This is a genomic window from Pectobacterium brasiliense, assembly GCF_016950255.1.
Taxonomy (GTDB): domain Bacteria; phylum Pseudomonadota; class Gammaproteobacteria; order Enterobacterales; family Enterobacteriaceae; genus Pectobacterium; species Pectobacterium brasiliense.
The window spans coordinates 2,071,326-2,532,698 of record NZ_JACGFN010000001.1; the positions used below are offsets into that span (position 1 = coordinate 2,071,326).

Annotated in this window: 382 protein-coding genes, 8 tRNA genes, 1 other RNA gene, 6 pseudogenes and 1 riboswitch (2 of these 398 running past the window's edge); of the genes and pseudogenes, 186 read left to right on the forward strand and 211 right to left on the reverse strand. The window is 52.3% G+C overall.

The window, feature by feature from the left end:
* The 6 genes and pseudogenes from H4F65_RS09240 to H4F65_RS09265 all read left to right on the forward strand — a co-directional run.
* On the forward strand, positions 1 to 79 hold the 3' end of the coding sequence (locus H4F65_RS09240; protein ID WP_039313952.1) for a helix-turn-helix domain-containing protein. The gene continues 176 nt to the left of window position 1, outside the view; the window shows 79 of its 255 coding nt (coding positions 177-255); the start codon falls outside the window, past its left edge; its stop codon occupies positions 77 to 79.
* An 85-nt stretch (positions 80 to 164) separates the two neighbouring features.
* Positions 165 to 413 carry a helix-turn-helix domain-containing protein gene (locus H4F65_RS09245; protein WP_010282805.1) on the forward strand — a complete coding sequence of 83 codons (249 nt, stop codon included), beginning with the start codon at positions 165 to 167 and terminating at the stop codon, positions 411 to 413.
* 14 nt (positions 414 to 427) lie between these two features.
* On the forward strand, positions 428 to 655 hold the full coding sequence (ccdA, locus tag H4F65_RS09250; protein WP_010282803.1) for a type II toxin-antitoxin system antitoxin CcdA: 228 nt from the start codon (positions 428 to 430) through the stop codon (positions 653 to 655).
* Between the two features lie 31 nt (positions 656 to 686).
* Positions 687 to 914: pseudogene (locus tag H4F65_RS09255) on the forward strand (CcdB family protein).
* Positions 915 to 1,200: 286 nt separating this feature from the next.
* Positions 1,201 to 1,992 carry a response regulator gene (locus H4F65_RS09260; RefSeq protein ID WP_010282800.1) on the forward strand — a complete coding sequence of 264 codons (792 nt, stop codon included), beginning with the start codon at positions 1,201 to 1,203 and terminating at the stop codon, positions 1,990 to 1,992.
* Between the two features lie 18 nt (positions 1,993 to 2,010).
* Positions 2,011 to 2,748, forward strand: a complete 738-nt coding sequence (locus H4F65_RS09265) for a sensor histidine kinase (protein ID WP_010282798.1) — start codon at positions 2,011 to 2,013, stop codon at positions 2,746 to 2,748.
* Between the two features lie 207 nt (positions 2,749 to 2,955).
* On the opposite strand, the gene H4F65_RS09270 is transcribed toward H4F65_RS09265, so the two are convergent.
* Positions 2,956 to 3,912 (reverse strand): AraC family transcriptional regulator, encoded by a 957-nt coding sequence (locus H4F65_RS09270; protein ID WP_010282794.1) that lies wholly within the window; start codon positions 3,910 to 3,912, stop codon positions 2,956 to 2,958.
* Between the two features lie 115 nt (positions 3,913 to 4,027).
* Here H4F65_RS09270 and H4F65_RS09275 point away from each other — a divergent pair, with 115 nt between their 5' ends.
* Positions 4,028 to 5,215, forward strand: a complete 1,188-nt coding sequence (locus tag H4F65_RS09275) for an MFS transporter (protein ID WP_010282792.1) — start codon at positions 4,028 to 4,030, stop codon at positions 5,213 to 5,215.
* Positions 5,216 to 5,996: 781 nt separating this feature from the next.
* Here the strand turns inward: H4F65_RS09275 and H4F65_RS09280 are convergent.
* Together H4F65_RS09280 and H4F65_RS09285 are read right to left on the reverse strand one after the other, a co-directional pair.
* Entirely contained in the window at positions 5,997 to 7,106 is a 1,110-nt protein-coding gene (locus H4F65_RS09280; protein ID WP_010282789.1) for a methyltransferase, read from the reverse strand.
* A 131-nt stretch (positions 7,107 to 7,237) separates the two neighbouring features.
* Positions 7,238 to 7,825, reverse strand: coding sequence for an NAD(P)H-dependent oxidoreductase (locus H4F65_RS09285; RefSeq protein ID WP_010282787.1), 588 nt, complete (start codon positions 7,823 to 7,825; stop codon positions 7,238 to 7,240).
* Positions 7,826 to 7,942: 117 nt separating this feature from the next.
* On the opposite strand from H4F65_RS09285, the gene H4F65_RS09290 reads away from it, so the two are divergent.
* The 4 genes from H4F65_RS09290 (at position 7,943) to cueP (ending at position 10,620) form a co-directional block, all read left to right on the forward strand.
* Entirely contained in the window at positions 7,943 to 8,560 is a 618-nt protein-coding gene (locus H4F65_RS09290) for a TetR/AcrR family transcriptional regulator (protein WP_010282784.1), read from the forward strand.
* A gap of 240 nt (positions 8,561 to 8,800) precedes the next feature.
* Positions 8,801 to 9,367 carry a TetR/AcrR family transcriptional regulator gene (locus tag H4F65_RS09295; protein ID WP_080727608.1) on the forward strand — a complete coding sequence of 189 codons (567 nt, stop codon included), beginning with the start codon at positions 8,801 to 8,803 and terminating at the stop codon, positions 9,365 to 9,367.
* A gap of 85 nt (positions 9,368 to 9,452) precedes the next feature.
* Positions 9,453 to 9,854, forward strand: a complete 402-nt coding sequence (locus H4F65_RS09300; RefSeq protein WP_010282780.1) for a VOC family protein — start codon at positions 9,453 to 9,455, stop codon at positions 9,852 to 9,854.
* 214 nt (positions 9,855 to 10,068) lie between these two features.
* Complete coding sequence (cueP, locus tag H4F65_RS09305) at positions 10,069 to 10,620, forward strand: copper-binding periplasmic metallochaperone CueP (protein ID WP_172645000.1); 552 nt, start codon at positions 10,069 to 10,071, stop codon at positions 10,618 to 10,620.
* 105 nt (positions 10,621 to 10,725) lie between these two features.
* Here the strand turns inward: cueP and H4F65_RS09310 are convergent, their stop codons facing one another.
* On the reverse strand, positions 10,726 to 11,619 hold the full coding sequence (locus tag H4F65_RS09310) for an ABC transporter six-transmembrane domain-containing protein (RefSeq protein ID WP_010282775.1): 894 nt from the start codon (positions 11,617 to 11,619) through the stop codon (positions 10,726 to 10,728).
* 93 nt (positions 11,620 to 11,712) lie between these two features.
* On the opposite strand from H4F65_RS09310, the gene H4F65_RS09315 reads away from it, so the two are divergent.
* Positions 11,713 to 12,285, forward strand: a complete 573-nt coding sequence (locus H4F65_RS09315; RefSeq protein WP_010282772.1) for a TetR/AcrR family transcriptional regulator — start codon at positions 11,713 to 11,715, stop codon at positions 12,283 to 12,285.
* A 76-nt stretch (positions 12,286 to 12,361) separates the two neighbouring features.
* Here H4F65_RS09315 and H4F65_RS09320 read toward each other — a convergent pair whose 3' ends face one another.
* Together H4F65_RS09320 and H4F65_RS09325 are read right to left on the reverse strand one after the other, a co-directional pair.
* Complete coding sequence (locus H4F65_RS09320) at positions 12,362 to 12,832, reverse strand: hypothetical protein (RefSeq protein WP_010282771.1); 471 nt, start codon at positions 12,830 to 12,832, stop codon at positions 12,362 to 12,364.
* Complete coding sequence (locus H4F65_RS09325; RefSeq protein WP_010282768.1) at positions 12,819 to 13,604, reverse strand: winged helix-turn-helix domain-containing protein; 786 nt, start codon at positions 13,602 to 13,604, stop codon at positions 12,819 to 12,821. The genes H4F65_RS09320 and H4F65_RS09325 overlap by 14 nt, the downstream gene beginning before the upstream one ends.
* Before the next feature lie 692 nt (positions 13,605 to 14,296).
* On the opposite strand from H4F65_RS09325, the gene H4F65_RS09330 reads away from it, so the two are divergent.
* From H4F65_RS09330 to H4F65_RS09350, 5 genes are all read left to right on the forward strand, one after another.
* Positions 14,297 to 14,845, forward strand: coding sequence for a fimbrial protein (locus tag H4F65_RS09330; RefSeq protein ID WP_010282767.1), 549 nt, complete (start codon positions 14,297 to 14,299; stop codon positions 14,843 to 14,845).
* Between the two features lie 224 nt (positions 14,846 to 15,069).
* A complete protein-coding gene (locus H4F65_RS09335) occupies positions 15,070 to 17,493 on the forward strand; it encodes a fimbria/pilus outer membrane usher protein (RefSeq protein ID WP_240350777.1) in 2,424 nt (807 codons plus the stop codon).
* Between the two features lie 37 nt (positions 17,494 to 17,530).
* Complete coding sequence (locus tag H4F65_RS09340; protein ID WP_010282763.1) at positions 17,531 to 18,280, forward strand: fimbrial biogenesis chaperone; 750 nt, start codon at positions 17,531 to 17,533, stop codon at positions 18,278 to 18,280.
* 16 nt (positions 18,281 to 18,296) lie between these two features.
* A complete protein-coding gene (locus H4F65_RS09345) occupies positions 18,297 to 19,331 on the forward strand; it encodes a hypothetical protein (protein WP_010282761.1) in 1,035 nt (344 codons plus the stop codon).
* A 51-nt stretch (positions 19,332 to 19,382) separates the two neighbouring features.
* Complete coding sequence (locus tag H4F65_RS09350; RefSeq protein ID WP_236146237.1) at positions 19,383 to 19,928, forward strand: fimbrial protein; 546 nt, start codon at positions 19,383 to 19,385, stop codon at positions 19,926 to 19,928.
* Positions 19,929 to 20,033: 105 nt separating this feature from the next.
* On the opposite strand, the gene H4F65_RS09355 is transcribed toward H4F65_RS09350, so the two are convergent.
* A complete protein-coding gene (locus H4F65_RS09355) occupies positions 20,034 to 20,525 on the reverse strand; it encodes a DUF2569 domain-containing protein (protein ID WP_010282752.1) in 492 nt (163 codons plus the stop codon).
* A 96-nt stretch (positions 20,526 to 20,621) separates the two neighbouring features.
* Positions 20,622 to 21,371, reverse strand: coding sequence for an AAA family ATPase (locus H4F65_RS09360; protein ID WP_010282749.1), 750 nt, complete (start codon positions 21,369 to 21,371; stop codon positions 20,622 to 20,624).
* A 281-nt stretch (positions 21,372 to 21,652) separates the two neighbouring features.
* Between H4F65_RS09360 and H4F65_RS09365 the strand changes: the two genes are divergently transcribed.
* Both H4F65_RS09365 and H4F65_RS09370 read left to right on the forward strand, forming a co-directional pair.
* Positions 21,653 to 22,999 (forward strand): MFS transporter, encoded by a 1,347-nt coding sequence (locus H4F65_RS09365; protein WP_010282746.1) that lies wholly within the window; start codon positions 21,653 to 21,655, stop codon positions 22,997 to 22,999.
* On the forward strand, positions 22,992 to 24,341 hold the full coding sequence (locus tag H4F65_RS09370; RefSeq protein WP_010282743.1) for an enolase C-terminal domain-like protein: 1,350 nt from the start codon (positions 22,992 to 22,994) through the stop codon (positions 24,339 to 24,341). Before H4F65_RS09365 ends, H4F65_RS09370 begins: the two co-directional genes overlap by 8 nt.
* 87 nt (positions 24,342 to 24,428) lie before the next feature.
* Here H4F65_RS09370 and fhuE read toward each other — a convergent pair whose 3' ends face one another.
* From fhuE to H4F65_RS09385, 3 genes are all read right to left on the reverse strand, one after another.
* Positions 24,429 to 26,693, reverse strand: a complete 2,265-nt coding sequence (fhuE, locus tag H4F65_RS09375; RefSeq protein ID WP_010282741.1) for a ferric-rhodotorulic acid/ferric-coprogen receptor FhuE — start codon at positions 26,691 to 26,693, stop codon at positions 24,429 to 24,431.
* A gap of 208 nt (positions 26,694 to 26,901) precedes the next feature.
* Positions 26,902 to 27,828, reverse strand: a complete 927-nt coding sequence (locus tag H4F65_RS09380) for an AEC family transporter (protein ID WP_010282739.1) — start codon at positions 27,826 to 27,828, stop codon at positions 26,902 to 26,904.
* A gap of 146 nt (positions 27,829 to 27,974) precedes the next feature.
* On the reverse strand, positions 27,975 to 28,868 hold the full coding sequence (locus H4F65_RS09385) for a LysR family transcriptional regulator (RefSeq protein ID WP_010282737.1): 894 nt from the start codon (positions 28,866 to 28,868) through the stop codon (positions 27,975 to 27,977).
* A gap of 630 nt (positions 28,869 to 29,498) precedes the next feature.
* Between H4F65_RS09385 and H4F65_RS09390 the strand changes: the two genes are divergently transcribed.
* The 3 genes from H4F65_RS09390 to H4F65_RS09400 all read left to right on the forward strand — a co-directional run bounded on the left by H4F65_RS09390 (position 29,499) and on the right by H4F65_RS09400 (position 33,569).
* Entirely contained in the window at positions 29,499 to 30,188 is a 690-nt protein-coding gene (locus H4F65_RS09390; protein WP_010282735.1) for a helix-turn-helix transcriptional regulator, read from the forward strand.
* Between the two features lie 14 nt (positions 30,189 to 30,202).
* A complete protein-coding gene (locus H4F65_RS09395; protein ID WP_010282732.1) occupies positions 30,203 to 31,519 on the forward strand; it encodes a purine-cytosine permease family protein in 1,317 nt (438 codons plus the stop codon).
* A gap of 184 nt (positions 31,520 to 31,703) precedes the next feature.
* Positions 31,704 to 33,569, forward strand: coding sequence for an Svx/AvrXca family virulence/avirulence protein (locus H4F65_RS09400; RefSeq protein WP_039319384.1), 1,866 nt, complete (start codon positions 31,704 to 31,706; stop codon positions 33,567 to 33,569).
* Positions 33,570 to 33,692: 123 nt separating this feature from the next.
* Here the strand turns inward: H4F65_RS09400 and azuC are convergent, their stop codons facing one another.
* Positions 33,693 to 33,779, reverse strand: coding sequence for a stress response protein AzuC (azuC, locus tag H4F65_RS22145; RefSeq protein ID WP_085996941.1), 87 nt, complete (start codon positions 33,777 to 33,779; stop codon positions 33,693 to 33,695).
* 392 nt (positions 33,780 to 34,171) lie between these two features.
* Between azuC and H4F65_RS09410 the strand changes: the two genes are divergently transcribed.
* The 7 genes from H4F65_RS09410 to H4F65_RS09440 all read left to right on the forward strand — a co-directional run bounded on the left by H4F65_RS09410 (position 34,172) and on the right by H4F65_RS09440 (position 42,629).
* Positions 34,172 to 35,365, forward strand: coding sequence for a multidrug efflux MFS transporter (locus tag H4F65_RS09410; protein ID WP_010282723.1), 1,194 nt, complete (start codon positions 34,172 to 34,174; stop codon positions 35,363 to 35,365).
* 289 nt (positions 35,366 to 35,654) lie between these two features.
* Complete coding sequence (locus tag H4F65_RS09415; RefSeq protein ID WP_010282721.1) at positions 35,655 to 36,059, forward strand: ExbD/TolR family protein; 405 nt, start codon at positions 35,655 to 35,657, stop codon at positions 36,057 to 36,059.
* A 1-nt stretch (position 36,060) separates the two neighbouring features.
* Entirely contained in the window at positions 36,061 to 36,801 is a 741-nt protein-coding gene (locus H4F65_RS09420) for an energy transducer TonB family protein (RefSeq protein WP_010282718.1), read from the forward strand.
* Between the two features lie 90 nt (positions 36,802 to 36,891).
* On the forward strand, positions 36,892 to 39,132 hold the full coding sequence (locus H4F65_RS09425; RefSeq protein ID WP_010282716.1) for a TonB-dependent receptor family protein: 2,241 nt from the start codon (positions 36,892 to 36,894) through the stop codon (positions 39,130 to 39,132).
* Positions 39,133 to 39,217: 85 nt separating this feature from the next.
* Entirely contained in the window at positions 39,218 to 39,901 is a 684-nt protein-coding gene (locus tag H4F65_RS09430; RefSeq protein WP_010282714.1) for a MotA/TolQ/ExbB proton channel family protein, read from the forward strand.
* Positions 39,894 to 41,234: a phospholipase D-like domain-containing protein gene (locus tag H4F65_RS09435; RefSeq protein WP_010282711.1), complete on the forward strand. Its 1,341-nt coding sequence runs from the start codon at positions 39,894 to 39,896 to the stop codon at positions 41,232 to 41,234. The genes H4F65_RS09430 and H4F65_RS09435 overlap by 8 nt, the downstream gene beginning before the upstream one ends.
* A gap of 33 nt (positions 41,235 to 41,267) precedes the next feature.
* On the forward strand, positions 41,268 to 42,629 hold the full coding sequence (locus tag H4F65_RS09440) for an esterase-like activity of phytase family protein (RefSeq protein WP_010282706.1): 1,362 nt from the start codon (positions 41,268 to 41,270) through the stop codon (positions 42,627 to 42,629).
* 66 nt (positions 42,630 to 42,695) lie between these two features.
* Here H4F65_RS09440 and H4F65_RS09445 read toward each other — a convergent pair whose 3' ends face one another.
* From H4F65_RS09445 to H4F65_RS09490, 10 genes are all read right to left on the reverse strand, one after another.
* Entirely contained in the window at positions 42,696 to 43,382 is a 687-nt protein-coding gene (locus H4F65_RS09445; protein WP_010282703.1) for a GntR family transcriptional regulator, read from the reverse strand.
* Between the two features lie 286 nt (positions 43,383 to 43,668).
* Positions 43,669 to 44,952, reverse strand: coding sequence for a TRAP transporter large permease (locus H4F65_RS09450; protein WP_010282701.1), 1,284 nt, complete (start codon positions 44,950 to 44,952; stop codon positions 43,669 to 43,671).
* On the reverse strand, positions 44,949 to 45,428 hold the full coding sequence (locus H4F65_RS09455; protein WP_010282699.1) for a TRAP transporter small permease: 480 nt from the start codon (positions 45,426 to 45,428) through the stop codon (positions 44,949 to 44,951). The genes H4F65_RS09450 and H4F65_RS09455 overlap by 4 nt, the downstream gene beginning before the upstream one ends.
* Positions 45,429 to 45,492: 64 nt before the next feature.
* Positions 45,493 to 46,521, reverse strand: coding sequence for a C4-dicarboxylate TRAP transporter substrate-binding protein (locus H4F65_RS09460; RefSeq protein ID WP_010282696.1), 1,029 nt, complete (start codon positions 46,519 to 46,521; stop codon positions 45,493 to 45,495).
* Between the two features lie 234 nt (positions 46,522 to 46,755).
* On the reverse strand, positions 46,756 to 47,769 hold the full coding sequence (yiaK, locus tag H4F65_RS09465) for a 3-dehydro-L-gulonate 2-dehydrogenase (protein ID WP_039312569.1): 1,014 nt from the start codon (positions 47,767 to 47,769) through the stop codon (positions 46,756 to 46,758).
* Between the two features lie 462 nt (positions 47,770 to 48,231).
* Complete coding sequence (locus tag H4F65_RS09470; protein WP_010282691.1) at positions 48,232 to 49,698, reverse strand: mannitol dehydrogenase family protein; 1,467 nt, start codon at positions 49,696 to 49,698, stop codon at positions 48,232 to 48,234.
* A gap of 103 nt (positions 49,699 to 49,801) precedes the next feature.
* Entirely contained in the window at positions 49,802 to 51,172 is a 1,371-nt protein-coding gene (locus tag H4F65_RS09475; RefSeq protein WP_039312573.1) for an MFS transporter, read from the reverse strand.
* A gap of 199 nt (positions 51,173 to 51,371) precedes the next feature.
* Positions 51,372 to 52,394, reverse strand: coding sequence for a Zn-dependent oxidoreductase (locus tag H4F65_RS09480; protein WP_010285940.1), 1,023 nt, complete (start codon positions 52,392 to 52,394; stop codon positions 51,372 to 51,374).
* 29 nt (positions 52,395 to 52,423) lie between these two features.
* Complete coding sequence (manD, locus tag H4F65_RS09485; RefSeq protein ID WP_010285939.1) at positions 52,424 to 53,638, reverse strand: D-mannonate dehydratase ManD; 1,215 nt, start codon at positions 53,636 to 53,638, stop codon at positions 52,424 to 52,426.
* 291 nt (positions 53,639 to 53,929) lie between these two features.
* Positions 53,930 to 54,832 carry a LysR family transcriptional regulator gene (locus H4F65_RS09490; RefSeq protein WP_010285936.1) on the reverse strand — a complete coding sequence of 301 codons (903 nt, stop codon included), beginning with the start codon at positions 54,830 to 54,832 and terminating at the stop codon, positions 53,930 to 53,932.
* Positions 54,833 to 55,295: 463 nt separating this feature from the next.
* Here H4F65_RS09490 and H4F65_RS09495 point away from each other — a divergent pair.
* The 7 genes and pseudogenes from H4F65_RS09495 to H4F65_RS09520 form a co-directional block, all read left to right on the forward strand.
* Positions 55,296 to 55,888 (forward strand): annotated as a pseudogene (locus tag H4F65_RS09495) (alpha/beta hydrolase fold domain-containing protein); the annotation flags it as partial.
* Positions 55,886 to 56,074 (forward strand): alpha/beta hydrolase family protein, encoded by a 189-nt coding sequence (locus H4F65_RS22220; protein WP_476739461.1) that lies wholly within the window; start codon positions 55,886 to 55,888, stop codon positions 56,072 to 56,074. The pseudogene H4F65_RS09495 and the gene H4F65_RS22220, both read left to right, overlap by 3 nt.
* 496 nt (positions 56,075 to 56,570) lie before the next feature.
* Positions 56,571 to 57,269 (forward strand): 4Fe-4S dicluster domain-containing protein, encoded by a 699-nt coding sequence (locus H4F65_RS09500; protein ID WP_010285933.1) that lies wholly within the window; start codon positions 56,571 to 56,573, stop codon positions 57,267 to 57,269.
* Positions 57,262 to 58,224 carry a cytochrome c nitrite reductase subunit NrfD gene (gene nrfD, locus H4F65_RS09505; RefSeq protein WP_010285931.1) on the forward strand — a complete coding sequence of 321 codons (963 nt, stop codon included), beginning with the start codon at positions 57,262 to 57,264 and terminating at the stop codon, positions 58,222 to 58,224. The genes H4F65_RS09500 and nrfD overlap by 8 nt, the downstream gene beginning before the upstream one ends.
* Positions 58,225 to 59,601 (forward strand): MFS transporter, encoded by a 1,377-nt coding sequence (locus H4F65_RS09510; RefSeq protein ID WP_010285929.1) that lies wholly within the window; start codon positions 58,225 to 58,227, stop codon positions 59,599 to 59,601. It begins immediately after the preceding gene.
* A 65-nt stretch (positions 59,602 to 59,666) separates the two neighbouring features.
* Positions 59,667 to 60,014 (forward strand): FMN-binding protein, encoded by a 348-nt coding sequence (locus tag H4F65_RS09515; RefSeq protein WP_010285927.1) that lies wholly within the window; start codon positions 59,667 to 59,669, stop codon positions 60,012 to 60,014.
* A 67-nt stretch (positions 60,015 to 60,081) separates the two neighbouring features.
* Complete coding sequence (locus H4F65_RS09520) at positions 60,082 to 61,611, forward strand: FAD-dependent oxidoreductase (protein WP_010285925.1); 1,530 nt, start codon at positions 60,082 to 60,084, stop codon at positions 61,609 to 61,611.
* Positions 61,612 to 61,694: 83 nt separating this feature from the next.
* On the opposite strand, the gene alkB is transcribed toward H4F65_RS09520, so the two are convergent.
* Both alkB and ada read right to left on the reverse strand, forming a co-directional pair.
* Complete coding sequence (gene alkB, locus H4F65_RS09525) at positions 61,695 to 62,351, reverse strand: DNA oxidative demethylase AlkB (protein ID WP_010285923.1); 657 nt, start codon at positions 62,349 to 62,351, stop codon at positions 61,695 to 61,697.
* On the reverse strand, positions 62,348 to 63,463 hold the full coding sequence (ada, locus tag H4F65_RS09530) for a bifunctional DNA-binding transcriptional regulator/O6-methylguanine-DNA methyltransferase Ada (RefSeq protein ID WP_010285922.1): 1,116 nt from the start codon (positions 63,461 to 63,463) through the stop codon (positions 62,348 to 62,350). The genes alkB and ada overlap by 4 nt, the downstream gene beginning before the upstream one ends.
* Positions 63,464 to 63,704: 241 nt before the next feature.
* Here ada and H4F65_RS09535 point away from each other — a divergent pair, with 241 nt between their 5' ends.
* Together H4F65_RS09535 and H4F65_RS09540 are read left to right on the forward strand one after the other, a co-directional pair.
* Positions 63,705 to 64,484, forward strand: a complete 780-nt coding sequence (locus H4F65_RS09535) for an L-threonylcarbamoyladenylate synthase (protein ID WP_010285921.1) — start codon at positions 63,705 to 63,707, stop codon at positions 64,482 to 64,484.
* Positions 64,485 to 64,664: 180 nt separating this feature from the next.
* On the forward strand, positions 64,665 to 65,327 hold the full coding sequence (locus tag H4F65_RS09540; protein WP_010285919.1) for a DNA-3-methyladenine glycosylase family protein: 663 nt from the start codon (positions 64,665 to 64,667) through the stop codon (positions 65,325 to 65,327).
* A 9-nt stretch (positions 65,328 to 65,336) separates the two neighbouring features.
* Here the strand turns inward: H4F65_RS09540 and H4F65_RS09545 are convergent, their stop codons facing one another.
* Positions 65,337 to 65,807 (reverse strand): multidrug/biocide efflux PACE transporter, encoded by a 471-nt coding sequence (locus tag H4F65_RS09545; protein ID WP_039313974.1) that lies wholly within the window; start codon positions 65,805 to 65,807, stop codon positions 65,337 to 65,339.
* A gap of 140 nt (positions 65,808 to 65,947) precedes the next feature.
* Here H4F65_RS09545 and H4F65_RS09550 point away from each other — a divergent pair, with 140 nt between their 5' ends.
* Both H4F65_RS09550 and fumA read left to right on the forward strand, forming a co-directional pair.
* Entirely contained in the window at positions 65,948 to 66,826 is an 879-nt protein-coding gene (locus tag H4F65_RS09550; protein ID WP_010285904.1) for a LysR family transcriptional regulator, read from the forward strand.
* 490 nt (positions 66,827 to 67,316) lie between these two features.
* Complete coding sequence (fumA, locus tag H4F65_RS09555; protein WP_010285901.1) at positions 67,317 to 68,960, forward strand: class I fumarate hydratase FumA; 1,644 nt, start codon at positions 67,317 to 67,319, stop codon at positions 68,958 to 68,960.
* A 67-nt stretch (positions 68,961 to 69,027) separates the two neighbouring features.
* On the opposite strand, the gene norR is transcribed toward fumA, so the two are convergent.
* Entirely contained in the window at positions 69,028 to 70,566 is a 1,539-nt protein-coding gene (norR, locus tag H4F65_RS09560) for a nitric oxide reductase transcriptional regulator NorR (protein WP_010285900.1), read from the reverse strand.
* Between the two features lie 164 nt (positions 70,567 to 70,730).
* On the opposite strand from norR, the gene norV reads away from it, so the two are divergent.
* The 3 genes from norV (at position 70,731) to tehB (ending at position 74,374) form a co-directional block, all read left to right on the forward strand.
* Positions 70,731 to 72,248 (forward strand): anaerobic nitric oxide reductase flavorubredoxin, encoded by a 1,518-nt coding sequence (gene norV, locus H4F65_RS09565; protein WP_010285899.1) that lies wholly within the window; start codon positions 70,731 to 70,733, stop codon positions 72,246 to 72,248.
* Between the two features lie 7 nt (positions 72,249 to 72,255).
* On the forward strand, positions 72,256 to 73,395 hold the full coding sequence (gene norW, locus H4F65_RS09570) for an NADH:flavorubredoxin reductase NorW (protein WP_039319399.1): 1,140 nt from the start codon (positions 72,256 to 72,258) through the stop codon (positions 73,393 to 73,395).
* A gap of 118 nt (positions 73,396 to 73,513) precedes the next feature.
* Positions 73,514 to 74,374 (forward strand): SAM-dependent methyltransferase TehB, encoded by an 861-nt coding sequence (tehB, locus tag H4F65_RS09575; protein ID WP_010284395.1) that lies wholly within the window; start codon positions 73,514 to 73,516, stop codon positions 74,372 to 74,374.
* 89 nt (positions 74,375 to 74,463) lie between these two features.
* Here the strand turns inward: tehB and ribB are convergent, their stop codons facing one another.
* The gene (gene ribB / locus H4F65_RS09580) at positions 74,464 to 75,117 is read right to left on the reverse strand and encodes a 3,4-dihydroxy-2-butanone-4-phosphate synthase (RefSeq protein ID WP_010284392.1); all 654 of its coding nucleotides are present in this window, start codon (positions 75,115 to 75,117) and stop codon (positions 74,464 to 74,466) included.
* Positions 75,118 to 75,244: 127 nt separating this feature from the next.
* Positions 75,245 to 75,421: riboswitch (FMN riboswitch) on the reverse strand.
* Positions 75,422 to 75,622: 201 nt separating this feature from the next.
* Here ribB and ubiK point away from each other — a divergent pair.
* Positions 75,623 to 75,904, forward strand: a complete 282-nt coding sequence (gene ubiK / locus H4F65_RS09585) for a ubiquinone biosynthesis accessory factor UbiK (RefSeq protein WP_010284391.1) — start codon at positions 75,623 to 75,625, stop codon at positions 75,902 to 75,904.
* A gap of 106 nt (positions 75,905 to 76,010) precedes the next feature.
* On the opposite strand, the pseudogene yjeH reads toward ubiK, so the two are convergent.
* Positions 76,011 to 77,266 (reverse strand): annotated as a pseudogene (yjeH, locus tag H4F65_RS09590) (L-methionine/branched-chain amino acid transporter).
* Positions 77,267 to 77,395: 129 nt separating this feature from the next.
* On the reverse strand, positions 77,396 to 78,454 hold the full coding sequence (gene zipA / locus H4F65_RS09595; protein WP_172644996.1) for a cell division protein ZipA: 1,059 nt from the start codon (positions 78,452 to 78,454) through the stop codon (positions 77,396 to 77,398).
* Positions 78,455 to 78,657: 203 nt separating this feature from the next.
* Here zipA and cysZ point away from each other — a divergent pair, with 203 nt between their 5' ends.
* The 5 genes from cysZ (at position 78,658) to crr (ending at position 83,741) form a co-directional block, all read left to right on the forward strand.
* The gene (cysZ, locus tag H4F65_RS09600; protein WP_010284384.1) at positions 78,658 to 79,488 is read left to right on the forward strand and encodes a sulfate transporter CysZ; all 831 of its coding nucleotides are present in this window, start codon (positions 78,658 to 78,660) and stop codon (positions 79,486 to 79,488) included.
* Positions 79,489 to 79,650: 162 nt separating this feature from the next.
* Positions 79,651 to 80,619 (forward strand): cysteine synthase A, encoded by a 969-nt coding sequence (cysK, locus tag H4F65_RS09605; protein ID WP_010284383.1) that lies wholly within the window; start codon positions 79,651 to 79,653, stop codon positions 80,617 to 80,619.
* A 433-nt stretch (positions 80,620 to 81,052) separates the two neighbouring features.
* Positions 81,053 to 81,310 (forward strand): phosphocarrier protein Hpr, encoded by a 258-nt coding sequence (gene ptsH, locus H4F65_RS09610; protein WP_005971891.1) that lies wholly within the window; start codon positions 81,053 to 81,055, stop codon positions 81,308 to 81,310.
* A 45-nt stretch (positions 81,311 to 81,355) separates the two neighbouring features.
* Positions 81,356 to 83,083: a phosphoenolpyruvate-protein phosphotransferase PtsI gene (ptsI, locus tag H4F65_RS09615; RefSeq protein WP_010284369.1), complete on the forward strand. Its 1,728-nt coding sequence runs from the start codon at positions 81,356 to 81,358 to the stop codon at positions 83,081 to 83,083.
* Positions 83,084 to 83,231: 148 nt separating this feature from the next.
* On the forward strand, positions 83,232 to 83,741 hold the full coding sequence (gene crr, locus H4F65_RS09620; RefSeq protein WP_010284368.1) for a PTS glucose transporter subunit IIA: 510 nt from the start codon (positions 83,232 to 83,234) through the stop codon (positions 83,739 to 83,741).
* Positions 83,742 to 83,806: 65 nt separating this feature from the next.
* On the opposite strand, the gene H4F65_RS09625 is transcribed toward crr, so the two are convergent.
* Together H4F65_RS09625 and H4F65_RS09630 are read right to left on the reverse strand one after the other, a co-directional pair.
* Positions 83,807 to 85,174: an ATP-binding protein gene (locus tag H4F65_RS09625; protein ID WP_010284366.1), complete on the reverse strand. Its 1,368-nt coding sequence runs from the start codon at positions 85,172 to 85,174 to the stop codon at positions 83,807 to 83,809.
* Positions 85,174 to 85,854 (reverse strand): response regulator transcription factor, encoded by a 681-nt coding sequence (locus H4F65_RS09630; RefSeq protein ID WP_010284362.1) that lies wholly within the window; start codon positions 85,852 to 85,854, stop codon positions 85,174 to 85,176. Before H4F65_RS09630 ends, H4F65_RS09625 begins: the two co-directional genes overlap by 1 nt.
* A gap of 250 nt (positions 85,855 to 86,104) precedes the next feature.
* Here H4F65_RS09630 and H4F65_RS09635 point away from each other — a divergent pair, with 250 nt between their 5' ends.
* The gene (locus H4F65_RS09635) at positions 86,105 to 87,304 is read left to right on the forward strand and encodes an efflux RND transporter periplasmic adaptor subunit (protein ID WP_010284359.1); all 1,200 of its coding nucleotides are present in this window, start codon (positions 86,105 to 86,107) and stop codon (positions 87,302 to 87,304) included.
* A gap of 3 nt (positions 87,305 to 87,307) precedes the next feature.
* Positions 87,308 to 89,260, forward strand: coding sequence for a MacB family efflux pump subunit (locus H4F65_RS09640; RefSeq protein WP_010284358.1), 1,953 nt, complete (start codon positions 87,308 to 87,310; stop codon positions 89,258 to 89,260).
* 3 nt (positions 89,261 to 89,263) lie between these two features.
* Here the strand turns inward: H4F65_RS09640 and cysM are convergent, their stop codons facing one another.
* The 11 genes from cysM to H4F65_RS09695 all read right to left on the reverse strand — a co-directional run bounded on the left by cysM (position 89,264) and on the right by H4F65_RS09695 (position 104,063).
* Positions 89,264 to 90,145 (reverse strand): cysteine synthase CysM, encoded by an 882-nt coding sequence (gene cysM, locus H4F65_RS09645; RefSeq protein WP_010284356.1) that lies wholly within the window; start codon positions 90,143 to 90,145, stop codon positions 89,264 to 89,266.
* Positions 90,146 to 90,201: 56 nt separating this feature from the next.
* Complete coding sequence (cysW, locus tag H4F65_RS09650) at positions 90,202 to 91,068, reverse strand: sulfate/thiosulfate ABC transporter permease CysW (RefSeq protein WP_010284353.1); 867 nt, start codon at positions 91,066 to 91,068, stop codon at positions 90,202 to 90,204.
* Positions 91,068 to 91,922 (reverse strand): sulfate/thiosulfate ABC transporter permease CysT, encoded by an 855-nt coding sequence (gene cysT / locus H4F65_RS09655; RefSeq protein WP_010284350.1) that lies wholly within the window; start codon positions 91,920 to 91,922, stop codon positions 91,068 to 91,070. The genes cysW and cysT overlap by 1 nt, the downstream gene beginning before the upstream one ends.
* Positions 91,922 to 92,950 carry a sulfate ABC transporter substrate-binding protein gene (locus H4F65_RS09660; RefSeq protein ID WP_010284348.1) on the reverse strand — a complete coding sequence of 343 codons (1,029 nt, stop codon included), beginning with the start codon at positions 92,948 to 92,950 and terminating at the stop codon, positions 91,922 to 91,924. The genes cysT and H4F65_RS09660 overlap by 1 nt, the downstream gene beginning before the upstream one ends.
* Positions 92,951 to 93,260: 310 nt before the next feature.
* Positions 93,261 to 94,160 (reverse strand): Dyp-type peroxidase, encoded by a 900-nt coding sequence (locus H4F65_RS09665; RefSeq protein ID WP_010284346.1) that lies wholly within the window; start codon positions 94,158 to 94,160, stop codon positions 93,261 to 93,263.
* 171 nt (positions 94,161 to 94,331) lie between these two features.
* Entirely contained in the window at positions 94,332 to 94,931 is a 600-nt protein-coding gene (locus H4F65_RS09670; RefSeq protein WP_010284344.1) for an RpoE-regulated lipoprotein, read from the reverse strand.
* A gap of 187 nt (positions 94,932 to 95,118) precedes the next feature.
* Positions 95,119 to 96,792: an ABC transporter ATP-binding protein/permease gene (locus tag H4F65_RS09675; protein ID WP_010284328.1), complete on the reverse strand. Its 1,674-nt coding sequence runs from the start codon at positions 96,790 to 96,792 to the stop codon at positions 95,119 to 95,121.
* Positions 96,789 to 99,563, reverse strand: coding sequence for a M16 family metallopeptidase (locus tag H4F65_RS09680; protein WP_010284326.1), 2,775 nt, complete (start codon positions 99,561 to 99,563; stop codon positions 96,789 to 96,791). The genes H4F65_RS09675 and H4F65_RS09680 overlap by 4 nt, the downstream gene beginning before the upstream one ends.
* A gap of 105 nt (positions 99,564 to 99,668) precedes the next feature.
* Positions 99,669 to 102,272: a TonB-dependent receptor plug domain-containing protein gene (locus H4F65_RS09685; protein ID WP_010284322.1), complete on the reverse strand. Its 2,604-nt coding sequence runs from the start codon at positions 102,270 to 102,272 to the stop codon at positions 99,669 to 99,671.
* Positions 102,273 to 102,349: 77 nt separating this feature from the next.
* Complete coding sequence (locus H4F65_RS09690) at positions 102,350 to 103,300, reverse strand: TonB family protein (RefSeq protein WP_010284321.1); 951 nt, start codon at positions 103,298 to 103,300, stop codon at positions 102,350 to 102,352.
* Between the two features lie 337 nt (positions 103,301 to 103,637).
* Positions 103,638 to 104,063 carry a GNAT family acetyltransferase gene (locus tag H4F65_RS09695; protein WP_010284320.1) on the reverse strand — a complete coding sequence of 142 codons (426 nt, stop codon included), beginning with the start codon at positions 104,061 to 104,063 and terminating at the stop codon, positions 103,638 to 103,640.
* 181 nt (positions 104,064 to 104,244) lie between these two features.
* Here H4F65_RS09695 and hemF point away from each other — a divergent pair, with 181 nt between their 5' ends.
* Together hemF and H4F65_RS09705 are read left to right on the forward strand one after the other, a co-directional pair.
* Positions 104,245 to 105,177 (forward strand): oxygen-dependent coproporphyrinogen oxidase, encoded by a 933-nt coding sequence (gene hemF, locus H4F65_RS09700; protein WP_010284318.1) that lies wholly within the window; start codon positions 104,245 to 104,247, stop codon positions 105,175 to 105,177.
* 3 nt (positions 105,178 to 105,180) lie between these two features.
* A complete protein-coding gene (locus tag H4F65_RS09705; protein WP_010284315.1) occupies positions 105,181 to 105,633 on the forward strand; it encodes a YaiI/YqxD family protein in 453 nt (150 codons plus the stop codon).
* Positions 105,634 to 105,700: 67 nt separating this feature from the next.
* Here the strand turns inward: H4F65_RS09705 and mtr are convergent, their stop codons facing one another.
* The 8 genes from mtr to H4F65_RS09745 form a co-directional block, all read right to left on the reverse strand.
* Entirely contained in the window at positions 105,701 to 106,975 is a 1,275-nt protein-coding gene (gene mtr, locus H4F65_RS09710) for a tryptophan permease (RefSeq protein ID WP_010284313.1), read from the reverse strand.
* A gap of 189 nt (positions 106,976 to 107,164) precedes the next feature.
* Positions 107,165 to 109,444 (reverse strand): NADP-dependent oxaloacetate-decarboxylating malate dehydrogenase, encoded by a 2,280-nt coding sequence (gene maeB / locus H4F65_RS09715; RefSeq protein WP_010284311.1) that lies wholly within the window; start codon positions 109,442 to 109,444, stop codon positions 107,165 to 107,167.
* Between the two features lie 259 nt (positions 109,445 to 109,703).
* Positions 109,704 to 110,666 (reverse strand): sugar-binding transcriptional regulator, encoded by a 963-nt coding sequence (locus H4F65_RS09720; RefSeq protein WP_010284307.1) that lies wholly within the window; start codon positions 110,664 to 110,666, stop codon positions 109,704 to 109,706.
* Between the two features lie 199 nt (positions 110,667 to 110,865).
* Positions 110,866 to 111,723: a phosphogluconate dehydrogenase C-terminal domain-containing protein gene (locus tag H4F65_RS09725; RefSeq protein ID WP_010284305.1), complete on the reverse strand. Its 858-nt coding sequence runs from the start codon at positions 111,721 to 111,723 to the stop codon at positions 110,866 to 110,868.
* Between the two features lie 27 nt (positions 111,724 to 111,750).
* Positions 111,751 to 112,578, reverse strand: coding sequence for a sugar phosphate isomerase/epimerase family protein (locus tag H4F65_RS09730; RefSeq protein ID WP_010284303.1), 828 nt, complete (start codon positions 112,576 to 112,578; stop codon positions 111,751 to 111,753).
* A 16-nt stretch (positions 112,579 to 112,594) separates the two neighbouring features.
* Positions 112,595 to 113,374: an L-erythrulose-1-phosphate isomerase gene (lerI, locus tag H4F65_RS09735; protein ID WP_010284301.1), complete on the reverse strand. Its 780-nt coding sequence runs from the start codon at positions 113,372 to 113,374 to the stop codon at positions 112,595 to 112,597.
* Positions 113,371 to 115,143 (reverse strand): L-erythrulose kinase, encoded by a 1,773-nt coding sequence (gene lerK, locus H4F65_RS09740; protein WP_010284298.1) that lies wholly within the window; start codon positions 115,141 to 115,143, stop codon positions 113,371 to 113,373. The genes lerI and lerK overlap by 4 nt, the downstream gene beginning before the upstream one ends.
* Before the next feature lies 1 nt (position 115,144).
* Positions 115,145 to 116,527: an MFS transporter gene (locus tag H4F65_RS09745; protein WP_010284295.1), complete on the reverse strand. Its 1,383-nt coding sequence runs from the start codon at positions 116,525 to 116,527 to the stop codon at positions 115,145 to 115,147.
* Positions 116,528 to 117,071: 544 nt separating this feature from the next.
* On the opposite strand from H4F65_RS09745, the gene rpiB reads away from it, so the two are divergent.
* The 7 genes from rpiB to H4F65_RS09780 all read left to right on the forward strand — a co-directional run bounded on the left by rpiB (position 117,072) and on the right by H4F65_RS09780 (position 126,696).
* Entirely contained in the window at positions 117,072 to 117,530 is a 459-nt protein-coding gene (gene rpiB / locus H4F65_RS09750; protein WP_014914261.1) for a ribose 5-phosphate isomerase B, read from the forward strand.
* Between the two features lie 212 nt (positions 117,531 to 117,742).
* Positions 117,743 to 118,693, forward strand: a complete 951-nt coding sequence (tal, locus tag H4F65_RS09755) for a transaldolase (RefSeq protein ID WP_010287804.1) — start codon at positions 117,743 to 117,745, stop codon at positions 118,691 to 118,693.
* A 15-nt stretch (positions 118,694 to 118,708) separates the two neighbouring features.
* Complete coding sequence (gene tkt / locus H4F65_RS09760) at positions 118,709 to 120,703, forward strand: transketolase (RefSeq protein WP_159398222.1); 1,995 nt, start codon at positions 118,709 to 118,711, stop codon at positions 120,701 to 120,703.
* 314 nt (positions 120,704 to 121,017) lie between these two features.
* Entirely contained in the window at positions 121,018 to 122,922 is a 1,905-nt protein-coding gene (locus tag H4F65_RS09765; protein ID WP_039319099.1) for a beta-glucoside-specific PTS transporter subunit IIABC, read from the forward strand.
* 65 nt (positions 122,923 to 122,987) lie between these two features.
* Positions 122,988 to 124,415, forward strand: a complete 1,428-nt coding sequence (locus H4F65_RS09770; RefSeq protein ID WP_010282489.1) for a glycoside hydrolase family 1 protein — start codon at positions 122,988 to 122,990, stop codon at positions 124,413 to 124,415.
* A gap of 147 nt (positions 124,416 to 124,562) precedes the next feature.
* On the forward strand, positions 124,563 to 125,432 hold the full coding sequence (gene licT, locus H4F65_RS09775; RefSeq protein WP_010282486.1) for a BglG family transcription antiterminator LicT: 870 nt from the start codon (positions 124,563 to 124,565) through the stop codon (positions 125,430 to 125,432).
* A 226-nt stretch (positions 125,433 to 125,658) separates the two neighbouring features.
* Complete coding sequence (locus H4F65_RS09780) at positions 125,659 to 126,696, forward strand: LacI family DNA-binding transcriptional regulator (RefSeq protein WP_010282484.1); 1,038 nt, start codon at positions 125,659 to 125,661, stop codon at positions 126,694 to 126,696.
* A gap of 195 nt (positions 126,697 to 126,891) precedes the next feature.
* On the opposite strand, the gene H4F65_RS09785 is transcribed toward H4F65_RS09780, so the two are convergent.
* The 6 genes from H4F65_RS09785 to nudK form a co-directional block, all read right to left on the reverse strand.
* Positions 126,892 to 128,415: a glycosyl hydrolase 53 family protein gene (locus H4F65_RS09785; protein ID WP_010282481.1), complete on the reverse strand. Its 1,524-nt coding sequence runs from the start codon at positions 128,413 to 128,415 to the stop codon at positions 126,892 to 126,894.
* Positions 128,416 to 128,626: 211 nt separating this feature from the next.
* Positions 128,627 to 129,712, reverse strand: coding sequence for an ABC transporter ATP-binding protein (locus tag H4F65_RS09790; RefSeq protein ID WP_010282474.1), 1,086 nt, complete (start codon positions 129,710 to 129,712; stop codon positions 128,627 to 128,629).
* 36 nt (positions 129,713 to 129,748) lie between these two features.
* Complete coding sequence (locus H4F65_RS09795; protein WP_010282473.1) at positions 129,749 to 130,561, reverse strand: carbohydrate ABC transporter permease; 813 nt, start codon at positions 130,559 to 130,561, stop codon at positions 129,749 to 129,751.
* A 1-nt stretch (position 130,562) separates the two neighbouring features.
* Positions 130,563 to 131,444, reverse strand: coding sequence for a carbohydrate ABC transporter permease (locus H4F65_RS09800; protein ID WP_039312682.1), 882 nt, complete (start codon positions 131,442 to 131,444; stop codon positions 130,563 to 130,565).
* A gap of 63 nt (positions 131,445 to 131,507) precedes the next feature.
* A complete protein-coding gene (locus H4F65_RS09805; RefSeq protein WP_010282469.1) occupies positions 131,508 to 132,773 on the reverse strand; it encodes an ABC transporter substrate-binding protein in 1,266 nt (421 codons plus the stop codon).
* A gap of 381 nt (positions 132,774 to 133,154) precedes the next feature.
* The gene (gene nudK, locus H4F65_RS09810; protein WP_010282468.1) at positions 133,155 to 133,736 is read right to left on the reverse strand and encodes a GDP-mannose pyrophosphatase NudK; all 582 of its coding nucleotides are present in this window, start codon (positions 133,734 to 133,736) and stop codon (positions 133,155 to 133,157) included.
* Between the two features lie 401 nt (positions 133,737 to 134,137).
* On the opposite strand from nudK, the gene H4F65_RS09815 reads away from it, so the two are divergent.
* The 3 genes from H4F65_RS09815 (at position 134,138) to H4F65_RS09825 (ending at position 136,818) form a co-directional block, all read left to right on the forward strand.
* Positions 134,138 to 135,235 carry a glycerol dehydrogenase gene (locus H4F65_RS09815; RefSeq protein WP_010282466.1) on the forward strand — a complete coding sequence of 366 codons (1,098 nt, stop codon included), beginning with the start codon at positions 134,138 to 134,140 and terminating at the stop codon, positions 135,233 to 135,235.
* 199 nt (positions 135,236 to 135,434) lie between these two features.
* On the forward strand, positions 135,435 to 136,601 hold the full coding sequence (locus H4F65_RS09820) for an MFS transporter (protein ID WP_010282464.1): 1,167 nt from the start codon (positions 135,435 to 135,437) through the stop codon (positions 136,599 to 136,601).
* A gap of 13 nt (positions 136,602 to 136,614) precedes the next feature.
* The gene (locus H4F65_RS09825; protein ID WP_010282462.1) at positions 136,615 to 136,818 is read left to right on the forward strand and encodes a 2-hydroxymuconate tautomerase family protein; all 204 of its coding nucleotides are present in this window, start codon (positions 136,615 to 136,617) and stop codon (positions 136,816 to 136,818) included.
* A 66-nt stretch (positions 136,819 to 136,884) separates the two neighbouring features.
* Here the strand turns inward: H4F65_RS09825 and H4F65_RS09830 are convergent, their stop codons facing one another.
* Positions 136,885 to 138,123, reverse strand: coding sequence for an Nramp family divalent metal transporter (locus tag H4F65_RS09830; RefSeq protein ID WP_039281961.1), 1,239 nt, complete (start codon positions 138,121 to 138,123; stop codon positions 136,885 to 136,887).
* Positions 138,124 to 138,381: 258 nt separating this feature from the next.
* Positions 138,382 to 138,969 carry a nucleotide exchange factor GrpE gene (gene grpE, locus H4F65_RS09835; RefSeq protein WP_010282447.1) on the reverse strand — a complete coding sequence of 196 codons (588 nt, stop codon included), beginning with the start codon at positions 138,967 to 138,969 and terminating at the stop codon, positions 138,382 to 138,384.
* Between the two features lie 149 nt (positions 138,970 to 139,118).
* Between grpE and nadK the strand changes: the two genes are divergently transcribed.
* The 3 genes from nadK to bamE all read left to right on the forward strand — a co-directional run bounded on the left by nadK (position 139,119) and on the right by bamE (position 142,229).
* The gene (gene nadK / locus H4F65_RS09840; protein ID WP_010282445.1) at positions 139,119 to 139,997 is read left to right on the forward strand and encodes an NAD(+) kinase; all 879 of its coding nucleotides are present in this window, start codon (positions 139,119 to 139,121) and stop codon (positions 139,995 to 139,997) included.
* A gap of 81 nt (positions 139,998 to 140,078) precedes the next feature.
* A complete protein-coding gene (recN, locus tag H4F65_RS09845) occupies positions 140,079 to 141,740 on the forward strand; it encodes a DNA repair protein RecN (RefSeq protein WP_010282441.1) in 1,662 nt (553 codons plus the stop codon).
* 153 nt (positions 141,741 to 141,893) lie between these two features.
* Positions 141,894 to 142,229, forward strand: a complete 336-nt coding sequence (gene bamE, locus H4F65_RS09850; RefSeq protein ID WP_010282437.1) for an outer membrane protein assembly factor BamE — start codon at positions 141,894 to 141,896, stop codon at positions 142,227 to 142,229.
* A 238-nt stretch (positions 142,230 to 142,467) separates the two neighbouring features.
* On the opposite strand, the gene H4F65_RS09855 is transcribed toward bamE, so the two are convergent.
* Both H4F65_RS09855 and H4F65_RS09860 read right to left on the reverse strand, forming a co-directional pair.
* Complete coding sequence (locus tag H4F65_RS09855; RefSeq protein WP_010282431.1) at positions 142,468 to 142,749, reverse strand: RnfH family protein; 282 nt, start codon at positions 142,747 to 142,749, stop codon at positions 142,468 to 142,470.
* Positions 142,739 to 143,185, reverse strand: coding sequence for a type II toxin-antitoxin system RatA family toxin (locus H4F65_RS09860; protein ID WP_010282427.1), 447 nt, complete (start codon positions 143,183 to 143,185; stop codon positions 142,739 to 142,741). The genes H4F65_RS09855 and H4F65_RS09860 overlap by 11 nt, the downstream gene beginning before the upstream one ends.
* Before the next feature lie 155 nt (positions 143,186 to 143,340).
* On the opposite strand from H4F65_RS09860, the gene smpB reads away from it, so the two are divergent.
* The 3 genes from smpB to H4F65_RS09875 all read left to right on the forward strand — a co-directional run bounded on the left by smpB (position 143,341) and on the right by H4F65_RS09875 (position 145,631).
* Positions 143,341 to 143,823 (forward strand): SsrA-binding protein SmpB, encoded by a 483-nt coding sequence (smpB, locus tag H4F65_RS09865; RefSeq protein WP_010282425.1) that lies wholly within the window; start codon positions 143,341 to 143,343, stop codon positions 143,821 to 143,823.
* A gap of 50 nt (positions 143,824 to 143,873) precedes the next feature.
* Positions 143,874 to 144,236: a transfer-messenger RNA gene (ssrA, locus tag H4F65_RS09870) on the forward strand.
* Between the two features lie 198 nt (positions 144,237 to 144,434).
* Positions 144,435 to 145,631, forward strand: coding sequence for an integrase domain-containing protein (locus H4F65_RS09875; protein WP_010282422.1), 1,197 nt, complete (start codon positions 144,435 to 144,437; stop codon positions 145,629 to 145,631).
* On the opposite strand, the gene H4F65_RS09880 is transcribed toward H4F65_RS09875, so the two are convergent.
* The 3 genes from H4F65_RS09880 to H4F65_RS09890 all read right to left on the reverse strand — a co-directional run bounded on the left by H4F65_RS09880 (position 145,628) and on the right by H4F65_RS09890 (position 148,681).
* Positions 145,628 to 147,331 (reverse strand): hypothetical protein, encoded by a 1,704-nt coding sequence (locus H4F65_RS09880; protein WP_010282411.1) that lies wholly within the window; start codon positions 147,329 to 147,331, stop codon positions 145,628 to 145,630. The genes H4F65_RS09875 and H4F65_RS09880 overlap by 4 nt on opposite strands.
* Positions 147,332 to 147,704: 373 nt before the next feature.
* Complete coding sequence (locus H4F65_RS09885; protein ID WP_010282394.1) at positions 147,705 to 147,953, reverse strand: ogr/Delta-like zinc finger family protein; 249 nt, start codon at positions 147,951 to 147,953, stop codon at positions 147,705 to 147,707.
* Positions 147,950 to 148,681, reverse strand: coding sequence for a hypothetical protein (locus tag H4F65_RS09890; RefSeq protein WP_010282391.1), 732 nt, complete (start codon positions 148,679 to 148,681; stop codon positions 147,950 to 147,952). Before H4F65_RS09890 ends, H4F65_RS09885 begins: the two co-directional genes overlap by 4 nt.
* 545 nt (positions 148,682 to 149,226) lie before the next feature.
* Between H4F65_RS09890 and H4F65_RS09895 the strand changes: the two genes are divergently transcribed.
* The 13 genes and pseudogenes from H4F65_RS09895 to H4F65_RS09955 all read left to right on the forward strand — a co-directional run bounded on the left by H4F65_RS09895 (position 149,227) and on the right by H4F65_RS09955 (position 156,451).
* Positions 149,227 to 149,487 (forward strand): helix-turn-helix transcriptional regulator, encoded by a 261-nt coding sequence (locus tag H4F65_RS09895; protein WP_039318878.1) that lies wholly within the window; start codon positions 149,227 to 149,229, stop codon positions 149,485 to 149,487.
* Positions 149,484 to 149,708: a hypothetical protein gene (locus H4F65_RS09900; protein WP_010282387.1), complete on the forward strand. Its 225-nt coding sequence runs from the start codon at positions 149,484 to 149,486 to the stop codon at positions 149,706 to 149,708. Before H4F65_RS09895 ends, H4F65_RS09900 begins: the two co-directional genes overlap by 4 nt.
* Positions 149,709 to 149,716: 8 nt before the next feature.
* A pseudogene (locus tag H4F65_RS22150) lies at positions 149,717 to 150,022 on the forward strand (ash family protein); the annotation flags it as partial.
* 41 nt (positions 150,023 to 150,063) lie between these two features.
* Positions 150,064 to 150,261, forward strand: coding sequence for a host cell division inhibitor Icd-like protein (locus H4F65_RS22155; protein ID WP_010282386.1), 198 nt, complete (start codon positions 150,064 to 150,066; stop codon positions 150,259 to 150,261).
* Complete coding sequence (locus H4F65_RS09915) at positions 150,254 to 150,466, forward strand: hypothetical protein (RefSeq protein ID WP_010282385.1); 213 nt, start codon at positions 150,254 to 150,256, stop codon at positions 150,464 to 150,466. Before H4F65_RS22155 ends, H4F65_RS09915 begins: the two co-directional genes overlap by 8 nt.
* 10 nt (positions 150,467 to 150,476) lie before the next feature.
* Entirely contained in the window at positions 150,477 to 152,804 is a 2,328-nt protein-coding gene (locus H4F65_RS09920) for a phage/plasmid primase, P4 family (protein WP_010282384.1), read from the forward strand.
* A gap of 110 nt (positions 152,805 to 152,914) precedes the next feature.
* Positions 152,915 to 153,490 (forward strand): hypothetical protein, encoded by a 576-nt coding sequence (locus H4F65_RS09925; protein WP_010282383.1) that lies wholly within the window; start codon positions 152,915 to 152,917, stop codon positions 153,488 to 153,490.
* Positions 153,491 to 153,614: 124 nt separating this feature from the next.
* Positions 153,615 to 153,866 carry a type II toxin-antitoxin system Phd/YefM family antitoxin gene (locus H4F65_RS09930; protein WP_010282381.1) on the forward strand — a complete coding sequence of 84 codons (252 nt, stop codon included), beginning with the start codon at positions 153,615 to 153,617 and terminating at the stop codon, positions 153,864 to 153,866.
* Positions 153,867 to 153,906: 40 nt separating this feature from the next.
* Positions 153,907 to 154,137: a type II toxin-antitoxin system RelE family toxin gene (locus H4F65_RS09935; RefSeq protein WP_276529573.1), complete on the forward strand. Its 231-nt coding sequence runs from the start codon at positions 153,907 to 153,909 to the stop codon at positions 154,135 to 154,137.
* A gap of 279 nt (positions 154,138 to 154,416) precedes the next feature.
* Complete coding sequence (locus tag H4F65_RS09940) at positions 154,417 to 154,683, forward strand: type II toxin-antitoxin system TacA family antitoxin (protein WP_010282378.1); 267 nt, start codon at positions 154,417 to 154,419, stop codon at positions 154,681 to 154,683.
* Between the two features lies 1 nt (position 154,684).
* Positions 154,685 to 155,200, forward strand: coding sequence for a GNAT family N-acetyltransferase (locus H4F65_RS09945; RefSeq protein ID WP_010282375.1), 516 nt, complete (start codon positions 154,685 to 154,687; stop codon positions 155,198 to 155,200).
* Positions 155,201 to 155,925: 725 nt separating this feature from the next.
* Complete coding sequence (locus tag H4F65_RS09950; RefSeq protein ID WP_005973616.1) at positions 155,926 to 156,177, forward strand: type II toxin-antitoxin system Phd/YefM family antitoxin; 252 nt, start codon at positions 155,926 to 155,928, stop codon at positions 156,175 to 156,177.
* Positions 156,167 to 156,451, forward strand: a complete 285-nt coding sequence (locus tag H4F65_RS09955; protein WP_010282373.1) for a type II toxin-antitoxin system RelE family toxin — start codon at positions 156,167 to 156,169, stop codon at positions 156,449 to 156,451. Before H4F65_RS09950 ends, H4F65_RS09955 begins: the two co-directional genes overlap by 11 nt.
* A 175-nt stretch (positions 156,452 to 156,626) precedes the next feature.
* On the opposite strand, the gene H4F65_RS09960 is transcribed toward H4F65_RS09955, so the two are convergent.
* Positions 156,627 to 157,211 (reverse strand): putative adenosine monophosphate-protein transferase Fic, encoded by a 585-nt coding sequence (locus tag H4F65_RS09960; protein WP_010282372.1) that lies wholly within the window; start codon positions 157,209 to 157,211, stop codon positions 156,627 to 156,629.
* The gene (locus tag H4F65_RS09965; RefSeq protein ID WP_010282369.1) at positions 157,201 to 157,695 is read right to left on the reverse strand and encodes a YhfG family protein; all 495 of its coding nucleotides are present in this window, start codon (positions 157,693 to 157,695) and stop codon (positions 157,201 to 157,203) included. Before H4F65_RS09965 ends, H4F65_RS09960 begins: the two co-directional genes overlap by 11 nt.
* Positions 157,696 to 158,255: 560 nt before the next feature.
* Between H4F65_RS09965 and H4F65_RS09970 the strand changes: the two genes are divergently transcribed.
* From H4F65_RS09970 to H4F65_RS09980, 3 genes are all read left to right on the forward strand, one after another.
* Complete coding sequence (locus H4F65_RS09970; protein ID WP_010282353.1) at positions 158,256 to 158,834, forward strand: hypothetical protein; 579 nt, start codon at positions 158,256 to 158,258, stop codon at positions 158,832 to 158,834.
* 366 nt (positions 158,835 to 159,200) lie between these two features.
* The gene (locus tag H4F65_RS09975; RefSeq protein ID WP_010282351.1) at positions 159,201 to 159,983 is read left to right on the forward strand and encodes a transporter substrate-binding domain-containing protein; all 783 of its coding nucleotides are present in this window, start codon (positions 159,201 to 159,203) and stop codon (positions 159,981 to 159,983) included.
* Positions 159,984 to 160,250: 267 nt separating this feature from the next.
* Complete coding sequence (locus tag H4F65_RS09980; RefSeq protein WP_010282349.1) at positions 160,251 to 160,877, forward strand: LysE family translocator; 627 nt, start codon at positions 160,251 to 160,253, stop codon at positions 160,875 to 160,877.
* A gap of 45 nt (positions 160,878 to 160,922) precedes the next feature.
* On the opposite strand, the gene H4F65_RS09985 is transcribed toward H4F65_RS09980, so the two are convergent.
* Entirely contained in the window at positions 160,923 to 161,405 is a 483-nt protein-coding gene (locus tag H4F65_RS09985; RefSeq protein ID WP_039274311.1) for a GNAT family N-acetyltransferase, read from the reverse strand.
* A gap of 122 nt (positions 161,406 to 161,527) precedes the next feature.
* Between H4F65_RS09985 and H4F65_RS09990 the strand changes: the two genes are divergently transcribed.
* Positions 161,528 to 162,463 carry a LysR substrate-binding domain-containing protein gene (locus H4F65_RS09990; protein ID WP_039318882.1) on the forward strand — a complete coding sequence of 312 codons (936 nt, stop codon included), beginning with the start codon at positions 161,528 to 161,530 and terminating at the stop codon, positions 162,461 to 162,463.
* A gap of 84 nt (positions 162,464 to 162,547) precedes the next feature.
* On the opposite strand, the gene H4F65_RS09995 is transcribed toward H4F65_RS09990, so the two are convergent.
* Positions 162,548 to 162,973 carry a hypothetical protein gene (locus H4F65_RS09995; RefSeq protein WP_010282345.1) on the reverse strand — a complete coding sequence of 142 codons (426 nt, stop codon included), beginning with the start codon at positions 162,971 to 162,973 and terminating at the stop codon, positions 162,548 to 162,550.
* A gap of 388 nt (positions 162,974 to 163,361) precedes the next feature.
* Between H4F65_RS09995 and nifJ the strand changes: the two genes are divergently transcribed.
* The 4 genes from nifJ (at position 163,362) to H4F65_RS10015 (ending at position 169,829) form a co-directional block, all read left to right on the forward strand.
* The gene (gene nifJ, locus H4F65_RS10000; RefSeq protein WP_010282344.1) at positions 163,362 to 166,895 is read left to right on the forward strand and encodes a pyruvate:ferredoxin (flavodoxin) oxidoreductase; all 3,534 of its coding nucleotides are present in this window, start codon (positions 163,362 to 163,364) and stop codon (positions 166,893 to 166,895) included.
* Positions 166,896 to 167,214: 319 nt separating this feature from the next.
* A complete protein-coding gene (gene cybB, locus H4F65_RS10005) occupies positions 167,215 to 167,751 on the forward strand; it encodes a cytochrome b561 (RefSeq protein ID WP_010282343.1) in 537 nt (178 codons plus the stop codon).
* Between the two features lie 21 nt (positions 167,752 to 167,772).
* Positions 167,773 to 168,570, forward strand: coding sequence for a deaminated glutathione amidase (locus tag H4F65_RS10010; protein ID WP_010282340.1), 798 nt, complete (start codon positions 167,773 to 167,775; stop codon positions 168,568 to 168,570).
* 185 nt (positions 168,571 to 168,755) lie between these two features.
* A complete protein-coding gene (locus H4F65_RS10015) occupies positions 168,756 to 169,829 on the forward strand; it encodes a L,D-transpeptidase family protein (protein WP_010282336.1) in 1,074 nt (357 codons plus the stop codon).
* 62 nt (positions 169,830 to 169,891) lie between these two features.
* Here H4F65_RS10015 and H4F65_RS10020 read toward each other — a convergent pair whose 3' ends face one another.
* Complete coding sequence (locus H4F65_RS10020; protein WP_010282330.1) at positions 169,892 to 171,172, reverse strand: O-acetylhomoserine aminocarboxypropyltransferase/cysteine synthase family protein; 1,281 nt, start codon at positions 171,170 to 171,172, stop codon at positions 169,892 to 169,894.
* Positions 171,173 to 171,492: 320 nt separating this feature from the next.
* On the opposite strand from H4F65_RS10020, the gene H4F65_RS10025 reads away from it, so the two are divergent.
* Positions 171,493 to 172,980 (forward strand): mannitol dehydrogenase family protein, encoded by a 1,488-nt coding sequence (locus tag H4F65_RS10025; RefSeq protein WP_010282328.1) that lies wholly within the window; start codon positions 171,493 to 171,495, stop codon positions 172,978 to 172,980.
* Here the strand turns inward: H4F65_RS10025 and H4F65_RS10030 are convergent.
* Positions 172,973 to 173,347: a hypothetical protein gene (locus tag H4F65_RS10030; protein WP_010282326.1), complete on the reverse strand. Its 375-nt coding sequence runs from the start codon at positions 173,345 to 173,347 to the stop codon at positions 172,973 to 172,975. The genes H4F65_RS10025 and H4F65_RS10030 overlap by 8 nt on opposite strands.
* Positions 173,348 to 173,730: 383 nt before the next feature.
* On the opposite strand from H4F65_RS10030, the gene H4F65_RS10035 reads away from it, so the two are divergent.
* Positions 173,731 to 175,257: an MFS transporter gene (locus H4F65_RS10035; protein WP_010282324.1), complete on the forward strand. Its 1,527-nt coding sequence runs from the start codon at positions 173,731 to 173,733 to the stop codon at positions 175,255 to 175,257.
* Between the two features lie 122 nt (positions 175,258 to 175,379).
* On the opposite strand, the gene H4F65_RS10040 is transcribed toward H4F65_RS10035, so the two are convergent.
* The 5 genes from H4F65_RS10040 to H4F65_RS10060 all read right to left on the reverse strand — a co-directional run bounded on the left by H4F65_RS10040 (position 175,380) and on the right by H4F65_RS10060 (position 181,686).
* Positions 175,380 to 176,390, reverse strand: a complete 1,011-nt coding sequence (locus tag H4F65_RS10040) for an AI-2E family transporter (protein ID WP_010282321.1) — start codon at positions 176,388 to 176,390, stop codon at positions 175,380 to 175,382.
* A 170-nt stretch (positions 176,391 to 176,560) separates the two neighbouring features.
* The gene (locus tag H4F65_RS10045) at positions 176,561 to 177,508 is read right to left on the reverse strand and encodes a FecR domain-containing protein (protein ID WP_010282319.1); all 948 of its coding nucleotides are present in this window, start codon (positions 177,506 to 177,508) and stop codon (positions 176,561 to 176,563) included.
* Positions 177,505 to 178,029, reverse strand: a complete 525-nt coding sequence (locus tag H4F65_RS10050) for a sigma-70 family RNA polymerase sigma factor (RefSeq protein ID WP_010282318.1) — start codon at positions 178,027 to 178,029, stop codon at positions 177,505 to 177,507. The genes H4F65_RS10045 and H4F65_RS10050 overlap by 4 nt, the downstream gene beginning before the upstream one ends.
* Before the next feature lie 172 nt (positions 178,030 to 178,201).
* On the reverse strand, positions 178,202 to 180,571 hold the full coding sequence (locus H4F65_RS10055; RefSeq protein ID WP_010282316.1) for a TonB-dependent siderophore receptor: 2,370 nt from the start codon (positions 180,569 to 180,571) through the stop codon (positions 178,202 to 178,204).
* A gap of 722 nt (positions 180,572 to 181,293) precedes the next feature.
* Positions 181,294 to 181,686, reverse strand: a complete 393-nt coding sequence (locus H4F65_RS10060) for a hypothetical protein (protein WP_010282300.1) — start codon at positions 181,684 to 181,686, stop codon at positions 181,294 to 181,296.
* A 902-nt stretch (positions 181,687 to 182,588) separates the two neighbouring features.
* Between H4F65_RS10060 and acs the strand changes: the two genes are divergently transcribed.
* From acs to H4F65_RS10080, 4 genes are all read left to right on the forward strand, one after another.
* Positions 182,589 to 184,550, forward strand: coding sequence for an acetate--CoA ligase (gene acs / locus H4F65_RS10065; RefSeq protein WP_010282287.1), 1,962 nt, complete (start codon positions 182,589 to 182,591; stop codon positions 184,548 to 184,550).
* A 125-nt stretch (positions 184,551 to 184,675) separates the two neighbouring features.
* Positions 184,676 to 184,987, forward strand: a complete 312-nt coding sequence (locus tag H4F65_RS10070) for a DUF485 domain-containing protein (RefSeq protein ID WP_010282284.1) — start codon at positions 184,676 to 184,678, stop codon at positions 184,985 to 184,987.
* Positions 184,984 to 186,642 carry a cation/acetate symporter ActP gene (actP, locus tag H4F65_RS10075; RefSeq protein ID WP_010282283.1) on the forward strand — a complete coding sequence of 553 codons (1,659 nt, stop codon included), beginning with the start codon at positions 184,984 to 184,986 and terminating at the stop codon, positions 186,640 to 186,642. Before H4F65_RS10070 ends, actP begins: the two co-directional genes overlap by 4 nt.
* 178 nt (positions 186,643 to 186,820) lie before the next feature.
* A complete protein-coding gene (locus H4F65_RS10080) occupies positions 186,821 to 187,729 on the forward strand; it encodes an Rpn family recombination-promoting nuclease/putative transposase (protein WP_010282281.1) in 909 nt (302 codons plus the stop codon).
* 141 nt (positions 187,730 to 187,870) lie between these two features.
* Here H4F65_RS10080 and H4F65_RS10085 read toward each other — a convergent pair whose 3' ends face one another.
* The 23 genes and pseudogenes from H4F65_RS10085 to H4F65_RS10195 all read right to left on the reverse strand — a co-directional run bounded on the left by H4F65_RS10085 (position 187,871) and on the right by H4F65_RS10195 (position 224,393).
* Positions 187,871 to 189,601, reverse strand: coding sequence for a polysaccharide lyase family protein (locus H4F65_RS10085; protein WP_039318889.1), 1,731 nt, complete (start codon positions 189,599 to 189,601; stop codon positions 187,871 to 187,873).
* Between the two features lie 324 nt (positions 189,602 to 189,925).
* Positions 189,926 to 192,055 carry an HlyD family efflux transporter periplasmic adaptor subunit gene (locus tag H4F65_RS10090; RefSeq protein ID WP_010282276.1) on the reverse strand — a complete coding sequence of 710 codons (2,130 nt, stop codon included), beginning with the start codon at positions 192,053 to 192,055 and terminating at the stop codon, positions 189,926 to 189,928.
* A gap of 2 nt (positions 192,056 to 192,057) precedes the next feature.
* Positions 192,058 to 193,413 (reverse strand): efflux RND transporter periplasmic adaptor subunit, encoded by a 1,356-nt coding sequence (locus H4F65_RS10095; protein WP_010282274.1) that lies wholly within the window; start codon positions 193,411 to 193,413, stop codon positions 192,058 to 192,060.
* Complete coding sequence (locus H4F65_RS10100) at positions 193,410 to 194,165, reverse strand: efflux RND transporter periplasmic adaptor subunit (RefSeq protein ID WP_010282272.1); 756 nt, start codon at positions 194,163 to 194,165, stop codon at positions 193,410 to 193,412. The genes H4F65_RS10095 and H4F65_RS10100 overlap by 4 nt, the downstream gene beginning before the upstream one ends.
* Positions 194,165 to 195,957, reverse strand: a pseudogene (locus H4F65_RS10105) (TolC family protein). The gene H4F65_RS10100 and the pseudogene H4F65_RS10105 overlap by 1 nt, the downstream one beginning before the upstream one ends.
* A 145-nt stretch (positions 195,958 to 196,102) precedes the next feature.
* A complete protein-coding gene (locus H4F65_RS10110; RefSeq protein ID WP_010285266.1) occupies positions 196,103 to 205,654 on the reverse strand; it encodes a beta-propeller fold lactonase family protein in 9,552 nt (3,183 codons plus the stop codon).
* Positions 205,655 to 205,711: 57 nt separating this feature from the next.
* Positions 205,712 to 207,331: a pilus assembly protein TadG-related protein gene (locus H4F65_RS10115; protein WP_010285265.1), complete on the reverse strand. Its 1,620-nt coding sequence runs from the start codon at positions 207,329 to 207,331 to the stop codon at positions 205,712 to 205,714.
* Between the two features lie 195 nt (positions 207,332 to 207,526).
* Positions 207,527 to 208,141, reverse strand: a complete 615-nt coding sequence (locus H4F65_RS10120) for a TadE/TadG family type IV pilus assembly protein (protein ID WP_010285264.1) — start codon at positions 208,139 to 208,141, stop codon at positions 207,527 to 207,529.
* Positions 208,134 to 208,682 carry a hypothetical protein gene (locus H4F65_RS10125; RefSeq protein ID WP_010285263.1) on the reverse strand — a complete coding sequence of 183 codons (549 nt, stop codon included), beginning with the start codon at positions 208,680 to 208,682 and terminating at the stop codon, positions 208,134 to 208,136. The genes H4F65_RS10120 and H4F65_RS10125 overlap by 8 nt, the downstream gene beginning before the upstream one ends.
* Positions 208,682 to 209,533: a tetratricopeptide repeat protein gene (locus H4F65_RS10130; protein WP_010285262.1), complete on the reverse strand. Its 852-nt coding sequence runs from the start codon at positions 209,531 to 209,533 to the stop codon at positions 208,682 to 208,684. Before H4F65_RS10130 ends, H4F65_RS10125 begins: the two co-directional genes overlap by 1 nt.
* A gap of 90 nt (positions 209,534 to 209,623) precedes the next feature.
* Positions 209,624 to 210,583: a type II secretion system F family protein gene (locus H4F65_RS10135; protein ID WP_010285260.1), complete on the reverse strand. Its 960-nt coding sequence runs from the start codon at positions 210,581 to 210,583 to the stop codon at positions 209,624 to 209,626.
* A 14-nt stretch (positions 210,584 to 210,597) separates the two neighbouring features.
* Positions 210,598 to 211,578, reverse strand: a complete 981-nt coding sequence (locus H4F65_RS10140; protein WP_010285259.1) for a type II secretion system F family protein — start codon at positions 211,576 to 211,578, stop codon at positions 210,598 to 210,600.
* An 18-nt stretch (positions 211,579 to 211,596) separates the two neighbouring features.
* Positions 211,597 to 213,000 (reverse strand): TadA family conjugal transfer-associated ATPase, encoded by a 1,404-nt coding sequence (locus H4F65_RS10145; protein WP_010285258.1) that lies wholly within the window; start codon positions 212,998 to 213,000, stop codon positions 211,597 to 211,599.
* 39 nt (positions 213,001 to 213,039) lie between these two features.
* Positions 213,040 to 214,239, reverse strand: coding sequence for a CpaE/TadZ family protein (locus H4F65_RS10150; protein WP_010285257.1), 1,200 nt, complete (start codon positions 214,237 to 214,239; stop codon positions 213,040 to 213,042).
* A gap of 14 nt (positions 214,240 to 214,253) precedes the next feature.
* Positions 214,254 to 214,940 carry a CpaD family pilus assembly protein gene (locus H4F65_RS10155; RefSeq protein WP_010285256.1) on the reverse strand — a complete coding sequence of 229 codons (687 nt, stop codon included), beginning with the start codon at positions 214,938 to 214,940 and terminating at the stop codon, positions 214,254 to 214,256.
* 21 nt (positions 214,941 to 214,961) lie between these two features.
* Positions 214,962 to 216,401, reverse strand: a complete 1,440-nt coding sequence (locus H4F65_RS10160; RefSeq protein ID WP_010285255.1) for a type II and III secretion system protein family protein — start codon at positions 216,399 to 216,401, stop codon at positions 214,962 to 214,964.
* Between the two features lie 80 nt (positions 216,402 to 216,481).
* Positions 216,482 to 217,426 carry a Flp pilus assembly protein CpaB gene (cpaB, locus tag H4F65_RS10165; protein WP_010285254.1) on the reverse strand — a complete coding sequence of 315 codons (945 nt, stop codon included), beginning with the start codon at positions 217,424 to 217,426 and terminating at the stop codon, positions 216,482 to 216,484.
* Positions 217,427 to 217,472: 46 nt separating this feature from the next.
* Entirely contained in the window at positions 217,473 to 218,024 is a 552-nt protein-coding gene (locus tag H4F65_RS10170; RefSeq protein WP_010285253.1) for an A24 family peptidase, read from the reverse strand.
* A gap of 6 nt (positions 218,025 to 218,030) precedes the next feature.
* A complete protein-coding gene (locus tag H4F65_RS10175) occupies positions 218,031 to 218,252 on the reverse strand; it encodes a Flp family type IVb pilin (RefSeq protein ID WP_010285252.1) in 222 nt (73 codons plus the stop codon).
* 312 nt (positions 218,253 to 218,564) lie between these two features.
* Positions 218,565 to 220,064 carry a sensor histidine kinase gene (locus H4F65_RS10180; protein ID WP_010285250.1) on the reverse strand — a complete coding sequence of 500 codons (1,500 nt, stop codon included), beginning with the start codon at positions 220,062 to 220,064 and terminating at the stop codon, positions 218,565 to 218,567.
* The gene (locus H4F65_RS10185; protein ID WP_010285248.1) at positions 220,042 to 220,752 is read right to left on the reverse strand and encodes a response regulator transcription factor; all 711 of its coding nucleotides are present in this window, start codon (positions 220,750 to 220,752) and stop codon (positions 220,042 to 220,044) included. The genes H4F65_RS10180 and H4F65_RS10185 overlap by 23 nt, the downstream gene beginning before the upstream one ends.
* Positions 220,753 to 221,110: 358 nt before the next feature.
* Complete coding sequence (locus tag H4F65_RS10190; protein WP_010285247.1) at positions 221,111 to 222,757, reverse strand: Na+/H+ antiporter; 1,647 nt, start codon at positions 222,755 to 222,757, stop codon at positions 221,111 to 221,113.
* Positions 222,758 to 223,037: 280 nt separating this feature from the next.
* Positions 223,038 to 224,393, reverse strand: a complete 1,356-nt coding sequence (locus tag H4F65_RS10195) for an NCS2 family permease (RefSeq protein ID WP_010285246.1) — start codon at positions 224,391 to 224,393, stop codon at positions 223,038 to 223,040.
* Between the two features lie 214 nt (positions 224,394 to 224,607).
* Here H4F65_RS10195 and H4F65_RS10200 point away from each other — a divergent pair, with 214 nt between their 5' ends.
* Complete coding sequence (locus H4F65_RS10200; RefSeq protein ID WP_010285244.1) at positions 224,608 to 225,024, forward strand: hypothetical protein; 417 nt, start codon at positions 224,608 to 224,610, stop codon at positions 225,022 to 225,024.
* Between the two features lie 191 nt (positions 225,025 to 225,215).
* Here the strand turns inward: H4F65_RS10200 and puuE are convergent, their stop codons facing one another.
* From puuE to H4F65_RS10215, 3 genes are read right to left on the reverse strand one after another with little or no spacing between them, the layout of a single operon-like run.
* Positions 225,216 to 226,175 carry an allantoinase PuuE gene (gene puuE / locus H4F65_RS10205; RefSeq protein ID WP_010285242.1) on the reverse strand — a complete coding sequence of 320 codons (960 nt, stop codon included), beginning with the start codon at positions 226,173 to 226,175 and terminating at the stop codon, positions 225,216 to 225,218.
* A gap of 14 nt (positions 226,176 to 226,189) precedes the next feature.
* Entirely contained in the window at positions 226,190 to 226,927 is a 738-nt protein-coding gene (gene hpxA / locus H4F65_RS10210) for an allantoin racemase (RefSeq protein WP_010285240.1), read from the reverse strand.
* A complete protein-coding gene (locus tag H4F65_RS10215; protein ID WP_010285239.1) occupies positions 226,924 to 227,646 on the reverse strand; it encodes a GntR family transcriptional regulator in 723 nt (240 codons plus the stop codon). The genes hpxA and H4F65_RS10215 overlap by 4 nt, the downstream gene beginning before the upstream one ends.
* Before the next feature lie 151 nt (positions 227,647 to 227,797).
* Here H4F65_RS10215 and H4F65_RS10220 point away from each other — a divergent pair, with 151 nt between their 5' ends.
* Positions 227,798 to 229,282 carry an NCS1 family nucleobase:cation symporter-1 gene (locus H4F65_RS10220; RefSeq protein ID WP_014914192.1) on the forward strand — a complete coding sequence of 495 codons (1,485 nt, stop codon included), beginning with the start codon at positions 227,798 to 227,800 and terminating at the stop codon, positions 229,280 to 229,282.
* Between the two features lie 66 nt (positions 229,283 to 229,348).
* Here H4F65_RS10220 and lpxP read toward each other — a convergent pair whose 3' ends face one another.
* On the reverse strand, positions 229,349 to 230,272 hold the full coding sequence (gene lpxP / locus H4F65_RS10225) for a kdo(2)-lipid IV(A) palmitoleoyltransferase (protein WP_010279892.1): 924 nt from the start codon (positions 230,270 to 230,272) through the stop codon (positions 229,349 to 229,351).
* Between the two features lie 376 nt (positions 230,273 to 230,648).
* On the opposite strand from lpxP, the gene H4F65_RS10230 reads away from it, so the two are divergent.
* Positions 230,649 to 231,719 carry a DUF1176 domain-containing protein gene (locus H4F65_RS10230; protein ID WP_039318902.1) on the forward strand — a complete coding sequence of 357 codons (1,071 nt, stop codon included), beginning with the start codon at positions 230,649 to 230,651 and terminating at the stop codon, positions 231,717 to 231,719.
* A gap of 93 nt (positions 231,720 to 231,812) precedes the next feature.
* Here H4F65_RS10230 and H4F65_RS10235 read toward each other — a convergent pair whose 3' ends face one another.
* The 9 genes from H4F65_RS10235 to xerD all read right to left on the reverse strand — a co-directional run bounded on the left by H4F65_RS10235 (position 231,813) and on the right by xerD (position 240,675).
* Positions 231,813 to 232,205, reverse strand: a complete 393-nt coding sequence (locus tag H4F65_RS10235; RefSeq protein WP_039318905.1) for a YybH family protein — start codon at positions 232,203 to 232,205, stop codon at positions 231,813 to 231,815.
* A 269-nt stretch (positions 232,206 to 232,474) separates the two neighbouring features.
* Positions 232,475 to 232,548, reverse strand: a tRNA-Gly gene (locus H4F65_RS10240).
* An 81-nt stretch (positions 232,549 to 232,629) separates the two neighbouring features.
* Complete coding sequence (locus H4F65_RS10245; RefSeq protein WP_010279883.1) at positions 232,630 to 233,313, reverse strand: LysE family translocator; 684 nt, start codon at positions 233,311 to 233,313, stop codon at positions 232,630 to 232,632.
* A gap of 62 nt (positions 233,314 to 233,375) precedes the next feature.
* Positions 233,376 to 234,131 (reverse strand): helix-turn-helix transcriptional regulator, encoded by a 756-nt coding sequence (locus H4F65_RS10250; RefSeq protein WP_010279880.1) that lies wholly within the window; start codon positions 234,129 to 234,131, stop codon positions 233,376 to 233,378.
* A 284-nt stretch (positions 234,132 to 234,415) separates the two neighbouring features.
* Positions 234,416 to 235,933, reverse strand: a complete 1,518-nt coding sequence (gene lysS / locus H4F65_RS10255; RefSeq protein WP_010279877.1) for a lysine--tRNA ligase — start codon at positions 235,931 to 235,933, stop codon at positions 234,416 to 234,418.
* A gap of 8 nt (positions 235,934 to 235,941) precedes the next feature.
* Positions 235,942 to 237,040, reverse strand: a protein-coding gene (gene prfB, locus H4F65_RS10260; protein ID WP_100068784.1) for a peptide chain release factor 2 whose coding sequence is annotated in 2 segments (ribosomal slippage) — positions 235,942 to 236,964 and positions 236,966 to 237,040 — 1,098 coding nt in all. Because the reading frame shifts where the segments join, the coding sequence is not laid out codon by codon here.
* 114 nt (positions 237,041 to 237,154) lie between these two features.
* Entirely contained in the window at positions 237,155 to 238,915 is a 1,761-nt protein-coding gene (gene recJ / locus H4F65_RS10265; protein WP_172644989.1) for a single-stranded-DNA-specific exonuclease RecJ, read from the reverse strand.
* A gap of 6 nt (positions 238,916 to 238,921) precedes the next feature.
* Positions 238,922 to 239,638: a bifunctional protein-disulfide isomerase/oxidoreductase DsbC gene (gene dsbC / locus H4F65_RS10270; RefSeq protein ID WP_010279866.1), complete on the reverse strand. Its 717-nt coding sequence runs from the start codon at positions 239,636 to 239,638 to the stop codon at positions 238,922 to 238,924.
* 137 nt (positions 239,639 to 239,775) lie between these two features.
* The gene (gene xerD, locus H4F65_RS10275; protein WP_010279863.1) at positions 239,776 to 240,675 is read right to left on the reverse strand and encodes a site-specific tyrosine recombinase XerD; all 900 of its coding nucleotides are present in this window, start codon (positions 240,673 to 240,675) and stop codon (positions 239,776 to 239,778) included.
* A gap of 311 nt (positions 240,676 to 240,986) precedes the next feature.
* Here xerD and H4F65_RS10280 point away from each other — a divergent pair, with 311 nt between their 5' ends.
* From H4F65_RS10280 to H4F65_RS10295, 4 genes are all read left to right on the forward strand, one after another.
* Positions 240,987 to 242,315, forward strand: coding sequence for an MFS transporter (locus H4F65_RS10280; RefSeq protein WP_010279860.1), 1,329 nt, complete (start codon positions 240,987 to 240,989; stop codon positions 242,313 to 242,315).
* 204 nt (positions 242,316 to 242,519) lie between these two features.
* Entirely contained in the window at positions 242,520 to 242,906 is a 387-nt protein-coding gene (locus H4F65_RS10285) for an acyl-CoA thioesterase (protein WP_010279856.1), read from the forward strand.
* Between the two features lie 342 nt (positions 242,907 to 243,248).
* Positions 243,249 to 243,767 carry a flavodoxin FldB gene (gene fldB / locus H4F65_RS10290; RefSeq protein WP_010279852.1) on the forward strand — a complete coding sequence of 173 codons (519 nt, stop codon included), beginning with the start codon at positions 243,249 to 243,251 and terminating at the stop codon, positions 243,765 to 243,767.
* Positions 243,768 to 243,795: 28 nt separating this feature from the next.
* A complete protein-coding gene (locus tag H4F65_RS10295) occupies positions 243,796 to 244,119 on the forward strand; it encodes a hypothetical protein (protein WP_010279849.1) in 324 nt (107 codons plus the stop codon).
* A gap of 65 nt (positions 244,120 to 244,184) precedes the next feature.
* Here H4F65_RS10295 and rlmF read toward each other — a convergent pair whose 3' ends face one another.
* From rlmF to sdhE, 3 genes are all read right to left on the reverse strand, one after another.
* Positions 244,185 to 245,120 carry a 23S rRNA (adenine(1618)-N(6))-methyltransferase RlmF gene (rlmF, locus tag H4F65_RS10300; protein WP_010279846.1) on the reverse strand — a complete coding sequence of 312 codons (936 nt, stop codon included), beginning with the start codon at positions 245,118 to 245,120 and terminating at the stop codon, positions 244,185 to 244,187.
* Positions 245,121 to 245,188: 68 nt separating this feature from the next.
* Complete coding sequence (locus tag H4F65_RS10305) at positions 245,189 to 245,563, reverse strand: protein YgfX (protein ID WP_010279842.1); 375 nt, start codon at positions 245,561 to 245,563, stop codon at positions 245,189 to 245,191.
* Between the two features lie 19 nt (positions 245,564 to 245,582).
* A complete protein-coding gene (gene sdhE, locus H4F65_RS10310; protein ID WP_010279839.1) occupies positions 245,583 to 245,849 on the reverse strand; it encodes an FAD assembly factor SdhE in 267 nt (88 codons plus the stop codon).
* Between the two features lie 235 nt (positions 245,850 to 246,084).
* Here sdhE and ygfZ point away from each other — a divergent pair, with 235 nt between their 5' ends.
* Complete coding sequence (gene ygfZ, locus H4F65_RS10315; protein WP_010279836.1) at positions 246,085 to 247,086, forward strand: tRNA-modifying protein YgfZ; 1,002 nt, start codon at positions 246,085 to 246,087, stop codon at positions 247,084 to 247,086.
* A 54-nt stretch (positions 247,087 to 247,140) separates the two neighbouring features.
* Here ygfZ and trhA read toward each other — a convergent pair whose 3' ends face one another.
* A complete protein-coding gene (gene trhA / locus H4F65_RS10320; RefSeq protein WP_010279833.1) occupies positions 247,141 to 247,788 on the reverse strand; it encodes a PAQR family membrane homeostasis protein TrhA in 648 nt (215 codons plus the stop codon).
* A 423-nt stretch (positions 247,789 to 248,211) separates the two neighbouring features.
* On the opposite strand from trhA, the gene H4F65_RS10325 reads away from it, so the two are divergent.
* The 4 genes from H4F65_RS10325 (at position 248,212) to H4F65_RS10340 (ending at position 253,588) form a co-directional block, all read left to right on the forward strand.
* Complete coding sequence (locus tag H4F65_RS10325) at positions 248,212 to 248,820, forward strand: HD domain-containing protein (RefSeq protein ID WP_010279828.1); 609 nt, start codon at positions 248,212 to 248,214, stop codon at positions 248,818 to 248,820.
* Between the two features lie 54 nt (positions 248,821 to 248,874).
* On the forward strand, positions 248,875 to 249,879 hold the full coding sequence (locus tag H4F65_RS10330) for a LacI family DNA-binding transcriptional regulator (RefSeq protein ID WP_010279825.1): 1,005 nt from the start codon (positions 248,875 to 248,877) through the stop codon (positions 249,877 to 249,879).
* Positions 249,880 to 250,088: 209 nt separating this feature from the next.
* Positions 250,089 to 252,233 carry an alpha-galactosidase gene (locus H4F65_RS10335; protein WP_010279820.1) on the forward strand — a complete coding sequence of 715 codons (2,145 nt, stop codon included), beginning with the start codon at positions 250,089 to 250,091 and terminating at the stop codon, positions 252,231 to 252,233.
* A gap of 92 nt (positions 252,234 to 252,325) precedes the next feature.
* Positions 252,326 to 253,588, forward strand: coding sequence for an MFS transporter (locus H4F65_RS10340; RefSeq protein ID WP_010279815.1), 1,263 nt, complete (start codon positions 252,326 to 252,328; stop codon positions 253,586 to 253,588).
* A 44-nt stretch (positions 253,589 to 253,632) separates the two neighbouring features.
* Here H4F65_RS10340 and H4F65_RS10345 read toward each other — a convergent pair whose 3' ends face one another.
* The 9 genes from H4F65_RS10345 to gcvT all read right to left on the reverse strand — a co-directional run bounded on the left by H4F65_RS10345 (position 253,633) and on the right by gcvT (position 264,000).
* Entirely contained in the window at positions 253,633 to 254,940 is a 1,308-nt protein-coding gene (locus H4F65_RS10345; RefSeq protein ID WP_010279811.1) for an ABC transporter substrate-binding protein, read from the reverse strand.
* Entirely contained in the window at positions 254,933 to 256,021 is a 1,089-nt protein-coding gene (locus H4F65_RS10350; protein WP_010279808.1) for an ABC transporter ATP-binding protein, read from the reverse strand. The genes H4F65_RS10345 and H4F65_RS10350 overlap by 8 nt, the downstream gene beginning before the upstream one ends.
* Positions 256,021 to 256,845 carry a phosphodiesterase gene (locus H4F65_RS10355; RefSeq protein ID WP_010279805.1) on the reverse strand — a complete coding sequence of 275 codons (825 nt, stop codon included), beginning with the start codon at positions 256,843 to 256,845 and terminating at the stop codon, positions 256,021 to 256,023. Before H4F65_RS10355 ends, H4F65_RS10350 begins: the two co-directional genes overlap by 1 nt.
* Before the next feature lie 35 nt (positions 256,846 to 256,880).
* Complete coding sequence (locus tag H4F65_RS10360) at positions 256,881 to 257,786, reverse strand: carbohydrate ABC transporter permease (RefSeq protein WP_010279803.1); 906 nt, start codon at positions 257,784 to 257,786, stop codon at positions 256,881 to 256,883.
* Complete coding sequence (locus H4F65_RS10365) at positions 257,776 to 258,648, reverse strand: carbohydrate ABC transporter permease (RefSeq protein ID WP_010279800.1); 873 nt, start codon at positions 258,646 to 258,648, stop codon at positions 257,776 to 257,778. The genes H4F65_RS10360 and H4F65_RS10365 overlap by 11 nt, the downstream gene beginning before the upstream one ends.
* A gap of 178 nt (positions 258,649 to 258,826) precedes the next feature.
* Positions 258,827 to 259,297 (reverse strand): GNAT family N-acetyltransferase, encoded by a 471-nt coding sequence (locus tag H4F65_RS10370; RefSeq protein WP_010279796.1) that lies wholly within the window; start codon positions 259,295 to 259,297, stop codon positions 258,827 to 258,829.
* 143 nt (positions 259,298 to 259,440) lie between these two features.
* Complete coding sequence (gene gcvP / locus H4F65_RS10375; RefSeq protein ID WP_010279790.1) at positions 259,441 to 262,314, reverse strand: aminomethyl-transferring glycine dehydrogenase; 2,874 nt, start codon at positions 262,312 to 262,314, stop codon at positions 259,441 to 259,443.
* Between the two features lie 118 nt (positions 262,315 to 262,432).
* Entirely contained in the window at positions 262,433 to 262,825 is a 393-nt protein-coding gene (gcvH, locus tag H4F65_RS10380) for a glycine cleavage system protein GcvH (protein ID WP_010279785.1), read from the reverse strand.
* 59 nt (positions 262,826 to 262,884) lie between these two features.
* Entirely contained in the window at positions 262,885 to 264,000 is a 1,116-nt protein-coding gene (gene gcvT / locus H4F65_RS10385) for a glycine cleavage system aminomethyltransferase GcvT (RefSeq protein ID WP_010279783.1), read from the reverse strand.
* Positions 264,001 to 264,562: 562 nt separating this feature from the next.
* On the opposite strand from gcvT, the gene fucO reads away from it, so the two are divergent.
* Positions 264,563 to 265,714 carry a lactaldehyde reductase gene (gene fucO / locus H4F65_RS10390; protein WP_010279780.1) on the forward strand — a complete coding sequence of 384 codons (1,152 nt, stop codon included), beginning with the start codon at positions 264,563 to 264,565 and terminating at the stop codon, positions 265,712 to 265,714.
* A gap of 43 nt (positions 265,715 to 265,757) precedes the next feature.
* Here the strand turns inward: fucO and H4F65_RS10395 are convergent, their stop codons facing one another.
* The 3 genes from H4F65_RS10395 to budA all read right to left on the reverse strand — a co-directional run bounded on the left by H4F65_RS10395 (position 265,758) and on the right by budA (position 269,839).
* Complete coding sequence (locus tag H4F65_RS10395; protein ID WP_010279777.1) at positions 265,758 to 267,221, reverse strand: alpha/beta hydrolase; 1,464 nt, start codon at positions 267,219 to 267,221, stop codon at positions 265,758 to 265,760.
* A gap of 134 nt (positions 267,222 to 267,355) precedes the next feature.
* Positions 267,356 to 269,035: an acetolactate synthase AlsS gene (alsS, locus tag H4F65_RS10400; protein ID WP_010279774.1), complete on the reverse strand. Its 1,680-nt coding sequence runs from the start codon at positions 269,033 to 269,035 to the stop codon at positions 267,356 to 267,358.
* Between the two features lie 21 nt (positions 269,036 to 269,056).
* Positions 269,057 to 269,839, reverse strand: a complete 783-nt coding sequence (gene budA, locus H4F65_RS10405) for an acetolactate decarboxylase (protein WP_010279772.1) — start codon at positions 269,837 to 269,839, stop codon at positions 269,057 to 269,059.
* 129 nt (positions 269,840 to 269,968) lie between these two features.
* Between budA and H4F65_RS10410 the strand changes: the two genes are divergently transcribed.
* Positions 269,969 to 270,871 carry a LysR family transcriptional regulator gene (locus H4F65_RS10410; RefSeq protein WP_010279770.1) on the forward strand — a complete coding sequence of 301 codons (903 nt, stop codon included), beginning with the start codon at positions 269,969 to 269,971 and terminating at the stop codon, positions 270,869 to 270,871.
* Positions 270,872 to 270,977: 106 nt separating this feature from the next.
* Positions 270,978 to 271,268, forward strand: coding sequence for a DUF1435 domain-containing protein (locus H4F65_RS10415; protein WP_029369019.1), 291 nt, complete (start codon positions 270,978 to 270,980; stop codon positions 271,266 to 271,268).
* 135 nt (positions 271,269 to 271,403) lie between these two features.
* On the opposite strand, the gene H4F65_RS10420 is transcribed toward H4F65_RS10415, so the two are convergent.
* The 4 genes from H4F65_RS10420 to H4F65_RS10435 form a co-directional block, all read right to left on the reverse strand.
* Positions 271,404 to 271,490, reverse strand: a tRNA-Leu gene (locus H4F65_RS10420).
* A gap of 62 nt (positions 271,491 to 271,552) precedes the next feature.
* A tRNA-Leu gene (locus H4F65_RS10425) sits at positions 271,553 to 271,639 on the reverse strand.
* A gap of 74 nt (positions 271,640 to 271,713) precedes the next feature.
* Positions 271,714 to 271,800, reverse strand: a tRNA-Leu gene (locus H4F65_RS10430).
* Between the two features lie 103 nt (positions 271,801 to 271,903).
* Positions 271,904 to 272,809 carry a LysR family transcriptional regulator gene (locus H4F65_RS10435; RefSeq protein WP_039318916.1) on the reverse strand — a complete coding sequence of 302 codons (906 nt, stop codon included), beginning with the start codon at positions 272,807 to 272,809 and terminating at the stop codon, positions 271,904 to 271,906.
* Positions 272,810 to 272,922: 113 nt separating this feature from the next.
* On the opposite strand from H4F65_RS10435, the gene H4F65_RS10440 reads away from it, so the two are divergent.
* Positions 272,923 to 273,915 carry an aldo/keto reductase gene (locus H4F65_RS10440; RefSeq protein ID WP_010279765.1) on the forward strand — a complete coding sequence of 331 codons (993 nt, stop codon included), beginning with the start codon at positions 272,923 to 272,925 and terminating at the stop codon, positions 273,913 to 273,915.
* A 2-nt stretch (positions 273,916 to 273,917) separates the two neighbouring features.
* Here the strand turns inward: H4F65_RS10440 and rsmC are convergent.
* Positions 273,918 to 274,969, reverse strand: a pseudogene (rsmC, locus tag H4F65_RS10445) (16S rRNA (guanine(1207)-N(2))-methyltransferase RsmC).
* A 159-nt stretch (positions 274,970 to 275,128) separates the two neighbouring features.
* Between rsmC and H4F65_RS10450 the strand changes: the two are divergent.
* From H4F65_RS10450 to H4F65_RS10480, 7 genes are all read left to right on the forward strand, one after another.
* Positions 275,129 to 275,542 carry a DNA polymerase III subunit psi gene (locus tag H4F65_RS10450; RefSeq protein WP_010279762.1) on the forward strand — a complete coding sequence of 138 codons (414 nt, stop codon included), beginning with the start codon at positions 275,129 to 275,131 and terminating at the stop codon, positions 275,540 to 275,542.
* Positions 275,511 to 275,954, forward strand: a complete 444-nt coding sequence (gene rimI / locus H4F65_RS10455) for a ribosomal protein S18-alanine N-acetyltransferase (RefSeq protein ID WP_010279761.1) — start codon at positions 275,511 to 275,513, stop codon at positions 275,952 to 275,954. Before H4F65_RS10450 ends, rimI begins: the two co-directional genes overlap by 32 nt.
* 205 nt (positions 275,955 to 276,159) lie before the next feature.
* Entirely contained in the window at positions 276,160 to 276,639 is a 480-nt protein-coding gene (locus H4F65_RS10460) for a discoidin domain-containing protein (protein ID WP_010279759.1), read from the forward strand.
* 260 nt (positions 276,640 to 276,899) lie between these two features.
* Positions 276,900 to 277,442 (forward strand): sigma-70 family RNA polymerase sigma factor, encoded by a 543-nt coding sequence (locus H4F65_RS10465; RefSeq protein ID WP_010279756.1) that lies wholly within the window; start codon positions 276,900 to 276,902, stop codon positions 277,440 to 277,442.
* Positions 277,439 to 278,401, forward strand: coding sequence for a FecR domain-containing protein (locus H4F65_RS10470; protein ID WP_010279752.1), 963 nt, complete (start codon positions 277,439 to 277,441; stop codon positions 278,399 to 278,401). Before H4F65_RS10465 ends, H4F65_RS10470 begins: the two co-directional genes overlap by 4 nt.
* 151 nt (positions 278,402 to 278,552) lie before the next feature.
* On the forward strand, positions 278,553 to 281,048 hold the full coding sequence (locus H4F65_RS10475) for a TonB-dependent siderophore receptor (protein ID WP_010279748.1): 2,496 nt from the start codon (positions 278,553 to 278,555) through the stop codon (positions 281,046 to 281,048).
* A gap of 48 nt (positions 281,049 to 281,096) precedes the next feature.
* The gene (locus H4F65_RS10480) at positions 281,097 to 282,845 is read left to right on the forward strand and encodes an ABC transporter ATP-binding protein/permease (protein WP_010279743.1); all 1,749 of its coding nucleotides are present in this window, start codon (positions 281,097 to 281,099) and stop codon (positions 282,843 to 282,845) included.
* Positions 282,846 to 282,897: 52 nt separating this feature from the next.
* Here H4F65_RS10480 and deoD read toward each other — a convergent pair whose 3' ends face one another.
* The 5 genes from deoD to H4F65_RS10505 all read right to left on the reverse strand — a co-directional run bounded on the left by deoD (position 282,898) and on the right by H4F65_RS10505 (position 289,316).
* The gene (deoD, locus tag H4F65_RS10485; RefSeq protein ID WP_010279739.1) at positions 282,898 to 283,617 is read right to left on the reverse strand and encodes a purine-nucleoside phosphorylase; all 720 of its coding nucleotides are present in this window, start codon (positions 283,615 to 283,617) and stop codon (positions 282,898 to 282,900) included.
* A gap of 47 nt (positions 283,618 to 283,664) precedes the next feature.
* On the reverse strand, positions 283,665 to 284,888 hold the full coding sequence (gene deoB / locus H4F65_RS10490; protein WP_010279736.1) for a phosphopentomutase: 1,224 nt from the start codon (positions 284,886 to 284,888) through the stop codon (positions 283,665 to 283,667).
* An 89-nt stretch (positions 284,889 to 284,977) separates the two neighbouring features.
* Complete coding sequence (gene deoA, locus H4F65_RS10495; protein WP_010279734.1) at positions 284,978 to 286,306, reverse strand: thymidine phosphorylase; 1,329 nt, start codon at positions 286,304 to 286,306, stop codon at positions 284,978 to 284,980.
* Positions 286,307 to 286,496: 190 nt separating this feature from the next.
* Positions 286,497 to 287,276 (reverse strand): deoxyribose-phosphate aldolase, encoded by a 780-nt coding sequence (deoC, locus tag H4F65_RS10500; RefSeq protein WP_010279729.1) that lies wholly within the window; start codon positions 287,274 to 287,276, stop codon positions 286,497 to 286,499.
* A gap of 561 nt (positions 287,277 to 287,837) precedes the next feature.
* Positions 287,838 to 289,316 (reverse strand): amidohydrolase, encoded by a 1,479-nt coding sequence (locus H4F65_RS10505; protein WP_010279726.1) that lies wholly within the window; start codon positions 289,314 to 289,316, stop codon positions 287,838 to 287,840.
* A 186-nt stretch (positions 289,317 to 289,502) separates the two neighbouring features.
* Between H4F65_RS10505 and H4F65_RS10510 the strand changes: the two genes are divergently transcribed.
* Positions 289,503 to 289,802 (forward strand): GIY-YIG nuclease family protein, encoded by a 300-nt coding sequence (locus tag H4F65_RS10510; RefSeq protein WP_010279722.1) that lies wholly within the window; start codon positions 289,503 to 289,505, stop codon positions 289,800 to 289,802.
* Between the two features lie 24 nt (positions 289,803 to 289,826).
* Here the strand turns inward: H4F65_RS10510 and H4F65_RS10515 are convergent, their stop codons facing one another.
* Both H4F65_RS10515 and ubiT read right to left on the reverse strand, forming a co-directional pair.
* Positions 289,827 to 290,369: a GNAT family N-acetyltransferase gene (locus H4F65_RS10515; protein ID WP_010279720.1), complete on the reverse strand. Its 543-nt coding sequence runs from the start codon at positions 290,367 to 290,369 to the stop codon at positions 289,827 to 289,829.
* Complete coding sequence (gene ubiT / locus H4F65_RS10520) at positions 290,363 to 290,887, reverse strand: ubiquinone anaerobic biosynthesis accessory factor UbiT (protein ID WP_010279716.1); 525 nt, start codon at positions 290,885 to 290,887, stop codon at positions 290,363 to 290,365. Before ubiT ends, H4F65_RS10515 begins: the two co-directional genes overlap by 7 nt.
* 356 nt (positions 290,888 to 291,243) lie before the next feature.
* On the opposite strand from ubiT, the gene ubiU reads away from it, so the two are divergent.
* From ubiU to H4F65_RS10535, 3 genes are all read left to right on the forward strand, one after another.
* Positions 291,244 to 292,239: a ubiquinone anaerobic biosynthesis protein UbiU gene (gene ubiU / locus H4F65_RS10525; protein ID WP_010279712.1), complete on the forward strand. Its 996-nt coding sequence runs from the start codon at positions 291,244 to 291,246 to the stop codon at positions 292,237 to 292,239.
* An 11-nt stretch (positions 292,240 to 292,250) separates the two neighbouring features.
* Positions 292,251 to 293,129, forward strand: a complete 879-nt coding sequence (locus H4F65_RS10530) for a U32 family peptidase (protein WP_010279707.1) — start codon at positions 292,251 to 292,253, stop codon at positions 293,127 to 293,129.
* A 166-nt stretch (positions 293,130 to 293,295) separates the two neighbouring features.
* Positions 293,296 to 294,303 carry a luciferase-like monooxygenase gene (locus H4F65_RS10535; protein WP_039318923.1) on the forward strand — a complete coding sequence of 336 codons (1,008 nt, stop codon included), beginning with the start codon at positions 293,296 to 293,298 and terminating at the stop codon, positions 294,301 to 294,303.
* An 87-nt stretch (positions 294,304 to 294,390) separates the two neighbouring features.
* Here the strand turns inward: H4F65_RS10535 and H4F65_RS10540 are convergent, their stop codons facing one another.
* The 12 genes from H4F65_RS10540 to H4F65_RS10595 form a co-directional block, all read right to left on the reverse strand.
* Complete coding sequence (locus H4F65_RS10540) at positions 294,391 to 296,274, reverse strand: DEAD/DEAH family ATP-dependent RNA helicase (protein ID WP_010279703.1); 1,884 nt, start codon at positions 296,272 to 296,274, stop codon at positions 294,391 to 294,393.
* On the reverse strand, positions 296,267 to 296,344 hold the full coding sequence (gene yrbN / locus H4F65_RS22160; protein ID WP_099606227.1) for a protein YrbN: 78 nt from the start codon (positions 296,342 to 296,344) through the stop codon (positions 296,267 to 296,269). Before yrbN ends, H4F65_RS10540 begins: the two co-directional genes overlap by 8 nt.
* 104 nt (positions 296,345 to 296,448) lie before the next feature.
* Positions 296,449 to 297,333, reverse strand: a complete 885-nt coding sequence (nlpI, locus tag H4F65_RS10550) for a lipoprotein NlpI (protein ID WP_010279700.1) — start codon at positions 297,331 to 297,333, stop codon at positions 296,449 to 296,451.
* Positions 297,334 to 297,473: 140 nt separating this feature from the next.
* On the reverse strand, positions 297,474 to 299,594 hold the full coding sequence (gene pnp / locus H4F65_RS10555; RefSeq protein WP_010279699.1) for a polyribonucleotide nucleotidyltransferase: 2,121 nt from the start codon (positions 299,592 to 299,594) through the stop codon (positions 297,474 to 297,476).
* Positions 299,595 to 299,843: 249 nt separating this feature from the next.
* Positions 299,844 to 300,113, reverse strand: a complete 270-nt coding sequence (gene rpsO / locus H4F65_RS10560; protein ID WP_010279698.1) for a 30S ribosomal protein S15 — start codon at positions 300,111 to 300,113, stop codon at positions 299,844 to 299,846.
* Positions 300,114 to 300,235: 122 nt separating this feature from the next.
* Positions 300,236 to 301,180 (reverse strand): tRNA pseudouridine(55) synthase TruB, encoded by a 945-nt coding sequence (gene truB / locus H4F65_RS10565; RefSeq protein ID WP_010279695.1) that lies wholly within the window; start codon positions 301,178 to 301,180, stop codon positions 300,236 to 300,238.
* A complete protein-coding gene (rbfA, locus tag H4F65_RS10570) occupies positions 301,180 to 301,578 on the reverse strand; it encodes a 30S ribosome-binding factor RbfA (RefSeq protein WP_010279693.1) in 399 nt (132 codons plus the stop codon). Before rbfA ends, truB begins: the two co-directional genes overlap by 1 nt.
* A 74-nt stretch (positions 301,579 to 301,652) precedes the next feature.
* The gene (infB, locus tag H4F65_RS10575) at positions 301,653 to 304,352 is read right to left on the reverse strand and encodes a translation initiation factor IF-2 (protein WP_010279690.1); all 2,700 of its coding nucleotides are present in this window, start codon (positions 304,350 to 304,352) and stop codon (positions 301,653 to 301,655) included.
* A gap of 25 nt (positions 304,353 to 304,377) precedes the next feature.
* Entirely contained in the window at positions 304,378 to 305,907 is a 1,530-nt protein-coding gene (gene nusA, locus H4F65_RS10580; RefSeq protein WP_010279687.1) for a transcription termination factor NusA, read from the reverse strand.
* A gap of 21 nt (positions 305,908 to 305,928) precedes the next feature.
* Positions 305,929 to 306,381 (reverse strand): ribosome maturation factor RimP, encoded by a 453-nt coding sequence (gene rimP / locus H4F65_RS10585; protein ID WP_010279686.1) that lies wholly within the window; start codon positions 306,379 to 306,381, stop codon positions 305,929 to 305,931.
* 218 nt (positions 306,382 to 306,599) lie between these two features.
* A tRNA-Met gene (locus H4F65_RS10590) sits at positions 306,600 to 306,676 on the reverse strand.
* Between the two features lie 310 nt (positions 306,677 to 306,986).
* On the reverse strand, positions 306,987 to 307,601 hold the full coding sequence (locus H4F65_RS10595; RefSeq protein WP_010279684.1) for a response regulator transcription factor: 615 nt from the start codon (positions 307,599 to 307,601) through the stop codon (positions 306,987 to 306,989).
* 430 nt (positions 307,602 to 308,031) lie between these two features.
* On the opposite strand from H4F65_RS10595, the gene H4F65_RS10600 reads away from it, so the two are divergent.
* From H4F65_RS10600 to H4F65_RS10610, 3 genes are read left to right on the forward strand one after another with little or no spacing between them, the layout of a single operon-like run.
* Positions 308,032 to 308,631, forward strand: coding sequence for a DUF2589 domain-containing protein (locus tag H4F65_RS10600; protein ID WP_010279683.1), 600 nt, complete (start codon positions 308,032 to 308,034; stop codon positions 308,629 to 308,631).
* Positions 308,624 to 309,085: a lysozyme gene (locus H4F65_RS10605; RefSeq protein WP_010279682.1), complete on the forward strand. Its 462-nt coding sequence runs from the start codon at positions 308,624 to 308,626 to the stop codon at positions 309,083 to 309,085. Before H4F65_RS10600 ends, H4F65_RS10605 begins: the two co-directional genes overlap by 8 nt.
* Before the next feature lie 56 nt (positions 309,086 to 309,141).
* A complete protein-coding gene (locus H4F65_RS10610) occupies positions 309,142 to 309,573 on the forward strand; it encodes a hypothetical protein (protein WP_010279681.1) in 432 nt (143 codons plus the stop codon).
* A gap of 247 nt (positions 309,574 to 309,820) precedes the next feature.
* Here the strand turns inward: H4F65_RS10610 and H4F65_RS10615 are convergent, their stop codons facing one another.
* Positions 309,821 to 312,919 carry a non-ribosomal peptide synthetase gene (locus H4F65_RS10615; protein ID WP_100068783.1) on the reverse strand — a complete coding sequence of 1,033 codons (3,099 nt, stop codon included), beginning with the start codon at positions 312,917 to 312,919 and terminating at the stop codon, positions 309,821 to 309,823.
* Between the two features lie 324 nt (positions 312,920 to 313,243).
* On the opposite strand from H4F65_RS10615, the gene H4F65_RS10620 reads away from it, so the two are divergent.
* The 8 genes from H4F65_RS10620 (at position 313,244) to H4F65_RS10655 (ending at position 327,725) form a co-directional block, all read left to right on the forward strand.
* Entirely contained in the window at positions 313,244 to 313,873 is a 630-nt protein-coding gene (locus tag H4F65_RS10620; protein WP_010279679.1) for a DUF2589 domain-containing protein, read from the forward strand.
* Between the two features lie 131 nt (positions 313,874 to 314,004).
* The gene (locus H4F65_RS10625) at positions 314,005 to 315,516 is read left to right on the forward strand and encodes an amino acid adenylation domain-containing protein (protein ID WP_010279678.1); all 1,512 of its coding nucleotides are present in this window, start codon (positions 314,005 to 314,007) and stop codon (positions 315,514 to 315,516) included.
* A 10-nt stretch (positions 315,517 to 315,526) separates the two neighbouring features.
* Positions 315,527 to 315,799 carry a phosphopantetheine-binding protein gene (locus H4F65_RS10630; protein WP_010279676.1) on the forward strand — a complete coding sequence of 91 codons (273 nt, stop codon included), beginning with the start codon at positions 315,527 to 315,529 and terminating at the stop codon, positions 315,797 to 315,799.
* A 99-nt stretch (positions 315,800 to 315,898) separates the two neighbouring features.
* On the forward strand, positions 315,899 to 316,171 hold the full coding sequence (locus H4F65_RS10635) for a hypothetical protein (RefSeq protein ID WP_010279674.1): 273 nt from the start codon (positions 315,899 to 315,901) through the stop codon (positions 316,169 to 316,171).
* Between the two features lie 141 nt (positions 316,172 to 316,312).
* Positions 316,313 to 321,814: a type I polyketide synthase gene (locus tag H4F65_RS10640; RefSeq protein WP_010279672.1), complete on the forward strand. Its 5,502-nt coding sequence runs from the start codon at positions 316,313 to 316,315 to the stop codon at positions 321,812 to 321,814.
* A gap of 77 nt (positions 321,815 to 321,891) precedes the next feature.
* Positions 321,892 to 325,965: a non-ribosomal peptide synthetase gene (locus H4F65_RS10645; RefSeq protein WP_010279671.1), complete on the forward strand. Its 4,074-nt coding sequence runs from the start codon at positions 321,892 to 321,894 to the stop codon at positions 325,963 to 325,965.
* A 64-nt stretch (positions 325,966 to 326,029) separates the two neighbouring features.
* Positions 326,030 to 326,656 (forward strand): hypothetical protein, encoded by a 627-nt coding sequence (locus H4F65_RS10650; protein ID WP_010279670.1) that lies wholly within the window; start codon positions 326,030 to 326,032, stop codon positions 326,654 to 326,656.
* A 52-nt stretch (positions 326,657 to 326,708) separates the two neighbouring features.
* Positions 326,709 to 327,725, forward strand: a complete 1,017-nt coding sequence (locus tag H4F65_RS10655) for an NADP-dependent oxidoreductase (protein ID WP_010279669.1) — start codon at positions 326,709 to 326,711, stop codon at positions 327,723 to 327,725.
* Positions 327,726 to 327,787: 62 nt separating this feature from the next.
* Here the strand turns inward: H4F65_RS10655 and H4F65_RS10660 are convergent.
* The 6 genes from H4F65_RS10660 to rlmE all read right to left on the reverse strand — a co-directional run bounded on the left by H4F65_RS10660 (position 327,788) and on the right by rlmE (position 333,404).
* Positions 327,788 to 327,874: transfer RNA gene (locus tag H4F65_RS10660), tRNA-Leu, on the reverse strand.
* A 24-nt stretch (positions 327,875 to 327,898) separates the two neighbouring features.
* A complete protein-coding gene (secG, locus tag H4F65_RS10665; RefSeq protein ID WP_010279668.1) occupies positions 327,899 to 328,231 on the reverse strand; it encodes a preprotein translocase subunit SecG in 333 nt (110 codons plus the stop codon).
* Positions 328,232 to 328,480: 249 nt separating this feature from the next.
* On the reverse strand, positions 328,481 to 329,818 hold the full coding sequence (gene glmM / locus H4F65_RS10670; RefSeq protein WP_010302570.1) for a phosphoglucosamine mutase: 1,338 nt from the start codon (positions 329,816 to 329,818) through the stop codon (positions 328,481 to 328,483).
* Between the two features lie 8 nt (positions 329,819 to 329,826).
* Positions 329,827 to 330,660: a dihydropteroate synthase gene (gene folP / locus H4F65_RS10675; RefSeq protein ID WP_010283046.1), complete on the reverse strand. Its 834-nt coding sequence runs from the start codon at positions 330,658 to 330,660 to the stop codon at positions 329,827 to 329,829.
* Positions 330,661 to 330,777: 117 nt separating this feature from the next.
* Complete coding sequence (ftsH, locus tag H4F65_RS10680) at positions 330,778 to 332,718, reverse strand: ATP-dependent zinc metalloprotease FtsH (protein WP_010283045.1); 1,941 nt, start codon at positions 332,716 to 332,718, stop codon at positions 330,778 to 330,780.
* Positions 332,719 to 332,774: 56 nt separating this feature from the next.
* Positions 332,775 to 333,404 carry a 23S rRNA (uridine(2552)-2'-O)-methyltransferase RlmE gene (gene rlmE / locus H4F65_RS10685; RefSeq protein ID WP_005971510.1) on the reverse strand — a complete coding sequence of 210 codons (630 nt, stop codon included), beginning with the start codon at positions 333,402 to 333,404 and terminating at the stop codon, positions 332,775 to 332,777.
* A 143-nt stretch (positions 333,405 to 333,547) separates the two neighbouring features.
* Here rlmE and yhbY point away from each other — a divergent pair, with 143 nt between their 5' ends.
* Positions 333,548 to 333,841 (forward strand): ribosome assembly RNA-binding protein YhbY, encoded by a 294-nt coding sequence (gene yhbY, locus H4F65_RS10690; protein ID WP_010283039.1) that lies wholly within the window; start codon positions 333,548 to 333,550, stop codon positions 333,839 to 333,841.
* A gap of 128 nt (positions 333,842 to 333,969) precedes the next feature.
* Here yhbY and greA read toward each other — a convergent pair whose 3' ends face one another.
* Positions 333,970 to 334,446: a transcription elongation factor GreA gene (gene greA / locus H4F65_RS10695; protein WP_010283037.1), complete on the reverse strand. Its 477-nt coding sequence runs from the start codon at positions 334,444 to 334,446 to the stop codon at positions 333,970 to 333,972.
* 268 nt (positions 334,447 to 334,714) lie between these two features.
* Here greA and dacB point away from each other — a divergent pair, with 268 nt between their 5' ends.
* The gene (dacB, locus tag H4F65_RS10700; RefSeq protein WP_010283036.1) at positions 334,715 to 336,148 is read left to right on the forward strand and encodes a serine-type D-Ala-D-Ala carboxypeptidase; all 1,434 of its coding nucleotides are present in this window, start codon (positions 334,715 to 334,717) and stop codon (positions 336,146 to 336,148) included.
* Positions 336,149 to 336,217: 69 nt separating this feature from the next.
* Here the strand turns inward: dacB and cgtA are convergent, their stop codons facing one another.
* From cgtA to rplU, 4 genes are all read right to left on the reverse strand, one after another.
* Positions 336,218 to 337,390 carry an Obg family GTPase CgtA gene (gene cgtA, locus H4F65_RS10705; RefSeq protein ID WP_010283033.1) on the reverse strand — a complete coding sequence of 391 codons (1,173 nt, stop codon included), beginning with the start codon at positions 337,388 to 337,390 and terminating at the stop codon, positions 336,218 to 336,220.
* 259 nt (positions 337,391 to 337,649) lie between these two features.
* On the reverse strand, positions 337,650 to 338,612 hold the full coding sequence (locus H4F65_RS10710; RefSeq protein WP_010283031.1) for a DMT family transporter: 963 nt from the start codon (positions 338,610 to 338,612) through the stop codon (positions 337,650 to 337,652).
* A gap of 89 nt (positions 338,613 to 338,701) precedes the next feature.
* Positions 338,702 to 338,959, reverse strand: coding sequence for a 50S ribosomal protein L27 (gene rpmA / locus H4F65_RS10715; RefSeq protein WP_005971498.1), 258 nt, complete (start codon positions 338,957 to 338,959; stop codon positions 338,702 to 338,704).
* A 19-nt stretch (positions 338,960 to 338,978) separates the two neighbouring features.
* Positions 338,979 to 339,290, reverse strand: a complete 312-nt coding sequence (rplU, locus tag H4F65_RS10720; RefSeq protein ID WP_010283026.1) for a 50S ribosomal protein L21 — start codon at positions 339,288 to 339,290, stop codon at positions 338,979 to 338,981.
* A 256-nt stretch (positions 339,291 to 339,546) separates the two neighbouring features.
* Here rplU and ispB point away from each other — a divergent pair, with 256 nt between their 5' ends.
* A complete protein-coding gene (gene ispB, locus H4F65_RS10725) occupies positions 339,547 to 340,518 on the forward strand; it encodes an octaprenyl diphosphate synthase (protein WP_010283025.1) in 972 nt (323 codons plus the stop codon).
* Positions 340,519 to 340,596: 78 nt separating this feature from the next.
* On the opposite strand, the gene H4F65_RS10730 is transcribed toward ispB, so the two are convergent.
* Both H4F65_RS10730 and H4F65_RS10735 read right to left on the reverse strand, forming a co-directional pair.
* Positions 340,597 to 340,971 (reverse strand): DNA-binding protein, encoded by a 375-nt coding sequence (locus tag H4F65_RS10730; RefSeq protein ID WP_010283015.1) that lies wholly within the window; start codon positions 340,969 to 340,971, stop codon positions 340,597 to 340,599.
* Positions 340,972 to 341,219: 248 nt separating this feature from the next.
* Positions 341,220 to 341,606 (reverse strand): DNA-binding protein, encoded by a 387-nt coding sequence (locus H4F65_RS10735; RefSeq protein WP_010283013.1) that lies wholly within the window; start codon positions 341,604 to 341,606, stop codon positions 341,220 to 341,222.
* A 187-nt stretch (positions 341,607 to 341,793) separates the two neighbouring features.
* Between H4F65_RS10735 and H4F65_RS10740 the strand changes: the two genes are divergently transcribed.
* Positions 341,794 to 342,057, forward strand: a complete 264-nt coding sequence (locus H4F65_RS10740; RefSeq protein ID WP_010283012.1) for a helix-turn-helix domain-containing protein — start codon at positions 341,794 to 341,796, stop codon at positions 342,055 to 342,057.
* A gap of 69 nt (positions 342,058 to 342,126) precedes the next feature.
* Here H4F65_RS10740 and mdh read toward each other — a convergent pair whose 3' ends face one another.
* Positions 342,127 to 343,065, reverse strand: a complete 939-nt coding sequence (gene mdh, locus H4F65_RS10745; RefSeq protein WP_010283011.1) for a malate dehydrogenase — start codon at positions 343,063 to 343,065, stop codon at positions 342,127 to 342,129.
* A 470-nt stretch (positions 343,066 to 343,535) separates the two neighbouring features.
* Here mdh and argR point away from each other — a divergent pair, with 470 nt between their 5' ends.
* On the forward strand, positions 343,536 to 344,006 hold the full coding sequence (gene argR / locus H4F65_RS10750) for a transcriptional regulator ArgR (RefSeq protein ID WP_010283010.1): 471 nt from the start codon (positions 343,536 to 343,538) through the stop codon (positions 344,004 to 344,006).
* Between the two features lie 110 nt (positions 344,007 to 344,116).
* On the opposite strand, the gene tsaD is transcribed toward argR, so the two are convergent.
* Positions 344,117 to 345,130: a tRNA (adenosine(37)-N6)-threonylcarbamoyltransferase complex transferase subunit TsaD gene (tsaD, locus tag H4F65_RS10755; protein ID WP_010283009.1), complete on the reverse strand. Its 1,014-nt coding sequence runs from the start codon at positions 345,128 to 345,130 to the stop codon at positions 344,117 to 344,119.
* A 227-nt stretch (positions 345,131 to 345,357) separates the two neighbouring features.
* Here tsaD and rpsU point away from each other — a divergent pair, with 227 nt between their 5' ends.
* From rpsU to rpoD, 3 genes are all read left to right on the forward strand, one after another.
* Positions 345,358 to 345,573: a 30S ribosomal protein S21 gene (gene rpsU / locus H4F65_RS10760; protein WP_001144069.1), complete on the forward strand. Its 216-nt coding sequence runs from the start codon at positions 345,358 to 345,360 to the stop codon at positions 345,571 to 345,573.
* Between the two features lie 154 nt (positions 345,574 to 345,727).
* Positions 345,728 to 347,482, forward strand: coding sequence for a DNA primase (gene dnaG, locus H4F65_RS10765; protein ID WP_010283008.1), 1,755 nt, complete (start codon positions 345,728 to 345,730; stop codon positions 347,480 to 347,482).
* A gap of 154 nt (positions 347,483 to 347,636) precedes the next feature.
* Positions 347,637 to 349,472, forward strand: a complete 1,836-nt coding sequence (rpoD, locus tag H4F65_RS10770; RefSeq protein WP_010283007.1) for an RNA polymerase sigma factor RpoD — start codon at positions 347,637 to 347,639, stop codon at positions 349,470 to 349,472.
* A 97-nt stretch (positions 349,473 to 349,569) separates the two neighbouring features.
* Here rpoD and mug read toward each other — a convergent pair whose 3' ends face one another.
* On the reverse strand, positions 349,570 to 350,073 hold the full coding sequence (gene mug, locus H4F65_RS10775; protein WP_010283006.1) for a G/U mismatch-specific DNA glycosylase: 504 nt from the start codon (positions 350,071 to 350,073) through the stop codon (positions 349,570 to 349,572).
* Positions 350,074 to 350,213: 140 nt separating this feature from the next.
* Between mug and H4F65_RS10780 the strand changes: the two genes are divergently transcribed.
* A tRNA-Ile gene (locus H4F65_RS10780) sits at positions 350,214 to 350,289 on the forward strand.
* A gap of 75 nt (positions 350,290 to 350,364) precedes the next feature.
* Positions 350,365 to 350,736 carry a YebF family protein gene (locus H4F65_RS10785; RefSeq protein WP_010283004.1) on the forward strand — a complete coding sequence of 124 codons (372 nt, stop codon included), beginning with the start codon at positions 350,365 to 350,367 and terminating at the stop codon, positions 350,734 to 350,736.
* Positions 350,737 to 350,744: 8 nt separating this feature from the next.
* On the opposite strand, the gene H4F65_RS10790 is transcribed toward H4F65_RS10785, so the two are convergent.
* A complete protein-coding gene (locus H4F65_RS10790) occupies positions 350,745 to 351,647 on the reverse strand; it encodes a LysR family transcriptional regulator (protein WP_010283002.1) in 903 nt (300 codons plus the stop codon).
* Positions 351,648 to 351,826: 179 nt separating this feature from the next.
* On the opposite strand from H4F65_RS10790, the gene H4F65_RS10795 reads away from it, so the two are divergent.
* Both H4F65_RS10795 and H4F65_RS10800 read left to right on the forward strand, forming a co-directional pair.
* Positions 351,827 to 352,591 carry a type 1 glutamine amidotransferase domain-containing protein gene (locus H4F65_RS10795; protein ID WP_010283001.1) on the forward strand — a complete coding sequence of 255 codons (765 nt, stop codon included), beginning with the start codon at positions 351,827 to 351,829 and terminating at the stop codon, positions 352,589 to 352,591.
* A 295-nt stretch (positions 352,592 to 352,886) separates the two neighbouring features.
* Positions 352,887 to 354,275: a glycoside hydrolase family 1 protein gene (locus tag H4F65_RS10800; protein ID WP_010282995.1), complete on the forward strand. Its 1,389-nt coding sequence runs from the start codon at positions 352,887 to 352,889 to the stop codon at positions 354,273 to 354,275.
* A 74-nt stretch (positions 354,276 to 354,349) separates the two neighbouring features.
* On the opposite strand, the gene H4F65_RS10805 is transcribed toward H4F65_RS10800, so the two are convergent.
* From H4F65_RS10805 to H4F65_RS10845, 9 genes are all read right to left on the reverse strand, one after another.
* Entirely contained in the window at positions 354,350 to 356,044 is a 1,695-nt protein-coding gene (locus H4F65_RS10805; RefSeq protein WP_010282994.1) for a sulfatase family protein, read from the reverse strand.
* Positions 356,045 to 356,100: 56 nt separating this feature from the next.
* On the reverse strand, positions 356,101 to 357,324 hold the full coding sequence (locus H4F65_RS10810; protein WP_010282991.1) for an anaerobic sulfatase maturase: 1,224 nt from the start codon (positions 357,322 to 357,324) through the stop codon (positions 356,101 to 356,103).
* 106 nt (positions 357,325 to 357,430) lie between these two features.
* Positions 357,431 to 358,897 carry a sulfatase-like hydrolase/transferase gene (locus tag H4F65_RS10815; RefSeq protein WP_080727606.1) on the reverse strand — a complete coding sequence of 489 codons (1,467 nt, stop codon included), beginning with the start codon at positions 358,895 to 358,897 and terminating at the stop codon, positions 357,431 to 357,433.
* Positions 358,898 to 359,115: 218 nt separating this feature from the next.
* Positions 359,116 to 360,846: a sulfatase family protein gene (locus tag H4F65_RS10820; protein WP_010282982.1), complete on the reverse strand. Its 1,731-nt coding sequence runs from the start codon at positions 360,844 to 360,846 to the stop codon at positions 359,116 to 359,118.
* Between the two features lie 66 nt (positions 360,847 to 360,912).
* On the reverse strand, positions 360,913 to 362,835 hold the full coding sequence (locus tag H4F65_RS10825; protein WP_010282980.1) for a beta-glucoside-specific PTS transporter subunit IIABC: 1,923 nt from the start codon (positions 362,833 to 362,835) through the stop codon (positions 360,913 to 360,915).
* A 316-nt stretch (positions 362,836 to 363,151) separates the two neighbouring features.
* On the reverse strand, positions 363,152 to 363,514 hold the full coding sequence (gene copM / locus H4F65_RS10830) for a CopM family metallochaperone (protein WP_010282978.1): 363 nt from the start codon (positions 363,512 to 363,514) through the stop codon (positions 363,152 to 363,154).
* A 70-nt stretch (positions 363,515 to 363,584) separates the two neighbouring features.
* Positions 363,585 to 365,054: a GGDEF domain-containing protein gene (locus tag H4F65_RS10835; protein WP_010282976.1), complete on the reverse strand. Its 1,470-nt coding sequence runs from the start codon at positions 365,052 to 365,054 to the stop codon at positions 363,585 to 363,587.
* 193 nt (positions 365,055 to 365,247) lie between these two features.
* Positions 365,248 to 365,736 (reverse strand): ATP-independent periplasmic protein-refolding chaperone Spy, encoded by a 489-nt coding sequence (gene spy, locus H4F65_RS10840; protein WP_010282974.1) that lies wholly within the window; start codon positions 365,734 to 365,736, stop codon positions 365,248 to 365,250.
* A 194-nt stretch (positions 365,737 to 365,930) separates the two neighbouring features.
* Positions 365,931 to 366,227, reverse strand: a complete 297-nt coding sequence (locus tag H4F65_RS10845; protein ID WP_010282972.1) for a hypothetical protein — start codon at positions 366,225 to 366,227, stop codon at positions 365,931 to 365,933.
* Between the two features lie 214 nt (positions 366,228 to 366,441).
* On the opposite strand from H4F65_RS10845, the gene H4F65_RS10850 reads away from it, so the two are divergent.
* Entirely contained in the window at positions 366,442 to 368,517 is a 2,076-nt protein-coding gene (locus H4F65_RS10850; protein WP_010282971.1) for an NADPH-dependent 2,4-dienoyl-CoA reductase, read from the forward strand.
* A gap of 94 nt (positions 368,518 to 368,611) precedes the next feature.
* Here the strand turns inward: H4F65_RS10850 and rlmG are convergent, their stop codons facing one another.
* Positions 368,612 to 369,751 (reverse strand): 23S rRNA (guanine(1835)-N(2))-methyltransferase RlmG, encoded by a 1,140-nt coding sequence (gene rlmG, locus H4F65_RS10855; protein WP_010282970.1) that lies wholly within the window; start codon positions 369,749 to 369,751, stop codon positions 368,612 to 368,614.
* A gap of 161 nt (positions 369,752 to 369,912) precedes the next feature.
* Here rlmG and H4F65_RS10860 point away from each other — a divergent pair, with 161 nt between their 5' ends.
* From H4F65_RS10860 to sstT, 3 genes are all read left to right on the forward strand, one after another.
* On the forward strand, positions 369,913 to 370,911 hold the full coding sequence (locus tag H4F65_RS10860; RefSeq protein ID WP_010282969.1) for a Gfo/Idh/MocA family protein: 999 nt from the start codon (positions 369,913 to 369,915) through the stop codon (positions 370,909 to 370,911).
* 253 nt (positions 370,912 to 371,164) lie between these two features.
* Positions 371,165 to 372,118: a TerC family protein gene (locus H4F65_RS10865; RefSeq protein WP_010282967.1), complete on the forward strand. Its 954-nt coding sequence runs from the start codon at positions 371,165 to 371,167 to the stop codon at positions 372,116 to 372,118.
* A 428-nt stretch (positions 372,119 to 372,546) separates the two neighbouring features.
* A complete protein-coding gene (sstT, locus tag H4F65_RS10870) occupies positions 372,547 to 373,794 on the forward strand; it encodes a serine/threonine transporter SstT (protein ID WP_039318935.1) in 1,248 nt (415 codons plus the stop codon).
* An 82-nt stretch (positions 373,795 to 373,876) separates the two neighbouring features.
* Here sstT and H4F65_RS10875 read toward each other — a convergent pair whose 3' ends face one another.
* The 4 genes from H4F65_RS10875 to uxaC all read right to left on the reverse strand — a co-directional run bounded on the left by H4F65_RS10875 (position 373,877) and on the right by uxaC (position 379,085).
* On the reverse strand, positions 373,877 to 374,407 hold the full coding sequence (locus H4F65_RS10875; RefSeq protein ID WP_010282963.1) for a YgjV family protein: 531 nt from the start codon (positions 374,405 to 374,407) through the stop codon (positions 373,877 to 373,879).
* Positions 374,408 to 374,496: 89 nt separating this feature from the next.
* Positions 374,497 to 375,987, reverse strand: a complete 1,491-nt coding sequence (locus H4F65_RS10880) for a UxaA family hydrolase (protein ID WP_010282961.1) — start codon at positions 375,985 to 375,987, stop codon at positions 374,497 to 374,499.
* A 19-nt stretch (positions 375,988 to 376,006) separates the two neighbouring features.
* Complete coding sequence (locus H4F65_RS10885) at positions 376,007 to 377,473, reverse strand: tagaturonate reductase (protein WP_010282959.1); 1,467 nt, start codon at positions 377,471 to 377,473, stop codon at positions 376,007 to 376,009.
* Between the two features lie 202 nt (positions 377,474 to 377,675).
* Entirely contained in the window at positions 377,676 to 379,085 is a 1,410-nt protein-coding gene (gene uxaC / locus H4F65_RS10890; RefSeq protein ID WP_010282956.1) for a glucuronate isomerase, read from the reverse strand.
* Positions 379,086 to 379,499: 414 nt separating this feature from the next.
* Here uxaC and H4F65_RS10895 point away from each other — a divergent pair, with 414 nt between their 5' ends.
* The 10 genes from H4F65_RS10895 to H4F65_RS10940 all read left to right on the forward strand — a co-directional run bounded on the left by H4F65_RS10895 (position 379,500) and on the right by H4F65_RS10940 (position 386,716).
* A complete protein-coding gene (locus H4F65_RS10895; RefSeq protein WP_010282954.1) occupies positions 379,500 to 380,801 on the forward strand; it encodes an MFS transporter in 1,302 nt (433 codons plus the stop codon).
* Positions 380,802 to 381,010: 209 nt separating this feature from the next.
* Positions 381,011 to 381,787 carry a transcriptional regulator ExuR gene (gene exuR, locus H4F65_RS10900; protein ID WP_010282953.1) on the forward strand — a complete coding sequence of 259 codons (777 nt, stop codon included), beginning with the start codon at positions 381,011 to 381,013 and terminating at the stop codon, positions 381,785 to 381,787.
* Positions 381,788 to 382,288: 501 nt separating this feature from the next.
* Positions 382,289 to 382,972 (forward strand): DedA family protein, encoded by a 684-nt coding sequence (locus H4F65_RS10905; protein ID WP_010282951.1) that lies wholly within the window; start codon positions 382,289 to 382,291, stop codon positions 382,970 to 382,972.
* A gap of 2 nt (positions 382,973 to 382,974) precedes the next feature.
* Positions 382,975 to 383,370, forward strand: coding sequence for an EnvZ/OmpR regulon moderator MzrA (gene mzrA / locus H4F65_RS10910; RefSeq protein ID WP_039313059.1), 396 nt, complete (start codon positions 382,975 to 382,977; stop codon positions 383,368 to 383,370).
* 5 nt (positions 383,371 to 383,375) lie between these two features.
* On the forward strand, positions 383,376 to 383,765 hold the full coding sequence (locus H4F65_RS10915; RefSeq protein ID WP_010282938.1) for a DUF1090 domain-containing protein: 390 nt from the start codon (positions 383,376 to 383,378) through the stop codon (positions 383,763 to 383,765).
* A 176-nt stretch (positions 383,766 to 383,941) separates the two neighbouring features.
* Positions 383,942 to 384,247 carry an ElaB/YgaM/YqjD family protein gene (locus H4F65_RS10920; protein WP_005971326.1) on the forward strand — a complete coding sequence of 102 codons (306 nt, stop codon included), beginning with the start codon at positions 383,942 to 383,944 and terminating at the stop codon, positions 384,245 to 384,247.
* A 13-nt stretch (positions 384,248 to 384,260) separates the two neighbouring features.
* Positions 384,261 to 384,656: a phage holin family protein gene (locus H4F65_RS10925; RefSeq protein ID WP_010282930.1), complete on the forward strand. Its 396-nt coding sequence runs from the start codon at positions 384,261 to 384,263 to the stop codon at positions 384,654 to 384,656.
* Entirely contained in the window at positions 384,653 to 384,943 is a 291-nt protein-coding gene (locus H4F65_RS10930) for a YqjK-like family protein (protein WP_010282929.1), read from the forward strand. The genes H4F65_RS10925 and H4F65_RS10930 overlap by 4 nt, the downstream gene beginning before the upstream one ends.
* 273 nt (positions 384,944 to 385,216) lie before the next feature.
* Positions 385,217 to 385,612 (forward strand): DoxX family protein, encoded by a 396-nt coding sequence (locus H4F65_RS10935; protein WP_010282928.1) that lies wholly within the window; start codon positions 385,217 to 385,219, stop codon positions 385,610 to 385,612.
* Between the two features lie 108 nt (positions 385,613 to 385,720).
* Positions 385,721 to 386,716, forward strand: coding sequence for a glutathione S-transferase family protein (locus H4F65_RS10940; RefSeq protein WP_010282927.1), 996 nt, complete (start codon positions 385,721 to 385,723; stop codon positions 386,714 to 386,716).
* An 82-nt stretch (positions 386,717 to 386,798) separates the two neighbouring features.
* On the opposite strand, the gene H4F65_RS10945 is transcribed toward H4F65_RS10940, so the two are convergent.
* Complete coding sequence (locus H4F65_RS10945; RefSeq protein WP_010282925.1) at positions 386,799 to 387,695, reverse strand: LysR family transcriptional regulator; 897 nt, start codon at positions 387,693 to 387,695, stop codon at positions 386,799 to 386,801.
* A 112-nt stretch (positions 387,696 to 387,807) separates the two neighbouring features.
* On the opposite strand from H4F65_RS10945, the gene H4F65_RS10950 reads away from it, so the two are divergent.
* The gene (locus H4F65_RS10950; protein WP_010282918.1) at positions 387,808 to 388,506 is read left to right on the forward strand and encodes a pirin family protein; all 699 of its coding nucleotides are present in this window, start codon (positions 387,808 to 387,810) and stop codon (positions 388,504 to 388,506) included.
* 144 nt (positions 388,507 to 388,650) lie between these two features.
* On the forward strand, positions 388,651 to 389,160 hold the full coding sequence (gene zur, locus H4F65_RS10955; protein ID WP_010282915.1) for a zinc uptake transcriptional repressor Zur: 510 nt from the start codon (positions 388,651 to 388,653) through the stop codon (positions 389,158 to 389,160).
* A 55-nt stretch (positions 389,161 to 389,215) separates the two neighbouring features.
* Here zur and H4F65_RS10960 read toward each other — a convergent pair whose 3' ends face one another.
* The 3 genes from H4F65_RS10960 to H4F65_RS10970 form a co-directional block, all read right to left on the reverse strand.
* A complete protein-coding gene (locus H4F65_RS10960) occupies positions 389,216 to 389,425 on the reverse strand; it encodes a CsbD family protein (RefSeq protein ID WP_010282913.1) in 210 nt (69 codons plus the stop codon).
* A 448-nt stretch (positions 389,426 to 389,873) separates the two neighbouring features.
* On the reverse strand, positions 389,874 to 390,482 hold the full coding sequence (lexA, locus tag H4F65_RS10965; protein WP_010282910.1) for a transcriptional repressor LexA: 609 nt from the start codon (positions 390,480 to 390,482) through the stop codon (positions 389,874 to 389,876).
* 110 nt (positions 390,483 to 390,592) lie between these two features.
* Complete coding sequence (locus H4F65_RS10970) at positions 390,593 to 390,958, reverse strand: diacylglycerol kinase (protein ID WP_010282908.1); 366 nt, start codon at positions 390,956 to 390,958, stop codon at positions 390,593 to 390,595.
* Positions 390,959 to 391,085: 127 nt separating this feature from the next.
* On the opposite strand from H4F65_RS10970, the gene plsB reads away from it, so the two are divergent.
* Positions 391,086 to 393,563 carry a glycerol-3-phosphate 1-O-acyltransferase PlsB gene (gene plsB, locus H4F65_RS10975; protein WP_010282906.1) on the forward strand — a complete coding sequence of 826 codons (2,478 nt, stop codon included), beginning with the start codon at positions 391,086 to 391,088 and terminating at the stop codon, positions 393,561 to 393,563.
* Positions 393,564 to 393,702: 139 nt separating this feature from the next.
* On the opposite strand, the gene ubiA is transcribed toward plsB, so the two are convergent.
* From ubiA to H4F65_RS11000, 5 genes are all read right to left on the reverse strand, one after another.
* Positions 393,703 to 394,566, reverse strand: coding sequence for a 4-hydroxybenzoate octaprenyltransferase (gene ubiA, locus H4F65_RS10980; protein ID WP_010282904.1), 864 nt, complete (start codon positions 394,564 to 394,566; stop codon positions 393,703 to 393,705).
* Positions 394,567 to 394,600: 34 nt separating this feature from the next.
* Complete coding sequence (gene ubiC, locus H4F65_RS10985) at positions 394,601 to 395,110, reverse strand: chorismate lyase (protein ID WP_039319108.1); 510 nt, start codon at positions 395,108 to 395,110, stop codon at positions 394,601 to 394,603.
* Between the two features lie 263 nt (positions 395,111 to 395,373).
* Complete coding sequence (gene groL, locus H4F65_RS10990; protein WP_010282899.1) at positions 395,374 to 397,020, reverse strand: chaperonin GroEL; 1,647 nt, start codon at positions 397,018 to 397,020, stop codon at positions 395,374 to 395,376.
* A 45-nt stretch (positions 397,021 to 397,065) separates the two neighbouring features.
* Positions 397,066 to 397,359, reverse strand: a complete 294-nt coding sequence (locus H4F65_RS10995; protein ID WP_005971295.1) for a co-chaperone GroES — start codon at positions 397,357 to 397,359, stop codon at positions 397,066 to 397,068.
* Between the two features lie 253 nt (positions 397,360 to 397,612).
* Entirely contained in the window at positions 397,613 to 398,095 is a 483-nt protein-coding gene (locus H4F65_RS11000; protein WP_010282891.1) for an FxsA family protein, read from the reverse strand.
* Between the two features lie 513 nt (positions 398,096 to 398,608).
* Between H4F65_RS11000 and aspA the strand changes: the two genes are divergently transcribed.
* From aspA to H4F65_RS11030, 6 genes are all read left to right on the forward strand, one after another.
* Entirely contained in the window at positions 398,609 to 400,048 is a 1,440-nt protein-coding gene (gene aspA / locus H4F65_RS11005) for an aspartate ammonia-lyase (protein ID WP_039318940.1), read from the forward strand.
* Positions 400,049 to 400,169: 121 nt separating this feature from the next.
* Positions 400,170 to 401,471 carry an anaerobic C4-dicarboxylate transporter gene (locus H4F65_RS11010; RefSeq protein ID WP_010286407.1) on the forward strand — a complete coding sequence of 434 codons (1,302 nt, stop codon included), beginning with the start codon at positions 400,170 to 400,172 and terminating at the stop codon, positions 401,469 to 401,471.
* Positions 401,472 to 401,602: 131 nt separating this feature from the next.
* Entirely contained in the window at positions 401,603 to 401,935 is a 333-nt protein-coding gene (gene cutA / locus H4F65_RS11015; RefSeq protein ID WP_010286405.1) for a divalent cation tolerance protein CutA, read from the forward strand.
* The gene (locus H4F65_RS11020) at positions 401,911 to 403,641 is read left to right on the forward strand and encodes a protein-disulfide reductase DsbD (protein WP_010286404.1); all 1,731 of its coding nucleotides are present in this window, start codon (positions 401,911 to 401,913) and stop codon (positions 403,639 to 403,641) included. Before cutA ends, H4F65_RS11020 begins: the two co-directional genes overlap by 25 nt.
* A 34-nt stretch (positions 403,642 to 403,675) precedes the next feature.
* Complete coding sequence (locus tag H4F65_RS11025; RefSeq protein ID WP_010286402.1) at positions 403,676 to 404,251, forward strand: transcriptional regulator; 576 nt, start codon at positions 403,676 to 403,678, stop codon at positions 404,249 to 404,251.
* A 126-nt stretch (positions 404,252 to 404,377) separates the two neighbouring features.
* A tRNA-Phe gene (locus H4F65_RS11030) sits at positions 404,378 to 404,453 on the forward strand.
* 87 nt (positions 404,454 to 404,540) lie between these two features.
* Here the strand turns inward: H4F65_RS11030 and H4F65_RS11035 are convergent.
* Complete coding sequence (locus H4F65_RS11035; RefSeq protein ID WP_010286399.1) at positions 404,541 to 404,780, reverse strand: helix-turn-helix domain-containing protein; 240 nt, start codon at positions 404,778 to 404,780, stop codon at positions 404,541 to 404,543.
* Positions 404,781 to 404,900: 120 nt separating this feature from the next.
* Here H4F65_RS11035 and H4F65_RS11040 point away from each other — a divergent pair, with 120 nt between their 5' ends.
* The 3 genes from H4F65_RS11040 (at position 404,901) to H4F65_RS11050 (ending at position 406,180) form a co-directional block, all read left to right on the forward strand.
* A complete protein-coding gene (locus H4F65_RS11040; protein WP_010286398.1) occupies positions 404,901 to 405,161 on the forward strand; it encodes a helix-turn-helix domain-containing protein in 261 nt (86 codons plus the stop codon).
* A 103-nt stretch (positions 405,162 to 405,264) separates the two neighbouring features.
* Positions 405,265 to 405,531: a helix-turn-helix domain-containing protein gene (locus H4F65_RS11045; protein ID WP_010286396.1), complete on the forward strand. Its 267-nt coding sequence runs from the start codon at positions 405,265 to 405,267 to the stop codon at positions 405,529 to 405,531.
* Between the two features lies 1 nt (position 405,532).
* Entirely contained in the window at positions 405,533 to 406,180 is a 648-nt protein-coding gene (locus H4F65_RS11050; protein WP_010286393.1) for a hypothetical protein, read from the forward strand.
* Positions 406,181 to 406,305: 125 nt separating this feature from the next.
* Here the strand turns inward: H4F65_RS11050 and H4F65_RS11055 are convergent, their stop codons facing one another.
* The 3 genes from H4F65_RS11055 to H4F65_RS11065 form a co-directional block, all read right to left on the reverse strand.
* The gene (locus H4F65_RS11055) at positions 406,306 to 408,090 is read right to left on the reverse strand and encodes an ATP-binding protein (RefSeq protein ID WP_010286391.1); all 1,785 of its coding nucleotides are present in this window, start codon (positions 408,088 to 408,090) and stop codon (positions 406,306 to 406,308) included.
* A gap of 11 nt (positions 408,091 to 408,101) precedes the next feature.
* Positions 408,102 to 409,142, reverse strand: a complete 1,041-nt coding sequence (locus tag H4F65_RS11060; RefSeq protein WP_010286389.1) for an SIR2 family protein — start codon at positions 409,140 to 409,142, stop codon at positions 408,102 to 408,104.
* Positions 409,143 to 410,026: 884 nt separating this feature from the next.
* Positions 410,027 to 410,929: a LysR family transcriptional regulator gene (locus H4F65_RS11065; RefSeq protein WP_010286387.1), complete on the reverse strand. Its 903-nt coding sequence runs from the start codon at positions 410,927 to 410,929 to the stop codon at positions 410,027 to 410,029.
* A 128-nt stretch (positions 410,930 to 411,057) separates the two neighbouring features.
* Between H4F65_RS11065 and H4F65_RS11070 the strand changes: the two genes are divergently transcribed.
* From H4F65_RS11070 to H4F65_RS11105, 8 genes are all read left to right on the forward strand, one after another.
* Positions 411,058 to 411,321, forward strand: coding sequence for a DUF2798 domain-containing protein (locus H4F65_RS11070; RefSeq protein WP_010286385.1), 264 nt, complete (start codon positions 411,058 to 411,060; stop codon positions 411,319 to 411,321).
* Between the two features lie 265 nt (positions 411,322 to 411,586).
* Positions 411,587 to 411,784, forward strand: coding sequence for a hypothetical protein (locus tag H4F65_RS11075; RefSeq protein ID WP_010286378.1), 198 nt, complete (start codon positions 411,587 to 411,589; stop codon positions 411,782 to 411,784).
* 292 nt (positions 411,785 to 412,076) lie between these two features.
* Positions 412,077 to 412,880, forward strand: coding sequence for an efflux RND transporter periplasmic adaptor subunit (locus H4F65_RS11080; protein ID WP_010286376.1), 804 nt, complete (start codon positions 412,077 to 412,079; stop codon positions 412,878 to 412,880).
* Positions 412,877 to 414,205, forward strand: coding sequence for an HlyD family efflux transporter periplasmic adaptor subunit (locus tag H4F65_RS11085; protein WP_010286375.1), 1,329 nt, complete (start codon positions 412,877 to 412,879; stop codon positions 414,203 to 414,205). Before H4F65_RS11080 ends, H4F65_RS11085 begins: the two co-directional genes overlap by 4 nt.
* Positions 414,202 to 416,307: a site-2 protease family protein gene (locus tag H4F65_RS11090; protein WP_039318949.1), complete on the forward strand. Its 2,106-nt coding sequence runs from the start codon at positions 414,202 to 414,204 to the stop codon at positions 416,305 to 416,307. Before H4F65_RS11085 ends, H4F65_RS11090 begins: the two co-directional genes overlap by 4 nt.
* Before the next feature lie 276 nt (positions 416,308 to 416,583).
* Positions 416,584 to 417,393: a phage tail protein gene (locus H4F65_RS11095; RefSeq protein ID WP_010286879.1), complete on the forward strand. Its 810-nt coding sequence runs from the start codon at positions 416,584 to 416,586 to the stop codon at positions 417,391 to 417,393.
* Positions 417,394 to 417,749: 356 nt separating this feature from the next.
* Complete coding sequence (locus H4F65_RS11100; protein WP_159398223.1) at positions 417,750 to 426,806, forward strand: putative Ig domain-containing protein; 9,057 nt, start codon at positions 417,750 to 417,752, stop codon at positions 426,804 to 426,806.
* Positions 426,807 to 426,914: 108 nt separating this feature from the next.
* Positions 426,915 to 428,423 (forward strand): TolC family protein, encoded by a 1,509-nt coding sequence (locus H4F65_RS11105; RefSeq protein ID WP_010284730.1) that lies wholly within the window; start codon positions 426,915 to 426,917, stop codon positions 428,421 to 428,423.
* Between the two features lie 80 nt (positions 428,424 to 428,503).
* Here the strand turns inward: H4F65_RS11105 and H4F65_RS11110 are convergent, their stop codons facing one another.
* From H4F65_RS11110 to H4F65_RS11140, 7 genes are read right to left on the reverse strand one after another with little or no spacing between them, the layout of a single operon-like run.
* Positions 428,504 to 430,606, reverse strand: a complete 2,103-nt coding sequence (locus H4F65_RS11110) for an amino acid adenylation domain-containing protein (protein ID WP_010284729.1) — start codon at positions 430,604 to 430,606, stop codon at positions 428,504 to 428,506.
* On the reverse strand, positions 430,603 to 436,956 hold the full coding sequence (locus tag H4F65_RS11115; protein ID WP_010284728.1) for a non-ribosomal peptide synthetase: 6,354 nt from the start codon (positions 436,954 to 436,956) through the stop codon (positions 430,603 to 430,605). Before H4F65_RS11115 ends, H4F65_RS11110 begins: the two co-directional genes overlap by 4 nt.
* 22 nt (positions 436,957 to 436,978) lie before the next feature.
* Positions 436,979 to 437,749 carry a 2,3-dihydro-2,3-dihydroxybenzoate dehydrogenase gene (gene dhbA, locus H4F65_RS11120; RefSeq protein WP_010284727.1) on the reverse strand — a complete coding sequence of 257 codons (771 nt, stop codon included), beginning with the start codon at positions 437,747 to 437,749 and terminating at the stop codon, positions 436,979 to 436,981.
* 5 nt (positions 437,750 to 437,754) lie between these two features.
* On the reverse strand, positions 437,755 to 440,898 hold the full coding sequence (locus tag H4F65_RS11125) for a non-ribosomal peptide synthetase (RefSeq protein ID WP_010284725.1): 3,144 nt from the start codon (positions 440,896 to 440,898) through the stop codon (positions 437,755 to 437,757).
* Positions 440,895 to 441,770, reverse strand: coding sequence for an isochorismatase (locus tag H4F65_RS11130; RefSeq protein ID WP_010284723.1), 876 nt, complete (start codon positions 441,768 to 441,770; stop codon positions 440,895 to 440,897). Before H4F65_RS11130 ends, H4F65_RS11125 begins: the two co-directional genes overlap by 4 nt.
* A gap of 10 nt (positions 441,771 to 441,780) precedes the next feature.
* Positions 441,781 to 443,406 (reverse strand): (2,3-dihydroxybenzoyl)adenylate synthase, encoded by a 1,626-nt coding sequence (locus tag H4F65_RS11135; protein WP_010284722.1) that lies wholly within the window; start codon positions 443,404 to 443,406, stop codon positions 441,781 to 441,783.
* Complete coding sequence (locus tag H4F65_RS11140; RefSeq protein ID WP_010284721.1) at positions 443,403 to 444,599, reverse strand: isochorismate synthase; 1,197 nt, start codon at positions 444,597 to 444,599, stop codon at positions 443,403 to 443,405. The genes H4F65_RS11135 and H4F65_RS11140 overlap by 4 nt, the downstream gene beginning before the upstream one ends.
* A 343-nt stretch (positions 444,600 to 444,942) precedes the next feature.
* On the opposite strand from H4F65_RS11140, the gene H4F65_RS11145 reads away from it, so the two are divergent.
* Both H4F65_RS11145 and H4F65_RS11150 read left to right on the forward strand, forming a co-directional pair.
* The gene (locus H4F65_RS11145) at positions 444,943 to 446,193 is read left to right on the forward strand and encodes an MFS transporter (RefSeq protein WP_010284719.1); all 1,251 of its coding nucleotides are present in this window, start codon (positions 444,943 to 444,945) and stop codon (positions 446,191 to 446,193) included.
* A 95-nt stretch (positions 446,194 to 446,288) separates the two neighbouring features.
* A complete protein-coding gene (locus tag H4F65_RS11150) occupies positions 446,289 to 448,262 on the forward strand; it encodes a TonB-dependent receptor domain-containing protein (protein WP_010284718.1) in 1,974 nt (657 codons plus the stop codon).
* A gap of 48 nt (positions 448,263 to 448,310) precedes the next feature.
* On the opposite strand, the gene H4F65_RS11155 is transcribed toward H4F65_RS11150, so the two are convergent.
* The 7 genes from H4F65_RS11155 to prfC all read right to left on the reverse strand — a co-directional run bounded on the left by H4F65_RS11155 (position 448,311) and on the right by prfC (position 455,026).
* Positions 448,311 to 449,027, reverse strand: coding sequence for a 4'-phosphopantetheinyl transferase family protein (locus H4F65_RS11155; protein ID WP_010284716.1), 717 nt, complete (start codon positions 449,025 to 449,027; stop codon positions 448,311 to 448,313).
* Positions 449,028 to 449,176: 149 nt separating this feature from the next.
* Positions 449,177 to 450,454 (reverse strand): NupC/NupG family nucleoside CNT transporter, encoded by a 1,278-nt coding sequence (locus H4F65_RS11160; RefSeq protein ID WP_010284715.1) that lies wholly within the window; start codon positions 450,452 to 450,454, stop codon positions 449,177 to 449,179.
* A gap of 302 nt (positions 450,455 to 450,756) precedes the next feature.
* Positions 450,757 to 451,554 carry a metal-dependent hydrolase gene (locus tag H4F65_RS11165; protein WP_010284714.1) on the reverse strand — a complete coding sequence of 266 codons (798 nt, stop codon included), beginning with the start codon at positions 451,552 to 451,554 and terminating at the stop codon, positions 450,757 to 450,759.
* A gap of 114 nt (positions 451,555 to 451,668) precedes the next feature.
* Positions 451,669 to 451,857, reverse strand: a complete 189-nt coding sequence (locus H4F65_RS11170) for a CsbD family protein (protein ID WP_010284712.1) — start codon at positions 451,855 to 451,857, stop codon at positions 451,669 to 451,671.
* Between the two features lie 154 nt (positions 451,858 to 452,011).
* Positions 452,012 to 452,173 carry a DUF1328 domain-containing protein gene (locus H4F65_RS11175; protein ID WP_003019081.1) on the reverse strand — a complete coding sequence of 54 codons (162 nt, stop codon included), beginning with the start codon at positions 452,171 to 452,173 and terminating at the stop codon, positions 452,012 to 452,014.
* 150 nt (positions 452,174 to 452,323) lie between these two features.
* Complete coding sequence (gene osmY, locus H4F65_RS11180; RefSeq protein WP_010284697.1) at positions 452,324 to 452,932, reverse strand: molecular chaperone OsmY; 609 nt, start codon at positions 452,930 to 452,932, stop codon at positions 452,324 to 452,326.
* A 504-nt stretch (positions 452,933 to 453,436) separates the two neighbouring features.
* Entirely contained in the window at positions 453,437 to 455,026 is a 1,590-nt protein-coding gene (gene prfC, locus H4F65_RS11185; RefSeq protein WP_010284696.1) for a peptide chain release factor 3, read from the reverse strand.
* A gap of 291 nt (positions 455,027 to 455,317) precedes the next feature.
* Between prfC and H4F65_RS11190 the strand changes: the two genes are divergently transcribed.
* Positions 455,318 to 456,253 (forward strand): hypothetical protein, encoded by a 936-nt coding sequence (locus tag H4F65_RS11190; RefSeq protein WP_010284695.1) that lies wholly within the window; start codon positions 455,318 to 455,320, stop codon positions 456,251 to 456,253.
* 53 nt (positions 456,254 to 456,306) lie between these two features.
* Here H4F65_RS11190 and H4F65_RS11195 read toward each other — a convergent pair whose 3' ends face one another.
* Positions 456,307 to 457,002 carry a YtjB family periplasmic protein gene (locus H4F65_RS11195; RefSeq protein WP_010284685.1) on the reverse strand — a complete coding sequence of 232 codons (696 nt, stop codon included), beginning with the start codon at positions 457,000 to 457,002 and terminating at the stop codon, positions 456,307 to 456,309.
* Between the two features lie 156 nt (positions 457,003 to 457,158).
* Between H4F65_RS11195 and serB the strand changes: the two genes are divergently transcribed.
* The 3 genes from serB to nadR all read left to right on the forward strand — a co-directional run bounded on the left by serB (position 457,159) and on the right by nadR (position 460,906).
* Positions 457,159 to 458,136, forward strand: a complete 978-nt coding sequence (gene serB, locus H4F65_RS11200; protein WP_010284684.1) for a phosphoserine phosphatase — start codon at positions 457,159 to 457,161, stop codon at positions 458,134 to 458,136.
* Between the two features lie 16 nt (positions 458,137 to 458,152).
* Entirely contained in the window at positions 458,153 to 459,535 is a 1,383-nt protein-coding gene (gene radA / locus H4F65_RS11205; RefSeq protein ID WP_010284683.1) for a DNA repair protein RadA, read from the forward strand.
* Positions 459,536 to 459,652: 117 nt separating this feature from the next.
* Positions 459,653 to 460,906, forward strand: a complete 1,254-nt coding sequence (nadR, locus tag H4F65_RS11210) for a multifunctional transcriptional regulator/nicotinamide-nucleotide adenylyltransferase/ribosylnicotinamide kinase NadR (protein ID WP_010284682.1) — start codon at positions 459,653 to 459,655, stop codon at positions 460,904 to 460,906.
* Here the strand turns inward: nadR and H4F65_RS11215 are convergent.
* Positions 460,903 to 461,373, reverse strand: partial view of a 5-formyltetrahydrofolate cyclo-ligase gene (locus H4F65_RS11215; RefSeq protein WP_010284681.1) — the 3' portion only. The gene runs 177 nt beyond the window's last position; only the last 471 of its 648 coding nucleotides appear in the window; its start codon lies beyond the right edge, outside the window — the gene reads right to left on this strand; its stop codon occupies positions 460,903 to 460,905. The two genes, nadR and H4F65_RS11215, sit on opposite strands and share 4 nt — an antisense overlap.

Sequence of the window (461,373 nt, forward strand, 5' to 3'; positions counted from 1 at the left end):
CGCTCACCTGCTATCTGTAGACGCTTCCACTGTTTTAGAAAAAATAGCGCATAAAATACAGAAAGATAGCATTAAGTAATCAATACAAAAAAATCACTTATCCCGTTTTGGGATAAAGCAGTGAGCGACTGATATTTGATCCCAAATTTTATGGGGTTGAATCGATGGCTTCTGTTTACTCTGATGAATATCAAATCGTTATCAAGGCATTACGTGAAGCACGCATTGCCAAAGGGATCACACAGGTAAACCTGGCTCTAGCGCTGGATCGTCCTCAATCGTTTATCGCTAAGGTTGAGAACGGGGAAAGAAGGTTAGATATCGTAGAATTTATCCATATCGCCCGTTTACTTTCTCTAGACCCTGCCAGCATTATTGCTAAGATCCCTGCAAAACATAAAGCGCTTGGTTAAAGAGGAACACGGCCATGAAACGCCGGATTAGCATTGCCGTGGACAAAGATGGCTATCAGATTCTGAGTGCTGCCGGAGTTAATATTTCCGAGCTGGTGAATGACGCCCTTGGCAAAGAAGCCCTCCGCATAAAGACTGAAGCGTGGAAGAAGGAAAACCGTGAAGGGATGGAAAACGCCGCCCGATTTATCGCAAAGAATGGTTCTTTTGCGGATGAAAACAGGAACCTGGTGATCGTGTAAACGCTCCAGTCATTACAAAACGTTTGTCGATATGTAAAGCGATATTGTCGAGACACCAAAGCGGCGCATGGTCATCCCACTTATTGGATCGCATTACCTGTCTGAGAAAATGAATAAGATGTGGTTCCCTCTGATCCGCATTGACAACGACCATTATCGGCTGATGACGACTGAGGTGATTGGTGAGGCTATTGCGGATCTTGGCGAGTATGCGAATGAGATCAAGGATGCTATTAATCTTATGTTTTGGGGGATTTGAGAGGTGTTCTTGAGCCTTACGCATAGTGAGGGACATAATCAGTACTAAAAATGAATAGTTCGATTCGCTATGATGCTTACATAATGTTTAATTGTATTGAATGCCACGAAAATCATTGCTATCGTAATTGTATCAATTACGCATTTCCTTGGGGAAGGTCAAAATCTACATCTCACCTAGCGAAACATTAACTGTTAGCTTGTAGAGTAGGTGCATATTCATTTCACTGATAGAGCAGCAAAAAGATACTCAACGCTTACCATATACAACAAAAAGAGATATAAAAATGTGGAACAAAATAAAAATATATTACTACATAATCATGTCATCTTTGCGGGCTAAGACAATATATCCTGATGATATCGATATTGATATGAAAAATTTTTTTGACAAACCAAGTAAATTAAAGATCGCGATAATTGATGATAATGATTTTCCTTGGGTCCAAACTTTAGAGAGCAAGGGTCACACAGTTAAAATATTTAAAGACTATCATAAAACAAACACAAAAATTTCACAAAAGAAATTGATAGCATACCAATTTAAAACTTTCGATTTAATATTTTGCGATATCGAAGGTGTTGGAACTTTGGCATATCCAGGTTTGGACGGGATCGGTGTAATACAAGACCTACGCGAATTAAATCCCTTACATGTGGTAGTGGCCTTCACAGGAAGCCCCGCTAGACTTTTAGATCCTAAGACAGGGAAACATTTTACTTCTCTAGATGCAGTTTTTCAGCGAGATTGGGGCGTTGATGATTTTTTGCTTAACTTCAGTAATTTGACTAAAATATTTATAGCACCAAAACAAAGGTGGAAATTTATTAGAAGTCGTTTAGTTCATTTAGATCTAAGCGAATCAAAAATCACAAAAGTACAAAAAGCATTTACACAAAATGTATTATTATTGAAATATTTAGGAGAAAGCACAGATATTTCAAAAAATGAGATACAAGAAATAATTTTAAAGTCTGAAAAGAATGTAGACATTAAGGGTGTTATTGAAGTTGCAGCTATTTCCACTAAAGCAATAAATATAGCAAGTTCATTGTTTATTTTTAATTCATTCAAATAACCTAACGAAGGTATGCATATGTCTAATTCAGTTGAATGGGCACAGATATTCGAAAGATATAGACATCTCTCAAGAGATTTTCAACAAAAATTCCAATCTATCCAAGGGAGATTGTCTATTGAAAAATATGAAAACAGTGACTCTGTAATAAAAAAAGTAAGAACGGAACTTGAAGAACTTGACGAGGTTTTTCAAGATTTCAACTCATGGCTTTATATCAGCTTACTTGAAAATCTAGAAGAAGCAAAAAACAATAATGCCGTCGGACTTTTAGAAATACCATCAAAAATACAAAGAATAAAAATAAAAATGAAGAATAAACTTCAGGACAAAAGAATAAAAATAGAGACTGACTTTGATGAAAAAATAGCCATATCCACTTATATTACATTCTTTGAGCAATTAATAAACCTTATTTTCCAAAATGCTTTTAAATACTCCCCAAGTGGCTCATCAATAAATATTTCAACAACTAACAAAAGTGACTATATTTTACTAGAAATTTCTTCACCTGGCCCTGTAGTTGAAAACTCTGAAATTCATAGCCTCACAACAAAGGGATTCAGAGCTAATGCAGCCATTAATTCGGATATTCCAGGAGAGGGATATGGATTATATAACTGCAAACGCATATCGGACCTTCTAAATATAAATATAGATTTTAAATCCCAATCAACAAAAAGGTATACTTTTAATGAAATTGGATATTGTAACTTTACAGTTACTCTAAAAATCCCCTATGAAATAAATCCATAAAAATCTATTTAAAATACATTCATCTATGCAATATTTTACACCAAAGGCAGACCGATGGGTTTGCCTCAAATAATCAACTTAGCGGCTGATTTTTGCTTTTGGCCACCCCTGAAAAACTAATCCAGACGCTTTTGATACCACCGACAGCAACCACGATCGCTACGATGGCACGTTCGCTTCCAATACGATCCCTAACTCTGTTCCCCATTAAACCTCCTCAGAAACCTGACTGATTTCTCGCAGCGTTCCCGGTGCATGGCCTACGATGCGTTTAAATGCGCGACTGAACGCCGCCAGCGATCCGTAACCCAGACGTAGCGCCACCGTTTCAATCGGCTGATGTTCATGACGGATGTACTGGACAGCTAAGCGCATGCGCAGTTCGCTGAGATATTTTACGGGCGTAGTTCCGGTTGCGAAGAGAAACCGCTCGGCAAAGACGGAACGGGAGGTGCCCGCCTCTTTTGCCAGTTCCGCGACGCTCCAGTTGACGCCCGGATTCTGATGCATCGCGTAAATCGCCCGGCTCAGCCTCGGGTCACGCAATACCTGCACCCAGCCCGTTGCTTTACCGCAGCCAGCTTCAACCCATCCGCGCACGATGAGCGCCGCGACCACATCAGCCAGTCGCGCCAGAATGCCGGCGAAGCCCACCTGACGCGTCATCGACTCACGTTCCATGGCCGCAAGAATCGGATGGATTTCCGGCCAGGTCGACATCAGGCGGCTCACCATCATGACTTCCGGCATCGCTTTGATCAGCGGCTGCATTCCACCCAGCTCAAAATCCATGCATCCACTGAAGATCACCGTGTTTTCGGTGTCTGGGCAGGGTTCGCAGTCAATCGCACACACCGAATTGCAAATCGGTTCGCTGGGAAATGCCGACACCGGTGTGACGTCAGCCTTTTCATCAGAGAGCAACGCATGCGAATTCCCGTTGGGGATAAACAGCGCGTCCCCACTTTTTAGCACAAACGTCGCGCCACTCTCCATGCGCAGCAGCGCTGTACCCTGGCTGACAAAATGAAACTGCGCCTTGCCAGGCACGTAGTGGAACGCCACACCAAAGGGAGCGTGGGTTTCAATTCGACGATATGTCACCCCGGAAAGACGCATCCCACGCAGAAGCTCGCTGATCAAATCGGGTGACTGAACGGTCATGACGACAACCCCGGACGAATAATCAATAAGTGAAGAGTATATGTCATAGATCGTCCATGTGGAACGCTCTATGCTTCGTGACGGTTGTCACATTTTTCTAACGAGAGAGCAACAGATGAATTCATGTATAGCGGCAAGTGAGGCCATCGCGCCCACCAAACCCGCCTGGCGAGCCGTTTATTCACTGGGACTGGGGGTATTTGGCCTGATTACGGCTGAGTTTCTACCAGCCAGTTTATTAACGCCGATGGCAGCAAGTCTAGGCGTCACGGAGGGAATGGCAGGCCAGGCGGTGACTGCGACGGCGATAGTCGCGCTGGTGACCGGCTTGCTCATCACGCCGGCGACCAAAAGTATCGACCGCCGCTGGGTGTTAATGTTTTTCTCGGTGCTGCAAATCATCTCCAGCCTGTTGGTGGCGTTTGCTCCCAATCTGCATGTGCTGCTATTCGGGCGCTTACTGCTGGGAATTGCCATTGGCGGGTTCTGGGCTATGTCCACCGCTACGGCGATGCGTCTTGTGCCTAAGGATAAAGTGCCAAAAGCACTCGCGGTGATCTTCTCCAGCGTCTCGATTGCCACCGTTGTTGCCGCGCCACTTGGTAGCTATCTGGGGAGTTTGATTGGCTGGCGAAACGTCTTTATTCTCTGCATTCTGCCAAGCGTTGTGGCGCTGTTTTGGCAGCTGTGGGTGTTGCCATCGATGAAGCCGGAAAGCAGCGGCAGCCTCGGAACACTGTTTCGCGTGCTGCGCCGTCCGGGCATGATCGGTGGGCTGCTGGCAACCGTGCTGATCTTCAGCGGACATTTCGCGTTCTTTACCTACCTGCGCCCGTTCCTGGAAACCGTCGGGCAGGCAAGCGTCGAAAATATTTCCCTGATTTTACTCGGCTTTGGCCTCGCCAATTTTGTCGGTACTTCGATTGCCGGTTATCTGTTGGCGCGAAACTTACGCCTGACGCTGGCACTCGTGCCCTTTGTGATGGGCGTTCTGGCACTGACCATGGCGGCCTTTGGACATCTGGCGATACTGGATGGTCTGCTGGTGGCAATGTGGGGATTTGCGTTTGGTCTGGTTCCTGTGGGCTGGTCAACCTGGCTTGCGACAACCGTACCAGACGAAGCCGAAAGCGCGGGCGGTTTACTGGTGGCATCGATCCAATTTGCGATCGGGGCTGGCGCAGCGGGTGGCGGGGTGATATTTGACCTCAACGGAGCCAGCGGTGTGTTTGCTGGCAGCGGATTATTGCTGGTATCAGCAATGGTGATTGTTTTTGCGGGCGTGCGAGTTCGCGCACAATAACACGCTATGCCACCCCCAGCGCGCTGGAGCAGGCAGGCGCGGAGTTGCAAAAACACCTGAAATAACAGCTTGATGTAGCAACGGTCCCAAATGATAAAAGCCCTGACTGTATTAGCCAGGGCTTTTAAGGTACTACAGATTTAAGATTTAACATTCATTGACTTAATAACATTTACTACTATTGGTAGTGCTTCAAATGTACACGTTTATAACAGATAATATTGGGTACTAAAATGAGCTAAACCTCCCTATATTTACTGATTTAAACAGTCTGCCAACCTTATCACCATTCAAAGATATGGCAGGTTAACAAGTACATCCCCCATCGCGATATAGACTCTTTGATGCGTGGCCTTACTCCCGTTGCGATATCCTTCACATCACTAAATCAATACTTCATCGCAACCAATAAAAACAAAATCATGGCCTTACATCATCGCGCTTTCACCCCATTTTTGCGATTGTCGGTACTGACTACGTGGCCTTAAAGCATCATCGAGTGAGAACATGAACTTTTCTCAACATCGATTCCCCATACAAAAATACTTCGTGACCTGTATCGCAAAATACGTGTTAAAGAACATATTCGATGTCTTTAACATCACAGCAGACTGAAACTTTACTGCTGTTAGTAACCAATCTACGGATTTTAAAAACGGTGTCAATACTGTTTTTAATAACATGATTTTAATAACAGTAGTCATTAGAAAAGCATAAGGAGAACACAGAAGAATAGAGCACCTTCAATATTCACCTCTGCGGCACCGCGTTTAATTTAATCTCAACGACCGTATGGCCAGTGGTTAATTTCTTTGTACCAACGATGATTAATCCACTTAACGTCCAGAATATCCTCCATATCTTTCAACGTTCTGTATCGCGTGCCATCCTGGCAGATGACGGATTGAAAAAGCGCATTCATCAATAACCTTGGTGAGGTTTCCTCATGCTCTAGCAAAGGTTCGATAATTAATAACGTTGAATGCCCAATTGATTGCGCGATGGCTTTTAATATTTTCAGGCAGAATTCGTCGTTCCAGTTATGCAATATGTTTTTAAGCAGATAGATATTATAACCAGATGGAATAGCATCAAAGAAACTGCCGGGAGTGAAAACCATTCTTTCTTTCAATTCAGGATAGTGCTGTGCGACACGCTTTTCGCTTCTGGTACAGACACCGGTCATGTCGAAAAGACAGCCTGTTAAATGATGATACTGCTTTATAAGCTCAGTCAGAATAACGCCACTACCGCCGCCAATATCAACAACGCTGCCAGCCGCTGTAAAAAGAGACTCATATTCTTTAGCCAGCACATATCCCACCGGGCGAGATAAATCCCGCATGGCAAGATCGTAAATGTCTGCTCGTGATGCGGAGTGCGCCAGATGCTCATATAGTGTCAACCCAAAGACCTGCTTAAATCCCGATTCCCCTGTTCGGCTCGTATGCAATAGTCCATCAAACCCCTGATAGTATTCATTGCCGAACAGCATACAGAAATGTTTCATTGAGCTGATGTTATCCGACATCAGCAGCGTAGAACGTGCATTATTCTTAATAATACTTTCATCTTTCACTTCAAAAAAGCCAAAGACCTCAAGCACCTTGATGATATCAAAAATGTTCTTTTCACTCGCCTGACATTCCCTTGCCAATTCAGCGATGGTTATCCCCTGCTCTCCTATTTTATCGGCTATCCCTATTTCCGCTGCAACGCATAATGCTTTTGCGGCCAAAGGCATCATCATAATTTCTAAAATATTTCTAATATACTCAGCGGAATTCATATATTTCCCTTTATTCTCTGATTTCATAGCGAGGATGAGTTTACGATCTAGCTCATCATTGATGACGATACGCAAAGTATGCGGAAATGAGGCTAAAAACATATCATCCGTTTGGCCGAACGGTAATCAGCCATCTACCATCCGGCCAGAAGAAATAAGAGATTAAAGCGGCATGCTTAAAAGATATTATTACTTTAAAAATAGGATTGGTTATCTATGGCTTAAAATAACGATCACTGGAAAATGCGGCCACCAATATGGCGTGCGGCATCGATACACGCCTCTGGCGTTCCCAACTCCGGCATCAGTAGCATTTCAGACGTCAATACTGAAGCACCGCAGTAGTCAAAAATCCCGTGATCGATCTGTGCATGAAAGGCGTCCGCGTAACCACGCTTTTCAAATGTTCTCTGGTTAGCTGCGCCCAGCGCCACAAGATGCACCGGTAAATGTCCCAGTTTCTTTATCACATTCCCATCGGCGGTTTCTTCATAGGCCCAGCCGTTTGAAAACACGCGGTCGATCCACCCTTTCAACAGCCCCGGCATGGACCACCAGTAAATCGGGAACACCAGCACCAGTGCATCTGCGTTATCAATACGCGATTGCTCAGCAATGACGTCAGGCGGTGTTGCACCTGTACACTGAAAAGCCGCCATATCTGACTCAGAAAACACCGGGTTAAAGCCTTCCTGTGTAAGATCCGCGATTTCAAACGTATTTTCTGGGTTTGCCCCAGCGATCCCTTGCGCAATCGCGGTAGCGACACTGTGCGTTAGTGAAGTATGAACAGGATGAGAAACGACAAGTAATGCATGCATTCCGAGTACTCCCTATTGCTATAGAACGATGTCAGCGATAATCTAATATACTAACAGTAACCTACTATTGGTAAGTTACTTTTGGTACATAAAAATGTCAACAGGATAATATCGCCAATGTCTAAACCACAGGCACGACAGCGTTTATCAAGAGAAGAGCGCCATATACAGCTGATCAAAACCGCCTGGCAGATTATTCGAGAGGAAGGCACTGAAGCGCTGACGCTTGGACACCTGGCGGAACAGGCAGGTGTAACAAAACCGGTGGTTTACGATCACTTTACTAACCGTTCGGGGCTGTTAGCTGCACTTTATAAGGAATATGATGCTCGCCAGACGGCAATTATGGATGACATGATCCGTAAGACTGAGCCTGTGCTCGATAAGCTGGCTGCGGTGATTGCCACCTCGTACATTGATTGCGTACTGCTTCAGGGCCGTGAAATGCCTAATGTCATGGCGGCACTTACCGGAACTCCCGAGCTTGAACAAATCAGGCAGGAGTACGATGCCAGCTTCACGGAAAAATGCCGCGATCTCTTTGCCCCATTCTGCGCAGGTAAACCTCTTCATGATGCCGCGCTGCGGGCCATGCTCGGTTCCGCCGAAGGACTATCTTATGCCGCCGTTAAAGGAATTATTACGGAACAGCAAGCTAAGGATGAACTGTTCCACGTGATTGTCGCGATGGTGCAAAGGTGTAGCGCGAGCGAGCTTCATGCTATTTCCATATAAAACGGCCCCATGCAAAGCGGCTCCATGAAAAACAGCTCCATACAAAATAGCTGAAGCCTCCTCATACCGGTGAGTTAGCCACTACATCAAAACGCTGACTCATCCCTGAGTCAGACCACCTCCTCTGAGTCTCTTCATAGCCCATCCCCCGATAAAAAATGATGTTATGAAATTGCTGTGCTAGATTATGTGTACAGATCTGTACACATAAAAACACTCCATCATTGATGAAGAAAAACGATGAAAGAGATAATGGGCAAGAGAGAGCACATTTTAGATATCGCGGAAGCGCTGTTTAATGAATTTGGCTATACCGCCGTTGGCGTTGATTTAATTAGAGATAAGGCGGGAGTCTCTAAAACATCCATGTATCGCCATTTCGGCTCAAAGAATAAGTTGATTGAAGCCGTGCTGGCTCGCCGACATACGCGCTTTGAGGAAGGGTTAGCTAGCGTGATAGCTGGCGCTAACGATGCGGAAAGTCGTCTGGATGCCGTGATGGACTGGCATTTTTCCTGGTTCCGAACCGTTAACTTTAAAGGGTGTATGTTCATGCATGCGCTGGCTGAGTTTAAAGAGCAAGATGAAGCCATTACAGCTCTGGCCCTGCGCCATAAAACCTGGATCAAGTCATTCTTGCTATCGATATTCACTGCCGAAGAACCAGAAAAAGAAGACAAAATCGAAGCTATCATGACGTTTATCGAAGGGATGATCGTGAGAGCGGAATTTATTGGCCTAACCCGCGGCGAGGATGTTTATCGCCGGCACGTGAGACAGTTAGCCTTCCCTCATCCTTCTCAGTAATCACTCGGTGCCTATCACACATCGGTAAAGCAAGCCGACGAAAAAGCAGCCACTATTAACTTTATCTCTCATTGAGGAAGTAACCATGAACTCACCACTCACCCAAGGCGTTCACCATATTGGTTTGACGGTATCAGCATTGGAAGAAAGCGCGCACTTTTTTACCACGCTTCTGGGATGGAAAGAGGTAAAACGAAAAGAGGATTATCCCGCCATTTTTGTCAGCGATGGCACGATAATGCTCACACTTTGGCAGGCACAAACCAGCGAGCCGGTTCAGTTTGATCGAAAAAATCATATCGGCTTGCATCATCTTGCCATTAAGGTTGATAGCAAAGCGATGCTGTTTGAGATCGCTGAGAAATTATCAGCGCATAACATCAACATTGAATTCGCGCCCGCTCTGGCTAGTGGTGGCCCAGCCATGCATATGATGTGCTATGAGCCAAGCGGGATCCGCATCGAGTTTTACTGGTCAGGTCAATAAGTGAGACCTAAGAACACCTGACTCATGCGCCACATCAATAATAGCGCTGATATCTCCGCCGCCAACCCTGATTTAAAATTGACCAAAATCAATAAAAAATCAGTAAATACCTTAATTTACCTTTCTATACTCCCCGTCTTTTGACCTTCCCGTAGGGGGAAGGTGTAACGTCATAGCCTGTGATTCCAGATGATGACTCTATTGAGGGGAAATGATGATGAAGCTAAAGATGATAGCGGCGCTACTCGGTCTGACATTAAGCGGTTCAGGTTTTGCAGCAACAGCTGACGCTAACGCGTTTCTGGCTAAACAAGGGCTGGCGGGGAAAACGGTCGAGCAGATCGTCGATGCTATCGATCAATCGCCGCAGGCAAGACCGCTACCCTACAGCGCGTCGATTACCAGCAAAGCACTGAAATTATCCGATGGGCAGCAGCAGTATAGCTATCCGCTGGGAAATAAATTCTATCTTTCATTCGCCCCCTATATTCAGCAAACCCACCCTTGCTTTAACCACAGTTTATCCGGCTGTCAGGGGGAGCTTGCTAATACCGCATTTGACGTAAAAATCACGGATAAAGCGGGCAATGTTATCGTGCAGAAAACCCTAAACAGTCACCAGAACGGCTTTGTCGGCGTATGGTTACCGCGCAATATTGAAGGAACGATTAATGTTACCTATCAGGGACGCGTGGCAAGTTCACCGTTTGCAACCTATGACGACAGTCAGACCTGCATGACGACACTGCCATTGAAAGAGGCGTAGCAGAACGCCGTCGCGAACACGGATTCAGCAACCCAGCGACATCGCTGGGTTGCTGATTCAACGGGAAACTGACGTATTACTGACTTCATCGCCCCCGCGATTCACTTACACCACGCCGGTATCCACGCGCTTACCGATATCTTTTAGCTGCGAGTATTTTTCTAACAGGCTGGGTGCGTCGTCCAGACTCATGGCAAACATCCACATGTAGGTCATCACCGAATAGATATGCCCCGCATTGGTTCCGCCGTTAAGCGTCATATACACAATCGTCAGTGAAAACAGGACCGCAGCGGCGGCACCGATAGCCAGATAGCCCAGCGCCTCACGATCCGACAGGCGAATGCGCAGCCCGGCCAGCACATGGTAATGCTTGGTCAATGAAGCCGCCGTCGCGCTGTTGACAAAGCCAACCTCTTTTTCCAGACGGTTATTTAATTTGCCAAACAAGGCTTCATTCTTTCGCGTGTAACTTGGCAGGAACAGGGAAAAAAACAGCAGAATCACGATGCAGGCAGCGCCCGCCCAGAACTCAATCACCAGCAGCATCACCGCCGCACCGGTGATCGACGCCAGCGACGTGATCAACACCGGGAGGTGAATTTCAAAAAAATCCACGAACTCGCGTGAGAGCGCTACGCGCGCCGCGATAGTTGAATGATTATGGTTTTCCTTTCTCTGCGCCAGAATCACCGGTACGGCCAGTGCCGCATAAATACGGGCAAACGTGCGGGTATCCACGCTGCGCCGTGCAGCGCCAATCGCCCACATAATGAAAACCATCAGCGCATACAGCACTGCATGCCAAGGCTGAGCGTTCAGAATCGCGTTAATGGCGAAGCCTGCCATCAAGGGGTAAAGCAGATAAGTCACATTCTCTGCCACCACTAGCAGCAGGGTGAGAATCAGTTTTTTGCCATGCAGCTTGCCAAGTTTTTTAAGGGTGACAGCAGCACTATGCGAAACCTTGACCGGTTCGCTGATATTATGGGTTTGCATGAGAATCGTATTTAACAGAGTTATACTTGAGCGGTTGCTCAAGAAGCAAAAAGTGTATTTGAGCACTTGCTCAAAGTCAACGCGGGGACAGTAATGAAAGAGACGACGAAAGCGCTAAAAGACAAAATCCTTGATGGCGCAATCGAGCTGTTTATTGAGAAAGGCATAGAGAAAGTGACGACGCGCGAACTGGCGGAACACGTTGGTATTTCGCGCAGCCATATTTATCACTACTTTCCTGACTGGCAAACGCTGTCGATTGAGGCGCTAACGGCATTCATGCTGGCGGATTTGGAAGAGGTCGCGGCAGAAATCGCCACATTGCCGCCGAAAGAGAAACTGCATGAGCTAGTGAAAAATTACCTGCCGGATACCACGGACGTCATCTGGAATCTGTATGGATCGCTATGGCAGTTGGCCGTTCACAATACCGCTTACGCTGAACTCGCCCATGTCATGACAGGAAAATGGTCTGCCTTACTGGAAGAGATTATTGCATCAGGCGTCGCGTCCGGTACCTTTAAAAATACCGATATCCAGCGCGTTTCTCGCCAATTGGACGCGCTGTTAAACGGCTACTCTGATCACCTGATTATTAATCCATCCCCTGCCGATTTTCAGCAGGCAATTGAAGATATTGATGATTTCATACAACGCGTGTTGTGAATCACATGAACAGTACGTCCAGAATGGCATGACATCTAAAATAGCGATTAATGTGTACATACTGCGTCAATACACATTAGTCCCGGATGTTACATGCCATTTTTGATTGGACGGTGCTAATCAAGTAGGAATGCTTCGTCAACATTTCGAACTGGATGACATCATTTTCAGCCAGAATAGGGATTGCCTCATCGGGAGCGTTATCATTACCGTTTTTATTCATCGCGATATTGTTCACCACCAGACGATTCCCTTCCCAAACAGAATCAAAGCTGAACGTACGCCGAATCGTCAGCGGCACACCATCCTCGCCGATGTAAAAACCGTTGACTAAAACCAGCGCTCTATTTTGTTTATTTAAATAAAAATAGACGTCATATTCCTTTCTGATGTTCTGATCTTCTGCGTAGAGTTTTACTTCACCCTGACATATCAGAGGGTTTCGGTATAAATTGCTTTTTAAATAAAAAAGGGTTCCCAGAGAAAATGAAATAAAAAGCACCAATGTGGTGCAAAAAAATTTCTTTCTGACTTTAATTATTAACATAAGTTATACATCCACTCCCGTCTTTCTTGCAGGAAATAACGATTTCACTTTTCTTATCCAGCATTCCAGAGATGACAATTTTTTTCGACAGGAAGAACAATGTGTTCTCTGAACATAGGTTTTCATAGTCGGTAGGTAGTGGATAACCCACGCTGTCATATAAATAGAAAAGATCGCATTTCCCGCTCATCTTCACGTCAACAAGGTGCCGATACGGGAAACGGTTTGCGTTACCTAACGCGAACAGAATAACCCCCACTATCATTATCCAGATGAGAAGAAACCGGGTGTATTGTTGTGTTTTTACGGGCTCAGATATGGCGTGGTGTTTTATGGAGAACGGTTTTTTTTCTTTATAAACATCATCTTCCACTTTCTCTTCTACGTTCCCTTCTACCGCCTGATGTGATGTTTCTTTCTCACCTCCTCCCCTATCCGCCTCCAGATAGGAAACAATGCTTTCCACGTTAAAAACAATACCTAGCTTAGGAATAGTCACAATCGAATCCGCCAGGTCAAATTCGCGTAATACCTTCCTTAACAGAGATAAATAGTTGTTTAGATTATTAAGAGAAGGGCAAAGCGCGTGCTTTTCTAGTGCCTCCTTTAACAAAAAATCTCGGCTTAGCGTTACCCCCTGATTCTCAATGAGCAAACAGAGCAATCGAGAAATAGGAAAGCTCAGAGAGATTGCTTCATTTTCACGTTCTATCCATGCAAGCGTTCCTTCTCCTTCATTAAAAATGATTTGATCATTAATCAAATAAACCATACATGCTTTTCCATCGAGATTAAGAAGCGCTATTCGTTTGTTATAATCAGCCTGATAGATACATTATTTATGATGATAAAACCTATGGAATAGTCTTAAAATCACCATACCACAACAAAAAAAATACGTTATCTATAAAATCAAAAACAATTATATATCTCTATTCACAGGCTCTATCTCAGGCAAGGATAAAAACTTACCTATTTATTGTCAAAGATTATTTACTCTTCATTTAAGAACTATGTAAATAAAAAGACATTTCATTATTTTTACAAACCAATAGATATTCCGTACTAACACATACTAAAGACGAAGAATAACAAATAACACATTGAATTAAATGAACTATCTTGATAATTATATTTATAGCTTATAATTTCCCCCTGGAACATGAAAACAAAAAAACAGAATAAAAAACTAAATAAACGTAAATTTAAAACATTTGATCTAAATAAAAGTAATTAATTCAATATATTTGACCACAAAATCATTCAACACTACGATACATCCAGTTTCAGCGTCGCTGGTTAGGCAAGCGGAAATATATTCTCCGCATGAAACACGAAAAGCCACCAATCAGTCAGAAAAGACATTACAAAAGAGAAGGCATTACTCGTTATACATGAATGTGTGAACATTCAGGCGAGTCATGCTCATTTTTTAAATAAAGTAACCAACCGAGAGAGCATAATATGAAATTATCAAAGATCACCCTGGCATCCCTCATCTCCGTGATATTTTCTGTCGGCGCACATGCCGCAGATTCACATAATGGATCGGTGACGTTTAAAGGAAAAATTATTGATACTCCCTGCTCAGTATCTCAGGATGATTTGCACCAAACGATCGAGTTTGGCGAAATCAGCAAAACGGTGTTGGAAAACGGCGGCACGTCAGAAATCAAACCGTTTGATATCACATTAAAAGATTGCAGTCTGGATACCGCCACCAGCGCCAAAATTGTTTTCTCCGGCGGCGTAGCATCTGGAACCAATAATGAACTGCTGGCATTAAACGGCAGTGCAACCGGTGCGGGTATTGCCGTAGAACGCGTCGGCGAAAAAATTAAATTCGACGGAACCACACCAGCCGTTCCTGCTACGCCGCTGGCAAATGGAGATAATATTTTCTCCTTCACGTCTTATGTCGCAAAACTGCCAACACCACAGGAAGGGGAATCGCCAGTCATCACAACAGGTTCCTTCGCCAGCACGGCTAATTTTGTTGTGTCCTATCAATAAAATCCCATTGCGCTAACAATCTATTGCGCTAACAACAGGGTATCGATAATCAAATGGGGAGGACACCTCCCCTATACCCATATTATTCCTCATATCGATTGATATGAATGGATAACCACAACGCGACATGTTTTCAAGCACCTATTCCTATGGCAATGAAAAATATTACGTTCAAAGAAAAAATAAAACCCGCGTTATTTCGTTACGGTTTTTTTATTTTTTCTTTGAATACAACATCGCTCAGTGCAACGGAATTTAACGTTAACGTACTGGATGTCGACGATCGTAATGACATTGATCTTAGCCATTTTTCCGATCCCGAATATGTCACACCCGGTACCTATCTTTTATCAATAAAAGTCAACGCGCGTGAAATACAACAGCAAATGGTTAGCTACCTGCCAGAAGGCAATCATCGCGCTCAGCCAACCGCCTGCCTTTCACCCGAACTCGTCGATAAACTGGCGCTGAAAAAAGAGGCGCGTGACAAAGCCGAATTATGGAATAACGGCGCATGTGTCGATCTGACGCCTATTGCTGGCGTCACCGTCTCTAACCAGATAGGCATGGGAACGCTAAATATTACGATCCCGCAGGCCTGGCTAGCGTACAGCGATCGCAACTGGATTCCCCCCGAGCAATGGGACCACGGCATCGGCGGTGCGCTGCTGGACTACAACCTCGTCGGAAACGTGCGCCGTGATACCAACGGCAAAGGCACATCACACTATCTCAGCAGCTACGGCACCACTGGATTTAATCAGGGAGCCTGGCGTTACCGTGCCGATTACCGCTATTTTCTGCAAAAATCGCGCAACGCGAATCGCGATAGCTTCTCGTGGGATCAGTTTTATGCCTATCGTCCGCTGCCAACGCTTTCAGCCGATCTCAAGCTGGGGGAAATGTATTTCAGCAGCAATCTGTTCGATAGCTATCGCTTTACCGGCGTGTCATTAGCCAATAACGAGAACATGCTTCCCCCTTCGCTGCGCGGCTACGCGCCCGAAATTCGCGGTGTCGCTAAATCAAACGCAACGGTGACCGTCACACAAAATGGCAGGCTGATCTATGAAACCACCGTGCCTGCTGGCCCCTTTGCCATTCAGGATATGAAAAACGGTGTCAGCGGGACGCTGGATGTCCGCGTGACGGAAGAAGATGGCACGGTGACGACATTCCAGACCGAATCGGCCAACCTGCCTTACCTGACGCGACCGGGACACGTGCAGTACAAACTCGCCGCGGGTAAACCTTCGAATACCAACCACCGTCTGCAAGGCCCAGCCTTTTCTGCCGCCGAAGCCTCGTGGGGATTATCCAACGCGTGGTCGGTGTACGGCGGCGGTATATTGTCCGATGGCTATCAGTCCTGGTCGGCGGGCATAGGGAAAAACCTTTACCTGCTGGGCGCGCTGTCGGCAGATATCACACAGTCACGCGCGACGCTTCCGGCAACGTCCGCATCGCAGATGGGGCATGCCTTCTCACTTAACTGGTCTAAATACTTCAACTCGATCGATAGCCAGATCAGTTTCGCGGGCTACCGTTTTTCAGAGAAGACCTACATGAGCATGGCGCAGTATCTCTATGCGCTGAATCTCGATAGCCGCTATCGCAATGAAAAAGAGCGCTACACCATCACGCTCTCCAAAAACTTCGCGACGCGGGAATCATCCTCCGTGCTGAGCGGGCTATCGACCTACATTACCTATACGCGCCAAACCTACTGGAATGAAGCCGAGCAGGATCGCTACGGGGTTTCACTGAACAAGTACTTCGATATCGGCGCAGTTAAAGGCATTGCCGCGAATCTCTCGGTCTATCGCACCGAATTCAACCGCCGTACCGATGACAGCCTGTATCTGAGCTTTTCTATCCCGCTCGGAGAGAAAGATCGCCTGAGCTACAGCATGGGGCGCTATAACGACGGCAGCAATCAGGCGCTGACCTATTCCAATAACGCCGATCCGCGCCGCACCTGGAACCTGAGCACCCGGCATGACAGCAAAGAGAATACCTATCTGAGCGGCAACTATACCCATCTGGCACCGATGACGGACGCCACCGTGGGCGTCGCCTGGCAGCAGGATCGCTATACCTACCTGAACGGTTCACTGCGCGGCGGGATTACCGCCACCCGCCACGGCGTCGCAGCACACCCGAAAGGCAATCAGGGCGGCACCCGCATCATGGTCGATGCGGGTCAAGCGGGCGTGCCGTTCACCGGTAGTCAGGTCGAGACTAACCGCTATGGCCTGGCCGTGATTGCTGGCACCAGCAGCTACTACGACGTATCGACCCGCATTGATGTACAGAAATTACCGCAACACATTGAAGCGGTGACGACGGTGATTCAGGGCACGCTGACCGAAGGCGCCATCGGCTACCGCAAATTCGACGTAGTGAGCGGGGCAAAAATTATGGCGCACGTCGCGCTGGCCGATGGCAAAAATCCCCCGTTCGCCGCCCAGATCAAAAACAAGAAAGGCCGCGATATCGCCATGATCACCAACGGCGGGCAGGCCTACATCACGGGCGTGTCGCCTGACGAAACGTTGTCCGTCATCTGGGAGGGCAGAACACAGTGCGCCATCACCCTACCCGCCACCTTAAATCACCTTGATGCCCTGCTGCTTCCCTGTAAATAAGCGGCGCGAAGAAAGAGAAAAATCTGGAGAGTACGTTATGAAACACACATTTTATCAGCGAGCAGCAGGATTCCTCATCGGCTGCCTGTTTTTGATGCCCGCAGCCTATAGCGCCCTGAGCCTCGATCGCACCCGCGTTATTTTTAACGATGAGGAGCAATCAGCGACGGTCATGTTGATGAACCAAAACGCGGAGAACCCGTTTCTGGCGCAGTCCTGGCTGACAGACGATCGGCACAATAAAGTGACGACGCCGCTGATGGTGCTGCCGCCGCTACAGCGCATCGAAGCAAAAGGATATAGCCTGATCCGTCTGGTCAAAACAGAACAAATCAGCCAATTGCCAACCGACCGCGAATCGCTGTTTTACCTTAACGTCCGGGAAATTCCGCCCAAGACGGACAAGCCCAACGTATTACAGATAGCCATTCAGTCTGAAATTAAGGTGTTCTTCCGCCCCCGTGGCGTAAAGCCAGCCAAAGACGAAATATGGCAGGAAAAACTGATCGTCCGCAAAACGGGAAACACCTTTCAGGTAGAAAACCCCACGCCGTACTACATCACGGTCAGCGGCATCCTGAAACAGCCCAAAGCGACGCGTGCCAACCCCACCAGCCTGCTGAAGGGAAACGCCTTTATGGTCGCGCCACGCTCAACGCTGTCGGTTGAGGTGAATGACGGTGCAGTCAATCGCTTCTATCTGTACTACGTCAATGACTACGGCGGCCATCTGGAGTTGCCTTTTACCTGCGTACAAAACCAGTGCCAGCCCGTCATTCGTAAATAAGCCACAGGGAACCACTATGTCTTGGTTAGCTGCTCGTCAACATCGCCATGTCGCCCTCTGCGCGTCGCTTTTTTTCGGCTTAACGACGTTTAACGCCAGCGCGCTGGAATGCCGGCTGGGCACCGTGACCGGCCCAGTAAACGATTATGAGGATATTGGTACGCTAAAAATCCCTGCGACCTTGCCGATTGGCAGCCGTCTGTGGACATCAAAACCCTATACCCGCAGCCTGGCCTGCTGGGCATATAAATCCGTGCGCCCGCAGGGCGAGATGTCCTACTTCTATCCCAACCCTGAAGGCAAGGTCATCAGCCAAGGCGTTGGAATTGGCATCATCTATAACGGTCAGGATCTCGGCGTGATTACCAACGGCGGCACCACCGCCTCTCGCGTGTCCACAGGGCAGTGGATCTCGCCGGGTCCCAGCGGCTCAAGGCCGCCCACCAATCCCACCATGCTAAATGTCACGGTGCAGCTCTACCTCGAAAAAACGGGAAATATCACCGATACCACGGCGGGAGTCGATTCGCTGCGCGTCTTCCAGATCGACGGTGAACTGGGCATAAACAACAAACCCGACAGCAACTATGGCCTAAGCCTGTCTGGACTACACGGCATCGACATTATGCAGTGCGCGGCAAATATCAACGTATCGCCCGATAGCTATGTCGACTTTGGTACGGTGAGAGCGTGGTCAGGTACGGAAGCGAATGCGCTGGCGCAAACGGAATTCCACATCAACGTATCGACCGACGGTGGAGAAGACTGCGGAAAGGGTTTCGATCTGGACATCAACTTTGATGCCTCGTCGCGGGGAAATTCACTCGTCGGAATAGACGGCATGAATATGGGGAATGGTGCCACATTAAAAATCGAAGATATGCGCAGCGGTAATAACGTGACGTTTAACCAGTTCATCGGTCTGGTTGATGGCTTAACGGCATCAAGCGGCATGATTGAACGGCGTTATACAGCCAAGCTCTATGCCTCCGGCCCCGCCGTGGTAGGCGATACCGAGAAAAATATTATTCTGCGGTTTAATTATCATTAATCTGTCTTCCTACGCGAGATCGCAACGATGATAAAAAATGACAACACGGTAATGAAAGCCAGGCCACGCGGTGCATTACTCGCTTTCACACTCGCCATCTTGGCTCTGCCGTCGGGAACGTCCATCGCACAACAGATGTCATCATTGGACGACCATGAAGTGACGTTTCACGTTTTAGTCGTCAATGCCGCCTGCAATGTGAGTACGGAGAGCAAGGCGATTGTGGTAGACATGAGTGAAGTCTCTGAGCGCACTTTAAAAGCCAATCGCTACGGCGACTGGCATGACTTCACGATTAACCTCACGGACTGCAATCTGGATACCTACCAAAACGTCACTATCCGTTTTTCAGGCAAAGAAGAACCACAATTACCCAAGCGGCTGGCGCTGGATACGCCTTCCGGTGCCAAAGGCATCGCGGTTGGCATTTATCATGCGAACAAACTGGTCGGCATCAACAGCAGCACGGACAACATTGTTCTGCAAAGCGGAGACAACGCTATTCCCTTTTCAGCCCGCATCGAAAAGATACGCGACGATCTGATTCAGTCCGGCGATTTTATGGCAACGGCGAATTTTACCTTGAGCTATTTATAGCGGGTTGAGGGAAAAGTCGAGGCCGCCTCTGTTTTTACCAAACACCGGCGGCACACGCATTATTCACTCACGGCTAAAGTTATTTGTTAGCCGCTCCCCTATTCGCTAGCGGCTAAAAACCAGCGGAACTCTTTTTGAGAACAGAAAGTAGGGAATCCAGACGGCAATACCAAAGAACGAAGAGGCTATTGCGCGAATATCGCCAGTATCGAGCTGGACATTAAACAAGTAAGCCGGTAGCAATGTCATATACCCCACCAGCAGCGCACTAATGAAGTAGTAGGCCACCATGACATTCCGCGTTTGTTTTTTACGTCGGAAGAAGGTCATTGCGGTGAAAATTTCCAGCACAAACATGGCAAACAGGAAAAACACCAAGGCCAACGCGTAATAGCCGAGAAATCCAGTGTTCTTAAAGTGAATAATCATCGAATTGATAATATCGTACAGCGAGAACGGCGTAGTAATGACTGAGAGAATAATCCCCAACGCCGGGAGATAGAGAATACCGTTAATCTTCTGTTGTTCTTTTTCTTCACACGCTGAACACAGGCCGGACTCTTTACGCGCATCGTTATCGCAATTTAGGCACTTCATTTCTTAAATCCCTGTAAGTCGGTTCCAAAAGAAAAGACGGTTTCCCGTCTTGATATCACACTTAATTGTCGCTTATCCCCGAAGTGATGTTAACCCCTATTCCGCCATCAGCTCACGCAGCATGCGCTCAGGGTTATTCAGGAAAGCACGCGTGATCTGGTAGTGCTCCGTATCCTCATACGCGACTTGCTGTATTCCGTCCTCACCGAACTGAAAGATAGTGGCATCGGGATACGCCATCAGAATCGGAGAGTGGGTCGCGATAACAAACTGCGATCCTTCACGGATGAGATCGTGCATGCGGGCGATCGCACTTAATTGCCTGCTGGGCGACAGCGCCGCTTCCGGTTCGTCGAGCAGATAAATCCCCTCTTTACCAAAACGATTGAGCAGCAGCGCCATAAAGGATTCGCCGTGGGATTGCTCATGTAGCGAATGACCACCATAGGAGTCAATCACCGGCGGATCAAAACCAGGTTCGCTATCCAGCCGTTCAATCTCCGTCGCGACATTGAAGAAACTCTCCGCGCGTAAAAAGAAACCGTTCTTAGGCTTCTTGATGCCTTTCGCCACCCGCAGGAAATTCGACAGTCTGGAGTGCGAGGTACGGGTGCCGAAGTTGAAATTGCGGGTGCCGCCTTCCGGGTTGAATCCCATCGAAACCGCAATGGCTTCCAACAGCGTGGATTTTCCCGCACCATTTTCGCCGATAAAAAAAGTGACTTTCGGGTGCAGTTCCAGTTTATCCAGCGAGCGAATCGACGGAATAGAAAACGGATAGACCTCGAATGAATCCACCTTTTCGTGAACCAGTGCGACTCTGCTGATGTATTGCGTTGAGATCATTCTCAGTCTTCCTGACGGGTAATGATGGTGAGTGAATAGCGTGTTTTTTCCATTACCTTAGCAAACGAATAAAAAGCGTCAATGCCTGATACGCTTCCCCCGTCAGGCTGTGACCGCCGTCGCAGACGTGATATTTCCTCACTTTTTCCTAATCGCGCTGGCCGCCTTCATTTTCGCCGCCACTGTGGAGTAGCCCAACACATGCTGGGCATCTGCACATGGTTATTCCTTTCACTCATTTTCTATAACACTTTCGTAACCTACCTACGCGAGGTGTAAAAATGACAACGACAACAACCGAATCATCTAACCGCACCAGAGAGGCGCATCTCGCCTCAGCCATTGCCAAATTCTTCAAGCGTATTATCCCGATGCTGGCCATTATGTTGATTATTAATCAGATAGATAGGTCAAACATCGGATTTATAAAAGCAGAACTCCAGACCGATGCTGGCATCAGCGCGGCAGCATTTGGCCTTGGCGCAGGGCTTTTCTTTATCGGCTATGCGCTGTTTGAAGTCCCCAGTAACCTGATGATGAAGAAATTCGGGGCGCGAGTGTGGCTGACACGCATCATGATCACCTGGGGCGCGGTCGTGGTCGTGACGGGTTTCGTCACCACCCCACTCCAGTTTTATGTCCTGCGATTTTTACTCGGCGTGGCCGAAGCAGGTTTCTTCCCCGGCGTACTGTATTACTTTCGGCTTTGGGTACCTAACGCCTGGCGCGGCCGCGCAACAGCGCTGATCCTCAGTGCCAGCGCGGGGGCGTTTCTCTTTTCCGGCCCGATAACGGGAGGCATCCTGATGATGCATGATTTTCTCGGCATCGCAGGCTGGAAATGGGTGATGTTTTTAGAAGGCGGAGGCTCGATTCTGGTCGGGATCCTTGCGGCTTTTGTGCTGGTATCCAGCCCGGATAAAGCCAGTTGGCTCAGTGCAGAAGAGAAGCAGGCGCTCGGGCAACAGCTACAGCAGGAAGAAATAGAACGCGATGCACAGCAGGAAAATACCGGAAAACTGCGCTTACTGACGGACCGCAGAACGCTGTTCTACTGTGCCATCTTCTTTACCATGACGATGACGGGTTACACGCTGGTGTTCTGGCTCCCACAGATTATCCAACGCATTCAGGGATTCAGCAGTTTCGGTATCGGGCTGCTTACCGCCATCCCCTGGCTGTGCGCCATTATCGCCATCAACCTGGTTGGTAAATTCAGCGATAAACATCGCCAGCACTTACCTAAAGCGCTGGGCGTCGCCATGCTGATTGCCGCCTGCGGCACGTTTATGGCGACGATCGGATCGCCGTGGTTCGGCTTCTTCGCCATGATCGTTGCCTGCATTGGATCAAAGGTCAGCGCCACCTTCTTCTGGCCTATGCCGCAGGGCAACCTGCCTGCCTCCATCGTCGCACCGGGGATCGCCCTGATCAACTCCATCGGCAACCTCGGGGGCTTCGTCGCGCCTACCGTCTTTGGCTATCTGGAATTAAAAACCGGCAGCACAACGGGCGGGCTCTATTCCCTGACTGCGGTTTCCGTCGTGACCGGTCTGTTCTTATTGCTGCGTAACACACATACCACGCCGCCTAGTTCATTCAAACCTATGGAGCATCGAAATGTCTGACAGCCCTATCATTAAAAAAATGGAGGTCATTCCGGTCGCCGGATATGACAGCATGCTTTTGAATATTGGCGGTGCGCACAACTGCTACTTCACCCGAATTCTGGTGACGCTGACAGACAGCGCGGGCAATACCGGCGTAGGAGAATGCCCCTGCCATTCCAGCACGATCGCGGTGCTCAACGATTTTATTCCGCAGGTGGAGGGAACCTCATTACTCAAGCTGAACACGACGTTGAGCACGCTGTTTAAAAGCGATAAGCGCAACCTGAGTAGCGGGCAGAGCGATAACACCGCAATTCACATTCCACAGATGAACCCGGAGAAATTTTATAACGCGGTAGCCGCGACGGAAGCCGCTCTACTGGATCTGACCGGGCAATTCTTAAACCTTCAGGTCGCAGAACTACTGGCCAGCGGTAAGCAGCGCGAGTCGATTCCGATTCTCGGATACCTCTTTTACATCGCCGACCGCACGAAAACCGACATGAATTACCTACCCGGCGAAACCGGAAAACATGACTGGTTTTATCTGCGCCATCAGGCAGCCATGGACAGCGACGGCGTGATCCGTCTGGCGGAAGCCGCCAGCGATCTCTACGGCTTTAACGATTTCAAACTCAAGGGCGGCGTGCATCAGGGCGAAAAAGAGGTTGAGACGGTAAAAGCGCTGCTGCGTCACTTCCCCGGCTCGCGGGTTACCGTGGATCCCAACGCCAGCTGGTCTCTGGATGAATCGATACGCTTGGGGCGGGAGCTACAGGGGCAAATACCGTATCTGGAAGACCCGTGCGGCGCAGAGAACGGCTATTCTGGCCGGGAAACCCTCGCCGAATTCCGACGCGCCACCAACATTCCCGTGGCAACCAATATGATCGCTAACGACTGGCGTCAGCTTAACCACGCGCTCCAGTTGAACGCTATCGATATTCCGCTGGCCGACCCGCATTTCTGGACCATGCGCCATGCCAATACCGTGGCGCAGCTGTGTCAAGAATGGGGGTTGATTACGGGCTGCCATTCCAACAACCATTTCGATATCTCGCTCGCCATGGTCGCGCATCTGGGTGCAGCCGCACCGGGCGAACGCATCACGCCGTTTGATACCCACTGGATATGGCAGGATGGACAACAGCTCACGCATGAAGCCCCACGAATTGAAAAAGGCCATTTGCACTTGCCGGAAGGGCCGGGATTAGGGATTACGCTGAACAGGCAACGGGTGGAGAAGGCGCACCGGCTTTATCAGTCACTACCGGATAAAAACCGTAACGACGCGCTCGGTATGCAGTTTTTAATCCCCAACTGGTCGTTTAACGCCAAACGGCCATCGCTGGTTCGTTGAAAAAATCCCCCGCCGATGCTGTCGGTGGGGGATGCTCTTTTACTTAAGATTTAGACAGCATTATCGATCATCAGAAAGCGCCGATCGTCAAAAAGCATAGTTAACGGTCATTGAGACGCTGCGCGGCGTGCCATACACGGCATAAGGTGCAAGGTAGTCGCTATACTCTTTATCAAACAGGTTGTTGACATTCGCCTGTACCGCCAGCTGTTTGGTCACCTGATAGCGGCCAAACAGATTAACCAGCGCGTAACTGCCCTGCTCGGCGCGCAGGGTGGTGTTTTGCGGGCCAGAGCCTTCCTGCCAGATGCCATTTTGCCAGTTCACTCCGCCACCAACGGTTAACGCCGGCAGCGTTGGCAACTGGTAGCGGGTAAACAGTTTGAACGACGTGCGTGGCTGTTCTGGGTTAACCGACTGACCATCTTGATCGTCAACGACATAGCGCGAACCGCCAAACGTCATTTGCAGGTTATCCGTCACTGCGCCGTTCACTTCAAACTCGATCCCTTTGCTAACGACACCATCAACTGAACGATAGGCAAATTCTCCACCACCGCCAGGAATCGCGATCCCCGTTGATTGCCCCACGTTGTCCTGCTCAATGCGGAAAACGGATACCGATGCCGTCAGGCGGCTGTTATACCAGTCCCCTTTAACACCCGTTTCGTAGTTTTTACCCGTCGTCGGAGACAGATATTTTTTATTAATATCTTTCTGCGTTTGCGGCTGGAAGATATCGGTATAGCTGGCATACGCCGACCAGGTGTCGTCGATGTCATACACCAGACCCACATAAGGCGTGACGCGATTATTGCTGGTATTTCCTGTCGTTCCAACGATGCTCCAGTCGGTATAACGTGCGCCAGCAATCAGGTGCAATGGATCCGCTAACGAGAATCGTGCTGAGGTATAGAGGGATTTTTGTCGTGTGATTGAGTGCTCATAATCATTATTCCAGAGCCCCGGCACAAAAGTGCTACCCACCCAAGACCCCCATGTAGGATTGGCAATATTGCCATTCCAGTTGTAGAAATTACCCATATCCGCAGGGCTTATCGTCGATTGGGCATTAGAGAATTGATTACGCTGCCGAGTATAGCTACCGCCGACCACCAGCTCATGCTGACGCCCTAACAGCTCGAACGGACCAGAGGCGTAAGTGTCAATCGCATCGACTTTACGGGTGCCTTTATTCCAGCCACCGTAAGCACCAACGGCGGGTGCAATGCTAGTCGTTGGATTATAAGGATCGACAAGTATTCCGGTATCTTTATCTGGGAAACCATTGGCATACATCAGCTTGGAATCGAAGTTGGTTTCACCATGCGTCCCGTTCATACGTACCTGCCAGCCGTTATCAAAACGTTGGGTCAAATCGGCAAAGACTTTTCTCGAGGTTTTATCGGAGTAGCTCCAGTTCGGTGCGGAGTTAAAGCTACGACTGAAATGTGTACGACTGCCATCAGTGAACCACGTCGGCAACCCGCCCCACGTTGGTCTATCGGTATTGGCTTCCTGATAATCATAACCAAGCGACAACGTGGTGGAATCTGTGACATCAGCATCGATCACGCCGTAGAGGAATTTTTTGCGGTTGTGGTAACGATCGAGCCAGGTGTCGTTATCCTGATAGCCCGCAATGACGCGTCCACGCACATTACCGGATTCCGTCAGCGGCGCAGACAGATCGGCCACCATCCGTTGTTTATCCCACGAGCCGTAGCTGCCGGATACCGAGCCTTTGAACTCGCGGCTGTCCGCATGTTTGCGCACCATGTTCACGGCGGCAGAAGGGTTGCCCGTTCCGGTCATTAGCCCCGTCGCCCCGCGTACCACTTCGATACGATCGTAGATCGCCGTGTCTGAGCCTGAATCACCAAAATCCCAGATTTCGTTAACGACCGTCGGAATACCGTCGAACAGGTAGTTAGTGATACGAAAACCACGAGCGAAATACGTCGCACGTTCGGAGTCAATAATTTTAGAGGACACACCGGTCGTGTTCGCCATGACCTCGCCAATCGTTTGCAAGCCCTGATCTTCAATACGCTGCTGGCTGATAACGCTCACAGACTGCGGGATATCACGCGGCGTCAGCGTCATCTTCGTTCCGGCGTTAGTGACTTTCACACTGTAATCCTGCGGGTCGCTAGCCTCGGCGTTAGCATTGGCGTTCGCGCTGACAACGAGCGTATCGCCTGAAGCAGGATTTTCTTCGGCAGCGGCCTGAGCAGGCAGGAAAGAGGCTGAAATCAACAGGGCAAGAAGAGAGACTCCGAATGGTTTTACTCCGGCCAGCGAAGAATCACAAACGCGCGTTTTTCCGGCGCGAGTAACTCTAAAAGACATGGTATATCCTCGGTTAACTGATGGTGATTTTGGCGAGATGCTGAGGCGTTTCTTGTCAACATTTGCACAGAAAGGTAAATGATAACTATACGCATTATTATTGTCATTTCAACGAAATGATTAATTTACTTAAAATACAAATAGATAGAAAAGAATAAATCACCATACCGTTAACACGGCATTGTTACAAAAAGAACATACGAGGAATTTATAACAGTCCGCTCAACCCAAGGACGGCCAGCGGCAGCGCGACGCCTGCTACCAGTGTTTGAACCGCAATGATGCCCGCCATCAACGGTGCATCACCACCCAACTGACGAGCCATGATGTAAGACGACGATGCCGTCGGCAGCGCCTGAAACAGCAGTGCGGCAATCGCGGCAGAGCCAGACAGACCAAAGAGGTGGCAGGCAGCAATCGTCACCAGCGGCATCGCAACAAATTTCGCGCATGATGCCATCGCGACAGGCCGCAGCCAGCTACGCGCGGCAGAGAAATCCAGCGCAGCGCCCACGCACAGCAGCCCCAGCGGCAGCGACGCCTGTCCCAATGATTTCATTACCGGCTCAATCCCCGGCGGCAAACCTAATCCGGTCATCTGCAAAGTAATGCCAATAGCGCAGGCCACCACCAACGGATTCAGCGCCAGCAGTCGCACGATATTCTTGAATGACGGCGTCCCGGCATTGCCGTAGCGGGCAAAGACCAAGACACAGAGAATATTGACCGTCGGCACAATCGCCGCGTTCGCGACGGCCGCGAGCGCGACGCCGTGTGCGCCAAACAGCCCAGCGGCGGCAGACACGCCAACGTAGTTATTAAAACGGACGCCGCCCTGAAATACCGAGGTGAATGCCGCATCATCAACGGGCAATAAGCGACGAACTGCGATCACCCCGACAGAGACAGCCAGCGTTGAGAACACCAGCGTCAGGATCATTGCCGCAACCGGCACACCATCCAGACGCGCTGTCGCCAACCCATGCAGAAATAGTGCGGGAAGTAGAATGTAATAACCTAGCCTTTCAGCCTGTGGCCAAAATGCCGCAGCCAGAAAAGATCGCTGGCGTAGCCACGATCCCAGCACGATCAGTAGCGCGATAGGTAACAGCGCCAGAAGGAGTGAGATGATCATAAGCTGACACGCCACGGCGCAGAAGGTGAAAGCGGGAAGGATTGCGGGTTGGACGCCATGACTCAATACCTGAATTGAAGAAACAGGCACTACCATAGCGAGACTTCTGATGAGAAAAAAACGAGATTAACTCGACGTTAGCTCAATTATTTCTCATGGATGGCATCGTCACCAGACTGTGTTCGGATCGCTTCCGCCAGCGCCGCAGCGAGGCGCGCTGCCGGACGGTCTTCGCGCTCCAGCAGCACAACGCGCCGCTGCTGCTGAGGTTCGCCAAAGGGGATGCACACCAGATTATCCAAACGACTCATCTCCCGTTCGGACAGCGGAATCACCGCCACGCCAAGCCCGCTGGTGACCATCTGCATAATCGCGTCCTGACTGTCCAGTTCCATATCAGTTTGTACCCGCAGCCGCTGGCGACGTAGCTCGCGATCGATGGTTCGCCCAGCCCAGGCACGACGATCGAAACGGATGAAAGGATGATCTTGCAGAAGCTGTCTGGCATCCAGAGACGCCAGCGTCGGTGGCGCAATAATCCAAAATCCTTCCTGATATAGCGGCGTACTCACCAAACCGGTTGGGTACGGTTTTACCGGCTCGGTAGTCACGGCGGCATCCAGTTCACCAGCATCAATGCGAATTGCCAGCTCTGCCGACATCCCCGAATTCACCAGAACACGCAGGCGTGGATGAGCACGACGCAATGCGGCCAGCGCGGCGGGCAAAACGCCAGCCAGCGCAGTCTGGATCGCGCCAATTCGCAGGCGTCCGGCCAACTCCCCACCCTCGCCTAACTCGGCAGCAATAGCGTCATACTGCGCAAGAATGTCCCGCGCCTGCTCCACCGCACGATGTCCGGCTTCCGTGAGTACCGGAATGCGGCGTGAGCGATCGAAAAGCGACACCTTGAAGTCTTCTTCCAGACTGCGGACATGCAGGCTGACGGCAGATTGCGTCAGACACACGGCTTCAGCCGCGCGGGCAAACGATCCATACTGAGCAATTGCGACTAACGTGCGTAAGGCTTTTAACGACATGCAACCCGCTCCCCGGCCTCTATATGTGAATAGAAAACGTGAATAGAAAAATATGAATGGCAACATGGCGCGCTATCGAGCAGTCCGTCAGAGCAACGTCATGAGAGACTGGAGCCATGCCATGATAGGCCGTAACAATGTCGCCTTTTTGCATAGGTTGCAACATACGTAGGCAAAGGGGATGAACGGGAGAAGGATGCCAGCGAAAGCGTAATGCATTTCGCTGGCATAAACCGGGCGAGATTCTGCACCTTGATGTGGAGACAGAGGAATTAACGATATAAAAATGCTTAAGAGTCAGTGAGTAACGTGTAAATAATGTATTTTTTATTTTTTGATGTAAGACCAAATACCATCCTTTACAGGATTCGGTATTATTTCCCTGGTGCGGCGAATATTTGCTTAATTTTGTGACGCTATCGACATATAATTAGCGTAAAACGTCGTGGCGTAAAATTATAGCACAAGAATAGAAAACCATAAAAGGCAAAAAACACCCTTGCCTGACAAAAACAATCATGATAGGCAATCGATCGAAATTTAATAAATTAGCAAGATAATAATGATCAAGACACTATTAACCAAAGACAAATATTAATATTTATTTAATACATCCTCAAGGAGGGTGGAATGTCACCATCAGCGGAACACATGACTGACTACATTCATAATTTGATTACAATGATCGAGTCCTTAAGCGAGCCATGGGGTATTAAGGATTTATCATCACGGCATATTTACATGAACAAGGCAGCCTATTTTTATACAAGCACACCGGAAAAATTTGATATCGAGGGGCGCTTTGATGATGAATTCCCTGCCAGCTGGGCAGAACTCTCCGATGATTTAAAAGAACACGACAGGCTGACAGAAAATAGTGAGAAACGGGTGACGGTGATCGAAACACATTACTGGTATGGCAAAAAAACACTCACACCTTGTGTTAGCGAAAAGATTCCTATTTTTGATAGAAACAAGGTCTGTATTGGAACCATGTGGAGTGCCAGACAGTTAGATTCGCGTTCTCCCTTGGTCTATATCAATCAGCAAAAACCCACCGTATTACAAACGGAAATCGCTACCGATGTTTTTACACAGGCAGAACTCGACATTATATTTCTGCTATTGCAGCGTTTTTCAAATAAGGAAATTGCCCGAAAAATGAATGTCTCGCCGAAAACAATAGAAAACAGAGTCTATAACATGTACCAAAAAACCGACACGCACTCTCTACCTCAGTTTGAAGCATTTTGTCGAAACCTTGGTGTAGACGGTTATATTCCCCGTTCACTCATCACGAAAGGCATTCAGTTTATATAAGCACATATATCCCTATGAAAAAAATAGATGACTACCCGGTCAGTCGCGTTCCGCTGAGTGTCCGGCTGCCTTTTTTCAATGTGGCATTAGTGCACATCGGCATGCTAACCGCGCTAGACCAATTTATGTTAGGCGCGGTACTCGGCCATTCCATGACGATAGGCCAGGCGTTTCTCGCCATCTTTATTGGCAGTGCCATTTTTGGCGTAGTGACCGTGGGGCTGGGCTATGCGGGAATGAAAGAAGGGATGTCGGGCAGCCTGCTCGCACGCTGGTGCGGCTTTGGCCGTATTGGCTCCGTCCTGATTGGGCTGGTGATCGCCATCAGCCTCATCGGCTGGTTTGGCGTCCAGAATGCCGTATTCGCCAAAGCGCTTAACTTTGCGATGGCGGATAAGCTCGGCTTTGGCTGGTCTGCTGCGCTGTCCGGCATGGCGCTAACGCTGCTGGTTGCCTTCGGTTTCAGAGCATTACGCTTCACCGCCAAAATTGCCGTACCGATGTTTGTTATCGTCGTCGGCTATATTTCCATCATGACGCTCTCCGGCCACAATATTGCTGAACTGATCGCTTCTGCACCTAATGGTGAAGCCATTTCTATTAGCGCTGGCGCAACAATGGTTGTGGGCGGCTGTATCGTCGCCAGCTTAATTACTCCCGATATGACGCGCTATTCCCAAAAAGGGAAACACGTTTTCTGGATGACGATGCTGTCGATTATCGTCGGGGAGTTTATCGTAAACGGCCTCGCCATCATTATTGCCCGCGCGCTCAATACCGCAGACGTTGTGACGATTATGTCTCAGGCAGTTGGCGGCATCGGGCTGATTGCCGTGATATTTTCGACACTGCGTGTGAACGATATCAACCTTTATTCCTCCTCTTTGGGAATTGCCAATGCGATAGAGGGCGTCACGGGGAAGAAACTACGCTATGTCTCGATCACGCTGGTAATTGGACTCATCGGCACACTGCTTTCCGTTGCCGGTATTCTGGATCGCTTTATCGATTTCCTGACGCTATTAGGCGTACTGTTCCCACCGGTTATCGGGGTAATGCTGGTTGATTATTATATTTTGCGCACCCACAAAGTATTGCTCGAAACCAGTCGTGCCGAAGGCCTATTACCCGACAGTGCGCAAACGCCGCTGATTGGCTGGCCCGCTATTATTTCCAGCATTGCCGGTGCTATCGTCGGATTAGCCTTTGAGTGGGGCGTGCCAGCATTTAATTCGCTATTGGCCGCCAGCCTGCTTTATTGGTTAATAAAGTATTACACCAATAAACATGTTTATTTTAGGAAACTCGAGCATAACCAAAACTTAAAATGAAATAGGTAACAAGATAAAATTAATCTATAATCCAGTCGGCCTCTTCTTACAGAGGCCGATATGTTTTTTACTTAAGCAAAATAGGCCATGATGGCCTTGGGATGGGGTCTTATATATCAACGAGGAATTCTCTCTCGTGAAATAATAAGGCTGATTAGCAACAGTCATGCTAGGAAAAGGATTTATGCCAAAAATAAAAACACTTCTCACGCCGCTAAACTGTCTACTCGTTTTAAGTGGCGCATTGATGGTCAATACGGCAAACGCCGCTGAGGCTTGTGTCGCGGGCAACTGGCAGGTGGATAATTCCATCACCGATATGCCTTCCGTGAAATACCAGACTGAGCACTTTGCCTTCCGCTGGAATAATAACGACGTTAACCGTAATGATGCGGTTGCCGCTGGGCAAAAGCTGGAACAAATTTGGGATAAGTTTATTAAACAAATTGAGTTCCCCGAGCCTTATTGCAAACAGAGCGTGAAATATAAAGCCAATATTCACATCGACCCGACCTTTGGGCTTAGCGGAGGTATTGCGGGCGGTGGCAGCATGGGGATGTGGATCGGTCCAGCGTCACTCAAGGATAACTGGGGGCTGGCGCACGAATTTACCCATGCGCTGCAAGGGCAAACCGGCGGCTTCCAGAGTTCAGGCGATAACTACGTTGGCTGGATTTGGGAATCCCACGCGAACTGGATGACCCACCAGATGGATGAATTCCGCGGTACGTCGGCACACTGTTCGGAAATGCAGGTCAACTATTCGCATATTTATCTGGGTTCAACGCGTAACCGTTACTGCAACTGGCAGTTCATGGAATACCTGAAGAATCGCTTTGGCTATGGTGCCATCAACGATATGTGGGCAAAAGCGCCGAAATGGGGCGAAAGTGGCCAGTCTACTGCCGATCCGCTGTCCATTCTGCGCACCAACATGGGCTGGAGCCAGTCTGAATTCAACGACGTCTTCGGCGACTGGGCAATGCACAACGTCAACTGGGATTACGTCGATCCAGACGGTTTCGATCGTGGTCGTTTCTATCGTTCAACCTACGGCGGCTATGGTGCGGTGCAACCCAACCAGAATAACGCCGACCGTCTGCTGAGAACCACGGCGCTTGAGCCAGTTGTTGGCGCCAGCGCCAGCCTCCGTCGCTTCTCCGTACCGTTCGATCAGGCACCGCAGCAGTTAGGCTACAACATCGTCCGGCTGATCCCGGAAAGTGGCGCGACGAAAATCACCGTCAAATTCCGTGGCATGGTGCAGAGTAAATCAGCCATTACCCGCTTCCCTGGGCTGAAAAACGATCCGGCAACCATGCCGCAGCCTAATTCCGACTGGCGTTGGGGGATTGTCGCTGTCGGTTCGGACGGCGTTTCTCGCTACAGTGAATTGCAGCGCGGCGCGTCTGCCACGGTGAAAAACTTCACGATCCGCCAGGACGATCGCGGCATTTACATGGTGGTCATGGGCACACCGTCGCAAATGCAGAAGATCAAGTGGGATCAGGCTTATTATTCCCTGTACCGCTATCCGTGGATGGCTGATTTCACCGGCGTCTGGCCGGAAGGCAGCCAGCCTGGTGCACCGAACCCAACCGCTAACGGTTCTCGTCACGCCAACGGCGGCGGCTGGGTATCCAACGCAGCCAATGTTGCCCCTACCGCGTACGTCGGGCCTTATGCTCGCGTCATCGGCGGGACAGTGAGGGATAACGCCAGAATTGAAGATCGTGCAACGATTCTGAGCGGAACGGTGGAAGGACGCGCCGTTGTCGGCGGCCTGACGGTGCTACAGGGCAATACCGTGGTACGCGATAACGCGCGGCTGCATACGGTCTTCATGGGGCCGGGTGCGTTTGAGCGTGGCATTGTGCTGTCAGGCAATGCGCAGATGCGTGGAGATGCGGAAATTCGCGGTGCTTCCGCGTCGCAGGGCGTGTTCTATGGCTTTATTGATGAAAATGAAGTCAGAAGCAGCGCTGCGGGTGCTTACCTGACCGAAGCCGTGCCAGAAGTGACGGCCGTTCCGGTCTACAGCACGAAGTAATATCACCACAGAAAAGGGACCGGCTCAGAACCACGTTACGTTGATTCTCAAAATAAGTCGGCCCCATAAAAAAACAGGCCGCCATATTGGCGGCCTGTTTCATGCGATGCATAGCACAGATTCTTAGAACAGTGCGCCTGGCGGCACGTCTTTATAGGTATTCAGGTAAGCCGCCAGCATTTTTTTAAAGAAATTACGCACTTTTTTCACCTTGGTTTGACTTAATTCGTTATTTTAATGACGCGATGGAATGACTTTTTAGCGATGACTTGTCTTAATGGCAGTGCCCCGCTTTATGGTGATGAATTGTACACCCTTGTTGAGCAAAAGCACATTTTTTGTGACGTAAGTCACACAAAAAATTCACCTGCCCCCCTCCCCCAATCCACCCGATACCCACGCTGATTTTCTTTTGTTGCGAATCATTACCATCAGTGACCAATACGCCGCTGGCTATGCTATGCTCATGATGAAAGACGAAATTTTAGTCACTGTCCGTTATCAATTGAGCGCCATTCACTGTCGGTTAGCACACTTTTTCGCGCACAGTCACCACGGTTTCGCCATTGGTTATTCGCTGATGAAGGCCCGTTCCGACCCCCATGGAAACCTGGAAACTTAACCTCTTCTCTGCCTGGCTGGGATGTTTTTTCACCGGGCTGGCCATGAGCCAGATATTACCCTTCTTGCCGCTGTACATTGAGCAGCTTGGCGTTCACTCGCACGAGTCGCTAAGCCTGTGGTCCGGTTTGATCTTCAGTTCGTCTTTCCTCGTCTCAGCCGCCGTTGCGCCACTGTGGGGAAGCCTCGCCGACCGTAAAGGGCGAAAGCTCATGCTGCTGCGCGCCGCACTCGGCATGGCGATCGTGATGTCGTTGCAAGGGTTGGCAACCAACGTATGGCACCTGTTCATCCTGCGCACGCTCATGGGGCTAACCTCTGGGTACATTCCCAATGCGATGGCGCTGATTGCCTCACAGGTTCCGCGTGAAAAAAGCGGCTGGGCGCTGGGCATGCTATCGACCGGACAGATCGCAGGCGTCATTCTCGGCCCCTTATTCGGCGGCTTTATGGCCGACTATATCGGACTACGCATCGTCTTTTTCATCACCGGTGGCATGCTGTTTACCAGCTTCCTGATTACGCTTTTTGCGATTAAAGAGAGCGTGGTTAAGGTCACCAAAGAGAATCGGCTCAGCGGAAAAGCCGTCTTCGCGTCGCTGCCGTATCCGGCGCTCATCATCTGCCTGTTCATTACGACAATGATGATCCAGATGGCGAACGGCTCCATCAGCCCTATCCTGACCCTGTTCATCCGCGATCTGGCTCCCGGCACCGATAATATTGCCTTTATCAGCGGCGTGATTGCCGTGATTCCCGGCGTGTCCGCCCTGCTATCCGCCCCGCGACTTGGCCGTTTAGGCGACCGGATCGGCGCACATCGCGTCCTGGTAGCCGCACTGGCGATCAGCGTACTGCTATTCCTGGTCATGGCGATGGTACAAAGCCCTACACAGCTCGGCATCCTGCGCTTTCTGCTGGGCTTTGCCGACGGCGCACTAATGCCAACCGTGCAGGCGCTGTTGGTCAAATACAGCAGCCAGCAGGTGACAGGCCGCATCTTCGGCTATAACCAGTCATTCATGTATTTAGGCAACGTACTGGGGCCGCTGGTGGGTTCCGGTGTGTCCGCCCTGATGGGCTTCCGCTGGGTTTTCGTCATCACCGCCGTTCTGGTGCTGTGCAATACGCTACAACTCTTTTTCGCTTTCAGGAAACCGCGCGGAAAGAGATAACGATCCGGCCAGCGACTGTGCTGGCCATTCATTTCTCTCGCTTAGCCCCTGCCCTATGTACCTCTCCCTTTCCCAGGGAATTCCTCCCTTGTTATAAATGATGTAAAAACATCAAAAAAACTTATTTTTTGACAAAGAATTACCACTTAAACGTATCCACATGAAAAATTAATCACATAAATGTAAAAAAAATTAAACAAACCCTACCTATATTGGCTGCTTTGTTTCGGCGCCACGCGAATTGCCCTGTTCAGACATTCAGACATTCGCGCCTGTAGGGAAGTGAGTAATGAGAAACTGGAACGAACCCAAGAAGCAAAAAGCCCACATCGATTTGGTTCCCATGATCGATGTGATGATGTTCCTGCTGGTCTTTTTTGTGCTGATCAGCATGAACGTTATTCCTGCGCTAGGCCTGAAAACGCAGCTCCCCGCCGCAGGCAGCGCACAGCAACTTAAGCCGCAGAAAAAAGCGATCATCACGCTTGGCGCACAGGATCATCTTGAGCTGGACGGACAGCCGATGGCCCTGAACGATCTCGTTACGACGCTGCAACAGCAGCAGCAAGATCAGCAAACCACCATCATTATCAACAGCGATAAAAGCGTCGAGGTTGAGCGTCTGGTCGCCGTGATGGATACCCTGCGTCAGGGTGGGTTCTTGTCCATTTCTATCGCTACCCGGAAATTGTGACATGTATCAGCTCTATCGCTCACGCCACGCCATCAGTTGGTTGCCGCTGCCGGTCTTTGCCACCTGCCTGTTCTTCGCCAGCCAACAGCCACCGCTGAAAGTTCAGCAGCATTACGACGAAACGGCCATGGCGCTCACGCTGGCTGAACCGGAACCGATTCCCCAGCCAGAACCGATCCCTGAGCCAGAACCGGTGCCACAACCTGAACCCGAGCCTGAGCCGACGCCGGTTAATGACCCCGATCCGATCATAGAAGCCCCGCCGGTTACGCCTCCGAAACCGGAAGTGAAGCCGAAGCCTAAACCAGAGGTTAAACCCAAGGCGGAAACTAAACCTAAGCCAACACCCACGCCAGCCAAGCCGACGACACCACGCCCGGAAGCTCCGGCCAAGCGCCCGGCACCGGCTGCCCCTTCCGCGCCGTCGGTAAATGTCGCCGCGCTGGAAAATAGCTATGCGCAGGCGCTGCGTGCGCAGCTTGAACAAACCAAGCGCTATCCAACCGGACGTCAGGCGTCACTCGAACGTCCCGAAGGTCGCGTTGAAGTCTGGCTGGAGGTCGATCGCACAGGACGCGTCATCGATTCCGGCATCAGCAGCAAAGCACGCAGCATGCTGCTGAATCGGGCGGCACAAGCCAGCCTACAGAGCATCAAACAGGTTCGAGCCTTTCCCGCCGACGCCTTTGCAGGACAAAACACAAAACGCTTTTTAGCCACGTTCGATTATCAGGCGCAGTAGTGTTCCGCACCTGAGCAAGAGAGTGAATCATCAAAAATAACGTCAACAACATGTTGATTAATAAACCACTGATAATAATGGAATTGTGAAATGAAACCGTTCAAACTTTCTGGGGTATGTTTGTCCGTCGTCGGCGTATTACTGGCAGGATCCTCGCTGGCGGAAGAAGCAACAAATGTCGGCACGATCAACGTACAGGGACAACCGCTCGGCGCAGGCTTAATGGTTCAAGAAGACAGCGCTAAATCGCGCTCGACCGTGACAAAAGACGCGCTGGATAAGATGCCCGCAGCAGGCAACGCCATTGATAAACTGAAATACACCGCAGGCCTGAACGTCAGCAGCAACGACGCCAGCGGCTTAAGTGGCGTCAGCTATACCATGCGCGGCATGAGTGCGGATCAGGTCGGCCTGTCATCCGACGGCATTCCCGTCAATGACTCCGGCGACTACGCCGTGTACCCGAACGGCATGGGCGATCCGGAAAACCTGGAACAGATCTTCGTTACCCAAGGTTCATCAGAAATGGATGGCCCGCACATCGGTGCTAGCGGCGGCAATATCGGGCTGGTTTCCCACCGTCCGGCGAAAGAATTTGGCGGCTTCGTTAAGCAAACGTTCGGCAGCAACAACCTCAGCAAGACCTTCGCACGTCTGGAAACCGGTCAACACAACGGCTTCAGCAGTTGGCTCTCCTACTCGTATACCGACTCCGACAAATGGCGCGGAGCAGGCTATTCCCGTGCCGATAAAGTCGAATGGAACGGCCTGTATGAACATGAAAATGGCCACAGCAGCAGCCTGATTGTGAAATACAATCAGCAAGATACCATCAACTACTCAACGTTGAGCAAACGGCAGTTCGAGCAAAACGGGCGTAAGATGGATTACGCCACGACGCCGGTTTACAACAGCCGTGGACAGATTTCCCAATACTACAAACTCAACCGCAATAACTTTGAAACGCTGAATGTCACGTTCACGCAGAAATTGCAGCTGCGCGATAATCTGGCGCTGACGTTACAGCCCTACTATTTCTCGACGAACGGCGGCAGCTTCGGCAGCGGAAATGCCAGCGTGTTATCTGCGACGTCAGACCGCGCGGGTAACTACGATCTCAGCAATCTGACCTCCAACACCTACTACCGTCCGTCATGGACGGAAACCTGGCGACCGGGTATCACCACCAAGCTGAAATGGGATCTTAGCGACGAGCATAGCCTGGATATCGGCTATTGGTTCGAGCGTGCCCGCCAGCGTCAAACGCAGCCGTTTATTCCGATTAAGAGCGACGGCACGCCGGCTAACATCTCCGGCAAACCCGGCGACGCGGATCAGATCACCGACGCGAACGGGAAAGTGGTTCAAGGCCGTAACCAGTTTACCGTCACACCTGCCCACAAAATCTGGGTTCAGGACACCTGGTTCTTCTCTCCGGAATGGACATTCACCGGCGGTCTGGCCTATCAGCACGTAGAGCGTGACGGGACTAACCTCGGCAGCTTGTATAACGTCGCAGAGAAAAAGAACAAAAAGTACCACGAATTCCTGCCCAGCTTTAATGCAGCCTACCGCATCAATACCGAAAATCAGGTGTTCTATAACATCACGCGCAATATGCGTACCCCGCCCAACTACGTCTTGTACAACGTTGGCGATTCCATCAATACCAAACCTGAGCTGAGCTGGAATCAGGAACTCGGCTGGCGCTTCCAGAATGAGGACATGCTGCTGAGCGCCTCGCTGTTCTTTATCCGCTTTACCGATCGTCAAATCTCCAGCCGTAACGCCGATGGCGACTACGAAATGATCAACGCCGGGAAAGTAGAAAACAAAGGTCTGGAGTTGGAATGGAGCGGCAAACTGCCTCATAACTTCAACTACTTTGCGGCTTACACCTATACAGACACCGAGCAGAAAAACAATCTCGCCACCAGCGGTAGCCAGCTTCCCACCACGGGCAAGCAGGTCGCCAACGCGCCGAAAAACATGCTCAACCTCGGACTGGGCTATGACGATGGCCTCTACTATGCCGGTGTAAATAGCCGCTATGTCGGATCGTTCTACGGCGACATGACCAATGACGAGAAGATCGGTGGACGTACCGTTTTCGATCTCAGCGCCGGTGTCTATCTGCCAGTGGATAAGAAGATCGTGAAAAGCGCCACCTTACGCTTTTGCGTCAACAACCTGTTCGACAAAGAGTATCTCGACTCTGCACGTTCAGTGAGCTTCAACTCAAGATCGTATAACGGCGTATCGGCAGGCACACCGTTTTACAACGTCGGGGAAGAACGCACCTTCAGCGCCTCACTGGAAGCCACGTTCTAATCCAATAACGTCATACGCCAGCGCAGTTTCCGGCGCTGGCGCTCATCACAAACAACGCCCAACAAGGCAATAGAAGGATCAGGTCATGAACGCCGATATGCTGCACGAGATTATTTTCTACGTCATGTACGCCTCACTGGTGATCGCCCTGATGATCATCATCGAACGCAGTCTCTACTTTTCCTATACGCGTCGGCAGGCCAAACGGCTGGAACGCGCCCTGACAGCGGATATTCGCCACGTTCACGATCTGCCGGGCGCGCTGACCCAGCGCCCTAGTCTGCCCATCGCCGTCGTCACGCCCGTGCTGGCGCAGTCACATCAGGCAGAAAACCGCGATGCGCTTAACGACCTGATCGACGCACAATATCTGCAAAGTAAGCCGCAGCTGTCGCGTGGACTATGGATTCTGGAAACGGTCGTCACCGCAGCACCGTTACTGGGGCTGCTGGGTACCATCATGGGGATTATCGAAACCTTCAAAGCGCTGTCTGCCGCTGGCATCTCCGACCCAAGCCAGGTTTCTGCCGGAATGGGAACCGCGTTGTACGCGACCGGACTGGGGATCGCCATCGCGCTGGTTTGCCTGCTGGGCAATAATTTCCTACAAAGCCGAATGGAACACATCAATGAAATGCTGAAAGTCCTGCTGATTCGCGCCGGAATGCCGCATACTCGCCAGCAGAAAGCGGGCCCAGCTGTAGCGCACAATTCCATGACAGACAGTGCCGTGACAGACAAAGCAATGGCGGAGAAGCGCTATGCTTAATCGTGGTGGCTTCACGAGTTCGGGGCGACGCTGGAAGCATTACATCAACACACTGCTGACAGGAGGCGTATTGTTTATTGTGAGTACGTCAGCCTATGCGGACGCCAGCGCGAGCGGCTATCGCATTCCCGGCTATGAATTAGTGTACGACGCCCCGGTGGAAACCACGCTGACCGTCCCCGATCTACGCCCCAGCGATGCGGTGTGGATATCGCTGTTTGATCATGCCCAACACACCATTGAGTTGGGTCAATTCTATGTCGCGAATCAGGCGGGAACGCGCTTTGATAACGTCTTACAGCATCTGCGTGCCGCCGGAGAACGCGGCGTACGAATCCGCCTGCTGCTTGAAGAAAAAGGGCTAAAAATTTCCACGCAGGACACGCTGGAGCAGCTCAAAACGATTCCGAATCTGGAACTGCGCGTGATTCCTTTTGAACGCCTGAGCGGCGGTATTGTGCATGCCAAATACCTGCTGGTTGATGGCAAACAGGCTTACATGGGTAGCCAGAATCTTGACTGGCGAGCGCTGGAGCACATTCACGAAACGGGATTATTGATCGACGATCCCCGTGTGGTGACTCAGATTAGCGCTATTTTTGAACAAGACTGGCAGGCACAGGCGCGACTGACCCAAGGCGAAACCGTTGCGCCGCTGCCCGCCACAACGCAACCCGCTGACCGCTCCGGCAACTATCTGGTTGCCAGCCCCAAAGCGTTTAATCCCGCTGGCGTGATAGATTCCGAAGAAGAACTTCCCCGCCTGTTGGCCGAAGCCCAGCAGTTGGTTCGCATTCAGGTGATGGATTACGTCCCGCTCTCCTACGGCCCGGATAAAACGCGCCCGTACTACGCGGTGATCGATAACGCGATTCGCACCGCCGCCGCACGCGGCGTCCAGATCGAGCTGATGGTGTCCGAATGGAGCACCAAAATGCCGAATATCGCCTATCTGAAAAGCCTGGCATTGCTACCCAACATCCAGATAAAAACGGTGTCTATACCGCAAGCCAGCGGCGGCTTCATTCCTTTTGCTCGCGTGATTCACAGTAAGATCATGACCATCGACGGCAAGAAAGCCTGGATCGGCACCAGCAACTGGAGCGGCGGCTATCTGGATAACTCGCGCAATCTGGAGATGGTGATTCAGAACCCAGCGATGGCACAGCGGGTAGACATGCTTTATACACAACTGTGGAACAGCGAGTACGCGCATCCTCTGCGCATTGATTATGATTACCCGCGGCCCGATCCGGGTGGCATGAAAGAGAAAGAGAAAGAGAAGGAAAACAGCCCTTCGTCCACGATAGTCGGTACGGTCAACGCACCGTAGCCACCACCAGAATGACATTTGATGGGGAATAGCATGAAACATACGTTGTTAGCACTGCTGGTTGCCGGATTTTTGCCGTTCAGCGTTCAGGCCGCAGGAGAAAAAGTGACGCGCTATGTCGTCACCTTCCCAGCCAGCGAACGCGTTGCGTATCAGGGCAAATTCGCCCAGAACTTCCCCAACGGCCTGCCTGTCGGTATTGGTTCCGGTCTCTATTTCACCGGCAAACAGGGCGACGATCTGATGTTCACCACCGTCACCGATCGCGGCCCAAATGCCGATGCGCCGCTGGTCGGCGAGAAAGAAGCCAAGATCTTCGCCAGTCCTGACTACGCACCGCTGATGATGGATATTCGGGTCAGCGCGAAAGCCGCCGAGGCGATCAACGCCCGTCCACTGCACGATGCCGAGGGCAATATCACCGGCCTGCCACTGCCCGCGGACATTATCGGCACCACCAACGAAGTGGCGCTGAACGATGCACTGCAACCGCTCAGCACCAGCCAGCGCGGTCTGGACACCGAAGGGATTACGCCGGACGGCAAAGGCGGCTTCTGGCTGTGTGACGAATACGGTCCGTTCCTGATTCACGTTGATGCCAGCGGGAAAATCCTGCAAAAATTCGGGCCAACGCCTGCGGGCAGCGAGCATTCGGTCGCCAGCGGTTTACCGAATATCATCAAGTGGCGTCAGCCGAATCGGGGTTTTGAAGGGCTGACCCGCCTGCCGGACGGCACGATCGTCATGGCCGTGCAAAGCACGCTGGATATCGACGGCAAAAGCAAAAACAAAGCGCAGTTTACACGTCTGGTGATGTTTAACCCGGAAACCAAAACCAGCCGCATGGTGGGCTACCCCATCAACATCGACAGCTATAAGAAAGCGAAGGATGCCAAGATCGGCGATATCGTCGCGCTGGATAATCAGCGTATTTTACTGGTCGAGCAAGGCGCGGATAAAGACAAGCAAATGCAGAACCGCATCTATCTGGTCGATCTCAGCAAGGCAAGTGACCTGACGCCGTTCGATGCCGATGGCAAATCGCCGGAGTTTGACGATCTCGCCCAGTTGGAAAAACGCGGCATTACGCTGGCGAGTAAGCAGGAGCTGGTGGATCTACGTAAGCTCGGCTGGCAGCAGGAGAAAGTGGAAGGTCTGGCGCTGGTCGATAAGCAAACGCTGGCTGTCATTAACGACAACGATTTTGGCCTGCAATCCGTGCTGCAATCCCCGGTGAAAGCGAAAGATAAGGCGGACGACTATCAGGTTACTGCCGATGGTAAACTGACGCGAGATGGCAAAGCGGTCGAGACGACGTTAGCCATCAAACCGTTAGAGAAGCCAGAAGCCGATAACGAACTGTGGGTGATTACTCTGCCGCAGCCGCTCAGGTAGTCTTCTGTGAAATGGCTTCCACCGGAGACGGGGAAGCCACTATTCAACACACTCAAATCAACGCGTTCAGGCGTGCTCGAACCAGTCGCTATTCTGTTGCGCAATCGGCGTGATCGAATAGATCATTTCCTGCAAATGCTCACGAATCGCTTTTTCGGCAGCATCAGGATCGCGCGCTTTCAGGGCGCTAAAAATCAGGTAGTGCTGTTGGATCAGGCTGGGCGGTGGTGAAACCTGGCTCAGGCTGAGAAAACGTACGCGATCCATCGTCGCTTTAATCGACTCGATGGTTTCCCACGCCAGCGGACAGTTGGCAATCTGCGTCAGCAACTGATGGAAGCTGTCATCAAGGCTGAGAAACTCGCGTACCTGATCATTCTGCGCAGCCAGTTCCTGACGGCGTAAGTTGTGCTCCAGCGTCAGCAACTGTTCTTCTGTCACCATTTCTGCCGCCCGGCGCGCAATCGCACACTCCAGAGCCTGGCGGATAAAGCGGGCATCTGCCACGCGCTGCTCGGAGATCTTCATCACAAACGTGCCGCGCTGCGGCAGGATCTGCACCAGTCCGGCCTCTGCCAGCTTGATAAAAGCCTCTCTGACCGGCTGGCGGGAAACGTCAAAACGCACAGAAATTTCTTTTTCAGACAGCAGCTTACCCGGCGGAATATTGCATTCCACAATGTCTTTGCGCAGTACGCGATAAATTTGCTGGTTGACTGGTTCGTTGTTGTTGATCTGAAAAGAGGTGTCCATGCCGTTGTGCTTACCCGAGAAATTTACCGTTTATGATACATGTTAATTAGGGACTATACCCGCCATACTTGTCTGTCATACCTCAAACTGCACGTTTGTTCGCTTACCTTACGCCCCAGCCACTCACATGAGTCAGTGGCTGGGGATAATGAGGAACAGAATATCTTTCACAGGAGACCCGCAGCCGGACGTTTCCAAAGAGCATATCGTTCAGTTGCCGACTGTATTCGACTGGTTTAGATGCCTATCCTCTATTTCAAAAATACATAATTAAACGACTATCACACTACGGCATGAGTAAATTAGGCAAGAACATTACCGTTTGCGGAAATAAAAAGAGAACCGCGACGAAAATGAGGAATGCCAATAAATACGGCACTGAAGTTTTCATAAAATGTACGGTGTCACATTTTAAAATACCACAGACCGTATACATACAAATACCAACCGGCGGTGTATTCGCTCCCAACAACGTTAAGGTAATAAACATAATGCCGAAATGAATAGGGTCATAGCCTATTTCTGTCACGATGGGCAGTAATATTGGCGTCAACAGCAATACCAGAGGACTCGCATCCAAAACCATCCCAATAATGAGTACCAAGGCAAAAATCAGTAGCATGATACCAGTAGGGCTTTCTGTAAAATCGGTAATGATTTCAGTCATTGCCTGAGGCAATTGATCCAATACGCTGATATGTCCCAGAATAAAGGCAGCCATAACCAAAAGCATGACAATACCCAGATCGCTTAGCGTTTCAGTCAATGTCTCAAGCATTCCTTGCCACGTGAGTTCCTTATAAACCAGACCACCAATAATAATGGCGTAGAGAACGATAAATGCCCCCGCTTCTGAAGTAGTAAACAACCCTAAACGAATCACTACGATGAGAATGACTGGGAACATCAACGCCCAAAAGCCGCGACGAAAACTAACCACAACCTCTTTGAACGTCGGCTTTGACAACGTTTCTGGTGGGATTTTCATACGACGAGCCATGATGTAATTCGTTATCATCAGGGTTATCGTCAGTAAAAAACCGGGAATAATGCCAGCGAGGAATAATTTACCGATAGAGACATTGCCCACAAATCCAAACAAAATTAACAAGATGCTTGGAGGTAATGTAGCCGTGATCAATGATGCAAAAGCGATAACGACAGCCGTGTAAGCCCGTGGGTAGCCCCTCTCAATCATAGAGAAACCGAGCATACGTGACTGCATTGACGCATCAGCGACTGCTGAACCCGCAACGCCCCCCATAAGCATCGCGAGTAATACGTTAATTTGCGCTAACCCTCCGATCATCCAGCCAGTCAGTAAACGCGCAAAATCCAATAAACGCTCTGTAATGCCTGTTCGCGTCAGTAAATTTCCAACCAAGATAAACAAAGGGACAGCAATCATCGGAAATGACTGTGTCGGCGCGGCAAACTTTTGAAAAGCGATACCAAGAGGGAGAAAATCAGACGTGAAGAAATAGGCCAGGCTTGATATGGCAATGACAAATCCTACCGGCATGCCCATCAGCATGAAAACGACGAATAATACACCGGTCAACCATATCATGGTAAATCCCCTCTAATAGATAATGCTCGACGGGTATTAACTTTATCAATCAGTTGCTCAACACAGGTCAATATCATTAGCAAACACCCTGTCGGAACTGCCGCGCTTAAAAAAACATGATTTAATTCTGAAATGGGTAATACATGTGCTCGTGTATCCCAGGTAAAAAGATATCCAGAGTAAGTTCCAAAACCAAGAAATAAGATAATCAAAATTCTATTAATATAATCTATCCCAGTTTGGATTGTCTCAGGTAACCGCTTAGATAAAAAATCAATTCCCATATTACGTTGATTGGCTTGAGCATAATGGATAGAGAACATACTTACCCAAGCGAATAAAACCATTGATATCTCTATAGACCATATCAGTGGATACCCCACTGCTCGTCCAATAGCCGCGACCAGAATAAGTATCACCATGATGATAAACATAATCTTTGCAATGGCTATTTCTATTTTAATCAGTGTTTTCATCTGAAATATCTCACACAACGTCCCGCCGAAAAGGCGGGATCGGCACAGAGGTAATCAAGCTAATTTATTTGGTGTCCAACGCTGTTTTCAGGCTGTCGCGAGCGGATTCCAAGCCAAGTTTATCAGGTACATTTGCACAGGCAGTTATAAAGGGAGTGAGATCGATTTCTTCCACTTTTACGCCACTTTTGGACATTTTTTCTAAAACGGCAGCACTTTGCTCTATAATTTTTTGGGATGCGAATGCACCAGCATTATAAGATTCTTCATGAAGAATCTTCTGATATTCGGCAGGAAGTTGGTCAAACCATTTACTCCCAACAATAATCGACGTCATTAAGTGGTAGTGGTTGGTTTTAGTAATATATTTAGCTACCTCATTAAGCTTGGAACCGTATAACGCCGTTGGGTGCGCCTCGGCAGCATCCACTACGCCCGTCTGAATGGCGGAATACACTTCGGACCAAGCCATTGGCGTTGGTGATGCCCCCATGCAGTTGATTGTTTCAATAACGATAGGCGCATCAGGTACCCTTACTCTGACACCTTTTAAATCAGCTGGCTGGGTGAAAGGTTTTTTCGTAATCATCATACGAGAACCTTGATACCAGTTGAACGAGAGGCTGACCAAGCCCGATTTTCCCTGTAACTGAGATTCCCATTCTTTAAATATGGGGGTTGTGACAAATTTCGAAGCTTGCTCATAATTTGACAATAAGAAGGGGGCATTCAGTATTGCCAACTCTGGCACAAATTGCGCCAGTCTACCGCCGTCAGTGAGAACGCCAACATTACTTCCAACTTGAGCCTGCTGAATTAATTCCCCATCGGCTCCCAACTGACCGCTAGGAAATAATCTCACACGTACTTTTTTATCAGTGCGTTTTTCAACGTTTTTCTTAAATTCCTTAAATCCAGCATAAACAGGATCATCCGGAGCTAACGCAGTGCTCAGGTTGAAATCATATGTTTTGGCGGCAACGGAAGATAAGGTAACCAGGGAAAGCAGTGAACCCAGTATTATTTTTTTACATAACCCCGGTGTTAGAGCATAAAAATACTTCCTTTCGAAAGTTAAGGTATATTTTGACATATCTTTCTATTCTCCAAAGGAAAAATCATGAATGTAAAAATACTAGATGCGCTAATTCAATATATCGAAAATTAAATCCCCCACTTCTCAGTTATCAGAAAAATAAACCATTTACATCATTACTAACGGTTTATTTACCTTACCCATTAGTCAAACATTATTTAATCATTGTCTCAGATCATTCAGCGCCGCTTCTATCGCATTGCAGAATATTACCAATGATCATCTTTTCACTTATTGTGCCAGTTCCACGACTTCAGCCCATACGCCATCATCAACAGGGATGCCTTTGACAAGATTCTCTTGCCGATTTTTAGCTGAGTGTTCTCCGGGATAATAAACCTCTGTTTGGCCTTCTGCCTGCGTGGATGTCTTGACATAATCCGCCACGCTGTCAGCCATACGCTCGCTAAATTCACTGCCGCCAAGCTGGGCTGGATCGAAAACAATAAAAATCTGGCTGGCTCCAGTGCAACTGCCTTTACCAATTTTATCAATCTCATTTGTCGGATGGCCTGCGGACAGTAACGCTGCCATCGCATCTAACAAAACGGCCAGCCCCGATCCTTTCCAGTATCCGGTTGGAAGGATGCGCATAGATTGTTCAATTGGCCCCGGCTCATCGGTTAAATTTCCCTGCTGATCAAAACCGCCAGGAAAAGGCAGACGTTCGTTTTTAAGCCGCGTAACCTGTAATTTGCCGTATGAGTACTGCGACATCGCCATATCTAATACGATCGGCCCTTTTTCTCTCGGCACAGCCATCACAAAAGGGTTGTTACCTAATCGGGTATTTTTAGCCCCCCACGCAGGCATACACGATTCCGTATTCGTCCAACACATTGCGGCAAGACCTTGTTCCGCGGCTTTCCAGCCGTACGCGCCTCCACGCATCCAGTGGGTGGTATTGCGTAAAGCAACAATCCCTATGCCATTTTCACGCGCTATCTCCGCTGCTTTTTCAACCGCAAACAAGGCGTTGGTGACACCAATCCCCTGATTACCGTCATAGATCTGAATCACACCTAATGATTTGACCTGAGTGGGCTCAGCCTGAATATCGATCCAACCTTTTTTGACATAGTCAATAAACCGGGATACGCGGTTTAAGCCGTGCGAATAAACTCCATCACAACTGGATTCTGTGTGAATCTGTGCGCAAACCTCCGCTTTTTTCTCGCTTAATCCCGCGTTCAAAAATGCCTTCTTTACAGTCTCTTTCATGACATCAAAACTAATTCTTTGCATATTTTTCATCTCATTTCTAAGACCAACATTCCACGATGGACATCATCATGACTGAATATCTACCAGCACTTCGCAGCAACTGTTTGGCACCTGTTCAACTTAGCTCATCTATCCGCTCATTACCTACTACCATACAAGTACACCAATAGTGATAACTTGAATCACCTCACATTTATTAACATTTGCAACATTTATCGAAAAACCATAAATAGCAGAAGGAGGAACAGGGATGCATCAAGAGGGAAAAGAGGATGTGGCAGACGAACCATATGAACATTAACGCTGTGCTTCAGAGCGCTAATGGTGAAAGTCATTTTTAGTTGATCTTCAACGTAATATGGCAGGTGTCATGGTTACCGCAATCCTGTCGCGGTAAGATAGAGATATTGTAGGACAAGGGGTCATCCGTGTTTCCCTTGCCCTGTATGGTCACAAAAATAGCCAACGCGATCGGTTTTGAAATTACCAGTCCGTTACCTGCAACGTCCCTTTCACGCCTTTTTCTAGCAACGTCAGATAATGCTGCGTCACCGCATCAACAAAGACAGGATTCTTCGGTAAGTCCTCACCAAAGATCGCCGTCAGCGTCAGCAGCGCAGTAACTCGGCTTTCACCTTCCGGGCTGCGTTGCACCGTTTCAGCGATTAGATCTTTCAGCGGATCGCTAATTTCAATCGGTTTTCCTTGCTCATCCACGCCGCCCACATAGCGCATCCATCCCGCCACACCGAGCGCCAGCGCATCAAAACGGCTGCCGCGTGCCAGATGCCAGCGGATCGAGTCCAGCATCCGCTGTGGCAGTTTTTGCGAGCCGTCCATCGCAATCTGCCAGGTACGGTGTTTTAGCGCACGGTTGCGATAGCGATCCAGCAGCGCATCCGCATAGGCAGCAAGATCGACACCCTGTGTACGCAGCGTCGGAGCCTGTTCACGCAGCATCAGATGATGTGCCGCCGCGACCAGTTCACTGTCCTGCATGCACTCGCTGATATGCTGATAGCCAGCAAGGTAGCCCAGATACGCCAGAAACGAGTGGCTGCCGTTCAGCATACGCAGCTTCATTTCCTCAAACGGCAGAACATCCTGTACCAGCTCCGCACCGGCTTTTTCCCACGCGGGACGGCCGTTGACGAAGTTATCTTCAACCACCCACTGGAAGAACGGTTCACAGGCGATCCCCGCGGGATCGACTACGCCCAGTTGTCCCTGAATTGTCTCCAACGTTTCTTCGGTAATAGCCGGAACAATCCTGTCTACCATCGTGGACGGAAAGGTGACGTGCTGTTCAATCCAGCGCGCCAGTTCGATATCCTGCAACTCAGCCAGTTGCACGATCACGTTGCGCGTGACGTGCCCGTTTTCCGGCATATTGTCGCAGGACATCACGCTGAATGCCGGTAGCTGGCGTTCCCGTCTGCGTTTGATCGCAGCCAGAATCACACCGGGCAGGGAGCGTGGTTCTGCGGGTAACCCCAGATCGTGGCAAATCAGCGGATGTTCACTATTTAACTGCCCCGTCGCCGGATGGTGGCAATAGCCTTTCTCCGTGACGGTAATCGACACAATGGCGATATCCGGCGCGCTCAGCGCTTCCAGCACCGCCTCGATGCCTTCGACTTCCGCGTGCAGCGCGCTAGTCGCTACGCCGATGACCCGGCTATTCCAGCCGCTGTCCGCCATTTCGGAAACCGACCACAGCAAATCCTGCTGGCGAATGGCTTCAATCTGCTGCTCGCCGCCAATCAGGTTAATTTCGCAATAGCCCCAGTCGCTACCGTGCTCCGCCGCCAGCTTATCGGCACAGACCGCCTGATGCGCCCGGTGGAATGCGCCAAAGCCAATATGCGCAATACGTGTTTTTAGCTGGCTACGGTTGTAACGCGGCACCACAACCTGCGGTTTAAGCGTAGAAAATTCACTGATACTCATCGTTATCCCTGATAGGTGATTCAAAAAATACGTCTGTGTCCTAAATAATTCGAGTTGCAGACAGGTCAACTCATCTGCAACTCGCACAATGACAATCTGAACGTTACGCCGCGTCGTCTAATGCATCCAAGTCACGGTCTTTCACTTCCGGCATACAGATAGCCGCGAATAAACCAATCACTGAGTAGGCAATCATCATCACGACAATCGGCCACCAGGAACCGGTCATGTTGCAGAAAATACCCGCTAACACCGGACCAAAACCAACGGCAACCAGACCACCCGTTTCTTTGGCAATCGCCATTTGCGTAAAGCGGCTACGTCCACCGAATATTTCCGCCATCGTGATGTTTTCCAGCGCAAATAATCCCAGTACCGCGAAGTTATGAATAATGATAATGCTGACGACAATTACGTTAACGCTATTCTCTTTATCAACGATAAGAGAGAGCATCGGGTAGGCTAACAATATCGCCGAGATATTCAGAATAATATACGGTACGCGGCGACCAATTTTATCCGACAGCCATCCTAATAATGGAATGGTGATAAAACCAATAATGGAGCTGATCATCAATGCATCGGTCGGAATAGATTTATTGAACAACAGCGTTTGGACTAAATATCCCGCGAGGAAAGTCTGAATTAATCCTGAATTTCCCGCCTGTCCGAAACGTAATCCTGTTGCCAGCCAAAACGCCTTGCTTTTGAACATGGACAGTACTGATTTTTGCTCGCTTTGCTCAACCACCAGAGCAGGTGACGGCTCTTCAGCATCAGAGACATCATTACTCACTTTTTCAAAAACCGGGCTTTCTTTCAGGTTCATACGCAGCCAGATCGCGAAAATCATCACAACTACGCTGGCCAGGAACGGTACACGCCAGCCCCATGCCAGTAACTCTTCTCTCGAGAGGGCAAAAAACATGACGGCCCAGATAGCCGTGGCGCTGAGCGTGCCACAGTTGGTACCCATTGCAACCAGTGAGGAAATAATCCCGCGCTTTCCTTTCGGTGCGTATTCAGCCAGCATGGTACCGGCACCGGAAATCTCGGCCCCCGCCCCTAACCCCTGCACGATACGCAAGGTCACCAGCAAGATGGGCGCGAAAATACCAATCTGTGCGTAGGTTGGTAGCACGCCAATTAACGTGGTACAGATCCCCATCATGGTAATGGTGATAAAGAGCACTTTCTTTCTACCGATGGAGTCCCCCATCCGGCCGAAAATAAAGGCACCGACGATACGTGCGACATAACCTGCGCCGTAGGTTCCCATTGCCAGAATCAGCGCCATTGCCGCTGATTGTTCAGGGAAGAATATTTCATGGAAGACCAGTGCAGCCCCGAGCGAATACAGTTGGAAATCCATGAATTCTAATGCAGTGCCCAGCCAGCCGGACACCGCCGCCTTGACTAAATCCGAGGTACTTCTTACAGGCTTATCTTGTCCAGATGCTATTTGCGTATTCATATATACTCTCGACGATTTGTAATTATGGTAGAGCACAGTAAGTAAAATTACCGTTCATCATGGTGTCGCAATCCACTCCAGCCCGTTATTAATGGTCTGGAGTGATTAAGAGAGAAATAATTACTTAAAAGGAATCATTATATTATTCTGTAGTCGATATAGTTTTTCCTTTTATATATCCCCTGTTGCCAATAACGTGTCATGCATCATTAAATGTCAGCAGGACTTTGCAGCAGCGTTTTTGATCTTTTTCAAAAACTTCAATTGCCTGTACAACCTCCTGATAATCAAACCGGTGGGTAATCAGTTTTGCGGGATCGATACGTTTCGCTTTCAGCCACTCAATCACGATTGGGAATTTATTGGCATTCAAGCGCGATGAGAAAATGGAAATCTCTTTGCTGGTTATTCCCTGCTGGCTGATCTGACAAGGCTCGCTGGAAAAGCCCATGATGGCGATACGCGCAGCAGGAGAAGCAATCGTAATCGCTTCCTGCAAAATAGATGGATGGCAGGCAGCGTCAACAATCAGCGTAGGCTTGATATTCAGCGTTTCCAGCTCGTCTTTTAATGACAGCGATGCGTTATTAATGACCCTGTCCGCGCCGCTGCGTAATGCCATATCCAGACGTTCAGAAATGCGATCGACGACGATGACTTCCTTCACGTTGAACACGCCTTTCAGTACCTGAACCGAGGTCAAGCCCATCGGTCCCGCACCATAAATCAGGGCGACATCCTGCTCCGTCGGTTTCACCTGTGCGGTCACGTTGGCGGAAATCGTGAAGGGCTCGACCATCACGGCGAACTCATCAGGGATCTCATCCGGGATGATGTGCGCGTTCTTCGCCGGTACGGCAGCGTACTCGCTGAACCCGCCATCGCGATGCACGCCCAACACCACCAGCGAAGTACAGACGTTCGGCTTGCCGATTGAGCAAGGGTAGCAGTGGCCGCAGCTCACTACCGGGTCGACCGAGACGCGCTCGCCCAGACGGGATGCCTCCACGCCCTCGCCCACCGCCTCAATCACGCCGAAGAATTCATGCCCAATCACGCGTGGGTATTTGGCAAAAGGGTTATGCCCTCGGTAGATGTGGCTGTCCGAGCCACAAATACCGGCCAGCTTTACCTTCACCCGAACTTCACCTGCCGCTGGCTGTGGAATAGGACGCTCTTCAATCACCAGCGTATTCGGCTGCTGTATTACAATGCTTTTCATATTTTGGCCTCTGATTACCTATTCCACTCTTACCAGTTCCACAACGTGCCGTCTTCCAGACGGGCAACCGGCAGATAAGCGGGGTCATAGGGGTATTTGGCCGCCAGCTTTTCATCAAACTCAATGCCTAACCCCGGTTTTTCGCCTGGGTGCATGTAGCCGTTATCGAATGTCCAGCTATGCGGGAACACTTCCAGCATTTGCTCCGAATAACCCATGTATTCCTGTACGCCGAAGTTTGGCACCCAGAGGTCAAAATGCAGCGCCGCCGCCATGCAGATAGGCGACAGATCCGACGGCCCGTGTGAACCGGTACGCACCTGATAGAGCGAGGCAAAGTCGGCGATGCGACGCATACCGGTAATCCCGCCCGCGTGGGTAATCGTGGTGCGGATGTAGTCGATCAGCTGTTCTTCGATCAGCTGTTTGCAATCCCAGATGCTGTTAAAGACTTCACCCACCGCAATCGGCGTAACCGTGTGCTGACGGATTAAACGGAAGCACTCCTGATTTTCCGCAGGCGTTGGGTCTTCCATCCAGAACAGACGATAGTCTTCAATGCTTTTACCAAAGCGCGCCGCTTCAATCGGCGTCAGGCGGTGGTGCATGTCGTGCAGCATGTGCTCGTTGAAGCCAAACTTATCACGCACCGCTTCAAACAGCTTCGGCGTGAAATCGAGGTATTTTTCCGTCGACCACAGTTGCTCTTCCGGCAAATTGCCTTTCGTCGCGGGTTCATACGCCAGCCCTTTGCCTTTCGCCATGCCGTAGGTGGTTTTCATACCCGGAACGCCGCACTGTACGCGGATCGCCTTGAAGCCCTCATCGCGATGTTTGGCGTAATCGTCCAGCACTTCATCAATCGAGTGACCTGTGGTGTGGCAATACACCATGACGCCCGTGCGCGATGCACCGCCCAGCAGTTGGTAGAGCGGCATGTTGGCGGCTTTGGCCTTGATGTCCCACAGCGCGGTGTCGACGGCGGAAATGGCAGACATCGTCACCGGGCCACGACGCCAGTACGCGCCTTTGTAGAAATACTGCCAAATATCTTCGATCTGGTGCGCATCGCGGCCAATCAGCTGTGGACACACATGATCTTTGAGGTAAGAGGCGACCGGCAGCTCACGCCCGTTGAGCGTCGCATCGCCGAGGCCGGTTAATCCGCTATCTGTCGTAATTTTCAGGGTGACAAAGTTCCGTCCCGGACAGGTGACAAACACTTCAGCGCTGACAATCTTCACGTTACTTATCCTTCTGTGCATGTAGCCATTCGTTTATGCTGACTACCATACAAGTATATTAATCGAGATAATTTGAATCACCTCACATTTATTCACATTTGCAACATTTACCTAAAACCCATGAAGGTCGGGAAGAGAAACCGAGGTGCACCGAGGGGATAAAACGTAAGGAGATAAAAGGTAGGCGGCGGTTCAGGCGGTCAATGCATCAGGGATTGGACGCACGCGGAGTACGTTCTCCGTTGCGGTACACGCGCTGGACATCCGCGCCTTTTGAACAAGGAAAATACCCTACCGAACGGACTCGCTGTTGTAGTCTTGCAGGAAATCCAGAAACAGACGCACCATGGGAATGTTCGTGCTGCGCTTTAGATAGCTAATGGCGAAAGTCCTTTTCAGCTGCTCTTCCAGCGGAATAACCGCGACGTCGTAAGCGGTCAGGCTTTTCGCGACAGACGAACAGAGGAAGACCACGCCGGACAGGTTAATCACCAGATCCATAATGATGTCCATGTTGCTGCATTCGCGAAAGTAGCTGGGGTTGATGCCCTGTTGAGTGAAAGATTTGGAAACGGCAGCATGCTCTCCCGTCCCTTTCTGCGGCACGATCAGCTTTTCTTTTACCATCTGCGGCAAGCTGAGCGTCTTACTGTCGGCAAGCGGGTGCGACCTTGCCATCACCGCAACAATGTCATCGATCTGACAAATAGTGTGATGAAACAACGGATCGTTCAGGTACTCATCAAAAGGCGTCGAGAAAGACAGGTGGATCTCACCATTGCGCACCCTTTCCAGTAAATCGGTGCTAACGCCGTCAATGAAAGAGATATCGATATTGGGATAGGCTTTCTGAAACAGGTTAAACATATTGTAGTGATCCAGACGGTTAAAAATCGGAATCACGCCAACCAGCAGCGCACCATCCGTGCTTTCCTCATAGCTGCTGACGAACTGTTCTAGCTCATAATGTTCCTTAATCATCCCCTGAATTTTGTCAGCAAAGATCTTCCCGAATGGCGTCAGAGAAAACTGCCGGGTGGTTCGGTTAATCAGTTTTCTTTCCGTTTCAAGTTCCAGCCGCGCAATCTCCTGCGACAAGAACGCCTGAGAGATATTCAGCGCCTTCGCCGCTTTAGTGAAACTCCCGACCCGGATGAGTTCCTGATAATAAATCACACGCTTTATACTGAACATTGTTTTATATTACGCATCAACTGTCTCGTTTATAACCACCCATAATGACAATTATAGGGATTTGTAAATAATCAAATGTGATTAGATGCACATTTAATTCATGAGAAATAGCGTTAATAGCAGATATAGTCAACTTATTATCAAGGAGAAAATAATTAATCCCAGAAAGAATACTCAAATCATTTTAATAAAGATTCTTTAATATTATTTTTACAAACAAGACATCGTTCATTACAAGACAAATAATTTACATCTCTCTAACAAAAGGACTTAAGATATGGATTATTCGAAAACAGCAAAAATAGGATTAGCAACCTTGGTAATGATGAGTACTACCGCAATCAATGCGGCACAGAATCAACATGAAATCACCGTAAAGCAGGAAACCACCTCGGTGAAGTTAATCTCTGACGTCGTTTATTCTCAGGTATCGATGCGTGGCTACCCTAACGTCGCATTAAAAATGGATATCCTTCAGCCTGAAGCGAAAACCGCGCTTCCGGTTGTATTATTCATTACTGGCGGCGGCTTCATTAACGCCAATAAAGATAATTATCTGCAACAGCGCCTTAGCATTGCCGAAGCGGGCTATGTGGTTGCCAGTATGGAATACCGTGTCGCCCCTACCGTCCTTTTCCCCGCGCCGCTGGAAGATGTAAAATCTGCTATTCGCTATCTGCGCGCCAATGCGAAAAATTTGGTATCGACGGCCAGCATGCTGCGGTTTTCGGTGCATCAGCAGGAGGCTATCTGGCGGCGTTTTCAGGGGTAACAAATGGCTCAAAAGCCTACGATAAAGGTGATCACCTCGACCAAAGCAGCGATGTCCAGGCCGTCATTGATTTCTATGGCTTATCCGACCTGACGCTTGTCGGTGAAGGCTTCCCTGACGATGTCGTTCAGAAACACGCATCACCTTCCGCGACAGAAGCTATCTGGGTCAACGGCACCGCAGTATTTAATGAAGGGGGCGCGATTACCCGCTATCCCGATAAAGCAGCAGCGGCTAACCCGATTAACTTTATCAGCGGCACCACACCGCCGTTCCTGATTATGCATGGCACAAACGATACCTCGGTCTCTCCACGCCAGACCGAAAGACTGCACCAGGCTCTGACGGCGAAAAATATCGAATCCACCTACTACAGCGTTAAAGGTGCCGAGCACGGCGGGCCGCATTGGCTACAGCCTGAAATCATGAAAATTACCGTGGGCTTTCTTGATAAACACCTAAAACCTTAATACCCGTTTACGGTTTTTAGTATATCCCTCTATTATTTTGTTAAACAAACGTTAGTGCTAAATACGCACTAACGTTTTTTATTTGTTACGAGAAAAGTCATTATCCATTTTACCCCCATTTATTACTCACATAAAAAATCGATAATCTGACACACATCAATTATTCGTTTTCATCACAAAAAAAAACAGCAGTTTGCATCCATATAATAGAAACACAATTTCTTAAGCGAGCGAGAAAAATAACAATGCATTTATAACAAATCGACATTTGTTATATACGGACCTACAAAAAAATAAACGTGACCAACCGCACAATTAATCGTTAATGCCCATGCTCCAATAAAACCACAATAACAACGTGGCCTACTGATTATTTTCATCGTAATAACGGAACACTATTCCCTATTAGCGCCACACTGCGAAATATTAACGCTATTGCTGGATTAATCCTATCTGGCGTTCGCGCGGCTATCACCCCAATGTGAAGATTTATAATATGGAAGAATTATCTCGCCGTCGTTTTATTGCTTATATGGGGGGAACGATTGCCATTAGTGGGCATATCGGTCTCGCACAAGCGCAAAATGAACCTGAAAAAACGCAGGGTAAATTAGCGGTTAAATATGGTTTATTGCATAACGAAATGCGCTGCATCGGCTGCAAAGCCTGTATCAAGGCCTGTAAAGAGACCAATAACGTGCCCGATGGCGTAACTCGGCTGGATATACTGCAAACCGTGGATATTCCTGCCGTCGAGAAAACGCGCGCCATTAAGCAATTTTTCCGTAAATCCTGTCAGCATTGTGAGAACCCGCCCTGCGTTGCGGTCTGCCCAACGGGAGCCTCCTTCAAAGACGCGCTCACCGGTATTGTCGACGTCAACGATAAACGCTGCGTGGGCTGCCGCTACTGCATTGCCGCGTGTCCTTACCATGTGCGTTTCATCAACCCGGTCACGAAGACGGCAGACAAATGTAACTTTTGTCGGGAAACCAATCTGGCCGCCGGGAAGCAGCCCGCCTGCGTCGAAATCTGCCCCACCAAAGCCCTGGTATTTGGCGATCTCAACGATCCTGAAAGCAACATTGCCAAGATGATCGCGAGCAACGCGACCTACCGCTCCAAGGTCTATTTGGGCACAGAACCCCAGCTCTACCGTATGCCGGGGAAACGAGGAGCAATCGACAATGCATAATGCCTTCACGTTCGACACGCTGGTATGGGATTGGCCCATCGCCGTTTATCTTCTTCTGGTCGGCATTTCAGCGGGAATGGTGTCGCTCTCAATGCTCCTCAGGCACTACGTTCCCAGCGAATATCGCGGCAGCAATCGCGTCATCAAAGCCACGGCCATCGTGGCACCGCTCGCCGTGATCCTCGGGCTGGTGATTCTGATTTTTCACCTGACTCGCCCACTGACCTTTTGGTATTTGATGGTCTTTTACAACCCGACCTCCATCATGTCGCTGGGTGTGATGCTGTTTCAGGTGTATTTCGTCGTGATGCTGTTATGGATCATCACGCTTTATCATGATGGATGGCTGACGCAGCTTGAGACCGTCTGGCACCGGCCCGCTCTGGCTGCGCGAGCGCGTAAGTTAACGACGACGATCGTCAAAAGGGCTGCGGTGATTGAAAACCTGCTGCTGGTACTGGCGATCCTGCTCGGCTGCTATACCGGCTTTCTGCTGTCCGCGCTGAAATCGTTCCCGCTCTTGAATAATCCCGTTCTGCCCGTCCTGTTTCTGGTATCTGGCACCACCTCCGGCATTGCTGTCATGCTGCTGGCCAGTGCATGGGGTCGCAATACGTCGGGGCATTCACGCTCCCTGCATTTCATCCACCGCGTAGAAACACCTGTGGTGTATGCCGAACTGTTCCTGCTGTTCGCGTTCTTTATCGGGCTGCTGCTTGGTGGCGGGCAAAAGGTTGTCGCCGCGCAGACCGCGCTCTCGGGTTTCTGGGGCGGTGTATTCTGGATTGGCATTATCGGCATCGGCATTGTGATCCCATTCATTGCCAATCAGGTGCGCAAGCCTTCCGCCCATTCCGGCAAAGGCCAGCTGATTACGTTAGCCGCCATGAGCCTGTTCGGCGTGTTCCTGCTACGACTGTTCGTGCTTTATGCCGGACAAATGACGGTGGCCTGAATGAATACGTCATGGGTCTTATTCTGGATTGCCTCGGCCACCTTTTTCATGCAATCCCTGGATACCACCATGGTGTATGTCGCCATCCCCGCCATTGCCCAGTCGTTACACCAGCCGGTATTGCATATGGAAACGATCGTGATCTCCTACATTGTCACGGTCGTCGCGTTTACGCCGGCCAATAGCTGGCTGGCGGAACGGCTAGGGGAACGGAAAACCTACCAGATCGCGATTGCCATTTTCACGCTCGGTTCCCTGCTGTGCATGACGGCAACCACACTCGGCAGCTTAAGCGTTTTCCGCTTTATTCAGGGCATCGGCGGTGCGCTCATGCTGCCCATCATCAGAACCGTGATATTGCGCACCACGCCGCAGAAGCTGAAATTACGCTTCCTGAATCGGGTGACCTTATTGGGATTACTCGGCACCCTGATCGGCCCCGTTTTCGGCAATATGCTGGTTAGTTTTCTCTCGTGGCAGGCTATATTTCTCGTTAATATCCCGCTGGCTTTACTCTGCTTTTTCCTGGCAACCCGATATATTCCTGTTGGTGCCATAAAAGAGACAACCCGCACGGGTGCCTATGAAGTCGCCTTTCCCATTTTGATGTTATTTCTCGTGGCCTTCATGTTAACCACCGCCACGAAAAATATATTGCCAACGTTCGTCATGCTATTCCTGTCTTGCAGCACGCTGGGCTTGGTATTTATTTACTATCGGCAGCACCTCATTGCAGAGACGGCATTATTCCCTCGCGCCCTGTTTGGCATCAGAACCTTTTCTGTCGGCGTTATTGGCGGCATCGTGACGCGTACATTACTGGCATCAATTCCTGTCGTATTGTCGCTAATGCTGCAAACGACGCTGGCCTGTAAACCCGTGGAGACCAGCCTGATTCTGCTGCTCTTTTCCAGCGGTGCACTGTTGTCAAAACTGCTGTTCGAACCGCTGGTAAAGCGTATTGGCTACCGTCGACTGTTGATGCTGACAACCAGCGTAACCTCGCTGTGTATCCTCGCGCTGAGCGTTGCCGTGCAAGAGAAATCGATGCTGCTTATCGGCATCATCGCCATGCTGTTAGGCGTGCTGATCTCGACCTTATATTCAGCAGAAAGCACGCTGGCCTTTAGCAACCTGAATAACAGTACGTATCACAGCGGTAATAATCTGCTGACCATTAGCCAATTACTTTCCGTCATGCTCAGTATGACGCTGACGTTTCCGGTATTACGTTTTCTTTCTCAGTTTGAAATCCTCTTCAACCTTAATCACTTCAGCCTGTTGTTTTTATTACTCGGCATTGGCTTACCCATTTGCTGCCTGATATTCAAGCCCCTCAATAACGACGACGGCCATCACTTTATTCATGGGAGATAGCGTTATTTATGGGAGATAAATTGGTTACTCACCGTATTCATTCAAAAACTACTGGAACTATTGATATGAAAATCTGCTCAGGAGTCCTTCCACTCTGCCTGTTATTCACAATCGGAACCGCAGTTGCGCAAGAAGGGAATTTTAAAGCTGGCACCTATTCCGCCGCAAGACAGGGGATCGGCGGGGACGTCACCGTTACGCTCGATATTGATGCGCAGGGGAAAGTCCTCAAATCGACGATTGATGCCCCGGAAGAAACGCCGGAAGTCGGCGGGGAAGCCGCCATCGAACTCGCCAAAACCATGACCGAAAAGCAGAGCATTCAGGTTGATGGCGTGTCCGGCGCCACGATGACCAGCGGTGCAGTGAAAGAAGCGGCGGAAGACGCGTACTCACAGGCTAAAGCAAATTAATCCCGTTGGTTCTCCACACGCAGCACGACTGCATTGTAAGAATACGAATGACATTAAGGAAAACATCATGACACGCTTCAGAAAAAGTGTACTCGCGACGCTCTGTCTCTCGATGATGGGCTGGTCTACCGCGCAGGCGGCAGACGCGGCAAAGCCGGAAATCCCAAAAAGCGCGGATATCGTTATTATCGGCGCGGGTGCGGCGGGCACGTCGGCAACGATGGCCGCCGCAGAGAAAGGGGCGAAAATTGTCTTACTGGAAAAACAACCCATCGTTGGCGGCACGGGTAACTTTGCCGAAGGTATCTTCGCCGCCAACAGCAGCCTGCAGAAACGTCAGGGGATTGTGGTCACGCCCGATATGGCCTTTAAGACCATCATGGATTACAGCCACTGGATGGCTAACCCCTTCGTGGTGCGCGCTTTCGTCAACCGCTCGGCGGACACGATTGAATGGGTGAAATCGAAAGGCATCAAGTTTGAATACATCGGCCCCGGCGGCCCTGGCGGCATGTTGACCTGGCATGTGATCGACGGCCCCGGCCACGGTCGCCACCTGATCAAGACATTCCACGAGCAGTTTAAAAGCATGGATGTCACCACGCTGGTGAAAACGGCGGGCAAAGATCTGGTCGTGAAAGACGGTAAAGTCACGGGCGTTATCGCACAGGATAGCGACGGCAACACCGTTCAGATAGACGCCAAGGCCGTCATCATCGCGACCGGCGGCTATGCCAACAATAAAGAGATGCTGCAAAAATACGCCGCCTTCCCTGACACCATCATGGTCGGTAACGTCGGTAAAGACGGCGACGGAATTAATATGGCCTGGAAAGCGGGTGCCAAACCGGACGGTCTGGGCCTGCTGCAAGCCTATCGCCCCGGCCTGCCAGACTACGCCCCGAACTCTCACCTGCTGGCCGCCGCGCGTCAGCCCTATCTGTGGGTTGACCAACACGGCCGCCGCTTTACCGATGAATCCAACGTCATCATCTGGCCGCACTCCGGCAACGCGCTGTCAAAAGCGGGCGGCATTATGTACTCCATTTTCGATGAAACCTCCCGTAAGCATTACGTCGAAGACGGCATTGACGTGCCGATTGGCGAATGGGTGATCGCCAATACCAAGCTGACGAAATTTGATAGCGAATTTACGAAGGAAAGTCAGAAAAATCGCGGCTTCGTCTTCAAATCCGCCACCATCGACGGGCTGGCGAAAGAGATGGGCGTTGATGCGAGCGTGCTGAAGCATACGCTGGAAGAAAACAACAAGTTTGCGACGCAAAAGCGGGACGACGTGTTTAACAAAAACATGGATTACCTGCGTCCAGTCAAAACCGGCCCATTCTATGCGGTGAGAATGCAGCCTGCCGCGCTGGGCACACTCGGCGGCGTGAAGATTGACGAAAAAATGCAGGCAATCGATAAATCCGGTGAGGTTATTCCGGGCCTGTACGTCACGGGTAATGATGCTGCCGGCATGTATGGTGACACCTATGACCTGCTGTTAGGCGGCGGCACGTTTGGCTTTGCGCTCAACTCCGGTCGTATCGCGGCAGAAAGCGCCCTAGATTATATGAAGTTCAGCAAGAAATAAGCGCCAGCGCTTAAGCCTGATGCCGATCGTTTGAGCATTGAGAGATACGGGGCGACCACCGGAGAAGCATCCCTGTGGTTCCCCTATCCAGCTTTACGAAACGTCAGGTTAAAACGGCATTCATCAGGTATCCCTTCCGGCATTATGCCGCTTTTCAACGGCAGAATGCCGTGAAAATAGAGCCGCGATTCTCCGCCCCAGACCACCACATCGCCATGCGTCAGCGCAACACGCTGCGCTTTATCACTGCGCGCCATGCCGCCAAACAGGAATGTCGCGCTGAGCCCCAGCGAGACGGACACGATTGGCTGATGAAAATCCCGTTCGTTTTTATCCTGATGCAGAGACATGCGCGTGCCGACATCATAGCGGTTGATGAGGCAGGCATCCGGTTCAAAATCAGCAAAACCCGCTTCGCTCGCCGCCTGCTGTGCCAGCCGGGAAAAAACCTCTGGCATAGAGGGCCACGCCTCTCTGCTCAGCGGATCCTGTGCGGTATAACGATAGCCGTGTTCATCCGTCACCCAGCCAAGTGGCCCACAGTTGCTCATCGCCACCGACATCACAAAGCCGCCCGGCGTCACCATATTCCGCAGCGGCGCTCGCGCGGTGACGGCCTTCAGCGCCGTAAGCAACGCCGGAGCATCGTCATAGGCGCGACCACGCAGGACGAGCGCGCCTGGAGCCAGCGTTTCCGTCCAGCGACGCGGCGCTTCATCGGCAAATAAATCAAAATTCACGATGACGATTCCCCTTGTGGATCCGTAGCCAAGTCTTTCTCCACTAATTCTTTCTCCAACAGGGCGCGTTTACGCACGACGCCCCAACGATAGCCAGATAGCGCGCCGTCATGCCGCACCACGCGATGACAGGGAATCGCCACCGCCAGCCGATTCGCGGCACAAGCCCCCGCGACAGCACGCACGGCGGCCGGCGATCCAATGCGCTCAGCGACGTCACGGTAGCTCAGCGTTTCTCCAGCCGGAATCGTCCGTAGCGCCTGCCAGACTCGTTGCTGGAATACCGTGCCGCGAATATCCAGCGGCAGCGTCAGCCCAATTGCAGGATCGTCAACAAACCCGACAACCTGCGCCATGCGTTGTTCAAATGCCGCATCGCCGCCGATCAGCTGTGCGTTAGCAAACATCTCCTGAAGCGAGTTGAGCAAAGAGTCAGGATCGTCTCCCAGCAGGATCGCGCAGATCCCTTTCTCGCTTTCCGCCACCAGCACCTCGCCGAGTGAACAGCGGCCAACGGCAAAGCGGATCGCCATCCCTTTTCCCCGATTCTGAAACGCCGTCGGCGTCATCCCTAAATGTGCGCCCGCTTCGGCATAAAAGCGCCCGCTGGCATCATAGCCCGCTGCGGCAATCGCAGCGGTCACCGTGCCGCTATCAGCCAACTGTTCACGCAGCTGCCAATGACGATGGGCGCTGGCATACTGTTTGGGCGTCAGACCGGTTATGGCTTTGAACACGCGATGAAAATGGAATGCGCTTATCCCCACGGCCTGAGCCAGCACCGCCAGCGTCGGCTGATGCTCCGACTGCTCAATCATCCGGCACGCGTGGGCAATCTGCTGTGCCTGCTGTTCCTGCCGCGAGAGCGTTCCCTGACGACAGCGTTTACACGGACGGAAACCCGCCGCCTGCGCCTCGTCGGCCGTCGCGAAGAACACCACATTTTCACGCCGGGGCTGACGTGATGCACAGGAGGGCGCACAGTAAATCCCCGTGGTTTTCACCGCATAGATAAAGCAACCGTCAGCCGCTTGATTGCGCGTCACTACCGCCTGCCAGCGCGAGTCAACATCCTGAAACGGCGTATCACTCAGCATCGTATCGTTACGCATTTGTACACCTCACTCCAATCTCGGCATTACTGCCAACCTTACTATTACTGAAAGTCATACGATGCGCTAACGCTAAACCGAAGCGACCTTACGCACACGTCCTACTCTTGCTTTTTCATTCGGCGCGCCCCGATGTTGCTATTTCCATCGACATTACCGGTTACTTTTTGAACAAACCTGTGATGCGAATACATGGTACACGGTGAGGCTCAGGTTTTTTTCTCTGCAATCAGGGGGCAATATGAGCGACAGTAAAGTTCACTGGAATGGCGGTTTGCATGACGATGCAGTGCAGATTATGTCACACGATGGAGGAATCATCGTTTCGCCCACCAAGGTGGGTTACATCATCATGGCTTCAGATAAGGCCGGGCTGGAACGAAAATTTGATGCCAAACAGCGCAGCCGAAGCAAGCCGGGTGTCGTGCTGTGTGGATCTATCGCGCAGTTAAAAGCGCTGGCGCAGCTAAACCCAGAAATCGAGCAGTTATATCAGCGCCATTGGGATGCCGACGTACTGCTGGGCTGCATCCTTCCCTGGCACGACAGCGCATTAGTGCGTATCCCCAAAGACGGCTCGAAAGCGCTGATGATGGACGATCGCAAAACCAGCTGTTTCGTGATTAAGTTCGGTACACCGAGCGAAATCCTCACGCAGGAGCTGTGGGAAAAGTACGGCAAATTAACCTTTGCCAGTTCAGCTAATCCGTCAGGCAAAGGAAACCGGGGCGAGGTAGAAGGTATCGGTGAACGGATCAGTGCCTTTGCCGATCTGATTATCGAAGCCGATGATTACGTGAAATCTATCCAGCCGAATAAGTCCCATGACACACGCTATGAGCAAGGCGTGATGGTGTCGATGGTGGATACAGACGGTCAGCTGATACCGGAACAGAAAGGGAGACGGAGCGTATATCCGTGCCCGGCGCTGATACGCAAAGGGCTGGATGTGGACAAGGTGATGTCGCTACTGTCTGATACCTTCACCACCTGGGACTATCGCCACGGCGAGTATTATTAACGCGTAACAGCGGCATAACCTGCCGCTGAAATATCCGTTCTAGCCGTTCCCACGACAGCGTGTATCCCCCCTCGCCACGTCTTGCTTTTTCATCCGAATAGCCCTTTCCACATGGCGCGCCATGCAGCAATCTCCTATGCTCGTTTTCTGCCCTTTGCATTCTCATCACGGAAGCCGTTTATGCCATCCCATCCGCCGTTGGATTTCACGCAGCAGGCCAAAACCCATCTCAGCGCCATCAATGCGCGCTGGGCCAGCCTGATCGAACAGATTGGCGACTGTCGCCATCAGACCGCGCCACATCGAGAACCCTATGAGGCGCTGATGCGTGCCGTTGCCTATCAGCAGCTAACGACGCGTGCCGGAGATGCGATGGTCGCGAAACTCCTGCGGGTACATGGCGATGTCTTTCCCACCCCGGAACAGATACTGGCCTGCTCCACCGACACGCTACGGCAGTGCGGTTTTTCCGCCCGCAAAGCGGATACGCTGCACGGCATCGCACAGGGTGCGCTGAGCGGCCTCGTGCCCAGCCTCGAACAGGCCGCAGAGAGGGATGACGACACGCTTATTCAGCAGTTGACGTCGCTCAAGGGGATCGGACGCTGGACGGTCGAAATGTTTTTGATTTATTCACTGGAACGCACCGATATCATGCCGCTCGACGATCTCGGTATTCGGCAAGGGTTACGCTATGTTTATGATTTGCAGGATATGCCGAAACCGCGCGAGTTACAGGCACTGAGCCTGCACTGTCAGCCTTATCGCACGGTGGCATCCTGGTATTTATGGCGAGCGCTTGAGCTACCGGCGTATCAGAGCTTTAAGCTGACACACCGGTAACACGCAGCATTACCGCAGACGAGAACTGGTCGATACCTGCTGAACATGACGACGGCGATTCATAATGCGCTCCCGCAGCGTATCGTAGGCCCAGTTATACACCACGGTGTACGGCAGGAAGAACAGGAAGAAGCCGATCTCCACCATCAGCGCCTGCCACAGCGTGACGTTCAGCATCCATGCCGCCAGCGGCAAACCAATCAGGATAAAGCCGCCTTCAAACCCCAGCGCGTGAGCGATACGAATCGGCAGCCGACGTTTAACGCGATCCGCAGGCCACAGGCGATCGAATATCGAGTTGTAGATCATATTCCAGATCATCGCGACGCTGGACAGCATGATGGCCAGTGCCCCCATATCGAAGAGCGGCTTATTCAGCAGCCAGGCGCCCGCTGGCGCACAGATCGTCAACGCGATCAGTTCAAAGCCCACCGCATGGTATACACGTTCACGTAAGGTTTTGCTGGTTTTGTTCTGCATAACACATTCACTTTTATTTATTGCACGTTGCTGGTCAATTTTCGCCATGACCATGGATGGCATCGTATTACGGCCTTATTTTCATCGTATAAGGTGGTAGAGTACAGTTAGATTCCATCGATAAAAACGATAGAGGCACAATGCGATATTCACCGGAATCCCTGCTGGCTTTTGTGACCACCGTTGATGCGGGCTCGTTTTCCGCCGCCGCACGGCGCTTGCATAAAAGCCAGTCCACCATCAGCGCAGCCATCGCCAATCTGGAAGCCGATCTGGGGCTGACGTTATTTGATCGATCCGGTCACCAGCCGGTGCTCACGCTGGCGGGCAGAAAAGTACTTTCCCACGTACAGGCGATCTTATCCGCCAGCGAAGAGCTGGATGGGCTGGCGATCCGTCTGGCCGACCATATCGAACCCCGTCTGACGTTTGTATTGTCCGATATCTGGCAAGCCCCCCACTACGAACCCGTGCTTCAGCGTTTCGCCCAGCATTTTCCTGATATTGAATTTGAATGCCTGATTGCGGAAGGTGATGACGTGATCGATCTGCTGCAAATGAAGCGTGCGCATGTCGGGCTAGTGCGCGCTCAGACGGATTACCCACCCGATATTGCCGCCGCACGTTTGCAGATTAAAACCGACATGGCCATCTTCGTGTCGGCAGCGCATCCGCTGACAACGGAAAAAACCGTGACGCGCGGCCAGTTGGCGACCGTCCGCCAGCTCTATCTCAATACCTATAAACGCAGCGATCGGCTGCAACCGGAAGGGATCGTCTGGTCTGCGCCGTCCTACCTGATGCTGCTGGAAATGGCACAGCAGGGGCACGGCTGGAGCATTCTGCCACGCTGGCTGGTGGCGCAATACGACCAGCAGAAACTGGTGGAACTGCCTGTTCCGGGCTGGCCGCAGTGGATTGACGTGGACGTTGTCTGGTCCAAGCCCCATCCCCCCGGTCCGGCAGGGCTTTGGATGATCGACAATCTCCTTGCCCAACAAGAGAGTGCGCCGCCATAACTCCGTCACTGCATTGGCAACATAACATTAGTCATCACATCGGCCACCGCATCGTGGCTTTTGTGATCGGTCCGTTTTTTCATGAAGCGATAAAAAGCAATAACGGTTTCTTTATATCGCCATTAAATAACATTAAAGAATAAATGGTTATTATTTTTAATTTAACCATTTACTTTACTTAATTAAGCCAATTAAAAGAGGAATATTTTCACGTTAAATCACGTGCAGTTTCACGTGGCGTCCGCACACAGGAAACCTATGCCGTGTCGCCGTTCCACGCGTCTGCTACGGGGAAAAAATAACACGCACATCATTATTATTGTGATGTACCAAAGTAGTACTTCCCGACAAAAAACCATACTATTATGGTGATTACTACTTTTGTATTCGAGACATCCCTGTAGTGCTGCGGTAATACGCCTTAATAATAAGATGCTGAATCCTATAAGGTGAAAATTTACTAATTAATGCAATTGCAAGTGAGAAAAAAATGTCGAATAAACCCTTCTATTACCAAGATCCGTTTCCACTCAGTAAAGATGACACCGAATATCGCCTGCTGAGCAGCGACTTTGTCTCTGTCGCACAGTTTGAAGGTCAGGACATCCTGAAGATCGAGCCAGCCGCGTTGACCCTTCTGGCCCAGCAAGCCTTCCACGATGCCTCTTTCATGCTCCGCCCCGCTCACCAGCAGCAAGTTGCCGATATTCTTAGCGACCCGGAAGCCAGCGAAAACGACAAATACGTTGCTCTGCAATTCCTGCGCAACTCCGAAATTTCCGCCAAGGGTATTCTGCCGACCTGTCAGGATACCGGTACGGCGATCATCGTCGGTAAAAAAGGCCAGAACGTCTGGACTGGCGGTAATGATGCCGAAGCGCTGTCTCAGGGCGTGTACAACACGTTCATTGAAGACAACCTGCGCTACTCGCAGAACGCCGCGCTGGATATGTACAAAGAGGTTAACACCGGCACCAACCTGCCCGCGCAGATTGACCTCTACAGTACCGAAGGCGAAGACTATAAATTCCTGTTCGTCACCAAAGGCGGCGGTTCTGCCAACAAGACTTATCTGTATCAGGAAACCAAAGCGCTGCTGACGCCGGGTAAGCTGAAAAGCTTCCTGATTGAGAAAATGCGTTCACTGGGCACCGCGGCCTGTCCGCCGTACCACATCGCATTTGTGATTGGCGGTACCTCGGCAGAAACCACGCTGAAAACCGTTAAGCTGGCGTCGACCAAGTACTACGACGAACTGCCGACCGAAGGCAACGAGCACGGTCAGGCATTCCGCGATGTTGCGCTGGAACAGGAAATTCTGGAAGCCGCACGCGATCTGGGTCTGGGTGCACAGTTCGGCGGAAAATATTTTGCGCACGACGTGCGGATTATCCGCCTGCCGCGCCACGGCGCATCTTGCCCAGTCGGTATGGGCGTATCCTGCTCCGCTGACCGTAACATCAAAGGTAAGATCAACCGTAAAGGTGTCTGGCTGGAGCAATTAGAGCAGAATCCGGGTAAATACATTCCTGAACATCTGCGTGAAACGGGCGAAGGCGATGCGGTTAAAATCGACCTGAACCGCCCGATGGCCGAGATCCTGAAAACGCTGTCGCAGTATCCGGTATCCACCCGTCTTTCCCTGACCGGCACCATCATCGTGGGACGTGACATTGCTCACGCCAAGCTGAAAGAACGTCTGGATAACGGCGAAGGCTTGCCGCAGTACATCAAAGATCACCCAATCTACTATGCGGGCCCGGCGAAAACGCCAGAAGGCTACCCGTCCGGCTCGTTAGGCCCAACGACCGCTGGTCGTATGGATTCCTACGTCGATTTATTGCAGGCCAACGGCGGCAGCATGATCATGCTGGCAAAAGGCAACCGTAGCCAGCAGGTAACCGACGCGTGCCATAAACACGGCGGCTTCTACCTCGGTAGCATCGGCGGCCCGGCAGCGATTCTGGCGCAGAACAGCATCAAGAGCCTAACTTGCGTGGAATACCCGGAGCTGGGAATGGAAGCCATCTGGAAAATCGAAGTCGAAGATTTCCCGGCTTTTATTCTGGTCGATGATAAAGGCAACGATTTCTTCCAGGTGATTCAGAGCGCCAAGTGCGTGAAATGCGGTTAAGTTAAATACGAGATATAGAAGTTAGGAGATATTTCGTGTGCCAACGCCCCGATTTTCGGGGCGTTTTTTATTTGATGCCCAACCGCTTTGCCAGGCGGTGCAGGTTGCCGCTGTCCATTTCCAGTTCTCTGGCGCAGGATGACCAGTTGCCTTCATGGCGCGCCAGCGTTTGTTGGATGATCCGACGCTGATAGTCGTCCGTTGCCTCCCGCAGGCCGCCGCTGATAAAATACACGGGTGCCGTGTCGATAGCGCTCGATGAATCGGAGGTCGCATGAACAGGCTGGGAGGGAAGTTCAAGATTGAAATGCTCAGGGCCTAACAGCACTTCGCCCGATTCCTGTCCTGCTCTCGCCAGCACGGTGGCACGATAAATAGCGTGTTCCAGCTCGCGCACATTCCCCGGCCAGTCGTACTGTTCCAGTTGCGCCCCCGCGTCTGCCGTCAACGCCAGCCGTGCCAGCCCCAGTTGCACGCGGCTGCGTTCACAGAAGAACCCCGCCAGCAGCGCCACATCCTGACTGCGCTCACGCAGCGGGGGTACAGACAGCGGGAACACGCTCAGACGGTGGAACAAATCGGCACGGAAAGCGCCATCCAGTACCGCCTGACGCAGATCGCGGTTGGTCGCCGCCAGCACGCGCACGTTCACTTTCAGGCTGCTGTCATCACCCACGCGCTGGAGATCGCCATACTGCAATACGCGCAGCAGCTTCGCCTGTAGCGTCAACGACAGTTCACCAATCTCATCCAGAAACAGCGTGCCGTTATCCGCCATCTCAAACTTGCCGGTTCGATGGTGGATCGCACCGGTAAACGCGCCCTTCACATGACCAAACAGCTCGCTCTCCGCAACCGATTCCGGCAGCGCGGCACAGTTCAGGTATACCAGAGGATGTGTTGCGCGGCTGGAACCACGATGAATTGCCCGTGCTACCAGCTCTTTGCCGACGCCGGTTTCCCCCATGATCAGCACGTTCAGATCGGAACCCGCGACAATATCGACCTCCTTCTTCAACCGCTGCATCGGTTCCGACAGCCCGACCATTTCTTCGACGCTTTCCGCCGCCGGACTTTCCGCCCGCACCGGCGCAGGCAATTGCCGTTCAAGACGCTCCATCAGCAGCGCGTTACTCAGCGCCGCCGCCGCCATCGCCCCCACCAGCCGCAGTTCTTCGTCGCTAAAATGGTCGAACTGGAAAGGGTCCATGCCGTCCACGGTCAGCGCCCCGATCAGGTTCTGATTGGCAAACAGCGGCAGGCCGACGCAGGCGTGCACCTTAAGATCTTCCTGACTGGGGATCAGGCCGTCATAGGGATCGGGAAGCTGGCTGTCCGCAGGAAAGCGCACCACGTCACCCGCGCGAGCAATCGCCTCCAAACGGGGATGATCGGACAGGCGAAAGCGTCGCCCCAGTACGTCCGGCGCAAGACCGTCGATCGCCAGCGGGCGGAACAGCTGATTCTCGTAACGCAACAGCGCCGAGGCATCACAGCGCAGCAACTGGCGCAGGCTGTTGATTAGGCGCTGGAAACGATCCTGATTCGATAGCCCCATTTGCAGCTCGATGGCAATGCGGGCAAGGGCGTTAATAGAGAGTGTCATGGTGTGTCCTAATGACAGAGTCTGTGTCATTAAGACAATAGATAAAGCATGTCATTTTGACAATCAATATTTATTAAACCTTATAAATCAATTAATTAAAAATTGGCACACTTCCTGCAATCTCTACAGCATATTCCCGTATACGACTATTGAGGTTTCAGAACATGACGATTCACGTTAAGAACAATATCCACTGGGTTGGACAACGCGACTGGGAAGTTCGTGATTTTCACGGCACCGAATACAAGACGCTGCAAGGCAGCAGCTACAACAGCTACCTGATCCGCGAAGAAAAAACCGTGCTGATCGATACCGTCGATCACAAATTCAGCCGTGAGTTTGTGCAAAACCTGATGGCGGAAGTGGATCTGAACACGATTGACTACATCGTGATCAACCACGCTGAGGAGGATCACGCCGGTGCGCTGACTGAGCTGATGGCGCGTATTCCCAACACGCCGATTTACTGCACCCACAATGCGATCGATTCCATTACCGGTCACCATCACCACCCTGAGTGGAATTTCCACACGGTCAAAACCGGCGACACGCTGGATATCGGCAACGGCAAGCAGTTGATCTTTATCGAAACGCCGATGCTGCACTGGCCAGACAGTATGATGACCTATATGACCGAGGATGCCGTGCTGTTCAGTAACGATGCGTTCGGTCAGCACTATTGCGATGAGCACCTGTTCAATGACGAAGTCGATCAGACTGAACTGTTCGAGCAGTGCCAACGCTATTTCGCCAATATTCTGACGCCATTCAGCCGCCTGGTGACCGCCAAGATCCACGAAGTACTGGGTTTCAACCTGCCGCTGTCGATGGTTGCAACCTCACACGGCGTGGTATGGCGCAACGATCCTGCCCAGATCATTCACCTGTATCTGAAGTGGGCAGACAGCTATCAGGAAGATCGCATCACGCTGTTTTACGACACCATGTCCAATAACACCCGCATGATGGCCGACGCCATTGCGCAAGGTATCAACGATGTCGATCCCGGCGTAGCGGTAAAAATTTATAACGTCGCCCGTCACGACAAGAACGAGATCCTGACACAGGTCTTCCGCTCGAAAGGCGTGTTAGTCGGCTCATCCACCATGAATAACGTGATGATGCCGAAGGTCGCCGCCATGCTGGAAGAGATCACCGGTCTGCGTTTCCAAAACAAGAAAGCCTCCGCGTTCGGCAGCTACGGCTGGAACGGCGGCGCGGTAGACCGTGTGCAAACCCGTCTGATGGACGCTGGTTTCGAAACCACGCTGGCGTTGAAAACCAAGTGGCGTCCTGACGGTTCCGCGCTGGAAATTTGTCGCGAACACGGTCGCGAAATCGCGCGTCAGTGGGCACTGCACCCGCTGGATAATACGCCTACCCGTCGCGTCATCTCGCCCGTAAAACAGACCGCGGCGGCACCGCAAGCCACCGCTGTCCCGCAGACTGCGAGCGCCCCCGCCGAGAAATCCTGCGGATGCAATGAAGTCGCTGCGCCACAATCGACAGCACAGTCAGAAAACGGCTGTATGCAGTGCAGTGTCTGCCAGTGGATCTACGATCCGGCACTCGGCGAACCGATGCAGGATGTCACACCGGGCACCATGTGGTCGGACGTACCAGACAGCTTCCTCTGCCCAGAATGCGGGCTGGGCAAAGACGTTTTCAATCCGATTCGATAAGGAGAGGATGATGAAAGATATCGTGATTATTGGCGCGGGCTTTGCTGCCCGCCAGCTCATCCGGCAGCTACGCAAGCTGGATGCACACTGCCCTATCCGCCTGATTACTGCCGACAGCGGCGATGAGTACAACAAGCCGGATCTGAGCCATGTGATGAGCATGCAACAGCGCGCCGACGATCTGACCAAAATGTCGGCAACCGCGTTTGCCGAAGAAAACCGCATTGCGCTGCTGGCCAATACGCGCGTCACTGCCATTGACCGCCATGCGCAACAGGTCGTCTGTGGCGCGGATCGCTATGATTACCACAAGCTGGTGTTCGCGACCGGTGCCAGCGCGATGGTGCCGCCGATCCCGGGGCGCGAACATATGCTGACGCTCAATAGTCAGCAGGAATATCGTATCCACGAAAGTCGGCTCTGGCAGGCCAAACGCGTACTGGTGCTCGGTGCCGGACTCATTGGTACCGAACTGGCGATGGATTTGGGTCGCGCAGGAAAACGGGTCACGCTGGTTGACTGCGCCAGCAGCATTCTGCCCGCGTTGATGCCGCCCGAAGTCAGCGCGCGCCTACAGTTCACGCTAACGCAGCAGAGCGTTTCGCTGTTGCTGAACACGACCCTGCAACAGTTGGAGAAAACCGAAACCGGCGTACAGGCCACATTTACCGATGGTCGATCTATCGAAGTAGACGAAATCCTCTCCGCTATCGGTTTGCAAGCCAACACGCAACTGGCAAAAGCGGCGGGGTTAACGGTGCAGAAAGGTATCCAGACCAATGCGCAGTTACAGACCACCGATCCACTGATTTATGCGCTGGGCGACTGCGCAGAGATTGGCGGTAAACTCCTGCCTTTCCTTCAGCCGATTCAGCTCAGCGCGATTACGCTGGCGAAAAACCTGCTGGGGGCCAACGAGATGCTAACGCTGCCGCCGATGCTGGTTAAAATAAAGACGCCGCTATTTCCCTTACAGATGGCTGGCGATACCACCAGCGGTGATTTGCACTGGCAGCAGGAATGGAACGAACAGGGGATGGTGGCGAAAGCGCTGGATAGTCAGCAGGTGCTACGCGCCTTTGTGGTCGGTGGTGAGCGGATGAAAGAAGCATTTCCACTGCTGCGACAGCTTTCCATGGTGAGTTAAACTACGGCCTGAGACAGCAAAATAAATAATGCATTTAAAATACATATTTTCTGGTCAGCCTGCGTGCGGATTAATAGAATACGGCTATCGCTTTTAGAATTTACAGACCGAGGTAACGATGCAAGATCTCATTTGTTATAAGAAGATGCCACAATGGAACAGCCAGACGCTGCCTGCCGCGTTTCAGGAAAAGCACAACACGCAGGAAGGCACCTGGGCAAAACTGACCGTGTTGAAAGGGGAAATGACCTTCTCCATACTGACCGAAGAGGGCGAGACGCTGGAGACGTTTCAGTTCTCCGAGCAGAACCAACCACCGTTTGTTGAACCACAGGCGTGGCACCGCATCGTCTCGTTTTCTGACGATCTTGAATGTCAGCTCAGCTTTTTCTGCTCGGCGGAAGATTTTTACCATAAAAAATACGGCCTGACGCGTACCCATTCCGAAGTGATCAACGCCGTGCAGCACATCAAACCGGGCAAAACTCTGGATTTAGGCTGCGGCGGTGGGCGTAACTCGCTGTACCTGAACCTGCGCGGTTTTGATGTCACGGCTTGTGATAAGCACGCGCAAAGCATTGATTCGCTGAATAACATCATCAAGAGCGAAGCACTGGAAAACATCCGGGCGGGCGTTTACAACATCAATCTGGCGGAAATCAAAGAGCAGTACGACTTTATTCTGTCGACCGTCGTGCTGATGTTTCTGGAACGCGATCGTATTCCGCACATCATCAGCAATATGCAGGACAGCACCGTTAACGGCGGCTATAACCTGATTATCGCCGCGATGTCGACGGAAGATCGCCCGTGCCCGATGCCTTTCTCGTTTACCTTTAAAGAAAACGAGCTGAAGGACTATTACGCCGATTGGGAGATCCTCAAATACAACGAGGATATGGGTGAGCTACACAAGACCGATGCGCATGGTAATCGCATCAAGCTGCGCTTCGCCACGCTGCTGGCAAGAAAGCCGTAAGCACCGGCTAGCCGTTAAAAAACCTAACTCCATAAAATACAAAAGGGCCGATTACTCGGCCCTTCTTATTTCTCTATACGCTGCGTGAATCAGCTGGCTTTGCGCTCTGCCGCGATGCGGTAAGCCACCAGATCTTCAATCGTCAGTACCGGCATATCGTGCTGTTTGGCAAACGTGATGACTTCCGGCGCGTGCGCCATTGAGCCATCATCGTTCGTCAGTTCACACAGAACACCAGACGGTTTCAGGCCCGCTAGCGTCATCAGATCAACCGTCGCTTCAGTGTGACCACCGCGTGTTAACACGCCACCCGGTTGGGCGCGCAGCGGGAATACGTGACCGGGGCGATTCAGATCGCTCGGCTTGGCGTTATCCGCAATCGCGGCGCGAATGGTAGTCAGGCGGTCGGCAGCAGAAACGCCCGTCGTCACGCCTTCGGCGGCTTCGATCGTCACGGTGAATGCCGTTTGGTAATGGCTGGAGTTCTTCTCCACCATCATCGGCAATTCCAGCTGCTGGCGACGCTCTTCCGTCAGGCACAGGCACACAATGCCACTGCCGTGACGAATCGTCAGCGCCATTTGTTCGACGGTCATATTTTCAGCGGAAAAGATCATGTCACCTTCGTTTTCACGATCTTCATCATCCAACACCAGCACGCCACGGCCATGACGCAATGCATCAAGTGCGCGTTCTACGCGTTCGGTAGGATTGCCAAATTCAGAAAGTAATGTCTGATTCATGGTAAAAAACCTCAATGTTATTATGGATTACCAGAATCAGGGCGAGCTTGAGGAGTAACCACTACTACTGGTTGCATAGTAATAGTTAACAAAAATAACGCGAGCGGGCATATAGCCCGACAGATACCGTTATTCTCTCCCATCCGGACTTTAACCGTCGGCTCCGGAATTACACCGGATCTGCTGACCCCACGCTGCAAAATCGATCATTAAATCGAAGAAAACAGCGAGAGCGCTCGCGGGCTTCCAGTATGTGTACTGGTTTACCGCCGGTGGGGAATTACACCCCGCCCTGAGAATAAGCGGGTTTACTATAACGCTAATACCTCGATAGGGCAATTGATCCGCCACAGGAAATAGGGCAAAACGTATGCTGGATTACAGTAAAACTATTCTGAATTACAGTAAAACCATGCTGAATATGTGCAAAGCAGATGTCAGATTTCATTTATACCCATTACACTTGCTATAGTAATAACTTACATAACCTAATCAGGAAAGCGACATGATTGACCCAAAGAAGATTGAACAAATCGCCCGTCAAGTGCATGAATCTATGCCAAAAGGTATCCGGGAATTGGGTGATGATGTGGAGAAAAAGATTCGTCAGGTCTTGCAGGCACAGCTGACCCGATTGGATTTGGTGAACCGTGAAGAGTTCGATATTCAGACGCAGGTTCTGCTCCGCACGCGCGAGAAGATTGCCCGTCTGGAACAGCGTATGACCGAGCTGGAAGCGAAACTGTCTGCGGAAGAAAAGCCTGCCGCAGCGCCGGAAAACGACTAATCCCCCCGTCATCATCGATGCAGCGCCCTCATCAGGGCGTTGCTCAATTCCCTATCCCGCCTACCCGAAACCCAGATTTCACGTCACGGAATTCAGAATAAACGACTCAGTGGGAAATCAGTTCGACCTGCTTACGCGGCAGGAATAGCCACAGCACAGCCAACATGATTAACGCATACAGCGATTTCCAGCCGATCATCAGCAACAGCGCACAGCAGAGCAGTCCCCCGATTGCCGCCATCACGCGCGCGCGCGCCCTTTCAGCAAACGCCATCCGGCCAGCATACACAGCAGATAAATCAGCACAAAGATGCCGTTCGCATACACAATCAGCATATCCAGCGGCAGCCTGAGCCAGTAAATCAACAAGCAGCATACCAGACAGCAGGCCACTACAACTGACAGCGCATTCACTGGTGCCTGCCCTGGAGACAGCTTCGCTAATGCACTTCCTTTCGATGCCTGCGACCAAACTAAACGGGCAAATCCCTGCGTGTAGATATTCACGCTGGCAAAGCAAGCCAGATACCCGACAAAGCAGGCAATCCACAGCGCATGTTCGCCAAACAGCTGCACGACAATACCCGGCAGTGAGGCGGTTGCGGCAATACCTTCACCGTAAGCCTTAAAATGCAGCACGGCCACCGTACATCCCCAATAAACCGCACCAGCGACCAGCATACCGATCAGTAAAGCCCGAGGAAAATCACGTTCCGGCGCCCGAAATTCCGTCGCCATATGGGCAAAAGCCTCAAGGCCAACGAAGCACCAGAACATCACAGCCAGCGCGCCGAAGGTGTTAGACCATGACAACTCACTCACCGACGGCCAGGGAATATGCGCGGGCGTGATATCACCCTGCCACCAGATTGCAGCAACCAACCCCACCACCAGCATCGCAATGACGATCTGAATGTTGGCGCTGGATCCCGCACTGCGCAAGCCAAGCAGCCAGATACCGCCTAGCGTCAGCAGCTGTACGCAGAGCAGCCCCAGATCGCTCCAGCCAAACGCAGCCTGCCAGAATCCGGCGGCAATCTGCAAGGCAGCAGGCAGACCCAGCGGAATAACGGACAGGAATAGCCAGCCGGTCACCCGCGCCATACGCGGCCCAAAAGCGAGGTTAACAAAGTGCGCGGCCCCGCCCGCATTAGGAAAATGTTGCCCCAGCGCGGCAAAGCCAATGGCGATAGGAAAAACAAGCAAAATCAAGATCGGCCACGCCCATAGACTGTCTTGCTGTGCCAGCTGTGCGACCAGCGCGGGAACCGCAAACACCCCAGTCCCCAGCAGAGAAGTAGAAAGCAACCCCACGCCCTGAATCAGCCCAAGCTCTTGTTTTAACCCTTTTGCTTCACTCACTACGTATCACCTTTTCTTGCCCTTCTAGACCACGGTCAGATTGAAGCATAAAAAAAGCCTCCACTAACGGAGGCTTCTCTCACCCACTGCATTCATAAACTTATGCTTTCACATAAATAGATAGTGCTATCAGGCGTTGGCTTTCAGCACATCGCGAATGCGGGCTTTGTAGGATTCAACCTTCTGCGGCGTCATCATACGACGTTCATCATCCTGCACCACACCGCCAACATCGTCAGCAATGCGCTGTGCAGACTGTAACATCAGTTTAAAGTTTTGACTGGCATCGCCATAAGACGGCACCATCATAAAAATGGACACGCCGGGCGTCGAGAACTCGGACATGGCATCGACATTAAACGAACCGGGCTTAACCATATTGGCCAGACTGAACAACACAGGGCCTGCGCCAGCAGGATTCACATGACGATGGAAAATGTTCATTTCACCAAACTGGAAGCCGGCCTGAAGCAGGCTTTGCAGCAGCACTTCACCGCCGATGACACCGCCCTGATGCGCCACGACGTGCAGCACCAGAACCGCTTCTTTTGCTGCTGCGGGTTCAACTGGCTCAACAGGTTGCTGAGGCTGTGCAGGAGCGGGCTGAACTTTTTCATGCAGTGAATGTGCAACAGGCTGCTGTGGAGCCGCTGCTGGGGCATCATACGCAAACGACTCACGCGGAGCGTTAATGCTCGATTCAGAAATCGGGGTTTCTCTAGGGGTGACAACCTCCGGGTGAGTATCGCCACGTACCTGCGCACGCGGAGAATCTACCGGCGTGGCTTCATCCAGCAGAGGATCGTAAGAAGACACGGGAGACAGGTGATCGAACGGCGATTTCGCCTCTGAACGAACGTCTTCGCGTGCACTGTTGTTATTAAGTGAAGAGTTATTAAATGGAGGATTATCAAATGACGCGTTATCAAATGATGAGTTATCAAGTGAAGCGCTGCCAAATGAAGGCTCACTCTGCTGCGGGCGAGCACCCTTCACGCGAACTTCGCCAACGCCTTCATCCAGATCGTCAAGCGGCGTTTCATCACGCGCTTTTTTTGCACGTTTAACCGGGCGGTCACGAAAAAGGGACGAGCGCTCTTTACGGCTAGTCCACAAGCCGTGCAGTAAAAGCGCTATTATAGCGATCGCGCCAACAACGATTAATATCAGACGCAAGTCCTGCATCATTGCTATCCCAATTGTTCTAACAAAACATTGCCACCACGGCAAATACCTATACTACTAACTCTATTTGCCTGAGTACACAAGTGCAAGCCTGCACGGTACTTTATGACAATAAAGATAGATACAACGCACTTTTTTGCTGTTTTTTCATCCAAATGCGGGCTAGTCAGCATAAGTTCATCCCGATATGATGCCTCAACAAACAAATGACTGAGTCTATCGGCACCATGTTTCCAGAAAAATCATCATCCTCCGAAAAATCGTCTTATGGCAACACCACAGGCCAGGTTCGTAGCGGCATACACTATTTTCTTGCCGGATGGCGCCTGATCTCACTGCCGGGCATCCGGCGTTTCGTTATTTTGCCTTTACTGATGAACATCGTACTGATGGGCGGGGCTTTCTGGTGGCTTTTTACCCAGTTGAATGACTGGATTCCGCAGATCATGAGCCACATTCCGAGCTGGCTGCAATGGCTCAGCTACCTTATTTGGCCACTGGCCGTGCTCTCCATTTTGCTGGTATTCAGCTACCTATTCAGCACGATCGCCAATTTTATCGCTGCACCGTTTAACGGCTTGTTAGCGGAGCAACTGGAAGCAAAACTCACCGGACAAACGTTGCCGGACAGCGGCATACTCGGCATCGCCAAAGACATCCCACGCATCATGAAGCGTGAAGTCCAAAAGCTGGCGTATTACCTGCCACGCGCGATTGTGCTACTGCTGCTCTATTTCATCCCCGGCATTGGACAAACTGTCGCACCGGTACTGTGGTTTCTGTTCAGCGCGTGGATGCTGGCGATTCAATACTGCGATTATCCTTTTGATAACCACAAAGTGGGCTTTGCCACGATGCGTCAGGCATTACGTCGCCATAAAGTCGCCAATATGCAGTTTGGTGCCCTGGTCAGCCTGTTTACGCTGGTGCCTTTTTTGAATCTGGTCATCATGCCCGTTGCGGTATGCGGTGCAACGCAACTGTGGGTGGATCGCTATCGCGATCTATCAGCAACCCTGCCGAAAAAAGCGCCATGAAACGACAGTAAGCACTGGCTGATAACGGCCAGTGTTTTCTATTGTAATGAAAAGATATTTCTTAAGAACATAACGATATAGCAATTCTTTACTTCACTGAAAAGTGTGAACGAGTATTCTCTCTACGTTCGCAAAAATTTCATACAGTTATAAGGACAGGCTATGAGCAAGATCTACGAAGACAATTCTTTCACAATCGGCCATACGCCGCTGGTTCGCCTGAACCGTATCGGCAACGGACGCATTCTGGCTAAAGTGGAATCCCGCAACCCCAGCTTCAGCGTAAAATGCCGTATCGGCTCCAACCTGATTTGGGATGCAGAAAAACGCGGCGTTCTCAAACCAGGTGTTGAGCTGGTTGAACCGACCAGCGGAAACACAGGGATTGCACTTGCCTATGTCGCCGCAGCTCGCGGTTACAAACTCACGCTCACCATGCCAGAAACTATGAGCATCGAGCGCCGCAAACTGCTGAAAGCACTGGGTGCTAACCTGGTACTGACCGAAGGCGCGAAAGGCATGAAAGGTGCCATTGCCAAGGCAGAAGAGATTGTTGCCAGCGATCCGCAGCGTTATCTGCTGCTACAGCAGTTCAGCAACCCTGCTAACCCGGAAATTCACGAAAAAACCACCGGTCCTGAAATCTGGGAAGATACCGATGGTCAGGTTGATGTCTTTATCTCTGGGGTCGGTACGGGCGGTACGCTGACCGGTGTCAGCCGCTACATCAAGAACACCAAAGGCAAAGCCATCACCAGCGTGGCGGTTGAACCTACCGATTCACCCGTCATCACTCAGGCGCTGGCAGGCGAAGAGCTGAAGCCAGGCCCGCACAAGATTCAGGGCATCGGCGCGGGTTTCATTCCGGGTAACCTGGATCTGAAACTGATTGACCGCGTAGAGAAAGTGACGAACGAAGAGGCGATCAGCACCGCGCGCCGTTTGATGGAAGAAGAAGGCATTCTGGCGGGTATTTCTTCCGGTGCCGCCGTTGCCGCAGCGCTGAACTTGCTCAAAGAAAAAGAATTTGAAGATAAAACTATCGTCGTTATTCTGCCTTCTTCCGGCGAACGCTACCTCAGCACAGCACTCTTTGCCGACCTGTTCACCGAGCAGGAACTGCAACAATAACCTCCCGGCCACACTCGAACAACAAGTGACCAATGTGTTAAAAAAAGCACCTATTTAGGTGCTTTTTTGTGGCACAGTTCAAACTTTCCACCACATGTGGATTGCTTTTCTACATCAGGTTTAGTATTTAACCGAACAATTATTTTGATGCGTGAAATTAATATCTGACAAATACCACGCCCCGTCACATGCTTTTCCCCTGCGCACGATAGCCCACATCGCCGTTTTGCGACTGAGGTTAAGATAATGGGTAGCGGAAGCTGCGGTGTTTGATGGTATTTTATTCAGGAAATACGTTTGACGGTTTTCTTGTCGCATCGTGGCTCGCCCCTGTAACATACATCAGGAGCTAACCAAACAGGCTAAAGTTCAGTGAATCAACTAGACTTTAGTTCCACAACATTAATCTAATCCATAAGTTGGGGAAAAAAGCATGTTCCAGCAAGAAGTGACTATCACCGCACCAAATGGCCTGCACACTCGTCCTGCTGCTCAGTTCGTCAAAGAAGCTAAAGGCTTCACCTCAGAAATCACCGTGACGTCCAACGGCAAGAGCGCTAGCGCCAAGAGCCTGTTCAAATTACAAACACTCGGCTTAACACAAGGAACTGTGGTTACTATCGCTGCGGAAGGCGAAGACGAACAAAAAGCGGTTGAACACCTGGTCAAGCTGATGGCTGAGCTCGAGTAACCGACGAGTTTTTTAGTGAACACCAGAATCGAGTAAGGTAGGGTTATGATTTCAGGCATATTAGTATCACCGGGTATTGCTTTTGGTAAGGCACTGTTACTGAAAGAAGATGAAATTCTCATCAACCGGAAAAAAATCTCTGCGGATCAGGTGGAGCAGGAAATTGAACGTTTTCTGACTGGCCGTTCCAAAGCATCCGCACAGTTGGAAGCTATCAAGAAGAAAGCGGGCGAGACGCTGGGCGCAGAGAAAGAAGCCATCTTCGAAGGCCACATCATGTTGCTGGAAGATGAAGAGTTCGAGCAGGAAATCATAGCCCTGATTAAAGATGAACATGCTTCCGCCGACGCCGCTGCGTTTTCCGTCATCGAAAACCAGGCTAAAGCACTGGAAGAGCTTGATGATGAATATCTGAAAGAACGCGCCGCAGACATGCGTGATATCGGGAAGCGTTTGCTCAGAAATATTCTCAATATGCCTATCATCGATCTGGGCGATATTCAGGATGAAGTCATTCTGGTTGCAACGGACCTAACACCGTCAGAAACCGCGCAGCTGAATCTGGACAAAGTGCTGGGCTTCATCACCGACCTCGGTGGCCGCACGTCCCACACGTCCATTATGGCTCGTTCGCTGGAACTGCCTGCGATCGTCGGTACGACCAACGTGACTCAGCAGGTTAAAAACGGCGACTATCTGATCCTGGATGCCGTAAACAACCAGATCTATCAGAATCCGACTGCGGATAAAATTGAAGAATTAAAAGCGGTTCAGCAGCAATATCACGCTGAAAAGTATGAGCTGGCTAAGCTGAAAGATCTGCCGGCCATCACGCTGGACGGTCATCAGGTTGAAGTCTGTGCCAACATCGGTACCGTGCGCGATGTCGCGGGTGCTGAGCGTAACGGCGCAGAAGGTGTCGGCCTGTATCGTACCGAATTCCTATTCATGGATCGTGACTCGCTGCCTACCGAAGAAGAGCAATTCCAGGCGTATAAGGCGGTTGCCGAAGCCGTTGGCGCTCAGGCCGTTATCGTCCGTACCATGGATATCGGTGGCGACAAAGATCTGCCATACATGAACCTGCCGAAGGAAGAGAACCCGTTCCTTGGCTGGCGTGCTATCCGTATCTGTCTGGATCGTAAAGAAATCCTGCATGCTCAGCTGCGTGCCATTCTGCGCGCATCAAAATTTGGCAAGCTGCGTATCATGTTCCCGATGATTATTTCCGTGGAAGAAGTGCGTGAGCTGAAAGCCGAACTGGAGATGCTGAAAGCACAGCTGAGAGAAGAAGGTAAAGCCTTCGACGAAAGCATTGAAGTCGGCGTGATGGTTGAAACACCTGCCGCCGCGGCTATCGCGCCACATTTAGCCAAAGAAGTCGACTTCTTTAGTATTGGGACAAATGACTTAACCCAGTATACTCTGGCAGTTGATCGCGGTAATGAGCTGATTTCTCATCTCTATAACCCGATGTCCCCTGCTGTCCTGACTCTGATCAAACAGGTCATCGACGCGTCTCATGCCGAAGGCAAGTGGACAGGGATGTGTGGTGAGCTCGCCGGTGACGAACGTGCTACACTACTGTTATTGGGAATGGGTCTGGACGAATTCAGCATGAGTGCGATCTCTATCCCGAGCATCAAGAAAATCATCCGTAATGCGAATTACGAAGATGCGAAGGCGCTGGCGGAGCAGGCATTAGCTCAACCGACAGCACAAGAGTTAAGCAATCTGGTGAGCCGCTTTATTAAAGAAAAAACGCTCTGCTGATTCTGCTTTACCTAATAGGTTTCAAGGTGGCAATCAGCACCCCGACAGGCAATAGATTCGCAGTCGGGGTAGCGAAGAAAACCAATGCCACACCAACTTGAAAGATTAGGGTATACGCTGGCCCAATATTAATGCTTAGGAGAGAATCATGGGTTTGTTCGATAAATTGAAGTCTCTGGTTTCTGACGACAAAAAAGACACTGGCAGCATCGAAATCATTGCCCCGCTGTCCGGTGAAATCGTCAATATTGAAGACGTTCCTGATGTCGTATTTGCAGAGAAAATCGTCGGTGACGGTATTGCCATCAAGCCAACTGGCAACAAGATTGTCGCACCGGTAGACGGCACCATCGGTAAGATTTTTGAAACCAACCATGCGTTTTCCATCGAGTCTGACAGCGGCATTGAGCTGTTTGTGCACTTTGGTATTGATACCGTTGAATTGAAAGGCGAAGGCTTCAAGCGCATCGCCGAAGAAGGCCAGCGCGTGAAGAAAGGCGATCTCGTTATCGAGTTTGACCTGGCTCTGCTGGAAGAAAAAGCGAAGTCTACTCTGACACCAGTGGTTATTTCCAACATGGATGAAATCAAGGAATTGACCAAACTGAGTGGTACGGTTGTTGTCGGCGAAACGCCGGTTATCCGTATCAAAAAGTAAGCCGCCTTCTACGGATGGTTTACTACGTTTGCACGAGACGGCACCCGGATGGTGCCGTTTTCGTTTCAGGCTTTCCAGCGCGGCACGCACAGGCGAATCACTAACCCGCACGGCTCACCATTATCCGCCTCAATATGCCCGCCGTGCGCCAGTACGACCTTACGAGTAATCGCCAACCCCAGCCCATAGCCTTTGCCAGACAGCGGCGAATCAACACGAATGAAAGGATCGAAGATGCTGGAGAGCTTACTTTTCTCCACGCCGGGTCCCTGATCGGCGACCTGAATCGTCCACTCATGTTCATTGCCAATGAGCGACACGGAAACCTGCTGCGTGGGAGCAGAAAAACGTAACGCGTTGCGCACCACATTATCGACCGCCCTACGCATCAGCTCCGCATTGCCTTTAATCGTGTAGTCTTCGTCCTCATCGGCCGCCAGCAGGATTTCAACACCGGTGACTTGCGCTTCGTAGCGCGCATCGTTGACCACGGCCGTCACCAGCCCCAGTAAATCGAAATAGGCTTCCTCAATACCAGAATGCTCCGTGCGCGACAGCGTCAACAGCTCGCCAATCATCTTATCCATCAGCAAAGCTTCACGCTCAATACGTTGCAAGGAACTCTCTATATTGTCGGGATTCTGTCGTATCAACCCGATAGCGAGCTGCAAACGCGCCAGCGGGGAGCGCAGCTCATGGGAGACATCATGCAGCAGCTGTTCACGCGCGCTGGCCAGACTGTCCAGTCGTTCAACCATCGAATCAAAATCACGCGCGACATCGCTGATTTCATCATGACGTTTATGCATCACCGGTAGCAGACGCACGTTCAGATCGCCCTGCGCAACCTGATCAAACCCCGCACGAATCTGACTTAGTGGACGTGCCAGGCTCCATGCCAGCACCGAGCTGAACAACAGGCCACCAAACCCCGCAATAATGATAAACGGCACGGGTACGTTGAGAAATTCGACTGGCCGAGGGGGACGAAATTCGCTGCGCAGCAGCTCAGCGTCATAGCGAATCTGATACCACTTTCCGGCAGGGCCGCTGACCTGTTTGATAATGTGCGAGGCACGCGGCATACCACGTTTATCCGGCGCAAAAGCCTCATCAAGAAACGCGTTCTGCGGGGCGGAAACCAACTCATGATCGGACAGCGGCAACGGCGATTCCGTGACGGAAATGTATTGCTGTTCTTGCTGCGGTAGCAGCGACATCACATCGTTCAGTTCACCCAAGCCGCCATGTTGCAGCGCCGCCGCCACCATCTCCGTTTGCATCGTCGCAATGCGCGACACCACGATCTCTTCCAACGGCTTATGTCGCTCGCCGTAAAAAGAAAAAGCCAGCCACAGCAGTTGAGACATGACGAGGAACGTCAGCCAGAACCCGAGCAGTATCTTCCAGAAAAGTCGTCCACGAATCATCATCAGCGAATCCGGTATCCCACGCTGCGCACGGTTTCAATCGTCATGGTGTTTCCCGGCAAGGCGCCGAGCTTTTGACGAATATTGCTGATGTGCACGTCCACACTGCGGTCATATGCTTCACGGCGACGCCCCAGACATTTTTCGGACAGTTCATCCTTTGACACCACCCGCTCCGGGGAACGCAACAGCAGCTCCAGCAAATTAAACTCAGACGCCGTCAGATCAAACGGCTTCCCACGCCATTCGCTGATACGCGTGGCAGGGTTCAACACCAGATCGCCGCTGGCGGCCAGGCTCTCGTCGCGCTTTGTGCTCGGCTGATCGTCATAGCGACGTAGTACCGCCCGCAGTCTCGCCACCAGCTCGCGCGGGTAACAAGGTTTAGGCATATAGTCATCCGCGCCCATTTCCAGACCGATAACTCTGTCGATGTTGTCGCCCCTCGCTGTCAGCATAATGACGGGTAGCTGCTGGGTTTTTCTGATCTGGCGCAGCACGTCAATCCCGCTCATATCGGGCAGCATGACATCCAGAATCATCGCGGTGTAATCCCCCGATATCGCGCCATCGACGCCCTCTTTACCTGTCAGCACCCGCGAGGTTGAAAACCCTTCCGCATTCAGATACTCACAGAGCATATCGCCCAGCTCTACGTCGTCATCGACCAGTAAAATATTCATATCCTGTCCTCATTAATCGGGTATACCCTACGTATTCAAGTTGCTGGAAGGAAACGCACACGCAGCTTGAAGTATGATGGGTATAGATGATGTATTCTCAGGCCTGGCGTGAATATTCGCAGCCAGATTTACTTAATCCTTACCATTTCTTTCAGTAAAGATTACCGTTACCTTTACGGACTCGGGGTAAATTACTCACCTGCGTTATTTATTCCCGTTCAGATGCATGAATTAAGGACGACTTCCCCTGATGCAATCACGATTTTTTACACGACGCCGTACGACGATCGCGCTTGGCCTTATCGCTGCTGCTGTAGTCCTTCATCTGTTTTTCAATAAGCCATCGCCAGCGCCCAATGCGCTTACCACCGCCGCCGAGATTGCGGATCTCGAACAGACCGTGCTCGCTGACGGTAAAATTGAGGCACAGAAGCAGGTCAGCGTCGGTGCACAGGCCTCGGGGCAAATCAAAGCGCTGCACGTCGAACTGGGCGATAAGGTGAAAAAGGGACAATTGATCGCCGAGATTGATGACCTCACTCAGCAGGACACGCTAAAAAACGGTGAGGCCGCGTTAAAAAACATTCAGGCGCAGCGAGCGGCCAAACTGGCGGAATTGCGTAATAACGAATTAAGCTGGCAGCGTCAGCAAATGTTGATGAAACGTGGCGTTGGGGCACAGGCCGACTACGACAGCGCAAAAGCAACGTTGGATGCTACCAGAGCCAATATCGACGCGCTGGACGCCCAAATCATTCAGGCACAGATTACCGTCAACACCGCTAAGGTTAATCTGGGATATACCCAGATTCGTTCACCGATGGACGGCACCGTGGTGGCCATTCCGGTTGAAGCGGGGCAAACGGTCAACGCGATTCAGACGACGCCGACCATCGCCAAAGTCGCCAATCTCGACACCATGACCATCAAGGTGAAAATCTCAGAGGCCGACGTCGTCAAGGTGAAAACCGGCATGCCCGTGTGGTTCAGTATTCTGGGCGAACCGAATAACCGTTACGAAGCCACGCTGAGCTCGATTGAGCCTGCGCCAGACTCCATCAACACGGACTCGACCACAACCTCATCCAGTTCGAGCAGCAGTTCCAGTTCATCATCCAGCACCGCGATCTATTACAACGGCCTGTTCGATGTGAAAAACCCTGACGGCGTCTTGCGCATTTCCATGACGGCGCAGGTGTATATTCTGCTGTCTTCAGTGAAAAACGCCATTGTCGTTCCCGCGACGGCGTTAACCTCGCGTGACGGCATGTGGTACGTGCAGGTCGTGAATGCGAACAAGAAGGTGGAATCGCGTCTGGTGACGCTTGGCGTCAATGATAACGTTCGTACCCAGATCCGTTCGGGGCTCAGCGTCGGGGAACAGGTGGTTGTCAGCCCATCGTCCGGCGATGTCGCGTCTACGCATCCTGGCCCACCGATGGGGATGTAACGTATGTCCACATCCTTACTTAAGCTGACCGGTATTACCCGCCGCTTTTCCAACGGCGAACAGGACGTCACGGTCCTCAAAGACATCAACCTGACCATCAATCAGGGAGAAATGGTGGCGATCGTCGGGGCGTCCGGGTCGGGAAAATCGACGCTGATGAATATTCTCGGCTGTCTGGATAAACCGTCCGCTGGTGATTATCAGGTGGCAGGACGCGCCGTTGGCGAACTGGATAACGACCAGCTCGCGGAACTGCGCCGCGAGCATTTTGGCTTTATTTTCCAGCGCTATCACCTACTCGGCGACCTCAGCGCGTTGGGAAATGTTGAAGTGCCGGCCATTTATGCAGGAAAAAGTCGGCTGGCGCGCCGTCAGCGGGCGGCAGAGCTGCTGACTCGGCTAGGACTGGAAAGTCGCCTCCACTATCGCCCCAGCCAGCTTTCCGGCGGCCAGCAGCAGCGCGTGAGTATCGCGCGGGCGCTGATGAACGGCGGCGGCATTATTCTGGCGGATGAGCCAACCGGGGCGCTGGACACCCACAGCGGCAACGAGGTTCTGAGCATACTTCGCGATCTGCACAAGCAGGGTAATACCGTCGTGATCGTCACCCACGATATGACGATTGCCGAACACGCTCAGCGCATCATCGAACTGCGCGATGGCGAAGTGCTTGCCGACCGGCAAACGCGCCCCGAAGAGGCCGCCGTGCCGTCAACGGAAGCCGCCAGTTCTCCGGCGACGTCCGCTCTGAATCAGTTCAAAGATCGCTTTATCGACGCGTTTAAAATGGCGCTGCTGGCGATGAACGCCCAGCGGATGCGTACCTTTCTGACCATGCTCGGCATCATTATCGGCATCGCCTCTGTCGTCTCGGTGGTCGCGCTGGGAAAAGGCTCACAGGAACAGGTGCTGGCCGACATCAATTCGATGGGTACCAGCACGCTGGAAATTTTCCCCGGCAAAGACTTCGGCGACATGGATGCCAGCGCCATCCAGACGTTACGCGCCAGTGATATCCAGCCGCTGACGCAGCAGCCCTACGTGCATAGCGTTACGCCTTCTATTTCCACCAGCGTAACGATGCGCTACGGCAACATTGCCGTTTCCGCCAGCATTTCCGGGGTTGGCGAGCAGTTCTTCACCGTGCGTGGCTACACTCTGCAACGCGGCGTGCTTTTCCCACGTAGCAGCGTCGATGAACTGAAGCAGGACGCCGTGATTGATAAAAATACGCTTAACAAGCTCTTTCCCCACGGCGAAGATCCTATTGGACAAGTCATTCTGCTAGGCTCGCTGCCCGTGCGGATTATCGGCGTCGTCAGCAAGAATCAGGGAGGCTTCGGCAGCGATGAGAACCTGAACGTCTGGGTGCCGTACACCACGGTGATGAAGCGCATGGTCGGGCAGTCCTACCTGAAAAGCATCACGGTGCGGGTGAAAGACAATATGGATATGAACGTCGCGGAGAAAAGCATCACCGCCCTACTGACGCAGCGGCACGGTACGAAAGATTTCTTTATCATGAACACGGACAGCATCCGTCAGATGATCGAGAAAACCACCACCACGCTCACGCTACTGGTGTCGATGATTGCCCTGATCTCGCTGCTGGTCGGCGGGATCGGCGTGATGAACATCATGCTGGTTTCCGTCACGGAGCGAACCCGAGAGATCGGTGTTCGTATGGCGGTTGGCGCACGCACCAGCGATATCATGCAGCAGTTTTTGATCGAAGCGGTGCTGGTTTGCCTGTTCGGCGGCATCATCGGCGTGGGGCTGTCGCTGGCTATCGGCGTGCTATTCGCCCAGTTCAGCAGCAATTTCGCGATGATCTATTCCAGTTCCTCGATTATTGCCGCGTTCCTGTGCTCCAGCCTGATCGGCATTATCTTCGGCTTCTTCCCCGCCCGACGTGCCGCACGGATGGAACCGATTCATGCGCTGGAGCGGGAATAGTCGTCAGTCAAATACCCCGGTGGACAGATACCGATCGCCGCGATCGCAGGCGATTGCCACAATCACGCTGCCGGGGTTTTCTGCCGCAAGCCGCAATGCGCCAGCCACCGCGCCACCGGAACTGACGCCGCAGAAGATACCTTCCTGACGCGCCAGTTGGCGTAACGTATTCTCGGCATCCACCTGCGTCATATCCAGAATGCGATCGACCAGATCGGCACGAAAAATCCCTGGCATATAGTCCGGCGTCCAGCGGCGAATACCGGGAATGTGGCTGCCTTCCGCAGGCTGTAGCCCTACCGTACAGATTGCCTGATTCTGCTGCTTTAGATAACGACTGACACCGGAAATCGTGCCGGTTGTGCCCATGCTGGAGATAAAGTGGGTCAGCTTACCCGCCGTCTGCTGCCAAATCTCCGGGCCAGTCGTGAGAAAGTGCGCCAGCGAATTGTCCGGATTATTGAACTGATCGAGCGTTTTCCCCTCTCCTGCCAACACCATTTGTTTTGCCCTATCGCGCGCGCCTTCCATCCCCAACTTGCGATTAACCAACACCAGCTCTGCGCCATACGCACGCATCGCGGTCTGACGTTCATAGCTCATATTGTCCGGCATCAGCAAACGCAGACGATAGCCTTTTACCGCCGCAATCATCGCCAGTGCAATGCCAGTGTTCCCGCTGGTCGCCTCAATGAGCCGGTCACCGGGAGATATGTCACCGCGATTCTCCGCCTGCTGGATCATGGAAAGCGCAGCCCGATCTTTTACCGATCCGGCGGGGTTATTTCCTTCCAGCTTCAGCCAGATTTCACTGTTTAACCCCTGCGTCAGGCGCTGCAATTTCACTAGCGGGGTATTGCCAATACACTGCTCAAGCGTTGTCACAAGTTGAGTCCTAAAAAAACCCACGCATGCGGCGTGAGTGATAGAAAAGAGTAAAGTTAGTGTTTATTCATTTGCCGCTTCACACGCCACTGCAAGGCGCTTTTGATGAACAGCGTCAATATCGCCATCACGGTTAACAGCGCCGCCGCGGTAAACGCCCCCACGCTGTTATAATCCTGATGCAGCAATTCGACCTGTAGCGGCAGCGTGTAGGTTTCACCGCGAATCGAGCCTGACACCACGGACACGGCACCAAATTCGCCAATCGCTCGGGCATTCGTCAGCACCACGCCATACAGCAGCGCCCAGCGGATATTCGGTAGCGTTACCCGATAGAACACTTGCCAGCCTGACGCACCAAGTAATACCGCCGCTTCTTCTTCCTGACTGCCCTGACTCATCATCACCGGAACCAGCTCCCTGACCATGAACGGACAGGTCACAAATATCGTCACCAGCACAATGCCCGGCCAGGCAAACATCAGCTGTATCCCCTGCTCATCCAGCCAACCGCCAACCGGGCCGTTGGTGCTGTAAAAGAGCAGATACAGCAAACCCGCTACCACCGGAGAAACAGCAAAAGGAATATCGATCAGCGTGAGCAGCAGTTGCCGCCCCGGAAACTGAAAGCGCGTGACCAGCCACGCCAGCAACGTACCAAACACCAGATTCACCGGTACGACAATCGCGACCACCAGCAGCGTGAGGCCAATGGCATGCAGCATGTCAGGATCGCTCAGATTACGCCAGACGCCTCCCAGCCCGTGCGATAGCGCAGCGGCAAAAATTGATACTAAAGGGATGACCAGCATGATGAGCGATAATATCACGCCCAACGCAATCAACGCGGCTCTCGCCCAGTTGCGCTCCTGCCGAATCGGATAAGGTTGACGCCGTGGCGTCACAGTCGGTATCTCTGCCATTACACGCTCCGGGTCCGTTGACCAAAACGGCTTTGCAGCACGTTAACGGCAAACAGGATCAATAAAGAGGCGGCTAATACGACGGAGGCAATCGCGCTGGCGGCAGGGAAATCAAACTCCTGCAAGCGGATAAAGATCATCAGCGAAACGACTTCCGTCTGCCAGGCAATGTTCCCCGCAATAAAGATAACCGCGCCAAACTCGCCCAGACTGCGGGCAAACGACAGCGCGGTGCCGGTTAATAGCGCCGGGGTTAACTCCGGTAGTATGACGTAGCGAAAACACTGCCAGCGATTCGCGCCCAGCGTTTGCGCCGCCTCTTCGTATTCAGGCCCCAGATCTTCCAACACCGGTTGGACGGTGCGCACGACAAAAGGAATGCTGGTGAACGCCATCGCAACCGTAATCCCCAGCCAGGTATAGGACACCTTGATGCCGAATTCGGCCAGCCATGCGCCGTACCAGCCAGTCGTTGAAAACAGCGCAGCCAGCGTCAACCCCGCCACCGCAGTGGGGAGCGCAAAGGGTAAATCCATCAGCCCATCCAGCAGGGCTCGGCCGGGAAAGCGATAACGCGTCAGGATCCACGCCATTAACAGGCCGAATCCCGCATTAAATACCGTCGCTAGGCCCGCCGCCAGGAGCGTTACCTTGTAGGCCGCCACCACCTGCGGATTGGTAATCACCGCCCAGTACTGCGCCCAACTCATTTCAGAGAGCTGCATCACCAACGCACTCAAAGGCAGTAACAGAATCAGACAGACGAACAGAAGGCTGCTGCCCAGACTCAGCGCGAATCCCGGCAGCACCCGTTTACTGGAACCAGAAAAGAGGTTACCCGAACCAAAAGACATTATTGACGACCAGCCGCCAACAGTTTGTCCAGTTCACCACCGGTGTCGAAGTGGGTTTTCATCACCTGTGGCCACGATCCAAACTGATCCTCTACCCGAAATAAGGTGGTCTCAGGGAAACGAGATTTTAGCGTTTGTGCCAGTTCAGGGTTATTCACACGGTAGTAAAAATCGGTGATCACTTTCTGTGCTTCCGGCGTATAGAGGTAATTCAGATAGGCTTTTGCCGCCTGTTCAGTGCCATTCTTCTCCACATTCTTATCAATCCACGCCACAGGGAATTCTGCCAGTATGTTGACCTTCGGGACGATCACTTCGTAGTTCTCAGCACCGTACTGATTACGGATGTTATTTACCTCAGATTCAAAGCTGATCAGCACATCGCCCAACTGACGTTCTACAAACGTGGTCGTTGCGCCACGTCCGCCGGTATCAAAGACTTCGACGTTCGCCAGAAAACGCGTTATCCACGCGCGCGTTTTGGCCTCGTCTCCACCGTTAGCTTTACTAGTCGCGCCCCAGGCCGCAAGGTAGGTATAACGGGCATTGCCGGAGGTTTTCGGATTTGGGAAAATCAATTTAACGTCATCACGCACCAGATCGTTCCAGTCGTGAATTCCTTTTGGGTTACCTTTGCGAACCAGGAAGGCCATGGTGGAGTAAAACGGAGAGCTATGATTCGGTAAACGCGTCTGCCAATCTGCGGGAATCAACTGACCACGGTCGTGCAGGATCTGAACGTCCGTCACCTGATTATAGGTCACAACGTCGGCCTTAAGGCCTTGCAGAATAGCCAATGCCTGCTTAGATGAGCCGGCATGCGACTGTTTTATCGTCAACGGATCGTTAGGGTGCTGCGACAGCCACTGTTTTTCAAAGCCGGGATTGAGCGCCACAAAGAGCTCACGCGACACATCATAAGAGCTGTTCAGCAGCTCGGTAGCAGAGACAGCGCTCTGCCCGCCCAGCAGCAATGACAGCGCCAGAGAACCTTTCACCAGCCAGCCTTTCACCTGTACTTGATTCATCTTATGTCCTGTCAGAGTTAGAGCCTATTCGGTAGGCTTTGTTGTCGGAGCCGTTACATAGCCGTTTTTTGAATCGAATGCGCTTGTCAGCGTCAATCAGTGTAGGGGAAGTGACGGTTAACATATAACCTTTATATATATCATTTCGGGATTTTTAAGCGCTAAAGTACATAACCACAAAACGAGCGATATGAGAGGAAAAAGCAGGAGGGAAAAGGAAAGTGCGGCCAGATACAGGAAAGTGGAAAAAGGGAAAGCTGGCATAAGGGATGCCTGCACAGGTGCAGGCATCAGGAAAATGCGTCAGATCTTACAGCGACAACAGCTGATCCAGAGAAGGCGCAAAGAAGTAGCTGCCGCTGACAGCACGCGTAAAGCGCAGCATGTCGTCACGTTTGCCGTCACGATCGCCGAACATGCTCAGTAACTGCTGCTCAATATTATGCAAACGTGCGCAGTAAGCGACAAAGTAGAGTCCGTTTTTCCCGCTCGCGGTGCCATAAGGCAGGCTCTGGCGCAGAATTTTCAGCCCTTTGCCGTCTTCCTTTAAATCTACGCGGCTAAGATGCGACGTCACAGGGCGTTCATCGGAAGACAGTTCTTCGTTATCCTGCTTCGTACGCCCGATCATCTGTTCCTGCTGTTCCACGCTAAAACGCTGTAGCTGCTTCAGATTGTGTTCCCAACGCTGGGTAAACACGTAGCTGCCGCCTGCATCCGGCTGGCCCTCAGGGATAATCGCCACGGCGTGACGGGCATCACCCTGCGGGTTTTCCGTGCCGTCGACAAAGCCGCTTAAATCACGATCTTCCACCCAGCGGAAGCCGTGGGTCTCTTCCTCGATACGAATCGCCCCACCAAACGCGGCCAGCGCTGCCTGAGCCAGCGTGAAGTTCACATCATGGCGCAGCGATTGAATATGGATCAGCAGATCGCGCTGTGTGGCAGGAGCAAGCCCGTTGCCCAGCGGTGTAAAGGGTTTAAGTTCCGCTGCGCCGCGGTTGCAGTCCAGATCGCGCCAGACATCGTTGCCAAATGCCAGCACCGCGCCTAATCCCGCATCGGGATACTGCTGCTGTAACGCTTGTAATGTCTGACAGAATTTTTTGCATCCCTGACGGATAGCATCAAACTCTCCCTGAATCATCGCTTCCATAAAAATGGCAAAACGGCGGTGTTCCAATAAAATACCGCTTTGAATTGGTGTCATTTCTGCTTCCTCAAGCGTCAGTTTTTTCTTTTGTTGTTATGGTTTACTACGGTCATTATGGCGAATATGGCTGCCGAAAAAGATATCAGGCGGCGCCGCTATCATACCGGAAGCCGCCTGACTTTTACCTTGCGTAAAAACAAATTAGCCCGTTACGAGACGTAACTTCGCTTAGTTGCGCGCCTGCGCATGCCACACGATTTTGCTCACTTTCCAGGTTTTCAGGATATCGTCGGGTGGCATCAAGCCTTCCGGGCCGCTCCACTCGCCAGAATAGACGTAGCTGATATGCGTACTCTGCGGGGCGGCACATTCCACGCTCTGCGCATCATCACCTTGTCCCAACTGGCAGGATTCAAACGCTTTGCTGTAGGTAGTGCTAAACACATCACCTATTTTCACACCGCCTGCACTGCCAATCGCCGGATCCATGACCTCAACTTTGCGCACGCTGCCCTTCGGCTGGCCGCTGATGATCATTTTCACCTCTTTGCCATCCAGCGCCTGATAAAACGCGACCAGTTGACCGTTCGACGTTCCCATTCCGCTACGCAGTTGATAACTGCCATCCAGCGCGCTCTGTAGCGCCCCTTCGGACAGCGGCGTACCGGCATTAATGCCACCGACACCTGCATCGGTAACCTCCAGCGAGCTGCCGAACCAGTTAAACGGCGACAGGCTCGACCATGAGAAATTGGAAAGCGTGCTGCATCCGGTCAGCAACAGCGGTAAACCCAACACCAGCGATAAACCCAGCGGGCGAAAATTCATGGCATGTACTCCTCAAGATTGAACGGCTTCCGTCATCAGCCACCTTAGTAAGATGGGGATTGGAGTCTGCGAGCGACGAAAAGTGCCGTAAAGACGGGATAATCCTGCGGAAGATTATAGGGGGCATGGGACAAGAAACCTACCAGAACCGCAGACCTCCCGAGAGCCGGAAGGTCTGCGAAGAACATCAACTACGCTGTGAGGCAAAATCCGTTAAGTCATAACGGTGCGTGAACAGATCGTCCAGCTCCGTCTGGTGCGTAATCGCCACCACGGTACACGCTGGCAACGCCAGCTTGACCAGTGCCAGAAGCTGTCTGGCGGCGTCATGATCCAGATTGCTCGTCGCTTCATCCAGATAGAGCGTATCGGGTTTAGCAATCAGCGCGCGGGCAAAGGCAACACGCTGCCGCTCCCCGCCGGAGAACACGCGATCCCAGTTCAGTTGCTCATCCAGACGATCGCGCCACGCGCCCAGCCCGACGCTATCGAGCGTCTGACGCAGCATCTCGCTGTCAGCCAGTGCCGGGTGCGGATAGCAGAGAATCTCTGCCAGCGTCCCCTGCCCCAGATAGCTCTGCTGCGGTAACAGCAAGCTGCGACCTTCCAGCGATTGCCAGCGGCCATCGTAATACGGCCACAGACCGCTTAACGTACGCAGCAGCGTGGATTTTCCCAGCCCGCTGCGGCCAGAAAACTTACTCCAGCTACCCGCTTCACAGCTCAGGTCCACCTTTTGCAGCAGCGGAGAACCCTGCGGCGTGGTGAAAGAAAGCTGATCCAGTTGCAGACGTTCACCGACCGGAACCACTTCATCTTCAGACTGATGGCGTTTGATTTCCTGTTTGAACTGGCTCAGACGTTCCATGCTCGCGGAAAGCTCCATGAATTCCCGATACATGCGAATAAACCAGCTCAACGCACCATGCACCTGAGCAAACGCTCCGCGGATTTGCATCAACCCACCTAGCGTTACCGTTTTGCTGAGAAAGGCCGGTAATGCAGCAAAAATAGGCACGATCAAGCTAACACGCATGTAACCTGTGGTGAAAAGGCCCAGATTACGTTCCGCATTCATTGAACGCCACCAGTTAGAGACAATCGCAGAAAATTGACGTTTAAGATGGCTTTTTTCCTGCTGTTCGCCACCATATAGTGCAATTTGCTCCGCGTTATCATGCTTACGCAGCAAAGACGCACGAAAATTCGCTTCCGCACGTTGCTTCTCATAGTTAATACCGTGCAGCCGCTTACCGATCAGATGCGTCATCAAGGTGCCGAACACGGTATAGATAATGACGGCCCAGACCAGGTAACCTTTGATTACCCACTCTTCACCGAACAGCGTAAAGCGCTGTACTCCCGACAGTTCCCAGAGAATGATGACGAAAGATGACAGCTGGGCAGTCACAACCAAAAATGACGCCACCAGACTCACCGTCTTATCAACAAATAAGCTGATATCCTCAGCGATACGTTGATCGGGGTTATCGATTTTTCCCACTATCGACATCCGATAAAACGCTCGCTTTGCCAACCAGCTATTCACTAACTCTTCCGTCATGGCACTGCGCCAACGAATGATCAGCCAGCGAGTGAACCAGTCCTGATGCACAAATACCACGATATAAATCAGGATATAGATGCCGTACTCTTTCATGAGAGAGAGCAGCAGGCTGCTATCAAACGTTCCTAGCGCATCGTAAAACGTTTTACTCCAATCATTGAGCAATACGTTGAGATAGACGATGGTCCATCCCATACTGATGGCAGCAACAAGCAGTAACAGAGCTAATAAGCCTTGTTTTCCCCGCCAAAAAGGGCGGCAGAGATCGACAAACTGTGCTGCTATCTTTTTCACTCTTTCACCTCTTGCGGCAAGGTGATGTAAAGCACGCGGTTATCCGGGTTATACAGCTTCGCCGACATCGCCCGTACCTGTTCCAGCGTGATGCTGTCAGCCAGTTTGGATACGCTGCTCAGATAACGTGGGTCGTTATAGTGGCGGTAGCTCAGGATCAGACGGCGCTCTATCGTTGTGAGATCGCTCTGACGCCCTTTTTCTGCACGGATGAACTGCGCTTTCTGCTCATCGACATCCTGCTGAGTGATCTTCGTCGGCAGTTCAGCAAAAGCTTTCTCAGCCAGCGTCCACAGCTCCTGCGCACGTTCAGGCGCGCTGGAGAAGCTCACTTCCGTTTCAATACGCTGTCTTTTATCTTCCAGTTCGCTATCGAGACGCATGCGGTAAATACCTAACGCATCATCACGCAGGCTGGTCTTGAGATACTTATTCGCCAGATTACGGGCAACGCTCACCTGCACGGCGGCCTGTGGCGTCCACGTATGCGGCGTGAAACTCCAGGTGCGGATATCGGCACGCGGTTCGATACTGATGGCCGATGTCGCTTCGCGTTTACCCGGCAGCGCCAGATGTGATTTCACCTCGCCAGCAGGCTGACGTGGGATCGTCGCTAGATAGCGTTCAACCTGCGGCAAAATCTGTGCCGCTGGCATATCCGCCACCAGATAGTAGGTTACCGGGGCAAACACCGCTTTATGCCACTGTGAAAGCAGCGCCGGCGCTGAAATTTGCTTCAACTCGGCAATTTCAGGCTGCTGCCAGGCTGGCTCACCAAAACGCAGTTTGGCGATGTCACTGGCCCGTTTTCCTGAAACCGATTGATCGTCATTGGCTTTTTGACGCGCCAGACCCATCATGCTCTCTTTCATCACGTCAGGATCGATACCTGGAGCTACATTCAGCTCACGGTATAACGCTAACAGGTTTGCTAACTCACCCGTTGGCGCATTCCCGCTTACCGTCAGTTGATCCGCTTCCTGAGCGATGCCCAAAGACAGCGCTTTTTCCTTTTTCCAGTTACTGAGCGCTTCACCGCTCCATGTTGCTGGTCCACTTTGGTTGACTAATTGGCTTGCCAGCTGTACCTGCCACGGATTGGTCGACGTCGATAAATATCCCGCGTCGCTCACGGCTGTGAAGTAGACTTTTTTACCCGCTTCTGGCGCACGCAGCCATACTACGCGGTCACCATTGCTCAACTGCCACTGCTCGACCTTCTGCGCGGCGAAGGTCTTCACCGCCGTGCGTTTCCCACTTTGCGTTACAACAGGCAGTTCAGGGATGACTTTCTCTTTTTCTGCCTGTAACGGTGCCAGCGTCGCGGCCGCCCACTGTGCCTGTAACTTACGAATCGCATCCGGCGTCGGCAACGTGAACGGCGTCGCGCCCGGCACGCTAAACTGTACCAACGTATCCGGTGACGCTAACCAGCGTTGCAAATGGCGGTTCACGTCTTCTGCCGTGATGGTATCCAGTGCTTCTAGCGCGTCTTTACCGCGCTGCTGGCTGCCGACATAAGGACGATCCTGCTGCCAGACAATGGTCAACTGCTGAACCCAATCGGAGAACTCGCGTACTTCCTGCTTGTTAGCCATACGCTGCGCGACTTCACGAATGTCAGAGATGATCTCTGTAATATCCTGCTCGTTTAACGGATAGCGTTTAAACCGCTCAATTTCTTTCAGTACGGCAGACATCGCCGCGTCATGGCCACCCGGCATCACATTCGCGAAGAAGCCCAGCGCTGCCGTGGTTTTCCCAATATCCGATTTACGCACGACCAGGCTACTGGCGTCTTGCGGCAGTTCCGCCTGTTGTCGACGAACCTGGCGCAGTAACGCAGACATCGTGATTTGCGTGAGCAAGCGGTGGCGATATTCAGGTTGACCGAATGTGTCTTTATCATTGAAACGATAGACAAATGACACCTGGCTGCTGCCACTTTGGCTATCCTGTAAACGCGCGACTTTGAGCTGCGGTTTCAACAGCGGCTCATAGTAATCACGGGCTGGCACAGTGACATGTGGCAACGGCGCAAAATAGCGTTGAATTTCACGTTCTGCATCCGCAGGCGTGATATCACCAATAATCATCAAACGCATATTCGACGGGTGATACCAGCGTTGATAGAAATCTTGCAGTACGCTGGCTGGCGTGTCGTTAATCGACGCTTCCGTACCAATCGTCGGACGGGAAGGATAACGAGAGTCATGGCGAATCGCCTGTACGCGCTGCTGATTCATGCGTTCCGCTACGCCCAGCTTGCCACGCCACTCTTCCAGAATAATTTTGCGCTCATCGTCGAGATCGTTTTGCAGCAGCTTGGCATGGCCCGTCATCTGGCTCAGCGCCTGTAGCGTCGTGCCCAGATCGCGATTCCCTTTCGGCGGACTCATCATGTACATGGTGCGCTCGTAGTTGGTCACGGCGTTATAGCTCTGACCGCGTACCCACCCCTGCTTGTGCAGTTCGGTACTTACGCCTTGAGGAAATGCCTCGCTGGCGCGGAACACCATGTGCTCCACGATATGCGCCACGCCGGATTCGTTGTCGTTCTCATCAATCGAACCGACATCAACAATCAGGCGAATATCGACCCGCGATTTCTGCCCTTCCAGCGGCACGAGGATGTAGCGAAATCCATTCGCCAGCGTCCCATCTTTAAAAACCGGCAGCGGACTTTTGATTTCTTCGGCCTGACTCACCAGACTCCCCGCTAACAGGCCGACAGCCGTTAGCGATAACCAGCAACATTTCTTCCAGTTCATAACAACCTTTTCGTTTTTATTTTTGCCTGTAAGGCAATTTCTGAATGCATCAATGCAAAATGCCCCGCCATACGTCAGCATGTGACGTATGGCGGGGCATAGGATTTACCAGGTGTAAGCGACACCAAGCCAGAACTGACGGCCGGGTTTGTAGGTGACAGTGCTGTTAGTAGAACTCACCTTCTGCTGAGTTTCTACTACGTTATCCAAAACGTTCAGCACATCCAAAGTAATATCCAGCGTCTGAGTTTTGTATACCGGTTGTGAATAGGAAAAACGCCAGTCGTAGGAGATAAAGTCATCGTATTGAGTTGAGATATACTCTATAGCGCTTCCTGTAAAGCTAGGATCCGCGCCGCACGCTGAGCTCCCGCCAGGACACACCGTCGCCGATGATAAGGTAGTATACCCTTTGTAACCAGAGGTATAGCCGACGCGCTGCCCCCAGTTGAGACGAATCGCTGGGAAGTAAGTATCTACATTCAGGAAGGCAGTCCAGGGCGTATTGAAGTCCATGGCATCCATATCGCCTTTATACATTAACTTATTGTCAACAATCACCCGACTCTCATCTGAATTCACATCATCGTAATAAGCAATTGAGTTAGCTTTATTTTCTGCGATACCCGCTCCAAATTTCCAATTCACTTCAGCAAAACTGAAGCGGTGCGGGCTAATTGGCTCCACTTCCAGAGACAATGTATTCCCTTCCGTCCGGCCAGCATTATTCATTACACGGTAGCGTTGCCCATCAACGGTCATTGATTCAGCACCAAACTGATCTTTTCCCTTACGATTAACCCACTTTGCCGTCCACACCGTATTCATCACACGCTGTGATAACCCCAGTGTTATTTCGTCACTGTAAGGCGTGTTTAAATCAGAAATATCGTAGTCAAGACCCGCAATTCTTGCAGGGTTGGAAACCCATGGATCGCTGGCTGACGTACGGTTTTGAATAATATTCGTGTTAATCCCCTGACGCAGCTTATACGACAGCATATTCGCGCCATAATAGCGATTCGCCCCACCAAACAGACGTGTTGACCGGTCGCCGAAGACATCATAAGAGGCAGAAAAACGGGGCGCGAAATTCAGGTTCTCCAGAAAATCATCATAACTAGCACGCACTCCGGGGGTCACTTCTACACGGCCAAAAGAAATACTGTCCTGAAGGTAAACGGCGTAATTAGTATAACTTCCCTCAACGGTACGTTCTGGATATAGAGTCCGGCCTTTGAAATATTGTTCCCCGGCAATACAATAGTCATCCCCAGCCTGACACACTGTATTTTTATCAAAAGTTGGTCTTGCTCGGCTTGAGCTAACATCGCTAAAGCGGCGGTATCTTGTATTATAAGAATCAACTTGCCAGCCTAAATCTAACTGATGCTGGGTTCCCCAAATTGCTAAAGGGTTAAGCTCATAGTCCTGCTTTAATGTAATTGTGCTTTTTTCTGTTGCAAACGTTCCGGATCCGCCTATTAATGAATTTTGATAGCTACCAGCAGGAATAGAACTAACCCAGTCAATTTTTTCGGAAATAAAATTATCCCTTGTACTGTAACGATTCCATGTCTGAAAAGAATTTGACTCATGTTCAATTTTATTTTGTTCAGACTGATATCCCGCCAAGCTGATCACTTTCCCCCAGTTGGCATTGTGCTCCCACTCCATATTAAAACGGTAACCACCACCAGTATTAGTGAACGAACCGTTTTTAACATCTCGTTTATAATATTTTGATTCGTGCGGAGAATACATGCCCATCATGCGAACAATATCACCATTATCCGCCAGATAGACGCCTTTTAGCAGGTAGGTTTCACTCACTCGCTCCTGATCGTCCCACTGTTGCAAATACTGATGATAATAGGGAATATCTGACTGCTGACGGTTATAGGCAAAAATAAAGCCTGCTTTATCACTCAACGGCTGATTAAAGGTGGCTGAATAGAACTGCTTCTTAAATTTTGGTTGATAGTACAAGTTAGTAGCAGAATAGAAGTTTTCGCTAATGTTGGAATCAACGTGATAACTCGTCCAGCTATCGTTCGAGGTACGGTAAGAAACCTTGCCAAATACATTATCCAGTTTAGGATCCATCAGTTTGGCATCCACCACACCGCCAGTAAAATCACCGTACTTAGCGGATATGTTGCTATCAAATACTTCCAGCGACTCAATCAGCTCCGAGTTAATCCAGAATGACTGTGTCCCCCCCGCAGGTAGATCTGTCGCATTGTAACCATCAGGATCGCCATCTAGCTGCCCCTTATTGGCTCCGGGGTTGATATTGCTATTATTCGATAGCCCATCGATCATAAAATTATTGTTATAAAATTTCTCGCCGTGGAACGAGACGTTCTCTGGAGCCAACTCGCCCGGCGTATTGCTGCTATTCGCTGTGTTCGAGAACTGCACAGCAGCGTTATTCTTTAATAACTCCGGTATCGAACCGTTTCCAGTAGGCATCTTTTTAATCTGCTCAGCATTAATAATCTGCGTCCCCATGGACTGACTCGTCGGGGTTGAGCGAACTAAAATCGTATCTTCACCATTTGCCGAAGAGGAATCACCCTGCTGTTCTTCTTCGGTTTCTGTCTTGTTTTTCTGCTGATTTTCATCGGCAGAGGTATTATTTTGCTGTGCGAGTGCAGGCCCTGATAATAATGACAATAGCATCATTAAATAGACGTTTTTATTCATTTATTCAAAATCCCCAGTGAACCTTATCATTTTAAAAATAAAATTATTTTTGTAATTACCGCATGTAACATGTATTGCTAATCATCAACCTGAATATGACCATTCAGTTTAAACACGATGGAAACCACCTGATTCTCCACCGGTGCCTCCGTGCGATAGCGCCAGCGCGCCATGTCTTTCATCACGTCATCGCCAAATACGCCGTCTGGCGTTTCAGACAGAATCTGTACGTTAGTGACCGTACCGCTGCCGGTAATATCGAATTTGACGCGCACTTTTCCTTCCACGCCCAGCGCTTTTGCCCGAGCGGGATAATTCACGCGGCGATGTAGCGCTTTGAAATTTTGACTATTGCTTTTCCCAGCCCCACGAGCCGCCTGACCGCTATCGCTTTCTCCAGCCTTAGCGGTTGCTGCACTCCCCGGCATCCCAACCGAAGATGGCATCGGAGAAGGAGCATCACCGGTTTGCGCTGTCGCTACGGGAGACTCACTCTTCTTCTCGGTCTGTTGTGTCCGCTGCGTTCTGGCCTGCAGCTGTTCTTTCGGCTTCTCTTCCGGTTTCTTTTCAGGCTGTTTTTTCTCACGCACGGGCGGCTTTTTTTCCGCAACGGGTTTGCGCTCAATGACAGGCTGTTTAATTACGGGATTAGGGTGTTCTGGTAACGGCGTTAAAATCGGCATCACGACGGGAGTCGGTTGAGCAACAGGAGGATCGGCTACGGGTGGCGACGTGTCGGCAGCCTGTGACATCGCAGCAGCCATCATGGTCACCTGCATGCTGCCGCCCGCGTTTCCTGCCATATCTTCAATGTTTTCTTTTGGGGAATAGTGCAATAGAAAGAAAACTGCCAGTAACGCATGCGCCACACAGGACAACACAAAAAAGGCCAGCGAACGCCAGTTAGGCACATCGGCGGTCAGCGCTGAGGTTGGATAGGAATGAGCAAGAGGACGAGAGCCCAGCAATACGCTGCGGCCAGTGCGGTTCGCCCCCAGCAAAGCCCCCTGAAGATTTTCACGACTCACTATCCAACTCCATCTCTAAACTTCAACTTCCTGGTGTCAGTCGTGCAATCACAATCTTCCAGGCGATAAAATGTCAGCAAGATCGGAACACGAAAAAACATGTCAAGGCCGATCGGAAAACATTAATAAATAATAATACAAATGAGAATCGTTTTACAAATGAAAACTATTACCCGCAAAGTCTAACTAACTGCATGCAACATCATTACAAATCACAGTAACGCATTGAGGTTAAATGAAAAAAGTGCGCTAACAGAGGCGCACTTTTACTAAAAGGGGGATAATTCGGAGGGAGAAACGGTTCAGGGATAGCGGTTTAGCATCAACGCAATAGCGATCAATATTCCCGATCTTCAATCAGGCGTTTTCCCAGCGTGATGCAGTCAACGATCTCATAGTCGAGTTTTTCGTACATGCCGATGACAGCATCGTTGTCTTCGCGCACCATCAGGTGAATCTTTGGACAGCCGCGGGCAATGAGTTTTTTCTCCAGACGGCTAATCAACGCATTCGCAATGCCGCGCCCGCGAAAATCAGGATGTACGCCCAGATAGTATGCCGACCCACGGTGGCCGTCGTAACCGCCCATCACCGATCCCACGATTTCGCCGTTCACCTCTGCGACCAGAAACAGATCGGGATCGTGATTGAGCTTACGTTCGATGTCCATTTCAGGATCGTTCCACGGGCGCAGCAAATCACAGCGTTCCCAGAGGGTGATCACGGCTTCAAAGTCATCCTGCCTGAATATGCGGATTTCCATCACAGTCGCCATTTTGCAATAAGGTAAATCGTGATTATCGCGTGATTTTTATCAGACGCAATCTCAAATTGCGCGCCGCCGTCAGGAATCACACAACAGGTGACCGGGGATCGATTTTATTGATGGTATACTGCCCGCCTTTATTATTGTGCCCCATCGCCAAAGAAACGAGATGCCCACTATGTCTGACGTCAATGCGGTAAAACATTTTTTGCTTAGCTTACAGGAAGATATCTGCCAGCAGCTTGCAGCGATCGATGGCGAAGCCGATTTCGCCAAAGATGAGTGGCAGCGTGCCGAAGGCGGCGGCGGGTGCAGTCGCGTGCTGTCCGGCGGACGCATCTTTGAACGCGCAGGCGTAAATTTTTCTCATATCATCGGTAAGTCGTTGCCGCCTTCAGCCAGCACCCATCGTCCGGATCTGGCAGGCCGCAGCTTTCAGGCGATGGGCGTGTCGCTGGTAATTCATCCGCTGAGCCCTTATATCCCCACCAGCCACGCCAATGTGCGCTTGTTCATCGCAGAAAAACCGGGAGAAGAGCCGGTTTGGTGGTTTGGCGGCGGGTTCGATCTTACGCCCTATTATGGTTTCAAAGAGGACGCGGTGCACTGGCATCAAACCGCTCACGACCTGTGCCAGCCGTTCGGTGACGATGTGTACCCGCGCTATAAAAAGTGGTGCGACGATTACTTCTTCCTGAAGCACCGTAACGAAGCGCGCGGTGTCGGCGGACTCTTTTTCGACGATCTCAACGAGCCCGATTTTGCTACCAGCTTTGCCTTCATTCGCGCCGTTGGTAAAGGGTTCCTTGATGGCTATCTGCCCATTGTTGAACGGTGTAAAGATCTGTCTTGGGGAGAACGCGAGCGTGAATTCCAGCTCTATCGTCGCGGCCGCTATGTGGAATTTAACCTGATTTGGGATCGCGGTACGCTGTTTGGTCTGCAAAGCGGTGGACGAACCGAATCAATTTTGATGTCCATGCCACCGCTGGCACGCTGGGAATACCAGCATCAGACTGAACCGGGTAGCCCGGAAGCCCTGCTGTATCAAGATTTTTTACCGGCCAGAGACTGGCTGGCAGAAAGTCACACGCACAACAAGGAAGCATAAGTCATGCAGATTTGGGTCGATGCCGACGCCTGTCCTAACGTCATCAAAGAAGTGCTATTTCGCGCGGCGGATCGCACACAAACACAGGTCACGCTGGTTGCCAACCAGACTATAAAAGTACCGCCGTCGCGCTTTATTCGCACGCTGCGTGTCTCAGCAGGATTTGACGTCGCCGACAATGAGATCGTGCAACGCGTTGAAGCCGGCGATCTGGTGATCACTGCGGATATTCCGCTGGCATCGGAAGTGATAGAAAAAGGCGGCATCGCGTTAAATCCGCGCGGAGAGCGCTATACGCCGGATACCATTCGGGAACGGCTGAACATGCGGGACTTTATGGATACCATGCGAGCCAGCGGGATACAAACCGGTGGCCCCAGCGCATTAAACCAGCGGGACCGTCAGCAGTTTGCTAATGAGCTGGACAAGTGGTTGCAGCAGGCGAAAAAGCCATAATGACCTGAAGCTCTCGCCATCCCGCGTTTGCTGCTTTTAACAGGCAAAGCAGGATGGCGATACTGACTTAGCGATACACTGGCAGCAGATCGAGGCTGGAAAGAATGTGTATCAGCGCGGTGCCGATACCAAATAGCAGTACCAGCGCAATCATCGCATTACCACCGCGCACGCGAAACATCGGGCTACCGAAGCGGGCTCGCGATGCACGAGCCAGCAACGCAGGCGTAATCACCGCCCACACCGTAGCGGCAAGCCCCGCGAAGCCAATCGCATAAATAAAGCCGTTCGGATATAGCAGGCCACCGATGACTGGCGGCAGAAAGGTCACCAGCGCTGTTTTGGCTCTCCCCATTCGGCTATCGTCAAACTTCAGCAAATCTGCCAGATAATCAAACAGCCCCAGCGTCACGCCGAGAAACGAGCAGGCGACGGCAAAGTTGGAAAAGACAGTGAGCAGCACGTCCAGATAAGGGCTGTTCAACACCCCACCCAACGCCTGCACCAATACATCGATATTACCGCCCCGCTCGGCAATCCCGATAAAGTCAGGACGGGCAATGTTTCCCATCGTGCCAATCAGCCAGATGGTATACATCACCAGCGCCAGCAAACTGCCAATAAACAGGCAGCGCTTGATGATCTGCGGTTCACGGCCATAGTGCTTCACCAGGCTGGGGACATTGCCATGAAAACCGAAAGATGCCAGGCAGAATGGCAACGTCATCAGCACATAAGGCAGATAGCTGGGTGCCGGTTCCGCCACATTCAACAATACCGTTGGCTTCACATTCCACAGCAGGCTGCCGAACGTCATGAAAAAGGTCAGTACTTTCGCCGCCAGAAAAAAAGCAGTCATGCGGCTCACTGCCGCGGTGCTCCACCATACGGTCAACGCGACAAACAGCGCAAACAGGAAGCCGCCAATGCGTGCAGAGAAATCAACCGACATCTCAGCAAGCGTGTGATGGATGATTGAACCACTCGCCGAAATGTAGGCGTAAGTCAGGATATAGAGGACAAAGGCGATCGATATGCCGTTAATGACATTCCAACGCTTGCCCAGCAAATCTTTAGTCAGCGTATCGAAGCTGGAGCCGGTCGGATAATTAAGGTTCGCCTCCAGTATCATCAATCCCGAGTGATACATGCAAAACCAGGTAAATACCAGCACGGCAAATGACCAGAAAAACCAGGCCCCCGACATCACCACCGGCAGGGAAAACATCCCGGCGCCAATAATCGTTCCTGCAATAATCATCGACCCGCCAAACAGCGAAGGAAGACGCTTTCCTGTACCGTTTTTTTCTACTGTGTTCTCGTTCACTGCGCGTGTTGCCATAACCGATAGTTGCTCGTTGTTTTTTATCGAGTCCGGGGAAGCCCCCCTAAAGACGAGACGGGATCATGGCACAAAACGAAAATTATTCCATTGATTCATATTAGCTAAGCGACTATTTGGTCGATAAGCTGAGAGAATAAAAAACCCAGCCAACAATCGACTGGGTTTGTCTGTATTAATGTAAATAACTTACAGCGGCTGAGTTTGTGCTTCCACCACCGCCAGCGCCACCATGTTCACAATCCGGCGTACCGAAGCAATCGGCGTCAGGATGTGTGCTGGTTTCGAGATCCCCATCAGTACCGGCCCTACCGTCACGCCTTCTGAAGACGACACGCGCAGCAGGTTATAGCTGATACGCGCAGACTCCATATTTGGCATAATCAGGATGTTAGCCGAGCCTTTCAGCGGGCTGTCCGGCATTTGCTCGCGGCGGATGGCTTCGACTAGCGCGGCGTCGCCGTGCATCTCGCCATCGATCTCCAGTTCCGGTGCCAGCTTGTTGACCAGCGCCAGCGTTGCACGCATCTTCTGCGCCGTCGGAGAATCCGACGTGCCGAAGCTGGAATGCGACAGCAGCGCGACTTTCGGTTCGATACCGAAACGGCGTACGCTTTCTGCCGCCATCAGCGTGATTTCTGCCAGTTGTTCCGGCGTTGGATCCGCATTGACGTAGGTATCAGCGATAAAGGTATTGCCGCTCGGCAGCATCAGCGCGTTCATCGCACCCGCCGCATGTACGCCTTCGCGGTAGCCGAACACTTTCTCAACCACATCGAAGTGCTCTTCATAGGTGCCAATCGTGCCGCAAATCAGCGCATCCGCTTCGCCACGGTGAACCATGATAGCCCCGATCAGCGTTGGGTTGCCGATCACCGCACGCTGCGCTTTTTCCTGCGATACGCCACGACGCTTCATCAGTTGGAAATACTCGCTCCAGTATTCTTTGAAGCGCGGATCCGATTCGTTATTGACCACTTCGAAATCTTTACCGATGGTCAGCTGTAGTCCCAGTTTTTGCAAACGCATTTCGATGACGCTCGGACGACCAATCAGAATCGGGAACGCCAGACCCAGCGTCACCAGCTCCTGTGTGGCGTGCAGCACGCGCGCATCTTCGCCTTCCGCGAATACCACGCGTTTCGGCTGCTGACGCGCCTGCGCGAAGATCGGCTTCATAAACAGGTTAGTTTTGTAGACGAACTGGGTCAGTTTTTCGATGTAGGCATCGAAATCCTCGATCGGACGCGTCGCCACGCCGGAATCCATCGCTGCCTTCGCCACCGCCGGTGCGATCTTGATGATCAGGCGCGGATCGAACGGTTTCGGAATCAGATACTCCGGGCCGAATGACAGCTCCTGATCGCCGTAAGCAGATGCCACCACTTCACTCTGCTCTGCCAGCGCCAGATCGGCAATCGCGTGCACGCAAGCCAGCTTCATCTCTTCGTTAATCGTGGTCGCGCCCACATCCAGCGCGCCACGGAAGATGAACGGGAAGCACAGCACGTTGTTCACCTGATTCGGGTAGTCGGAACGGCCGGTACAGATAATCGCATCCGGGCGCACTTCCTTCGCCAGCGGCGGCAGAATTTCTGGCTCCGGGTTTGCCAACGCCATGATCAACGGACGCGGTGCCATGGTTTTCACCATTTCCGGCGTCAGCACACCAGGACCGGAGCAACCGAGGAAGATGTCGGCATCCGGGATCACGTCAGCCAGTTTGCGCGCGCCGTTATCCTCCACCGCATAGGCCGCTTTAGTTTCTTCCATATTTTCGTCACGACCGTGGAAAATCACGCCGCGCGAATCACACACCACGATGTTGTGCTTCTGGAGACCCAGCGCCACCAGCAGGTTCAGACAGGCGATAGACGCCGCGCCCGCACCGGACACCACCAGACGCACATCGGAAATATTCTTCTCTACGACGCGCAGGCCGTTCAGAACCGCAGCAGTACAGATGATCGCTGTGCCGTGCTGATCGTCATGGAAGACGGGAATCTTCATGCGCTCACGCAGCTTCTTCTCGATGTAGAAGCACTCCGGTGCCTTGATGTCTTCCAGATTGATACCGCCGAACGTCGGCTCCAGCGCGGCGATCACATCGATCAGCTTGTCTGGATCCAGTTCATCGACTTCGATATCGAAAACATCAATGCCGGAGAATTTTTTGAACAGAACGCCTTTACCTTCCATCACCGGCTTACCGGCCAGTGCGCCGATATTGCCGAGGCCGAGAACGGCCGTTCCGTTAGAGATCACGGCGACCAGATTGCCGCGCGCGGTGTATTTGTAGGCAGCCAGCGGATCTGCCGCAATTTCCAGACAGGGAGCCGCAACACCGGGAGAATACGCCAGCGCCAGATCGCGCTGCGTCGCCAGCGGTTTAGTCGGGGAAACCTGAATTTTGCCGGGGATCGGATACTGGTGGAAATCAAGGGCGCTTTGCTTTAGCTGTTCATCCATCTTATGTACCTTTTCGGTTTTGTTGTGTTGTATCTGTAGGGTCAAGAGTACCCAGTATAGTGTTTGCGTATGGCTAAACTACCGAGGATGGCAAAAACTGAGGGGGAATGCTGGTTAATATAGTTATTTTATTTGACGGTTTTTTGTTCAATTTTCAGCTAGCGTCGAAGACAGCAGGCGGGATAATTGAGAGAGACTCAGAGAAAACGGGGAGGGGCGTCACGTGATGCAAACACACCACGCAACAGAGAAAGAGAGGTTACTGCGTCATATTCAGAATAGTACGAATGTTGCCTGCACTGGTGGCGATAATATCGATGGCTCCGGTGCGCAGCGCGCCGAGAATCGCTAAGGCTTTGGTATTTTCAGAAGCAATCGCAATCACACAGGGGATTTTGTGTAGCTCTTCAATACTCACGCCAATCACCCGTTCGTTCATCACCGTATCCACATGCTGACCCTGCGCGTTAAAGAAGTCATATCCGGCGATATCCCCAATCACGCCCTGATTGAGGCTGGCATCAATAATTTCATGCGGGGTGAACCAGCCGAGTTTAACCATGTAGCTGTTCTCATTCATATCCCCAATGCCCACCAGCGCGATATCGGCCTTGCGCGCTCGATCCAGCGTTTCCTTAATGGTGCCGTTCTGCATGAAGGCTTCTTTGAGCGCCCGGTTTTCGACATAAGCGGGTGAATACAGCGTTTCGCTGCTGCCACCGAATTTCTTTGCTAGACGGCGACTGATATGGTCGGCGTTAATCGCATCACCGGGACGGTGTGTTCCGCCGATACCGCAGATAAAGCGGCAGTTACGTTCCGTCACATTGCTCACATGGTCGGCGACCGCCGCCACATTACGCCCCTGCCCAACGGCGACCACGGTATCGTCTTTCAACGACAGCGCCAGATAGTTGGAAACCAGTGCCGCAACCTGCCGACGCTGCTCCTCTTCATCCTGATGATCGAGTGCAATCAGCGCACGCTTGATCGAAAAGCGCTCCAGCATCTGCTGTTCAAGACGCGTGCTGAAGACCGGATGATAGCGCACGGTAATTTCAACAATACCTTCTTCTTTCGCTCGTTTCAGCAAACGCCCGACTTTGATACGCGAAATACCGAATTTCTTGGCGATCTCTTCCTGAGTAATTTCGTCCTGATAATAAGCAACGGCGATTTCAGTCAGAAGTTCGCTTTCCTGAGATCCTGATTGTTTTTCCATCTGGTCACATTTTCCTTACGCAAGGGGATCGGTTTATACAGACGCTGTGTCTACAGATGAAAACCGTCGCAATGAATAATTGTTACACGCTGGGAGAAGAGGCTCAAGCCCAGCGAGATTATCCCTGATGGTGGCGCAAACGGACAGAGGCAGAAGCGCCGGAGCCAGACAAAAAGGCTGACTCCAGCAACGTGACACATTACCGCTGAATGGCATCAATCTTCAGCATTTTGGCAATCACCAGATCGAGCTCTTTCTCGTCGAAAATCTTCTTCCAATCTGGCTTGATGATATTCTCTTTACCGTATTCAATCGCGATCATACACGCATCCGAGAACGGATTCGTACTGCGGAAAGCCACCGCCAGCGCGATCTGAATGTGTCCATAAAGCATAGCTTTCGCCGCGGCCTCCGGTACGCCAATCGTGTTGATGGTTTCATCCAGCGCTTCTTTCATCAACGTGCCAACCATACAGGCGACGGTTTCAACCAGCGTAGGTTCCAGATAGGCCAGCTGTTTTACCGTCACCCAGTGCACGTCAATCACCGGGCCATACATCACTTTAACCACGCGAGCTAAGGTGGCCTTCTGCTCGTCACTGCCCGCCTCATAAGAGGCGGCAACGTGCTGTGGCGCGGCCACACCGCCAAATGCATCGGCATGTTCTTCCGGCGTGAAGCGATCCAGAAACACGGAAGGATGACACGGATGGGCGACGGCATAATCGATATCATCACGCTTGGCGATAAGATTGGCATAGGCCGCCGCCGGGTCCAGTGTCAGCAACACCGCGTTGCTTTTCATCTGCGGGACAACAAGTTCAGAGACCACTTTCAAGGCAATATCAGGAACAGCCAGAATCACCACATCGCTTTCAGGAATCACCTGCTCAGCAACAGACAATTCTCTGCCTGCGGCAACCACTTGCTCCTGCGCACGCGGCGAGTTCTCGCAGTAAAACACCTGATAGTCACTTTTCTGGAAATTGGCAGAGATACGCATGCCCATTTTGCCGCCAGCGCCCAGTACAGTAATGGTTTTTAATTCAGCAGCCATGATTGTTACTCCTCGGATTTGGGATATTCAAAGAATGTGTGATGAACGGTTCGCATCGGGATTGCGCGTGTAGAGATAATTCAGGCTATGGCGCGTCCAGGCATCTTCCAGACGGCACGTTTCTTCCGCGTTGGCCTGCCACGGCAGCCAATGCTCGACGATCTGATTAATGTTTCGCTCGTTCGGACGTACGATCTGATGAAGCGCGCCGTAATCCAGCAGGCCAGTTCCCAGCAGACAGCCGGAATAGGTAAAGCCCACCCAACCTTCCTGACGGGCAAACGCAAAATCTTTGATGTGCAGGTTAACTACCCGCGAGGCCGTTAGTTCAATCACCTCACGCGGGTACTCCAGCGCGGCAACACAGTTGCCAGGATCGAGACAAATTCCCAGAGCCGGACTGTCGATCGCGTCAACAACCGCCAGCACGTCGCGCGTTCTTACCTGCTCATAAGTTTCCAATCCCAGTTGTATATTGTGCTGCTCAAACTCAGGCAGCACGCGGCGCAGCAAAGCAAGCGCCTCGTCTTGTGTTGGCTTATGTGTTGCTGTGTTGAACATGGTGCGGATAAAACGGACATCCAGCGCGCGAGCCATCGTGAGATAGCGTGTCAGGTGATCCGTGGCGAGCCCTCGTGTTCCCAATTCCAGTTGAATACCGAGATCGACCGCGCGCTGCCGTAATTTTTCCAACTCGGCAGACGAGAGTGCTTCCACCGCCGCGTAATCACAAATCTGGAAAACGCCCGCACCAGACTCTGCGGTTTGTTCCAGCATGGCTTCCAACCCCAGCGGATTCGGCACGCGGGAAGAGGCTCGCCAGAAGAACGCATAGGTACTTAATCCAATTGCCATATTTATTTCCTCTCACTTACGCCTGCGAACAGAGCGTGAAGGCTTCATCCATAATGGCGTTAAACGCAGACGGGTCATGGGCAAAGCGCCCCAAAAACAGGCCATCAGCGGCGTCACCAAGCTGACTCAGCAATCCCGGTCCGGCGCTGCCGCCATAAATAATTCGTCCCTCACGCACGCCAGCCTGTGTTGGAAAATGCTGTTTTAATGCCTGACAGACCTCGCTGATGTACGCTGTCGGGGCAGGCTCCGTACTACCAATCGCCCACTGCGGTTCATAGGCCAGTACCAGATCGCCCGTCAGCTCTTGCTTCTGGGCCAGATTCAGTGCAGCGTCTAATTGAGCCTGACAGGTGTCGATGGCTTGTTGCGTCGAGCCACGTGTCTCCTCGCCCACGCACAGCACAGGCGTTAACCCATTACGCCAGGCCGCCGCCGTTTTCAGCGCGAAATGCTCATCCGTTTCGCCAAAATAGCGACGACGCTCGGCATGTCCGATTTCGACATAGCGACACCCCATTTCATGCAGCATGGTGCCGCTCACTTCTCCGGTGAAGGCTCCGTTATCCGCCCAGTGCAGATCTTGTGCACCAACATGAACGGGTGACTGGGCAAAGCGCTGCACTACGGGCGCTAACGTCGGGAAGGCGGGCAGCACAAACAGCCGGACTGAGGGCAGTGATGCCAGCGGATGCTGTTCGGCTATCTCATGGATTTTCTGGCACCAGTCGAGTGTCTGCTGATAGCCGAAATACATTTTCAGGCTGACGCCCAGCGTTAATTTGCGCGAACTCATCGCTCACTCTCCGCTTGCGTCGCCGTCTGATGCGAAGGAGTTGGCGTCGTATCGCTGTTCAACACGGCTGACACCGCATCAAGGATCATGGCTAGCGATATCGCCCCCGCATCGGGCGTTCCCAGGCTTTTTTCTGCCAGCGGGCGGGCGCGACCAATTTTGGGTAACAGCTGTGCCGTGTCGTCAGCGGCCTGTTGGGCACACTGCGCAGCCTGCTGCCAGGCTTCTGGCAAGCGCATTCCCGCTTCGACTCGTTGCGTCAGTGCCAAACTAAAGGGGATGAGCGCATCCACCAGCGTTTTATCCCCCGGTTTCGCTTTACCGAAATGCATAACGCTCTCTTTGGCCTGACGTATACCGTCCGCCACGCGACGACCGTCAGGACGTTGTTCATCACCCAACACCGTTCCCAGCGCATTCAACGCGACACCCCAGATTGCGCCAGACGTTCCTCCTGCGCGGTCGGCCCAGGCGTCTGCCGCACGTTGCAATAACGTGCCAGCGCCTGCCTGCCGTTCCAGCATCTCCGCGGCCTTTTCCGCCGCGGCAATCACCCCGCGCTCCATGCCTATACCGTGATCGCCATCTCCGGCAATGGCATCGATACGTCCCAACTCAGTGACGTTAGCCAGTACAATGTCACGCGCCGCGTTCAACGCCGCCGCAACACAGTGTGCCGCGGCTTTCGATGCCGCCGTCGCGGCTGGGATCACATCGAGTTCTGCCGCAAATGTCCGTTCAGCCAGCGGTTCGGCGGGAGACATACTGCCTTTACGGAATGCTGGTGCATCAGCAGGCGCACGCCAGAAACGCTCCAGTTCCTCATCGAGCCAGAACAATGTGAGTGATAGACCCGCCATATCGAAGCTAGTTACCAACTCACCGACTTCCGGATCGACCACCGTCAGCCCCTGCTCACCCAGCAGTTGTGATACGCGGCGATAAACTACAAACAATTCTTCGTATTTCACCCCGCCGAGGCCGTTGAGTACCACGCTAATCCGCTGTCTGGAGAGCGTCGTGATGCCTTGCGGTACCTCTTTCAACAGTGAACTGACCAACAGCTCAGCCAGTTCATCAGCGGTTGAAATAGGGACATCACGGATACCCGGTTCGCCGTGAATCCCCATGCCTACCGCCATCATTCCTTCAGGAACGGTGAACAACGGGTGTTCCGCGCCCGGCAGGGTACAGCCAGAGAAGGCCACGCCGAGTGAGCGGGTGCGCTGGTTGGCACGTTCGGCAACCTCAAGTACGGCGGCCAAATCATAGCCCGCTTCCGCCGCCGCAGAGGCAGCCTTAAAGACCATCAGATCGCCCGCTACCCCGCGACGCTTTTGCCATTCGTTCAGTGGCGCACTGGAAATGTCATCGGTAACCGCCAACAGCTCACACGGGATACCTTCCGCATTCAGACGCGCCTTGGCCTGTCCGAAATGAAGCACATCGCCCGCATAGTTACCGAACGTCAGCAGTACGCCACCACCATTGTGTGCCGCTCGGGCAACGCTACAGATCTGCTGGGCCGATGGCGAAGCAAACAGGTTGCCCATCGCCGCGCCGTGCGCCAGCCCCTGCCCGACCAGTCCGGCAAACGCCGGGTAGTGACCGGAGCCACCCCCGACCACAATGGCGACCCCACCTTCACGACTGCGAGTGCTTCTAACCACACCGCCTGGTACCTGACGCACTTTGTCAGCATGCGCCGCCACAAAGCCTTCGGTCAGTTCTCGGGCAAAGGCGGAAGGTTGGTTGAACAAATACGTCATATCAATGCTCCTGTGTGGCTGATACGGCTTTCGATACCCGATCCGAACGGCTGAGCAGGACAATCAACACGGCGGAGAGCAGCATCAACCCACCGACAATCATCATCGGCAGCACGTAGGTTCCCGTTACCCCCCGCACCGCACCGGTGATGTATCCCGCTGAAAATCCGGCAACATTGCCAATGGTATTGATGAGTGCGATGGCCGCCGCCGCTGACGCTCCCGTCAGGAACTGGGTCGGTAATGTCCAAAAGTTAGGTAGCGCAGCGAAGATGGAACAGGCCGTTACGGTAATCACCGCAATGGTCGCCGTCGGGGATTCCATAAATAGCGCCAGCGGAATGCTGATCGCACCAGTCAAGGCTGGGATGGCGATATGCCATGAACGACAGCCGCGGCGCGTTGCATCACGCGACCAGAAATACATCACGATGGCCGCAGGCAAGTAAGGGATCGCGGTAATTAGCCCTTTATCCATGACATTGAACGTCGTGCCGAACTGCTGTTGGAAACCCGCGATAATCGTGGGCAGGAAGAACGCCAGCGCGTAGAGGCCGTAAATAAAACCGAAGTAAATCAGGCACAGTACCCAGACGCGTTTATTGAACATCACGGTCATCACGCTAGGGTGTTTGCTGTGACTTTTCGTGGCATGCTCGCTTTCCAGTTCACTGACCAGCCAGCGTTTCTCATCAGCGTTAAGCCACTTGGCATCGGCCGGACGATCCACCAAATAGAACCAGGTAATGATACCGACGATAATGGCCGGAACAGAGACACCGAGGAACATAACCCGCCAACCGGACAGGCCGAACAGGCCGTGCTGCTCAATCAGCCAGGCAGCCAGCGGCGCACCTAACACCACCGTCAGCGGCTGTGCCAGATAGAACAGTGACAGTATTTTGCTGCGGTAGCGGGCAGGCACCCACATACTGAGGAACAAGATCGCGCCGGGGAAGAAGCCCGCCTCTGCAATCCCCAACAGGAAACGTAGGATATATAACCCTTCAATACTGCTCACCCAGGTAAACAGCAATGACACGATGCCCCACGACACCATAATTCGCGACAGCCATTTGCGCGCGCCGAAACGGTGCAGCGCCAGATTACTTGGGACTTCCAGCAGAATATAACCAATGAAGAAAATGCCAGAAGCCAGTCCGAACTGCGCCACGGTGAGAGCAAGATCGGTGTTCATGCCATTCGGTCCCGCGAACGAAATAGCCGTACGATCGAGAAAGTTAATGAAAAACATCAAGCCGACGAAAGGCACCAAACGCCAGGAGATCTTGCGAATGGCCGATTGTTCTACAGCAGATGGTGTTGTGGTGGACGGTTTTGTGGCAGATTGCCCCGCCGTTGCAGCAGCCGATACTTTACTCATACAGCCCCCTTACTACCGATAGCCAATCCCTTCCCTGTCATTGCCTCTACGCCAGGCTGTTCCTGCATTTCATCCTCTTTCGTCATTCGATACCCGGTGTGACCTTTGTTGTTTGTTGTCTTTTTTATGGTTTGCATACAGGTCTGACACATTGTTATGCCCTCTAAAGATTTAGATCATTAACACACACTGTGAACATATGAACGATATATTTGCCCTAGTCTTTTGCCTATCTCTCTGTTTAAAAATTGTGAGCATGATCTAAATATGTATAAAAAAGGTAAAATAGCGCCTTAAAAGCCGTAAAAGTGACCAAGATCACTCTTTTAATCACCATTTCCTCTCCGAGAAAACAAAAAACAAATAATCACACATTGAACATTTGAAAGAAGCGGTATATGTTTAGCCATGAAAAGGCCGGAAATGTACGGAATCAGGCAGAGAGATTCTCGTTAGCGTCTGTTTATTAATGTTTTTTTATAAACAACTTAGCGAAAGCGACATATCAGGCTCACTTTGACCCTCAGCCAGGCAGGAGATAGATATGCTCTCGATTGCAATTGGTGCAGACAGCGCCGCGATTGATCTGAAAAACACGATTACTGATTATTTACAGCAGAAAGGGCTGACGGTGACCGACTACAGCTACGATCCCACAGGGGAAAACCCGATCTATCCCGATGTTGCCTACACGCTGGCGCACGCGATTAAAGACGGTAAGCACCAGCGCGGGATCCTGCTGTGCGGCACCGGGATCGGCATGTGCATCGTGGCTAACAAGGTCAACGGCATTCGTGCCGCTCAGTGCCATGACACCTATTCCGCTCAGCGGGCGAGAAAAAGTAACGATGCGCAGGTGATCGCACTCGGTGCGCGGGTTATCGGTCCCGAACTGGCAAAAGAGATTGTCGGAGCCTGGCTGGATGCCGAGTTTGAAGGCGGTGGATCCGCACCAAAAGTCGAGAAAATCAGCTACTACGAGCATCAGGAAAATCATCGGTAATCCTGTCTGACGGCCCGCAGTTATCCCCAAACTGGCTGGCCGTCCGTCTTACTGTTCGTTTAGCCGACTTTCCGTGCAGCAAAATAGTGTTCAGTCGAGACAGCCCAACCGCAGCAATCGGAAAAAGCGCATATTATTCCACGACCTCATGGTGCAGTGTGTTGGCTCTGTTTTGCGCTGCTATTTCTCTATTTACATCAAGGAGCTCATTCATGAACCAACTCGAAGCCCTTAAACAATTTACCGTGGTGGTCGCCGATAGCGGCGATATCGACTCCATTCGTCAATTTTCACCGCAAGATGCCACCACGAATCCGTCCTTGATTTTGAAAGCCGCCACCCTGCCTCAATACCAACCGCTGTTTGATGACGCGATTGCCTATGCGAATCAGCAAGGCGGTAGCTCGGAAACGCGGCTCATCAACGCCAGCGACCGACTGGCGGTGAACATCGGCGCAGAAGTGCTGAAAAGCATTCCGGGGCGCATCTCCACCGAAGTGGATGCACGCCTCTCGTTTGACCGCGGGATGTGCGTCGCCAAAGCACGCAAACTAATTGGGATGTATCAGGAAAAAGACATTCCACGCTCGCGCATTCTGATTAAACTCGCCGCCACCTGGGAAGGAATTCGCGCCGCTGAAGAGCTGGAAAAAGAAGGGATCAACTGCAACCTGACGCTGCTGTTCTCATTTGCGCAGGCGCGCGCCTGCGCCGAAGCGGGCGTCTTTCTGATCTCCCCGTTTGTCGGCCGGATTTATGACTGGTATCAGGAAAAGCAGCCCACCAGCGACTATCAGGCAGACAACGATCCCGGCGTGATCTCCGTGCGTAATATCTATGACTACTACAAACGCCACCGCTACCAAACCGTGATCATGGGCGCCAGCTTCCGCAAAGTGGAACAGATTCTGGCGCTGGCCGGATGCGACCGCCTGACGATCTCCCCTGCGCTGCTGGAACAGTTGAAAAACAGCGATGCGCCGGTTGAACGTCAGCTAACACCGTCAACCGAAGGATTCCATCATCCCTCTCCGCTGTCTGAAGCTGAATTCCGCTGGGAACACCATCAGGATCCGATGGCCGTCGATAAACTGGCGGAAGGCATTCGCCTGTTCGCTGCCGATCAACAAAAGCTGGAAACGCTGCTGGCAGCCAAGCTATAACTTTTGGAGTCAAGCATGTCCTCTCGTAAAGAACTTGCCAATGCTATCCGCGCGCTGAGCATGGATGGGGTGCAGAAAGCCAAATCCGGTCACCCGGGCGCACCGATGGGCATGGCCGATATCGCCGAAGTCCTGTGGCGCGATTATCTTAACCATAATCCGGCCAACCCTAACTGGGCCAACCGTGACCGCTTCGTGCTGTCCAACGGCCACGCGTCCATGCTGATTTACAGCCTGCTGCATCTCTCCGGCTACGACCTGCCGATTGAAGAACTGAAAAACTTCCGTCAGCTGCATTCCAAAACCCCAGGCCACCCGGAATACGGCTACACCGCCGGTGTGGAAACCACCACCGGCCCGCTGGGTCAGGGGATTGCCAACGCCGTGGGTATGGCGATTGCCGAGCGCACGCTGGCCGCGCAGTTCAATCGCCCGGGTCATGAGATTGTCGACCATCACACCTACGCGTTCCTGGGTGATGGCTGCATGATGGAAGGGATTTCTCACGAAGTCTGTTCGCTGGCCGGCACCATGAAGCTCGGCAAACTGACTGCGTTTTATGATGACAACGGCATTTCCATCGACGGTCACATTGAAGGCTGGTTTACCGATGATACCGCGGCCCGCTTTGAAGCCTACGGCTGGCACGTGGTGCGCGGCGTGGACGGTCACGATGCGGACGCTATCAAACGCGCCATCGGTGAAGCCCAACTGGTGACCGACAAACCGTCGCTGCTGATGTGCAAAACCGTGATTGGTTTCGGCTCACCGAACAAAGCGGGTACGCACGACTCCCACGGTGCGCCGCTGGGCGATGCAGAAGTGGCAGTGTCGCGCGAACAGCTGGGCTGGACGCACGCGCCGTTTGATATTCCGGCTGATATTTATGCCGCCTGGGATGCGAAACCGGCCGGTCAGCGTAAGGAAGCGGCCTGGGATGAGGCGTTTGCCGCCTACGCCAGCGCGTACCCTGAGCTGGCTGCCGAGTTCAAACGCCGCACCGGCGGTGAACTGCCAGCCAACTGGCAGGCGGACGCACAGAAATTTATCGACGATTTGCAGGCGAATCCGGCGAAAATCGCCAGCCGCAAAGCGTCACAGAACGCACTGGAAGCCTACGGCAAACTGCTGCCGGAATTCCTGGGCGGCTCTGCCGACCTGGCACCGAGCAACCTGACCATCTGGTCTGGTTCGGTTTCGCTGGATAAAGACCACGCGGGTAACTATATCCACTACGGCGTGCGCGAATTCGGTATGACGGCGATTGCCAACGGGATTGCGCTGCACGGTGGTTTTGTGCCGTACACCGCGACCTTCCTGATGTTCGTGGAATATGCGCGTAATGCCGTGCGTATGGCCGCGCTGATGAAAATCCGCAGCATCTACGTTTACACCCACGACTCCATCGGTCTGGGCGAAGACGGCCCGACCCACCAGCCGGTTGAACAGCTGGCCAGCCTGCGCGTGACGCCGAACATGAGCAACTGGCGTCCGGCAGACCAGGTGGAAACGGCGGTGGCGTGGAAATACGCCATTGAGCGTCAGGACGGCCCGACGTCACTCATCCTGTCTCGTCAGAATCTGGCACAGCAGTCACGTACGGCTGAACAGCTGGCGAACGTGGCGAAAGGTGGCTATGTGCTGAAAGACAGCGAAGGTCAACCTGATCTGATCCTGATTGCCACCGGTTCTGAAGTTGAACTGGCTGTCGGCGCGTATGACAAGCTGACTGCCGCAGGCCGCAAGGTGCGCGTGGTGTCCATGCCGTCTACGGATGCGTTCGACAAGCAGGATGCAGCTTACCGTGAAGCGGTGCTGCCGAAAGCGGTATCAGCACGCGTAGCGATTGAAGCGGGTATCGCGGACTACTGGTTCAAGTACGTCGGCCTGAATGGCGCGATTGTCGGCATGACGAGCTTCGGCGAATCGGCTCCGGCGGAGTTGCTGTTCGAAGAATTCGGCTTCACCGTCGATAACGTCGTTGAAAAAGCGCAGGCGCTGCTGAAGTAAAGCAGCGAGGCGGTAAAATTGATGCGATAAAACCGCGATACCGTGCGCAAAAGGATCGCAAGCAGCCACATTGTTTGTGATCCAGATCAATTAATTCATCTGACCACATTGCATGACTCCAGCGCCGCATGCTGATATTGCGGCGCAACACCATAAGTTGCACCAGCCTATTTTTATCGCGGCGTGCTACTGCTTCGGCAGGCAAGACCAAAGTAAAAATGCATTTCCTCTTTTTTAGAGGTGCATTTTTATTTTGGTCTTTTTTTTTGGCCTAATTGGCGTCAACACAGGGTAAAACTATGAATTATCAAAAAATGAATTATCAAAAACTTGGCGTCGACATCCTCGCGTTAAGCGGCGGCAAGCAGAACGTCAGCAAGCTGACCCACTGCGCCACCCGCTTACGCTTTGAGTTCAACGACAGCGATGCCGTACAGGCAGACGCGATTGCCAAACTCCCCGGCGTCATCAGCGTGGTCGACCGCGGCGGTCAGTTTCAGGTGGTCATCGGTAACGATGTCCAAATCACCTATCGCGCGATTTTGAACGAGATTGGCGAGATGAACGGCCAGCGCACTGCCAGCAATAAAGAACCGCAAAAGAAAGGCGGCATTTTCTCGCAAATCATTAGCGTGATTTCCACCACCTTCACGCCCGTTATCCCGGCGATTACCGGCGCAGGGATGATTAAAGCCCTGCTGGCGATCCTCAAGCTGACGGGGCTAATTTCCGCTGACAGCACGACCTATCGCCTGCTGGACACTATCTCCGATGCAGCCTTCTTCTTCCTGCCTGTGCTGCTGGCTTACGGTGCCTCCATCAAGTTCGCCTGTAACCCGATTCTGGCGATGACGATTGCGGGCGCACTGCTGCACCCGAATCTAGCTCAGCTACTGGCCTCCGGCGGCCCCATCAGCTTTATCGGTATTCCGGTGCGGCTGGCGGACTATGCCGGATCGGTATTGCCGATCATTCTTACCGTCTGGATCATGTCTTACATCGAGCAGTTTGCCGAAAAGATCTCGCCTTCGATGATCAAATTTTTCACCAAGCCGATGATCGTGCTGCTGTTTACCGCGCCGCTCGCGCTGGTGGTGATTGGGCCTTTCGGGATTTTCCTCAACGATCTGGTCGCCAGCGGTGCGGCGATCATTGACGGAAAAGCGAGCTGGCTTATTCCGATGCTGATGGGCGGTCTGCAACCGTTTTTGGTGATCACCGGCACCGCCTGGGCGATGACGCCAATTGCCACCTCGCAGCTGACTCGCAACGGCTTTGAGATGATCAACGGGCCCGGCATGCTGGCCTCCAACATTGCGCAGGGTGCAGCCACGCTGTGCGTCGCGTTTAAAACCAAGAACAAGAATTTGAAACAGCTAGCGTCTTCCGCAGGCTTCACCGCACTTCTGGGTATCACCGAGCCTTCCCTGTACGGGGTGACGCTGAAGCTGAAGAAACCGCTGATTGCCGCCATGATCGGCGGGGGCTGTGCGGGGATCTATGCCGGGCTGGCCGGGCTGGTTCGCTATGCCTTCGTTTCACCGGGTCTCGCGGCGCTGCCCGCCTTCATTGGTGAAAACCCGATGAACATCGTCCATGCGCTGATCACCTGCGCCATTGCGATTGTCGTCACGTTTGCGCTCACCTGGATCATGGGATTCGACGATCCGGTGGATGAAACTGACGACGCACCAACCACCAATGGTCCATCTACCTCGGAAACAGAGACCGCCAAAAAACCGCAGGCAGCGGAAAGTCACGCGGAACAGCAAGCGATTATGAGTCCCTTGTCCGGCAAGCTGGTCGCACTGAGTGACATCAACGATGACGTATTTTCACAGGGTTTACTGGGACAGGGCGTGGCGATTATTCCTGACAAGGGAGAAGTCGTCGCGCCGGTTAGTGGCGAAATCATCACGTTCCTTGAGTCTAAACATGCCGTCGGTATCCGGACAGATAACGGTCTGGAATTACTGATTCATGTCGGCCTCGACACGGTGAATCTCAACGGCAAGCACTTTATCGGCCATATCAAACCGGGCGACCGGGTTAGCGCGGGCGACAGGCTAATTAGCTTCGATCTGCATGAAATCACCCGTCTGGGCTACGACCCGATTACGCCAGTGGTGATCATCAACAGCGATGACTACACCAGCGTCATCTGTACCGCACCACAGCCGATCGCACCGCTGGATACGATCATTAAAGTGAACGCCTAATCGCCCACACGGCATTGGGCGCCCTACCCGATGCCTTTTCCGTCTTCCCGGATGTGAGAGAACATATGCATTACCAACAGCAAAAACACTTCCCTGCGGACTTTCTGTGGGGAGCCTCGACCTCGGCTTATCAGGTCGAAGGAGGCTGGCAGGCCGAGGGGAAAAGCCCGTCGATTATTGATAAATGCCTGCACCCGGAAAACACCGCCGACTTCACCGTGGCCAGCGATCACTACCATCGCTTTAAAGAAGACGTGCAGCTTTTCGCGGAACTGGGATTAAAGGCCTATCGCTTCTCTATTGCCTGGACGCGTATTCTTCCCGACGGCACCGGTGCAGTAAGTCCGCTGGGCATCGCGTTTTACAACAGCCTGATTGATGAACTGAACGCGCACGGTATCGAGCCGGTCGTCACGCTCTACCATTTCGATTTGCCTTATTGTCTGGAAGCACAGGGCGGCTGGCAGAATCGCGCCACGATTGACGCCTTTGTTCACTACGCCCGCACGCTGTTTACGCATTTCGGCGACAAGGTGAAATACTGGCTGACGATTAATGAGCAGAACACCATGATTCTGCACCCCGGCGCGATTGGCCTGCCGGAAGGTGGCGTGTTGCCATCCAAAAAGGTGCTATATCAGCAGAACCACCACATGATGCTGGCACAGGCGCAGGTCATGGCGTTGTGCCACGAACTCGCGCCCAACGGCCTGATTGGCCCGGCGATCAACACCACCTCCATGTATCAGGCCACCAGCAAGCCAGAAGATGCCATCGCCGCGCACAACTGGGAAACGCTGCGCTGCTGGAGCTTTCTGGATGTCGCGGTGCATGGCCGCTACAACGCGCTGGCCTGGCGTTATCTGGAAGATCGCGGTCTCGCGCCGGAGACATTGCCCGGCGATGACGACATCCTACAGTCAGGCAAGCCCGACTACGTGGCGATTAACTACTACTCCACCGCCACCATTGCCGCCAGTAAAGGCGATGCATCGGATGTCAGCGCCCGCGCGGGCGATCAGCAGATCATGCTGGGTGAACCCGGCGTCTATCGCGCGGCGGAGAATCCGCACGTCGATAAAACGCCTTATGGCTGGGTGATCGATCCCATTGGTTTGCGTTTAACGCTGCGTAAAACCTACGAGCGCTATCATCTGCCAATCCTGATTACGGAAAACGGCATGGGTGCGCCGGATAAGCTTGAGGCCGACGGGACGATCGACGATCAATATCGCATCGATTTTATTGCACGCCACATTGAACAGATGCAGCTCGCTATCAGCGATGGTGTTGATCTTATTGGCTATTGTCCATGGTCGGCGATCGATGTAGTCAGCACGCATCAGGGCTACGGTAAGCGCTATGGATTTATCTATGTGAACCGCGATGAGTTCGATCTGAAAGATCTGCGCCGCATCAAAAAGAAAAGTTTTTACTGGTATCAGGGTGTCATAGCATCAAATGGCGCACGGCTATTTCCTGGGGAATCCTAATACTGACGCCCCAGTACACGCGGTTAAAACAGGGATAAGCTCACTCTGAATACTCATGTTGCGGGAAAACGCCCCCGCAACATGAAAGAGAAGAAATGAGTTATTATTTTACCGACGCTCCCACAGATATCACTCAAGAAACGCATGATGGCTGAACCGATAAAAGCAATAAAAATACTGAACAATAGCCTGGTGTTATCTTCCGATGCAGATAACAACGAAATCATTGTCATGGGGAAAGGGATCGGTTTTAACAGCAAAACCGGCGATATTCTCGATCCGACCAAAATTGAGAAGACCTTTATTCTCAAGGACGGCACATCGCCACGCGAATTTGCTCGTCTGATTGAGCACGTCGGGGAAGAATATGTTCATATCGTGAATAAGATTATTGATGATGCGAACCGACAGCTTCATGGTCGCCTGAGCGAACAGGTATTTTTTACGCTGATCGACCATATCAGCTTTGCGATTGAGCGCTATCGCAAAGGCATCAGCATACAAAATCGTCTGCTTTATGAAGTAAAGCGATTTTACCCGCAGGAGTTTGCGATTGCCTCGCGGGCGCTCAACGACATTAACCAGCAAATGAATCTGGAGTTACCCGAAGAGGAAGCGGGCAATATCGCGTTCCATTTGGTCAACGCCCAAACCGACGTCCAGAATATGGAAAACACGCTCCAGTCGGTCAAAATGCTGAAAGATATCTTTAATATCATTCAGTACAACTTCCATATCGTGATTGATAAAGAGTCGATTAACTACTCACGCTTCCTGACACATATGCAATTCTTTATTCAGCGTCTGCTGGAAAATAGCCTGATTCATTCAAACGATGACTTTATTTTTGAGCAGGTCACCAAAGAATATCCTGATGCCTATAAATGCAGCCGACTGATCAAAGACTATATTCACAACCTGCTCAACATCGACATTTCTAACGATGAAATGCTGTACCTGATTATTCATATCGTCCGTATCACCCCAGAACAGGAAAGCGCGCCCAATCGGCGATAAGTTGATAAGCGGTTTTCCTGCCGCTGCTGCCCTCCTCGTTCTGATGACCTCACAAGTGCAACACGCGCAAGACCCCATCCCTGATAACCCCATCTGGAGAGGATACAGCCATACAGGTGACGCAGCGATTACTGAAGATTTCATCGCATTTTTGAGTACTGAGCATGTTCAATCAATAAGGCATTGGCTACTATCATTTTCATAAGCAAATTATGGAAAATTTTTTGTGGCAACGATTACAGATATCGCTCAAAAAGCCGGGGTGGCAGCCTCAACCGTTTCTCGTGTACTTAATAACGATCCCAGCCTGTCCATAACCAAAGAAAAGCGCCAACTCATCAAGAAAATCGCCCATGAGTTGGCATATTTATCGCCTACACAACGTAAGCAGCAGAAAAAAAGGTTAGAGAACTCGCTTGTTGTCCGCTCTCATTTCAAAATGGATAATGACAATTTATTGAATCTCGCCGTCGTCCACTTTCTTACGCCCTCAGAAGAACTTAACGACCCTTATTTCACCGCAATGCGTATTGGCATTGAAAACCGCTGCCACCATTTTAATATTTCGTTACGCAATCTATTCACCACCAATTTATCATCCAATAGCCAGACTTTAGCTCAGGCGCAGGCGATCATTTGCGTAGGTCACTTTAGCGATAGCGATATCGCCTTAATCTCTTCATTAAATAAAAACCTGATTTTTATCGACTCAGCTCCCCTCGATAAACAATGTGACGCCGTGCTTTTTGATCGAGAAGCGGCTGCACGCGAAGTATTACATTACATTGTGAATAGCGGTGCTCAGCGCCCCGCATTTATAGGAAATAATGAGAGCCGGTTGCATGTATTTCAGGAAGTAACGCAAAAACACGGTATCTACGACGAGTCACGATGCAAGGTCAGTCAGTTATTCTGTATTGAGTCCGGTTATCAGGCGATGAATGAGTTACTGCAACAAAAAGAGTGGCCTGATGTCGTGTTCGCGGCGACAGACATTATCGCTATTGGCGTGTACCGGGCGATTCAAGAGAAAGGTATTGCCATCCCTAAGCAAATAAAAGTGATTGGGATGAATGACATCCCCACAGCACAACATCTCAATCCCAGTTTGACTACAATGCGACTTTACCCCACTGAAATGGGCGAAGCCGCCGTCGATCTGTTTTTAGAATTGGTGGCAGGACGCTATTACAAAAAACACGTACAGATTGGTTATGAGATGGTTTGGCGCGAAAGTTTCACACCCAACGATGCCCTTTTATAATACGTTCCCTTATCTTTCCTATCCTTACAAATATACCCTAAATAATTCGAGTTGCGTGAAGGCGGCAACCGAGCGAATCCCCAGGAGCTTACACAAGTAAGTGACTGGGGTGAGTAAGGGCGGCCAACGCACAAGCAGCTTGAAGTATGACGGGTATAAAGTGGCCACGTAAGCACACTACGTGGCCAGAGAGCGTCAATTAGCGGTTATTGTCCACAGCTGATTCCATCCCCCGTTATCATGCCATTGAATACCGGAGGCACCGTTCTCTGTTGAACGGCTGTTAACATCCAAAAGCTTCCCACTGTTCCTATTCATGATTTTATAATAGCCATCGCCAGCATCCAAAATCAGCCATTGCTGGCTAAAATGGCCGGTGTTATACATTTGAAGAATTTGTGCACCATCCTCATTGGCACTGGAATTAACATCAATGTACTTTCCGCTATTCACATTCACCAGATTGAAGTAACCATTGCCAATCGCGTTAAAATAAAAACGCTGGCTGTCCCAGTTGCCGTCACTGTATTGTTCAACCCATGCGCCGTCTTCATGCGAACCGCTCACAACATTAAGTGATTTGCCACTATGTCGATTAACAATCTTATAGCGGGTTCCATTGATGAAATTGATTTGTGATTCGGCAAACGCGTCCAGCGCTCGGGTAAATTGCAATACATTGGTTGAAACTTGCGTCGTCGCGCCTAAAGCGTAGCCGTCCGGTAACACCTTTGCATTACCCGCAGGTTCCCAATAAAAAACCCCAATTCCTTTATTTCCCGGCACTGCTTTAACAAGATTAATCGTATCCCTAATCGTCCAGTAACTGTCTGTCGGGTTGGTTTCCAAACCGCCGACTTCAACGACCATGACTTCCTTACCATATCGGCTCGCCATATCATTGAGATTGCTCGCCAGAGCGCCAGTGAGCTCCCAATAGTTTTTCCCTTCCCAGTAGGGATAGAACGAAAAGCCAATCACATCGGTTTTCCCACCGTGCGTGGTGAGGAAATTGTCAAAAAACCAGCGAGAGTTGGAATTATTATTTCCATGCGCCAGATGGCTGATCACCTTAGAGGAAGGGCTGACCGCTTTAACCGCATCATAGCCCGCATTCAGTAGCTGCGTTAAATTAGCAAACCGACTGGTACTGCCTTCCGGGAGTAAAATTCCCGGGTTCATTTCGTTGCCGACCTGCACCCATTCCGGCGTCACGCCTGCGGAAATAAGCGCAGTCATCACCTCATGTGTATGGTTATAAACGGCCGTCGTTAATTGACTCAGATTGTAGTTCGCCCACGCTGCTGGCTTTATTTGATGACCCGGATCCGCGAAAACATCACTGTAGTGGAAATCCACCATGACGCGCATTCCCATCGCTTTGGCACGCTGCGCGGCATCCACCACGCGGGTTTTATCCGTATAGCCAAGCATCGTCCAGGTCGTATTATCTTTATGCCATAGCGCACTGGGGTCGGGATTAACGAAAATGCGTAACCGTACAGCGTTTATGCCGTGATCGCGCAATATCTGTAATACATCGCGCGACATTCCTGCATCATCACGCCAGCTTACCCCGCGATCTTCTAATTGCTTTACCCAGCCAATATCTGCGCCATAAGCAAACGGCTGCGCCGCTTTCGCCAGATTGGCTGACATGAACCCTATAAACAGCATTAACAATATAGAGATGATTCCTGAATAATTATTCTTTTTCATTCATTTCTCCTTGAGGTAACACGCTTAAAGGGTATTTATTACATAAATACCCAGGTACAGATTAAAAATAGAGAGTGACACTGATAAAAATAAATTTCACAGAATAAACCAAGCAGCCATTAATGGCTGCTTAGCTAATTCTCTGAGTTTTTCACTTATTCAATAGGGTGTTTTCCATGGCGTTATCCTCGCCATGACAGACATTTTATTTTTAATTAATCCGTTTTCCATTTTCATCAAAAAAGTGCAGATGTTCACTACGGCACGTCAGCGGAATCGTTGAGTAAGGCACAATATTATTATCACCCGACAAATGAACCTTGAAATTATTAACGCCAGAATACGCACCAAAAATATAGGTAGCATTACCCAACCTTTCAGTGACCTCACTAGTGATCGACAAGCTGACGTCCCCGCCATTCGGGTCAATACTCAGGTGTTCAGGGCGAATACCCACGGTAATTTTCTGATCGACGCACAATCCGTGGTTAGCAAGATTAACGGAAAGTGTATTGAGCTTATTGATCAAGATATTCACGTTGCTCCCTTCAACCTGTAGCACTTCGCCAGGTAGAAAGTTCATATTCGGCGAACCGATAAAACCAGCGACAAAAAGATTTTCTGGCTTATGGTAGAGCGCCATCGGTGTCCCAACCTGCTCAATATATCCCTTGTTTAACACCACAATTTTATCCGCCAGCGTCATAGCTTCCACTTGATCGTGCGTCACATAAACCATGGTGTTACGCATTTCCTGATGAAGCCGGGCGATCTGTAAACGCATTTCCACGCGTAATTCGGCATCGAGGTTCGATAAAGGCTCATCGAATAAGAACACTTTGGGATCGCGCACAATGGCACGCCCAATCGCAACGCGCTGACGTTGACCGCCAGACAACTGTTTCGGTGTGCGGTCTAACAGTGCTTCTAGCTGGAGCGTCATCGCGGCCTTACGCACCATTTTTTCGACTTCCGCTTTGGGGTGCCCGTTCATTCTCAACCCAAATCCCATATTTTCAGCCACCGTCATATGCGGGTACAGCGCGTAAGACTGGAACACCATCGCAATCCCCCGCTCTGCGGGATCGCAATGGTTAACTAAACGGTTATCAATATGAATTTCGCCATCCGTGATCTCTTCCAATCCTGCGATCATTCTCAGCAACGTCGATTTACCACACCCCGACGGACCAACGAAGACCACAAATTCGCCTGAATTAATCTCAAGATTAATACGATGGATTGTTTCAATCTTATCGTAACGCTTCACTATATTTTTTAATAAAATATCAGCCATGTTGAACCTCAAACTTAATTTGCCATTGCGCGCGCATTACTTCACTGCGCCCGTCATACTTGCGATAAATTGCTTTTGCATGGCGAAGAAGATAAGTAAGCTAGGAAGAGTAGAGATAACCGTTCCCACCATAATAAGCCCGAAGTCTGGAGAATAGGCGGAAGCAAAGCTGGATAACACCAGATTAATCGTCTTTAATTCATTAGACTGGAGGACAATAAGCGGCCAGAGAAAGGCATTCCATGACGTCATAAAAACAATGATAAACGCAGCGGAATAGCTGGCTCGCATAATCGGTACGTAGACATACAGGAAAATTTTCCACTCCGCGACACTTTCCACGCGCGCCGCATCGATCAACTCTCTCGGAAATGTTTTCGTACATTGCCTAAAGTAGAAAATAATAAATGCGCCTGCCACCGTCGGCATGACAACGGCAAAATGCGTATCCAGTAAGCCAGCCTTACCAAACATGGTGAAAAGCGGGATCATTAATGCCGCAAACGGGATCATCATCGTCGTTAATAGCGCCACATAGACACGTTCACGATTCTTGCTGGAATAAATCTCAAAGGCATAACCCGCGATAGAGCACACCACCAGCGTTGACACCGTACTGATCAATGCAATCTTTGAGGTATTCCAAAACACCAGCGCCAGATCCACCTGACTCGTCAGATTGGTAAAGTTGACCAGTAATTGATCGCCAAACGTGAATTTACCCATGTTGATTTGAGTGGTGCTATTCGTGCTCGATACCACCATCCAATAGAATGGGAAAAGCGAGAAAATGCTCATCAGCACGAGAAAAATATGCATCAGTATGCTGTTAATTTTACTTTTTCTCATATTATCCCTTCCGTGCTGCTTTAAACTGAATCAGCGCCAATATTGCTGAAAAAACAACAATGACGTATGAAACCGTTGCCGCATAGCCAAAGTTCGGTACAAATTTGAATGACAAGTTATAAATATAAAGCGATAACGTCAGCGTCGCATTTGCCGGACCACCATTGGTAATATTCATGACTTCATCAAACAGCTGTAATGTGCCAATGGTTGATGTCACACTGGTAAAAAGAATAACCGGCTTCAATAAAGGTATGGTGATGAAGAAAAACTGCTTAATTGGGCTGACGCCATCAACTCGGGCGGCCTCATAAATCGATTTATCAATATTCTGCATAGCGGAAAGATAAAATATCATATTATAACCCGTCCAACGCCATGTAATGGCAATAATGATGGTCACTTTCGCCCAGAAAGGATCGGATAACCACGGAATCGGATCGTCAATAACATGAATAAACAGCAAGAATGAATTAATCACACCATCCAATTCAAACATGCTCTTGAAAAGAATGGAGTAGGCCACCAGTGAGGTTACACAGGGTAAAAAAATCGCTATTCTAAACCATTGGCGATATTTAAGCTGAGACGAGTTCAAACAAGAAGAAATAGCCAGTGATAATAGAATCATAATGGGGACTTGGATTACCAGAAACGTTAAGGTATTCCAAAGTGCCGTTTTGAACATAGGGTCACTGAATAAACGAATGACATTTCCCAGGCCAACAAATTGTGTCACCACACCACGGCCAGACTGAAAAGAAAGCCACAGTGATTTGAAAATAGGGTATATCGTCATTAAGGCAATTAACCCAACAGCGGTAGCGACAAAAGCCCAGCCGTTGATGTTATAAAGCCTATTCATTTTAGGTTTATACATCATTATCACACCATCGATTTCTGGAGAGAAATACTTGAGGGCTTGCCGCCCTCAAGCTCACACTCGCTACTGCATAATCTGATTTTTTAATGTCGCTTCGGCGCGTTTTAAAACGTCATCAACAGAATCGCCTTTCAGTAATGCAGGTATTTCAGCAGCAATGGCGTTATCAACTTCCTGGGTATACATTCCGTAGGAAACCTGTGGAATTTCAGTCACCCATTTAGAGAAATCAGCAAACACGGGCTGACCACCAAAGAACGGATCCTTTACTGCATAAGCAGGGCCGGAAGTGGCGGGAAGGAAGGTGGCGAGCGCACCGCGATCAACCAAAAGGGTTTGATACATATTGCTATCTGCCGCAAAGGTTTTCTGCAAAAATTCAATCGCCTGTTTAGTATTTTTGCCACCTTTTAAGACATACCAGCTCGATCCCCCCTGATTGGAAGCATGTACCGCTTTATCGAGGTTCAACCGTGGGATCGGCGCGACACGCCATTTTCCTTTCTGATCTTCAGCACTTTTAATGGAGCCAATCACCCATACGCCAGAAACCACACTCGCCGATTTTCCGGCATTAAAGCTCCCGACAAAACTCGACCAGCCTGAGATAGGACGTGCAATTTTCGCGTCATTAATCGCTTTAATCGTTTTTAACGTTTCTTTCAGTGCATTGTTTTTGGTGAGATTGAGTTGTCCTTGATTATCGAAGAACCATTCTCCACCGGACTGCATCATAATATGAGGGAGAACCACATCATTCATATCGTAGGTCAGCATATCAACACCGGTTTTCGCTTTTACCTGCTTACCGATCTCAATATATTTATCCCAGGTAATATTCACCATATCACTCTCTTTATATCCGGCAGCCTCCAGATAATCGAGTCGATAGAACATTCCCGCCACGCCGGAATCAAAAGGAACACCGTATACCTTATCCCCTACCGTCATCACTTTCGTTTTATAAGGTGCAAACTGGCTGTAATCGATAGCATCTTGTAATGGAATAAACGAATCAGGATAAGCCTGAAGATATTTCTGAGCATTATAATCTTCAATAAGCACAATATCAGGAAGCGAGTTTTTAACCCCTGAAGCCAACATGGTATTTAATTTCTGCTCAATATCTTCTTTACCTGAGTCGATCACTTTCAGACTAAAACTTGGATCGGCTTTTTTATATATCGACGATGCCTCATGCATTGCCGCAACATTGAAGTTAGGATCCCAGGCCCACACGGTGACTTCAGCAGCCAGGCTGTGACTCGATAAGCCCAGCGTGAGGAATGAAACTGCAAATAGGGTAGATACTTTATTCTTGATCTTCATCAGAGCAGTCCTTCTTTACTTTTTGTAAAGAGAGAATATGAGTTACTGCATAATGAAGCAACGAGTTACACCGCTTACATTCTTTCATCCGGTGATACGGGTCACACAACAGGGAGAAAAATGACTAAATATTCGATCTAAATACAAAAAATTTAGGAAAATTTTCCTCCCATAAAGCCCATACCAGCCAATAAAAATGATGAAAACAAAAACAAAAACCGACACATACCATTGAAAATAAAACAAAAAATGACAGTATAAAAAGGTTAATCAGCTCATATTAACCATAATCACACCTTCATCGTGGAATTACGCAAAAATGAAAGCGTTACCACAGAAAATCAAGCGGCACATGGGATACCCGTGTGCCGCAAAACATGCCTATGCCTTGGCAAACCAGCCGCGGATGATCGCGTGCTGTAGCAGCATGATGGTCTTGCCGTCTTTAATCCGGCCATCGTTCATCATCGCGACGGCTTCGCTGAACGGCAGTTCCAACACCTCGATATCTTCATCTTCCACGCCACCGCCCAGATTATCCCTCTGCGACTCATCATATTCAGCTGCGAAAAAGTGCACGCGTTCCGTCACGCTGCCCGGCGACATGTAGGCATAGAACAGCTTTTCCACGTTGCCGATCGCATAGCCAGTTTCTTCGATGGCCTCGTTACGGATACATTCTTCGGGCGAATGGTCGTCCAGCAAACCCGCGCAGGTTTCCAGCAGCATGCCGCTTTCGTTGCCGTTGACGTAGGTAGGAATACGGAATTGTCGTGTCAGAATCACCGTGCCTTTCGCCCGGTTGTACAGCAGAATCGTCGCGCCATCACCACGGTCATAAACCTCACGAACCTGGCGCACGACGCCACCATTATTTCTTTTTAAATCAAATGTATATTTGTTAAGAATATACCAATTATCGGATAGCAGCTTCTTTTCGACGATATCAATGGGAGACGACATGCAAACACCTCGATGCTCGATGACTGAAGGGACTTTTCGATGATAACGCTTCGTTACAATCGTTTTCATTACAACGGTGCAAATTCATCATATCCCCTTTTAGCCCCTGCATAAACGGGCAGTGCAGCTTAAACCATACGGAAACATCTCATTCAATAGACGCTAACCACATGATTTATATAACGTGAAATCCTCGCCAATCCGACCGCCCCTTCCATCCGGTATGTGTGCATCGTCTATACTGAATCTTCAGTAACTCACGTTCCGGGAAGTCAGCTGCGTTTTCGTCGCCCTATAACCACCGTCAATTCGTCATAACGCACTTATCGCAACCGCCTTCCATGATTTACGCGGATTCAATACCGCATCACTTCTCCAATAACATCATCGAGGTAGATAACATGAGCCATTTCATCTTCTCTTCACCTAGAAAATATGTTCAGGGTCGCGGCGTGTTGGATGAGCTAGGCGAGCAACTTAAACCGCTGGGTACGAAAGCGTTTCTGATGGCGGACAGCACGGTGTGGGACATCATAGGCCAGCGCGTCGATGCCTCACTCAAACAGGCGAGCATCGGCTACCATTACGAGCGTTTTAACGGTGAGGCTTCCAGCAACGAAATCACCCGTCTTGCCAAGCTGGCGCGTGATGCAGGCACAAACATCGTCGTCGGATTAGGGGGAGGTAAAACGCTGGATACGGCAAAAGCCGTCGCCGATGAGCTAAAGCATAACGTCGCTATCGTCCCAACCGTGGCCTCAACGGATGCACCGTGCAGCGCGCTGTCCGTCATCTATACCGATGACGGCGTGTTTGAATCCTACCGCTTTTACAATAAGAACCCCGATCTGGTGCTGGTCGATACCGCCGTGTGTGCGCAGGCACCCGCGCGTCTGTTCGCCTCCGGCATTGCCGATGGCCTGGCCACGTTTGTCGAAGCACAGGCCGTTCAGCGCTCTCACGCCCTCTCCATGGTGGGCGGTAAACCCACGCTGGCGGGCATGGCAATTGCCGAAACCTGCGAAACAACGTTGCTAACCTACGGCTACAGCGCCTATAAAGCCGTGGAAAAAGGCGTGGTCACACCGGCGGTAGAATCCGTGGTTGAAGCCAACACGCTGCTTTCCGGTCTGGGCTTTGAGAACGGTGGGCTGGCGGGCGCTCACGCCATCCACAACGGCTTTACCGCGATCAAAGGTGACATCCACCACCTCACACACGGGGAAAAAGTTGCCTACGGCACATTAACGCATATGGTGCTGGAGCAGCGGCCTGATGAGGAAATCGCCCACTACATCCGCTTCTACCGTGCCATCAACATGCCGACTCTGCTAAAAGATCTGCATCTGGAAAATGAGCCGTTTGAGAATCTGATCAAAGTGGGTGAACTGGCGTGCAGCGACGCCGATACGTTGAAAAATCTGGACAGTCAACTAACGGCCGAAGACGTCGCCCACGCGATTGTGGCCGTCGATGCGTTCAGTAAAACCATCGCTTAACCGCAGCCGCGGTAAAAAGCCTGACGTCAGCAAAGTCGATTCAATGGCGTCGGGCTTGGTATACCAGATGTGCCCTTCTCTCCACATCACGGCCACAAAACGTTCTCGTTGCGTCATCAACCTACTCACGACTATTCACTTTCATTTGACGAGAAAACGGGCAGGATAACGACATACTCTCTCACCCCTGAGCCATCGAATGACGGAACGTCCTCGCTATATCGCCCAATCGGATACGCTGGTTCTTGCCCTTTTCGGGACGATCGTGCTGGCGTTAGGAATGGGACTAGGGCGCTTTTTGTATACGCCGATGCTGCCTGTGATGCTGGAGGAAGGTCGCTTCACCTTCGGTCAACTGTCCTATATTGCCAGCGCGAACTACGCCGGCTATCTGTTCGGTAGCCTGTTTTTCTCTTTTAGCGGCAGCGCTTCAACCGCTCAACCCATGTTCCTGCTGTTTGCCGCAGCGGCCGCAACCGGCATTTTGCTCTTCGCGATGGCTCTGACCACCGATACGACGCTGGTCATGATCGTTCGCTTCCTCGCTGGGATCGCAAGCGCAGCGATGATGATCTTCGGTTCTTTGACTATTTTGCACCACACAAGAAATCCTCGCGTTATCGCCTCGCTCTATGCCGGGGTTGGCGTGGGGATCGTGTTGGGTAATGAATACATCATCATCGGACGGCATTACGCCCTCACCGCCGAGCCATTGTGGTGGGGTGCGGCTTTGATCGCCGTACTACTTATGTTCGCCATACTTATCCTTTCACCGCATCAATCCACCGTCGCACGGCAACCGATGGTCAATACCGATGAACCGCCTCTGCTTGGCTGGCGACGGCTTGCGCTGCTGTACGGCCTCGCGGGCTTCGGGTACATCATCATCGCTACCTATCTGCCGTTGATGGTGACCGCACTGGACATGCCGCGTTTGTCCCTGCATTTATGGTCTCTGGCTGGGCTGGCGGTGATTCCTGGCTGTTTTTTCTGGCTATGGGCAGCCAGCCGCTGGGGAACGTTACCCTGCCTGACGGCAAACCTGCTCATTCAGGGAAGCTGCGTCCTGTTGACGCTGTTCAGCCACTCCCCCGTGGCATTGATATTCAGCTGTATCGGCTTTGGTGCTACTTTTATGGGAACGACCTCGCTGGTGATGCCCTTAGCCAAGCGGCTACGCGTGCCGCACGGCATCAACCTGCTTGGGCTAGTGACGCTCACTTACGGCATCGGTCAAATTCTTGGCCCACTGCTCACCAGCGCGTTGACGAACACCCACGCTGTCGCGCCAGCCATTCTGTGCAGCGCAGCCGCACTTTTCATCGCGGCAGGGCTCTGTTTTCCCTACCGTCGTTCATTACCCTAATCCCGGAGAACCCATGCCATACGTCAACATCAAAATCACCAATGAAGGCGTCACCGCTGAACAAAAGCGTCAATTGATTGAGGGCGTGACCCAACTGCTGGTCGATGTGCTAAACAAAAACCCCAAAACCACCGTGGTAGTGATTGATGAAGTCGAAACGGATAACTGGGGAATCGGCGGCGTGCCGGTGACGGAGTTGAGGAAGGCCAGCAAGTAAGAAGGCTGGTGATAAAGGGTGTAAAGGTGCCACGCTATTCTGATGTAATAATCGGTGGCACCCGTTTTATATCCCCAACATCGTATCAATCAGCAGATACATGTTCAGTGAAACTACCAGCACGACAATGAGTTGCCCGATACGCTGTACCCATTTGCCATTGACCATCGTCCCCATCAGTTCACGGTTACCCGTGAAGGACAGCAAGGGAACCAGCGCCAGCGCAATCCCAAAGCTCAGCACTACCTGACTCAATACCAGCACCCGCGTCGGATCCATACCGGACAAAATCACGATAAACGACGGCAACATCGTCACGGTGCGGCGCACCCAAAGTGGGATATGGAAACGCACGAATCCCTGCATTACCACTTGGCCCGCCAGCGTGCCAACGACGGTAGAAGACAGGCCCGCAGCCACCAGACTCAGACCGAAAATGACCGCGGCGGCTTTACCCAGCAGCGGCTCCAGCGTGAGGTAGGCTTTATCCAGATCGGCAATATCCTGATTACCACTGAAATGGAACGCCGCTGCCGCCGTCGCCATCATGGCCAGATTGACGAATCCAGCGATGGTCATCGCAATTGCGACATCGACCTTCGTTGCCGAATAACGCTCGGCACGGGTATGGCTACCTTCATGCTGTGTCAGGGAAGAGTGCAGGTAAATCACATGCGGCATAATGGTCGCCCCCAACACGCCGGCGGCCAGCAGCACGGCATCAGAGGTTGGCAGACTAGGAATCGCCATGCCTTTGGCTAACGCGGACAGCTCAGGCTGAGAGAAGACCAGTTCAACAATATACGCCGCCGCAACAAACAGCAGCAGACCGCCGATGACCATCTCCAGCGGCTTCTGCCCGCGCTGTTGCAGCATTAAAATCAGGAAGGTTGCAATGGCGGTGAGGATCGCGCCTTCCAGCAGCGACACGCCCAAGAGCAGTTTGAAACCAATCGCCGCACCGATAAATTCAGCCAGATCGGTCGCCATCGCAATAATTTCGGCCTGCACCCAATACGCCCAAACGGCCGGACGCGGAAAGCGATCGCGGATATGTTCCGCCAGATTCTTACCCGTTGCGATCCCCAATTTGGCTGACAGCAGTTGGATCAGCATCGCCATCAGGTTCGCCCACACCACCACCCACAGCAGCGTATAGCCATAGGCCGCGCCGGACTGGATGTTAGTGGCAAAGTTACCCGGATCGATATAACCAATCGCCGCGATAAACGCCGGGCCCATCAAAGACAGTTTGACCTTCCTTGATGTGCGGCTTGTTGATTCAATAACACGGCTACCCGGCATAGTATGACCCTTCTAACACTGGTGTTTTATTACTCTCACAAAAACGATAATGATTATCAAGTGCATTTAGGGTGGTAATACCAATTCTTTTGATAGTTAATGATGATGAGTCATTCAAAACCTAAAAAACATCTTTTTTATCAAACAAATCTTAACAAAATATAAACAAAAAACCCCATGCAGGGCACGGGGTTTGGAATGAAGATACGCTGTCACTATGGTACGTAAAAAGCAGATAGTGCGTAAAAGCAGACAGAATCAGTCTTGTGCTTTTGATACCGCGACCATCGCCGGACGTAGCAAACGACCGTTCAGCGTATAGCCTTTTTGCATGACCATCATGACATGGTTCGGCTGGTGATCGGCCGAAGGTAGCATCGTCATTGCCTGATGCACTTCTGGGTTAAACGGTACGCCCACATCACCCACAACCTCGATGCCAAACTTGCGTACAGCATCCAGCAGCGATTTCAGCGTCAGTTCAACACCTTCAATCATCGCAACCAGTGATTCGTTGGACTTATCCGCCGTATCCAGCGCACGCTCCAGGTTGTCGATAACCGGCAGCATTTCGCTGGCAAATTTCTCTACCGCAAATTTGTGCGCTTTCTCAACATCCATTTCCGCACGGCGGCGAATGTTATCGGCTTCAGCACGGACGCGAAGCATATTGTCACGTTCACGCTGTTGCAGTTCGCTCAACTGGGTTTCCAGTTCTGCGATGCGCGCATCACGCGGGTCAGCTACGTCTGCCGTCTCTGGCGCGGCATCCGCTTGCTGCCCTTTTGCTGCTTCCTTTTGATCCAGGACTTGCTCGTCAGGCGTTTTCTGTTCTTTACTACTCATGAAATTCTCCGCGGTTTAGCATTAATCTCGCTAGTTGCTTATTATGGGGATCAAAATCGGGGATTCAAGGGAACCAGTCATATATTGGTTCCAGCCGCTGCCGATACACCACGCTGAGGACAAAAACAGCAATGAACACACCGCTTACAATGAACAGGCCGTTTAATTGTATTGGCATTGTCGGCCATCCGCGCCACCCAACGGCGCTGGCAACGCATGAGATGCTCTATCACTGGCTCACCGACAAAGGTTACTCAGTTCTGATCGAGCAGCAGATCGCCCGTGAGTTGAATCTAAAAGACGCACCGACCGCGAGCCTTGCCGACATCGGCCAGCAGGCAGATTTGGCGGTTGTCGTTGGCGGTGATGGCAACATGCTCGGTGCAGCGCGTGTGCTGTCGCGCTATGACATCAAGGTGATCGGTGTGAACCGTGGCAACCTCGGTTTTCTGACCGATCTCGATCCTGATCAGGCGCAGCAGCAGCTTTCTGACGTTCTCGACGGCCATTATTTGAGCGAACAACGTTTCATGTTAGAAGCGCACGTTTGCCGCGCAAACCAGCAGGACAGCATCAGTACCGCCATTAACGAAGTGGTGCTTCACCCCGGAAAAGTCGCACATATGATTGAATTTGAAGTCTATATTGACGACAAATTCGCCTTCTCCCAGCGTTCAGACGGCCTGATTATCGCCACGCCTACCGGCTCCACCGCCTATTCCCTTTCCGCTGGCGGCCCGATTCTGACGCCGTCGCTGGATGCGATTGCGCTGGTGCCCATGTTCCCACACACGCTGTCTGCCCGCCCGCTGGTAATTAACAGCAGCAGCACGATTCGGTTGAAATTCTCCTGCATTACCAATGACCTGGAAATCAGTTGCGACAGCCAGATTGCATTACCGGTACAGGAAGGCGAAGAAGTCCTCATTCGCCGCAGCGAACATTACCTGAATCTGATTCACCCAAAAAATTACAGCTATTTCAACACACTAAGCTCAAAACTCGGCTGGTCAAAAAAATTATTCTAAAATTTTATCCAGCTACTTTACTGTATATAAAACCAGTTTATACTGTATGTAATCACATGTGATTACATACAGGGGTTTATCATGCTGGCGCAACTCACTATCAGTAACTTCGCCATCGTGCGCGAATTAGAAATCGATTTTCAGTCAGGAATGAGCGTAATCACCGGAGAAACCGGTGCGGGGAAATCCATTGCGATTGACGCCCTCGGTTTATGTCTGGGAAATCGTTCTGACGCCAGCATGGTCAGGCCAGGCGCTGCCCGCGCCGACATTTGCGCCCGCTTTGCGCTGGCGGATACCCCGACGGCACGTCAGTGGCTGGAGGAAAACCAGTTGGATGACAGCAACGAGTGCCTGCTACGCCGCGTTATTAGCGCCGATGGTCGTTCACGCGGCTTTATTAACGGCACCGCCGTACCGCTGTCCCAACTACGTGAACTCGGCCAGCATCTGATTCAGGTGCATGGTCAGCATGCTCATCAGCTACTGCTGCGTTCCGATCATCAAAAGCACCTGCTGGATGCCTATGCCGATGAACCGAAGCTGCTGGTTGCTATGCAGCAGGTTTGGCATCAGTGGCACCAAAGCTGCCGCGCGCTGGCGCAGCTGCAACAGGCGGCCATTGAGCGCGAAGCTCGCCGGGAACTGCTGCAATACCAATTAAAAGAACTGAATGAATTCTCCCCGCAGCCCGGGGAATACGAACAAATTGACGTGGAATATAAGCGTCTGGCGAATAGCGGTCAGCTACTGACGATGAGCCAACAGGCCATGCAACTGCTGAGCGAAGACGACGAGCAGAACATCATCAGTATGCTGCACAGCGTAAAACATCAGCTTGGCGAACTCATCAGCATGGATGACAAACTGTCTGGCGTGCTGTCCATGCTCGAAGAAGCCGGCATTCAACTTAGCGAAGCCAGCGATGAATTGCGCCACTACAGCGAACAAATGGATCTCGACCCGATTCGGCTGTATGAACTGGAACAACGCCTGTCACGCCAGCTCGCGCTGGCACGCAAACACCATGTTGCTCCAGAAGCGCTCCCCGCGTTCCATCAACAGCTATTGGAAGAACAGCAACAGCTGGAGCAGCAGGAAAGCGACCATGACGCGCTTAGCGCTTCCGTCGGCGAATACCATCAGCAGGCGTTGCACCTTGCAGAACAGCTACACGTGCGCCGTCAGCACCACGCCAGCGAACTGGCTCAGCTCATCACCACCAATATGCGTGAGCTGGCAATGCCACACGGCCACTTCACCATTGATGTGAAATTTACGCCAGATAACCTGACGGTCACCGGTGCCGACAGTATTGAATTCCGCGTGACGACAAACCCAGGCCAGCCGCATCAGACATTGGCAAAAGTGGCCTCAGGCGGTGAGCTATCGCGTATCGCACTGATTATTCAGGTGATTACCGCACAGAAAATGGACACCCCAGCGATGATCTTCGATGAGGTCGATGTAGGTATTAGCGGACCAACAGCAGCCATCGTCGGTAGAATGCTGCGCCAGCTCGGCGAATCCACGCAGGTGATGTGCGTGACGCACCTGCCACAGGTCGCGGGCTGCGGTCATCAACACTTCTTCGTGAGCAAACAAACGGACGGTGCAGAAACGGAAACGCTGATGCAATCCTTAGATAAACGTGCTCGGCTACAAGAACTGGCACGTCTCTTGGGTGGTAGCGCCGTCACCAAAAATACGCTGGCAAATGCCAAAGAACTGCTGGCAGCCTAAAATCCACAGCCGACAAGGGCGAGAAAGGTGCATCACCGGTAAAAAAGCTCAACTTTTTTACCTTCCTGAGGTCATACAATCGCCTTGCAGGTTTCCAAGTCCTGCAAGGTCTATTATCATCGGCAACCTATGCCCTTAAGGAATGTAATCACTATGCGCTGTAAAACGCTGACTGTCGTCGCCGCGGTGGTTGTTATGCTGACTGCCGGTTGTTCCACACTGGAAAAGGTGGTCTATCGGCCGGACATCAATCAGGGAAACTATCTGGCACCGGCTGACGTTGCGAAAATTCACACCGGCATGACCAAACAACAGGTCGCTTATACGCTGGGTACACCTATGATGCAGGATCCGTTTGGCAGCGATACCTGGTTTTACATCTTCCGCCAGCAGCCTGGCCATGAATCAGTAAAACAACAGACGCTGACGCTGACCTTCAGCGGCAGTGGCGTGTTAACCAACATCAACAACAAGCCCGCGCTGGATTAATGCTTTCAATGCCGTTCGGCTGAATCAGGATAAACGATTCTGGCAGCCAGAGGCGACGCGTTAAGACGAAGCCCATAATGGGCGGGCTACTTGAAAGAAGCCAGCGCACACGCGGCTTGATGTATGACGGGTATAACAGCAGGCAAATCTGAACACTTCAGGTTTGCCTGTGTTTTTTTGTAAGGGCATTTCGATAATAACGCTCAGGAAAACGTCATGTGCCGTTCAACGACATCGTTCAAGATTTGCTCTTAGCACGTTCTGCGCGCTGACGACGTAGCTCTTTCGGATCGGCAATCAGCGGACGATAAATTTCCACGCGGTCCCCCTCTTGCACCACATCGGCCAGCTTCGCCGCACGGCTGTAAATACCGACTTTATTCACCTGCAAATCGATATCATGGCGCAGTTCCAGCAGGCCCGATGCCACAATCGCCTGCTCAACCGTACTGCCCTCTTCCAGCTTCACCGTGCGTAGATACTGGCGTTCCGGCAACGCGTAGACCACATCAACCTGCATTGCGGACACTGTAGACCTCTTTTGCTCGCTGCGTGAAAGCCTGCACCATATTTCCTGCCAGCTCCTTGAATACTTTGCCAAAAGCGAGTTCAATCAAGGCATTGGTGAATTCAAATTCCAGATGCAGCTCGACTTTACAGGCATCGGCGCTCAGCGGCGTAAAATGCCAGTCGCCACCCAATTGACGGAATGGGCCATCAACCAACTGCATATTGATATTCTGGTTGTGCGTCAGCGTATTACGGGTGGTAAAGGTCTTGCTGATACCGGCTTTGGAAACGTCCACGGCGGCGGTCATCTCCCCTTCTGAGGAGGAGAGCACGCGGCTCCCCGTACAGCCCGGTAAAAACGCGGAGTAGGAAGCGACATCATTCACCAGCTTGTACATCTGTTCAGCGCTGAACGGCACCAGTGCGGAACGACTTATCTTTGGCATACTATTTTCCGTGATTCATAAAACGCGCAAAATAATAGCACTGATAGCCCGACAGACAAAAATTCTGCGAAGCTTATCGCACGATATCATTAACCACGACACGGACGCACGACGGGGATTTCATTCCCAATGACATCCAGTATAATGACGGCACTATGACAAAGAAAAAAGCATACAAACCCGGTTCCGCCACCATTGCGCAGAACAAGCGCGCCCGTCACGAATACTTCATTGAGGAAGAATTTGAGGCCGGCCTTGCGCTGCAAGGATGGGAAGTCAAATCACTGCGCGCAGGCAAAGCAAACCTCAGCGACAGCTATGTCACCTTCATGAACGGTGAAGCTTACCTGTTTGGCGCAACAATCACGCCGCTGAATGTGGCTTCATCACACGTTGTGTGCGATCCCATACGCACGCGCAAACTCCTGCTCAACAAACGCGAACTGGATTCGCTGTTTGGCCGCGTCAGTCGCGATGGCTATACGGTAGTCGCGCTATCCATGTATTGGAAAAATGCCTGGAGTAAAGTCAAAATCGGCGTGGCGAAAGGTAAAAAAGATCACGACAAGCGTGATGACATCAAAGAACGTGAATGGAAGTTAGACAAAGCCCGTATCATGAAGAACGCCAATCGCTAAGCCACTGGCTTAACAACGGTAAGTTCTGGTATACTGGCGACAGTTTCTTGGGGGCTGATTCTGGATTCGACGGGATTTGCAAAGCCCAAGGTGCATGCCGAGGGGCGGTTTGCCTCGTAAAAAGCCGCAAAAAAATAGTCGCAAACGACGAAAACTACGCTTTAGCAGCTTAATAACCTGCTTATAGCCCTCTCTCCCTAGCCTCCGCTCTTAGGACGGGGATCAAGAGAGGTCAAACCCAAAAGAGATCGTGTGGATGCCTTGCCTGGGGTTGAAGCACTAAATCTAATCAGGCTAGTTTGTTAGTGGCGTGTCTATTCGCAGCTGGCAAGCGAATGTAAAGATAGACTAAGCATGTAGTACCGACGGTAGAGTGGTTCCGGACGGGGGTTCAAATCCCCCCAGCTCCACCACATTATGATCCGGATACGTCCGGTGAAATCCAGAAAGCCCGCACGGCACAAGCCCTGCGGGCTTTTTTGTGTCCGTCATTGTCCGACGATATTCGCCTGAATCCAGAGATTATTGGTATACGAATTGGTATACGGTAGAATATATACCAAAAGGCGTATACCAATTGCATGCGTATACCAATCACGAAGGATATCCCCATGGCACGGACAACCCGCCCACTCACCCACACTGAAGTACAAAAAGCCAAAGCGACAGACAAAGATCTGACGTTGCACGATGGCAACGGGTTATTCCTCTTAGTCAAAACCACAGGTAAAAAGCTGTGGCGGTTCCGCTACCAGAAACCCATAACCGGCCAGCGAACTATGATCGGATTTGGCGCTTACCCGGCATTGTCATTAGCCGACGCACGCGCCATGAGAGACGAAAAACTGTCTTTGTTAGCCAAAGGAATAGACCCACAGGAAAAAGTGACTAAGGAAGTCGAAGAAGCGCAAATCGCGGTAGAAAGCATCTTCATCAATGTGGCGCGTAACTGGTTCACACTAAAACAGACAAAGGTCAGCGCGGATCACGCCAAAGACATTTGGCGATCGCTGGAAAAAGATGTGCTCCCGGCGATTGAGAATATCCCAGTACAGGAAATCAAAGCCCGCACGTTGATACAGGCGCTAGAGCCGATTAAAGCCCGAGGAGCATTGGAAACTGTCAGACGCTTAGTACAGCGTATTAACGAAATCATGGTTTACGCGGTCAATACGGGGCTGATTGACGCTAACCCCGCCTCTGGCATTGGTATGGCCTTTGAACGCCCTAAAAAGCAACACATGCCGACTATTCGGCCAGAAGAGCTACCCAAGCTAATGCGCACCATTGCCATGTCTAACCTGTCCATCCCAACCCGTTGCTTATTAGAATGGCAGCTACTGACGCTAATTCGCCCGGCAGAAGCCTCCGCAACGGCATGGGCAGAGATCGATATAGAGGAAAGAACGTGGAGCATTCCGGCTGAACGCATGAAAGCCAAGCGTGATCATATCGTTCCGCTTTCCGATCAAGCGCTGGAACTACTCGACATCATGCGCCCTATCAGCGGCAACCGGGAACATGTATTCCCCAGCCGCAACGATCCTAAAAAACCCATGAACAGCCAGACCGCAAACGCCGCATTAAAACGCATCGGCTACGGTGGCAAACTGGTCGCACATGGTTTACGCTCAATAGCCAGCACCGCCATGAATGAAGCCGGTTTTAATCCTGATGTGATTGAAGCGGCGTTGGCTCATAGCGATAAAAATGAGGTAAGAAAAGCTTATAATCGTTCAACATACTTTACCCAACGTATTGAATTAATGTATTGGTGGGGTGTGTTTATTAAAAACAAAGAGGGTTAACCCTCTTTCTCGCGATATAAACTAAAACACTCTATCAAATCGATATGCTGTGCGTTAGTTAATCGTGCTTTGATATAATCAAAAACTTTTTTAACAGAAGATATCTCCCTTAAAGCTCTATTAGTCATTAATTTATAATTTTCATACATTCCAATTCTATAATATTGATTAGCCGCACGCACTAACATAGCGACCTCGGTCATCGCAGGCAGGTTAAAACGGTTTTTTTTAAATTTATTTTTATCATAATCATTAAAACAAGAAGTAAACAACTTCAATGTATCAACACCTACAGTAGCATTAAATTCATTACCCAATGAGTTATAAAGATAAGAACAACAAGCATACCAATAAATACTATCCTTCAAAAAACAATGCCTTTTCTCTGCAAAATCCCGCCACCCAACCTTATGCTCATTATGAATTAAATTATATAGGTAATAAAAGTGAAGAAGGCCATCTTTAAATTCTTTCTTTGATTGGTCAAAGATGATTTCAATTTTATCCATAATCTTCTGCAAATCAACAACTTGATTTGAATTTAACATATTCAAATATTCACTAAACCATTTCCCCACAGCTTTGTCTGTAAAGGAAACTGGATTCCAAACCCAATATTGAGCAGACATTTCCCCAATAATCGTACTAGATGTTTCCATTAGCCAGTTAACTGTTTCTTTTGTTTTACTCGTATTTTTTCGACAAAAGTTTTTTATTACATGACTTAATAAACGAAGCAATCCCGAATAGCTAAAATAAGGTTCCCCAAACCTAACAAGGCAGTCTGCCATTGGGTTATGCGCTTGAGAGATCATTACATCTAACGGCTTAAGCTCATGGACAAATGATGAACGCATCTTGTATAAATTGTCCAATGCTCTATCAAGAAAGCTTCTACGAATTGGGAAGCGTTCGGTTTCATAAAAAAAATCATCCTCGATATTATTTACGATAAATGACTTAAACCTTTTTTCGATTTTAAATTGTTTTTCATCAACAAGTACGTTTTTGATTTTATCTGATATTTCAGATGGAATATCTATAAAAATTTCTTCAAGCTTTCCCTTCGTATTTTGATCATAGTCTTCCCAATGAGATTGATATCTAGCATTTCTTTGAGATAAGGACTCGAGTGCATATACTAGCATAGAATAAGCTAAGTCAAAGTTCGTTGATAAAGACTCTTTTGTATCGCTAATTATTTTCAGCGCAGCTATCACAGACGTGAATCCAGCACGTTCGATACTTACTACATTTTTCAAAAAATCACAAAATCCATTGGCAGTGTTCTGTGAGACATTCCGATTAATCTCTACTAAATATGGAGCAACTTCTAAAGCAATTTTAGAGTGGTTTTTATTAAAATTTAATTGCGCACAAATCTTTTTCACCGATTCCTTTTCAAGTCTTGCCACGCAATTAAAATAAAACTCCCAAAGTAATATGAATTGCTGGACATAATCTTGATCACCAGCTCTAACAACTACTCCAGCTTCAATTTTCTCAGGTTTTTCGGTCAATAAATTATAATCAACCAAATAACAATTCACCCCATCATGGCTAATTTTTTTTAATTTAAAAAAAGGGGAGTTATTTTCTAATGAAAAAAACACATCAACATTTGAATAGAAAACAAAAGTTCCTTCATGCCTTTCAATTTTATCTGCATCAAAAAAAACACCTGATGATATTTGAAGCATGGCTACACCCTACACATCAACAAAATTGATGTTATAAGAATACTCCATACATAGGCATAGAGAAACAAACATTATATCGCTAATAAAATCCGCTACATGATGCTAATTTAATTCCCCCCCCGCGCGCAATGCTATCCCCGCCACGCCTGCCCGCTTTATGTAGCGCATTTCATGCAGTTGCATGGAAGCGCTCAGGCCGCGCCAGTACTGGCGCTGTAGGGCAGATACGGGGGTAAGTATTGCATGCAAATCCATGCACCGTATGCATGCACGGTCAAAAAACCGCTAGCCAGAGAAAAAAACTCGCAAAAAAGCCCGCGCAATGGCGGGCGACGTTCTGATATTAACGACAATGAAATTATAATCTGGCTAATTAATTCCATTGAGTTGCGGTTGGGTAATCCTTATATTTTTTCTGCATAGCCGGTGATAGCGGAATATCCGGCACCGGCAGATCGCGTCTATTCGATGGCTGAATAATTTCCTCTATCGATTCCAGTGTGCGGAAAGTTGCTGAGCATTCAATATTCCGGCACTGGTGATAGCGCTGCTTAACGTTCTCTGATAACGGGCGACTGGTGCGGGCATGGGCAGCATGGCCGCAGAACGGACAAGACATCATTTCGTTTTCTCCCGTTGTTCGCGTAGCGCCTGACCTTTTTTCATTCTTGTTATTGGGCTGGTCAATAATTTCTGATCCACATTCTTAATGGATTCGCTATAGAGACGGATTTCCTGTAACAGTGCTTCTTCTTTCATGTCAAAGCGATAACTCTCCATCCGGCTTTCAAGTTGCTGAGTCACCTCCTGTAGCACAACCTGATTGTCGCTTGCTGTAAAATTCACATGGTGATAGATCTGTTCATCATGCGATTTCAGGGAAAGTGCATGAAGACGTAAAGCCATACCCCTGATAAGCGGTTCTGCCGTTTCCATCGCTTTTTCCAGCTCGTAAGACGCGTAACTGCGCATCAGGGAACGGTGAGCATTTTGATAATTCAACCCGCTTTTGGCAGCAACCAGTTCGGCCAGCCCTTTATCCAGCTCCAGCGCAGCCACCAAACCGTCATACTCTTTCGCCAGCTCTTTGTGTGATACCTGCTGCAAATGGAGCGACTTCAAATCGTCTGACATCTGGCCGCCTGAATCGCGGAAACGCTGCCGCCAGTCGTTTTCCAGTAACTGGCTTTTTTCCTGCTCCACACGCTGCTGCTTTTGGGCATTCTCAATCGCGTTAATCACGTTCTGTAACGCGTCGCTGTCTTTCTGGTATTCCTCTTTAGCGCTGTTGTAGTAGTTACGTTGTTTTTCGATACGTTCATTCAGCAATGAGGCTACGGTTTTGGTCATGGTCATTTCTCCGCTAGGGTTAGTGTCTGGTGGCTATTGTGCAATTCACCACACAACCCCCGCTATCTGAGCCTGTCCTGCCATCGACCACACAAAACAATCTCACTCTTAGGCGGTTTGCCCGATTTAAAACAACTCTTTTATAAAACTATTCACTACTCTTCACCTGAGAAAAAAGAATAGATAAATCAATAAATAAAGAGGTGAACAGTTGATAGTAAACTCTTCACCGAGTGTTCACACTGTTCACTCGGTTTTTTGAGCCTTTTTTCTGGCGAGCCTGTTTTTTGAATGTTTATTTAGATTGATTTTCATCTATCAATCACTTAATTAAATTAATTTGTAAGTAAGATGTGAGCATTACCAAACATAACTAAACATTACTATCAACCTGATGAAGAGGTTGAATTTTAACCTCATTGTGCCAGATGTAGCACAACAGCCCCTTGTTGCCAGTCCTGAAAATATTCACATAATAGCGAGCTACCAGAGCAATCCAGCGCCATCCGGCCAGAGCCGGACGGACATAAACGAGGTAGCGTCACATGTTGTCAGCCACACCCCCAGCCCCCATTCCTGCTATGCCCCCGATGCCACTTCATCCAGCCAGAGAGCGCTTAATGCGCCTGCCGGAAGTGCTGCACGTCACCGGCATTTCTCGCTCGACGCTGTACGAGCTGAGCAGCCGCAAGGCTTTTCCCGCCCGTGTGCCGCTGGGTGGGAAGAACGTCGCGTGGGTTGAGTCCGAAATTCATCACTGGGTGGCCGAGCGTATCGCCGCCCGTCAACAGGAGAACCACGCATGATCACCTTAACTATCGCCGGGCAGTCGGTCACACTCGATGAACGGGAAGCCCTCAGCCTGTGCGATCAACTATTTCCCGCCATCCGTAACCCGGCCTCCGTTGCCGCCCGTGAACAGCGTTTCGGCGTATTGCTGCTGAGCATCGCACCGACGCCCGCCACTTCTGATTCATCCCGGCGTTACTGTGCATCCCGTGCCGGTGATGCGCTGACTAACTGCTGAGGCTGTTCATGACTGCGCAATTTATCCGTTTCTCCGGCTTGCCTGCCGGGGCTTTTTGGCGTTATAGTTTCGTCGCTGCCGCAAAATCGGCAGTCGGGCGTAGGAACCCGAGTTACTCAACGGCGACACCAGACGCGCCATGCGTCTTTTTTTACGTCGCAGCCTTAGCACACCTGCATAAAATGCGGCATGTTTTACGCCGTCATTGCATCCAGATTATGGTGGCTCAGGCGGGGCAGCCTTCGGGCTGGCCGGTGTTCGTTGAGGCCGGTATTCCTACCCCCGTCTGGGCTACCACCCATGAGTGTAGGAACTCCGGTGGTAGCAGTTTTAGCTACTCAACGGAGATTGCCACATGGCTACGACCCCTATCCCGTCACACCCGCAATTTACCTTCTTGTTTCTGGCCGTGCGCCGCGCCGAATTACGCGCCTTACCGCACCGTGAAGCCGTTATCGCCCCGGATGAAATCAGCGCCCGCCGTCTGCTGGCGCGGGACTATGTACTGTCGTTTGCTGGCCGTCTGCCGCTGCGGAGTACACGCCATGTTTGATGACACGCCCCTGACCCCGGAAGAGCTGACCGACCAGTGCCGCGCCCTGACGCACGCCGTGATTGAGCTGGATAACCCGATGGCGAAAGAAGTGCTGTTGTTTGTGCTGGCTGAACGGCTGGAAGTGCTGTCGTCCACGCTGGATACGCCCGACCTCATCGACGACCTGAACGATGTTGACTACACCGACACCACACTGCATTAAGGGGCGACGCATGGCACACCTTACCGTGACACAGACCGTGAAACGCGCCAGCGGCCACTGGCCGCAACTGCTCCCGGCAGTGGGTATCCGCATTGATGCCACCGGGCAGCATACCGCCTGCCCGATGTGCGAGGGCAAAGACCGTTTCCGCTTCGATAACAAAGAAGGGCGCGGCACATGGTTCTGTAACCAGTGCGGCGCGGGGGACGGCCTGAATCTGGTTGAGAAAGCGCTGAACCTGACGCCGACAGAAGCCGCCCTGAAAGTCGGCGCATGGCTGGGTGACCTGCCGGACAGCCCGACAGCGTCCACATCTGACGACGCAGACAGCGAGGCCGCCCGGCAACGGGCGGCAGTTCAGGCACAGGCAAAACTGAAAGAGGCGGTGATGCAATCCGGCAACGCGTATCTCAGCGCCAAAGGCTGGCCGGATATCGCCGTACCCACCCTACAGGGCAAGCCGCTGCGCGTGGGCGGTATCACCTATCAGCCCGGCGATGTGCTGGTGCCGCTGACCACACCGGACGGTGAAGTAGTGAATCTCCAGCTTATCAACGCACAGGGCGACAAGCGCACGTTAAAAGGTGGGCAGGTCAAAGGCACCTTTCACTGTTTCAGCGGTAAACAGGCCAGCGTTATCTGGCTGGCTGAGGGCTACGCCACCGGCTTAACGTTGCATCAGTTAACTGGTGATAGCGTGTATGTCGCCCTCAGTGCCAACAACCTGCCGTCCCTTGCCCGTGAGCTGAAAACCCGCCACCCGGCGGTTACGCTGCTGATAGCGGCTGACCGGGACGAGAACGGCATCGGCCAGACCAAAGCGGAACAGGCCGCCGCTGCCGTCAATGGCCGTGTCGCACTGCCGCCGGTGTTTGGTGACTGGAATGATGTCTATCTTACAGAAGGTGCTGACGCCACCCGCCAGCACCTGAATGCGTTTACTCAACCAGAGCCAGTCAGCCCGTTTGCGTCGCTGGGCGAGGCCGAGTTCAAGGCCATGAGCGCCAGCGAGAAAGCGGAGAAGATACGCGACCACTACCGCGATACGCTGGCGATTGACGCCTTCGGGGAAACCTTCTTCCAGTACCAGAACGGCGCGTGGAAAGTGTTGCCCTACCGCCTGTTAAGCCGGGATATCGCGGCGCTGTTTCAGAAGATACACGCCCCCTTTACCGCGTCCGGGATTGGCAGTGTGTTAGATACCCTGAAATTGATTATCCCGATGCAGGAAAAACCCCTGCGCCGGTTAATCGGCTTTCGTAACGGGGTGTTTGACACTGCCAGCGGTGAATTTAAACCGCATCGCCGGGAGCACTGGCTGAATACCGTCAATGATGTGGATTACACGCCGTTTAAGGCTGGGGAAAACCTTGCTGATAATGCTCCGCACTTCTGGCGCTGGCTGACCCGTGCCGCCGGGAGCAATACGGATAAACAGGAGCGTATTCTGGCCGCACTGTTTATGGTGCTGGCGAACTGCTACGACTGGCAACTGTTCCTTGAAGTCACCGGCCCCGGCGGTAGCGGAAAAAGTATTCTGGCCGAAATTGCCACCATGCTGGCCGGGGAGGACAACACCACGGCGGCCACCATCAACACCATTGAATCATCCCGTGAACGCTCATCGATTATTGGCTTCTCGTTAATCGTCCTGCCTGACCAAGAAAAATGGAGCGGTGACGGTGCAGGCATTAAAGCCATTACCGGCGGCGATGCGGTGATGGTTGACCCGAAATACCGCGACGCTTACTCAACCCGGATTCCGGCGGTGATTCTGGCCGTGAACAACTCACCGATGCGTTTTAGCGACCGCAGCGGGGGCGTGTCCCGTCGCCGGGTGATAATCCACTTCGGCGAAACCATCCCGGCCAGCGAACGCGACCCCAAGCTGAAAGAGAAAATACGCGCAGAGCTGGCGGTGATTGTCCGTCACCTGATGAAACGTTTTGCCGACCCAAACGATGCCCGGACGCTGTTACAGGCACAGCAACACTCCGCTGAGGCGCTGGAAATCAAACGGCAGGCTGACCCGCTGGTTGATTTTTGCGGCTACCTGCTGGCACACGGCGATACCACCGGGCTGTATATGGGCAACGCCAACATTACGCCGCGTAACCCGCGTAAATACCTGTATCACGCCTACCTGTCCTTTATGGAGTCGCACGGCCACCAGAAGCCCATCAGCCTGACGGCCTTTGGTAAGGTACTGCCTAACATGATGTCGGAATACGGGCAGACGTATCTCAAGGGCAGGACCAATCAGGGCATACAGACTAACCTTGAACTGAAAGACGAATCCGACGCCGACTGGCTGCCCAAGTGCGAAATAGCGAGGTAGACACCAGAAACGACAAACCGGCTCCGGCCGGTTTTTTTATGTGGTTTGTTAGTGTTAATCTAACTAAAGTATCAATATCATTTATGCTCTCTTTGACTACAAGGTGATATATGCCCGCTGAAGTTATACAAAACGGTGGTTTTGTAATTAATTTATTTATGGCTCTGATTGCAATTGCAGCGTCATTAATCAGTTATTTGGTCTACTCTGAAAACTCTATTCCCGATGTTGTTGTTTATATTGAGCAGGATAAAGATGCAAAGCAAATTTTAAATCTAGTAATTAAAAATATTGGGAAGGGCGCAGCTAAGAACATAGTGTTCAAATGTGAAACTCCATTGCCACAGCACGCCTTTGACATTACTGATACTGCTGAAATGACAAAAGGTGCCCTTGTTACAGGGATACCTTATTTAGCTCCCGGAGGGGAAAGGAGCATGATGTTTGGTAAATATCACGAACTGGCTAAATGGTTCGAAAATGAAAAAATAACAGTTGATATTACATGTGAAAGAGCGAGGGGAATTCCATTTGGAAATAGAAAGATAAAAAACACAAGTTACCTTGAGGTTTTTTCTTTCTCAACAGTATCAGCATCTGATAATAGTATTGGGAATAAAATACGCGAGGAATTAATGAAAATAAGAAATGAAATCTCGAAGATAAAATCTGGGAACGGTAGGTGATATTAGTTTCTCATGATTAGACTAATTAATATTATTGTATTTTAAATATCCTGATGCGTTGTGACATTGCCTTGATGTTTATTTGGCGATAAATTTAGCATCAAATTCATACTAAAGGTGCTGAATGATCATACAGCATATCCTTGTTAATGTGACTGTCAGTATGAGTGATTTCAAAAAATCACCCAATGCTGCACTCAAAGAAGCCAACGGGCAACCCGTTGCTGTGCCCACTAATGGGCGTATCTCTGGGTACTACATTTCTCCAGAGTTGTGGGAAGCGTTAACTGACTATCAGGAAGATATTGAACTCGCGAAAATTGCCTATTCAAGGATGAAGGGGAAACGTGTGAAGTTTGATCTGGATGAGTTATAAGCTGGAGTTTGAATAGCTAAGAAAGGCGGCTTAGCGTTGCATTTCGGACTTGAATCCGCCGTTCACCAAAAAACTGAAAGAGGTTTTACAAAAATCCCCGCGTCCAGCCAACCGGCTTCACGGAATGGTTGACTGTTACAAAATCAAACTTCGTTCCGCCGGCTATCGATTAGTTTATCAAGTGTTTGAGCATGAGATCGTGGTGCTGGTTTTAGTTGTGGGTAAGCGGGAACGCTCAGAGGTTTATCAAACAGCCAAGGACAGACTATAAGCGCGAATATCTTACATTCACAGCTTTTTGTCATATGGTCTATCTGCCATCAAGGTGATGAGTCACTCGTCACCTGTTCACCAACTCATCACCACTTAATTTATTGATTAATAAAAATAAAAAACCATAGTGAAGAGAGTGAACAGTTTTGTGCAAAATCTTTTTATTTTGAGATAAGCACACTCATCCCCAATGCGAATACTCAGACTATCTTTTGATATGTACCTTTTATATACTTCTTGTACGGCAATCTGCCGGAATTATGAATGTGAGGTAACTATGCCTACAACCGCAAGACTGGAAGCGCGCATCCCTTCGGAACTCCACGCATTGATCAAACATGCAGCCGAGTTGCAGGGGCGCACAATGACGGATTTTATTATCACAGCAACGCAGGAAGCCGCTAAAAGAGCCGTAGAGGAAACTGCGATCCTGAAACTGGCAATTGAAGACCAAAAGCAATTTGCTGACTCACTGCTATCCGAATCACCGGTTTCCACTGCATTATTAGGCGCAATGCAAAGGCGTAAAACGTTGGGAAGATAAAATGAGCTTATTGACCTACACGCTACTTGCCAAAAGCCATAACAAGAAAGATTTTAACTGCGGCGTTCCTGAGTTAAATACTTACCTGCAAAAGTACGCCGGGCAGGACAGCCGGGAACGCTTTACTAAATGTTATGTTGCCGTTGATGAAAACAATAACGTAGCAGGCTTTTATACGTTGTCTTCCAGTGCAATCGACATCAGCGGCCTTCCCGAGACGATTACCAAGAAACTTCCGCGTTATCCTTCTGTACCCGCTGCATTACTTGGTCGCCTTGCCGTCGATTCTGAATTTGCGGGAAAAGGCATAGGCGGTTCATTACTTGTTGATGCGATCCTCAATGTTTCGCGCTCGACAACAGGAATATGGGCTTTACATGTCGATGCGAAAGATGAGGTTGCGAAGAATTTTTATCTGAAATATGGGTTTATTGCCTTTCAACGTAAGCCTAATTCACTCTATCTTCCTATCACAAATACCCTGTTAAAAGAATTAGCCTCATTTGAACTAGTTTGATAAGAATCCATCAGGATTAAGTACACACCAACACCACCAAAAAGTGATATTCGCGTGTACTTATCAAAGCATCATCATAGATTGAGATAACAGAAGGGTGGGATTCACAGGGTGAAATCATTAGCAAAAAAACCTATCACTTTTCTGCATTGGTATACGCTTAGGTATACCGACAAAGTCTGGAATCACACTTAAAACATTAATATCATTATGTTACGTGAATTATTCAGATTCCCCCAGCCAATTTAGATTCCGGTTATTACCAGATAAGGCCGGAAACGTGAAAAAGCCGCTAACCGCAAGGTTCAGCGGCTTTTTTATGTCTGTAAGTCCGACGACATTCGCCTGAATCCGGTGACTATTGGTATACGTTTAGGTATACGCAAACTGAGCATACAGACCAATCTTGAGCTGAAAGACGAATCAGACGCTGACTAACTGCCCAAATGTGAGTCAGCGAGGTAGTTACCAGAAACGGCAAAACCGGCCCCGGCCGGTTTTTTTACGTCCAAACACTTCAAAGGGTGACGAGTTACTCATCACCTGTTCACCAACTCATCACCCGTTAATACTTTGATTAATAAAAATAAAAAACCATAGTGAAGAGAGTGAGCAGTTTTGTGCAAAATCTTTTTATTTGGTGTCACGTTTATACCGTGATGTTGCTGCTTTTTTGATTAAGTGCTAAATTCAGTATCAAATATCACACTTAAAAGGGATTAACCATGTCCGTACAACCTATCCTTGCGAATGCTGCCGTAAGTATCAGCGACTTTAAAAAATCGCCCAATGCCGCGCTTAAAGAAGCTAACGGCGAGCCTGTAGCGGTGCTCACTAATGGCCGTATCTCTGGCTATTATGTTTCCCCCGAAACATGGGAGGCGCTGGCCGACTATCAGGAAGATATCGAACTTGCCAAAATCGCCCGTTCCCGGATGAAGGGGAAACGTGTGAAGGTCGATCTGGATGAGTTATAAGCTGGAGTTTGAAGAGCACGCGCTGAAAGAATTTAAGAAGCTGGGTGCGCCCGTGCGGGAGCAATTCACCAAAAAACTGAAAGCGGTTTTACAAAATCCCCATGTTCCCGCCAACCGACTTCATGGAATGGCCGACTGCTACAAAATCAAACTTCGTTCCGCTGGCTATCGGCTAGTGTATCAAGTGCTCGAACATGAGATCGTGGTACTGGTTTTAGCTGTGGGCAAACGGGAACGCTCAGAGGTTTATAAAGCAGCAATAGACCGACTATAAGCTCGGTATTTTAAGTGTTCGACTATCTTGTTGTGCGACATACCTACCATCAAGGTGATGAGCCACTCGTCACCTGCTCACCAACTCATCACCCTTTAATTCATTGATTATTAAAAATAAAAATCATTGGTGAAGAGAGTGAACAGTTTTGTGCAAAATCTTTTTATTGGGGATGTCAGAGAATACTTTTCTCAAAAATATCGGCTAATGGTCGAATATTGCCGTGGTATCCGGCCACGTTAGCCGCTAACCATTCCTGAACGTCGAGCTTTTCGAAAGAGACACCATAGCCACAATTAATAATCATATGCTCGAACAATAAACGCTGAGAACGTCCATTGCCTTCCCGAAACGGGTGAATCACATTCAAATCTGAATAATATTCGGCTAACTGAGTTATTAGTGCTGGACGTTCAAGGCCTTGTAAAAAATCATCATTGGATAGCTGCATAAAAATTTTATTGGCTTCAATTTCAATACGGGATACGGTGCAAAAACGTGTTTGACCTTTAGAAATATCGATACGCCGTATTTCTCCTGCCCAATCGAATAAATCCCCAAATATTTTCCCGTGCAGCCCACACCAATAATGCAGATCGTAAGTCGGTTCTTCAAATTCAATATCGAGAACGGCCAGTTCAGATAACTGACGTTCCGCATCGTCGAATTGACTGTCATCGTTGATACCGAGTTTATTTATCAGAACATCGCTATCAGGGTAGATGTAAGGATCTTGCCCTGAGCTGTATTTATCGGACATAACCACCCGCTTTATACATGGCAATCAGATTTTTTCTCAGCGCTTCCCTTTCCTGCTTGTCTGCGGGAAGCGGCGTATCCTCAACGCTGAATCCTTCAAGACGTATACTGTCCCGATAGTTTTTGAGTTTCACCTGATTGTAGTAATCACGCTTTTCTTCCAGCGTCACCAAACGTGGGGATCGCGTTTTGTCTGGCAACGCTTTTGTCGTGATTTTCCGGTGTTGTTTAAATATCGACAGATCGGTATTTTTCAATTTCTCGATCAGCCGTTCCCCGTCGCCAAACACGCCCCATGACGAGATAGACAAGGCTTGCCGTTTGCCATTTTTCTCGCGTGATATGCTGATATCCATCGTTGACTGGAGCGTGTTTAACACGTCCTGTACTTTTCTTTCAGAGATACCTGTAGCGGTGACGATAGAGTGCGTATTAGGAGAATCCTCTTGTACCAGAGCCGCGAGTACCGCCATTTCATAGCGCATGTGCTTTCACCTTTAATCCGCATATATATGCGATAAAGAGTATCACAATTACGACCTAGTCGTATCTTACCTGCATGGGTGATGAGTGGCTCGCCAGCTGTTCACCCACTGTTAACCACTTAACCTGCTAAAAATAAAGATAAAAAATGAAAGGTGAAGAGAGTGAACAGTTTTGTGAAAAAATCTTTTTATTTTGGCATCTCGTTTATACCGCCCTATTGCTGCTTTTTGGATTAATCGCTAAATTCCGTACCACGAGTGAAGGGGAAACGCATTAGGGTCGATCTGGAGTGAGTTATAAATTGAGAGTGAAGAATTGAGTAAAAATTGATCCCATTTTTATCTCACATACTCATCGTCATTTTTCGTAGGCTCACGTTTAGGCCTAGGAATGAAGTCTGAAATCACACTTAAAACATAAATATCATTTAGTTACGTTAATTATTCAGATTCCCCCTGCCCAAATGCCCGAACCATAACAAGTAATCCTATTGATCCTTTACGCCATCAAGTCATGTAAAATACCAACAAAACACGCTGTTGATACAGGTCATGGATAGATGTACCGTCTTTATAAAAAAGCAATAACCTATTTATTATCCAAGGATTTTCTCGTTACTCTCCTCGTCTTATCCATCATGCTATCTATTTTCTGGTACATGCTTTGGGCTTCGCAGCTGTCACGTCGTACGATACTGATCGAGACACTCCCTGACTTCACTATCTACCTTACCTTTGGGATCGTTCTGGGGCTTATCTTTGCTGGCCGGGCGATCTATTCTCGGTCGGTAAAGAAGAAACTAAAGCACATGCTCGAAATGTTCCTGTGTGGCTTTATGCTGGGATTTCTTTCCATCGTGAATATTTTTGATGTGTACGTTTATTTGTTCCCCGATGAGGTGATTAGTTACACATCCGACTATAAAATTGTTTTTCCTGGGCCATCTACAGGAAAAAGTAGTCGTTGCGAAGCCGGCATATGGGTTAAAGATGTCCATACAGGGCAATTTAAACAGCTATGCACCAACAGAGAAATGCTGTTCAAAAAAAGAAGGCAAGGAATGGATGAGTTATGGATCACTGCGCGGGTCAATAAACTCGGTACGTATATTGTCGATTATCGCTTTACCTACAAGTAGCGCTCACCTTCAAGATCGCTAATTCCACCGGATTATTGGCAGCTTTAAACGTTAATAAATTAAAATACCAGAAACTCGCTCAGGTCGGTTTTCGGTATGCAATGAACATCTGCACCCCGCCAAAATGAAATCATCCACTGGAATGTATTTCCTGTTTACACGTTTGGACATCACCGATAGCGCAATTTTACATCACGAAAGCAAATAATAACAATTTGTTATAATTTCAAGTGTAAATTAACGTCAGTTTTTAAAACGTAGGCTGGATGACGATGTGCGATCCAATTTACGTCCTATCACTGGTGATAATACGAATACCGAAATGTTGATATTCATTTTATACGACTAAAAAGAGGTGTTACTGCTATGTTCAGAAAATTATCTCTCCTGAAGATCGTTGTCATTGTTGCTATTTCACCCTTTGCATTTGCTAAATCGGACATACTGCGTATCGGCGTCGATTTAACGTATCCCCCTTTTCAGAGCATGGATAAAAATGGTAATCCATCAGGGTTTGAAATCGAGGTAACCGATGCCATCTGTAAATCGGTAAATGCAAAATGTGACTATATCGTCAATACATTTGATTCCCAGATTACCGCCCTTCTCGCCAAAAAAATAGACGTCATCGCGCCGCTTGGTGTGACACGCAAGAGAAAGGAATCGATAGATTTCAGTGATTATGTTTTTCACGTCCCCACCAAGCTTGTTGCAAGGAAAGAGTCCAATCTTCTTCCCCAGGCTGAGCTGCTGCGCGGGAAAAATATCGCGGTACAGCAAGGCACCATTCAGGAAGCCTACGCCAATAAATATTGGCTACCCGCTGGGGTAATTGTTAAAAACTATCCCGATCAGGAAGCCATTTATGAAGATTTACAGTCAGGAAGAGTGGAAGGCGCACTGTGTCCGTCGGTTGCCGTCACGTTTGGATTTTTAAAAACACCACAGGGTAAAGATTTTGAGCTAAAAGGAGAGGAAGTCACCGATGCGGATTTATTTAGCCTCGGTTCTGCATACGGTATACGCAAAGACGATACGGAAACAAAACAGCTCATCAATCAGGGGCTGAAAGATATCGTTCAAAAAGGCATATATGCAAAAATACAGAAACGTTATTTCGGCGATATCAATTTAAGCGTGAAGGAATAATATCAGGTACGGTTTACTGACTATTTTCATGCTCAACGGCTCTCCCGGCCACCACAAGGCCGGGGTGATTTCGTCGAAATGCCCCGTTTATTGCTGTACTCCGCACCAGCGTCAGCAACAGAATCTTAATGAAAGAGGGCGAGCGCCAGCAGCGCCTTTTCTGTTACTATCACGCGTTGGAAAATAGCGATATATATGTGAATATATCTCGCTTCACATCACCGCTCTCAATCACGCTTTCACAGTGAACTACACGCAGGAGAAATCATGAGCCTTCACCTCTGGCTGGCTTATACAGGCATCATCATCGCCCTGATTGCCATTCCGGGCCCATCAGCCTTGATCAGCATGTCGCACGGTTTACGCTACGGCGCTTCACGCGCAACCGCAACCGTACTCGGCGGCGTCAGTGCGGCAATGATCTTGATGTCCTGTTCAGCTCTGGGGTTAGGTGCCATCCTCGCTGCGTCAACCACCGCATTCATCGCATTAAAAATTGTTGGTGCGGTTTATCTCATCTGGTTGGGCATCGCATCATGGCGATCCAAGGATATGAGCACCGCGGAGCAGGACACACAGGAAGCCTCGGCTCCGGGCTGGTTCCCGTTATTCCGCAAAGGCTTTCTGGTCGGAATCAGCAATCCGAAAGATCTGCTGTTTTTCGCCGCGCTCTTCCCAAATTTTATCGATACCAGCGCCCCGCACGCCTTGCAGCTCATCATTCTCGCTGTGACCTGGGCAGTCTTCGATTTCAGCATCATGTTTATCTATGCCTGCACCGGCCGTCGTTTATCGGGCCTTTTCTCCAACCCACGCCGCATCAAGCTGTTTAACCGCTCGACGGGCGGGATCTTTATTCTGGCAGGCACCACGTTGGCGGCGTCAACGCGTTAATTAAATAGGGCTCCTGCTGCCTTCTGGCTAGCAGGAGCGACACCGTTACGATGCCGTGACAAAATCAGCGATACCCTTCTCGTCCATCCGATAGCGAACCCATTCATCCTGCGGCTTCGCGCCAATGCTCTTATAGAAATCGATCGCGGGTTGGTTCCAGTCCAGCACGCTCCATTCCAACCGTCCGCACTGTCTTTCCTGTGCAAGACGCGCAACCTGTTTCAGCAGCGCTTTGCCCGCTCCCGCATTACGATACGCCTGCGCAATGTAGAGATCTTCCAGATAGATGCCATATTTCCCCAGCCAGGTTGAGTAGCTCATGAAGAAAATCGCATAGCCGACGGGCTTGCCATCAATCTCGCAAATCAGCGTTTCAGCCGTCGCGCCCTCGCCAAATAACGAGCGCTCAATATCCTCAAGCGAGGCCAGTACTTCGTGGCGCGCTTTCTCGTACACAGCAAGCTCGATAATTAAATCCAGAATCACGCTCGCATCTGATTTCTGTGCGGGGCGGATGGCTATATTCATAAGGGCTGGGTTCATAAAGTCTCTCTTCTCCGGTGCTAATTTTTCTAATGCTAACCATGACCAAGGCTTGCCATGCTACCGGATTAAAAATACTGTATGAACTGCATTCTCTACAGCGACTGATGAATATCATGCATCTGGATTTACGGCGTATCGATTTAAATTTACTGGTGGTATTTAACAGCGTGTACCAGCATCGATCCGTCGCCGCAGCGGCAAAAGAGCTGGCGATGAGCGCATCGGCGGTCAGCCACGCGCTGACGCGCTTGCGCAATACGTTTTCCGATGAGCTGTTTTTTCGGGTTGGCAACACCATGCATCCGACCGTAGTGGCGGACGATATTGCAGAGCCGATCGCGGAAAGTCTGGCGCTGCTGACGCAGGGTCTGACGCCGCGTCCACGCTTTAATCCCGCTCGCAGCACGGAAAGTTTCACCTTTTCCATCACCGATTACACCGCGTTTTCGGTGTTTCCTACCCTGATGGCGCACATGGAAAAGCGGGCACCCCATATCAAATTCAATCTGGTTTATTCGCCGCAGAAGGTCGCGATTACCGATTTACTCGCAGGGAAAATCGACTTTGCTTTAGGGTGCACCGACATGACGCAACCGGAGAACAGGGAAATTGAGGAGATAGACTGGATTGAAGACAGCTATGTCATCATCACCGCCGCGGATTATCCGTCAGGTGAGACGCTCACGCTGGATGATTATCTCGCCGCCCGGCACCTTGTCGTGACGCCCTGGAATGAGTCCCGTGGGGTGATTGACTACGCGCTGGATAAGCTCAACAAGAAGCGTCATGTCGCACTAAAGACGCCCTCCATGATGAGCGCGCCGTTTATCATCGCCGATTCAACGCTGATCATGGCATTACCGTGCAATGTCGCGACATTCTTTACGCAATTCCTGCCGTTACGGATTCACGCCTTGCCTTTCACCGTGCCACCCTATCGCGTGAAGATATACAGCCATCGCCGCAACAGCCGTTCGGAAGCCAGCCAGTGGATTAAAAACCTGTTACACAGGCTGGTGACACATCCCATAACGAACTGATAGCGGCGATAGGCAAATCACAAGCCTGACTGTCTGATTTTCGGTTATTTTCTGGTAGCAATCCGGTAGCAAATTGTTCGGGTATTAAATGCCGAGAGCGTCAGCAACCTGCTCACTTTCCGCTTTGGAAAAGCTGGCGTAGGTCAGCGCATCAAGCAATGCGGCGCGATCGATCGTCGGATAAATCTCTGGGCTCTGTAAAAGTGGGCCGATTTCCTGAACGGTGAGCTGGGGATAGATGGTGTGTAATGCGACGGCAATGTCGCGAGCGGCGTAACACAGTTTGCGTAAAATTACCGCAACCTGCTGGTGCGTGATCGCCTCCTGATAAACGGTATAAAGCACGTCAGCAATTAATGTTGACGTCAAAACCGAAATACGGGACACATCACCGGCTCGTCCACCCAATGCCTGAAGGATGTGTTCGACGGCCTGTTCTGGCGTTTTTCCCTGCGCCTGTTGTGAAGCCAGTACGGAAACCAATTTATTTTTTATTTCATCATTTGCCATCGTTCGGTTCCTTCATACATTGATTACAGTTGTTATTTTAGTATAAGCACGCTACCTGTCATGGCAGTAATGAGCAAACAAAATCATGCGGCGATACCCTTCAATAGGTACAAAAAGACATCAACCCGCTCTGAGGTGTATGATATGCGCAACTTTAGGAAACGCGGGCTCTCCTTCATACGAACACCGCACGTAGAAAGATCGCTTGAAGTATGGCGGAGATAAAACACAGTTTGATACAACTCCGTTTACATCGTTCCACCCTCTTTTTTCCTGAAATGCGATAATACTCCGATAAGAATCGTATTTTCGTTTATGCCCAATCATTTTCATCGCCCGAAAAGACCATGTAAAATGAAAGGCTTAGTGAGCAAGAAGGCTATAAGTCATGATCACCACCGACGGTAATAACGCAGTCGCCTCCGTGGCCTGGCGAACCAATGAAGTCATCGCCATTTATCCCATCACCCCCAGTTCCAGCATGGCTGAACACGCGGCCGCCTGGTCGAGCGACGGCGGGCTGAATATATGGGGAGATACGCCCCGCGTTGTTGAAATGCAATCGGAAGGCGGCGCGATCGCTACCGTCCACGGCGCATTGCAGACGGGCACACTCTCCACCACGTTCACCTCATCGCAGGGTCTGCTGCTGATGATCCCCACGCTGTATAAGCTGGCTGGTGAGCTAACCCCGTTTGTCTTGCACGTCGCTGCCCGTACGGTTGCGACGCATGCACTTTCTATCTTCTGCGATCATTCGGATGTCATGGCTGTGCGCCAGACGGGTTGTGCCATGCTGTGCGCCAGCAATGTGCAGGAAGCCCAAGACTTTGCGCTGATTTCGCAAATCGCCAGCCTGAACAGCCGTCTGCCGTTTATCCATTTCTTCGACGGTTTCCGTACCTCACACGAAATTAATAAGATTGAGCCGCTGAGCGATGACGTAATCCGCCAGCTTCTGCCACAGAAATCGATTGATGCACACCGTGAGCGAGCGCTCACACCGGAACGTCCGGTGATTCGTGGTACCGCCTCTAACCCGGATACCTTCTTCCAGGCGCGCGAAGCCACCAACCGCTGGTATGACGCCGGTTATGAGCACGTTGAGCAGGCGATGAACGATTTCGCCGCCACCACAGGACGCCAGTACCAGCCGTTTGAATACTACGGCCACCCGGAAGCGACCAAAATCGTCGTCCTGATGGGCTCTGGCGTTGGCACCTGCGAAGAAGTCGTCGATACGCTGTTGATGCGCGGCGAAAAAGTTGGCGTGGTGAAAATCCGTCTGTATCGTCCGTTCTCCGCCAAGCATCTGCTGGCCGTTATTCCGCAAACGGCGAAGAGCATCGCAGTGCTGGACCGCACAAAAGAGCCGGGTGCGCTGGCAGAGCCGCTGTATCTCGATGTGATGACCGCGCTGGCCGAAGCGTTCTCCGCTGGTGAGCGTTCACTTATGCCACGCGTGATTGGTGGTCGTTATGGCCTGTCTTCCAAAGAATTTACCCCACAGTGCATACAGGCGATCTTTAATGAGTTAGCACTTGCTAACCCACGACCGCGCTTTACTGTCGGGATTTATGACGATGTCACCAATCTGTCGCTGCCACTGCCGGAACAGCATTTTCCAAGCAGCGCATCGCTCGAAGCCCTGTTCTACGGTCTGGGCAGCGACGGTACCGTTTCTGCAACCAAGAACGCCATCAAAATTGTCGGTGAAACCACGCCGATGTTTGTGCAGGGCTACTTTGTCTATGACTCGAAAAAGGCCGGTAGCCTGACCGTTTCCCACATGCGTGTGGGCCCGCACCCGATCAACTCAGCCTACCTGATCGATCAGGCCGATTTCGTTGCCTGTCATCAGTGGCAGTTTATCGACAAGTACAGCATGGTCGAACGGCTGAAGCCCGGCGGCGTTTTCCTAATCAACTCGCCGTATAGCAGCGACGATCTGTGGCACCGTTTGCCGCAGGAAGTGCAGGCAGGGCTGAACCAGCGCAATGCCCGCGTGTACTGCATCAACGCCGCCAAGATTGCCCGCGAGTGTCATCTGGGCGCGCGCATCAACACCGTCATGCAGATGGCGTTCTTCCACCTGTCACAGATTCTGCCAGCCGATGTGGCGGTGGAAAAACTTCGTACCGCCATCGCCAAGAGCTACGGCAGTAAAGGTCAGGAGCTGGTTGAACGTAACTGGCAGGCGCTGAGTGCCACATTAGAAGCGCTGGCAGAAGTGCCGCGGGAAGCCGTCAACCCAGACAGCCCGCAGCGCCCAGCGGTGGTTTCCGACGCCGCGCCTGATTTCGTCAAGACCGTGACGGCCGCGATGCTGGCTGGCTTGGGTGATACGCTGCCCGTCTCCGCCCTGCCGCCCGATGGCACCTGGCCAACCGGCACCACCAAGTGGGAAAAACGTAATATCGCGGAAGAAATCCCGTTATGGCAGCCGCAGCTTTGTACGCAATGTAACCACTGCGTCGCCGCCTGCCCGCACTCGGCTATCCGCGCCAAAGTCGTCCAGCCCGACGCGATGGAACATGCACCTGCTTCACTGCAATCGCTGGATGTGAAAGCCCGCGACATGCGTGGCCAGAAATACGTGTTGCAGGTTGCCCCAGAGGACTGTACTGGCTGTAACCTGTGCGTGGAAGTTTGTCCGGCCAAAGACCGTCAGAACCCAGAAATTAAAGCCATCAATATGGAATCCCGTCTGGATAATCTGACGGCGGAGAAAGAGAACTTCGATTTCTTCCTGCAATTGCCGGAAATCGACAAATCCACGCTGGAACGTATCGATATCCGCACTTCTCAGCTGATTTCGCCGCTGTTCGAGTACTCTGGTGCCTGTTCCGGCTGTGGCGAAACGCCGTACATCAAGTTACTGACACAACTCTATGGCGATCGTCTGCTGGTCGCGAATGCAACGGGCTGTTCATCGATTTATGGCGGTAACCTGCCTACCACGCCGTGGACTACCGATGCCAACGGCCGCGGTCCGGCCTGGGCTAACTCGCTGTTCGAGGATAACGCCGAATTCGGCCTGGGCTTCCGCCTGAGCGTCGATCAGCACCGCCAACGTGCCGTGCGCCTGCTCAACAAGCTGGCACCGCAACTGCCGCCGGATCTGGTGAATGCGTTGCAGGAAGAGTCCATTGTGCCCGACCTGCGCCGTCAGCAGATTGAACAGCTACGTGGATTGCTGGCAACCATCAATGATAATGACGCCAAGGTGCTGGCGAGTGAAGCCGACCACTTTGTCGATAAATCTATCTGGCTTATCGGCGGTGACGGCTGGGCGTACGACATCGGCTACGGCGGACTGGATCACGTCATGAGCCTGAGCGAAAACGTCAACGTGCTGGTGCTGGATACGCAGTGCTACTCCAACACTGGCGGTCAGCAGTCCAAGGCGACGCCGCTGGGCGCAGTCACCAAGTTTGGCGAGAAAGGCAAACGCAAAGCGCGTAAAGATCTCGGCATCAACGTCATGATGTACGGCCACGTGTATGTCGCGCAGATCTCACTGGGCGCACAGCTGAACCAGACAGTGAAAGCGATTCAGGAAGCCGAAGCCTGGCCGGGCCCATCGCTGATTATCGCGTACAGCCCGTGTGAAGAGCACGGCTACGATCTGGCATTCAGCCACGATCAGATGCGTCAATTGACGGCAACGGGCTTCTGGCCGCTCTACCGCTTCGACCCACGTCGTGCCGAAGAAGGGAAAGCCGCGCTAGTCACCGATTCTCGTCCGCCATCAAGCAGCCTGAGCGAAACGCTGATGAAAGAGCAACGCTTCCGCCGCCTGAATAGCATGATGCCGGAAGAAACCGCGCAGCTCTATGAAGAAGCGGAGCTGGATCTGCGTCGCCGCTTTGACTTCCTGACGATGATGGCCGGCAAGGCAGAGAAAAACCCACAGGAATAATCGTTCCTCCCCAAACCGGCTTCGGCCGGTTTTTTATGGCGTGCCATCCCTGGCCGCCACCCTTACGGGCCGTTGCTGATGCAACGTTAAAAATTTCTCCCGGAAACTTTTTATGGCGTGCCATCCCTGGCCGCCCCCTTACAGACCGTTGCGTTTTCCCCTGTCTAAACGAGATTGAATATCGAGGAATCCAGAGCGGATAGCCCAGTTTGTCAGGCAGGGTAAAGAGGGGCTGACAAGACGCAAGTTACCTTATACTTTATGAGATTATTCGCTCGTTACGGTGTTAAACCGCTCTCAACGTCGCAGAGGACGAAACATGAAAGGAAAGTTCGCACCATCGCAGATTGCATTGCACTGGCTGGTTTTTCTGTTGCTCGTTGTGACCTATGCCACCATCGAGCTACGCGGATTTGCTGAACGCGGTTCGTTGCTGCGCACCGTGATGATCGTGACGCACTTTAGCTGTGGCGTCACCATACTGGTTCTTATGCTGGCTCGCCTGTTCTTACGCCACAGGCATACCTCCCCCGCTATTACTCCACAGCCACCACGTTGGCAAAGTGCGCTCGGCTCACTTACCCACGCCGTCATTTACCTGCTGTTTATCACTCTGCCGACTCTGGGCATTGCCTCACGCTATTACAACGGCCGGGACTGGATGCTATTTGGAATCGGTATGCCAACAGCCGCGACGCCGAATTTCGATCTTGCTGAAACGCTAATTGGCTGGCATGAAACGCTGGCACCGTTAGGGTACTGGCTCATTGCCGCGCATACCGCGGCTGCTCTGTTCCACCACTATGTTATGAAAGACAACACGCTGCTGCGCATGATGCCAGCCAAGCGCGATTAATCGGGTAACAAAGGAGCAAGCATGAAAGTCGCACTGGGACAATTCGCGGTTGACCGCGAGTGGCAGAAAAACGCCGCGACCATCACTGAATTCATGTCGGCAGCACAGCAAAACGGAGCCGACCTTCTGGTGCTACCGGAAGGCGTACTGGCTCGCGATATCACCAATCCCAACATGGTGCTCACCGCCGCGCAGCCGCTTGACGGCCCGTTTATCTCGCACCTGCTGGAAGCCAGTAAAGGCAGCAACCTGACAACCATGCTGTGTGTGCATATCCCGAATGGCGAAGGGAAAGTCTGGAACACGCTACTGGCATTGCGCAACGGCGAGATCGTTGCGCAATACCGGAAGCTGCATCTGTACGATGCATTTTCCGTACAGGAATCGGAAAACGTACTGGCAGGCGAAGACGTTCCGCCGCTGTTGACCATCGCCGGGTTGAACGTCGGACTGATGACCTGCTATGACATCCGCTTCCCCGAGCTTGCACGCCGTCTGGTGCTGGACGGTGCAGACGTACTCGTTCTTCCCTCCGCCTGGATTAAGGGGCCGCTGAAAGAAGCGCATTGGGAATTATTGGTGCGCACCAGAGCACTGGAAAACACGACCTATCTCGTCGCCGTTGGCGAGTGCGGCGTCAAGAATATCGGCAACAGTATGGTGGTCGATCCTTTAGGCGTTGTCGTGGTTCAGGCACCCGAAACACCGGCTCTCATCTATGCCGACATTGACCCAGAACGACTGGCGTATGCCCGTCAGATTCTCCCGGTATTGGCTAATCGCCGCTTTCAAAAACCCACGTTAGACGGGGGAAATTGAGTCGAGGTTCACTCTACGCGGCTTTCTTTCTCATTCGGATGCCAAAAAGTGTGATTAGTTACACATGTTGTTTCCCTCAGAGGCCATTCTGCACATATAATGCGCATCCGGTCGTCATGGCGACCCTAGCAGACCAGCCTCCTGATTCGGGGGGGTGCATTTACCACTCAAATAAAGAAACGAAAATGAGTATTCGCGCGATCTTTACTTTAGTTCTTGCAGCCGCCGCATTCAGCCAGGCCGCTTTTGCCGTTGTTTATCCTCTGCCTGCGGCTAACAGCCGACTGGTAGGCGAGAATATCGAAATCACCGTACCGGAAGATAGCACACAGCCATTGGAACATTTTGCAGCACAGTTCCAAATGGGCCTGAGCAACATGATGGAAGCCAACCCAGATGCGGACGTTTACCTGCCGATTCCCGGCAGCAAAATGGTCATTCCTCATCAGTTGATTCTGCCAGATGCACCGCGTGAAGGCATTGTCATCAACAGCGCAGAAATGCGTCTGTACTACTATCCGAAAGGCTCCAAGACTGTGGTCGTGCTGCCAATCGGCATTGGTGAGTTAGGTAAAGATACGCCGATTAACTGGACAACCTCTGTTCAGCGTAAGAAAGCGGGCCCAACCTGGACGCCAACCGCGAAGATGCACGCAGAATATGCGGCACGCGGTGAAACCCTGCAAAAAGTTTTCCCAGCTGGCCCAGATAACCCAATGGGGCTGTATGCGCTGTACATCGGTAACCTGTACGCGATCCACGGCACCAACGCCAACTTCGGTATTGGTCTGCGCGTAAGCCACGGCTGCGTCCGTCTGCGTGACGATGATATCAAGTATCTGTTCAACAACGTTCCGGTCGGTACTCGCGTTCAGTTCATCAATGAACCAGTGAAAGCCACCGTTGAACCAGATGGTTCACGCTATGTTGAAGTTCACAACCCGCTGTCTCGCACGGTAGAAGAATTCCATTCTGATTCTCCGGCCCCGATCAGCATGACGCCAAAAGTGAGCAAGGTTCTGGCCGACGCCAGCGTGAACACCAGCGAAGTCGATCAGGCAATCCAGAGACGTTCTGGTATGCCGACCAAAATCAATGGTCTGATCGAACAAGCCACGCCAGCCATTCCGGTTGAATCTGTTGCGGCACCTGTTGCACCAGAAGCACAGCAGCCGCAAGATAGCCTTAATGCGGAGCAAAATGCCGCACCAGCGGAATCACAGCCTACAGCTGCAGCGACCGACGCTAGCCGTTCGTAATCGCGATGACGCGTTGGAAATCCATTCAGGTTTCCAACGCGTTTCTCTACTATCCCTACCGTTTACTTTTTCTGTGAGGCTTCCAGCGCCTGTGCCACATCAGCGATGATGTCGTCAATGTGCTCAATGCCGACCGAAATTCTGACCAGATCCTCACTCACTCCTGCTTTCGCCAGCTCTTCCGCATTCAACTGCCGATGCGTGGTACTTGCCGGATGACACGCAAGCGATTTGGCATCGCCAATATTCACCAGTCGTAAAATCATCTTCAGCGCATCAATAAAATGTCCCCCTGATGCTTTCCCGCCTTTAATGCCAAAGCTGATAATCCCAGACGCTTTACCCGAGGTAATTTTGTCGCAGTTTGCTTTATAAGGGCTATCCGGCAACGCGCCATAGTTCACCCAGGTAACCAGCGGATGCTGATTCAGGTAGCCCGCCAGCGCTTCCGCATTGCTGCAATGACGTTCGATGCGCAGGCTGAGCGTTTCCAGCCCTTGCAACAGCAAGAACGTGCTATGAGGAGGAAGCGCCGCGCCCGTATTACGCAGCGGCACCACGCGGCAGCGCCCAATATAGGCCGCCGGACCGAAAGCGTCGGTATATACCACGCCGTGGTAAGACGGATCGGGCTCATTCAGTAACGGGAAACGCGCTTTGTTCGCGGCCCAATCGAACTTGCCGGAATCGATAATCGCGCCGCCGATTGTGGTGCCATGACCGCCGATGTATTTGGTCAGTGAATGGACGACGATATCTGCGCCGTGCTCAAAAGGCCGGCACAGCACGGGCGTCGCCACCGTGTTATCAACAATCACTGGGACGCCGTGGCGATGCGCAATCTCCGCGATTTTGGCAATATCGACGATATTTCCCGCCGGATTCCCGATAGATTCACAAAAAACAGCGCGAGTGCGGTCATCAATCAGCGATTCCAGCGTCGTAAAATCATCGAAAGAGGCCATCCGCACTTCAACCCCCTGACGCGGCAGAGTGTGGGCAAACAGGTTATAGGTGCCGCCATATAGCTGACTGGTGCTGACGATATTGTCCCCAACCTGCGTGAGCGCCTGAAGCGAATAAGTAATTGCCGCCATACCGGAGGAAAGCACCAACGCGCCGATGCCGCCCTCAATGGCCGCCAGCCGCTGTTCCAGCACCGCATTCGTCGGGTTCATGATACGGCTATAGATATTGCCCGCCACCTTCAGATCAAACAGATCGGCACCGTGCTGCGTGTCGTCAAATGTGTAAGAGGTCGTCTGGTAAATCGGCACGGCGGCGGACTTCGTTGTCGCTTCAGATTCATAACCATGATGTAGCGCGAGGGATTCAAGTTTCATCTTACGGGCCTTTTTGTTGATCGTCGAAGTGAGGAAAATATCCAGACAAAATAGCAGACAGCGATCGGGAAACGCACTTGATGATGTAGAAGAAATGGAGATAAGTTAGTAAAAACAAGACTAAATTTCAGCGTTACATTATTACGCTGAAGCCTCCTCACAAAACCGAGCTCCGCCGCTGAACCGAATCTGAAAAAGCGCTAAAATTTGCGCAGAGAAAAAAACGTGCGCACCGTAACCTATCTGCTCGTCACGTATTGCACCGCCTGCAAATCACAGCTACTTTTAACGTTATAAATCCCCCACCCGAAGCGCATTAAATGACTGATAAAATAAAAAATATCGCTACCTGCGAATTGCCTGCTAGCGTCCAATTCCCTCACTACGATCGTAAGGCGCTGAAGCCACGTATCGTCCATATCGGTTTTGGTGCTTTCCATCGCGCTCATCAGGCACTGCTCACCGATCGCGTGCTGAATATGGTGGGAGGAGACTGGGGAATTTGTGAAGTCGTACTGTTCAGCGACGACACCATGATCACGGCGCTGCGCCAACAGGATCATCTGTTTACCGTGTTGGAAAAAGCGGCGACGGGCAATCAGCCAATTGTCGTCGGTGCCGTGTGTGAATCATTACATGCAAAAGTAGAAGGCATTGGCGCTATTATTGAGAAACTCGCCGCGCCCGAAACCGCCATCGTTTCCCTGACGATTACCGAAAAAGGCTATTGCATGGATGGGACGAGCGGCAAGCTGGATCGGACCAACAAGCTGATTCAGCAGGATCTTATCGATCCTCGTCATCCTGCTTCGGTACCGGGATTGCTGGCGGAAGCGCTGCGCTTGCGTCACGAGCGCGGAATCGCGCCGTTCACCATCCTCTCATGCGATAACGTGCCGGAAAATGGTAAAACAGCCAAAGCCGCCGTGCTGGAATCGGCGGGGCTCAACGATCAGAGCCTGATCGATTGGATCGAGGCCAAGGTTTCTTTCCCGAATACAATGGTGGATCGCATTGTCCCTGCCGCGACGCCAGAAGCGTTGCAGGAAATTGCCGATCACCTTGGCGTCGCCGATCCCTGTGCGATAGCCTGTGAACCCTTTATTCAATGGGTGATCGAAGATCATTTCACTGCCGGACGCCCTGAGTGGGAAAAAGCGGGCGTGCAGCTGGTACATGACGTACTACCGTTTGAAGAAATGAAACTGCGCATGCTGAACGGGAGCCACTCGTTTTTAGCCTATCTGGGCTATCTCGCTGGCTATGATCACGTCAGCGACTGTATGAATGACGAGAACTATCGCCGCGCCGTGTCTCATCTCATGCTGCTGGAGCAGGCACCGACGCTCAGCGTGGTGGATATCGACCTGAAAGACTACGCCGTTCAGCTGCTTACTCGTTTTTCCAACCCCGCGCTCAAGCATCGAACCTGGCAAATCGCGATGGATGGTTCACAAAAGCTGCCCCAGCGCATGCTGGAATCGCTTCGCTGGCATGTGCGTAATGGAGGAGACTATCGCTGTCTGGCATTAGGGGTCGCTGGCTGGATGCGTTATGTCAGTGGAAAAGATGATGCAGGCAACCCTATCGAGATCCGCGATCCGCTGGCTGATAAACTCAAGCAGGTCGTTGCGGAAACGTCAGATAACGCCGAGCGGGTCAGCGCGTTTCTCAATATTCGTTCTATTTTCGGCGAGGATATATCAGCAAACCACGATGTCTTCAACGCTATCGCACAGGCTTATCTGAAGCTGCGCGATCACGGCGCAAAGAACACCGTGGCTGCACTGGTACAAGACTTTAAATAACGATAAATCCGAGCAGCGCAAGGTATAACGCACTTTGGACACCCAGCACCAGAGTGCGACTTTTCCCCTTTGTTTCATCCAGCCACGGCAGCGATGACCAACTCATTCCCGCACCGATAACCGCGATCGCTAACATCGCCACGGCAACCAGCCAAACGAGCTTATCCAACAGCGAATTGGGAAACAAAATTTGCAGTGCGGAAACGACGAGAAACAGCGTAACGCAGCGCAATACCCCGACCAAAATACCTGCACGATCTCTCAGCCCACGCGGTGCGGACGAAGGCAACCACGCCTGAAAAGCAAATAACCCAATCACGGCAATAAAAATCACATAAATAATGGCATAGACCAGCAAATGACTCACGTTACGGCTCCTGATGAGGGAATACGATAAAGTAAACTGGGCGGGATGATGACGACATTTCCTCTCTGCGGTCAATGCGTTATTTCACATCACGCTATCGATTTGTGGGGTAGCGCCCACTATCACTTCATCACCAATCGGCACGCGTGCTGCTTTTCCGTAAGAAACCTACAGACTTTGTAAATTAAGAACAAAAATACATGATCAAAAAATTATAAAAAGCAAATTAAAATATCTTATTTCATGATCCGTCTGACAGATCGTCATTAAAAGCGCACTAAAGCGTGATCGTCAGTTTACTTTCTTTTCAATAGAGCAAATGATAAAGAAATAATAGTTCAATAGAACTGAAATATTGTTTCATCTTTGTAATTAGGCTGATCATGAATAAACCAATCTCTTTTAAACACACGTTCTGCTACGGCAGCGCGAACCTGCTTGGCAGTGGCGCGCTTGCTATCAGCGGCGCATGGCTGATGTACTTTTACACCACATTCTGTGGGTTAACATTGGTTCAGGCTGCTGCTATCTTCTCCGTTGCCAGCATCATCGATGCGGTCAGTAACCCCATCATGGGATACATCAGCGATAACTTCTACAACACCCGGGTTGGTCGCCGATTTGGCCGCCGCCGCTTCTTTATTTTACTGGGTGTCCCGCTGGTTCTGGTCTACCCCATGCTATGGGTTGAAGGCTTTGGCTTCTGGTACTATCTGGCGACGTACGTGCTGTTCGAGCTGATTTACACCTCGATCATGGTGCCGTATGAGACGCTGGCTACCGAGATGACCTCTGACTTTAAACTGCGCTCTAAGCTGACAGGTTCTAAAGCCATTTTCGGTAAAATCGCCAACTTCCTGGCAGCGTTCATTCCTGGGCAGTTTATTGCCATCTACGGTAAAGATTCAGCAACGCCATTCTTCTACACTGGTCTGGTCTACGGTGCCATTATGTGTGCGGCGATGATCGCGCTGTATATGACATCCTGGGAACGTCCGGTCAACGAAATCGTCCGTGAAAGCACGTCCAGCCTGTGGCAAGCGATGAAAAAGCTGAGCGTGGATATGGTTTCCACCTTCCGTCTGCGTATTTTCCGCAAGCATCTGGGGATGTACCTGTTTGGCTTTGGCGCTGAGTGGCTTTTCGCTTCCGCGTTCACCTACTTCATCGTCTTTGGTCTGAAGCAGAATACGGCGCTGGTATCACACCTCAATAGCTTCAGCTCAATTATGCAGCTCATTTCTACCGCAGCCTTCATCGGTATCTGCGTCAAAATGGGCTTTGCGCGACCATTCCGTCTGGCTCTGATGGTGGTGATTGTCAGCGTGATGGCGTATGCCGCGCTCTATTTCGCTAACTGGTCAGAAGACATGACCATCTTTGTTCTGTTCGCGATTACTGCCGTATTTGGCCTGAGCACGGGGGGTATCTACTACATTCCCTGGACGGTTTATACCTTCCTGGCCGATGTGGATGAAGTTCTGACCGGGCGTCGTCGTGAAGGGATTTACGCCGGTGCCATGACGTTTGCCGGTAAAATGGTTCGCTCTGTGATTGTCTTCGCGATGGGCTGGACACTGAGCCAATTCGGCTTTGTCTCTGGGCAGTCAGTGCAGCCGGAAACTGCCGTACAGGCGATTGTTGGCGTGTTCTCGCTGGGTGTTATCGGTCTTGCGCTGGTTGCGATTTACTACACCACGCAGATGAAGCTGGATCGTAAAAACCACGCCATTCTGTTGGAAGAGATTGCACGTATCAAAGCGGGCGGCGCGATTGCCGATGTCCCGGCTCATGCTCGTGCTGTCGCAGAAGAACTAACGGGCTGGGAATATGAGAAGTGCTGGGGTAACAACCCATTAGGCGTTCAGTCAGAAGAGGCTAAACCGCAGGTTGCTACTGCACAGCATTAATTGAAGACGTTCGTTTATACCGACGGTTATTGAAGACAGGTATCAGGTAAAAACAATCAGCCCAATCTCGTATTGGGCTGATTCATTTAGCGCACCGTGTTTTGATTAACCGCTCGGCAGGATTAAATCAATGAGGCTTCTTTCAATTCGCTTTTCAGGTAAGCGTAATATATCGGTGCGGCAATCACACCGGATAAGCCAAACGCCGCTTCAAACACCAACATCGCCAGCAGGATTTCCCACGCGTGCGCTTTGATCCTCGTCCCAACGATTTGTGCATTCAGGAAGTACTCAAACTTGTGAATCAGCATCAAATACACCAGCGCGACCAGCGCAATCGGCAATGAAAGCGATAAGCCAGACAGGAAAACGATCGAATTGGAGATCAGGTTACCAATCACGGGTAGCAGGCCGAAAACGAAGGTAAGCACCACCAGCGTTTTGGCAAACGGCAGATGGACACCACACAGCGGCAGAGCGCCAAGAATGAAAATGGCAGACAGCACCGTGTTAACCGCAGAGATTTTCACCTGAGCGAAAACGATGTTGCGGAACGAAGCCGACAGCAGCGAAACCCGACGGAGTAACTCCGCTTTGAGTAACGGTTTTTCCGTGTCTTTATCGACGTTATAAAGCGAGACAATCGCGCCAAGCACCATACCAATCAGCATCGTCACAAAACCATGTAGAAAACTTTTCCCCATGTTCTGCAACATCACAATATGCGCCTGAACCCATTGCAGCAGCTCGTGCTGGAGCTCTTCAATACTGACTGGCAGATACCCCGGTAAGTAGTGGACGATCTGCTGCTGAATATCATTGAGGATATAGCCAATGCGCACATTGAAAGCCGCCGTATCCTTCATTTCCTGCATCAACAACCCGACCAGACTGCCAAACAATAGACTCAACAGACTAACGACCAACGTGCTGATCACCGCGACCACAATCCAGCGGGCGCGCTTACCACTGATGACCCGTTGAAAATAGGGCGTCAGTAAATTCACAATTTCATACACCAAAAAACCGGCGATAAAGCAGGCCAGCAGGCGTAAAGGCAGCAATATAAGCAGGCCACCCATAATAAAGAAAAAGCTCAACAGGCGAGCTTGTTTCAGATTCAGTAACTGCATGATGACATCCCGTATGAAGAGGCAACGCCGAGGGTACTCTTTGTGGAGTATGTTACGCCTTTTTCGGTACCAACAGATTGATATATATGTGCCAGATTTATGTCTATTCTGCGAATGATAACAACCGAGGGATATTTTTGGTGTTTTACCAACGAAATACCAGCCGTGTTTTAGCTCGGACGGATATCCACCCACCAGGAAAAACGCCGGGTCACCTTCACTGGCAGCGTCCGCGCAACGGCGTCAAGCAGGCGATCGGTTTCATGTAGCGGGAAAACGCCCGAAATCCGCAGCATCGTCACCGCAGAATCAACATGAAAATAACCGTGGTGATAGCGGGCAATTTCATTAACAAGCTGTCCTAACGGCATGTTATCCGCGACCAGTTGCCCTTTGCGCCAGCTCTGGCGGAAATTCTCAACGGGCGCGGGTTCACTGCTCCTGTCGCGGGTAAAGATAACCTGCTGCCCTGCCATCACGCGCTGCGCAGCGGGTACAGCCGTTTGTAGCAAGACCTCACCGCTAAAAACGGAGAGGACGCTGTGGGCGGACGTATAGCGCAACGCTAATTGGCAGGAATGTGCAGAAGCAGCGAGATCGCCATGGGGCGTGGTCAACCGGGCTGCGTGAGCCGTTCGGTTGTCCAACATCAATTCACCTTTGAGCAATTGAAACGTCAGCGGCTGAGACAACGCGGGGTTGCCTTGTTGATTCAATGCTGAATCCGTATTGAGCCAGACGGTCATCCCTGTTTCGATGTTGAGCTCACGCGTTTCGCCCGTTCCCGTATGGTAATCCGCCGCATAGCTTTCCCACGGCAGACTAAAGCCCACGCCTCCGGTAAGGCTGGCAATCGCCAACAGTTTGAGCATGCGCCGACGTTCCCCACCCCGCTTGCTCAGCACCGAAGAAGCTAATTGGCTGTCTACCGCATAGAAGCGGGCGTGAATCTGTTCGACCTGCTGCCAGGCAAGCCGGTGGGAATCATCCTGATGTAACCATCGCTGCCATGCCTGACGCTCGTGTTCGGAGCAGTCTTCATCATACAACGTGGCATACCACTCAGAGGCGGCATGAAGAACATCTTTCGGAATAGAAGAAGTAATAGAGGAAATCATAAGTCCTGACACAATAGACAATTCAGCATTGCCTGTGCCATATATTTTTTCACCATCCGCTCGGAAACGGCTAATTGTTCAGCAACCTGCCGATAGGTCAAGCCATCAAGATGCACGAGCAAGAATGCCTGACGCACTTTGCCCGGCAGCGTCGCCAGCATTTGGTCGATAGTCATCAGCGCATCCACCACCATAGCCTGCTGTTCCAGCGAGGGAGAAAACGCAAACTCCTGCTCTGCCAGCACCTGAAGATAGGCATTCTCGATGTCTTTACGTCGCCAGTGATTGACCACCAGCCCGTGGGCAACCGTCGTTAGCCAGGCACGCGGTTCACGGATGCGATCGGCCTGATGCAGGCAGATCAAACGCAGAAACGTATCCTGAGCCAGATCCGCGGCCTGCTGAGAACACCCCAAACGCCGACGCAGCCAGGCCTGTAACCAGGCATGATGGTCATGATAAATCTGCTGAACGTTTAAGGTTTCAGGCTGATGGAGGCAGGCAGCGGCGGGACTCTTCACGGTATTCGCTCAATGTGACAGCAATGAAATGATTTTCATTATCATTAACAGCAAAGTCAACGACTATTCACGTTTATCATGACGATTACGCGAAAAAGGAGGGCGTTGCATGGCGTGCATGCAAAAAGAAAGAAGCCCGGAGGCTTCTTTCAGTGAGAGTAGAGAAAGAGGATTACCAGCGATAGCTGACATTCGCGCTAACGTTACGGCCTTCACCGTAGTAGCACCAATAGTTACAGGCGCTGACATACTCACGGTTTGTCAGGTTGGTTGCATTAACCTGCAACCGCCAGTCTTTGCTGAAATCATAGGCGATCATCGCATCCCACAGCGTATAAGCCGGAACCTTCATATCCGCCGAATTGGCGATGTCACCGTAAGAACTGCCCACATAGCGCACACCGCTGCCGATACTTAATCCTTCCAGCTTGCCGTTAAAGGCATAGGTCGCCCAGCCAGACATGATATGTTCAGGCAGGCCCGGTAGGCGTTTACCCACCTCACCGACAGAACCGGATTTAGTCGTCTCCACTTCGTTGTACGTGTAGTTTGCCGTCAGCGTCAGACCGGCGTAAACCTCGCCACTGAATTCCAATTCAAGGCCGCGTGAACGCGCTTCACCCGCCTGAATAGTCAAACTCGGGTTCTTAGGATCCGTCGTTTTAACGTTTTTCTGTTCCAGATTAAACAGGGCAGCAGAGGCATAACCGTTAAAGCCTTCCGGCGTATATTTCACGCCAACTTCCGTCTGTTGGCCTTCTTCCGGCACATAAGGACGTTGGTAACCATCGCGACCCGACACCGGCAGGAACGATTCTGAGTAGCTGACGTAAGGGGAAATACCGTTATCAAACAGGTACATTACCCCGGCAGTCTTGGTAAATTTGGTATCGTCGGTGCGAGTATCCGCGCCTGATGAAAAATTACGGTCGCGAGACTTCGCTACGTCGTAACGTCCACCTAGCAAGAAGATCAGACGTTCATCATACTTAATCTGATTCTGGACATAATAACCCGTCTGATGGCGGCCAGAGCGGTGATCGAACAGTTGGCTGTCCGGCGACGTATAGTTGCCGTAAACCGGGTCAAAAATATCGATAGGTTGGCCAAAGGAGTACAAATTCCCATCACGGCTTTGCGTATTGGCACGGCGGTAGTCGAACCCAAGCAGCATAGTATTTTCAATATTTTCCCACTGCCATTCGCCCACTAAACGGTTGTCCGTAGCCCAGTTTTGCGCAAAGCCGTCACGGTAGGTCAGCCCACGGTTGGCGTGGCGATCATCAGCCATGCTCAGCGCGTAAGCATTGCGCAAATCCAAATTCAGATAGGCATAATTCACATTCTGGTGGAACGTCCAGGTATCGTTGAAATGATGTGTGAGCTCATAGCCTAAGTTGAACTGTCGGCTGTCGTGGCGGTTCATCCCCGGTTCGCCCAACGACGTTTTATAGCCGACTTTACCAAACGGTGTGCCATGTAGTGTACCGTACGGCAGCTTAAAGCCGTTGGTCGTGTCGGATTTCGTATCCATGTAGCTGGCTAACACGGTCAGTTCCGTGTCTTCTCCGAGGAACGTGACGCTCGGTGCCAGATAAAAGCGCTTACTCTTCGAAAAATCCATCTCACCCGAGGTATCACGCGCTAGCGCAACAACCCGATACAGCACCGAGCCGTCATCATTTAACGGACCTGCACTATCGACAGCCAGATGGCGATAATCGTTAGAGCCGTATTCCAGCTCGACTTTCCCCTGCGGCAAACGCGTTGGTCGTTTGGTGATGACATTAACCAGACCGCCCGGCGGGTTTTGCCCGTACAGAACGGAGGCGGGGCCTTTCAGGACTTCGATACGCTCGACGCCGAACGGCTCAATCTGCTGGCCGTAGAAGCCATCTTCATTCAGCGTCGCCAGGCCATTCTGGAACCGTGACTGATCGCTAAATCCACGAATAGTCACCCATTCGGCTTTATTGTCCGGCCCGTATGGCGTCGCGAGGATACCGCTGCTATAGCGCAGCGCCTGATCGATCTTTTGCGCACCGCGCTCTTCGATCTGCTTCTCCGTCACAACCGCAACCGCACGTGGCGTCTCTGAAATCGGCACATCCAGCTTCATTGCCGTATTCGGTGGAGCAGTAACGACGATCCGATCGTTTTTAACAGTAACAGGTGCTGATACAGGCACAGGCTCACTCGCCGTGCGCTGCACTAGCGTCACGCTGCCATCAGCACTGTACTGTGCGCTTAGGCCGCTATTGCTGAGGATCTGCTGGAAGCCCTGCTCAACGCTGTAGTTCCCCTGCAACCCAGCACCGCGCTTACCCGCCACGACAGCCGGATCGTAAGACAGTAATACGCCAGCCTGCTGGGCAAATTGATTGAGCACCTGATTGAGCGGGCCCGACGACACCGTATATTGCTGGACAGGTGCCGCAGACGCAGCATAGGCCACCGCCATTGGCAACACTGAGGCAAACGACGCCCCAAGTACCCCGGCGCGTAAAGTACGCGCCAATAGGTGGGTACGGAATTTAACCATTATTTATCCCCTATCGCATAAGAAACGCTTGTTTTCAAAAACTATGCCAATTGAGAGAGTAAAAAGGGGAACCAGAAATCGAAGAATAATTAAAGTAATCCGTTATCAATCAGAAATATTAGGGAAAATACGTTCCGCTATTGGTAAACCGACACGGTGATTAATAAAAAACTGACGTCTGTTTTATGAAAACGTGCTATCGGCGATAAGCGCTATATCAGCTAAACAGCATCAATAATTAGACGATAGTCTATTTATTCATTTGTCATCCTGTAGGATTCAACACGCTAAAAATAAAGAAAATTTACAGAGCCTATTGCCAGCATTTAATAACCCATGATGCCTAAGGGAATAATTTATGAACAGACAGAAGGAGGAGTGGAGAGGAAAAAGGAAAGGCTGGATGATATCGAAACGTTTCGCTGTTTATTTTAAACAAGCATATTTTATGCAATAAAATAGTTAACTCTCTATTTTTCTTAACTTTAACGTCGTCGTGGTTAATAAAGAATGCCCTTCATTCTTCATTCACAAAAAACTGGCGCGACGTTATCGTTCTACTGGCCGTCAGCGAGTATTAGAGAAATCGATTACTTGTTGAGGAAACGATGCTAGCTCAGCCGCAGCAGCGTTACTAATAATAATTTTTCTTTTGTCGTTATTTTCCACTGGAAAATACACGTCTCTAGTCTTCCGGCCAGATAATCTCCGATTATTCAAGCTTATGATGCTAAATTCGTCGAAGGCTCAACCGCATCCTGGTTTAGGATCAGCAGAGAAAGCACTCGATTTTCAACGTTCAGTTTCGAAAAAGACAGCGTACTGAGCTGCTTTTTGGTAAAGCCATCAGACAACAAATCCGAGACCACGCGCGTACTCAACATGTTGGAATTCGTCATAAAATCGTGATAGGCAAACTTCACGTTGATAGGGAGTACATCATCAATTGAGACGGGCGTATTCATTTCAGCACGCAATCCAAAATGAGCGTTGAAAGCAGAATTCGCACAGACGACCTTACATTTCTCGTCAATCACCGCCACTGCACGTCTATCATTCTGAACTGGTTGAGAAAGCATGCCTAAAATCTCATTCCGGCCAAATATCAGACTCATTGTTTCCTCTGCATCATGCTATATAAAAAGATATCTCACAGCATGCCATGACGCCACGGCGCACCATTGATAAGCAATCAACCTACCGGAATTTAAAAGGTTTCCGGACTAATAGTGTTCTTCCCCACCCCAGAAAATCACCTAATGAAAATAGTGAATTTCGCTAACCGGAACCGCTTACGCGTTCTCAGGCTACTGGGGCTCAAACATCTGCCGCCTTACTCAGCGTCAGTGATGTTGGGTATGTCTATGTTATTTATTTTTGGAAACCGGATATTTCTGAATCAGACACAAAAAATAACACTTCATTTTTCTTTTTTTCAGCGGCTAGCACACGGCATCTTTAGGCTTTTTAAGAAGGCCCACATCTGTGCTGTGGAACCCACCTAAAGTGTAGATTATTCACACTTATCTGCCCGTTGATAATCAGATAAATCTATTTCATTAATAGTCTACATATAATTAACAAATGAAACAAAATTTCAACACATCAACCATAGTTGAACGCGCTAAATAGCTGGCCTACGTAGGAATATACTCTGAACAGAATTTTTACTATCGGCTGAATAAGCGGGATCTTTATGCCTTTTGATCGTAAAGGGCGATCAAAAACTTGATAACAATAGATATAATCTATTGAAAACAATGAATTGATCGTTAATGACATTATAACAGCACTGATAATTCTGCCGGCAGTCATATTGTGACACACATCACTTAGTGCATTTTGACTACCACGAAAAAGTTGCCTGTTTTCTGAACCAAAAGACTATCTTTTAAGTAATGCCCCACTGCTTTTCCTGCATTGCGTGATCAATCGCGCAAAAAAGAAACAAAGATAACTGGTTAACTAGAATTAACCATTATTTGACATAGCATTAACATGTTTAAGGAGAAGCGCTATGACACAACATAATAAACACGCTATTCCCGCTTCAATTGCGGAAAATGCACTGATAAATGCCCAGCAATACAAAAATATGTATCAGCTGTCCGTTGACGACCCCGACGCCTTTTGGGGCGAGCAGGGAAAGATCGTCGATTGGATCAAACCCTATAAAACGATCAAGAACACCTCATTCGACCCCGGCCACATCAGTATCCGCTGGTTTGAAGACGGTACACTTAATGTGGCAGCAAACTGCCTGGATCGCCATCTGGCCGAGCGTGGCGATCAAACCGCCATCATCTGGGAAGGTGATGACGCGACAGAAAGTAAAAAAGTCACTTACCGTGAACTGCATCAGTCCGTGTGCCGCTTCGCCAATGTGCTGAAGTCGCAGGGCGTCAAAAAAGGCGATGTTGTTGCTATTTATATGCCAATGGTGCCGGAAGCAGCGGTGGCAATGCTGGCCTGCGCCAGAGTCGGGGCGATTCATTCAGTGATCTTCGGGGGCTTCTCTCCCGAAGCGATTTCCGGGCGTATCATCGACTCCAATGCCAAATTGGTCATCACTGCTGATGAAGGCGTACGCGCCGGACGAGTGATTCCGCTGAAGAAGAATATTGATGAGGCGTTAAAGAACCCGAACGTCACCACCATTTCCAGCGTTATCGTTTTCCGCCGTACGGGTAAGACCGGTGAATGGCAGGACGGGCGCGATCTGTGGTGGCACGATCTGGTTGAAAAAGCAGACGATCATTGTCCGCCAGAAGAGATGAACGCGGAAGATCCGCTCTTTATTCTTTATACGTCAGGCTCGACCGGTAAACCCAAAGGTGTGTTGCACACCACTGGCGGCTATCTGGTTTATGCTGCGCTGACCTTCAAGTATGTATTCGACTATCATCCCGGCGACATTTACTGGTGTACGGCGGACGTTGGCTGGGTCACGGGGCACAGTTACCTGCTTTATGGCCCACTGGCATGCGGTGCGATTACGCTGATGTTCGAAGGGGTACCAACGTGGCCGGACGCCAGCCGCATGGCGCAAGTGGTCGATAAGCATAAGGTCAACATCCTCTATACCGCTCCCACCGCGATCCGCGCGCTGATGGCTGAAGGTGATAAAGCGATCGAGGGCACATCGCGTGAATCCCTTCGGATCATGGGTTCCGTCGGCGAGCCGATCAACCCAGAAGCCTGGGAATGGTATTTCAACAAAATCGGCAATGGCAAATGCCCTATCGTCGATACCTGGTGGCAGACAGAAACGGGCGGCTTCATGATCACCCCACTGCCGGGCGCGATTGAGCCGAAAGCCGGTTCCGCGACACGCCCGTTCTTCGGTGTACAGCCTGCGCTCGTCGATAACCTCGGCAACCCGCAAGAAGGTACCGCTGAAGGCAATCTGGTCATCGTAGATTCCTGGCCGGGTCAGGCTCGAACCCTGTTTGGCGATCACGACCGCTTTGAGCAAACCTATTTCTCTACCTTTAAAGGCATGTACTTCAGCGGCGACGGCGCGCGCCGTGACGAAGATGGCTATTACTGGATCACGGGTCGCGTTGACGACGTGCTGAACGTTTCCGGGCATCGTCTGGGGACGGCGGAAATCGAATCAGCGCTCGTTGCACACCCCAAGATTGCCGAAGCAGCCGTGGTCGGCATTCCGCACCATATGAAAGGGCAGGCTATTTACGCCTACATCACGCTGAACCACGGCGAAGAGCCATCCAGCGAGCTGTATACGGAAGTCCGCAATTGGGTGCGTAAGGAAATCGGTCCGATTGCTACACCGGACATCCTGCACTGGACTGACTCTTTACCAAAAACGCGGTCCGGCAAAATCATGCGTCGTATTTTGCGTAAGATCGCCGCCGGTGACACCAGCAATCTGGGGGATACCTCAACGCTGGCCGATCCTGGCGTCGTCGAAAAACTGCTCGAAGAAAAGCAGGCTATGAGTACCGCCTCTCAATAACCCTCTGCCCCACCACTCTCTTCATTCCCGTAAGCCATGATGTGGCTTGCGGGAATGTGGGTGGCGATAAATCAGATGGTGACATCGCGGTAGCACTCAACCCTACAAATTACTGGAGACTTACGATGAATGATGCCATTTATCAACGGATTGAAAGTAACCCCTTATTCAGAGAACTGGTCAATAAGCGACAGCGTTTTGCCGCTTTTCTTTCAATCATCATGCTGGTGCTTTATGTCGGCTTTATTCTGCTGATCGCCTTTGCACCTGGCTGGCTGGGAACGCCGATCGCTCCAGGCTCCAGCATTACCCGCGGCATTCCGATTGGTGTGGGATTGATTGCGATTTCCTTCATTCTGACCGGCGTCTATGTGTATCGCGCTAACGGTGAATTTGATCGTCTGACCAAGCAATTACTGGATGAGGTAAAGCAATGAAAATACGCTTTATGATGCTGTTCGGGCTTTTGACGCTGCCAGTGCTTGCGTGGGCCGCGGATGCCCTCACGGGGGATGTCCAGCGCCAGCCATTGAATATTCAGGCTATCGTGATGTTTCTGCTGTTCGTCGGCGGCACGCTGTATATCACCTACTGGGCGTCGAAGAAAACCCGTTCGCGTAGTGATTACTATACGGCGGGCGGCAACATTACCGGCTTCCAGAACGGGCTGGCGATTGCGGGCGACTACATGTCCGCTGCATCCTTCCTCGGTATTTCTGCGCTGGTCTATACCTCCGGCTACGACGGCCTGATTTACTCACTCGGCTTTTTGGTTGGCTGGCCCATTATTCTGTTTCTGATCGCAGAGCGGCTACGTAACCTCGGGCGTTATACCTTTGCTGACGTCGCCTCCTACCGTTTGCAACAGCGCCCGATCCGCAGCCTCTCCGCCTGTGGTTCGCTGGTGGTGGTGGCGCTGTACCTCATCGCACAGATGGTAGGTGCGGGGAAGCTCATCGAACTGCTGTTCGGCCTCAATTACCACATTGCCGTGGTGCTGGTCGGTATTCTGATGGTGATGTACGTGATGTTTGGCGGCATGCTCGCCACCACATGGGTGCAGATTATTAAAGCCGTCCTGCTGCTGTTCGGTGCCACCTTCATGGCCGTGATGGTCATGAAATCCGTAGGCTTCAGCTTTGACACCCTGTTCAAACAGGCGATGGCGGTTCACCCAAAAGGCGCGTCGATCATGAGCCCCGGCGGACTGGTTTCCGACCCAATATCCGCGTTGTCCCTTGGGCTAGGTCTGATGTTCGGTACGGCCGGTCTTCCGCACATCCTGATGCGTTTCTTCACCGTCAGCGATGCGAAAGAAGCACGAAAGAGCGTGTTCTACGCCACGGGGTTCATGGGTTATTTCTACTTCCTGACCTTCATCATCGGTTTTGGTGCCATCCTGCTGGTCAGCGCGAATCCTGCGTTTAAGGACGCAACGGGTGCGCTTATCGGTGGAAATAACATGGCGGCCGTGCATCTGGCCGATGCGGTCGGCGGTGACTTCTTCCTCGGCTTTATCTCCGCCGTGGCCTTTGCCACCATTTTGGCCGTCGTCGCGGGTCTGACGCTGGCAGGGGCTTCTGCCGTGTCCCACGATCTCTACTCTAACGTGATCAAGAAAGGGAAAGCGACGGAGCGTGATGAGCTGAAAGTCTCGAAAATCACCGTACTGGTGCTGGGCGTGGTGGCGATTTCGCTCGGTATCCTGTTTGAGAACCAGAACATCGCCTTCATGGTCGGGTTAGCGTTCTCCATCGCCGCGAGCTGTAACTTCCCGATTATTATCATCTCCATGTATTGGTCGAAGCTCACCACGCGCGGCGCAATGGTTGGCGGCTGGGCAGGGCTGTTGACGGCAGTCATCTTGATGATATTGGGGCCGACGATCTGGGTGAAAATCCTCGGTCACGCTACGCCTATTTACCCTTACGACTATCCAGCGCTGTTCTCCATGCTGGTGGCGTTTATCGGGATCTGGTTCTTCTCCATCACCGACCGTTCGGCAGCCGGACAGCAGGAACGCGCACGCTTCCATGCACAGTTTGTCCGCTCACAAACTGGCGTCGGCGCATCAAAAGGCAGTTCCCACTAATCTTCCTCTCACTGGCCCGCAGTCGCGGGCCAGCTATTCTCTGAAACCCAGCGCTCTGCGTTGTTGAAAATCGCTCCTGCGATTTTTTGCGGGACGGATTCCCAATAGTAACCTGTAGACTTTCCAGCGCTGCACGATTCGCTATGGTGTCGGCATACACATCACAGGGAAGGATGCGATGCAACCTCACGATGCCATCTTCAAACAGTTCTTAAGCGATATTGATATCGCCAGAGATTTTCTTGCCGCCCATTTACCATCCGCTATTCAGCAACAGTGCGATTTCAGTACATTGCAGTTAGAGTCTGCATCGTTTATCGAAAACACATTACGCTCGCGTCTGTCAGACATGTTGTACTCACTGCAAACTCGCTCTGGTTCTGGGTATATCTATTGCGTCATAGAGCATCAAAGTCGCCCTGACAAGCTCATGGCTTTCCGGTTATTACGCTATTGCCTTGATGCGATGCAGCAGCATTTATCACAGGGTCATCAGTCGTTACCCGTGGTTATTCCACTCCTGTTCTATCACGGCAAACGTAGTCCTTATCCGTATAGTATGCAGTGGCTGGATCATTTCACCGATCCACCGCTGGCAGCACAGGTTTACCATCATGCCTTTCCGCTGATAGACCTAACCGTTATTCCAGATGAAGAGATCAAAACGCACCGCCGTGCCGCACTACTGGAACTCGTACAGAAACACATCAGAACACGGGATATGCTGGAATTGGCGCACGACATCGGGCTATTATTTGAACACTGGAACCTGTCTTTGCCACTGCGGCACGCATTATTACTGTACGTCGCGACAGTGGGTAATACATCTGACATAGACAGGTTCATTGATTCAGTGGCTGAGCCCCTGTCAACGCATAAGGAGGACACAATGACCATTGCACAACAATTACACCAAAGGGGATTTGAGCAGGGGATGCAGGCAGGTATGCAAGAAGGGATGAAATCTAGCGCGCTAAACATCGCCCGCCAGTTACTGCAAAACAAGATGGAGCAGGAGCTAGTCCAGCGCGTTACCCAACTGTCCGATGAAGAAATGGCGCAGTTGCTCCGCAGCGAGCAGAAATAGTTTTTATCGTGGGCTATCCCTGCCCACGCCCCTTCGGGCCAACGCTGCGCATTGTTGAAAATCGCTCCTGCGCTTTTTTATCGTGGGCTATCCCTGCCCACGGTTCTGCGAAACCCAGCGCCTCTCATTTTAAAACGGGTTTTATTCCTCGCTTAACGTCACCACGTCATACATCACGCTGCCGCCTTTTAATTGCAGCGTGATCGTGTTGTTGCCGTTTTTCAGAAAGCGGGATGACACGGGGATACGGGCGATGTGATAACGACCACTCTGTAGCGCACCGCGATAAATGGTTTTGTCGTTTGCGTAAGTCAGCGTTTCCAACGTGGTGCCGTTCACCGCTACCGCCAGCTGTGGCATGGTCGGCTCACTCATGCCGCTGTTGCTCGCCGCCGCCAGCGCGATGTTCAGGAAATAGGTTTTCTTCTCTGGTTGCAGGGCAAAACGGATATCCCATTTTCCCGGTTTAGTCTGCGCGTAATACCAGTCACGCTGATAGTCGCTGCGGCCAATATCGAACGTCAGATTTGCCGGAACCTCATGCTGCCAGCGGGTGTTGCGAGCCTCATTGCCAAACCGGAATTCGCTCGCCTGCCGATTGGCTTGCCCAATCGCCCAGACAACCGGCTCGGCTTTGGGCAGTGTTATCACAGGCAGCACTTGCTTATCACCGGAAACGGATAGCGTTTGTTCTGCCACTATCCCTGGCTGCGTACCGCTGTTGGCGTATACCGCCAGATGATAATTGCCCGGACGGACATGGGGAATCGCAAAATTCCCCTGAGTATCCGTGGTTGCCTGATACGAATAGCCGCGAGTTTGCACATCAAACGGTTCATCCAGCGATGACGAAAGCACGACGGTCACCGACTGCTGGCTGGCAACGCGTCCGCTAACCTGCGTGCGCTCTCGCGCATAGCGGGAATCGTCCACCCATTGGTACGGCCAATTGACGGTTTCCGTCAGCGCCTGACGCTGAGCATCCGCCAGCATGTGTCCGGTATCGCCCTGATTGATATACAGCAGCCACGGACCGTAGAATTTTTTCCAGCCTGGTGGGGCGACCATATCCGGCGTGCCGAAGTGCGAACCCGTCATGTAGTTCAGGATGATCGCATCCTGATGCACCAACAGATCCTGCTTGAGCGCATCGCCGGAGAAATATTCCCGATTGCCGTGAATCAACCACGCCCCAACGCCATTACCGAAAACACCCCAGAAAGGCGCAGCACGCATGTAACCGGCGAAATCATATTTGGAATAAATGCTGTCATCCGGCAGTCTCCAGGTTTCATCCTGCACCTTCGGCGACGCTTCGAGCTGACTGTAGAGCAGCGGTTTACCCTGACGATCGCCATTGTAGAGATGATCTAACCGGGCGGGATCGAAGCGATAGACGTTACGTAGTTCACTGACTTTAACATCCTGATTTCCGCTATTTTCAGCAACGACATAGCTATAAAGCCCGCTAACACCGCGACGCATAATCAGATGATATTCAAGCCGTAACAGCCCATCTCGATCGTCGATATAGGCGACATGCGCCATCTCACGATCGTTGCGCAGCACCTCTACCCGCTCGGGGACAAAATCTTTGACGCCTTTAGCATGAGCATCGTTAATATAATAATCGAGGTAGGCGCTACGCGTTTTGCTTGGGTCACGCGCCGCGCCGGACAGGTTAGTGACGATATTTTTGCCTCCCGTCACCATGCTCACCGCGCTGCCATCCTCTCCGAATGCGACCTTCAGCAAACCGTTATCCAGCACGGTATTCAAACCAGAAACAGATAACGACACCGCATTATCCTGCGCGCTATAGCTATAGGGTGCCAGCATGGCCCCCACCAACAACAAGACAGATCGCTTCACAGTCAGCCCTCTTGTGTTCAATTGGTTAGACAGAATTTTTATCGCTTCCGTTCAGGCCACTGCCGCTTCAATATCGAGATACATGGGGCTACCACGGTGATGAGGTATCCCAGCGGGAACCTCATCACCGTGTTTCCCCTAATATCCAACATTGGGTGTCACCTGAGATATCAAAAAAATGCCAGCTATTTGAAATATATAGCCGTGATGGGAACAACATAATCGAGGGGATAAGCGCCCTCCTTCACGCTACTGCCAGCACAAACAAGAATCTGGCAATAACGGAAAGGAAGTCAGGATCGACATCGCAGAAATCAAAACTGATCAGAATGACAATTCGCGAATCAGTACGGCGGACACCACTTTCCAGCCGCGAATCAACAGGCTTTGCGCCTCACCGTCCATCACCACCGTGCCGCGCAGCACCTGCGGCTGAGCACGATAATCGTCAGGCAGACTGAGCAACACGCGATAAACGGCTTGTTCAGGGTGCAGCTTGCGTTGTGCATCGCTCAGCGTGGCAATATCTCCGCCATAAATTGATGCCAGCTCCGGCGCAGCATTCAGATCGCGGGTTGCCGTGCTGGCAATCTCCACAATGGTGAGCGGCAGCGACGAACGGCTCACATCCTGTAAATAAAACGTCCCCTTTGCACCCGTGCGGAGCCGCTGCCAGTCTTTTTCCGATACGAACGCTTCCACCAGCCCGCCGGTTGGCTTGGTGACAACCACCAGCCATTCGCCCTGTCCCAGCCACTCACCGGTTTCCAGCGGCGTTGTCATATCAGCCACCACGCCATCTATCGGCGCACGCACCGTCAGTTGTTCAGACTGACGTTGCAAGACCTCTAACCTTTGCAGCGCGGCTTCATGCTCCTGCTTTACCCGCTGGTGATCGCCAGCCGCTTCCTTGTTGAATACCTGAAAGGTGCTTTGCCAGTTCAGCGTGGCGATTTGTCGCTCTAGCTGTTTCTGTTCGTGCGCCAGCGCGTCAGACGACAGCGTAAACAGCGTTTGTCCCGCTTTTACAGGCTGGCCGACCTTCACGTCAATACGCTGAATCATCGCAGGCACAGGCATATACAGGCTGCTTTGCTGTTCCGCCCGCAGCAGTGCCGGTGCGTACACGCCGCGCTGCCAGGGAATCATCAGCAAGAGCAGAACCACGGCGCTCACAACCAGCGTTGTCGTCATATTACGGTTCATACGGTAATCCTTACGGCGTTTACTCCATTCGCGCACTTCATTTACCACTGGCATCACCACGAAGTAGCCGATTTCAATCGCGAAAAGCAGCATCCCCAGCAGTTTGAACGTCATGTGGTAAACCAGAATCGCGATACCGGTAAACAGGAAGAAACGGTATATCCACACCGCGAAGGCATAGCCCACCAGCGTGCGTTGCAGCCAGCGTGGAAAGTGCTCCGGCGGCGCATCGCCTAAGCCGAACAGCCATTCCCGCATCTGCCAGCGGCCGATAGCGAAGCCCCGATTTTGCAGATTCGGCATCTGCAATCCATCGGACAGCAGGAAATAGCCGTCGAATCGCATCAGCGGGCTGAGGTTAATCGCCAGCGTCATAATCCAGGTTGTCGTCGCCAGCATAAACGCGGCGCTGCGCAGCATGCCGTCCGGCAAGAAGCTCCATGCAAGCGTCGCCCACGCCGCCAGCACTAGCTCGGTCATCATGCCCGCTGCGCCAATCGCCATCCGCTGCCGGCGGCGGGTGAGCTTCCACGAGCCGGACGTATCGGTGTACAGCACCGGCATCATCACCAGAAACGCGACGCCCATCGTCGCGACCCGCGCACCGAAGCGCTTGCAGGTGTAGGCGTGGCCGAACTCATGCAGAATTTTGGTAAAGCACAGCGTCAGCCCCGCCAGCGCTGCGCCTTCCAGCGTGAAGAAATGCAGAAACGTATGCTTGAACGTTTCCCACTGGCGTCCGGCGAGGAAGAGCCCCAGCACGGCCACCAGCAGCGTCAATTTGAGGAAAGTCCGGCTGAAAAACGGTTCGACCCACGGCAGCGTTGCGCCCAGAAAGCGATCGGGGTGCCATAAGGGAATGCGAAAAAACAGGTAGTTCTTCAGCAGTTTGCGCCAAATCGAAACGCGTGACTGTTCCACCTGACGAGAAAACTGCGCCAGCGCCTCATCGCCGGAAACGCGCGTCAGGCTATTGGCCTGCAAGAAGCGATTGAAGTACTGCACATCGCTGTCATCAAGCGTCAGCGCAGAAGTCTGGTTAACATCGGCCACAATCTGCGCCGCGTTCCCCATCGACCAGCGCGATAGCATCGCCATTTCTGCCCAGCCGATACGAAAATAGAGACCACGCAGCGGATCTTCCAGCGTCCAACTGGGCGATCCGTCGCGGTTAGCCGGTCCGGCGTGCAGGATCAGTTCATCGCGCAGCGGGCTGAGCCCAGCGGCTGGCGTTGCGCCTCCGGCCATCGTTAGACGCCCAGCCAGACGCGCAGGGATGCCAGCGGTTTACGCAGTAGGTAAACGAACAATACCGTGCGTTTCCCGTACAGCTTGGCAGTGCCCTTCAGGCCCACGCGCAGCTGCGGATCATCCTGCGTAAAGCGGGCTCGTAGCCGATAGGCCATCACATTATCCGGCGTCGGCGCGGCGCGATAGCCAATCTGTTCAAGCCGTGCGTCCTGTGCCGAATTCGGTGCAACATTGAGGAACAGGCGCACGTCCGCACCGTTTTCCAGCGCAATCGCATCCGCCGCAGGCAGTTGGATCTCCAGCTCAACATCATGCGGATCGGCGATCATCATGATGCGTTCTCCCACCGCCACCGAGCGCCCAATCCAGTCGCTGCTATCGTCAAAAATCGCCACGCCGTCACGCGGGGAAGCGAGCTGCATGCGTTCCTGCTGACGTTGCAGAAAATCCATCTCGCTCTGCGCCTGTTCGCGGCGGCTTTGCAGCACGGCCAGACTGGCTTTGCTGTTAGCATCGAACAACGCCTGCTGCTGTGCCTGACGATACTGAGCATCAGCGGTAGCAAAAGCCTGTCGGGCCGATTCCAAGCGGTTTTCCAGTTCGCGCACGTCCAGTCGCACCAGCGGCTGATTAGCGCTGACAGTCTGATTAGGGCGAACCAGTATATCATCCACCACGCCCGCCACAGGGGCGCGCACCATCACCGGACGATGCGCGACAATCTCTGCCGGCGCCAGCACCGACTGGCGAACCGGGATCAACAAGATCAGCATCAGCGCCACGATCCCCGCCAGGATCAAACGACGTTTCTTCGGGCTGGTGTTGGTCTGCCGACGACGTTGCTTCAGCAAACTCGACCAGGCGTGAGCGTAGGCGTCTGCCAGTTTTTCCAGCAGCACAATCTCGGCAGGCAGCCACGCGCTGTCCCGTGCTAGCACCAGCACCAGCGGCGTATCGCCCTGCGGTAAGCGCAGCGGCAGCCAGAGTAAAAATTCCGGCAGATGTTCCTGCCACAAAATTTGGTCATCGGCAGGCAGCTCGCGGCATTGCAGCGCCTGCGTTTGACGTCCCTCTTCCTGCCACTGGCGGCACAGGCGGCTAAATTCGGTACAAAACGGCGCGTTGTGATCGAGCGAGGCCAGCCCGGAAGCCGCCTGCAAGCGCCGTTTATCGCAGTACCACAGCAGCGCCTGCCGATACTTCACGACATTGTGCGTCTCGTTAACGATGAAAAACGCCAGTTCATCCAGCGTTTCACGCGCTCTGGCACGGCTTTGCAGCTGCAACAGCTCGGCCAGCAGCGCCAGCCGGGTATCCTGTTCCGTTTGTGCTGCCGTCATGTTCCGTTCGCTCATGGCGACACGCTACCGGCATCAGGCGGTACGATTTGCGCCACGCCGCTCATGCCCGGCAGCAATCCAGCGGTAGACTGAGTAATGCGGCCAAAGACTTTTACCGACTGACTGACCGGATCGATCGCCGAAGAAAGTCGGCTGATTTCTGCCGGATAGCTCAGGCCGGTTTCATCCAGCACGACCTGAAAGGCGCTGCCCTGCTTTAACCACACCAGCCAGCGCGACGGTACGATCATTTCCAGTTCGAACGCGCTGTCATCATAAATCGCTAACAGCTCTTTGCCTTCCGGCACGGATTCCCAACGTTTCACCTTGGTTTCCGTAACGCGACCGGAGAACGGCGCTTTAATCACACAGCGTTGCAGCATGGCGCGATTAACGCCGCTTTCGGCCTGCGCCATCGACACCGACGATCGCGCCTGATCGACATCCGACAGGCTGATCGAATTGAGCTTATCCAGCCGATCGGCAATCGCCAGCTTTTTACGCGCGGCATTCTCTGCGGCGTTTGAGTAATTCAGCTTTTCGCGCAGCACGGTGCAGTCAAACGTCACCAGCGTATCGCCCTGTTTGAAGTGTTCGCCCTCTTTCACCGCAATATCCGTCACTTTCCCGGCAATTTCGCTGGATAACACGGTATAGCGCTGTGCGCTAAGCTGTACGCGAATGTCTCCCGTCGTCGCAGCCTGCCCCAACAGGGGCAGACCTAACGCACTGACCAGCAACAGCGGACGCATCATGCCGAAAGCCATTAACGCGAACCTCCCGCCTGTAGAGATTGCAGGTTATCCCACATATCCGTGTTCACCACGCGATAAGGCTTACCCGCGCTAGCCGACGATGTAGCCGCGGACGAGGCCATTGGCTTCGAGACTGGTGCAGAGGATGGGGTAGATGCGGTTTTCGTCGACGCCGTCGTGGTGGCAGGCGTAGCCGGTGTTGCCAGAGACAGGCGTGGTACCGCAACACCGCCTTTCTCAAGGTTACCCGTGGTGCGGGCAATCGAGCTACTCAGCGCCGCAAGACTGACATCGTTCACGTTATCCGGCAGCACGTCCAGCCCGGCAGCCTGATACACCGCGCCCAGCGCGTTCTGCACATCGGCAAAGCTGCGGTCGCGCGCGCGCGGGTCGTCAGAATGGTTTCCGTACTGACGCGCACCTGTTCCATCTGTGTTTCGGCACGATGCTGTACGCTTAGCGTGGTCTGATTAAGGATGCCACGCTGAATCCGCGCCAGTTCCTGATAGCGGCCAAACATCTGCGTACTCTGCTGATATTCCTGCCAGGCGACGTTCACCTGCGTCAGCACCGCCATGCGCAGCGCCTGACGACGAATTTCCGCCAGATCTTCATTCGCCTGTCCGGCGCGTTTCACCGATGACCACGACAGCACGTTCAGCAGGTTGCCGCTGACCTGAACGCCCGCGTTCGCCCACTGATGATTGACCAGATAGCTGTTGCTATCACCGTTGATACCGGCAAACAGCGACACGCCCGGCAGCAGACGCAGCAGTGATTTACGGGTTTCCAGTACGCTATTGCGTGCCAGATAGCTCTCTTCGCGCACTTCCGGACGTTTAACCATCGAGAAGTTTTCCAGATCGTCGAGCGAGTAGGCCATCTTCGGCGCGACCAGACTGCTTTCGCTCGGTACGACGACATCGTATTTGCTCGACGGCGGCAGGTTCATCAGCGCAGCCAGACGGGATTTCGCCACCACCAGATCGCTGTCGACGATCTCCAACTGACGCACCATCTCCAGCATGTTTTTCTGGAAACGCAGTGCCTCAACCGGAGCCAGCAGACGCTGTTGCTCGGTCTGACGCGCATATTCCAGCGCCTGACGCGCCTGCGTCAGCGCAGTGGTCACTTCCGGCTGCAAGCGCTGTGCCGTTGCGGCTTCCCAATAGGCCGTCCGCACCTGACGGGTAATGTCCGCGACCACGCGACGACGGCGCTCTTCCGCCGCCAGCGATTTGTTCGCCTGTACTTTGGCGTTGAAATAGCTGATACCGAAATCCAGCACGTTCCAGCTCATCGTCAGATCGGCGGTACGCTGGGTCTGATCCTGACTGGTGGACGCTTCCAGCGACTGCCGACCAGTGGTCACCGACTGGCTGCTCGAACCCGCCACATTATCGCGAGTTTGTAACCCAGCGCGCGCGGTCAGTTTCGGTAACAGCATGTCCAGATTCTGTACGCCCAACAGGTCATCTTCCATCGCCTGTTCCAGCAACGCGACCCGCTGTTGCAGGTTATATTTCAGCGCACGAGCAATCGCTTCATCCAGCGTGATCGTGCCGCGCACCGGTTCCTGATTGGCGAACATCTGTGTTCTGTCGCTCAGCGCCTGTGCAACCTGCTGTTCGATCGTAACCGGCTCAGGTTTGACGGCACAGCCAGCCAGCCCCAGACAGGCAATGGCTACCGCGATCCGTAACGCCCGGGAACCCGCGGTGCGTGGTGTAGCCTCGTGTTGAACGTTCTGCTGCTGGCTGTCGTGTTGCTGGCTATCCCAGAAATGCGCTATGTGCTGATTCACCCGGGTTCTCCCCATCTTCTATTTGTCTGTTCCCTTCATCTTGCAGGCGGTGGAGTGGTTACCGCCTGCAAACGCCCGGGTTAGTGGTTAAGTAATAAAATCTCGTCTCGGTATTCGATCTGCGCTTTACCAGGTTTGCGCTTGGTTACGCGCGCAGACTGCTCAGCTCACTGAGCGCCGCCAGCAGCGCATCCTGTTCAGGCTGATGCTGACGCAGCTGTTCGGTAAAGGCGGTTTTCCCCGCAGGCGCTAACCGCTCTGCATCGCGGTTTTCTGCAGGGAGTGCATCAGAGTGGACAGGCAGTTGCATCGCACCACGGTCAGTTGCCCTCTCTGCGCCATCGCCCTGCCCGGTTTGCAGCGTAATCGGTACGATCCGGCTGGTGCCGTCTGCGGCCTGTGCTTTCAGCGCCAGTTGGATCTGATTCACCTGCACCGCGCTGGCATCGGTAATACGCACCACGCCGTTGCGGGCATCGAACTGCACCCACGCAGGCAGCGGACGCCCGTTCGCCAGTTGCAGCGTCAGCGTGGCATTGCCTTCACGCACGCTGAACATACGCTGCGGCAAGCTAAAGGCGAGCACGCCGGAGGCATCCGGCTGTAACGCGCCCTGCACGCTACTGAAAGCCGACTCCAGCGCCGTTGTCTGACCGCGCGCGCTCAGGAACAGGTTGGAATCAGCCGGACGCAGCGCGGCGTTATCGCGTGTAGACGCTTCAGCACGCGAAGAGAAGTTGACCTGCTCCAGCGTTGGCATCAGCGATGACATGACAGGATCGAGCACCCAAGGCGCATCCGACTGACGTGCGGTGTTGGCATCGCGCTGACGCACAGGTTCGGTAACGATGTTGTTCGGTAGCGGCTGCGCTTCCGGGCGAGACAGATCGGCGACGATCGTCTCCAGCGGCTGTTCACGTTCTCTTTCACTCGAATCAACAGGCAGGCTTGCGCCCTGCTGCACCAGAATTACCGGTGCCGCTGTTGCAGTGTTATCAGGATTGACTGGCTCTGTTGGTGTACCGGGGTCTGGTGTGCCTGGGTCGACCGGCGTTGAAGCAGCATTGACCGTCAGCGCCACATTCATTGCCGTCGCGTTGCCTGCGCTGTCCGTGGCGGTAATCGTCAGGTTGAATAAACCAGCCGCTGACGGTGTGCCGCTGAACGTCCGTGTTGCACTATCAAAACGCACGCCTTCTGGCAGTTGCGCATCATCAACAGTAAACGTCAGCGCATTATTTTCAGGATCGGTAAATAGCGTACCTGGTAAGGTATAAGACCAGTGGGTGCCCGCCTGTGCCGTTGGCGGTGTGAACTGATCAGCATGACCCACCGGCGGCAGGTTTACCTCTCTCGACAGCGTAACGCCGAGCGCCTGCGCGGCAGAATCGGCTGCGCCGTCATTGAGCACCAGGGTCAGCGAGGCCGAATCTCCCGTCAACGGGGCGCTCGTCGCCCAGCTAATCTGGCGTGCCAGCGCTGTCGCATCCGCACGGGAAATGGCGGCCGTGAAGGCCACTGTGAGCTTGCCGTCCGCCTGCGTGAATGTGGCTACCGCTTGCCCGTCTTTGCTAATGACGCCATTCGCTAAGGTAAAACCGTTGCCCGCAGTAAAATCGAAGCGATCGCCGGCTGAAGCCACATCACCACGCTGTAGCGTGATTGAGGCCCCCTGATAATTTCCCGCCCCGCCGTTCAATGCATCCAATTCCGCATCGCTGAGGACGATAGACGGAGCAACGATAATTGCAGGGCCATCGACGCGATAAACCGGCAGGCGAGAGGATTCATCCAGCACCGACACGCCGTTGCCGAGCGTAATCAGCCCGCCGTCAACCGGCAGCAGATGAGCGAAGCCCGTATCCGCGTTTTTCAGCGTATCGAGTTTTGTCAGTGTCTGACCGTTCAACACATAGCGAGTGAGTGCACCGTCGCTTTGCGTGACGTACAGCACCCGCGCATCCGCAGAGAGGGCGATATCGCTCACCGTGCCTTCTGCCGCGACGCGAGCGATATGTGTGAAGGTGCCCGTAACAGTATCCAGCGTGAAGGCATCGATCTGCCCCGCGCTGGCGACAAAGATGCTACGACCATCGGCGCTAACCGTGAGCTGCTCCAGCCCTGAAAGCGCTACGGTGTTGCCTGCGGCATCGGTAAAGTCGCGGACATGTCCCAACGGCGTCAGTTTGCCGCTGTCGTCGCGCTGATAAACAATCACCGCCGAGGTGTCGTTGATTGCCGTGGTGACAAACAACAGGTTGCCGCGGCTGAGAATACTGGTCGGGGCCCACAGATAAGGCGGATTATTCATATCGCCGCCCAGCGCCTCAACATAGGTTAACGCCCCTGTTGCGGTGTCACGGCTGAAATAGGCTAGCTGGTCGCTGTAGCTATTGATGAGATAAAGATTCTTCCCATCATCAGACAGCGCAATCCCCTTGATATTATTCAGATTACCATTATCAATATTATAATCGCTTGCTATCGTGACCTTATGGGTCAACTCGCCGTTCGCATCACGGCTAAACCAGACAATCGCGTTGCCGTCGGCACGCAGCGCATACACGCTATTACCCTCGGCGGAAACCTGTAGCTGGCTTATTCCTGTCACACCCTCTGCGGCGGCGAAGGTACGCACATAGGTTAATTCGCCGCTGTTCGCATCACGCTGGAATAAGGCAATCGCGCCTTTATCATCGCTGACATACAGCGCCAGCCCGTCTGTCGTACGGGCCGCAGCCGTCACCGTGCCCAACCCGCTAATTGCGGTGTATGTATTCACCAGACGCAGTTCATCGGCAGAAAGTACCGGATCGTTCGCCACAACAGGCGTGTCATTGATAGCGGTAATCGCCACCAACAAGGTTGTGACCTGAGAATCCAGATAGCGATCGGACAGCGTCACCGTCACCGCCACCTGCGCGGCTGGCGTACGGCTGTCGCTGGCGTAGGTAATCTGGCGCAGCGTATTTTGCACATCTTCCGTGGTCGGGATCGTGCCTGCATTCGCATTGAAGCGAATCGTCAGCACACCATCCTGATTACTGACCTGACCAATGGTGACGCCGTCTTTCTGAAGCGTATCGCCGGATAGCGTCAGCCCGTTTTCGGCACTGAAGCCCAGCTTATCCAGCGCCGTTTTACCGTCGCCCAGCGTAATCTTCAGCGTTGCGCCGTCGTAGTTGCCCTTACCACCGTTGAGCTTATCCATCTGCGCATCGGACACCGTTGCGTCCGGTGCCAGCACGATAGGGTCAGCACGTTCGGTATACGCCGGCGTCGTGCCCGGAATCGTGATAACCGGTGCAGTATTGGTTTCTGCCTCAGGCACCAGCGTCAGCGTAATCGCCTGATCCAACGTGGTTTCTGGTGCGCTGCCGTTATAATTATTTTCCTTAATCATTAGGGTAACGTGGCGTTCCCCGCTCGGGTTGCTGCCCAGATAGTTGTAGCCGATGCTGTCAATAATCGCAGCGGTTCCACTCGCGTCTCTCCCGACATACAGGAGAACCGTCGCTTTACCGTCCTTAACATCAACGGAATATTGTAAATCGCTGGCGGTACGCGGCGTCCCGTTGGATTTTTCGAGCACGATCGTGCTGCCATCGACGCTGATCGTCTCATTTGGCCCTGACACATCAAATGTCAGCACCACCTGCCAAATGGTCTGCCCGCTCTCAATGGTGTCGACATGCGTATCTTTAAACAGCTTAACGAACTCGCCGTTGCCCGGAATCTGTGGGTTGAGCACCGTCGTCGTCAACGTTGACGGATCGTTCACACCGATGAGATTGACGGTGATATCCATGCTAGTGGTGTTATTGTCGCCGTCATTCATGCTGAAGGTGAATGCCGGCGACGAGCCCGCCTGTTCAGGATCCTGACTGGTGTTGTGATAGGTGATCTGACGCAACACGTTCTGTGCATCAGCTTGGGTTACCGATGCCGTAAAGGTCACCGTCAGCACGCCATCAACCTGCGTAAAGGTGGCAATCGCGACGTCACCTTTTAGGATGTTGTCGCCATCAAGCGTTAAACCGTTATCCGCCTTCAAGCCAAAGGTATCTTCCGGTCGCCCACCTTCCTGTCGGCTGACCGTGATGCTGGCACCGTTATAGTTGCCCACACCGCTATTTAACGCATCTAACTGCGGATCGGACAGGCGGCCTGATGGCAGCAGCACCGTAGCATCATTACCTTCGGTATAGGTTGCGCCAGCCGTACCGACATTCAGCACATGAACCTTATCGCCGCCAATCAGGTACAGCTGTTTACCGTTTGCACTCAGTTCAACCTGTTGCAGATCAGAGAAGAAAAGATTGATTGGGCTATCCCAACTGCCGCTGATCGTGTCCTTCAGCGTCAGGCTGCCATCTTCGGCACGGGAGAAGACGGTGATGTTCTTACCGATCACAAACAGCGCAGTCCCATCGGCAGAAACCACCAGCCCCGTAGCCAGCCCCTCACCGGTATCGCCTCCATCATCGGTAATTGACGTTGTACCCGTCAGCGAGAGCGCACCATCGGCTCCCACGGTTATCGTATTGAGCGTGTACTGAATTCCATCAGCATTAATCGTATACAGGGTTTTGCCATCAGGTGAGAGAGCAAGTGAATTGATGTAGTACAGGTCATCGCCTTCAGCACGAATCTGGGAAACCTGAGTCAACTTGCCTTCAGCATCAATACGGAACCCAGTGACACCAACTGTATCGCCTGAACCAGACACAAACAGGTAACGCCCATCTGGATCAAGCACAAGACGGCTCGCGCCGATCAAATTATCGGCCTGAGAAACCGCCGCCAGAGTCCCGTCTGTCCCACGCTTAAACACCAGTACGCTGCGACTGTCATTATCACTGCCAGACTGGGCAGCGGTGAGATAGAGGTAATCGCCTTGAGAAACGATGTGGGAACGTACATCCAGCGAATGCTCCCCCAGAGCAGCCGAATCAAGGACGACGGCTTGCGTCAGTTCACCGTCACTGCCAACGCGGAAGATTGTCACCGCGTTGCCTTCACTGCCGACCACATACAGGTACTGTCCATCAGCAGACAGAGTGACATCTGATGCGCCGGCCAGCCCGGCATGGTCCACAATCTTATCGTTTTGTTCCGTCTCTTCGTTATAAACGGATCGATAGTTGAAAAAGGTCTTCGACAGGGTAAATTTACCTTCCGCATCACGCACAAAGACGCTCAGCACTGCCGAACCACTCTCTGGTGAACTCACGACATAGAGCGTTTTGCCATCCGAAGAGAGCTCGCTGTCTTTCACCCCGTTAAGCACATCCACATAACTATTGGAGTCATAACCATCAAGGGTGCCGATACTCTGTAAGGCACTGGATTCACCGCCGATCGTTGGGACTTGCGCAGGATCGGATGCAATACTCAGCGTTAGCGTTTGCTCTGCCTGTGCGCCTGATTCACCGCTCACGACGACGGTAATAGCAAAGGTTCCTGCACCATTGATCGCTGGCGTACCGGAAATCGTACGCGTTTCAGGATCGAAGGTTAATCCAGCAGGAAGGCCGTTCACCTGCCACGTTATCGCACCATTCTCAGGCCCGCGGAACAGATTAGCGGGCAGCTCTTCGGTATACGATTGCCCTGCCGTCGCAGACGGCGGGGTGTACTCTACGTTATCCACCACAGGCGCTTTGTTCGGTACCATCATCAGCAACAGACTGGTATCTTTACTCCCGTCACTGAACCCGATCTTCAGCGAAATCGCTGCGCCTGCCGTGTCGCCCTCGTTACGGTAGGTCACCTGATGCAGAACCTGATTGACTACCGCTTTTGTGACGCTTTCGGTAAAGACAATCGTCAGCGCACCTTCGCTGCCGCTAAAGGTGGCAATGGTCGCCCCCTGATACTGAATTTCGCTGCCGGACAGCGTAAGATCGCCGCCGCTCTGGAACGCAAAATGGTCATTTGTCGATGCATCGCCATTACGGCTAACGGTAATCGTCACGCCCTTGTAGTCATCGGCAGCATCCAAATCCTGATCTGACAGTGTGACGCTCGTGGCAAACGGCATCTCCGCCGTCTGGCTATAGGTCGCGTGCGCCGCCGCGCTGGATATCATCACGCCGGTATTAAAAAAGCGTGCGCCGGTATACAGCGATTTGCCGTCTTCCGATAACGTCAGCGTCGTGACAGGACGCCCTGCCGCCAGCGTCCCAGTTTGCGTGAGCTTACCATCCGAACCAATCGCGTAAACCGTCACGGCACCGTTATTGCTGCCGACATACAGTGTCTTACCGTCTGCAGAGGCAGTCACGCCCCAGGGGTTGCTAAACGTCAGGGCCTCGACCCGGCTGACAGCGTTCGTCGAGCTATCGTAATGCAGCACAGTGAGTCGATTACCCACGTTGCTGGTGACCACGTAGATATACCCTTCATCCGTCACGGTAAAAGCGGAATTGGCGTGATTGAGTTCATTACTGGTAGCTAACGTTCCGGCACTTTTCTGGTTCCCCTCACTGTCGGTATAGGTCAGCGTAACCCCGTCACTACCACGCGCCAGTTGGCCGGCATAGCTCACGGCACCGTTTGCCGCCGTCGTGTAAATCGTTATCTTGCCGCTGTTACCCAATACATAAACGGTACCGCTGGCATCAACAGACAAACCAATCGGCGTTGTGCCATCAACCTGAGTAAACGTCGCGGAATTGCTCAATGTGCCACTATCACCAATGGTGTAGTGGTACAACGTGCCCGCCGTAAGCGCATACAAACTTTTCCCATCATCCGAACGGGCCAGCTTCATCACATTGCCTGCTAGCCCGTCAACGCGCGCGGTCAGGCTTAACATGCCCGTGTTGGCATCTTTGCTGAATACCAGAACTTCCGAATTTGCGCTCAGATAAACGGTGGAACCATCATCGGAGAAAACGGCCGCGCGTCCGATAAGCCCGCTGACCTCCGTCCCATTGCTCGCATCACCATCATCCGTTCCCGGAACGAGGCGCTGTAATAACGTTAATTTCCCTGTATCGGGGTCGCGCTGGTAGAGGCTTACCCGCGCATCGCCACCATAATTGGCGGCTGTTGTGCCAATCACCAGTAGAGTGCGACCATCATCGGACAGCACAATACTGCTGACATGACTGTCATAACCGGTAAGCAAGCCGTCGGAGTAATACAAATTAGGATCGACCGGGATATCGGTCTGGATGGTCGGTGCGTTGTTAATGGCTAACGTCAGTGTCGCGGTAACATTAAGGGAGGCCGTATCCACCCCCTGCTCTGCCACGCCACCATCGTCTCGCAGGCTCACAAGCGTCACGGTACGGATACCCGCCGTCGCCTGTGTTGTCTCATTGGTATAGGCAACATCGTTGATCAATGCCTGAGCCGCTGCCATCGTCATGCCAGTTGCATGGTGAATCTCCAGCGTCCCACTGCCATCATTTAACGTATAGGTGTAGGTATAGCCGCTTGCCGTTTTCCCTGAGTTTGACTGAGTAAGATCAATTCTTGCGCCATCAATAACTAAGAATTCATTGGCCGCATCTTTCAGACCACCAATATTCAGTCTGACATCCAAGATCTTTTGCCCTGCTTCACCCGCTGTAATCTGCGTATTGGTGAATACCTTGACCACTGTCGCCGTCGTGTCGTAGTTTGAGAGTGATGCAGCTTCTACAGTCAGTATCGGTGCCGTATTGGTTGTCACCAGCACCGCCAGCATCACGGGCAGGCTATCGACTTTACCGTCGTTCGCCCGTAGAGACAGCGTCACCACGGAACCACCCGCCACTGTATCGGTATTCTGGTAGGTGACCTGATGTAAAACCGCATTTGCCTCCGCCCGGCTTGTTCCAGGCAGAAACGCGATCGTCAGAATACCTCCGCTCTGGCTGAACGTGGCAATAGCGCGATCGCCCTGAAGAATCTGCTCGTTCTCCAGCCGCAGATCGTTAGTGTTGCTGAAATTAAAGATATCCTTGTCTGATGCACCACCGTCACGAGAGACGATCAGTTGCATACCACCATAGTTTCCATTTCCCGCATTCAGAGCATCGAAATTGGCATCCGACAAGGTTATCCCGGAGGCGATCATCGCATCCGAGCCACTTATTTGCGTCAATAACGTTGAATAACGGCTGACCCCCTCACCCGCAACGAGTAAAGAGCGACCATCCTGCGATAACGCGAGATCCCCACCAGTGGTACTTCCTGCCGCCTGGCCCACCAAGGTTAAAGCCCCCGCTGATGAAACAGCGTAAGCGGAAACCATGCCGTCTGTCGCCGCAGCATATAACCGCGTTCCCTCAGCATTGAGTACCAAACTGCCTACAGGAGGGGTGCTGAATGTATTAACCAGCGTCAACGCATTATCACTCCCAACGCGGTAGAGCGTAATATCGTTGGTTTTTGGATTTGCGATATAAACAGACTTCCCATCGTTCGATGCCGCCATCGCGTAATCAACGGGATCTTGTCCCTTTATTTCAAGTGAGATACTCCCCAGCAGAGTCAATTTACCTGCGCTATCACGCTGGTAGACTTGCAACTCATGATTGTCGTTAATTATCGCCCCGCTGTGCGCAATGTAGACATACTCGCCCGCTGTCGCGATCACACCATTACGATGACGGAGCGAATCGGTATGGGTTAACTCGCCAGTTTCAGTATTGCGCTGATAGACAAACACTTCGCGACCATAGCTGCTACTGGCATCCACATAAATCTGCGAACCGTCATCGGCTATCGCTAACCCGCCGTTCGACCCGGCTCCGACAGAAATCGTCGCAGTATGGCTGGGCATGCCGTTCTGAAGGCTAAATTGCATCAGGTTGCCATTGCTCGATATGGTATAGAGCGACTTACCGTCTGCACTGACCACCATATGATTAACATGCCCCAGATTTTCAACCGTCAGGCTTTGTTTTTGCGTCAGATGCCCAGATTCGCCCACGGTAAAGATGGTCAGCGTATTATCCAAACCGGCGATATAAGCCTGTTTACCATCAGCGGAATAAGCAACGTCCGTCCCAGTCGTTAATGACTCCGCTTCCAGTAAAGTTTCGCCAGATATCACCGGTGCCACGTTAATTTTGCTGTCGATGGTAACGGTAGCGTGAATATTCAGATCGGCAGTATCTGTGCTAGTACCGCCCTCATCGCTCAGGCTTTTCAGCGTCACCACCACGTCACCGCCTGCCACAGTGTTGTCTAGTGGTTTATAGGCAATGCCGTCGATCAGCTTAGCGACGTCATTCGGTTCAAACGCTTCAGATGAAGCAATGCTAACGGTGACGATTGTCGTCGCGCCACTGACAGCAACGGTATAGCTATATTGACCAGCACCAGCAGTCGTTTTTGCACCATTACCAGACTCTAATGTAATTTCAGTGCCATCAATGACTAATGCCTGATTCGCGCCCGTGCGGTTAACGGTAATCACCAGATCTTTCAGTTCCTGCCCGTTTTTATCTGCCGATACGCGAACGTCGCTGAACAGATCGACCGGTTGGAAGCTGTCGCTGCTGTCGGTGATGGTGACCGTTGCTTTAACGGGTGTGGCATCGACGCCGGGTGCGGTGTCCGTTGCCGCGACGGCCGCCGCCACATCCACTGCCGTGACCACAGCAGCAGCATCAAACATCATGCGCGGTTCCAATACCCACGCCTGACGCGGCGTGCGCGTTAAGCCTGAACCAGATTTTGAGCGGGAAAAAGTCATCGTGTTATGTCCTGTAATAAAGGGGCAAGTCGCGTCATTCCTGGCTACCTTCAGCGGTCATTCAACCAGCCGAACATAGCCGCCCTCGGTTTCGATCTGGCCGGCAATACGATCCAACCGCCTAATCAATTGATCCTCAACGCCCTCTGCACCGAAGCCTGAACCATCGATAAAACTCATGCGTTTCTCACCCTCGGTGCAAACCAGCAGGCCTGGCGTCGCTTCGGCGTCGAACAGGTTGCGGCCAAAATCCTCTGGGTCGCCGGGGCGAATGCCGACAAAATAGAATTTGATGTTGCGCGCGCGGAAGCTGGAACACAGATCGCGGAAGCGCTGCGCGGCAAAGGTACGGGCGGGATCCGAGCCGGTTTGACCACTGAATGCATTGCGGTTGAAGTTGTAGCTATCGGTGTCGAACCAGTTACCAATCGTGTTAGCCAGCATCACGATCACCTTTTGCCCGTCACCGTTGCCGTCCAGATTGAAATCCAGCGGCAGCGTGGCATCACCCCAGCCGTCTGAACCGCGCATGTTGGGCGACAGCGCCGCACCTGCCCATGACATGCCAATGGCATAGTTCACGTTGAAACGGGCAGAGAACTGATCGATACGCTGATTCAGTTTGCTTTCTTCATTGGTCAGCGGCATCAGCGCGGCATTCGGGCACCCTCTGTCCGCTACGATCCAACGGGTATCCACTGCATCGGTATCGTCGAAATCGGGATTCGGGCCGCGCCAGCTGATCGGTGGTGCTCCGGGGCTGCCGTTTTGTGGCAAATCGTGGCGGTAATAGACCTTGAATTGGCCAACGGGGGGTTCATCCCAAAAGAAATTTTCTTCCCGCCCCAGCCCGCGATACATGCACAGCAGGTTGGCACGGCGATCCGGGAAGCGGCGGTCAGCCAGACTACTCACGACACCACTGGCAAACAGCGAACGCAGCTCTGGCGGGTTCAACGCCCCCGGAGCAGACCAGCGCCGAATGCGGTTGGCGTCTTCCGCGTCGTACACACTCACCGACTGGCTATACGGCACCAGCGATAGCCACAGGTTGTCACGTTTGCCGTCTGCGCTGCTCAGCATACGTTCGACAAACGAACGACTAACGCTTTTCAGCGAACGGATATCCCCCTCACTCATATCCCCTGTCACTGGCATGACAAAGGCAACTTCGGTCGGCCGGTTGATAACTTCGGCGGTCGAGAACACTTCCTGCTGCCTCGCCCCAAGGTTCAGCAAACTGGGCTTGGTTTCGAAGGCGACGGTGACGGTATAGGTTTTACGCGTCTCGCTGTTGCGCCCTTCCGTGACGGCCACATCGCCTACCTCCAGCTTGTCACTCAGGGCCTTATTCATCCCCAGATTATTTTTGACGTAGTCATACGCCAGCTTATTGGTCTCTTCCTGGCTGTATTCTTCGCCATTAATGGTCGCCTGATGCGCGACGGCCAACGCAGCAGCATCCGTCGCGCGCTTGATCTGCGTGGCATCACCGGTTGCCGTGGAGGTATCCACGATAAAAGCCGCCGTCACCAATAACGCCATCGCACCCAGTGCATAGAATGCGGTGCCCGCGCCCTTTTCCTCCTGAATAAAGGCAGACAGGCGTTCACGCCAGAACAGAGTAATTCCGGTAGCGTCTTTTTTTACTCTTCTGTTCTGTAAGGTTTTTTTCATTCCTTCCTATCCTGTATTCCTGGATTCAGCGCGTACTCAACCCGCCCATAAAACGGGAAAATAAAAACGACATTGCTCATATGCCTATAGATTTTTAAGTGTTTCATTATTCCGGTAACGAGAAGCTCGCTGCCGTTTGCGGTCTATTTGCCGCTTCTATGTCCGGTATAAAAATGTCCGGTATAAAACCCGTCGCTATTGATCTTTTTCTTCCAGACCGGCCTCTTTTCTGAGTACCTCGTCCAACTCAACCACGTCGACAGCGACCCGGTTGACCGACGATGCATGCAGCAGACCGCCCAGCGACAAGCCGCCCAGCAGGCCCACATCTTTTCCCTGACGGCAGATCTCGACCACAATCATGGAGATATTTTTGCTGCCCTCTTCGCGGTCCCTTTCCGGTAGTTCAGGGAGGTATTCTTCTCCCGGCAGGGTTTCACTTTCTGCACACAGCGCCTCTGCCGTGCCTCTGCTCAACTGCCAGTGCAGCTCACCAGTCTGGCGCACGTTGCTGATTAATAGCTGGTAGTTTCCTGCACCTTCCACTGGCAACATCGTATCGAGCAGCCCTTGCAGGCCACTCTCATCCAGCTTCTGCTGCATCGCTAATACTGATGCGATAGCGCCCACACGCTGTTCCATACGCGTCCGTTCAAGCCCAACGGTGTAGATGTCCGCACACAGCGACCCTATCGCCAACACAATCGGGAACGCCAACGCCGTTTCTACCGCGGTAGAAGCACGACGAGAAAGCCAGAAGCGGCGCATTCCGCTCAGGAAACGACTGGTTTTCAGTAAACGCTCAGTCATTGCGCAGTTCCGTCCCAAACACATGTTTGTACTGATAGCGGAAGGTGTCCCCTAGCGTTAACACCTCCGGCAGCGGCGTAATAAACGCTTTTTTAATCTGCACTGTCACGGACCACACCGGCAGCGTTGTCGTTTCCTCGCCGTTCGGGTTGTCCTGATTGCCATTGCCGTTCGTCAGCCCGCCAAGCTGGCTCAGGTTATCGAAATGCAACACGCTGACGGTTAAATCGTCTTCCTTGAGGTAGCCGTATCCCGCTTCAACCATACGCGCCTTGAGACGGGTTCCCATCTGTTCCGCGCTGTCCGATGCGAGATTATCGAGGCGGAAAGCCTGCACGGCTTTATCCAGCGCAGCGCTGCCAGCGGCGATCACCAGCCCAATACGCGCCAGTTCAAACAACATCATCACCCCGACCAGCACCACCGGCACCAGAAACGCCACTTCCGTCGCGATCACACCGCGCGTGCTGCGCCAGTGGCGTTCATGGCGCGGCACGATACGTTCATCACGCCACGGGCCGAGATTACGAAACCACGCCATTACTCAGGCGTACTCAATTGCAGGCGTTGACGGCTGGATAACAGCAGCGCTTCGCCACGGGATTTATCCTGCTGCATCTGCTGTAAACGCTGATTCAGCTCGTCAATCAGGCCATCAATACGCTGCGGCTGTGCAATGGTCGCCAGCGCTGCACGCGCGTCGTCGTCTCTGCCGCCATAGAGATAGGCCAGTGCCAGATTCAATCTGCCTGTCGCGTTGCTGTCATCCACTGAACGCAGCAGCGAAATCGCTTTGTCCGCGTTGCCGCTTGCCAGCCATGAGAGCGCCAGATTGTTGAGTGCCGCGACATCTGCCGGGTTTATCTGCAACGCTTTTTCAAACAGCTGACGCGCTTCGGCGTGTTTGCCAGAGGCATCCATCACCACGCCCATGCCATTGAGTGCACCCGCGTCGTTCGGCTGTGCTTTCAGCGCGCAGGTAAAATCGGTTTGTGCCATCGCATTACGTCCCAATGCCAGCTGTGCACGCCCCATTCCCAGACACACCGCCAGCGCTTCTTCCGGCGTCATTTTGTTGGTATCACCGCCCAGCGCCTGACGTGCTCGTCCGTACAGTTCCAGCGTTTGCTGCGGTGAACGTGCCAGAGCCGCCACGCTGGCATACTCCAGCATCTCTGCGCCTTTCAGCGCATCGCGGCTGTCGAGGCGCGCGTACACTTCCGTCGCTGCTTCAACACGACCCTGATCGCGCAGCAGACGTGCCAAACGCAGACCTTCCTCTTTACTGCCTTTAATCGCCATCGAGCTGCTGCATCCCGCCAGCACGGTACTGACAATCAGCAGTGCCAGCATGGGCGTGCCGCGCTTAAGTTTTGCTACCAGATCGACCATCTTCGATAACTCCATCGGTTGTAACCGTTGTGATTTCCGGCACATACCGGAAATCGATGTTTTAAAAATCAATGTGTTGTAAATAGAATGCTATTGCGCCAGCAGGCGGACCACTCGCACCAGTGCAGGCGACGCCATAATGGCGATAATCGGTGGCAGAATGAGTGCCATCAGCGGCACGCTCAGCTGCGCAGGCAATTTACCCGCCTTCTCTTCCAGACTCAGAATCAGCGTCTTGCGGCTTTCATCTGCAATCGTACGCAACGCCTGAGACAGCGGCGTACCATAGCGCTCCGCCTGAATCAGCGTCGCCACCATACTTTCGATCTCGCTGACGCGGGTTCGCTCCGCCAGATGTTTCATCGCCAGCGTACGATCCGACAGGATCTGTAATTCAGCGGCGGTGTAGTGCAGTTCATCCGCCATCTCTGGTGAAGACAGCCCCAGCTCTTTCGATACCACCTGCAATACGCGCCCAATAGGCAGACCGGCTTCGGCGCAGACCACCATCAGATCCAGCGCATCCGGCACCGCACACGCTAGCTTTTCGCCTCGGCTTGCCGCACGCCATTTCAGCCACCATTCCGGCACCATCGAACCGACAAAGAAGCCGATCAGCCCCGCCGCGACGCCCGTCAAACCCGCACGGTCAGCAGGTGGCAACCATCCCCACACCAGCGCGATAGCGAGCAGCGCCCCGGCAGCAAATTTTCCCATCACCAGCCAGCCTACCGCTTCGTTGCGGCGAAGCCCGGCGAGATCCAGCAGGCGGCGCAGATTGCGGCGATCGCGATCCGATCCTGAAAGGCGCTCGCCCTGCGTGGCGAGAGGCTGCAACAACTTTTCCAACAGGGGAGATAATGTTGTTCCCTGGCCTCTCAGGATGTTTTCCTGAGAGGCCGCCTCTATAGAGGCGCTGGGTAAATGCCCGCGCATGCGGACTTCCAGCTGTTTGTATTGCTGGATTTTATGTTGTGTACGGGCCAGATAGATTCCAGCCACCATCAGCACAAGCGCCAGCAGCAGTAGGGGATCGTCAAAAACAGTCATGAGTGGCTCTCCCTTTACCCTATCCGTTTAACCATCACGTGCGTGATCAACATGCCGACCGAGACGCTGCACAAGGCGTAAATCAGTACCGTCGTTCCTACCGGATCGGAGAATAAGAAACTGAAATCCTCCGGTGACTTCATGTACAGATAGGCCAGACAGCCGGGGAACAGTGCGGCGACAATCTTGGCGGACGCCCGCGCTTCCGACGTTTTGGATTGCACTTTCAGTTGCAATTCACGACGTTCACGCAGTGTCGCGGATAGACGCTCCAGCGTTTCCCCCAGTCGCCCACCCGCTTCCTGATTGATGATCAAAATCACCACGAAGAAGCGATATTCGGACATCGGCACCCGTGTAGCCGAAGCCTGGATCACCTGACGCAGCGGAATCCCCAGCCGCAGCCAGTGATCGATCGTCTTGAATTCATTCGCCAGCGGCCCGGTCAGGTGCTCCGCAACAATTGAGAAGGTATTCGCCACCGGTACACCGGCACGGCAGCTGCGGGTAATCGCATCAATGGCTTCCGGCAGGCTCTCGCGCAGCGCTTTCAGGTGTTTTTGCAGCGTCGAACGGAATAGCAGCATGCCGATGCTGATAAACAGCACCAGCGTAAATATCAGCCCCATCGTGAGCGGCAGCAGGGTGCGTTGCCCCAGAATCATGCCGAGTATCAGGCTCACCGCCGCCAGCGAAAGGGAACGTTGGAGCAGGTTCTTTTTCCAGCCGATGAACGTCATCTGCGCCCAGAGGATCGCCAGCCAGCGCCCAATTACCGGAACCCCCATCAGCGGCGTTCTGATTTCGTCACGCAGAATGGAATCAGACGCGACGTCGGCAGCCGACGGGCTGACCTCGTTCAAAATCTGCTGCCAGCGTTGTTCGCGCTGCATGCGCTGCTGCCGCGACTTTTTCCAGGCGTTAACCGCCAGAAACAGCATCAGCACGCTGCAAAATACCAGCAGCGTAATCAGATTCAGGCGTAAATCACTCATCGGCGTCTCCTCAGTCCGTCATTGCGCATCAAACAAGTGCGCTTTATCGCTGTAGAACTGCGGGCGCTGAATGTGCTGAACATATTCACCGGTCAACAGACCCTGTCCATCCATCCCCTGAATGTTGAAGCTGAACAGATCCTGAAGCTGAATGACTTCGTTCTCCATGCCACACACTTCGGTGATGGACACCACGCGGCGCATACCGTCGCGCATACGTTCGATCTGCACGATCAGGTGAACCGCACTGGCGATCTGACGGCGGATCGCCATCAGCGGCAGCTGCATGTTCGCCATCATCACCATGTTTTCCAAACGCTGTATCGCATCGCGCGAGGTATTGGCGTGCACCGTACACAGCGAACCGTCGTGACCGGTGTTCATCGCCTGCAACATGTCAAAGCTTTCGCCGCCGCGCACCTCACCCAGAATGATGCGGTCAGGGCGCATACGCAGGGCGTTACGCATCAGATCGCGCTGATCGACGCGGCCCGTACCTTCGGCGCTGACAGGACGAGTTTCCAGCCGCACTACGTGCTCCTGCTGCAATTGCAGCTCGGCGGCATCTTCGATGGTGATGATGCGATCGGTACTGCCGATCTTCTGCGACAGCGCATTCAGTAAGGTGGTTTTACCCGCCCCCGTTCCGCCGGAGACAATCACGTTAACGCGTGCCTGCATCGCTTTGTTCAGGACATCCGCCATCGCGTAGGACATGCAGCGGCGCTCTGCCAGCATTTCCAGCGACAGATTGCGACGCATAAACTTACGGATCGAGATAGTAGTGCCGTCGATCGCCAGCGGATAGGTGATGACGTTGACGCGGCTACCGTCCGGCAGACGTGCATCCACCATCGGGCTGGCTTCATCGATACGACGACCCACCGCCGCGGCAATACGCTGCGCGGTGTTAAACACATGCTCTTCATCAATGAAGGTTATCGGCGACAGTTCCAGTTTGCCAAAACGCTCGACAAACACCTGACCGGCACCGTTGACCAGAATATCGTTGACCGTGTCATCCGACAGCAGCGGCTGGATCGGCCCGATCCCGGTCATCTCATCCAGCATTTCGGTGGCGATGGCTTCCTCTTCCTGACGAGAAAGCTGCAAGCGCTGCTCATCACAGATGCGGCGGATTACCGTTTCGATCTGCACCAGCAGCTTGTCGCGCCCCATCATCGCCGCTTTACCCGCGTCGATCTGATCGTAGAGCTGTGCGCGGATAATCCGACGCTGGCTGTTTCGGTTGTCCGTCTGGCGGGCAGCCGGTGCCGATCCAGAAGACGTATTCGCCGCAGGCTGTGTGCGGTTCTCCGTAGCCGGACGCATTTTCAGTTCTGCCACGTTGGCAGCAGGCGCAGGCTGAGGTGTACTTTTTCCTGCTTCACTTTTTTGCAGGTTATTCTTACGAATCAACATGTCCGTAACCCTTTGAAAAACGGTGAACGCTGAACATCATCAGGCGCGTTTTAACCAACGCGAGAACCAGCGTTTTTCCGCCGGTCTGGCGCGTACGCCGCAGGCCAGATCGACAAGTTGGCGTAATCCCTGCTGGAAAGCAGGTGCCGCAGCCAGATTCAGTGCGCCGAGCGTCAGGCTCTGTGATAACGCGTGGCCCGCATTCGGCAGCACGACATCAATCTTCCGGCTGGTAAATTGTTCGAACTGATCGCGGCTTAACGGCGCGGTCGTGGCAAAACGGCTCTGGTTATGTACCAGCAACAGACGCTGTCCTTCGCTTTCGTCGCCGATCTCATTCAGCACGCGCCGTACATTACGTGCATCCTGAAGCGTCAATTCCGTCACGATGATGCGCAGATCCGCGTAGGTCAGTACGTCGAGCGCACCGGTCGGGTAGCTGCTGGGCAGATCCCAAATCACCTGATTGAACATGCGGCACAGCGCACCGCCAAGATTCAGCACGTTATCGACGTCAACCGGGGCCAATTCTCCCAGCTCTGGCTTCTGCGCCAGCAGGTGCAGACGGGTATCCACGCGCAGCATGGCGCGTTGCAGCAGTCGGGTATCCAGTTCCTGCGTCCCCAACACCGCCGCCAAACCCGCGTCATCGGTTTGCCCCTGCAACAGCAGTTGGTCGCCGTTACGACGGTCAAAATCCACCAGTGCCACAGGCAAATGACGCTCGCCGGACAGCAGACGGCTCAGCCCCATCGCCACGGTACTGGCACCACTTCCGCCGCTGGCGCTGACGACCGCAATCGTCCTGCCCATTCGGGCATATTCCGGTCCGGCCTGTTGGCCTTCACACTTCGCCAGCGTTGCCGCCAGCAGATCCAGCGTGAATGGCTTCACCAGATAGTCCACCACGCCCGCCTGAAGCAACGCGCGGTACAAGCCGACATCCTGTTCTTTGCCCGTCGCGATCACCTGACTGGTGGGGCCGCAAACGCTCAGCAGCTCTTCGAGTGCCGGAAGCGGCCAGTGCGCCCCTTCCAGATCCACCAGTAAAATGCGCGGCGGGACATTCAGTTCACACCATTGACGCGCCGCGGCAATACCGCCGGACATCACCGGTACATCCGGCTGTTTCAGGCGAGTAAAGAGATCGCCGATATCGGCTACATCGCGTACGTCATTGGCGAACGCCACCAGCGGCAGCGCCAGTTCTTCACCATCGTTAGGGGTAATTTCACTCATGGAATGTCACGCCCTTAATCTTCTTCAAAGTTAATGTCGATGAGCTCTTTCACTTCATCTTTGTGATAGCGTTCGATGCTATTGACCGCTGCCACACCATCCGCACTATCCAGTGCTTTTGCCTGAATCAGATCGCGTGGTTCGGCGACCATCATCGCCAGATTGTTTTGCGTGGCGCAGCCGAGAGAACCAATTGCCTCATAGGGCTTCACCATCAACTGATTGGGATCGTTGATCGTGCAGCGGGTAGTTTTGACCACCAGCGCCTCGGAGATCACTTCCAGATCGCCATTCTGTCCACTCGCCGTAGAACGGCGCATCTGCTTCACATTCTGTGGATTAGCACCGGCGTTTTTCAGCACGGTAGCCAGTCGCCCTGCCATCTGCTCACCGCTTGTGCTGTGCGGAATCAGCGTCAGCGTCTGTGCGGATAGCCGTCCCTGATCCTTCAGCATGATATTCAGCTGTTTCAGGGATTCAGGAAGGAACCCGCGCCCGTTCGGTGCAACCAGTAACGGCACTGATACCGATGAAGGCTGGACGGCAATCGGTTGAAGCCCAGGCTGATCAAAGCGCTGCATACGGACGTCGTTAATCGGCTTATTCCATCCGCATCCCGCCAGCAAAACAACGGCGGTAAGCACCGCCGCACGCATGTGCCGTGGGCGAAGCAAAGGGTAACTGTTGTTGATCGTTTTCATGTTTTATTGCCCCTCGCGGACTCAGTAGAGATAGCCGATAGATGCAGAGCGCGGCATGGACGAATCCAGCATTTTCACGCCTTGTCCCGGCGTCTGAAGATCGCCCGCATTAACCGGTTCAACGACATAGGCGGTCGCGATAATCACCAATTCCGTTTCTTCCTGACTGGTGGCTTCGCTTTCAAACAGACGGCCAAACATCGGAACGCTGCTTAATCCCGGCACGCCGTTGATCGTCTGGCTACCGGCGCTACGCAGCATGCCTGCTAAGGCAAAACTCTGACCGCTGGCTAGCTCTACCGTGGTATCCGCACGGCGCACGGTTAAGGCCGGAATACGCGATCCGCCTTCCAGCTGTACGGAACCGACGTCGGTTAGCTCACTGACTTCCGGTGCAATGTGCAGGCTGATGCGATTGGCTGACAGCAGCGTTGGCGTCATGCGCAGAATCACACCGTAGGATTTGTAATCGATGCTGACGCTGTTGTTGGTGATCAGGACGATTGGCACTTCACCCCCTGCGGCAAACGCCGCGGTTTCCCCTGACATCGCCGTCAGGTTGGGTTCAGCCAACACGGTCGCCATGCCCTGCTGGTTCATCGCGGTTAACAATCCGCTCAGTCTGGAACGGCCGAAATTCAGGAAGCCCGCATCCGTTGGGTTCGCAAATCTCCCGGTCGTGGCGTTGAACAGATTAAGACGCGATCCGCTGCCTGCGGTCATGTTGCCGCTGCCGGTACTCAGTGATGCCGCCCAGTTGAAGCCCAGTTCGCTGGTTAACTTGCGGGACACTTCCACCACACGCACCTGAATATTGATTTGCGAAGGCGTTTTGATTTTGAGCTGGTTGACTACGTTACCGGACGTTTCGCTGGAACCCGGCAGTCTTTCGCCACCGCCTCCACCGCCGCCCTGCCCACCGCCTACAGATGACTTGATGTAAGTCTGTATGCTGTCGATGACGCGTTTGGCATCCTGCGGGGTATCAACGCTACCGCGCACAATCACACCGCTGGGAATCGAGGGTTCCAGTTGGATATCCGCACCGGGGAATTCACGCTTCATGCGTTCACCCAGCGCTTTCAAATCATGCTCGGATACCAGACGAATGGCGTTGATGACATTGCCATTTTCATCCATCGCGTAGAGCGTAGTGGTGCCGACGCTTTTGGCGTAGACAAACAGGTTACCCGGTGAAGGCAGTTCGAAACTGGCAATATTCGGATCGGCCACCAGCACGCTGTCCGGCAGCTCGTTGAGTTGCAATAACCGTCCCTGGTGCACGGTCAGGTGCACCTCGTCGGTTACCGGCGCTACCGATACCCCAGCCGCCAGCGTGGTTGCGGGCAACATCATCGTCGTCAGCGTGACAGGCAATACCGCATTAAACAGGCCAGCGGCCAGCAATCGTTTGCACGTACCCCGAAAGTCCGATTTCAAAAACAGCGAAAACATCGTCATTTACTTAATTTCCGTAATGGGCTTCATTGTTCCATGAGCAGCTCGCGGCACCCCGCAGGCTGTCAGATTGCGTATTCGTCCTAGCGGGAGGGGAACGTCACCACGTCTTTTTGCGCCGCGCGATAGATTTTCACTTTGCGTTCACCGGATCCTGCTGAGAATGCCCCGTAGATATCGGTTGCCAGAGGCACTGTGGTCACATGAGGTCGCCCTGTTGTAGGATCGACTACATCATCCAGATCGGCACTGCGCAGCGCCAAATGCAGAATTCCTAGCTCTTTGGCTACAGCCAGCGCTTCAGCCTGCTGCGGCGTCACTTCTAGCGTAACAGTTTGATAGGTTGCAGGACGAGAACGCACGGCAGACTCACGGCTTTTGGCGGTTGCATCAAGCACAGTACCGTCTTCCGCAGCATCAAAGCGTGGGTATATCGGCGTACCGGTTTTATCGTTCAGCGCCAATACGCGTAAATCGCGAACGATTGTTTGTGACGCCAACAGTGGCATCACGACAGGTTGGTTGCGACTTGCGGGTAACTCTGACTGATCGTCTCGTCTCATGCTGAGGATCACATCAACACGATCGCCTGCTGAGACTAGCCCTGCATTGCTCGCAATCGCGCTAGTGGGAACGGAGATAGCCCGCATCCCTTTATGCAGCACGGCGGCAACAAAACCCGGCTCATTGGGTTTCACAACAACATTACTGCTAAGCCACGAACCTTGTGTCACCGTTTCACGCAGCGTTGCGCCAAGTAGCAGAGACTGATTGTCCTGGCCGCGAACAAAGTTAAACGAACGGGAAACGGGTTCATCCGTGGTCTGCCAGCGTAGTGAGCTAGGATCAATGAAATCACCGGGATGCAGATCTTTTGCAGCCACCAAAACAGCGGCTTTTTCCGGCGCTTTCACCACGACGGGAGGCGGCGCTGGGGGTTCAGAAGAGAGATGGCTACGCACCATCAGCGCAACAATGCCTGCCAGCACGAGCGCGCCTGACAGTACGTATGTAGAGTTCACTTTCATTTCAACTTGCCTACCCTAGCGTGTGTGTCTTAAAGCTGCGACAGAATTAAAACAAGGGAAAAATCAGGACATACATCGCGCCGAACGCAATGGCGACGCCGTAAGGTATGCCTTGAGAAAGATCGGCGGGCAACGCGGGTGGCATAGGCAACCGACTCTTGAATATCCGGTTGGCGGTTTGAATGCCCATCGCCACCGCTGTGGGTACGGTATTCAGCAGCGGCAAGCTAAGCGCCAGAACACCGCCAGCCAGCGCCGTCACCATGACGAAAACGATCTGGTGCCCTTGCCCAACCCACAGGCACAGCACACTCATCAGCTTGACATCCCCGGCGCCTAATCTGCCGGTAAGGAAAAGCAAAAATCCCACAACCAGTACTGCCGCCGCGCCTGGCAGCGCCCAAAGCGCTTTCTGTAATGCCAACATATCTAACGCACCGGATTGCAGGACATGTGAAGCGCTGAAAAACAGCCAGCCCAGCAATAAAATCAGTACCGCCTGATTCGTAATTTTGCGTACTAACAGGTCGGTACTGATACACCACAGCAGGCACCCCATCAGCAGTACCGTCTGCGGCCAGTGCGCGTAATCCGCCATCTCTACTTATTTCGCAGCGCCGGATGTACCGCCGCTGGTGCCCGTACCGGTGATTTGATCGGCGATTTGGCTGAATTTCTCATTCAGCGCTTTCACAAAGATACCGTCACCGCCGAAAATAGCGCCAATAGCCGCCGCCATCGCCGCCGCAAGAATGCCGTATTCGATTGCCGTTACACCGCTCTCGTCACGCAGGAAAGAACGCAGTTTTGCTTTCATATTTTTCATGGGAAGACTCTCTAATCCGCAGGCAAAGAAATCATGGCCTACTCGGAAATTCGGGGGTGCCATGATGATAATAAGATTAATAATGAGACTTATTATCAAGAGCCGCAAGCAGTAGAACATTAATATTCGTTAATCTTTCCATACAAAAAATTATCAATACAAATCAATAATTAACACAGTTTTCATTGCAGGGAAAATTAATAAATATTCATGTTTTTTGCAGGGATATTCATAAACGATCAAGAGAAAACCGTCGTGGTAAGCAGAGAAAACCCACTCACCGCGCGTCATATTTCATCGAGAAAAAAAGGATTAGCAGCGATTAAGGCACAGATAAACGTTCAGGCCCGGCTCTGAGGAATCCAGATAGAGTTTGCCTCCGTGCAGGTCGGTAATCGCCTGAACCAGAGATAGTCCCAGCCCGTAGCCAGACTGAAACCAGGTATCCAGCCGCTGAAAGCGTTGCAGCGCTTTGGCATGCAGCGCCGGCGGAATGCCCGGACCGCGGTCAGCAACGCTCAGGGCGATCCAGCCACGGTACAGCGTCACGCTCAACGTGATGTATTTTCCCTGCGCCGCGTATTTCAGCGCGTTCTCTACCAGATTGGCCAGCGCCTGAAACAGCAGTGCTCGGTCACCAAAGAGCTGAATTCCGGCTTTGATTTCAATCTTCAGGCGACAGCCGCGCTCTTCTGCCAGCGGCTGATAATATTCGGCAATTTCTTCCAGCAGTTGGCGCGCTTCAATGTTCTCAAACTGGTGCACACAGCGCCCACTTTCGATTTCACCGATGCGCATCACGGTTCGGAATAGCCCGAGGATTTTATGCACCTCGTCCACCGCCAGATTCAACTCATCACGAATGTCGTTATCCAGCCCTGCCCGCTCCGTCAGATTGAACAGGCGATTTTGCAGATGCGTCAGCGGCGTACGCAGTTCGTGTGCGACATGGCTCGAGGTATTGCGCACCTGCTCCATTAGGCGATCTATCCGTTCCAGATTCTGGTTAATATCGGCGCTCAGGCTGTCAAAATCATCGTCGTAAGGCGACAGCGGCATACGCACCTGTTGCTCACCGCTGCTGTAGCGATGTAGCGCCGCACGGATTTTCTCCACGCTGCGCAAGCTGCGTAAGCTGAAATGACGGCTGACAAACAGGCAGAAAAGCAGCACGACAAACAGTCCCGCCCCCGCCACGAGCGGGATAGTTCTCACCCGCTCTAACATCGGCCGAATATTGTAAGCGGTAAACAGCACGCCCCCGTCATCCAGCATCACGGACAAACCGATCAGATCCGGGTCGTCAGGGCTGGAGATTTCGGCTTTAAGACAGCTGACATCCATCTGGCAATCGGTATGCTGCCGCATTTCCAGAGGGTGTGAGTGTGCAGAATGGGGAGGGAATGGATGCGCCCTTAATGGATGATTGTGATACAGAATATCACCGTGTTTATCCATCACCAGAAACAGCGGTAATTCATCCCCTTTCGCGCGATTATCCTGCCGTAATTGCGTAATCAGGCTATCGGCATTCGTTAAACGCGACTGCATCGAATAGTCGTAAATATTACCCAGAATAACTTCGCGGACATGCGTTCTAATCAGCGTTTCACTTAATGAACTGAAGCCGACAATACACATCAGCATCATCAATAAGAACAGAAAAACAATGGTTATTGCCTGGCGAAAATTAGAGGTACATAAAAAGCCGGGATATTGGCTTGCCCCCAGTAATTGCCAGTGTTTTATTTTTACCCGCCAACGCTGCCCAAGCTTCTTTATTTTTATTTTATTCAGCGTGGCTACCAACATCGGTTTTGTCCTTATCTACCGCGCCTAATGCGTAGCCCATCGCTCTTAGCGTTTTAATTAATGGACGCGGGAAGCCTTTATCAATTTTTGCCCGCAGTTTTGACATATGAACGTCGATCAGATTGGTCTGCGGATCAAAATTGTAGCCCCACACGCGCTCTAACAGCATCGTACGCGTAATCGCCTGACCTGGGTTTTCCATTAATATAATCAGTAACTTGATCTCTTTATCGGTCAAGTCGATACGCTTACCACCGCGCCATGCAACGCGCTGCATACGATCCAGTTGCAGGTCTTCAAAGGTCAGCATAGAAGGATTATCGACATGGCGTTTACCGCGCCGCGCCATAATATCCAGACGTAATCTAAGCTCATTAAAATTAAAAGGCTTGCCGAGATAATCCTCCGCACCAAGCTCTAAACCCATCACCCGATCGACATCACGATCCAGCGCCGAGAGCAGCATAATAGGCGGATGACGTGAGCCTTGTAATTCACGTAATACCGTAAATCCATCCATGATGGGTAACATTCTGTCTAACAGAACGACATCATAAACTTCATCCTTGATCGCTTTTAATGCGTGTGCGCCATCGTGCACCATTCGGCAAGAATGGCCGTGGGAATGTAATTTAGACCCCAGCCAATGGCACAGCACAGAATCATCATCAACCACTAATACACGCATAATGTTCCCCTATAAACGTGGCTTATTACCTAATTAATTCAGGGTTAATGTCCGTTTATTTTATCTGGTCCTTCAAACAGCCATTCACCCCACACGATGTTGATACCGTGCGGGTCGTTTTTTGCTTCTGGTTTTTTTACTTTTCTGTTTTTTTATTGCTCTACTTTTCACTTATGAGAAAAGTCCTACGGATAATAACAATCATTATCATTTAGTGACAAGCAGTTTACAATCGCCTGACGTCGTTCTTAGACTGGACGCATAAAAAACATCCCCATCGCTTACGCCATGGGGATGCAGAGGAAGAAAGGAGAAAAGAAAGAAATCAACGCGGTAACGGGGATCGTCTCACCGCGTCTTACTCATTTTCGATCAGAAGCGCTTCCATCAGGTCGAGATCGCGCAGCATTTTTTGCAACGTCTCATTGCTGATTTGCTGCGTGGCACGCAGGTGATACAGTTCCGCACGTTCGGAATTCAGCGCGGTCAGACGAAAACGCCGCTCCAGATTCTCAATCAGCAGGCCATTTTCAGGATCGTCTTTATCAATAAGCCGTCGGCGCAGATTGCCAATGACGCGTGAGCTGACTTCTTTCAGCACCTGCTCATCAATGTTTTCCTCTCGATCGGCGGCCAGACGCTCCTCCATTTTGTGCATACTTTTGATCGCCACTTCTGCCACCGCCATACGCGCCATGCGGATTTCTTTGGCATGCGCGGCCTTGTCCGCGACCACCACTCCACGCAGCAGAAACGGCAACGCCAGCACGCCACACAGCAGAGAAAACAAAATAACGCCCGTAGCGATAAACACCAACTGATAACGTGAGGGAAACGCGGTGCCGTCCGTCAGCAGCAGCGGAATGGATAGCACACCCGCCAGCGTAATCGCCCCTCGTACGCCAGCAAAGGATGCGATCCACAGCTCGCGCGTGGAAAATTCGGCAAAGATCATCGGGCGCTTTTTCTGGATGTGCGTGCTGTATGTTTTCATCACCCACAGCCAGCAGAAACGCAGCAACAGCAGCGCACCATAGATGATCACGATATCGGTAAACAGCATCCAGGTTTCAACCGTTGGATCCAGCTCTGCCTGCGTCACCGAGGTTTCCAGGATGTCCGGCAATTGCAGGCCCAGCATGATGAACACCATGCCGTTGAACACAAATTCCAGCATCGACCACACGCCGTTGGCACGCATTCTCATCGTGAGTGGCGCGCTACGAATCACACCCGACTGCCCGATCGTCATCCCCGCCGCTACCGCAGCCAAAATACCCGACACGCCGATGTGTTCAGCAATCAGATACGACGCAAAAGGTAGCAGCAACAGCAGTACGATCTGCGTTGCGGCATCATCACCACTCCAACGGCTGATAACGCGCAGCGATTTACCGAATATCCAGGTCACACCGACGCCCGCCAGCAGCCCGCCCAACGCAACCTGCATAAATTCCAGCGTCGCACCGGAAACCGTAAACACCATCGTACCCATCGCAATCGCGACAGCAAATTTCAGTGACACCAGACCGGACGCATCGTTCATCAACGCTTCGCCCTGCAAAATGCCCATCAGTTTTTTCGGAATACGATCTTCACCGACGATGCCAGACAGCGCGACGGCATCCGTCGGCGACAGCACAGCAGCCAGCGCGAAGGCCGCAATCAGCGGCATTCCCGGTACCATCCAGTAGATAAAGTAGCCGATGCCCACCACGGTAATCAGGACCAGAACCAGCGCCAGACCAATAATTTCCCGACCATGCCTCAGGAACTCACGCGTCGGCGTTTTCCAGCCGTCGGCAAACAGCAGCGGTGGAATGAAGAGCACCATAAACAGCTCGGGATTGAAATCAACGTGCAAACCAAACTGGGGCCAGGCAAGGATGGCACCAAGCGCGATTTGCATTAAAGGCAGAGGGATTTGAAAAGGTAAAATGCGGGTAACGACCCCAGACAGGGATACAACCAGGGTCAAGATAAGAATCGTAAAAAATATTTCCATGCTTTCCTTAGACGTACTCCTAAATCAAAAAATTCTGCCTGTTAGCGAGCAAACTGCTCTTCCATATTTAACGCATTTCGCTCGGTATGAAAATGGATTTCTGGGTGAAGAAGAAAAGTAATTACTTCTCTGATTATCACACAAGTAACATCAACCCAAAGCCAATAAAAAGGCACATAAAATCGCGTTTAGCGTGGGAAATGATAAGGAAGGGAAAGAGGAAGGACAGACAAGGAATGACAGACCTTCTGGACGATGCCAGAAGGTCTGTTGGAAAGGATTACAGCGCCCAGCCGCCAGCGTAGAACACCACCAGCGCGACAGCAATCACCACGGTGCCGATGTTCAGTTTACGCCATTCGCCGGAGAAGATGCGGCCTAGCACCAGCGCGCCAAAGCCCAGCATGATACCGGTCACGATGTTACAGGTCAGCACGATGAATACGGCACATACCAAACCGGACATGGCATCGACGAAATCATCAAAGTTCAGTTTGGAGACATTGCCCAGCATCAGCAGGCCGACGTACATCAGCGCGGGTGCGGTGGCATAGCCAGGCACCAGATACGCTAACGGAGACACAAACAGCAACAGCAGGAACAGGACACCGACAACGGTTGCCGTTAAGCCCGTTTTACCACCGGCTGCCGTACCCGCTGCGGATTCGATGTAAACCGCAGCCGGAGACGTTCCGACCAGACTGGAGAAAATGCTGCTCACGGAGTCTGCGGTCAGGGCTTTACCACCGTTGATGATTTGCCCGTCTTTATCCAGCAGGTTTGCCTGTCCGGCTACCGCGCGGATCGTACCCGTGGCATCAAACACAGCGGTCATTACCAGCGCCAGCACGCTCGGCAGAACCATCGGCTGCAATGCGCCCATGATATCCAGACTGAAGATCAGCGACGAACCGTCAGCCGCCGTCAGGCTCGGCAGCGCAAAGAAGCCAGCGTATTTTACCTTCGGGTCAAAAATCAGCCCCAGAATAGAGATCGCGATGATAACCAGCAGAATACCGCCCGGTACGCGACGCTTCTCTAAACCGATAGTCGCCGCCAGCCCCAGCAGGGACATAATGACAGGGAAAGAAGTGAAATCACCCAGCGCGACCGGCAGACCGTCAATCGGGTTTTTTACCACCAGACCGACACCGTTGGCGGCAATAATCAGCAGGAACAGACCGATACCAATCCCCGTACCATGCGCCACGCCCATCGGCAGGTTACGCAAGATCCAGGAGCGGATGCCTGTGACGGAAATGATGGTGAACAGCACACCCATCAGGAAGATCGCTCCCAGCGCCACAGGAATGCTGATTTGTTGCCCCAGCACCAGACTGAACGCGGTGAATGCCGTCAGCGAAATCGCACAGCCGATCGCCATTGGGAGATTGGCCCACAATCCCATCAGCAGCGACCCCAGCCCGGCAACCAGACAGGTTGCAACGAACACGGCTGCCGGCGGGAAGCCGGCCTTGCCCAGCATACTCGGCACCACAATCACGGAGTAAACCATCGCCAGGAACGTCGTCAGGCCAGCTAACACTTCCTGACGCACGTTACTACCGCGCTGTGTAATTTTGAAAAAAGCATCAAGCGAGCCTTGTGAGCCTACCTGACGGGTGGTGTTTGACATGGTGGTATCCCCTGAAATGCCATTATTATTTAAGATCGATTCTTACGATTCCCGCGGCCTTGCTCCGCGAATGCACCAACATCGCTGGCGCATCATGAACCGTATAGCTCCGCACGCAAACGATTAACTCGCTGGATGCAAAGCTGGAAAACGTTGCTATATCAAGACACTGCTGTACCAAAAACAGGCTGAACTAAACAAGCTGGATAAGGCGGTGTCAGGCAATGTGAAGCGCGTGATTATCCCGCTTCACCCGCGCTTATTTCAACTGCTAATCGAGACAATTTACCTATCTCACGTCATCTGTCCGATAACGAAGCGCACAGCCAGTACAGGTAATGCTCAATCAGGCCACTCGCTGAAAATGGGGCAGTATGAAGAAAAAGCAGAACGGGTTCTTAGACGAAAATCAAAACAGCGGTTTACTCCTCACAAACTGATCGTTCATTTTTTTGTGATTCGCATCACAAAAAAGTTGACCACCCGTATCAGTACGAGTATTCTTAAAAACGTGAACAGCATCACAGAAAACAAATCAACTAACAACGAGGAAATGACCATGAAACTGCTGAACAAAATCATCGCTATGTTTGAAAACATCAACATCAACTTTGGTACTTTCAACCAATAATTATTTAAGAATCGTGGGGATAAAAAAGATGCGCGTTGTCCGCAAAATCAATCAAATATTAAAAGCGTTGGGCAAAACCTATCGCGGTGTTAACCCCCACGCTATCTTCCGTTAATCGTACTCAAGTACGTTAACCACCCTAAAATGGCTGCCATCCGGTAGCCATTTTTGTTTCCAGTATTCTCTGAGTTTTACGGCGCGATATACGGATGATGCTGACGCCAATGCTCGGCGATATCCTGACGGCGGCAAATCCATACTCGCTCATGCTGTTGAACGTAATCCAGAAAACGCTGTAACGCACGGAAACGGCCTGGCCGCCCTAGCAAACGACAGTGCATCCCGATGGATAGCATTTTAGGTGCGGTTTCACCTTCCTCGTAGAGCACATCAAAACTGTCTTTCAGATAGGTGAAAAACTGATCTCCGCTGTTAAACCCCTGTGGTGAGGCAAAACGCATATCATTAGCATCCAGCGTATACGGCACGATCAGATGCGGCTGCACCTCACCATTGCTTTTTTTGACCGGCATCCAGAATGGCAGATCGTCACCGTAGTAGTCGCTGTCGTACCAAAAGTTGCCGTTATCGACGACCAACTGGCGGGTATTGGGACTGTCGCGGCCGGTGTACCAGCCAAGCGGAGCCTGACCAAATAACGTCGTCAGCACAGTAATGGCTTTATGCATGTGCTCGCGTTCGGTGTCGATATCCATATGCTGGTAATGAATCCAGCGCCAGCCGTGGCTCACTACGTCATAATTAGCCAACTTGATCGCCTCGACCACAGCGGGATTACGCGCTAATGCCATTGCCACACCAAATACCGTCAACGGCAATCCGCGGCGCTGAAACTCATTATGGATACGCCAAAAACCGGCGCGTGATCCATATTCATACAGAGAATCCATCGACATATGACGATCCGCATAACTCGCCGCACCAATAATATCGGACAGAAATTGCTCGGATCCGGCGTCACCATGTAAGACGTTATTTTCCGCACCTTCCTCGTAGTTCAATACAAACTGCACGGCAATGCGTGCATTTTCAGGCCAGTTAGCATGCGGGGGCTGTCCCGCATAGCCGATCAGGTCACGGGGGTAATCGCTCTCAATGCCGTACATCGTTGCAGCAGGTGCTGTGATCATGTCCTTCCCTTCTTTCAACGCAGCGAACTAAACATGCCGCTCAGCGGCTTGGCAATCGGGTAATCCAAATCGCCCTGTTTACTGGTCGTCAATCCCAGTGCCGACAATGACTCAATCAGCTTGACGGCAGCACTGACGCCGTCGATCACAGGAATCGACAGTTCTTGCGTCAGCTCCTGCGCCAGATCGGCCATTCCACCGCACCCAAGTACAATCGCTCCCACGCCATCCTGACGCAGAGACTGTATACAATATTCACGCACCTTGTTCTGTGCGATCCCGCTATCCTGCTCCAGCGCAAGCACCGGCAAATCGATCGCGTGCAGCGCAGCACAGTGATGTTCAAAGCCATAGCGCTGTAGTAAATGGCGGGCGATGATGACGGTGCGCGGTAATGTGGTAACAATCGAGAAGCGCGTTGCCACCAGCGTCGCCATATGCATGGCGGCTTCGGCGATGCCGATGACCGGCTTGCTGGCCACTTCACGGGCAGCAAGCAGACCTGGGTCGCCGAAGCAGGCAATAATGTGCCCGTCAACGCCCTGCGCTTTACCCTGCGTCACCTGTTCCAACACGCCAATCGCGGCTATCGCTTCGTCAAAATGTCCCTCAATAGACGGCGCGCCCTGAGAAGGACACACTGCGACAATCTCCGTTCCTGGCGATGCCACAGCGCGAGCCGCGGCACCGATCGTTTCGGTCATGGCAAGGCTGGTATTGGGGTTAATCACCTGAATTACGCAAGGTTTCACGCGAGCTTCTCCCTGATATGGCCGAACAGTCGGCGGAAATCCGGCTCCACGTTGTCATCCCGGTCAAAACGCAGGCTGGCAACAATGTCATCAAAATGCTGCGTCATCGCTTCCGCTAACCCTGAGACATTTTTATCCCGTAGTAACGCCAGCAGATCGTGATGATCGTGGCATCGACACCCCTGCTGCCACGGCGTGCCATAGGCCGCGATAACCAGTGATGAGCGCAGCGTCAGTTGCGACACGATTCCTGTTAGCACGGTATTGCCAGAGATCGCCTGGAGTTGAATATGGAATGCGGCAGACAGGCGGATCGCTTCTGCACCGTTTTGGTCTGCGTGTGCCTGCTGCTCTGCCACGATCAGCCGCTCTAACGCCGTCAAGTGAGGAGACTGGCAGTGCAGCACCACTTCAGACAGATTGGCACACTCAATAAAGCGGCGAGTCTGGAAAATTTCCTGCGCTTCTTCAACGGAGGGGGTCGACACCTGCGCACCACGTTTGGGCGTTAACGTCACCATCTGCACCATAGCAAGACGTTGTAAGACTTTTCTAATTCCCGTTCGACTCACATCAAACACCTCTGCCAGCGCTTCCTCCGGTAATTTGGTGCCCGGCAGTAATTGGTGTTCGACGATAGCGTTGAGCAGAGCCTGATAGATAACATCATCTTTTTGCTGCAAAAACTGCTCATTTTCCAGTCCGTAAGTGTAGTTCATTCGCTCTTCTCGTTGTCACATTCTCATCAAATCGTATACAGAAAATATAAAATATGTATACAAGAAATTAATTTTGGCCTGATTAATGCAACTCCTTTTCTACATACATAACGTCATTCATTTCACGACTAGGGTAAAAGGAGCAGATTCCATGCCAGAAAAAATGATTACAGGTAATGGTAGCAACGCGTACAGTCCAAAACTCTGCAATGAGGATCTGGCACCGACACGTACTCAAACCTGGTCTTGGTACAACATCTTTTCATTCTGGATGTCAGATGTGCACAGCATGGGCGGATACGTGGTTGCAGCCAGCTTTTTCGCGCTGGGGCTGGCAAGCTGGCAGGTGTTGCTGTGCCTGCTTGTGGGCATCTGTATTGTGCAGGTCTGCGCAAATTTGGTCGCGAAACCCAGCCAGATGAGCGGCGTTCCTTATGCGGTGATTTGCCGTCAGGCATTCGGTGTCTTTGGCGCGAATATTCCCGCCGTCATCCGTGGCCTCATCGCTTTTGCCTGGTACGGCATTCAGACGTATCTGGCCGCGCATGCACTCATGCTGGTTCTGCTGAAGTTTTATCCTGCGCTCTCCCCACTGACACAGAGTCACTGGCTCGGCCTGTCAGCTCTGGGTTGGATCTGCTTTGGCATCATGTGGTTCCTGCAGGCTCTCGTGTTCTGGCATGGCATGAACGCGATTAAACGCTTTATCGATTTTGCAGGTCCGGCGGTTTATGTGGTGATGACGGCGCTTGCGATCTGGATTGTTTATCAGACCGGATGGGAGAATATTTCTTTTACGCTGACCAGCAAAACACTTACAACCAGCGAGCAACTTTGGCAAATGCTCACCGCCACTGCGTTGGTCGTTTCCTACTTTTCCGGCCCGCTGCTGAACTTCGGTGACTTTTCCCGCTACGGTAAAAGCATGCAGGAAATCCGTCGGGGCAACCGCTGGGGTCTGCCGTTCAATTTTCTGCTGTTCTCTATTATCACCGTGGTGATCGTTTCGGGTACACAGTCATTATTCGGCCGCATGATTACCGATCCGATTGAAACCGTCTCGCATATTGACAGCGGCTTTGCCGTCGCGCTTGGCGTGCTGACTATGATTATCGCCACCATCGGGATCAATATCGTTGCTAACTTCGTCTCATCAGCGTTTGATTTTTCCAACTGTTCACCGCAGCGTATCAGCTTCCGCACGGGTGGAATGATCGCCGCAGTCGGATCCGTATTGCTCACGCCGTGGAACCTTTTCAACTCGCCAGAGCTGATTCACTACACGCTTGACGTACTCGGCGCCTTTATCGGCCCGCTGTTCGGGATTCTACTGATGGATTTCTATGTCATCAAAGGAGGGAAAGTCTATGTGGACGATCTGTTCGACGCGACGCCAAAAGGGAAGTACTGGTATCGAAACGGCTTTAATCCGAATGCGATAATGGCGTTAATTCCCGCGGTGACCATTGGGCTGATTATCACCTTCACGCCACAGTGGCGCGATGCGGCCAACTTCAGTTGGTTTATCGGCGCATTCCTTGCTGCTGGCTGCTACCGCTATCTGGCACGCCGCGAATGCGTTGGCGCAATGAAAAAATCCTTCGCTCCACGCGGGCTACTGTTAGAAAAAGAATAAAACATCATCAGCAGTGCCGCACCGCATGAAAACCGGTGCGGCGCTTCGCATCAGGCGCAGTTCTCATCAGGCATACAGAGACACTTCCCCTGCCGGACGGGTTTTAAAGCGACGGTGCAGCCAGAGGTACTGTTCGGGTGCACGCATGATTTCTTTCTCAATCACCTTATTCATGTAACACGCCGCAGCCTGTTCATCGTGATAAGGATAATCCTGTAATTCAGGCTGAATCACCAGTTGATAACCCAAGGCATTGGGTTTGCGAATCAGCACTGTCGTCATCATCGCTGGTTTTGCGAGACGGCTAATCGTGTATGTGCCACTCGTGGTTGCCGCATTTTTCACCGCAAAGAACGGGGCAAAAACACTGCCTTTAGGGCCGTAGTCCTGATCGGGAGCAAACCATACCGCTTCACCCCGTTTTAGCGCTTGCACCATGCCACGCAGATCTTTACGGTCGATCATCGCTTTGTTGGAACGAGACCGTCCCCAGGTTTGTACCATTTCCATCGCTTTATTATTGTGCGGACGGTACATCGCCATCATTGGTCGACACAGCCCCATCGCCCTACCGCCCAGCTCCAACGACATAAAGTGAATACCAATCACCATTACGCCCTGACCTTTTGCGGTCGCGTGCTGTAAATGCTCCAGCCCTGAAACATCAAACCACTGGCGCACGCGGCGATCGGACCAGAACCAGGCCATACCGGTTTCGACTAATGCCATCCCGAGCGAAGCGAAGTTATTGTCGATCATCGCTTCTCTTTTATCGTCGGAGATCGTAGGAAAGCACAATTCAAGATTGCGTCTGGCAATCAACACCCGGCGTTTCAGGAAGAGCCGGGATAGACGACCTGCACTGCTACCGAGTTTCATCAGCAGCGGATAAGGGAGTTGAACTAATAAAAACAGCACGCCAAGACCAAACCAAGTCGTCCAATAGCGCGGGTGGAGTAATGCCCTGGTAAATGTTTGCTTAATCTTCATGATACTCGTCTTTAAGTGATTAACAGCGTACCGCATAAAGAGTCGTTCTCATCGCGCTACATCTATCATGACACTTTTTTATAGGGATCGTTTCAACTGTGTGGAAAACTGTTTCTGGCTGTTATCACGCGTGAGGTTAAAAAGCAGAATAAACATGCTGATAACACTGAGGGGATTTTGAGCAGCCGATGAACGGTTAACGGCAGCGGCATCATACCCGATTCACGTTTAATAAAGGAGTGGTCGGACAAGAAATATTCGCAATATCACGCCGTCTCACGCTAACATCTTGGTATATGTCAAAAAAGCGACGGGCCTTCTGACAGCGAAAATAGGCCAGCAGCAAGCTACAACGTAATCAAGGACTTGATGGAAAATGACTTTTTCTCTCCCTCCCCGCCTCCCTATGCTAACCGCACTGATCACGGGGATTCCTGTTATGGCGTTTGCTACAACCTTCGCTGATAGCACTTTTTTTCATAAAGACTGGGAAGTGGTCTGTGATAACACGCTAACGTGCCGGGCTGCCGGCTACTCGCCAGAAGAGCAGTACACGGGAGAAGAGGAAGATGTGCCAGGTGTCTCACTGCTTCTCACGCGCCATGCCGGGCAAAATACGCCAATAACGGCTGAGGTTACGCTCGCTGAGGTAGAAAAGGAAATTCCTAAAGGCACCAAGCTCACGCTAACCGTTGACGGTGTCGATAAAGGCCTACTCACCTCAACCGGAGACAATCTCTGGCAGCTCAATGAGACGCAGATTCCCCTCGTCCTACAGGCTCTAAAAGGAAGCGGGAAAGTGGCTTTTCATCACAATGGTGTCGTTTCCGAACTGTCCGGGGCGGGTGCCTACGCGGGACTGCTAAAGATGGATGAGAAGCAAGGTCGCATTGGGACAACGGATGCCATCACCAAAAAAGGAAATAAAAACAGTGTATTATCTGCTGTAGCTGCCCCCGTTATCAACGCAGCAGCCACTAAGCAGGAGGCATCGCGGACTCTGACGGATGCAGAACAGTCGGCTATCCAGAAAAAACTGCTTAAGACGTTAAAAGCAGATGACTGCGACAGTTTCCCACCGCAAGATTATCAAGAAGCAGAACCGATTGAACGCATTCCATTGAATGACAGTATGTCCCTACTCAGCACGCTTTGCTGGCGCGCGGCTTATAACGAAGGCTACGCTTACTGGGTTATCGACAACGCCATGCAAACCCAGCCGCAGCTTGTGACCACAATCGGTGTAGGCTACGAAAACGGTGAAATTACCGCAGTACAGAAAGGGCGTGGACTCGCGGACTGCATGAGCTATAACGCATGGATATGGGATGGCAAAGCATTCCAGCAGAGCAGTGCATCGTTCACAGGTTCATGCCGTATGATCCGCCTGGGCGGCACCTGGGATTTACCCTACTGGACGACGACGGTGGTGAAACCGGGTAAATGAAAGGAATTGAGGTCACTCGCTAGCCTCAAATTCAATCAGAGTAAAGCGCGTCAGGGTAACCGCTCTGATCGCGCCTGCATTAACCCAACAAAATCAGTCAAGAAGTGTTGTTCCATAAGAGTTATCAATTGTGCAAAGCCAGTTTCCATTAGCGTCATTCCTGAACACGTAGGTTGCTCGTCGCGTTGTGGTGACAATACTCCCCTGCTCATCTGGATAATGAAGAACGGTTTCCATGATAACTAAAGCGTCGCCACCCCCCTCAATGACCTGCATGTTTCCTTGCTCAACAACCAGTTGATTTTTAAAATAATCGGCAATAGCGACAAATGCTTTTCTTATGTCATCTTTTCCTCTTGCCACCATGCCTGGCTTGATAACCAGTGCCGCATCCTCAGCGTAATAACTCATCAGAGCATCAAAATTTCGCTCAGAGATTGCTTTATCACAGGCTTCAATAATTTCGCGTATCGGATGTGGTTTCATAAGCATTGACCTCAGTAAAGTGGCGTAAAAAAACCAATAGAAATAACACACAACCCTATGATAATAGAGATGTTATTCATAATAATCTCTTGTATTCAGATTGCGAGAAAATTCTGCATTATGAATGCTCTGCTTTTTCGGGGATTACCCTACACATTAGCCTGTAGATTTAGATAGACGCGTGTTTTCCCTGAACGACTGAGAAATCGTGAAAAGCCTTGTGGTGACTGGATTTATTGGACTTGAGTGGACGATGATGGAAGAGAACTTGGAGCGAGTGAAGGGAATCGAACCCTCGTATGCAGCTTGGGAAGCTGCCGTTCTACCATTGAACTACACTCGCACGCAGAAACGACTGGCATTATAGCGCTATGCCGTTGCCGAGCAAGTAAAAAACCCGGCAAAGTGCTGATGTTTTAGTCGGTTATGCGGCTGTGGAGAGCGGTAGAAACAGCGTCTCATAGCCATTGGAAATGACGTGCCAGGCAAAGTAGGCAAATAGCAGCGCAGAAATCAGGCTGCAATAGAATGAGATCCGTTCTTTCAGCAGGCGCTGACCGTACTTCACCAACGCGGCAAGGAAGAACGTCCACAGCACGCCGCCGACGAAAAAGCCCAGCAGAAACAGGCCGATCATGAAAGCAGAGCCATCGGTAGACTGCGCGATAATCGTGCCGCCAATCGCTGCAAACCACAGTAACGCCGTCGGTGACGCCAGCGCCATGCCGACGCCGCTGAGAAATTCGGTATAGCGGGCAGGTGGCGCAATAAAACCCGCTGCATTCGCTGTCGCAGACAGGTCGGCGAAGCGTTTAACCTGATAGTCACGCCATGCCGCGCGCGCCATGCTGAACGTCATCCAGATCAGAATTAGTCCGCCGCCAATCCATAACACCCAGCGGACGGGCGTCAGGTTAAAGACCACCGCCAGACCCAGCACTGACAGAGTGGCATAAAACAGATCGCCGAAACAGGAACCCAGCCCGATATAAAACGCCGAGCGCGCGCCGTGCCGCAGCCCACGGTTAATAATCGCGGTATTGACCATTCCCAGATCGAGACAGAGTGACAGGGATAGCAGCATCCCCGTGAAGACAACTAACAGCATGGTATTCCCTTCGAGCGTTAAGCAATAAGGCGAGTGTAGAGCCGAAGGGAAACGCTGTATTGTCAAAAATTGATACGGCGGAATTGCCCCGGCGTCATGGCGTTATAGCGGTTGAAAGCCTTCGTGAAATGCGCCTGATCGGCAAACCCGACATCGCCCGCAACCTGACTAATCGCAGCGCCCTGCCGCAACAGCTCCCGCGCTTTACACATGCGTCGCTGCATCAACCACGCCAGAGGCGGTAGCCCGACTGCCTGATTAAACGAGCGCACCAGATGGGCGACCGACAGATTTTCCTGCTGTGCGAGCTGGTCGAGCGTGGGGACATCGCTGAGATCGTTCAGCAACCCGTCTTTTATCCGTGTGATCCGCTCTGCTTCTTTGAGCTGTCCCTGAGACGGCATAGGATGCTGGTTTTCCATCAACCCCGCCAGCAGCAGGATAATACGCTCCTGACGCGTGCTATCGTCCAAATCAGAGGTGACGAGCTGTTTTAACTCAGACGCCAACTGTGACGACGGATTCCAGCCCCTTGAGAACCGAAAGGTTTGGTGGAAATAATGCTCGAATGCCTGTGGGTGAACGTACAAGGATGCGCACTGCCAGCGATCAAACGCGTTGTCGCTACCTTGTAGCTGATTGGGATTGTAGGTCGTCACCATATCGTTGGTGGCAACAAAAGTCTCTCCATCCAGCCAGACCGTTTCCAATCCGCTGAGATTAGCGCTGATGACAAACTCGTCGTGCGTATGCCGTGGAAAACTACGGCCGTTGGTTAACAGCGCCAGTTCGAACCAGGCATCGCGGTACGTCATCATGAGAGGGTTCCGGCAGTGAATGAATGCCTGAAAATAGCATCTTCCCCCGTTGGGGGACAATCACAGAATGACGACAAGAATGCGGAGATAAAACGAGGTGATAATACTATCGAGGTGAGATCGAGATACACGGGGCTACCACAGTGCGAGGTGTCCCTACGAAAAAAATCATCCCATTGTTTTACATAAAATTTTTCATTATCGATAATAAAAAAACCGGTGCAATTGCACCGGTTTAATAAAGTATGACAACAATGTCAGGCTGACTTTTTACGCTCAGCTGCTTACTTCTGTGGACGCATCGTCGGGAACAGGATCACGTCGCGGATAGTGTGGCTGTTAGTGAACAACATCACCATACGGTCGATACCGATACCCAAACCCGCGGTTGGCGGCAGGCCGTGTTCCAGCGCGGTCACGTAGTCTTCGTCGTAGAACATCGCTTCGTCATCGCCTGCATCTTTAGCGTTCACCTGCTGAGCAAAACGCTCTGCCTGATCTTCGGCATCGTTCAGCTCGGAGAAGCCGTTACCGATTTCACGGCCGCCGATGAAGAACTCAAAGCGATCGGTGATTTCTGGGTTCTGATCGTTACGACGCGCCAGCGGTGACACTTCAGCCGGATATTCGGTGATGAAGGTTGGCTGGATCAGGCTGCTTTCTGCCGTTTCTTCGAAGATCTCGGTCACGATGCGGCCCAGCCCCCAGCTTTTCTCGATCTTGATCCCCAGAGACTGGGCGATCGCGGTCGCTTTCTCCAGATCGTCCAGATCGGCAACGTTGGTTTCAGGACGGTATTTGCAGATCGCTTCGCGCATCGTCAGCTTCTCGAACGGCTTACCGAAGTCGAATGTCTGGTCGCCGTATTGCACCGTCGTCGAGCCCAGCACGTCCTGCGTCAGCGTACGGAACAGGTTCTCCGTCAACACAATCAGGTCTTTATAATCGGCATACGCCATATAAAGTTCCATCATGGTGAATTCAGGGTTGTGACGCGGGGAAACGCCTTCGTTACGGAAGTTACGGTTGATCTCAAACACACGCTCAAAACCACCCACAACCAGACGCTTCAGATACAGTTCCGGCGCGATGCGCAGGTACATGTCGATGTCCAGCGCGTTATGGTGCGTGATAAACGGACGGGCAGACGCACCGCCGGGGATCACCTGCATCATCGGCGTTTCGACTTCCATAAAACCGTGATCGACCATGAAGCTACGGATCGCCGCCATCACTTTGGAACGAATGCGGAAGGTATTACGAGATTCGTCGTTGGCAATCAGATCCAGATAACGTTGACGATAGCGAGTTTCCTGATCGGCCAGACCGTGGAATTTATCCGGCAGCGGACGCAGCGCTTTGGTCAGCAGACGCAGTTCGGTACAGTGAATGGACAGCTCGCCAGTTTTGGTTTTGAACAACTTACCGCGCGCGCCCAGAATATCGCCCAGATCCCACTTCTTGAACTGCTCGTTATAGATGCCTTCCGCCAGATCGTCGCGGGAAACATACAGCTGAATACGGCCACCGACGTCCTGCAAGGTCACGAAAGAGGCTTTACCCATGATGCGACGGGTCATCATACGGCCCGCGACAGTCACTTCAACGCCCAGTTCTTCCAGCTCTTCGTTCTCTTTGGCATCGAACTCAGCGTGCAGACGATCGGACGTGCTGTCACGGCGGAAATCATTCGGGAATGCGATCCCGGTTTCACGCAGCGCCACCAGCTTTTCACGACGCGTTTTTAATTCGTTATTCAGATCTTGCGCCTGATCGGCACCCTGTGATTGTGATTCAGCCATGTGAATTCTTATAACCCCGCTTTTAAACTTGCTTCAATAAATTTGTCCAGATCGCCATCCAGTACCGCCTGAGTGTTACGTGTTTCCACTCCGGTACGTAAATCTTTGATGCGCGAATCATCCAGAACATAGGAACGAATCTGGCTGCCCCAGCCGATATCAGATTTGTTGTCTTCCATCGCCTGTTTCTCAGCATTTTTCTTTTGCATCTCAAACTCGTACAGCTTCGCTTTCAGCTGTTTCATTGCCTGATCTTTGTTTTTATGCTGAGAACGGTCATTCTGACACTGCGTGACAATGTTGGTCGGAATGTGGGTAATACGCACCGCGGACTCTGTCCGGTTAACGTGCTGACCACCCGCACCGGATGCGCGGTACACGTCAATACGCAGGTCGGCTGGATTGATTTCGATATCAATATCGTCATCCACTTCCGGGTAGACAAACGCGGAGCTGAATGAGGTGTGACGGCGGCCGCCGGAATCGAATGGGCTCTTACGCACCAGACGGTGTACGCCCGTTTCAGTACGCAGCCAGCCAAACGCATAGTCACCGATGATCTTGATGGTGGCGGATTTCGTACCGGCCACGTCACCGTCTGACTCTTCAATAATTTCGGTTTTAAACCCTTTGGCTTCCGCCCAACGCAGGTACATACGCACCAGCATACTGGCCCAGTCCTGCGCTTCCGTACCGCCAGAACCCGCCTGAATATCCAGGTAGCAATCCGCACTGTCGTACTGGCCGGAGAACATGCGACGGAACTCGAGCTGGCCTAATTTATTTTCCAGCGCGTCCAGTTCTACCGTGGTGTCATTGAACGTCTCTTCGTCATCTTCTTCCACCGCAAGCTCAAGCAGGCCGTTCACATCTTCCAGACCCTGAGTCAATTGATCGATGGTGTCGACGATAGCTTCCAGCGAGGAACGTTCTTTTCCCAATGCCTGAGCGCGTTCAGGCTCATTCCAGACATCAGGCTGTTCCAGCTCGGCGTTTACTTCTTCGAGGCGTTCTTTCTTGGCATCATAGTCAAAGATACCCCCTAAGAACGGCACTACGTTCAGACAGATCCTGAATGCGGTTTTTTACCGGATTAATTTCAAACATGATTTTTTATATTCTTACGTTAAGTCGTTGACAACGGAATGGTGTAACCCGCCATTCTAGCGGATAAAAGGCCTATTTTATAGACTTTCTGCCCGCCGTATTCGGTTCACGCGGTCAGCGCGGCCACAGATGTTGGATCATCAATTGCACCGAGCGTTTACCGCGAAACTCGTTAATATCCAGCCGGTACACCATTTCCACTTCTTTAATACTGGGATCTGGCCAGATGCTAGTATCGATATTGAACGCGATGCCGTCTAACAGCGGCACCTGCCCTGTTGCACCGATCGGTTCAAACATCGCTTTCAAATGGCGCTCTTTGAGTAGGCGGGGTTGCAGAATGCGGAAGCAGCCATCGAACGTCGGTTCGGGGAACGCCTGTCCCCACGGCCCCGCGTAGCGCAGCATTTCTGCCGTTGAGAGCAGATCCAGTTCCGGTAGCACCAGTTCACCATCAGACCAAACGACGCCTTCAAGCTGAGACGGATCGAGCCATTCGCCGACCAGTTCGCCGAAGCGCTGACGAAAATCCTCAAATCGATCTTCATGCAGCGATAGCCCTGCCGCCATCGCGTGTCCGCCAAACTTATCCATCATGCCGGGGTACAGCGTATCCAGCCGCTCCAACGCATCACGCAGATGCAGGCCGGAAATGGAACGCCCCGACCCTTTCAGCATACCGTCGCCCGCAGGTGCAAAGGCAATCACCGGACGATGAAAACGCTCTTTGATACGCGATGCCAAAATGCCGACAACGCCCTGATGCCACTCTGGATGATACATTGCCAGACCGTAAGGTAATTCGGTGCGGGTACGTTCCAGCGATTCGCACAGGCGCAGCGCTTCGACCTGCATCCCCTGTTCGATTTCGCGACGATCCTGATTCAAGGCATCTAAATCGTTAGCTAGCATGCGCGCCTGAGTAATGTCATTACTCAATAGCAGTTCGACGCCAACCGTCATGTCATCCAGCCGTCCAGCCGCATTAAGCCGTGGCCCAAGCGCAAAGCCTAAATCGCTGGCGACCAGTTGGCTGGCATCGCGGTTCGCCACTTCCAACAGCGCCCGAATGCCCGGACGACACTCGCCCGCACGAATGCGATTCAACCCCTGAGCGACCAGAATTCGGTTGTTGGCATCCAGCGGCACCACGTCAGCCACCGTGCCCAGCGCGACCAGATCCAGTAATTCGGTGAGATTCGGCTTCGCCAGCCCTTGCTGCGTAAACAAAGGTTGCGTAAACCAGTTGCTATCACGCAGGCGCACGAACAGGGCCATCATCAGGTAAAACGCGACGCCTACGCCAGCCAGTGCCTTGGAGGGAAACTGGCAGTCAGGCAAATTGGGATTAATCATAGCGTCGGCGTCAGGCAAGATTTCGCCCGGCAGGTGGTGATCGGTCACCAGCACCGTGATACCGCGCCGGTGCGCATCCTCGACACCCGCGTGAGAAGAGATCCCGTTATCCACGGTGACGATGAGCTTCGCCCCCAACTTCTCAGCCTGTAATACGACTTCCGGGCTTAATCCGTAGCCGTTTTCAAAACGGTTCGGCACCAGATATTTCACGTTCACGCCGCCCATACTGCGCAGCGCTAATACGGTGAGCGCCGTGCTGGTAGCACCATCGGCATCAAAGTCACCAACTATGACAATGCAGCGCTTTTCAGCCAGCGCCTGTTGCAGCAGGTCAATCGCTTTATCAATGCCGCTGAGCAAACGGTAATTGAGTAAACCACTCAGGCCACGTTCCAGCTCCTGTGCACCTTTCACGCCGCGCTGCGCATAAAGGCGGCGCAGCAAAGGCGGAACGGTGTCAGGTAAATCAATGTCCTCCACCAGCGGACGCCGGCGGAGTTGGGTAATCATATCCACGTAGCATTAACCGCCGGTTTTTTTCGAGGCTTTGTGTGCTTCCAGCATCGCCAGCATTTCTTTCGGCCCTTGATATCCCGGTACGACCATACCGTCTTGCAGCACGATGGCAGGGGTGCCCTGCACGCCAAACTGGATACCCAGTTGGTAATGCGCGGCGATATCGGTTTTACACGTTGCTGCCGAGATCGCGTCGCCCTTCATCGCGCTATCAAACGCTTTATTGCGATCGGCCACGCACCAGATGGACTGCATATCTTTTGCTGCCGGCGATTTCATGCCCTGACGTGGGAAGGCCAGGTAGCGCACGGTAATGCCTAGCGCGTTGTAGTCTTTCATCTGTTCATGCAGTTTGTGGCAATAGCCGCAGGTGATGTCGGTAAACACGGTGATAACGTGTTTTTCCTGCGCGGCTTTATACACAATCATCTGTTCCTGTAGCGCATCCAGCTTGCCGATCAGGATCTTATTGGTCGTGTTAACCGGCATGGTGCCGCTCACGTCATAAAGCGGGCCTTGCAGCAAATGCTTGCCGTCTTCGCTGATATACAGCACGCCGCTATCGGTAATGACGGTTTTCATGCCCGCCATCGGCGAAGGCAGGATTTCCGCCCCCTGCATGTCCAGACGCGTTAACGTCTGCTTGATCGCGGCATCATCGGCGTGTGCAAAATTGGTCGCCGTCGCCACCAGCAAAGAAAGCAGTAATAACCCTTTTTTCATTTCATCAATCCTGTTTTTCGCAGCATGATCCGTAGCAAAATAGCCTTGTACCCATGCGCTGTGATAGTGAACGGGGTGTCCCGTCAGCCAGATAACGTCCTGTTACTCTGATAGTGACTCGATTGGTTATGTTATCCCTATGCGCGCGGATGGTGCTGCTGATGCAGCTGTTTCAGCCGCTCCGTCGCGACATGGGTGTAAATCTGCGTCGTGGAAAGATCGCTGTGCCCCAAGAGCATCTGTACGACCCGTAAATCCGCGCCGTGGTTCAATAAATGGGTTGCAAACGCGTGACGTAAGACGTGCGGCGAGAGCTTTTCGCTGTCGATGGACGCCAGTACCGCATAATGCTTGATGCGGTGCCAGAACGTCTGGCGCGTCATTTGCCGTGCGCGATTGCTGGGAAACAGCACATCCAGCGTCTGCCCATTCAGCAGCCACGGACGACCATGTTCCAGATAATACTCGATCCAGTACACCGCTTCTTCACCCAGCGGCACCAGCCGTTCTTTATTGCCTTTCCCCAGCACGCGTACCACGCCCTGCCGCAGGCTGACATCGCTCATCGTCAAACTGACCAGCTCGGAAACACGCAGCCCCGTCGCATACAATACCTCAAGCATGGCCTTATCGCGTAATTCCAGCGGTTGTTCAATACTTGGGGCGTTGAGCAACGTATCAACCTGCGCCTCGCTCAAATCTTTGGGTAGACGCTGCGGCAGTTTTGGCGATGACAGCACCGCACTCGGATCGTCGCTGCGACACTTTTCCCGATAAAGGTACTGAAAGAAGCGGCGCATCGCGCTCAGCAAGCGAGCCGAGCTGGTGGCCTTGTAGCCCCCCTCAACTCTGTCAGCGAGAAACGCCTGAAGATCGAGCGACTGTGCCTGCAATAAATCATTGTCATGATGCGCCAGCCACTCTGCCAGCGTACGCAGATCCAGCCGATAAGAGGCCAGCGTATTCTCTGCCAGATTTCTTTCCAGCCACAGCGCATCGAGAAACTGTTCGATAAGCGCCTGATCGTGTTCTTGCATCGCTGTGTCCCTCTTCACTGGTTGGCAATATTATGCCGATGAAGCGGCGACTTTACACCTTCATCAAGTCCGCATTCTCTCGCCAACAGAATTGTGCACGATCTCACATATTCCGTGAACATCAACATCGCCATAACATTCTCCGGCAAAAATAAGGCCGTGGCACATTATATTTTATGTATCGTCAATATAGCGGAACAGGCTCCTTGAAGCCGCATGTCTACTGGCATTGACCTTACTTAATCAACGTTGAAAAGCCGATTTTTCTGTGCGTAGAATGGTCGTTCGTGTTGTTAAAATAAAGAAACATTATGCAAGCCACCACCATCACTCCCACTCTCGATGCCGAAGCGGAAGCGCCACCCGTAAACTCACGCAATAAAGTGATTGTTGCGTCATTAATTGGCACCGCTATCGAATTTTTCGATTTTTATATCTACGCCACCGCCGCGGTGCTGATTTTTCCGCACATTTTCTTCCCACAGGGCGATCCGACTGCCGCCACGCTACAGTCGTTGGCAACCTTTGCGATTGCCTTTGTGGCTCGCCCGATTGGCTCGGCAGTCTTCGGTCACTTTGGCGACCGCGTCGGACGTAAAGTCACGCTGGTCGCTTCTCTGCTGACCATGGGGATTTCAACCGTTCTGATTGGGCTGTTACCGACCTACGACACCATTGGTATTTTTGCTCCGATTCTCCTAGCACTGGCACGCTTCGGCCAGGGGCTGGGTCTCGGCGGTGAATGGGGCGGCGCGGCGCTGCTGGCGACTGAAAATGCCCCGTCCCATAAACGTGCGCTGTATGGGTCGTTCCCCCAGCTTGGCGCACCGATTGGCTTCTTCTTCGCTAACGGTACCTTCCTGCTGTTGTCCTGGCTGCTGACGGAAGAGCAGTTCATGACCTGGGGCTGGCGCGTGCCGTTCGTCGCATCTGCCGCGCTGGTGCTGGTTGGCCTGTATGTTCGTATCTCTCTGCATGAAGCTCCCGTCTTTACCAAAGCGGTCAAAGCCGGCAAGCAGGTACGTATGCCGCTGGGCACGCTGCTTAGCAAGCATATGAAAGTCACGATTCTCGGCACCTTCATCATGCTGGCGACCTACACGCTGTTCTACATCATGACCGTGTACTCCATGACGTACGGTACAGCGCCAGAACCTAAAGGGCTTGGTTTCTCGCGTAACAGTTTCCTGTTGATGCTGATGATCGCGGTGATCGGCTTTGGTCTGATGGTGCCGGTAGCCGGCTATCTGGCGGATGCTTTTGGCCGCCGTAAGACCATGATTACTATTACCTGTCTCATGATCGTTTTCGCTATGCTGTTCCCTTATATGCTCGGTTCAGGTAATCAGGCGCTGGTAATGGGCTTCCTGGTATTAGGTCTGAGCATCATGGGACTGACATTCGGCCCGATGGGTGCACTGCTGCCGGAGCTGTTCCCGACGGAAGTGCGCTACACCGGTGCATCATTCTCGTATAACGTTTCGTCGATTCTGGGTGCATCGGTTGCACCGTATATCGCGGCGTGGTTGACGGCTAACTATGGCCTGTTCTACGTCGGTGTTTATCTGGCAGCCATGGCGTCGCTGACGCTGATCGCGCTGCTGGCGACCAAAGAAACGCGTCACCAGTCTCTGGGATAATGTCCCTTCAGTGAGGGCTACGGCCCTCACTGCACCTTTCCTTTTTCACGATGTCACCAACCCGTCACCACTCCAAATCATCACCTCTTGTTATTATCACTTTGATACATTTTCGCATTTACCACGCTAATTAAGTGAGGTATACCAACAGGCCTGTCGATGTAACAAATCCATTCGGTACAACAATCAAATTAGGATGCAAAAATGTTTTCAAAACATTATGAAGTTGAGGACAGTCATATCGACTTTCAGGGCGTCGTCGACGGCCTCTACTATCCGTTTTACATGGAGTGGACGCGCCATGCTTTTATGAAAGAGGCGCTGGGTATCGATATTGAAGAAGAGTTCAAGCAGGGAAAGATTTACATGGTACTGGAGTACACTCTGCGCTTTCGTAAAAGCCTGCAAAAAGGCGATCAATTAGAAGTGACCTGCCAGTTGGAAAAGAACGAAAAACGTAATCGCGTCAATTTCGTTCAGCAGATTAAGGTTGGCGGTGTTACCTACGCAGAAGCCACGTTTGTCGCCACTTGCCTGACTAACGGCCGACCATCAATGCCGGAAGCAGTAGTGAATGCGTTAGCGCTTTAAGCGTTCGTGTTGTCATGAGTTCTCTTCGTTAGCACACTCGACATAAACGCGGGCGTGCTAATGCAGAGATCCTGAATACCGTAATGAGATACGCTATTCCCTCTGAAATCATCCCCCCAATACAGTTCTGTCCCCCTCCATTGAAGTCAATCGCTCTGCACCGCGAGCTTCACCAACGATTGTAAAAGACCTCAATATCATCGAATATGGCAACCATTACCTGTTTTCTGCTGCACATGAGTTATGAACTTGCCGCCTTTAGGCAGTGGCATCGCTGTGCAGAGACTGAATCAATGCATCATTGGTTGTAGAAAATAATTAAATCATGGACTTATAGATAGTATGAAAATTGGTCTGTTTTACGGCTCAAGCACCTGCTACACCGAAATGGCGGCGGAAAAAATTCGCGACATTTTGGGCGAAGACCTGGTGGATCTGCACAACCTTAAAGATGTCGAACCTCAACGTATGGAAGATTACAGTACGCTGATTCTCGGCATCCCCACCTGGGATTTCGGTGAGATTCAGGAAGACTGGGAAAACATCTGGGGTCAACTAGCGACGCTAAACCTCAAAGGCAAAGTCGTCGCGCTCTACGGTATGGGCGACCAGCTTGGCTACAGTGAATGGTTCCTTGATGCGCTGGGTATGCTGCATGACCAACTGCTGCCGCTGGGTGTCACATTCGTTGGATACTGGCCGATAGCGGGCTACGAATTCACCAGCCCGAAACCGCTGACCGCCGACGGCAAACACTTTGTCGGACTGGCGCTGGACGAAGTGAACCAATACGATCTTAGCGATGAACGGCTGGAACAGTGGTGCGAACAGATCCTGCAAGAAATGGCGTCATTACTGTAAACAGTACGACTCAACAGAGGTAAGCACGATGAAAATGTTACTCATAGCGGTCGCAGGATTATTGCTTGCCGGTTGTGCTCAAACAGGCACAGAAGAATACGCCAGAAATCTGGGCGGGAAATGCGATGTGCCGCAGTATTACGCGATCGATTTCTCAAGGTTTGACGAGACAGCACAGCAAATCGCGCACGCGACGGGCTGTGGCATCACCACCGATACCACACTCACTGGCGCGATTAAACCCCATCCCGTCAAAGGCTATCTGACCCGGCGAGAAGCGGTATTTATGGCGATTCAGGGGACGTCGTTGAAGGTGACCCAACAGGAACCGGATACGATTACCGTCGAGTAAAACATTCGCGGATACCGTGGTGACCGGTATCCGCGAAGATTGATATTTGTAGACGTTGAAGTGGCTTAACGCTTTTGTAACCAGCGGGTACGCGCAGCGGTATCAAGGAAACTCCACGCGACAAAGCGGCTTTGCTTTTGGCCTTGCGCCATATCTATCGTTCTGACCTTCTCCGCATCAACCGCTTCCAGCACACGATAAATCTCCGGCAGGTTCTCTTTACGCGACACCAGCGACGTAAACCACAGACACTGACGGGCGAAACCCGCGCTCTCTTTGATCATCTGACCAATGAAAGCGGACTCGCCACCTTCACACCACAGCTCATCCTGCTGCCCGCCAAAATTCAGCGGTGAGCGCTTATCCAGCCCCAGATTATGCAGTTTGCGCTGCGATCCCTGACGAGCATCCTCCGCAGACGCATGGAACGGCGGATTACACATGACGGCATCAAACGTGTCGTTCTTGTGGATAATCCCTGCCAGTATCGCTTTGCTGTTCTTCTGACGGCGCAGGCGAATCGACCGATTCAAGCCTGGGTTCGCCTCAATCGTCTCATTGGCGGCTTTCATCGCTTGCGGATTGATCTCGCTGCCAGTAAAACGCCAGCCGTACTCGCGATGTCCAATCAGCGGATAGATACAGTTGGCACCACAGCCGACATCCAGCACGGACGCATCGCGCGGCACCACCGAACGGTTATCTTCCGCCAGCAAGTCAGCCAGATGGTGGATATAATCGGCACGACCAGGAATTGGCGGGCACAGAAAGCCCTCTGGAATCGTCCAGTGCTCAATCTGATAAAAATGCTGCAACAGCGCCTGATTCAGCGTTTTCACCGCCTCAGGATTGGCAAAGTCCACGGACTCATCACCGTAGGCATTCACCTTTACAAACGGGATCAGCGCAGGATAACTCTGTTTGAGCGCGGGAAAATCATAACGGTCACGGTGGCGATTACGAGGGTGCAGACCATTTTTTTGCACTGCGGGCTTAGTCATCAGTTATATCCAATCAATTTCAAAGCACGGCCAAACGATGACCGAATAAAAACATGTCCAACGCGCTGCTATCTTGCCCAGTGTTTCTGCTGCAAAAGAATTTGACGCAAGTGACGCCATTCGTCATCGCCCATGCTGTCCGATGCCAGCCACAGCTGTTGCTTGTCTTTACCGTTAACCACTTGCAATGACAGTAATATGCCATTCTTCAGCAGCCACGGTCGTTTAACGATCTGCCATTCCTGCTGCCGCCAGCTCAGGGTCGTTTCGCTGAGCAGAACGATTTCCCCCTGTCGGGATTTAATATTCCGTTGGCTACGGATAAAACCGAACATCACCATCGTGACCAGGCATAGCCATAGCCACGCGTAGCCGTCCGGCCACGGCGCCAGCAGAATGAGCAATACTAATAGGCCATGCACAACCAATGACAGCAGTTGCATGCGCCAGGAAACGCGGAGGTCACACCGCCACTGGGCCACGATCTTTATTTCGCGTCTGAATAAGGGAAATCATGTGTTTCAGCTCTCCGTCCTCCGGTTCACCGTGGTTCATCAGCCAGTTGAATAAATCGGGATCGTCGCTTTGTAACAAGCGTACAAACGTGCGCTTATCAGTGTCATTAAGTGTGTCATAGTCATGCTCAAAAAACGGCATGATTGCGATATCCAATTCGCGCATACCACGGCGGCATGCCCAATGAATGCGTGATTTATTATCGATTTCCATATTTCATGTCCACCTTGTTATCGCTGCTTGCCGCTAGTGTACTCTGATTCCGGTAGCGGGTATCAACTAATAGTAACATTTTGACATAGTTTACCGCCGTGCACCGCGCCGAGTGCGCTCATCAGCATCAGGCTGTGCTCTGCAATAACACAGCGTGAATAACCACTTGCAAACCCTGAGCGCTCTTTTACCATTAGGTCATTCGGGTATCGCCCTTCGCGCAGGATTGTACTATATGGTTAATCAACATACGGCTCATCAACGCCCTTTTGCATCACAACCTCCATTTGCTTCTGCCCAGTTGGCCGCCACGCTCATCTCATTGGATGACTGGGCGCTGGTCACCATGGTCGGGCCGGACACCGTCAAATATCTTCAAGGACAGGTCACCGCAGATGTCGGGGCGCTGCCTGACGATGGGCACATCCTTTGCGCCCACTGCGACGCGAAAGGAAAAATGTGGAGCAACCTGCGTCTGTTCCATCACGGCGAAGGCTTTGCTTTTATTGAGCGTCGTAATCTACGCGACGCTCAACTTAACGAACTGAAAAAATACGCCGTTTTCTCGAAAACGACCATCGCGCCAGACGACAACGCCATCCTGCTGGGCGCGGCGGGTGCCGGTATCCGCGAGCTGCTGGCCTCTGTATTTAGCCAGCTTCCAGATGCTGAACACCCTGTTGTGCAGCACGAAGGGGCTACCTTACTGCATTTCGCCCATCCTGCAGAACGTTTCTTGCTGGTACTGTCTCCTGAGCACGGCGCGTCGCTGCTTGAACAGCTCGGCGATAAAGTCAGCCTGAATGACAGCCGCCAATGGCTGACGCTGGATATTGAAGCAGGTCAGCCCATCATTGACAGCGCAAACAGTGCTCAGTTCATCCCGCAAGCGACTAATTTACAGGCATTAAATGGGATTAGCTTCAGCAAAGGGTGCTATACCGGTCAGGAAATGGTCGCGCGGGCAAAATATCGTGGGGCTAACAAGCGTGCGCTTTACTGGCTGGCGGGTAAGGCAAATAAGGTACCGCAGGCAGGGGATGACCTCGAATTGCAGCTCGGTGAGAACTGGCGTCGTACCGGTACGGTGTTGGCAGCCAGCCAATTGCAGAACGGTGACGTGTGGGTACAGGCAGTGCTGAATAACGATCTCACCGCAGAGAACGTTTTGCGCGTCCGTGACGATGCCGAAAGCCAGCTCACGGTTCAGCCGCTGCCGTATGAAATAACGGATTAATTCGACGAGTGATACCGCGCATGAGCCAAGCGGGCTCATGCGCTTTATACAGGCTTAAATATAAAGATAAATCGCCAGAAAGTGGCAGACGCTGCCGCCCAACACAAATCCGTGCCAAATCGCGTGATTATAGGGAATGCGCTTACAGGCGTAGAAAATCACGCCCAGCGTGTACACCACGCCGCCCACCGCCAGCAGCGTCACACTCCCCGCCGCCAGTTTCATCACCATCTGATAAATCACCACCAGCGACAGCCAGCCCATCACCAGATAGGTAATTAACGACAGCACTTCAAAACGGTGAGCAAACGCCAGTTTGAAGATCACGCCCAGCAGCGCCATGCTCCAGATGACGACCATCAGGCCATGCGCCAGCGGCGAATTCAACCCTACCAGCAAAAACGGCGTATAGGTTCCTGCGATCAACAGATAGATGGCACAGTGGTCAAATTTCTTCAGCCACGGCTTAATACGCTGAGACGGAATCGCGTGATACAACGTCGATGCCAGAAACAGCAGGATAATGCTGCCGCCATAGAGGCTGTAGCTGGTAATCGCCACGCTGCCAGCGTCATTGTTGACCGCCTGCACCAGCAATAAAACCAACCCCACAATCCCGAAAATCACACCTATTCCGTGGCTTATGCTGTTCGCAATTTCCTCTGCCAGAGAGTAATCCGGCATTTGTTCATTTTTTGACATCAATCGATTCCACAGTATTCAACAGTACACGTCGTGTGCTGACGTTATCCACCTTGCCTTTCCCCTGCGGGGATGCAGGCGCAGGTGTTTAACCTTTGAGCAGATTAACTGAGAATAGTTTCAGTGTACACGTGTAAGCTAAAATATTTACACTCACCTGACTTCCGGCTTTCTCTCTCACTTAGCGTGTAATCATTCATGTCAATCTCGGGCGACATCCCCTACAATGATCGACGTTGATATCTCCCTGTTTTTTGAAGGGCTCTGCCGTTTTTACCGGTTATTCGCGTTAACGGTCATCCGGTTCTGACGCTCACAGCGCCTTCCTATAGTTTTCATTACATGTCGTTTTGGTTTTCACTACATATCGTTTCACTGCATGATTTTTACTGCATCGTGTTCACTGCAAGAGGTAAGTTTTTCATGTCATCTGCCCCATCTACTCTGAATTTCGGTTCTATGACCGATGCCTTCGGCTTTCTGATAGAAATCGATAAATTAAAAAGCGTGCAGCGCCGTAACAAAATTATCGGCAGCGAACGTCACGAAGATTCTGCCGAACATAGCTGGCACTTTGCCGTCGCGGCAATGGCGCTGGCGCCTTATGCCGGTGAAGGTGTGGATATCCAGCGCGTGATCCAAATGGCGCTGATTCACGACATCGTCGAAATCGATGCGGGCGATGTGCTCGTTTACGATCTTTCCGCTCGTCTGGCGATTCACGATCAGGAAGTCGCCGCCGCCGCTCGTATTTTCGGCCTGCTGCCCGAGCCACAGCGTCAGCAATTCCACGATCTGTGGGAAGAATACGAAGCGAATGAAACCCCCAGCGCCCAGTTCGCTATGGTACTTGACCGCGTCATGCCGATGCTGATGAACCTGTCTAACGGCGGCCAAAGCTGGGTAGAAAACAGTATCCGCCTGGAACAGGTTCTTGACCGTGCCGAGTTCATCTCCACGATCAACCCGGAACTGTGGCAATACCTCCAGCAACATCTAGAAGACGCCAAAGCCAAGGGCTGGTTGCTATAATTCGATTTTCTCGCTAGACGCCCCGTCGCCGGGCATGCACGTCAGGAGAGGGTGATGTCTTTAAAAACAATCGCAAATAACCTGGGTTTGTCCGTGGCGGCGGTGAGTCGTGCGCTGAACGGCCATCGGGATATATCCGACGCCACGCGCCAGCGTATTCAGGAAGAAGCGACGCGTATTGGCTATCGTCCCAATACGCACGCACGCCGCCTCAAAATGGGCAAAAGCAACGCCGTCGGGCTGGTCTATCCCTACGCCTCTTCTCTGAGTAACGATATTTTTTTCGAGATGATTGGCGCGATCAGCCGCAGGCTAGCGCAGCATGAGGTCGATTTTCTCCTGCTGGCTGACGAGCAAGATGCCTGTCAGGGTGCCGCCCGGTTGATCGCCAGCCGCCGTATCGACGCGTTGATCGTGGCGCATACATGCGAGCAGGATGCACGGCTGACGTTACTGCAACGCCATGATGTGCCTTTTCTGGCGCTGGGGCGCAGCCAGCTCCCTCATCCTTACGCCTGGTTCGATTTTGACAACCGCGCAGGCATGGCGTTAGCAACCGAACACCTGATCGCGCTCGGGCATCGCCGTATCGCCATGTTAAGCGAAGATCACCCGCAGGCGTTTATCATGCAGCGTCGTCAGGGCTATCGGGATGCCCTGCAACGCCACAACCTGCCGTTTCACGACGCCTATCTGCGCTGTGTGAATCCCACACGCCGCGCGGGCTATCAGGCCATGCTCGACCTTCTGGCGCTGCCTGAACCACCCACCGCGATGGTGATGGACGGCAATGTCCACGGCGACGGTGCCGTTGCGGCATTGCAGCAGGCGGGTCGGCTTTCCGGTTCCCACCCCATCGCATTAGTGATGTATGACGGCTTGCCACAGGACAGCCTGACCGACATCACCGTGACCGCCATAGAACAGGCAACTCGCGAGCAGGTTGGCGAACAAATTGCCAGTATGATGCAGGCGCTGATCGCGGGCGAAGCCGTAGAAAACTTGCAGGAGTTATGGCAGCCAACGTTACGCCTCGGTAACACGAGCTTTCCCGCCTAATCTATTCCGTTATCGACCACGTTTAATAAAGCCACCGGTTGGTTTGCTACGCCAGCCGCCAGTAAGATGCTCTTCACATCCTCATCGCAACCTTTTTCTATTTTCTAACGATTATTTTAACGACATCACATTTCTTAAACGTTTAAGTTGATGACTTAAACGTTTAAGCTTTCACTGAGATCCACTATTCGTAATTTGGAATCCTCCTCATGATGCGTGATATTGTTCAATTAACCAGCGCACAGTGCGATGTCATCGTACGCTGCGCCCCAGCGGCAGAAATTCTCTACTGGGGGCCACGGCTGCGTGGATTTTCACCAGAAGATATCGTTTCTCTGCAACGCCCCGTCGCTAACGGTCGTCTGGATGTGGATCTTCCCCTGACGCTGGCGATGGAATACGGGCGTGGTCAGTTCGGTTCGCCGGGTATTGAGGGGCACCGTTCAGGCTATGATGCCGCGCCGATCTTCACGACGAAGCAGGCTGACGTTCAGGACAATACGCTCACCATTACCGCGGAAGATGCACAGGCCGGGCTTCGCCTGATCAGTGAACTGCGCCTGGATCTACAGACCGACGTCCTGCAACTGCGCCACACGCTAGAGAATCTGCGTGCGGATGCCTGGCAAGTACAGCGCCTCGCCGTCACGCTGCCCGTCCCAGAAAGGGCGAGCGACGTCATGGCATTCCACGGCCGCTGGCTGCGTGAGTTTCAGGCTCATCGCCTCACGTTGCAGCATGGCGGTTTCATTCAGGAAAGCCGTCGGGGAAGAAGCTCCCATGAATATTTCCCCGCCTTTATCCTCGGCGAGTCCGCGTTCAGCGAACAGCATGGTGCCGTATGGGGCGTGCATTTAGGCTGGAGCGGCAACCACCGCCTGCGTGCCGATATTAAAACCGACGGGCGTCGCGTCGTGCAGGCAGAAGCCCTGTATCTGCCGGGCGAAATCACGCTGGCGCAGTCGGAATCCCTCACAACACCGTGGGTCTACGCCGCCTTCTCCGATGCCGGCTTAAACGGCATGAGCCAGCGCTATCACACCTTCTTGCGCCAGTCCCTGATCCAATTCAGCGACCATAAACCACGCCCGGTACACCTCAATACGTGGGAAGGGATCTATTTCGATCACTCCCCTGAGTACATCATGCAGATGGCGAGCAAAGCCGCCGACGTGGGCGTAGAGCGTTTCATCATCGATGACGGCTGGTTCCGTGGGCGTCACCACGACCAAGCCGCGCTCGGCGACTGGTATCTGGACGAGGAAAAATACCCTAACGGGCTGATGCCGGTGATCGAGCACGTCAAAGCTCTAGGGATGGAGTTCGGCATTTGGGTCGAACCGGAGATGATCAACCCCGATTCCGACCTGTTCCGTGCACACCCTGACTGGGTGCTGCAATTGCCCGGCTACGCACAGCCAACAGGCCGCTATCAGTACGTGCTGAATTTAAACCAGCCCGAGGCCTTCGCGTATCTGCTGGAGCGGCTGAGCTGGCTACTGGGTGAGCACCCGGTCGATTATGTGAAGTGGGATATGAACCGCGAACTGGTGCAACCCGGCCATGCAGGGCGTCTGGCCGCCGATGCGCAAACCCGACAGTTCTATCGTCTGCTTGATACCCTGCGCCAGCGTTTTCCCCATGTCGAATTTGAATCCTGCGCCTCCGGCGGCGGCCGCATCGACTACGGTGTGCTAGAGCGTACCCAGCGCTTCTGGGTGTCAGATAACAACGACGCGCTGGAGCGCCAGACCATCCAACGCTGCATGAGCTACTTCTTTCCACCAGAAGTCATGGGGCAACACATCGGGCACGCTCGCTGCCACGCCACCTATCGACGCCATACCATCGCCTTTCGCGGCCTGACGGCCCTGTTCGGCCACATGGGCATTGAGCTGGATCCCGTGAAGGCTGACGACGACGAGCTGGAAGGCTATCGCCACTACATCCAACTGCACAAAACGCTGCGCCCGCTGCTGCACAGCGGCACCACCTGGCGGGTCGAGATGCCGGACGATACGGTGCAGGTCACCGGCGTGGTGAGCAACGATCGGCAGCATGCCGTTTTCCAGGTAGCTCAGCTACGTATGCCGTCTTATTCGCTGGCGGGTACGCTCCGCTTCCCCGGCCTACAGCCCGACGCACGCTATGAAGTCACGCTGCTTGACGGCCCGGAAATCAAAACGGTGCGAGAAGGCGGCGGCACCATGCGTGAGCTTCCACCGTGGTTACGTCAGCCGATCGTGGTTTCCGGTGACTGGCTGATGCAGGCCGGCCTTGCTCTCCCCGTTCTGACGCCGGAGACCGCCATTCTGATCGGGCTTTCCGCGGTGCCGGATACCGTCAGTAAATAACTTTTTCTTTGCCTTACCAATACACAACACGACCGCGCGGGACAGCATTGTCCCGCGTCATGATAACGTCTACCCCCTGAGGGGAAATACAGATGCCTACTACCTCGTGCTACTACAAAAACAACCGTAACTTCTGGATTTTCGGCGCGTTCTTCTTTCTTTATTTTTTTATCATGGCGACGTGCTTTCCGTTTTTGCCGATCTGGCTGGCGGACGTTATCGGGCTCAATAAGACCGATACTGGCATCGTTTTTTCCTTCCTGTCCTTGTTCGCAATCCTGTTTCAGCCTTTCCTCGGCATCCTGTCCGACAAGCTAGGGATGAAGAAACACCTGCTCTGGGTGATCTCTGTGCTGTTGCTCTTTTTTGCCCCTTTCTTTCTGTATGTCTTCGCTCCGCTATTAAAAATCAACGTGATACTGGGTGCTTTAGTCGGTGGCCTGTATATCGGGTTCTCTTTCAGCGCGGGAGCCGGGGCGATTGAGGCCTACATCGAGCGCATCAGCCGACAGCACCAATTTGAGTACGGTAAGGCGCGCATGTTTGGCTGTTTTGGCTGGGGAATTTGCGCCTCAACGGCAGGTATGCTGTTTAACATCAATCCCGATATCGTGTTCTGGATGGGATCCGGCTCGGCGATTATCTTGATCGTGTTGCTGTGTCTGGCGAAGACGGAAAGCAACCAGACCGCCACCGTGATGGACTCACTCGGGGCTAACGCCTCGCCTTTTAGTGTGAAGCTGGCGTTAGGTTTGCTGGCTAACCGTCAGTTCTGGCTGCTGGTGCTGTACGTGGTCGGCGTCGCCTGCATTTATGACGTCTACGATCAGCAATTCGCTAACTTCTTTAAATCGTTCTTTAGCTCGCAGGAACAGGGAAACCAGATCTTTGGTTTTGTCACCACCGCGGGGGAAGCAGCAAATGCGCTGGTGATGTTCTGTACGCCGTGGCTTATTAACCGGATCGGCGCTAAAAATGCGCTTCTGGTGGCAGGAACAATTATGTCGATCAGGATTTTGGGATCGGCCTGTGCCACGTCCGTCACGGAAGTCATCATCCTGAAAATGCTGCACGCCTTCGAAGTACCGCTGCTGCTTATCGGGATTTTCAAATACATCGCCAATACGTTTGATTCGCGCCTGTCGGCCACGATTTATCTGGTGGGCTTCCAGTTCGCCAAGCAGTTTATGGCGATATTCCTCTCCTCCGCGGCGGGCAACCTGTACGACCGCATTGGCTTCAACCAGACGTACCTTATCTTGGGTGGCATCGCGCTTACCTTCACTGCAATTTCCGCCTTTACGCTGTCATCGTCACGCAACACGGCGAGTATGCATTCTCAGGCTGCGCATTAACATTATCGCGCCCCGTTGGCGTTAAGCCGTGGGGCGCGATGTTACTATTTCACGTCTCGTAACGCCGTTTTATCCACATACGGCTTCATGATGCCGTCCGCCTCTTTTTGTGCAGCGGCGGCGGCGTCATCAACCTTTTTCTCCGGATCGTTTAGCAGCGCCGCCAGCTGATTTTCCATCGCTTTGCGTACTGCGACCGTTTCATAGGTGGCGTACCACGGATGGGCATATTGCAGCTGTGACAGCGCAATGGCCGCACGCGGATCTTTCGCCAGATAGTCCTTCATTTCTGGCAGATCGTAGGCCGCCATGCGCGGGGCGAAGTAGCCGGTAAAACGGCTCCAGTTGCCGCTGACTTCCGGGCTAACCAGATAGTTCATAAACTGCCAGGCCGCTTTCTTCTGATCTTCAGAAATCCCTTTGAAGCTCACCAGACTTGCTCCGCCGATGGTCACGCCACGACGCTCTTTTTCCGGCATCATCGCCACGCCAAGCTGGAAATCTTTGGTATTTTCACGCATAAAGCCCAACGCGCCGGTACTCAGCATCGTCATACCCAGCTTGCCGGAGAAAAATGCGGCGCTGATCTGCTTGGAATTCAGCACACCAGCGGGCATCACTTTGTCGCGATGCACTAAGTCGCGCCAGAACTGGAGCGCGCCTTTAGTTGATGCGGTGTTGTAATACACTTCGCCCGGATAGTCGGCATTGTAATACGCCCCGCCGTTGGCACGCGTTAGCGCAGACAGCATCCAGCCGCCGTAGTCATCGTTCGTGGACGGAATCATGATGCCCCACTGCCCTTTTGCCGGATCGGTCAGCTTCTTCGCTACCGCAATCACTTCATCCCAGTTTTTCGGCGGTTCGTTGAATCCCGCTTTCTTCAGCATGTCTTCGTTGTAATAAAGGATCGGCGTCGAGTTGTGGAACGGGATCGCGTAAGTCACGCCCATCACCTGCGCGTTCTGATGTAGCGCGGGCCAGAAGTTTTTAGTCAGGAAAGGCGTGGCCTTTTCGTTGCCGTATTTGAACAGCTCGTCCATCGGTAGAATTTCATCTTTGATGACCAGATCGGCAGTGAAGTTTGCCGACATAATCACCAGCGCCGGAGGATCGCCCGCTTTAGCGGCCGCTTCCGCTTTCACTTTTGTCGTGTCGTAATTGCCGGTGAAGATCCCACGCACTTCAACCTGATCCTGCGATTGGTTGTACTCCTTGATGATGCGCGTCATTTCCATCGTCAGCTTGCCATCAACCGGCGCGGGGAACATGAAATCGATACTCTCTTTCGCCAACGCGGGGCCAGACATCAGCAAGGCGATTGCCAGCGCCATCATACGGGGCTTACGCATTTCTTTTCTCCTGGGATAAATTACGGGCGGTTTGCCCGGAAAACCAATGACAATCCTGCGGTGAAAAATGAAGCACAATGGATGCGCCGACATCCGGCACGCCATCGCGATTTGGCCGACGGTAGCGAATATTCCCCAACGGCGTATCCACATGAATCAAATACTCCGCGCCAAATAGCTCCCGCTGCTTCACCGTTCCCGACAATGACAAGTCGCCGTCTGACGCGGCGTGTTCGGTAATATGCTCAGGGCGGATCCCGAGCAATACACGGGTTAATGAACGCGTTTCTTCACTGTCAGGCAGCGCCACAGACAATGCCTGTAGAAATGCCTGCCCATCAGCACAAGGCAGCGTCACCATATTCATCGCGGGCGTGCCGATAAATCCGGCGACAAAGACGTTAGCCGGGTGCGAATACAGCTGTTCCGGCGTGCCAACCTGTTGCAGCACGCCGCGATCCAGCACGGCGATTCTGTCCGCCATTGTCATCGCCTCGATCTGATCGTGCGTGACGTAAACGGTGGTTGTTTTCAACTGCCGGTGCAGATCCATAATGCCGTCCCGCACATCGCTGCGCAGGCGGGCATCCAGATTCGACAGCGGCTCATCCATCAAAAACAAGCACGGATCGCGCACGATCGCCCGTGCCATTGCTACGCGCTGGCGCTGACCGCCGGACAGTTTTCCCGGTTTGCGTTTCAGTAGCGGTTCAAGCTGAAGCAGGCTGGCAACGCGCTGCACACGCTGTGGATACTCCGCTTTCGGCTCACCGCGCATCCGCATCCCGAAAGTGATGTTTTGCTCGACGGTCAGGTGCGGAAACAACGCGTAGTTCTGGAAGATCATCGAGAAATTGCGCTGCTTCGGGCTCCACGTCGTAATGTCATCGTCACCCAGCAGGATTTGCCCATCGCTCACGTCTTCCAGACCGGCAAGCATACGCAGCAGCGTACTTTTGCCGCAGCCAGACGGCCCGACCAGCACCAAAAATTCACCGTCAGCGATGTCCAGCGACAGCGACGCCAGTGCCTGCATGTGCTCGAAGCGTTTGCTGATATTACGTAACTGAATCACGGCCATTACGCATCCACCGGACAGCTGATTCGCGGATCGTAGAGGTAAGGTCCGGAGTTCGCGGCGATCGACTGGCTGTAGCTCACCAGCCCGGTGACTGGCACGTAGCGGTGCATGACCACGCTGGCAGGCTCCAGGTTGTAGTACGACGTGTCGTCATAGTAGAAATACGGCACCTGATGGACGGTACCCGGTACGGTGGCAATAATCGCCTGCCGATGTTGCGTCATAATCAGGCGGTGCGTATGGCCGCAGAAGATCCGCGTCATCTGCGGGAAACGTTCGATCAGCGTCAGCAACTCACTCCCGTTTTCGCAGGCGATCCGATCCATATGCGCCGATCCCAACGGCAGCGGCGGATGGTGCATAAAGATCGCCGTTTCGCGCGTGCTGTGCTCTTGCAATTGCTGCTCCAGCCAGCCCAGCGTGGACGGCGTCAGCCAGCCTTTCGCCTGCCCGGCCAGACTGGTGTCGATGAACAGCAGGCGCATCGGGAAGTCATCCACCGCATAGCGGATGTTCTCGGGATCATCGCCTAACTGCGGGCAAAGCGGGCGCATCGCATTGAGAAAATGCTGCTTATCATCATGATTGCCCGGAATTACGTACATCGGGTAATCCAGCATCTGCAACACGCGCTGTGCCACCTGATACTCCTGCGAGCTTCCGCAGTTGACGATGTCGCCGCTAATCACCACCGCGTCCGGCCGCTCGCTCAGCGCATTTAGCTGGTTAATGACCTTGGCGTTTTCCCCGTTAATATCAATAAATTCATAGAGCTTGCGCCCCTCACTGCGAAAATGCAGATCGGAAATCTGTGCCAGCAACATACAACCACCTCATCGTTATTTCGCCCGTTGGCGATTCACTTAATGCCCGAGAAACCGAAGCTGCTCAGGAACTGCTTCTGGAACACCACAAAAGCCACCATCAGCGGCAAGCACACCAGCAGCGTGCCCGCGCAGATCAATCCCCACTGCCCGCCGGACTCTGCGCCCATGGCGAACGAGACCAGCCCGATGGTCAGCACCTGTTTGTCGGGGTCATTGAGCACCATCAGCGGCCAGAGATATTCGTTCCAGTGGTAGGTAATGCTGACCGTGGCAAAAGCCAGAATTGACGGCCAGGTCATAGGAATCAGGACGTGAAACACCACCTGCCACCAGCGGCAGCCTTCCATCAACGCCGCCTCTTCGATTTCTTTGGCGATATTGAGAAACGCCTGACGCATCAAAAAAACGCCAAACGCCGAAGCAAAATACGGCATCATCACGCCAGTCAGAGTATTAAGCAGGCCGAGCTGTTTGAGCGTCATCATGTTCGGCACCATCATGACGACGGGCATGATCATCATCTGAATCAGCAGCAGGTAGAACAGCAGCGTTTTGCCGCGGAATTCGTGATAGGCAAAGATGTAGCCCGCCGTGGTGATCGTCACCAGCTGTACCAGAAACGTGCCGACCGCAAAGATCAGCGTGTTGGTGTAAAGCCGTAACCAGTCGGCGCTATCCCACGCATCGCGGAAGTTATCGAGCGTCAGCGGGAGACGCGGCAGCAGCGAGGCCATGTCCACACCAAAGCTGCTGGTGCTGACGGAAGAAGACAGCATCCAGATAAACGGGCTGACCCACAGCAGCGCGGCGCACATCAGCAACAGCGGCAGCGTGAACCGCGTCGTGATGCGAAGCGGATGGCGATTGGCTACGCTGCGGTTTGCAACATGCCGAGCGTCAACACTTAGGTTCTCAACATTCGGGTGATCAACGCTCATAATGCGCCCCTTTCTCCAGCACTTTCAGATTCATAATGGAAAAGGCGAACAGCATCGCCAGCGTCAGGAAGGTAGCCGCAGAGGCTTTACCCAGATCGTGCGTATCATTCGCCAGATCTTGGATGTAATAGAGCAGCACGGTCGTCGCGTTATTCGGCCCGCCGCGCGTCATCACGGCCACATGGTCGATCTGGGTAATAGCGTAGATAAAGGCGATAGTGACCACGAAGGCGATGGTTGGCCGCAGCAGCGGCAGCGTGACGTAGAAAAACACCTGACGCCGTGAAGCTCCTTCCATCAGCGCCGCCTCGCGTGCAGAGGCTGAAACGGCTTGCAGACCGGCGAGAAAAAACAGCATGTAGTAACCGGCGAATTTCCAGATACCGATGACGCTCACCGCCACCAGCGCACTGTCGCTCATACCGAGATAGTTGTTGTTCATCGGGCCGAACGCTTTTGCCAGATAGTAATCCAGCAGCCCTAACCCCGGCATAAAGATGAACAGCCACAGCGTCGCGGCGCTCACCAGTGGAATAATCATCGGAAAGAAGAAAGCGGTACGCAGCCAGCGGTTAACGCGCGTGTTTTCCCACAGCAGCACCGCCAGCAACAGCGCCAGCAGCACACCGGGCACCACCGTCATCAGGATATACAGCACGTTGTTCAGCAACGCCTGCCAGAACACCGCGTCCTGCACCAGACGCACAAAATTATCCATACCGATGAACAGCGGCGTATCGGCATTCAGTCGGGTGTCATACAGGCTGTCGATGACCGAGCGCAACAGAGGGAAATAGGTGAAGGCAAGCAAAAACACCAGCGTCGGCAACAGCACAAGATAGGGAAAGCATTTTGCACGCATAACTCAAAGGCCGTTCAGTGTGAAACACAGAGGCCTTACCCTAGAACGCTAGCGTGTCAGTGGGGCGTCAGTTTAATGACAGTTTGTTTTCGAAAGTAAATAATTCGCGGGCTAAGTTGAGGTGTTAAATTCAGTACAACGATGAGCTGGCACCATACAAGCCGCAGAGCAGCCAATACTATAATTTGAAAACCATATCTATACATCGCATCTCACTCCCAGTAAGAGTGGATTGATATAAGCTTTCCTGCTGAAACAAAAAACCATGCTTTTGATAGAAAGAGTGAGCATTAGGGGTTGAGGATAATGTTAATTGCTCATAACCACGTGTGCGTGCTTCATCCTTTATAGCGTCAAGAATCATTCCACCCAATCCTCTCCCAACATACTCAGGCAAGGTAAAAATAGCCTCAACACTGCGACAAGAAATATCAAGAAAGCCCGTAGCAACCGGTCTGTTATCTAAACCCACAACAACAAAGAAAGGGTTAGTAGCAATAGCTCGCTTGTATCCCTCCGGCATAGATTCTGGTGTCCATGCAGCAATAATTGTCGCTTCATAGCTGCTCTTGCATCCATGGCGGATAGCCTGATTCCTGATCTCCCAACATTCTTCTGCTTCATCAGGTTCTGCAAGTCTGACTTTCATCTTTTCTCCATTTTGGGCTATCTCTATCCACTGCTTATGCCTAACTGATTAGATGATACAAGGCGGTATCTGAAACTATCGTTGATGCGATAACTCAGTGTCCGCCTATCACTGGCAGTAACAATCTTAACGATCGCAGTTAATTACGCATAATCGCTCATCGGCACACACGAGCAGAACAGGTTACGGTCGCCGTACACATCGTCCAGACGCTTCACGCTCGGCCAGTATTTGTGTTCACTGCCTGCCGGGAAGACCGCCAGTTCGCGGCTATACGGGTGCGTCCAATCAGCCACCAGCTCCGCCTGCGTGTGCGGTGCGTTGACCAACGGATTGTCATCCAGCGGCCATTCGCCCTGCACGACGCGGTTGATTTCGGCGCGGATCGCCAGCATCGCATCAATAAAGCGATCGATCTCTACCTGACTTTCCGATTCCGTTGGTTCCACCATCAGCGTGCCCGCGACCGGGAATGACATGGTCGGCGCATGGAAACCGTAGTCGATCAGGCGCTTGGCGATATCCATCTCGCTGATACCCGTACTCTCTTTGAGCGGACGAATATCCAGAATACATTCGTGCGCCACGCGACCGTCACGGCCGGTGTAGAGTACCGGATACGCCTGCTGTAAGCGCGTCGCGATATAGTTGGCGTTCAGGATCGCCATCTGACTAGCCTGTTTCAGCCCTTCCGCGCCCATCATGCGGATATACATCCAGCTAATCGGCAGGATAGAAGCACTGCCGAACGGTGCCGCAGAGACCGCGCCTTGTTCCGTCAGCACACCCTCGATTTTTACCACTTGATGACCCGGCACAAACGGTGCCAGATGCGCTTTCACGCCAATCGGCCCCATGCCCGGTCCGCCGCCGCCGTGCGGAATACAGAACGTTTTATGCAAGTTCAGGTGCGAGACATCAGCGCCAATGTAACCCGGCGTCGTGATGCCAACCTGCGCATTCATATTCGCGCCGTCCAGATATACCTGACCGCCGTATTGATGCACGATCTGGCACACTTCGCGGATCGTCTCTTCATAGACGCCGTGAGTGGATGGATAGGTCACCATGATGCAGGAAAGCTGTTCGCCCGCCGCCTGCGCTTTCTCACGCAGATCGTGCAGATCGATATTGCCCTGCTTGTCACAGGCGACCACCACCACGTCCATCCCCGCCATCTGCGCCGATGCTGGGTTCGTGCCATGGGCGGAGCTAGGAATCAGACAGAGATTGCGACCAGCTTCATTGCGACTTTCATGATAGCGACGGATCGCCAGCAGCCCCGCGTATTCACCCTGTGCGCCTGAGTTGGGCTGCATACAAATCGCGTCATAGCCCGTCAGTTGCACCAACCAGCCCGATAGCTGTTCGATCATCTGGCGATAGCCCAGCGCCTGTTCCGTCGGGCAGAATGGATGCAGCTCGGCAAATTCCGGCCAGGTAATCGGCAGCATTTCCGCCGCCGCGTTGAGCTTCATGGTGCAGGAACCGAGCGGGATCATCGCCTGATTCAGCGCCAGATCCTTACGCGCCAGACGGTGCAGATAGCGCATCATCTCGGTTTCGCTGTGATAGCGGTTGAACACCGGATGCGAGAGGATCGCGTCGTGGCGCATCAGTCCGGCAGGGATCGTGGCCGCTTTCTGGCCGATGGCCGTATCAAGCGCATCGATATCCAACCCGTGATCGTCGCCTAACAGCACGGCAAACAGCGCCAGCACATCTTCACGCGTGGTCGCTTCATCCAGCGTGATGCCTACCGCACTCGCCAAATCGCTACGCAAGTTGATGCCAAAACTTAATGCCCGGCTCAGCACCGCGTCTTTGTCCGCGACTTCGATAGTCAGCGTGTCGAACCAGCTGCGATGGCGCAGCAGCAGCCCGCCCTGCGTTAATCCCGCCGCCAGAATATCGGTCAGACGGTGGATGCGCCCAGCAATACGTTTGAGCCCTTCCGGCCCGTGGAATACCGCATACATCCCCGCAATGTTGGCCAGCAACACCTGCGAGGTACAAATATTGGAGTTCGCCTTCTCGCGGCGAATGTGCTGTTCACGCGTCTGCATCGCCATGCGCAGCGCGGTGTTGCCTGCCGCATCGCGCGACACGCCGATAATACGTCCCGGCATAGCACGTTTATGTTCATCACGGCAGGCGAAGAACGCCGCGTGTGGCCCACCGTAGCCCATCGGCACGCCAAAGCGCTGTGCGGAACCGAAGACGATATCCGCCCCCTGCTTGCCCGGCGCAGTCAGCAATACCAGCGCCATGATGTCCGACGCCACGCAGCTGACGACCTTGCGTGCTTTCAGAGCGGCCATCAGGTCGCTGTAATCGTGCAGTTCGCCGGTCGTCCCTGCCTGTTGCAGCAAAACACCAAACACCGCATCGTCTTTCAACGCGTCTTCCGCCTTACCGACAACAATTTCAAAACCGAAAGTTTCCGCACGGGTACGCACCACGTCCAGCGTTTGCGGATGCACGTCGTCGGCGACGAAGAAGCGTTCGGCCTGTTTGAGTTTGCTGATGCGCTTCGCCATCGCCATCGCTTCCGCCGCTGCGGTTGCTTCATCCAGCAGCGAGGCAGAGGCCAAGTCCAGACCGGTTAAATCCTGCGTGACCTGCTGGAAATTCAGCAGCGCTTCAAGACGCCCCTGAGAGACTTCCGGCTGATACGGCGTATAGGCGGTGTACCAGCCTGGGTTTTCCAGCAGGTTGCGTAAAATCACCGGCGGCATCAGCACCGCGCTGTAGCCCATGCCAATGTAGCTTTTATAACGTTGATTGCGTCCTGCAATGGCCTTCAGCTCAGCTAACGCTTCATGTTCCGTCACCGCCTCTCCCACCGCAGGCGGGCTGGGCAATTGAATGTCCACCGGGACAATCTGGCGGATCAGCGCATCCAGCGACGTCGCGCCGACCACCGACAGCATGTGCTGCTGTTGGCTGACGGAAGGACCGATATGGCGCTCGATAAACGCGCCGTCATGTTCGAGTTGACTGAGTGTCTGGGTCATTACAGTAATTTCCTGGATCAATCGTGCCTGCATCAATCGTGATCGCTGCCGCGCTGAAAGACGACGCGGGCGAATAAAACAAAACGCCCCCGGTTCAGCAAAACCGGGGGCGCGATAACTACTCGTCTTCTTCTAACGACGCCTGATAGCCTTCGGCATCAAGCAGTTCGTCCAAATCAGACTCATCAGAAATTCTGATGCGGAACAGCCAACCATCGGTATAAGGTGCGCTGTTGACCAGCTCAGGGGAGGATTCCAGATCGTCGTTAACTTCCACGATCTCACCGCTGATGGGCGCATAAATATCCGATGCCGCTTTTACCGACTCCGCCACCGCGCAGTCATCACCTGCGGCGACGACCGTGCCCACTTCAGGTAAATCGATAAAGACCATGTCACCCAGAAGCTCCTGCGCGTGTTCGGTAATGCCCACGCTGTAGATACCGTCGCCCTCGTGTAGCACCCATTCGTGCGATGTGGTGTATTTTAATTCTACTGGTACGTTGCTCATTGCATCCCCTTTACTAAAGTCGTTAATCCCGTGCGCTTATCTTTACAGGCAAGCCGCTATCAATACTGAACGATGGCTTTTCCGGCGCGGACAAAGCCGGGTTTGGTCACGTGGACAGGCAGTTCGCGGTTACGAATCTGCACAATCGCCTGCTCACCAATCCCCACCGGAACACGCGCCAGCGCGATGCTCACGCCAAGCGTCGGCGAGAACGATCCGCTGGTGATGACCCCTTCTCGCATCACGCCATCACTATCAGTAAAGCGCACAGGTAAATCATTGCGCAATACGCCTTTTTCCGTCAGCACTAAACCAACCAGTTGATCGGTCCCTTTTTCACGCTGATGCACTAATGCTTCACGCCCGATAAACTCGCGATCCTCCGGCTGCCAGGCGATTGTCCAGCCCATATTGGCGGCCAGCGGCGAAATACCCTCATCCATATCCTGACCGTACAGGTTCATCCCCGCTTCAAGCCGTAGCGTATCGCGTGCGCCCAGTCCGCATGGCTTCACGCCAGCTGCCAGCAGCTGTTGCCAGAAATCAACCACCTGCTCATTCGGCAGCGCGATTTCATAACCGGCTTCGCCCGTATAACCTGTTGTGGCCACGAAGAAGTCGCCCGCCTGCTTGCCAAAAAACGGCTTCATGCTGGCAACAGCAGCCACATCTGCATCACTCAGGCCTTTTGCCTTCAGGATTTCTTGCACTTTTTCCTGCGCCTGCGGACCTTGTACCGCGACCAGCGCTAGGTCGTCGCGCTCACGGATTTCAACCCCGAACGGTGCAGCGTGCTGCCCGATCCAAGCGAGATCTTTTTCACGGGTCGCGGAGTTCACGACCAGCCGGAAATGGTCTTCCGTGAGAAAATAAACAATCAGATCGTCGATGACACCGCCGGAGGCATTCAGCATGCCGGTATAAAGCGCTTTGCCCGGCTGTGTGAGTTTGGCGACATCATTCGCCAGCAGATAGCGCAGAAATTCACGCGTTCTCACGCCGTGCAAATCGACGATGGTCATGTGGGAAACATCAAAAATGCCGGCTTCCCGACGCACAATGTGGTGCTCATCCAGTTGGGAACCGTAATGCAGCGGCATCATCCAGCCGTGAAAATCCACCATTTTGGCGCCATCGGCCAGATGTTGTTGGTACAACGGGGTCTGCTTTGCCATTCTTCATCCCTCTTCAGCGCATGGCGTTCAGGCGATAAAACACACTGCGCAAACGATATCTTATGACTGAACTTACCATCGACGCGCAGGTTAAACCACTCTCTCAGACATAAGATAAATTATATAGAAGACAAAGAAAGTCGAGCCGCCCACAAAAAATAAAGCAGCGTAATATTCTTAATAATTAACAAAAATAAGCACGTAAATTATTTAAAACAGCGTAAACCACAAATTAATGACATTAAAACTGGCTAATGCAGGCACTGACACCCACATGAAAACACCATTCGGATTAGATAATGTAATGATAAAAACAAGCCTAAATTAGATTTTTTCAATCAAAAACTAACAACAACTCCCAACCAGACTCCCTCCCTTACGCCGTCATCATCACGACTCTGTGAACGGTTTCTCAGGCGTCTTTACCTCAGTGCCAGCAAACAAGATGGCATGGCACCTGACGGAAGGCGCTGAGATCCGACTTATCCCACACTAATAGAAAGGAATTGCGCAACATATATTTTTCGCTTTATCAAAATCAAACGTGATTAGGAGATAGATGATGGCTAACAGAATGATCCTTAACGAAACGTCCTACTTTGGCGCGGGCGCGATTGCCCACATTGTCGATGAAGTGAAGCGGCGAGGGTTCAAAAAAGCGCTATTGGTGACGGACAAGGATTTGGTTAAATTTGGCGTCGCGACCAATGTCACGGCGAAGCTGGATGCGGCAGGCTTACCCTACGATATCTACGATGAGGTGATTCCCAACCCAACCATCGCCGTGGTGGAAAGGGGCGTCGAGCGCTTCAAGGCATCACAGGCCGATTATCTGATCGCGGTTGGCGGCGGCTCACCGCAGGATACCTGTAAGGCTATCGGGATTATTATCAATAACCCTGAATTCGCCGATGTCCGCAGTCTGGAAGGCGTTGCCGCCACCCGACGCGCTGCCGTTCCGATTATCGCGATCCCAACCACCTCCGGCACGGCAGCAGAAGTCACCATCAACTACGTCATCACCGATGAAGAAAAACGCCGCAAATTCGTGTGCGTCGATCCGCACGACATCCCGATTGTCGCCATCGTCGATCCCGACATGATGATGAGCATGCCTGCCTCGCTGAAAGCCGCTACGGGGATTGACGCCCTGACGCACGCCATTGAAGGCTTCACCACCAAAGCCGCCTGGGAACTGACCGATACGCTGCACCTGAAAGCGATTGAAATTATCAGCCGTTCACTGCGCGATTCCGTCGCCGGGAAGCCGAAAGGCGTGGAAGAGATGGCGCTGGGGCAATACATCGCTGGCATGGGGTTCTCGAACGTCGGACTTGGGCTGGTACACGGCATGGCGCATCCGCTCGGCGCGTTTTACAACACCCCGCACGGCGTTGCTAACGCGATCCTGTTGCCGCATATCATGGCCTACAACGCGGATTATACGGGTGAAAAATTCCGAGACATCGCCGTGGCAATGGGGGTAAAAGGCGCGGCTGAGATGCCGATAGCCCACGTGCGGGAAGCTGCGATTAACGCCGTGCGACAGCTTTCCCACGATGTGGATATTCCACCGAGGCTGCGCGATGTCGGAGTAAGAGAAGAGGATATTCCGGCATTGGCGCAGGCTGCCTTTGACGATGTGTGCACCGGCGGCAACCCGCGCGATACGAATATCGATGAGATTAAAGCGCTGTATCAGTCGATTTATTGAAGTACGCTTAGCACCACCCGCAACGCACCGCGGGTGGTGTTCGCTATCGTGGGATCTTCTCTTCAATACGCTGAATCAAGTAGGGATAAAACGGGTTAGAAGACAGGCGCAGCAGTGTATCCAGATCGACCACCAGCGCGGAGCGCTCTCCTCTGGGAGTAATTTTTCCCAGCGGTAATCCAAACTCGGTGGGATTCTGTGAGAAACGGCCATACAGCGAATCCGAATCTGGGAACGGCAGCGATACGTGCGATAACGAATACACATCCGATGGATAGTCCATCCCCAGCTCGCGAGTCTGTTCCTGCATCGTCCCCGCTGCAACATCAAACGCCACGGCATGAGAACTGTTCGGCGCAGCGTTAGAAATCACCGTTGTATCATAATGGCGTGGTGTGGCGGGCAACAGCTGGCTAACAGCACCATTCGTCGATTCACGCAGAAGCGGGCCAAAATTGACGGTACGATTGACATCAAAGAGAACCAACTGACTCCCGTTCGCTGGCAGCAAGTTATAGAACGCCGTAATGACCGCACGCGTGCTAACGGTGAAATCCATCACCGATTGGAACGTCAGCACTGGCGGTAAATCAACCAACGCATTCGCTTGTGCTTTCCGGCTTAACTGACTCTGAAGCTCATGGGTTAACAACCAAGATTGCCGCGCACCATTTACCGGAAATGAGTTGTACTTGAAGGGATTAAATTCCGGCAAGATGCCCAACCAGGCAGACTTGGCAAAGGCAGGAAAGATAGCCGGTAGCCCTGCCAGCCCCGCAAAGCGTGCGTAGCTGGTGATGCCGATCATAGGGGAAATAAGGATAAGCCGATCGGGACGCGCCAGCGCAGGGTTATCCAACGTATCCAGCGTGTACTTCAGCGCCAGCGCCCCGCCGTTGGAAAAACCGACGATATGCAGCGGCAGCTTTTGGCCCTGTTGTACCGTCAGGTGCGATGTCGCCTCACGTACCGCCAGACGCGTGGCTGCCAGCCAATCTTCCCATTGCACATCGGTCAGCGCCCCCGGCACCGTCCCGTGCGCAGGCAGACGAATTCCAACAACGAAAAAACCACGCTGACGGTAGCGTTCCGCGATATGTCGCAAACTGTAGGGGGAATCGGTCAGGCCGTGCAACATCACCACCGCGCCTTTCAGTTCCCCTTCTGGCGATAGTTCATAGGATCGGTTCCAGTCATGCTGGAATTTCCCAGGATAAACCGGGCTACCCGAAAAATAGCGGTTAACCGGACGCTGTTCATCCTCATCCAGTTCCTGCGTGACATGTTGATTGACCTGCTGAAAGATGAGCGCTTCCTGCTTTAAATACGCAGACCAGTCGCTTTTATCCAGCACATCAACCGACAATTCATCCGGCACATAGGTGTGCCAAGGCGCAAGCGGCGGCCCACTTTGCGTATCATAAACACGAATAGCCAACAGCGTCATCGCGATAATGCCGATGACGATAAGGCCGCGTCTGATGAGTCGCCGTACAGATTTCAGCATGGTGTTTCCCTTCCCGTTACCGTGTGACCATGCCGATGATTCTAAATAAAACCATACGGCTACACACTGTATTATTCAGAGAAACGCTACACAAAACCGCCCGATATCGCACGGGCGGGTAACCCATTTAACTGTTAGATCAACACGCTAATATTTAGATTCTCCATCAGCCAGTGGTTGTCGGAATAATCAACCGGGATCGCAATCACTGCGGGGCCGTCAACGTCCATCGCCTGACGGAGTTTGCTAACCAGTTCATCCGCGGATTCAACCGCAAACCCTTTCGCGCCAAATGCTTCCGCATACGCCTTGAAGTCAATCGGCCCAAACGACACGCCCGCTGGGCGGTGGTATTTGTGCTCTTGCTGGATTTTGACCATGTTGTAGCCGTTATCCACCCAGATGATATGCAGGAGATTGCTTTTCAGTCTCACCGCCGTTTCCAGCTCCATACTGGACTGCATAAACCCGCCGTCGCCGGAGACGGACACCACTTTTTTGCCGGGCTGCACCAGCGATGCGGCGATCGCCCACGGTAGCGCCACGCCCATCGTCTGCTGGCCGTTGGTCATCAGAATCTGCCGCGCCCGGAAGCTGTATAGGTAACGCGCTAGCCAGATATGGAAACTCCCCATATCCACGCACAGCGTGACATCCTCATTCACGATATCCTGCATCGCCCGCACCAGACGCAGAGGGTGGATCGCAAACCCCGCCATGTCGATCGCGCGCGTACTGAGATCGTGACGCTGGCGCTGACGATCCTGCAATACGAGCCGTGTATCAGCAGACAAGATAAACGGCTCGTTGATGCAGGCATTCAGCGTGTCCACCGTCATTGCGATATTCCCTAACAGCTCAATGTCAGGACGATACGCACTGTCGATCTCCGCCCGCAGCACATCGATGTGGATCAACGTTGCCTTACCGCTATTCCACAAAACCGGATCGTACTCAATCGGGCTGTAACCCACGGTCACGATCACGTCCGCCTGTTGCAGTAACTTATCGCCGGCCTGATTGTTGAATAATCCGACACGTCCGGCAAAGTGATCGAACTGCTGCTGATCGATCACACCAGCAGCCTGATACGTGCTGGTCACAGGGAGTTTGCTATGGTGAAGGAAACGACGCAGCGCCTGCGCATTTTCCTGCTGGCTAGCCATTAATCCAAGCAGCAGCACCGGATTTTTAGCCTGCCGCAGCCGCTTGGCGGCTTCGGCAACATCACTATGTGGTGCGCCATTTAGCAGTGGCAAATTCGGACACGCCAGCACTGGACTAATAACCGGTTCATTGACGATATCCTGCGGCAGGCTGACAAACGCCGCTCCCGGACGCCCGCTTTCCGCCGCCCGGAACGCATTCGCCAGCACTTCAGAAATCGCACTGGATGCCGTGATTTCCGCACTGAATTTACTGACTGGCTGAAACAGGCTAACGGTGTCTAGACTCTGGTGCGTCAGCTTGAGTTTATCTGCTCGCTTGACCGCACCGCCCAACGCCACAACGGCATCTCCCTCTGCGGTCGCCGTTGCCAGCCCGGTCACTAAATTTGAACAGCCGGGACCGGATGTCACCAGTGTCACCCCCGCTTTCCCCGTGAGACGCCCTATCGCCGCTGCCATAAACGCGCCGTTCGCTTCATGCCGTACGGGGATCGTTTGGATCGTTGAGTCTTCCAGCTCATCAAACACGCGATCGATTTTTGCGCCGGGAATACCAAAAATATGCTTCACGCCCTGCGCTTCCAGGTGTTTTACAATCAGCTCGGCTCCGCTACTCCAGCTTTGCTGTTCGGTGGACTTTTCCATGACATGACTCCGATGAAATGACTAGCTCTCTACTGACTTGATGACGCTGTTGAGGTTTTCTGAGGACAGATCGGCATTGAGAAATTCCCGATCCTGAGGCAGATCGATGATCAGTTTGGCAATCACACCAAACGTCAGCGTGCCGTGGTCGACGTCATAATTCAGAATATGGCCGCCGCCCTGGCGATCGTCAGTAATGAAATGTTCGTGGTAACCCGCGACATTTATTCCCTGAGTGTAAGCTGGACTACGAAAACCAATAACGCTGCCGCTACGGTGTTCAAAATGAAATGTTGGTTGCCCTTCAACCGCTTCCTGCATCGGTTTATAAGGTCGGCACTGCCGGGGGACGGTACGGGTTTCAACACAGCGAAAATTCCCGTCAATGCGCAAGGCGCAGAACAGGTTATCCGTTCCCACGATCTCATCGATCTGACGATGCACGTCTTCACGCGAGGTCCAACGATCAAAACGGATCGTTTCTGTCGGGCGAAAGAACGTCATGACCGCAAACGGCGTTTTCTGCTCCGGCTTCGCCGCCCGTGCGCTACCGTCGGATAACAGCTGGAAAATCTGGCTATTCAAGGCAACCAGTTCCCCATCCAAACTATTAAATGTTCCTAATCCAAAGTCACCATGCTCCAGTAATTCAGCCATCGTTCGGCTACCTTCGTATACGCCATTTATTAGTCCACTCATTAATGAGGTTTGATAAATAACGCTTTCTGCATGCTGTCGCCGAAAGTCATAGGCGTAGCTGGCAAAGGCTTCTTCACAGGATTGATCAACGATATTCGTTTTCATACCTTCCTTCTCACTGCACCATTTACTTAAAAATTATTAATATTTAGATAAAGATTGACGCGGAAGAGGACAAAATTCCAATATGCAATGAATGTCATTTCAAGATCGGAAACATATGGAGTTACGTAAATGGAGCTACGTTATCTGCGCTACTTCGTCGCCGTTGCACAAGCTAAGCATTTCACGCGTGCAGCGGAAAATCTGGGGATGTCACAGCCGCCCCTCAGCCAGCAAATCAAGAAATTCGAGCAGGAGATCGGTACACCGCTGTTCAAGCGACTGACGCGCGGCGTAGAAATGACGGAAGCGGGACAAGCGCTGTATGAGGATGCTCGTCAGATTTTGCAGTTGACCGATTCGGCCATCGCGCGGACAAGAAGCATTGCGCGGGGTGAGAAAGGTAGCCTGAACGTGGGGTTTTCGCCGTCGGCCATGTTCCACCCAACCGTGCTTGCGCTGCTGCATCGTTACTGTCAGCAGCATCCACACGTTCAGCCGCTGCCAAAGGAGGAAAATCCGGCTGCACTCATCACTGCGCTGCAAGAACGTAATATCGACATCGCATTTCTACGCTTACCCTGCGATCTCAGTGATGAGATTAACGGTGAAATTTTGGCCGAGGAGCCGATGAAGCTGGTGTTACCCGCAGGACACGCGCTTAGCCATAAAGCGCAGGTTTCACTCAGCGAACTGCGTCAGGAACCGCTGATTATTTTCCCGCGCGAGGTGTGTCCGGGGCTACACGATATGATTATCCGCACCTGCTATCTGTCAGGCTATGGCCCCAGACCTAGCCCCTTTGCTCCGCAGTTAACGGCCACTATCGGGATGGTCGCCGCGGGCTTCGGCGTCACCCTTGTGCCGGAATCTCTCGCCTGTATTAAGGCGGATAATGTGACCTATCATGATATCGACATGCCCGAAATCCATACACAAATTGCGGCTATCTGGCGCAAACATGAACGATCGCCGGTTATCGTGAATATGATCCACCTGATACGCCAGCATTTAAGCACTCAGCATCCCGATTAACGCGCCTATGTAGAAAATTCCAACAATCTGCTCGTCAAAAAGCTAGTAATTGATATAAATTCTTATATGATATTAGTTATCATTATCATTTTTGACGGGTAGAAAAATGCTGACAGCAATGATCACAGCCTGCGGGCTATGGGGTGTGAGTTGGTGTATGGGGAAGCATCTGTCTAGTGCGTGGGGCGTGCTGCTGCCTTGTGCCATCATGCCGCTATTGGCGCTGCTCAACCTTAATCTGACGCATCTGAAAGTGATTATCGCCATCGCCCTGCTGGCGACGCTTGTTATGCTGTTCCATCAACGCTTACGCCACTATTTACTGCTACCATCCTGCATTGCACTGGCTGGCGGTTTGGCGGCGCTGTCCGTTACGTTTAATCTCACGACGCTGTAAGTGCTCGTGGATAAAGAAAAGAGAAAGGGTACACAAAACCAGATGGGTCAATGAATGCGGAAAAGCGCTGTAGCCAGAAACGAGATAAAAGAGAATAAACAGAGAGTAAAATCAGGAAGATACAGAATAAATCTGTGGTGCGAAGAGAGGGACTTGAACCCTCACGTCCGTAAGGACACTAACACCTGAAGCTAGCGCGTCTACCAATTCCGCCACCTTCGCACTGAGAACGTTGTTTGTCTTATTACAGTAAACCTATCTTACACGCTAAATCTGTCACGACATGGTGCGAAGAGAGGGACTTGAACCCTCACGTCCGTAAGAACACTAACACCTGAAGCTAGCGCGTCTACCAATTCCGCCACCTTCGCAATTCTGTCATGCAATCTATCATGTAACACTGATACTGCTTCGGTTCGACAAACCAGAACCGCTGTAGTGATGTTGGTGCGAAGAGAGGGACTTGAACCCTCACGTCCGTAAGAACACTAACACCTGAAGCTAGCGCGTCTACCAATTCCGCCACCTTCGCAACACTGCTTTACGCAATATCACTACGGGGGCGAATTCTAGAGGTTTTCGCGTTCACGTCAATGATTATTTCCTCTGGAATGCGGGGTTTGCTGCAAAAATCATCATCTCGCCGCGGCGTTGCGCGTAAAGAGCTCATCGAGCCATTCGATAAACACACGAATCCGTGGTGCGAGAAAGCGACCAGGCGCATACATCACGTAAAGTGGCATCGCAGGCGGCGGCATTTCCGGCAGGATCTCTACCAGTTCCCCACTTTCCAGAAACGGGCGCAGGCCACGACGTGGTGCCTGAATAATCCCCAATCCGGCACGCGCGCTGGCGATGTAGGCATCGGTGCCGTTAACCTGCAACGCACCGGGCAACATACGCGTAATGCATTCATCACCCGACATGAATTCCAGCGGATAACGGTGTTCGGTACGCAAAGAGAAATAGCCGACCATCTGATGCCCCGACAGATCATCGAGCGAACGCGGCACGCCGAATCGCGCCAGATAGTCGGCCGACGCACAGGTAATCTGCGGCATTGACGGCAAATGGCGGGTCGCCAGCGTTTCGTCGTCCGTCTGCCAGGCACGCAGCACACAGTCAACGCCTTCACGCAGCACATTAATCGCCGCATCGTTGGCGCTCAGCATCAACGTCACCTGGGGATAGCGCGCGTAGAACTCGCCCAGCGCCGGAACGACGATCTCCCGCGCCAGCGAGTGCGGCATATCCACCCGCACTTTGCCAACAGGCTGCTGCTTTTGCTGCGTAAACAGCGTGTCGATCTCTTCGATTTCCGCGAGCAATTGCAGACAGCGTTCATAATAAACGCGCCCTTCATCGGTGATCTGCACCTGACGAGTCGTGCGTTGCAGCAAACGTACCCCCAGCCGTGCTTCAAGCTGTTTGATGGTGTTGCTCACCGTCGCGCGTGGCAGCGTCAGTCGCTCCGCCGCGCGGCTGAAGCTGCCCAGTTCGACAATACGCACAAAAACTCGCATCGCCTGAATGTGATCCATCGCCGCCACCATTGTTAGTTATTTTTGAATAGTGTTGCATAAAAAGCGGTATTTATCTTTGTTAGATAAACAACCAGACTGCTTACACTGCCAACGAGATGAGGAAGATGACAATGCAACAACGCAAATTAGGCGCGAACGGCCCGCAGGTGTCGGCGATTGGGCTAGGCTGCATGGGAATGAGTGATTTCTACTCCACGGCACAGGATGAAAAAGAATCCATTGCCACGTTGCATCGCGCACTGGAGCTGGGTGTCACGCTGCTGGATACCGCCGATATGTATGGCCCCCACACCAACGAGCTGCTGCTCGGCAAAGCGATAAAAGGCAAGCGTGAGCAGGTCTTTCTGGCGACCAAGTTTGGCATCATCCGCGATCCGGCAAACCCCAATGCACGCGGCGTATGCGGTAAACCGGACTACATTCGCCGCGCAGTGGAAGGTAGCCTGACGCGACTCGGCACCGACGTTATCGATCTTTACTATCAGCACCGCATTGATCCAACCGTTCCCATTGAAGAGACGGTCGGCACGCTGGCCGAGCTGGTTCAGGAAGGCAAGATTCGTTACATCGGCCTGAGTGAAGCTTCCGCCACCACGCTGGAACGTGCACATCGCGTGCACCCTATTACGGCGTTACAGAGCGAATACTCACTGTGGACCCGCGATATGGAAGCCGAGATTTTGCCTACCTGTGAGCGTCTGGGGATTGGGTTTGTACCTTACAGCCCGCTGGGGCGTGGCTTTCTGACTGGTGCGATTCGCAGCCCGGACGATCTGGCTGCCGACGATTTCCGTCGTACCAATCCACGCTTTTCGGGGGAGAATTTCGGTAAAAATCTGCTGTTGGTAGAGAAAATTAACCAACTAGCGCAGGAAAAGCAGGTTACGCCCTCACAGCTGGCACTGGCGTGGGTATTGGCACAGGGTGAACATATCGTGCCGATTCCGGGCACTAAACGCCGCCGCTATCTGGAAGAAAACCTCGGGGCGCTGGATGTCACGCTGACGAAAGAGGAACTGGCCGCCATTGATGCCATCTTCCCGCCCGATGCCGCAGCAGGTGAACGCTACGGCAAGGAGAGCATGGCAGCCTTGAATCAGTAAGATTACCGACGGCGACCTTTGCTGCCTGTGCGCGGCGGACGACCCACTGTGGCCTGATACACTTTAAAGCGTCCGGTCTGCGCCAGCACTTCATGGCTACCAAAGGCGGCATCTAACAGCGCCGGATACGGCAGAAAGGCATTCGCGACGATGCGTAGCTGTCCGCCAATCGGTAAATGGGTCACCGCACCACGAATCAGCATTTCCGCGGCTTGCAGGCTAGTCTGCAAGCCGTCATGGAACGGCGGATTAGACACGATCATATCGAAGCGACCGTTAATGTCGGAATAGACGTTACTCGCAATCACCTCGCCTTCCAACGCATTCGCCGCCAGCGTTGCCTTGCTGGATTCGATAGCGGCTGCGCTGACATCACTCAACGTCAGGCGGATTTTCGGCGACTGTTTCGCCAGGACCGATGCCAGCACGCCTGCGCCACAGGCGATATCCAGCACTTTGCCTTTCATATGCGGCTCAAACGTAGACAGCAGCAGTCGGCTACCCGGATCCAGGTCATCACGGCTGAAGACGCCCGGAAGCGTTTTGACGGTCACACCGTCCGTCAGATATTCGTCCCACCAGTCATCCAGCGTGAAGCTGGCCTGCTTGTCAATCCGACCGTGGTAAAGCCCACAGCGGCGCGCGCGCTGTCGATTTTTGCCAGTTCAACGAAGTCAGACAGCACAGGTTCCGCGCTGCGCACGCCGCTGCGGTTTTCTCCGACAACGAAGATTTCCGCACCGACCGGCATCAGGGACAGCAGGTTACGCAGTTGAAATTCCGCTTCCTGTTTGCTCTTCGGCCAGTAATAAATCAGCGTGTCGCTATCCGCCACCAGCGCCGTATCCGCCACCAGACCATATTGAGCATTATCCCCAAGTGGCTTTGCCATCTGTTGCCAGTGGTGATATTGGTTGCAATGGACACGCACCGACGCCGCTTCAAATTGCGCGGGCAGTGTATCCTGCAAATCACCGGCAAACAGAACTCGGCGTGAAAGAAATTCGTCACTATGGCGCAGTATGACTTCACTGGCGGGGGTTAATGCGGACATCGGGCTACGGCTCCTTAATCATTGAGCGGGGGATTATATACGCTTCGTCCCCGAAGTTGCAGAGCGGAGAGGAAATAACCGCACCGACGTTGGCGCAGTCTGACGGGGTTTGTTAGCATAGGCACGAATCATTTTCTCGCACGCCAGACAGGATAACGCATGGAATCAAGACGTGACAGGCTGCTACAGCAACTGGGGATTACGCAGTGGACATTGCGTCGCCCGACGGTGCTGCAAGGCGAAATCGCTGTCAGTCTGCCCGAGCAGGTGCGTCTGGTGATCGTCTCCGCCGAGCCGCTGGCCGATGATGAACCGCTGCTAACTGACGTTCTGCACAGTCTGGCGCTCACGCCTGCGCAAGCCTATCGCCTAACGCCACAGCAGATCGACATGCTGCCCGCCGATGCACGCTGTCATAGCTGGCGGTTGGGCATCGCGGAACCTATTGCGCTACAGGGCGTTCAGCTTTCCAGCCCTCTGCTTTCCGAACTTTATCAAAATGCCGACGCCAAACGGGCGCTGTGGCAACAGATCTGTGAACATGAACACGATATCTTCCCTGACGCCAGCTGACCTGGCACAAGCCTTTAAAATTGAACAAGTCAGCCACGCCTTTCCCTGGTCGGAAAAGACGTTTATCAGCAATCAGGGTGAGCGTTATTTCAACCTGAAACTGGAGCATGACGGAAAGCTTACCGCTTACGCCATTACGCAGGTCGTGCTGGATGAAGCGACGTTGTTCAATATCGCGGTACATCCCGATCATCAGCGTCAGGGGTTGGGTCGCCAGCTGTTAGAACACCTGATCGACGAAATGGAGCGACGCGGCATTCTGACGCTGTGGCTGGAAGTCCGCGAGTCAAACGCGCGAGCCATCGCGCTGTATGAGAGTCTGGGATTTAACGAAGTCTCCGTGCGCCGCGATTACTACCCCACGGCACAGGGTCGGGAAGACGCCATTCTCATGGCGCTGCCGCTCGGCTAACCTCTTTATCTACTACGGCACTTGCTACTCGGCGGGTGCCATAATGTGCGCCCCGTCCCGCTCTGCCTTTTTTCCTGACAGAAAAATCCCCGCAACGTGATCGCTATAAATAAAACCTTGTTTCTTTTTTATCACAATAAGGTTCCATTTCATGTTTCTGGTTTGCAGGCATGCCATGGTTTATCCGTTATCTACGAGGAATAATATGAAAAAATACACTCTGGCTACGACGCTTCTGTGCGGCTTATTCTCTCTTTCCGCTTACGCGGTACAAGTAACGGCGGTGACAGCCTCCGCTTATGATTCAGACAAGGGCCACAAACCTGCCAACATTGCCGATGGCGACGTAAAAACCCGCTGGGCGGCAAACGGTGAGAGCTGGGTTCAGTTAGAACTGGATAAAGAACAATCGGTTGAGAACTTTGTTCTGGTTCCTTTCAAAGCGGATGAGCGCAAACTGAAGTTCTCCGTGTCCTACTCCACCGACGGGAAAACCTGGCAAAAACTGGCTGATAATCTGGTGACCTCCAACAACGCCAAAGACGGTGAAAAATTCACCTTCCCTGCCGTGAAAGCGAAATTCTTCAAGCTGGATACGTTTGGCACCGACGTGAACAAATGGAGCGCCATCAACGAGATCAGCTTTAACAGCGCAGCACAGGTTCCGGCTCAGGCCATTAAGTAACGTGTTGGAATCGTCTGGCGCTTAGCTCAGTCGATTCCGCTGCCGTTGAACGCACCACGCCCGACGCTGTTAGCAAGTGTGGTGCAATTCAGTCTTCCTGTCCCACCTTTCCAGTCTTACTGCCCCACGTAGTCTTACCGCCCCTTCTGTTTCCCTCGAACATCAGTACCCACATTTTCCTTAGCATTGAAATAAAAATCATTCTCAACTAACATGCGCATGAAATTTGACCTCCTATCGCTCCGTTTCAGGCACCAGATATGTCATCAGCCAATATTGATACCTCAGCAGATCTGCATCAGCTTTATTGTCAGCATCACGGCTGGCTGCAAGGATTATTGCGCAAACGGCTGGGGAATCTGTGTGATGCGGCCGATCTGGCGCAGGATGTATTTTTACGGCTGTTGCTGAAACCGCGCCAGTTCGACAGCCACGCAGGCGCGCGAGCTTACCTGAGCGTGATGGCGCAGGGCATGTGCGTCGATCTCTGGCGCAAACGGGAAATTGAGCGCGTTTGGCTCACCTCATTAGCCGAACAGCCGGAGCCGGTTGCCCTGTCGGCGGAAGACAGTAACATCATTCTCGAAACGCTGTATCAGGTTGATGCCATGCTGCGTGCGCTGCCGGAGAAGGTGCGCGCCGCCTTTATCATGGCGCAGGTACAGGGATTACCCTATCGGGAAATTGCTACGGCGCTGGGCGTTTCCGAACGCATGGTGAAAAAATACATGGCGCAGGCCATGCTGCACTGTGTACTGCTGGAAGCGGAGATAGACGCGGACGGCCAGGCCGTTCATTCATGAATAAGCCCAGCTTTATCGCCTTGCAGCAGGCATCGCAATGGTACGCACAACTGTGCGATCGGGAACCTGACGATGAGCACTATCACCACTGGCGGCGCTGGATGGACGAAAGCGAAGAACATCGCCAAGCCTGGGAATACGTGCAAACGGTCAGCCAACGTTTCCAGCCGCTGCGTGGCGACAGTCAACAACCCGCGCTGAATACGCTGCTGCACAAGTCTGCACCGATGACTCGCCGCCGTGCGCTCAAGCTCACCGCATTGCTCAGCACTGGTTCTCTGCTGTCCTGGCTGACTTACCGCCACACGCCATTAAAAGGCTCACTGCTGGCGATGACGGCCGATCATCACAGCGCGGTAGGAGAAATCAAATCGCTGACCTTACCGGACAACACCCGACTGTGGCTGAACACCGCCAGCGCGATTGATATCCGCTACAGCGACCAGCGTCGGGAAATCGCCCTGCTGGCGGGGGACATTCTGATTGATACTGCTGCCGACGCGCGCCCTTTCTTTGTCACCACCGCACAAGGGCGCTTGCAGGCGCTGGGCACGCGCTTCAGCGTCGCGCAAGAGCAGGACGCCACCACGCTGACCGTTTACCAACACGCGGTCGACGTCAGCGCCAAGTACGCCACCGCCGCGCGTCGGGTCAACGCGGGCTATCACCTGAGTTTTAACGCCGACGGCCAGGGTAACATCGTGCCCAACCCGCAGAGCGATGCCGACTGGTCATACGGCGTGCTCCAGGCAAATAACATGCCGCTGGGTGACGTCGTGGCGCAGCTGTCCCGCTATCGCCACGGCTATCTGGCGTGCCAGCCTGCCATCGCGGATTTACGCGTGATGGGCACCTTCCCTTTAACCGATACCGACATGGCACTGAACATGCTGGCGCAGGCCTTCCCGGTCCGCATCCATCGCCGTTTTCCGTGGTGGGTGACTGTCGAGCCGCGCTGATATCGCCCTCTTTTTCGGATACCACTTTTTTTGGATACCGTTTTTTGGGATGCAGCCAAAAAATTTTCTCTTTTGAGTTCCCCTTTTTCCACTGTCGTTCGATTCACAGTAAAACCACCAATTTTTACTCTGGGTCAGAAGGCGAATTTTCATGGCATTGATTCCATTTTTCTCTACACAGCGCACTCCTTCCAAACTGGCAATGGCCGTTCATCTGTTGCTGTGCGGCGCACCGCTGTTCGTGCACTCCACCGCAACGGCGGCAGAAACAGCAGCTGTGGCGGCAACAAAAACCTATTCCATCTCTGCCGGGCCACTTAACCAGCAGCTAAACCAATTTGCCACCCAGTCGGGCGTTTATCTGGTCGGCGATGCACAGTTGGCAACGGGGAAAACGGGGCCCTCTCTGCAAGGGAATTACAGCGTCGATGGCGGATTTTCGGCCCTACTGGCAGGAAGCGGACTTCAGGTGATTCCGCAGCCTAACGGCGTCTGGCGCTTACAGAGAATACCGCAGGGAGATGAGATGCTGGTCGTAGCGGGCGTCAACCGCAACGGAGTGACCGAAGGCACCCAGTCCTACACCACGCGCAGCATGAACACCGCGACACAGCTGAACCTGTCGCCACGAGAAACGCCGCAGTCGGTGAGCGTCGTCACACGCCAGCGCATGGACGATCAGAATATGACCTCGTTGGATGAGGCGATGAAGCAAACCACCGGCATTAACGTGGTCAATCAGAACAGCTATCAGGTGAAATACGAATCGCGCGCTTTCGTGATGGATAATATCAAGGAAGACGGGGTGAACTTCTCCAGCCAGAACAGCGTCTCCAACATGGGCGCAGTGCAGGCCTCCAGCGAATCGCCCGATCTGGCAATTTATGACCGCGTCGAGATCCTGCGCGGGGCGTCCGGCCTGTCACAAGGTAATGGCGAACCCGGCGGCACCGTCAATCTGGTGCGTAAACAGCCTACCCACAACTTTCAGGCATCCGGCAGCATTGGCGCGGGCAGTTGGGATAATTACCGCAGCGAGCTCGATATCTCCGGGCCGCTGAACGACGATGCCAGCCTGCGCGGCCGTCTCGTTGGCGTCTATCAGGATAGGCAGAGCTTTAAAGATTACGAACACAGTGAAAGAAAAGTGCTGTTCGGCACGCTGGCCTACGACCTGACACCGTCCACCACGGTGACTGGTGGCATTAACTGGCAGAAAACCCGGGGTGTACCTGATGTGTACGGCATCCCGTTCGCCACCAATAAAAGCAGCTTGAATCTACCGCGCTCCACCTATCTGGGCGCAAGCTGGAACCGCATTGAGTTTGAAAAAATTAACCCGTTTGTCGAACTGGAGCACCACTTCGATAACGACTGGACGCTGAAAACCGCGCTGAACTATATCCATTCCCGCGCGGCCAGCAGCTATATCGGGATCATGAACGGTACAAGCGGCGTGAACCCAGCAACGGGAAATTCCTCGCTAAACAATAACCTGCGCTATGACAATAAGGCAGAACAGTGGGGTTACAACCTGAGCCTGAATGGTCCATTCGAGCTGCTGGGGCGCAGTCACGAACTGGTGGTGGGCGGTGATTATCAGAAAGAGAGCTTCAATAACAATCACATCCGCATCAACAACACCAGCACCGTGAACATCTTCAACTGGCAGCCCAATTCGCTGGCAGAACCTGACTGGTCAAATACGAGTCTCTACAACAACCACTACAATGACCGCTTTAACTTGTATCAGCGCGGCGCGTTCGCCACGGCCAGATTCGAGCTGGCGGATGACTGGAAACTGATTCTGGGCGGCCGCTACAGCGCCTACAGTTACGATGAGTATTTCACTAACCATTTCCGCAATACGTCTTCACTCAGTAGCCTGCATGCCAGCAATGAGTTTGTCCCTTACGGCGGCCTGCTGTGGGACTTTGCCGACAACTACACCTGGTATCTGAGCTACGCCGAGATCTACAAGCCGCAGAGCGAAAAAGATCGCAACGGTAAGCTGTTGCCCGCCATTACCGGCACCAACTATGAAACCGGTATAAAAGGCGAGTTCTTTGATGGCGATCTGAATACCTCGCTGGCGCTGTTCCGCATCATTCAGGCGAACCGTGCGATGGCCGTCGCGGATAGCTCGGTTTGCCTGATCGGGACAAGCTGCTCCCAGGCTCAAGGCGAAGTACGCAGCCAGGGTGTCGAGTTCGATATCACGGGCAAACTGGCCGAAGGCTGGCAGATTCAGGCGGGTTATACCCTGACCAACAGTAAATATCTTGAAGGCAGCGCGAGTGAAAGAGCCGCACAGTTCAGCCCGCGCACGCCGAAGCATATGTTCAAGCTCTACACCTCATACAATCTGCCGGGTGAGTTGAACCAATGGACGGTTGGCGCGGGTATGACGGCACAGACCGAGACGCAAACCTACCCTAACCGGGCTTACGGCCTGCATCAGGGCGGCTACACCCTGTTTAACGCCAATATCCGTTATCAACACAGCAAAAACCTGAGCTTCAATTTGGTGGGTAATAATCTGACGGATAAAACCTACTTCTTAAACCTGAACAACCGCCATCTTAGCGGCAACAACTATTACGGCGACCCACGTAATTTCATGCTGACGGCGAAGTGGAATTTCTAAGCGAACGCGCCTGCCAGCCTCTGCTGGCAGGCCATCGCCCCATCCATTATGCAAACGCTTAGACGCTTTTATTCACTGGTCGCGCCTTTCTGGCTGACTACACGTGCCACGTTGCTGTGGTTATTGCTGTTGCTGATTATGAGCCTGACGCTCTCCGTCGTGTGGATCAGCGTGCAGTACAATAACTGGAGCCGAGATTTTTACGACGCGCTGGCCGACTATTTTCAGCACGCGTCAGTCTACGATATGGCCGTGCGCTATCTGGCCTACACGCTGCTGTTCGTGCTGGTCATTATCTGCGGCAACTGGCTCAAGAAACAGCTGATTATCCGCTGGCGCGATACCATGACGCACCAGTATGAGCAGGATTGGCTGCGCAATCACGCCCACTATCAGCTCAACTCAGGGCTGGATAACCCCGATCAGCGCATCGCGGAAGATATTCGCCTGCTGATCGAACAAAGCCTCGAACTCCTGCTCTCGTTGCTGAAAAACACCGCCCGTTTTTTCTCTTTCATCGCCATTCTCTGGCAGCTTTCCGGCGTCCATACCGTCACGTTGAGCGGCTACACCATCACAATACACGGCTATCTGGTGTGGATCGCGCTGGTTTACGCCGCCATCGCCAGCATGGTGACGCATCGGCTGGGGCACCGCTTGCACAAGCTGAATATTGAGCGTCAGCGAACAGAGGCCGACTATCGCGCCACGCTGCTGCGGGTACGGGATAACAGCGAGCAGATTGCGTTCTACCAAGGGAGTGACGCCGAGCTGTTGCGGATGCGGCAGTATTTCCAGCCCATCGTGCAAAACTGGCAGCGTTTAATGGCGCGGGAATTCCGGCTAGAGAGCTTTACGACCAGCTATTTCCGCTTCAGCCTGATTATCCCGGTGTTCGCTACCCTGCCGCTGTTTCTCGCCCGTCAGATTAGCCTCGGGGCGATTATGCAGGCGCGCTCCGCCTTCGGCTATGTGCTGGATGCCTTTGGCTGGTTTATCGATGCCTATCGCCAATTGGTTCAGTGGTCTTCCACGATTGAACGGCTGTGGGAATTCCAGCACCGCTTACAGCAATTGCCGACGCCAGAGGCACCGTGCCATGAAGGCCATACTCTGCATATCAACGCCTTGTCTGTAGCGCGCCCAGATGGTTCGCCGTATTTCTCCCCGCTGACGCTCATGCTTCAGGCTGGCGAATGGGCGACGCTTAACGCAGCCAGCGGCACGGGAAAAACCACGCTGCTGCGGGCGCTGGCAGGGCTGTGGCCTGTTTCACAAGGAGACTGGTATTTCCCCGCAGGCCGCACGCTGTTTTTACCGCAAAAAGCCTATTTACCGCAGGATACGCTGCGTCAGGTCCTGTGTTATCCGCAGGCGCAGTTAGCGGATACTACACAGCTGATTGCGGTGCTGGAACAAACCGGGCTGACCGCGCTCATTCCCCGCTTGGACGACAAGGCGAACTGGAGTCGGGAACTATCGGGCGGCGAACAGCAGCGTCTATCGCTCGCGCGTGCACTACTGCTGCGCCCGACGCTGCTTTGTCTGGATGAAGCCACCAGCCAGCTTGATGACACAGCGGCGCTTCAACTGCTAGAGCACGTCAGAATCACGCTACCACAAACCATTGTTTTGGCCGTCAGCCACCAGCCTGCCGTACAGTCCAGTTTCAAACATCAGGTCCGCTTAACGCCGCTCGAACCAGAGAAGAAAGCGCAAACAGAGAATCACACAGACGAGCCTTCTGTTGCAGCGCCAGCGGCGGACAGTCAGCAGGTTGCTTACGGAAAGATGTGAAGGGAAAAACAGGAAAAAACAGCCCGGAGCGAACGTCCGGGCTAGCATGATATTACTCGTTATCGCCCAGCAGAACGGATTCCAGCGCGATCTCGATCATCTCGTTAAACGTATTTTGACGCTCTTCTGACGTGGTCTGCGCACCAGTACGAATGTGGTCAGAAACGGTACAGATGGCCAGCGCTTTCGCGCCGAACTCTGCCGCTACGCCGTAGATACCGGCTGCTTCCATTTCCACACCCAGAATGCCGTATTTTTCCATCACGTCGAACATCTGTGGATCTGGCGTGTAGAACAGATCGGCGGAGAAGATGTTACCGACGCGGACAGAAACATCGCGAGCTTTGGCAGCATCAACGGCATTACGCACCATGTCGAAATCGGCAATCGCCGCGTAGTCGTGATCTTTGAAACGCATACGGTTCACTTTAGAATCCGTACAGGCACCCATGCCGATCACCACGTCACGCAGTTGAACATCTTCACGTACCGCGCCGCAGGAACCCACGCGGATGATCTTCTTCACGCCGAATTCGGTGATCAGTTCTTTCGCATAGATTGAGCAGGATGGGATCCCCATACCGTGCCCCATCACCGAAATTTTACGGCCTTTGTAAGTCCCCGTGAACCCTAACATGCCACGCACGTTGTTTACTTCACGGGCATCATCCAGAAAGGTTTCTGCAATGTACTTAGCGCGCAGCGGGTCGCCCGGCATCAGTACAACGTCCGCGAAATCACCCATTTCTGCATTAATATGTGGCGTAGCCATGCGTTTATTCCTTAATTAATCAAGTTTCACGTAAAAAACGGTGTGTTTTACAGTATCGATTTGCCGTAGTCCATAGGCGACAGGCCAAAGTAGGCCGCGACCGTCTGCCCGATATCGGCGAAGGTTTCACGGTGGCCGTATGAGCCCGGCTTCACGTTCGGGCCATAGATCAACACCGGGACGTTCTCACGAGTGTGATCGGTACCGTGCCAGCTCGGATCACAGCCGTGGTCGGCCGTCAGAATCAGGATGTCATCGCTCTTCACGCGGGACAGCATTTCTGGCAGGCGACGGTCAAACAGCTCCAGCGCGGCAGCATAGCCCGGAATATCGCGGCGGTGGCCGTAGGCGGAATCGAAATCAACAAAGTTGGTAAACACGATGGTGTTGTCGCCCGCGCTATCCATTTCTTTCAGCGTGGCGTCAAACAACGCATCGATGCCGGTAGCCTTCACTTTTTTCGTGATACCGACCTGCGCGTAGATATCCGCAATCTTACCGACGGAAACCACTTCGCCACCTTTTTCATCCACCATTTTTTTCAGGATGGTCGGCGCAGGTGGTTCAACGGCCAGATCGTGACGGTTGCCGGTACGCTCGAAGTTGCCAGGTTTGTCGCCGATAAACGGACGTGCGATCACGCGCCCGATGTTGTAGCCGCCTTCGGTCAGCTCTTCGCGGGCAATCTCACACAGCTCGTACAGCTTATCCAGACCGAACGTTTCTTCATGGCAGGCAATCTGGAACACGGAATCCGCAGAGGTGTAGAAAATCGGCTTGCCGGTTTTCATGTGCTCTTCAGCCAACTGATCCAGAATCACCGTACCGGAAGAGTGGCAGTTGCCCAGATAGCCCGGCAGATTGGCGCGTTTTACCAGTTTATCCAGCAACTCCTGCGGAAAACTGTTTTCTTCATCTTTAAAATAGCCCCAGTCGAACAGGACAGGCACACCGGCAATTTCCCAGTGACCAGACGGCGTATCTTTGCCCGAGGAGATTTCGCTGGCATGCGCGTAAGCACCGATGATGTCCGCGTTTTCATCCAGCCCTGGCGGGAACGTTCCCGTTGAAGCCTCGGCGGCTTTACCCAGCCCCAGACGGCTCAGGTTCGGCAAATGCAGCTTGCCGCTGCGCCCTTTATCCGCCGTCCCCGCGGCACACGCCTGAGCGATATGGCCCAGCGTATCCGAACCGACATCACCAAAACGTTCTGCATCAGCACTGCTGCCGATGCCAAACGAGTCAAGAACCATAATATATGCACGTTTCATTCTTTTTCTCCTGCGCAGCTATGCGCTAACGCCCTGCCGACAGGCAGGGGAAAATTAATTCAAGACGACCACTAAGCAGCCCTGTGCGCTCACGCTTCTGCGCTCACTCGACGATAAACCATCGGGGTCTTTTCTGGCGCGGTGTCGCCCAGTTGGATCGCAGCACGGACTTCATTCGCCGCCTGCTGCCACTGCGCTTCCGTATTGGCGTGGATCACCGCCAGCGGGCGCTGCGCGTCAACGCGCTCACCCAAACTGATCATGCTATCCAGACCGACACTATAATCGATCGTATCCGTGGCCTGACGGCGTCCGCCGCCCAGCGAAACGACAGCCATGCCTAGCGCGCGGGTATCCATTGCGGTCACGATGCCTTCACGCATCGCGAACACCGGCTTACTTAATGTCGCCACTGGCAAATAACGATCGTAGTGTTCGACAAAATCGCCCGGACCACGCTGTGCGGCAACCATGCGCCCAAAGACTTCGGCAGCTTTGCCGTTATCCAATACGGCTTCTAGACGTGAATGCGCGTCGTCCGACGAGCTTGCCAGTCCGCCCGCCAGCAGCATCTCGCCACATAGCGCCATAGTAACATCATACAGGCGCGGATTGCGGCTCTCTCCCGTCAGGAAACGCACGGCTTCCCGCACTTCCAGCGAGTTACCTGCGCTAGAGGCCAGCACCTGATTCATGTCCGTCAGCAATGCGCTGGTGCGGCATCCCGCATTGTTCGCTACGCCGACAATCGCCTGCGCTAACTGCTCGGACAGTTCATAGGTCGGCATAAACGCCCCCGACCCCACTTTGACGTCCATCACCAGCGCATCCAGCCCTTCCGCCAGTTTCTTCGCCAGAATTGACGCAGTGATTAGCGGGATGGAATCGACCGTGGCGGTAATGTCACGCGTGGCGTAAAAGCGTTTATCCGCCGGAGCCAGCGAGGAGGTCTGCCCAATGATCGCGACGCCAACCTGCTGGATGATACGGCGAAAATCTTCATCGTTCGGGAAAATATCCAGCCCCGGAATCGCTTCGAGCTTATCCAACGTGCCGCCGGTATGCCCTAAGCCGCGTCCGGAGATCATCGGGACATAGCCCCCGCAGGCGGCGACCATCGGCCCCAGCATCAGCGAAGTCACATCCCCGACGCCGCCGGTAGAGTGTTTATCCACCAGCGGACCGTTCAGGTTCAGACTCTTCCAGTCCAGCACCGTGCCGGAGTCACGCATTGCCAGCGTCAGCGCCACGCGCTCATCCATCGACATGTCGTGAAAATAGATGGTCATCGCCAGCGCCGCAATCTGGCCTTCGGAGACGGTATTGTCACGAATACCGTTGATAAAGAAGCGGATCTCTTCTTCGCTCAGAACTTTTCCGTCACGCTTCTTACGAATAATTTCTTGTATCAGAAACAAGGTTTGTACTCCTGATGAATTCTGATGTGGTTCCACAGCCTATCGCTGCGAGCACATTTGCTGTGGTGATCCAACGCAGCCATGAATACAAATGCTTTTATAAACAATATGTTGTCACGAATAGCGTTGTCACGAATCACGTCGTCAAAAATAAACTGTCACAAATAAAATAGTGCGCCTGTGCGCGTGCTTAGTAGCCGCCCTGCGGAGCTGCGGTTCCGTGGCCAAGCGTGATCAGCAGGCTCGCCAGCAGACTGGACGCGCCAAAGCGAAAATGCTGTGCAGTCGCCCATTCCGCGCCCATGATATCGTCCGCCAGTTGCAGGTAGATGGCGGCATCTTCCGCGTTACGCACGCCGCCGGCTGCTTTAAAGCCAACGCGCTCGCCCACACCTTTATCTCGGATCGTCTTCAGCATGATCGCCGCACTTTCTGGCGTCGCATTCACCGGCACTTTACCGGTCGAGGTTTTAATGAAATCGGCACCCGCATCAATGGCAATCTCGCTCGCCTGACGGATCAGCGCTTCCTGTTTCAGCTCGCCCGTCTCAATGATCACCTTCAGCAGCACATGAGCATCCTGACACACCGCTTTACATGCCTGCACCAGCTCAAAACCGATTTGCGCGTTGCCTGCGATCAGTGCGCGGTAAGGGAATACGACATCAACTTCATCGGCGCCGTAGGCGATTGCAGCTTTGGTTTCTGCAACCGCAATTGCCACATCATCATTGCCATGAGGGAAGTTGGTCACCGTCGCGATGCGGATATCCGGCGTACCCTGCTCACGCAGGATCTTTTTCGCCAGAGGGATAAAACGTGGATAGATACAGATAGCAGCCGTTTTTCCGGCCGGGCTGTTTGCCTGACGGCAGAGTGCCGTCACTTTTTCATCCGTATCATCCTCATTCAGCGTGGTTAAATCCATCAGCGCCAGCGCGCGTTGCGCGGCCGTGGTCAGCTTGGTCATACAACACTCCAACTCGTCAGCCGGTCTAACCGGCCCTGAACATTAACTGGTGCAAAACCAGCACGTTTGGCGAGCGGACTTGGTTCCTTGAAGATAGCGCCCAGGCGAAACAACCTGTAGCGGCACCGAGATCCTTCTCACCGCAGTCAGCCTTCCTCTACCCTTCATTCTGTGATTATTTCAACACCGAAAGAACGACATCGAAAGAAACCTATTTATTAGACAAGAACCGTTATTAGACAAAAAACGATTCATTAGACAAAAAGCTATTTATCAGACATTGGAACACGCCATGCCGGACTATTTTGTGCATTTACTCACACTTGATGTAAGAGAGATGCAATAGATAGTGATTATATGTGATTCTTATCACACATACTTCCCCAGATAAGGTTCATCCGATGAATTAACGGTGACAGCCTTATCAGCCAGACGATCCCCTTATATCGGGAAAAGAGGTGCCAACCGCGGGATAGAAACCGACTGCTGCGGGTTGATGTAATAGTAAGCATAGCGGCTTCTCCCTAAGTACAAGGAGAAACCGCTGGCAGAGCAGGAAAATTATTTACCTGCGGAAGGTTTACGGTAATCCAACGCGGGTTTCCGATCGCCCAGCAGCGGCTTATAGTGGAAGTTCTCGCCACGACTCTTGTCGAACTCCGCTTTCGCCTGTTGAATTAATGCGGGATCGCTCAGTAGCTTCGCTCCTGTGACAGCCAGCGTTTTGGCTGCAACATCCATGCCTTTATAGCCAATCGCCATGCCGCCGGATGCCACCGCTTGCCAGCTGTGCGCAGGTACACCCGGGACCCAGGTCGCCGTTCCCAGCCCGACCGTCGGCACCACCCAACTGACATCGCCCACATCGGTCGACGCATAGCCCGTTTCACCAAAATGGTACGGCGCGACCTGACCAGCACTGGAAAGCGGCGGCAGTTTGGCTTGATCCAGCGTTTTCTGTAGCGCGGTGGCAAAATCCGTATCCGCCTTATCCCACTGCGGTGCCCCGACGCTTCTGAGGCTGTCATCCATCACTTTTCCCAACACGTTATTCGGCAACAGGCTGTACACGCCGCCAAGAATTTCAAATTCATAACGCGTTTCAGTTCCCAGCGCCGCACCTTCCGCCGCTTTACGGATGCGATCGGTCACGCTGGCGACCACGGCCGGATCGGGGTGACGCACGTAGTAATACACTTCGGCGAAGTCCGGCACTACGTTCGGCGCTTTACCACCATCGGTAATCACATAGTGAATACGTGTTTCCTGCGGCACATGTTCCCGCATCGCGTTCACCATAAAATTCAGCGCCTCCACGCCGTCCAGCGCGGAACGCCCTTTCTCTGGTGCCATCGCGGCATGCGCGGAGCGACCATAGAAACGGAACTTACCGTTCACGTTCGCCAGCGAATAGTCTTGCGAGGCAGAATTCTCATCGCCGGGATGCCAGTGCAGCATCACATCCACATCCTTAAACAGCCCCTCACGTGTCATATAGACTTTACCGGAACCGCCTTCCTCCGCTGGCGTGCCGTACACCCGGATTTGCCCCGGTTTACCCGTCGCCTCAAGCCACTGTTTTAGCGCAATCGCCGCGCCCACCGATCCCGCACCAAACAGGTGATGCCCGCAGGCATGCCCGGCCTCTATACCCGCAACCGGCGAACGCTCCGGCGTTGCAGCCTGAGAGAAGCCCGGCAGCGCGTCCATCTCGGCCAGAATGCCGATAACCGGTCCGCCGGATTTCCCCGCCGTCGCCACAAACGCGGTTGGAATGCCCGCGACACCCGCTTCAACGCTGAACCCAGCGGCTTTCAACTCATTCTGTAGCAGTTGGGAGGTGTTGGTTTCCAAATAGCCCAGTTCGGGCTTTGACCATATCTGCTGAGCAACGGTCGTCATCTGACCCGAGTAATTCGCGACGGCGTTCACAATCGTTTCCCGATCTTTTTCTGCCAATTCAGCGGCATAGCCCAGTGAGAGGAAGCAAGAAGAGAACGCCACGGCCAGCGCGGGCGGTATATATCGTTTCAGTGTCATACGTTTTTCCCTATCCGTAAAAGAAATACACGTCGTGAATAACGGCTATTGATGTAATGCCGTGCCCGTTCTTTGAAAGGCAAGAGCTTTGAAATGCTAATTGTTTGAAATACCATTGGTGTGAGGTGCTATTTATGTTTAGCTGTGCCGAGCAGCTTTTTCAAACAATAATCCACAGACAACACCATGACTGAACACGCCGAAGATTCTCACTGGTATCTGTACATACTGCGCACGGTCGCTGGGACGCTGTACACGGGTATCACAACAGATGTCAGCCGCCGCCTGAATCAGCATCAAACGGGAAAAGGGGCAAAGGCGCTGCGGGGAAAAGGCGAGTTAACGCTGGTATTTCACTGTCGGGTGGGCGATCGCTCAGACGCGCTCAAACTGGAATATCGCATTAAGCAGTTGAGCAAAAACCAAAAAGAAAGGCTGGTACAAGACCAGCCCAAGACGTTATGCATTTCAGACACAATATATTGATGCGCTATCGGTTAGCAAGGCGCGTTAGAGAAAGCGGTTAAACGGTTCGGCGTATTCCACCAGCCCGCTTGCACTTTCAAACCCGCTTTCGTCCTCAGGACGCCCCTCACCGACAACATGATTATCTGCCAGCGGATAGACCTGAAAAGCCGATTCACTGTCTGGCCAGCGGCAGTGCAGTTGGTGTGCTGTGGCAGGAACGAAGCCAAAACGAGAATAGTACGTTGGCTCACCCAGTACGACGACAGCGGTGTAGCTAAACTCATTCAGTGCATCCAGCCCTTCGTAGACCAGCTTCTCCCCTACGCCCTGTCGGCGCAGGCTATCATCTACCGCCAACGGCGCAAGCGCCACCCATTGGCGATCCTCACCGTCGATCAGCACCGGGCTAAATGCCGCGTAGCCCACCACGCCACCTTCATCGTCAGTCGCCACAACGCCGAGCGTCAATAAGCCATCTTCACGCAGTTGATGAACCAGATCCGCTTCCGCGCCCGTTGGAAAAGCACGGCGCAATAAGTTGTCGATCCCTGCGGCATCAACGGGAATTTCCACCCGAACTAGCATGATACTGGCGCGTGATTCGCTGGTTGCACTGCGCCCTCCTGTAAGCCGGCTTCCACAAAGTTTGCCAGTTGTAGCAGGCCAATGCGCAGCGGCGCAGGCATGGCCTCCAGCTCAATGGCGTCCATCAGGTTCTTCACATACAAACCTAATTCGGTATCACCCTCAATGCGCAGACGACGCTGGAAAAAGAGCGTATCGGGATCTTCTTTACGCGCGGCGATCAAAATCAGATCGTTCGCATCCGCGCTGAAGCTGACATCCGGCGTCTCAGCGTCGCTCACCACCAGACGGCCATCACGCAGCGTCATAAACCACTGCAAGCCGACGTCACGCACCTCAATTTTCAGCCAGCGGCTTTCGAGAAATGCCAGATCGCCCTCTTCCAGCGCCTGACGGAACTGCCAGCCCAACATCTGTTCCAAAACCTGACGCTGTAGCGCAAAGGGAGTGAACTTGAGTGGCTTACCTAATAAGCTCGGCCCTTGACGCACAATCTGCGCTCGTAGTTTTTCCAACACTGGCGTACTCCTCTTAAAGCAATCTGACTGTTCAGATAATCTGCAAACATTTTGCCACATCCACCGCACGCAGCAGAGGTCTAAGTCAATAATTTAGTCGGTTATCCGATTATGCCCAACAGATTTTGTCCTGGCGTGACGATTAGCACCATAAACTGCCTTAAATCAAAGTCCTTACCGATTTGGTTAATTAAGATTCCCAATCGTTAACAACATTCATCGACTGATAAAAAATCGCTTACGACAACTCGCAAGGGTGAGAGGCAGAACACGCCTCATAAGCGCGTTCGTCAGTCTGAACATCATTGATCGTACCGAGCCGCTACGGCCCCGAAGGGATTAATGAAGGATTGTGTATGGAACTGCTTTGCCCCGCTGGCAACCTGCCGGCACTGAAAGCTGCCATCGATAATGGCGCAGATGCGGTCTATATCGGCCTGAAAGATGACACCAACGCACGTCATTTTGCCGGACTTAACTTTACCGACAAGAAGCTACAGGAAGCGCGCGAGTACGTGCATCGCCACCAGCGTAAGCTGCATATCGCCATCAATACGTTTGCGCACCCGGACGGCTATCAGCGCTGGCAACGCGCTGTCGATATGGCTGCGCAGATCGGGGCCGACGTGCTGATCCTCGCCGATCTCGCCATGCTGGAATATGCCGCCGAGCGCTATCCCCACATTGAGCGTCACGTGTCGGTTCAGGCTTCCGCGACAAACACCGAAGCGATCCGTTTCTATCATCGCCATTTTGATGTCTCACGCATCGTGCTGCCGCGCGTGCTGTCCATCCACCAGGTGAAGCAAATCGCCCGCACCAGCCCCGTGCCGCTCGAAGTGTTCGCCTTCGGCAGCCTGTGCATCATGGCGGAAGGCCGCTGCTATCTCTCTTCTTATCTGACCGGTGAATCACCGAATACCGTGGGTGCCTGTTCACCAGCGCGATTTGTACGCTGGCAGCAGACGGAAAACGGCATGGAATCACGCCTAAACAACATCCTGATCGACCGCTATCAGGACGATGAAAACGCCGGTTATCCCACGTTGTGCAAAGGGCGTTATTTAGTCGATGGGCAGCGCTACCATGCGTTAGAAGAACCAACCAGCCTGAACACGCTGGAACTGCTGCCTGAACTGATGGCTGCCAATATTGCCTCCGTGAAGATAGAAGGCCGCCAGCGCAGCCCGGCCTACGTCAGCCAGATTACGCAAGTATGGCGACAGGCTATCGATCGCTGCCGCGCCAATCCTGAGACATTCGTTCCCACTCAGGCCTGGATGGATGCGTTAGGTGCAGTGGCTGAAGGCACACAAACCACGCTCGGCGCTTATCACCGCAAATGGCAGTAGCAGGAGAACACATGAAATACGCATTAGGGAATATTCTCTACTATTGGCCGAAAGAGGATGTTGAGGCGTTTTATCAGGCCGCGGTGAACAGCAGCGCCGATATCATTTATCTCGGTGAAACGGTGTGCAGCAAGCGCCGCCTGATGAAGGTGGCAGACTGGTTCAACGTTGCTCGTGAGGTCGCCAACAGCGGAAAGCAGGTGGTGATCTCTACTCTGGCGCTCTTACAAGCGCCGTCTGAGCTTACCGAGCTAAAACGCTATGTGGAGAACGGCGAGTTCTTGCTGGAAGCGAACGATCTGGGCGCAGTTAACATCGCCGCCGAACGCAATCTGCCGTTTGTCGCCGGACATGCGCTCAACTGCTATAACGCGTATACGCTGCGAGTCCTGCATAAACAAGGCATGGTGCGCTGGTGCATGCCAGTTGAGCTATCCCGAGACTGGCTGCAAAACTTACTGAACCAATGCGACGAGCTTGGCTTTCGCCATCAGTTTGAAGTGGAAGTGCTCAGCTATGGCCATTTACCGTTAGCCTATTCCGCTCGCTGCTTTACCGCTCGTTCAGAAGATCGGCCGAAGGATGAATGCGAAACCTGCTGTCTCAGCTATCCGCAAGGAAGAAAAATGCTGTCGCAGGAGAACCAGCAGGTGTTTGTCCTCAACGGCATTCAGACGCAAAGCGGCTATTGCTACAACCTCGGCAACGAACTGACGTCAATGCAAGATCTGGTCGATATCGTCAGGCTATCCCCGAACGATATCAGCACGCCGGCGATGCTGGATAAATTTCGCGCCAACGAACAAGGCAATGCACCATTAACGCTGGAAAATCAGGCGGATTGCAACGGCTACTGGCGTCGCGTCGCTGGCCTTGAACTCGTTCAATAACGCATTTCCTTTCAGGGCGGCCAGCCGCCCTTTCCTTCCTAAGCGCACCTTTGAACTACGTATAACCGCGACATTCCCGCATACTGATCTGACTTTCATCATTGACTGACGGCGTTAAGCATCCACCAAATGGGTGGAGTCAGTGAACAACAAAGTGAGCCATGTTATGTCTATGTCTTCTCAACCCACCGTGTTTTCCGTCCTCGATCTTGCGCCGATTCCGCAAGGTGCGACAGCGTGCGACGCCTTCCATCGCTCGCTGGATCTGGCGCAGCATACAGAAAAATGGGGCTATCACCGCTATTGGCTGGCGGAACACCACAGCATGACCGGTATCGCCAGTGCGGCGACTTCCGTGCTTCTCGGTTATCTTGCTTCGGGAACACAGCGCATTCGTCTCGGCTCCGGCGGCGTAATGCTACCGAACCACTCGCCGCTCGTCATCGCCGAGCAGTTCGGTACGCTGGAATCGCTGTATCCCGGCCGTATCGATTTGGGATTAGGTCGCGCGCCCGGTACCGATCAGCGCACCATGATGGCGCTGCGCCGTCACCTTAATGCCGATATCGAAGATTTCCCACGCGATGTGCAGGAACTACAACGCTATTTCGCCGATGCACTGCCGGGTCAGCCGGTACAAGCAGTCCCGGGACAAGGCCTACACGTTCCGATCTGGCTATTGGGTTCGAGCTTGTATAGCGCACAGCTGGCCGCGAGACTGGGGCTACCTTTTGCCTTCGCCGCCCATTTCGCGCCCGATATGTTGCTGGAAGCATTCCGTCTCTATCGCGAACACTTCATACCTTCAGCCACCCACGCCAAACCTTATGCGATGGTTTGCGTCAATGTGGTGGCGGCCGATAGCGATCGGGATGCGCGTTTCCTCTTCACCTCAATGCAGCAGCAGTTCATCAATCTGCGCCGTGGTACACCGGGCCCGCTGCCCACGCCGGTAGAAAACATCGACACAGTCGGATCGCCTGCCGAGCAGTTTGGTGCGGAGCAAGCACTGCGGCTGTCGATTGTTGGCGATAGCACGAAAGTCCGTCATGGATTGCAGAGTCTTTTGCGTGAAACACAGGCGGATGAAGTGATGATCAATGGGCAAATCTTTGATCATCAGGCGCGACTGCGATCGTTTGAAATCGCAATGGATGTACGGCAGACGCTGTAATATCGAATGAGTGAGTTTGTTGTGACCAAAAAAAACGACCCGTTAAGGGTCGTTTTGTATTGCAGTCGATTTTAAAAAAATCGTAGCTTATGCGTCAGCAGGACGACGACGTGGAGCGCGCGGTGCGGCATCACGGTTGAAAGAACGCTCGCGACGCTCACCGCTGTTACCTTCACGGCGTTCACCACCGCCGAAAGAGCGGCGTGGTGCTGCGCCATCACGACGTTCGCCACCAGGACGACCACCGCCACGACGTTCTGGCTGTGCAACTGCATCCCCCATCAACTGCATATTCATTGGTTTGTTCAGAATACGCGTACGGGTGAAATGTGATAACAGGTCGCCCGGCATACCTTTCGGCAGTTCAATCGTCGAGTGAGACGCGAACAGCTTGATGTTACCGATGTAGCGGCTGCTGATATCACCTTCATTGGCGATAGCACCAACAATGTGGCGAACTTCAACGCCGTCATCACGACCCACTTCAATACGATACAGTTCCATCTCACCAGCATCACGACGCTCACGACGTTGTGGACGGTCACCGTCACGGCTGTCACGAGAATCGCGAGGATCACGACGACGATCGCCACGTGAATCACTGCGAGACTCATCACGATCGCGGAATTCGCGACGAGGACGGAATACCGGATCTGGCGGCAGAATCAGAGGGCGTTCACCCTGCGCCATTTTCAGCAGCGCAGCGGCCAGCGTTTCGACATCCAGCTCTTCCTGCGGTTGCAGTTTTGCCAGTAGCGCACGGTACATGTCCAGATCGCTGCTTTCCAGCTGTTGCTGTACTTTAGCGGCGAACTTAGCCAGACGGCGTTGACCCAGCAATTCTGCGTTTGGCAATTCCACTTCAGGAATGGTCAGCTTCATTGTGCGCTCAACGTTGCGCAGCAGGCGACGTTCACGGTTTTCGACGAACAGCAGAGCACGGCCCGCACGACCAGCACGACCGGTACGGCCAATACGGTGAACGTAAGACTCAGCATCCATCGGGATATCGTAGTTAACTACCAGGCTGATACGCTCAACGTCCAGACCACGCGCCGCAACGTCGGTCGCGATCAGGATATCCAGACGACCATCTTTCAGACGCTCCAGCGTTTGCTCACGCAGCGCCTGATTCATGTCACCGTTCAGCGCGGCGCTGTTGTAACCACTACGCTCCAGGGCTTCGGCCACTTCCAACGTCGCATTTTTGGTACGAACGAAAATAATCGCCGCATCAAAATCTTCCGCTTCCAGGAAACGTACCAGCGCGTCATTTTTACGCATACCCTGCACCGTCCAGTAGCTCTGGCTGATGTCTGGACGCGTAGTAATGCTTGATTGAATGCGAACTTCTTGCGGATCTTTCATGAAACGGCGCGTAATGCGGCGAATCGCTTCAGGCATGGTCGCAGAGAACAGCGCAGTCTGATGTTCAGCAGGGATCTGAGCCATGATGTTTTCAACATCTTCGATGAAGCCCATACGCAGCATTTCATCAGCTTCGTCCAGCACCAAACCACTCAGGTTGGACAGATCCAGCGTACCACGTTTCAGGTGATCCAGCAGACGGCCCGGCGTACCCACGACGATCTGTGCACCACCACGCAAAGCGCGCAGTTGCACGTCATAGCGTTGGCCGCCGTACAGTGCGACGACGTTCACGCCGTGCATATGTTTGGAGAAATCATTGCAGGCCTCTGCTACCTGCACCGCCAGCTCGCGGGTCGGTGCCAGCACCAGAATCTGTGGTGCTTTAAGTTCAGGTTTCAGATTGTTCAGTAATGGCAGAGAGAACGCTGCTGTTTTACCGCTACCGGTCTGTGCCATACCCAGCACGTCTCGACCGTTCAGCAGGTGAGGAATACATTCCGCCTGAATCGGAGACGGTTTTTCATAGCCCAAATCAGTCAGGGCATTAAGGATGGAGGTGTTCAGCCCCAAATCGGCAAAAGAAGTTACTAAATCAGTCATGTACACGTGCCTCATTAAACATGGCGGCCAGTCTACATAACTCGTCGTGAAAATTTTCAGTCATTTTCATTGAAAAGTGTGAACCGGCTCAAATTGGATTAAAAAGCGAACAAAAAAGCCCTCACCCGTGAAGGTGATAACCGAAGTTTTTCAGGCTGATTAAGTGTTCGTCAGCTATTGCTGGTCCGATCCTGATAGGTCGTCTTGCTCTTGGCCTAATAGCGCCAATTCCAACAATGCATAGCGGTGCTCAACAAAGTTATGGACGTTGTTGGCAACCGTCAGCTTGAACAGCGCCAAAGCGGTGTTCTTGTCCCCCAGACTTAGGTAGTGCTTACCTAAATAGAAGTCAGTTTCACTGAGATGCTCAGCGAGCGAAGTGTTATCCGTAGCTTCTACCTGTAAACGCTGCATCAGTGTTTTTTCACTGATACTGCCCAGATAGAATTCGACAATATTCCATCCCCAAGGCCCTTTCTTGGCGTCGTCATAGCGTTTCTTCAACGCAATTTTGGCCGTCTCTGGATTGATTTCTCGCTCCACAAGATACAGCCACAACGAACGGAAAGGATCATTCGGATCGTCTCGATAAAACGCAAGCAGATCATCCTGCGCTAACAGGTAGCGACCGCCATAATACAAAGCGATGCCCCGGTTTAAACGCGCGTAATTGTAAGTTGGATCAAGCTCTAGTACAGAATCAAACGCTTCATAGGCAGCATCAAAATTGCCTGCCTGCGTTAAATAGATACCCAAATAGTTAAAAACTTCTGGAATATCAGGGCGGATCGTCAGCGCTTGTGAAAAATCATTCCGCGCCAATGCCCGTAACCCGAGACTATCATACAGCACTCCGCGCTCATATAATAGCTGTGCTCGCTCATCATCGGTTAATGCCCGGCTTGCAAGGATTTGTTCCATGCGTGCCAGGATAACTTCCTGCTGCAAAGTAGGCTGTAACGGAATCGCCAATACTGCGTCTTTACGCCAATCCGTGTTGCTGCATCCTGCCAGCATGAGTGCTGTTGCAACATAACACCAGCGCAAGAAAGGCTTCATTTCCCACTCCCGAAGACAAACATTGGATGAACATCCTGTCCCGGACCGCTCAACGCAAGGACATCCATTCCCTTACGATACACGCAGCACCTTGCCATGATAATCAGGCAAGGTGCCATAAGACCGTTATCTAACAGTCTTTATTCCTCAGAAGACGGGGCTGCCGCTTCCTGAGTTTGCGCAGTTGCTTCTTTGATGCTTAAGCGCACGCGGCCCTGGCGATCAACTTCCAGAACCTTGACTGGCACTTCCTGACCCATTTGCAGGTAGTCAGTCACTTTCTCTACGCGCTTATCGGCGATCTGAGAAATATGCACCAGGCCTTCTTTGCCGCCGCCAATAGCGACGAAAGCACCAAAATCAACGATGCGGGTAACTTTACCCTGATACACGCGGCCGACTTCGATTTCGGCAGTGATCTCTTCAATACGACGAATCGCGTGTTTCGCTTTTTCGCCGTCGGTTGAAGCGATCTTCACAGTACCATCGTCTTCAATTTCAATCGTTGTGCCCGTTTCTTCGGTCAGCGCACGAATCACAGAACCACCTTTACCGATCACGTCTTTAATCTTATCGGTACTGATCTTGATGGTGTGAATACGCGGTGCGAATTCAGAGATATCGCCACGTGGCGTGCTGATCGCCTGCTCCATCACGCCCAGAATGTGCAAACGTGCACCTTTGGCCTGATTCAAAGCAACCTGCATGATCTCACGGGTAATCCCTTCGATCTTGATATCCATCTGCAGCGCAGTGATACCTTCACGGCTACCAGCAACTTTGAAGTCCATATCGCCCAGGTGGTCTTCGTCACCCAGAATGTCAGACAGAACAACAAAATTGTCGCCTTCTTTAACCAGACCCATCGCGATACCCGCAACGGCTGATTTGATTGGCACGCCCGCATCCATCAGTGCCAGAGAAGCACCGCAGACAGACGCCATGGAAGAAGAACCGTTGGATTCCGTGATTTCAGACACTACACGCACGGTGTACGGGAATTCGTTCGCCTTCGGCATCACTGCCAACACGCCACGCTTCGCCAGACGACCGTGACCGATCTCACGACGCTTAGGCGAACCGACCATACCGGTTTCACCGACAGAGTACGGAGGGAAGTTGTAGTGCAGCAGGAAGCGATCGGTACGTTCACCGGTCAGTTCGTCAATATTCTGTGCATCACGCTCAGTCCCCAACGTTGCAGTGACCAACGCCTGCGTTTCACCACGGGTGAACAGTGCGGAACCGTGAGTACGCGGCAGTACGCCAGTACGCACATCCAGACCACGAATCATGTCTTTTTCACGGCCATCGATACGCGGTTCGCCAGCCAGCACGCGGCTGCGTACGACATTTTTCTCAACGTTACCCAGAATTTCCTGGATATCTCCCGCATTCAGCGTTTCGTCTTCAGCTTGCAGAGCGGCAACAACATCAGCTTTGATGACGTCAACTTGCGCATAACGCTCTTGTTTTTCAGTGATGCGGTAAGCGTCACCCAGACGTGCTTCAGACAAAGCCTGTACACGCTGCTCTAAAGAAACGTTAACTTCTGGCGCATGCCATTCCCACTTCGGTTTGCCTGCTTCAGCAACCAGAGCGTTGATGTTCTGGATAACGATCTGCTGTTGCTCGTGACCAAACACCACAGCACCCAGCATCTGATCTTCACTCAGAAGGTCGGCTTCGGATTCCACCATCAGAACCGCGCCTTCCGTACCTGCAACCACCAGATCCAGACGGCTTTCTTTCAGCTCATCCATCGTTGGGTTCAGGACATACTGATCGTTCAGGTAACCGACGCGTGCAACACCGATAGGGCCGTTGAACGGAATACCAGACAGGCTCAGCGCCGCAGAGGCACCAATCATGGCAACGATGTCAGGGCTAACCTGTGGGTTAACAGAAACGACGGTCGCAATCACCTGAACTTCATTCAGGAAACCTTCTGGGAACAGAGGGCGGATCGGGCGGTCAATCAGACGAGAAGTCAGCGTTTCGCCTTCACTTGGACGACCTTCACGACGGAAGAAACCACCAGGGAAACGTCCAGCAGCGTAAGTACGCTCCTGATAGTTAACCGTTAATGGGAAGAAACTTTGGCCGGGTTTGGCGTTTTTCGCGCCGACAACGGTAACGAATACCGCGGTGTCATCCATGCTTACCATCACAGCGGCGGTAGCCTGGCGAGCCATCATACCGGTCTCTAACGTGACGGTATGCTGACCATATTGGAACTTACGGACGATCGGATTCAGCAAAATAATATCCTTAGCTGGGGCGCGCTACACGTATTCAAGATAAACGCGCCAGTGAACTCCCGACCTTTACACTACATCCTCACGACTAATGACAACCCTTATCTTGCTTATGCAGATAAAGCCTCTCATTAGCCGCGCGAACCTCTGTAATGAAAGATCATATTAACAACAATACACTACTCTGTTTTGCTAACGCTTCCTAGAAGAAAGGGGCCAAAAGAGGCCCCTTCCCACTGAAACTCAGAAGACTTAGCGACGCAGACCCAGACGCTCGATCAGACTGGTGTAACGTGCTACATCTTTACGCTTCAGGTAGTCCAGCAGCTTACGACGCTGAGAAACCATACGCAGCAGACCACGACGGCTGTGGTGATCTTTTTTGTGCTCAGAAAAGTGGCCTTGCAGATGGTTGATCTGCGCAGTCAGCAAAGCAACCTGAACTTCAGTAGAACCACTATCGTTAGTGCCACGACCGAAGTCTGCTACGATTTTAGCTTTGGCTTCAACACTTAGAGACATTGTAATACTCCAAACATTATAGATAAAAAAACAGGCGCCGATCTCTAATTCAGCCACCCAATAGTCAAGCCGCGCTATTCTACCCTCAGCGTTCTGCGATAGCAAGGCAGCAACAGGCGGGTTTACACCGGAAACTCAACAACCAGACGACGTGGCGCAACGCGACCATCGCTGTCGATTTCACCCATTCCGATAAATTTGTGTTCGTCACCTTCGGTGATTCTCACCATACCGTTCGAGGGCACATTCGCTGCCTGAACTGCTTGCCCCAGCTTCAAATAGCCCGCGACAACCGGCGTCAGATTCACCTCAGGAAAATCAATGACTGGGCTTTCCATCGGCATAAGCAGCGGATCGAGGCTCTGCGAAAGTGGAAGCTCTTGTGTTTGAGCCTGCTCGGACAAAGCCGCTAGCTGCTCCAGCGTCACCATTCTTTCGGTAGGATAAGTGGCAACCTGTAAACGACGCAGGTAAATCACATGCGCGCCACAGCCCAACTTTTCGCCCAGGTCGTCAATAATGGTACGGATGTACGTGCCTTTCGAACAGTGAATTTCCAGTTCTAGCTCATCACCTTCCCAGCGAATGAACTGCAGTTCGTACACGGTGATTTCACGCGCTTCACGTGGAACCGTCAGACCCTGACGCGCATACTCATACAGCTTACGCCCCTGATATTTCAGCGCCGAGTACATGGACGGCACTTGCTGCGTGGTACCACGAAAACCTTCCAGCGCCTGCTCCAGATCGGTAGCAGAAAAACCAATTGCACGCTCTTCAATCACGTTGCCATCGGCATCAGAAGTGTCAGTCCGTTGTCCAAGTCGAGCAATAACACGGTAGCGTTTATCAGAATCCAGCAGATACTGGGAAAATTTCGTCGCTTCCCCGAGACAAATCGGCAACATACCGGTGGCTAACGGATCCAACGCCCCCGTATGGCCCGCTCTGTTGGCGTTAAAAATCCGTTTTACCTTCTGCAAAACATCATTAGACGACACGCCCTGCGGTTTATCTAATAGCAATACGCCGTGTATATCACGGCCACGGCGACGAGGACGACTCATTAATCCTCCTGATCTTCGCCCGTAACAGAACGACGTTCCGTATCGTTTTTGATCACATTGGTCACCAGATTGGACATTCTCATCCCTTCAACCAACGAGTTGTCGTAGGAGAATGTCAGTGCCGGGACAACACGCAGGCGCATTGCTTTGCCAACCAGGGTACGGATAAAACCAGATGCATCCTGCAGTGCTTTGATTGCCGTTTGAACTTGCTCTGGTTCGTTATCATTCAGGAAGGTCACAAAAACCTTGGCATACGCCAGATCGCGGGACACTTCCACACCGGATACAGTCGCCATGCCGATACGCGGATCTTTCACTTCACGCTGAATGATAATGGCGATTTCTTTTTGCATTTCCTGCGCAACGCGCTGGGTGCGGCTGAATTCTTTTGCCATGATAAATTCTCCAGTAAAAATCGGGGGGCACTAGGCCCCCCTTACGAATCACTTACGTCGTCGCTGAAAACGGATTACGCGATCGTACGTTTGATCTCAATCGTTTCAAAGACTTCGATCATATCGCCAGGGCGAACGTCGTTGTAGTTCTTCACGCCGATACCACATTCCATGCCGTTACGGACTTCGTTAACGTCATCTTTGAAGCGGCGCAGAGATTCCAGCTCGCCTTCATAGATCACCACGTTGTCACGCAATACACGGATCTTGTTGTGGCGCTTAACGATACCTTCCGTCACCATACAACCCGCGATAGCGCCAAATTTCGGTGATTTAAAGACGTCACGCACTTCGGCCAGACCGATGATCTCTTGCTTATATTCCGGCGCCAACATACCGCTCATCGCCTGCTTCACTTCGTCAATCAAATCATAGATGACGGAGTAATAACGCAGATCCAGACTTTCCGCTTCAACGACGCGGCGAGCTGATGCATCTGCACGAACGTTAAAGCCAAGGATAATCGCATTCGATGCTGCTGCCAGCGTGGCGTCCGTTTCTGTGATACCGCCCACACCGGAACCGACAATCTTCACTTTTACTTCATCAGTAGACAGTTTCTGCAGTGAATCGGAAATCGCTTCACAAGAACCCTGAACGTCAGATTTCAGAACGATGTTCAGCTCAGAAACTTCACCTTCTGTCATGTTGGCAAACATGTTTTCCAGTTTAGATTTCTGCTGACGAGCCAGTTTAACTTCACGGAATTTACCCTGACGATACAAGGCCACTTCACGCGCTTTCTTCTCGTCACGAACAACCGTCGCTTCGTCACCTGCAGCAGGCACACCGGACATACCGAGAATTTCTACAGGAATAGAAGGACCTGCAGACGTGATTTCACGGCCTAATTCATCACGCATCGCACGAACACGGCCATATTCGAAGCCGCACAGAACGATATCGCCTTTATTCAGCGTACCTTCACGAACCAGTACGGTTGCAACCGGACCACGACCTTTATCCAGGAAGGATTCGATCACAACACCGTTCGCCATGCCGCTACGGACCGCTTTCAGTTCCAGAACTTCGGCCTGCAACAGAATCGCATCCAGCAGTTCGTCGATACCGGTACCGGCTTTAGCAGACACGTGAACAAACTGAGATTCGCCGCCCCACTCTTCCGGCATGATGCCGTACTGAGACAGTTCCGTTTTCACACGATCTGGATCAGAGTCAGGTTTATCGATTTTGTTTACTGCAACAACAACCGGAACCTGAGCCGCTTTCGCATGCTGGATCGCTTCGATGGTCTGAGGCATCACGCCATCATCCGCAGCGACAACCAGTACCACGATATCCGTTGCCTGAGCACCACGAGCACGCATTGCGGTAAACGCGGCGTGTCCCGGCGTATCCAGGAACGTGATCATACCGTTGTCGGTTTCAACGTGGTAAGCACCGATGTGCTGGGTAATCCCACCCGCTTCACCTGCTGCTACCTTGGTTGAACGAATATAGTCAAGCAGTGAGGTTTTACCGTGGTCAACGTGACCCATGATGGTCACGACTGGCGCGCGGGATTCCGCTGCAACACCCGTATCACGGTCGCTCATTACCGCTTCTTCCAGCTCGTTTTCACGACGCAGGATAACTTTATGCCCCATCTCTTCCGCGACGAGTTGCGCGGTTTCCTGGTCGATGACCTGGTTGATGGTTGCCATCGCACCCAGTTTCATCATCGTTTTGATGACCTGAGAGCCTTTAACCGCCATTTTGTTAGCCAATTCAGCAACAGTAACCGTTTCGCCGATGATTACATCACGGTTTACTGCCTGAGCAGGCTTATTGAAGCTCTGCTGCAGTGTACTTGGCTTACGTTTACCTTTACCACCGCGGGTAACAGCACGCGCTTCTTCACGGTCAGCCTTGGACTCAGACTGGCGATTACCTTTCTTCTGCTTGGTGACTTTGGCTGCGCGAGTACGGGTACGGCGCTCGCCTTCAACCTGACGGTCGTTTTCATCTTCCGCTTCGCGGGCATGATGAGAGGTCGTCACATGATAATCGGCAGATTCTTCAGGTTTAGCGCTTTCCGCTTCCCAACGCCCGGCATTTTCTTCAGCCATACGGCGAGCTTCTTCAGCAATACGACGCGCTTCTTCTTCAACCTTGAGACGCGCAGTTTCTTCTGCTTTACGCTTAAGTTCGGCAGCTTCCGCTTCACGTTTCGCTTTCTCAGACTGAGCCGGCTTGGTCATACTTTCGTTTTGTTGGTTCGTCACTTTTTCTTTTTCCGCTACATCACGCTTAGCTTTTTCAGCGGCCTCACGTTTGGCTTGCTCGTCGGCAGCACGCTTCGCTTTCTCAGCAGCTTCGCGCAGATCGGCCTCGCGTTTAGCCTGCTCTTCAGCGGCACGTTGTGCCTGTTCTTCCGCTTCACGCCGTGCCTGCTCTTCCTCTTCAGCCTGTTGGGCATCAATCGGATCGCGTTTTACATAAGTGCGTGTCTTGCGGACTTCGATCTGCACCGACTTACTTTTTCCGCCAGTGCTAGGGACATTTAACGTGCTGCGCGTTTTGCGTTGCAGCGTCAATTTACTCGGCGCATTACCGCGATCGCGGTTCAGATGCGCCAATAACGTTTCTTTTTCATGCTGGGTCACAGAGTCTGACGCAGACTTGGTCATTCCCGCATCAGCAAACTGCTGTATCAGGCGGTCAACCGGAGTCTGAATCTCTGCGGCCAACGATTTTACGGTTACATCTGTCATGCTGTTCCTTTCCTGCTACAGTTCGTTATTCGTTGTCGTCGCCAAACCAACAGATATTACGTGCGGCCATAATCAATTCGCCCGCTTGCTCATCATTGAGCTCTTCAATATCTGTCAGGTCGTCAACACCCTGTTCAGCAAGATCTTCCAGCGTACAAACACCGATCGCAGCAAGCTTGAATGCCAACTCACGCGACAGCCCAGGCAAGCCAAGCAAGTCTTCAGCAGGTTGACCGTCACCTCGGCTTTCTTCATGCGCCAGTGCCAGCGTTGTTAATGCGGCTTTCGCACGCTCACGCAATGCTTCAACGGTTTCTTCATCAAGGCCTTCGATGGCCAACAGTTCCTTGATTGGCACGTAAGCCAGTTCTTCAAGGGAGGAGAAACCTTCTTCAACCAGCACGGTGGCAAACTCGTCATCAATATCAAGGTGCTTGGTAAAGACGTCGATTGCAGCATGTGCTTCAGCCTGATGCTTGGCTTGAAGATCTTCCACTGTCATCACGTTCAGTTCCCAACGATCGTCTGAACGATGCTGTTTCAGCAGTTGGGAAGCCAAACGTACGTTCTGCCCGTTTCGACCAATCGCCTGAGCCAGGTTGCTCGACTCAACAGCGATATCCATCGTGCAAGTATCTTCATCAACCACGATCGATACCACATCGGCAGGTGCCATGGCATTGATGACAAACTGCGCAGGATTATCGTCCCACAGAATGATATCAATACGCTCGCCGCCCAGCTCGCTGGAAACAGCCTGCACACGTGCACCGCGCATACCGACACAAGCACCGACGGGATCGATACGTTTGTCATTGGTCTTCACTGCAATTTTTGCACGTGAACCCGGATCGCGGGCCGCTGCCTTAATCTCGATAACTTCTTCACCGATTTCTGGCACTTCAATGCGGAAGAGTTCAACCAGCATTTCCGGACGGGAACGGCTGACAAACAGTTGAGCACCGCGAGCTTCAGGACGAACAGAGTACAGCACGCCACGAATACGGTCGCCAGGGCGGAAATTTTCACGAGGCAGCATATCTTCACGGCCAATTACCGCTTCTGCACTGGTGTTAGAGCCATCGATTGGTCTGACTTCAAGCGAAATATTATCACGGTTCACCTTCTTCACGACACCGGTGATAATCTCGCCTTCTTGCTCACGGAACTGATCAACAACCATCGCACGTTCTGCTTCACGAACTTTCTGTACGATAACCTGTTTTGCCGTTTGCGTCGTAATGCGGTCAAACGTTACGGATTCGATTTGATCTTCAACGTAACCGCCGACATCAAGAGCAGGATCTTCAAACTGTGCCGCTTCAAGCGTAATTTCGCGGGTTGGCTGAGTGACTTCATTCACCACTAACCAACGACGGAAGGTATCAAAATCGCCCGTTTTGCGATCGATACTGACGCGGACATCAATTTCCTGCTCATATTTTTTCTTGGTCGCTGTCGCCAGTGCGGTTTCCAGCGCTTCAAAAATCTTCTCGCGCGGAAGGGCTTTCTCATTGGAAACTGCTTCAACAACAGCCAGAATCTCTTTGTTCATCCTAGTTGCCTCATCCAAACTTTAAAAGTGGGGTACAAGATTCGCTTTCTGAATGTTGCTCAGCGCGAATACTTCATCTTTGCCTTCCACTGTTATGGTGATCATTTCGCCGTCAACAGCTTTGATCACACCCAACCATTTACGGCGATTCTGGACTGCCATACGCAGCACCACTGTGACCTCTTCACCGACGAAATGCAGATAATGTGCTGCCGTGAATAAAGGACGCTCAAGCCCTGGAGACGACACCTCCAGGTTATAGGCGACAGTGATTGGATCTTCTACGTCCAATACCGCACTGACCTGGTGGCTGACATCAGCACAATCATCAACAGTGATCCCATCTTCACTATCAATATAGATACGCAGCGTCGATTGGCGACTGCGGATGAACTCAATCCCAACCAATTCGTAGCCTAATGCGGCAACGGGTGCTGAAATCATCTCTGTTAATTTTTGCTCTAATGTGGACAAGTCCACCCCCAAGACATAAAAAAAGGGCCTAATAGCCCAGTTGTTTGTTGCCAAATAACAAAAAACCCCGAAAAATCGGGGCTTTATGCAACTGGACCCTAATACCGCTAACCAGCGCGGCATAACTTTCGGTGAAGGATTTTTTCAAAAATCACTGCAAAAAGAGATAGAAATTGAGTGAAGAACGTATTTGAAAAAACACTTTACTGGAAGTTAAGTGGTTGCGGGGGCCGGATTTGAACCGACGACCTTCGGGTTATGAGCCCGACGAGCTACCAAGCTGCTCCACCCCGCGTCCGAAATCGTGGCAAATACTACGCTGACAACTGCATAAATGCAAGTCATCCATAGGATTGGTTCGAAGGCGATTTTTATACGTGTAATACGCTTTTTTGTCAAGAATCATAAAGGACGTAGAAGCGGCCATCGCGATGATAGGCATTCCACTGTAGGAAGCAGATCTTGTGTCGTCACGCTAGCGGCAAAGCGAGCCAACCGTTGCAAAAAGGCACGGACGCCAGAAATAGCGGAAAGAGGCGACGCTGTGGGGGATTCCCTGATGCTTAAAAATCAAACAATAACTAAATAATATAATAGGATAAAACTTATCTTCGTTCTTCTTCTAATAGTACGATCGCAGCCTGTGTTCTGTTACGCACATTAAGCCGCCTGAAAATCGACTCCAGGTGTGACTTCACGGTGCCTGCACTGATGTTTAATGTTCGACTGATTTGTTTATTAGAAGCCCCTGACGCAATCAGTTGCAGAACCTCATGCTGCCTTTCACTGAGTTTGCCTTTTACACTGTTATCGACACTCCACCCCTCATAGATCACCCCATCATCCGGCAAACACACCATACCCATTGACACCGTTTTTAATGCCTGAGCAATAGAATCAACCGGCGATGTTTTAAGAATGACGCCCATCACATGGTGTTTCAGATAATTATTCAAAATATGTCTTTCAATCGCATCAACCATAATAATCACACTGGCGTTAATATATTTTTCATGCAGTGCTTCCAGGAAAAAACTGTACTCGCCACTTTCTTTATTACAATTGAGTAAAATAAAAGCGTTGTTCATCTCCTCAAGGAAAGGCCATACATCGTCAATGTCTTTTATGCCAACAATATTGGCATCGTGCATAAAATCATTCAGCCCAACAGATAACCCCTGAATGAAAACAGGGGACTTGTCAATGATAACAACATTCACTGTGCAATCTCCATTTACCTTTATTTTATTAAAAATGCCCTCTAAGAAGTTTTAGCCTATCTTGAAAGATATGATGTCACGCCATTTGGCATATGCCGTTTACCTTATAGACTGAGCCATATTTACTCGAGCATACTGACATGATAATTTCAGAAAACCGCCCCAAAGAGGCATACTCTTAGCAATGAAATATTATCTCAAAATAAGACCTAACGGCGTAATGATTTCATAAACACACAAAATATTTATTGCCAATTTAAAACAGAAAAAATAAAAGAGAGGAAAATGGCCTATGTCATATTACATTATATCTCTAACACAATGACTGATACGCGCCACCCTTATTATCTGTTAACGTTTTCTCAAATTATCATTTATTTAACCTAGGCTATTCATGTCTATTGTCTGAAGAATAAGATAAGGAGAACGTATGTCGTTTAAGAACTGGATAACGGGGGAAAATAAAAAAACAGACAAGGGTGATAATACCCAAGAGAAAAATCCCCATGTCACACAGAGCGATAGCATGGCGTCATCCAAGGCAATGACGCTAGCAGACATTGCTCGCGGTATGCAGCATGCTGCCACCGCCGCCAATCAATTTATCGCTCATCAATATCGACAGACTCTCGAACCTTTTTTTGAACGTGATGCTGATGGCCTGTTAACCCCAAAGACGGTTGCGATTCAACTCGATCCCCGGCACCACGTCGAACTGCCACTGGTTGCGCTTTCTACCCCAAGGGGGTTGATGCTGGAAAAAATGAAAGTGCGAATGACGGTGAGAACCGATGCGGTCAGCCAGGACAAAATCACCTCATCTTTAGACGATCATAACATCACTAATTTTCACGTCAGCATGTCGCCTTCAGACAAAAACAAAAACAAAAAAGGCAGAAATAGTCAGCACGTCGATATAGAAATGCAATTCACTGCGCTGGATCCTCCGGAAAGCATCATGCGGTTAATTGATGAATACACCAATCTCGTTCTCCCCCGAATAACGCAAGAGGAAAAAAACAATGGCTAACATTCCAGGCACGATCAATGAAGCGGGTCTCTCTCTGATTAAGAGTTTTGAAGGTCTGAAATTAACAAAGTATCGTGACACCGCAGGTAAATGGACGATTGGATATGGACATTTAATACTGCCGAATGAAAACTTTGATAATGGAATTACCCTCCAGGAAGCAGATTTATTGTTACGGCAGGACTTAAAAACGGCGGAAGCCGGTGTTCAGCATTATGTGAACGTTGATCTCAACGGAAATCAATTTGGTGCATTAACATCATTTACCTACAATCTGGGAGTCAATAGTCTGAAGACATCGACATTATTACGCCTGCTTAACCAAGGTGACTATGCCGGCGCAGCCGATCAATTTCCACGCTGGGACAAAGATGGTGAGCAAGTCGTGGAAGGACTCCTTCGCCGCAGAGAAGCAGAAAAAGCCCTATTCCTACAAGCCATCACGCCAAATTAATAGTCAACCGAAGTTAAAAAATGCTATTTCACAGAGTAATTCATCGTGGATATATTATGGATACATCACAACTCCCTATCATTTATGACATTCTGATCAGTGATATTATTGCATCAGTTGCAGGACTATTCGGCGGCCTCAGTATTTCCTTTTTTTGGCGACCGCAGAAACTGAATAATTACGACAAGTTCATTGCCGCATTAATCATTATCATCATCAGCATTTCAGCTGCCTTCTCACTGGTAGGGATTATCGCCGAATTGCTGCACATTAATATTAGTAAAATGGAGAACGCAATTGGATTAGGCTATCTGGTTGGCGCTATTAGCGTAGGGCTGGTTACGCTGCTGGCAAATTTCTTCAGCTATCGAGAGAATAACGATATTCTGGATGTCGCATCGGAAATAAAACAGGCCAGGAAAGGCGTTCATTTGATTAATGAGGCTCAGAAAGAAACGCCCGGTGACAAAACCCCACCAGCCCCTTAAGAGATTGTTCTTAAAGGTCAATGCTCTTGAGAGTGAGCGTTCTTGAAGGCAAGCGTTCTTAAGAATAAGGGCTTTCAACCGCACGTCGCCCATATGGCAGGAAAGCATGTCGTTGCCTTCCTGCTACTGCTTTCCCTTTACTGACATATTCATCCCTCCAGCCAATGCCCTGCCAATAAAGCCAATCCCTATCTGCGGGGCTCCTCAACGAAGGTGTCTCAATTCGGGACACCTTCGTGAGCGTTCTCTACAGGTTACTGCACAAGAGAGACGTATTTGGCTCTACGATATCCATCAGAATTTGATGGTACTGATGGGACAGCGCAGCAATCTCTTCCGCGTTAAAAGCCGCCTGCTGATAATTAAAACACAGCGTCAGAGCCTCCTCGTCATAAACAGAGAGCGTTAAATCCAGCCGAGCCTGATGATTAGCAATATCCGTAATCTGATATGCCGTTTCATTGATCTGTACGGCTGGCGGCATGGCCGTCAGATAGTTAAAACTCACAGGAAAACGCAGCTTGTCAGACCATCCTTTAGCACGGACATCGGCCATTAACACATCATAAGGCAACGTCTGATTGTCCAAAATCGCATGGATCTTATTCTGGCTGCGGGCCAAAAGCGTGCTGAAAGATTCCTGAGCCGGCGCATCATCGTAGTAAGCCACCATGTTAACGAAACAGCCTATTGTGGTGGCGTTTTCCGTCAACATACGGTTCGACACCGGAATACCGATAGGAACATGACGATAGTTTGTCGTTTTGAGCAGTTGGGTAAAAGCGGTCAGCATGCAAACAAACGGCGTCGTGCGATGCTGTTGGGCATAGTGCTTTATCGCCTGCGTCAGCGTATCTGACAAAATGCACCAATAATTTTCTCCGTCCTGGCTATCACTGAGCGGAAATGCCGTCGCATCGGCTCCTGCAGCCAGGTAATCCTCCATCTTATCCAGCCAGAACTGCCGCTCTCTTGGGTAGCACTGATCTTTGGTGCGCCGTTGCAGCTGCCGATAGCGCAGATAGCGCTCTTCACTGCCTATTCGATAGCTGCGATCGCCGGCGCTATAAGCACGGACGTAATCAACAAACTGATGGAAGAACAAACCAATGGCATCATGATCGAATACCGTATGGTGTACACGTCCCAGCAGAATATGCCGTTGCGTTGTCAGCGAAATCAGATGAAAACAGATGAGCGGCGAGTGCTCTACATCCATTTCCGGCGTACTGATCAGTTCCAGCAGCCGTCGGTCGCTCAGCGTATTCTTTCCCCCATCGGGAGAGAACGCCGTCAGCCGTTCAATCGAGATCGCCTCGATCGGATAATCCCCTTCAAGGCACTGTAGCCGATCCAGATCGAAGCGGGTTCGCAGCACCGGATTGCCTTCCAGAATACGCCGAATACTCCACTCCACGGCGGACTCATCCAGTGGGCCCTTTATCGTCAGACGGAAAGCCAATTGATAGGCCGATGGCTCCGGACTGAGCTGGTCCAGCGTCAGAAAATAACGCTGCTGCGATGAGGGGGCGAGCGCCTCGATATCCGCGTTGTTCTCGTTAAACGCAGGCTCGTCATCGTTCACATAGTAAGGGACGATGAAAGCCAGCAGATGGGGCGTCGCGTTGTTGAAAAATAACGGGTAATCAATTTCACTAAACAGCCTTTTTCTAATCAGTAGCCGGGCTTTCATCGCCTGAAGCGAATCGCCCCCTAAATCGAAAAAGTTATCGTTGGCGCCGAGTTCACGAAAGCCAAGCACCTCTTGCCAGATATCGATCAGTTCCTGTTCCAGCTCATTACCTGCGGTTTTAACCGGATATCCCAACTCAGGGCGCTGCGGACAAGGCTCTGGAAGCCGGCTCACATCTAATTTCCCGTTAGGCAATTTGGGCAGGGTTTCCAGCATAATAAAGTGGGACGGATGCATCGCTCGCGGTAGTTTATCCTGCAAGAAGCGGCGCAGATCGTTCGTAGCAAGCGATGGGTTACGGCTCACCAGATAGGCGACCAGACGCTGACGCCCGTTTTCCTGAATCGGCCGCACCAGCGCCTTGTCGATATCGCCATGCTGACGTAACACAATTTCGACTTCTTCAGGCTCGATACGAATGCCATTAATCTTAATCTGGCGATCGATACGTCCCAGATACAGGATCTCCCCTTCTGGCGTCATTTTCCCTAGATCGCCGGTACGGTGCCCCCAAGAGCGTTTATCGGCTCGAACATGGGTGAAGAAACGCTGCTGCGTTAATTCATCGCGATTAATATAGCCACGGGCGACACCTTCACCGAATGCGCAAATTTCCCCTTCTTCCCCTTCAGCCACGGGACGTAGACTCTCATCCACGATCATAATTTCGCTGCCACGCAGTGCCTTACCGAGCGTCACATGTTTCCCCGGCCTTAATTCAGAAAATGAGCAGTTGGCCGTTGTTTCCGTCGGGCCGTACAGATTAAAGAGCCTGACATCAGGAATCTGCTGGAACGTACGCTCTTTTAAATCAAAAGAGACAGGCTCGCCGGAGAGAAAAACCGTTTTAGGTAATGCCCACGCGTGAGAAGAAGATGCCTGATAACGCAGCAATTCATCCCAAACGGTCGGCACGCAGTAAATGGCGCCGTCGGGATGGTGCTGATGCCAGCGTAATAACACCTCCGGCTCATTCAAGCTGTCGGCAGGTAAAATAAACAGGGTGTCGCCGCGTAATAAAGGCGCATAAAGCTGTGTCACGGCAGCGGCAAAGCTGAGTGTCGATGTCAGAGGGAGCGTCGCACGGGTCTCTGGCCACACATCCTCATTAAACCAGTTCAGGTAATAATTCAGGTTCCGGTGCTCAATGGCCACCCCTTTTGGTTTCCCTGTAGAACCGGAGGTATAGAGAATATAAGCAAGATCGTTTTCGCAAACGGGTGGCAGCGTCGTCACGGGTGACGCAGGATAATGGATATCCTCTACTACCAGCGTAGAGGGAAAAACCTTATCGATAGCCGTTTTATTTAACATCGCTCGCGTAGAAATAAGTAAAAATGCCGAAGAATCATCAAGGATCTGCATAATTCTTTCTGACGGATGAAAATGCGAGAGCGGAACATAGGTATGTCCTGCTTTTAAAATAGCCAGCAAGACCACGGGCATCATCACACCAGGTTCCAGATAAACGGCGATTCTGCCCCGTTTATTATCTGGATAATGTGATAACAAATAATCTGCCAAACGGCACGACTGAAATTCTAGTTGTTCATAATTCAGCCTGTCGCCATTAAATTCCACCGCCGTTTTATCGGGACTTTTCAGTGACCATTCAGAGATGATTTCAAAGACCGTTTTTCTATTCTTCATCATTTTCCTTCCATATTGTAAAAGGATGCTTTTTTCGGGAATGGTTATAACGCGACTTCCGGTATCTCACGCGGTGAAAAATTAATGCTGTAAAAATAAGAACACGTAATAATGGGTTCGTCATGCTAATACCAGGAAAGACACATGAAATAACGCGCATGCCTGAGTATGGGTTTAACAAATAAAAGGCAGCATTGCCTATATCCCAAAAGGACTATGCCAGAATGCGAAAGTCCCCCCGTACCCTGACGGGTATTATTTCCCCTTCCCTTTGCTATTTTTATTGACAGTGCATCACACCCTACCCGCAGATAATTGGAGGCTCCGATGGATTCACAATTTATCGGTTCTGTTATTAATGCGCTACCGCTGGAAAATATGATTAGCGGGCCATTACAAGCAATGATTAACGCACAGGTCCAAGCCAGCAAAGCCTATACGGATTTTCTATTATCCGTATGCATTCAGAATAATAAAGCGGTCGCCATCCAATTCGACTACGACGAAACGCTTATTGATGAAAGCGGAGTTGCAAAAGGTGCCGTGACAAAAACGATGCGCATACCGCTCATTGCCGCGATTACCCATCCGATTATTTCTATTGAAGAAGGGACGATCGATTTTGAACTTGAAGTCACGCAGAGTGAATCTTCATCCGATGATACCGGAGAAGACGGCAATCTGGCGGCGTCACTGGGATGGGGGGCATTCAAAGTCAAAATGGCCGGTCGGGTATCACACAAGTCAGCGCAGACCCGAGCGACGGACACGCGTGCCAAGTACAGCATTCACACGCAGGTAAAACGTCAACCCGCGCCTGAAGCGCTCATGCGCGTCATCGATTTTCTGACCGATGCCGCAATCAGACCCAGTATTCCCGCAGAGAAAAGCGTACCGCAGGTAGCGGAAAACGCCGCACCACCAGCACCTGAGGAGCAACAAGAAGCGTCATCATAATCAAAGCATATTGTTCAGCAGCAATATTACTCAGCGGCAATTACTCAGCGGCATAGTGCATGTGTGCCGTACCTGCATAACGCGTAAAAGGATGCCTGGCGTGACCCCTGGCATCACCAGAGGATCAGACCATGGCATCGGCAAGAGTGCTCCACACCTTATTTGAACAGCAGCGGCATCAAACGCCGGACGCCATCGCCCTGAGAAGCGATACAGAGACGTTGACCTACCGGCAATTGGATCAGCGGGCAAACGCAATGGCGAGCGATCTATTGCAGAGAGGCGTAAAGCCGAAGGATGTTGTCGGTATTTATTTGAATAAAAGCCCGAATCTGATCGTCAGCCTGCTCGGCGTATTGAAAACCGGTGCCTGCTATTTACCGCTTGATCCTTACTATCCGCACGAGCGCCTGGATTACATGGTCAATCATGCCGATGCGCGTCTGGTCATTACCGACAATGCCCACGCGCTTACGCTGGCACCAAACCATCGTGAGATCGTTGACATCAATCAGATCGATCTGAGCGTTCAGGCTACTCACACGCTTCCCTCGGTGAGTGAAGAACAGCTTTGTTATGTGATGTACACCTCCGGCTCCACCGGAACGCCAAAGGGCGTCATGGTCAGCCACAGGACGGTGGTCAATTATCTGGCGTGGATGCAAAGCGCCTTCGTGCTACAGCACGACGATGTGGTCCTTAACCAGTCCACGTTCAGCTTTGATGTCTCAGTGTGGGAAATTTTCTGGCCGCTGATCGCCGGCGCAAGCTGTGCGGTCATTACCGAGGATGCCAAGTACGATCCGCAGCTGTTGGCTGAATTTATGCACCGTCATCAGGTCACGGTCGCACAGTTCGTACCGACGGCACTGCGCGTCATTGTAGATGCGGAGGTGTTATCTCGCTGCACCTCTCTATGCCATATCTTTTCTGGTGGCGAAGCGCTCGATCAAACGCTGGTCAACGATCTCTCCCTGCAATATCCGGGAAAGATCCACAATCTCTACGGCCCGACGGAGGCAACAATCTTTGCCTGCCACTGGCTATGCCAGCCGGGAGCAGAAGAAAAAATTGCCCCGATTGGCAAGCCCATCCCTCACGCCATCGCTTATGTATTAGATGAGGCGCAACAGCCAGTCGATGCGGAGGAAAGCGGTGAGCTTTATCTGGCAGGGGATATTCTGGCAAAAGGCTATCTGCATGCGGAAAAGCTGACGCAGGAGCGATTTGTTGATGACCCGTTTAGCCATCAGACCGGGCAGAAAATGTATAAAACCGGCGACTGGGTTAAGCAGCGCGTCGATGGCGTTCTGGAGTTCATTGGCCGAATAGACAGTCAGGTTAAATTGCGCGGACACCGTATTGAGCTGGCGGAAATAGAAACGCACATACAGGCGCTGCCGCAAATTAACCATGCTGCCGTTATTCTCGAAAAACGCTCGGAAAACGCGGCGCCATCACTCTCCGCGTTTTATGTATTACGGCATCAAAAGCACATCGATATTCAAGAGATAAAAGCGCACCTTGCTAAGACGCTGCCTTTTTTCATGGTGCCCTCTCATTTCGTTGCGTTAGAAAAAATGCCAACGCACCCCAATGGAAAAATTGATAAATCCAAGCTGTGTTCCTGCGTAAATAACTAATGGTGAAAAAATGTCAAACGACAAAGCAATATTACCTTCCGAGATAGAGAAAAATATTATTTCTATCTGGCGGACCGTACTCAATAATCCAAAAGTCTCTATCCAAGAGAACTTCTTTGATGCAGGAGGCAATTCCCTGCTGATGTCCAAGGTTTATCGCGAAATAAAAAACAAAATGGAGTCACCTATCTCTATTGTTGATTTATTCCAATACCCAACGGTACAGATGCTAAGCAAACGTATTAGCGAAGTACACGCTGGGAAATCAAGCAGCAAGAAGTAATTACGCCAAAAAGCGTATTGATACTCCAGGGGAATAACCGCCCAACAATGGGCAATGTGTTTCATCATCCTTATTTCACTGATAATAGGTGGTAATACCATGTCTGCAAATCAATTGAACGCTGCCTCGGCAGTCAAAGCGAAAGTGGCTTCGGCAATTAAATTTGTTCTGAGTCACCAAAATTCATCCAAGCCCGCTCACTACTATGCGATTGGCCAGAAAATTCTTCCTAACACCAAGAAATACTGGCGTGCGAAGTCTATTCCAGCCATTCCTGTTTCAATCAAAGCGTCACTGCAGCACCCGTCGGCCTCTAACCTGAAAAGCCTCATCAGCCGGGTTACTGCTGGGTTTGCAGGTAGCAAAAAGTAATTAACTTTTAATGTAGCTGTCCCTTCTATATTCACGGCGTAGGACGTCAACCTTTCTTCCTCTGGATAGTATTCGGAGAGAGAAGGTTAGCGGCCTGCGCCGTGAAATAGGCGGCGAATATATTCACGGTGAGGTAATGAAATGAAACAGCAAGAACAGTTCCGCGATAAGGATATTGCCATTGTAGGAATGTCGGCTCGCTTTCCCGGTGCAGAAGATACCGCAATATTTTGGCAAAACCTGTTGGACGGCGTGGAGACGATCAGCACATTCAGTGAAGAAGAACTGAGGGAGTCAGGCATTGAAGAAGAGATGATCGCCTCGCCCAACTATATTCGCCGTCGGGGGATTCTGGGTAACGCACAGCACTTTGACGCTAATTTTTTTGATATTACGCCCCGCGATGCCGAAATTATGGATCCACAGCATCGTGTCTTTTTGGAATGCTGCTGGCACGCGTTTGAAGATGCTGGCTACGTCCCTGCCACCTACCCTGGAAAAGTGGGCATATTCGGCGGAACGGGAACCGCCTGGCATTTGAGTAAAGTGAATGCCCATCCTGAAGTACAGAAGTACGCCAGCGGTGCGTCGGTCGTCACCAACAATGATAAAGACTACGTAACGACCCGAGTGTCTTACAAGCTCAACCTCAAAGGGCCGAGCGTTAACGTACAGACTGCCTGTTCAACCGCGATGGTCGCCGTCGTGATGGGTATGAACAGCCTGCTGAACGGGGAAAGCGATCTGATCGTCGCGGGCGGCGTTTCCGTGGACACGCCAGAACGCCGGGGTTACCCCTACATGCAAGGCGGTATGGAATCCGCTGATGGCCGCTGCTATGCCTTCGACTCGCGAGCCAACGGCACGGTGTTCAGCCGCGGTGCTGGCGTCGTATTACTGAAACGACTGAATGACGCCGTACGCGACGGCGACCATATTTATGCCGTACTGAAAGGCGGCGCAGTGAATAACGACGGTAATCTGAAAGCCGGTTTTACCGCGCCGAGCATTGACGGGCAAATCGCCGTTGCCAAACAGGCGATCGCCAATGCGCAGCTCGATCCCGCTACGATCAACTTTGTTGAAGCTCACGGCACCGCGACGGCGCTGGGCGATCCCATCGAATTCACCTCGCTCACACAGACGTTTCAGGAATACACGGATAAAACCCAATATTGCCGTCTGGGATCGGTGAAAACCAACATCGGCCATACGGACGCGGCGTCAGGCATGGCCAGCCTCATCAAAGCGTCACTGGCGCTGGAAACCGGCAAACTGCCGGCCTCGCTCCATTTCGAATCGCCAAACCCTAACATTGAGTTCGAAACCAGCCCGTTCATCATGAACACCGAACTCAGTGAGCTGGAACCGTCAGAAACACCGCATCGTGCGCTGGTGAACTCTTTTGGCGTCGGTGGCACCAATGCCTGTGTCATTCTGGAAGCCGCACCGTCGCTAAAAGCGGGCGATAACCATGACAACAGTCTGTTGGTTTTGCCTTTCTCCGCGAAAAGCCGCACGGCGCTGGAAGACATGAAACATCGCCTGCGTGACTATCTCAATGCGCATGACGATGCCAATCTGGCAGATATCGCCTACACCTTGCAGGTTGGGAGACAAAAGTTCTCTCACAGCACGGCTATTATCGGGAAGGATCGCGATTCACTGCTGGCCAAGCTAGAGCAGCCTTCACTAGTGGTGACGCAGCAGGGGAAAAACCAAAAATCCGTCGTGTTTATGTTCCCGGGACAGGGCAATCAGTACGTCAATATGGCGCGTGAACTGTACGACACCTACGATGTTTTCCGCGCGAGCCTGGATCAATGCTGTGACTATCTGGAGCCAATTCTGGACGTCAATCTGACGTCGATTATCTTTCAGGACAGCGATAATATCGCCGAGTCCCGCATCAATGAAACCCAGTTTACCCAGCCGTCCCTGTTCGTGATCGAGTACAGTTTGGCAAAATTGTGGATGTCATGGGGCATTCAGCCGGATGTCATGATCGGTCACAGCGTGGGGGAATACGTGGCAGCCTGCCTGTCCGGCGTGTTCTCACTGGAAGATGCACTAAAAGCCGTCGCGATGCGGGGCAAGATGGTACAGGCATTACCCGCAGGAGATATGCTTGCCGTCCTGCTCGATGAAGAAAGCCTGAAGGCTAAACTTCACGGTAGCAAGCTGGAAATTGCGGCGGTTAACTACCCTGGATTATGTGTCATCGCCGGTGCTTCAAACGATGTCGCGCGTTTCCAACAGCAGTTGGAAGACAGCAATATCTTCTGCAAACATCTGGATACCTCGCATGCTTTCCACTCACACATGATGGAACCCATGCTGCCCGCCTTCAAAAAGGTCATTGATAGCATCACGCTGCACGCGCCGCAGATCCCATTTGTGTCTACCGTTAACGGCGAGTGGGTGACGGAAGCGCTGGCGAAGAACAGCGACTACTGGGTGCGTCACGTACGTAATCCGGTGCTGTTCTCCCACGCCTTCAAAACGTTGATGGCTGAAGAACATCACGATTTCGTGTTCCTTGAAGTCGGACCGGGACGTTCGCTGGAATCGTCCGCCAAGCAGCATTTCAGCGCAGAAGACGGCGCGTTGATTTATGCCTCCCTGCCAACGGCGAAAGACGTGGCCTTATCCGGCGAGCATCTCCTGTCGACGCTCGGTGCGCTCTGGGCAAGCGGCGTAAACGTTCCCTGGCATCAGCATCATCCAGAACAGCACCGTCGCCGCATCCCGCTGCCGGGCTACCCTTTCGAGCGTAAACGCTTCGCCCTGCCAGCCCTGTCGTCAACCAGTAATGACATGCAGAGTGAGCAATCCGTTAAGGCTAAAAAGCGGAAACAGGCGGACATCGGCGATTGGTTCTATATGCCAACATGGAAGAAAACCATTCCGGCAAAATACATGGCGGGCAAACGCGTTGAAGCCGAGAACACCTGCTGGCTGCTGCTGACGGATACGCTGGGTATCGCCGAACGTGCGAAACAACTGCTGGAAAAGGACGGGCATAAGGTCTTTTTCGTCAGCCCGGGAACGCAGTATCAGGAAGCGCTTTCTGAAGGCCGATACACCCTCGATGCATCCTCGCGTGCCGACTATGTCCGGCTGCTGAAAAGCCTGACAGAGCAAGGATTACGCCCATCACGTATCCTGTATTTATGGAACCTGACGGCGGCGGAACAGGTCCAGCCGCTTGACCACACTTATCTCTCCTCACCGCTGAACACGTTCTACCCTGCCCTCTATCTTCAGCAGGCGCTGGTGAACGAGAATTTGCTGGACGATCTGCATGTGACCTTCGCCACCAGCAACACGTTCAGCGTGATGGGTGAGCGCATCGCGTCACCAGAGAATGCGTTACTGGTTGGGCCTTCGCGCGTGTTCTATCACGAATATCCTGAAGTGCAATGCCATCTGGTGGATATCGATCTTAAACAAAACGCCGAACAGCTTGATGAGTTTGCCCACAGCCTGATTGCAGAAAGCCATATCGCCACACACGGCAATCTGGTGGCTTACCGCGGAAACCAGCGCTGGGAAGAAAGTTATCAGGCCGTGCATCTGAAGCAGGATGCCCTCGGTTTACCTGCGGAATTAAAAGACGACGGCGTCTACCTCATCACCGGCGGCCTCGGCGGATTGGGGATACTGCTCGCCAACCACCTGTCTGAAAACAGTAATGCGGCGATCATCCTGACTTACCGTGCAGCGTTACCGCCGCGCGAAGAGTGGCAAGCCTGGATCCAACAGCATCCGGTTGACGATCCTATCAGTGAAAAACTGGCGAGCGTTTTACGTCTGGAAGCCCGTGGCAACACGGTACATCTGGCACAGGTCGATGTGAATGACTACCACGGTATGCGCGAGATGTTATCCGCGTTCCCGCAGGTCGATGGCGTGTTCCATACGGCAGGCGTGGCTGGCGGCGGTATCATTGCGCTGAAGAATGACGCCGATTGCGCCAACGTACTCGATCCCAAAGTGGCAGGATCGCTCATTCTGGATGAGCTGCTGCAGGACAAACAGCCTGACTTCTTTATTTTATTCTCTTCTATTACCTCCATCGTCGGTGACGAAGCCCGCATTGATTACTGCTCGGGTAACGCGTTTATGGATGCCTTTGCGCATTATCGCAACCAGCATCGCCGTGGGCGCACCGTCTCGCTGAACTGGGGAAAATGGGGCGATGTGGGAATGGCTGTCCGTTGGAGCAAACAGCTGCAGGAGAAGAAAAATAGCAAGCTGGCTGCCGTTGAGGAAACCAAAGGCGACCTGCTGACGCAGATGGAACGTGAAGGCACGCAGGAAAGCTATCAGGTCAATCTCACCACGCAGGACTGGGTTATCGATGAGCACCGCCTTGCGAAACAACCTTCACTGGTGGGGGCGACAATCTTATCGCTGCTGCATGAATTCATGACGTGCTTTAAGCCTCAGGAAAGCCTTCAGGTCAAGAACCTGATGCTGACCAAGCCGGTGATCTATACCGATGCCTGGCCGCGTCAGATGAGGCTATTCACCACGCCAGAGGGGAAAGGCTATAAGTTCAGCCTCAAGACTCGGGGCGTGCTTGAGCTGGCATGGCAAGAACACGCGTTCGGAAGCATAGGCCACGGCGCGCCAACGACTGACCTCACGCCACAATCGATTGACGCCATCAAACAGCGCTGCACCACGCAGGTTCCCTACGCGCCGTTTATCACCGAGCTGGGTAATGCCAACACGGGCGAGAATTTCCTGTCGTTTAGCCAGCGTTGGAACAACCACCGCGAGATTGTTCAGGGCCATAACGAATGGCTGATCCACAAAGTGCTGGGAAGCGAGTATACGCACGATCTTACCCGCTACCCGTACCATCCCGCAGTGATTGATGCTACGGCAATCTCCTGCCTGTCATTGATTACACAGGAGAATTTCCTGCCTATCAGCTATGGCAAGATGACCTTCTTATCGCCACTGGGGCAAGAGTGCTACGTCCACGCCAGGCTCAAGCAGTCTTATCAGCCGCAGGGTAACGCCATCGTCATGGATATCACGTTCCTTTCACCAGAGGGCGCTCCACTGCTGATCCTGGAAAACTACACGCTGATGAAGATGACGATGGGCAATCAGCTCGCTACGTCAGAAAACACATCAGCGGCAGCTACAGCAGCAGTAAAAGTGAATCTGGCAGATAAAGACATTCTGTTGCCAGAAGGGCTGGATGCAATAAAACGCCAGCTCGCGCATCTGGAATTTGAACAGCTAGTCGTCGTCACCAGCGATCTGGATCAGCTCATTTATGAGTCAATCCCTGAGCAGGAAACGCCGGAATTCATCTTGCAGGATAGCGAAGCTACGGAAGGGTATGCCCGACCGGCCCTCTCAGTGGATTACGTTGCGCCAGAAAACGATATCGAGAAGGAGATCGTCAAAGTCTGGCAGTCCATTCTGGGGATCTCGGGAATTGGGGTTAACGACAGCTTTACTGAACTGGGCGGTAACTCGCTGCTGGCAGTACAGGTCGTTTCTACCGTTTCCGGCATATTTGAAATCGATATTCGCGTTGATCTGTTTTACCAGAACCAGACCGTGAAAGGGTTAGCAACGCTGATCCTTACCGAGCTGGAAGCCTTATTGCAGGAATAAGGGAACGGCCGCCTTCAGTATGCATCTCGAAGGCGGCCGCTAATGTAAAACCGAATGTCACAAAATGAGACTCGATAATGACGCAGCTTCCCACCGCAAAACTGACCTCGCTTAGCCTGGATGAACTCAAAAAGCTGGCAAGAGAAAAGAAGAAAACGGGCAACGCATCTTCAGGCAAAGCCATTGTTCCGCACGCGACACCCGGCAGAGTACATTTCCCCATGACCAGCGCGCAGAAGCGCATCTGGATGCTCTCCCAATACCTTGACGATAGTCAGGTCTACAATAATCCCTATGTGCTTGCCTGCAGGATCGAGCACGACATGGAGCCGCAGCGAGTACAGCAAACGCTCGACTATCTGATGCAACAACATGACATTCTGCGTACGACATTCCGGCTGGTCGACAACGATGTGTGCCAGTGTGTTGCTGACGACATATCTTTCACGTTCAGCTTTGAAGATATCTCCGCATTCAGCGAAGAGGACATTGAAAAATATGTCTCGGAGACGGCCAAGGCGAAAGGGAATATTGTTTTTGATCTGGAGAATGGCCCCTTGGTTTATCTCCATATGGTCAAAACCCATCAGTATGACTATGTGCTGTTCCTGACCTTTCATCACATTATTTCCGACGGGTGGACGGTCAATGTGTTCTTCAAGATGCTCATGGAAAACTACTTTCGTCTGCTGCAGGGCGGGACATTACCCAGCGAAAAAACGCTCCAGTTCACCGATTATGCACTGGCGGAAGATCGCTGGTATACCGAGGGCCAATACCAGACCGGGCTGGCCTACTGGGCGAAGAAGCTGGATGGCATCACAGGGCAGTTAGATCTGGCGACGGACTACCCGCGTCCAGCCAAAATGAGCACCACCGGGGGAATCGCCAGCCAGTTCTTTGATGCGGCTTTCTGCCAGCGCTTACAAATCTGTGCGACACAGCATCAGGCGACACAATTCCACGTTATCCTCACGGCATACCAACTCCTGCTGCATAAATACAGCGGGCAGCAGGAAATCATCATCGGCGCACCGTTTGCCAACCGAAATTTACCTGCCACGCAAAACATGATGGGGCTATTCATGAATACCCTGCCATTACGTTTTGATATCGATCCTAATGTCAGTGTCGCCTCCCTGATTGAGGGCGCGCGCGACGAGTGTGAAGAAACCTTGAGATACCAGGATGTGCCGTTCAATTATATTCTGGACGAGATTACCTATGTGCGTAATCCCCAGATCAATCCCATCTTTCAGGCAATCTTGACGTATCAGGTCTTCCCCCATTTTCACAGCAGCCATGGCGGGTTCAAATACAAGCCGTTAAAAGTGGATTACGGCACCGCAAAACTGGATCTGAATTTATGGGTAGAAGAAGACAAGGATAGCGACGGCCTGCTGTTCACCATGAACTACAGCAGCGCATTATTTTCCAGCAGCACCATCCAGCGCATGCTGAACGATCTGCGGACGGTTCTTGAAACCTTAATCACCCAGCCGCAGTTAACCGTTCGGGATATCTCACTGTTAAGCGACGAAGAACGCCGCGCGACAATCGCACAATGCCGCCCGACCGCTAACACATTCCCGCCAGCGGTTCATCAGCAGTTTGAACAACAGGCACAGCAACATCCCGATGCCATCGCGGTTCACTGTGAAGGCCGCACGTTCAGCTATGCTCAGCTCAATGAACGGGCAAACCAGCTGGCTCATCAGCTCCAGAAAGACGGCATTGCTCATGGCGAGTGTGTCGCGCTGTTCATGCCGAAAAGCGAGTATTACGTCATCGCGATTCTGGCCGTGTTAAAGGCAGGCGGATGCTATGTTCCCATCGATATCGATCTCCCTGAACAACAGGTTGAGTTCATCCTGCAAAATTCCGCCGCCCGCTGTGTCATCATCGACGAACAGGCACCCGGTGACGGGCTCCCCTGCCTCTACGTCAGACAAAATCGCAGCATGATGCCAGTAAGCAACCCATCGCAGCCACAGGCTACGGATGGTCCGGCTTACATCATTTATACCTCGGGCAGTACCGGCAAACCGAAAGGCGTTCGTGTCAAACACTCGCAGCTTAGCCACTACTGTCAGGCCATTCGACCCGTGCTCAACCTGCCGCACAATGCCCGCTACGGCATGTTTTCATCCTTCACCACCGATTTAGCACACACGGTACTGTTCCCCGCGCTGATTCATCAGGGTCAGTTAGACGTGATCAGCACGGAATTACTCCGCTCCCCACAGGAGCTGTTCGCTTATCTGGCGCAATACCCGGTCGATTGCATAAAGATTACGCCGTCGCATTTAGCGACGTTATTGACGTCACCGCAGGCTGAAGCGTTGTTGCCTCGCCAGTTATTGGTTATCGGCGGAGAACGTGTTCCTCTGTCACTCATCAAGCGTGTACGCGAGTTCCAAACGTCTTGCCGCCTCCTCAATCATTATGGGCCAACCGAATGCACCGTCGGCGTCACCACCTATCCGGTGCCAAACGATCTCAGTCTCCTTTCAGGCGACTATTTGCCTATTGGTAAACCTCTGTCTGATAGCCATGTTCTGCTGCTCGATCCTTATCACCAGCTCGTTCCGGCTGGATTACCAGGAGAAATTTATCTGGGCGGTTCGCATGTCGCAGAAGGGTACATCGGCCTGCCAGATCAAAATAACGCGCGCTTCATTCCTCACCCTTACCTTGAGGGCGAACGGCTTTATCGCAGCGGTGACAAAGGCCGTTTCCTGCCTGATGGCAATCTTGAATTTATGGGGCGTTTGGATCGTCAGGTTAAAGTGCGCGGCTACCGTGTTGAGCTGACGGAGATCGAACAGGCATTGCAACAGGTTGCTAATGCGACCCACGTTGCTATTAAACAAAACACGCTGCCCCATGGCGAAACTGTCTTAACCGCGTACCTGTGCGGCATTGATGAACCCAGTCAGGCCACAGTAAAAACGGCACTGCAAAAAAGGCTGCCAGACTATATGCAGCCAGAACGCTGGGTATGGCTAGACGCGATGCCATTAACAGCCAGCGGTAAGATAAATTATGCCGCGCTACCCCTGCCTTCAGCAGAAAAGCGCGTAGCATTCCATGCCCCGGAAAATCAGCGTGAACACGACCTGCATGAAATTTATCGCGACATTTTACAAAGCGAGACGATTGATACGCAGGAGAGCTTCTTTACCCTTGGTGGGAATTCTCTCAGCGCATTAAAGCTTATCCTGAGCGTTAATCAGCACTTTGGGACATCCCTGTCTCTGGGGCAGCTGTTCGAAAACAGCAGCATTGCCCAGTTGGCCCGCGTGATTGAAGACAAGGGATCGCAGACTCAAGCCGCAAGGGTGACGATCAATCGTGGGCAGCCTGAAGATAACCCCACTTTGCTTCTGATCCATCCCGCTGGCGGTAACGTGCTTTGTTATTCCGGGCTGGCGCGTGAATTGGGCGAGCGCTATCCGATCTATGGCATTCAGGTGCCCGATTTCAGTGTTAACCAGCCTTATAACGCCGATATCAAAGCGCTTGCCGCTTTCTATCTTTCAGAAGCTGGCGACATCGTTCATCACTCCCGTCTGGTACTCGGAGGATGGTCTCTCGGTGCAACTATCGCTTTTGAAATGGCGCAGCAGATCGCGAAAAAAGGCATAACACCGACGGTATTAGTGTTGGACCAGCCTGCTCCAGAGATCAACATCGATGGCTCAGCAGACATGAACGAGGCGGAGCGTCTGGCGTATTTTGCGCATAAAGTGGCTTTGTTTACCGGTGCATCTTTCGATCTTTCAGAGCAGTCGCTTGCAGACATGAGCAATGCGCAACGAACGTCGCGCTTTCTGGCCGAATTTAAACGTGTGGGACTGGTTCCTGAGTCGATTGGGCCTGGAGAATTTCAGGACTTTATCAATATCCTGCAAACCCATATCTATGCGACGGACGCTTACCGTGGCGAGCGCTACTCAGGTGATGTGCTGGTCGTCGAGGCGGAAGATATTTTACCCGGCCGTATCCGCCTGCCAGAGTCGGGGCTGGGGTGGCGTCGCCTCACTTCAGGTTGCCTGACGGTACTGCCGACGTCCGGCGATCATATCTCAATGATGAACGCACCGCACATTTCCCGCATAGCCGAACAGCTCAAAAAAGTATGGCAATAACACATTCGCCGTCTGCGGTTTCAAACGCAGAACGGCGATTTTATGACGTAAGTGAGGAGAAAACATGGGTCATCCCCCGTCGTTAACCGTTTGGCGATATCTGGTATCGCGCGATGCGCTTCTGACCATCATCATACCAGTCGTTATGTATAACATCGCATTTTTACAATGGGGGGCTGGCGTCGCGCTGTTAATAACCGCGATCTATTCCGGTGTACTGCAACTCATCAGCCGTTGGCAAGGCTATCTGCCAATCATTGCTCTCATCCTGGTATCGGGGCTTAGCCACTACCTTTATCTGGAAGGCGTCATCTTGTTCGATATCCATCAAGAGAGCGTCTTTTTGGCGGTCAGCGGCGCAATTTCAACCGTGATTATTTTTACCATTTACAGCATCAAGGGGCGTCCGGTCATACAAACATTGGCGGAACAAGCCACGCCAGCGCTGAAGACACTCCCCGTTTATGGCACACCGCAGTACGTCCGCGTCTGGAACGAGGTATCACTGGTCTGGATTCTGGTTTACCTGGTGAAAGCCATCATTATCTACCTCCTTTCCCGCCAGCCTGGTTTGCCGATGGATACGCTTGTCCTCATCAGCGGATGGCCTCTTACGCTACTGCTGGTGATCTTCAGTTTCCGATGGCCAAAGCATCGCTGGTCGTCACTTGCACACGATAACGCTGCCTGATTAGCGCTGCAGGTAGTGCATAACATCATGAATGCTAAATATAGGGAATATTATGAACCCGTTAGAAAACAAGCTGATTGTACTGAATCGTCATCCTGATGGCCCCGCACAGTTAGAGGATTTCAGGCTCGAAGAACGCCATATCAATGCACTACAGCCCGGCGAATATCTGGTTGAAAACAAATGGCTATCCATTGACCTTTATACACGCCCACGGCTTAACAAGAACACAGCCTACGTGAGCCCAATCAAACAGGGAGAAGTGATTCAAGGTGAAACAGTAGGCTACGTCGTGGCAACGAAGAACCCACACTTTAAGGTTGGAGATTGCGTGTTCACCTTTTCAGGCTGGCAGAAATACTATGTCGGCACGCCTCAGGATTTTATTACGCATCGCCTGCCGCCAACGGCTCTGTCACCCTCTATTTTTCTCGGCGTGGTAGGCACACCGGGACGTTCCGCTTATTTTGGCATGAGCAAAATTGCCAAACCTAAAGCGGGAGAAACGCTGGTGGTATCCGCCGCATCAGGGGGCGTAGGTTCCGTCGTCGGTCAGTTAGGCAAACAGGCTGGATGCCGGGTTGTGGGTCTGGCTGGAAGCGAAGAGAAATGTCGCTATGTCGTTGAGACATTAGGCTTTGATGCCTGTGTTAACTATAAAGAAGATGACTTAAATCACGCCTTGCGGTCTGCCTGCCCTGACGGAATTGATATCTATTTTGAAAACGTTGGCGGCAGGATTTCACTTTTTGTTGCCAAACTACTTAACGAAGGCGCCAGAGTCCCCGTCTGTGGCAGTGCGGCACAATACAATCAGGATCCTGACGTTGACGCATCCAGCACCGTAGCATTTTTCTCTTCTTTACCCGATGCCCCACTAAGCCGCTTTTTTCTTGTGACAGAATGGTTTAAAGACTATGCGGAAGCAAATATCTGGCTATTGGATGCCGTGGAGAAGGGGCAGTTAAAATATCGAGAGAACATTATTGAGGGAATAGAGAATGCGCCTCAAGCCTTTATCGACTTATTAGACAGCAAACACTTTGGCAAGCAGCTAGTGCGCCTGTAAGACACTGAGACAGTAAATTAAAGACAAAAAAATAGACGTCGATTGACGTCTATTTTTTATGTTGGTACCGAGGACGGGACTTGAACCCGTAAGCCCAATCGGGCACTACCACCTCAAGGTAGCGTGTCTACCAATTCCACCACCACGGCATCACAATTACTGCTTTAAAACGCTTACTTCGGAATGTCACTCGCCGGCGTTGAAGGCGCAGCAGGCGTTGTCGTCTGCTCGACTTTTTCTGGCTGGCTCAGGTTATCCCATGCACCGCCTCTTTTCTGCAGCGAACTTAAGTTGCCCAGAATGAGACTGATGATGAAGAACAGGGTCGCCAGTATCGCCGTCATGCGGGTCATGAAATTACCAGAGCCGCTCGAACCGAACAAAGTGGCAGAAGCACCTGCTCCGAACGACGCTCCCATATCAGCACCTTTACCCTGCTGAAGCATGATCAAGGCAACCAGCCCGATCGATACTAACAGGAAAATCACTAATAGAGCTTCGTACATAGTCGTACCCGTTAACCGTTTTCCCCATGATTCATGGAGATGCTATATTCTGGCGGTAAACCGCGTGTCATTCCGCTAAGCAGGATGGAGAACATCCCTTATCAAGCGGGTCTGAATACTAACCAAAGGATGTAGCGTACGCAAGGGTAATTTGGTCACGACAGGTTGATTGCAGAAAAAAACAGCGGCTTTCGACGCAAGAGACCTATCGAAAGCCTTATCACCCTGATTGGCGAGTCAAAAACGCCCTCAGCCAGCAGCTTTTACCGCATCGGCAATACGATTCGCCAACGCGATGACCGTCTCTTCGTGTTCACCCTCAACCATAACGCGGATGAGTGGCTCAGTGCCAGATTTACGCAACAATACCCGCCCGCGTCCGGCCAATTCTTTTTCCACATCCTGCGTAATCTGCTGTACGTTTTTGTCTTCCAGCGGATCGTGTTCCCCTGTAAACCGCACATTGACCAGAATCTGTGGAAACAGCTTCATACCGCTGCATAAATCATGCAGGCTCATATGGTTTTTCACTATCGCAGTAAGGACTTGCAAACCAGCAATCACACCGTCGCCCGTCGTAGTTTTGTCCAGCAGGATCACATGACCGGAGTTTTCTGCCCCGATGCGCCACCCTTTTGCCTGCATCATTTCTAATACATAGCGGTCACCCACTTTGGCACGAGCAAACGGGATACCCAACTGCTTTAACGCTACCTCAAGCCCCATGTTACTCATCAGCGTGCCTACCGCACCACCGCGCAGTTGCCCTTGGCGTAGACCTTCGCGGGCGATGATATACAGGATCTGATCGCCATCAACCTTGTTGCCTAAATGGTCGACCATGATGAGCCGATCGCCATCGCCGTCAAACGCCAGCCCAACGTCCGCTTTCTCAGCCAGTACGCGCGCCTGTAGCTGTCTGACGTCCGTCGCCCCGCATTCTTCATTGATGTTCATCCCATCAGGCTCACAGCCAATCGCGATGACTTTAGCGCCAAGCTCGCGCAATACGCTAGGGGCGATATGATAGGTAGCGCCATTGGCACAATCGACGACGATCTTTAAACCGTTAAGGCTCAGTTCGCTCGGGAACGTTCCCTTACAAAATTCGATGTAGCGTCCGGCAGCGTCAACAATGCGGCTGGCTTTGCCTAATTCAGCCGACTCTACACACGTCAACGGTTTTTCCAGCTCAGCCTCGATCGCTTCTTCTACGTCATCCGGCAGCTTAGTGCCGTCAATTGAGAAGAATTTAATACCGTTGTCGTAATACGGGTTGTGAGAAGCAGAAATCACGATACCCGCTTCCGCACGGAACGTACGGGTCAGATAAGCAACCGCAGGCGTCGGCATCGGGCCGGTAAAAGAAGCCGACAAACCCGCAGCTGCCAGCCCGGCTTCTAGCGCAGACTCCAGCATATAGCCAGAAATACGGGTATCTTTGCCGATGATAATCTTACGAGAACCATGTCGCGCGAGAACTTTCCCAGCGGCCCAACCCAGTTTAAGTACAAAATCAGGGGTAATCGGCGTATCGCCAACCTTGCCACGTACGCCATCGGTACCAAAATATTTGCGGTTACTCATCTCGTTTTTTATTCCTTCGCAGAAAGGGTGGCCTCAACAATGCGCATGGCATCAGCCGTTTCTTTTACATCGTGCACGCGAATAATCTGTGCTCCCTGCATCGCCGCAATCACTGCGCAGGCGATGCTGCCGTGAACCCGCTGCGCAGGCGGTACATTGAGGATCTGTCCAATCATGGATTTCCTCGACATGCCAACCAGAAGAGGCAGTTCAAAACGATGTAACTCGCTCAGACGAGCCAGAAGCGCATAATTATGGGCAAGATTCTTACCGAATCCGAACCCAGGATCCAGCAATAGCTTACTTTTCGGAATATTGGCGTTCACACAGCGATCAATCTGCTGCTGCAAGAAATCACCAATATCCCGCATCAGGTCATCATAATGCGGTTTGTGCTGCATAGTTTTCGGCATACCCTGCATATGCATCAGGCACACTGGCAGACCTGTTGCCGCAGCCGCCTCCAGAGCTCCGGGCTCTTGCAACGCGCGGATATCATTAATCAGATGTGCTCCCGCCTGCGCCGATGCTGTCATCACTTCCGGCTTTGAGGTATCGACCGAGATCCATACGTCAAAACGTTTAGCAATGGCTTCGACCACGGGAACTACACGGTCCAGCTCTTCTTCCGTGCTCACCTCAGCCGCACCGGGACGCGTCGATTCACCGCCAATATCAATCAGGGTCGCGCCAGCGTTAACCATCTCCTGAACGTGCAGTAATGCCGCATCAAGCTTGTTGTGTTTACCACCATCGGAAAAAGAGTCCGGCGTGACGTTAAGAATGCCCATGATGTGTGGGCAGGAAAGATCCAGCGTTGAGTCTCTGGCAACCAGTTGCATGATTTACCTCCGCAGTCTGGTGTAGTTAGCATGAAATGTGGTTCGAAGAACACTCCCAGTAAAAAACCCCAGCCTGAGCTGGGGTTTCGTAAGTTACAGATGTGAATCGCAGGCGGATTATTTGTCGTCCACTTGCTCAGACATCGTATTACCAGGATTAGGCGTCTGCGGCTCATCTACTGGCGTAGGGGCTTTAGGTGTACCGCCACCGTTACCAGAATCGTTGTCAGAACGAGACTCTTCCCAACCTGCTGGCGGACGTACTTCTTTCTTACGTCCCATCAGGTCATCGATCTGCGGCGCATCAATGGTTTCATACTTCATCAACGCATCTTTCATTGAGTGAAGAATATCCATGTTTGCCATCAACAGCTCACGAGCACGCACATAGTTACGTTCAATCAGCGATTTTACTTCCTGATCGATAATACGCGCGGTTTCATCTGACATGTGCTTGGCTTTTGCCACGGAACGACCGAGGAATACCTCACCGTCTTCTTCCGCATAGAGCAACGGACCAAGTTTCTCAGAGAAGCCCCACTGCGTCACCATGTTACGAGCAATCGAGGTTGCCACTTTGATGTCGTTAGACGCGCCCGTAGAGACATGTTCCACGCCATAAATAATTTCTTCGGCCAGTCGACCACCGTACAGCGTAGAGATCTGGCTTTCCAGTTTCTGACGGCTAGCGCTGATTGCATCGCCTTCAGGCAGGAAGAACGTCACACCCAGCGCACGACCACGCGGAATGATCGTCACTTTATGAACCGGATCGTGTTCTGGCACCAGGCGACCAATGATCGCATGCCCAGCTTCATGATATGCCGTCGATTCTTTCTGCTTCTCAGTCATTACCATGGAACGGCGCTCTGCACCCATCATGATTTTGTCTTTTGCTTTCTCGAACTCGACCATCGAAACAACGCGTTTGTTGCCACGAGCGGAGAACAATGCGGCTTCGTTAACCAGGTTAGCCAAATCCGCACCAGAGAAGCCTGGCGTACCACGTGCAATCACTGACGCATCGATATCTGGAGACAGCGGTACGCGACGCATGTGAACTTTCAGAATCTGCTCACGACCGCGAACATCTGGCAGGCCAACCACAACCTGACGGTCAAAACGACCTGGACGCAGCAATGCGGGGTCAAGAACATCGGGACGGTTAGTCGCCGCAATAACAATAATGCCTTCGTTGCCTTCAAAGCCGTCCATCTCAACCAGCATTTGGTTCAGCGTTTGTTCACGTTCATCGTGACCACCGCCCAAACCTGCGCCACGCTGACGGCCAACGGCGTCGATTTCATCGATAAAGATGATACAAGGTGCGGCTTTCTTCGCCTGTTCGAACATGTCACGGACACGGGAAGCACCGACACCGACAAACATTTCAACGAAGTCAGAACCGGAAATCGTAAAGAAAGGGACTTTTGCTTCACCGGCAATCGCTTTTGCCAACAGCGTTTTACCTGTTCCCGGCGGGCCGACCATCAGAATGCCTTTCGGAATTTTACCGCCCAGTTTCTGGAAACGGCTAGGTTCGCGCAGGTACTCGACCAGTTCGCTAACCTCTTCCTTCGCTTCGTCACAACCCGCTACATCAGCAAACGTCGTCTTGATCTGATCTTCAGTCAGCATGCGCGCTTTGCTCTTGCCGAAGGACATCGCGCCTTTACCGCCGCCGCCTTGCATTTGACGCATGAAGAAGATCCAGACGCCAATCAGTAACAGCATCGGGAACCAAGAAATAAAGATAGAAGCCAGCAAGCTCGGTTCTTCCGGCGGCTCACCAACGACTTTCACGTTCTTCGTTAGCAGGTTATCCAGTAGCTTGGGGTCATTGACAGGAATGTAAGTCGTGTATCTGTTGCTGTCTTTTTTGATAACACTGATCTCACGCCCGTTAATACGTGCTTCACGGACCTGATCCTGATTCACTTCAGTCAAGAAGGTTGAATAATCCACCCTACGGCCATTCGACTCGCTGGGCCCAAAGCTCTGGAAAACAGACATCAGCACCACTGCGATGACTAACCAGAGAATTAGGTTTTTCGCCATGTCACTCAAGGGATTAACCTCATATTACAACTGTGTTAAAAAACAGCGTTAGGGTACTACAGTTTCCGCCCTGTCGCTACAATATACACTTCACGAGACCGGGCACGTGAGGCGTCTGGTTTACGAATTTTCACTTTCGTAAACAGGGAGCGAATTTCCCGCAGGTATTCATCAAAGCCTTCTCCCTGAAACACTTTCACCAGGAAACTTCCGCCTGGCGCTAATACATCCCGACACATACCAAGTGCTAATTCAACCAGATACATCGACTTCGGAATATCAACGGCTGGTGTACCACTCATGTTAGGGGCCATGTCAGACATCACCACCTGAACTTTGCTGTCGCCAACCCTTTCGAGCAAGGCTTTGAGGACCAGTTCATCACGAAAGTCCCCTTGCAGGAAATCGACGCCGACAATCGGATCCATTGGTAAAATATCGCACGCGATAATTCGACCATTCCCACCAATTTGCGTGACCACATACTGTGACCAACCGCCCGGTGCAGCGCCTAAATCCACAACGGTCATACCGGGTTTAAATAGTTTGTCGCCCTGCTGTATTTCGTCAAGTTTAAACCAAGCACGTGAACGCAGCCCTTTTTTCTGGGCTTGCTGCACATATTTATCGCTAAAGTGTTCCTGCAACCAGCGACTGGAGCTTGCAGAACGCTTTTTATTCGCCATCGATTTTCCAACTATTCTCAGTAACACGCTCGTGGTGGGGAGAAACTTCTCACATATTACCAATCAGAACAGTCAAATTGGTTATAATCATGAGATGGCGGTAGAATGAACCGTTTTCAATCCCAACCTAAGTAAAAAAGACAATGAACCTAAGTAATAAACAAAAACAACACCTGAAAGGCTTGGCACATCCGCTAAAACCGGTTGTCATGCTGGGCAATAACGGTCTCACCGAAGGTGTTCTGGCTGAGATCGAACAAGCATTGGCACATCACGAACTGATCAAGATAAAAGTAGCGACAGAAGACCGCGAAACCAAAGCCTTGATTGTTGAAGCGATTGTTCGTGAAACGGGTGCCGCTAACGTTCAGGTCATCGGCCATACGTTGGTGCTCTACCGTCCTGCGAAAGAACGTAAAATTGTGTTACCACGATAACACTTTTTATTTCTGGATACTCGGTTTTAACGGAAAGGTGCCATGCCTCTCGGTTAGAGAAAAGGCCGCAAGCGGCCTTTTTCTTTTCTTTACAAATTTTGCTGTTTTAATCAACAATACGGCAAAATTTACAGATATTCGACCTTCAGGATCTCATATTCCACGTCGCCGCCCGGCGTACGGATAACCACAACGTCATCTTGCTCTTTGCCGATCAGACCACGCGCGATGGGCGAATTTACTGAGATCAGATTCTGTTTAAAATCTGCTTCGTCATCACCAACAATCCGATAAGTTTGCTCTTCATCGTTATCCAGGTTCATCACCGTCACGGTCGAACCAAAAATAACACGCCCGTTCGCAGTCATCTTCGTAACATCGATAACCTGTGCGTTAGATAATTTAGCTTCAATGTCTTGAATACGTCCTTCACAGAAGCCCTGCTGCTCGCGTGCGGCATGATATTCTGCATTCTCTTTCAGATCACCGTGCTCACGCGCTTCAGCAATCGCCGCAATAATTTCAGGTCGACGTACAGATTTCAGGTGGTCAAGCTCTTCGCGCAATTTTTCAGCGCCACGCAACGTCATCGGAAATTGTTTCATATTATCTATACCTCTAAAAAAGTCCGTAAGACTCAAATAATCGTCATCCTGACGCGCTAAAAATCAAAGGCGACGGAGTCTCTGCAACGTGCCAGTCCTCACTGGACATAAAACAAAAGCAACCAGCCCCGGAACAAAATTTCCAGGCTAGTAGCGGTTTTGCATTTTGATACGTATTTTACCCCAGAGTTCAATGAGGGTCATCGTTTACTTTAGACCTTATTGCACCGTAGTATGACCACACGTTACCCCGTTCTTAGCTGAGATTATGCGTTTTTCATCGATTGTTACCGGACTTGCCTGCGCTTTTGTTCTGCATGCCAATGCAGCTTCTGTTGAGGATCATCGCCAATATTTGCCTGACGGTGCCAATTTGGCGCTATTGGTACAAAAAGTTGGCGCAACAACACCCAGTATGGCCTTCAATAGCCAGCAAATGGCACTTCCAGCCAGTACACAAAAGGTGATAACCGCATTAGCTGCATTACTGCAATTAGGTCCAGATTATCGGTTCATCACCACGATGGAAAGCCACGGGCCTGTTACCAGCGGCATTCTGAACGGTAATCTCATCGTACGGTTTAGCGGCGATCCTACGCTTAAGCGCCAGCAAATACGGAATATGGTGCAGGAATTAAGAAAGCGCGGGATACAGGAAATCGCGGGGGATGTGCTGATCGACACCTCAGTGTTCGCCAGTCACGACAAAGCGCCGGGCTGGCCCTGGAACGATATGACACAGTGCTTCAGCGCCCCGCCAGGTGCCGCGATTGTCGATCGCAACTGCTTCTCCGTTTCACTCTACAGTGCGCCTAAAGCGGGTGATAATGCGTTTATCCGCGTTGCATCCTATTATCCGGTGCAAATGTTCAGCGAAGTCCGCACGCTGGCTAAAGGTTCAGCCGATGCCCAATACTGCGAATTGGATGTAGTCCCCGGGGAATTAAATCGCTTTACGCTTACCGGCTGTCTGGTTCAGCGTACAGAACCGCTTCCGCTGGCATTCGCGATTCAGGACGGAGCCAGCTATGCCGGTGCTATCGTTAAAGATGAGCTACAGCAGGCAGATATCCGTATTAAAGGCAGCCTTCGTCGCCAGACGCAGCCTGGTCCGGCAGGAAGCGTACTGGCTCAGACACAATCAGCGCCACTGCACGACCTGCTCACTATCATGTTGAAAAAATCAGACAACATGATTGCCGATACGGTCTTTCGTACTATTGGGCATGAGCGTTTTAGCGTGCCGGGTACGTGGCGCGCTGGTGCAGATGCCGTGCGACAAATTTTGCGTCAGAAGGCGGGTGTAGATTTAGGAAATAGCATTGTTGTCGATGGTTCAGGCCTGTCACGCCATAACCTGATTTCACCGGAAACGATGATGCAGGTCTTGCAGTACATCGCACAGCACGATAATGAACTGAATTACATCACGATGCTTCCGCTTTCCGGCTATGACGGCACGCTGCGTTATCGTGGCGGCCTCCATGAAGCTGGCGTGGATGGTAAGGTTTCGGCTAAAACCGGGGCACTGCAGGGCGTATACAATCTGGCAGGCTTCATTACTACCGCGAGCGGCCAGCGTATGGCATTCGTCCAGTTCTTGTCTGGCTATGCCGTGCCGCCAGAAGACCAGCGCGCACGTCGAGTCCCTCTGGTGAGATTTGAAAGCCGCCTCTATAAAGATATTTATCAGAGCAATTAAAATAGAAACGCGGGCTTACCCTGATTGGATAAGCCCGCGTATGTAAGACCTGACTAACAGTAGAACGAATTATTTTTGATAGATGATCTCAACACCTTCATCATCTTCATCGTCCCAGTCATCATCCCACTCTTCTTCGGCTTCTTTTTCTATTTCAGCCAGCTGTTCGCGGTGATAATCATCCCACATGAACTCTACTTTTTCCGGTGCGCTTTCGGCAATCGCCGTTACTTTCGGATTGGCTTTCAGGAAGTTCATCACATCCCAGCAAAGTGGGTTGACGCCTTCACGGTTCGCTGCAGAAATCAGATAGTATTTATCATCCCAGCCAAGCGCAGCCGCAATATCTTTGGCACGTTTTTCCGCTTCAGCCTTGTCGATCAAATCAACCTTGTTGAAAACCAGCCAACGCGGTTTTTCTGCCAAACCCGCGCCATACTGCTCTAACTCGTTGATAATGATTTTGGCATTTTCAATTGGGTCTGACTCATCAATCGGAGCTAAATCAACCAGATGTAACAGTACACGGCAGCGTTCAAGGTGTTTCAGGAAACGAATCCCTAACCCAGCGCCTTCAGATGCGCCTTCAATCAAACCAGGGATATCCGCCACAACAAAGCTCTGCTCGCTATCCATACGGACAACGCCAAGGCTCGGTACCAGCGTGGTAAACGGATAATCAGCCACTTTCGGCTTTGCTGCTGATACTGCGCGGATAAAGGTCGATTTACCTGCGTTAGGCAGGCCAAGCATACCCACGTCAGCCAGCAACAGCAGTTCTAGCGTCAGCTCACGCTCTTCGCCTTTCGTACCGCTGGTCTTCTGACGAGGAGCACGGTTGACGGACGATTTAAAACGCGTGTTACCTAAACCATGCCAGCCGCCTTTCGCCACCATCAGGCTCTGCTGATGGCGCGTCATATCGCCCAGCACTTCACCGGTTCCCTGATCCAGAACACGGGTACCAACAGGGACTTTAATCGTAATATCTTTGCCGCGTTTACCCGTACAGTCACGACTTTGCCCGTTTTGTCCACGCTCAGCGCGGAAGGATTTTTCAAAACGATAGTCGATCAGCGTGTTCAGGTTTTCGTCTGCCAGCAGATAAACGTCACCGCCATCGCCGCCGTCACCACCGTCCGGACCGCCGTTGGGAATATATTTTTCACGGCGAAAGCTGACACAACCGTTACCGCCATCGCCTGCCACAACGAGAATTGTGGCTTCATCTACAAACTTCATTGATTCTCTCCGCAAAAAACCAATAGAGAATATCTACGTGTTTTAGGCTTGTTATTGGTTCTTCTTGGCGTAACTTTTTGATTTTACGGCATGTAGCGTATTTCTACTCACCATTAAAAAACTGACGCACCAGAACGCATTCCAGCAAAGGAGCGGATTGTACCTGCCTGCTCCAATAATTTCATCTGTATTAAAAATAAACAACACATGCAGAATGTCAAAAGGCGACCGTGACCGCTGCAATACGCTTTCTTTTAGGTTACTTCTGCACCATCAGTGGCGGCACGGGCTCTTTCTTGCCGGGTAAGAGGCGATGCCCGATAGCGGAAAACATCGCGCCAGCAACAACGACAAAGGCTCCCACATAACCGACCCAATTCAGTACTGGCGCAGCAAAGAAAGTCGGCCATCCTAATGCCAGTAGATCGGAAAACAGCAGCGTAAACAACGGCGTCAACGTAATGACCGCACTAACCTGTGATGCCTGCCAGCGAGCCATTGCCTCCGCCAGCGCACCATAGCCAATCAACGTATTCGCACCACAAAATAGCAGGCAAATAAGCTGCCAGTTGCTCAGTTGAAAAATAACCTCAAGCTTGGCAAAAGGCGTGATAAAGACGACGCACAGCACATATAGCAGAAACAGAATCTGCTGCGATGTCAGACGTCGCAATAGAACTTTCTGCGCAACACCATAGGATACCCATACTGCCGAGGCGCAAACACCCAGCAGCACGCCCAGCGTGTAGTCAGTCAGTCGGGTAAAAATCTCAATCAGGCTGGTATTAAAGAACAGGATCAGACCGCAAATCAGCATGATCGCGCCAATGACCTGCGTGCCGCGCATCTTTTCCTTTAGGATAAGTACGCTGGCGAACATCATGCCTACAGGGGAAAGTTGCCCAATAACCTGAGACGCTGTCGGACTCAGATATTGCAGAGACGAGCTAAAGAAAACAAAGTTACCCAGTAGTCCAGCCGTCGCAATCAGTAGCAGAACCCACCAACGCCGATGCCGGAAAACCCGCATTGGCGGCAACGTCTTACGGGATGAAAGAATAATACCGAGCCCAATCGATGCGATAAAAAAGCGATACCAAACAATCGTATAAGGTTCCATCACTACCAGAACCTGTTTCATGGCTATCGGTAACGCCCCCCAGCAAACAGCCGTAGTGAGCGCCAGACACAAACCGATACCCGTCTGTTGTTTAGTATTCATACTTATCCAGATGGTTTACTCAGAATCAGAATGTAAAAAGCCCCGCAAAGAATTGCGGGGCTTAAATCCGTAAGACCTAACGCGAAAAATTATTCAGCAACGATGCTGATAAATTTACGGTTTTTCGGGCCTTTAACTTCAAACTGAACTTTACCATCAGTCAAAGCAAACAGAGTATGGTCTTTCCCGCAGCCAACGTTAGTTCCTGCGTGGAATTTAGTACCACGTTGACGAACGATGATGTTACCAGCCAGAACACTTTCGCCGCCAAAACGTTTTACGCCCAGACGTTGTGCGTTAGAGTCACGACCGTTACGGGTTGAACCGCCAGCTTTCTTGTGTGCCATTTAATCCGCTCTCCTAATCTTAAGCGCTGATGCCGGTAATTTTCACGTCAGTGAACCACTGACGGTGGCCTGCTTGCTTACGGTAGTGTTTACGGCGACGGAACTTAACAATCTTCACCTTTTCGCCACGACCATGAGCAACAACTTCAGCTTTGATTTTACCGCCATCGACGAAAGGAACGCCGATTTTGATTTCTTCACCATTAGCAACCATCAGAACTTGGTCAAACTCAACGGCTTCACCAGTTGCGATGTCCAGCTTTTCCAAGCGAACGGTTTGACCTTCGCTTACTCGGTGTTGTTTACCACCACTTTGGAAAACTGCGTACATATAAAACTCCGCTTTCCGCGCACCCGTTAATAGGTTTCAGAGCGCGCTATAAATATTCATAATAGGGCGCGAATTCTACGCAAAAATACTGAGGATGACAAGTGCATAATCAACGGATGTGAAGAAAAAGAATACAACGTATCAACTGCCGTTTATCTCTCTCATTTTTCAAGTACAATCGGCGCAATAAGTTCCGTCTTGCCGATATGCAACAGAAATCTTACGGCAGTGTTGAAGACATACGTTGGCACAAACCATGAATCTAGAACAAATTACAGCATTGACTGCACAGGATATGGCAGCTGTTAATAACGTCATTCTTGAACAGCTGAATTCCGACGTCGTTTTGATAAACCAGCTTGGACACTACATCATTAGCGGTGGTGGGAAACGTATACGCCCAATGATTGCTGTACTTGCAGCCAGAGCCCTCGACTATAACGGTGATAAGCATGTCACTGTCGCCGCACTGATCGAATTTATCCACACCGCAACGCTGCTACATGATGATGTGGTAGACGAGTCCGACATGCGCCGGGGTAAAGCGACAGCAAATGCCGCCTTTGGGAACGCAGCAAGCGTGTTGGTTGGGGATTTCATCTATACACGCGCCTTCCAGATGATGACCAGCCTCGAATCGTTACGTGTGCTGGCGCTGATGTCAGAAGCGGTGAACGTGATTGCTGAAGGCGAAGTCTTGCAGCTAATGAACTGTAACGACCCGGATATCACGGAAGAAAGCTATATGCGCGTTATTTACAGTAAAACGGCGCGTTTATTTGAAGCCGCAGCGCAATCTTCATCCATCCTTGCTGGTGCGACGCCAGAGCAAGAAAAAGCGCTTCAGGACTATGGCCGCTATTTAGGCACCGCATTCCAGTTAATTGACGATCTGCTCGACTACAGCGCAGACGGCAAAACGCTGGGTAAAAACACGGGCGATGACCTCAATGAAGGTAAGCCAACGCTGCCGTTACTGCATGCGATGCGTCATGGAAATGCAGAACAGAGCTCGCTGATTCGCAAGGCCATTGAAGAAGGAAACGGGCGTCATCTGCTGGAACCGGTTCTTTCCGCCATGCAGCAATGCGGTTCACTTGATTATACGCGTCAACGCGCCGAAGAAGAGGCAGATAAGGCAATTAGCGCACTACAGCAACTGCCGGAAACACCATACCGTATGGCGCTCGAAGGCCTTGCCCATTTAGCCGTACAGCGCGATTTCTAACGTGGTGTAAGGTACTTATCTGATAAGATCGTTGATTCATAAGTAGCGCTGCCTTGCAGCGCTACTCGTTCGCCAGACTTAAGCAGTCTGGTCGATTGTGACATCATCCAGCCGAGACAGCATCGCTATTGTCCCTTCACGCAAGATGAAATTAATCAGCCGGGTTCGTTCATCAACGGACAGTTGATGGAAAATATGCACCCACGATGACAGCAGGGTCGGCTCATTATCGATACGATAATATTCGGTTGGCGGATTCTCCTTTACTAGTAGAGAGTTCCTGACCTCGTTCGGCAAACTGCGAATAGAATATTCGACACCGCGCCCTTGAACCCCTTTCCGCCTGCGCTTTTCCCAACCGTCGTCTCGCGCCCGCTTGTTCAACCCCTGCGGCGACTTAGGCAATCCACCTACGCCAACCAGCTCACTTGTTGCAAACCATTCTTTGTCCATACTCGTCACTCCCTTGTTTGTTTTGAACAGGCATTACGTCAACTCGCCCAAAAGTTTCCATATAATAGACTATAATTACCTAAACCGCTAACTTTTACGCGTTACCGACACACCTAAGTAATAAAGAAATGATTAAATCCAGCGCGATGCTGAAACATCGCTGCCAGAAGCAATACGGTAAAGCGAAAGAAAATGCAGGTTATTTTTTAACACTAACGTCAGCAATCTAAGAGTTCACCCTCGGTAGCTCAGTCAATTTCTATTGATGAGATTGGCTCCTCATCCGATGGCGTAATACCCAACTGGCTCAGCGTGGAGGACACCCCGACTCGCAGAATATAAGCGATTAGATCATCTCTTTCTTTTTCAGACAGTTGCTGGTAAATCTGCATCCAGACGGCCAGTGCCGCAGGCTGTTTCGCCGAGTAGGCGGAAGGCTCGATTTCGAGTAATAGGGATTTCTTTACCGTATCCGGCAAGCTGTGAATTGAGTACTCCACTCCTCTTCCCTGGACGCCTTTACGGCGACGCTTCTCCCATCCATCCTCGCGGGCGCGCTTATTTAATCCTTGTCTTGATTTCGGAAGGCCGCCGACTCCAACCAATTCGCTGGTAGCAAACCACTCTTTTTTCATTGCCTTTCATCCTGATAGTGCCATCCCTAACAAAAACGCGCTTATTTGGAAATTAATTGAGAATTTTAAAGAAATTTAATGCTATATTATTTCCAAATAATAATGTCATGTTAGTTCGGCATATAACTAACATCCGTTATTTATACCACTAATCGACAGTCGTCTTATAGCAAATAAGGGAAGGATTATGATTTTAAGGAAACAAGACTGGCATCCCGCTGATATCATTGCTGCACTGCGCAAGAAAAACACGACGCTGGCGGCGGTATCGCGAGCGGCCGGATTAAGCTCATCGACGTTAGCTAATGCGCTCTCACGCCCTTGGCCCAAGGGGGAATGGCTTATTGCCGATGCGCTAGGTATTCACCCCTCAGAGATTTGGCCCAGCCGGTACTACAATCCAGAAACCAATGAGCTTATCGACAGAAAAAGACTCATCCGTCCCGATTAAAAAAGAAAAGCCGGAGATATCAATCTCCGGCTTTTTATTCAACGTCACGTATTACAAGACTCTCAATGATTAATTCTTGATGAACGTCTCGCCTAGCTCAATATCCTGCTTCAGCGTATCCAGCATGCTGTTAAGCGCATTTTGCTCAAAAGCGCTTAATGTGCCGATGTCTTTACGCTCGGCGACGCCGTCTTTGCCTAACAGAATCGGTTGAGCGAAGAAGCGGGCATATTTACCATCACTTTCAACGTATGCACATTCCACTACACCGCTTTCGCCTTGCAGCGCACGAACCAGAGACAGACCAAAACGTGCCGCAGCCTGACCCATCGACAACGTAGCCGATCCGCCACCTGCTTTGGCTTCAACAACTTCGGTGCCCGCATTCTGGATACGCTTGGTCAGATCGGCCACTTCCTGCTCGCTGAAGCTGATACCAGATACCTGAGACAGCAGAGGCAGGATCGTCACACCAGAGTGTCCGCCGATAACGGGTACATTAATATCCTGCGGTTGTTTGCCTTTCAGCTCAGCAACGAATGTGTTGGAACGGATGATATCCAGCGTGGTGACGCCGAACAGTTTGTTTTTGTCATATACGCCCGCTTTTTTCAGCACTTCGGCTGCAATGGCAACGGTCGTATTCACCGGGTTGGTGATGATACCGATACAGGCTTTCGGACAAGTAACCGCAATTTGCTCAACCAGATTACGCACAATGCCAGCATTGACGTTGAACAGATCGGAACGATCCATACCAGGTTTACGTGCCACACCTGCGGAGATCAGCACGATATCTGCACCAACAAGCGCTGGTTTAGCATCTTCACCGCTATAGCCTTTGATCTTCACTGCTGTAGGAATATGGCTCAGATCGACGGCAACACCCGGCGTTACTGGGGCGATATCGTAAAGGGATAGTTCTGAACCTGAAGGAAGCTGGGTTTTGAGGAGGAGTGCGAGTGCCTGACCGATACCACCTGCTGCTCCGAGAACTGCAACTTTCATCCTAAACTCCTTATTATCATAAAATAAAAAAGTGCCGTGAATTCATTTGGTTATAAACAGAATGTAAAAATGGGGATACGAGCAACCTACTTATCTTTCTACAAATGACATGAGAGACAAAAAAATACGCTATGTCCCTAATAATAAATCAAAAACGACCATTCGTTTGAAAGGTAAGTAAAGTTAATAAGCTATTGAGCTATAACGCGGTGTTCATTCACGTGCGATTAACCTGTGCGCTACATTACACCGATCGATGGCGTCCAAACAACATCATTCTGATAACATTTGATTTACTTTTATGTGACGCAGGACGCATTTCTCGGACTACCCGAGAGTCGATTTTTTTTGAAAACAGCGACTAACGCATATCTGGTGAAAGGGACTGGAATTATACGCGATTTAATTGCATAAAAATTCACACAACTGCATAATAGGAAGATTAACCATAACAATTAATCCGGTGCAGAATGCGAAATTCGACAAAACAAGAAGACCTCGTTAAAGCGTTCAAAGCGCTGTTAAAGGAAGAGAAGTTTAGTTCTCAAAGTGAAATTGTTCAGGCATTGCAAGACGAAGGTTTTGAAAACATCAACCAGTCCAAAGTGTCACGCATGCTAACGAAATTTGGTGCTGTGCGCACGCGCAACGCCAAAATGGAGATGGTGTATTGTCTCCCTGCTGAGCTTGGCGTCCCGACGACGTCCAGCCCGCTGAAGAACCTTGTGCTGGACGTAGATTACAATGATGCCGTTGTCGTGATCCATACCAGCCCTGGAGCCGCGCAGCTCATTGCTCGCCTGCTGGACTCACTTGGGAAGTCAGAAGGTATTCTCGGCACCATCGCGGGTGATGACACCATCTTTACCACCCCGGCAAGAGGCTTCAGCGTCAAACAACTCTACGAAGCTATTCTGGTGCTATTCGAACAAGAGCTATAACCCGCTCGTCCGCTGCCGCTTTTTGTCATTCGTTCTATGCTACGTGTTTTTTACTACGTTTTCCGCTACGTGTAGACCCGCTACACGTAGCAACTATTGCGCTTAACGCCTCACACTGCAGGCAATTCAGCCAATGGCCAACGTGGCCGAACGGATACGCCCAGCGTCTGGCTCGCGCCATGAACCAGACGAACACTGCCCGCATAAGCAATCATCGCGCCGTTATCTGTGCAGAATTCGGGGCGTGCATAAAACACTTCACCACCGCGTTTCGCCATCACTTCACCTAAGCGCTGACGCAGCGTCCGATTTGCACTTACTCCCCCTGCCATGACCAGTCGTTTAAAGCCTGTCTCATCCAGCGCGCGACGGCATTTTATCGCCAGCGTATCTACAACGGCATCTTCAAAGGCACGAGCAATATCGGCACGCGTTTGATCGTCATCGCCGTTGCTACGAATCGTATTAGCCGCAAACGTTTTTAGCCCAGAGAAGCTGAAATCCAGCCCCGGCCGATCGGTCATCGGGCGCGGAAACGTGAAACGCTGGGAATCCCCCGCCTGCGCCATTTTCGACAGCATTGGGCCACCGGGATAATCTAATCCCAGCAATTTCGCCGTTTTATCAAACGCCTCACCCGCCGCGTCATCAATCGACTCACCCAGCAGGCGATATTCACCAATGCCCGTCACGCTGATGAGCTGCGTATGGCCACCAGAAACCAGCAGCGCCACGAAAGGAAACGCTGGCGGGTTATCTTCCAACATCGGGGCCAGCAAATGCCCTTCCATATGATGCACAGGAATCGCCGGCACACCCCAAGCGAATGCCAATGACCTACCAATCGTCGCGCCCACCAATAGCGCGCCGACCAAACCTGGGCCAGCGGTGTAAGCCACGCCATTGATATCGTCAGCCTGTAGCCCAGCTTCGCGCAGCGCCGCCTGAATTAACGGAACCGTTTTACGCACATGGTCGCGTGAGGCGAGCTCAGGCACTACGCCGCCGTAATCAGCATGTAATTTGACCTGACTGTATAACTGATTAGCGAGCAAACCGGTCTCTGTGTCATAAATGGCCACGCCGGTTTCATCACAGGATGTTTCGATACCCAATACGCGCATTGCTGTTCCTACTTTGATGACGATACAAGCGTCCGTTGAATGTCGCTTGCTTCAAACTGTGGATAGTCTACCATAAGCGGCCTGATTTCTGCTCTGGCCGCGGTTGGGTGTTTTATGATCACCGCAATGCTTTACAAAGGCGTCACGTTTGCAGTAGAATTCCGCACCATTTTGAAAAGGCTGGCACAAGGCCAGCGGCAAACCGAATTTATTGAGGTGAGAGGCACATGCCGGTAATTAAAGTACGTGAAAACGAGCCGTTCGACGTAGCTCTGCGTCGCTTCAAACGTTCCTGTGAGAAAGCAGGCGTTCTGGCTGAAGTTCGTCGTCGTGAGTTTTATGAAAAACCAACGACCGAACGTAAGCGCGCTAAAGCTTCTGCAGTGAAACGTCACGCGAAGAAATTGGCTCGAGAAAACGCACGCCGCACTCGTCTGTATTAATTTTCAGGAGGGTTTCCCTCCAACGCGTGATTAATCCGCAGACTTAGCAGTTGCATACGTAAGGCCGTGCTTTCCGAAAGGAAGCGCGGCTTGTTGTCGTTTATAAGCTATATCCAATGTAACCACCTTACAGAAGGGTATACACCAGGGGCTTATGGCTGGACGAATCCCACGCGTATTTATTAATGACCTGCTGGCTCGCACCGACATCGTCGATCTCATTGACGCGCGCGTCAAACTGAAAAAGCAGGGCAAAAACTATCATGCGTGCTGCCCGTTCCATCACGAGAAAACCCCCTCATTCACCGTAAACGGTGACAAACAGTTCTATCACTGTTTTGGCTGTGGCGCACACGGCAACGCCATAGACTTTTTGATGAATTACGATCGTCTAGAATTCGTTGAAACCATTGAAGAACTTGCCACTCAATACGGCCTCGAAGTGCCTTATGAAACCGGCACTGGCCCAACCCAGTTAGAGCGTCACCAACGGCAAAGTCTGTACGAATTGATGGGACAGCTCAGTGGGTTCTATCAACAAGCACTAAGCCAATCAGTCGGTACGCCAGCGTTGCAGTATCTGCAACAGCGCGGTTTAAGTGCAGAAGTGATCAGCCATTTTGCGATTGGCTTCGCCCCGCCCGGCTGGGATAACGTTTTAAAACGCTTTGGCCGCAATAATGATGACCGCAGCACATTGAACGATGCCGGCATGCTGGTGACTAACGATCAGGGCCGCACGTATGACCGCTTCCGCGAGCGTGTGATGTTTCCCATCCGCGACAAACGGGGACGAGTGATTGCCTTCGGCGGACGTGTATTAGGCGACGGTACCCCAAAGTACCTTAACTCGCCGGAAACAGAAATTTTTCATAAAGGTCGTCAGTTGTACGGCCTGTATGAGGCGCAGCAAAATCATCCAGAACTCAAACGACTTTTGGTTGTTGAAGGCTATATGGATGTGGTGGCGCTGGCGCAGTTTGGTATTGATTATGCGGTGGCATCGCTGGGTACCTCCACGACCGCCGATCACATTCAGTTACTATTTCGCGCCACCGATCTGGTGGTGTGTTGTTACGACGGAGACCGTGCCGGACGAGAAGCGGCATGGCGCGCGCTGGAAACTGCGCTACCCTATTTGAACGATGGCCGCCAGCTACGCTTTATGTTCCTGCCGGACGGTGAAGATCCCGACACGCTGGTGCGTCAAGAAGGCAAAGTCGCTTTTGAACAGCGCATGGAACAGGCTCTGCCGCTGTCGCAGTTTCTGTTTGAGACGCTGCAACAGCAGGTGGACATGAGTTCACCCGATGGCCGTACCAAGCTCAGCACACTGGCACTGCCGCTGATAGGTCAGGTTCCGGGAGAAACGCTGCGGCTGTATTTGCGCCAGCAGCTCGGCAACAAGCTAGGAATTTTGGACGACAGCCAGTTGGACAGACTGCTCCCAAAAGTGGCAGAACAGGCTCAATCCTACCAGCCGCCGCAACTAAAAGTCACAACTATGCGTATACTTATAGGGCTTTTAGTACAAAACCCAAGACTGGCGACAGAGGTGCCTGACCTCGCGCTGGAAGGCATTGAAGAAGACAAAGTGGCGGGTTTATCCCTGTTTCAGGACTTGGTGAAAACCTGCAATGCCAGCCCTGGGATGAACATGGGTCTGCTGTTGGAAAAATATCGCGACAGCAAGTACCGCAAGCAGCTTGAAACTATGGCTTCATGGAACCATATGATCGTAGAGGAAGAGCTCGACGAGAAGTTCAGAATCAGTTTGGCAGAGCTCTACGATCAGCTGTTGAAACAGCGACAAGAAACATTGATTGCCCGTGACAGAACGCATGGGCTCAACGCCAAAGAAAAAAAAGAGCTTTGGTCGTTGCAACTGGCATTGACCAGAAAACACTGATACAGAGGCTTAATTGCCGATAAATAGCAGGGTTGAGCCCTGCAAAGAGCCGCTACAGGGGCCGCGGCGATAAGAAAAATACCCCTAATGCTATTGTTAGCGAACTACGCTGACCGACACCAACCCAAATACTCTGAAGTGTGGATACCGTCTTATGGAGCAAAACCCGCAGTCACAGCTGAAGCTGCTTGTCACCCGTGGTAAGGAGCAAGGCTACCTGACCTATGCTGAGGTCAATGACCATCTGCCGGAAGATATCATCGACTCGGATCAGATCGAAGATATCATCCAGATGATTAACGACATGGGCATCCAGGTGATGGAAGAAGCACCGGATGCAGACGATCTGTTGCTGGCCGAAAACACCAATGATGCCGATGAAGATGCGGCAGAGGCTGCTGCGCAGGTTCTATCCAGTGTTGAATCGGAAATTGGTCGTACCACCGACCCGGTTCGCATGTACATGCGTGAAATGGGTACCGTTGAACTGTTGACGCGCGAAGGCGAGATCGATATCGCCAAGCGTATTGAAGACGGTATCAACCAGGTTCAGTGCTCTGTTGCGGAGTATCCTGAAGCCATTACTTACCTGCTGGAACAGTATGACCGCGTCGAAGCGGGCGAAAGCCGCCTGTCCGACCTGATTACTGGCTTCGTCGATCCTAATGCGGAAGAGGACATTGCACCTACCGCGACTCACGTTGGTTCTGAGCTTTCGAGCGAAGAAATGGACGATGACGACGAGGAAGAAGAAGACGAGGAAGAAGAAGACGACAACAGCATCGATCCTGAGCTGGCACGTGAGAAGTTCACCGAGCTGCGTGAGCAGTATGAAACAACCCGTCAGGTTATCAAAGCCCACGGTCGTAGCCATGCGCTGGCAGCACAGGAAATCCTGAATCTGTCCGAAGTCTTCAAACAGTTCCGTCTGGTGCCAAAACAGTTTGATTTCCTGGTTAACAGCATGCGTTCCATGATGGATCGCGTTCGTACTCAGGAACGTTTGATCATTAAATTGTGTGTTGAACAGTGCAAAATGCCGAAGAAAAACTTCGTCACGATGTTCACTGGCAATGAAACCAACAGCACCTGGTTTGCCGCAGCAGTCGCCATGGGCAAGCCATGGTCTGAAAAGCTGAATGATGTTGAAGAAGACGTCACCCGCAGCCTGCAAAAACTGCAGCAGATCGAAGAAGAAACTGGCCTGACGATCGAGCAGGTGAAAGACATCAACCGCCGTATGTCGATTGGTGAAGCGAAAGCGCGTCGTGCCAAGAAAGAAATGGTGGAAGCTAACCTGCGTCTGGTTATTTCTATCGCGAAGAAATACACCAACCGTGGTTTGCAGTTCCTCGACCTGATTCAGGAAGGTAACATCGGTCTGATGAAAGCGGTAGATAAGTTTGAATATCGCCGTGGCTACAAATTCTCGACCTATGCGACCTGGTGGATCCGTCAGGCGATCACCCGTTCTATCGCCGATCAGGCGCGTACCATCCGTATTCCGGTACACATGATTGAGACGATCAACAAACTGAACCGTATCTCTCGTCAGATGTTGCAGGAAATGGGTCGTGAGCCGACGCCGGAAGAGCTGGCTGAACGTATGCTGATGCCGGAAGACAAAATCCGTAAAGTGCTGAAAATTGCGAAAGAACCGATTTCAATGGAAACCCCGATTGGTGATGATGAAGATTCACATTTGGGCGATTTCATCGAAGATACGACGCTGGAGCTGCCGCTTGATTCTGCCACGTCGGAAAGCCTGCGTTCTGCAACACACGACGTACTGGCTGGCCTGACCGCGCGTGAAGCAAAAGTCCTGCGCATGCGTTTCGGTATCGATATGAACACCGACCATACGCTGGAAGAAGTGGGCAAACAGTTTGACGTTACGCGTGAACGTATTCGTCAGATCGAAGCGAAAGCACTGCGTAAACTGCGCCACCCAAGCCGTTCCGAAGTGCTGCGTAGCTTCCTGGATGATTAATTCACTCCTCAGCTAATCAACACTCCAGATAACTACATGATAAATAGCCCCGGTCCGCCGGGGTTATTTTTTGCCCGTCAAAACGCTCAGATTGGTTTCACGCCTTATTCTGCAACGCCTGATGCAGTTCCTGATACGACGCCACCAGCGACTCCAGCGTCGCACGGTTCAGCCCGCTAGGGTTCGGCAGTACCCAAACCTGCGTCTCGCCAATACGATGCTCCTGACGCCCCCACGAAACCTTCTTGATGCCAAACGCCTGACTGAACGCCTGCTTCCCTAACACCGCCAGCGCACGCGGCTGATAGTGCGTCATCTTCTCAACAATCGCATTGCCGCCTTGCAGCAGCTCGTCTCGCCCCAATTCAGTGGCTTCAACCGTTGGACGTTCCACCAGCATGGTGATGCCGCATCCGGTATCCAGCAGATGCTGTTCTTCCGCGGGTGTCAGCAAACGCTCGGTAAAGCCTGACTGATAAATCACTTTCCAGAAGCGATTACTGGGGTTAGCGAAGTGGTAACCGTGATGGGCCGTCGACAGCCCGGGGTTGATGCCGCAGAAAACAACCTGAAGATTTATGGCCAGAATATCGGTAATCATGTCTTTCCCTACTTCCGTTGACTACAGCCATCGTAAATTCTGATAAGAATAACAACAAGCTATCTTGAGTATAAAACCACCACCCGGCAGATAGGCTATAGACCTCCCCCCGCACATTACCGTATAATCATCGCCCATTCGGCCCCTTAGCTCAGTGGTTAGAGCAGGCGACTCATAATCGCTTGGTCGCTGGTTCAAGTCCAGCAGGGGCCACCAAATTCAAGGAGTTGCGTTAATAGCGCAGCTCCTTTATTTTTGGGCGCTGGTTTATGTTTATCAGGAAGAAGCGGGATGGAATGGAAAACCAAGGCGATCTGTTGCGTGCTGGCGGCAGCTAGTGCCTTAGCTGGCTACGACTATTACCTCAAGCATAGCAGCCCATCCTGCCTGGAGGTGACGTATCAGCAAGCCATCGACTATGTGAAGCACGATCTCCTGACAAACCGCATTCCACGCTGGGTTAAGTTCCGCCCCGAAAACCTCGGCACAGTAACACCTGTGATTGCTTTTGATAAAGCCGATTCATCTACCTTATCCAACCCCGAGGTTTACCTCTTGGCATTCACCGTCTCCGGCCCACAGAAAACACACTCGCTGTTTGCCATGTACGAATGTAAAACAGGTTCAGTTGAGTATGCTTCGAAAGACCAAAGGATGAATTAGCCACGCATTCACGTCTTAATTATCTGCGAACACACGTCAATAAACGCGCGCAATTTAGGTTGGTTCCTCGCGGCTCTTGAGAAATAAAGAAAGAGGCCGTCGTTTCCCGGCGAGAGATCGAGTAACGCAGCTTCCAGCGTGCCGTTTGCCAGCTCGCGTGAAGTATGGAAAGTGGATGAGTAAATAAGCCCAACACTCCTGACCGCGAGGCTACGCATAAGCTCGCCATCATTCACGGTAATTGTACCGGCTGGCTCAACTCTTACAGTTTCTTTATTTTCGACAAACTCCCACCGATAAATATCTCCCTTTTCAGGGCGACGAAAGCGAATACATTCGTGATGCACCAGATCGCGCGTCGCTTTAGGCTTACCGTTCGCTTTGAAATAGTCCGGCGAACCGAATACCGCCCACTTGAATGGCGGGGAGAGCCGTACTGCAATCATATCCTGTTCGATATAGGAACCGATCATGATGCCAGCATCATAGCCTCCAGAGACGAAGTTATCGTGACGATTACTCACCGTGATATCGATATTTAAATTCGGCCACGCCTGACGAAATGCAGGGATAAGGGGTTCGATGACATGGGGCAATGCCAAGCGTTCTACGATCAGCTTCAACGTTCCCGATGGTTTTTTTGCCGATTGAGCCACATCTTCAAAACCCGTTGCGATAACGTGTGCCGCAGGCCCGATTCTTAGCAACAGGTCTTCCCCTGCTTCCGTCAATGCCATCTTGCGCGTCGTACGGTGGAAAAGTAGCACGCCGAGGCGATGCTCCAGCTTCTGGAGCGATAAACTCACAGATCCGGGCGTCTTACCCAGATCGAGCGCGGCTTTGCGAATGCTCAAGCGTTTCGCTATAGCCAGAAATTCTGCCAGTCCATCAAAACTATCGGATTGCCCCATCAGGGTTCCTCATCGTCATGCAACACAGGGATCATAAAACGCATTTTACGATAATTTATCACGGCAATATAAAGTGATTACATCGATTTTTTAAACAATACGTTCCGTTTTTACCGTCTTTTTTCAGCCAATTATCACGGATATAGTGGCGACCATCACCACCTGCTGAGGAATTTTCTATGTCAATAATAAAGCGTTGTGCTGGTCTTATCGCCGCGATGGCTGTGTTTGCCGTTGCCTCCCCCGTTTTCGCCCAGGCCAATTTGAAAGAAGAGAAGGTATTAATCGTCGTCTCCAGTTTGGATAAAAAAACACCCGATCTCGTTGGCGGCTTCTGGCTTCCTGAATTGACCCACCCGGTCGAAGTGTTCGATAAAGTCGGTCTGCCTTACGATATCGCCAGTCCCAAAGGTGGAATGCCTCCGTTCGACGGATTCGATCTCAAAGATCGAGCAAGTCTGGATTTCTGGACTAACCCGGAACACCGCAACAAACTGGCTAATTCAATCCCGCTGGCAAAGGTCGATCCCGCGAAATATAGCGCGATCCTGCTGGTTGGAGGACATGGACCAATGTGGGATTTCGTCAACAATCCTGAGTTAATCAACATCGTGCGTACCATGTACGAGAAAAATGACATCATCAGTGCCGTTTGCCACGGTCCGGCAGGCTTGCTGAATGTGAAGCTCAGCAATGGTGAACTGTTGATTAAAGGCCGCCACCTTACCGGCTTTACCGCGGAAGAAGAAGCGTTCCGTCATTACGACAAGATCGTTCCGTTTGAACTTGAAGCGGCACTGAAAAAGGATGGCGCAACATTTGAAGAAGCCCCAATCTTTGAAAATAAAGTTGTCGTTGATGGGAGACTGATCACCGGCCAAAACCCGGCATCCGCTAAAGCACTGGGCGAAGCCGTCGTCAAGGCGCTGCAAGCGAAAGCGTAATTACCGTATCAGCAGGCGTTAGGGGAAAACACCTAACGCCTGTCGGCGCGAATCACGCCCGCGGAGATGCCGTGACTCGCGTCACATAACCAGACGGGAGCATTGCCGCAGAGATTCAGGGTTGTATAGTGTTCTAACAAGACGTTACCGCCAATGGCGGGCGAGACTTGGGCAGAGGTGAGTAGTGATACTCTCTTCTGCCCAAGTTTTTTTTTGCCTGTCATCCGGCGGTTCCCAGCGCGGAGCCACAGCCCGACGCAGCGTAATGATGTAGAAAACGATAAGGAGAAACACCATGAAAGCATTCCCCGACGGATTTTTATGGGGCGGTTCAGTCGCAGCAAACCAGGTTGAAGGCGCATGGAATGAAGACGGTAAAGGTGTGTCGACCTCCGATCTTCAGCTACAGGGCGTACATGGTCCGGTGACGGAACGCGATGAGAGCATTAGCTGCATCAAAGATCGGGCCATCGATTTTTATCATCAGTATCCGCAGGATATTCAGCTGTTTGCCGAAATGGGTTTTAAGGTGTTGCGCACCTCGATTGCCTGGACGCGCATTTACCCAGAAGGTGATGAAGCGCAACCTTGTGAAGCCGGTCTGGCCTTCTACGATCGCCTGTTCGATGAAATGGCAAAACACCAGATTCAGCCGCTGATTACGCTGTCGCACTATGAAATGCCTTACGGGCTGGTGAAAAAGTTGGGGGGCTGGGGCAACCGTGCCGTCATCGACCATTTTGAGAAGTATGCCCGTACCGTTTTCAGCCGCTACAAAGACAAGGTGAAGCACTGGCTGACCTTCAATGAAATCAATATGGCGCTGCATTCACCCTTTACGGGCATCGGGCTAGACGGTGAACCTTCAAAACAGGATATTTATCAGGCTATTCACCACCAGTTGGTTGCCAGCGCACGCGCGGTAAAAGCCTGCCACGACATTATCCCGGATGCCAAAATCGGCAACATGCTATTGGGCGCGGTGCGCTACCCCATGACCTGCCATCCGAAAGATGTACTGGAAGCGCAGAGCAAGAACCGTGAATGGCTGTTCTTCGGCGATGTGCAGGTACGCGGTGCCTATCCGGCCTGGATCCAGCGCTATTTCCGGGACAATGGTGTCGAACTCACCATTACCGCACAGGATAAAGACGACCTGAGCCACACCGTAGACTTTGTTTCCTTCAGCTATTACATGAGCGGCTGCGCGGCCTTCGAGCCGGAGAAATATCAGTCCTCACGCGGCAATATCATCCGTCTGATTCCTAACCCACACCTTGAAGCCTCCGAATGGGGCTGGCAGATCGACCCCGAAGGCCTGCGCTTCCTGCTGAACGAGCTGTATGACCGCTATCAGAAGCCGTTGTTTATCGTGGAAAACGGTCTGGGTGCACGCGACGTGGTGGAAGAGGACGGCAGCATTCACGACAGCTACCGCATTGATTACCTGCGTCGCCATCTGATTCAGGTGCGTGAAGCCATCGACGATGGCGTCGAACTGCTGGGCTACACCAGTTGGGGGCCGATCGATCTGGTCAGCGCGGGGACGGCGCAGATGTCAAAACGCTACGGCTTTATTCATGTCGATCGCGATGATGACGGCAAAGGTACGCTGGTGCGTCGGCGCAAAGACAGCTTCTACTGGTATCAGGATGTGATTAGCAGCAACGGAAAATCGCTGTAACCCCTTAGAACATAAGATGATAGAGAAAATCAGACGGCGTATTCACACAGCGCCGTCTGATTTATTGCAGTGGATTATTTATCCATCAGTTCTTTTAGCTGAGGGGCGCTCTTCTTCACGGCTTCATTCGACGCTTTCACCTTCGCTTCTTTACCGACCTGATCGGGGATAAATCCGGCGAGAATCTCCTCGTGGTTATATCCTTTCAGCCATTCGCGCGGGAACGGCGCAAGCTGCTCACCGGTGCCTTCATAGCGATAGACCTGTCCTTGCCCTGTGCGTTGATTATACGGGATCACATTTTTCCCCTGCCGATTACTCAGCTCTTCATACAGCTTTTTACGCAGCGCGATTTTGACATTCACGATCTTCTCATCGGTCGAATCGATCAGGTTGTGCTTTTCTTCCCGATCGTTCTGCATGTCGTAAAGCTCTTCTTTATCCCACACGCCGTAATATTGGATGTATTTGTATTCCGGTGTGCGGATCGCAAACGTGGTTGGCGTCTGCGGGAAGCTGTATTCCCAGAAGTATTCATAGACGAAATAGTCTTTGCGCTTCGGCACGGTATAGCCATCCAGCCCCAGACGCCAGAAGCTCTGCCCGTCGTAATGCTTCGGCGCGGCAACGCCGGCGGCTTCCAGAATGGTGGGTGCCACGTCGATGTTTCTGACGATGTCTTCCACCACTTTGTCTTTGGCGAAGCCCGGCCCGGAGGCAATCAGCGGCACGCGGATCGACTCTTCATAGGCGTTACGCTTATCGATCAGCCCATGTTCGCCGAACATAAAGCCGTTATCCCCCATCACCATGATAATGGTGTTCTTATCCAGCCCCTGTTTTTGCAGCCAGTCGCGCACGCGCCCTACGCTGTCATCCACCGAGCGCAGCGTTTCATAGTAGTCACGCTGATACTGCTGAAGATCCATATCCGTGTTGTAGGGGTAATCCACACCGTGCCAGCTGTTACGCTGGTTCTTCACCCACATCGGCTTGCCGGCATAGTTTTCCGGCGTATCGGCATAGGTATCCGGCACAGGGAACGTCACTTCTTTCATGCTGCCACGGTGCCGCTTGGCGGGCAGGAAATCGGAGTGCACGCCTTTATGCGACAGATACATCATGAACGGTTTTTTCTTATCGAGCGTGTTCAGCCAGTCTACGGCGTAATCCGTCAGCTCATCGGTGATGTAGCCTTTTTGCGGCACCATCTTGCCATCAATATTGAGCATGGTCGGCTTGCCGTAGCTATCAATCGGATAATAACTGCCTTGCCCCAGCAGCCCTACCCAGCGATCGAAGCCGGCGAAGCCTTTCGTGGCCGTTTTATCCGCGCCGCCGAAGTGCCATTTGCCAAAGAAGCCGGTCTGATAGCCGTTGTCGCGCAGCAGTTCCGGGAAATAATTCAGATGAGAGAGATCGGACGGATTGTTATCCGATACGCCATGATTATGCACGTACATCCCCGTCAGGATGCTGGCGCGGCTGGGAGAGCACAGCGAAGTGGTCACGAACGCATTCTTAAAATACGTCCCTTCTTTGGCGATGCTATCCATATTCGGCGTGTGAATAGCCGAATTCAGGAAGCCGAACGCGTCGTAACGCTGATCGTCAAGAATGATGTAAACCACGTTAGGTTGTTTGCCATCAGCCGACGGCGTAGTCGTTGCAGGGAAAGTCGCCGCGGCAGCCTGTCCCGCGGCAGCCTGTCCCCCTGCCGCTTGCATACAGGCTAGCGTAATCGCGGCCAGAAGTCTGTTTCTTTTCATCGTTTTTCCTTTTATGCCATCCCTTCCCAGAGCACTCGAAGAGTATTCGGCATCGGTTAATAAAACTCGGCTTTTATATTCCTTCTTATTTTCTTCATTGATTCCTGGCGTCCCAATTGAGAGAGCAAGGCATTCATGCGTGGTAACACATGGAATAGGTGCGTTTTAAAGCCATCGCAGAAATAGTTTTTATTCGGTCGCCCATCGCGGGAAATTTCAAACCGATGCTTCGGGCAGCCGCCATGACAAACCGCTTTCACTTCACAGGTCAGGCAATCTTTGCTGATGTTTTTTCGCTTATTTTCACCAAAGGCGAGGTTTTGCGGCGAATTCACCAGCGACGCCAGCTCGTCCTGATTAATATTGCCGAGCTTATTTTCGGGATAAACGAAATGGTCGCAGGAATACACGTCGCCATTCGCTTCCACAATCAGGTTGCCGCCGCAGGTTTCGTTGATGACGCAGGCGCTAAGCTGCCCGGTCATTTTGGTCAGCGTTTGCTCGAAGTTCATGACAAACACATTGCCCAGATCATGCTGAACCCAATAATCAAAAATCGTATTCAGGAAACGGCCATAGGCTTTGGCAGGCACTGACCACTCCGTCACGCTGCACTGGCCCGAAAAATCCGGCTGAATCAGCACCAGTCCGTTATCGTCCGGCTGAGCAGCGCGGCGCTCCACCAGCGGAATGAACTGCATGTAGCGGCTGCCGATACGTTTAAGAAACTGGTAGACATCCAGCGGGCGTTTCACATTTTCCGCATTCACCACCGTCAGGGTATTAAATTCAACCCGGTGACGCTTCAGCGCCTCCAGCCCTTTCATCACGTCATCAAAGGTGCTTTTCCCTGCTCGCGTGAGACGATGGGCATCATTGCTGATACGGTCACCGTCGATCGATAATCCCACCAGAAATTGGTTCTCTTTCAGAAAACGCGCCCAGTCGTCATCAATATTGGTGCCGTTGGTCTGAAAGAAGTTATTGATCTGCTTTGCGCCACGGTATTGGTTCTGTAGCCGTACCGCTTCTCGGAAGAAATCGATGCCTAGCAGAGTCGGCTCGCCGCCTTGCCACGGGAAATCAACAACGGGTGCCTGCTGGCTGCTGATGTTCTTTCGCACATAGTTTTCCAACGTATCGCCATCCATCTTCCAGCGGCTTTTCCGCTCTGGGTAAAGATGTTCCTTCTCCAGATAAAAACAGTATGAGCAATCGATATTGCACACGGATCCTGAAGGCTTGGCCATCAACTGAAAATTGGCAATAGACTGACTCATTGGCACCTCAACGTAACTGACTGGCTACACGATGTTCTTTCCCTGAGAGAGATTCTCTTTCCTGAGAAAATCACCGCCAACCTCCAGGCTGGCGGATCGTTTGCGATTACAGATCGAACAGAGGCGGTTTCTTCTCACCCAGCGACTGTTCATACGCCCGCGCTTTCTCAATCAGCGCCCGATAGCGATCCGGCTCTTTCGCCGACAGATCGTGCTGCTCAGAGACATCATCGCGCAAGTTGAACATGAGCGGTTTTTCCAGATCGACCGGGATACCCGCTTTCTTGTCACGGAAGACCACCTTGTAGTCGCCGTCACGGTAGGCATCCATCTTGCCCCAATAGAAATACGGCATGAAAGTACGCGCACTCGGCTTTCCGTTCAGGAAGGCGGCGCTGAGATCCACACCGTCCAGATCGCGCTGGGCATGCTGGCTACCGGTGATCTTCATCAGCGTCGGCAGAAGGTCCAGCGTACTGCCGATATCATCCACCACTTTCGGCGCGATATGGGATTTCCAGTTCACGATAAACGGAACGCGCTGACCGCCTTCAAATACGGTACTTTTACCCGAACGCAGCGGCAGTGCTGAACCGGCCAAACCGTCTTTGTCATACTGCAACCACGGGCCGTTGTCGGAAGTAAAAATCACGATAGTGTTTTCCGCCAGCTTGTTCGCTTCCAGCGCCTGATAGATCTGCCCCACCGACCAGTCGATCTCCAGCATCACATCGCCGTAAGGGTTATGCCCTTTGCCCTTAAATTCCGGTGAGGTAAACAGCGGTACGTGGGTCTGCGGGTAAGCCATATACATAAAGAACGACTGATCTTTATTGTCGGCAATGTACTGCACCGCCTTGTTCGTTACATCCTTAGTAAAACTGGCCTGCTGGAAGCCCTGCGGCACGGCATAATCGACCTGCTTTCCGTTATCTTTGTAGGAGTGATAAAGCGGCACGTTCCAGTATTCCTGCCGCGGTGCGCGGTTGATCTCTTCCATTTTGCTCAGCAGTTCACGCCTTTTCGGATCGCTGCTTGCCAGACGATTCATCTCCACCTGATCGACAACGGTGCTGAAGCGATCGTTGCTGGTCGGGATCCCGTACCACTCATCAAAACCGTGGCGCGTCGGGAACGCAGTCGACTGCGTCCCTAAATGCCACTTGCCGTACATGATGGTGCGATATCCGTTGTGCTGGAGTGATTCCGCCATGCTGATTTCATCGTCGGGGAAACCATCAGGATCTTCATCCATAAACACGCCGGGAATTTTTGTACCGTATAGCCCTGTTTTCGTTTCGATACGGCCCGTCATCAATCCGCCGCGGCTGGGAGAAGAGATCGCCGAAGAGACATAAAAATTGGTCCAGCGCTGCCCTGTCGCCGCCAGCTTATCCAGATGAGGCGTCGGCGTTTTCGCGCCCTGTACCGACATATCGGCCCACCCCATATCATCGGTAAACAGGATGATCACATTCGGCTTCGTCTGCGCCGCCGCAGCGACCTGCCACAGTGCCGGCCCAGCCAGCAGCGCCGTCGCGACAGAGAGTGCCATGACATGCTTCTTCATCATCTTCCATCCCCCCAGAGTTATCGTTTTCGTTTTTCTCAAGGCAAAAAAAAACCTGATCGCCAAACGACACAACGGCCGCTCGCCAATCAGGTTTCACCCATGAATAACATTCTCTACGCCATGCTTCATGGTCATGTCCTGAAGGTAGTTTTACTCACTTTCTGGATTACATACAAACAACATAATCAAGGTATGTGAACAGATTCACATACCCATTTTCACGGCTGAATGGACAACGCGCCGACCGGACTTTCCTGCCAGCCATAGCGAATCGCCTTGAATTGCAGCTGTGATGCACTTTTCAGCGGCGTGATACTGCCCGTGTACAGCTCCCACTCTTTGCCATCCCAGCTGTAGCCAATGGAGGCATCCTGCGTGCGGTTAGCCAGATAAATTTTGTTGCTGACCGCATCCCACTGCGCCACTGGCGTCAGCGTGGCCCGCTGCTTTCCCTGCTCATCCAGCAAATCCGCCACCATCTGATCTTCCGCGATCAGATTCATGTCGTTCGCGCTGCTACGCCAGCGATCCATCTCCTCGCGCATCCGCACCAGTACGGCGTTTTGAGCCGGATCGGCCGCCAGATTATGCAACTGCAAGGGATCGCGTCGCAGATCGTAAAGCTCTTCCGCCGGACGATCGGCAAACCAGCTTTGCTGCTCGGCGCTCAGTTGCTGCTGCTCATGCGCCGCATTCAAATCCTTCATCGATCCGAGCGCGTTGCGGAAAGCAATGCCGATGCCACCCGGCGTGGTCGCCAGATTACGGACATATTGATAGTCACGGTCCCGGACAAAATAGGCGCGCATGTCGTATTCATCCATCCGCCCGCGCACGCCGTAGACAAACTGGCGCTGCGGCGCGAAGTCCTGCGCCAGACTGATACCGCGCATATAGTCAGGCTGTTTGATGTCGGCAAACCCCAGAATGGTCGGCGCCAGATCCTCGAACGACACCAGCCGATCGTTCTTGCTCCCTTCCGCCAACCAGCCTGCCGGACGATATTTCTCGGGGATATGCACCATCAGCGGGACATGAGTGCCAGAATCGTAGCCTTCACGCTTATGACGCGGGATCCCATCACCGTTATCCGCCGTGAAAATGACGATGGTGTTATCCCACAGCCCGTCTTTTTTCAGCCCGTCCAGCAACTTACCGACCTGCATATCCATAATATGAATATTGTCGTAATGCTGCGCCAGTTCCCGTCGGGTTTGCGGCGTATCCCGCAGATAAGGCTCCAGTGTCAGACGTTGCGGATCCGTTGGCTTATAACGGTATTGCTGGCGGAAGGTATCCCACTGTTTGACGAAGCGCGATTGGCCCGCCGGGTGGTTTTCCGCCGTAAAGAGCGCCGATTCATGCGTAATCTGCGGGTTGAAATTCATGAAGAACGGCTTGCCCTTCAGATCATAATTACGCCAGGCCAGCTGAATATGCAGATCGTCCATGCTGCTGTACTCGCCATGGCGCGTCCACAGGGTGAAAGGGCCAACATCGGCATGACCTTTCGTAAACTGGTAATCCGTCTTGGTGTCGTTATAGGTGAAGTAACCGCTGCGGCGCAGCAGTTCGGGGTAGCCTTTCACATAAGAAGGCGGCACACCTAAATAGCCACCTGCGGGTCGGGTAGCCGTACGCATGTGCTGCAACCCGGTCGTATGTTGAAACATGCCGGTAATCAGCCCCGCTCGCGACGGGGCCGATACGCCTGCCATCGTGAAGGCTTGCGTAAAGACAACGGACTCTTTTGCCAGCGCATCCAGATTCGGCGTTCGCGCCTGTGTATCCCCGTATGCGCCCAGACGGGGATTCATGTCCTCCGCCACAATCAGCACCACATTCGGGCGCGGACTGGCGATCTGAGCGGAAAAATCGGCACTCACTGCCTGACCAGACAGTGAAAGTGCCGCCAACATCGCCGCGACCAGAGGTGTCTTCTTCATCATTTAGGTTTCCTTAGACGTCTTGAGCCGCACGCCGCCACGTGTTATCTGGCGGCGATGCCCTATCATTCACCGCCCTACGAGCGCAATAACCGTCTCTCCGGCCTGCTGCTGACGTGCCGCACCCAAGCTGAATACGCGATATTCTTCCGCATTCGTGATCACCATCGGCGTCACCGTGTCGTAGCCCGCCTTCTGGATCGCGTCCAGATCGAACTCCAGCAGCAGTTGGCCTTTTGTCACTTTATCGCCTTCTGCAACGTGCATCTGATAATGCTGGCCTTCCAGCTGTACCGTGTTGATGCCGACATGAATCAGAATCTCCGCACCCTTTTGCGAGAGAATACCGACGGCATGACCGCTGGCGAACGTGCTAGCAATCATGCCGTCCACCGGCGAATAGATACGACCTTCTTGCGGCAGAATGGCGACCCCCTGCCCGACGACGCCGGAAGAGAACACTTTGTCATTTACCTCTTCCAGCAAGATCAGTTCACCTTTTGCTGGCGACCCCAGCTGTTCCGCCGTCTCCGGTGCGTCTTTCAGCGGTAGAGGCACAGCATTGGCCTGCTGGCGCGATACTGGCGCAGCCGGTGTCGTGGTGGGTGAATGTGTGGGAGCAGGCGTGCTTTCGGCAGGCTGCGTCGGTTCATCGAACCCAACGATAACCGTCAGTACAAAACTGGCCACGAAAGCAATCGCACAGCCGATGAGGAACCCGATAAAGCCCTCGCCGTAGAAAATCGGCAGCGTCAGTAAGCCGGGCATTCCCATGGAGATCGCCGAGCTTTTCGCGTAACCGACGATCGCGCCCCCCAGTGCAGCTGCGATCACCGCACAGATAAACGGTTTTTTCAGCTTCAGCGTGACGCCGTAAACGCCAGGTTCCGTGATACCAAACAGCGAGGCGATAAAAGTACTGCCCGCCAGCGCTTTGAGCTTTTTATCTTTGGTGCGCACCATGACGCCCAACAGCGCACCAGACTGAGCGAAGACCGACGGGCTGGATGCCGCTTTGAGGTAGCTGTGTCCCATGACCGACAGGTCATTAATAAACACGGTCACAAATCCCCAGTGCACGCCGAAGATCACTAAAATCTGCCACGCCGCCGCAATCAGCGCCCCGGCAATAATCGGGTTGAAGCTGTAGATACTGACAAACACCGACGCAATCAGCTTACTGGCCGAGATACCAATCGGCCCGATGGTCATCAGCGTGAGCGGCACCATCAGCACCAGCAGGAAGAACGGCGTCAGAATATTGCGTACGCTTTCGTGAATATGGCGATTCAGGAAACGCTCGATATACGACATCAGCCACACGCTGAAGATAATCGGAATCACCGAGGAGGTGTATTTCATCATGACAACGGGCAAGCCGAAGAACGTCACGGGCTGACCGGCATCAAATAGCCCCTGAATCGTCGGGTAAACCAGCGCACCGGCAATCGACACCGCCACAAAAATGTTGGTTTCGAATTTACGCGCGGAGGTAATCGCCAGCAGCATCGGCAGGAAGTAAAACAGGCTGTCGGACGCCGCATGCAGAATGACATAGGTGCTTTCTTTGGTATTCAGCCAGCCGAGCGCAATGACGATAGCCAGCGCCCCTTTTAGCACACCTGCCGCCGCCATCGCCCCCAGCAAGGGGGTAAAGATTCCGGCAACCAGATCAATCAGCCGCCCCATCGCAGACGTTGATGCCTCACTTTCTGCTGCCTGACGTTTCCCGTCGCCGTCCTCCAACAGCTTGGAGATTGAACCAAACGCGCGGTACACCTCCGGCACGCGGTTCCCGATCACCACCTGCAATTGTCCTGATGCGTTGATAACCGTAATAACGCCTTCCAGTGCCTCAAGCGCAGCCACATCCACTTTACCGTGATCGACAATCTTAAAGCGCAAGCGTGTTGCACAATGCACCAGAGTCGAAACGTTCGTCTCTCCTCCGACCAACCTCAGAATATTTTCAGCGAGCACTTTGCTATTCATAATGACTTCCCGTTTCGTCAATGGCTGCAACTGCCTGATACACGTCATCCCGCTTGTTGTCCGCTGGCCAGCTGGAAAATAAGCAAAAAAAAACCTGGATAAAGCAGCGTGCTATACGCTGCTTTATCCAGGTCTCGCCCAGAAAATTCTGGTGACGTCCTTTCCTGTTTTCTAACAAGTTCACGCTGAGAAAGCTATCTCTACGTTTTATTCTGTGAAAACAGTCACTAAATTTTTACCAATCATGCGAAGCCGCCCACTCCATGACGTGATAAAAACAAAATGACGCCTCTCAGAAGAGGCGCCATAGGTAAATTTACGGCTTGTTCTGCTTCTTCAACCAGGCTTCCATTTGGTCGATCTCCGGCTGCTGGGCTTTGATAATCTCTTCCGCCAGCTTACGCAACTCCGGGTCTTTACCGTATTTCAGCTCCGTTTTTGCCATATCAATCGCGCCGCGGTGATGCGCAATCATCCCCTTGGCAAAGGCAATATCAGGGTCGCTGGACTGCATCCCTTCCATCATCTCGCTATGCATCGCATCCATCCCTTTCATGTACGCCTGCTGGGAGGACGACGCGTCGTTCGCAGCACCGTGGCCGCTATGTGCGCTGTCGGCCGCGAACGAGAGAAACGGAACCAGCAACGCTGCCGTTAATAACAAATGGACTTTCTTCATCACAACCTCTCAATCAGTCACAGTACCGTTGAGGGTAGACGTTCCAGTAAGGGGAAGGTCAAGGGAAGAGTCAGACCTCTTCGACCAGGCGCATACAGACACGATTACGCCCCTGCGTCTTCGCTTTATACAGTTGCTCGTCCGCCAGCCCGATCAGATCGTAAATATTGCCGCCTTCATACTGGGAAAAAATGGCAACACCGATACTGGTCGTAAAATGGATTTTCCGGCCGTCGGACAGCATCAGCGCCGTGGATTCCGTAAGACGCCGCAGCGCTTCAGCCATGGCTTCCGATTGTTCAGCCGTCAGGTCATAAGCCGCAATCACGAATTCCTCCCCACCCCAGCGGCAAAGGATGTCGCTGGGCCGAATAGCGGCGCTCAGCATACGGGCAAAACTGGCGATCAATTCATCACCGCTGGCATGACCGTAGGTATCATTGACCTGCTTAAAATAATCGATATCCAAAAACAGCAGCGTTAACGGGCGCTTTTTCTTATTCATCAGCACGCCCTGCCGCCCATTCAACATGCTGAGAAAAGCGCGACGATTGAAAGTGTTGGTGAGCGCATCCTTCAGGCTGCTGCTTTCGATGATTTTAATCAACCGCCGGTTCATCGAGACAAAATGAGAGACGCTTAACATCGCCATAATCAACATCGCGATATTCAGCCGAGCCGTAGTGAGAAACGAATTAATGTACGCTTCGGAATTCGAGTCGATGAGTATACCGACCTGATTAATATAGAGATAATTCAGTATCACGCCGGTAATCGCACAGAGCAACGACATGATCGGAAAAGAGTAGTTGAACGCACACAGCGTGAGTGGAATAACGGACAGCGTAATCAGGCTGGCATCCAGGAACAAGAGGCTCACTAATAAGAAAATAATGAAGACCAGAAAGGGAAAGATATTTTCTCTGATGTTCTTAGGACACAGCGGAATATTCCGTAGCGCGCGCAGGATGCCTTTACCCCGCAGGAAAAAGAACGCGAGGATGATGCCGGTTCCCAACTGCTCACTGAACCAGTCCATAAACTCAGCATAGCGGTTCCCCGTATCGTAGACATACGCATAAACCCCATACGCCACGCCGGATAAGAACGCGCCGACAAACGTCGAAGCGAAAATAATGTAGACGTAATATTTGCTGAATTTCTCAAATGTCGACCACTTTCCGGTAAACCGGCACATGAGGTAAAAGGCGCACCAGGCCGCCACCACAAAAACCATATTGCACAAACATAACAGCACCTTGGTTTTTAGCGGTGAGTTATTGTCCATCAGTAACGCAGCCGACAGCATCGCGACATAGCTCACCAAAAAACTGCTACAGATAAAGAGCGTTTTACCTGTTATCGTCCCTCTTCTCGCTCTGAAACTGATCATAAGGCAAAAAATCAGAATATTGGCAGGCCAAAACAGCGACAGCTCATCCAACACCCGAAACCGAAATCCCATACAGCTCACGATGAGAGTGGTCAGAAACAGCAGCGGCATGAACTTTATAGTTTTTAACGTCAAATCGTGATTCATCTGTCCCTTACCGCCCGCTTTCCAATGGTTCTGCCTGCTATATCTGCGTGAGAATAGCATTAATCATTTCCCTACTCACAGTGCGATGGCGGCGGGAAAATAAATAAAAAAACCACCGGACCGAGGCATTACCCGTGAGGTAATACGTCAATCCGGTGGTCTTGTTGACTTAGTGAGTTATCTTACCAACGCGTTATTCCGCAGGAACGGGTTTGCCGTCAGGTTTTGGCGGTTGAGTCAGTCGTTTTTCAAAATTGTCGTTGTACTGCTTTTTCTGCTCAGGCGTCAGAACGTTGTAAATTTTGTTCTTGGTTTCCAGTCCGTTAAGCATTCTGGCCTTGTGCGCGGCGTCGGCTTTATCCAACTGTGCCTGTGCTTTTGCGGCATCAAACGTATCGGATGCAACCAGACTATGCATATCACGACGATCGTCTTGCATCGCTTTGTGCATTTTCTCGCGGGACTCTTTCATGATGTCTTTAATTTGCTGCTTCTGCGCTTCCGTCAAATTCAGCTCCTTAAACATCGCATCCGGCCCCATCATGCCACGATGCTCCCGCCCCTCTTTCATCATCATCTTGTGTTCTGGGCCAGGACCTTTCGGTGCGTCATTAGCATGCGCGAGACCTGCCGCGCCCAATGCCAAGGAAGAAGCAACCAGCATTGCAGTGAGTTTACGCATATTCTATTCCTCTCTCTGAATTGACTTGTCGACGGCGAGTGCCGTGCTACGAGAGAAAGTATAGGCCCGACACCTTCAGTTAATTAGAGCAAGGGTAAATCTCTGCAAGTGTCGGCTCCACATTTGCGGCAATTATGGAGAATGAGGAGGAATTGTGTAAGGAAGCGGAAGGATTGCGTTAACGCGTTAACGCGTTACCGCAGTGAACGCCTAAAGGCGCTGGCTTCTTGTGCCAACACATCAAGATGGGCATGAACAACCTTCATTTTCTGAATCAGCGGATTACGCTCCGGCGAGCTATCCATCGAGCTCAGCTGTGCAGAGAGCCGTTCAATCTGCGCACAAAGGTAAGCGTCACGCTCTTTCGCCTGAAGCAACTGCTGCTGGAGGGACTGATGTTCCTGCCGCCACGTCTGTTGCTGACGTTGAACGCTTTGCTCTAACGCCCGAAGCGCGCTATCCAGCCGATATTCCAACTCTTCCACCCGCATAACGATACCTTTGCACAATAAACTCGCGGATTATAATGTCACACGCCCCCGACAACAAACACTCCAATGCACGATCCCTTGTCTGCACGCGCTTCTCCCCAAGGTTCGCAATGACATCAATCACAATAAATAAACATAAATTTCACAACTCTCTCAATTACAGCTAGATTGAACACCATGACTCATCAGACCAGTTAACTCACCGGAGAGTGCAATGACTGCCTACCCCACGCTGCTTTCCCCACTCGATCTTGGCTTCACTACGTTAAAGAACCGCGTGGTGATGGGATCCATGCATACCGGTCTGGAAGAACACCCGGACGGCACCGAAAGGCTGGCGGCATTTTACCGCGAGCGGGCGCAGGGCGGCGTAGGCCTGATTGTCACAGGTGGCATTGCGCCAAACGCCAAAGGTGCCGTTGCCAAAGGCGGCGCGACTTTGCATGACGAGGCGCAGCTGGCACATCATCAGGTGCTAACGCAGGCGGTACACGACGCGGGCGGGAAAATCGCACTGCAAATTCTCCACGCCGGACGCTACAGCTATCAACCCGATCCGGTCGCGCCATCGGCCATTCAGGCACCGATTAACCGCTTTGCACCACGAGAAATGAGCACGCAGGATATCGTGCAAACCATCGACGACTTCGCTCGTTGCGCCGCGCTGGCGCAGCAGGCGGGTTACGACGGCGTGGAAATTATGGGATCGGAAGGCTACCTGATTAATCAGTTTCTGGTGACGCACACCAACCATCGCGATGATGAATGGGGCGGCGATTTCCAGCGCCGCAGCCGCTTCGCGCTTGAGATTGTTCGCGCCGTGCGGGAACGAACGGGCCCGGACTTCATCCTGATTTACCGTTTATCGATGCTCGACCTGATAGAAGAAGGCTCAAGCTGGCAAGAAATTGTGCAACTGGCGCAGGCAATTGAGCAGGCAGGCGCCACCCTCATCAATACCGGTATCGGCTGGCATGAAGCGCGCATTCCGACTATCGCCACGCTGGTGCCGCGCGGTGCCTTCGGCTGGGTTACGCAGAAGCTGATGGGGAAAGTCCGCATCCCGCTGATTACCACCAACCGCATTAACGATCCCGGCGTCGCAGAACAGCTTTTAGCCGAAGGCTGTGCCGACATGGTGTCGATGGCGCGCCCTTTTCTCGCCGATGCGGAGCTGGTGGCAAAAGCGCAGTCGGGACGTGCAGATGAAATCAATACCTGTATCGGCTGTAATCAGGCCTGCCTCGATCAGATTTTTGCCGGCAAGGTCACGTCCTGCCTGGTCAACCCGCGCGCCTGCCACGAAACCGAACTGCCGATCCAGCCCGCCAGAGTCGCTAAACGCTTTGCGGTAGTCGGTGCGGGGCCTGCTGGCATGGCTTTCGCCGTCAATGCCGCCGCACGCGGCCATCAGGTTACGCTGTTCGAATCGTCTTCCTATATCGGCGGCCAGTTCAATATTGCCAAACAGATACCCGGCAAAGCCGAATTTTATGAAACGCTGCGCTACTACCGTCGGCAGTTAGCGCTACTCGGCGTCACGCTTCGCCTGAGCACGCAGGCAACCGCCGCTGATTTACTCGGTTTTGATGACGTGATTCTGGCCTGTGGCATCGTGCCGCGTATTCCCGCGATTGCAGGTATCGATCACCCTAGCGTGTTGAGCTATCTGGACGTGCTGCGCGACAAAAAGCCGGTCGGCAAGCGTGTTGCCATTATCGGCGCAGGCGGCATCGGTTTCGATACCGCGCACTATCTTTTAAACAATACGCACTATCTTTTGAACAATAATAGTCTTCCTAACGACAGCCATCGTCTTAACCCCCAGTCTTCTCAGGCAGGACATGACGACTTTTATGCGGAATGGGGTATCGATAAGCAGTTGCGGCATCGGGGCGGCCTGCTACCTCAACAGCCTGACGCACTTCCCCACCAGCGGGACATTACGTTATTACAGCGGAAGACCGGCAAGCCCGGTGAAAATCTGGGGAAAACGACAGGCTGGATACATCGCACCACGCTGCTGCGCCACGGTGTAACGCTGCTGGGCGGCGTGGAATATGATCATATTGATGATGAGGGGCTGCACATTATCCACAACCAGCAAATGCGCTGTCTGCCAGTGGATAACATCATTATCTGTGCCGGTCAGGAACCTAACCGTAAGCTGTATGACCCCTTACTGGCTGCCGGATGTCACGTTCACCTGATTGGCGGTGCCGATGTGGCGCAGGAATTAGACGCACGCAGAGCGATCGAACAGGCCACCCGGCTGGCGTTAATACTGTAGTTCGTGGGACACATTGAGTTCGTGGAGAAAAGTCAGTTTTGCGAAACAGATTCCGCTTCGTGAGGCTGAATTAGCCTCACGAAGCAGGAGTAGCTTAGCGGGACGAGCCCGTTTTCACCGCGCGCAGTACCGCGAATTTCGTGTTGCTGGCGAGGGTTTCACAGTTACCGAATAGGCGCTTCAGCTTGTGGAAATAATCCAGATGGCGATTCCCCACAATGCGCAGTTCTCCGCCAACCTGAAGGCAGCGGCGGGCATCCATAAACATCTGCCAGGCGATTTCGTCCGTCACGGCCTGCTGCTGGTGGAATGGCGGATTACACAATACGGCCTGCAACGTATCACGCTTAACGCGAGCCAATCCGTGGTTCACCACGAAGCTACAGCGCTCAACATCCTGCGGGCGGTTGACTTCAACGTTCGTCTGGCTCGATGCCACCGCCATGTAGGATTCATCAAAGAAGCCGACGGTGGCCTCCGGGTTGGCTTCCAGCGCCGCCAGCCCAATGACGCCGTTGCCACAGCCGAGATCGATGATCTTACCGTCTATCTGTTCCGGCAAATGCTGCATAAAGAAACGGGCACCGATATCCAGCCCATTACGCGAATACACGTTAGCCAGGTTTTGAATGCGATAGCCGTAACCATCCAGCTCCCACTCAGTAGTAAGTGGCTGCTCACTGACTTTTAGTTCCGCCCACTCACAGTGAACCAAACGCGCCTTTTTCCAGGCCAGCGAGGTTTTCGTCGGCCCCATCACGCGTTCAAACAGTTGCAGCGTAGAGGTATGAATATCCCGTGCTTTCGCCCCGGCGATGATACGCGTTTGCGGCGTAACGACCTTGCGCAACATTCTCAACTGGTGTTCCAACAGCGCGATCGTTTTGGGGATTTTTATCACCACCAGCGCGGGCGCATCCGGTAGTTCCGCCATGCTATCCAACAGGGTTACCGCATCGACAGCATAACCGTTCAGTTCCAGATTATGTCGCGTCGCCAGTTGGCTCAGGTAAGAGTCGCTGATACTGACGGGCGATTGCGCCTGTAAACCGCAGGCCAGCGCACCAAACGTATCATTGAAAATCAGGCGCGGGCCCGGCGCGATTTCCATAGTGGACAGTTCACGCAGCAGATATTCATCTGCGGCATCCCACGCCTGTAGCGCCGAGTTTTCAGCGACCTGAGGGTAACGCACCAACGTCAGGTTGCACGTTTCCAATTCGAGTTGGCTCATTAGCCTCTCCTGCATCATAAAATTTGCGCTGTTTATCCCTTAAAATAGCCCGTCAGTAAATGCTTTTCTCTGCCAGAACCGGAAATGATTGACGTTGCCTTGTCATTTCACCGTGATAATCTGCATAGTCATCACAAATGCCTTCAGGATACCAAACGCTTATGATTCGCTTCGCCATTGTAGGAACCAGTTGGATCACCCGCCAGTTTGTTGATGCCGCCCACGAAACCGGCAAACTGAAGCTCACCGCTATCTATTCACGTACGGCAGAAAAAGCGCAGCCGTTTCAAACTGATTACATGGTGGATACGCTGTTTGATTCACTGGAAGCCATGGCGAAATCCGATCTTATCGACGCCGTGTATCTGGCTAGTCCTAATTCCCTGCATTGTGAACAAGCGCTGCTTTTCCTGAGCCACGGCAAGCACGTCATCTGCGAAAAACCGCTGGCTTCCAACCGCTATGAAGTCGAACAAATGATCGCCTGTGCCAGAGAAAATCAGGTCGTACTCTTTGAAGCCTTCAAAACTGCCAGCCTACCCAACTTTAGCGTGATCCAGCAGGCACTGCCAAAAGTCGGCAGACTGCGTAAAGTGGTGTTGAATTACTGCCAATATTCCTCGCGCTACCCGCTCTATCTGGCAGGTGAGAACCCCAACACGTTCAATCCTGCGTTTTCCAACGGTTCCATCATGGATATCGGCTACTACTGTCTGGCCTTCGCCGTAGCGCTGTGGGGAGAACCATGCACCACGCAGGCCAGCGCGACACTGCTGGAAAGCGGCGTAGACGCACATGGCAGCATCATTCTGAATTACGGCGACTTCGATGTGACCATCGTCCATTCCAAAGTCAGCCATTCCGCTATCCCCAGTGAAATTCAGGGGGAAGACGGGTCGCTGGTGATTGAAAAAGTGTCCGAATGCCATAACGTGAAATTCATCCCGCGGGAAGGCAAGCAGGTTGATCTCAGCCAGCCGCAGCATATCAACAGCATGCTGTACGAAGCCGAGGTCTTTGCCACGCTGGTCAACGATAACGACATTAACCATGGGGAACTGGCACGATCGCGCACCGTTGCGGGGCTGCTGACGGAAATTCGCCGCCAAACGGGTGTCGTATTTCCTGCCGATGCCGTAACGCCGGGAAATGCGGAGTAAGACAGCGATAATTATTTGACCAGGATCATCTTTTCACCTATCTTCTGTCAGGCAAAGGGGAGTAACTTTTCCGCCGGTCAATCGTCATTACGATGCTTTACGCATCCGGTTACCGGGCAACCTTGATGAGACAGCTTCATTAATGTTGTAAGTGAGACCTTGCCGGAAGGCGAGGTGCACCTGCAGCTTTAATAACAAGCGGCCAGCGTCCTTCCGATGTTGGCCGTTTTTGTTTCTATTTAAGGATCTTGCTATGCACACCATCGGCACGCCATGGTTATGGGGCAGCTTCGCTGCCATTGTTATAGTAATGCTGGCCATCGACCTGCTCTATCAAGGGCGCAAAGGGTCGACGGTAATGACGTTCAAACAGGCTGCCGTCTGGTCTATCATCTGGGTCACGCTCTCTCTGCTGTTCAACGCCGGTTTCTGGTGGTATCTGGACGGTACGATGGGTCGCGAGGTGGCAAACGCCCAGTCGCTGGCCTTCCTGACCGGTTATTTGATCGAGAAAGCGCTTGCTGTCGATAACGTCTTCGTCTGGCTGATGCTCTTCGGCTACTTCGCCGTTCCCCCGCAATACCAACGTCGCGTGCTGATTTACGGCGTGCTGGGTGCCATCGTTCTCAGAACGCTGATGGTGTTTGGCGGCAGTTGGCTCGTCACGCAATTCCAGTGGCTGCTCTACGTGTTCGGTGCATTCCTGCTGTTCACCGGCCTTAAAATGGCGCTAGCGAAAGAAGATGGCGGAGCGATCGGCGACAAGCCGCTGGTTCGCTGGCTGCGTAGTCGTCTGCGCATGACGGATAGCATCGAGAATGAAAAATTCTTTGTCCGTCGTAACGGCATCCTGTATGCCACACCGCTGTTTCTGGTGCTGATTATGGTTGAAATCAGCGACGTGATTTTCGCCGTAGACAGTATCCCTGCTATTTTCGCCGTCACGACCGATCCCTTTATCGTGCTGACGTCGAACCTGTTCGCTATTCTGGGCTTGCGTGCGATGTACTTCCTGCTGGCTGGCGTGGCTGAACGCTTCTCGCTGTTGAAATATGGTCTGGCCGTCATCCTGATCTTCATCGGTACCAAGATGATGCTCATCGACATTTTCCATATTCCGGTGGCAATTTCTCTGGGCGTCGTTGCCAGCATTCTGGTCATCACCATGCTGATCAACGTTTGGGTGAACAAGCGTGCCGAGCGTTAACGCTTCCCCCCTCTCGCCGCACGGTTTCGCCCGTGCGGCGTTCGCTTTCCTCATTCCATTGTTTCCGTTCCTACACATGCGCGACGCAACGGCCCGCAGGGTGACGGACACGGATGTCCGTCATAAAAAAACGCCGGGAGCGTTTTTCAACGTTGCGCAGCAACGGCCCGTAGGGTGATGGACAAGGATGTCCGTCATAAAAAAACGCCGGGAGCGTTTTTCAACGTTGCGCAGCAACGGCCCGTAGGGTGATGGACAAGGATGTCCGTCATAAAAAACCACATCATTGCTTTTCTCAAAAACAAATTTTCATATACTGATACGTGCAAACACATTTAGTTACGGAAAGAAAAAGTCACCCGACCTATGTCAGAGGTGCCAACTCCGTACAGACAACCACTTATCGGAACGGTTATCCCGTCAAAATTATGGAAACTCAATACTCTCGGTTTTTGCAGTACATTACCCACGGCAGCCTGGTTAAACAGATTCTTCTGGGGCTTGCTGCCGGTATTATTCTGGCTTCGCTATCTACGCAGGCTGCGTTAGCTGCCGGTTTATTGGGAACGCTGTTCGTCGGCGCATTGAAAGCCGTCGCTCCCATTCTGGTATTAGTACTGGTTATGGCGTCTATCGCCAACCACCAGCAAGGACAGAAAACCAATATCCGCCCGGTTCTGTTTCTTTACCTCATCGGCACCTTCTCGGCAGCACTGATTGCCGTGGTGCTAAGCGTCCTCTTCCCTTCCACGCTGGCGCTCAACGCGCAGGCCGCCGACATCACGCCACCATCAGGTATTGTCGAAGTGCTGGAAGGGCTATTGATGAGCGTCATCGCCAACCCGATTCACGCGCTGCTGAATGCGAATTACATCGGTATTCTGGTCTGGGCCGTTGGTCTGGGCATTGCATTCCGTCACGGTTCGGACAGCACCAAGAGCATGATTAACGATGCTTCCAACGCGGTCACCATGATTGTGCGCGTCGTGATTCGTTTCGCGCCGCTGGGGATTTTCGGTCTGGTCGCGTCAACGCTGGCGGAAACCGGCTTCGGCGCACTGTGGGGTTACGCTCATCTGCTGATGGTGTTGATCGGCGGCATGCTGCTGGTCGCGCTGGTGGTCAACCCGCTGATCGTCTACTGGAAGATTCGCAGCAACCCATATCCGCTGGTGCTGCGCTGCCTGCGTGAAAGCGGCGTGACCGCCTTCTTTACCCGCAGCTCCGCCGCCAACATTCCGGTAAATATGGAACTGTGCCGCAAACTGAATCTGGATGAAGACACCTACTCTGTCGCCATCCCGCTGGGGGCAACCATCAATATGGCAGGCGCGGCGATTACCATCACGGTGCTGACGCTGGCTGCCGCCCATACGCTGGGTATTCAGATTGACGTACCGACCGCGCTGCTGCTCAGCGTCGTGGCTTCACTGTGTGCCTGTGGTGCCTCGGGCGTGGCGGGCGGTTCACTGCTGTTGATCCCACTGGCATGCAGCATGTTCGGTATCTCCAACGATATCGCCATGCAGGTAGTTGCGGTTGGTTTCATCATCGGCGTATTGCAGGACTCGGCAGAAACCGCGGTGAACTCCTCGACAGACGTGATGTTCATCGCAGCCGTGTGTCACGCGGAAGACGCCAAACTGGCGGAAAAAGAGCGTTTGAATCTGCTGTAACGGATTAGGGATTCATATCCCCTTTCCTCTAACGCTGTTCGCGTCAAAACGAACGGCGTTAGATTACGAGAAACACCTGAAATTACGCTTTATTCTCTACGCTGAACGGGTCGATGCCGCGCTGCTGCATGCGCCAGAAGCGGATGATGTTAAAGCCGTTCATCAGCAGGAAACTGCCTTCGATCAGCGACCCACCAATCGAGCCCAGCCAAATATTATGCGCGACCCAGCAGGCGGTTGAGCACCACATCACGCAGCGCGTCGTCAACCCAGACGTACGGAACAGCGCCCAAGTACTGGCGACCGTGCCTGCTATCGGCAGCAGTTCCATCGCATGGTTCATGCCCGACAAACCAAAGATCAGCGTCAGTGAGATAAAGACAAACATCACGAGGATGTTGTGCGTTTTCAGTGAGATTAGCGTACGTGCCGAGTTCAACAATGCGCTGGCACCTGCCGCATTTGCCCCCATCAGGAAGAAATGCAGACCAATAACGGCGCTGTATGCCGAGAGCTGTATTTTGAATTTTTGATCGTTACGGTTGAAAAACATGGTGATACCGACCAGAAATGCCAGTACACCAACAGACTGGGCAATCCAATAATGTGTCATGATCCCTGCCTCTAAAAAGTTGTGGCGAAAAAAAACGGCGCCATTACAAAAATGAAACGCCGTTTTATTTTAATTGGAATGGATAATATTTACAACGTCACACCGCTCTTAAATATGGCTAATTCGCGGAAGTCGTTCACTTCATTCTTCGTCCGCTTGCCGTCAGCAATCTCGACAATCAGCTCGACAAACTGGCTCAGCAGTTCGTCCATAGGCATGTCGTGAATCAGACGCCCCGCATCAAAATCAATCCAGTGCGGTTTCTTCTTCGCCAGCTCGCTGTTGGTCGCCAGTTTTACGGTAGGAACAAATCCGCCGTAAGGCGTGCCGCGTCCGGTACTGAACAACACCATATGGCAACCGGCACCCGCCAGCGCGCTGGTTGCGACGGCATCATTCCCCGGTGCGCTAAGCAGGTTGAGCCCTGGGGTATGTAAGCGCTCACCATATTTCAGCACGTCCACCACTTTGCTCTGTCCAGCTTTTTGCGTACAGCCCAGTGATTTCTCTTCCAGCGTGGTGATCCCGCCCGCCTTGTTACCCGGCGAGGGGTTCTCGTAAATCGGCTGGTCGTGCGCAATGAAGTACTGTTTGAAGTCGTTCACCATGTGGACGGTTTTCTCAAACGTCGCTTCGTCACGGCAGCGGCTCATCAGAATGCGTTCCGCACCGAACATTTCCGGCACTTCGGTCAGCACAGTGGTGCCGCCGTTAGCGATCAGATAGTCAGAGAAACGGCCTAACAGCGGGTTGGCAGTAATACCAGACAGCCCATCGGAACCGCCGCATTCCAGACCAAACTTCAGCTCGCTCAGCTTACCTGGCTCGCGTTTGTCATGGCGCATCGCCTCATACAGCGTATGCAGCCGTTCCAGACCCGCTTCAACTTCATCATCCTGCTGCTGGCACACCATGAACGTCACGCGATCGGAATCAAAATCGCCCAGCGTCGTGCGGAATGCGTCAACCTGATTGTTCTCACAGCCCAGACCGATCACCAGTACCGCCCCCGCATTCGGGTGACGCACCATGTTTTGCAGCATCGTACGGGTGTTTTCGTGATCCTGACCGAGCTGTGAACAGCCAAAGGTATGGCTGAACAGGTAAACGCCGTCGATCCCTTCCGCATCGTTGGTTTCTTTCAGGAAACGCTGCTGAATCTGACGTGCAATCCCGTTCACGCAGCCAACGGTTGGCAGGATCCACAGTTCATTGCGGATACCGACATCACCATTTTTGCGACGATAGAGCTGCACATCCCGATCGCCCATCTGTGGCGGCAGTTCGAGGAACTCAGGCTGATACTGATATTCATCCAGATCGCTCAGATTGGTTTTCGCATTCTGGGAATGGATGTGTTCTCCAGGAGAAATAGACACCAACGCATGGCCGATCGGCAGGCCATACTTGGTAATCATTTCTCCCGGTGCGATGGTTTCCAGCGCGAACTTATGTCCGCGCACGACAGGTTGCTGAAGTGTCACCGTATGGCTATCCACCGACACCGTTTCGCCTTGCTCGACATCACGCAGGGCGACAGCCACATTGTCCAGAGAATGAATTTTTATAATACTTTGCATGGATAACCCTTCTTGCTGATTAGCAATAACCTTCCACAGCTGCGCGCATGCCGCGCTCAGCGATGGTTTGTAACTGTTCAGTCACCTGCGCAGCCAGGCCAGGAACCTGTGTTAAATCCTGTTCCCAGTGATCGGCATCGCGCAGTACAACATTCACCAGCTCAGCCAGGCTGACGGTGTTCTCTTTTACGCCCGCCCACAGCGTAGAATAACGCTCCAGCCAGTGTGCATCGTCCTGCAATGGATAGGTTTGTAACGCATCGCCTTCACCGCTGCGCTCGCCGCGGTAGAAGGCAATCAAGGCCGCCAGCGCAAACGTCAAGCGAGCAGGCAGCTCACCGTGACGCTCACGGTAGGTCAGCAACTGCGGCAGAATACGGGTGCGGAATTTTGTCATGCCATTCAGCGAAATAGATAACAGCTGATGCTGAATGAACGGGTTACGGAAGCGGCTGAGCACAGCCTGAGCAAACGACGTCAGTTCGTCATGCGGCAAATCCAATACCGGCACAATCTCTTCAGCAATGGTCTTTTCTACGAATTTGCCAATCAGCGCATCATTCATCGATTCGCCAACGGTATCCAGACCCGCCAGGAATGCGACCGGCACCAGCGCAGTATGAGCACCGTTGAGAATCGCGACTTTACGTTCTTTGTACGGCTTGATGTCATCAACGATACGAACGTTCAGATCCAGCTTGTTCAGACGCAATTCTTCCGCCAGCCACTGTGGCCCCTGAATCACGAACAGGTAGAAGTGTTCTGCCGTATCCCAAAAGGTATCCTGATAGCCCATTTCCTGCTGTAGCGCTTCCACTTCGGCACGCGGGTAACCCGTCACAATGCGGTCCACCAGCGTCGAGCAGAAGGTGTTGTGATCGTTCAGCCAGGCGGTAAACGTTGGCGTCAGTTTCCACTGTGCGGCATAGCGCAGCACCAGCTCTTTCAGCGCCACACCGTTGTAATCAATCAGCTCGCACGGTAACAGCACCCAGCCTTTATCCGCTGCGCCATCAAAGTGACAGAAACGTTCATACAGCAGACGGGTTAATTTCGCAGGGAAGCTGACAGGCGGTGCATCGCTGAGGCGGTCATCCGCGTGATAGCTGATACCCGCTTCGGTGGTATTGGAGAACACGAAGCGGATATTCGGATCGTGCGCCAGCGCCAGATATTCATCGAACTGGCGGTACACGTTAATTTCACGGTTTACCGAACGGATCAGACGGGGTTCGCGAACCGCCTCGCCCTGCTCGTTCAGACCACGGATAATCGTGGTGTACAGTCCATCCTGCGTGTCCAGCGCGGGCGGGAAATCAGAATCGATCGGGCGAACCACGACAATCCCCGCATCCAGATCGGTGTGCTCATTCAGCAAATCCAACTGCCAGTCAACGAAGGCACGCAGGAAGTTGCCTTCACCAAACTGGATAACACGATCCGGGTGTTGACGACCGGGGAAGTTACGACGATTTAACGTTTGCATTAACAGGCTACCTTAGGACGAATCTCACATTCAGGGCACGACCGATCGACCACCGTCATCCTTGCCCTATATTCATATTCACCCGCACCGAATCACCACCGGTACCGATGACAAAAGACCGAGACACCGAGAGCCGCGGCGTAATCCCCTTTAGGAATCTTACTGCCGCGTCCCTCGTGCAACTCACACCGATGCGGTGGAATTACAGCTCGATGGCAAAATAGTTTTTAGCGTTATCGAAACAGATGTTTTTCACCATTTCGCCCAGCAATGGCAGGTCGGCTGGCGCTTCGCCATCTTCCACCCAGCGGCCAATCATCTGGCACAGGATGCGGCGGAAATATTCATGGCGGGTATAAGACAGGAAGCTACGGCTATCGGTCAGCATACCGACGAAGCGGCTCAGCAGACCAAGCTGTGCGAGCTGAGTCATCTGGCGCTGCATGCCGTCCTTCTGATCGTTGAACCACCAGCCGGAACCGAACTGCATCTTGCCCGGCATCCCTTCGCCCTGGAAGTTACCGATCATGGTGCCGAGCACTTCGTTATCGCGCGGATTCAGGCAGTAAAGGATGGTTTTCGGCAGCAGGTTTTCTTCATTCTGCTTGCTGAGCAGGCGAGACAGTTCCTGCGCCAGCGGACGGTCATTGATGGAATCGAAGCCTACATCCGGCCCCAGCAGTTTGAACTGACGCAGGTTATTGTTGCGCAGTGCGCCAATGTGGTACTGCTGAACCCAGCCGCGAAGCGCATATTCCGCACCCAGCCAGACCAGTACGCCGGTCTTGAACTGTGCCACTTCATGTTCACTCAGCGTTTCGCCCGCAAGGCGACGCGCCAGAATGTTATCCAGCGTGGCGTCATCCGTTTCGGCAAACATCACCACGTCCAACGCATGGTCAGATACTTTACAGCCGTGCGCGGCGAAGTGATCCAGACGCTTGGTCAGCGCCGTTTGCAGATCGCTGAAACGACGAATGTCGGTGTCGGAGACTTCACCCAGTTTCGCCATGTAGTCGTTGAAGGTTGCCAGCTCAATGTTGAACGCTTTATCCGGACGCCAGCTCGGCAACACTTTGATAGAGAAGCTCGAATCCTGAGCAACGGTTTTATGATGGCGCAGATCGTCAATCGGATCGTCTGTCGTACCCACCATTTTCACGTTCATCTGCTGCATGATGCCACGCGCGGTAAAGTCATCGCGTTCCAGCATGGCATTACAACGATCCCAAATGTCTTTTGCCGTGCTCGGCGACAGCAGCGTGCCGGTGTTGCCGAACGGACGACGCAGTTCCAGGTGTGTCCAGTGGTAGAGCGGGTTGCCGATGGTGTGCGGCACGGTAGCAGCCCAGGCTTCAAATTTTTCCCAATCGCTGGCATCACCGGTACACAAACGCTCAGGCACGCCGTTGGTGCGCATCGCACGCCACTTGTAGTGATCGCCTTTCAGCCAGATGTCATACAAATTTTTGAAGCGATAGTTTTCCGCGATCTGCTCAGGCGGCAAATGGCAGTGATAGTCAAATATCGGCTGGTCGACGGCATACTCATGATAAAGACGACGGGCAAATTCACTGTCTAACAGAAAATCTTCACTCAGAAACTGGGGCATGTTTTCTTCCTTACCGTGCTTCTTGTGCACCAAATTAGTTGACCGTTAAAAGATATCACACCAATTATGCGCGATATCTCACAGTATTTGTGAGGTCATGATCGCAAAAATGTAACAAACAGTACAATAACTCAGCATTTATCGCCGTAAATGGCTTGTCTCTCTCGGTTTAAACGAGGAATTCGCTATTCCATATAAAAATAATGGTTTTGTGATATCACTCAACTTTTAAAGTTGTATGACAAATTATTGTAGCGCTGCCTTAAGCAGGGATTCAATCGCTATCTCACAAAGAGAAGGGTTTTCCTGTTCAGCACAACAACAAAACGTGTCGCACTACATCACAAGACACATCACACCGTGACGCCACTCAAGAGCCATCACTGTGTTTTTATTGACTCGGAGAGAAAGTAAATGCGTAAAATCAAAGGATTACGCTGGTATATGATCGGCCTAGTGACCATTGGCACCGTGCTGGGATATCTGACGCGTAATGCAATTTCTGTCGCCGCACCGACGCTACAGGATCAGTTGCACATCACCACACAGCAGTATTCTTACATCGTTGCTGCCTACTCAGCCTGTTATACCATTATGCAGCCCATCGCCGGCTATGTACTGGATTTGCTTGGCACAAAAATCGGCTATGCCATGTTCGCCATTCTGTGGGCCATCTTCTGTATGGGCACCGCGCTGGCAAATAGCTGGGGGGGGTTAGCGATAGCCCGTGGTGCGGTCGGTATGGCAGAGGCGGCCATGATCCCTGCTGGCCTGAAAGCCAGTAGCGAATGGTTCCCGGCAAAAGAACGCTCTGTTGCGGTAGGTTACTTCAACGTGGGGTCATCCATCGGCGCCATGATCGCGCCACCGCTGGTGGTATGGGCGATAGTGGCACACAGCTGGGAAATGGCCTTTATCATTACCGGTGCGCTGAGCCTGATCTGGGCCATCTGCTGGCTCGTTTTCTATAAACACCCGAAAGATCAGAAAAAACTCAGCGACGAAGAGCGCGACTATATTCTTAGCGGGCAAGAAGCACAGCATCAGACCAATAACGCGAAGAAAATGTCTGCCTGGCAGATCCTGCGTAACCGTCAGTTTTGGGGTATCGCACTGCCGCGTTTCCTGGCTGAACCCGCCTGGGGAACGTTCAATGCGTGGATCCCGTTGTTCATGTTTAAAGCCTATGGCTTTAACCTGAAAGAAATCGCCATGTTCGCCTGGATGCCGATGCTGTTCGCTGATATCGGCTGCATTTTGGGTGGCTACCTGCCGATGCTGTTCCAAAAACACTTCAAAGTGAACCTGATCGTTTCCCGCAAACTGGTGGTCACGATGGGTGCAGTACTGATGATTGCACCAGGCATGATCGGGCTGTTCTCCAGCCCTTACGTCGCTATCGCCCTGTTATGCGTCGGCGGTTTCGCGCACCAGTCGTTGTCCGGCGCGCTGATTACCCTGTCATCTGACGTATTTGGTCGTAATGAAGTGGCTACCGCGAACGGTTTAACCGGGATGGCAGCCTGGATGGCAAGTACCCTATTTGCACTGGTTGTCGGTGCGCTGGCCGATACGCTGGGCTTCAGCCCGCTGTTTGCTGCACTGGCCGTCTTCGATCTGCTAGGTGCTGTCGTCATCTGGACGGTGTTGAAAAACCAACCTGCATCAGAAGTCGCCGCCGCGGCGGAAACGCTGAAAGAAGCCAAGCAGCACTGATAATCCCTGCATTATTCTGGCTCATCCGGTATGATCTGCGACTGGGTGAGCCACCTCCCTCCGATAACACACCGCGATAACTGTGACCACAACATTGGTTGCTGCTATGATTAAGTGGTATAACAAATCATCCCTGAAAGATTAACGAGATAGACACTCAGGCCCTGACGTGGCACATGGACCGTCATCTATCGAGAGTAGACATCATCATGGCACTCACTGAACCCCGCCGGCTATACCAGCAGTTAGCCGCAGAATTAAAACAACGCATCGAAAGCGGTATGTACCAGGTTGGCGAAAAATTACCGGCAGAACGCTATATTTCTGAAGAAATGAACGTCAGCCGCACCGTGGTACGTGAAGCGATTATTATGCTGGAAGTCGAAGGGTACGTTGAAGTACGCAAGGGTTCAGGCATTCACGTTATTTCCAACCAGCAGAAGAATCCGTTCATTAATAGCGGCGATAGTGAATTTGTCGCTGCGGGTCCATTTGAGCTGCTTCAGGCTCGCCAGCTTATTGAAAGCAACATTGCCGAATTTGCGGCCACGCAGGTGACCCGTCAGGACATCATCCAACTGATGGAAATTCAGGAATACGCGCGCCAAGAAGATCGCTTCCGTGATTCTCAGTGGGATCTCAAATTCCACGTTCAGGTCGCGCTGGCAACACAGAACTCCGCGATGGCAACCATCGTCGAGAAAATGTGGAGCCAACGGATTCATAATCCTTACTGGCGCAAACTGCATGAGCACATTGACGACAAGTCGATTGAAAGCTGGTGCGAAGAGCACGATCGCATCCTTAAAGCACTGATTCGCAAAGATCCTTACGCGGCCAAACTCGCGATGTGGCAACATCTGGAAAATACCAAACAGATGCTATTTCGCGCCACGACGGATGATTTCGAGTTTAACGTCGACCGCTATATGTTCGCCGAGAATCCGGTCGTCCACCTCGACCAGATACACACGGGCAAGTCCTAAATAGGCATCTTCCCCCTTGTTTTGAGCGAAGGGGGAAAATTTTGCACCAAAGGGAAAAAGTCAGAAAACGTTGATTTCTGTCAGCGAGTGTAAAATATCGCAGAAATCCCCACTCTTCTTCGAAAAATCCCCCCAAACCGCCCCAGTTGTCGTAATATTTTCCTGTCTCAGTAACACCTATTTTGTTACAGTTAACGCGTCTTTCTTACGCTTAATCCGTCGCTTTGGATGCAAAGTCTGCCAAGACCAAACAATCCCCAAGCAGCCTGTTTATCGGGTTCTCAGCGAAAAGCGAGCATCAAGTCAGACGCCAGCTCCACTATCAGGCAGAAAAACAGAGATCATCAAAAAATCATAATCCTGTGCCCTGATATACCCTAAATAATTCGAGTTTCAGGCAACTTGAAGTATGACGGGATTAACACTGTATTCACTCTTATCATGTCCAGAAGCGTGATTGTCGCCAAGGCTAAAATGCAACAGCAGTATTAGGAATACCGGATGGAATTAATCAAAGAACTGTTAAACGCACTCTGGCATCAGGATTTCGATATTTTAGCCGACCCGAAGCTGGTATGGACCATCTACATATTACTGTTTCTCATTATCTTTCTGGAAAATGGCCTGCTCCCCGCCGCTTTCCTGCCCGGCGATAGCCTGCTCATTTTAGTCGGCGTCCTCGTTGCCAAGGGCACAATGAATTACCCTTTTACGATATTTCTCCTGACGACGGCCGCCAGCCTCGGCTGTTGGGCTAGCTATATTCAAGGGAAGTGGCTTGGTAATACGGGAGTGGTTCAAGGCTGGCTATCACATTTGCCCGCGCACTATCACCAACGCGCCCACCAGCTCTTCCACCGTCATGGCTTGTCCGCACTTTTAGTTGGCCGTTTTCTGGCTTTTGTCAGAACGCTACTCCCTACCATCGCAGGCTTGTCTGGCCTGAGTAACGCGCGCTTTCAGTTCTTTAACTGGATGAGCGGGTTCCTGTGGGTATTTATTCTGGTTACGCTGGGCTTCGCCTTAGGAAAAACAACGGTCTTCCTGAAATATGAAGACGAGCTGATGTTCTGCCTGATGATGCTGCCGCTGGTGCTGCTGTTTATCGGCCTGTTTGGATCGCTCTTTGTCCTGTGGCGTAAAAAACGTGACGCTAAAACAGATAACGCTGAAAAAGGGAGCTAACCGTGTCAATCAGCGGGTTATTCTCTAAGCTCTTCTCCAGGAAAGCAGGTCGCATACTGCTATTGCTTGCTCTACCGATGATTGCATTGACGCAGTCCCAGTCACTACGCCGCTCCCAAGACGATGCTATGCTACATATCAGGCCTTATGATGGTGCCGCGTTGCCAGATGGCTTTTACGTGTATCAACGTCTCAACGAAAAAGGGATTGCGATCAAGAGCATTACGCCAGAGCAAGATAGCTTGATCGTCCGTCTGGCCTCGCCAGAACAGAGTATCGCTGCCAGAGATGTCCTGCGTTTGTCTCTACCTAAAGTCACGATTACCGCGCAGCAAGTGACAACCCCGACACCGTTCTGGCAGCAGAAACTGACACAGAAACAATCCAAACTGGGGTGACGACTATGAAATTATCTCCATCCATTATTGCCTTATCTGTCCTGCTTTCTGGCCATGCGCTGGCGAATACCGCCAATCAGGTAGAGACCTGTCAGCAGAAAGCGCAAGATATTCAGCGCCAAATCGATGAAGCGCGTAAGCATGGCAATCAGAATCGCATCAACGGGTTAGAGAAGGCATTGGACGGCGTGAAAACCCACTGCACGGATGCCGGATTAGCAGAGAAACGTCAGGAAGCGATTGCGGAAAAACGCAAAGATGTCGCAGAGCGGCAGCAGGAACTGAATGAAAGCCGCCAGAAAGGGGATGACGCCGAGAAGATCCTCAAGCGCGAAAGAAAGCTGGCTGAAGCCGAGCAGGAATTGCGCGCCGCAGAACGTGGCACATCGCAATAGCCCATCACCACATTGCCCCTACAAAACACACAGCAACTGTTCATTTTGTATGCAAAATCCAAATCGCTAAAATTTACAGCGAGTTATCAGAATTGTCCGTACCCGTTTTGGGCGGCATAAATTTCAGCTTCAGCTATAGTTAATGTTCAGGTTTATAACAATGAAGGGTTATTAATATGGCTAAAGATCAAAATTCTGAGTACCTACGCGCCGAATTAAAATCACTGGCGGACACGCTGGAAGAAGTATTAAGCACCTCCAGCGATAAATCTAAAGCGGAACTCGACAAGCTGCGTAATAAGGCAGAAAGCGCGCTGAAAGAAACCCGCAGTCGCCTGAGCGATACTGGTGAGCGCATCGCTTCCCAAACCAAAGAAGCGGTTGAATCTGCGGACGATTATGTACGCCAGAATCCGTGGACCGGTGTCGGCATTGGCGCAGCAGTCGGTGTCGTGCTTGGCGTCCTGCTGTCTCGTCGCTAATTAGCGGATTGCTATGACGGATAAATTACAACAAGGCCCCGCAAGCGGGGTCATGGCTTCTGCTCAGCGCATCATCTCCATTATTGTCAGCATGGTGGAAAGCCGCGTTCGACTAGCCGTAATTGAATTAGAGGAAGAGAAAGCCAATCTAATTCAGTTACTGATTATGGTCGGCCTGACGCTGCTTTTTGCCGCTTTTGGCATTATGAGCCTGATCGCGCTGATCATCTGGGGCATTGATCCACAATATCGTCTCTTTGCGCTGGGGGGGATTACCGCCACATTGCTCGGACTGGCGCTGATAGGCGGCATATGGACACTCGTGAAGGTACGTCGCTCCACCTTGCTCAAAGCGACGCGTAAGGAGCTGGCGACCGACAGATCGCTGCTGGAGGACGATCCCAAGTGAACCAGCGTCAACAGCGAGACAGAGAAAAAGCCCAGCTGCTGCGCCAGATACAGCAGCAGCGGCTGGATTTATCGGCAGGTAAGAAGCACTGGCTGGATACCACCGCCCGTTACGATCGCGGCTGGCAAAGCCTGATGCAGTGGCGTAAATACTGGATCGTGGGCTCCAGCCTTGTGGCGCTTTATGGCGTACGCCATCCCAGCCGTATGATTCGCTGGGGACGCCGCCTCGTCGGGCTGTGGGGTACAGTCAGACTCGTCCGCAAAACGTTTGAGCCACGTCCGTAATCCTTCCTGTTGCCTCGGCTTATCTGCCTTATCTATAGACATTTTCCATCTGACTTTTACCTAACGCGCTCATGTCATTACGGCGCGTTCTTGCACAATTCACTGAACATCAATTTTTCTGAAATAAAGCAACAATTATACTCGCTGGAAGCGCAAATCATCTCTCTATACTATCTGCCCATAACCTGATGGCGGGTCAAGTTTTCAGACCACACCTGCTACAACAAACAAAACAGGGCAATATAGCCCACAACAAAATTAATTGGAGAGATGATGAAAAATTTAGAAAGCACTGCACTGCTGGTTGCGCGTATCTTAATGCCAATTCTGTTTATCGTTGCAGGTTACGGTAAGCTGGGTGATGCCTATGCAGGCACACAACAATATATGCAAGCGATGGGCGTACCGTCCTTCCTGCTGCCGCTGACCATTCTGCTGGAACTGGGTGGTGGTCTGGCGGTTCTGTTCGGTCTGCTGACGCGTACCGTCGCGTTGTTCACTGCGGGCTTTACGCTGCTGACTGCACTGATTTTCCACTCTAACTTTGCAGAAGGCATGAACCAACTGATGTTCATGAAAAACCTGACCATCGCTGGCGGCTACCTCCTGCTGGCGGTAACGGGCCCAGGCGCATTCAGCATCGACCGCCTGCTGGGCAAAAAGTGGTAAGACGAGCCTTTTCCGGCCTGTACTACACTTAATAGTCGAATACCGAATGAGACGGCAAGCATAGAAGGCTTGCCGTTGTTTTATCATCACTCACTAACGGGAGGATTTATGGGACAACTGGTTGACGGCGTATGGCACGATACCTGGTATGAAACCAAATCTACCGGCGGCCATTTTAAGCGTTCAGAATCCGCATTCCGCAACTGGGTAACGCCCGATGGCGCACCCGGCCTTACCGGCAAAGGTGGCTTTCCTGCCCAGTCCGGCCGTTATCATCTCTATGTTTCGCTTGCCTGCCCATGGGCGCACCGCACGCTGCTCATGCGGCAGTTGAAAGGGTTAACAGATCACATCGCCGTTTCGGTGGTTCATCCGCTCATGCTCGATCATGGCTGGACGTTCGGTACCGATTTTGAAGCCGCGACAGGTGACTCACTCTATCAGCACGAATTCCTCTACCAGCTCTACCTGCACGCCATGCCAGACTACAGCGGTCGGGTGACCGTGCCTGTCCTGTGGGATACTGAGCAGCACACCATTGTCAGTAACGAATCTGCCGATATCATCCGCATGCTGAATAGCGCTTTCGATGGCGTGGGAGCAACGGCGGGAGATTATTACCCAGAAGCGTTACGCGCTCAGATTGACGAATTGAACGGCTGGATTTACGACAAGGTCAACAACGGTGTGTACAAAGCCGGCTTTGCGACAAGCCAGTCAGCCTATGATGAATCTGCCACGACCGTTTTCTCCGCGCTCTCCGATCTGGAAAGCATTCTGGCAAAACAGCGCTATCTGACGGGTGAGCAGTTAACCGAAGCCGACCTGCGGCTGTGGACGACGTTGATCCGTTTCGATCCGGTCTATCACACACATTTTAAATGCGATAAATATCGCCTGAGCGATTATCCAAATCTGTTCGGTTTTCTGCGTGATATTTATCAGATGCCCGGCATCGCCGATACCGTCGATATGGCGCATATTCGTCACCACTACTATCGTAGCCACGGCACGATTAATCCGCATGGCGTGATTTCGCTGGGTCCAGAGCAAGATCTGAACCAGCCTCACCATCGCGATAAGACGTTTGTCGATTTATACTAGGGTTTTGTCGATTTTCGCTAAGCAGTCGTGAAATAGAGCGGCAAGGTGCGGAACCACACCTTGCCGCAAAAAAGCGCGGGATTTAGGGCTGGTTCAACAGTTTCGGAATTTCACGCAGGAACCAGGACTTTGCCTCGCCCATGCTGTCTCGCCGCCAGGCCATAATGATCTGGCTTTCCATCTGATGCTCAGGCCCAATCACCAGCAAACGCCCTTCGGCAATATCTTGCGCAACCATCGGATAAGGCATGGTCGCGACGCCTAATCCCGCCAACAGCGCACGTCGCTTATCATCCAGCGAACTCACCGTCAGACGTTGCTGTTTATCCAACAGCTGCACGGTCAGTACTGGGCGTTCTCGAGCGGTATCTGCCATCGCAATCCCACGGTATTTCACCCGAGTGGCATCCGACAGCGGTTCAGGCTCCTGATGAATCGGATGATCTGGGCTGGCGACATAAACGTTATTCATTGTGTACAGCTTGCGGGTATTCATTTCAGAAGACGCGCGAAAATGCATGTCTGGCGCAATCACAATATCGGCACGCCCTTGCTCAAGACGCTCCCACGCCCCCGCCAGCACTTCCGTCAGAATCGATACCTGCGTATTGGCTTTGAGCGCCAGTTTATCGATTAACGGGAAAATTCGCTGAGTAGGAATTAGCGCTTCCGTCACAATCGTCAGATGCGTTTCCCAACCGCGCGCCAGCGCTTCTGCATCCGTCGTGAGCTTATCTGCTGCTTCCAGCAGGATACGTCCGCGTTCCAGCAGCATCCGCCCGACATTCGTGAATTTAGTACGATGCCCGGAACGATCGAACAGCACCACATCTAACTCTTCTTCCAGTTTCTGCATGGTATAACTCAGTGCCGAAGGCACCCTACCCAGCTCGTCTGCCGCAGCGGCAAAGCTGCCACGGCGATCGATCGCATCCATCACCCTCAACGCTTCCAGCGTCAATGCTCGTTCTTTCGCCATCTTCGTACTCATTCAGGAATTTTGAACATACCCACCAGATTAACTAGCTAACAATCCAACGTCCACACAATTACTATCAGTTCAATAAATAATTCTCTGGGGGATAACAATTATGATCACACGAAGAGCAGCGGGACAATGCGGCCAGGCCGACTATGGCTGGTTGCAGGCACGCTATACCTTTTCTTTTGGTCACTATTTTGACCCACAGCTGCTGGGCTACGCGTCTCTGCGCGTGCTCAATCAGGAAGTATTAGCACCGGGGGCATCATTCCAGCCGCGAACCTACCCACGGGTTGATATTCTGAACATTATTCTTCAGGGTGAAGCGGAATACCGCGACAGCAACGGCGGCCACATTCAGGCCAAAGCCGGAGATGTGCTGCTGCTCTCCACGCAGCCAAACGTCAGTTATAGCGAACACAATACCAACGCCAATAAGCCGCTGACGCGGCTGCAATTATGGTTGAATGCCTGCCAGACTCGCGAAAACAGCCCGTTGCAGCGCATGGAGCTGAGTTCAGTAAACCATACCCTGCTCGCCTCACCGGAAGGTGAACACAATAGCCTGCAACTGCGCCAGCAGGTTTGGATTCATCATGTCGATCTCCAGCAGAATGAGCAAAGCACAATTGCGCTACGGGGAAATCAGGCGTATCTCCAGCTGATTCACGGTTCAATGGCGGTAAAAGGCAATCAGAACAGTGAAACACTGCACTGCGGCGACGGAGCCTTCATTAAGGAAGAAACAGCGTTGACGCTACAGGCGGAGTCGCCTTTGCGGGCGCTGCTCATCGATCTGGTCGTGTAGCGCTTCTGTCCGTTTTTTTGCAGGACTTCTGTTCGTTGTTTTACAGGAAGTGGTTTTCGCAGGAAAACGCCGCCAGTTCGGCGTTTTTATTCAGTCATGGTAAGATATCCGTCTTGTTCCTCAATGCGTCAGGGTGATATGACAATGGATTCAACCAAACAGGACAAACTTCTTGCCCAGGCTGAACAGATTTGTCAGCAGCGCGCTGTGCGTCTCACGCCACAGCGGTTAGAGGTTTTACGCCTTATGGCACAGCAGTCTGGTGCTATCAGCGCTTATGACCTGCTGGACCTGCTGCGCGTTTCCGAACCTCAGGCAAAACCGCCGACCGTCTACCGCGCGCTGGATTTTCTGCTGGAACAAGGCTTCATTCATCGCGTCGAATCAAACAACAGCTACGTGCTGTGCCACCATATCGAAGACCACAGCCACACATCCGCCCTTTTCATCTGTGACCGCTGCGGACAAGTTACAGAACGTCAAACCGAAGGTGTGGAAGAAACGCTGCGTAGTCTGGCGCAACAGTCGGGATTTACGCTGCATCACAGCGTGGTGGAAGCACACGGGTTGTGCGGAGGTTGTCAGGAAGTTGCATCATGCAAGCAGCCGGATCATTGCGATCACGACCATACTGTTCCGATTAAAAAACGATAGCCCAAGGGCTATCGTTTTTTCTGTGGAAAGACATCACCTTTGTTACCCGTGATAGCTACCAGTGATATTTGTGGTGCTCTTCCCAGTGTTTCACTTCTTTCTCTGCCGCTTCTTTTTCGTACCCGTAGCGCTCCTGGATTCTACCCACCAGTTGGTCACGTTTACCTTCGATGACCGTCAGATCGTCATCCGTTAATTTGCCCCATTGCTCTTTCGCTTTACCTTTAAACTGTTTCCAGTTACCGCTGGCTTGGTCTTTATTCATGAGAATCTCCGTACCTTAGGTGAATTGCGCATAAAAAATCGTGACTACAGACTTATGCGTCAGTTTCAGATAAATAGATTTATTCAGTAAGCAGCATCATAACTATATGAACCATGACGGTGCTCTTCGCCACTGTCTCCCTTGATTACCGGGCTATCTAAATGTGATGGCTAATGATCAATCGTCAAACGATCAATCAAGATAAAAATGCTTACCTTGATAAAAATTATAGTCGAATATTTTACTTAACATGAAAAATCAGGAATCCGTGACTGGAACGAACGTTGAGAAAGGGAAAATCACCGAAAAAAGCATTGAAAAAACAGAAGGATAATGAGGATAGTAGAAAACGCGCGCGAAATGTAACTAAATATATATGACTAGCAGATTAACAGATAGAATATGATGCACTGACCCAGACGGACGAACAGTGCATCTCTGCGAATGGTTAGCTCCAGTCGCTGTTACGAATCACGCCAACCGCTAAGCCTTCTATCGAAAAGCTTTGCTGACGTAGATCGACAACAATCGGGGCAAACTCTTCATTTTCAGCGAGGAGGTGTACCGTATTGCCCTGCTTTTTCAAGCGCTTCACCGTCACTTCATCGTCGATACGCGCGACGACAATCTGACCGTTACGCACATCTTCTGTTTTATGCACGGCCAGTAAATCGCCATCCATAATACCGATATCTTTCATCGACATGCCGCTCACCCGCAGCAAAAAATCAGCGCTGGGTTTGAACATCGCAGGGTCAACCTGATAGTGGCACTCGATATGCTCCTGTGCCAGCAGGGGTTCACCTGCGGCCACACGACCAACCAGAGGAATACCCGTCTCTTCTTCCATCAGTAGACGAATACCACGAGACGCGCCCGATACAATTTCAATCACACCTTTACGCGCCAGCGCTTTCAGATGTTCTTCAGCCGCATTAGGAGAGCGAAACCCCAGTTGTTGAGCAATTTCCGCACGCGTTGGCGGCATTCCGGTTTGCGCAATATGATCGCGGATCAGGTCATAAACCTGCTGCTGCCTTGCTGTTAATACTTTCATTCCGCCCCCTGGTTGTTTATACAGTCTTGCTGTGAGTATATACAGGTAAGGCACAATTGGGAATGAAGATATCGGCAAAGCCTCTGACTTTTACTCATTTATGCGTACCGTCAGGCAAAATGTTGCCAGAGGATGCTGCCCCACACGACAGCAGCTAACAAGATGGCAACAAAGACAGCGGCCGAGCCAATATCTTTCGCCCGACCGGATAATTCGTGGTGCTCGAGACCAATGCGATCGACCACGGCTTCAATGGCGCTATTGGCCAGCTCAAACAGCATAATCAGTACCACAGACCCAATCAGCAGGAGCTTCTCGACCAGCGTAACCGGCAGTAAACACGCGATGATGACGCCGACAATAGTCAGTATCGTTTCCTGACGAAATGCCGCCTCATGCTGCCACGCCTGCTTCAGTCCCTTAAAGGAATAACCGGTCGCCTTAATAATCCGGGTCATCCCCGTTGCTTTATTCATTTATCCTCCTCTATTTATGCAAAATAGTTCGCATTTTAACGCGCTTACGTTGTCTCATCACCACAGATCTCCGGCGCAGTTTCTGGTATCCTTGCGGCGCATTGCTAACAAGAGGCTCCATGTTGTTATGTCAGGTTGGCGTAAAATTTACTATAAATTATTGAATCTCCCACTGAAACTGCTGGTGAAGAGCAAAGTTATTCCCGCAGATCCGGTGGTCGAGCTGGGGTTAGATCCCTCACGTCCTATACTCTATGTTCTGCCTTATAACTCTCAGGCGGATCTCTTGACGCTACGAGCGAAATGCCTGGCATTGGGGCTACCCGATCCCTCGCAGTCGTTCGAATTCAATGGCGTCGAACTGCCTAGCCACGTCTTTATTAATGACGGGCCGCGCGTCTTCCGCTATTACGTTCCCAAGCAGAAATCCGTCAAGCTGTTCCACGACTATCTGGATTTGCATCGTGCCAATCCAGATTTAGACGTGCAGATGGTGCCGGTTTCTGTGATGTTTGGGCGTTCTCCGGGTCGGGAAGGCCACGCTCAGGCCGCACCACACCTGCGCTTGCTCAACGGTATCGAGAAATTCTTCGCCGTCCTGTGGCTAGGCCGCGACAGCTTTGTCCGCTTCTCCAGCCCGGTGTCGCTGCGCTATATGGCGACCGAGCATGGTACTGACAAAACCATAGCCCACAAACTGGCACGTGTCGCACGTATGCACTTCTCCCGCCAACGCTTGGCGGCAGTTGGGCCGCGTTTGCCGGTGCGTCAGGAGCTATTTAACAAGCTGCTGGATTCCAAAGCGATCAAGAAAGCCGTAGACGATGAGGCGCGCAGTAAGAAGATTTCTACTGAGAAAGCGCAGCAGAACGCTATTGCGCTGATGGAAGAAATCGCCGCTGACTTCTCCTACGAAGCCGTGCGTCTATCGGATCGCGTATTGAGCTGGACGTGGAACCGCCTTTATCAGGGGATTAACGTCCACAACGCTGAACGCGTTCGCCAGCTGGCACAGGATGGTCACGGTATTGTCTATGTGCCCTGCCACCGCAGCCACATGGATTATCTGCTGCTGTCCTACGTCCTGTACCATCAAGGCTTAGTGCCGCCGCACATCGCCGCCGGCATCAACCTGAATTTCTGGCCAGCAGGACCAATATTCCGCCGTCTTGGTGCGTTCTTTATTCGCCGTACCTTCAAAGGCAACAAACTGTATTCAACGATTTTCCGTGAATATCTGGGTGAGCTGTTTGCCCGCGGTTATTCGGTTGAATACTTCATGGAAGGCGGACGTTCACGCACGGGCCGTCTGTTAGAGCCGAAAACCGGTACGCTGGCGATGACCATTCAGGCCATGCTCAGAGGCGGCACACGACCTATCACGCTGGTACCGATTTATGTCGGCTACGAACATGTGATGGAAGTCGGTACCTATGCGAAAGAGCTGCGCGGCGCGGTGAAGGAAAAAGAAGGCTTTATGCAGATGGTGCGCGGTTTGCGCAAACTGCGTAATCTCGGCCAAGGGTACGTGAACTTCGGTGAACCCCTCCCGTTGACAACCTATCTGAACCAGCATGTTCCGCAATGGCGTGACGCGATCGATCCGATTGAAGCACAGCGCCCAAGTTGGCTAACGCCGACGGTGCAGGATATCTCTATGGATATCATGGTGCGCATCAACAATTCTGCGGCAGCAAATGCGATGAACCTGTGCTCTACGGCTTTATTAGCCTCGCGCCAGCGTTCACTGACGCGCGAACAAATGCATGAACAGCTGGATTGCTACCTCCAGCTGCTGCGCCAGGTGCCTTATCACAAAGATATTACGGCACCGAAGAAGACAGCGGATGAACTGCTGGAACACGCGCTGGGCATGAACAAGTTTGAAGTCGAGAAGGATAGCATTGGCGACATCATCATTCTGCCGCGTGAGCAGGCGGTACTGATGACGTACTACCGCAATAACATCCAGCACCTGTTGGTCTTGCCGTCGCTGATCGCCAGCATCGTCATCCACCATCGCCGGATTACGCTTGCCGACGTCGTGCGACAGATCGCGCTGATCTATCCGCTGCTGCAAGCTGAGCTGTTCCTGCACTATTCCAAAGAGCAGTTGCCGGACGTGCTGGAGACGCTGGCTAATGAACTGATTCGACAAGAGCTGCTGTGCAGCCGTGACGGTCAATTAGCCATCAATCCGCCACGCATCCGTACGCTGCAACTGCTGTCAGCAGGCGTGCGTGAAACGCTGCAACGCTATGCAATCACGCTGTCTTTACTGTGTGCGAACCCAGGGATCAATCGTGGAACGCTAGAGAAAGAAAGCCGGAACATGGCGCAGCGTCTGTCCGTTCTGCACGGTATCAACGCGCCGGAATTCTTTGATAAAGCCGTGTTCTCAACGCTGGTCGCGACCTTACGTACAGAAGGATATATCACCGACAGTGCGGAAGCGGCACAAGGCGATATCGTGGCAATCTACAATATCCTCGGCGATCTGATCACCCCGGAAGTGCGGTTGACCATTGAAAGCGCCAGCTCACCAGCTGAAATGGAAGCCAATAGTCAGGCAGTAGAAAAAGTGGAAGAGACAAAGCAGGATTAACCGGACAGTCACGGGAAAATGGCGGATAACATGCCGCCATCAAGCCGTGAATACATTTGGTATGACAAACACTTCTGAGCATTCCACCATAAAAAAAGCAGCGAGAAATCGCTGCTTTTTTTGTCTCTGTCGGTTCGCTCTATAGGCCAAACAGCACGCCAATAAATATCGCCATACCCGCGTATTTATTATTGTGAAAGGCTTTGAAACAGGCATCGCGTTCGCGCCCAGCAGTCAGGGTTTGCTGGTAAACAAACATCCCCGCAGCCACCAGCAGCGAAATGTAGTAGGGGGTTCCCAATCCGCTGATCTTTCCTAAAATCAGCAGCAGCGCCAGCATACTGAACTGCAGTAACCCGATAATGATATTGTCAAAGCGGCCAAATAGGATCGCGGTAGATTTCACGCCGATCTTCAGGTCATCATCACGATCCACCATCGCATATTGGGTATCGTAGGCGACCGTCCAGCAAATATACGCGACAAACATCATCCAGCAGCTCGCTGGCAGGCTTTCACTCACCGCCGCATAAGCCATCGGTATTGACCAGCCAAACGCCGCGCCCAGAACAAACTGAGGAAGATGGCTGACCCGTTTCATAAACGGGTAGACCCACGCCAAAACCAGCCCCGCAACGGACAGCCAGATCGTCATCTTATTCAGCGTCAGCACCAAGCCAAAAGCCAACAAAACCAGCACGACAAACAACACTTTGGCCGCTCGCTCGCTCACCTCACCGCTGGGTAATGGGCGAGAAGCGGTACGTTTTACATGGCCGTCAAAATGGCGATCGGCATAATCATTGATGACGCAGCCCGCCGCACGCATCAAGAAAACGCCAGCGACAAAAACAAACAGCGTCCACGGTGCAGGTGCCCCGCCTCCCGCTAGCCACAGCGCCCATAGCGTTGGCCACAGCAGCAACAGAGAACCTATCGGTTTATCAATTCGCATCAAGCGACAATAAGCCAGCCATTTCCCTGCTGTAATACTTCTTTCCAAGGATTTATCTCCTCAAATTACCTGCCAACCTTCATCACCGGCTGAAATAAATCGGTGATTCCGGTAAGAAAAGCTCGGTCAACAGTAACGGATAACCCGAGACACACAGGCGGGAACGCCGCGCCCATAAGCCTTCACTGCATCCGGTATGAATATAGTCACGCGTCAGCGCCTTTTGCCCAAACAGGTAGCGGCCTAGCGGCTGATTGCCTATTTTCGTCAGGGCTGAATCCGTGCCGTCAAGCGTCTGTTGCGGAACAATGGTACGGCCAAAAAGCCAGGGACGATCGTCACCATACAGCACCACTTCACGCAGCCAGTAACGTTCACTGTACGGCAGCTGTTCGCGCTCTTCGCCCAGCGCCTGTGGCGTAATAAACGTCTCACTGCACAGGATGGTCTTCAGTTGGGCACAATATTTTTCAAGTCGCCGCGTCATGGAGCCGGTTTCCATCAGCCAGTCACCAATGTGCTCAGGTAATACCGAAGGGGGCTCAGTAAACCAGGAAATAGAGCGCAGAAGCGTAGACGCATCGTCAGACATTGTCCCTACTCCGAACAGGGTTGTTTTGAATAAAAAGATATTCGTAAATAAAGTAACGCCGCCATTGTAGCGCAGAATGCTTCCCCCGATAACACGCGATAAACGCATTCATCAACGATACGGCAACATTTCAGCAATGCAGTGCATAAAAAAAGCACCACCCAGTCTCGCGACCAGATAGTGCTCTTTAAAGGACAGAAAGACGAGCTTCTGTAACCTGACTCCTGTCACCAGAAAATGGCTTCCGGCAACAAGGTGTCACATTACATCATGCCGCCCATACCACCCATGCCGCCCATACCACCAGCGCCACCTAAGTCAGGAGCATCGCTTTTCGGCAGGTCAGTAACCATACATTCGGTGGTGATCATCAGACCAGCAACGGAAGCCGCGAACTGCAGCGCAGAACGGGTGACTTTGGTTGGATCCAGGATACCGAAGTCGATCATGTTGCCGTATTCTTCAGTTGCTGCGTTGTAACCGTAGTTACCTTCGCCTGCTTTAACGCTGTTCGCAACCACAGATGGCTCTTCGCCAGCGTTGGAAACGATCTGACGCAGTGGAGCTTCCATCGCGCGCAGCGCAACTTTGATACCCACGTTCTGGTCTTCGTTCTGAGCAGTCAGAGAAGCCAGTTTGGCTGCAACGCGAACCAGCGCAACACCACCACCAGCAACCACGCCTTCTTCTACCGCGGCGCGAGTCGCAGCCAGGGCATCTTCAACGCGTGCTTTCTTCTCTTTCATTTCAACTTCAGTCGCTGCGCCAACTTTGATAACGGCTACGCCGCCAGCCAGTTTAGCCACACGCTCTTGCAGTTTTTCTTTGTCGTAATCAGACGTTGCTTCTTCAACCTGCTGACGGATCTGAGCAACACGGCCCTGGATCGCAGCTTCTTCACCCGTACCATCGATGATGGTAGTGGTGTCTTTGTTGATCACAACGCGTTTTGCCTGACCCAGATCTTCCAGCGTCGCTTTTTCCAGCTCCAGACCGATCTCTTCAGAGATAACGGTACCGCCAGTCAGCGTCGCGATATCTTGCAGCATTGCTTTACGACGGTCGCCGAAGCCCGGCGCTTTCACCGCAGCCACTTTAACGATGCCACGCATGGTGTTAACTACCAGCGTTGCCAGTGCTTCGCCTTCAACATCTTCAGCGACGATAACCAGCGGTTTGCCGGCTTTCGCTACGGCTTCCAGTACTGGCAGCATTTCGCGGATGTTGGAGATTTTTTTATCAGCCAGCAGGATGAACGGGCTTTCCAATTCTACAGCACCCGTTTCCGGCTTGTTGATGAAGTACGGAGACAGGTAGCCACGGTCGAACTGCATACCTTCAACCACGTCCAGCTCGTCTTGCAGACCGGTACCTTCTTCAACGGTGATCACACCTTCTTTACCGACTTTGTCCATGGCTTCGGCAATCATTTTGCCTACGGTTTCGTCGGAGTTAGCAGAGATGGTACCAACCTGAGCGATAGCTTTAGAGTCAGAGCACGGTACAGACAGTGCTTTCAGCTCTTCAACAGCAGCGATAACGGCTTTATCGATACCGCGCTTCAGATCCATCGGGTTCATGCCCGCTGCAACAGCTTTCAGGCCTTCAGTGATGATAGCCTGCGCCAATACGGTTGCGGTCGTGGTGCCGTCGCCTGCTGCGTCATTCGCTTTAGAGGCAACTTCTTTCACCATCTGTGCGCCCATGTTCTCGAACTTGTCTTCCAGCTCGATTTCACGCGCAACAGATACGCCGTCTTTAGTAATGGTCGGTGCACCGAAGGATTTATCCAACACGACATTACGGCCTTTCGGGCCCAGGGTAACCTTCACTGCATCAGCCAGTACATTTACGCCGCGCAGCATTTTTACGCGAGCGTCATTACCGAATTTTACGTCTTTAGCTGCCATGGTCTATTTCCCTCAAATTCTTTCAGTTCAGATGATTACGCGCAATTACGCTTCAACAATTGCCAGAATGTCGCTTTCAGACATGATCAACACTTCTTCGTTATCAATCTTCTCTGCTTTCACGCCATAGCCATCATTGAAAATAACGATGTCGCCAACTTTCACATCCAGCGGCTTCACTTCGCCATTTTCCAGGATACGTCCGTGACCTACGGCCAGCACTTCACCACGGGTAGATTTACCAGCAGCGGAACCAGTCAGTACGATACCGCCAGCAGATTTTGACTCAACTTCTTTGCGCTTGACGATCACGCGGTCATGCAATGGACGAATATTCATTGATAGCTCTCCTTTGAGAAAGTCCATATCGGTTTAGGATAAACGCCGACTATGTCTTCATAACAACTATGTTTCATAACGATTATGCTTTTCATAATCGGCCTTGTGGTGTTCTAAGTGGGGGCGTTTCACCACCCTTCAAGGGAAAAAATTCATTTTTTTTGCGTTAGGCGTCTGCCTGTCGCTGAAATTTGATAAAAAATAAGGATTATCAATATGATAATCCTTATCTGCTTTTCAATTCGTCTTGACGTTAACGGTTGTCACTATCGTCACGGTGTTCAATATTTGCGCGCCCGCCATCCTTGCGCTGGTATTCACCTTCAAAGGTGTTACCGCCGGAAGACGACGCACCTGGGCCAGCTCCAGGACCAGAACGCCAGACATGCAAGTGAGGCATCAGCTTGAGCGTCAGCCTTTTCTGCACCGGCGGCAGCAGTAACAGCAGCCCCAGAAAGTCAGTCAGGAAGCCCGGAATCAGGAGCAGGAAGCCCGCCAGCACCAGTGAAACGCTTTTTACCATCTCGGCCGCTGGGCTTTCACCTGCCGCCATTTTCTGCTGCATCTGCACCAGCGTTTTCATCCCCTGATTACGCACCAGCGAGACGCCCACGCAGGACGTGAAGACAACCAGCAGCAGCGTCATGGCGACGCCAAGCACCTCAGCCACCTGAATAAACAGCGATATCTCGATGTAAGCCAAAAGAAAAATAAGTAATAACGGTAACCAGCGCACCCGGTACTCCTGTGTATTTTACGCGTACTGTTTTAATAAAAACGTCTGTTAATCAGAACGTGTTAAGCCATCGCTATTGAAAACCCAGTACGCTTTACTCCCCATCGGATTTACTACCAATGGATTAGATAAAATGCGCGCCTGCTCTGCGATCCGGCACATCATGATTTACTGAAATGGGTACGGCTTTGCGCATTTTCAAGCCGCCGCCCTACGATTATTGTTCTAAAATAGTGACTCGTGACTACAGTCACAGTTCATTTACCGTCGTGGTAGAGAACGCCAGTATAGTGATCTAAACACCTGTTTTTCGCTCTCGTAACGACATATCCTCACGGCAATGGATATCTGGTTGGTCAAACATCCCGAGACTATTGCCGAGATAAGACGCTTTAGCTTTATCCGAGACCACATTGTTTTTCGAGATAATGGCTTTTCGAGATAACGCCGTCCGATACACCAGCCCACAACGTCTAGTTGCATCACTAGTCGCACAACAGGATAAGCACTCTCATGTCAGAAAATATCCGTATTGAAGAAGACCTGTTAGGCACCCGAGAAGTTCCCGCAGACGCGTATTATGGCGTTCACACGCTGCGCGCTGTCGAAAACTTCTATATCAGTAACAATAAAATCAGTGACATACCCGAGTTCGTACGCGGTATGGTTATGGTGAAGAAAGCCGCAGCGCTGGCGAATAGAGAGCTACAAACTATCCCGAAAAAAATCGCTGACGTCATCATCCGCGCCTGTGATGAAGTGCTGAATAACGGCAAATGCATGGATCAGTTCCCGGTCGATGTCTATCAAGGGGGCGCGGGCACGTCGGTCAACATGAATACCAACGAAGTATTAGCCAATATTGGTCTGGAACTGATGGGCCACCAGAAAGGCGAATACCAGTATCTGAACCCCAACGATCATCTGAACAAATGCCAGTCCACCAATGACGCCTACCCCACCGGATTTCGTATCGCGGTCTACGCGGCCGTACTGAAGCTGACGGAGGCGATAGCGAAGTTGAGCGATGGCTTCGAGCGCAAAGCCAAAGAATTTGAAGACGTGCTGAAAATGGGCCGCACCCAGTTACAGGACGCCGTACCGATGACACTCGGCCAGGAGTTTCATGCGTTTAACGTGCTGTTACAGGAAGAAATCAAAAACCTGCTGCGCACGTCGGAGCTACTGCTTGAAGTCAATCTGGGCGCGACCGCAATTGGTACGCGCCTGAACACGCCAGACGGCTATCAGCAACTGGCTGTGCAGCGTCTAGCGGAAGTCAGCGGTCTGCCCTGTGTGCCAGCAGAAGATTTGATCGAAGCCACGTCAGACTGCGGAGCCTATGTGATGGTACACAGTTCACTGAAGCGTCTGGCCGTGAAGCTGTCGAAGATCTGTAATGACCTGCGCCTGCTCTCTTCCGGCCCTCGTGCAGGCCTGAATGAAATCAACCTGCCGGAGCTACAAGCAGGTTCCTCGATCATGCCCGCCAAGGTGAATCCGGTCGTGCCGGAAGTCGTCAATCAGGTGTGTTTCAAGGTCATCGGTAACGACACCTGCGTCACGATGGCGTCAGAAGCCGGGCAATTACAGTTAAACGTTATGGAACCGGTTATCGGTCAGGCAATGTTTGAATCGACCCACATTCTGACTAACGCCTGCTACAACCTGCTGGAGAAATGCGTCAACGGCATCACCGCCAATAAGAGCGTCTGTGAAGCCTATGTCTTCAATTCCATCGGAATTGTGACGTACCTGAACCCGTTTATCGGCCACCACAACGGCGATATCGTCGGCAGAATCTGCGCGGAAACCGGGAAAAGCGTGCGTGACGTTGTCCTGGAGCGCGGCCTGCTGACGGAAGCCGAACTGGACGACATTTTCTCCATCCAGAACCTGATGCATCCGGCGTACAAAGCCAAACGCTACACCGATGAAAACGAGCTTCCCTAACACCAACACCTAATACCAACAGGCACGTCCGTTCACGAAGAACGCCGTGCCTTTATTTTTTGCCGTCTACGGCCATAAGAATAAGTTATGAAATTTTTATTATTAATTAAGGAGCATAGTCATGCTTGGTCTTGAGTTACTGATCGTTCTGCTCGCCATCTATTTGGGGGCACGACTAGGAGGTATCGGCATTGGTTTCGCCGGTGGCCTGGGAGTGCTTGTTCTTACGCTGGGGTTTCAGATAAAGCCCGGCGTAATCCCTTTTGATGTTATTGAAATTATCATGGCCGTTATCGCCGCCATCGCCGCAATGCAGGTGGCGGGCGGAATGGATTATCTGGTCAGTCTGGCGGAGAAACTGCTGCGTAAACACCCGAAATACGTCACCTTTCTCGCGCCGCTGGTCACCTACTTCATGACGATTCTGGCCGGAACCGGACACACCGCGTTTTCCACCCTGCCAGTTATCGCCGAAGTCGCCAAAGAACAGGGGATTCGTCCTTCTCGTCCGCTTTCGATTGCCGTCGTTGCCTCGCAAATCGCCATAACTGCCTCGCCGATCTCGGCGGCGGTAGTGTTTGTCGCGGGTATTCTTGAGCCGCACGGCGTCAGCTATCTGCTGCTGTTGGGCATTTGTATTCCGACCACGCTCGCCGCGATCCTGCTGACGGCAATTGTGACCAACTTCCTGGGTAAAGAGCTGAAAGACGACCCGATTTATCAGGAACGTCTGAAAAAAGGCGAAACCACGCTGCGCGGCAATAGCCAACATGAGATCAAACCGGGCGCCAAACTTTCCGTGATGCTGTTTCTGATCGGCATCGTCGCTGTCGTGCTGTATGCCACGGCGATCAGCGGCACGGTTGGGCTGATTCAGAATCCGGTTCTGCCACGTAACGAAGCGATTGTGGTCTTTATGCTGACGATCGCCACGCTGATTTGCATCACCTGCAAAATCGACACCGCGCGCATCCTCTCTGCCAGCACGTTTAAGTCCGGCATGAGCGCCTGTATCTGCGTGATGGGCGTGGCCTGGCTGGGAGATACCTTTGTTAAAGCGCACATTTCCGATATTCAGGATACCGCTGGTGCACTGCTGCAAAGCTACCCGTGGATGCTGGCCGTCGTGCTGTTCTTCGCCGCGACACTGCTTTACTCGCAGGCGGCAACGGCAAAAGCACTGATGCCTGCTGCGCTGCTGCTGGGCGTGTCTCCGGTCACGGCCGTGGCGTCTTTTGCTGCCGTTTCCGCGCTGTTCGTTCTGCCAACCTACCCGACGCTGTTGGCCGCCGTAGAGATGGATGACACCGGCTCAACGCGCATCGGCAAGTTTGTGTTTAATCACTCCTTCCTGATTCCGGGCGTAATGGCGATTACGCTGTCGGTGATATTTGGCTTCATCCTTGGCAGCATCCTGATCTAAAGCTTGCCTGTCAGACAGTCCCTCGCGGATCGGCTTAACTCGTCGATCCGCCGCATTCCCTTCAAACAATAAAGCAAGGTATAGTGTGGCTCTGGTTGTCTGGAATTTGTTCATCTGACACGGAGGATGTGATGTCTGACCGCCCGCTTTGCGATGCTGTCGTCATATTATGTACCGCACCTGACGACGCCTGCGCGCAACGGCTTGCCGACTCGCTGTTGGAAACGCGGCTTGCCGCCTGCGTCACCCTGCTGCCCGGCGCACGTTCGCTCTACTACTGGGAAGGCAAGCTCGAACAGCAATCAGAAGTACAAATGCTGATAAAAAGCGATACCTCACATCAGCAAGCCCTGCTGACTCACCTGAAACAACAACACCCTTACGATACGCCGGAGCTGTTAGTCCTGCCGGTATCCGGGGGCGATAGCGATTATCTGACATGGCTCAACGCATCTTTACGCTGATTTTCCTGTTATGGACGGCTTTCGGCACACCCAGTGTGGCCGCCTCTTCTTTCGGTCAGAAACTGTTTGGCAACAGCACAACATCACGATTTCTGCCGGTCGATGGCGCTTTCGCCTTTGAGTTTCAGCAGCAGGATAACCAGCTCAACCTGCGCTGGGATATCCATCCCGATTACTACCTGTACCGCGCGCAAATCAAGATCGAAGGGAACGGTGCTACGCTTGGCAAGGTGGAGCTGCCACAGGGCGAAAGCCATAACGACGAATTCTTCGGTCAGGTCTTTATCCTGCGCGATCGGCTGGCGCTAACGGTTCCCATTGAACAGGCCGAAAACGGCGCGACCGTTAAAGTCACCTATCAAGGCTGCGCCGATGCCGGTTTCTGCTATCCGCCAGAGACGCGCGTCGTTCCACTCAGTCAGGTGCTGGCTAACTCAGGCACAGACACATCGAATACCGCATCAGCCCAAACGCCACCGCCACAGACTACGCCGATGCCGTTCTCGCCGTGGTGGGCGCTGTTGATTGGTATCGGCGTCGCCTTTACCCCTTGCGTCCTGCCGATGTACCCACTGATTGCCAGCCTGGTGCTGGGCAGAAAAGAACAGCTGACGCCGCGTCGAACGCTGCTGCTGTCGATGACCTACGTTCAAGGTATGGCACTGACCTACACGCTGCTTGGGCTGGTTGTCGCCGCCGCTGGATTACGCTTTCAGGCCGCGCTCCAGCATCCCTACATTCTGATTGGCCTGTCGGTGATGTTTGTCGTTCTGGCGCTGTCCATGTTTGGCCTGTATACGCTCCAGCTCCCGTCATCGGTACAAACCCGACTGACAGAGTGGAGCAACCGTCAGCAAGGCGGATCTGTTACTGGCGTATTCTGCATGGGCGCGCTGGCTGGGCTAATTTGTTCCCCCTGCACCACCGCGCCGCTCAGCGCCATCCTGCTTTATATCGCCCAAAGCGGCAACATGCTGGCAGGTGGCGGCACGCTTTATCTCTACGCGCTTGGCATGGGCTTACCGCTCATTCTGGTCACGCTGTTCGGCAACAAACTGCTGCCACGCAGCGGCCCGTGGATGCAGTACGTTAAGGAAGCGTTTGGTTTCATTATTCTGGCGCTGCCCGTCTTCTTGCTGGAACGCATTCTGGGCGAGACGTGGGGAATGCGGCTGTGGAGCACACTGGGTATCGCCTTCTTCGGCTGGGCGCTCATGCTGACGCTGCGCAGCAGCAAAGGCTGGATGCGTGGCGTACAGCTACTGCTGCTGGCAGGCGTGGTGATCAGCGCCAAGCCGCTGCAAGACTGGGTATTTCCTCCGGCTGGCGTGGCGCAAGCTCATACCTCAGCACTGAACTTCGCCCCTGTCGCCAATATTGCCGATCTTAACAGTGCGCTGGCAAAGAGCGCTCAGCCTGTTATGCTCGATCTTTACGCTGACTGGTGTGTTGCCTGCAAAGAGTTCGAGAAATACACGTTCAGCGACCCGGCGGTGCAAAACCATCTGTCGCGCATCACGCTGCTACAGGCGGACGTCACCGCTAACCGCGAAGAACAAAACGCGCTGCTGAAAAAGCTACAGGTTTTAGGGCTGCCGACCATCGTATTCTTTGACGCTCAGGGGAAAGAGATCCCCGGTTCGCGCGTCACCGGTTTTATGAATGCTGAACAATTTCAGGCACATTTACAGAAGTTCAGCCCATAAACAACACGTTATATGTGCTTCTGGAGGAGACCTAATGCAACGGGAAGATGTTCTTGAACATGCGCTTACTCTGCTGGAGCAGCACGGCTTTGCCACGACGACGCTGGATATGCTGGCGGAGAGGCTAGGCGTTCCGGTAGAGGAACTGACGCCATTCTGGCCGGATCGGGAAGCACTGCTGTACGACGGCCTGCGTCACCATAGCCAGCAGGTCGATACCTGGCGGCGTCAGCTTCTCTTGGACGACGAGAAAAGCATCGAGCAGAAGCTGCTGGCACGCTATCAGGTACTGCACGAGTCGGTGAACAAACAACGTTATCCGGGCTGCTTGTTTATTGCGGCGTGCAGCTTCTTTCCTGATATCAATCACCCTATCCACCAGATTGCGGAACAGCAGAAGCTGGCGTCTTACCAGTACACCCGCGATTTGCTGGAAGAGCTGGAAACTGACGATCCCGAAATGGTCGCACAGCAGATGGAATTGATTCTGGAAGGCTGCCTGAGCAACCTGCTGGTCAAGCATCAGGCCGCCAGCATCGCCACCGCCCAGCGGCTGGCAGAAGATGTTTTACGCTTTGCGCTGTGCCGCAAAAACGGCGCACTCACCTGATTTCAGGCACAAAATGCGGTAAAGCCCGCATTTTGGCTGAAAAGTCGGCAGTCAGTAGGGTTTTCCATGCTTTCATTGATAAACCCGTTGACGCCACGCGGCCAATACGGTTTAATGCGCCCCGTTGCCCGGATAGCTCAGTCGGTAGAGCAGAGGATTGAAAATCCTCGTGTCCTTGGTTCGATTCCGAGTCCGGGCACCACTAATTCAAAGAAACCAGCCTAACGGCTGGTTTTTTGCTTTTTGGGATTGGGTTCTGAACGGGGTTCGGTTCTCTACGAACGTGCTATCACGCCTCCCCTTCCCCATGATTCGGGTTCATACCTTGATAGCGTGACGGCCAGATCTCCTCCGGCTGCTTTCCCAATGCACAAGCAATTAATCTCTCACCTTTCGGCCAATGTCTTGTCAACGCATTAGCAAGTGTTGAAGACGCGAGTCCAGATGCCCTTGAAACCGCCGCCAGCGTTGTGCCTTTCTTCCTCAAGCCAGCAATAATGTCTGCCGGATGCCAATCCTTATCAATCATCTCCATGATCCTTATTCTATGGCTTCACATTAAACACGCTTTGTTCAGTAACTCTAAACAACCACGATGTTAAGTAATGCTAAACACTAAGTCAATGTATGATCATTGATGGTGCAATGAATGCTTCCTGCTCGTCTCAAAACAGCGCGACTACGTGCTCACCTAACTCAGGAAAAATTAGGAGTTCTTGCAGGCATTGAGGAAGAAACTGCGCGTTCTCGCGTGTCTCAGTATGAAGGAGGAATACATCGTCCAACGTTTGAAATGATGTGCGCATTTGCAAAGGTGCTTAATGTGCCGGAATGCTACTTTTACACCGTTAACGATGATTTTGCTGAGATGGCTCTGGGGCTTTACCTTAAACATCAGAGTCATTCTTAACGAATGCAAATAAATCGCCTCCTCTATTGTTCAGGAAGTCTAAGCAACCCACATGTAAAGTAGTGCTAAACATGCTATCAATATCCTTATTGATGGTGCCATTATGCTGCCCATTCGCCTTAAAACTGCTCGCCTACGAGCAAATCTCACTCAAGAAAAGTTAGGCGTACTGGCTGGCATTGAAGAAGCCACCGCACGATCACGCATATCCCAATATGAAAGCGGTATACACCGCCCAACATTTGAGATGATGTGCGCGTTTGCTAAGGTGCTTAATGTGCCGGAATGTTATTTTTATACGGTTGATGATGATTTTGCTGAGGTTATTTTAAAGTTACATAATGGTGAAATAGTTCAGTGGAGAGGATAATATGGATATTAGATTTATCAATATATTAAAATTAATTGAGATCGAAGAAAAAAGGGCTAATAAAAAAGAAAGCAATAGTAATCTGGAATTTGTAGCATTTATTTTAATAATAGCACTGGTAACCATTTCAATTATATTAGCATTGCTTAGCCATGCTTTTGAATATAAAAACCTACTGTCATTCTCACTGATTTTATTAATGTCAACATACTTTATTTTTATAATAACACCTTTTATTTCCATATATAAAAATAGAAATAAAATAAAGAAATCCTTTACCTTACCATTCAACTCAGCTATCAATCAAAATATAAAAAAAGATTTCATTATAGATCAACACTATCTTAAAGAACTTATTGCATTAGATAAAAAAGAGCTTGAGCTAGGGTTAATGGAGATAAAACATGAAAGAAATTTCCTAGAAAAAAGAACTCTCCTTATAACTGGCCCTATAGATAAATTAGGTATACTTCCAGGTGTTATTTCCACATTAGTAGCCACAACAAAATTATCCGATCCAAATAGTTGGCTAATGGGAATCAGCTATGGATATATTGCATTAATTGTCCTTTCTTTGTTTTTTTATCAAATAATGATGCGTTATGATCGAATGATAGCACTTACTGAACTAGCTATATTAAAAAAATAAATATAACTCTCTGGTATTGAACACGGAGAGCTATATTTTCCGTATCAGAGTATAATTCCCCCCTCTCTCGAGAAGCCCATTGTCTGAAAAGATGTGTAGATTATTAGGCACTGCTATTTCATTCATTACTCTGCTATTTTCCATATTTTTTCTAGATCCACATCTTCACTATCCGGCTGCTTTGACCTTTCCAGCAAATCTACTTGCAGTAGCATTGGCAGGTTAAAGGACGTCCCAGTCACGATACAGCAGCCTTTAGACAGATTGGGAATCATGCTTCTCGACATGTTATCCAGCGTACTGATTGTATTATCAATCAGGAGAAGATCGCGGTCGTTAACCAATCGATGGATAAAAAAGTTGTGTATCTGCGAAACGATTGTAGGTGAAATATCCGCTGGACGCTGGCTGGATAACGTCAAGAATACACCAAATTTACGGCCTTCTTTTATGATTTCTTCAAACATTTCAAGTCGATAATCTTTCCAGCTTTCACTTTCGCGGCTAGATTGCTGTGACAAAATGTTATGAGCTTCATCGATGATTAGATGAACAGTACTATCCGGTGGGTTGGCAACCTTATCTTTATGTGGATAGTAGTAATGTTTAGCAATCAAAAGCGGAAGAACTTTCTTGATGTCCGGTTTGCATTTTCTCAAAGAAATTACTGTGACCGGCTTTTTCACAGCCTGAACGTCTACTATATCAATCACCTTACGTAAACCATTTAATGATGATTCGATTCGCTTTAATAATGGCTGTATGAATTCATATTGAACATAACCATAAATTAAGTCGCGAATTAGTTGAATATTAGATCTGACTTTAAATTCTTCAAAAGCATCCATTTCTGGTAAAACTATATTATTAACAAGCTGGGATAAAATTATATTATAATTATTACCCTCTGAGTTAAAATATCTATATCCACTACCATCTAAAAAATTCCCATAAAAACAATTATTTTGGCTATGCCATGTTATTTTCTTGAGAATATCAAGTAGATCATTAAAACTCATTAATTCCGTTATTTCCCTAATTAAATCAAGTGAATCTGGTTTCGGCTGGGCCGATGTAAATATTAATTCATAGGTTTTTTTGATATAATTTAGAAAACTATCTGGATAATCAGCATAACGTTTACGACCTGTAATAATACGATTGATGAACGGTTTTTGCGTATTCTGAGTTGCCTGGAAAAGGATGCTAAGAGTTTCTGTATCCCAGAATTCCGTTGAAGATAGAGGAAATTTATTCTCTTCGTTGCGAGTATTGAGTTTATATACACATTTAAAACTATCGCTAACCAATTGATTGGTTGTATATTCACCATTAAAATCAATGACGATAAATTTGCTTTTCCCACTTATCTCTTGAATTTTCTGTTCAAAGAGCGTTGTATATAATTTTGTTAATGTATTTGACTTCCCACTCCCTGTATTTCCAAAAATACCTATATGTGTGTTAAATAATTTTTGCCAAGGCAATGATACAGGAAGTTCTTCTTTCAGAAGCTTTCCAATAACAAAGTTACCATGACTTTCTTCCCCATAGATATCGCTAAGCTTATCCTCTTCCAAAAGATAAGCCTGATCTTTAATTAATGGAAGATATTTAACACCCTCATTAAAAATCCCTTTATCAAAGTAACCTATAGGCCTTAATTCAACCTTTCTAATATAATATTTTTTTTCATGATCTCCTGCATATCGTAGCTCATCCAGATGCTCACCCTCAACAATACAAACAATATCTCTAAAACCACGCTTTACTTTAATGTATTCCTTAATGGAAATTCCTTTGTATTTTTTTCCATCATAAAATAAAGTATCTTTATTTGAGTCTTCGAATACCTCCAGAGTGATCTTTATTCCATGAATCGCAATAACCTCTCCGACTAAAATAGACATTCTCGCCTCTTCTAATTTTTATTGTACGATGGTATAGAAAACACATCTGAATTAAACTTTGTAAAATCCATTTTTTCATTAAGTTTGATAAATTTTACATTTCTATATCCTTCAAACAGCGGTGAGATTTCTTGGTAACCATGATCGCTATAACAGCAGATAAACATTGTAAGAGTTCTATTCCCAAGCGATCTTTTGATTAAATTTCTTATATGCTCATCCGCAAATGAAAAACCAAACAAAATTAAAACAGAGTTTTTTCTCTCCAACACGTAACTCATATGACGTAACATCTGATAGTAGTGTTCCTCAAATACTGTCTCATGGAATTTCCATTTCGTTGGATTGACAATCGGAAGAGAATTATATTTATTCCAGAATGAAGTAGATATCTCAAAGAAACCATCAGATAATATTATATTGTTAAAACTAGCACGGTTAGATTCAGGATTTTCAATAATGGATTTAAAAAACTCTAATTCAGGAACAATATCTTTAATTATACGATCTGTATTATAACCGTAATATTGAACATGGATTGATTCTTCATTTTTTCTCCAGTATACAGAACCGTGAAGGTGGACAATATTTAATTGAGGAACTCTTTGCTCCCCACTATCAAATACCCCTTTTGTAACTTCTATTGAGTCAAAATGCCTAGCTTCCAAAAGCTTTATTTTGAATCCTCGGGTACCATCGTTTAAATTAAGCGGTATCTTTTCTTCTTTAATTAATTCTTCATAAGCCTCTACAAAGCAGGTATCATAATTGGTAGTAAAGATATTAATACTTTTTTCATGTGCTTTACGCAATTCAAGTATGCCATAAAGAGTGGATATAAATGCCTTATAATTATCAATTACCTTAGTTTTCTTTCCATCTATTAATTTATCGGAGACCTTCTCTGACTCCCAGTTAAAAGACATGACTGGTTCAATACATTCTTTATAGTAATACATAAATAGTAATGTTTTTAATTCTTGTTTATTTTCCTCCTCAAAGTATTGCGCTAAAGTTTCAACGGTTTCACACCCAGTAGTTTCATTTTTCATTGCAGTTGCCAAGGTAGGAAAAATTCCAGATGACGCTCCGGAACCAACAAGGAAGTTAATTTCCTGTTCATATATATCTGTAACGTCAATTTTTCTGTAGTTTCAGCCATTTAGACACCTCTGAATTACTATCATGTAAAACCCGGCTCAAGCATAGTACATTAAACGACCCAATGCGGTTACTTGCTGAACTAAAACTACTTCATAGATGGAGCTCCAGTAGAGATCTGAGATCAAAGCATGATGCGGAATGACCATAAGGGTTTGCCCCGAATCAGTAATTCGCTGGAGGCAGCTCAGCCTGACAGTATTTAACGATAACAATCCAGCTAAACTGGCAAGAGTGGTGAAAAAGCAAGGAGATTCTGTAACAGTGCTTTAAGTTCTGCCTCAGAACCTCAGATATGGGGTGGTTAAATAAAGCAATGGTATTCGGTTATCTGAACTCATTCATGGTGACATCTCAAAGAGATAGAAAAATATCAATATAATTCATATAGTAAAAAATTACACAGTTAGACATTATCTCAACAGCGTATGAGCCAACATATCAACTTGAAGCTTAATGCTGTAGGTAACGGATCAACACTATAGATCGCGAAAGATTACGTTTTTCACACCATTGTACGTGAACTTAGCTCTTCACATACCAAAGCCCCATTCCCTCAAGTAACGATTCATCGTGACAACCATCACAAAAACAAAGCGATTTTTATGGGGCTTTAGCGGGGCGCTATTTGAGATAAATATCAACAAAAACAAATTATTAACATAAAGTTAATCGTGAGTATGATTCCAAATCCAGCACCACGAGTTTAAAAAGCCAGCCTAGCATTGATCCTACATTTAACTGCATTCACGCAGAAAATCGCTGCGTCCTCGTCTTAAATCTCAGCTTCTAAAAACGCAATAAAGGCTCTTACCTTTGAATTCAGTGCCGAACGTTCATTGACACAGGCATAAATATTCATCGGTAAAGACTCTACGTGGTTACCGCTACTGCGGTCTGAGCAGAACAAAGGCGTGAGTTGACCACTGTCTATCAACGGCTGGGCAACAAAGCTTGCCAGGCGGGTAACGCCGCCTCCGTTTGCTGCTATTTTTGCAATAATATCAATATCATCACTGATAAATTTGGGGTTGAGTTTCACGTTAACAGGCTGCCCATTGACCATAAATGTCCAGGGAAGAAAACGCCCATCTGTGGGATAGCGGAAAACCAGACAAGCGTGCTGGCTGAGTTCTTCAGGAGTTTGAGGGGTACCCGCGCGATCCAGATAAGCCTGGGCCGCGCAGAATATAAATGGCAGCGATGCGATTTTTCTGGCAATCAGTTGATCGTTCAGCTGTGCCTCGATGCGGATGCTGACGTCAACGCCTTCCAATCGATGGTTAACGTTGCGATCGGTACTAATCAGTTCGATATCAATATCGGGGAAAGATTCTTTGAAAGCAGGCATCAGTGGAGCGATAACGTACCGACCAAATGCGGCAGTCGTCGCGATGCAAAGCGGACCTTGCAGTTTAGTCTCACTCGCAGCAGCCTGCGAGGCGAGCTCGATGTCATGTGGAATATGACGTACTTTCTCGAAATAACGTTTACCGTTTTCGGTTAATGTCATGCTTCGGGTGGTGCGCGATATCAGGCGCACGCCCAAATGTGTCTCAAGCCGTGAAAGGCTCTGGCTTACCGCCGCCGGACTCATACCTTTAGCTCGTGCTGCCGCGGCAATGCTGCCGTTCTCGACCACACGGATAAAATTGCTAATCAGCCCTAACACATCCATATTATTCCCAATGCTTAATTCGTTACTTTTATTTAACAATGATTAAAGCATAACAGCTCTACTGTCGTCTTGGTTAGCTTGATAGGTTAGCAGCCGTTTCACTCACCGTTGTTAACCAGGATAACTTGATGACTAATGCTGTTGCTAAAAATACCCCGCGATTCCGCTTCCCGAAGCACACTTCACCCTACGTATTTGCTCTTTATATGGCGACCATCATGGCATTTCTGATGTGTCTGGTTATCATTCTGGCCGAATTTGGAATGGGACCACATTACATGGAAAATGTGATGAATGCCTATCAGGTTGCCATGCCAGCTGCTTTTGTTTGCATACTGATTGTCCGTCCTATTGTTACCCGGTTGGTAGGATTGACTGTTCACGGTCACTGAGTCATTCAATACGCCATTTCATTCCTCACATTAAGCCGACTATCAGGCGGAGTCATGCTCTAACATAGAACACTGCCATCATTATTGATGGCACATCTATGTTACCTGTTCGCTTTAAAACAGCTCGCCGACGCTCCCCCATCCCTACAACGCCAACGCCAACGCCAGCCTGTCATACGCCGCATGAACGTTCTCGGGCAGCAGCGTTTGCGTTTGGAGCCAGCGATCCAGTTCGTGGCCGATGTGTGTCAGGTACAATTGAACGGTGTGGACGCGTGCAGCCAGGGAACTGAGCACGCTGCTGCTGTTTAGCAACATTGCGGAGGATCAGGCCGTCTGTGTAGATGTCGTCCTGCACGAATTATGGAACGACGAGGATGATGCCAACCGCGACAAAGCAAAAATGGATGCGCGTGGACGTGCAATCACGTTTGGCGATGACGCTCATCAGGAGCACCAGTAGGCGACGACGGGTTTCCTCTCTTATCGTAAGGAAAATCACGAACATCGTGTTAGTGGGGCTGCATCGCTGCCCCTGCTATTTTCAGGTGCAACTATCCGCCGAGCCTCAAATCACACAAGCGTTTGCTAAAGCCACAAACTAAGGTGAGAACGGCTCTCTATTCCTGTTGTCAATTCAGCACATTTTGTACCATTATATTTCCCAAAATAAGCACCGCTAATAAGTGAAAATTCAGAAAGCCCCTTTATCTTTTCTGACGTGGCACACACCTCAACAAATAAGGCAGGTCAGTGTGAATGGTTTCAATAACGTAATATTTCGCCACGCTTTTCAATTGCTGGCACTTTGCTTATTCGCGTTTACGGCCCATGCGCAAACGAGCGACCCACTCTTGGCGATGCCTTCTCATGATAATCAAACCGCTGCCCCCGCCGACAATCAGGCTCGCGGCATTCTGATAGCGGTGGAACAAGCCACGCTGTCCAGCGAACTGGCCGGACGTATTGTGGAAATACCGTTTAGAGAAGGGGAATCCTTCAAGAAAGGCGATCTGTTGGTACGGTTTGACTGTTCCATTTACCAAGCTCAACTGGCTGCGGCGTCTGCTGCCACACGTGCCGCAGAAGCGGAGCTGAGCCAAAATCAGCAACTGGCGCAGATGAAATCGGTAGGGAGACACGCAGTATCGTTATCAGCCGCGCACTTTGCACAAGCTCAGGCAGAAAGCCAGGTTTATCAAATTCAGGTCAACCGCTGTCGCATCACTGCCCCATTCGACGGCCAGGTGGTGAAACGCCGTGTGCAGACATTTGAGAGCGTGGCGCAAGGTGCTCCACTGCTGGACGTGGTGAATAACCGCAATCTAGAAATCAACCTGCTAGTCCCATCACGACTTCTGTCGGTGCTCAAACCTGGGTTAGTCTTTACCTTCACGCCGGATGAAACCGGAAAACCGTTACAAGCCAAAGTCACACGGCTTGGTGCACGCATTGATGAGAGCAGCCAAACCCTGGGACTCACCGGTACGCTGGCTCACGCGGACAATACCTTAATGGCAGGTATGAGCGGAACGGCACAGTTTTCGGAGGCGCAGTGAGCACCACGCCAGCCTCTGCAAGTACCGCCGCGTTTGCCCGCTTTCTTGATGTTGAACGACAAGCACGGGCGGCAAACAGCACAGAAGAGCTGGCCTACTGCATCGTCAACGACAGCCAGCCGCTGTTTGGTTTTCGCCATGCGGCACTGATCATCAATGGCCGGGTCCGCGCGGTGACTGGCGTCACCCAACCCGCACCCCACGCCCCTTTTGTGGCGTTTATCGAACGTGCCTGCACCCAGTTGTCGTCAGTCGATGAGAAAGCGTTAGCTAAATGCGCGGTGATTGAAGCCTCACAGCTTGATGAACAAAGTCGTAAAGATTGGCAGGCACTCTCAGCCCCTGAGGCATTATGGTCCCCGCTCAAGGATCGCCAGGGGAAACCCTTCGGTGCCATTTGGTATGCAAGAGAGCAACCATGGCAAAACACCGATCAGGTGCTGGCGGAGCAACTCAGTGGGGCTTTTAGCCACGCTTGGCTGGCACTCGAACCACAAACGACACGCTGGCGTCGCCGACAGACTCGGTGGAAAATCGCCGTCCCTGCGCTGCTACTGCTCGCTTGTCTGTTCATTCCGGTGCGCCAATCCGTGTTAGCACCCGCCGAGGTTATTCCGCATCAAGGCCGTGTCGTCGCCGCCCCATTGGACGGCGTAATCCAATCCTTTACCGTGTTACCGAACCAGAGTGTACGTAAAGGTGAAGTGTTGGTTCGCTTTGATAGTACAACCCTGAAAGCCCAGGCAGATGTGGCAGAACGTGCATTGAATGTCGCCGAAGCGGAGCATCGTGCGAGTTCTCAACGTGCGTTTCAGGATGCGGACTCCAAAGCCCGGCTCGACTTTCTCGCCGCCCAGGTGGCACAAAAACGCGCGGAACGCGATTACGCCAATGCCTTGCTGAGTCGCACAGAAATCCGCGCCGAACGGGATGGCATCGCGGTATTTGCCGACGCTACGCGCTGGATGGGTAAACCGGTACGCACTGGCGAACGTTTGATGGAGTTGGCAGACCCTGCTCTCACCGCGTTACGCATCGAGTTGGACGTGGGCGACGCCATCCGGTTGCAGCAAGAAGCGCCCATTACCCTATTTCTGGACAGCGATCCACTAACGCCGCACGCCGCATTGTTAGAACGTATCGCCTATGAGTCGGAACAGACACCTGCCGGCAATCTGGCCTACCGTCTGGATGCACGCTTTACTGACACACCGCCACGTATCGGCCTGCGCGGCACGGCAAAAATTTCTGGCGACTATGTTCCCCTTGCCGTTTATTTGTTCCGTCGACCGCTGGCAGTGATCCGTCAGGCGATTGGGCTATGAGTCCGCATCTGCCTCCTCTGCGCGCCGATCTTCAATTGGCAGAATCGGCTCCTGGTATCAACGGGGCCCCGCAGTGGGTGCTGTCCGATCCTATAACCGGACGTTATTTTACCCTGACCCCGTCGGCTATCCGCCTGCTGCGTCATTGGTCACTGCGCCAGCCGCAGCAAATCCTGGCCGCTGCCAACAGTGAGCCCGGCCTGCCACTGCGAGTGAAAGAGTTGGAGCAACTGATGCAGTTCCTGCGCCAGCACGATCTGGTCGCAGCAAGCGATCCAGAACAACGTCAGCGCTATCTGGGCAAAGCCCACGCGATGCGCACCAGCTTGTGGAAAAGCGTGCTGCACCAGTATCTGTTTTTCCGTATTCCTCTGTGGCGACCCGATCCGGTACTTAACCGCTGTTGGCCGTGGTTACAGCGCTATGGCACGCCCTTTCTGATTTGGGTATTTCCATTTATCCTGCTGCTGGGTTTATTTTTGGTCAGTCGAGACTGGGTACGTTACACCCATTCGTTTCCACACCTTTTCAGCCTGTCCGGCATGGCCGTGTTCGGTATTTCTCTGGTGTTCGCCAAATTTATCCATGAGCTAGGCCATGCCTTCATGGCGAAACGAGCGGGCTGCCGTGTGCAGAGCATGGGCGTTGCCTTTATCGTGTTATTTCCCTTGTTTTATACTGACACTACCGACGCTTGGAAACTGAAAGATCGTCAGGCACGCTTGCTGATCGGCGCGGGCGGTATTCTGGCCGAACTGATGTTGGCGGTGATTGCGCTATTGGCCTGGGCATTACTGCCAGATGGACCAGCACGAACGGCCGCCTTTATGCTTTCCAGCGCGACGTGGCTGACCACGTTGGTCGTAAACCTTAACCCTTTGATGCGCTTCGATGGCTACTTTTTGCTGAGCGATTTCTGGCGCGTAGAAAATCTGCAAGAACGCGCCTATGCGCTCTGCCGCTGGCGATTGCGAGAAAGTCTGTTCGGTCATGGTCACCCAGCGCCCGAAAACCTTTCCCCATCTCTGCAACGCAAACTGCTGGTGTGGGGCTATGCCTCCTGGATATGGCGCTTTTTCCTGTTCTTTGGCATCGCGCTAGTGGTTTATCACTTTTTTATCAAGGTGATCGGCATTGGTTTAATGCTGGTTGAGATCGTCTGGTTTATCGCGCTACCGATAGCCAAAGAAGCCTATGCCTGGTGGTCAATGCGCAAATCAATACACCCTATCGCTTTTTTGCGCAGCGCCCTGCTGTGCTCGGCCCTCTTGTTTATCTTGCTCTATCCATGGGGTGGCAGTATCCACATTCCTGCCGTCTTGGAAGCCGAGAAGGTCAGTACCCTCTACAGTCCAGTACCGGCGCAGGTTAACCAGCTACACGTTACAGATGGTCAGCGGGTGGATGCCGGAGACATTCTGCTAGAACTGACGTCAGTCGACCTGGATTACCGTCTCGATATTGAGCGTCAGCGTATCGCCCAATTACAACAGCAGCGGCAGCGTGGAGCGACGCGACAGGAAACTGCGAGTGAAATTCAGGTCATGGATCGGCAGTTAGCGGAGGCGCTGGCACGCTATCGAGGGTTGGCAGCACAGCGTCAACGCTTAACGATTCGGGCGCCGCAAACAGGTGTGGTACGCGATCTGGCACGTGACATGACAGCAGGACGCTGGCTAACGGCGGATACGCCATTACTACGTGTGGTGGAACCCGCACAAGGCCGAGTGGTTGGCTATATCCCCGAGGAATCACTCAAGCGCACCCAAGAAGGCATGCACGGCGTCTTCCTTGCCGACGATCCCGCTTTCCCACGTATTGACGTTACGCTTCATGAGATCGCCCCCACGGGCAGCGCTTATCTGCAACAAGAAATGCTCGCGTCCGATCGCCACGGCCCGATTGCCGTGCGGCGCGATAACGAACGTAATCCGCAGCCCGTGCAAGCACAATACCGCGTGCAGTTTACCCTGTCCCCTCAGGCGCTGTTACCACAACAGCCTCTGCGCGGTAGCGTCGTCGTAGCGGGAGAGAAAGAATCACTACTGGGTGCGGTCTGGCGTCGCGTCGCCGCTTTAGGCATCCGCGAAAGTGGTTTTTGATCGACCCTAATCCCCCCTGCGGGCAGTACCTCGCCTTTAGGCCCGCAGCCAACCTATTTCCCTCCTCATCAGCCTATTTACTGTGACGCAGTATTTTTCAAAATATTGCTATTTTTTTCTGGCGGCAACTAACAAAAAGCCGTGCGTAAGCTATTGTTCATAAGTCACTAAAAACAAAAAAATATAATAATAATTCAAATAATTACTTAACTAACCAATACCATCCTCACCCAAGAAACAGCAACAAAAAACAGCCATTCTACAAGGGGATTCAAGATGAAAGTAACCAAACGTTTCTATGCCAAATCACTCCTGGCAGCCTCGTTGGCCTTAGCGATGTTCCATGCCGAAGACGCCTCCGCCTGTGACGGTGATGCACCTTATATCGGCTCAGTTTGTTATATGGTCACCAGCTATTGTCCGAGTGGCTATTTGCCCGCAGCAGGACAATCCGTCTCGATCAGCACCTATCAGGCACTCTATGCGTTGATCGGCAATATATGGGGCGGCTCGCCGCAAACCAATAACTTTACGCTGCCCGACCTGCGCGGTAGAAGCATCGTTGGCGCAGGGCAAGGTACAGGACTCAGTCTGATACAACGTGGTCAATCGCTGGGTGCCGAGACGGCCACCTTGTCGGCAAGCAATGTCGCGCCTCATACCCATCCAACCGCGCAATCACTCACGACCACCTTTGATGTGCTAGTGCCTGCCACTACTGGCAACCTGACGGTGGGTGCCACTTTACCCATAGCCACCACCACCCCGGCCACTACGGGCACAACCCCCGCTAACGGCGCGAATTTCCTGACCGCGCTCAGCGCGACCGTGCCTGTGGGGGCAGCAACCCAAAATGCCACCTTCAAAGGCCCCTATCAGGCAGCCAAACCGGCCAATACCGCCTATCTCATCGCAGACACCACTGTGTCGGGGGCAGCCTCTACGCCTCCGTTAACGATCAAAGTACCGGAAACCGTGGTAGGCAATAATGTCGGGGGCGGAATGCCCTTCTCGGTTCGCGATCCGGCGATCGGGTTGACCGCCTGTATTGCAGTACAAGGTCTCTACCCAACCAATCCAAACTAGGCGTGTTTTTACATTCCGATTTTTGGAATAGTAAGCGTGCCGGGTATTTTCCCGGCACTTTCTTTATTCAGTAGTTTAGATATTAATATCATTGAGTTACTGATTGAATACCGTAAGAAAATTCCACCATTAGAAATACGAATCATGTAAACAAAAAAAATCAATAGAGATTTATCTTACTTTTCGGAAATTTATATTCCCAAGTTTTAATATTTCACTTAAATTTACATTAAGACAACAGAACAATCATGTGGCAATCATTTGCTTTACATTTAGTGCTACATGGCGTTTTTTCGTCTCCCAGCCACATCTATCAGGTTGTTATGTAATAACAATGATTACCGGGAGTACAGGTTATGCAATGGCGCCATTTCTTCTCTTCGCGTAGCAAACGCGACCGTATCACTAGCAACACGGCGACAGCCTTGTCGACGCCGCTGGGATACGCCCTTGAAGCACGCATGATGTTTGATGGTGCCGTCGCCGCCACCGTGAATCAAGCCGATGCAGGGCAAAACACCAGCGAGGCCGCACAGGCCACAAACGCTGCCAGCAATGACTCCGCACATGCCAAGGATGATTCTCAGACCCACAACGATAATCAGACCGATAATGGGCAAGACGATCACGCGGTGACCCAAGATAACGGCACCAGCGATGTCGCCGTGGCAGGTGAAGGCTCGCGTAAAGAAGTGGTGTTTATCGATACCTCATTAACCGATTACCAAACGCTGGTCGACAACGTGCCTACCGGTATCGAGGTGGTATTGCTGGATGGCAGCAAAGATGGCCTAAGCCAACTGGCAGAGTGGGCAAAAAACCATAGCGGTTATGACGCGATCCATGTGCTAAGCCACGGCGGTGAGGGCGAACTGCAACTGGGTACATTAACGCTCGACAGCAAGACCGCCGACGCGCGCGCGGCCGATTTAACCACGCTGGGCTCGGCGCTGACAGAATCAGGAGATTTACTCCTTTACGGATGTGAAGTCGCACAGAATTCAGGACAGAGCTTCGTTTCTCTGCTGGCACAAATCACCGGAGCCGATATCGCAGCGTCCAACGATACCACGGGTCAGGGCGGAGACTGGAATCTCGAAATACAGACCGGAATAATTGAAGCCGCAACCCTGCATGTAGACAACTACCAGCATAGCCTGCACGTCAACAATACTGAGGTGACACTGTGGATCGACGGCATAGATTATAGCACCAACCCAGTAGGGTCAGGCAGCGAAGTATTCCTGGACTTAAGGGATGAAGCCAGTTCCGAATGGTACATTGATATCGACCCAGCCACCTCGACCATCACCATGACCATACGTAACGGTCAAGGGCCGTTTGCGGGGCTTACGTCGTTCGATTTGGTGTTCAATAACCTCACTAACGGCACATTACTCGCCATTACTTCGATCACCAAGGATAACAGCGCAACCACCAGTGCGGCGGATCTCTCAGCTAGCGTTATCGGCACCGACAAAACCATCACCTTCCATATCGACACCGACAGTACAAAAGGCGATGGGGTTTTAGTGTGGCACTTCACGTCGACCAATCTTGGCGGTAGCAACGATACCGCCCCTAGTGTGACCGGCACGGGCAACAACCCGACCTATACGGAAAACGGGTCTGCCGTTGCCTTATTTAACGGCGTATCCGCCTTGACCAATGACAGCGGACAAACCTTTACCGGCGCAACATTGACCATCACCAACGTGGCGGACAGCACGGAATACCTGAATATCAACGGTATCAAGGTGTCCCTCATCAATGGTAATAGTGTCGCACTTGGCAGCGGCTACGGTTCGGCTAACATCAGCCTCAGTGCTGGCACGGCGGTCGTCAGCTTAAGCGGCGCGACGCTGAGTGATGCCAACATGAGCTCACTGTTGTCCGGCATGACCTATGGCAACAGCAGCGAGAACCCCAGCACCACAGCGCGTACCGTCACATTAACCCAGCTTACAGATTCAGGTTCAAGTAACAACACCACCACACCCAATATTACCAGCTCAGTGAGTGTGGTTGCGGTGAATGATGCACCGACGGACCTGGCTCTCTCCAATACGACATTCGGTCAATCCCTAGGCAGCAACGGTATTATCGGGACGCTATCGGCCACCGACGTTGACTCCACCACATTTACCTACAGTCTGGTGAGTGGCGTCGGCAGTACTGATAATGCACTCTTTACCCTCAGCGGCAGCACGCTGAGAGCGGTTAATGCCGCCACCATGGCTGCCGGAACCTATTCCGTGCGTCTCCAGGTCTCCGACGGGCAAGCTACCTATGAGAAGGTCGTCACCTTAACGGTGGCCGACGATATCGCGCCTACGTTTGATATCGCTCCCGCGGTGTCGAATGCCACCAGCAGCGGGTTCGACCTCAGCAGCAGCCTTAACGAAGCAGGCAGCATCTATTATGTGGTGCTGCCAGACGGTGCAACCGCGCCGAGCGCGACCCAAATCGTCAACGGACAGAACGCCACGGGCAGTCTGGCATTCGCATCAGGCAGTACCATCGTCAACAGTGCACCCTACAGCCGCACCTTTACCCTGACTGGTCTGGCGGCGGCAACGGCGTACGATGTGTATATGGTCGCCAGAGACAGCGCCGGTAATGCCACCGTCAGCGTCGTCAAGCTTGATGTCACGACCGCCGCAAGCAGCACTGCACCGACCTTGTCCGCCACGGGCAGCAATCCGGTGTTTATCGGCGGAATGGCGGGAGCTGTCGATCTGTTCAGTGGAGTCAGTGCAGACACGCGGGACAGCGGGCAAACCTTTAACTCACTGACCCTGACCGTGTCCAACGTTAGCGACAGCGGTGAATTTATCAGCGTGGCAGGCAACACCATCAGTCTGGCGAGCAATGGCAGCGGCACGCTGACCGGCATCGGCAGTTATACGGTAACGCGCGTCGGCAACACCGTGACGCTACAACTGAGCGGGATGAGCGCCAGTAACACGCAATTTGCCGGTCTGGTGGATGGCTTACGCTACGGCAATAGCAACAGCAGCGTCACGGCGGCCACACGAGATGTGTCCTTAACCGCCGTCAGAGATAGCGGTACCAACAACAACACCACATCGCTGAGCCTTACCTCGTCAGTGAATGTATTAGCCAGCAACAGCGCGCTGTATGTTACCTCTGGTGACGATACCGGCGACGATGCGTCTTTCGGCAATAGCTTACAAGACGATCTCAATGATGGCGGCGGGCTCAGTCTGCGCGAAGCGTTGCATTGGGCCAACCAGACCCCCGGTATCGACCGTATTGTGTTCCAGACCAACGTCACGTTGGCTGAAGGTCTGCTGGTCCCGACCAGTTCCATGTTGATCGACGGGCAAAGTTTTACCCTGAACGGTGGCGGTTATTCCGGCTTTCAAATCAACACCTCATCGATAACACTCGCTATTCAGAATCTGACGCTAACGAATTTCACCACCAGCACTAACCAGGTTACCGGTGGCGTATTGGGGATCCATTACGGCGCGACGGACATCAATTTCAGGCTGTATAACGTCGATATCTCCGGCAATACTGACGACACCTGGGGTACCGGTATGATTGACCTGTTCAATATTGCCCCAGGCAGGTACATCGTCGATTTGGATCGGGTCAATATTCATAATAACGTGCTGTTTGGCGGTTTAAATGAAGAGGGGGTTGTCCGACTGTTCGTAGCCGGTACTCAGCACACTGTCTCGCTGTCGGTCACTAATTCCGCCATCTACAACAACGGTAGTTTCAACCCAGCCAGCGGCAATATTGGCGTAGCGGGCATTTACGCAACGGCTAGCTTGAGCAACGCCACCAGTACACACATCAGCTTGATGAACACCACCATCACGGGTCAGGATGCGGGTCTGGTGTTCGGATTCACGGGTGGCTCGACAAGCTGGGTCGCCAGCGTACGCAACTCGATTATTTCCGGTAACACTGTCGATGTCACCACCTTCCAGGGCGGTAGTTATACTCTGAACGGTAATAACAATCTGATCGGCGGTACCGTCGATCGGGTGGCAGCAGCAGACCCACGACTGGCGGCCAGTGCCACCAATGCGATTAATCAAGGCGATCGCTTCTCTGTCACCGGTGACACAGATGCACGTGGTTTGGATCGTGTGCGGCAAGGGGCTGTCGATATCGGTGCTTACGAATCGCAGTTTGCCTCGGGTGTAAGTCCACAGGTGGATCTGAACGGTGCAAGCTCGGGCAATGACTATAGCGCCACCGTCTCCAGCGGCTTGAGCACGGGCGTGCCTATAACCGATATGCTGGCAACACTCTCGCAAACCGACGGCGACACACGCCTGTGGACACTGACGCTCTCGCTGGCGGGCAACGTCAATGGCAGCAGCGAATATTTGACGTTATCGCAACAGGCATTACTGGCCGCCCATGCCGCGGGCATCAACGTGTCAGGAGATGGTAGCCAAACGGTGACCCTCACCGGTGGGGCCACGCTGGACGCCTTCCAGACAGCGTTACGCGCCATCGTTTATGTTAATGTCGCCACCACGCCCACCGCAGGCAATCGCACCATTTCAGTTACCGCCAATGACGATGCCAGCAGCAGTGCGACCTCAACGTTGACGGTCGTTGTTGGCAATCCTCCCGTGGTTGCCGCCCCGATCCCTGCACAAAGCATCGCACAAGATGGTAGCCTGAGTTTTACCGTACCGGCAGGTACCTTCACGGATCCGGATGGCGATACGCTGACACTGAGCGCCACATTGGCCAACGGTTCACCGCTGCCAAGCTGGCTCACCTTTAATCCGGTCACCGGCACCTTCACTGGCACGCCGGGCAATGCGGATGTCGGCAGCCTGAGCATCAAAGTTACAGCCACCGATACCACCAATGCCTCGGTCAGCACCACCTTTAGCCTGACCGTCACCAACGTTAACGATGCGCCAATCGTCGCAACGCCAATACCGGCACAGAGCGTGGCACAGGATGACAGTCTGAGCTTCACCGTACCCGCAGGCACCTTCACGGATCCGGATGGCGATACTCTCTCTCTGAGCGCTACGCTGGCCAACGGTTCAGCGCTGCCAAGCTGGCTCACCTTTAATTCGGCCACCGGCACCTTCTCCGGCACGCCGGGTAATGCGGATGTCGGCACCCTAAGCATTAAGGTCATCGCCAACGATGGCAATGCCTCCGTCAGCACTACCTTTAGTCTGACTATCACCAATGTTAACGATGCACCGATGGTCTCAGCCACTATTCCGGCGCAAAGTGTGGCGCAGGACGGTAGCCTGAACTTCACCGTTCCGGCAGGCACCTTTACCGATCCGGATGGCGATACGCTGACGCTCAGCGCCACATTGGCCAACGGTTCACCGCTGCCGAGCTGGCTCACATTTAATCCGGCCACCGGCACCTTTACGGGCACACCGGGCAATAGTGATGTCGGCACCTTGAGCATCAAAGTCACCGCCAACGATGGTAGTGCCTCGGTCAGCACCACCTTTAGCCTGACCGTCACCAACGTCAACGATGCGCCAATCGTCGCAACGCCAATACCGGCACAGAGCGTGGCACAGGATGGCAGCCTGAACTTCGCCATCCCCGTCGGCACCTTCACGGACCCGGATGGCGATACTCTCTCTCTGAGCGCCACGCTGGCCGACGGCTCGCCGCTGCCGGGTTGGCTAACCTTTAACGCTGCCACCGGCACCTTCTCCGGCACGCCGGGCAACGCGGATGTCGGCAGCCTGAGCATTAAAGTGACTGCCACCGATACCGCCAGTGCCGCAGTCAGCACTACCTTTAGCCTAACCGTCACCAACGTCAACGATGCACCGGTGGTCGGCACGCCGATCCCACCACAAAGCGTGGCGCAGGACGGCGGCTTCAACTTTACCGTCCCTTCGGGCACCTTCAGCGATCCCGATGGCGATACCCTGACGCTGAGCGCTACGCTGGCCAACGGCTTGCCGCTACCGAGCTGGATCAGCTTTAATCCGGCCACCGGTACCTTCTCCGGCACGCCGGGCAACACCGATGTTGGTAGCCTGTCTATCCGCGTCACCGCTACCGACGGCAGCAACGCCTCGGTACATACTGATTTCAGCCTGACCATCACCAACGTCAACGACGCTCCGGTGGTCGCCACGCCGATACCGGCACAGAGCGTGGCACAGGACGGCAGCCTGAACTTCACCGTACCGCCAGGCACTTTCACGGACCCGGATGGCGATACCCTAACCTTGAGCGCCACCCTCGCCGACGGCTCACCGTTGCCGAGTTGGATCACCTTTAATCCAGCCACCGGTACCTTCTCCGGCACGCCCGGTAACGCAGATGTCGGTAGCCTGTCTATTCGCGTCACCGCCACCGATAGCAGCAACGCCTCAGTGCATACTGATTTCAGCCTGACCATCACCAACGTCAACGATGTGCCCGTGGTCGCCACGCCGATCCCACCACAGAGTGTGGTACAGGATGGCAGCCTGAGTTTCACCGTACCGTCAGGCACCTTCACGGACCCGGATGGTGATACGCTGACGCTCAGCGCCACCCTCGCCGACGGCTCACCGCTGCCGGGCTGGATCACCTTTAATCCGGCCACTGGCACTTTCTCCGGTACACCGGGGAATAGTGATATCGGCAATCTGAGTATTAAGGTCACCGCCAACGATGGCGATGCCTCGATCAGTACCACTTTCAGCCTGACAGTCACGCCATCGAACCAGGCTCCCGTAGTATCCACGCCAATCCCGCCGCAAAGCGTGGCGCAGGACGGCGGCTTCAACTTTACCGTCCCTTCGGGCACCTTCAGCGATCCGGATGGCGATACGCTGACCCTCAGCGCCACCCTCGCCGACGGATCGCCGCTGCCGAGCTGGATCACCTTTAATCCGGCCACCGGCACGTTCTCCGGTACGCCGGGTAATAGCGATGTCGGCACGCTGGTGATCCGGGTAACGGCCACCGACGGCAGCAATACCTCAATTAGCACCAGCTTTGGCCTGACGGTGACCAATGTTAACGATGCGCCAGTGGTTGGCTCCCCAATTCCGCCGCAAAGTGTGGCGCAGGATGGCGGCTTCAACTTTACCGTGCCTGCGGGCACCTTCAGCGATCCCGATGGTGATACCCTGACGCTCAGCGCTACCCTCGCCGACGGCTCGCCGCTGCCAGGCTGGATAACCTTTAATCCGGCCACCGGCACGTTCTCCGGTACGCCGGGTAATAGCGATGTCGGCACGCTGGTGATCCGGGTAACGGCCACCGACGGCAGTAATACCTCCGTCAGCACCAGCTTTGGCCTGACGGTGACCAACGTTAACGATGCGCCCGTGGTTGGCACCCCGCTCCCGGCACAAAGTGTGGCGCAGGATGGCGGCTTCAACTTTACCGTGCCTGCGGGCACGTTTATCGATCCCGATGGCGATACACTGACGCTCAGCGCCACCCTCGCCGACGGGTCGCCGCTGCCGAGCTGGATCACCTTTAATCCGGCCACCGGCACGTTCTCCGGTACGCCAGGTAATAGCGATGTCGGCACGCTGGTGATCCGGGTAACGGCCACCGACGGCAGCAATACCTCCGTCAGCACCAGCTTTGGCCTGACGGTGACCAACGTTAACGATGCGCCAGTGGTTGGCTCCCCAATTCCGCCGCAAAGTGTGGCGCAGGATGGCGGCTTCAACTTTACCGTGCCTGCGGGCACCTTCAGCGATCCCGATGGTGATACCCTGACGCTCAGCGCCACCCTCGCCGACGGCTCGCCGCTGCCAGGCTGGATCACCTTTAATCCGGCCACCGGCACGTTCTCCGGTACGCCGGGTAATAGCGATGTCGGCACGCTGGTGATCCGAGTAACGGCCACCGACGGCAGCAATACCTCCGTCAGCACCAGCTTTGGCCTGACGGTGACCAACGTTAATGATGCGCCCGTGGTTGGCCCCCCGATCCCGGCACAAAGTGTGGCGCAGGATGGCGGCTTCAACTTTACCGTGCCTGCGGGCACGTTTATCGATCCCGATGGCGATACGCTGACGCTCAGCGCCACCCTCGCCAACGGGTCGCCGCTGCCGAGCTGGATCACCTTTAATCCGGCCACCGGCACGTTCTCCGGTACACCGGGCAATGGCGATATCGGCACGCTGGTGATCCGAGTAACGGCCACCGACGGCAGCAATACCTCTGTCAGCACCAGCTTTGGCCTGACGGTGACCAACGTTAATGATGCGCCAGTGGTTGGCTCCCCAATTCCGCCGCAAAGCGTGGCGCAGGATGGCGGCTTCAACTTTACCGTGCCTGCGGGCACCTTCAGCGATCCCGATGGTGATACCCTGACGCTCAGCGCCACCCTCGCCGACGGCTCGCCGCTGCCAGGCTGGATCACCTTTAATCCGGCCACCGGCACGTTCTCCGGTACACCGGGCAATGGCGATGTCGGCACGCTGGTGATCAGGGTAACGGCCACCGACGGCAGCAATACCTCAATTAGCACCAGCTTTGGCCTGACGGTGACCAATGTTAACGATGCGCCAGTGGTTGGCTCCCCAATTCCGCCGCAAAGTGTGGTGCAGGATGGCGGCTTCAACTTTACCGTGCCTGCAGGCACGTTTATCGATCCCGATGGCGATACCCTGACGCTCAGCGCCAGCCTCGCTGACGGCTCGCCGCTGCCAAGCTGGCTGCGCTTCGATCCTGCTATCGGCACCTTCTCCGGCACACCTGGCAATAGTGATGTGGGCAATCTGGTGATTAGAATCACCGCCACCGACGGCAGTAATACCTCAATTAGCACCAGCTTTGGCTTGACGGTGACACGCAGCATTGTGGGCGGCGATCCCCAATTTAAAGCCAACGACGGTCTTGGCCGGACACCATCATTCAGCGATACGCGCCAGCTGTCCACACAGGATGTCGCGGCAGCAGAGCCGACGTTAGGTGGTCTGATTACCAATCCGTCACTCGGCAGTCTTACCGTGGGTAACGACAGTGCCCCGAGATCGGTAATGTCTGCCATCTTCGCCACCGGACGCCAGAACACTGAGGGAAGTACCCTCCCAACTAGCCAGGTAGCGGGCACTTTCGGACGTGGCGTAACCAGCGGCATTGGCGTTAATTTCGACAGCACGTTGGGATCCTTCCCCAGCTTTAGCAAAGATCCCGCTTTAGGCGGAACCTCATCGCTGGCCAGTGCGTTCTCGGGGATCTACCTGCCTTCACTGACGCCAATGGAGGTCTTCTCCGGTGGCAGTTGGAAAGACATTCCGCTCGATAGGGTGAATAGCGCAATGAATAGCACAGATGACAACACTGGGCGCTCTGTGGCCTTTACGCCCTCGCTCCATCGGCAATTACAACAGATAGGTGACTCGGAACTGCAACGTCTGGCCGCTATTGAGCAAGCGTTGCAGGAAAGTGGTCAGCAGCAAGGATAACCCTGCACAACAGTGCAGCAACTGGCGATACGCAAGACGATCGCAAGAACAATTAGAACCATCACAAAAATAACAGTGGTAATGATGATAATGACGAGGAGCGGAATCGTGTTAAAGGGTCGGAAACTATTTAGCCTTAGCGCCATCGTACTAGCCGCCAGCGGCTGTGCCGTAACCACCCAGCCGATCAGCAAGGTCGAAAGCGGGCAACGCAGCCAGCAGGACCAAGTCGCCATGTTCAGCCAGCAGGAGCCCGTCACGGCACCGATCACGCTGTATGATGCTATGGCACGTGCGCTGAAATACAACCTCGAGTCACGCTTAAAAGTGATGGAATATGCACTGAGTCAGCAGCAACTGGAACTGGCACGTTACGATATGCTGCCCAGGATCGCCGCATCGGCAGGCTACGTGGGGCGTAATAATATGAGTGCCTCCAGCAGCCGCAGCGTTGAAACGGGACGTACCTCTCTGGAACCGTCCACCTCGCAGGATCGTGACCGCGACGTGGCCGATCTGACCATGGTATGGAACGTGCTCGACTTTGGCGTCAGCTACGTGACCGCCCAGCAAAAATCGGATCAGCGCTGGATTGCCGAAGAGCGTAAGCGCAAAGTCGTGCACACCATCCTGCAAGACGTGCGATCCGCCTACTGGCGCGCCGTGGCTGCCGAACGCTTGTTGGGACAGATTGATGGCCTGATTGCCCGCGTCAACACGGCACGTGACGCAAGTGAGCACATGTCATCACAGCAGATTGGCGATCCCATTGAAGCGCTGAGCTATCAACGCGCGCTGATCGATGCTACACGACAGTTGGAAGAACAGCGTCGCGCACTGTCGCTCGCCAAAACCGAGCTGGCAACCTTGATGAATCTGCCATTGGATACGGCCTACAAGCTCGCGTTGCCACAAAGCGGTGACGAGACCGTGCCGCAGTTGAATGTCGATGTGAAAGTGCTGGAAGAAGCGGCGCTAGTCAGTCGCCCGGAACTGCGCGAGCAGGATTATCAGGTGAGAATTCATGCCGCTGAAACCCGCAAAGCGCTGCTGCGTATGCTGCCCGGCGTGGAAATCAGCGCAGGCGGCCACTATGACAGCAACTCCTTCCTGGTCAATAACAGTTGGGCTGACGTCGGCGTAAAAGCCACTTGGAACCTGTTCAATCTATTGTCTGGCCCAGCCGCGCGTAAAGCCGCTCAGGCTAACGAATCCGTGTCGGAAATGCAGCGTCAGGCGATGTCACTGGCAATTATGGCACAGTTGTACATCGCTCGAGCCAACTTCAATGAGGCTCAGCGACAATATAAAACCAGTTCAGAATTACGTAATCTTGACACTAAAATCGTCGAACAGCTTAGAAACCGCTATAAGGCTAACAGTATTGGTGAATTGCAGTTGATTCAAGGTGAGTTGAACGCCCTCAACGCCAGTTTGCGTCAGGATCTGGCTTATGCAGAACTACGCAATACTTACGGCCAGATATTCTCGACGATCGGACTGGATTTGCTACCGAAAACACTTCCGTCCACTAACCTTGCAGATATCAGTCAGGCACTGCGTCAATCTGACACCAACTGGCAACAGGGTAAAATCAGTACCTTACAATCGTTCTGATAGCCGTGTGGCAATCGCGTATTGCCACCGCCATTCTTTACCCGATCGATAAAGGGCAGCGATGCTGCCCTTTATCATTTTCAGACGTCCGTCAGGCGCTTGCGATCGACTTTACCGCTGCCAGTTTTAGGCAACTTGTCGAGCACCACAATGCGTCCCGGCACCATGTAAGCCGGTAAGAACTGATGCAATTGCTTGCGCAGTGCCAGCTTGGTCATCTCCGAGCCGGATTTATATTCCACGTAGCCGACCAGCACCGCCTCGTCCCCTTCCCCCTGAAGTTTGACGGCCGCATCCTGCACCTGCTCGATCCGCTTCAATTGCGCCTCGATCTCCCCTAATTCGATGCGGAATCCCCGTAATTTCACCTGATCGTCGAAACGACCCAGATACTGATAGCGATCGTCCGCCAGCAGCCGGACTTTATCGCCGGTGCGGTACATTCGCTGTCCAGACTCCGCCTGCTGAATAAAACGATCCTGCGTCAGATCGTCACGCTGCCAGTATCCGCTGCTCAGCGCTTCACCGAGAATGCACAGTTCGCCGACCATCCCTTCCGACAGCGGATGACGATCGTCATCGATCACCAGATGCTGATAGCCCGCCAGCGTGTTGCCGAGCGCGACCGTGTGCTGGTTCTCCAACGCGGCACCATCAATCTGCGCCATCTGCGACCAAATTGTCGCTTCGGTTGGTCCATAGCAATTCCACAGCGTCTTACAACGGCTGACCAAGCGCTGTGCCAGTCGCAGATCCAGCGCTTCACCGCCGCACAGCGCCACCAGATCGGGTTTACCCTGCCAGCCCGCCTTGAACATCATGCGCCAAAACGCGGGCGTGGCCTGCAATACGTTGATTTTCGGTCGAGCCTGCAAATACGCCGCGACCGCCTGCGGATCTTTGTATTCCTCATGCGTAGTCAGATGCTGCACGCCGCCGACCCACAGCGGCGCAAACACTTCCAGCATGGAGATATCAAACGCCAGCGTGGTAATCAGCAGCCAGTTGGCGTTATCCGTTAAAGCCAGCCGATCTACGCTGGCATGAATAAAGGTTTGCAGCGCCCGCTGACCAATCACCACGCCCTTTGGTTTCCCCGTCGAACCGGAGGTAAACATCATGTAGGCCGCGGTTTCCGGTCCACCGGTCCACGCCAGCTGTACGCTCGCCGTGGAATCGCTGGCGGCATACGGTAAATCACACAGGTTTAGTATCGGACAGTCAAACGCCAGCGAACCGCCGGTATAGCCGTCCTGCAAGACCGCTGCCAGCGCCGCTTCCTGCTGAATCGCCTGTAGACGCTCTCCCGGAAAATCCGGCTCCAGCGGCACAAACGTCACCTGAGAAAACAGGCAGGCCAGCAGCGCCGCCACGGTGTCAGGCTGACGACTAAGGTGCAGCCCCACGCGCTGACCGGCCGTCACCCCTTGCGCCGCCAGCGCCTGTTGGATCAGCGCCACGCGTTGCAACAGTTCCCGATAGCAAATTTCGCGTTCCTGAAAGGCGATCGCCACACGATCCTGACGTGTTTCCTCAGTAAGACGCGCCAGCAGTTCATCATGCAGCGCGGGCATCGCCGCCCTGTGCGGTAGCGGTGCCACCAGCGGACTGAGGCGAATCTGCGCCAGCCGCTCCCAGCGAGAAGCCAGCAGGCCATCAAGTAGCTGCGTGAGATCGCAGGCCATACGCTGTAGCTGCCGATTGTCGAACTGCCCATCAGGCGCGGTCAGAATGACCCGATCGTGCTGAACCTGCACGATGAGCGCCACATTCTGAGCTACGGCAGGTAACGATGCCTTCTCCCCCACGATCAGCAGGCTGCTAAACAGCGCATGCTGGTTATCTGCTGCCAGCATCTCTGGCGCGGACAGCGGATCGCACGACGATCCCACGGCGGCGATCCACTCGTTAACGAGACGATCGCGCTGTTGAAAATTGGCGATCAGCGGCCTTACGCTGTCAGGAAGATCGCCTGTGACGAGCGCCATACACACCTGCTCTTCACCACTGTATTTGTACAGCAGCCAGCTCCACGCTGCGCTTACCAGCGACGCAGGATAGTGCTTAATCAGTTCACTGCTGTGTCGCTGTTCACCGTGCGCGGCCCCAACCCGCTGCCCGAAGGCCGTGGGCTGTTGGATATCCGCCAGCGGATTCCCCACTGCTTCATCGTTCCCTGTCATGACAGCGTTTCCTCATTGGCGGTAACCCTCGACTGTGCCAGATACCCGCTCAGCGTCTGCGGTGACGGGTAGCGCTGTAAAAGCGCCACACTCACTGGCTGCGCTAACGCACGGCTCAATGCCTGTGCCAGTGCAATACGCTGTAGCGAATCGACACCGCTTTCACACAGCGTCTGCGACCAGAGACCGGATTCACCGAGATGTAGCACCTGCGCCCACACGCGCAGCAGCGACTGGGCTGATGGCGTATCCGGCTGGCTAATACCGCTATCTGCCACCGTTTTCTGCGCAACCACCGAGCCTGTCGCTTTCTCATGCCCGATAATCTCGGCTGGCTGCTGCGGCGCGCTATTGATCAGCGCCACCACTTCGTCATGCCAGCGCATCAGCACCCGACGCGCCTGCGCACTGTCCAGCACATCAGCGTCAAACTCGAAGCGCAGCAGCATGCAGCCCGCCAGCTCACGCACCACCAAATTCAACGGCATCTCGACTTTTTCATAGGCGGCGGAGAACTCGGGAGATAACCGATGCGGATCGTCAGCGTGTTGGCCCTGTTCTGCTTTTGCGCCAGGCCGATTTTCATTAACGGGATAGTTTTCATAAATAAACAGGCTGTTGAACAGACGCGAGCGTCCGGCCGTCAGGGCAATCAGCGACTGCGTAGCATGCTGGTTCATCGCCATCAGCTCATTCTGCAACTGCACCAGATGCTGTTGCAGCGATACCGGCTGCTGCCAGCTCAGCGCCAGCGGCAGGCTATTGATGTACAGACCCACACTGCTCGCCACGTCCTCCACCGGACTTTCCCTGCCCGACAGCACATTCCCGACAATACTGACCGCATCGCCGGTCGACCGCGCCAGCAGCCGGTGCCAGGCGTATTGCGCAATAATGCTGTGCGTAACGCCCACCTCGCGGGCAAAGGCGATGAGTGCAGACTGATCCTGCTCATTCAGGCTCACGCCGGTGACCTGCGGTTCAACCTGTGTCAGATGCTGGCTGAGATCGGCGCGTTTCCCCGCCGCCGCAAACAGCATCGCGACATCGTTCGTCTGCGCCAGCAGCGGCTGCCGTTGCTGCCAGAAAGCCTCGACAGCGGACTGCTGCGCCACGGCGTGTAGCGCATAATCCACATAAGCACGATCCACCTGAATCGCGGATGTTTCGCCATGCATAAATGTTTCGCCGTTCATCAACATCTGATAATCACGGTGTACCGCGCCCAGCAGTTGCGGGCCGCTCCAGCCATCAATCACGCTGTGGTGACAGCTCAGGAGCACCCGGTAATCCTGCTCACCCAAACGGAAACAGGCAATGCGCAACAGCGGCGGCTGCGACAAGTTAAATCCGGTGCGTAAATCCTGCTGGCGATAACGTTCGATGACAGCCAGTGGATCGGCCTCCTGCGCCACATCCTGATAGTAGAAAGGCAGGTCTGCCTGCGTCACAATCACCTGCACGCTGGCACACTCACTTTCCAACGCGGCACGCAGCGCCGGGAAACGCTGAATCTGACGCTGCCATGCCTGACGATAGCCTTCCACATCCAGCGCCTGCGCATAGCGAATCGGCGTTTGCAGATGATAAGCATCGTCCTGCGGGCAGCGCAGACGGTGATACAGCATTGACTGCTGGAGCGATGACAGCGGCAACAGCGTGTCGATGTCATAACGCTGCGACAGGCTATCGAGCTGCGTCTGGCTCAGCGTCACCGCCGGGAAGTCGCTGGGGGTAAAGACAGTGCCGTGACGTAGCTGTGCCAGACAGGCCTCCGTCAGCGCACGCAGATTCTCCATGAACCGCGCCATCAGACGTTCACTGTCGCGCTGGTTAAGGCAACCCACCTGACGCAGCGTCAGCTGTCCGCCCGCAATTCCGCCGTGAAGGCTGATAATCTCCGCCGGTTTATTCTCCGGCGAGACGCAGCCTCCCGGCGCGACATCCACCGGACGCCACACGCCAGCCGCCTGAACCGACAGCCCGAGATAGTTGAACACAATCGGCGATAGCGTCAGCGAACCGCCCTCCGGATGATGGTAGCGCAGCGGGTTAAACCCGACGCCTTTATCCGGCACCTGACGCAGCTGTTCCTTGCTGGATTTAATCAGGGAAGCCCAGTCGGACCGATCTTGCAGACACACCGGATAGGTGCTGGTAAACCACCCTACCGTGCGACTGACATCCAGCGTCGGATCAATCGCCTCGCGACCGTGCCCTTCCAGCATGATTCGGGCTTTATCGCCCCAGCCGAGATCGTTTAGCGTACGGGTCAGCGCTGCCAGCAGCAGATCGCTGACGTCGGTATTAAAGGCACGGTTGGCCTCGCTCACCAGTTGACCTGTGGTTTCCTCATCCAGCGTCAGCATCGCGGCGCTAGCCTGGCCCTGCGGATCTTTAGCCGCCATCAGCGCCGTCTGATCCACGCCGTCTTCCTGCGCCTGCCAGTACGTCAGCTGTTCCGCATGCTGTATGGCGTAGTTTTGCAGTGCCGCCCCCCACTGGCGATAGCTCGACGTTTTCGGCAGCAGCGGTTTACCGAGGTACAGCCGCTCCAGATCGTCGACCAGAATGCGCCAGGACACGGCATCAATCACCAGATGGTGAAAAGCGAGGAACACAGCCGTGTCCGCCTGCGGATGGTGGCGTACCAGTGCGGCGGCCATCGTTCTTCCCTGCGCGGGATCGAATTCACTCTGTAGCACGGTAAACGCCTGTTGCAGGCCGTCGTCACCGAGCTGACGATAATCCAGCGTCGACACCGCAGGGCAAGGCACATCCGTCAGATAGCGTTGCCCGTCCGCATCACAGGCCAGACGTAGCGCGTCATGCTGCACCATCAGCGCCTGCAACATCGTGGTAAGGCGTTCGGTATCCACGTCCGGCAGTTGGATCATCGCCGCCTGATTCCAGTGCTCAGGACGTGCCAGCGGCTGTTCCATAAACCAGCGCTGAATCGGCAGCAGCGCGAATTCGCCTTCCAGCGTGCCCTGCTCCGCCACAACACCTGTGTCACGATCATTTTGTGCCAGCACGCGACACAAACGCCGCACGCTTTTTGCTTCGAAAACGTCTTTTACCGTGCAGACATAGCCCGCGCTGCGCAAGCGCGTCGTCAGTTGAATACTAAGGATGGAATCGCCGCCTAAGCGGAAGAAATCATCCTCAACGCCCAACGGCGTATTCAGCACGCTGCGCCAAATCGCCAGTACGTCCGCTTCCAGCGGATTATCGGCTTCACCGTCGCCTTCACTTGCCTCCAGCACCGGCGGCAGCTGTTTCGTATCCAGCTTGCCGTTTGGCGTCAGCGGCATATCTTCGAGCAGAATCAGTCGGAACGGCACCATGTATTCTGGCAGGTGCTTCGCGACATCAATCAGCACGGCGGCAGGTTCCGGTGTGCCGCAGCCCGCTTTCACCGTGCCATAGGCAACCAGCGCCGGACGGTTTCCGACCTGTGCCACAATGACTTTAACCTGCTTCAGCGACGGACATACCGCCGCCAGCTGTGCCTCAATTTCACCCGGCTCAATGCGGTAGCCGCGCAGCTTAATCTGCTCATCAATACGGCCACAATATTCATAGTCGCCGTTGTTCAGCAGTCTGGCCTTATCACCCGTGCGATAGATACGCAGCGTCGCCGTGCTCTGTTCGGTGTTGTTCACATCATTCAGCGTGATGTGTTCAAAGCGGCTGGCAGTCATCTGCGGCTGGTTGAGGTAGCCACGCGCCAGCCCAAGCCCCGCAAGACACAGTTCACCCGGCACGCCCGCCGGACACAGCTGCCCTGCTGCGTCCAGAATCAACGCCTGAATATGGGCGATAGGTTTCCCGATGGTCACAGGCTGACCTTTACGCAGACGGGCGCTCAACGCGGTGACGGTACACTCCGTCGGTCCGTACATATTGTACAGCGCGACCTTATCGGCCCAGTTTTCCACCACGGCGTTCGGGCAGGCTTCACCGCCCATGCCAATGGCCTGAATGCCGTTAACGTGCTGTGGATCGAGAATCGACATCAGCGCCGTCGGCAGGATCAGGTGCGTCGCACCCGCCTGTTCGGCCTGCACAATCGCCCGATCGTTGGGTTCGCCAAACGCCAGCGTGCCCCCGCTGCTCAGCGGCAGCAGCGTCGTCATGTTACCGGCGTCAAACGAGAGCGACATGCAGTTGAACATGGTGCTTTGCGGTGTGAAATCGATACGATCGCGATGATCGTCCAGCAGATTGATCAGTGAACCGTGTTCGATCATGACGCCCTTCGGCAGACCGGTCGATCCCGAGGTGTAGATCACCTGTGCCAGCTGCTGTGCATGGCGCGGAATAGCTGGCGGTTCATCGCCCGGCAGATCGTGCCACTGCGCGACAACCGTAGGATCGGTCAGATCGATGCACTGTTCGGCAGACCACTGCGCCAGCTGTTGCCCATCACCGCCGAGAATGACAGCAAGATTGGCATCGGTAATGATGTGACGCAGCCGCTCCGGCGGATAGTCGGGATCCAACGGCACATAGGCTGCACCCGCTTTCCAGACGGCCAGCAGCGCAATGACAAAATAGCGATCGCGCTTCGCCAGCACGCCAACCAGCGACTGTTCGCCCAGCCCCTGACGGTGCAGCCAGTGCGCCAGCTGATTCGACTGCCTGTTCAGTTCAGCATATGTCAGCTTATCCGTGCGCTGTTCGCCGTCAAAGGCTATCGCCAGCTGCTGAGGATCGCGCTGGGCGATGGCTTCAATCACGTCGGTTACCGTCAGCTGCGGCTGCGGATAGCTACGCGGTAGCTGCTGACTCTCCGCCAGCACGGCGGCAAAGCGATCCGCTTCCATCAGCGGCAGATGCCAGACGTCGGTTTCCGGTGCCTCAACCACGGCCTCAATCAGCCGGATAAAACGGTCGGCGTAATATTGGATCGTCTGGCGCTCAAACAGCGCGGTGGCAAACAGCCAGTCCAGCCGAACTTCCCCCATCAGCTCCGTCACCTTGACCGAAATATCGGTCTTGGCAGGCAGCACCGGCGACGTTTCCTCCGCCGCATCACAGCCGGGGATCAGATCGTTGAAATCCACTTTGGCCTGATACACCAGCATCACTTGAAAGATCGGGTTGATCGCGGTGGTGCGATCGGAGCCGATCGCCTCGCTTAGCGCTTCAAAACGGTAAAGCTGATGATCGAAAGCCGACAGATCCTGCTCGCGGCAGTATTGCAGGTAATCGACAAAGCGCTGTTGATCCTGCAACTGAGTGCGCAGCACGATGGTGTTAACGAAGAAGCCGACGACATCTTCAATATCTGGCCGCTCGCGATAGGCCAGCGGTGAACCAATGACGATATCTTTCTCGCCGCTAATCCGCGCTAGCATCAGGGAGAACACCGCATGCAACCCAATGAAGTTAGACGTATTGTAGCGCTGACACAGACGCTTAAATTTATCCCACAGATCGTTGTTGATCGCGGAGAAGATCACCTCACCGCCACTGTTCTGGTGTGCCGGACGCGGTTTATCCAGCGGCAGGCTGTGCACCTCAGGGATCCCCGTCAGCCGCTCAACCCAGAACGGTTTGAACTCGTTGTGGTAATCCAGAAACGACGCAGAATTGAACCAGTGTGCGTAATCGATATAGTTAAGCTGAGTCGGCTCGACGGGATGAGGCTGGCGGTTTTGACAGGCCAGAAAAGCCGGTTTGAAGTCCGCAAACATATTCTTCACCGACCAGCCGTCGGAAATAATATGGTGCTGGGTGATCATCAGAACGTGCACCCGCTCGCTCATCTTCACCAGCCGCACGCGGGTGAGATCGCCCGCCGTGAGATCGAACGGGCGGCTGATTTCCGCTTTCACCTGCTGCTGCAAGCGCGCTTCCCGCTCGGCTTCCGGCAGCAGTGAGAAGTCATCATGCTGTATCACAAACGGTTGATAGGCATCGATACGCTGTTCACCCTTACCCTGTTCATTGACCACAAAGCGGGTGCGCAGGCTGGCATGACGCTGCGCCAGCGCATCAAAGGCAAACTCCAGAGCGGGCACATCCAGCGTGCCGGTCAGGCGAAAATAGACCGGCATATTGTAGAGGTGTGACTGCTCTTCGTACTGTTCGATAAACCACAGTCCGCTTTGCGATGACGACAGCGGGCCAGACGTAGCATTCTGCGGCGTGATGGGGCGCTCAAACGCCTGCTGCGCTGTCAGGCAGCGCACAATGGCGTCTTTGTTTTCCTTAATCGTGCGCCCAATGTCTGCCGTGATCGCGTCTTTGTTAGACTGCGAAATCAGCTGTCCCTGTGCATTCAACGCCAGACGAACGCCCTGCCGTTCTAGCTGCTTTAACAGCGTTACGATATCTTTCATGACTTGTCACTCTCTCAGCAAATCAGGCCGTCAGCGTTGCCCCGCCATCCACCACCACGTCCTGCATGGTGATGTGGCTGGCCAGATCGGAAGCCAGAAAAACCACGGTATTGGCAATCTCTTCCGGCTGAGCAATCTTGCCCAGCGGAATCCCCAGTTTGTACTGGTCAGGAAAGCCCGCGATAGTGCGCTGCTCAGCATCGGCGCTGTGCCACATGCCGCGCTGCATCGGCGTATCCGTCGAGCCCGGCGACACCAGATTGCAGCGCACGCCGTAAGGCGCCAGCTCCAGACCGGCACAGTGAGACAGGCTGGTGAGCGCCGCTTTTGAAGCGCAGTACGCCGCCATCTGTAGACGGGGAACATGCGCGGCATTGGAGCCGACGCAAACAATCGCGCCGCGGCGCTGCCGCTTGAAATGCGGAACCAGCGCGTTTAGCAGGTAAAACGCACCAGAGGCGTTGACGTTAATGCACTGGTGCCAGTCGTCCACGCTCAGCGCATCAATGTCGCCCAGACGCAGAATCCCGGCGGCATTGACCAGCACGTCGATTCCCGTTTCTGCCAACTGCTGGCGACAGACCGCCGCCACGCTGTCCGGTTCACTGATATCCAGCGTCACACAGGTAAACGGATGATCGTAATGTCGGAATGCGCGGTCAAAGCCGATCACGTTCGCGCCCAGTGCGACAAACTGGCGGGCAATGCTTTCGCCAATGCCGCTCGCCGCACCGGTGACCCAAACGGTCTGGCCGCTGAAATCAAACTGAAGAGGTTGTGCCTTGTTTATCATTTTCCCTACCACACCATTTCCACGCTGTTTTCATCCTGTGACAGCCTGTCGTCGAGATAGCGGCAGAAGTCGCTGAGCTGGGGATGATCGAACACATCAGACACCTTGATGCTGACGGAAAATTCAGCGGCCAGACGGTTGACGATCTGGATGGTCTGCAACGACTGTCCGCCCAGTTCGAAGAAATTATCCCGCGATTGGATCCCCGATACGCCGAGGATCTGCTGCCAGATGGCGCTAACTCGATTCTCGGTTTCGCTGGCTAATGCCTGCGCCGGTGCTTCATCGCGGTATTCCGCCAGCAGACGTTTGCGATCGACCTTGTTGGAGCCGGTTTTCGGTAGTTGACAGAAGGCTCGGTAATCGGTCGGGATCATCGCCGGCGGCAGTACGCTGCCCAGACGCTGTTTCAGCGCACGCGCATCAATCTCACCGGCTTTCGTGGCGACAAACGCCACCAGACGCCGCACGCCGTTAGGGTAAACAATGCCCTGCACGCAGGCTTCATCAACGTCCGGCTGCGCCAGAAGATGGGCTTCAACTTCCCCTGGCTGAATCCGATAGCCGCTAATTTTGAATTCGTTGTCCATGCGTCCGAGGTACAGCAGCTGTCCTTTTTCCAGCCGGACTCTGTCACCCGTGCGGTAAGCCGGAAGCTCCTGATCGCCCACCGCTATTTGCGTAAACGCCGTGTGTTCTGTACCGATGTAACCCGCCGCCAGCGTTGGTCCCAGCAGCACCAGTTCCCCTTCTGCCGCAGGGCGGTCGCCCACTGCCAGAATCAGCGCGTTGACACCCGCCAGCGGCAGACCGATAGGAAGCTGTGCCACATCGGCAGACTGCGTTTGCAGATCGCAACTGGTCGCCACCACCGTGGTTTCGGTTGGCCCATAGGTGTTGATTAAGCGCAGCGTGTTCGGCGCATGACGCTGCCACTGCGCCAGCTGTTCGGGGTACACCGCTTCACCGCCAATGATGATGGCGCGCAGTGCGGAAGGCATGGTCAACGTGCCGGTTTTCAGCCCTACCACCCATTCGTTCCAAAATGCAGTCGGCAGATCGAGCAGCGTAATCGCCTGTTCTTCTACCTGCTCGACAAAGGTCGGAATCGACTCCAGCATCTCATCGGTGCGCAGCACCAGCGTCGCACCGCTGGTCAGCGTGGCAAAAATTTCTTCAATGCTGGCATCGAAATTGAACGGGGCAAATTGCAGCACGCGATCCACTGCTCGCAGGCCGTAGCGCTGACGTGCCGCCGCCGTGAAGTGATCTAACGCGTCAGCGCCGATCTCCACGCCCTTCGGCAATCCAGTCGATCCCGAGGTGAACATGACATAGGCAATCTGTCCGTCTCTCGCCTCCACAGGCGGCAGCGCGGCAGCCTGTGTGCTGGATGACAGAAGATGCCCCGCCAGAACAATCTCGCCGGAAAAGACCGATGCCAGCCGATGCTGGTAGTCCGCCTGCGTCACAATCGTGCGTAGCTCGGCAATCTGGATGATGTGCTGCTGACGTTCGTGCGGCTGTTCAGGATCGAGCGGCACATACACCGCGCCACACTGCATCACGGCCAGCAGGCAAATGATGGTTTCCGGGCTGCGGTTAAGCATAATGCCGATGCGCTCACCGGGCTGAACGCCGCGCTCATGCAGTGCCGCAGCGGCCTGACCGCTCAGATCCAACAGTTGCTGGTAGCTGTACTGCCGGTCGCGCTGCGTCAGCGCTGGATGATGCGGGTTTTTACGCGCCTGCTTGGCAATCGCCGTCAGAACCGGTTCAACGAACGGTTCAGGCTCACCGCTGGTGATCAGCGCCAGTTCACGTTCCTCACGCAGCCAGCTTCCCAGCAGCTCACCGCTCGTCTGCTGCGGCTGTGCCAGCCAGCGTTGAAGCAGCGTGAACAGCGTTTCTTGCAGGCTGGCCAGTGCTTCTGCGCTGTAACAGGCCGGGTTGGCATCAAAGTCCAATACCGGTGTGCCATCGGGTTTGAAGTGGATCTCGATCGTCAGATCTTCCACCGGTCCGGCGCTGAGATTCAGCGTGCTGGACGACAGCGATCCGTAGTTGAGTGGATGATCAAACGGCATGATATTGATCAGCGGTCCGAAGAGGCGCTGTTCACCGCCGACGCGGTTCAGATCGCGCCGTAAATGTTCATAGCGATAATGCTGATGACGACGCAGCGTGCGTTTGGTGCGGGCAACCTGCTGCGCCAGTGTGACAAAGTCCGCCTGCTCATCGACCTGAATGCACAGCGGCACGATATTCATCTGCATGCTCGGTACCGTCAGCGAGGCGGAGCCGATGCGGTTCATCACCATCATGCCGAACGTCAGTCTGTCGCTGCCGGACACCAGCTTGAGGTGCGTCGCCAGCATCGCCAGAAACAGATCCGGCCAGCTGATTTTGTTACCTTCACACAGCGCCGTCAGCGGCTGCCAGATATCCGTCGGCAACACGCTGCTCTGGCGCAAAAAACGCGCCGCAATCGGTGCTTTCTTCTCGCTGAAACTGGCCGGTTCCGGCATCGCGTTCAGCGTTTCCAGCCAGAAATCGCGCGCCTGCGACGTCTGCCCACTGGCATCACGCTGATGTTCTTCTTCCAGTACCTCGCTGAACGGGCCGAACTCCGCCACCGCCACGGGTTGCCCCGCCGTCAGCGCGGTATAGATCTGGGCGATGCGTTGAAACAGCATCGTCGTGCCAAAGCCGTCCAGCGCAATGTGGTGAACGCAGCTGTAGAGAAAATCGCGCTTTTCACCGCACAGCAGCGCAAAGCGACAGGGTAATCCGTTCAGCAGATCCAGCGGCTGGGCGATTTCCTCGTGCGCCCACTGGCGTATCGTCTGCTCTTCATCCTTCATCGGCGCAGGCAACAGTTCAATAATCGGCAGCACGCCAATCGGCACCGGCAGTTGTGAAGCCACAAAGCCGATTTCCGGCTGGTCGGCATGTTCACCCGCCACTTCAACAAACTGGCAGTACAGGCACTCGCACTCCATGACCGCCTGACGGATCGCGCTCAGCATGGCTTCAATGTCGACCTTGCCATCAAATGCGATGCACTCCGCCGTGTTGAACGTCGCTTTATCATCATTCAGGGCATGGCCTAACCACAGCCCGCGCTGCGCAACGCTCAACGGCTTCATGATGCGGCTCCCCGCTGTTTTTCGATCAGCGCCCACCAGGCATTCAGGCTGGGGTTACGTGCCAGATCGACAAAGCTCAGCGTGACGCCCTGATTACGCCATTCGGTCAGCAGCGCCATCATACGCACCGAATCCAAACCGTAGTCGATCAGGTTTTCATCTTCATCGAACTGATCTTCTTCTTCGTCGATCAAGGTCAGCAGGTGCGCTCTCAGTCCTTGTTTCGTCAGTGCCTGTGCCATTTTTGCTCCTGTGAGTTCTGCCGTGCTAACCACCCGTCCGGCGCGCGTCGCCACGTACTTCAGCGCCATCTGGTGTTCCTGAAGTGAGAAATCCGCCACCGCATCGCCGACCATGAACGGCTTGATGTCGCGCATGAAGGCATCCGTCGCGGTAATCATGCAGCCGATATGCCCGTAAACACCGCAGATAATCAGCTGATCTTTGCCCATCTCTTTCATCATCGGTTCCAGCGGTGAGCGGTGGAATGCGCTGTAGCGCCACTTCACCAGCACCGTGTCGTGCTCATCCGGTGCCAGCGCACTCACGACGCGCTGTTTTTCCGGATGATTATTCAGCCCTGCGCCCCACATGTCGTTCAGCAACGCCCGGTCGGCCGCGCTTTGTGCGTTCGGCTGCGCGGTATACACCACCGGAATCCCCTGTGCTTTGCAGTAAGTTCGCAACGCCACAATGTTCTCGATCAACTGCTGCGCCAGCGGGCTGTCCGCGCCATAGAAATTCACGAAATAGTCCTGCATATCGTGAATCAGCAGCACCGCGCGCTCAGGTTCAAACGCCCAGGAAACCTTGTTCTCAGGGAAATCCTGTGCGCGCGGCAGGGGATAAGAAGCAATAGAAGGGATTGCCATCACAAAATCCTTATTTGTCTTGAGTGCTAAGTTGGGTCTGGATGCGCTGACGGAGCAATTTCTTATCAATCTTGCCGACCGGCGTAACGGGCAAGGTGTCGATCATCTCGAAGCGATCCGGCAGTTTGAATTCAGCAATACCCTGATTGCGAAGATATTTTCTTAACGTGATGGCTTTCAGCGAGGGATCGCTGACCACCAGAAAAGCGCAGCTCTTTTCGCCCATGACCGGATCGGGCATGGACACCAGCGCGGCATGGAGAATGCCGTCATGCTTGAGCAACAGGTTTTCGATCTCTTCCGCGGCAATCTTTTCACCGCCTCGGTTAATTTGATCTTTCTCCCGCCCGACCACGCGCAAATAGCCATCTTCGGTCATCTGCACCACATCGCCCGAGTGGTAGAAGCCTTCACTGTCGAAGGCGCGAGCATTATGTTCCGGGCTGCGGTAATAGCCGCGGAAGGTATACGGGCCGCGCGTCGCCAGCAGACCCGCCTCGCCTCTCGGCACCGGATTGCCGTCGATATCCAGCACTTTCACTTCATCGTCCGGGCTCATCGGATAGCCTTGCGTCGTGAAAGTGTGCTCATCGCTGTCGTCCAGTCGGGTGTAATTCACCAGCCCTTCCGCCATACCGAGCACCTGCTGTAGCTGACAACCCAATACCGCCGGAATACGACGGGCAACGGTTTCACTCAGCTTCGCTCCGCCTACCTGCAAGATCTTCAGGCTATGCAGCGCGCCACCAAACTGTTCAGCCGCCTGGATCCACAGCGCGGCAGCGGGAGGAACCAGCGAGGTAATATCGATCTGATGGCGTTCGATCAGCGGGAAACAGGTCATCGCCCCCGGATCGGGTGCCAGTACGACGCGTCCACCGGCGTAAAACACGCCGAGCGAACCGGGCGAACTTAACGGGAAGTTATGCGGCGCGGGCAAGGCACACAGGTAGCGGGTTTGTGGCGTCAGTTCGCAAATTTCCACACTACGGCGCACGCTATAGTAATAATCGTCATGAGTGCGGGGAATCAGCTTCGGCGTACCGGTACTGCCGCCAGAAAGCTGGAAGAAAGCGACCTGCCCCGATGCAGAAGGCTGATACTGGCTGGTCGACGCACACGGCTGCAACCAGTCTGACAGACTGTGCCCCAGCGGGCTGTCGCCGAGCATCACCACCGTTTGCAGACGGGGAACCTGCGTCTGTAGCCGATCCAGAAACTCACCGTTACCGAACAGTGGATGTTCGGCCGAAGCGATCAGTAGGCGCGGTTCGATCTGCGTGGCGTACGACAGCAGCTCCAGCTTGTTATGGCTGAACAGCGCATTAACCGGCGCGACGCCCATTTTCAGCAACGCAAAAAAGGTCAGGTAAAATTCGGCCACGTTTGGCAACTGCACCAGCGCGGTGTCGCCGCAGCGCAGGCCGCTTTCCGTCAGGCGCGATGCCAGTGCGGAAGACCGCCGATCCAATTCCCGATAGCTCCACTGACGCTCGCCACACACTACCGCAACGGCGTCAGGCTGCGTCGCCAGATGGCGCTCCCAGGCATCCGTTAGCGGCAGGCCAACCCAGTACCCCTTGTCACGATAACGCTGCGCCAGTTCCTCTGGCCAGGGCGTAAATTCAATGCTCATAGTCCATCCACACCTGAGTTAAGCCCAAACGCATTCAGCATCGTGTTTAATTTGGCGGCGGTTTCAGCCCATTCATCCTCGGGGACGGACGCCTCAACAATCCCCGCACCAGCAAACAGGCGGACTTTGTTGTGTTTGATGGTGCCGCAGCGAATCGCTATCGCCCATTCACCATCACCGTTGGCATCACACCAGCCGACGATACCGCTGAATACACCACGATCGTGCGGTTCCAGCTCGGCAATCAGCTGGCGCGCTTCCTGCGTGGGGAAGCCGCACAGTGCGGGGGTAGGATGGAGCTGACAGGCGACCTGAAGCGCCGTCATCTCTGGGTTCACCAGTTCACCGCGGATAGCGGTAGACAGGTGCCACATGGAGGCGGTGTGCATCAGCGAAGGTACCGATGGGATCGTTAACGACGCGCACAGCGGCATCAGACGTTGGCGGATATCATCCACCACCAGCTTGTGCTCGTGCTTGTCTTTACCCGATTTCAGCAGGCGCTGGCTGTTCAGGTAATCCAGATGTTCATCGTTCATTCGTCGCGCCGATCCCGCCAGCGGGTTAGAGACAATGACGTTCCCCTGCTTACGCAGCAGCAGTTCCGGGCTCGCACCCAGCAATACCGAACCATCCGGCAGAGGCAGTGAGAAGTGGTATCCGCCGGCGTTCTGCACCATCAGGTTATTGAGGATCGTTTGCGCCTTAACGGGGCTCGCCAGCTCAATGTCCAGAATACGTGACAACACCGCTTTGCTCAGTTCACCACGGCGGAAGCGCTCAACGGTCTCTGCCACGATGGACTTGAACTGACATTCGTCCGGGACGCTGTTTAACGTTAACGCGGTAGGGCCCGCCGCCGTGTGCTTACGGGCACGGCTGACAAGTTCAGACTTCGTCGTAACGGTATAACTATCAGGGATATAGAGACAAGACGGTTGCGTGGTATCAAAGGGAATCGCCCCCACAACAATAGGCAGCGACTGCCCTGCCTGACGCGCTCGCTGGAATGCCTGCGCGATTGCAGGGCTCAGCCTGTCATCGTGCGAGCCCGGAACACAAACAGGGGAAGAAATACGTTCAAATAAGCCAGAAGTAGACAGGCTTCGGTGTTCCGATGCATATAAAAAAGCGGTCTGTTCCGAATAGGTTAGCCCGCTAGATGCTTCAGTTTCTGTAATCAGTGTATCCACAAGACAGCTCCTGCGCCCGCAAATTAAATACCAATGATTATTAAAATCATTATCATTTATATTAAGCGCAGTTAAATTACACTGAAGTAACGTGTTCGGTCAATCCTTCCACAGAATGGTTATTCACGCCCAATAATTAGGGGTTAAATTGATGTTAATCAATTTTTTTGTGCATGTTTCAGAATGGATAATGGTTAGCAACAGGAATGTATTGATTATAAAACCCACATCACAGATGATAATGAAAATACTTATCATTCATTGTCAGGAAAATTAAGCTGCGCTAGACTGCGCAAATATTTTACTAACTGTGTCTAAATGTGAGCCTGTCATGGATGAAAGCATGTACCGCCCGCACACCCGATCTGTTGTGCATCTGGCGTTGCTAATTAACATGCTTTCCCTCGGTAGCCTGATGATGGTGATGCCGTTGGGCCCCGATTTCATCAGCGCACTGTCGATGGATGCCAAGAACATCGGCTACATTAGCGGCGGCGCAACGTTTGCCTCTGCCATCGTCGGCTTCCTCGCAGCTCCCTATCTGGACAGATTTAACCGTAAACATGCTCTGATCGTGCTGCTAACCCTGCGCTTTGGCCTGACAGCTGCCTGTATGTTTGCCACCAGCCAAACCCATCTTTTACTGCTGTTTATTCTGGCAGGCTGCGTGGCCGGACCGGCATCTGGCGTCCTGATGGCTGCGGTTGTCGATATTGTGCCAGCCAAGGAGCGCGGCAAGCAGTTAGCGTATGTCGGCATGAGCTTTTCGCTCGCGGCGATTGTCATCATGCCGCTGTCGCTGGAGTTAGCGCACCGTATTAACTGGCAGGCACCGTTTTATACTTTCGGCCTTGGCGGTCTGTTGCTGGTGTTGTTGGTGCTGTGGCGCTTTCCTTCCATGCCGCCGACGCACCGGGTTCAGCAAGGATCCTCGCCCACGACAGCGCCCGCTTCGGTATTACATGACCTGCTGGCATCCCCTCTTTTCCTGATGGGGCTGACAATCATGTCGCTGCAAATGTTCGGTCATTTCCTGCTGATCCCCCATTTTTCCAACTACTTTCAGTTCAATCTGGCATTCCCGCGGGATGATATTTCCCTGCTCTATCTCTGCGGCGGACTGGCAAGCATGGTGACCATGCAACTGTGCGGCAATCTGCTGGATCGAGGCTATGCCAGCCGGACGATTGTAGTAACGACACTGCTACTGGCCGTTGTCATTCTCTGCGGTTTCGTTTTGCCTTTTTCACTTTCCCTGTATCTGGTGTTCACCCTGTTCATGGCGCTCAGCGCAGCCCGTTCCAGCAGCACGCTGGCGATTACCGCAGGTATTCCGCTACCGCATCAGCGCGCCGCCTTCATGTCCTATCAGGGAACCGCAGCCAACGTGGCGTCGGGACTTGCCAGCGTCGCCTCTGCCGCTTATCTGAGCACCTCTGCCGAGGGAAAAATTGACGGCTTCTCGCAGCTTGCTATCGCCAGCGCCGTATTTGCGCTGGCCGCCATGCTGCTGACCATGCGCCTGATTCCGCAGTTGGCTGAACGCAGCCGAAAGATGGCCGCACGACAAACGGCACAGGCTACAGGGCAATAAACCGATCGATTCACGCACGAGTGGGTCGGCAACATACGCAACACAACACGCTATTTTACGGGGATATTTTTCCACTCTTTGATGGGGTCTTTGACATGCAGCTAAAATCGGAAAGTCGTTTTTCACATCATCATTTCCCACACAGCAAGGTGTATCGCGCCCTGCTGGTGACCGGGTTACTGGCACTGCCTGCACTCGCACAGGCAGAAAACGCGGCAGATGAAAAAATCGTCGTGACAGCAACGCAGACGAAACACACCACGCTAAGTGCGCCCGCCAGCGTTTCTGTCATCACCAGCGCCGAACTGGAAAAGATGTCGGTGAATAACGTTTCCGACGCGGTGAAAAAGCTGCCAGGCATTAACATCAATCCCTCTACCAGTTATGGCCGTAACGAAATCAAAATCCGTGGTATGCGGGCAGACTACACGCTGCTGCTGGTAAATGGTCGTCGTATAAACTCCCAAGAATCGCTCGCAACCGATATGGGGAATGATTTCGACCTGAGTTCCATTCCTATGTCGGCCATTGAACGTATCGAAGTGATTCGCGGCCCGATGTCTTCGCTGTACGGTGCCGATGCGCTGGGCGGTGTAGTCAACGTGATTCTGCGCCAGCCAGGGGAGAAAGTTGCTGGTGAGATCGGCTATAACTTTCAGGCACCGACAGAAGGCTCCGGCGGCGATAATAATCGTTTGAATGGCTACGTCAGCGGGCCATTAATAGAAAATACGTTGCTGGGTAGTTTGGTTGTTGATGGTGGCAAGCGCGATGCGTGGCGTACCGAACAATCTAAGAATCGTAACTCAGATGCCTTGGAAAAACGCGATAACTACAGCGTGCTGGGTAACCTGACGTGGTTGATCGATTCCCAGCAGAGTCTGGATTTTGATGCAACGTATACTAAAGATGACCGTTTCGTCGACTGGAATAACTTTGGTACCACTGCTCATAATACACAAAAAATCGATCGCCTCGCTTTGGGACTCACACATAACGGTAGCTGGGATAATTTCGATACGCGGCTGCGCTACTACTACGAAAATATCGACTTAATGGACAACTCTCAGCTCAATGAAAGCGTAGCTGACATTACCCAGAATAATCAGACGGTTGATGGGCAGATTTCTGGCTATCTGGGAGACCATCTTCTGACCGGCGGCGGCGAATACCGCATAACGTCATTGGAACACAGCATGAACATGAAAGGCGGTAAAGTAGACGTCAATCAAAGCGCCCTTTTCCTGCAGGACGAGTTCAAGATTGCCGATTTAGCCCTCACCTTTGGTGGCCGCGTCGATCACCATGAGGTTTATGGAACCGAGTTCAGCCCACGTGCTTACGCCACTTATAGTTTAACCGACAACTGGGTGATCAAAGGCGGTGTCAATAAGGCATTTAAAGCCCCAACGCTGGCTCAATTTACCAAAGGCTATTCCAAAGCGGACTGCCGCATGTTCTGCCGGCGCATAGGCAATCCAGACCTCAAAGCAGAAACCTCTATCAGTTATGAAATCGGTACTGCCTATGAAGCTGAGAGCTTCGGCGGAGGCGTTACCTTATTTAATAATGATATCAAGGATATGATCCAAGCTGAGGCTTGGAATGGTGTCAGGTCTACTCCTCCAGCCAATCTTACTTATTACAACGTGAGTAAAGCACGAATTCAGGGGATTGAAACTTCATTCTGGATCGATCTGACAGAGGATTTGAACTGGACTACCAACTGGACGGTTGTCGATGCCGAAGATCGCACCACCAGAAAACGCCTGAAGCAAACCCCGAAAAATACGGTTAACACGCAGTTGAACTGGCAGGCACTGGATAACCTCTCAACCTATGTGTCCTATCAGTACACCAGTAACCAATATCTGCGCGATAAAGAAGTACTTAGAACCAGAGGCTTCAATACCGTGGATATCGGTGCCACCTATACGCCGGTTAAAAACGTAGACCTGAAACTGGGCCTCACGAACCTGACCAACGAAAAACGGGATTACGTTGCTACCAACAACGACTACTTCCTGTCTGGACGTACGGTGTACGGCGGCGTGAGCTATAAGTTCTGATGCCGATAGGTTCTGATCAATAACTCTAGCCCGCTAACGCGGGCTTTTTTAGCAGCAGATAAAGGTGGTGACGTCGTACTCTCTCAAGAGATACGCCCCTTTAAAACGGCGTCCGGCGTAAAACGTTGGCGTCAGATCGGTCAGCAGCTCCAGCTCAAACTCACGTTTGTTGATATCCAGCGCCACCAGCCTGGCATCCAGAAAATCGAAATAGTGCCTGACCTGCGGGTAAAGCGCCTTGAACAGGCTCTCTTTCGCCGAGAAACTTACCGTCAACAAGCAACAGAACGACTCCTCACGCTCCTGAAACCACTGGAATTCCTCGTCGCCAATGATGCCAGGCCACAGCGACTGCGCGCGTTCTTCGGAGATAAATCCTTCAATATCAACACCTACGCACGATAACTCATCGTTACGCAAATGGGCGGCACAGAGCACGCTGTCTTTGTTATGGCTGAGCGAACCGGCAATATTTCCCGGCCACTGCGGCGAGCGGTCTTCCCCGCTATGCAGAACAAAATCAGGATGTTCCAGTTTGCTCAACACGTGTTTGGCGACACAGCGCCCGGCCAGAAATTCGGCGCGGCGTTTCGGTACGGCGCGTTCTAGCGCGTCGGAGAAAGGAATGTTCGCCTCGGCAAAAAGCGCGTCGTCGTAGGCAGACAAATGGAAATGGCAGCGAGCAGTAATACCTGGGTAGGCGGCACCGTCCGTTGCCCGTGGAAAAGTAATCCATTCAACATCATCAATAAAAGCAGAAAGCATGTTGCTCCACTCAGGCAAGCATAACGCACCCGCATTCGGTAAATGCTACATAGGCTACGTTTAAACCCTGGAAAACGTAGGGGCTTAAACGAACAATGGGCGACTTTCGCCGCCCATCATCTCGCTACTGCAAGAATGCCTGGTTACATTTACAGGGCCAGGAAGAACCCTGCGATGCAGGCGCTCATCAGGTTAGAAAGCGTACCTGCCGCAACCGCTTTCAAACCAAAACGGGCAATATCCTGGCGCCGAGTCGGTGCCATACTGCCCAAACCTCCAATAAGAATAGCAATAGACGAAAGGTTAGCAAAGCCGCACAGCGCGAACGAAATCACAGCTTTGGTATGATCCGACAGAACCTGCAAACCCGCGGCCTGCACCACATCATCCGCTTTCAGATATTCACTGAAATTCATGTAAGCAACGAACTCATTGACGATCAGCTTCTGCCCAATAAAAGAGCCCGCCACGGTTGCTTCACTCCACGGAATACCAATCAGGAACGCGACAGGCGCAAAGCACCAGCCCAGAATCAGTTCCAGTGACAGCTGCGGGTAATCAAACCAGCCGCCGATACCGCCCAGAATACCGTTCAACACGGCGATCAAGGCGATAAACGCCAGCAGCATCGCGCCTACATTCAGCGCCAGTTGCATACCAGAAGCCGCACCGCTTGCCGCAGCATCAATAACGTTAGCGGGGCGATCGTCTTCATCGACAAAGCCGACCATCTTATCATGGTCGTGCGTTTTTTCCGTTTCCGGCACCATCAGTTTGGCGAACAGTAACCCGCCCGGCGCAGCCATAAAGGAGGCCGCAATCAGGTATTCCAACGGCACGCCCATCTGGGCATAGCCCGCCATCACCGCACCTGCAATCGACGCCAACCCGCCGCACATTACCGCAAACAGCTCTGACTGCGTCATGTTGGCAATATACGGACGGACCACCAGCGGCGCTTCCGTTTGGCCGACAAAGATATTGGCCGTTGCAGAAAGGGATTCAGTACGGGAGGTTCCCAACAGTTTCTGCAATCCGCCACCGAGTACCTTGATGACCAACTGCATAATGCCCATGTAGTACAACACGGCGATAAGGGAAGAGAAAAAGACGATAATCGGCAATACGCGGAGTGCGAAAACAAACCCACCACCGCCAAAAACTTCGAACATTTTGTCGGATACCAAACCGCCAAACATGAACGAAACGCCTTGATTTCCGTAGGCGATAACGTTTGCTACACCGCCCGTCAAACCTTCAAGAATCTTGCGGCCTACTGGTACATACAGCACCAGTGCACCGATACCGACCTGAAGAATGAAAGCACCGGCTACGGTGCGCAATCTGATAGCTTTACGGTTATTGGACAGCATAACCGCGCACAGTATCAGAACAATCATGCCGATGAGACTCATAACGAGTTGCATGTGCAGTTCCCTATAACGCGTGAAAAAAGTGAGAGCATAATAAAAATCGTGTCGTCAGAGCGGTAAGCACGCGCTGGCGAGCCGATTATAGAGATAGGCCCGTAAAGGTCGCTAATTTATGTCACAAATACATACAACATCGAACAGTCCAAAACACCAAAAAGTGATCTTCATCACAATTTTATGGATGATATATGAAATCGAAATGACTGTTCTGTCTGCTGTTGCACAGAAATAAGAGAAAAGCGAAAGCAAACAGGCTTCCGCTTTAGGGGAAGGGTTTCAGCATAACGGTAGCAGTGTTAGGTCGGGGTAAGTCGCCCAAACAGCCTGAACGAATTCTGCCACAGCGCCTCAGCAATCTCTTCAGGCGGCTCTGCACGTAGCTCACACAGCGTTTGAAACGCGCACGAAATACGCTCGGGTCGATTGGGCTGCCCCTGATAGCCACTCATCGGCATATCGGGCGCGTCAGTTTCCAGCAGCAGCCGATCTAACGGCAGCCGCGCGATCGCCTGACGCGTTTTATTCGCTCTGTCATAAGTAATGGTTCCTCCCACGCCGATGTAGTAGCCCAACCGGATAAAGGCCTGCGCCTGCGCCAGGCTGCCTGCAAACCCATGAACTACGCCAGTACGCGGCACGTCGATACGGCGGAGCAATTGCGCCAGCCTGTCGTGACTGCGTCGCGAGTGCAGGATCGTCGGGAGATCGTATTTTTTCGCCAGCCGAAGCTGAGCCTCAAGAAAGGTAAGCTGTCGCTCAAACTGCGGTTCCGGCATATAGAGATCCAACCCAATTTCCCCCACCGCCACCAGCGTTACAGGCCGCTGGCGCAGTTCCTCTTCCAGACGGAGCAGGTCGCTTTCCTGATGTTCAGCGATATAAAGCGGGTGAAGACCCAGTGCGGCATAAAGTGGAGAGTAGGTGCGAGCGAGCGTCAACACGCGCTCAAAATGCTGAGAAGCCACAGCCGGAATAATGATGCGCTCAACCCCAGCGTCTTGCGCCAGACGTAAGCTTTCCGGTGCATCATCATAAAAGAGGGGAAAATCGAAATGACAGTGGGTGTCGATAAAGCGGTGTCGTTCAGAAAGCACGTTGCTTCTCTCCGTCAAGATTAGGCCCGTCAATATGAGGCGACCTAATCTACGTCCAAGGACTATCCTGCCAAAGCCTCATGGCAGAATCGGACTTGTCGTTGCGGTGAAGCCTCAGTGTAACGTGGTTTTCTCTGAGGATACCTCTTCGTGCGCTTTTCCGTAACCCTCTTGCAAGACGCCGGACAGGTAATCATTACTCCCTTCCAGCCAGGCACAGTCGCTGTCAAACCAATCAGCCCACAGCGCCAGAAAATTCCCTTTCCACTGTTTCCATTTGCCAACAACGATATCGCTATTCATCATGACCCTCCTGATAAACTGTCGAAATGCAGCAAATACGCGAGTCGTATTAGTCAAAGGTAGTGTGCCGGTAAAATATGACAGCCGCGTGGCGCGGCTGTGTGCTCTGTATGACATTTCTTTCTATGGAGAAAGAATGAAAGAAGGTGCTGTGCTACGGCCGTTTCCGACCCGTGAACAAGCTAACCAGGAACAGAATAATACCGACCACAAAGACGATTTTCGCCGCGCCAGCTGCTGTACCGGCCAATCCGCCGAAGCCCAGTGCTGCCGCGATCAGTGCGATGACTAAAAATATAATGCCCCAACGAAACATACGCTCTCCTTACCAGACAAAAAATGAAAAATAATGGTGGTCATCCTGACGCGCTTCATGCGTCCTGACTGCGTATCCACAGATGGTATTTTATTATGCGGATTAGGTGGAGTTACCCGCTAAGACGGATAACCCCATGTGAAATGGCTATTATTTAACAGTCAGGTCGTTCTTGACGCTTTTCACGCCGTCAACGGCCTTCGCAATACTTTCAGCCCGATCGGACTGCGCTTTGTTGTCCACTTCACCGCTCAGTAGCACAACGCCAGTCTGAGTTTCGACTTTCACTTTACGTGACGGAACAATGTCATCCGCCAGCAGTTTGGCCTTAATCGTGCTGGTCACCACTGCATCATCGGCATAAGCGCCAACCGATTGTGATTGATTATCTTTAACCTGCAGTTTGTCGCTAACGGATTGCACGCCCTCAACCTGGGTGGCAATTTCCACCGCTCGGGTGCTGAGTGCCTGGCTACCGACAAAGCCACTCAGTGTGACGACACCTTTTGACGTTTCAACTGAAATATCGCTGCTGGTAATGGATTTATCTTCCAGCAACGCACTCTTCACTTTTGCCGTGACAGCACTGTCACTCATGTAGCCAGATGCTTTATTGGCGGAGCTATCGATTTTTGCACCAGTTGTATCCGCGATACGATCTACTTTCTGCCCTAATGTTTCTTCTGCCATAGCACCGCCAGCCAGAATAGAACCCAGAGCAACTACGATCAGCGATTGTGTCAATGTGGTCTTTTTCATCGATGTCTTCCTTCTTATGCTTTTCTCTAAGCCCGACACAGTCTGTGTGAGCCACGTTAACGCCTGCACCGTCATCAGCAAATCAAGGTGATAATGACGTTACCAATACTCCGATGATTCTCTCTTCTTACATAAAAAATCAGAGCATTAAATTGCAAAGGCGAAAAAAATCAAAATAATGAACCAACTTAGATTACGTTAACAGTTGAACAAGCCAAGTCAGTTAACACGCTGTTAACTATAGCCTACAGAATGGAAAATCACAGGGGAGCAAGGGAATATGCGCAGCAATTCAGATTTGTCTGTTGCACTGAAGCGAGAAATCACAGTAGGGAAAAAACTAGGGTAATACATTGTTTTTAAATACATTTAAAAATAAAAACACCCGGCACTTTTGGCCTAAAGCCAAGCATAACCGGGTGATAATTATTTTAACAATGTGGTCAAGATGTAAACACCACAGTCACGATGATTTTCATGAAATCGTAGCGCCACCGCTCAAAATTAATGCTCGCGCGTTTGGTGGAACGTTACTTCTGGATAGCGCTCCCGCGTCAGGTTCAGGTTCACCATCGTCGGAGCAACGTAGGCCAGATTATCTCCGCCATCGAGTGCCAGATGCAGTTCGTTCTTACGCTTAAATTCCTCGAATTTCTTCACATCGCTGCACTCAACCCAGCGCGCGGTAGAAACGTTCACCGACTCGTAAATCGCCTCAACATTGTATTCCGTTTTCAGACGGGCAACGACCACATCAAACTGCAGCACACCGACCGCCCCAACGATCAGATCGTTGTTGGTCAGTGGACGGAAGACCTGCACCGCACCTTCCTCGGACAGCTGTACCAGCCCTTTAAGCAGCTGTTTCTGCTTGAGCGGGTCACGCAGGCGGATACGACGGAATAGTTCCGGCGCAAAGTTGGGGATACCGGTGAATTTCATGTCTTCACCCTGTGTAAACGTATCGCCAATCTGGATAGTGCCGTGGTTATGTAACCCGATGATATCGCCGGGGTAGGCTTCTTCAATGTGGGAACGGTCACCTGCCATAAAGGTCAGCGCATCTGAAATCACCACGTCTTTGCCCGTACGCACCTGACGCAGCTTCATGCTCTTTTCATATCTCCCGGACACCACGCGCATAAACGCCACGCGGTCACGGTGTTTCGGGTCCATATTGGCCTGAATCTTGAACACAAAGCCGGTGAATTTCTCTTCCGCTGCCGTCACTTCACGGGTATCCGTTTTACGCGGCATCGGCGCAGGAGCCCAGGCGACTAAGCCGTCCAGCATATGGTCAACGCCGAAGTTACCTAGCGCCGTACCAAAGAAGACCGGCGTCAGTTCACCAGCCAGAAACGCGTCCAGCTCAAATTCGTGCGATGCCCCTTGCACCAGCTCCAGCTCTTCACGCAATTGCGCAGCCAGCTCTTCGCCAACGGCAGTATCCAGTTCCGGGTTATTCAGCCCTTTAACGATGCGCACTTCCTGAATCGTATGGCCTTTACCGGTCTGATACAGATAGGTTTCGTCTTTATAAAGGTGGTACACGCCTTTGAACAATTTGCCGCAGCCAATCGGCCAGGTAATTGGCGCACAGGCAATCTTAAGCTCGCTCTCGACTTCATCCAGCACTTCCATCGGATCGCGGATGTCACGGTCAAGTTTGTTCATGAACGTCAGAATCGGAGTGTCGCGCAGACGAGTAACTTCCATCAGCTTACGCGTACGATCTTCGACGCCTTTTGCGGCATCGATCACCATCAGGCAGCAGTCCACCGCCGTCAGCGTACGATAGGTATCTTCGGAGAAGTCTTCGTGGCCTGGGGTATCCAGCAGATTCACCAGGCAATCACGGTAGGGAAACTGCATCACGGAAGTGGTGATGGAGATACCACGCTGCTTTTCCATCTCCATCCAGTCGGATTTCGCATGTTGGTTCGAACCACGCCCTTTTACCGTACCGGCAGTCTGGATCGCCTGTCCGAACAGTAGGACCTTTTCGGTAATCGTGGTTTTACCGGCATCGGGGTGAGAAATGATAGCGAACGTTCTTCTTTTCGAGACTTCGCGGGCGTATTCACTTGGAGACATGATTTTCAGGTTTCTTTTGTTAGCCACCCGGCGTCAGCATCAAGTCAACAACACACCGATGTCAGATCGTCAGGCAAAGCGGAAATAAACTGTAGCCGAGCATTTTCCCTGATTTAACGTGCGGACACAATCGGTGATGGCATAAACCGCGCAGAGACATCATGCCCGTCGTCACCGTTCTGATACCGTTATCAACAATTACGCCATAAATCATTTATAAAGTTATCATTTATCTTTGCCGATAATATTTGGGTCAACATTTAACCACTTGATCGCACTTAAGGAGAGAGTATGAGCTTGTCTGTAAATAATACGGGTTATAGCAATTCTCAGGCCCAAAGCACCGCGACATCATCGGCTACAGCACAGTCAGCGACAGAAAAATCGACAACGGCAGAGCCCACCACAACAAACAGTGACAGCATAAAAGTCGTCGATCCTATTACCGGAAAAACCATCACCTTCCCCAGCAATATAAAAATCTCTGCGGAAGCGATGGCACGATTGAAAGAAAATGCCAGCAAGCCCCCCTCTTCCTCCTTGACTGAGGAGGAGAAAAGTAAAGCGCTAGAGGATATCCTTAAAACGCGGAATCTCATTCAGCAAAGCAACACGACCAATACTAACCTAGGCATCAAGTTATCTATTGACCCCATCGGTACAAACGAAATGGCGCTTGAGCTCTGGTCAAATAACCTCAAAGAAGACAGCGGCATTAGTAAAGAAGAGTTTGTCGGCCTGGTTCATCAGGCACTGTCTAAACCATCTGATGTGACAACATGGAGCTATACCACCGATAGCATAGAAATCACGCTAAAAGCCGCAAAGCTGGAAGAACTCAAAAACCGCTATGTGGATAGCAGCGCTCACCAGAAAGCCGATCAAGATATTCAGGATTTCATCAAATACCAGTCTGATGCGCTGAGTAACCTGGAAAAAAACATTCTGCAAGATGAGTATCAGCGCAGCGTCGATACGGGAGACACCGATAAGGCGAACGCGACTTTTCTGGAATTGCAAAAAAATGCGGAAGGCACATCGGCCACGCAGGTTCAACGGCAGCAAATACTTTCTCTGGCAGCCTCAAAGCGTGCGGATTCCTTGTTCGACAGCTTTCGCAGCTATATCTCTGCCACCACGGCTGATCGCTATACCAAGAACGATCATCTCTCGGTAGTCAGCAAACTTCAGACACACTGGCTTCAGTTCCAGCAGCAATTGAAATAGCCTCGTCACGCTCCGTACAAACCAAACGTTTGTACGGAGTGACCGTCCGCGTATCAGAGGCTTTTGTCTTCCCCGTCTTTTTTCACTACAACGCTGCCATCCGGTTGCGTCTCGCTCTCCGCCTCATCATCTTCTTTCACTGGCGTACTCGCAGTGAGAAGGTAAGGCGACTGCTGCCAGCGGGTACGGCGATTCTGCAACAGCGTGCGGGTCAGAATGATGCCGATAGCCAGTGAAAGCAAAATCATCAGACGCAGAATATTGGTGGTGTTATCGACCTGTCTGGCTTCGGTCGCCAGCACATGAGTATCTAAGGTAATCCGTAGGAAGCCGATCGGCCCTTCTTTTCCCTCAATCGGCTGCACCAGTTGATGGTTAAAGTAGCTACCGACCCGATTACCGTCCAGCGCCAGCCTGTCTCTCAGTTGCACCTGCTCACCGATATGCGCCACCAGCGAGCCGTCCTGTTGATACACACCGGCATCCAGAATGCGGCTGTGATCGGTAAGCTGTTTGAGGATGGTATTAATTTTTTGACTATTATCATCCGCGCTGCCCATCAGCGGAGAAAGGCTGTAGGCCACCTGTCTGGAGAGCGTACGCGCCAGATCTTCAACCTGTTCAGATCGCGCCATCTGGTGGCTCAAACTGAAATAGGACGCACCTTGCATTAATACCACTAGCAGAGCGAGGCAAATCAGCACAATTGCCGTGCGGTGTAGACGAAATTTCACCCGGGCGCGAACCATGATAATCCTTACACGATTTGGATACTTTCATGTTGCCAGAAGCGCCGACGATAGGATAGCTTGTTGCCCAGTTTTTGGAGGGATATGTTTGGTCGACGCCACATCCCTCTTTATCGCACGACTTTATCGCACTACTGCCAGCAGAGGATTTACCCCATGTCGAATAGTCTGACCTATCGTGATCTCCCTGATGAGATCAACTGTTGGCCGGGACTGCCACTATCACTGAGCGGTGACGAAGTGATGCCGCTTGACTACCGCGCAGGCGACACCGGCTGGTTGATCTACAGCGACGTCCTCGATAAGAACCTGATTTCCCGCTACCAGCGTAAGCTGGGAAGCGCGATGGTGATCGTGAGCGCCTGGAACGTAGGCGATTATCAGGTCGTGCGTTTAGCGGGCACGCTGACGCCACGCGCAACCAAGCTGGCTCACGAACTGGGTATCGATGTCGCGGCTATGCGTAACGCGCCAACGCTGCGTTCGCCGGGTTTGCTGGTGATGGACATGGATTCCACTGCGATTCAGATTGAATGTATTGATGAAATCGCCAAACTGGCGGGCACAGGTGAACTGGTCGCTGAAGTCACCGAGCGCGCGATGCGTGGCGAGCTGGATTTCGCTGACAGCCTGCGCCAGCGCGTAGGGACATTAAAAGGTGCCGACGCCAATATCTTACAGACGGTACGTAAAACGCTGCCGCTGATGCCGGGCCTGCGTAATATGGTTAGCCAGCTTCAGGAAGCAGGCTGGCACGTCGCGATTGCGTCGGGCGGGTTTACCTACTTTTCTGATTATTTGCGTGATGAATTAGGTCTGGTCGCCGCCGTTGCCAACGAATTAGGCATGCAAGACGGCAAGCTGACCGGCGATGTCATCGGCACGATTATCGATGCAAAATATAAAGCGACTACGCTGCAACAGCTGGCGGAAAAGCTAGAAATCCCAATGCATCAGACCGTTGCGATTGGCGACGGCGCGAACGATCTGCCGATGATCAAGGCAGCCAGCTTAGGCATTGCCTATCACGCCAAACCGAAGGTCAATGAACAGTCTGCGGTAACCATCCGTCATGCCGATCTGACCGGCGTGCTGTGTATCCTGAGCGGCAGTATGAGACACGAAAAGCGTTAATTAGTGGAGGTGAGACGTGGCAAAAGCCGTCAAACGGGCGTTTGTATGTAATGAATGCGGGGCTGACTACCCGCGCTGGCAAGGGCAGTGCAGCGCCTGCCATGCCTGGAACACCATTACCGAAGTCCGTCTGGCCTCGGCGTCAACATCACGTTCCGACCGTCTCACCGGCTATGCGGGCGAAAGCGCTGGCGTCAGCCGGGTACAAAAGCTCTCGGAAATCAGTCTCGAAGCCCTGCCGCGCTTTTCCACCGGGTTTCAGGAGTTTGACCGCGTTCTGGGTGGCGGCGTCGTTCCTGGCAGCGCGATTCTGATCGGCGGTAACCCCGGCGCGGGTAAAAGTACCTTACTGCTGCAAACGCTCTGCAAGCTGTCAGAGAACATGAAAACCCTGTACGTCACCGGGGAAGAATCCTTGCAGCAGGTGGCGATGCGGGCGCATCGTCTCAACCTGCCGACCCAGAATCTTAATATGCTGTCGGAAACCAGCATCGAACAGATTTGCCTGATTGCCGAGCAGGAACAGCCGAAGCTGATGGTGATCGACTCCATTCAGGTGATGCATCTCGCTGATATTCAATCGTCTCCCGGTAGCGTAGCGCAGGTGCGTGAAACTGCCACCTACCTGACGCGCTTCGCCAAAACACGCGGCGTTGCTATCGTGATGGTCGGCCATGTCACCAAAGACGGTTCGCTGGCCGGGCCGAAAGTGTTAGAACACTGCATCGACTGCTCCGTGCTGTTGGATGGCGATGCCGATTCACGCTTCCGCACCCTGCGCAGCCATAAAAACCGCTTCGGTGCCGTTAACGAGCTGGGCGTGTTCGCGATGACGGAACAAGGGCTCCGCGAGATCAGCAATCCGTCGGCAATTTTCCTCAGTCGCGGTGACGAAATCACGTCCGGCAGTTCGGTCATGGTGGTGTGGGAAGGTACGCGTCCGCTGCTGGTCGAAATTCAGGCGCTGGTGGATCAATCGATGATGGCTAACCCACGCCGCGTGGCGGTCGGGCTGGAGCAAAACCGATTGGCGATCCTGCTGGCGGTATTACATCGCCACGGCGGTTTGCAGATGTCCGATCAGGATGTGTTCGTGAATGTCGTCGGCGGCGTTAAAGTCACCGAAACCAGCGCCGACCTGGCGCTGCTATTATCCCTGGTCTCCAGCTTCCGCGACCGCCCACTGCCGCAGGATCTTGTCATCTTCGGTGAAGTCGGTCTGGCGGGCGAAATCCGCCCGGTTCCGAGCGGCCAAGAGCGGATTACCGAAGCCGCTAAGCACGGCTTCAAACGCGCCATCGTTCCTCATGCCAATATGCCGAAGAAAGCCCCTGCCAGCATGCAGGTGTTCGGCGTGAAAAAGCTAGCCGACGCGCTGGCAATCCTCGACGATCTCTAAACGGACCACAGAAGGCCATCCGCCTCTTCCATCCTGAGCTAAATAGGGGGAAAGAGTAGCGGATGTTGCCCTGTTCTGTGGTATTTTGTTTAGTAAGCTAAACAAGAGTGCTGCACCATGTCATCATTTGATTACCTGAAATCCGCTATCCGGCAGAAGGGTTGCACCCTACAGCAGGTTGCTGACGCGACCGATATGACCAAAGGCTATCTCAGTCAATTACTTAATGCCAAAATCAAAAGCCCTAGCGCCCAGAAGCTGGAAGCGCTGCATCGCTTTCTTGAACTGGAATTCCCGCGCTACGAAAAGAGCATTGGTGTCGTCTTCGGCAAGTTCTATCCGCTACACACTGGCCACATTTATCTGATTCAGCGAGCCTGTAGCCAGGTCGATGAACTGCATGTGATTTTAGGTTACGACGAACCGCGCGACCGTCTGCTGTTTGAGAACAGCTCGATGTCACAGCAGCCCACCGTCAGCGACCGCCTGCGCTGGCTATTGCAGACCTTTAAGTATCAGAAAAATATTCATATTCACGCCTTCAATGAGCAAGGAATGGAGCCTTACCCGCACGGCTGGGATGTGTGGAGCAAAGGAATTCAGGCGTTTATGCAGGAAAAAAGCATCACGCCGAATTTCGTCTACACCAGCGAAGAACAAGATGCCGCACAATACCGTGAGCAGTTGGGCATTGAGGCCGTCCTGATCGACCCGCAGCGCTCCTTTATGAACATCAGCGGTTCACAGATTCGCCACGATCCCTTCCGCTACTGGGACTATATCCCAACCGAAGTGAAGCCGTTCTTTGTACGTACCGTGGCCATTCTTGGCGGCGAATCCAGCGGTAAATCCACGCTGGTGAACAAATTAGCGAATATCTTCAACACCACCAGCGCCTGGGAATATGGCCGCGATTATGTGTTCTCCCATCTGGGCGGCGACGAGATGGCGCTGCAATATTCCGACTACGACAAGATCGCGTTAGGTCAGGCACAGTACATTGATTTTGCAGTGAAATATGCCAACAAGGTGGCCTTTATCGACACCGATTTCGTTACCACGCAGGCGTTCTGCAAGAAATACGAGGGCCGTGAGCACCCATTCGTTCAGGCGTTGATCGATGAATACCGCTTCGATCTGGTGATTTTGCTGGAAAACAACACGCCGTGGGTGGCCGACGGGCTGCGTAGCTTAGGTACCACCGCCGCCCGCTCTGAGTTCCAGGAGCTGCTGAAAACGATGCTGGCTAACAATAATATCCCGTACGTTTACATCAAAGAGTCGGACTACGATTCGCGTTTCCTACACTGCGTGGAATTAGTGCAACAGATGTTGGGCCACGATCGCTCGCCTGAACCGTTCAAAAGCTAGCGCGTGTCCCACAGCCAGTGGCGGGAGGGGGTAATGATTTCCGGCAACGGAATATCCCAGCTTTCCACTGGCAATGCATCAACCTGCTGACAATCGTGGGCCAGACCGATCGGGTAAGGCCCACGCGACATCTGGTTGCGATACTGCAACGTACGGTCGTAAAATCCGCCCCCCATACCAAGCCGCTGCCCCAGATGATCAAACGCCACCAGCGGCGTCAGCAGGATGTCTAACTGCGGTAACGGCAGCACCTGACGCACATCCAGACGCGGCTCCATAATCTTCAGACGATTGCGTACCAGCTCAGTGTCCGGCGCATAGCGCAGGAACAGCAGATGTCCGGTGCGAAACGGATGCAGAACCGGCAAATAAACGCGTTTCTCCTGCCGCCACAGCTGTTGAATCAGCGGGGTCGTATCCAGCTCGCCATCAAATGACAGAAATACCGCCACGCTATCTGCCTGTAT

Bases quoted from the DNA above. Each gene is read 5' to 3' on its own strand.
- H4F65_RS09705 (WP_010284315.1), top strand. From the start codon at position 105,181: ATGCAGATTTGGGTCGATGCCGACGCCTGTCCTAACGTCATCAAAGAA.
- H4F65_RS10025 (WP_010282328.1), top strand. From the start codon at position 171,493: ATGACTGATAAAATAAAAAATATCGCTACCTGCGAATTGCCTGCTAGC.
- H4F65_RS10215 (WP_010285239.1), bottom strand. From the start codon at position 227,646: ATGAACTACACTTACGGACTGGAAAATGAGCAGTTTTTGCAGCAAAAA.
- ptsH (WP_005971891.1), top strand. From the start codon at position 81,053: ATGTTCCAGCAAGAAGTGACTATCACCGCACCAAATGGCCTGCACACT.
- H4F65_RS09285 (WP_010282787.1), bottom strand. From the start codon at position 7,825: ATGCATGCATTACTTGTCGTTTCTCATCCTGTTCATACTTCACTAACG.
- H4F65_RS10395 (WP_010279777.1), bottom strand. From the start codon at position 267,221: ATGCTGAAATCTGTACGGCGACTCATCAGACGCGGCCTTATCGTCATC.
- lexA (WP_010282910.1), bottom strand. From the start codon at position 390,482: ATGAAAGTATTAACAGCAAGGCAGCAGCAGGTTTATGACCTGATCCGC.
- H4F65_RS10865 (WP_010282967.1), top strand. From the start codon at position 371,165: ATGCACACCATCGGCACGCCATGGTTATGGGGCAGCTTCGCTGCCATT.
- H4F65_RS10825 (WP_010282980.1), bottom strand. From the start codon at position 362,835: ATGAATAGCAAAGTGCTCGCTGAAAATATTCTGAGGTTGGTCGGAGGA.
- H4F65_RS10450 (WP_010279762.1), top strand. From the start codon at position 275,129: ATGGAATCAAGACGTGACAGGCTGCTACAGCAACTGGGGATTACGCAG.
- nusA (WP_010279687.1), bottom strand. From the start codon at position 305,907: ATGAACAAAGAGATTCTGGCTGTTGTTGAAGCAGTTTCCAATGAGAAA.
- H4F65_RS09855 (WP_010282431.1), bottom strand. From the start codon at position 142,749: ATGCAGGTTGATGTGGTCTACGCGTTGCCGGAACGCCAGTATCTACGC.
- smpB (WP_010282425.1), top strand. From the start codon at position 143,341: ATGACAAAGAAAAAAGCATACAAACCCGGTTCCGCCACCATTGCGCAG.
- H4F65_RS09510 (WP_010285929.1), top strand. From the start codon at position 58,225: ATGAATACGTCATGGGTCTTATTCTGGATTGCCTCGGCCACCTTTTTC.
- H4F65_RS10350 (WP_010279808.1), bottom strand. From the start codon at position 256,021: ATGGCCGTGATTCAGTTACGTAATATCAGCAAACGCTTCGAGCACATG.
- H4F65_RS09550 (WP_010285904.1), top strand. From the start codon at position 65,948: ATGCGATATTCACCGGAATCCCTGCTGGCTTTTGTGACCACCGTTGAT.
- H4F65_RS10785 (WP_010283004.1), top strand. From the start codon at position 350,365: ATGGAATGGAAAACCAAGGCGATCTGTTGCGTGCTGGCGGCAGCTAGT.
- H4F65_RS09370 (WP_010282743.1), top strand. From the start codon at position 22,992: ATGTCTGACAGCCCTATCATTAAAAAAATGGAGGTCATTCCGGTCGCC.
- cysT (WP_010284350.1), bottom strand. From the start codon at position 91,922: ATGTCTTTTGGTTCGGGTAACCTCTTTTCTGGTTCCAGTAAACGGGTG.
- H4F65_RS10505 (WP_010279726.1), bottom strand. From the start codon at position 289,316: ATGACACTGAAACGATATATACCGCCCGCGCTGGCCGTGGCGTTCTCT.
- spy (WP_010282974.1), bottom strand. From the start codon at position 365,736: ATGCGTAAACTCACTGCAATGCTGGTTGCTTCTTCCTTGGCATTGGGC.
- lerI (WP_010284301.1), bottom strand. From the start codon at position 113,374: ATGAGTTCGCGCAAATTAACGCTGGGCGTCAGCCTGAAAATGTATTTC.
- H4F65_RS11195 (WP_010284685.1), bottom strand. From the start codon at position 457,002: ATGGTTCGCGCCCGGGTGAAATTTCGTCTACACCGCACGGCAATTGTG.
- H4F65_RS10950 (WP_010282918.1), top strand. From the start codon at position 387,808: ATGATCACACGAAGAGCAGCGGGACAATGCGGCCAGGCCGACTATGGC.
- cybB (WP_010282343.1), top strand. From the start codon at position 167,215: ATGAAAGGAAAGTTCGCACCATCGCAGATTGCATTGCACTGGCTGGTT.
- H4F65_RS09385 (WP_010282737.1), bottom strand. From the start codon at position 28,868: ATGTCGTTAAAAGCCTTACGCACGTTAGTCGCAATTGCTCAGTATGGA.
- H4F65_RS11050 (WP_010286393.1), top strand. From the start codon at position 405,533: ATGGATATTAGATTTATCAATATATTAAAATTAATTGAGATCGAAGAA.
- acs (WP_010282287.1), top strand. From the start codon at position 182,589: ATGACACAACATAATAAACACGCTATTCCCGCTTCAATTGCGGAAAAT.
- H4F65_RS09480 (WP_010285940.1), bottom strand. From the start codon at position 52,394: ATGAAAAGCATTGTAATACAGCAGCCGAATACGCTGGTGATTGAAGAG.
- rlmF (WP_010279846.1), bottom strand. From the start codon at position 245,120: ATGACTAAGCCCGCAGTGCAAAAAAATGGTCTGCACCCTCGTAATCGC.
- H4F65_RS10920 (WP_005971326.1), top strand. From the start codon at position 383,942: ATGGCTAAAGATCAAAATTCTGAGTACCTACGCGCCGAATTAAAATCA.
- H4F65_RS09435 (WP_010282711.1), top strand. From the start codon at position 39,894: ATGCTTAATCGTGGTGGCTTCACGAGTTCGGGGCGACGCTGGAAGCAT.
- H4F65_RS10160 (WP_010285255.1), bottom strand. From the start codon at position 216,401: ATGACGATGTTTTCGCTGTTTTTGAAATCGGACTTTCGGGGTACGTGC.
- H4F65_RS10970 (WP_010282908.1), bottom strand. From the start codon at position 390,958: ATGAATAAAGCAACGGGGATGACCCGGATTATTAAGGCGACCGGTTAT.
- H4F65_RS10885 (WP_010282959.1), bottom strand. From the start codon at position 377,473: ATGCAAACGTTAAATCGTCGTAACTTCCCCGGTCGTCAACACCCGGAT.
- H4F65_RS09990 (WP_039318882.1), top strand. From the start codon at position 161,528: ATGAATATCATGCATCTGGATTTACGGCGTATCGATTTAAATTTACTG.
- H4F65_RS09720 (WP_010284307.1), bottom strand. From the start codon at position 110,666: ATGGAAAAACAATCAGGATCTCAGGAAAGCGAACTTCTGACTGAAATC.
- H4F65_RS10795 (WP_010283001.1), top strand. From the start codon at position 351,827: ATGTCAATAATAAAGCGTTGTGCTGGTCTTATCGCCGCGATGGCTGTG.
- H4F65_RS09395 (WP_010282732.1), top strand. From the start codon at position 30,203: ATGAAAAAAATAGATGACTACCCGGTCAGTCGCGTTCCGCTGAGTGTC.
- lpxP (WP_010279892.1), bottom strand. From the start codon at position 230,272: ATGAAGATTAAGCAAACATTTACCAGGGCATTACTCCACCCGCGCTAT.
- H4F65_RS09820 (WP_010282464.1), top strand. From the start codon at position 135,435: ATGACGGAACGTCCTCGCTATATCGCCCAATCGGATACGCTGGTTCTT.
- H4F65_RS10790 (WP_010283002.1), bottom strand. From the start codon at position 351,647: ATGGGGCAATCCGATAGTTTTGATGGACTGGCAGAATTTCTGGCTATA.
- H4F65_RS09940 (WP_010282378.1), top strand. From the start codon at position 154,417: ATGCCTACAACCGCAAGACTGGAAGCGCGCATCCCTTCGGAACTCCAC.
- H4F65_RS09995 (WP_010282345.1), bottom strand. From the start codon at position 162,973: ATGGCAAATGATGAAATAAAAAATAAATTGGTTTCCGTACTGGCTTCA.
- H4F65_RS11040 (WP_010286398.1), top strand. From the start codon at position 404,901: ATGCTTCCTGCTCGTCTCAAAACAGCGCGACTACGTGCTCACCTAACT.
- ccdA (WP_010282803.1), top strand. From the start codon at position 428: ATGAAACGCCGGATTAGCATTGCCGTGGACAAAGATGGCTATCAGATT.
- H4F65_RS10125 (WP_010285263.1), bottom strand. From the start codon at position 208,682: ATGGCGTGGTTTCGTAATCTCGGCCCGTGGCGTGATGAACGTATCGTG.
- H4F65_RS10635 (WP_010279674.1), top strand. From the start codon at position 315,899: ATGTCTGCAAATCAATTGAACGCTGCCTCGGCAGTCAAAGCGAAAGTG.
- H4F65_RS11135 (WP_010284722.1), bottom strand. From the start codon at position 443,406: ATGAGCATTGAATTTACGCCCTGGCCAGAGGAACTGGCGCAGCGTTAT.
- H4F65_RS22155 (WP_010282386.1), top strand. From the start codon at position 150,064: ATGGCTACGACCCCTATCCCGTCACACCCGCAATTTACCTTCTTGTTT.
- H4F65_RS10945 (WP_010282925.1), bottom strand. From the start codon at position 387,695: ATGGCGAAAGAACGAGCATTGACGCTGGAAGCGTTGAGGGTGATGGAT.
- dnaG (WP_010283008.1), top strand. From the start codon at position 345,728: ATGGCTGGACGAATCCCACGCGTATTTATTAATGACCTGCTGGCTCGC.
- nadR (WP_010284682.1), top strand. From the start codon at position 459,653: ATGTCATCATTTGATTACCTGAAATCCGCTATCCGGCAGAAGGGTTGC.
- H4F65_RS09680 (WP_010284326.1), bottom strand. From the start codon at position 99,563: ATGAACTGGAAGAAATGTTGCTGGTTATCGCTAACGGCTGTCGGCCTG.
- H4F65_RS09360 (WP_010282749.1), bottom strand. From the start codon at position 21,371: ATGATCTCAACGCAATACATCAGCAGAGTCGCACTGGTTCACGAAAAG.
- H4F65_RS11090 (WP_039318949.1), top strand. From the start codon at position 414,202: ATGAGTCCGCATCTGCCTCCTCTGCGCGCCGATCTTCAATTGGCAGAA.
- cgtA (WP_010283033.1), bottom strand. From the start codon at position 337,390: ATGAAGTTTGTAGATGAAGCCACAATTCTCGTTGTGGCAGGCGATGGC.
- H4F65_RS09540 (WP_010285919.1), top strand. From the start codon at position 64,665: ATGCCATCCCATCCGCCGTTGGATTTCACGCAGCAGGCCAAAACCCAT.
- H4F65_RS09945 (WP_010282375.1), top strand. From the start codon at position 154,685: ATGAGCTTATTGACCTACACGCTACTTGCCAAAAGCCATAACAAGAAA.
- mdh (WP_010283011.1), bottom strand. From the start codon at position 343,065: ATGAAAGTTGCAGTTCTCGGAGCAGCAGGTGGTATCGGTCAGGCACTC.
- H4F65_RS09640 (WP_010284358.1), top strand. From the start codon at position 87,308: ATGTCCACATCCTTACTTAAGCTGACCGGTATTACCCGCCGCTTTTCC.
- H4F65_RS10280 (WP_010279860.1), top strand. From the start codon at position 240,987: ATGCAAGCCACCACCATCACTCCCACTCTCGATGCCGAAGCGGAAGCG.
- gcvP (WP_010279790.1), bottom strand. From the start codon at position 262,314: ATGACCCAGACACTCAGTCAACTCGAACATGACGGCGCGTTTATCGAG.
- rbfA (WP_010279693.1), bottom strand. From the start codon at position 301,578: ATGGCAAAAGAATTCAGCCGCACCCAGCGCGTTGCGCAGGAAATGCAA.
- H4F65_RS09440 (WP_010282706.1), top strand. From the start codon at position 41,268: ATGAAACATACGTTGTTAGCACTGCTGGTTGCCGGATTTTTGCCGTTC.
- gcvH (WP_010279785.1), bottom strand. From the start codon at position 262,825: ATGAGCAACGTACCAGTAGAATTAAAATACACCACATCGCACGAATGG.
- H4F65_RS10650 (WP_010279670.1), top strand. From the start codon at position 326,030: ATGGGTCATCCCCCGTCGTTAACCGTTTGGCGATATCTGGTATCGCGC.
- H4F65_RS10335 (WP_010279820.1), top strand. From the start codon at position 250,089: ATGATGCGTGATATTGTTCAATTAACCAGCGCACAGTGCGATGTCATC.
- H4F65_RS10630 (WP_010279676.1), top strand. From the start codon at position 315,527: ATGTCAAACGACAAAGCAATATTACCTTCCGAGATAGAGAAAAATATT.
- H4F65_RS09625 (WP_010284366.1), bottom strand. From the start codon at position 85,174: ATGATGATTCGTGGACGACTTTTCTGGAAGATACTGCTCGGGTTCTGG.
- H4F65_RS10875 (WP_010282963.1), bottom strand. From the start codon at position 374,407: ATGACACATTATTGGATTGCCCAGTCTGTTGGTGTACTGGCATTTCTG.
- H4F65_RS10070 (WP_010282284.1), top strand. From the start codon at position 184,676: ATGAATGATGCCATTTATCAACGGATTGAAAGTAACCCCTTATTCAGA.
- H4F65_RS10220 (WP_014914192.1), top strand. From the start codon at position 227,798: ATGCCAGAAAAAATGATTACAGGTAATGGTAGCAACGCGTACAGTCCA.
- zipA (WP_172644996.1), bottom strand. From the start codon at position 78,454: ATGATGCAGGACTTGCGTCTGATATTAATCGTTGTTGGCGCGATCGCT.
- H4F65_RS10110 (WP_010285266.1), bottom strand. From the start codon at position 205,654: ATGACTTTTTCCCGCTCAAAATCTGGTTCAGGCTTAACGCGCACGCCG.
- budA (WP_010279772.1), bottom strand. From the start codon at position 269,839: ATGAAAACGAATATCGTTGATCAATCCTGTGAAGAAGCCTTTGCCAGC.
- cueP (WP_172645000.1), top strand. From the start codon at position 10,069: ATGATGAAGCTAAAGATGATAGCGGCGCTACTCGGTCTGACATTAAGC.
- H4F65_RS09425 (WP_010282716.1), top strand. From the start codon at position 36,892: ATGAAACCGTTCAAACTTTCTGGGGTATGTTTGTCCGTCGTCGGCGTA.
- lerK (WP_010284298.1), bottom strand. From the start codon at position 115,143: ATGACGTATTTGTTCAACCAACCTTCCGCCTTTGCCCGAGAACTGACC.
- recN (WP_010282441.1), top strand. From the start codon at position 140,079: ATGCTGGCGCAACTCACTATCAGTAACTTCGCCATCGTGCGCGAATTA.
- H4F65_RS09685 (WP_010284322.1), bottom strand. From the start codon at position 102,272: ATGAATAAAAACGTCTATTTAATGATGCTATTGTCATTATTATCAGGG.
- H4F65_RS10020 (WP_010282330.1), bottom strand. From the start codon at position 171,172: ATGAAACTTGAATCCCTCGCGCTACATCATGGTTATGAATCTGAAGCG.
- H4F65_RS09695 (WP_010284320.1), bottom strand. From the start codon at position 104,063: ATGGAAATCCGCATATTCAGGCAGGATGACTTTGAAGCCGTGATCACC.
- H4F65_RS09470 (WP_010282691.1), bottom strand. From the start codon at position 49,698: ATGAGTATCAGTGAATTTTCTACGCTTAAACCGCAGGTTGTGGTGCCG.
- H4F65_RS10120 (WP_010285264.1), bottom strand. From the start codon at position 208,141: ATGACTGAGCGTTTACTGAAAACCAGTCGTTTCCTGAGCGGAATGCGC.
- fldB (WP_010279852.1), top strand. From the start codon at position 243,249: ATGAAAATTGGTCTGTTTTACGGCTCAAGCACCTGCTACACCGAAATG.
- H4F65_RS10610 (WP_010279681.1), top strand. From the start codon at position 309,142: ATGGATACATCACAACTCCCTATCATTTATGACATTCTGATCAGTGAT.
- nlpI (WP_010279700.1), bottom strand. From the start codon at position 297,333: ATGAAGCCTTTCTTGCGCTGGTGTTATGTTGCAACAGCACTCATGCTG.
- H4F65_RS09455 (WP_010282699.1), bottom strand. From the start codon at position 45,428: ATGAAAACACTGATTAAAATAGAAATAGCCATTGCAAAGATTATGTTT.
- yiaK (WP_039312569.1), bottom strand. From the start codon at position 47,769: ATGCAAAGAATTAGTTTTGATGTCATGAAAGAGACTGTAAAGAAGGCA.
- H4F65_RS11130 (WP_010284723.1), bottom strand. From the start codon at position 441,770: ATGGCAATCCCTTCTATTGCTTCTTATCCCCTGCCGCGCGCACAGGAT.
- H4F65_RS10510 (WP_010279722.1), top strand. From the start codon at position 289,503: ATGACTGAACACGCCGAAGATTCTCACTGGTATCTGTACATACTGCGC.
- H4F65_RS09635 (WP_010284359.1), top strand. From the start codon at position 86,105: ATGCAATCACGATTTTTTACACGACGCCGTACGACGATCGCGCTTGGC.
- gcvT (WP_010279783.1), bottom strand. From the start codon at position 264,000: ATGGCAAAGCAGACCCCGTTGTACCAACAACATCTGGCCGATGGCGCC.
- ribB (WP_010284392.1), bottom strand. From the start codon at position 75,117: ATGAATCAGACATTACTTTCTGAATTTGGCAATCCTACCGAACGCGTA.
- H4F65_RS09410 (WP_010282723.1), top strand. From the start codon at position 34,172: ATGGAAACCTGGAAACTTAACCTCTTCTCTGCCTGGCTGGGATGTTTT.
- H4F65_RS10285 (WP_010279856.1), top strand. From the start codon at position 242,520: ATGTTTTCAAAACATTATGAAGTTGAGGACAGTCATATCGACTTTCAG.
- tkt (WP_159398222.1), top strand. From the start codon at position 118,709: ATGTCCTCTCGTAAAGAACTTGCCAATGCTATCCGCGCGCTGAGCATG.
- H4F65_RS09805 (WP_010282469.1), bottom strand. From the start codon at position 132,773: ATGAAGATCAAGAATAAAGTATCTACCCTATTTGCAGTTTCATTCCTC.
- H4F65_RS09355 (WP_010282752.1), bottom strand. From the start codon at position 20,525: ATGAAGTGCCTAAATTGCGATAACGATGCGCGTAAAGAGTCCGGCCTG.
- H4F65_RS11055 (WP_010286391.1), bottom strand. From the start codon at position 408,090: ATGTCTATTTTAGTCGGAGAGGTTATTGCGATTCATGGAATAAAGATC.
- H4F65_RS10960 (WP_010282913.1), bottom strand. From the start codon at position 389,425: ATGAATAAAGACCAAGCCAGCGGTAACTGGAAACAGTTTAAAGGTAAA.
- H4F65_RS10615 (WP_100068783.1), bottom strand. From the start codon at position 312,919: ATGATGAAGAATAGAAAAACGGTCTTTGAAATCATCTCTGAATGGTCA.
- H4F65_RS10100 (WP_010282272.1), bottom strand. From the start codon at position 194,165: ATGGCTTTCGGCATGATGCGTCCGCTGTTGCTGGTCAGTGCGTTAGGT.
- norW (WP_039319399.1), top strand. From the start codon at position 72,256: ATGATGAAAGATATCGTGATTATTGGCGCGGGCTTTGCTGCCCGCCAG.
- truB (WP_010279695.1), bottom strand. From the start codon at position 301,180: ATGAGTCGTCCTCGTCGCCGTGGCCGTGATATACACGGCGTATTGCTA.
- H4F65_RS10515 (WP_010279720.1), bottom strand. From the start codon at position 290,369: ATGCTAGTTCGGGTGGAAATTCCCGTTGATGCCGCAGGGATCGACAAC.
- H4F65_RS09980 (WP_010282349.1), top strand. From the start codon at position 160,251: ATGAGCCTTCACCTCTGGCTGGCTTATACAGGCATCATCATCGCCCTG.
- H4F65_RS09265 (WP_010282798.1), top strand. From the start codon at position 2,011: ATGTCTAATTCAGTTGAATGGGCACAGATATTCGAAAGATATAGACAT.
- fhuE (WP_010282741.1), bottom strand. From the start codon at position 26,693: ATGTCTTTTAGAGTTACTCGCGCCGGAAAAACGCGCGTTTGTGATTCT.
- cpaB (WP_010285254.1), bottom strand. From the start codon at position 217,426: ATGAAAGTGAACTCTACATACGTACTGTCAGGCGCGCTCGTGCTGGCA.
- H4F65_RS10895 (WP_010282954.1), top strand. From the start codon at position 379,500: ATGCGTAAAATCAAAGGATTACGCTGGTATATGATCGGCCTAGTGACC.
- H4F65_RS09930 (WP_010282381.1), top strand. From the start codon at position 153,615: ATGATCATACAGCATATCCTTGTTAATGTGACTGTCAGTATGAGTGAT.
- rpsO (WP_010279698.1), bottom strand. From the start codon at position 300,113: ATGTCTCTAAGTGTTGAAGCCAAAGCTAAAATCGTAGCAGACTTCGGT.
- H4F65_RS09825 (WP_010282462.1), top strand. From the start codon at position 136,615: ATGCCATACGTCAACATCAAAATCACCAATGAAGGCGTCACCGCTGAA.
- nifJ (WP_010282344.1), top strand. From the start codon at position 163,362: ATGATCACCACCGACGGTAATAACGCAGTCGCCTCCGTGGCCTGGCGA.
- H4F65_RS10440 (WP_010279765.1), top strand. From the start codon at position 272,923: ATGCAACAACGCAAATTAGGCGCGAACGGCCCGCAGGTGTCGGCGATT.
- H4F65_RS09330 (WP_010282767.1), top strand. From the start codon at position 14,297: ATGAAATTATCAAAGATCACCCTGGCATCCCTCATCTCCGTGATATTT.
- H4F65_RS09345 (WP_010282761.1), top strand. From the start codon at position 18,297: ATGTCTTGGTTAGCTGCTCGTCAACATCGCCATGTCGCCCTCTGCGCG.
- hemF (WP_010284318.1), top strand. From the start codon at position 104,245: ATGTCTGACGTCAATGCGGTAAAACATTTTTTGCTTAGCTTACAGGAA.
- H4F65_RS10150 (WP_010285257.1), bottom strand. From the start codon at position 214,239: ATGAGTGAAATTACCCCTAACGATGGTGAAGAACTGGCGCTGCCGCTG.
- deoC (WP_010279729.1), bottom strand. From the start codon at position 287,276: ATGACCAAGCTGACCACGGCCGCGCAACGCGCGCTGGCGCTGATGGAT.
- nrfD (WP_010285931.1), top strand. From the start codon at position 57,262: ATGCATAATGCCTTCACGTTCGACACGCTGGTATGGGATTGGCCCATC.
- H4F65_RS10010 (WP_010282340.1), top strand. From the start codon at position 167,773: ATGAAAGTCGCACTGGGACAATTCGCGGTTGACCGCGAGTGGCAGAAA.
- tal (WP_010287804.1), top strand. From the start codon at position 117,743: ATGAACCAACTCGAAGCCCTTAAACAATTTACCGTGGTGGTCGCCGAT.
- H4F65_RS09445 (WP_010282703.1), bottom strand. From the start codon at position 43,382: ATGGACACCTCTTTTCAGATCAACAACAACGAACCAGTCAACCAGCAA.
- H4F65_RS11190 (WP_010284695.1), top strand. From the start codon at position 455,318: ATGAGCTTGTCTGTAAATAATACGGGTTATAGCAATTCTCAGGCCCAA.
- ubiC (WP_039319108.1), bottom strand. From the start codon at position 395,110: ATGTCTGACGATGCGTCTACGCTTCTGCGCTCTATTTCCTGGTTTACT.
- groL (WP_010282899.1), bottom strand. From the start codon at position 397,020: ATGGCAGCTAAAGACGTAAAATTCGGTAATGACGCTCGCGTAAAAATG.
- H4F65_RS10935 (WP_010282928.1), top strand. From the start codon at position 385,217: ATGAAAAATTTAGAAAGCACTGCACTGCTGGTTGCGCGTATCTTAATG.
- H4F65_RS09295 (WP_080727608.1), top strand. From the start codon at position 8,801: ATGAAAGAGATAATGGGCAAGAGAGAGCACATTTTAGATATCGCGGAA.
- H4F65_RS10190 (WP_010285247.1), bottom strand. From the start codon at position 222,757: ATGGAAATATTTTTTACGATTCTTATCTTGACCCTGGTTGTATCCCTG.
- H4F65_RS11125 (WP_010284725.1), bottom strand. From the start codon at position 440,898: ATGAAGCCGTTGAGCGTTGCGCAGCGCGGGCTGTGGTTAGGCCATGCC.
- H4F65_RS09310 (WP_010282775.1), bottom strand. From the start codon at position 11,619: ATGCAAACCCATAATATCAGCGAACCGGTCAAGGTTTCGCATAGTGCT.
- H4F65_RS10805 (WP_010282994.1), bottom strand. From the start codon at position 356,044: ATGAAAAGAAACAGACTTCTGGCCGCGATTACGCTAGCCTGTATGCAA.
- H4F65_RS09890 (WP_010282391.1), bottom strand. From the start codon at position 148,681: ATGACCAAAACCGTAGCCTCATTGCTGAATGAACGTATCGAAAAACAA.
- H4F65_RS10015 (WP_010282336.1), top strand. From the start codon at position 168,756: ATGAGTATTCGCGCGATCTTTACTTTAGTTCTTGCAGCCGCCGCATTC.
- H4F65_RS09815 (WP_010282466.1), top strand. From the start codon at position 134,138: ATGAGCCATTTCATCTTCTCTTCACCTAGAAAATATGTTCAGGGTCGC.
- H4F65_RS10330 (WP_010279825.1), top strand. From the start codon at position 248,875: ATGTCTTTAAAAACAATCGCAAATAACCTGGGTTTGTCCGTGGCGGCG.
- dsbC (WP_010279866.1), bottom strand. From the start codon at position 239,638: ATGAAAAAAGGGTTATTACTGCTTTCTTTGCTGGTGGCGACGGCGACC.
- actP (WP_010282283.1), top strand. From the start codon at position 184,984: ATGAAAATACGCTTTATGATGCTGTTCGGGCTTTTGACGCTGCCAGTG.
- H4F65_RS10355 (WP_010279805.1), bottom strand. From the start codon at position 256,845: ATGTTGCTGGCACAGATTTCCGATCTGCATTTTCGCAGTGAGGGGCGC.
- H4F65_RS11145 (WP_010284719.1), top strand. From the start codon at position 444,943: ATGTACCGCCCGCACACCCGATCTGTTGTGCATCTGGCGTTGCTAATT.
- greA (WP_010283037.1), bottom strand. From the start codon at position 334,446: ATGAAACAATTTCCGATGACGTTGCGTGGCGCTGAAAAATTGCGCGAA.
- H4F65_RS09880 (WP_010282411.1), bottom strand. From the start codon at position 147,331: ATGCTTCAAATATCATCAGGTGTTTTTTTTGATGCAGATAAAATTGAA.
- H4F65_RS11110 (WP_010284729.1), bottom strand. From the start codon at position 430,606: ATGACAGGGAACGATGAAGCAGTGGGGAATCCGCTGGCGGATATCCAA.
- H4F65_RS10055 (WP_010282316.1), bottom strand. From the start codon at position 180,571: ATGGTTAAATTCCGTACCCACCTATTGGCGCGTACTTTACGCGCCGGG.
- H4F65_RS10800 (WP_010282995.1), top strand. From the start codon at position 352,887: ATGAAAGCATTCCCCGACGGATTTTTATGGGGCGGTTCAGTCGCAGCA.
- yhbY (WP_010283039.1), top strand. From the start codon at position 333,548: ATGAACCTAAGTAATAAACAAAAACAACACCTGAAAGGCTTGGCACAT.
- H4F65_RS10925 (WP_010282930.1), top strand. From the start codon at position 384,261: ATGACGGATAAATTACAACAAGGCCCCGCAAGCGGGGTCATGGCTTCT.
- H4F65_RS09460 (WP_010282696.1), bottom strand. From the start codon at position 46,521: ATGTCAAAATATACCTTAACTTTCGAAAGGAAGTATTTTTATGCTCTA.
- H4F65_RS11010 (WP_010286407.1), top strand. From the start codon at position 400,170: ATGCTTGGTCTTGAGTTACTGATCGTTCTGCTCGCCATCTATTTGGGG.
- H4F65_RS10175 (WP_010285252.1), bottom strand. From the start codon at position 218,252: ATGAAAAATATGAAAGCAAAACTGCGTTCTTTCCTGCGTGACGAGAGC.
- zur (WP_010282915.1), top strand. From the start codon at position 388,651: ATGGATTCAACCAAACAGGACAAACTTCTTGCCCAGGCTGAACAGATT.
- ygfZ (WP_010279836.1), top strand. From the start codon at position 246,085: ATGGTTAATCAACATACGGCTCATCAACGCCCTTTTGCATCACAACCT.
- H4F65_RS11060 (WP_010286389.1), bottom strand. From the start codon at position 409,142: ATGAAAAATGAAACTACTGGGTGTGAAACCGTTGAAACTTTAGCGCAA.
- H4F65_RS09885 (WP_010282394.1), bottom strand. From the start codon at position 147,953: ATGATGTCTTGTCCGTTCTGCGGCCATGCTGCCCATGCCCGCACCAGT.
- H4F65_RS11095 (WP_010286879.1), top strand. From the start codon at position 416,584: ATGAAAGTAACCAAACGTTTCTATGCCAAATCACTCCTGGCAGCCTCG.
- H4F65_RS10185 (WP_010285248.1), bottom strand. From the start codon at position 220,752: ATGCGTGTATTAGTGGTTGATGATGATTCTGTGCTGTGCCATTGGCTG.
- H4F65_RS11160 (WP_010284715.1), bottom strand. From the start codon at position 450,454: ATGCAACTCGTTATGAGTCTCATCGGCATGATTGTTCTGATACTGTGC.
- H4F65_RS10605 (WP_010279682.1), top strand. From the start codon at position 308,624: ATGGCTAACATTCCAGGCACGATCAATGAAGCGGGTCTCTCTCTGATT.
- puuE (WP_010285242.1), bottom strand. From the start codon at position 226,175: ATGATCACAGCACCTGCTGCAACGATGTACGGCATTGAGAGCGATTAC.
- H4F65_RS09730 (WP_010284303.1), bottom strand. From the start codon at position 112,578: ATGGCAATTGGATTAAGTACCTATGCGTTCTTCTGGCGAGCCTCTTCC.
- H4F65_RS09350 (WP_236146237.1), top strand. From the start codon at position 19,383: ATGAAAGCCAGGCCACGCGGTGCATTACTCGCTTTCACACTCGCCATC.
- H4F65_RS09270 (WP_010282794.1), bottom strand. From the start codon at position 3,912: ATGACCGTTCAGTCACCCGATTTGATCAGCGAGCTTCTGCGTGGGATG.
- H4F65_RS10835 (WP_010282976.1), bottom strand. From the start codon at position 365,054: ATGAATCACGATTTGACGTTAAAAACTATAAAGTTCATGCCGCTGCTG.
- aspA (WP_039318940.1), top strand. From the start codon at position 398,609: ATGTCAGAAAATATCCGTATTGAAGAAGACCTGTTAGGCACCCGAGAA.
- H4F65_RS09260 (WP_010282800.1), top strand. From the start codon at position 1,201: ATGTGGAACAAAATAAAAATATATTACTACATAATCATGTCATCTTTG.
- sdhE (WP_010279839.1), bottom strand. From the start codon at position 245,849: ATGGAAATCGATAATAAATCACGCATTCATTGGGCATGCCGCCGTGGT.
- alsS (WP_010279774.1), bottom strand. From the start codon at position 269,035: ATGGAAAAGTCCACCGAACAGCAAAGCTGGAGTAGCGGAGCCGAGCTG.
- H4F65_RS10460 (WP_010279759.1), top strand. From the start codon at position 276,160: ATGAAAAAATACACTCTGGCTACGACGCTTCTGTGCGGCTTATTCTCT.
- tsaD (WP_010283009.1), bottom strand. From the start codon at position 345,130: ATGCGCGTATTGGGTATCGAAACATCCTGTGATGAAACCGGCGTGGCC.
- H4F65_RS10940 (WP_010282927.1), top strand. From the start codon at position 385,721: ATGGGACAACTGGTTGACGGCGTATGGCACGATACCTGGTATGAAACC.
- prfC (WP_010284696.1), bottom strand. From the start codon at position 455,026: ATGTCTCCAAGTGAATACGCCCGCGAAGTCTCGAAAAGAAGAACGTTC.
- H4F65_RS10230 (WP_039318902.1), top strand. From the start codon at position 230,649: ATGACTTTTTCTCTCCCTCCCCGCCTCCCTATGCTAACCGCACTGATC.
- H4F65_RS09320 (WP_010282771.1), bottom strand. From the start codon at position 12,832: ATGTTAATAATTAAAGTCAGAAAGAAATTTTTTTGCACCACATTGGTG.
- H4F65_RS10145 (WP_010285258.1), bottom strand. From the start codon at position 213,000: ATGTTGATTCGTAAGAATAACCTGCAAAAAAGTGAAGCAGGAAAAAGT.
- H4F65_RS11155 (WP_010284716.1), bottom strand. From the start codon at position 449,027: ATGCTTTCTGCTTTTATTGATGATGTTGAATGGATTACTTTTCCACGG.
- H4F65_RS09895 (WP_039318878.1), top strand. From the start codon at position 149,227: ATGTTGTCAGCCACACCCCCAGCCCCCATTCCTGCTATGCCCCCGATG.
- H4F65_RS09975 (WP_010282351.1), top strand. From the start codon at position 159,201: ATGTTCAGAAAATTATCTCTCCTGAAGATCGTTGTCATTGTTGCTATT.
- trhA (WP_010279833.1), bottom strand. From the start codon at position 247,788: ATGTCAAAAAATGAACAAATGCCGGATTACTCTCTGGCAGAGGAAATT.
- deoB (WP_010279736.1), bottom strand. From the start codon at position 284,888: ATGAAACGTGCATATATTATGGTTCTTGACTCGTTTGGCATCGGCAGC.
- H4F65_RS10435 (WP_039318916.1), bottom strand. From the start codon at position 272,809: ATGGATCACATTCAGGCGATGCGAGTTTTTGTGCGTATTGTCGAACTG.
- H4F65_RS10530 (WP_010279707.1), top strand. From the start codon at position 292,251: ATGAAATACGCATTAGGGAATATTCTCTACTATTGGCCGAAAGAGGAT.
- H4F65_RS10480 (WP_010279743.1), top strand. From the start codon at position 281,097: ATGCAAACGCTTAGACGCTTTTATTCACTGGTCGCGCCTTTCTGGCTG.
- fucO (WP_010279780.1), top strand. From the start codon at position 264,563: ATGGCTAACAGAATGATCCTTAACGAAACGTCCTACTTTGGCGCGGGC.
- H4F65_RS10305 (WP_010279842.1), bottom strand. From the start codon at position 245,563: ATGCAACTGCTGTCATTGGTTGTGCATGGCCTATTAGTATTGCTCATT.
- serB (WP_010284684.1), top strand. From the start codon at position 457,159: ATGTCGAATAGTCTGACCTATCGTGATCTCCCTGATGAGATCAACTGT.
- H4F65_RS09765 (WP_039319099.1), top strand. From the start codon at position 121,018: ATGAATTATCAAAAACTTGGCGTCGACATCCTCGCGTTAAGCGGCGGC.
- cysZ (WP_010284384.1), top strand. From the start codon at position 78,658: ATGACTGAGTCTATCGGCACCATGTTTCCAGAAAAATCATCATCCTCC.
- H4F65_RS09960 (WP_010282372.1), bottom strand. From the start codon at position 157,211: ATGTCCGATAAATACAGCTCAGGGCAAGATCCTTACATCTACCCTGAT.
- yrbN (WP_099606227.1), bottom strand. From the start codon at position 296,344: ATGAAAATGACTGAAAATTTTCACGACGAGTTATGTAGACTGGCCGCC.
- mtr (WP_010284313.1), bottom strand. From the start codon at position 106,975: ATGGCAACACGCGCAGTGAACGAGAACACAGTAGAAAAAAACGGTACA.
- H4F65_RS10325 (WP_010279828.1), top strand. From the start codon at position 248,212: ATGTCATCTGCCCCATCTACTCTGAATTTCGGTTCTATGACCGATGCC.
- H4F65_RS09925 (WP_010282383.1), top strand. From the start codon at position 152,915: ATGCCCGCTGAAGTTATACAAAACGGTGGTTTTGTAATTAATTTATTT.
- H4F65_RS10170 (WP_010285253.1), bottom strand. From the start codon at position 218,024: ATGGCGGATTACGCGCACTGGCCGCAGACGGTACTGCTGATGGGGTGC.
- crr (WP_010284368.1), top strand. From the start codon at position 83,232: ATGGGTTTGTTCGATAAATTGAAGTCTCTGGTTTCTGACGACAAAAAA.
- uxaC (WP_010282956.1), bottom strand. From the start codon at position 379,085: ATGCCCCAGTTTCTGAGTGAAGATTTTCTGTTAGACAGTGAATTTGCC.
- H4F65_RS09770 (WP_010282489.1), top strand. From the start codon at position 122,988: ATGCATTACCAACAGCAAAAACACTTCCCTGCGGACTTTCTGTGGGGA.
- H4F65_RS10365 (WP_010279800.1), bottom strand. From the start codon at position 258,648: ATGCGTGCAAAATGCTTTCCCTATCTTGTGCTGTTGCCGACGCTGGTG.
- H4F65_RS10860 (WP_010282969.1), top strand. From the start codon at position 369,913: ATGATTCGCTTCGCCATTGTAGGAACCAGTTGGATCACCCGCCAGTTT.
- H4F65_RS10465 (WP_010279756.1), top strand. From the start codon at position 276,900: ATGTCATCAGCCAATATTGATACCTCAGCAGATCTGCATCAGCTTTAT.
- H4F65_RS10620 (WP_010279679.1), top strand. From the start codon at position 313,244: ATGGATTCACAATTTATCGGTTCTGTTATTAATGCGCTACCGCTGGAA.
- H4F65_RS09280 (WP_010282789.1), bottom strand. From the start codon at position 7,106: ATGTTTTTAGCCTCATTTCCGCATACTTTGCGTATCGTCATCAATGAT.
- H4F65_RS10540 (WP_010279703.1), bottom strand. From the start codon at position 296,274: ATGACTGATTTAGTAACTTCTTTTGCCGATTTGGGGCTGAACACCTCC.
- H4F65_RS10625 (WP_010279678.1), top strand. From the start codon at position 314,005: ATGGCATCGGCAAGAGTGCTCCACACCTTATTTGAACAGCAGCGGCAT.
- H4F65_RS10905 (WP_010282951.1), top strand. From the start codon at position 382,289: ATGGAATTAATCAAAGAACTGTTAAACGCACTCTGGCATCAGGATTTC.
- H4F65_RS09915 (WP_010282385.1), top strand. From the start codon at position 150,254: ATGTTTGATGACACGCCCCTGACCCCGGAAGAGCTGACCGACCAGTGC.
- H4F65_RS09340 (WP_010282763.1), top strand. From the start codon at position 17,531: ATGAAACACACATTTTATCAGCGAGCAGCAGGATTCCTCATCGGCTGC.
- H4F65_RS10115 (WP_010285265.1), bottom strand. From the start codon at position 207,331: ATGAAAAAAACCTTACAGAACAGAAGAGTAAAAAAAGACGCTACCGGA.
- H4F65_RS09245 (WP_010282805.1), top strand. From the start codon at position 165: ATGGCTTCTGTTTACTCTGATGAATATCAAATCGTTATCAAGGCATTA.
- H4F65_RS09415 (WP_010282721.1), top strand. From the start codon at position 35,655: ATGAGAAACTGGAACGAACCCAAGAAGCAAAAAGCCCACATCGATTTG.
- H4F65_RS11150 (WP_010284718.1), top strand. From the start codon at position 446,289: ATGCAGCTAAAATCGGAAAGTCGTTTTTCACATCATCATTTCCCACAC.
- H4F65_RS09985 (WP_039274311.1), bottom strand. From the start codon at position 161,405: ATGAATATAGCCATCCGCCCCGCACAGAAATCAGATGCGAGCGTGATT.
- rpmA (WP_005971498.1), bottom strand. From the start codon at position 338,959: ATGGCACACAAGAAAGCTGGCGGTTCAACCCGTAACGGTCGTGACTCT.
- H4F65_RS10735 (WP_010283013.1), bottom strand. From the start codon at position 341,606: ATGAAAAAAGAGTGGTTTGCTACCAGCGAATTGGTTGGAGTCGGCGGC.
- H4F65_RS09390 (WP_010282735.1), top strand. From the start codon at position 29,499: ATGTCACCATCAGCGGAACACATGACTGACTACATTCATAATTTGATT.
- H4F65_RS10195 (WP_010285246.1), bottom strand. From the start codon at position 224,393: ATGTCAAACACCACCCGTCAGGTAGGCTCACAAGGCTCGCTTGATGCT.
- H4F65_RS11070 (WP_010286385.1), top strand. From the start codon at position 411,058: ATGACTAATGCTGTTGCTAAAAATACCCCGCGATTCCGCTTCCCGAAG.
- H4F65_RS22220 (WP_476739461.1), top strand. From the start codon at position 55,886: ATGCATGGCACAAACGATACCTCGGTCTCTCCACGCCAGACCGAAAGA.
- H4F65_RS09950 (WP_005973616.1), top strand. From the start codon at position 155,926: ATGTCCGTACAACCTATCCTTGCGAATGCTGCCGTAAGTATCAGCGAC.
- H4F65_RS10640 (WP_010279672.1), top strand. From the start codon at position 316,313: ATGAAACAGCAAGAACAGTTCCGCGATAAGGATATTGCCATTGTAGGA.
- ftsH (WP_010283045.1), bottom strand. From the start codon at position 332,718: ATGGCGAAAAACCTAATTCTCTGGTTAGTCATCGCAGTGGTGCTGATG.
- H4F65_RS10475 (WP_010279748.1), top strand. From the start codon at position 278,553: ATGGCATTGATTCCATTTTTCTCTACACAGCGCACTCCTTCCAAACTG.
- ubiK (WP_010284391.1), top strand. From the start codon at position 75,623: ATGATTGACCCAAAGAAGATTGAACAAATCGCCCGTCAAGTGCATGAA.
- H4F65_RS09475 (WP_039312573.1), bottom strand. From the start codon at position 51,172: ATGAATACGCAAATAGCATCTGGACAAGATAAGCCTGTAAGAAGTACC.
- H4F65_RS09275 (WP_010282792.1), top strand. From the start codon at position 4,028: ATGAATTCATGTATAGCGGCAAGTGAGGCCATCGCGCCCACCAAACCC.
- H4F65_RS10415 (WP_029369019.1), top strand. From the start codon at position 270,978: ATGCTGACAGCAATGATCACAGCCTGCGGGCTATGGGGTGTGAGTTGG.
- rplU (WP_010283026.1), bottom strand. From the start codon at position 339,290: ATGTACGCAGTTTTCCAAAGTGGTGGTAAACAACACCGAGTAAGCGAA.
- H4F65_RS10060 (WP_010282300.1), bottom strand. From the start codon at position 181,686: ATGAGTCTGATATTTGGCCGGAATGAGATTTTAGGCATGCTTTCTCAA.
- mug (WP_010283006.1), bottom strand. From the start codon at position 350,073: ATGATTACCGATATTCTGGCCATAAATCTTCAGGTTGTTTTCTGCGGC.
- H4F65_RS10470 (WP_010279752.1), top strand. From the start codon at position 277,439: ATGAATAAGCCCAGCTTTATCGCCTTGCAGCAGGCATCGCAATGGTAC.
- H4F65_RS09955 (WP_010282373.1), top strand. From the start codon at position 156,167: ATGAGTTATAAGCTGGAGTTTGAAGAGCACGCGCTGAAAGAATTTAAG.
- sstT (WP_039318935.1), top strand. From the start codon at position 372,547: ATGGAAACTCAATACTCTCGGTTTTTGCAGTACATTACCCACGGCAGC.
- H4F65_RS10035 (WP_010282324.1), top strand. From the start codon at position 173,731: ATGAATAAACCAATCTCTTTTAAACACACGTTCTGCTACGGCAGCGCG.
- norR (WP_010285900.1), bottom strand. From the start codon at position 70,566: ATGACACTCTCTATTAACGCCCTTGCCCGCATTGCCATCGAGCTGCAA.
- H4F65_RS10710 (WP_010283031.1), bottom strand. From the start codon at position 338,612: ATGAATACTAAACAACAGACGGGTATCGGTTTGTGTCTGGCGCTCACT.
- H4F65_RS10995 (WP_005971295.1), bottom strand. From the start codon at position 397,359: ATGAATATTCGTCCATTGCATGACCGCGTGATCGTCAAGCGCAAAGAA.
- H4F65_RS11035 (WP_010286399.1), bottom strand. From the start codon at position 404,780: ATGATTGATAAGGATTGGCATCCGGCAGACATTATTGCTGGCTTGAGG.
- H4F65_RS11175 (WP_003019081.1), bottom strand. From the start codon at position 452,173: ATGTTTCGTTGGGGCATTATATTTTTAGTCATCGCACTGATCGCGGCA.
- ptsI (WP_010284369.1), top strand. From the start codon at position 81,356: ATGATTTCAGGCATATTAGTATCACCGGGTATTGCTTTTGGTAAGGCA.
- H4F65_RS10180 (WP_010285250.1), bottom strand. From the start codon at position 220,064: ATGTTGGTAGCCACGCTGAATAAAATAAAAATAAAGAAGCTTGGGCAG.
- H4F65_RS09315 (WP_010282772.1), top strand. From the start codon at position 11,713: ATGAAAGAGACGACGAAAGCGCTAAAAGACAAAATCCTTGATGGCGCA.
- H4F65_RS09785 (WP_010282481.1), bottom strand. From the start codon at position 128,415: ATGAAAAAGAATAATTATTCAGGAATCATCTCTATATTGTTAATGCTG.
- H4F65_RS10880 (WP_010282961.1), bottom strand. From the start codon at position 375,987: ATGCAAAGTATTATAAAAATTCATTCTCTGGACAATGTGGCTGTCGCC.
- rpsU (WP_001144069.1), top strand. From the start codon at position 345,358: ATGCCGGTAATTAAAGTACGTGAAAACGAGCCGTTCGACGTAGCTCTG.
- cutA (WP_010286405.1), top strand. From the start codon at position 401,603: ATGTCTGACCGCCCGCTTTGCGATGCTGTCGTCATATTATGTACCGCA.
- H4F65_RS10135 (WP_010285260.1), bottom strand. From the start codon at position 210,583: ATGACTGTTTTTGACGATCCCCTACTGCTGCTGGCGCTTGTGCTGATG.
- osmY (WP_010284697.1), bottom strand. From the start codon at position 452,932: ATGAAAAAGACCACATTGACACAATCGCTGATCGTAGTTGCTCTGGGT.
- cysK (WP_010284383.1), top strand. From the start codon at position 79,651: ATGAGCAAGATCTACGAAGACAATTCTTTCACAATCGGCCATACGCCG.
- ubiU (WP_010279712.1), top strand. From the start codon at position 291,244: ATGGAACTGCTTTGCCCCGCTGGCAACCTGCCGGCACTGAAAGCTGCC.
- H4F65_RS10155 (WP_010285256.1), bottom strand. From the start codon at position 214,940: ATGAAAACGATCAACAACAGTTACCCTTTGCTTCGCCCACGGCACATG.
- H4F65_RS09450 (WP_010282701.1), bottom strand. From the start codon at position 44,952: ATGATATGGTTGACCGGTGTATTATTCGTCGTTTTCATGCTGATGGGC.
- H4F65_RS09430 (WP_010282714.1), top strand. From the start codon at position 39,218: ATGAACGCCGATATGCTGCACGAGATTATTTTCTACGTCATGTACGCC.
- H4F65_RS10345 (WP_010279811.1), bottom strand. From the start codon at position 254,940: ATGCGTAAGCCCCGTATGATGGCGCTGGCAATCGCCTTGCTGATGTCT.
- H4F65_RS09630 (WP_010284362.1), bottom strand. From the start codon at position 85,854: ATGAATATTTTACTGGTCGATGACGACGTAGAGCTGGGCGATATGCTC.
- H4F65_RS09965 (WP_010282369.1), bottom strand. From the start codon at position 157,695: ATGCGCTATGAAATGGCGGTACTCGCGGCTCTGGTACAAGAGGATTCT.
- H4F65_RS09920 (WP_010282384.1), top strand. From the start codon at position 150,477: ATGGCACACCTTACCGTGACACAGACCGTGAAACGCGCCAGCGGCCAC.
- licT (WP_010282486.1), top strand. From the start codon at position 124,563: ATGGCTGAACCGATAAAAGCAATAAAAATACTGAACAATAGCCTGGTG.
- argR (WP_010283010.1), top strand. From the start codon at position 343,536: ATGCGAAATTCGACAAAACAAGAAGACCTCGTTAAAGCGTTCAAAGCG.
- rlmG (WP_010282970.1), bottom strand. From the start codon at position 369,751: ATGAGCCAACTCGAATTGGAAACGTGCAACCTGACGTTGGTGCGTTAC.
- copM (WP_010282978.1), bottom strand. From the start codon at position 363,514: ATGAAGAAAGTCCATTTGTTATTAACGGCAGCGTTGCTGGTTCCGTTT.
- H4F65_RS10095 (WP_010282274.1), bottom strand. From the start codon at position 193,413: ATGAGCGAACGGAACATGACGGCAGCACAAACGGAACAGGATACCCGG.
- folP (WP_010283046.1), bottom strand. From the start codon at position 330,660: ATGCAACTGGTTGCCAGAGACTCAACGCTGGATCTTTCCTGCCCACAC.
- H4F65_RS10730 (WP_010283015.1), bottom strand. From the start codon at position 340,971: ATGGACAAAGAATGGTTTGCAACAAGTGAGCTGGTTGGCGTAGGTGGA.
- H4F65_RS10600 (WP_010279683.1), top strand. From the start codon at position 308,032: ATGTCGTTTAAGAACTGGATAACGGGGGAAAATAAAAAAACAGACAAG.
- H4F65_RS09830 (WP_039281961.1), bottom strand. From the start codon at position 138,123: ATGCCGGGTAGCCGTGTTATTGAATCAACAAGCCGCACATCAAGGAAG.
- maeB (WP_010284311.1), bottom strand. From the start codon at position 109,444: ATGGATGAACAGCTAAAGCAAAGCGCCCTTGATTTCCACCAGTATCCG.
- bamE (WP_010282437.1), top strand. From the start codon at position 141,894: ATGCGCTGTAAAACGCTGACTGTCGTCGCCGCGGTGGTTGTTATGCTG.
- H4F65_RS09515 (WP_010285927.1), top strand. From the start codon at position 59,667: ATGAAAATCTGCTCAGGAGTCCTTCCACTCTGCCTGTTATTCACAATC.
- H4F65_RS10820 (WP_010282982.1), bottom strand. From the start codon at position 360,846: ATGATGAAGAAGACACCTCTGGTCGCGGCGATGTTGGCGGCACTTTCA.
- H4F65_RS09380 (WP_010282739.1), bottom strand. From the start codon at position 27,828: ATGATCATCTCACTCCTTCTGGCGCTGTTACCTATCGCGCTACTGATC.
- dacB (WP_010283036.1), top strand. From the start codon at position 334,715: ATGCGTTTTTCATCGATTGTTACCGGACTTGCCTGCGCTTTTGTTCTG.
- H4F65_RS10915 (WP_010282938.1), top strand. From the start codon at position 383,376: ATGAAATTATCTCCATCCATTATTGCCTTATCTGTCCTGCTTTCTGGC.
- H4F65_RS11020 (WP_010286404.1), top strand. From the start codon at position 401,911: ATGGCTCAACGCATCTTTACGCTGATTTTCCTGTTATGGACGGCTTTC.
- H4F65_RS10845 (WP_010282972.1), bottom strand. From the start codon at position 366,227: ATGCGGGTGGAAGAGTTGGAATATCGGCTGGATAGCGCGCTTCGGGCG.
- H4F65_RS10850 (WP_010282971.1), top strand. From the start codon at position 366,442: ATGACTGCCTACCCCACGCTGCTTTCCCCACTCGATCTTGGCTTCACT.
- H4F65_RS09325 (WP_010282768.1), bottom strand. From the start codon at position 13,604: ATGGTTTATTTGATTAATGATCAAATCATTTTTAATGAAGGAGAAGGA.
- H4F65_RS09365 (WP_010282746.1), top strand. From the start codon at position 21,653: ATGACAACGACAACAACCGAATCATCTAACCGCACCAGAGAGGCGCAT.
- infB (WP_010279690.1), bottom strand. From the start codon at position 304,352: ATGACAGATGTAACCGTAAAATCGTTGGCCGCAGAGATTCAGACTCCG.
- rpoD (WP_010283007.1), top strand. From the start codon at position 347,637: ATGGAGCAAAACCCGCAGTCACAGCTGAAGCTGCTTGTCACCCGTGGT.
- rpiB (WP_014914261.1), top strand. From the start codon at position 117,072: ATGCTCTCGATTGCAATTGGTGCAGACAGCGCCGCGATTGATCTGAAA.
- dhbA (WP_010284727.1), bottom strand. From the start codon at position 437,749: ATGATAAACAAGGCACAACCTCTTCAGTTTGATTTCAGCGGCCAGACC.
- cysW (WP_010284353.1), bottom strand. From the start codon at position 91,068: ATGGCAGAGATACCGACTGTGACGCCACGGCGTCAACCTTATCCGATT.
- ada (WP_010285922.1), bottom strand. From the start codon at position 63,463: ATGCGTAACGATACGATGCTGAGTGATACGCCGTTTCAGGATGTTGAC.
- H4F65_RS09745 (WP_010284295.1), bottom strand. From the start codon at position 116,527: ATGAGTAAAGTATCGGCTGCTGCAACGGCGGGGCAATCTGCCACAAAA.
- H4F65_RS10740 (WP_010283012.1), top strand. From the start codon at position 341,794: ATGATTTTAAGGAAACAAGACTGGCATCCCGCTGATATCATTGCTGCA.
- H4F65_RS09490 (WP_010285936.1), bottom strand. From the start codon at position 54,832: ATGTTCAGTATAAAGCGTGTGATTTATTATCAGGAACTCATCCGGGTC.
- rimI (WP_010279761.1), top strand. From the start codon at position 275,511: ATGAACACGATATCTTCCCTGACGCCAGCTGACCTGGCACAAGCCTTT.
- H4F65_RS11115 (WP_010284728.1), bottom strand. From the start codon at position 436,956: ATGAAAGATATCGTAACGCTGTTAAAGCAGCTAGAACGGCAGGGCGTT.
- H4F65_RS10815 (WP_080727606.1), bottom strand. From the start codon at position 358,897: ATGATGAAGAAGCATGTCATGGCACTCTCTGTCGCGACGGCGCTGCTG.
- H4F65_RS10645 (WP_010279671.1), top strand. From the start codon at position 321,892: ATGACGCAGCTTCCCACCGCAAAACTGACCTCGCTTAGCCTGGATGAA.
- nadK (WP_010282445.1), top strand. From the start codon at position 139,119: ATGAACAGGCCGTTTAATTGTATTGGCATTGTCGGCCATCCGCGCCAC.
- H4F65_RS09500 (WP_010285933.1), top strand. From the start codon at position 56,571: ATGGAAGAATTATCTCGCCGTCGTTTTATTGCTTATATGGGGGGAACG.
- H4F65_RS10655 (WP_010279669.1), top strand. From the start codon at position 326,709: ATGAACCCGTTAGAAAACAAGCTGATTGTACTGAATCGTCATCCTGAT.
- norV (WP_010285899.1), top strand. From the start codon at position 70,731: ATGACGATTCACGTTAAGAACAATATCCACTGGGTTGGACAACGCGAC.
- H4F65_RS09860 (WP_010282427.1), bottom strand. From the start codon at position 143,185: ATGCCAAAGATAAGTCGTTCCGCACTGGTGCCGTTCAGCGCTGAACAG.
- H4F65_RS10295 (WP_010279849.1), top strand. From the start codon at position 243,796: ATGAAAATGTTACTCATAGCGGTCGCAGGATTATTGCTTGCCGGTTGT.
- H4F65_RS09400 (WP_039319384.1), top strand. From the start codon at position 31,704: ATGCCAAAAATAAAAACACTTCTCACGCCGCTAAACTGTCTACTCGTT.
- H4F65_RS09800 (WP_039312682.1), bottom strand. From the start codon at position 131,444: ATGATGTATAAACCTAAAATGAATAGGCTTTATAACATCAACGGCTGG.
- H4F65_RS10140 (WP_010285259.1), bottom strand. From the start codon at position 211,578: ATGAGTGATTTACGCCTGAATCTGATTACGCTGCTGGTATTTTGCAGC.
- xerD (WP_010279863.1), bottom strand. From the start codon at position 240,675: ATGCAAGAACACGATCAGGCGCTTATCGAACAGTTTCTCGATGCGCTG.
- H4F65_RS10410 (WP_010279770.1), top strand. From the start codon at position 269,969: ATGGAGCTACGTTATCTGCGCTACTTCGTCGCCGTTGCACAAGCTAAG.
- H4F65_RS10340 (WP_010279815.1), top strand. From the start codon at position 252,326: ATGCCTACTACCTCGTGCTACTACAAAAACAACCGTAACTTCTGGATT.
- H4F65_RS09520 (WP_010285925.1), top strand. From the start codon at position 60,082: ATGACACGCTTCAGAAAAAGTGTACTCGCGACGCTCTGTCTCTCGATG.
- H4F65_RS11100 (WP_159398223.1), top strand. From the start codon at position 417,750: ATGCAATGGCGCCATTTCTTCTCTTCGCGTAGCAAACGCGACCGTATC.
- H4F65_RS10810 (WP_010282991.1), bottom strand. From the start codon at position 357,324: ATGAGTCAGTCTATTGCCAATTTTCAGTTGATGGCCAAGCCTTCAGGA.
- plsB (WP_010282906.1), top strand. From the start codon at position 391,086: ATGTCAGGTTGGCGTAAAATTTACTATAAATTATTGAATCTCCCACTG.
- rlmE (WP_005971510.1), bottom strand. From the start codon at position 333,404: ATGGCGAATAAAAAGCGTTCTGCAAGCTCCAGTCGCTGGTTGCAGGAA.
- H4F65_RS09900 (WP_010282387.1), top strand. From the start codon at position 149,484: ATGATCACCTTAACTATCGCCGGGCAGTCGGTCACACTCGATGAACGG.
- H4F65_RS09660 (WP_010284348.1), bottom strand. From the start codon at position 92,950: ATGAATCAAGTACAGGTGAAAGGCTGGCTGGTGAAAGGTTCTCTGGCG.
- tehB (WP_010284395.1), top strand. From the start codon at position 73,514: ATGCAAGATCTCATTTGTTATAAGAAGATGCCACAATGGAACAGCCAG.
- fumA (WP_010285901.1), top strand. From the start codon at position 67,317: ATGTCGAATAAACCCTTCTATTACCAAGATCCGTTTCCACTCAGTAAA.
- H4F65_RS10535 (WP_039318923.1), top strand. From the start codon at position 293,296: ATGTCTATGTCTTCTCAACCCACCGTGTTTTCCGTCCTCGATCTTGCG.
- grpE (WP_010282447.1), bottom strand. From the start codon at position 138,969: ATGAGTAGTAAAGAACAGAAAACGCCTGACGAGCAAGTCCTGGATCAA.
- H4F65_RS11170 (WP_010284712.1), bottom strand. From the start codon at position 451,857: ATGAATAGCGATATCGTTGTTGGCAAATGGAAACAGTGGAAAGGGAAT.
- H4F65_RS11045 (WP_010286396.1), top strand. From the start codon at position 405,265: ATGCTGCCCATTCGCCTTAAAACTGCTCGCCTACGAGCAAATCTCACT.
- H4F65_RS09545 (WP_039313974.1), bottom strand. From the start codon at position 65,807: ATGCAGAACAAAACCAGCAAAACCTTACGTGAACGTGTATACCATGCG.
- exuR (WP_010282953.1), top strand. From the start codon at position 381,011: ATGGCACTCACTGAACCCCGCCGGCTATACCAGCAGTTAGCCGCAGAA.
- deoD (WP_010279739.1), bottom strand. From the start codon at position 283,617: ATGGCTACGCCACATATTAATGCAGAAATGGGTGATTTCGCGGACGTT.
- lysS (WP_010279877.1), bottom strand. From the start codon at position 235,933: ATGGCTGAATCACAATCACAGGGTGCCGATCAGGCGCAAGATCTGAAT.
- ispB (WP_010283025.1), top strand. From the start codon at position 339,547: ATGAATCTAGAACAAATTACAGCATTGACTGCACAGGATATGGCAGCT.
- H4F65_RS09795 (WP_010282473.1), bottom strand. From the start codon at position 130,561: ATGAGAAAAAGTAAAATTAACAGCATACTGATGCATATTTTTCTCGTG.
- H4F65_RS10045 (WP_010282319.1), bottom strand. From the start codon at position 177,508: ATGATTTCCTCTATTACTTCTTCTATTCCGAAAGATGTTCTTCATGCC.
- H4F65_RS11065 (WP_010286387.1), bottom strand. From the start codon at position 410,929: ATGGATGTGTTAGGGCTGATTAGCAATTTTATCCGTGTGGTCGAGAAC.
- H4F65_RS10040 (WP_010282321.1), bottom strand. From the start codon at position 176,390: ATGCAGTTACTGAATCTGAAACAAGCTCGCCTGTTGAGCTTTTTCTTT.
- H4F65_RS09290 (WP_010282784.1), top strand. From the start codon at position 7,943: ATGTCTAAACCACAGGCACGACAGCGTTTATCAAGAGAAGAGCGCCAT.
- H4F65_RS11025 (WP_010286402.1), top strand. From the start codon at position 403,676: ATGCAACGGGAAGATGTTCTTGAACATGCGCTTACTCTGCTGGAGCAG.
- H4F65_RS10090 (WP_010282276.1), bottom strand. From the start codon at position 192,055: ATGGCCGGAGGCGCAACGCCAGCCGCTGGGCTCAGCCCGCTGCGCGAT.
- H4F65_RS10080 (WP_010282281.1), top strand. From the start codon at position 186,821: ATGCAACCTCACGATGCCATCTTCAAACAGTTCTTAAGCGATATTGAT.
- H4F65_RS09670 (WP_010284344.1), bottom strand. From the start codon at position 94,931: ATGAATTTTCGCCCGCTGGGTTTATCGCTGGTGTTGGGTTTACCGCTG.
- H4F65_RS09875 (WP_010282422.1), top strand. From the start codon at position 144,435: ATGGCACGGACAACCCGCCCACTCACCCACACTGAAGTACAAAAAGCC.
- H4F65_RS10245 (WP_010279883.1), bottom strand. From the start codon at position 233,313: ATGCTGTTAGTTGTCTTCACGGGGATGCTGCTATCCCTGTCACTCTGT.
- H4F65_RS10370 (WP_010279796.1), bottom strand. From the start codon at position 259,297: ATGAAAGTCAGACTTGCAGAACCTGATGAAGCAGAAGAATGTTGGGAG.
- H4F65_RS09535 (WP_010285921.1), top strand. From the start codon at position 63,705: ATGAGCGACAGTAAAGTTCACTGGAATGGCGGTTTGCATGACGATGCA.
- H4F65_RS09420 (WP_010282718.1), top strand. From the start codon at position 36,061: ATGTATCAGCTCTATCGCTCACGCCACGCCATCAGTTGGTTGCCGCTG.
- secG (WP_010279668.1), bottom strand. From the start codon at position 328,231: ATGTACGAAGCTCTATTAGTGATTTTCCTGTTAGTATCGATCGGGCTG.
- H4F65_RS09665 (WP_010284346.1), bottom strand. From the start codon at position 94,160: ATGACACCAATTCAAAGCGGTATTTTATTGGAACACCGCCGTTTTGCC.
- H4F65_RS10360 (WP_010279803.1), bottom strand. From the start codon at position 257,786: ATGAGCGTTGATCACCCGAATGTTGAGAACCTAAGTGTTGACGCTCGG.
- H4F65_RS10250 (WP_010279880.1), bottom strand. From the start codon at position 234,131: ATGATGACGTACCGCGATGCCTGGTTCGAACTGGCGCTGTTAACCAAC.
- H4F65_RS09970 (WP_010282353.1), top strand. From the start codon at position 158,256: ATGTACCGTCTTTATAAAAAAGCAATAACCTATTTATTATCCAAGGAT.
- H4F65_RS09300 (WP_010282780.1), top strand. From the start codon at position 9,453: ATGAACTCACCACTCACCCAAGGCGTTCACCATATTGGTTTGACGGTA.
- H4F65_RS09790 (WP_010282474.1), bottom strand. From the start codon at position 129,712: ATGGCTGATATTTTATTAAAAAATATAGTGAAGCGTTACGATAAGATT.
- H4F65_RS10130 (WP_010285262.1), bottom strand. From the start codon at position 209,533: ATGGTCGATCTGGTAGCAAAACTTAAGCGCGGCACGCCCATGCTGGCA.
- glmM (WP_010302570.1), bottom strand. From the start codon at position 329,818: ATGAGTAACCGCAAATATTTTGGTACCGATGGCGTACGTGGCAAGGTT.
- nudK (WP_010282468.1), bottom strand. From the start codon at position 133,736: ATGTCGTCTCCCATTGATATCGTCGAAAAGAAGCTGCTATCCGATAAT.
- H4F65_RS09725 (WP_010284305.1), bottom strand. From the start codon at position 111,723: ATGGCTGCTGAATTAAAAACCATTACTGTACTGGGCGCTGGCGGCAAA.
- H4F65_RS10235 (WP_039318905.1), bottom strand. From the start codon at position 232,205: ATGAAACCACATCCGATACGCGAAATTATTGAAGCCTGTGATAAAGCA.